The organism is Mycobacterium sp. ITM-2016-00318 (assembly GCF_002968285.2).
GTDB lineage: Bacteria > Actinomycetota > Actinomycetes > Mycobacteriales > Mycobacteriaceae > Mycobacterium.
Window position 1 is genome coordinate 2276248 of the sequence record NZ_CP134400.1, and the last position, 456095, is coordinate 2732342.

General features: G+C 66.0%; 451 protein-coding genes, 6 tRNA genes and 10 pseudogenes (2 of these 467 only partly in view). 284 read left to right on the forward strand and 183 right to left on the reverse strand.

Translation table 11 applies throughout. The features are described from left to right. The 3 genes in view from C6A82_RS11035 to C6A82_RS11045 are tightly spaced (at most 35 nt apart) and all read right to left on the reverse strand, a layout consistent with a single transcriptional unit that may run on beyond the window. Positions 1 to 114: the 5' end (the start) of an amino acid ABC transporter permease gene (locus tag C6A82_RS11035; RefSeq protein WP_105344113.1), read on the reverse strand. 576 nt of this gene lie to the left of the window's left edge; the window shows 114 of its 690 coding nt (coding positions 1–114); the start codon lies at positions 112 to 114; its stop codon lies beyond the left edge, outside the window. A gap of 25 nt (positions 115 to 139) precedes the next feature. Beyond that, on the reverse strand, positions 140 to 955 hold the full coding sequence (locus tag C6A82_RS11040) for a glutamate ABC transporter substrate-binding protein (RefSeq protein ID WP_105344115.1): 816 nt from the start codon (positions 953 to 955) through the stop codon (positions 140 to 142). Positions 956 to 990: 35 nt separating this feature from the next. Then, a complete protein-coding gene (locus C6A82_RS11045) occupies positions 991 to 1719 on the reverse strand; it encodes an amino acid ABC transporter ATP-binding protein (protein ID WP_105344117.1) in 729 nt (242 codons plus the stop codon). Between the two features lie 95 nt (positions 1720 to 1814). Here C6A82_RS11045 and miaB point away from each other — a divergent pair, with 95 nt between their 5' ends. Both miaB and C6A82_RS11055 read left to right on the forward strand, forming a co-directional pair. After that, positions 1815 to 3320, forward strand: coding sequence for a tRNA (N6-isopentenyl adenosine(37)-C2)-methylthiotransferase MiaB (miaB, locus tag C6A82_RS11050; protein WP_396836792.1), 1506 nt, complete (start codon positions 1815 to 1817; stop codon positions 3318 to 3320). Continuing rightward, positions 3308 to 3919, forward strand: coding sequence for a hypothetical protein (locus C6A82_RS11055; RefSeq protein ID WP_105344747.1), 612 nt, complete (start codon positions 3308 to 3310; stop codon positions 3917 to 3919). The genes miaB and C6A82_RS11055 overlap by 13 nt, the downstream gene beginning before the upstream one ends. Here C6A82_RS11055 and C6A82_RS11060 read toward each other — a convergent pair. Then, on the reverse strand, positions 3916 to 5325 hold the full coding sequence (locus tag C6A82_RS11060) for a DUF349 domain-containing protein (RefSeq protein WP_105344746.1): 1410 nt from the start codon (positions 5323 to 5325) through the stop codon (positions 3916 to 3918). The two genes, C6A82_RS11055 and C6A82_RS11060, sit on opposite strands and share 4 nt — an antisense overlap. A 158-nt stretch (positions 5326 to 5483) precedes the next feature. Between C6A82_RS11060 and C6A82_RS11065 the strand changes: the two genes are divergently transcribed. The 5 genes from C6A82_RS11065 to hflX are packed head-to-tail and all read left to right on the forward strand — an operon-like array spanning position 5484 to position 10298. Then, entirely contained in the window at positions 5484 to 6356 is an 873-nt protein-coding gene (locus C6A82_RS11065; RefSeq protein WP_105344744.1) for a DMT family transporter, read from the forward strand. Between the two features lie 23 nt (positions 6357 to 6379). After that, positions 6380 to 7057, forward strand: coding sequence for a hypothetical protein (locus tag C6A82_RS11070; protein ID WP_105344743.1), 678 nt, complete (start codon positions 6380 to 6382; stop codon positions 7055 to 7057). Further along, positions 7054 to 7959, forward strand: a complete 906-nt coding sequence (gene miaA / locus C6A82_RS11075) for a tRNA (adenosine(37)-N6)-dimethylallyltransferase MiaA (RefSeq protein ID WP_105344741.1) — start codon at positions 7054 to 7056, stop codon at positions 7957 to 7959. The genes C6A82_RS11070 and miaA overlap by 4 nt, the downstream gene beginning before the upstream one ends. Positions 7960 to 7963: 4 nt before the next feature. Then, a complete protein-coding gene (gene dapF, locus C6A82_RS11080) occupies positions 7964 to 8836 on the forward strand; it encodes a diaminopimelate epimerase (protein WP_105344749.1) in 873 nt (290 codons plus the stop codon). 46 nt (positions 8837 to 8882) lie between these two features. Beyond that, positions 8883 to 10298, forward strand: a complete 1416-nt coding sequence (hflX, locus tag C6A82_RS11085; RefSeq protein WP_105344739.1) for a GTPase HflX — start codon at positions 8883 to 8885, stop codon at positions 10296 to 10298. An 81-nt stretch (positions 10299 to 10379) separates the two neighbouring features. On the opposite strand, the gene C6A82_RS11090 is transcribed toward hflX, so the two are convergent. Continuing rightward, positions 10380 to 10622 (reverse strand): CsbD family protein, encoded by a 243-nt coding sequence (locus C6A82_RS11090; protein WP_105344738.1) that lies wholly within the window; start codon positions 10620 to 10622, stop codon positions 10380 to 10382. A 170-nt stretch (positions 10623 to 10792) separates the two neighbouring features. Between C6A82_RS11090 and C6A82_RS11095 the strand changes: the two genes are divergently transcribed. Together C6A82_RS11095 and C6A82_RS11100 are read left to right on the forward strand one after the other, a co-directional pair. Continuing rightward, on the forward strand, positions 10793 to 11953 hold the full coding sequence (locus C6A82_RS11095; RefSeq protein ID WP_105344736.1) for an acyl-CoA dehydrogenase family protein: 1161 nt from the start codon (positions 10793 to 10795) through the stop codon (positions 11951 to 11953). 122 nt (positions 11954 to 12075) lie between these two features. Then, positions 12076 to 14040, forward strand: coding sequence for an LGFP repeat-containing protein (locus C6A82_RS11100; RefSeq protein WP_105344735.1), 1965 nt, complete (start codon positions 12076 to 12078; stop codon positions 14038 to 14040). A gap of 8 nt (positions 14041 to 14048) precedes the next feature. On the opposite strand, the gene lexA is transcribed toward C6A82_RS11100, so the two are convergent. Next, positions 14049 to 14732, reverse strand: a complete 684-nt coding sequence (gene lexA, locus C6A82_RS11105) for a transcriptional repressor LexA (protein ID WP_105344733.1) — start codon at positions 14730 to 14732, stop codon at positions 14049 to 14051. Positions 14733 to 14943: 211 nt separating this feature from the next. Between lexA and C6A82_RS11110 the strand changes: the two genes are divergently transcribed. Next, positions 14944 to 15414 (forward strand): LysM peptidoglycan-binding domain-containing protein, encoded by a 471-nt coding sequence (locus C6A82_RS11110; RefSeq protein ID WP_105344732.1) that lies wholly within the window; start codon positions 14944 to 14946, stop codon positions 15412 to 15414. Positions 15415 to 15574: 160 nt separating this feature from the next. Then, complete coding sequence (gene nrdR, locus C6A82_RS11115; RefSeq protein ID WP_105344730.1) at positions 15575 to 16039, forward strand: transcriptional regulator NrdR; 465 nt, start codon at positions 15575 to 15577, stop codon at positions 16037 to 16039. An 11-nt stretch (positions 16040 to 16050) separates the two neighbouring features. Here the strand turns inward: nrdR and C6A82_RS11120 are convergent, their stop codons facing one another. Genes C6A82_RS11120 through C6A82_RS11130 form a run of 3 tightly spaced genes read right to left on the reverse strand, consistent with a single transcriptional unit; the run spans position 16051 to position 18776 of the window. Then, on the reverse strand, positions 16051 to 16737 hold the full coding sequence (locus C6A82_RS11120; RefSeq protein ID WP_105344728.1) for a PhzF family phenazine biosynthesis protein: 687 nt from the start codon (positions 16735 to 16737) through the stop codon (positions 16051 to 16053). A gap of 35 nt (positions 16738 to 16772) precedes the next feature. Then, on the reverse strand, positions 16773 to 17804 hold the full coding sequence (locus C6A82_RS11125) for an alpha/beta fold hydrolase (RefSeq protein WP_105344726.1): 1032 nt from the start codon (positions 17802 to 17804) through the stop codon (positions 16773 to 16775). 33 nt (positions 17805 to 17837) lie between these two features. Continuing rightward, the gene (locus tag C6A82_RS11130) at positions 17838 to 18776 is read right to left on the reverse strand and encodes a PAC2 family protein (RefSeq protein WP_311101878.1); all 939 of its coding nucleotides are present in this window, start codon (positions 18774 to 18776) and stop codon (positions 17838 to 17840) included. Between the two features lie 165 nt (positions 18777 to 18941). Here C6A82_RS11130 and C6A82_RS11135 point away from each other — a divergent pair, with 165 nt between their 5' ends. Next, a complete protein-coding gene (locus tag C6A82_RS11135; protein WP_233217166.1) occupies positions 18942 to 19727 on the forward strand; it encodes a serine protease in 786 nt (261 codons plus the stop codon). Here the strand turns inward: C6A82_RS11135 and sthA are convergent. Beyond that, positions 19708 to 21114 carry a Si-specific NAD(P)(+) transhydrogenase gene (sthA, locus tag C6A82_RS11140; protein WP_199193964.1) on the reverse strand — a complete coding sequence of 469 codons (1407 nt, stop codon included), beginning with the start codon at positions 21112 to 21114 and terminating at the stop codon, positions 19708 to 19710. The genes C6A82_RS11135 and sthA overlap by 20 nt on opposite strands. A gap of 138 nt (positions 21115 to 21252) precedes the next feature. Between sthA and C6A82_RS11145 the strand changes: the two genes are divergently transcribed. Beyond that, on the forward strand, positions 21253 to 21972 hold the full coding sequence (locus tag C6A82_RS11145; protein WP_233217167.1) for a hypothetical protein: 720 nt from the start codon (positions 21253 to 21255) through the stop codon (positions 21970 to 21972). 94 nt (positions 21973 to 22066) lie between these two features. Beyond that, positions 22067 to 23092 (forward strand): DUF4192 domain-containing protein, encoded by a 1026-nt coding sequence (locus C6A82_RS11150; RefSeq protein ID WP_105349017.1) that lies wholly within the window; start codon positions 22067 to 22069, stop codon positions 23090 to 23092. 20 nt (positions 23093 to 23112) lie between these two features. Here C6A82_RS11150 and C6A82_RS11155 read toward each other — a convergent pair whose 3' ends face one another. The 3 genes from C6A82_RS11155 to C6A82_RS11165 form a co-directional block, all read right to left on the reverse strand. Further along, entirely contained in the window at positions 23113 to 23805 is a 693-nt protein-coding gene (locus C6A82_RS11155) for a metal-dependent transcriptional regulator (RefSeq protein WP_105349019.1), read from the reverse strand. Positions 23806 to 23926: 121 nt separating this feature from the next. Then, positions 23927 to 24889 (reverse strand): sigma-70 family RNA polymerase sigma factor, encoded by a 963-nt coding sequence (locus C6A82_RS11160; protein ID WP_255419281.1) that lies wholly within the window; start codon positions 24887 to 24889, stop codon positions 23927 to 23929. Between the two features lie 144 nt (positions 24890 to 25033). Continuing rightward, entirely contained in the window at positions 25034 to 25450 is a 417-nt protein-coding gene (locus C6A82_RS11165) for a DUF3099 domain-containing protein (RefSeq protein WP_105349022.1), read from the reverse strand. 58 nt (positions 25451 to 25508) lie between these two features. Between C6A82_RS11165 and C6A82_RS11170 the strand changes: the two genes are divergently transcribed. Next, positions 25509 to 25745 (forward strand): DUF3039 domain-containing protein, encoded by a 237-nt coding sequence (locus C6A82_RS11170; protein ID WP_105349024.1) that lies wholly within the window; start codon positions 25509 to 25511, stop codon positions 25743 to 25745. Here the strand turns inward: C6A82_RS11170 and C6A82_RS11175 are convergent. After that, positions 25735 to 26733, reverse strand: coding sequence for a YihY/virulence factor BrkB family protein (locus C6A82_RS11175; protein WP_105349026.1), 999 nt, complete (start codon positions 26731 to 26733; stop codon positions 25735 to 25737). The two genes, C6A82_RS11170 and C6A82_RS11175, sit on opposite strands and share 11 nt — an antisense overlap. A gap of 59 nt (positions 26734 to 26792) precedes the next feature. Beyond that, positions 26793 to 26993 (reverse strand): hypothetical protein, encoded by a 201-nt coding sequence (locus tag C6A82_RS11180; RefSeq protein WP_105349027.1) that lies wholly within the window; start codon positions 26991 to 26993, stop codon positions 26793 to 26795. A gap of 156 nt (positions 26994 to 27149) precedes the next feature. Here C6A82_RS11180 and C6A82_RS11185 point away from each other — a divergent pair, with 156 nt between their 5' ends. Then, a complete protein-coding gene (locus C6A82_RS11185) occupies positions 27150 to 27488 on the forward strand; it encodes a DUF952 domain-containing protein (RefSeq protein ID WP_105349029.1) in 339 nt (112 codons plus the stop codon). Here C6A82_RS11185 and C6A82_RS11190 read toward each other — a convergent pair. Next, a complete protein-coding gene (locus C6A82_RS11190; protein WP_105349031.1) occupies positions 27449 to 27841 on the reverse strand; it encodes a RidA family protein in 393 nt (130 codons plus the stop codon). The two genes, C6A82_RS11185 and C6A82_RS11190, sit on opposite strands and share 40 nt — an antisense overlap. A 59-nt stretch (positions 27842 to 27900) precedes the next feature. Between C6A82_RS11190 and C6A82_RS11195 the strand changes: the two genes are divergently transcribed. The 4 genes from C6A82_RS11195 (at position 27901) to C6A82_RS11210 (ending at position 30877) form a co-directional block, all read left to right on the forward strand. Beyond that, positions 27901 to 28677: a hypothetical protein gene (locus tag C6A82_RS11195; protein ID WP_105349032.1), complete on the forward strand. Its 777-nt coding sequence runs from the start codon at positions 27901 to 27903 to the stop codon at positions 28675 to 28677. A 239-nt stretch (positions 28678 to 28916) separates the two neighbouring features. Then, positions 28917 to 29552, forward strand: a complete 636-nt coding sequence (locus C6A82_RS11200) for a hypothetical protein (RefSeq protein ID WP_142406058.1) — start codon at positions 28917 to 28919, stop codon at positions 29550 to 29552. 244 nt (positions 29553 to 29796) lie between these two features. Then, entirely contained in the window at positions 29797 to 30126 is a 330-nt protein-coding gene (locus C6A82_RS11205) for a hypothetical protein (protein WP_105349036.1), read from the forward strand. A gap of 544 nt (positions 30127 to 30670) precedes the next feature. Beyond that, entirely contained in the window at positions 30671 to 30877 is a 207-nt protein-coding gene (locus C6A82_RS11210) for a dodecin family protein (RefSeq protein ID WP_233217168.1), read from the forward strand. Between the two features lie 418 nt (positions 30878 to 31295). Here the strand turns inward: C6A82_RS11210 and C6A82_RS11215 are convergent, their stop codons facing one another. Both C6A82_RS11215 and ppgK read right to left on the reverse strand, forming a co-directional pair. After that, positions 31296 to 32816 carry an RNA polymerase sigma factor gene (locus C6A82_RS11215; protein WP_105349039.1) on the reverse strand — a complete coding sequence of 507 codons (1521 nt, stop codon included), beginning with the start codon at positions 32814 to 32816 and terminating at the stop codon, positions 31296 to 31298. A 193-nt stretch (positions 32817 to 33009) separates the two neighbouring features. Further along, positions 33010 to 33819 carry a polyphosphate--glucose phosphotransferase gene (ppgK, locus tag C6A82_RS11220; protein ID WP_105349040.1) on the reverse strand — a complete coding sequence of 270 codons (810 nt, stop codon included), beginning with the start codon at positions 33817 to 33819 and terminating at the stop codon, positions 33010 to 33012. 83 nt (positions 33820 to 33902) lie between these two features. Here ppgK and C6A82_RS11225 point away from each other — a divergent pair, with 83 nt between their 5' ends. Next, complete coding sequence (locus C6A82_RS11225) at positions 33903 to 34757, forward strand: inositol monophosphatase family protein (RefSeq protein ID WP_199193963.1); 855 nt, start codon at positions 33903 to 33905, stop codon at positions 34755 to 34757. Positions 34758 to 34791: 34 nt separating this feature from the next. On the opposite strand, the gene cei is transcribed toward C6A82_RS11225, so the two are convergent. After that, on the reverse strand, positions 34792 to 35448 hold the full coding sequence (gene cei / locus C6A82_RS11230) for an envelope integrity protein Cei (RefSeq protein WP_105349044.1): 657 nt from the start codon (positions 35446 to 35448) through the stop codon (positions 34792 to 34794). A 164-nt stretch (positions 35449 to 35612) separates the two neighbouring features. On the opposite strand from cei, the gene C6A82_RS11235 reads away from it, so the two are divergent. After that, positions 35613 to 35915 carry a DUF4193 domain-containing protein gene (locus C6A82_RS11235; protein WP_069416252.1) on the forward strand — a complete coding sequence of 101 codons (303 nt, stop codon included), beginning with the start codon at positions 35613 to 35615 and terminating at the stop codon, positions 35913 to 35915. Positions 35916 to 35925: 10 nt separating this feature from the next. Here the strand turns inward: C6A82_RS11235 and C6A82_RS11240 are convergent, their stop codons facing one another. Next, positions 35926 to 36417: a DUF3093 domain-containing protein gene (locus tag C6A82_RS11240; protein WP_105349045.1), complete on the reverse strand. Its 492-nt coding sequence runs from the start codon at positions 36415 to 36417 to the stop codon at positions 35926 to 35928. Between the two features lie 25 nt (positions 36418 to 36442). Here C6A82_RS11240 and dut point away from each other — a divergent pair, with 25 nt between their 5' ends. Both dut and C6A82_RS11250 read left to right on the forward strand, forming a co-directional pair. Next, positions 36443 to 36907: a dUTP diphosphatase gene (gene dut, locus C6A82_RS11245; protein WP_105349047.1), complete on the forward strand. Its 465-nt coding sequence runs from the start codon at positions 36443 to 36445 to the stop codon at positions 36905 to 36907. Beyond that, on the forward strand, positions 36907 to 37662 hold the full coding sequence (locus C6A82_RS11250) for a DUF3710 domain-containing protein (RefSeq protein ID WP_105349049.1): 756 nt from the start codon (positions 36907 to 36909) through the stop codon (positions 37660 to 37662). The genes dut and C6A82_RS11250 overlap by 1 nt, the downstream gene beginning before the upstream one ends. 6 nt (positions 37663 to 37668) lie before the next feature. Here the strand turns inward: C6A82_RS11250 and C6A82_RS11255 are convergent, their stop codons facing one another. Then, entirely contained in the window at positions 37669 to 38367 is a 699-nt protein-coding gene (locus tag C6A82_RS11255; protein WP_105349050.1) for a hypothetical protein, read from the reverse strand. A gap of 131 nt (positions 38368 to 38498) precedes the next feature. Between C6A82_RS11255 and C6A82_RS11260 the strand changes: the two genes are divergently transcribed. The 3 genes from C6A82_RS11260 (at position 38499) to C6A82_RS11270 (ending at position 41039) form a co-directional block, all read left to right on the forward strand. Continuing rightward, on the forward strand, positions 38499 to 38870 hold the full coding sequence (locus C6A82_RS11260) for an OB-fold nucleic acid binding domain-containing protein (RefSeq protein WP_105349076.1): 372 nt from the start codon (positions 38499 to 38501) through the stop codon (positions 38868 to 38870). Positions 38871 to 38936: 66 nt separating this feature from the next. Continuing rightward, positions 38937 to 39593 carry a DUF3159 domain-containing protein gene (locus tag C6A82_RS11265; protein ID WP_105349082.1) on the forward strand — a complete coding sequence of 219 codons (657 nt, stop codon included), beginning with the start codon at positions 38937 to 38939 and terminating at the stop codon, positions 39591 to 39593. Next, a complete protein-coding gene (locus tag C6A82_RS11270; RefSeq protein ID WP_233217169.1) occupies positions 39594 to 41039 on the forward strand; it encodes an MFS transporter in 1446 nt (481 codons plus the stop codon). On the opposite strand, the gene C6A82_RS11275 is transcribed toward C6A82_RS11270, so the two are convergent. Both C6A82_RS11275 and C6A82_RS11280 read right to left on the reverse strand, forming a co-directional pair. Continuing rightward, a complete protein-coding gene (locus tag C6A82_RS11275; protein ID WP_105349052.1) occupies positions 41036 to 41704 on the reverse strand; it encodes a TrkA family potassium uptake protein in 669 nt (222 codons plus the stop codon). The genes C6A82_RS11270 and C6A82_RS11275 overlap by 4 nt on opposite strands. Continuing rightward, positions 41705 to 42379 (reverse strand): TrkA family potassium uptake protein, encoded by a 675-nt coding sequence (locus C6A82_RS11280; protein WP_105349086.1) that lies wholly within the window; start codon positions 42377 to 42379, stop codon positions 41705 to 41707. A 111-nt stretch (positions 42380 to 42490) separates the two neighbouring features. Between C6A82_RS11280 and C6A82_RS11285 the strand changes: the two genes are divergently transcribed. Together C6A82_RS11285 and C6A82_RS11290 are read left to right on the forward strand one after the other, a co-directional pair. Then, positions 42491 to 44488, forward strand: coding sequence for an APC family permease (locus C6A82_RS11285; RefSeq protein ID WP_105349053.1), 1998 nt, complete (start codon positions 42491 to 42493; stop codon positions 44486 to 44488). After that, complete coding sequence (locus C6A82_RS11290; RefSeq protein WP_105349088.1) at positions 44488 to 45681, forward strand: class I SAM-dependent RNA methyltransferase; 1194 nt, start codon at positions 44488 to 44490, stop codon at positions 45679 to 45681. The genes C6A82_RS11285 and C6A82_RS11290 overlap by 1 nt, the downstream gene beginning before the upstream one ends. Before the next feature lie 5 nt (positions 45682 to 45686). On the opposite strand, the gene C6A82_RS11295 is transcribed toward C6A82_RS11290, so the two are convergent. Further along, entirely contained in the window at positions 45687 to 46151 is a 465-nt protein-coding gene (locus tag C6A82_RS11295; protein WP_105349055.1) for a hypothetical protein, read from the reverse strand. A gap of 106 nt (positions 46152 to 46257) precedes the next feature. Between C6A82_RS11295 and nhaA the strand changes: the two genes are divergently transcribed. Both nhaA and dxs read left to right on the forward strand, forming a co-directional pair. Beyond that, positions 46258 to 47556: a Na+/H+ antiporter NhaA gene (gene nhaA, locus C6A82_RS11300; RefSeq protein WP_105349057.1), complete on the forward strand. Its 1299-nt coding sequence runs from the start codon at positions 46258 to 46260 to the stop codon at positions 47554 to 47556. A gap of 28 nt (positions 47557 to 47584) precedes the next feature. Further along, complete coding sequence (gene dxs / locus C6A82_RS11305) at positions 47585 to 49498, forward strand: 1-deoxy-D-xylulose-5-phosphate synthase (RefSeq protein ID WP_105349058.1); 1914 nt, start codon at positions 47585 to 47587, stop codon at positions 49496 to 49498. Here the strand turns inward: dxs and C6A82_RS11310 are convergent. The 3 genes from C6A82_RS11310 to C6A82_RS11320 are packed head-to-tail and all read right to left on the reverse strand — an operon-like array spanning position 49479 to position 52966. Beyond that, entirely contained in the window at positions 49479 to 51128 is a 1650-nt protein-coding gene (locus tag C6A82_RS11310) for an alkaline phosphatase D family protein (RefSeq protein WP_105349060.1), read from the reverse strand. The genes dxs and C6A82_RS11310 overlap by 20 nt on opposite strands. 25 nt (positions 51129 to 51153) lie before the next feature. Continuing rightward, the gene (locus tag C6A82_RS11315; protein ID WP_105349062.1) at positions 51154 to 52428 is read right to left on the reverse strand and encodes a ribonuclease D; all 1275 of its coding nucleotides are present in this window, start codon (positions 52426 to 52428) and stop codon (positions 51154 to 51156) included. A gap of 1 nt (position 52429) precedes the next feature. Further along, complete coding sequence (locus C6A82_RS11320) at positions 52430 to 52966, reverse strand: DUF3000 domain-containing protein (protein ID WP_233217170.1); 537 nt, start codon at positions 52964 to 52966, stop codon at positions 52430 to 52432. Between the two features lie 153 nt (positions 52967 to 53119). On the opposite strand from C6A82_RS11320, the gene hemE reads away from it, so the two are divergent. The 4 genes and pseudogenes from hemE (at position 53120) to C6A82_RS11340 (ending at position 58804) form a co-directional block, all read left to right on the forward strand. Beyond that, positions 53120 to 54181, forward strand: a complete 1062-nt coding sequence (hemE, locus tag C6A82_RS11325; protein WP_105349063.1) for a uroporphyrinogen decarboxylase — start codon at positions 53120 to 53122, stop codon at positions 54179 to 54181. Then, positions 54178 to 55533, forward strand: coding sequence for a protoporphyrinogen oxidase (locus tag C6A82_RS11330; RefSeq protein ID WP_105349065.1), 1356 nt, complete (start codon positions 54178 to 54180; stop codon positions 55531 to 55533). Before hemE ends, C6A82_RS11330 begins: the two co-directional genes overlap by 4 nt. Positions 55534 to 55537: 4 nt before the next feature. Next, entirely contained in the window at positions 55538 to 56233 is a 696-nt protein-coding gene (hemQ, locus tag C6A82_RS11335) for a hydrogen peroxide-dependent heme synthase (protein ID WP_105349066.1), read from the forward strand. Between the two features lie 1150 nt (positions 56234 to 57383). Continuing rightward, a pseudogene (locus C6A82_RS11340) lies at positions 57384 to 58804 on the forward strand (putative bifunctional diguanylate cyclase/phosphodiesterase). Here C6A82_RS11340 and msrB read toward each other — a convergent pair. The 5 genes from msrB to C6A82_RS11365 are packed head-to-tail and all read right to left on the reverse strand — an operon-like array spanning position 58764 to position 64191. Further along, on the reverse strand, positions 58764 to 59180 hold the full coding sequence (gene msrB, locus C6A82_RS11345; protein WP_105349071.1) for a peptide-methionine (R)-S-oxide reductase MsrB: 417 nt from the start codon (positions 59178 to 59180) through the stop codon (positions 58764 to 58766). The pseudogene C6A82_RS11340 and the gene msrB overlap by 41 nt on opposite strands. Before the next feature lie 18 nt (positions 59181 to 59198). Continuing rightward, positions 59199 to 60482, reverse strand: coding sequence for an MFS transporter (locus C6A82_RS11350; RefSeq protein ID WP_105349072.1), 1284 nt, complete (start codon positions 60480 to 60482; stop codon positions 59199 to 59201). Beyond that, positions 60479 to 61804: an arabinofuranan 3-O-arabinosyltransferase gene (gene aftC / locus C6A82_RS11355; protein ID WP_311101788.1), complete on the reverse strand. Its 1326-nt coding sequence runs from the start codon at positions 61802 to 61804 to the stop codon at positions 60479 to 60481. Before aftC ends, C6A82_RS11350 begins: the two co-directional genes overlap by 4 nt. A 20-nt stretch (positions 61805 to 61824) precedes the next feature. Beyond that, positions 61825 to 63393: an alpha/beta hydrolase gene (locus C6A82_RS11360; protein ID WP_105341398.1), complete on the reverse strand. Its 1569-nt coding sequence runs from the start codon at positions 63391 to 63393 to the stop codon at positions 61825 to 61827. Between the two features lie 24 nt (positions 63394 to 63417). Continuing rightward, entirely contained in the window at positions 63418 to 64191 is a 774-nt protein-coding gene (locus tag C6A82_RS11365; RefSeq protein ID WP_311101789.1) for a pyrimidine reductase family protein, read from the reverse strand. Between C6A82_RS11365 and zapE the strand changes: the two genes are divergently transcribed. Then, positions 64190 to 65293 carry a cell division protein ZapE gene (gene zapE, locus C6A82_RS11370; protein ID WP_105341367.1) on the forward strand — a complete coding sequence of 368 codons (1104 nt, stop codon included), beginning with the start codon at positions 64190 to 64192 and terminating at the stop codon, positions 65291 to 65293. The genes C6A82_RS11365 and zapE overlap by 2 nt on opposite strands. On the opposite strand, the gene C6A82_RS11375 is transcribed toward zapE, so the two are convergent. The 7 genes from C6A82_RS11375 to C6A82_RS11405 form a co-directional block, all read right to left on the reverse strand. Continuing rightward, entirely contained in the window at positions 65269 to 65808 is a 540-nt protein-coding gene (locus tag C6A82_RS11375; protein ID WP_105341365.1) for an N-acetyltransferase, read from the reverse strand. The genes zapE and C6A82_RS11375 overlap by 25 nt on opposite strands. After that, a complete protein-coding gene (locus tag C6A82_RS11380) occupies positions 65796 to 66287 on the reverse strand; it encodes a hypothetical protein (RefSeq protein ID WP_311101790.1) in 492 nt (163 codons plus the stop codon). The genes C6A82_RS11375 and C6A82_RS11380 overlap by 13 nt, the downstream gene beginning before the upstream one ends. A gap of 67 nt (positions 66288 to 66354) precedes the next feature. Continuing rightward, the gene (locus C6A82_RS11385; protein ID WP_105342662.1) at positions 66355 to 66774 is read right to left on the reverse strand and encodes a PPOX class F420-dependent oxidoreductase; all 420 of its coding nucleotides are present in this window, start codon (positions 66772 to 66774) and stop codon (positions 66355 to 66357) included. Between the two features lie 28 nt (positions 66775 to 66802). Beyond that, positions 66803 to 67402, reverse strand: coding sequence for a methylated-DNA--[protein]-cysteine S-methyltransferase (locus C6A82_RS11390; protein ID WP_105342660.1), 600 nt, complete (start codon positions 67400 to 67402; stop codon positions 66803 to 66805). Then, positions 67399 to 67875, reverse strand: coding sequence for an RNA polymerase sigma factor (locus C6A82_RS11395; RefSeq protein WP_105342666.1), 477 nt, complete (start codon positions 67873 to 67875; stop codon positions 67399 to 67401). The genes C6A82_RS11390 and C6A82_RS11395 overlap by 4 nt, the downstream gene beginning before the upstream one ends. Positions 67876 to 67916: 41 nt before the next feature. After that, complete coding sequence (locus C6A82_RS11400; RefSeq protein WP_105342658.1) at positions 67917 to 68642, reverse strand: Clp protease N-terminal domain-containing protein; 726 nt, start codon at positions 68640 to 68642, stop codon at positions 67917 to 67919. A 49-nt stretch (positions 68643 to 68691) separates the two neighbouring features. Next, a complete protein-coding gene (locus C6A82_RS11405; protein WP_105342655.1) occupies positions 68692 to 69171 on the reverse strand; it encodes a polyketide cyclase in 480 nt (159 codons plus the stop codon). A 141-nt stretch (positions 69172 to 69312) separates the two neighbouring features. Here C6A82_RS11405 and C6A82_RS11410 point away from each other — a divergent pair, with 141 nt between their 5' ends. Then, positions 69313 to 69645 (forward strand): helix-turn-helix domain-containing protein, encoded by a 333-nt coding sequence (locus tag C6A82_RS11410; protein WP_105342664.1) that lies wholly within the window; start codon positions 69313 to 69315, stop codon positions 69643 to 69645. 143 nt (positions 69646 to 69788) lie between these two features. On the opposite strand, the gene C6A82_RS11415 is transcribed toward C6A82_RS11410, so the two are convergent. Beyond that, the gene (locus tag C6A82_RS11415) at positions 69789 to 70304 is read right to left on the reverse strand and encodes a DKNYY domain-containing protein (protein ID WP_233216786.1); all 516 of its coding nucleotides are present in this window, start codon (positions 70302 to 70304) and stop codon (positions 69789 to 69791) included. 528 nt (positions 70305 to 70832) lie between these two features. Continuing rightward, on the reverse strand, positions 70833 to 71021 hold the full coding sequence (locus C6A82_RS11420) for a hypothetical protein (RefSeq protein WP_105342652.1): 189 nt from the start codon (positions 71019 to 71021) through the stop codon (positions 70833 to 70835). Between the two features lie 348 nt (positions 71022 to 71369). Here C6A82_RS11420 and C6A82_RS11425 point away from each other — a divergent pair, with 348 nt between their 5' ends. The 3 genes from C6A82_RS11425 (at position 71370) to C6A82_RS11435 (ending at position 72560) form a co-directional block, all read left to right on the forward strand. After that, positions 71370 to 71732: a hypothetical protein gene (locus C6A82_RS11425; RefSeq protein WP_105342650.1), complete on the forward strand. Its 363-nt coding sequence runs from the start codon at positions 71370 to 71372 to the stop codon at positions 71730 to 71732. Between the two features lie 106 nt (positions 71733 to 71838). After that, a complete protein-coding gene (locus C6A82_RS11430; protein WP_105342649.1) occupies positions 71839 to 72201 on the forward strand; it encodes a hypothetical protein in 363 nt (120 codons plus the stop codon). Then, a complete protein-coding gene (locus tag C6A82_RS11435) occupies positions 72201 to 72560 on the forward strand; it encodes a hypothetical protein (protein WP_105342647.1) in 360 nt (119 codons plus the stop codon). Before C6A82_RS11430 ends, C6A82_RS11435 begins: the two co-directional genes overlap by 1 nt. Before the next feature lie 479 nt (positions 72561 to 73039). On the opposite strand, the gene C6A82_RS11440 is transcribed toward C6A82_RS11435, so the two are convergent. Next, a complete protein-coding gene (locus C6A82_RS11440; protein WP_105342638.1) occupies positions 73040 to 73216 on the reverse strand; it encodes a CsbD family protein in 177 nt (58 codons plus the stop codon). A 625-nt stretch (positions 73217 to 73841) separates the two neighbouring features. Here C6A82_RS11440 and C6A82_RS11445 point away from each other — a divergent pair. From C6A82_RS11445 to C6A82_RS11455, 3 genes are all read left to right on the forward strand, one after another. Continuing rightward, entirely contained in the window at positions 73842 to 74348 is a 507-nt protein-coding gene (locus tag C6A82_RS11445) for a hypothetical protein (protein ID WP_311101791.1), read from the forward strand. A 31-nt stretch (positions 74349 to 74379) separates the two neighbouring features. Next, positions 74380 to 74733 (forward strand): hypothetical protein, encoded by a 354-nt coding sequence (locus C6A82_RS11450; protein WP_105342636.1) that lies wholly within the window; start codon positions 74380 to 74382, stop codon positions 74731 to 74733. Between the two features lie 295 nt (positions 74734 to 75028). Further along, the gene (locus C6A82_RS11455; RefSeq protein ID WP_311101792.1) at positions 75029 to 75676 is read left to right on the forward strand and encodes a TetR/AcrR family transcriptional regulator; all 648 of its coding nucleotides are present in this window, start codon (positions 75029 to 75031) and stop codon (positions 75674 to 75676) included. A gap of 484 nt (positions 75677 to 76160) precedes the next feature. Here the strand turns inward: C6A82_RS11455 and C6A82_RS11460 are convergent, their stop codons facing one another. Beyond that, on the reverse strand, positions 76161 to 76727 hold the full coding sequence (locus C6A82_RS11460) for a helix-turn-helix domain-containing protein (protein ID WP_311101793.1): 567 nt from the start codon (positions 76725 to 76727) through the stop codon (positions 76161 to 76163). Positions 76728 to 77386: 659 nt separating this feature from the next. On the opposite strand from C6A82_RS11460, the pseudogene C6A82_RS11465 reads away from it, so the two are divergent. The 8 genes and pseudogenes from C6A82_RS11465 (at position 77387) to C6A82_RS11495 (ending at position 83508) form a co-directional block, all read left to right on the forward strand. Beyond that, positions 77387 to 77947 (forward strand): annotated as a pseudogene (locus tag C6A82_RS11465) (hypothetical protein). Between the two features lie 344 nt (positions 77948 to 78291). After that, positions 78292 to 79422 carry a site-specific integrase gene (locus tag C6A82_RS11470; RefSeq protein ID WP_311101794.1) on the forward strand — a complete coding sequence of 377 codons (1131 nt, stop codon included), beginning with the start codon at positions 78292 to 78294 and terminating at the stop codon, positions 79420 to 79422. Between the two features lie 268 nt (positions 79423 to 79690). Then, positions 79691 to 79897 (forward strand): AlpA family transcriptional regulator, encoded by a 207-nt coding sequence (locus tag C6A82_RS11475; protein WP_105347120.1) that lies wholly within the window; start codon positions 79691 to 79693, stop codon positions 79895 to 79897. 326 nt (positions 79898 to 80223) lie between these two features. Beyond that, positions 80224 to 80346, forward strand: a complete 123-nt coding sequence (locus C6A82_RS11480) for a hypothetical protein (RefSeq protein WP_255419257.1) — start codon at positions 80224 to 80226, stop codon at positions 80344 to 80346. Then, entirely contained in the window at positions 80343 to 81584 is a 1242-nt protein-coding gene (locus tag C6A82_RS11485; protein ID WP_233217054.1) for an AAA family ATPase, read from the forward strand. Before C6A82_RS11480 ends, C6A82_RS11485 begins: the two co-directional genes overlap by 4 nt. Before the next feature lie 269 nt (positions 81585 to 81853). Continuing rightward, positions 81854 to 82096 carry a hypothetical protein gene (locus C6A82_RS11490; RefSeq protein WP_105347119.1) on the forward strand — a complete coding sequence of 81 codons (243 nt, stop codon included), beginning with the start codon at positions 81854 to 81856 and terminating at the stop codon, positions 82094 to 82096. A gap of 140 nt (positions 82097 to 82236) precedes the next feature. Next, positions 82237 to 82458: a helix-turn-helix domain-containing protein gene (locus C6A82_RS26960; protein ID WP_396836810.1), complete on the forward strand. Its 222-nt coding sequence runs from the start codon at positions 82237 to 82239 to the stop codon at positions 82456 to 82458. A 150-nt stretch (positions 82459 to 82608) separates the two neighbouring features. Further along, a complete protein-coding gene (locus C6A82_RS11495) occupies positions 82609 to 83508 on the forward strand; it encodes a hypothetical protein (protein WP_142406011.1) in 900 nt (299 codons plus the stop codon). 337 nt (positions 83509 to 83845) lie between these two features. On the opposite strand, the gene C6A82_RS11500 is transcribed toward C6A82_RS11495, so the two are convergent. After that, complete coding sequence (locus C6A82_RS11500) at positions 83846 to 84187, reverse strand: hypothetical protein (RefSeq protein ID WP_142406010.1); 342 nt, start codon at positions 84185 to 84187, stop codon at positions 83846 to 83848. 316 nt (positions 84188 to 84503) lie between these two features. Between C6A82_RS11500 and C6A82_RS11505 the strand changes: the two genes are divergently transcribed. Together C6A82_RS11505 and C6A82_RS11510 are read left to right on the forward strand one after the other, a co-directional pair. Then, positions 84504 to 84674 carry a hypothetical protein gene (locus C6A82_RS11505; protein WP_233217053.1) on the forward strand — a complete coding sequence of 57 codons (171 nt, stop codon included), beginning with the start codon at positions 84504 to 84506 and terminating at the stop codon, positions 84672 to 84674. Between the two features lie 46 nt (positions 84675 to 84720). Beyond that, positions 84721 to 85194, forward strand: a complete 474-nt coding sequence (locus C6A82_RS11510; protein WP_105347114.1) for a hypothetical protein — start codon at positions 84721 to 84723, stop codon at positions 85192 to 85194. A gap of 156 nt (positions 85195 to 85350) precedes the next feature. Here the strand turns inward: C6A82_RS11510 and C6A82_RS11515 are convergent, their stop codons facing one another. The 11 genes from C6A82_RS11515 to C6A82_RS11565 form a co-directional block, all read right to left on the reverse strand. Beyond that, positions 85351 to 86997, reverse strand: coding sequence for a helix-turn-helix domain-containing protein (locus tag C6A82_RS11515; protein WP_105347112.1), 1647 nt, complete (start codon positions 86995 to 86997; stop codon positions 85351 to 85353). Positions 86998 to 87106: 109 nt separating this feature from the next. Continuing rightward, complete coding sequence (locus tag C6A82_RS11520) at positions 87107 to 87322, reverse strand: excalibur calcium-binding domain-containing protein (protein WP_105347110.1); 216 nt, start codon at positions 87320 to 87322, stop codon at positions 87107 to 87109. Further along, complete coding sequence (locus C6A82_RS11525) at positions 87310 to 88026, reverse strand: thermonuclease family protein (RefSeq protein ID WP_311101795.1); 717 nt, start codon at positions 88024 to 88026, stop codon at positions 87310 to 87312. Before C6A82_RS11525 ends, C6A82_RS11520 begins: the two co-directional genes overlap by 13 nt. A 22-nt stretch (positions 88027 to 88048) precedes the next feature. Beyond that, on the reverse strand, positions 88049 to 88213 hold the full coding sequence (locus C6A82_RS11530) for an excalibur calcium-binding domain-containing protein (protein WP_105347128.1): 165 nt from the start codon (positions 88211 to 88213) through the stop codon (positions 88049 to 88051). Between the two features lie 212 nt (positions 88214 to 88425). Next, positions 88426 to 89316 carry an HNH endonuclease gene (locus tag C6A82_RS11535; RefSeq protein WP_105347108.1) on the reverse strand — a complete coding sequence of 297 codons (891 nt, stop codon included), beginning with the start codon at positions 89314 to 89316 and terminating at the stop codon, positions 88426 to 88428. Then, the gene (locus C6A82_RS11540) at positions 89313 to 90887 is read right to left on the reverse strand and encodes an AAA family ATPase (RefSeq protein ID WP_142406009.1); all 1575 of its coding nucleotides are present in this window, start codon (positions 90885 to 90887) and stop codon (positions 89313 to 89315) included. The genes C6A82_RS11535 and C6A82_RS11540 overlap by 4 nt, the downstream gene beginning before the upstream one ends. Before the next feature lie 349 nt (positions 90888 to 91236). Further along, positions 91237 to 92061, reverse strand: a complete 825-nt coding sequence (locus C6A82_RS11545) for a GIY-YIG nuclease family protein (RefSeq protein ID WP_142406008.1) — start codon at positions 92059 to 92061, stop codon at positions 91237 to 91239. A gap of 306 nt (positions 92062 to 92367) precedes the next feature. After that, positions 92368 to 92442: transfer RNA gene (locus C6A82_RS11550), tRNA-Val, on the reverse strand. A gap of 13 nt (positions 92443 to 92455) precedes the next feature. After that, positions 92456 to 92526 (reverse strand) — tRNA-Cys (locus C6A82_RS11555). Between the two features lie 27 nt (positions 92527 to 92553). Beyond that, positions 92554 to 92626 (reverse strand) — tRNA-Gly (locus C6A82_RS11560). Then, positions 92617 to 93075, reverse strand: coding sequence for a hypothetical protein (locus C6A82_RS11565; protein WP_233217052.1), 459 nt, complete (start codon positions 93073 to 93075; stop codon positions 92617 to 92619). Before C6A82_RS11565 ends, C6A82_RS11560 begins: the two co-directional genes overlap by 10 nt. A 171-nt stretch (positions 93076 to 93246) precedes the next feature. Here C6A82_RS11565 and C6A82_RS11570 point away from each other — a divergent pair. After that, a tRNA-Val gene (locus tag C6A82_RS11570) sits at positions 93247 to 93318 on the forward strand. A gap of 464 nt (positions 93319 to 93782) precedes the next feature. Continuing rightward, positions 93783 to 94513, forward strand: a pseudogene (locus C6A82_RS11575) (alpha/beta hydrolase); the annotation flags it as partial. 159 nt (positions 94514 to 94672) lie between these two features. Here C6A82_RS11575 and C6A82_RS11580 read toward each other — a convergent pair. From C6A82_RS11580 to C6A82_RS11590, 3 genes are all read right to left on the reverse strand, one after another. After that, positions 94673 to 94915: an acyl carrier protein gene (locus C6A82_RS11580; RefSeq protein ID WP_105347103.1), complete on the reverse strand. Its 243-nt coding sequence runs from the start codon at positions 94913 to 94915 to the stop codon at positions 94673 to 94675. A gap of 109 nt (positions 94916 to 95024) precedes the next feature. Next, positions 95025 to 95960 (reverse strand): lysophospholipid acyltransferase family protein, encoded by a 936-nt coding sequence (locus tag C6A82_RS11585; RefSeq protein WP_105347101.1) that lies wholly within the window; start codon positions 95958 to 95960, stop codon positions 95025 to 95027. A gap of 347 nt (positions 95961 to 96307) precedes the next feature. Next, positions 96308 to 96937: a cutinase family protein gene (locus C6A82_RS11590; protein ID WP_233217051.1), complete on the reverse strand. Its 630-nt coding sequence runs from the start codon at positions 96935 to 96937 to the stop codon at positions 96308 to 96310. Between the two features lie 74 nt (positions 96938 to 97011). Between C6A82_RS11590 and C6A82_RS11595 the strand changes: the two genes are divergently transcribed. Further along, positions 97012 to 97803 carry an SDR family NAD(P)-dependent oxidoreductase gene (locus tag C6A82_RS11595; RefSeq protein ID WP_396836793.1) on the forward strand — a complete coding sequence of 264 codons (792 nt, stop codon included), beginning with the start codon at positions 97012 to 97014 and terminating at the stop codon, positions 97801 to 97803. Here C6A82_RS11595 and C6A82_RS11600 read toward each other — a convergent pair whose 3' ends face one another. After that, positions 97804 to 98397, reverse strand: coding sequence for a DUF4333 domain-containing protein (locus C6A82_RS11600; RefSeq protein ID WP_105347097.1), 594 nt, complete (start codon positions 98395 to 98397; stop codon positions 97804 to 97806). A gap of 13 nt (positions 98398 to 98410) precedes the next feature. Then, positions 98411 to 99805, reverse strand: coding sequence for a neutral zinc metallopeptidase (locus C6A82_RS11605; protein ID WP_142406012.1), 1395 nt, complete (start codon positions 99803 to 99805; stop codon positions 98411 to 98413). Between the two features lie 351 nt (positions 99806 to 100156). Here C6A82_RS11605 and C6A82_RS11610 point away from each other — a divergent pair, with 351 nt between their 5' ends. The 3 genes from C6A82_RS11610 to C6A82_RS11620 all read left to right on the forward strand — a co-directional run bounded on the left by C6A82_RS11610 (position 100157) and on the right by C6A82_RS11620 (position 103818). Continuing rightward, positions 100157 to 101809: a hypothetical protein gene (locus C6A82_RS11610; RefSeq protein WP_105347095.1), complete on the forward strand. Its 1653-nt coding sequence runs from the start codon at positions 100157 to 100159 to the stop codon at positions 101807 to 101809. Between the two features lie 162 nt (positions 101810 to 101971). Continuing rightward, positions 101972 to 103048, forward strand: coding sequence for a diacylglycerol kinase (locus C6A82_RS11615; protein ID WP_105347094.1), 1077 nt, complete (start codon positions 101972 to 101974; stop codon positions 103046 to 103048). 32 nt (positions 103049 to 103080) lie between these two features. Then, positions 103081 to 103818 carry a glucose 1-dehydrogenase gene (locus C6A82_RS11620; RefSeq protein ID WP_105347091.1) on the forward strand — a complete coding sequence of 246 codons (738 nt, stop codon included), beginning with the start codon at positions 103081 to 103083 and terminating at the stop codon, positions 103816 to 103818. A gap of 4 nt (positions 103819 to 103822) precedes the next feature. Here C6A82_RS11620 and C6A82_RS11625 read toward each other — a convergent pair whose 3' ends face one another. From C6A82_RS11625 to C6A82_RS11640, 4 genes are all read right to left on the reverse strand, one after another. Then, complete coding sequence (locus tag C6A82_RS11625; protein ID WP_105347090.1) at positions 103823 to 104161, reverse strand: DUF3618 domain-containing protein; 339 nt, start codon at positions 104159 to 104161, stop codon at positions 103823 to 103825. Next, positions 104158 to 104559, reverse strand: a complete 402-nt coding sequence (locus C6A82_RS11630) for a phage holin family protein (protein WP_105347088.1) — start codon at positions 104557 to 104559, stop codon at positions 104158 to 104160. The genes C6A82_RS11625 and C6A82_RS11630 overlap by 4 nt, the downstream gene beginning before the upstream one ends. 38 nt (positions 104560 to 104597) lie before the next feature. Beyond that, entirely contained in the window at positions 104598 to 105314 is a 717-nt protein-coding gene (locus tag C6A82_RS11635) for a GAF and ANTAR domain-containing protein (protein ID WP_396836794.1), read from the reverse strand. A gap of 152 nt (positions 105315 to 105466) precedes the next feature. Further along, a complete protein-coding gene (locus C6A82_RS11640; RefSeq protein WP_105343948.1) occupies positions 105467 to 105964 on the reverse strand; it encodes a DUF1990 domain-containing protein in 498 nt (165 codons plus the stop codon). Positions 105965 to 106002: 38 nt separating this feature from the next. Here C6A82_RS11640 and C6A82_RS11645 point away from each other — a divergent pair, with 38 nt between their 5' ends. The 14 genes from C6A82_RS11645 (at position 106003) to pdxT (ending at position 117764) form a co-directional block, all read left to right on the forward strand. Further along, a complete protein-coding gene (locus C6A82_RS11645) occupies positions 106003 to 106887 on the forward strand; it encodes an aldo/keto reductase (RefSeq protein ID WP_105343951.1) in 885 nt (294 codons plus the stop codon). Between the two features lie 4 nt (positions 106888 to 106891). After that, entirely contained in the window at positions 106892 to 107419 is a 528-nt protein-coding gene (locus C6A82_RS11650; RefSeq protein WP_233216860.1) for a hypothetical protein, read from the forward strand. 79 nt (positions 107420 to 107498) lie between these two features. Continuing rightward, the gene (locus C6A82_RS11655) at positions 107499 to 107702 is read left to right on the forward strand and encodes a hypothetical protein (RefSeq protein WP_199193686.1); all 204 of its coding nucleotides are present in this window, start codon (positions 107499 to 107501) and stop codon (positions 107700 to 107702) included. Between the two features lie 47 nt (positions 107703 to 107749). Then, positions 107750 to 108376, forward strand: a complete 627-nt coding sequence (locus C6A82_RS11660; protein WP_105343953.1) for a PaaI family thioesterase — start codon at positions 107750 to 107752, stop codon at positions 108374 to 108376. Next, on the forward strand, positions 108373 to 108813 hold the full coding sequence (locus C6A82_RS11665) for a TIGR02611 family protein (RefSeq protein ID WP_105343955.1): 441 nt from the start codon (positions 108373 to 108375) through the stop codon (positions 108811 to 108813). Before C6A82_RS11660 ends, C6A82_RS11665 begins: the two co-directional genes overlap by 4 nt. Positions 108814 to 108875: 62 nt before the next feature. After that, positions 108876 to 110930, forward strand: coding sequence for a threonine--tRNA ligase (gene thrS, locus C6A82_RS11670; RefSeq protein ID WP_105343957.1), 2055 nt, complete (start codon positions 108876 to 108878; stop codon positions 110928 to 110930). Further along, positions 110927 to 111484 carry an HIT domain-containing protein gene (locus C6A82_RS11675; RefSeq protein ID WP_105343959.1) on the forward strand — a complete coding sequence of 186 codons (558 nt, stop codon included), beginning with the start codon at positions 110927 to 110929 and terminating at the stop codon, positions 111482 to 111484. Before thrS ends, C6A82_RS11675 begins: the two co-directional genes overlap by 4 nt. Further along, positions 111481 to 112137 (forward strand): phosphatidylinositol phosphate synthase, encoded by a 657-nt coding sequence (pgsA, locus tag C6A82_RS11680; protein WP_105343961.1) that lies wholly within the window; start codon positions 111481 to 111483, stop codon positions 112135 to 112137. Before C6A82_RS11675 ends, pgsA begins: the two co-directional genes overlap by 4 nt. A 47-nt stretch (positions 112138 to 112184) precedes the next feature. Then, a complete protein-coding gene (locus C6A82_RS11685) occupies positions 112185 to 113114 on the forward strand; it encodes a phosphatidylinositol mannoside acyltransferase (protein ID WP_105343963.1) in 930 nt (309 codons plus the stop codon). Continuing rightward, on the forward strand, positions 113114 to 114238 hold the full coding sequence (locus C6A82_RS11690) for a glycosyltransferase family 4 protein (RefSeq protein ID WP_105343965.1): 1125 nt from the start codon (positions 113114 to 113116) through the stop codon (positions 114236 to 114238). The genes C6A82_RS11685 and C6A82_RS11690 overlap by 1 nt, the downstream gene beginning before the upstream one ends. Then, positions 114239 to 115273, forward strand: coding sequence for an NUDIX domain-containing protein (locus tag C6A82_RS11695; protein WP_105343967.1), 1035 nt, complete (start codon positions 114239 to 114241; stop codon positions 115271 to 115273). 92 nt (positions 115274 to 115365) lie between these two features. Next, complete coding sequence (gene pdxS, locus C6A82_RS11700; RefSeq protein ID WP_105343969.1) at positions 115366 to 116277, forward strand: pyridoxal 5'-phosphate synthase lyase subunit PdxS; 912 nt, start codon at positions 115366 to 115368, stop codon at positions 116275 to 116277. 45 nt (positions 116278 to 116322) lie between these two features. Beyond that, on the forward strand, positions 116323 to 117171 hold the full coding sequence (gene tesB / locus C6A82_RS11705) for an acyl-CoA thioesterase II (protein WP_105343971.1): 849 nt from the start codon (positions 116323 to 116325) through the stop codon (positions 117169 to 117171). Next, positions 117168 to 117764 carry a pyridoxal 5'-phosphate synthase glutaminase subunit PdxT gene (gene pdxT / locus C6A82_RS11710; protein ID WP_105343973.1) on the forward strand — a complete coding sequence of 199 codons (597 nt, stop codon included), beginning with the start codon at positions 117168 to 117170 and terminating at the stop codon, positions 117762 to 117764. The genes tesB and pdxT overlap by 4 nt, the downstream gene beginning before the upstream one ends. Positions 117765 to 117769: 5 nt before the next feature. Here pdxT and C6A82_RS11715 read toward each other — a convergent pair whose 3' ends face one another. Then, positions 117770 to 118906: a GGDEF domain-containing protein gene (locus tag C6A82_RS11715; protein WP_311101796.1), complete on the reverse strand. Its 1137-nt coding sequence runs from the start codon at positions 118904 to 118906 to the stop codon at positions 117770 to 117772. Positions 118907 to 119193: 287 nt separating this feature from the next. On the opposite strand from C6A82_RS11715, the gene C6A82_RS11720 reads away from it, so the two are divergent. From C6A82_RS11720 to C6A82_RS11740, 5 genes are all read left to right on the forward strand, one after another. Next, on the forward strand, positions 119194 to 119946 hold the full coding sequence (locus tag C6A82_RS11720; RefSeq protein ID WP_105341631.1) for a YebC/PmpR family DNA-binding transcriptional regulator: 753 nt from the start codon (positions 119194 to 119196) through the stop codon (positions 119944 to 119946). A 177-nt stretch (positions 119947 to 120123) separates the two neighbouring features. Beyond that, positions 120124 to 120678 carry a crossover junction endodeoxyribonuclease RuvC gene (gene ruvC, locus C6A82_RS11725; protein ID WP_105341633.1) on the forward strand — a complete coding sequence of 185 codons (555 nt, stop codon included), beginning with the start codon at positions 120124 to 120126 and terminating at the stop codon, positions 120676 to 120678. Then, a complete protein-coding gene (ruvA, locus tag C6A82_RS11730; RefSeq protein WP_105341635.1) occupies positions 120675 to 121268 on the forward strand; it encodes a Holliday junction branch migration protein RuvA in 594 nt (197 codons plus the stop codon). Before ruvC ends, ruvA begins: the two co-directional genes overlap by 4 nt. Beyond that, positions 121265 to 122332, forward strand: a complete 1068-nt coding sequence (gene ruvB / locus C6A82_RS11735; protein WP_311101797.1) for a Holliday junction branch migration DNA helicase RuvB — start codon at positions 121265 to 121267, stop codon at positions 122330 to 122332. Before ruvA ends, ruvB begins: the two co-directional genes overlap by 4 nt. 8 nt (positions 122333 to 122340) lie before the next feature. Beyond that, positions 122341 to 122727 (forward strand): DUF1304 domain-containing protein, encoded by a 387-nt coding sequence (locus C6A82_RS11740; protein ID WP_105342339.1) that lies wholly within the window; start codon positions 122341 to 122343, stop codon positions 122725 to 122727. 71 nt (positions 122728 to 122798) lie between these two features. On the opposite strand, the gene C6A82_RS11745 is transcribed toward C6A82_RS11740, so the two are convergent. After that, positions 122799 to 123200: a GGDEF domain-containing protein gene (locus C6A82_RS11745; protein ID WP_233216763.1), complete on the reverse strand. Its 402-nt coding sequence runs from the start codon at positions 123198 to 123200 to the stop codon at positions 122799 to 122801. Positions 123201 to 123846: 646 nt separating this feature from the next. On the opposite strand from C6A82_RS11745, the gene C6A82_RS11750 reads away from it, so the two are divergent. After that, positions 123847 to 124482 (forward strand): hypothetical protein, encoded by a 636-nt coding sequence (locus C6A82_RS11750; RefSeq protein WP_105342342.1) that lies wholly within the window; start codon positions 123847 to 123849, stop codon positions 124480 to 124482. 48 nt (positions 124483 to 124530) lie between these two features. Further along, entirely contained in the window at positions 124531 to 125871 is a 1341-nt protein-coding gene (locus C6A82_RS11755; RefSeq protein WP_199193617.1) for a HAMP domain-containing sensor histidine kinase, read from the forward strand. Here C6A82_RS11755 and C6A82_RS11760 read toward each other — a convergent pair. Beyond that, positions 125868 to 126332 (reverse strand): MarR family winged helix-turn-helix transcriptional regulator, encoded by a 465-nt coding sequence (locus tag C6A82_RS11760; protein WP_199193616.1) that lies wholly within the window; start codon positions 126330 to 126332, stop codon positions 125868 to 125870. The genes C6A82_RS11755 and C6A82_RS11760 overlap by 4 nt on opposite strands. A gap of 60 nt (positions 126333 to 126392) precedes the next feature. Here C6A82_RS11760 and C6A82_RS11765 point away from each other — a divergent pair, with 60 nt between their 5' ends. Beyond that, entirely contained in the window at positions 126393 to 127274 is an 882-nt protein-coding gene (locus C6A82_RS11765) for an alpha/beta fold hydrolase (protein ID WP_105342346.1), read from the forward strand. Between the two features lie 36 nt (positions 127275 to 127310). Here the strand turns inward: C6A82_RS11765 and gabT are convergent, their stop codons facing one another. Beyond that, entirely contained in the window at positions 127311 to 128651 is a 1341-nt protein-coding gene (gene gabT, locus C6A82_RS11770; RefSeq protein WP_105342352.1) for a 4-aminobutyrate--2-oxoglutarate transaminase, read from the reverse strand. A gap of 199 nt (positions 128652 to 128850) precedes the next feature. Between gabT and yajC the strand changes: the two genes are divergently transcribed. The 6 genes from yajC to C6A82_RS11800 all read left to right on the forward strand — a co-directional run bounded on the left by yajC (position 128851) and on the right by C6A82_RS11800 (position 136997). Then, positions 128851 to 129198, forward strand: a complete 348-nt coding sequence (gene yajC / locus C6A82_RS11775; protein ID WP_105342348.1) for a preprotein translocase subunit YajC — start codon at positions 128851 to 128853, stop codon at positions 129196 to 129198. A gap of 78 nt (positions 129199 to 129276) precedes the next feature. Continuing rightward, the gene (gene secD / locus C6A82_RS11780) at positions 129277 to 131049 is read left to right on the forward strand and encodes a protein translocase subunit SecD (RefSeq protein WP_311101798.1); all 1773 of its coding nucleotides are present in this window, start codon (positions 129277 to 129279) and stop codon (positions 131047 to 131049) included. Between the two features lie 4 nt (positions 131050 to 131053). Beyond that, a complete protein-coding gene (gene secF / locus C6A82_RS11785; protein ID WP_311101799.1) occupies positions 131054 to 132331 on the forward strand; it encodes a protein translocase subunit SecF in 1278 nt (425 codons plus the stop codon). 6 nt (positions 132332 to 132337) lie between these two features. After that, positions 132338 to 133978: an ABC transporter substrate-binding protein gene (locus C6A82_RS11790; RefSeq protein WP_105346900.1), complete on the forward strand. Its 1641-nt coding sequence runs from the start codon at positions 132338 to 132340 to the stop codon at positions 133976 to 133978. Positions 133979 to 134069: 91 nt separating this feature from the next. Next, positions 134070 to 134603: an adenine phosphoribosyltransferase gene (locus tag C6A82_RS11795; RefSeq protein WP_105346901.1), complete on the forward strand. Its 534-nt coding sequence runs from the start codon at positions 134070 to 134072 to the stop codon at positions 134601 to 134603. Positions 134604 to 134639: 36 nt separating this feature from the next. After that, positions 134640 to 136997: a bifunctional (p)ppGpp synthetase/guanosine-3',5'-bis(diphosphate) 3'-pyrophosphohydrolase gene (locus C6A82_RS11800; RefSeq protein ID WP_105346902.1), complete on the forward strand. Its 2358-nt coding sequence runs from the start codon at positions 134640 to 134642 to the stop codon at positions 136995 to 136997. 14 nt (positions 136998 to 137011) lie between these two features. Here C6A82_RS11800 and C6A82_RS11805 read toward each other — a convergent pair whose 3' ends face one another. Both C6A82_RS11805 and C6A82_RS11810 read right to left on the reverse strand, forming a co-directional pair. Continuing rightward, positions 137012 to 137995, reverse strand: coding sequence for a peptidylprolyl isomerase (locus C6A82_RS11805; RefSeq protein ID WP_233217033.1), 984 nt, complete (start codon positions 137993 to 137995; stop codon positions 137012 to 137014). A 5-nt stretch (positions 137996 to 138000) separates the two neighbouring features. Further along, positions 138001 to 138876, reverse strand: a complete 876-nt coding sequence (locus C6A82_RS11810; protein ID WP_105346903.1) for a peptidylprolyl isomerase — start codon at positions 138874 to 138876, stop codon at positions 138001 to 138003. 106 nt (positions 138877 to 138982) lie between these two features. Here C6A82_RS11810 and C6A82_RS11815 point away from each other — a divergent pair, with 106 nt between their 5' ends. Both C6A82_RS11815 and hisS read left to right on the forward strand, forming a co-directional pair. After that, complete coding sequence (locus C6A82_RS11815; protein WP_105346904.1) at positions 138983 to 139648, forward strand: MBL fold metallo-hydrolase; 666 nt, start codon at positions 138983 to 138985, stop codon at positions 139646 to 139648. Then, on the forward strand, positions 139648 to 140940 hold the full coding sequence (hisS, locus tag C6A82_RS11820) for a histidine--tRNA ligase (RefSeq protein WP_105346920.1): 1293 nt from the start codon (positions 139648 to 139650) through the stop codon (positions 140938 to 140940). The genes C6A82_RS11815 and hisS overlap by 1 nt, the downstream gene beginning before the upstream one ends. Here hisS and C6A82_RS11825 read toward each other — a convergent pair. After that, the gene (locus C6A82_RS11825; RefSeq protein WP_199193858.1) at positions 140937 to 141482 is read right to left on the reverse strand and encodes a hypothetical protein; all 546 of its coding nucleotides are present in this window, start codon (positions 141480 to 141482) and stop codon (positions 140937 to 140939) included. The two genes, hisS and C6A82_RS11825, sit on opposite strands and share 4 nt — an antisense overlap. Before the next feature lie 103 nt (positions 141483 to 141585). Between C6A82_RS11825 and C6A82_RS11830 the strand changes: the two genes are divergently transcribed. After that, a complete protein-coding gene (locus C6A82_RS11830) occupies positions 141586 to 142005 on the forward strand; it encodes a hypothetical protein (protein WP_105346905.1) in 420 nt (139 codons plus the stop codon). Here the strand turns inward: C6A82_RS11830 and C6A82_RS11835 are convergent. Both C6A82_RS11835 and C6A82_RS11840 read right to left on the reverse strand, forming a co-directional pair. Further along, complete coding sequence (locus C6A82_RS11835) at positions 142002 to 142853, reverse strand: hypothetical protein (RefSeq protein ID WP_142406001.1); 852 nt, start codon at positions 142851 to 142853, stop codon at positions 142002 to 142004. The genes C6A82_RS11830 and C6A82_RS11835 overlap by 4 nt on opposite strands. A gap of 4 nt (positions 142854 to 142857) precedes the next feature. Next, positions 142858 to 143598 carry a hypothetical protein gene (locus C6A82_RS11840; protein ID WP_105346922.1) on the reverse strand — a complete coding sequence of 247 codons (741 nt, stop codon included), beginning with the start codon at positions 143596 to 143598 and terminating at the stop codon, positions 142858 to 142860. 264 nt (positions 143599 to 143862) lie between these two features. Between C6A82_RS11840 and C6A82_RS11845 the strand changes: the two genes are divergently transcribed. Next, entirely contained in the window at positions 143863 to 144879 is a 1017-nt protein-coding gene (locus C6A82_RS11845; protein ID WP_105346907.1) for an Rv2578c family radical SAM protein, read from the forward strand. Positions 144880 to 144882: 3 nt separating this feature from the next. Here the strand turns inward: C6A82_RS11845 and C6A82_RS11850 are convergent, their stop codons facing one another. The 4 genes from C6A82_RS11850 to C6A82_RS11865 form a co-directional block, all read right to left on the reverse strand. Further along, complete coding sequence (locus C6A82_RS11850; protein ID WP_105346908.1) at positions 144883 to 146136, reverse strand: acyl-CoA dehydrogenase family protein; 1254 nt, start codon at positions 146134 to 146136, stop codon at positions 144883 to 144885. 31 nt (positions 146137 to 146167) lie between these two features. Next, positions 146168 to 147301 (reverse strand): acyl-CoA dehydrogenase family protein, encoded by a 1134-nt coding sequence (locus tag C6A82_RS11855; protein WP_105346909.1) that lies wholly within the window; start codon positions 147299 to 147301, stop codon positions 146168 to 146170. After that, entirely contained in the window at positions 147298 to 148524 is a 1227-nt protein-coding gene (locus tag C6A82_RS11860; protein ID WP_105346910.1) for an amidohydrolase family protein, read from the reverse strand. The genes C6A82_RS11855 and C6A82_RS11860 overlap by 4 nt, the downstream gene beginning before the upstream one ends. Positions 148525 to 148623: 99 nt before the next feature. After that, the gene (locus tag C6A82_RS11865; RefSeq protein ID WP_105346911.1) at positions 148624 to 149259 is read right to left on the reverse strand and encodes a TetR/AcrR family transcriptional regulator; all 636 of its coding nucleotides are present in this window, start codon (positions 149257 to 149259) and stop codon (positions 148624 to 148626) included. 48 nt (positions 149260 to 149307) lie between these two features. Between C6A82_RS11865 and C6A82_RS11870 the strand changes: the two genes are divergently transcribed. Both C6A82_RS11870 and C6A82_RS11875 read left to right on the forward strand, forming a co-directional pair. Continuing rightward, positions 149308 to 150186, forward strand: coding sequence for an acyl-CoA thioesterase II (locus C6A82_RS11870; protein WP_105346912.1), 879 nt, complete (start codon positions 149308 to 149310; stop codon positions 150184 to 150186). A gap of 92 nt (positions 150187 to 150278) precedes the next feature. After that, positions 150279 to 150857 (forward strand): hypothetical protein, encoded by a 579-nt coding sequence (locus C6A82_RS11875; RefSeq protein ID WP_233217035.1) that lies wholly within the window; start codon positions 150279 to 150281, stop codon positions 150855 to 150857. Here the strand turns inward: C6A82_RS11875 and C6A82_RS11880 are convergent. Genes C6A82_RS11880 through C6A82_RS11890 form a run of 3 tightly spaced genes read right to left on the reverse strand, consistent with a single transcriptional unit; the run spans position 150847 to position 152856 of the window. Continuing rightward, positions 150847 to 151680: a mycofactocin-coupled SDR family oxidoreductase gene (locus C6A82_RS11880; RefSeq protein ID WP_396836811.1), complete on the reverse strand. Its 834-nt coding sequence runs from the start codon at positions 151678 to 151680 to the stop codon at positions 150847 to 150849. The two genes, C6A82_RS11875 and C6A82_RS11880, sit on opposite strands and share 11 nt — an antisense overlap. After that, the gene (locus C6A82_RS11885) at positions 151664 to 152182 is read right to left on the reverse strand and encodes a DinB family protein (RefSeq protein WP_105346913.1); all 519 of its coding nucleotides are present in this window, start codon (positions 152180 to 152182) and stop codon (positions 151664 to 151666) included. Before C6A82_RS11885 ends, C6A82_RS11880 begins: the two co-directional genes overlap by 17 nt. Beyond that, the gene (locus C6A82_RS11890; protein WP_105346914.1) at positions 152179 to 152856 is read right to left on the reverse strand and encodes an MBL fold metallo-hydrolase; all 678 of its coding nucleotides are present in this window, start codon (positions 152854 to 152856) and stop codon (positions 152179 to 152181) included. Before C6A82_RS11890 ends, C6A82_RS11885 begins: the two co-directional genes overlap by 4 nt. A gap of 11 nt (positions 152857 to 152867) precedes the next feature. Here C6A82_RS11890 and C6A82_RS11895 point away from each other — a divergent pair, with 11 nt between their 5' ends. Beyond that, a complete protein-coding gene (locus tag C6A82_RS11895) occupies positions 152868 to 155567 on the forward strand; it encodes an NB-ARC domain-containing protein (RefSeq protein WP_105346915.1) in 2700 nt (899 codons plus the stop codon). 131 nt (positions 155568 to 155698) lie between these two features. After that, complete coding sequence (locus tag C6A82_RS11900; protein ID WP_105346916.1) at positions 155699 to 156142, forward strand: hypothetical protein; 444 nt, start codon at positions 155699 to 155701, stop codon at positions 156140 to 156142. Positions 156143 to 156154: 12 nt separating this feature from the next. Here the strand turns inward: C6A82_RS11900 and C6A82_RS11905 are convergent, their stop codons facing one another. Then, the gene (locus C6A82_RS11905) at positions 156155 to 157789 is read right to left on the reverse strand and encodes a DUF885 domain-containing protein (protein WP_105346917.1); all 1635 of its coding nucleotides are present in this window, start codon (positions 157787 to 157789) and stop codon (positions 156155 to 156157) included. Next, positions 157782 to 158675 (reverse strand): neutral zinc metallopeptidase, encoded by an 894-nt coding sequence (locus C6A82_RS11910; RefSeq protein WP_311101800.1) that lies wholly within the window; start codon positions 158673 to 158675, stop codon positions 157782 to 157784. Before C6A82_RS11910 ends, C6A82_RS11905 begins: the two co-directional genes overlap by 8 nt. Between C6A82_RS11910 and C6A82_RS11915 the strand changes: the two genes are divergently transcribed. Then, positions 158674 to 160239, forward strand: a complete 1566-nt coding sequence (locus C6A82_RS11915; protein ID WP_396836795.1) for a carboxylesterase/lipase family protein — start codon at positions 158674 to 158676, stop codon at positions 160237 to 160239. The genes C6A82_RS11910 and C6A82_RS11915 overlap by 2 nt on opposite strands. On the opposite strand, the gene C6A82_RS11920 is transcribed toward C6A82_RS11915, so the two are convergent. From C6A82_RS11920 to C6A82_RS11930, 3 genes are all read right to left on the reverse strand, one after another. Beyond that, positions 160233 to 160736, reverse strand: coding sequence for an SRPBCC family protein (locus tag C6A82_RS11920; protein WP_105346836.1), 504 nt, complete (start codon positions 160734 to 160736; stop codon positions 160233 to 160235). The genes C6A82_RS11915 and C6A82_RS11920 overlap by 7 nt on opposite strands. 24 nt (positions 160737 to 160760) lie before the next feature. Then, on the reverse strand, positions 160761 to 163877 hold the full coding sequence (locus tag C6A82_RS11925) for an adenylate/guanylate cyclase domain-containing protein (RefSeq protein WP_105346838.1): 3117 nt from the start codon (positions 163875 to 163877) through the stop codon (positions 160761 to 160763). Positions 163878 to 164302: 425 nt separating this feature from the next. After that, positions 164303 to 165190, reverse strand: a complete 888-nt coding sequence (locus C6A82_RS11930) for an oxidoreductase (RefSeq protein ID WP_105346840.1) — start codon at positions 165188 to 165190, stop codon at positions 164303 to 164305. A gap of 77 nt (positions 165191 to 165267) precedes the next feature. Between C6A82_RS11930 and aspS the strand changes: the two genes are divergently transcribed. Both aspS and C6A82_RS11940 read left to right on the forward strand, forming a co-directional pair. Next, entirely contained in the window at positions 165268 to 167043 is a 1776-nt protein-coding gene (gene aspS, locus C6A82_RS11935; protein ID WP_105346842.1) for an aspartate--tRNA ligase, read from the forward strand. Further along, a complete protein-coding gene (locus C6A82_RS11940; protein WP_105346844.1) occupies positions 167040 to 167471 on the forward strand; it encodes a nitroreductase family deazaflavin-dependent oxidoreductase in 432 nt (143 codons plus the stop codon). The genes aspS and C6A82_RS11940 overlap by 4 nt, the downstream gene beginning before the upstream one ends. Before the next feature lie 61 nt (positions 167472 to 167532). On the opposite strand, the gene C6A82_RS11945 is transcribed toward C6A82_RS11940, so the two are convergent. Beyond that, positions 167533 to 168714: a thiolase family protein gene (locus tag C6A82_RS11945; RefSeq protein ID WP_105346846.1), complete on the reverse strand. Its 1182-nt coding sequence runs from the start codon at positions 168712 to 168714 to the stop codon at positions 167533 to 167535. A gap of 95 nt (positions 168715 to 168809) precedes the next feature. Between C6A82_RS11945 and C6A82_RS11950 the strand changes: the two genes are divergently transcribed. Beyond that, the gene (locus tag C6A82_RS11950) at positions 168810 to 169280 is read left to right on the forward strand and encodes a helix-turn-helix domain-containing protein (protein ID WP_105346848.1); all 471 of its coding nucleotides are present in this window, start codon (positions 168810 to 168812) and stop codon (positions 169278 to 169280) included. Positions 169281 to 169287: 7 nt separating this feature from the next. Here C6A82_RS11950 and C6A82_RS11955 read toward each other — a convergent pair whose 3' ends face one another. Further along, positions 169288 to 169707 (reverse strand): lipoprotein LpqH, encoded by a 420-nt coding sequence (locus C6A82_RS11955; protein WP_158261654.1) that lies wholly within the window; start codon positions 169705 to 169707, stop codon positions 169288 to 169290. Positions 169708 to 169823: 116 nt separating this feature from the next. Between C6A82_RS11955 and C6A82_RS11960 the strand changes: the two genes are divergently transcribed. From C6A82_RS11960 to C6A82_RS11975, 4 genes are read left to right on the forward strand one after another with little or no spacing between them, the layout of a single operon-like run. Beyond that, on the forward strand, positions 169824 to 170753 hold the full coding sequence (locus C6A82_RS11960) for a DUF389 domain-containing protein (RefSeq protein ID WP_105346851.1): 930 nt from the start codon (positions 169824 to 169826) through the stop codon (positions 170751 to 170753). Between the two features lie 31 nt (positions 170754 to 170784). Continuing rightward, entirely contained in the window at positions 170785 to 173379 is a 2595-nt protein-coding gene (locus C6A82_RS11965) for a circularly permuted type 2 ATP-grasp protein (protein ID WP_105346853.1), read from the forward strand. Positions 173380 to 173381: 2 nt separating this feature from the next. Next, positions 173382 to 174281 carry a transglutaminase family protein gene (locus tag C6A82_RS11970; RefSeq protein WP_105346855.1) on the forward strand — a complete coding sequence of 300 codons (900 nt, stop codon included), beginning with the start codon at positions 173382 to 173384 and terminating at the stop codon, positions 174279 to 174281. Further along, positions 174274 to 175299 carry a putative zinc-binding metallopeptidase gene (locus C6A82_RS11975; protein ID WP_105346857.1) on the forward strand — a complete coding sequence of 342 codons (1026 nt, stop codon included), beginning with the start codon at positions 174274 to 174276 and terminating at the stop codon, positions 175297 to 175299. The genes C6A82_RS11970 and C6A82_RS11975 overlap by 8 nt, the downstream gene beginning before the upstream one ends. Here C6A82_RS11975 and C6A82_RS11980 read toward each other — a convergent pair whose 3' ends face one another. Then, positions 175300 to 175437: a hypothetical protein gene (locus tag C6A82_RS11980; protein WP_158261655.1), complete on the reverse strand. Its 138-nt coding sequence runs from the start codon at positions 175435 to 175437 to the stop codon at positions 175300 to 175302. Between the two features lie 23 nt (positions 175438 to 175460). Here C6A82_RS11980 and C6A82_RS11985 point away from each other — a divergent pair, with 23 nt between their 5' ends. The 5 genes from C6A82_RS11985 to C6A82_RS12005 all read left to right on the forward strand — a co-directional run bounded on the left by C6A82_RS11985 (position 175461) and on the right by C6A82_RS12005 (position 178946). Then, positions 175461 to 176297, forward strand: coding sequence for a DUF3097 domain-containing protein (locus C6A82_RS11985; protein ID WP_105346858.1), 837 nt, complete (start codon positions 175461 to 175463; stop codon positions 176295 to 176297). A 20-nt stretch (positions 176298 to 176317) separates the two neighbouring features. Next, the gene (locus C6A82_RS11990; RefSeq protein ID WP_105346860.1) at positions 176318 to 177652 is read left to right on the forward strand and encodes a replication-associated recombination protein A; all 1335 of its coding nucleotides are present in this window, start codon (positions 176318 to 176320) and stop codon (positions 177650 to 177652) included. 126 nt (positions 177653 to 177778) lie between these two features. Then, complete coding sequence (locus tag C6A82_RS11995) at positions 177779 to 178021, forward strand: hypothetical protein (protein ID WP_105346862.1); 243 nt, start codon at positions 177779 to 177781, stop codon at positions 178019 to 178021. A 92-nt stretch (positions 178022 to 178113) separates the two neighbouring features. Then, positions 178114 to 178476 carry a helix-turn-helix transcriptional regulator gene (locus C6A82_RS12000; RefSeq protein WP_105346864.1) on the forward strand — a complete coding sequence of 121 codons (363 nt, stop codon included), beginning with the start codon at positions 178114 to 178116 and terminating at the stop codon, positions 178474 to 178476. Continuing rightward, complete coding sequence (locus C6A82_RS12005) at positions 178473 to 178946, forward strand: SRPBCC family protein (RefSeq protein WP_105346865.1); 474 nt, start codon at positions 178473 to 178475, stop codon at positions 178944 to 178946. Before C6A82_RS12000 ends, C6A82_RS12005 begins: the two co-directional genes overlap by 4 nt. 86 nt (positions 178947 to 179032) lie before the next feature. On the opposite strand, the gene C6A82_RS12010 is transcribed toward C6A82_RS12005, so the two are convergent. Next, positions 179033 to 179344 (reverse strand): GlsB/YeaQ/YmgE family stress response membrane protein, encoded by a 312-nt coding sequence (locus C6A82_RS12010; protein WP_105346867.1) that lies wholly within the window; start codon positions 179342 to 179344, stop codon positions 179033 to 179035. A 95-nt stretch (positions 179345 to 179439) separates the two neighbouring features. Next, a complete protein-coding gene (locus C6A82_RS12015) occupies positions 179440 to 180063 on the reverse strand; it encodes an antibiotic biosynthesis monooxygenase (protein WP_199193856.1) in 624 nt (207 codons plus the stop codon). Positions 180064 to 180286: 223 nt separating this feature from the next. Here C6A82_RS12015 and C6A82_RS12020 point away from each other — a divergent pair, with 223 nt between their 5' ends. The 6 genes from C6A82_RS12020 (at position 180287) to C6A82_RS12045 (ending at position 186434) form a co-directional block, all read left to right on the forward strand. Beyond that, positions 180287 to 180688: a secondary thiamine-phosphate synthase enzyme YjbQ gene (locus C6A82_RS12020; protein ID WP_105346870.1), complete on the forward strand. Its 402-nt coding sequence runs from the start codon at positions 180287 to 180289 to the stop codon at positions 180686 to 180688. A 79-nt stretch (positions 180689 to 180767) separates the two neighbouring features. Then, positions 180768 to 183458 carry an alanine--tRNA ligase gene (gene alaS, locus C6A82_RS12025; protein WP_105346872.1) on the forward strand — a complete coding sequence of 897 codons (2691 nt, stop codon included), beginning with the start codon at positions 180768 to 180770 and terminating at the stop codon, positions 183456 to 183458. 4 nt (positions 183459 to 183462) lie between these two features. Then, on the forward strand, positions 183463 to 183960 hold the full coding sequence (gene ruvX / locus C6A82_RS12030; RefSeq protein WP_105346874.1) for a Holliday junction resolvase RuvX: 498 nt from the start codon (positions 183463 to 183465) through the stop codon (positions 183958 to 183960). Beyond that, positions 183953 to 185203, forward strand: coding sequence for an endolytic transglycosylase MltG (gene mltG, locus C6A82_RS12035; RefSeq protein WP_311101801.1), 1251 nt, complete (start codon positions 183953 to 183955; stop codon positions 185201 to 185203). Before ruvX ends, mltG begins: the two co-directional genes overlap by 8 nt. Next, positions 185181 to 185999 (forward strand): shikimate dehydrogenase, encoded by an 819-nt coding sequence (locus tag C6A82_RS12040; protein WP_105347033.1) that lies wholly within the window; start codon positions 185181 to 185183, stop codon positions 185997 to 185999. Before mltG ends, C6A82_RS12040 begins: the two co-directional genes overlap by 23 nt. A 9-nt stretch (positions 186000 to 186008) precedes the next feature. Next, the gene (locus tag C6A82_RS12045) at positions 186009 to 186434 is read left to right on the forward strand and encodes an A24 family peptidase (RefSeq protein ID WP_105347032.1); all 426 of its coding nucleotides are present in this window, start codon (positions 186009 to 186011) and stop codon (positions 186432 to 186434) included. Positions 186435 to 186463: 29 nt separating this feature from the next. Here the strand turns inward: C6A82_RS12045 and C6A82_RS26965 are convergent. Beyond that, positions 186464 to 186604, reverse strand: a pseudogene (locus C6A82_RS26965) (hypothetical protein); the annotation flags it as partial. 186 nt (positions 186605 to 186790) lie between these two features. Here C6A82_RS26965 and C6A82_RS12050 point away from each other — a divergent pair. Then, complete coding sequence (locus C6A82_RS12050; protein ID WP_105347030.1) at positions 186791 to 187726, forward strand: class I SAM-dependent methyltransferase; 936 nt, start codon at positions 186791 to 186793, stop codon at positions 187724 to 187726. A gap of 195 nt (positions 187727 to 187921) precedes the next feature. On the opposite strand, the pseudogene C6A82_RS12055 reads toward C6A82_RS12050, so the two are convergent. Next, positions 187922 to 188689, reverse strand: a pseudogene (locus C6A82_RS12055) (DUF222 domain-containing protein); the annotation flags it as partial. After that, positions 188601 to 188891: a hypothetical protein gene (locus C6A82_RS12060; protein WP_142406007.1), complete on the reverse strand. Its 291-nt coding sequence runs from the start codon at positions 188889 to 188891 to the stop codon at positions 188601 to 188603. The gene C6A82_RS12060 and the pseudogene C6A82_RS12055, both read right to left, overlap by 89 nt. 233 nt (positions 188892 to 189124) lie before the next feature. On the opposite strand from C6A82_RS12060, the gene aroC reads away from it, so the two are divergent. The 4 genes and pseudogenes from aroC to aroQ all read left to right on the forward strand — a co-directional run bounded on the left by aroC (position 189125) and on the right by aroQ (position 192510). Further along, the gene (aroC, locus tag C6A82_RS12065; protein WP_105347038.1) at positions 189125 to 190333 is read left to right on the forward strand and encodes a chorismate synthase; all 1209 of its coding nucleotides are present in this window, start codon (positions 189125 to 189127) and stop codon (positions 190331 to 190333) included. Next, positions 190333 to 190851 (forward strand): annotated as a pseudogene (locus C6A82_RS12070) (shikimate kinase); the annotation flags it as partial. The gene aroC and the pseudogene C6A82_RS12070, both read left to right, overlap by 1 nt. A 142-nt stretch (positions 190852 to 190993) precedes the next feature. After that, positions 190994 to 192082: a 3-dehydroquinate synthase gene (gene aroB, locus C6A82_RS12075; RefSeq protein ID WP_199193874.1), complete on the forward strand. Its 1089-nt coding sequence runs from the start codon at positions 190994 to 190996 to the stop codon at positions 192080 to 192082. Beyond that, entirely contained in the window at positions 192079 to 192510 is a 432-nt protein-coding gene (gene aroQ, locus C6A82_RS12080; protein WP_105347027.1) for a type II 3-dehydroquinate dehydratase, read from the forward strand. Before aroB ends, aroQ begins: the two co-directional genes overlap by 4 nt. 3 nt (positions 192511 to 192513) lie before the next feature. Here the strand turns inward: aroQ and C6A82_RS12085 are convergent, their stop codons facing one another. After that, the gene (locus C6A82_RS12085; RefSeq protein ID WP_105347026.1) at positions 192514 to 193089 is read right to left on the reverse strand and encodes a B-4DMT family transporter; all 576 of its coding nucleotides are present in this window, start codon (positions 193087 to 193089) and stop codon (positions 192514 to 192516) included. Between the two features lie 33 nt (positions 193090 to 193122). Between C6A82_RS12085 and C6A82_RS12090 the strand changes: the two genes are divergently transcribed. Genes C6A82_RS12090 through nusB form a run of 3 tightly spaced genes read left to right on the forward strand, consistent with a single transcriptional unit; the run spans position 193123 to position 195269 of the window. Then, on the forward strand, positions 193123 to 194208 hold the full coding sequence (locus tag C6A82_RS12090) for a Xaa-Pro peptidase family protein (RefSeq protein ID WP_105347025.1): 1086 nt from the start codon (positions 193123 to 193125) through the stop codon (positions 194206 to 194208). A 21-nt stretch (positions 194209 to 194229) separates the two neighbouring features. Continuing rightward, positions 194230 to 194790, forward strand: coding sequence for an elongation factor P (efp, locus tag C6A82_RS12095; RefSeq protein WP_105347024.1), 561 nt, complete (start codon positions 194230 to 194232; stop codon positions 194788 to 194790). Then, positions 194787 to 195269 carry a transcription antitermination factor NusB gene (gene nusB / locus C6A82_RS12100; protein WP_105347023.1) on the forward strand — a complete coding sequence of 161 codons (483 nt, stop codon included), beginning with the start codon at positions 194787 to 194789 and terminating at the stop codon, positions 195267 to 195269. The genes efp and nusB overlap by 4 nt, the downstream gene beginning before the upstream one ends. A gap of 176 nt (positions 195270 to 195445) precedes the next feature. Here nusB and C6A82_RS12105 read toward each other — a convergent pair whose 3' ends face one another. Beyond that, positions 195446 to 195601, reverse strand: coding sequence for a hypothetical protein (locus tag C6A82_RS12105; protein WP_199193873.1), 156 nt, complete (start codon positions 195599 to 195601; stop codon positions 195446 to 195448). 233 nt (positions 195602 to 195834) lie between these two features. Between C6A82_RS12105 and C6A82_RS12110 the strand changes: the two genes are divergently transcribed. Then, positions 195835 to 197286: a hypothetical protein gene (locus tag C6A82_RS12110; protein WP_311101802.1), complete on the forward strand. Its 1452-nt coding sequence runs from the start codon at positions 195835 to 195837 to the stop codon at positions 197284 to 197286. A 56-nt stretch (positions 197287 to 197342) separates the two neighbouring features. On the opposite strand, the gene C6A82_RS12115 is transcribed toward C6A82_RS12110, so the two are convergent. Continuing rightward, positions 197343 to 198545: a serine hydrolase gene (locus C6A82_RS12115; RefSeq protein WP_105347021.1), complete on the reverse strand. Its 1203-nt coding sequence runs from the start codon at positions 198543 to 198545 to the stop codon at positions 197343 to 197345. A 126-nt stretch (positions 198546 to 198671) separates the two neighbouring features. Between C6A82_RS12115 and pyrR the strand changes: the two genes are divergently transcribed. The 3 genes from pyrR to C6A82_RS12130 are packed head-to-tail and all read left to right on the forward strand — an operon-like array spanning position 198672 to position 201495. Further along, complete coding sequence (gene pyrR / locus C6A82_RS12120) at positions 198672 to 199253, forward strand: bifunctional pyr operon transcriptional regulator/uracil phosphoribosyltransferase PyrR (RefSeq protein ID WP_105347020.1); 582 nt, start codon at positions 198672 to 198674, stop codon at positions 199251 to 199253. Beyond that, positions 199250 to 200206 (forward strand): aspartate carbamoyltransferase catalytic subunit, encoded by a 957-nt coding sequence (locus C6A82_RS12125; protein WP_105347019.1) that lies wholly within the window; start codon positions 199250 to 199252, stop codon positions 200204 to 200206. The genes pyrR and C6A82_RS12125 overlap by 4 nt, the downstream gene beginning before the upstream one ends. Next, positions 200203 to 201495 carry a dihydroorotase gene (locus C6A82_RS12130; RefSeq protein ID WP_105347018.1) on the forward strand — a complete coding sequence of 431 codons (1293 nt, stop codon included), beginning with the start codon at positions 200203 to 200205 and terminating at the stop codon, positions 201493 to 201495. Before C6A82_RS12125 ends, C6A82_RS12130 begins: the two co-directional genes overlap by 4 nt. A gap of 47 nt (positions 201496 to 201542) precedes the next feature. Here the strand turns inward: C6A82_RS12130 and C6A82_RS12135 are convergent, their stop codons facing one another. Then, entirely contained in the window at positions 201543 to 202727 is a 1185-nt protein-coding gene (locus C6A82_RS12135; protein WP_105347017.1) for an RNA-guided endonuclease TnpB family protein, read from the reverse strand. A gap of 113 nt (positions 202728 to 202840) precedes the next feature. Between C6A82_RS12135 and C6A82_RS12140 the strand changes: the two genes are divergently transcribed. The 9 genes from C6A82_RS12140 (at position 202841) to metK (ending at position 213024) form a co-directional block, all read left to right on the forward strand. After that, positions 202841 to 203371, forward strand: a complete 531-nt coding sequence (locus C6A82_RS12140) for a transporter (protein ID WP_105347016.1) — start codon at positions 202841 to 202843, stop codon at positions 203369 to 203371. Next, a complete protein-coding gene (gene carA, locus C6A82_RS12145; RefSeq protein ID WP_199193872.1) occupies positions 203368 to 204486 on the forward strand; it encodes a glutamine-hydrolyzing carbamoyl-phosphate synthase small subunit in 1119 nt (372 codons plus the stop codon). Before C6A82_RS12140 ends, carA begins: the two co-directional genes overlap by 4 nt. Beyond that, complete coding sequence (carB, locus tag C6A82_RS12150) at positions 204487 to 207828, forward strand: carbamoyl-phosphate synthase large subunit (protein WP_105347014.1); 3342 nt, start codon at positions 204487 to 204489, stop codon at positions 207826 to 207828. Between the two features lie 2 nt (positions 207829 to 207830). Next, positions 207831 to 208652 carry an orotidine-5'-phosphate decarboxylase gene (gene pyrF / locus C6A82_RS12155; RefSeq protein WP_105347034.1) on the forward strand — a complete coding sequence of 274 codons (822 nt, stop codon included), beginning with the start codon at positions 207831 to 207833 and terminating at the stop codon, positions 208650 to 208652. Between the two features lie 471 nt (positions 208653 to 209123). Next, a complete protein-coding gene (gene mihF / locus C6A82_RS12160; RefSeq protein ID WP_003932123.1) occupies positions 209124 to 209441 on the forward strand; it encodes an integration host factor, actinobacterial type in 318 nt (105 codons plus the stop codon). Between the two features lie 9 nt (positions 209442 to 209450). After that, on the forward strand, positions 209451 to 210038 hold the full coding sequence (gmk, locus tag C6A82_RS12165; RefSeq protein ID WP_105347013.1) for a guanylate kinase: 588 nt from the start codon (positions 209451 to 209453) through the stop codon (positions 210036 to 210038). 64 nt (positions 210039 to 210102) lie between these two features. Further along, on the forward strand, positions 210103 to 210435 hold the full coding sequence (gene rpoZ / locus C6A82_RS12170) for a DNA-directed RNA polymerase subunit omega (protein ID WP_105347012.1): 333 nt from the start codon (positions 210103 to 210105) through the stop codon (positions 210433 to 210435). 11 nt (positions 210436 to 210446) lie between these two features. Next, complete coding sequence (gene coaBC / locus C6A82_RS12175) at positions 210447 to 211688, forward strand: bifunctional phosphopantothenoylcysteine decarboxylase/phosphopantothenate--cysteine ligase CoaBC (protein WP_105347011.1); 1242 nt, start codon at positions 210447 to 210449, stop codon at positions 211686 to 211688. Between the two features lie 127 nt (positions 211689 to 211815). Next, positions 211816 to 213024 carry a methionine adenosyltransferase gene (metK, locus tag C6A82_RS12180; RefSeq protein ID WP_311101803.1) on the forward strand — a complete coding sequence of 403 codons (1209 nt, stop codon included), beginning with the start codon at positions 211816 to 211818 and terminating at the stop codon, positions 213022 to 213024. A gap of 128 nt (positions 213025 to 213152) precedes the next feature. Here the strand turns inward: metK and C6A82_RS12185 are convergent, their stop codons facing one another. Further along, positions 213153 to 214637: an NAD(P)/FAD-dependent oxidoreductase gene (locus tag C6A82_RS12185; RefSeq protein WP_105341910.1), complete on the reverse strand. Its 1485-nt coding sequence runs from the start codon at positions 214635 to 214637 to the stop codon at positions 213153 to 213155. Between the two features lie 164 nt (positions 214638 to 214801). On the opposite strand from C6A82_RS12185, the gene C6A82_RS12190 reads away from it, so the two are divergent. The 8 genes from C6A82_RS12190 to ribD are packed head-to-tail and all read left to right on the forward strand — an operon-like array spanning position 214802 to position 223915. Further along, complete coding sequence (locus C6A82_RS12190; protein ID WP_105341908.1) at positions 214802 to 215557, forward strand: lysoplasmalogenase; 756 nt, start codon at positions 214802 to 214804, stop codon at positions 215555 to 215557. A gap of 44 nt (positions 215558 to 215601) precedes the next feature. Next, a complete protein-coding gene (locus C6A82_RS12195) occupies positions 215602 to 217548 on the forward strand; it encodes a primosomal protein N' (protein ID WP_105341912.1) in 1947 nt (648 codons plus the stop codon). A 37-nt stretch (positions 217549 to 217585) separates the two neighbouring features. Beyond that, positions 217586 to 219415 carry a DUF2207 domain-containing protein gene (locus C6A82_RS12200; protein ID WP_311101804.1) on the forward strand — a complete coding sequence of 610 codons (1830 nt, stop codon included), beginning with the start codon at positions 217586 to 217588 and terminating at the stop codon, positions 219413 to 219415. Further along, positions 219409 to 219945 (forward strand): LemA family protein, encoded by a 537-nt coding sequence (locus tag C6A82_RS12205; RefSeq protein ID WP_105346953.1) that lies wholly within the window; start codon positions 219409 to 219411, stop codon positions 219943 to 219945. The genes C6A82_RS12200 and C6A82_RS12205 overlap by 7 nt, the downstream gene beginning before the upstream one ends. A gap of 2 nt (positions 219946 to 219947) precedes the next feature. Next, a complete protein-coding gene (gene fmt, locus C6A82_RS12210; RefSeq protein ID WP_105346954.1) occupies positions 219948 to 220874 on the forward strand; it encodes a methionyl-tRNA formyltransferase in 927 nt (308 codons plus the stop codon). Beyond that, positions 220871 to 222235 carry an rRNA small subunit methyltransferase B gene (locus tag C6A82_RS12215; RefSeq protein WP_105346971.1) on the forward strand — a complete coding sequence of 455 codons (1365 nt, stop codon included), beginning with the start codon at positions 220871 to 220873 and terminating at the stop codon, positions 222233 to 222235. Before fmt ends, C6A82_RS12215 begins: the two co-directional genes overlap by 4 nt. 4 nt (positions 222236 to 222239) lie before the next feature. Then, positions 222240 to 222917: a ribulose-phosphate 3-epimerase gene (gene rpe / locus C6A82_RS12220; RefSeq protein WP_105346955.1), complete on the forward strand. Its 678-nt coding sequence runs from the start codon at positions 222240 to 222242 to the stop codon at positions 222915 to 222917. Beyond that, entirely contained in the window at positions 222914 to 223915 is a 1002-nt protein-coding gene (ribD, locus tag C6A82_RS12225; protein WP_105346956.1) for a bifunctional diaminohydroxyphosphoribosylaminopyrimidine deaminase/5-amino-6-(5-phosphoribosylamino)uracil reductase RibD, read from the forward strand. Before rpe ends, ribD begins: the two co-directional genes overlap by 4 nt. Here ribD and C6A82_RS12230 read toward each other — a convergent pair. The 5 genes from C6A82_RS12230 to C6A82_RS12250 all read right to left on the reverse strand — a co-directional run bounded on the left by C6A82_RS12230 (position 223896) and on the right by C6A82_RS12250 (position 228707). Next, on the reverse strand, positions 223896 to 224915 hold the full coding sequence (locus C6A82_RS12230) for an ATP-binding cassette domain-containing protein (RefSeq protein ID WP_105346957.1): 1020 nt from the start codon (positions 224913 to 224915) through the stop codon (positions 223896 to 223898). The genes ribD and C6A82_RS12230 overlap by 20 nt on opposite strands. 4 nt (positions 224916 to 224919) lie before the next feature. Further along, the gene (locus C6A82_RS12235; RefSeq protein WP_105346958.1) at positions 224920 to 225969 is read right to left on the reverse strand and encodes an ABC transporter permease; all 1050 of its coding nucleotides are present in this window, start codon (positions 225967 to 225969) and stop codon (positions 224920 to 224922) included. Positions 225970 to 226034: 65 nt separating this feature from the next. Beyond that, complete coding sequence (locus C6A82_RS12240; RefSeq protein WP_199193866.1) at positions 226035 to 226595, reverse strand: type 1 glutamine amidotransferase domain-containing protein; 561 nt, start codon at positions 226593 to 226595, stop codon at positions 226035 to 226037. A gap of 70 nt (positions 226596 to 226665) precedes the next feature. Beyond that, on the reverse strand, positions 226666 to 227658 hold the full coding sequence (locus tag C6A82_RS12245) for an ATP-binding cassette domain-containing protein (protein WP_105346959.1): 993 nt from the start codon (positions 227656 to 227658) through the stop codon (positions 226666 to 226668). Beyond that, positions 227658 to 228707, reverse strand: coding sequence for an ABC transporter permease (locus tag C6A82_RS12250; RefSeq protein WP_105346960.1), 1050 nt, complete (start codon positions 228705 to 228707; stop codon positions 227658 to 227660). The genes C6A82_RS12245 and C6A82_RS12250 overlap by 1 nt, the downstream gene beginning before the upstream one ends. Positions 228708 to 228919: 212 nt before the next feature. Here C6A82_RS12250 and C6A82_RS12255 point away from each other — a divergent pair, with 212 nt between their 5' ends. Beyond that, positions 228920 to 229075 (forward strand): hypothetical protein, encoded by a 156-nt coding sequence (locus C6A82_RS12255; RefSeq protein ID WP_199193867.1) that lies wholly within the window; start codon positions 228920 to 228922, stop codon positions 229073 to 229075. Between the two features lie 4 nt (positions 229076 to 229079). Here C6A82_RS12255 and C6A82_RS12260 read toward each other — a convergent pair whose 3' ends face one another. Further along, entirely contained in the window at positions 229080 to 230690 is a 1611-nt protein-coding gene (locus C6A82_RS12260) for an MFS transporter (protein WP_199193868.1), read from the reverse strand. Then, on the reverse strand, positions 230690 to 231406 hold the full coding sequence (locus tag C6A82_RS12265; RefSeq protein ID WP_105346975.1) for an LppX_LprAFG lipoprotein: 717 nt from the start codon (positions 231404 to 231406) through the stop codon (positions 230690 to 230692). The genes C6A82_RS12260 and C6A82_RS12265 overlap by 1 nt, the downstream gene beginning before the upstream one ends. Before the next feature lie 40 nt (positions 231407 to 231446). Between C6A82_RS12265 and C6A82_RS12270 the strand changes: the two genes are divergently transcribed. From C6A82_RS12270 to C6A82_RS12300, 7 genes are all read left to right on the forward strand, one after another. Then, positions 231447 to 232052 carry a riboflavin synthase gene (locus C6A82_RS12270; RefSeq protein WP_105346974.1) on the forward strand — a complete coding sequence of 202 codons (606 nt, stop codon included), beginning with the start codon at positions 231447 to 231449 and terminating at the stop codon, positions 232050 to 232052. A 413-nt stretch (positions 232053 to 232465) separates the two neighbouring features. Next, a complete protein-coding gene (locus tag C6A82_RS12275) occupies positions 232466 to 233563 on the forward strand; it encodes an IS110 family transposase (protein ID WP_105346962.1) in 1098 nt (365 codons plus the stop codon). 561 nt (positions 233564 to 234124) lie between these two features. Continuing rightward, the gene (locus C6A82_RS12280) at positions 234125 to 234433 is read left to right on the forward strand and encodes a hypothetical protein (protein WP_105346963.1); all 309 of its coding nucleotides are present in this window, start codon (positions 234125 to 234127) and stop codon (positions 234431 to 234433) included. Positions 234434 to 234536: 103 nt separating this feature from the next. Further along, a complete protein-coding gene (locus C6A82_RS12285; protein WP_105346964.1) occupies positions 234537 to 234797 on the forward strand; it encodes a hypothetical protein in 261 nt (86 codons plus the stop codon). 100 nt (positions 234798 to 234897) lie between these two features. Beyond that, the gene (locus C6A82_RS12290; protein ID WP_105346976.1) at positions 234898 to 236169 is read left to right on the forward strand and encodes a bifunctional 3,4-dihydroxy-2-butanone-4-phosphate synthase/GTP cyclohydrolase II; all 1272 of its coding nucleotides are present in this window, start codon (positions 234898 to 234900) and stop codon (positions 236167 to 236169) included. Then, positions 236166 to 236642 carry a 6,7-dimethyl-8-ribityllumazine synthase gene (gene ribH / locus C6A82_RS12295; RefSeq protein ID WP_105346965.1) on the forward strand — a complete coding sequence of 159 codons (477 nt, stop codon included), beginning with the start codon at positions 236166 to 236168 and terminating at the stop codon, positions 236640 to 236642. Before C6A82_RS12290 ends, ribH begins: the two co-directional genes overlap by 4 nt. Further along, a complete protein-coding gene (locus C6A82_RS12300) occupies positions 236639 to 237094 on the forward strand; it encodes a PH domain-containing protein (RefSeq protein ID WP_105346966.1) in 456 nt (151 codons plus the stop codon). The genes ribH and C6A82_RS12300 overlap by 4 nt, the downstream gene beginning before the upstream one ends. Here C6A82_RS12300 and C6A82_RS12305 read toward each other — a convergent pair. Further along, a complete protein-coding gene (locus tag C6A82_RS12305) occupies positions 237081 to 237548 on the reverse strand; it encodes a GNAT family N-acetyltransferase (protein ID WP_105346967.1) in 468 nt (155 codons plus the stop codon). The genes C6A82_RS12300 and C6A82_RS12305 overlap by 14 nt on opposite strands. Further along, complete coding sequence (locus C6A82_RS12310) at positions 237545 to 239461, reverse strand: gamma-glutamyltransferase family protein (protein ID WP_105346968.1); 1917 nt, start codon at positions 239459 to 239461, stop codon at positions 237545 to 237547. Before C6A82_RS12310 ends, C6A82_RS12305 begins: the two co-directional genes overlap by 4 nt. A 54-nt stretch (positions 239462 to 239515) precedes the next feature. Between C6A82_RS12310 and uvrC the strand changes: the two genes are divergently transcribed. The 10 genes from uvrC (at position 239516) to ppc (ending at position 251657) form a co-directional block, all read left to right on the forward strand. Next, a complete protein-coding gene (uvrC, locus tag C6A82_RS12315) occupies positions 239516 to 241498 on the forward strand; it encodes an excinuclease ABC subunit UvrC (protein WP_105346977.1) in 1983 nt (660 codons plus the stop codon). Then, positions 241495 to 242424, forward strand: a complete 930-nt coding sequence (gene rapZ / locus C6A82_RS12320) for an RNase adapter RapZ (protein ID WP_233217039.1) — start codon at positions 241495 to 241497, stop codon at positions 242422 to 242424. The genes uvrC and rapZ overlap by 4 nt, the downstream gene beginning before the upstream one ends. Then, positions 242421 to 243452 (forward strand): uridine diphosphate-N-acetylglucosamine-binding protein YvcK, encoded by a 1032-nt coding sequence (yvcK, locus tag C6A82_RS12325; RefSeq protein WP_105346969.1) that lies wholly within the window; start codon positions 242421 to 242423, stop codon positions 243450 to 243452. The genes rapZ and yvcK overlap by 4 nt, the downstream gene beginning before the upstream one ends. Further along, on the forward strand, positions 243449 to 244426 hold the full coding sequence (gene whiA, locus C6A82_RS12330) for a DNA-binding protein WhiA (RefSeq protein ID WP_105346978.1): 978 nt from the start codon (positions 243449 to 243451) through the stop codon (positions 244424 to 244426). Before yvcK ends, whiA begins: the two co-directional genes overlap by 4 nt. Before the next feature lie 112 nt (positions 244427 to 244538). Then, the gene (locus C6A82_RS12335) at positions 244539 to 245252 is read left to right on the forward strand and encodes an ABC transporter substrate-binding protein (protein ID WP_105346970.1); all 714 of its coding nucleotides are present in this window, start codon (positions 244539 to 244541) and stop codon (positions 245250 to 245252) included. A 72-nt stretch (positions 245253 to 245324) separates the two neighbouring features. Then, positions 245325 to 246347 (forward strand): type I glyceraldehyde-3-phosphate dehydrogenase, encoded by a 1023-nt coding sequence (gene gap / locus C6A82_RS12340; RefSeq protein WP_311101805.1) that lies wholly within the window; start codon positions 245325 to 245327, stop codon positions 246345 to 246347. A gap of 4 nt (positions 246348 to 246351) precedes the next feature. Then, positions 246352 to 247578: a phosphoglycerate kinase gene (locus tag C6A82_RS12345; RefSeq protein WP_105346442.1), complete on the forward strand. Its 1227-nt coding sequence runs from the start codon at positions 246352 to 246354 to the stop codon at positions 247576 to 247578. Between the two features lie 10 nt (positions 247579 to 247588). Then, positions 247589 to 248374 (forward strand): triose-phosphate isomerase, encoded by a 786-nt coding sequence (gene tpiA / locus C6A82_RS12350; protein WP_105346444.1) that lies wholly within the window; start codon positions 247589 to 247591, stop codon positions 248372 to 248374. Positions 248375 to 248436: 62 nt separating this feature from the next. Beyond that, a complete protein-coding gene (gene secG / locus C6A82_RS12355; RefSeq protein WP_105346445.1) occupies positions 248437 to 248670 on the forward strand; it encodes a preprotein translocase subunit SecG in 234 nt (77 codons plus the stop codon). A gap of 191 nt (positions 248671 to 248861) precedes the next feature. Then, positions 248862 to 251657: a phosphoenolpyruvate carboxylase gene (gene ppc, locus C6A82_RS12360; protein ID WP_105346447.1), complete on the forward strand. Its 2796-nt coding sequence runs from the start codon at positions 248862 to 248864 to the stop codon at positions 251655 to 251657. 37 nt (positions 251658 to 251694) lie between these two features. Here ppc and C6A82_RS12365 read toward each other — a convergent pair whose 3' ends face one another. The 6 genes from C6A82_RS12365 to tkt all read right to left on the reverse strand — a co-directional run bounded on the left by C6A82_RS12365 (position 251695) and on the right by tkt (position 258808). Continuing rightward, complete coding sequence (locus C6A82_RS12365) at positions 251695 to 252075, reverse strand: ATPase (RefSeq protein WP_105346468.1); 381 nt, start codon at positions 252073 to 252075, stop codon at positions 251695 to 251697. Between the two features lie 177 nt (positions 252076 to 252252). Next, positions 252253 to 252990 carry a 6-phosphogluconolactonase gene (gene pgl / locus C6A82_RS12370; protein WP_105346449.1) on the reverse strand — a complete coding sequence of 246 codons (738 nt, stop codon included), beginning with the start codon at positions 252988 to 252990 and terminating at the stop codon, positions 252253 to 252255. Next, a complete protein-coding gene (opcA, locus tag C6A82_RS12375) occupies positions 252987 to 253898 on the reverse strand; it encodes a glucose-6-phosphate dehydrogenase assembly protein OpcA (protein WP_105346450.1) in 912 nt (303 codons plus the stop codon). Before opcA ends, pgl begins: the two co-directional genes overlap by 4 nt. Before the next feature lie 121 nt (positions 253899 to 254019). Continuing rightward, positions 254020 to 255585, reverse strand: coding sequence for a glucose-6-phosphate dehydrogenase (gene zwf / locus C6A82_RS12380; RefSeq protein ID WP_105346452.1), 1566 nt, complete (start codon positions 255583 to 255585; stop codon positions 254020 to 254022). Continuing rightward, on the reverse strand, positions 255582 to 256697 hold the full coding sequence (gene tal, locus C6A82_RS12385) for a transaldolase (protein WP_105346454.1): 1116 nt from the start codon (positions 256695 to 256697) through the stop codon (positions 255582 to 255584). Before tal ends, zwf begins: the two co-directional genes overlap by 4 nt. A 20-nt stretch (positions 256698 to 256717) precedes the next feature. Further along, a complete protein-coding gene (tkt, locus tag C6A82_RS12390) occupies positions 256718 to 258808 on the reverse strand; it encodes a transketolase (RefSeq protein WP_105346455.1) in 2091 nt (696 codons plus the stop codon). A 197-nt stretch (positions 258809 to 259005) separates the two neighbouring features. Here tkt and C6A82_RS12395 point away from each other — a divergent pair, with 197 nt between their 5' ends. Then, positions 259006 to 259938, forward strand: a complete 933-nt coding sequence (locus C6A82_RS12395) for a heme o synthase (protein ID WP_105346457.1) — start codon at positions 259006 to 259008, stop codon at positions 259936 to 259938. Positions 259939 to 259956: 18 nt separating this feature from the next. Here the strand turns inward: C6A82_RS12395 and C6A82_RS12400 are convergent, their stop codons facing one another. Then, positions 259957 to 260928: a quinone oxidoreductase gene (locus C6A82_RS12400; RefSeq protein WP_105346469.1), complete on the reverse strand. Its 972-nt coding sequence runs from the start codon at positions 260926 to 260928 to the stop codon at positions 259957 to 259959. 21 nt (positions 260929 to 260949) lie between these two features. On the opposite strand from C6A82_RS12400, the gene C6A82_RS12405 reads away from it, so the two are divergent. Next, entirely contained in the window at positions 260950 to 261888 is a 939-nt protein-coding gene (locus C6A82_RS12405) for a RimK family alpha-L-glutamate ligase (protein WP_105346458.1), read from the forward strand. Here C6A82_RS12405 and C6A82_RS12410 read toward each other — a convergent pair. Next, on the reverse strand, positions 261838 to 262794 hold the full coding sequence (locus tag C6A82_RS12410) for a heme A synthase (protein WP_105346460.1): 957 nt from the start codon (positions 262792 to 262794) through the stop codon (positions 261838 to 261840). The genes C6A82_RS12405 and C6A82_RS12410 overlap by 51 nt on opposite strands. 45 nt (positions 262795 to 262839) lie before the next feature. Next, entirely contained in the window at positions 262840 to 263415 is a 576-nt protein-coding gene (locus C6A82_RS12415) for a TetR/AcrR family transcriptional regulator (RefSeq protein ID WP_105346462.1), read from the reverse strand. A 90-nt stretch (positions 263416 to 263505) separates the two neighbouring features. Between C6A82_RS12415 and C6A82_RS12420 the strand changes: the two genes are divergently transcribed. Continuing rightward, positions 263506 to 264144 carry a hypothetical protein gene (locus C6A82_RS12420; RefSeq protein ID WP_105346463.1) on the forward strand — a complete coding sequence of 213 codons (639 nt, stop codon included), beginning with the start codon at positions 263506 to 263508 and terminating at the stop codon, positions 264142 to 264144. Here C6A82_RS12420 and C6A82_RS12425 read toward each other — a convergent pair. The 4 genes from C6A82_RS12425 to C6A82_RS12440 are packed head-to-tail and all read right to left on the reverse strand — an operon-like array spanning position 264106 to position 268550. Further along, a complete protein-coding gene (locus tag C6A82_RS12425; RefSeq protein ID WP_396836812.1) occupies positions 264106 to 264879 on the reverse strand; it encodes an ABC transporter permease in 774 nt (257 codons plus the stop codon). The genes C6A82_RS12420 and C6A82_RS12425 overlap by 39 nt on opposite strands. Beyond that, the gene (locus C6A82_RS12430; RefSeq protein ID WP_233216997.1) at positions 264873 to 265808 is read right to left on the reverse strand and encodes an ABC transporter ATP-binding protein; all 936 of its coding nucleotides are present in this window, start codon (positions 265806 to 265808) and stop codon (positions 264873 to 264875) included. The genes C6A82_RS12425 and C6A82_RS12430 overlap by 7 nt, the downstream gene beginning before the upstream one ends. Then, complete coding sequence (mptB, locus tag C6A82_RS12435) at positions 265805 to 267526, reverse strand: polyprenol phosphomannose-dependent alpha 1,6 mannosyltransferase MptB (protein WP_199193828.1); 1722 nt, start codon at positions 267524 to 267526, stop codon at positions 265805 to 265807. The genes C6A82_RS12430 and mptB overlap by 4 nt, the downstream gene beginning before the upstream one ends. Before the next feature lie 16 nt (positions 267527 to 267542). Continuing rightward, on the reverse strand, positions 267543 to 268550 hold the full coding sequence (locus C6A82_RS12440) for an NADP-dependent oxidoreductase (RefSeq protein WP_105346474.1): 1008 nt from the start codon (positions 268548 to 268550) through the stop codon (positions 267543 to 267545). Positions 268551 to 268650: 100 nt separating this feature from the next. Between C6A82_RS12440 and C6A82_RS12445 the strand changes: the two genes are divergently transcribed. From C6A82_RS12445 to C6A82_RS12485, 9 genes are all read left to right on the forward strand, one after another. After that, positions 268651 to 269373, forward strand: coding sequence for a metalloregulator ArsR/SmtB family transcription factor (locus C6A82_RS12445; RefSeq protein WP_304598313.1), 723 nt, complete (start codon positions 268651 to 268653; stop codon positions 269371 to 269373). Next, a complete protein-coding gene (gene sufB, locus C6A82_RS12450; protein ID WP_311101806.1) occupies positions 269370 to 270797 on the forward strand; it encodes a Fe-S cluster assembly protein SufB in 1428 nt (475 codons plus the stop codon). Before C6A82_RS12445 ends, sufB begins: the two co-directional genes overlap by 4 nt. Continuing rightward, positions 270797 to 271975 carry a Fe-S cluster assembly protein SufD gene (gene sufD / locus C6A82_RS12455; protein ID WP_105341484.1) on the forward strand — a complete coding sequence of 393 codons (1179 nt, stop codon included), beginning with the start codon at positions 270797 to 270799 and terminating at the stop codon, positions 271973 to 271975. The genes sufB and sufD overlap by 1 nt, the downstream gene beginning before the upstream one ends. Next, positions 271972 to 272748, forward strand: coding sequence for a Fe-S cluster assembly ATPase SufC (gene sufC, locus C6A82_RS12460; RefSeq protein WP_105341483.1), 777 nt, complete (start codon positions 271972 to 271974; stop codon positions 272746 to 272748). Before sufD ends, sufC begins: the two co-directional genes overlap by 4 nt. Positions 272749 to 272763: 15 nt before the next feature. After that, on the forward strand, positions 272764 to 274017 hold the full coding sequence (locus tag C6A82_RS12465; RefSeq protein WP_311101807.1) for a cysteine desulfurase: 1254 nt from the start codon (positions 272764 to 272766) through the stop codon (positions 274015 to 274017). Positions 274018 to 274033: 16 nt separating this feature from the next. Continuing rightward, positions 274034 to 274498, forward strand: coding sequence for a Fe-S cluster assembly sulfur transfer protein SufU (sufU, locus tag C6A82_RS12470; protein WP_199193601.1), 465 nt, complete (start codon positions 274034 to 274036; stop codon positions 274496 to 274498). Further along, positions 274476 to 274823 (forward strand): metal-sulfur cluster assembly factor, encoded by a 348-nt coding sequence (locus C6A82_RS12475; RefSeq protein ID WP_105342096.1) that lies wholly within the window; start codon positions 274476 to 274478, stop codon positions 274821 to 274823. Before sufU ends, C6A82_RS12475 begins: the two co-directional genes overlap by 23 nt. Positions 274824 to 274936: 113 nt before the next feature. After that, positions 274937 to 275470 (forward strand): hypothetical protein, encoded by a 534-nt coding sequence (locus C6A82_RS12480; protein ID WP_105342094.1) that lies wholly within the window; start codon positions 274937 to 274939, stop codon positions 275468 to 275470. A 78-nt stretch (positions 275471 to 275548) separates the two neighbouring features. Further along, on the forward strand, positions 275549 to 277222 hold the full coding sequence (locus C6A82_RS12485) for an MOSC and FAD-binding oxidoreductase domain-containing protein (RefSeq protein ID WP_105342100.1): 1674 nt from the start codon (positions 275549 to 275551) through the stop codon (positions 277220 to 277222). A gap of 89 nt (positions 277223 to 277311) precedes the next feature. Here C6A82_RS12485 and C6A82_RS12490 read toward each other — a convergent pair whose 3' ends face one another. After that, complete coding sequence (locus C6A82_RS12490) at positions 277312 to 278502, reverse strand: hypothetical protein (RefSeq protein WP_105342092.1); 1191 nt, start codon at positions 278500 to 278502, stop codon at positions 277312 to 277314. Between the two features lie 795 nt (positions 278503 to 279297). Here C6A82_RS12490 and trxA point away from each other — a divergent pair. From trxA to C6A82_RS12510, 4 genes and pseudogenes are all read left to right on the forward strand, one after another. Further along, a complete protein-coding gene (gene trxA / locus C6A82_RS12495) occupies positions 279298 to 279663 on the forward strand; it encodes a thioredoxin (protein WP_105342090.1) in 366 nt (121 codons plus the stop codon). A gap of 18 nt (positions 279664 to 279681) precedes the next feature. Then, positions 279682 to 280506 (forward strand): annotated as a pseudogene (locus tag C6A82_RS12500) (enoyl-CoA hydratase); the annotation flags it as partial. A 189-nt stretch (positions 280507 to 280695) separates the two neighbouring features. After that, complete coding sequence (locus tag C6A82_RS12505) at positions 280696 to 282324, forward strand: ABC-F family ATP-binding cassette domain-containing protein (protein ID WP_105344139.1); 1629 nt, start codon at positions 280696 to 280698, stop codon at positions 282322 to 282324. A 119-nt stretch (positions 282325 to 282443) separates the two neighbouring features. Then, on the forward strand, positions 282444 to 282632 hold the full coding sequence (locus C6A82_RS12510; RefSeq protein ID WP_105344150.1) for a helix-turn-helix domain-containing protein: 189 nt from the start codon (positions 282444 to 282446) through the stop codon (positions 282630 to 282632). On the opposite strand, the gene C6A82_RS12515 is transcribed toward C6A82_RS12510, so the two are convergent. Further along, entirely contained in the window at positions 282633 to 283196 is a 564-nt protein-coding gene (locus C6A82_RS12515) for a TetR/AcrR family transcriptional regulator (protein WP_105344141.1), read from the reverse strand. A gap of 38 nt (positions 283197 to 283234) precedes the next feature. Further along, positions 283235 to 286033 carry an aconitate hydratase AcnA gene (acnA, locus tag C6A82_RS12520; protein ID WP_105344143.1) on the reverse strand — a complete coding sequence of 933 codons (2799 nt, stop codon included), beginning with the start codon at positions 286031 to 286033 and terminating at the stop codon, positions 283235 to 283237. A gap of 159 nt (positions 286034 to 286192) precedes the next feature. On the opposite strand from acnA, the gene C6A82_RS12525 reads away from it, so the two are divergent. The 10 genes from C6A82_RS12525 (at position 286193) to C6A82_RS12570 (ending at position 296012) form a co-directional block, all read left to right on the forward strand. Next, on the forward strand, positions 286193 to 286729 hold the full coding sequence (locus C6A82_RS12525; RefSeq protein WP_105344144.1) for a DUF6676 family protein: 537 nt from the start codon (positions 286193 to 286195) through the stop codon (positions 286727 to 286729). A 176-nt stretch (positions 286730 to 286905) separates the two neighbouring features. Beyond that, positions 286906 to 288294, forward strand: a complete 1389-nt coding sequence (gene ripA, locus C6A82_RS12530) for an NlpC/P60 family peptidoglycan endopeptidase RipA (RefSeq protein ID WP_105344145.1) — start codon at positions 286906 to 286908, stop codon at positions 288292 to 288294. A 23-nt stretch (positions 288295 to 288317) separates the two neighbouring features. Then, positions 288318 to 289034, forward strand: coding sequence for an NlpC/P60 family peptidoglycan endopeptidase RipB (ripB, locus tag C6A82_RS12535; RefSeq protein ID WP_199193697.1), 717 nt, complete (start codon positions 288318 to 288320; stop codon positions 289032 to 289034). Between the two features lie 134 nt (positions 289035 to 289168). After that, positions 289169 to 290290 carry a MoxR family ATPase gene (locus C6A82_RS12540; protein ID WP_105344146.1) on the forward strand — a complete coding sequence of 374 codons (1122 nt, stop codon included), beginning with the start codon at positions 289169 to 289171 and terminating at the stop codon, positions 290288 to 290290. Continuing rightward, positions 290287 to 291231, forward strand: coding sequence for a DUF58 domain-containing protein (locus tag C6A82_RS12545; protein WP_105344147.1), 945 nt, complete (start codon positions 290287 to 290289; stop codon positions 291229 to 291231). Before C6A82_RS12540 ends, C6A82_RS12545 begins: the two co-directional genes overlap by 4 nt. Positions 291232 to 291280: 49 nt before the next feature. Then, complete coding sequence (locus C6A82_RS12550; RefSeq protein ID WP_105344154.1) at positions 291281 to 292288, forward strand: VWA domain-containing protein; 1008 nt, start codon at positions 291281 to 291283, stop codon at positions 292286 to 292288. A gap of 22 nt (positions 292289 to 292310) precedes the next feature. After that, positions 292311 to 293318: a VWA domain-containing protein gene (locus C6A82_RS12555; RefSeq protein ID WP_105344148.1), complete on the forward strand. Its 1008-nt coding sequence runs from the start codon at positions 292311 to 292313 to the stop codon at positions 293316 to 293318. A 42-nt stretch (positions 293319 to 293360) separates the two neighbouring features. Further along, positions 293361 to 294128 carry a 3-oxoacyl-ACP reductase FabG1 gene (fabG1, locus tag C6A82_RS12560; protein ID WP_311101808.1) on the forward strand — a complete coding sequence of 256 codons (768 nt, stop codon included), beginning with the start codon at positions 293361 to 293363 and terminating at the stop codon, positions 294126 to 294128. 28 nt (positions 294129 to 294156) lie between these two features. Then, a complete protein-coding gene (inhA, locus tag C6A82_RS12565) occupies positions 294157 to 294966 on the forward strand; it encodes an NADH-dependent enoyl-ACP reductase InhA (RefSeq protein ID WP_105341280.1) in 810 nt (269 codons plus the stop codon). 2 nt (positions 294967 to 294968) lie between these two features. Then, positions 294969 to 296012: a ferrochelatase gene (locus tag C6A82_RS12570; protein WP_105341281.1), complete on the forward strand. Its 1044-nt coding sequence runs from the start codon at positions 294969 to 294971 to the stop codon at positions 296010 to 296012. Here C6A82_RS12570 and C6A82_RS12575 read toward each other — a convergent pair. Then, positions 296009 to 296857, reverse strand: a complete 849-nt coding sequence (locus tag C6A82_RS12575; protein WP_311101809.1) for a hypothetical protein — start codon at positions 296855 to 296857, stop codon at positions 296009 to 296011. The two genes, C6A82_RS12570 and C6A82_RS12575, sit on opposite strands and share 4 nt — an antisense overlap. 59 nt (positions 296858 to 296916) lie before the next feature. Between C6A82_RS12575 and C6A82_RS12580 the strand changes: the two genes are divergently transcribed. Both C6A82_RS12580 and C6A82_RS12585 read left to right on the forward strand, forming a co-directional pair. After that, positions 296917 to 297348 (forward strand): NfeD family protein, encoded by a 432-nt coding sequence (locus C6A82_RS12580; RefSeq protein WP_105344825.1) that lies wholly within the window; start codon positions 296917 to 296919, stop codon positions 297346 to 297348. A 33-nt stretch (positions 297349 to 297381) separates the two neighbouring features. Further along, on the forward strand, positions 297382 to 298611 hold the full coding sequence (locus C6A82_RS12585; RefSeq protein WP_105344826.1) for an SPFH domain-containing protein: 1230 nt from the start codon (positions 297382 to 297384) through the stop codon (positions 298609 to 298611). Here the strand turns inward: C6A82_RS12585 and C6A82_RS12590 are convergent. Beyond that, positions 298538 to 299320 (reverse strand): TVP38/TMEM64 family protein, encoded by a 783-nt coding sequence (locus C6A82_RS12590; RefSeq protein ID WP_233216909.1) that lies wholly within the window; start codon positions 299318 to 299320, stop codon positions 298538 to 298540. The genes C6A82_RS12585 and C6A82_RS12590 overlap by 74 nt on opposite strands. 104 nt (positions 299321 to 299424) lie before the next feature. On the opposite strand from C6A82_RS12590, the gene mutA reads away from it, so the two are divergent. From mutA to C6A82_RS12610, 4 genes are all read left to right on the forward strand, one after another. Continuing rightward, positions 299425 to 301272, forward strand: coding sequence for a methylmalonyl-CoA mutase small subunit (gene mutA, locus C6A82_RS12595; RefSeq protein WP_105344830.1), 1848 nt, complete (start codon positions 299425 to 299427; stop codon positions 301270 to 301272). 4 nt (positions 301273 to 301276) lie between these two features. Then, a complete protein-coding gene (scpA, locus tag C6A82_RS12600; RefSeq protein WP_105344831.1) occupies positions 301277 to 303499 on the forward strand; it encodes a methylmalonyl-CoA mutase in 2223 nt (740 codons plus the stop codon). Positions 303500 to 303510: 11 nt separating this feature from the next. Further along, positions 303511 to 304494: a methylmalonyl Co-A mutase-associated GTPase MeaB gene (meaB, locus tag C6A82_RS12605; protein ID WP_105344833.1), complete on the forward strand. Its 984-nt coding sequence runs from the start codon at positions 303511 to 303513 to the stop codon at positions 304492 to 304494. 100 nt (positions 304495 to 304594) lie between these two features. Further along, positions 304595 to 305869: a serine hydrolase domain-containing protein gene (locus C6A82_RS12610; protein WP_233216911.1), complete on the forward strand. Its 1275-nt coding sequence runs from the start codon at positions 304595 to 304597 to the stop codon at positions 305867 to 305869. A gap of 3 nt (positions 305870 to 305872) precedes the next feature. Here the strand turns inward: C6A82_RS12610 and C6A82_RS12615 are convergent, their stop codons facing one another. The 4 genes from C6A82_RS12615 to C6A82_RS12630 are packed head-to-tail and all read right to left on the reverse strand — an operon-like array spanning position 305873 to position 308663. Then, positions 305873 to 306085, reverse strand: a complete 213-nt coding sequence (locus tag C6A82_RS12615) for a dodecin (RefSeq protein ID WP_105344835.1) — start codon at positions 306083 to 306085, stop codon at positions 305873 to 305875. Continuing rightward, a complete protein-coding gene (locus C6A82_RS12620; protein WP_105344836.1) occupies positions 306082 to 307500 on the reverse strand; it encodes an NAD(P)/FAD-dependent oxidoreductase in 1419 nt (472 codons plus the stop codon). The genes C6A82_RS12615 and C6A82_RS12620 overlap by 4 nt, the downstream gene beginning before the upstream one ends. 46 nt (positions 307501 to 307546) lie before the next feature. Then, positions 307547 to 308275, reverse strand: coding sequence for a hypothetical protein (locus C6A82_RS12625; protein ID WP_105344838.1), 729 nt, complete (start codon positions 308273 to 308275; stop codon positions 307547 to 307549). A gap of 37 nt (positions 308276 to 308312) precedes the next feature. After that, complete coding sequence (locus C6A82_RS12630) at positions 308313 to 308663, reverse strand: helix-turn-helix transcriptional regulator (RefSeq protein ID WP_199193757.1); 351 nt, start codon at positions 308661 to 308663, stop codon at positions 308313 to 308315. A 136-nt stretch (positions 308664 to 308799) separates the two neighbouring features. Here C6A82_RS12630 and C6A82_RS12635 point away from each other — a divergent pair, with 136 nt between their 5' ends. Both C6A82_RS12635 and ileS read left to right on the forward strand, forming a co-directional pair. Then, the gene (locus C6A82_RS12635; RefSeq protein WP_233216912.1) at positions 308800 to 309390 is read left to right on the forward strand and encodes a hypothetical protein; all 591 of its coding nucleotides are present in this window, start codon (positions 308800 to 308802) and stop codon (positions 309388 to 309390) included. Positions 309391 to 309599: 209 nt separating this feature from the next. Further along, positions 309600 to 312824: an isoleucine--tRNA ligase gene (gene ileS, locus C6A82_RS12640; protein ID WP_199193758.1), complete on the forward strand. Its 3225-nt coding sequence runs from the start codon at positions 309600 to 309602 to the stop codon at positions 312822 to 312824. A 267-nt stretch (positions 312825 to 313091) separates the two neighbouring features. Here ileS and C6A82_RS12645 read toward each other — a convergent pair whose 3' ends face one another. Beyond that, a complete protein-coding gene (locus tag C6A82_RS12645; protein ID WP_311101844.1) occupies positions 313092 to 314639 on the reverse strand; it encodes an IS1182 family transposase in 1548 nt (515 codons plus the stop codon). A 65-nt stretch (positions 314640 to 314704) separates the two neighbouring features. Next, positions 314705 to 315439, reverse strand: coding sequence for a hypothetical protein (locus tag C6A82_RS12650; RefSeq protein ID WP_105343749.1), 735 nt, complete (start codon positions 315437 to 315439; stop codon positions 314705 to 314707). 63 nt (positions 315440 to 315502) lie between these two features. Here C6A82_RS12650 and C6A82_RS12655 point away from each other — a divergent pair, with 63 nt between their 5' ends. After that, positions 315503 to 316885: a DNA polymerase IV gene (locus C6A82_RS12655; RefSeq protein ID WP_233216843.1), complete on the forward strand. Its 1383-nt coding sequence runs from the start codon at positions 315503 to 315505 to the stop codon at positions 316883 to 316885. On the opposite strand, the gene C6A82_RS12660 is transcribed toward C6A82_RS12655, so the two are convergent. Next, positions 316823 to 317755: an asparaginase gene (locus C6A82_RS12660; protein ID WP_105343753.1), complete on the reverse strand. Its 933-nt coding sequence runs from the start codon at positions 317753 to 317755 to the stop codon at positions 316823 to 316825. The two genes, C6A82_RS12655 and C6A82_RS12660, sit on opposite strands and share 63 nt — an antisense overlap. Before the next feature lie 17 nt (positions 317756 to 317772). Here C6A82_RS12660 and lspA point away from each other — a divergent pair, with 17 nt between their 5' ends. The 6 genes from lspA to dnaE all read left to right on the forward strand — a co-directional run bounded on the left by lspA (position 317773) and on the right by dnaE (position 325857). Then, positions 317773 to 318372, forward strand: a complete 600-nt coding sequence (gene lspA / locus C6A82_RS12665) for a signal peptidase II (protein ID WP_199193677.1) — start codon at positions 317773 to 317775, stop codon at positions 318370 to 318372. Then, positions 318372 to 319301 carry an RluA family pseudouridine synthase gene (locus C6A82_RS12670; RefSeq protein ID WP_105343757.1) on the forward strand — a complete coding sequence of 310 codons (930 nt, stop codon included), beginning with the start codon at positions 318372 to 318374 and terminating at the stop codon, positions 319299 to 319301. The genes lspA and C6A82_RS12670 overlap by 1 nt, the downstream gene beginning before the upstream one ends. 23 nt (positions 319302 to 319324) lie before the next feature. Next, positions 319325 to 320245 carry an EamA family transporter RarD gene (rarD, locus tag C6A82_RS12675; RefSeq protein WP_105343765.1) on the forward strand — a complete coding sequence of 307 codons (921 nt, stop codon included), beginning with the start codon at positions 319325 to 319327 and terminating at the stop codon, positions 320243 to 320245. Between the two features lie 44 nt (positions 320246 to 320289). Continuing rightward, on the forward strand, positions 320290 to 320781 hold the full coding sequence (locus C6A82_RS12680; RefSeq protein WP_311101810.1) for a YciI family protein: 492 nt from the start codon (positions 320290 to 320292) through the stop codon (positions 320779 to 320781). A 47-nt stretch (positions 320782 to 320828) separates the two neighbouring features. Further along, the gene (locus C6A82_RS12685; protein ID WP_233216844.1) at positions 320829 to 321980 is read left to right on the forward strand and encodes a DUF6596 domain-containing protein; all 1152 of its coding nucleotides are present in this window, start codon (positions 320829 to 320831) and stop codon (positions 321978 to 321980) included. 337 nt (positions 321981 to 322317) lie between these two features. Beyond that, positions 322318 to 325857, forward strand: a complete 3540-nt coding sequence (dnaE, locus tag C6A82_RS12690; protein ID WP_105343761.1) for a DNA polymerase III subunit alpha — start codon at positions 322318 to 322320, stop codon at positions 325855 to 325857. Between the two features lie 20 nt (positions 325858 to 325877). Here dnaE and C6A82_RS12695 read toward each other — a convergent pair whose 3' ends face one another. Further along, positions 325878 to 326597, reverse strand: coding sequence for a hypothetical protein (locus C6A82_RS12695; protein WP_105343763.1), 720 nt, complete (start codon positions 326595 to 326597; stop codon positions 325878 to 325880). A gap of 53 nt (positions 326598 to 326650) precedes the next feature. On the opposite strand from C6A82_RS12695, the gene fadD11 reads away from it, so the two are divergent. Together fadD11 and C6A82_RS12705 are read left to right on the forward strand one after the other, a co-directional pair. Then, entirely contained in the window at positions 326651 to 328471 is a 1821-nt protein-coding gene (gene fadD11 / locus C6A82_RS12700; protein ID WP_311101811.1) for a fatty acid--CoA ligase FadD11, read from the forward strand. After that, positions 328468 to 328869: an SRPBCC family protein gene (locus C6A82_RS12705; protein ID WP_105342296.1), complete on the forward strand. Its 402-nt coding sequence runs from the start codon at positions 328468 to 328470 to the stop codon at positions 328867 to 328869. Before fadD11 ends, C6A82_RS12705 begins: the two co-directional genes overlap by 4 nt. Here C6A82_RS12705 and C6A82_RS12710 read toward each other — a convergent pair. Continuing rightward, positions 328866 to 329060 (reverse strand): hypothetical protein, encoded by a 195-nt coding sequence (locus C6A82_RS12710; RefSeq protein ID WP_105342299.1) that lies wholly within the window; start codon positions 329058 to 329060, stop codon positions 328866 to 328868. The genes C6A82_RS12705 and C6A82_RS12710 overlap by 4 nt on opposite strands. 89 nt (positions 329061 to 329149) lie before the next feature. Between C6A82_RS12710 and C6A82_RS12715 the strand changes: the two genes are divergently transcribed. Both C6A82_RS12715 and ilvA read left to right on the forward strand, forming a co-directional pair. Next, positions 329150 to 329584 carry a nitroreductase family deazaflavin-dependent oxidoreductase gene (locus tag C6A82_RS12715; protein WP_105342300.1) on the forward strand — a complete coding sequence of 145 codons (435 nt, stop codon included), beginning with the start codon at positions 329150 to 329152 and terminating at the stop codon, positions 329582 to 329584. A 43-nt stretch (positions 329585 to 329627) separates the two neighbouring features. After that, positions 329628 to 330911 (forward strand): threonine ammonia-lyase IlvA, encoded by a 1284-nt coding sequence (gene ilvA / locus C6A82_RS12720; protein WP_105342302.1) that lies wholly within the window; start codon positions 329628 to 329630, stop codon positions 330909 to 330911. On the opposite strand, the gene treZ is transcribed toward ilvA, so the two are convergent. From treZ to C6A82_RS12740, 4 genes are read right to left on the reverse strand one after another with little or no spacing between them, the layout of a single operon-like run. Continuing rightward, the gene (gene treZ / locus C6A82_RS12725; protein ID WP_105342308.1) at positions 330908 to 332656 is read right to left on the reverse strand and encodes a malto-oligosyltrehalose trehalohydrolase; all 1749 of its coding nucleotides are present in this window, start codon (positions 332654 to 332656) and stop codon (positions 330908 to 330910) included. The genes ilvA and treZ overlap by 4 nt on opposite strands. Beyond that, positions 332649 to 334934 (reverse strand): malto-oligosyltrehalose synthase, encoded by a 2286-nt coding sequence (gene treY / locus C6A82_RS12730; protein WP_311101812.1) that lies wholly within the window; start codon positions 334932 to 334934, stop codon positions 332649 to 332651. The genes treZ and treY overlap by 8 nt, the downstream gene beginning before the upstream one ends. 3 nt (positions 334935 to 334937) lie before the next feature. Further along, positions 334938 to 337070, reverse strand: a complete 2133-nt coding sequence (gene glgX / locus C6A82_RS12735) for a glycogen debranching protein GlgX (RefSeq protein WP_105342543.1) — start codon at positions 337068 to 337070, stop codon at positions 334938 to 334940. Positions 337071 to 337110: 40 nt separating this feature from the next. Then, positions 337111 to 339285 carry an acyltransferase family protein gene (locus tag C6A82_RS12740; RefSeq protein ID WP_105342542.1) on the reverse strand — a complete coding sequence of 725 codons (2175 nt, stop codon included), beginning with the start codon at positions 339283 to 339285 and terminating at the stop codon, positions 337111 to 337113. A gap of 37 nt (positions 339286 to 339322) precedes the next feature. Between C6A82_RS12740 and C6A82_RS12745 the strand changes: the two genes are divergently transcribed. The 4 genes from C6A82_RS12745 to C6A82_RS12760 are packed head-to-tail and all read left to right on the forward strand — an operon-like array spanning position 339323 to position 343033. Continuing rightward, positions 339323 to 340648 (forward strand): adenosylmethionine--8-amino-7-oxononanoate transaminase, encoded by a 1326-nt coding sequence (locus C6A82_RS12745; protein WP_199193625.1) that lies wholly within the window; start codon positions 339323 to 339325, stop codon positions 340646 to 340648. 33 nt (positions 340649 to 340681) lie between these two features. Then, complete coding sequence (locus C6A82_RS12750; RefSeq protein ID WP_105342538.1) at positions 340682 to 341830, forward strand: 8-amino-7-oxononanoate synthase; 1149 nt, start codon at positions 340682 to 340684, stop codon at positions 341828 to 341830. Further along, on the forward strand, positions 341827 to 342507 hold the full coding sequence (bioD, locus tag C6A82_RS12755; RefSeq protein WP_105342536.1) for a dethiobiotin synthase: 681 nt from the start codon (positions 341827 to 341829) through the stop codon (positions 342505 to 342507). The genes C6A82_RS12750 and bioD overlap by 4 nt, the downstream gene beginning before the upstream one ends. Position 342508: 1 nt before the next feature. Further along, positions 342509 to 343033, forward strand: a complete 525-nt coding sequence (locus C6A82_RS12760) for a 2'-5' RNA ligase family protein (protein WP_311101813.1) — start codon at positions 342509 to 342511, stop codon at positions 343031 to 343033. A gap of 375 nt (positions 343034 to 343408) precedes the next feature. On the opposite strand, the gene C6A82_RS12770 is transcribed toward C6A82_RS12760, so the two are convergent. Beyond that, positions 343409 to 344083, reverse strand: a complete 675-nt coding sequence (locus C6A82_RS12770; RefSeq protein ID WP_396836796.1) for a TetR/AcrR family transcriptional regulator C-terminal domain-containing protein — start codon at positions 344081 to 344083, stop codon at positions 343409 to 343411. Between C6A82_RS12770 and bioB the strand changes: the two genes are divergently transcribed. Genes bioB through C6A82_RS12785 form a run of 3 tightly spaced genes read left to right on the forward strand, consistent with a single transcriptional unit; the run spans position 344073 to position 345912 of the window. After that, a complete protein-coding gene (gene bioB / locus C6A82_RS12775; RefSeq protein ID WP_199193998.1) occupies positions 344073 to 345068 on the forward strand; it encodes a biotin synthase BioB in 996 nt (331 codons plus the stop codon). The genes C6A82_RS12770 and bioB overlap by 11 nt on opposite strands. Positions 345069 to 345070: 2 nt before the next feature. Beyond that, on the forward strand, positions 345071 to 345283 hold the full coding sequence (locus tag C6A82_RS12780) for a hypothetical protein (RefSeq protein ID WP_105349488.1): 213 nt from the start codon (positions 345071 to 345073) through the stop codon (positions 345281 to 345283). After that, positions 345280 to 345912 carry a DUF2567 domain-containing protein gene (locus C6A82_RS12785; RefSeq protein ID WP_105349487.1) on the forward strand — a complete coding sequence of 211 codons (633 nt, stop codon included), beginning with the start codon at positions 345280 to 345282 and terminating at the stop codon, positions 345910 to 345912. Before C6A82_RS12780 ends, C6A82_RS12785 begins: the two co-directional genes overlap by 4 nt. On the opposite strand, the gene C6A82_RS12790 is transcribed toward C6A82_RS12785, so the two are convergent. The 4 genes from C6A82_RS12790 to C6A82_RS12805 are packed head-to-tail and all read right to left on the reverse strand — an operon-like array spanning position 345855 to position 349269. Continuing rightward, a complete protein-coding gene (locus C6A82_RS12790) occupies positions 345855 to 346280 on the reverse strand; it encodes a VOC family protein (protein WP_105349486.1) in 426 nt (141 codons plus the stop codon). The two genes, C6A82_RS12785 and C6A82_RS12790, sit on opposite strands and share 58 nt — an antisense overlap. Before the next feature lie 48 nt (positions 346281 to 346328). Then, positions 346329 to 347153 carry a DUF6597 domain-containing transcriptional factor gene (locus tag C6A82_RS12795; RefSeq protein ID WP_105349485.1) on the reverse strand — a complete coding sequence of 275 codons (825 nt, stop codon included), beginning with the start codon at positions 347151 to 347153 and terminating at the stop codon, positions 346329 to 346331. A gap of 33 nt (positions 347154 to 347186) precedes the next feature. Further along, the gene (locus tag C6A82_RS12800) at positions 347187 to 348524 is read right to left on the reverse strand and encodes a lipase family protein (protein ID WP_105349484.1); all 1338 of its coding nucleotides are present in this window, start codon (positions 348522 to 348524) and stop codon (positions 347187 to 347189) included. A gap of 52 nt (positions 348525 to 348576) precedes the next feature. After that, positions 348577 to 349269, reverse strand: coding sequence for an NrtR DNA-binding winged helix domain-containing protein (locus tag C6A82_RS12805; RefSeq protein ID WP_105349483.1), 693 nt, complete (start codon positions 349267 to 349269; stop codon positions 348577 to 348579). A 46-nt stretch (positions 349270 to 349315) separates the two neighbouring features. Between C6A82_RS12805 and nadA the strand changes: the two genes are divergently transcribed. The 3 genes from nadA to nadC are packed head-to-tail and all read left to right on the forward strand — an operon-like array spanning position 349316 to position 352703. Next, the gene (gene nadA / locus C6A82_RS12810; protein ID WP_105349482.1) at positions 349316 to 350335 is read left to right on the forward strand and encodes a quinolinate synthase NadA; all 1020 of its coding nucleotides are present in this window, start codon (positions 349316 to 349318) and stop codon (positions 350333 to 350335) included. Then, the gene (locus C6A82_RS12815) at positions 350335 to 351846 is read left to right on the forward strand and encodes an L-aspartate oxidase (RefSeq protein WP_105349498.1); all 1512 of its coding nucleotides are present in this window, start codon (positions 350335 to 350337) and stop codon (positions 351844 to 351846) included. Before nadA ends, C6A82_RS12815 begins: the two co-directional genes overlap by 1 nt. Beyond that, positions 351846 to 352703 carry a carboxylating nicotinate-nucleotide diphosphorylase gene (nadC, locus tag C6A82_RS12820; protein WP_105349481.1) on the forward strand — a complete coding sequence of 286 codons (858 nt, stop codon included), beginning with the start codon at positions 351846 to 351848 and terminating at the stop codon, positions 352701 to 352703. The genes C6A82_RS12815 and nadC overlap by 1 nt, the downstream gene beginning before the upstream one ends. Here the strand turns inward: nadC and C6A82_RS12825 are convergent. After that, on the reverse strand, positions 352700 to 353266 hold the full coding sequence (locus C6A82_RS12825) for a TetR/AcrR family transcriptional regulator (RefSeq protein ID WP_105349480.1): 567 nt from the start codon (positions 353264 to 353266) through the stop codon (positions 352700 to 352702). The genes nadC and C6A82_RS12825 overlap by 4 nt on opposite strands. A gap of 64 nt (positions 353267 to 353330) precedes the next feature. Here C6A82_RS12825 and C6A82_RS12830 point away from each other — a divergent pair, with 64 nt between their 5' ends. Beyond that, on the forward strand, positions 353331 to 354356 hold the full coding sequence (locus tag C6A82_RS12830) for an alcohol dehydrogenase catalytic domain-containing protein (protein ID WP_105349479.1): 1026 nt from the start codon (positions 353331 to 353333) through the stop codon (positions 354354 to 354356). Here C6A82_RS12830 and C6A82_RS12835 read toward each other — a convergent pair. Both C6A82_RS12835 and C6A82_RS12840 read right to left on the reverse strand, forming a co-directional pair. Continuing rightward, positions 354346 to 354984, reverse strand: coding sequence for a LysE family transporter (locus C6A82_RS12835; protein ID WP_105349478.1), 639 nt, complete (start codon positions 354982 to 354984; stop codon positions 354346 to 354348). The two genes, C6A82_RS12830 and C6A82_RS12835, sit on opposite strands and share 11 nt — an antisense overlap. Positions 354985 to 354996: 12 nt before the next feature. After that, the gene (locus C6A82_RS12840; protein ID WP_105349477.1) at positions 354997 to 355407 is read right to left on the reverse strand and encodes a nitroreductase family deazaflavin-dependent oxidoreductase; all 411 of its coding nucleotides are present in this window, start codon (positions 355405 to 355407) and stop codon (positions 354997 to 354999) included. 51 nt (positions 355408 to 355458) lie between these two features. On the opposite strand from C6A82_RS12840, the gene C6A82_RS12845 reads away from it, so the two are divergent. The 10 genes from C6A82_RS12845 to C6A82_RS12890 all read left to right on the forward strand — a co-directional run bounded on the left by C6A82_RS12845 (position 355459) and on the right by C6A82_RS12890 (position 363381). Beyond that, entirely contained in the window at positions 355459 to 355947 is a 489-nt protein-coding gene (locus tag C6A82_RS12845) for a hypothetical protein (protein ID WP_105349476.1), read from the forward strand. A gap of 101 nt (positions 355948 to 356048) precedes the next feature. Further along, positions 356049 to 357362: a histidinol dehydrogenase gene (gene hisD / locus C6A82_RS12850; protein WP_105349475.1), complete on the forward strand. Its 1314-nt coding sequence runs from the start codon at positions 356049 to 356051 to the stop codon at positions 357360 to 357362. After that, positions 357359 to 358465, forward strand: a complete 1107-nt coding sequence (locus tag C6A82_RS12855; protein ID WP_105349474.1) for a histidinol-phosphate transaminase — start codon at positions 357359 to 357361, stop codon at positions 358463 to 358465. Before hisD ends, C6A82_RS12855 begins: the two co-directional genes overlap by 4 nt. Then, positions 358462 to 359076 (forward strand): imidazoleglycerol-phosphate dehydratase HisB, encoded by a 615-nt coding sequence (gene hisB / locus C6A82_RS12860; RefSeq protein WP_105349473.1) that lies wholly within the window; start codon positions 358462 to 358464, stop codon positions 359074 to 359076. The genes C6A82_RS12855 and hisB overlap by 4 nt, the downstream gene beginning before the upstream one ends. Further along, on the forward strand, positions 359073 to 359693 hold the full coding sequence (gene hisH, locus C6A82_RS12865; RefSeq protein WP_105349472.1) for an imidazole glycerol phosphate synthase subunit HisH: 621 nt from the start codon (positions 359073 to 359075) through the stop codon (positions 359691 to 359693). The genes hisB and hisH overlap by 4 nt, the downstream gene beginning before the upstream one ends. Positions 359694 to 359712: 19 nt before the next feature. Beyond that, positions 359713 to 360447, forward strand: coding sequence for a bifunctional 1-(5-phosphoribosyl)-5-((5-phosphoribosylamino)methylideneamino)imidazole-4-carboxamide isomerase/phosphoribosylanthranilate isomerase PriA (gene priA / locus C6A82_RS12870; RefSeq protein WP_105349471.1), 735 nt, complete (start codon positions 359713 to 359715; stop codon positions 360445 to 360447). A gap of 6 nt (positions 360448 to 360453) precedes the next feature. Then, positions 360454 to 361272 (forward strand): inositol monophosphatase, encoded by an 819-nt coding sequence (locus tag C6A82_RS12875; protein WP_105349470.1) that lies wholly within the window; start codon positions 360454 to 360456, stop codon positions 361270 to 361272. After that, on the forward strand, positions 361269 to 362051 hold the full coding sequence (gene hisF / locus C6A82_RS12880) for an imidazole glycerol phosphate synthase subunit HisF (RefSeq protein WP_105349469.1): 783 nt from the start codon (positions 361269 to 361271) through the stop codon (positions 362049 to 362051). The genes C6A82_RS12875 and hisF overlap by 4 nt, the downstream gene beginning before the upstream one ends. Beyond that, on the forward strand, positions 362048 to 362395 hold the full coding sequence (hisI, locus tag C6A82_RS12885; protein ID WP_105349468.1) for a phosphoribosyl-AMP cyclohydrolase: 348 nt from the start codon (positions 362048 to 362050) through the stop codon (positions 362393 to 362395). Before hisF ends, hisI begins: the two co-directional genes overlap by 4 nt. Next, positions 362392 to 363381, forward strand: a complete 990-nt coding sequence (locus tag C6A82_RS12890) for an alpha/beta hydrolase (protein ID WP_105349467.1) — start codon at positions 362392 to 362394, stop codon at positions 363379 to 363381. Before hisI ends, C6A82_RS12890 begins: the two co-directional genes overlap by 4 nt. Positions 363382 to 363452: 71 nt before the next feature. Here the strand turns inward: C6A82_RS12890 and C6A82_RS12895 are convergent. Together C6A82_RS12895 and C6A82_RS12900 are read right to left on the reverse strand one after the other, a co-directional pair. Continuing rightward, positions 363453 to 364168 (reverse strand): annotated as a pseudogene (locus C6A82_RS12895) (ABC transporter ATP-binding protein). Next, positions 364165 to 364629 carry a peroxiredoxin gene (locus C6A82_RS12900; RefSeq protein WP_105349466.1) on the reverse strand — a complete coding sequence of 155 codons (465 nt, stop codon included), beginning with the start codon at positions 364627 to 364629 and terminating at the stop codon, positions 364165 to 364167. Before C6A82_RS12900 ends, C6A82_RS12895 begins: the two are co-directional and overlap by 4 nt. A gap of 61 nt (positions 364630 to 364690) precedes the next feature. Between C6A82_RS12900 and C6A82_RS12905 the strand changes: the two genes are divergently transcribed. The 11 genes and pseudogenes from C6A82_RS12905 (at position 364691) to C6A82_RS12955 (ending at position 376355) form a co-directional block, all read left to right on the forward strand. After that, positions 364691 to 366250: an anthranilate synthase component I gene (locus C6A82_RS12905; RefSeq protein WP_105349465.1), complete on the forward strand. Its 1560-nt coding sequence runs from the start codon at positions 364691 to 364693 to the stop codon at positions 366248 to 366250. Beyond that, a complete protein-coding gene (locus tag C6A82_RS12910) occupies positions 366247 to 366843 on the forward strand; it encodes a TIGR02234 family membrane protein (RefSeq protein ID WP_105349464.1) in 597 nt (198 codons plus the stop codon). Before C6A82_RS12905 ends, C6A82_RS12910 begins: the two co-directional genes overlap by 4 nt. Positions 366844 to 366927: 84 nt before the next feature. After that, positions 366928 to 367746 (forward strand): indole-3-glycerol phosphate synthase TrpC, encoded by an 819-nt coding sequence (gene trpC / locus C6A82_RS12915; protein ID WP_105349463.1) that lies wholly within the window; start codon positions 366928 to 366930, stop codon positions 367744 to 367746. Positions 367747 to 367782: 36 nt separating this feature from the next. After that, on the forward strand, positions 367783 to 369054 hold the full coding sequence (gene trpB, locus C6A82_RS12920; RefSeq protein WP_105349462.1) for a tryptophan synthase subunit beta: 1272 nt from the start codon (positions 367783 to 367785) through the stop codon (positions 369052 to 369054). Beyond that, positions 369051 to 369842, forward strand: a complete 792-nt coding sequence (trpA, locus tag C6A82_RS12925; RefSeq protein WP_105349461.1) for a tryptophan synthase subunit alpha — start codon at positions 369051 to 369053, stop codon at positions 369840 to 369842. Before trpB ends, trpA begins: the two co-directional genes overlap by 4 nt. Next, positions 369839 to 371833, forward strand: a complete 1995-nt coding sequence (gene lgt, locus C6A82_RS12930; protein ID WP_105349460.1) for a prolipoprotein diacylglyceryl transferase — start codon at positions 369839 to 369841, stop codon at positions 371831 to 371833. The genes trpA and lgt overlap by 4 nt, the downstream gene beginning before the upstream one ends. A 176-nt stretch (positions 371834 to 372009) precedes the next feature. Further along, positions 372010 to 372258, forward strand: a complete 249-nt coding sequence (locus C6A82_RS12935) for a hypothetical protein (RefSeq protein ID WP_105349459.1) — start codon at positions 372010 to 372012, stop codon at positions 372256 to 372258. 5 nt (positions 372259 to 372263) lie between these two features. Further along, positions 372264 to 373031 (forward strand): annotated as a pseudogene (locus tag C6A82_RS12940) (DUF222 domain-containing protein); the annotation flags it as partial. 220 nt (positions 373032 to 373251) lie between these two features. Continuing rightward, positions 373252 to 373311: pseudogene (locus C6A82_RS12945) on the forward strand (hypothetical protein); the annotation flags it as partial. Positions 373312 to 373415: 104 nt separating this feature from the next. Then, a complete protein-coding gene (locus tag C6A82_RS12950) occupies positions 373416 to 374483 on the forward strand; it encodes a recombinase family protein (protein WP_233217205.1) in 1068 nt (355 codons plus the stop codon). A 336-nt stretch (positions 374484 to 374819) separates the two neighbouring features. Beyond that, positions 374820 to 376355, forward strand: a complete 1536-nt coding sequence (locus tag C6A82_RS12955; protein ID WP_311101818.1) for a hypothetical protein — start codon at positions 374820 to 374822, stop codon at positions 376353 to 376355. Positions 376356 to 376752: 397 nt separating this feature from the next. Here the strand turns inward: C6A82_RS12955 and C6A82_RS12960 are convergent, their stop codons facing one another. Continuing rightward, positions 376753 to 378072 (reverse strand): adenylate/guanylate cyclase domain-containing protein, encoded by a 1320-nt coding sequence (locus tag C6A82_RS12960; protein ID WP_105349456.1) that lies wholly within the window; start codon positions 378070 to 378072, stop codon positions 376753 to 376755. A 48-nt stretch (positions 378073 to 378120) separates the two neighbouring features. Then, entirely contained in the window at positions 378121 to 379440 is a 1320-nt protein-coding gene (locus tag C6A82_RS12965; protein ID WP_105349455.1) for an adenylate/guanylate cyclase domain-containing protein, read from the reverse strand. Between the two features lie 94 nt (positions 379441 to 379534). On the opposite strand from C6A82_RS12965, the gene C6A82_RS12970 reads away from it, so the two are divergent. After that, positions 379535 to 379852: a hypothetical protein gene (locus tag C6A82_RS12970; protein ID WP_105349454.1), complete on the forward strand. Its 318-nt coding sequence runs from the start codon at positions 379535 to 379537 to the stop codon at positions 379850 to 379852. Here C6A82_RS12970 and C6A82_RS12975 read toward each other — a convergent pair. Together C6A82_RS12975 and C6A82_RS12980 are read right to left on the reverse strand one after the other, a co-directional pair. After that, positions 379849 to 381150, reverse strand: a complete 1302-nt coding sequence (locus C6A82_RS12975) for an adenylate/guanylate cyclase domain-containing protein (RefSeq protein WP_105349453.1) — start codon at positions 381148 to 381150, stop codon at positions 379849 to 379851. The genes C6A82_RS12970 and C6A82_RS12975 overlap by 4 nt on opposite strands. Before the next feature lie 434 nt (positions 381151 to 381584). Next, positions 381585 to 382901, reverse strand: coding sequence for an adenylate/guanylate cyclase domain-containing protein (locus C6A82_RS12980; protein WP_105349452.1), 1317 nt, complete (start codon positions 382899 to 382901; stop codon positions 381585 to 381587). A 62-nt stretch (positions 382902 to 382963) separates the two neighbouring features. Here C6A82_RS12980 and C6A82_RS12985 point away from each other — a divergent pair, with 62 nt between their 5' ends. Continuing rightward, entirely contained in the window at positions 382964 to 383314 is a 351-nt protein-coding gene (locus C6A82_RS12985; protein ID WP_396836797.1) for a hypothetical protein, read from the forward strand. A 15-nt stretch (positions 383315 to 383329) separates the two neighbouring features. Here the strand turns inward: C6A82_RS12985 and C6A82_RS12990 are convergent, their stop codons facing one another. From C6A82_RS12990 to C6A82_RS13000, 3 genes are all read right to left on the reverse strand, one after another. Next, complete coding sequence (locus tag C6A82_RS12990) at positions 383330 to 384643, reverse strand: adenylate/guanylate cyclase domain-containing protein (protein WP_105349451.1); 1314 nt, start codon at positions 384641 to 384643, stop codon at positions 383330 to 383332. 480 nt (positions 384644 to 385123) lie between these two features. Further along, positions 385124 to 386572 carry an NAD(P)/FAD-dependent oxidoreductase gene (locus C6A82_RS12995; protein ID WP_105349450.1) on the reverse strand — a complete coding sequence of 483 codons (1449 nt, stop codon included), beginning with the start codon at positions 386570 to 386572 and terminating at the stop codon, positions 385124 to 385126. Further along, on the reverse strand, positions 386569 to 387378 hold the full coding sequence (locus tag C6A82_RS13000) for an SDR family oxidoreductase (protein ID WP_105349449.1): 810 nt from the start codon (positions 387376 to 387378) through the stop codon (positions 386569 to 386571). Before C6A82_RS13000 ends, C6A82_RS12995 begins: the two co-directional genes overlap by 4 nt. A 74-nt stretch (positions 387379 to 387452) precedes the next feature. On the opposite strand from C6A82_RS13000, the gene C6A82_RS13005 reads away from it, so the two are divergent. The 6 genes from C6A82_RS13005 to C6A82_RS13030 all read left to right on the forward strand — a co-directional run bounded on the left by C6A82_RS13005 (position 387453) and on the right by C6A82_RS13030 (position 392641). Continuing rightward, positions 387453 to 388025, forward strand: a complete 573-nt coding sequence (locus tag C6A82_RS13005) for a TetR/AcrR family transcriptional regulator (protein ID WP_105349448.1) — start codon at positions 387453 to 387455, stop codon at positions 388023 to 388025. A 31-nt stretch (positions 388026 to 388056) separates the two neighbouring features. Continuing rightward, positions 388057 to 388482: a TM2 domain-containing protein gene (locus tag C6A82_RS13010; RefSeq protein ID WP_105349496.1), complete on the forward strand. Its 426-nt coding sequence runs from the start codon at positions 388057 to 388059 to the stop codon at positions 388480 to 388482. Beyond that, entirely contained in the window at positions 388469 to 388882 is a 414-nt protein-coding gene (locus C6A82_RS13015; RefSeq protein ID WP_105349447.1) for a DUF2752 domain-containing protein, read from the forward strand. The genes C6A82_RS13010 and C6A82_RS13015 overlap by 14 nt, the downstream gene beginning before the upstream one ends. 88 nt (positions 388883 to 388970) lie before the next feature. Beyond that, complete coding sequence (gene pyk, locus C6A82_RS13020; RefSeq protein WP_105349446.1) at positions 388971 to 390389, forward strand: pyruvate kinase; 1419 nt, start codon at positions 388971 to 388973, stop codon at positions 390387 to 390389. Positions 390390 to 390404: 15 nt separating this feature from the next. After that, complete coding sequence (locus C6A82_RS13025) at positions 390405 to 391274, forward strand: acyl-CoA thioesterase II (RefSeq protein WP_105349445.1); 870 nt, start codon at positions 390405 to 390407, stop codon at positions 391272 to 391274. Beyond that, on the forward strand, positions 391271 to 392641 hold the full coding sequence (locus tag C6A82_RS13030) for a bifunctional lysylphosphatidylglycerol flippase/synthetase MprF (RefSeq protein WP_105349444.1): 1371 nt from the start codon (positions 391271 to 391273) through the stop codon (positions 392639 to 392641). Before C6A82_RS13025 ends, C6A82_RS13030 begins: the two co-directional genes overlap by 4 nt. On the opposite strand, the gene C6A82_RS13035 is transcribed toward C6A82_RS13030, so the two are convergent. Next, positions 392616 to 393008: a DUF4190 domain-containing protein gene (locus tag C6A82_RS13035; RefSeq protein ID WP_233217203.1), complete on the reverse strand. Its 393-nt coding sequence runs from the start codon at positions 393006 to 393008 to the stop codon at positions 392616 to 392618. The genes C6A82_RS13030 and C6A82_RS13035 overlap by 26 nt on opposite strands. Positions 393009 to 393123: 115 nt before the next feature. Continuing rightward, the gene (locus C6A82_RS13040; protein ID WP_105349495.1) at positions 393124 to 393732 is read right to left on the reverse strand and encodes an HdeD family acid-resistance protein; all 609 of its coding nucleotides are present in this window, start codon (positions 393730 to 393732) and stop codon (positions 393124 to 393126) included. A 167-nt stretch (positions 393733 to 393899) separates the two neighbouring features. Here C6A82_RS13040 and C6A82_RS13045 point away from each other — a divergent pair, with 167 nt between their 5' ends. The 8 genes from C6A82_RS13045 (at position 393900) to C6A82_RS13080 (ending at position 401203) form a co-directional block, all read left to right on the forward strand. Continuing rightward, entirely contained in the window at positions 393900 to 394844 is a 945-nt protein-coding gene (locus C6A82_RS13045; RefSeq protein ID WP_199193997.1) for an ABC transporter substrate-binding protein, read from the forward strand. A 16-nt stretch (positions 394845 to 394860) separates the two neighbouring features. Next, positions 394861 to 395790: an amino acid ABC transporter permease gene (locus C6A82_RS13050; RefSeq protein WP_105349442.1), complete on the forward strand. Its 930-nt coding sequence runs from the start codon at positions 394861 to 394863 to the stop codon at positions 395788 to 395790. A gap of 13 nt (positions 395791 to 395803) precedes the next feature. Beyond that, the gene (locus tag C6A82_RS13055; protein ID WP_199193999.1) at positions 395804 to 396556 is read left to right on the forward strand and encodes an amino acid ABC transporter ATP-binding protein; all 753 of its coding nucleotides are present in this window, start codon (positions 395804 to 395806) and stop codon (positions 396554 to 396556) included. 14 nt (positions 396557 to 396570) lie between these two features. Continuing rightward, entirely contained in the window at positions 396571 to 397689 is a 1119-nt protein-coding gene (macS, locus tag C6A82_RS13060) for a MacS family sensor histidine kinase (protein ID WP_199194000.1), read from the forward strand. Continuing rightward, a complete protein-coding gene (locus C6A82_RS13065) occupies positions 397662 to 398315 on the forward strand; it encodes a response regulator transcription factor (RefSeq protein WP_105349493.1) in 654 nt (217 codons plus the stop codon). The genes macS and C6A82_RS13065 overlap by 28 nt, the downstream gene beginning before the upstream one ends. 65 nt (positions 398316 to 398380) lie before the next feature. Next, entirely contained in the window at positions 398381 to 400165 is a 1785-nt protein-coding gene (locus C6A82_RS13070) for a DUF2339 domain-containing protein (RefSeq protein WP_105349492.1), read from the forward strand. 55 nt (positions 400166 to 400220) lie between these two features. After that, complete coding sequence (locus tag C6A82_RS13075; protein ID WP_105349440.1) at positions 400221 to 400706, forward strand: Dps family protein; 486 nt, start codon at positions 400221 to 400223, stop codon at positions 400704 to 400706. 44 nt (positions 400707 to 400750) lie between these two features. Next, complete coding sequence (locus tag C6A82_RS13080) at positions 400751 to 401203, forward strand: SRPBCC family protein (protein WP_105349439.1); 453 nt, start codon at positions 400751 to 400753, stop codon at positions 401201 to 401203. On the opposite strand, the gene C6A82_RS13085 is transcribed toward C6A82_RS13080, so the two are convergent. Further along, entirely contained in the window at positions 401172 to 402482 is a 1311-nt protein-coding gene (locus tag C6A82_RS13085; RefSeq protein WP_233217201.1) for an adenylate/guanylate cyclase domain-containing protein, read from the reverse strand. The genes C6A82_RS13080 and C6A82_RS13085 overlap by 32 nt on opposite strands. A gap of 105 nt (positions 402483 to 402587) precedes the next feature. On the opposite strand from C6A82_RS13085, the gene C6A82_RS13090 reads away from it, so the two are divergent. Beyond that, complete coding sequence (locus tag C6A82_RS13090) at positions 402588 to 402815, forward strand: hypothetical protein (protein WP_311101823.1); 228 nt, start codon at positions 402588 to 402590, stop codon at positions 402813 to 402815. A 308-nt stretch (positions 402816 to 403123) separates the two neighbouring features. On the opposite strand, the gene C6A82_RS13095 is transcribed toward C6A82_RS13090, so the two are convergent. Next, positions 403124 to 403393 (reverse strand): hypothetical protein, encoded by a 270-nt coding sequence (locus C6A82_RS13095; protein ID WP_105349438.1) that lies wholly within the window; start codon positions 403391 to 403393, stop codon positions 403124 to 403126. Positions 403394 to 403496: 103 nt separating this feature from the next. Between C6A82_RS13095 and C6A82_RS13100 the strand changes: the two genes are divergently transcribed. The 3 genes from C6A82_RS13100 to C6A82_RS13110 all read left to right on the forward strand — a co-directional run bounded on the left by C6A82_RS13100 (position 403497) and on the right by C6A82_RS13110 (position 408017). Beyond that, positions 403497 to 403691, forward strand: coding sequence for a hypothetical protein (locus tag C6A82_RS13100; protein WP_142406071.1), 195 nt, complete (start codon positions 403497 to 403499; stop codon positions 403689 to 403691). 103 nt (positions 403692 to 403794) lie between these two features. Then, entirely contained in the window at positions 403795 to 404511 is a 717-nt protein-coding gene (locus tag C6A82_RS26970) for a hypothetical protein (protein WP_142406070.1), read from the forward strand. A gap of 323 nt (positions 404512 to 404834) precedes the next feature. Further along, the gene (locus C6A82_RS13110) at positions 404835 to 408017 is read left to right on the forward strand and encodes an AAA family ATPase (protein ID WP_311101886.1); all 3183 of its coding nucleotides are present in this window, start codon (positions 404835 to 404837) and stop codon (positions 408015 to 408017) included. Positions 408018 to 408125: 108 nt separating this feature from the next. Here the strand turns inward: C6A82_RS13110 and C6A82_RS13115 are convergent, their stop codons facing one another. After that, positions 408126 to 409838 carry a PE-PPE domain-containing protein gene (locus tag C6A82_RS13115; protein ID WP_311101824.1) on the reverse strand — a complete coding sequence of 571 codons (1713 nt, stop codon included), beginning with the start codon at positions 409836 to 409838 and terminating at the stop codon, positions 408126 to 408128. Between the two features lie 768 nt (positions 409839 to 410606). Here C6A82_RS13115 and C6A82_RS13120 point away from each other — a divergent pair. From C6A82_RS13120 to C6A82_RS13130, 3 genes are all read left to right on the forward strand, one after another. Continuing rightward, positions 410607 to 411032: an N-terminal phage integrase SAM-like domain-containing protein gene (locus C6A82_RS13120; protein ID WP_158261580.1), complete on the forward strand. Its 426-nt coding sequence runs from the start codon at positions 410607 to 410609 to the stop codon at positions 411030 to 411032. A 69-nt stretch (positions 411033 to 411101) separates the two neighbouring features. Then, complete coding sequence (locus tag C6A82_RS13125; protein WP_233216698.1) at positions 411102 to 411452, forward strand: hypothetical protein; 351 nt, start codon at positions 411102 to 411104, stop codon at positions 411450 to 411452. Between the two features lie 107 nt (positions 411453 to 411559). Beyond that, positions 411560 to 411709 (forward strand): tyrosine-type recombinase/integrase, encoded by a 150-nt coding sequence (locus C6A82_RS13130; RefSeq protein WP_233216699.1) that lies wholly within the window; start codon positions 411560 to 411562, stop codon positions 411707 to 411709. Between the two features lie 356 nt (positions 411710 to 412065). Here the strand turns inward: C6A82_RS13130 and C6A82_RS13135 are convergent, their stop codons facing one another. The 9 genes from C6A82_RS13135 to C6A82_RS13175 all read right to left on the reverse strand — a co-directional run bounded on the left by C6A82_RS13135 (position 412066) and on the right by C6A82_RS13175 (position 418562). Next, positions 412066 to 412572, reverse strand: coding sequence for a hypothetical protein (locus C6A82_RS13135; RefSeq protein ID WP_105343497.1), 507 nt, complete (start codon positions 412570 to 412572; stop codon positions 412066 to 412068). A 72-nt stretch (positions 412573 to 412644) separates the two neighbouring features. Then, a complete protein-coding gene (locus C6A82_RS13140) occupies positions 412645 to 412989 on the reverse strand; it encodes a hypothetical protein (protein ID WP_105343499.1) in 345 nt (114 codons plus the stop codon). Then, positions 412990 to 413307: a hypothetical protein gene (locus C6A82_RS13145; RefSeq protein WP_105343501.1), complete on the reverse strand. Its 318-nt coding sequence runs from the start codon at positions 413305 to 413307 to the stop codon at positions 412990 to 412992. Next, a complete protein-coding gene (locus C6A82_RS13150; RefSeq protein ID WP_105343502.1) occupies positions 413307 to 414152 on the reverse strand; it encodes a phage major capsid protein in 846 nt (281 codons plus the stop codon). Before C6A82_RS13150 ends, C6A82_RS13145 begins: the two co-directional genes overlap by 1 nt. A gap of 109 nt (positions 414153 to 414261) precedes the next feature. Continuing rightward, positions 414262 to 414744: a hypothetical protein gene (locus C6A82_RS13155; RefSeq protein WP_105343504.1), complete on the reverse strand. Its 483-nt coding sequence runs from the start codon at positions 414742 to 414744 to the stop codon at positions 414262 to 414264. Between the two features lie 15 nt (positions 414745 to 414759). Further along, positions 414760 to 415209 carry a hypothetical protein gene (locus tag C6A82_RS13160; protein ID WP_105343506.1) on the reverse strand — a complete coding sequence of 150 codons (450 nt, stop codon included), beginning with the start codon at positions 415207 to 415209 and terminating at the stop codon, positions 414760 to 414762. Beyond that, entirely contained in the window at positions 415190 to 415789 is a 600-nt protein-coding gene (locus C6A82_RS13165) for a hypothetical protein (RefSeq protein WP_105343508.1), read from the reverse strand. The genes C6A82_RS13160 and C6A82_RS13165 overlap by 20 nt, the downstream gene beginning before the upstream one ends. Continuing rightward, on the reverse strand, positions 415786 to 417096 hold the full coding sequence (locus C6A82_RS13170; RefSeq protein WP_105343510.1) for a phage portal protein: 1311 nt from the start codon (positions 417094 to 417096) through the stop codon (positions 415786 to 415788). Before C6A82_RS13170 ends, C6A82_RS13165 begins: the two co-directional genes overlap by 4 nt. Further along, positions 417093 to 418562, reverse strand: a complete 1470-nt coding sequence (locus C6A82_RS13175; RefSeq protein WP_105343512.1) for a terminase large subunit domain-containing protein — start codon at positions 418560 to 418562, stop codon at positions 417093 to 417095. Before C6A82_RS13175 ends, C6A82_RS13170 begins: the two co-directional genes overlap by 4 nt. A 14-nt stretch (positions 418563 to 418576) precedes the next feature. Here C6A82_RS13175 and C6A82_RS13180 point away from each other — a divergent pair, with 14 nt between their 5' ends. Beyond that, positions 418577 to 418870 (forward strand): hypothetical protein, encoded by a 294-nt coding sequence (locus C6A82_RS13180; protein ID WP_158261611.1) that lies wholly within the window; start codon positions 418577 to 418579, stop codon positions 418868 to 418870. A 362-nt stretch (positions 418871 to 419232) separates the two neighbouring features. On the opposite strand, the gene C6A82_RS13185 is transcribed toward C6A82_RS13180, so the two are convergent. The 4 genes from C6A82_RS13185 to C6A82_RS26975 all read right to left on the reverse strand — a co-directional run bounded on the left by C6A82_RS13185 (position 419233) and on the right by C6A82_RS26975 (position 421347). Then, positions 419233 to 419487, reverse strand: coding sequence for a hypothetical protein (locus C6A82_RS13185; protein ID WP_105343514.1), 255 nt, complete (start codon positions 419485 to 419487; stop codon positions 419233 to 419235). Positions 419488 to 419816: 329 nt separating this feature from the next. Then, positions 419817 to 420731 carry an AAA family ATPase gene (locus tag C6A82_RS13190; protein WP_233216834.1) on the reverse strand — a complete coding sequence of 305 codons (915 nt, stop codon included), beginning with the start codon at positions 420729 to 420731 and terminating at the stop codon, positions 419817 to 419819. 176 nt (positions 420732 to 420907) lie between these two features. After that, the gene (locus C6A82_RS13195; protein WP_158261612.1) at positions 420908 to 421198 is read right to left on the reverse strand and encodes a hypothetical protein; all 291 of its coding nucleotides are present in this window, start codon (positions 421196 to 421198) and stop codon (positions 420908 to 420910) included. Beyond that, on the reverse strand, positions 421165 to 421347 hold the full coding sequence (locus C6A82_RS26975) for a helix-turn-helix domain-containing protein (RefSeq protein ID WP_105343517.1): 183 nt from the start codon (positions 421345 to 421347) through the stop codon (positions 421165 to 421167). The genes C6A82_RS13195 and C6A82_RS26975 overlap by 34 nt, the downstream gene beginning before the upstream one ends. 110 nt (positions 421348 to 421457) lie before the next feature. Here C6A82_RS26975 and C6A82_RS13200 point away from each other — a divergent pair, with 110 nt between their 5' ends. Both C6A82_RS13200 and C6A82_RS13205 read left to right on the forward strand, forming a co-directional pair. Beyond that, entirely contained in the window at positions 421458 to 422030 is a 573-nt protein-coding gene (locus C6A82_RS13200; protein ID WP_158261613.1) for a helix-turn-helix domain-containing protein, read from the forward strand. A 61-nt stretch (positions 422031 to 422091) separates the two neighbouring features. Further along, positions 422092 to 423237: a site-specific integrase gene (locus tag C6A82_RS13205; protein ID WP_233216835.1), complete on the forward strand. Its 1146-nt coding sequence runs from the start codon at positions 422092 to 422094 to the stop codon at positions 423235 to 423237. A gap of 11 nt (positions 423238 to 423248) precedes the next feature. On the opposite strand, the gene C6A82_RS13210 is transcribed toward C6A82_RS13205, so the two are convergent. Then, a tRNA-Leu gene (locus C6A82_RS13210) sits at positions 423249 to 423325 on the reverse strand. A gap of 78 nt (positions 423326 to 423403) precedes the next feature. On the opposite strand from C6A82_RS13210, the gene C6A82_RS13215 reads away from it, so the two are divergent. From C6A82_RS13215 to C6A82_RS13250, 8 genes are all read left to right on the forward strand, one after another. Continuing rightward, the gene (locus tag C6A82_RS13215; protein WP_105342812.1) at positions 423404 to 424033 is read left to right on the forward strand and encodes an ANTAR domain-containing response regulator; all 630 of its coding nucleotides are present in this window, start codon (positions 423404 to 423406) and stop codon (positions 424031 to 424033) included. A 117-nt stretch (positions 424034 to 424150) separates the two neighbouring features. Beyond that, positions 424151 to 425362 carry a branched-chain amino acid ABC transporter substrate-binding protein gene (locus C6A82_RS13220; RefSeq protein ID WP_105342810.1) on the forward strand — a complete coding sequence of 404 codons (1212 nt, stop codon included), beginning with the start codon at positions 424151 to 424153 and terminating at the stop codon, positions 425360 to 425362. An 83-nt stretch (positions 425363 to 425445) separates the two neighbouring features. Continuing rightward, positions 425446 to 426483, forward strand: coding sequence for a branched-chain amino acid ABC transporter permease (locus tag C6A82_RS13225; protein ID WP_105342808.1), 1038 nt, complete (start codon positions 425446 to 425448; stop codon positions 426481 to 426483). Next, entirely contained in the window at positions 426480 to 427682 is a 1203-nt protein-coding gene (locus C6A82_RS13230) for a branched-chain amino acid ABC transporter permease (RefSeq protein WP_105342807.1), read from the forward strand. The genes C6A82_RS13225 and C6A82_RS13230 overlap by 4 nt, the downstream gene beginning before the upstream one ends. Further along, positions 427679 to 428560 carry an ABC transporter ATP-binding protein gene (locus C6A82_RS13235; protein WP_105342805.1) on the forward strand — a complete coding sequence of 294 codons (882 nt, stop codon included), beginning with the start codon at positions 427679 to 427681 and terminating at the stop codon, positions 428558 to 428560. The genes C6A82_RS13230 and C6A82_RS13235 overlap by 4 nt, the downstream gene beginning before the upstream one ends. Continuing rightward, positions 428544 to 429293, forward strand: a complete 750-nt coding sequence (locus C6A82_RS13240) for an ABC transporter ATP-binding protein (protein ID WP_105342803.1) — start codon at positions 428544 to 428546, stop codon at positions 429291 to 429293. The genes C6A82_RS13235 and C6A82_RS13240 overlap by 17 nt, the downstream gene beginning before the upstream one ends. Before the next feature lie 7 nt (positions 429294 to 429300). Beyond that, positions 429301 to 430215, forward strand: a complete 915-nt coding sequence (locus tag C6A82_RS13245) for a nitronate monooxygenase family protein (protein WP_105342801.1) — start codon at positions 429301 to 429303, stop codon at positions 430213 to 430215. 352 nt (positions 430216 to 430567) lie between these two features. Beyond that, on the forward strand, positions 430568 to 431599 hold the full coding sequence (locus C6A82_RS13250; protein ID WP_105342799.1) for a methyltransferase: 1032 nt from the start codon (positions 430568 to 430570) through the stop codon (positions 431597 to 431599). Between the two features lie 9 nt (positions 431600 to 431608). On the opposite strand, the gene C6A82_RS13255 is transcribed toward C6A82_RS13250, so the two are convergent. Then, positions 431609 to 432808 (reverse strand): lipid-transfer protein, encoded by a 1200-nt coding sequence (locus tag C6A82_RS13255; RefSeq protein ID WP_311101828.1) that lies wholly within the window; start codon positions 432806 to 432808, stop codon positions 431609 to 431611. Then, positions 432805 to 433239: an OB-fold domain-containing protein gene (locus C6A82_RS13260; protein ID WP_105342469.1), complete on the reverse strand. Its 435-nt coding sequence runs from the start codon at positions 433237 to 433239 to the stop codon at positions 432805 to 432807. The genes C6A82_RS13255 and C6A82_RS13260 overlap by 4 nt, the downstream gene beginning before the upstream one ends. Positions 433240 to 433508: 269 nt before the next feature. Between C6A82_RS13260 and polA the strand changes: the two genes are divergently transcribed. Continuing rightward, the gene (polA, locus tag C6A82_RS13265; protein WP_199193622.1) at positions 433509 to 436169 is read left to right on the forward strand and encodes a DNA polymerase I; all 2661 of its coding nucleotides are present in this window, start codon (positions 433509 to 433511) and stop codon (positions 436167 to 436169) included. Here the strand turns inward: polA and C6A82_RS13270 are convergent. Then, positions 436166 to 437341 carry a PrsW family intramembrane metalloprotease gene (locus tag C6A82_RS13270; protein WP_396836798.1) on the reverse strand — a complete coding sequence of 392 codons (1176 nt, stop codon included), beginning with the start codon at positions 437339 to 437341 and terminating at the stop codon, positions 436166 to 436168. The two genes, polA and C6A82_RS13270, sit on opposite strands and share 4 nt — an antisense overlap. A gap of 99 nt (positions 437342 to 437440) precedes the next feature. Between C6A82_RS13270 and C6A82_RS13275 the strand changes: the two genes are divergently transcribed. The 3 genes from C6A82_RS13275 to coaE all read left to right on the forward strand — a co-directional run bounded on the left by C6A82_RS13275 (position 437441) and on the right by coaE (position 441817). Beyond that, positions 437441 to 438991, forward strand: coding sequence for an AMP-binding protein (locus C6A82_RS13275; protein WP_105342462.1), 1551 nt, complete (start codon positions 437441 to 437443; stop codon positions 438989 to 438991). Between the two features lie 201 nt (positions 438992 to 439192). Further along, entirely contained in the window at positions 439193 to 440641 is a 1449-nt protein-coding gene (rpsA, locus tag C6A82_RS13280) for a 30S ribosomal protein S1 (protein WP_105342461.1), read from the forward strand. Positions 440642 to 440656: 15 nt separating this feature from the next. Next, positions 440657 to 441817 carry a dephospho-CoA kinase gene (gene coaE / locus C6A82_RS13285; RefSeq protein ID WP_311101830.1) on the forward strand — a complete coding sequence of 387 codons (1161 nt, stop codon included), beginning with the start codon at positions 440657 to 440659 and terminating at the stop codon, positions 441815 to 441817. Between the two features lie 3 nt (positions 441818 to 441820). Here the strand turns inward: coaE and C6A82_RS13290 are convergent, their stop codons facing one another. Both C6A82_RS13290 and C6A82_RS13295 read right to left on the reverse strand, forming a co-directional pair. After that, complete coding sequence (locus C6A82_RS13290) at positions 441821 to 442354, reverse strand: hypothetical protein (protein WP_105341328.1); 534 nt, start codon at positions 442352 to 442354, stop codon at positions 441821 to 441823. Positions 442355 to 442364: 10 nt separating this feature from the next. Then, a complete protein-coding gene (locus tag C6A82_RS13295) occupies positions 442365 to 442760 on the reverse strand; it encodes a DUF402 domain-containing protein (protein WP_105341330.1) in 396 nt (131 codons plus the stop codon). 226 nt (positions 442761 to 442986) lie between these two features. Here C6A82_RS13295 and uvrB point away from each other — a divergent pair, with 226 nt between their 5' ends. The 5 genes from uvrB (at position 442987) to C6A82_RS13320 (ending at position 448623) form a co-directional block, all read left to right on the forward strand. Next, on the forward strand, positions 442987 to 445143 hold the full coding sequence (uvrB, locus tag C6A82_RS13300) for an excinuclease ABC subunit UvrB (protein WP_311101832.1): 2157 nt from the start codon (positions 442987 to 442989) through the stop codon (positions 445141 to 445143). A 39-nt stretch (positions 445144 to 445182) separates the two neighbouring features. Continuing rightward, the gene (locus C6A82_RS13305) at positions 445183 to 446580 is read left to right on the forward strand and encodes an MFS transporter (RefSeq protein WP_105346385.1); all 1398 of its coding nucleotides are present in this window, start codon (positions 445183 to 445185) and stop codon (positions 446578 to 446580) included. 12 nt (positions 446581 to 446592) lie between these two features. After that, positions 446593 to 447081: an SCO6745 family protein gene (locus C6A82_RS13310; protein WP_105346383.1), complete on the forward strand. Its 489-nt coding sequence runs from the start codon at positions 446593 to 446595 to the stop codon at positions 447079 to 447081. Positions 447082 to 447219: 138 nt separating this feature from the next. Then, complete coding sequence (locus tag C6A82_RS13315) at positions 447220 to 448491, forward strand: sensor histidine kinase (RefSeq protein ID WP_105346382.1); 1272 nt, start codon at positions 447220 to 447222, stop codon at positions 448489 to 448491. 61 nt (positions 448492 to 448552) lie between these two features. Continuing rightward, positions 448553 to 448623, forward strand: a tRNA-Cys gene (locus tag C6A82_RS13320). Here C6A82_RS13320 and C6A82_RS13325 read toward each other — a convergent pair. After that, positions 448615 to 449262, reverse strand: a complete 648-nt coding sequence (locus C6A82_RS13325) for a UdgX family uracil-DNA binding protein (protein WP_105346380.1) — start codon at positions 449260 to 449262, stop codon at positions 448615 to 448617. The genes C6A82_RS13320 and C6A82_RS13325 overlap by 9 nt on opposite strands. A 212-nt stretch (positions 449263 to 449474) precedes the next feature. Here C6A82_RS13325 and C6A82_RS13330 point away from each other — a divergent pair, with 212 nt between their 5' ends. Continuing rightward, positions 449475 to 449921: a universal stress protein gene (locus C6A82_RS13330; RefSeq protein ID WP_105346378.1), complete on the forward strand. Its 447-nt coding sequence runs from the start codon at positions 449475 to 449477 to the stop codon at positions 449919 to 449921. Between the two features lie 16 nt (positions 449922 to 449937). On the opposite strand, the gene C6A82_RS13335 is transcribed toward C6A82_RS13330, so the two are convergent. Next, positions 449938 to 450822, reverse strand: coding sequence for a fructose bisphosphate aldolase (locus tag C6A82_RS13335; RefSeq protein ID WP_105346376.1), 885 nt, complete (start codon positions 450820 to 450822; stop codon positions 449938 to 449940). A 125-nt stretch (positions 450823 to 450947) separates the two neighbouring features. Here C6A82_RS13335 and C6A82_RS13340 point away from each other — a divergent pair, with 125 nt between their 5' ends. Next, entirely contained in the window at positions 450948 to 452255 is a 1308-nt protein-coding gene (locus tag C6A82_RS13340; protein WP_105346375.1) for a cytochrome P450, read from the forward strand. A 9-nt stretch (positions 452256 to 452264) separates the two neighbouring features. On the opposite strand, the gene C6A82_RS13345 is transcribed toward C6A82_RS13340, so the two are convergent. Beyond that, positions 452265 to 453128, reverse strand: coding sequence for an SDR family NAD(P)-dependent oxidoreductase (locus tag C6A82_RS13345; protein ID WP_105346374.1), 864 nt, complete (start codon positions 453126 to 453128; stop codon positions 452265 to 452267). Next, complete coding sequence (locus C6A82_RS13350) at positions 453128 to 453799, reverse strand: MBL fold metallo-hydrolase (RefSeq protein ID WP_105346392.1); 672 nt, start codon at positions 453797 to 453799, stop codon at positions 453128 to 453130. Before C6A82_RS13350 ends, C6A82_RS13345 begins: the two co-directional genes overlap by 1 nt. Positions 453800 to 453897: 98 nt before the next feature. Between C6A82_RS13350 and uvrA the strand changes: the two genes are divergently transcribed. Beyond that, positions 453898 to 456095, forward strand: the 5' portion of a protein-coding gene (uvrA, locus tag C6A82_RS13355) for an excinuclease ABC subunit UvrA (RefSeq protein ID WP_105346372.1). Its footprint extends 709 nt past the window's final position; 2198 of the gene's 2907 nt are visible here — the first part of the coding sequence; the start codon lies at positions 453898 to 453900; the stop codon falls past the right edge of the window.

Genomic DNA, 456095 nt, shown 5'->3' on the forward strand with positions numbered 1-456095 from the left:
CGCCGTGCCGAGGATCAACGCCCCGATCGCCGAGAACACCGTCAGCTGAATCGTGGTCCAGAACGCCTCGAGGATCTGGCCAACGGTGAAGCCGGGCAAGACCTCGGTGTTCACGGGCGGCTCGTCAGCTGGGCGACGGTCAGCAGGCGGCCGGGGTCGGCGGAGCAGGCGCGGCGAGACCCGCGGGACCGAGGTTCTTGTCCCAGGCGGCCTTCCACGCGCCGTCGGACTCCATCTTCTTCAGCGCGTCGGTGATCTTGGTGCACATCTCGGTGTCGTCCTTCTTCAGGCCGATGCCGTAGTTCTCCTCCGAGAACGGCTTGCCGACGATCTTGAAGGCGCCCGGAGTCTGCGCGGCGTAGCCCGCGAGGATGACCTCGTCGGTGGTGACCGCATCGATAGCGCCGTTCTTCAGCGCATCGACGCACGCCGAATAGGTGTCGTACTGCTGCAGCTGCACACCGGGAAACTTGTCCTTGATGCGCTGGGCGGGCGTCGAACCGGAGACCGAGCACAGCTTCTTGTTGTTCTGCAGTGACTCAGCGCCGGTGATGTCCTTGTTGTCGGCCTTGACCAGCAGGCTCTGCCCGGTGACCAGGTACGGCCCGGCGAAGTTCACCTTCTCCTTGCGGGCATCGGTGATCGAGTAGGTGGCGGCGATGAACTTGACCTGGTCGTTCTGGATCAGTGTCTCGCGCTGGCCGGACGGCGATTCTTTCCACTCGATCTGTTCGGGGGTGTAGCCGAGTTCCTTGGCGACATAGGTGGCGACGTCGACGTCGAACCCGCTCATTTTGCCGTCAGGGTCCTTCTGGCCCAGGCCGGGCTGGTCGAACTTGGTGCCGATCACGATGGAGTTCTCGTCACCACCGCCACCGCCGCAGGCCGAAACCGCGAACGGCAGTGCGACGGCCAGTGCGACGGCGCCTAGGGCGCGCATTGGGAAGGACGGCATGGTGGTGTGTTCCTTTCGCCGGGGCGTTGGTGACATCAGTGTTTGAGGATCTTTCCGAGGAAATCTTTGGCGCGGTCGGAGCGGGGGTTCTCGAAGAACTCCTTGGGCTCGGCCGCCTCGACGATCGCGCCGTCGGCCATGAACACCACCCGATTTGCGGCGCCGCGGGCGAAGCCCATCTCGTGGGTCACCACGATCATCGTCATCCCGTCCTTGGCCAGCGAGCTCATCACCGACAGCACCTCGCTGATCATCTCCGGGTCGAGAGCGCTGGTCGGCTCATCGAAGAGCATCACCTTGGGGTCCATCGCCAGCGACCGCGCGATCGCCACCCGCTGCTGCTGCCCGCCGGATAGCTGAGCCGGGTACTTGTCGGCCTGGTTGGCAATGCCGACCCGCTCCAGCAGCTCCATCGCCCTCTTGCGCGCGTCCTCCTTGGAGGCCTTGCGGACCTTTCTCGGCGCCAGCGTGACGTTGTCGAGAATTGTCTTGTGCGCGAAGAGATTGAAGGACTGGAACACCATGCCGACGTCGGAACGCAGCTGCGCGAGCTTGCGTCCCTCCTCCGGCAGAACTTCGCCGTCGATTTCGATCGTGCCGGATTCGATGGTCTCGAGCCGATTGATGGTGCGGCACAACGTCGATTTGCCAGAACCGGACGGGCCGAGTACGACTATGACCTCGCCGCGATCGACGTCGAGGTTGATGTCTCTGAGAACGTGGAGGTCGCCGAAGTGCTTGTTGACGGCCTTGATCGAGACCATCGGCGTACCCATGGGTGCTGACCTTACCCAGGGAACGCGCAGCTTGTCCTCAACTCGTGAATCCGCTCGATTAACGTTGAATTGCCGCCCGTAACATGGGCTCGGTGATATCCACGGCGCCGCAGGCAGTGCGCACCTACCAGGTGCGCACGTACGGCTGCCAGATGAACGTGCACGACTCCGAGCGGCTGGCCGGCCTGCTGGAGGCCGCGGGCTACCGACGTGCGGCCGACGGCGCCGACGCCGATGTGGTGGTGTTCAACACCTGCGCCGTGCGCGAGAACGCCGACAACAAGCTGTACGGCAACCTCAGTCACCTGGTGCCGCGTAAAGAGGCCGACCCCGGCATGCAGATCGCCGTCGGCGGCTGCCTGGCGCAGAAGGACCGCGACGCGGTGCTGCGCCGGGCTCCGTGGGTCGACGTGGTCTTCGGCACGCACAACATCGGGTCGCTGCCGACACTTCTGGACCGGGCCCGGCACAACAGGGCGGCACAGGTCGAGATCGTCGAGGCACTACAGGAATTCCCGTCCGATCTTCCGGCTGCAAGGGAATCCGCCTATGCCGGTTGGGTTTCCATTTCGGTCGGCTGCAACAACACCTGCACGTTCTGCATCGTGCCCGCGCTTCGCGGCAAAGAGGTCGACCGCAGGCCCGGTGATGTGCTGGCCGAAGTGCAGGCGCTGGTGGATCAGGGCGTCCTCGAGGTGACGCTGCTCGGGCAGAACGTCAACGCCTACGGCGTGTCGTTCGCCGACCCCGAGCAGCCGCGCGACCGCGGGGCGTTCGCACAGCTCCTGCGCGCATGCGGGCGGATCGACGGTCTGGAGCGGGTGCGGTTCACCTCGCCGCACCCGGCCGAGTTCACCGACGACGTCATCGAAGCCATGGCGGAGACGCCGAATGTGTGCCCGGCCCTTCACATGCCGCTGCAGTCGGGTTCCGACCGGGTGCTGCGGGCCATGCGACGCTCGTATCGCTCCGAGAAGTTCCTGGCCATCCTCGAGAAGGTGCGCAGCGCCATCCCGCACGCCGCCATCACCACCGACCTGATCGTCGGCTTCCCCGGCGAGACCGAGCAGGACTTCTCCGACACGCTCGACGTGGTGGCCGCGGCGCGGTTCAGCGCGGCGTTCACCTTCCAGTACTCGAAGCGACCGGGCACACCGGCGGCCGAGCTCGACGGGCAGGTCCCGAAGGCGGTCGTGCAGGAGCGCTATCAGCGTCTGATCGATCTGCAGGAACGAATCTCGCTGGAGGAGAACACCGCTGCGATCGGTCGCGCGGTCGAACTGCTGGTGGCCGTCGGAGAAGGTCGCAAGGACAGTCGCACCGCCCGGATGTCGGGACGCGCCCGCGACGGAAGGCTTGTGCACTTCACGCCGATGGAATCGGCCATCCGGCCGGGGGACGTCGTCACCACCGTCGTCACCGGCGCCGCGCCGCACCACCTCATCGCCGACGGCCCGGTGCGCCAACACCGCCGCACCCGGGCCGGAGACGCGCACGAAGCCGGGCGACGACCGACCGGTATCGGCCTCGGCATGCCCGCCGTCGGCGCACCCGCTGACGTGCCGAGCGCATCGGGATGTGCGCAATGACCGGCGGCCGTCCGGAAGACGGCGACTTCGAAGACTTCAAGGGCGACATCGAGGCGGCCGAACGCCGCGTCGCCGGGGAAATCGATCCCGGTGCGAGGGCACTGGCCATCGCCATCGCCGTTTTCGTTCTCCTTGTGACGTTCATCCTTCCGCACACCGGTGCTGCGAGAGGCTGGGATGTACTGGCGGGCAACGACGCCGCGATCGCCGCGGGTATCTCGCTGCCGTCGCGGGTGTTCATCTGGCTGACGCTGGTGTTCAGCGTCGGTTTCTCGATGCTCGCCCTGTTGACGAGGCGGTGGGCCCTGGCGTGGATCGCGTTGGCCGGGTCGACCGTGGCGTCCTTCGCGGGTCTGCTGGCCGTGTGGTCACGTCAGACCGCTCCGGAACCGCACCCCGGGCCCGGGATCGGTTTGATCATCGCGTGGATCACCGTGATCGTGCTGACCTACAACTGGGCCAGGGCGGTGTGGGTGCGCACAGCGTTGCAGCTTGCCGCCGAAGAAGAGCGCCGAAGGGCCGTCGCGAAACGCCAGAAAAAGGGTCTGCTGGAAAGCCTCGACGACGACCGTGACGAAGAAGGGCCCGAGAAGACCTAGCCCTTCTTGCCGAGCGCCGCGACAGCGGCCTCCGCCCACTGTCGCCACTGCTCGGCGCTGGCACGTGCCTGTTCGGCATCTTTGGTGCGCCCAGCCGCGGCCGCTTTTTCCGCCTGCCGCTCGAATTGTTCTGCGCGCTCGCGGAATTGGTCGGCTCGGGCCTGCGCCTCGGGATCGACGCCGTGGCTCGGCGCGTCGCGCACCTTCTTCTCGATCGCGCGTAACCGTCGCTCCAAATCGGCGCTGCGTTCCCGCGGCACCTTGCCGATCCTGTCCCACTTGTCGCCGATGGTGCGCAGCGCCGCGCGTGCGGCGTCCAGGTCGGAGGTGTCGATTCTCTCGGCCTCTGCGAGCAACTTCTCCTTTGCCTGCGCATTCGCACGGAACTCCGCGTCGCGCTCGGCCGAGATGGCGTTGCGGGCGGTGAAGAACGTGTCCTGGGCGGCTTTGAACCGCTGCCACAACGCGTCGTCGACATCTTTGCTCGCCCGGCCCGCCGCCTTCCATTCCGCCAGCAGGTCGCGGAACGCGGCCGCGGTCGGGCCCCAGTCAGTCGAGTCGGCCAGCGCCTCGGCCCGTTCGCAAAGCGCCTCCTTGGCCTGGCGCGCACCCGCGCGCTCGCGGTCGAGCTCGGCGAAATGCGACCCGCGCCTGCGATTGAACGTCTCGCGTGCGGCGGAGTAGCGCTTCCACAGCGCGTCATCGGTCTTGCGGTCCAGCCCGCTGATCGTGCGCCACTCCTCGAGGATTTCGCGCAACCGGTCGCCCGCGGCCTTCCACTGAGTGGAGTTGGTGGCCAGCTCCTCGGCCTCGGCGGCGAGAGCCTCCTTGCGTGCGGCCTGGGCGGCGCGGTGCTCGTCGCGCTTGGCCTTGTCGGCTGCTGCGGCGGCGTCGGCGTGCTCGATGATCGCCGTCAGCCGTGCCGCCAGCGCATCGACGTCGCCGAGTACCGATGCGGTGGGCAGGCTTTCGGCGAGCGTCGCCGCGGCCGCCTTGATCTTGCGGGCATCGCCCGTGCCCGACGTCAGCCGGCTCTCCATCAACGTGACCTCGGTGTCGAGGTCATCGAAACGCCGTCCGAAATGGGCGAACGCCGCCTCCGCGTCACCCGCCTGCCAGGACCCGATCTTTCGTTCGGTTGAGCCGCTCATCAACCACACGGTGCCGTCTGGGTCGACGCGACCGAACCGGTGGGGATCGCTGGACGGGGCAACGTGTACGGGATGCACGGCGGCCGGGGTGGGACCGGGCCGCGGGCCCGGCCGCGGCGGTCCTGGACGTGGCGCGGGTTTGGGGGCGGTCGTCACAGATTCCGAAGCGGTTTCCACACCCTCCCGCAGGGTGGTGCCCCCATCGTTTTCCCCACTCCCTTGGGTGGGGGCCCAGCCGGGTTCGCTTGTCGTCATCCTCGGTTCCTCGTACCCTCCGCGCGGGCATCTCCGCGCACCTGCCGCGCGACGCGGCGCCCATCACTTCGTCCGCTATTCAAACAGGTCGACCGGCCCCCGTACGCCGATGCCCTTATTTGCCTAGGCTCGTCACCGACGACGATGGGAGGCGATCGATGGCCAAGGCGGATATCGCCGCCCTGTTCGCCCTCGGCGCCGCCTTTTTCATCGCGATCAGCGACGTCATGCACCAGCGCTCCGCGCACGAAATCACCGACGAGCCCGTCAGCCATCTCGAGCTGTTCAGCCGGCTGCTGCGCGACCGGCGGTGGTGGCTCGGCAGCCTGGTCGCCGGCGTGGGCTTCACGCTGCAGGCGGCGGCGCTCGGCCTCGGCTCGGTGCTTCTGGTGCAGGCGCTTCTGGTGACGTCCCTGCTGTTCGCGCTGCCGATCAACGCGCGGATCAGCCGCCGCCGGGTGACCCGGTGGGAGTGGCTGTGGGCGGCGATGCTCGCGGCGTCGGTGGCGGTGATCGTGACGGTCGGCAATCCGACGGAGGGGCACTCGCACGCCTCGTGGAAGACGTGGACGGCCGTGGTCGTGGTGCTGGCAACCGCGCTGATCCTCTGCGTGCTCGGCGCAAGCGTCGTCAAAGGACCCATGAGCGCGGTGCTGCTCGGGTTCGTCTCGGGCGCGTTGTGGGGCGTCTTCGCGGTGTTGACCAAAGGGGTGGTGGACCGGCTCGACGACGGCTTGTGGGCGTTGATCCGCTTGCCCGAGCTGTACGTGTGGGCAGCGGTCGCCATCGCGGGCACCGCGTATCAGCAGGCGTCGTTTAGGGCCGGTTCCCTGACGGCGTCGCTGCCGACCATGACCGTCGCCGAACCGGTGGTGGGCTCGGTGCTCGGCGTGGTCGTACTCGGCGAGGCGCTGCGGCCCGGTGACGCAGGGCGGTTCACCCTCGTCGTCGCGGTGGCCGCCATGGTGATCGCAACGGCGTCACTGGCTCGCGGTGAGGCCGCAGGCGCGGCTGCGATACGAGCCGCCTGACTTGTGGCCGTTATTTTGGTTGCGTGCTGAGCGCCATCGCGATCGTGCCGTCGGCTCCGGTCATGGTTCCCGAGCTCGCGTCGGCGGCGGCCGCCGAACTGGTCGACCTCCGCAAGGCCGTGTTCGCCGCCGCCGCCGCGCTGCCGCCGCGGTGGATCGCCATCGGTGTCGGACCCGGTGACGAGGTCATCGGCGCCGAGCGGGCGGGCACCTTCGCGGGCTACGGCATAGACCTGCCCGTCGGCCTGTCACCCGACGCGACCGACACGGGCGAACTGCCGCTGTGTGCGCTGGTGGCGGGTTGGCTGCGCGGCGAGGTCGACCCGCAGGCGAGCGTTCAGGTGCAGGTGTCGCACGGCGACCTCGATGACGAAGCGGCGCTGGACCGCGGCAGGCGACTTCGCGCCAAGATCGACGACACGGGCGACGCGGTCGGTGTCGTCGTCGTCGCCGACGGCGTCCACACCCTCACACCGCCCGCCCCCGGCGGTTACGACCCCGACTCGATCCCCGTGCAGGCCGCCCTCGACGACGCACTGGCAGGCGGCGACGCGGCCGCCCTGGCTCAGCTGCCCCGCGCCGTCGTCGGCAGGGTCGCCTACCAGGTGCTGGCAGGACTCGGGACGCCACGGTCGGCCAAGGAGCTCTACCGCGGCGCGCCCTACGGCGTCGGGTATTTCGCCGGCGTCTGGCATCCATGAGACCGCTTGCGATCATCGGGCCGACGGGCACCGGTAAATCGGCGCTCGCGCTGGCGGTGGCCGAGCGGCTCGGCGGGCAGATCGTTAACGCCGACGCCATGCAGCTCTACCGCGGAATGGACATCGGCACCGCGAAGCTCGCGGTCTCCGAACGCCGCGGTATCCCGCACCATCAGCTCGACGTGCTGGACGTCACCGAGACCGCGACCGTGGCGCGCTACCAGCAGGACGCGGCCGCCGACGTCGAGCGCATCGCGGACGCTGGAGCGGTGCCGGCCATCGTCGGCGGATCGATGATGTACATCCAAGCCCTACTCGACCAATGGGCGTTTCCCGCAACCGACCCGGCCGTCAGGGCGAAATGGGAGCAGCGACTGACCGAGGTCGGCGTCGCGGCCCTGCACGCCGAACTGGCGCGGATCGACGCCGCGGCGGCGTCGTCGATCCTGCCCACCGACGGCCGCCGCATCGTGCGGGCGCTCGAGGTCGTCGAGCTGACCGGTCAGCCGTTCTCCGCATCGGCGCCGACCATCGGCGCGCCGCGCTGGGACACCGCCATCGTCGGATTGGATTGGGACACAGCTGTTCTCGACGAGCGCCTGGCGCTGCGCACCGACACGATGTTCGCAGACGGCCTCGTCGAGGAGGTGCGCACCCTGCTGACCCGTGGGCTGCGCGAGGGCGTGACCGCATCCCGTGCGCTCGGCTACGCGCAGGTGATCGATGATCTGGACAACGGCGGTGACGGGGCGGCCGCGCGGGAGCCGACATTCATCGGGACGCGGCGCTATGTGCGACGGCAGCGGTCGTGGTTTCGCCGCGACCACCGGATCACCTGGCTCGACGGGGCCGCGGGCGACAACGTCGATGACGCCCTTCGGATATGGCGCCACGTATCCTGATCAGGTGATGTTCGCCAAGGGGCACGGCACGCAGAACGATTTCGTGCTGCTGCCCGACCCCGACGGCCGGCTTCTGCTGGAGCCTGCGGCGGTGGCCGCGCTGTGTGACCGCAGGCGGGGGATCGGGGCCGACGGCGTGCTGCGGGTCACCACCGCGGGCGCTGCTGCGGACGCGGGCGTTTTCGATCGGCTGCCCGAGGGCGTCGCAGCCGGCGACTGGTACATGGATTATCGCAACGCCGACGGCTCGATCGCCCAAATGTGCGGCAACGGCGTTCGGGTGTTCGCGCACTTCCTGCGGGTCAGCGGTCTGGAGAGCCGCGACGAATTCGTCGTCGGTTCGCTGGCCGGTCCGCGGCCCGTCGTGCTGCACACGTTCGACGCCACCAACGCCGACGTCACCGTCGAGATGGGGAAGGCCAATCAGCTGGGCACCGGTGAGGCGCTGGTCGGCGGCAGGACTTTCGCCGGGCTGGCCGTCGACGTCGGCAACCCGCATCTGGCATGCGTGGTGCCCGGCCTGACCGCCGCCGAGCTGGCCGCCCTCGATGTGGCCGCGCCGGTCGCATTCGATGCGAGGCAGTTCCCGGAAGGCGTCAACGTCGAGGTGCTCACGGCTCCGTCGAATGGATCGGTGTCGATGCGGGTACACGAGCGGGGTGTCGGCGAGACCCGTTCGTGCGGGACGGGCACCGTTGCCGCCGCCGTCGCCGCGCTGGCGCACGACGGCGCGAGCACCGGGACGCTGGCGGTGGGCGTGCCCGGCGGGGAGGTCACCGTCACCATCAGCGACGCCAGCAGCTTCCTGCGCGGCCCATCGGTCCTTGTCGCGGGCGGTGAGATCGCTGAGGAATGGTGGCGTGCGCAGCAGTGTTAATTCGGATGCGCGAAATCTTCGCAGCGTGAATCATTTCTGATTGCTTATGACTTCTCCCGACTTTCCCCTCAGCGGCACCCCGAGCGCGGGTGAGCTTGCCCTCGAAGACCGCACGGCGTTGCGCCGCGTGGCCGGTTTGTCGACGGAACTGACCGATGTCTCCGAGGTCGAGTACCGCCAGCTGCGGCTCGAACGCGTCGTGTTGGTCGGTGTGTGGACCGAGGGCAGCGCCGCCGAGGCCGACGCCAGCCTCGCCGAGTTGGCCGCGCTCGCCGAGACGGCCGGTTCCGAAGTGCTCGAGGGCATGATCCAGCGACGTGACAAGCCTGATCCGTCCACCTACATCGGCTCGGGCAAGGCGCAGGAGCTTCGCGACGTCGTCGTGGCGACCGGAGCCGACACCGTCATCTGCGACGGCGAACTCAGCCCCGCCCAGCTCAACGCGTTGGAGAAGGCCGTGAAGGTGAAGGTCGTCGACCGCACCGCCCTGATCCTGGACATCTTCGCCCAGCACGCCACCAGCCGGGAGGGCAAGGCGCAGGTGGCATACGCCCAGATGGAGTACATGCTGCCGCGGCTGCGCGGCTGGGGTGAGTCGATGTCGCGGCAGGGCGGCGGTGCAGGCGGCGGCAGCGGGGGCGGCGTCGGCACGCGCGGCCCCGGTGAGACCAAGATCGAGACGGACCGCCGCCGCATTCGCGAACGCATGGCCAAACTCCGTCGCGAGATCAAGGACATGAAGAAGATCCGCGACACCCAGCGCAGCCGCAGGCTCGGCAGCGACGTGGCGTCGATCGCGATCGTCGGATACACCAACGCGGGCAAGTCCAGCCTCCTCAACGCGCTCACAGGAGCGGGTGTGCTGGTGGAGAACGCATTGTTCGCGACGCTCGAACCCACCACGCGCCGAGGCGAGTTCACCGACGGCAGGCCGTTCGTCCTGACCGACACCGTCGGATTCGTCCGCCACCTGCCCACCCAACTGGTGGAGGCCTTCCGTTCCACGTTGGAGGAGGTCGTCGATGCCGACCTGCTGGTACACGTGGTCGACGGTTCGGACGTCAACCCGCTGGCGCAGATCGAGGCGGTCCGCAAGGTGATCGGTGAGGTCATCGCCGATCGCGATAGTCATCCCGCACCAGAACTGTTGGTGGTCAACAAGATCGACGCAGCGGACGGACTCACGCTCGCCCAGTTGCGGCGCGCGCTGCCCGGCGCCGTCTTCGTCTCGGCGCACACCGGCGACGGCCTCGATCAACTTCAGCAGAAGATGGCGCAGCTTGTGACGCCGACCGACACCGTCGTGGATGTGACCATCCCGTACGACCGCGGAGATCTCGTGGCACGGGTGCACGCCGACGGCCGGGTGGACGCCACCGAGCACAACCCGGAAGGCACGCGGATGAAGGCCAGAGTGCCGATCTCTTTGGCGGCCAGCCTCAGTGAGTTCGCGACGTTCTGAACGCGGTGAAATGCCCCTCGACGTAGCTGCACACAGACGAAAAATGGGGCACCCCTCGGCGCCCCATTTCTCCGGTTTCGCTCAGCCCTCTTGCTCGGCCTTCTGGCGCTCCTCGGCGACCTTCGCGGCACCGCGGGCGCTTTCCGCTTCGGCTTCCTTCTGGGCTGCGTTGCGCTGCGCATCGCCTTTGTCCTGCTGAGCCTTGCCCTCGTTGTAGAGGTCGTCGCGACCGGTCACGGCACCCGCGACCTCCTTGGCCTTGCCCTTCGCGCCTTCGACGACGCCCTTGATGGCCTCTTCGGGACCGCTGTTGTTGTCCGCCATGACGCTTTTCCTCCTACGGTGATGGTGCTCCCTTCGTTCCCCGGATCAGCGGTTCGCTAAACGCACACGTCACATCGGTGGTACGGGTCACAGGCGTGCGCCAGCCCTCAACCATCCGGTTGGGTGGTATATCGTCGTGCCCAAAGCCCGTTCACTTCTGGAGGTCCTTCGTGGGCAACGTCGTCAAATACGAACGCACTCTCTTCGAGCCCGAGCACGAACTGTTCCGCGAGTCCTACCGGACGTTCCTGGACCGGCACGTCGCGCCGTTCCACGACCAGTGGGAGAAGGACAAGATCGTCGACCGCGACGTCTGGTTGGAAGCCGGCAAGCAGGGCTTCCTCGGCATGGATGTGCCAGAGGAGTACGGCGGCGGCGGCAATCCGGACTTCCGCTACAACTGCATCATCACCGAGGAGACCACGGCGGGCCGGTACAGCGGCATCGGCTGGGGCCTGCACAACGACATCATCGCGCCGTACCTGCTCAAGCTGGCCACCGACGAGCAGAAGCAGCGCTGGCTGCCGAAGTTCTGTTCGGGCGAGATCATCACCGCGATCGCCATGACCGAACCAGGCACCGGCAGTGACCTGCAGGGCATCAAGGCCAAGGCGGTCAAAACAGGTGACCACTATGTGCTCAATGGTTCCAAGACGTTCATCACCAACGGCATCAACGCCGATCTGGTGATCGTGGTGGCCCAGACCGATCCCGAAAAGGGCGCGCAGGGCTTCTCCCTGCTGGTCGTCGAGCGGGACATGGAGGGCTTCGAACGCGGACGGAAACTGGACAAGATCGGGTTGGACGGACAGGACACCGCCGAGCTGTCGTTCACCGACGTGAAGGTGCCCGCCGAAAACCTGCTCGGCGAAGAGGGCATGGGCTTCATCTACCTGATGCAGAACCTGCCGCAGGAACGGTTGAACATCGCGGTCATGGCGGCCGCTGCCATGGAGGCCGTGCTGACCGAGACGCTGCAGTACACCAAGGAGCGCAAGGCCTTCGGCAAGCCGATCGGCAGCCAGCAGAACAGCCGCTTCCTGTTGGCCGAATTAGCCACGGATGCAACGGTTGTGCGCATCATGGTCGACGAGTTCATCCGCTTGCATCTGGACGGCAGGCTGTCCGCGGAGCAGGCTTCGATGGCGAAGTGGTACTCCACCGAGAAGCAGGTGCACCTCGTCGACCGCTGTCTCCAGCTGCACGGCGGTTACGGGTACATGAGGGAGTACAACGTTGCGCGGGCCTATCTGGACGCGCGGGTACAGACCATCTACGGCGGCACCACCGAGATCATGAAAGAGATCATCGGACGCTCGCTGGGCGTGTAGATCCACCCCGCAATCGCGGTTCGGCGAGAATCTCGGAAACCTATCGTTATCGTGTCTATCTGACGCACGGCAGGTGAACGCGCTAGTTTCAGGGGGACCTGGCCGTAACACGGGGAGGGTGGATGAGTGGGGAGCGTGCCCTGCTGAACTCCGTTTTCGGCCGCATAGCGGCTGCTGTACTGGCCGCGGTTGTGGCGCTCCTGCCGCTGTCGCCGTTGGCGGCGGCGACCCCGGAATCCGATGCCGCGGACGTGATCAACCAGGCCTACGACGCCAGTGGAGGCGTGGCGGGCCCGATGGGACCCAGCGACGGCGGCGTCTATCCCGTCGGCGGCGGCTTCGGACAGAACTTCGCGGGCGGCAAGATCCTGTTCACCCCCGACACCGGCGCCCATCCCATGACGGGCGCGATCCTGCAGAAATACGACTCGCTCGGCGGCGCCGCAGACGGAGACCTGGGTTTTCCCACCATCGACGAAGGCCCGGGCAAGGCTCCCGGCAGCCGCAACACCACGTTCAGCGCGGCCGACAAGCCCGTCATCTTCTGGACGCCGGACACCGGCGCACATGTCGTCAGGGGAGCGATCAACGCCGCCTGGGACAAACTCGGCGGGTCGGCGGGGATCCTGGGCGTACCGACCGAGGACGAGGTCTTCAGAGGAGACCTCGTATCGCAGAAGTTCACCGGCGGTGAACTCACCTGGAACCGGTCCAGTAAGGAGTTCACGACCGTGCCGCCCGATCTCGCGGGGCAGCTGGCCGGGCTGACCGTGCCCGACGACGCCACCTCGGCGATCAACGCCGCGCGCCGGGCCGCCGGCGGGCCGCTTGGGCCGCTCGGCGCCAAGCAGGGGCAGCAGTACTCGATCGGGCCCGACGGCGCGGGGCAGGACTTCACCGGCGGCAAGATCTTCTACAGCCCGGCCACCGGCGCCAATGTCGTCAGCGGCCAGGTCCTGAAAAAATACGAGTCCGTCGGTGGTCCGCAAAGCGACCTGGGACTTCCTACGAGCAACGAGGCCGACGGCGGTCTGAAGACCGGCAGTCGGGTCATCACATTCTCCGCCGAGGACAAGCCGCTGATCTTCTGGACGCCCGACTACGGGGCGTTCATCGTGCGGGGCGCGATGAACGCGGCCTGGGACAAACTCGGTGGCGCGATCGGTCCGCTCGGGCCTCCGGTGGCCGATCAGACGGACGACGGCAACGTCGTAGCCCAACGGTTCACCGGCGGCGAGATCTCCTGGGACAAGCAGAGCCAAAAGTTCAGCACTGAGCCGGCAAACCTGGCCTCGGGCCTGGCCGGCCTGACGGTACCGGGCTACGAACCGCCGGACGCCTCGAACGCCGCCGCGCCGAATTCCAATGAGCGCAACTGGCTCACCCCGTCATGGTGGTGGCTGCTGGCGGGCATCCCACTCCTGCTTGTGATCGGCCTGATCCTGGTTGCGACGCTGCGCAAACGGCGGGGCGGCGACGACGACGGGAAGGACCCGTTCGACTCCGAGTTTGAAACCGAATTCGAAGTCGACCGCAACCACGACACCACGGCCGAAGCCGAGGCCGTGCGACTCGCAGGATCCGACGAGTACGGCAGAGCGCGACTGGCCGAGAATTACGGGAGGCCTTCGGGCTCTGAGCCGTCTGGACTTGGCGAGGGCATTCGAGACCCGTTCGAGCAGTCCGCCTTCGACGAGTCGGACGATGACGGCGACGAGTTCTCCGAACTCGAACCCGAACCCGACGATTCCGTGACTGCTCCGACGCGAATCCCGGCGGAGGCGGATACGAATGCTGGCAGGCACTCGTCGGTGGAACCCGACGAGCCGCCTGCGGATATGGATGAGCCCGCTACGCCGCCTCCACCGCCCGACCCCGACAGCTCGGATCCGCCGGCAGCTCAGACCGCATTCCGACTACCGCTCGACGATCCGTATACGGCGCCTGTCGGGTATGCGATCAAGGCGGACACCAAATCTGGGATGTATTGGGGGCCGGAGAGCGACCTCTACGACCACATTCCGGCCGACGTCTACTTCATCAACGAGGAGTTCGCCCGCGCCAACGGGTTCGTCAAGGCCGACTGAGTGCAGGTTCAGATCTTGCGTATCACGGTGACGACCTTGCCGAGAACCGCTGCGTCATTGCCCGGAATCGGATCAAAGGCCGGGTTGTGCGGCATCAGCCACACCTGACCGCGGGTGCGCTTGAAGCTCTTGACCGTGGCCTCACCGTCGATCATCGCCGCGACGATATCGCCGTTGTCGGCGACGTTCTGCTGACGCACGACCACCCAGTCGCCGTCGCAGATGGCCGCGTCGACCATCGAGTCGCCGACCACCTTGAGCAGGAACAGCGACCCCTCGCCCACGAGTTCGCGGGGTAGCGGGAAGACGTCCTCCACGGCCTCCTCGGCCAGGATCGGACCGCCTGCCGCGATACGGCCGAGCACCGGGACGAATGTCGGCTCAGGCAGCGCGTCGGAACCCGCCACATCAGTGTTCACGATCGGCGTCACCATATCGTCGGCGCCACGGACGTCGACAGCGCGCGGGCGGTTCGGATCGCGGCGAAGGAAGCCCTTCTTCTCGAGTGTCCGAAGCTGATGGGCGACCGACGAGGTGGACGTCAGGCCCACTGCGTCGCCGATTTCCCGGATGCTGGGCGGATATCCGCGGCTGCTCACCGAGGCGCGGATGACCTGCAGGATCGTGCGCTGACGCTCGGTCAGGCCGCCGCCTGAGGCGTTCTTCTGAGTGTCCGTCCGGTCCTCGCTCATGGCGCTGAATGTAGTCCCCCGCGGTTCGATAATCAAACATGTGTTCGAGGCGTGTCGCGTTCCCTTGAGCGGGGGAAGCGCGACCGCCGCGAATTGTCGGTGGGCTGCTCTATCGTTTCGCAACAGTTCGATCACACGTTCTATTAATCGAACGGGTGATCGAGTACGGTTCGAACATAGGAGCGAACCAGCGAAGCGAAAGGCGAAGCAGATGACAGTTCTGGACACGCGAGAAGTCCTGGCAGGACCGGTCGTGCGGCGGCCTCAGCGCCCGCCTGCAGCGCGGCGTCCATACCGCACCCCGCAGAGCAGGCGGCGGCCGGCCGTTGCGCCGATGCGATACCGCGGTCCCGGTGTGGTGATGTCGCGGGCTTCCCACCGCAGGCGCCCGATCACCCCTGCCGCCACGGTCGGTCTGGCTCTGCTGGCCGCGCTGATCACGGTGTGGCTGGGTGTGGTGGCGCAGTTCGGCGGGGTCGTCGGCACTGCCGGCTCGTCGTCGCCGGTGCCGGACACGCTTTCTGTAGTCCAGGTACAGGCGGGGGAGACGCTCGCGCATGTCGCTCACCGGGTTGCCCCCGATGCGCCCGTCGCCCATGTCGTGGACCGCATCCGCGAACTCAACCAGCTCGAGTCCGCGTCGCTTGACGCCGGGCAGACCCTGATCGCCCCGGTCGGCTGAGCGTGTCATGCGCGATGAATCGCGCTGTCGCACAACGGCCATGATGCCGGCGCAGACCCGACAGGCCTCATTCCCGCGGACTTTCGCTTCCCGGCAGGGTGCAAAGGTACGCTCGGAGGCGTTCGATTCGGAAGTTTGTCGGCGCGGCGAAGGAGCAGTCATGCACTGTCCGTTCTGCCGCCATCCCGATTCCCGGGTCGTCGACTCGCGGGAAACCGACGAGGGCCAGGCGATCCGGCGTCGCAGGTCATGCCCTGAGTGCGGACGCCGGTTCACCACGGTGGAGACCGCCGTACTCGCGGTGGTGAAGCGCAGCGGGGTCACCGAGCCGTTCAGCCGCGAAAAGGTCATCAAGGGCGTGCGCCGGGCGTGCCAGGGCCGCGATGTCGACGATGACGCCCTGATGCTCTTGGCGCAGCAGGTGGAAGACGCCGTTCGCGCCACGGGCTCACCGGAAGTGGCGAGCCACGAAGTGGGGCTGGCCATCCTCGGCCCGCTCCGCGATCTCGACGAGGTCGCCTACCTGAGATTCGCTTCCGTGTACCGGTCGTTCTCGTCTGCCGACGATTTCGAACGCGAGATCGAGGCGTTGCGGGCTCATCGCGAGGTTCCGACGTCGGGCTGAGCGCGCAGCCGTCAGTCGATCTGCCGCGCCCCGTCGGTCACCACCCGACCCGCGACCCACACCCATCCGTCGGCACTCCACTGCGTCTTGATGACCGAGCCTTTGCCCTGGACGATAGTCAGGTCGCGGCTCAGGTGGTCGGTGATGCGAACGGCCGCCGCGCCCGTGGCCTCGTCCTCGGGTATGCCGAGACCGGGCGCGAACATCCGGGAGCGAAGGACGCCGTTGTCTTTGTCGGTCCACGTCCACAGGTAGTTCTCGACATCGTCGGGATAGTCGTCCGGTTCCGCCGCGAACAGCTCGTCGGTGGAGTCGAGCTCGTATATCGCGAACTCCGGCGCCCAACCGGCGCGCGCCCGGACGGCGGCGATGTCGTCGTCATAGCTCACCGCAACGACGCCGGCCGGCACCTGAAGTGTGCGGATCGGGCTGCCGATGTCGCGCAGCCACCACGACGCGCCGACGGTGGGGTGGCCGGCGAAGGGCAATTCGGTGGCGGGAGTGAAGATCCTGGCTTGTGCCGTCTTCGCGCCGGCCCTTGGAAGGTCGACGAATATCGTCTCGCTGTAACCGAGTGCGGTGGCGATCCGCTGTCGTTCAGCGGGTGCCACCGTCCTCGCGTCGACGACACCGAGCGGGTTGCCGAATTTCCCCTCCGCATCGGTGAAGACGCGCAGCACTGTCACGTCGATGGCCATGTGCCCGATGCTACGACGAACGCCGGCGGCGCACCTCAGGTGGCGCTGCGCTCGTCCGCGTCGATCGCGTCGAGGACCGCGACACGGGTGCCGATCGGGCCCGAGATCGTCTCGTCCCCGGCGCCGTCGCGCAGCAGGCCCCGCAACAACTCCTGGTCGTAGGTGGCGGGCTCGGATGAATCGATGAAGCGCTCGACGATCTCGACGAAGCGATCGGGGTCGTCGTGGAAGGGGAAGTGCCCGGCGCCTTCGAATATCTCCAGCTGTGAGCCGGGCATCGCGGCGTGGGCGAGTAGTGCGTGGCTGACGGGGATCACCGAATCCCGCGAGCCCCAGATAAGTTGCACTGGCACGGATTTGGTTAGATAACATCGGTCCAGCATGGTGACGACCTGGCCGCGCCAGTCGACCACTGCGCGAAGTGTGCGGGCGAAGGCCGAAGATGCGGTGGGCTCAGGGAGATCCTTGAGAATGCGCAGCATCTGCGGCAGGTCGCGACCCACCCCGGTTCTGCCGATGGCAAGCCCGGCGATCCGACCCGCCGCCTGTACGGCGGGTAGCACCAGCGGAAGACGTAGCAGCGCAAGGGCTTCGCTGCCCATCGGCAGGGACGCGATCCGCAGCGCGAAGTTCACGTCCTTGGTCACACCGCCGGCGCCGACCAGAATCAGTCGGTCCACCAGCTGGGGGAACTGGTAGGCGAACTGCATCGCGACGCCGCCGCCGAGAGAATGCCCGACCACCGTCACCCGCTCGATGTCGAGGACGCTGAGCAGGTCCCGCATCCCGTTCGCGTACGCCGCGACCGAGTAGTCGGCGCGGGGTTTGTCCGACTTGCCGTGCCCGAGCAGGTCCGGGGCGATAACCGTGAAGCGTTGCGCAAGAGTCGATTGCACGCTGCTCCACGTCGTGGAGTTGTCACCGATGCCGTGGATCAGCAGGATCGCAGGACCCGATCCGGCGATGCGGTAGGCGCGCCGGTAGCCGTGGATGGTGCGGTGCTCCAGGGTGGGCGTGAGCTCACGCACGGGCCGGAGATTGGGTTTTGCAGACTTTCGAGCCGTCATATAGCCAACCTCGTTGTCGGACCGGGTCGCGGTCTAATGGCCGTCGTCCCCGTCTTGGAAGCCTTCTTTTGTCTTTTTGTCCCGGGCCTGCTGCGCGAGAAAGCGTTCGAACTCGGCGCCGAGTTCGTCACCGCTGGGCAGATCCTCGTCGCGGGCCAGCAGTGATTTGTTCTCCTGGGCCGCGATGAAGGCATCGTACTGGCGCTCCAATGCCTCCACCACTTGAGCGACCTCGGCGCTCGACCCCACCTGTTCCTCGACTTTGGCCGCCACCTCGGCAGCGGCCTCCGACAGCGCCGCCAGTGGCAGCTGCAGCGAGCCGGACTTGGCCACCTGGGTCAGCAGCGCCTCGGCGGCAGCCGGGTAATCAGTCTGGGCCAGATAGTGCGGCACGTGCACGGTGAACCCGACCGAATCGTGTCCGTGCTGGGCCATGCGGTACTCCAGCAGATTGGACACGCTGCCGGGGACCTGGACCTCGCCGACCCACGGGGTGTGTCCGGCGATCAGCTCCTTGTTGCTGGCGTGGGCGGTCAGCGTTATCGGACGGGTGTGCGGAACCGCCATCGGAATTGTCCCGAGCCCGATCGTCTGCCGGACGCCGAGCCGCTCGGCGAGCAGCCGCACCGCTCTGATGAAGCGCTCCCAGCGCAAGTCCGGTTCCATGCCCGCGAGCAGTAGAAATGGGGTGCCGACACTGTCGTGCAGGGCGTAGAGGCTGAGCTCGGGTTCTTCGTAATGGGTGAAGTGGTCGGTCCGAAAGGTCATCAACGGCCGGCGCGACCGGTAGTCGAGCAGCTCGTCGATGGCGAACGATGCGACCAATTCCGTGTCAAGTGAGTCCTTCAGGTGCTGCGCGGACAGTCGGATGGCGTGCCCGGCGTCCGAGAACCCCTCCAACGCGTGGACCAGCACCGGCCCGCGCCCATCTGACGACGACAGCTCGGGTGCGGGGAACTCCAGCTCGTACATCCCGCTCTGGTCGGGTTCGTAGCGCTGGTCCTGCTTGTCGTGCTCTTCGCTGATGGGGCTCACCTCCTAGATCACCGCGACCTCCAGTGTCTCATTCGCCGCACCCGCGCTCTCGCGTGCACGTGTAGCGACACTGTGACGCGGTGATCGGGCAAGATCGGATCCATGCGGGTGTCGGTGGCGCTGGTGGCCGGGCTGCTGGCCTCCACAGCCGGCTGCGCTGCCGCCGCGCCCCCGCCCGAGCCGCGCGCGTCCGTCCCGCCGTCGGCGCCGAGTAGGACGGCGGCCGCCCCGGTACCGCCGGACCCGAAGGTCGGCGCGCTGTTCCTTGGTGCGGGCGATCTGCATACCTGCACCGCGGGCGTGCTCGACGCGAAAGGCGGCGATCTGATCCTCACCGCCGCGCACTGCGTCGCCGAGGACGTCGACACCACGTTCGTCGCAGGCTTCTTCGACACCGCGGACCAGGGCGACATCTGGCGCGTCGACGGGATCTATCTCGACCCCCGCTGGGTGCAGAACCAGGATCCCTTGGCGGACTTCGCGATTCTGCGAGTGGCCCGCGACGGCGGTGGCACCGTCGAGACCGAGGCGGGCGGCGGGCTGACGATCGGTACGGCGCCCAAACCGGGTACCGAGGTCACCGTCACCGGATACGGGCTCGGTGTCGGCGGCGGACCGATCGGCTGCAAGGGCGAAACGGAGTCGGCGCAGGAAGGGTTTCCGTCGCTGCCGTGCGGAGGGCTGATCGGTGGGACACGCGGTTCGCCGTGGACGATCGGATCGACCGTCACCGGCTTAGTCGGCGGGCTCGACGGCGGTGGATGCGACGAAAACGTCTCGTACTCACCGCCGTTCGACGAAAAGGTCGTCGCGCTGAAGAAGACGGCGGACCATCCGACGCTGCACCTGCGGTATTCGACGACGACTGCTAGGTGCGGAACTGGCTGAGCGCGCGCAGTTTGTTCATCACGTCCAGCGCGGCCACCTTGTAGGCCTCCGAGAAGGTCGGATAGTTGAAGACGGCGTCCACCAGATACTCGACGGTGCCGCCGCAGCCCATCACGGCCTGGCCGATGTGCACCAGCTCGGTGGCGGTCGACCCGAAGATGTGCACACCGAGCAGCCTCAGATCCTCGGTCGAGACCAGGAGCTTGAGCATCCCGTACGAGTCGCCTGCGATCTGACCTCGGGCCAGCTCGCGGTAGCGGGACACCCCGACCTCGTAGGGGATCGAGTCGCGCGTCAGATCCACCTCGGTGGCGCCGACGTAGGACACCTCGGGAATGGAGTAGATGCCGATCGGCTGCAGCTCGGTGATGCCCTTCGTGGGCTCGCCGAACGCGTGGTAGGCCGCCAGCCTGCCCTGGTCCATCGAGGTCGCGGCAAGGGCGGGGAAGCCGATCACATCGCCGACGGCGTAGATGTGGTCGACCTTGGTCTGGAACTGGTCGTCGACGAAGATGCGTCCGCGCCTGTCGACCTCCAACCCGGCGTTCTCCGCGTCGAGGTGCTCGGTCTGGCCCTGGCGGCCCGCCGAGTACATCACCGTTTCGGCGGGGATCTGCTTCCCGCTGGCGAGCGTGGTCACCGTGCCCGCGGCGCCGACGTCGACGGCCGTCACCTCCTCGCCGAACCGGAATGTCACCGCCAAATCGCGTAAATGGAACTTCAGCGCCTCGACCACCTCCGGGTCGCAGAAATCCAGCATGCTGTCGCGCTTCTCGACGACCGTGACCTTCGTGCCGAGCGCGGCGAACATCGACGCGTACTCGATGCCGATCACGCCTGCGCCGACCACGACCATCGACTGGGGGAGGTGTTTGAGGTCCAGAATTCCGTCGGAGTCGAGCACCCTGTTCTCGTCGAACTCCACACCGGCGGGGCGCGCAGGCTTGGTTCCCGTGGCGATCACGATGTAATCGCCTCTGACGGTGGTTGTTTCGCCGCGAGTCTGGTCATCCACGGAGATGGTGTGCTCGTCGCGGAAACGGCCGTGGCCGGTGATCAGGTCGACGCGGTTGCGCATCAGCTGGCTGCGCACCACGTCCTGTTCCTTGGTGATGACATGGGAGGTGCGGGCCAGCAGGTCGGCGGGCGTGATCTTCTCCTTGACCCGGTAACTAGCGCCATAAAGCTCCCGCTGGCTCATACCGGTCAGGTAGACCACCGCTTCGCGAAGCGTCTTGGACGGGATGGTTCCGGTGTTCACGCAGACTCCGCCGAGCATCCTGCCCCGCTCGATGACAGCGACGGACTTGCCGAGCTTCGCCGCCGCGATGGCGGCCTTCTGCCCGCCGGGACCTGAACCGATGACGACGAGGTCGTACTCCAGCACCGAAGCCATACGTGAAGGTGTACGCCGTTTGCGGTGATCTCGCATGCTGACCCGGGCAATAGCGGCTACGGATCGGCTGTCGACACCTCTCCGCGCGCCTGAAAGCTAGCGACACCGGCCGATGAGACGATGGCGGCGATGTTGGACACGGTTCTGCGCCGGTCGCGGCTGTCGGTCGTCTGCTGTGGGCTGCTGGCGGCAGCACTCGTCGGTGCGTGCAGCCGTGTGGTGAGTGGCGCCGCGCAAGCCGGTGACCCGGCGGAGCGTCCCATTCGGCCGATCCCGGTGGCCGACTTGCTGATCGAGCCGAGCCGGTTTCCGGCCCGCTATCCGGCGGCTGTGGTGCCGCAGAAGGATGTGGACCGGGTGATGGCCGAAATCGACGGTGTGACAGCCGGATCCGATGTCACGCCGCCGGAATGTGCACCGCTGCCGGTGCTGGCCGACCAGCGGGCCGCCGCCCAGGGGACCGACGACGAGACCGGCGCCCGGCTGACGGTCACGGTGATCCGGCCGGTGCCGTCTGTCCGCGCCAGGGTGGCCCAGCTGACCGAATGCCCGTCGTTCACCAGCGTTGCGGACGGCGAGGCGGGCGTGGTGTCGGAGGTGACGGTTGAGCTGCGTCCCCCACCGCCCGTGGACGCCGACGACAGCTACGCCGTCGATCAGACCGTGACGCCGCAGTCAGGAGGCGCGCAGAACTCTCGGACGCTGACGCTCGTCGCGCTCGTCGGGGACGTCCAGGTGACGGGGTCGTGGCAGCAGCGAGGGTCTTCTGATGACTCACCCGACACCCAGGCGCTGGACACGCTGTTCAGCGACGCTGTGCTCAAGGTGCGTCGGGAGATTCCGCGCTAGCCGACTCATACCCAGTCGCGCATTCATCCACAGCCGCGGGGGCGGAAGCCGGTCGGCGGGCCATCAGGTCGGCAGGCGCGACGACTGTCGGGGCATGACGACATCGCAATCCGACTTCCAACTCAACCGACCCGGCGCGCTGATCGCGGCGCTGCCCGCTGTACTGGGCTTCGTGCCCGAGAAATCACTCGTGCTGGTGACTGTCGACCGTGGCGAGTTGGGCTGCGTTATGCGCGTTGATCTTTCGCCTGAGCTCTTGGGCTCCGTCGAACATCTGGCCGAGGTTGCGGCCGCGGCGTGTCCGGACGCGGCGATCGCGGTCGTCGTCGACGCCGAGGGTGCGGCCTGCCGGTTGTGCAACGACGAGTACCTGGCTCTGAGCAAGGAGTTGTCCGATCATCTGGCCGGTCACGCGATCGAACTGATCGACTTTCACGTCGTGGACACCGTCGGCCCGCACGGCCGTTGGCACAGCGCGGGCGGCGGTTGGGGCACCGTCGACGATCCCGCTGCGTCGCCGCTGGCGATGGCAGCGGTGCTGGACGGTCGACGGCTCTACGCCCGCCGCGAAGACCTGCAGGCCGTGATCACGATCGCCGACGCTGTGGCGAGCGAGGCACTGGGCGAGATGATCCGTGGTCAGGACGCCCTCGGCACGGACGCGAAGCGCGACGTCAGGGACGCGATGGCAGCGGGGGAGCGGGTCGCAGCGGGAGAAAGGCTGTCGCACGCGCTGACGGTCAGGCTGGCCCGCGCGCTCACCGATCCACAGGTCCGCGATGTGTTCTACGCGCTTGCGGTGGGAGACGCGGCTGCCCATGCCGAGGCGCTGTGGGCGGCGTTGGCCAGGACGCTTCCCGAGCCGTGGCGCGTCGAGGCCCTGGTGTTGTTGGCGTTCTCCGCCTATGCCCGCGGGGACGGGCCGTTGGCGGGGGTATCGCTGGAGGCGGCGCTTCGTTGCGATGCCGAGCACCGGATGGCGGGCATGCTGGACACCGCGCTGCAGTCGGGGATGCGGCCAGAACAGATCCGCGAACTCGCCGCGACGGGGTACCGTCTCGCAAAGCGTCTGGGTATCACATTGCCGCAGCCGCGGGATTTCGGCCGGCGGGCCGGTTGATCGTGTTGCGGCGCAGGCCTTTAGACCTTCTCGACTTTCACGGCGTGTGCCATCTCGTGGGGCAGTTCGACTTGCTCGTGCCCAGGGATGACGATCATGACGCCACCGTTGGGACCCGGTTCCACCGTCACGCGCGCGTTGGGAACCACGCCGGCGTCTTTGAGGCGAGCGATGAGGTTGACGTCACCCTGGACATGCTCGGTCAGTTGACGCACCACCACAGCCACCGGAAAGCCGGCAGGCAGCTCGGTCAGCCGCACCAGGCTGCGGTCCTCGGCGCCGAACGTATCGCCGACGCCCAACTCCGAAAGGCCGGGAATGGGGTTGCCGAACGGGGACACGGTCGGATTGTCGAGTACCTGTACCAGCCGGCGTTCGACGTCCTCGCTCATCACGTGCTCCCACCGGCAGGCCTCGGCGTGGACTTCCTCCCACGGCAGCCCGATGACGTCGACCAGCAGCCGTTCGGCGAGCCGGTGCTTGCGCATGACGGCGACGGCCAGCCCGCGGCCCTTGTCGGTCAGCTCCAGGTGCCGGTCGCCCGCGACGTGCAGCAGGCCGTCGCGCTCCATCCGCGAGACGGTCTGGCTCACGGTGGGGCCGCTCTGCTCGAGACGCTCGGCGATGCGCGCACGCAGCGGCACTACGCCCTCTTCTTCGAGGTCATAGATGGTGCGCAAGTACATCTCGGTGGTATCGACCAAATCGTTCATTGGCAGCCCTTCGTCACGGCTGAGTCTACCGGCCTAGCTGCGCGGATAAGTGTTCTCCGTCGCGGGCGTGTAACAGAAAGACCCGCCGGCTTTCACCGGCGGGCCTTTCTGGAGGGGGTCGTCAGCTGGCGTAGGAGCGCAACCGGTCGGCGCGTTCGCCGTTGCGCAGTTTGGCCATCACTTCGCGCTCGATCTGGCGCACACGCTCCCGGGACAGCCCGAAGAGCTTGCCGATCTGGTCGAGCGTGCGGGGCTGGCCGTCGTCCAGGCCGAACCGCAGGCGGATGACCTGCTGCTCGCGCTCGTCGAGCGTGGCGAGCACGTGGCGGATGTCGGTGTGCAGCAGCTCGGAGATGACGGCGTTTTCGGCCGACATCGCCTCGGCGTCTTCGATGAAGTCGCCCAGCGGGGCCTCTTCGTCGCTGCCGACGGGCATGTCCAGGCTCACGGGGTCACGGCTGTGCTCGAGCAGATCGTTGATCTTCTCGACCGGAATGCCCGACTCCTCTGACAGTTCCTCGTCGGTGGCCTCGCGGCCGAGATTCTGGTGCATTTCGCGCTTGATCCGGGCGAGCTTGTTGACCTGCTCGACGAGATGGACGGGCAGCCGGATGGTGCGGCTCTGGTCGGCCATGCCGCGGGTGATCGCTTGACGGATCCACCACGTGGCGTAGGTGGAGAACTTGAATCCCTTGGTGTAGTCGAACTTCTCCATCGCGCGGATCAGGCCGAGGTTGCCTTCCTGGATGAGGTCGAGCAGCGGCATGCCACGGCCGGTGTAGCGCTTCGCCAACGACACCACAAGGCGCAGGTTGGCCTCGAGCAGGTGGCTGCGGGCCGCCTGGCCGTCGCGGACGATGGCCGCGAGATCGCGTTTGCGGCTCTCGCCGAGGCGTTTACGGGTCGCCAGCAGATGCTGCGCGTAAAGGCCTGCCTCGATGCGCTTTGCCAACTCGACCTCGTCTGCTGCGTTCAGCAAAGCCGTTTTGCCAATGCCGTTCAGGTACACGCGCACGAGATCAGCGGCTGGACTCTGAGCGTCCAGATCGTGGTCAATGCGGCTTAACGTGGCATTAGCCATCAGGGCCTCCTGCTCGGCTCGAACTGTCAAGTACTTCAACGCCCAATAGGTACGAAGAGTTCCCAAGAACCGGCGGGTTCACACGTGTTGATCAGCGGTTTTGGCGCGATGGCCTGAGAATCGTCTGAGAATACGACTAGAGCTCGCTCAGGAAGGAACGTCGCCCGTCGGGTCGCCGCCGTCGTGTTGCGGTGCCCCCGGCGGTCGCTGCTCCAGCGACGGCCGTTCGGCGGTGGGGAACAACGGGATACGGCGCGCTTCGTAGCGCCGGGGCTCCTCGGCGCGGCGGGGCGGCCGGTCGTTGGCGATGAGTACAGCGATCCACGGCAACGGAATCGACGCTACGAGGATGGCCAACGAGATGAGCCCGTTGTGCCAGATGCCATAGGCGCCCGCGGCGAGGATCAGCGCCGGAATGCGGAACGCCATGATCGTCAGGTACTTGCGCACGCGCGCACGGTGCTGCTCCTCGTAAGCGGGGGCTGCGCGGGTGATGAGTACCGGTCGACCGTCGTCGTCGAAACCCAGCTCTTGGCCGTGTTTCATATGTCCACTGTTCCACAGGTTCGGGTCGACGAACCGATCGGTTTCTTACCGATGTATTGCCAGGCACAATGAACGCATGGAAACCCAGACGATCGAGCGCACCGACACCGACGAACGGGTCGACGACGGGACCGACAGCGACACCCCGAAGTACTTTCATTACGTCAAGAAGAACAAGATCGCCGAAAGCGCGGTCATGGGTTCGCACGTGGTCGCACTCTGCGGCGAGGTGTTCCCGGTCACCAAGGCTGCCAAGCCCGGATCGCCGGTGTGCCCGGACTGCAAGCGAATCTACGAGCAGCTCAAGAAGTAGCGACGTCGCCTTTCTGCGCCGCAGCCGAGGATGCGTCTGCCGTTGCCGAGCCGCCGTTGACGGACTCCAGCGACTCGGAGGCCTTCGCCCCGAGCCAGAACCGCAATCGTTTGGCGTGGGTGTCGGGAGCGGGCCACTCCTCCTGGACCGCAGCATTCAGTTCGGCGCCGATCATGATCGCGAAGCCGAGGAAGAACGCGAACAGGAGAAAGGCGATCGGCGTCGCCAGCGCGCCGTAGGTGTAACCGGTACTGGTGATGTAGGTCAGATAGACCCGCAATCCGATGGTGGTTATCAGGAAGACCAGCGTGGCAAGGACGGCTCCGAGCACGAGCCGATGCGACGGGAGAGCCTTTGGCAGGGACACCCGATACAGGAAGGTCACCGACACGAGCAGCCCGAGGATGAGCGCCGGGTAGTAGCCGTACTGCAGGACGTTGTCCCAACTCTGCGGGATGTGCTCGCCGATCTTCAGCGGGCCCAGTGCGACGAACGGTGCGGTGGCGATCGCCATCACCAGCATCGCCACGTAGAGCCCGAGTGCGAAGAAGCGTTGGCGCACCGGATGTCGCAACGGAGTCTGGTCGTGTGCCTCGGTGATCGAGTCGACGAAGGCGGACACTGCCGAGGAGCCGGCCCACAGGGAGATGACGAAGCCGAGTGACACCACCTCGCCGCGGGCGCCCTTGACGATGTCGCGGACGGTGGGCTCGATGATTTCGCTGACCACGTTCTGCGAGAAGAACCTGCTCGCGGTGTTGATCAGCTGCTCTTGGATCACCGGCAGCGTCTCGGGTCCGAACAAGGGCGCGATGTAGGCCAGGCTCCCGAGCATCCCGAGTAGGAGCGGCGGCAGCGAAAGCGCACACCAGAACGCGGCCTGCGCGGACTCCGAGAAGATCGAGTCGTCCCAGCTTTTGGACAGCGTCCGTTTGGTGATGTGCCAGATATGGTGTCTGGACGGCTTCACCGGAGGCTGGTCAGTCATGACCAGACCAGCATTCCTGACGGAGTGCCGGTGTGCGCAGCCGGGACGGGCTGGTGGAGTCAGGCGTCGACCGAGTCCGCCGAGTTCACTTCGAGGATGGCAGCCAACTCGATCAGCTTGGCTTCGTGCTCGTTAGCGTGGTGCTGACAAAACAGAAGTTCTGCGCCCGACGGCAGCTTTGCTCGCACGCGAGCAGCGGCGCCGCAACGGTCGCAGCGATCAGCCCGGGTCAGTTCGGGACTGGTCAGAGTTGCGTTCATGGCTCCTCCGTCTCTGCTCGTGGTGCCACCGTTAATACCCGGTTTCACGCATGTCCACTCTCTCAGACGTATGAGGATTCAGCGTTGTTCCCGAGTCGTACACGGGTGTGTCGTTTTTCACGCTCAGCGAAGTTGCGGGGAAGGCAGGCTGAAGAGATGCTCGTGCACATCTGTGCCGCTGACGAGTGGCAAGCCGCCGAGGGTCGCGGTGAGCACCGTCCCGGCTCGCTCGAAGCCGTCGGCTTCGTGCATCTTTCGGCTCGTGAGCAGGTACATCTACCGGCGAACCGGCTGTACGCCGGCCGCATGGATCTGCTCCTGCTGCACGTCGACCCGGCCCGGTTGACCGCACCGCTCCGGTGGGAGCCGGGCGTGCCGTCGGACCCGGAGTCGATGCTCTTTCCGCATCTGTACGGCGCGCTGCCGGTCGCGGCTGTGACAAGCGTCACGCCGTATCAGCCGGGACCGGACGGTTCGTTCCCACCGCTGACGTAGGCGTCGGCCTCGATCTCCACCATCAGTTCGGGCGAGATCAGCGCGGCAACCTCCACCATCGTGGTGACGGGACGAATGTCGCCGAACACCTCGGCGTGAACCGCGCCGATTTCTCGCCAGCGCGAGATATCCGTGACGAACATGCGGGTTCGCACCACGTCGGACATCGAGGCGCCGGCTTCGGCGAGCGCGGTCTCGATGCGACGCAGGATGTTCCGCGCTTGGTCGGCTGCGGTGTCGCCGGAAGCGGTGGTTCCCGCGACCACGACATGTGGTCCGATGCGGACCGCACGCGAATAGCCGACCTCGGCTTCGAACTTCGACCCGGACGACACATTGCGGCGATCGGTCACGTTACAAATTTAGAGCGGACTGTCGTTCTTGCGGAGTCGACTACATACACTGGGCCACCGTGAGCATTCTGGTGGGCTTCGCGCCGTGGTTCGTTTATTGGGTATTGGTCGGCAACGTGCCCTTCGAGGCCGCGGTGCTGGTGGCTCTCGGCGTGGCGGTGGCCTCGTTCGTGATCGGACGCGTCAAGCGCACGCCGGGGCGCACCCTCGAAATCGGCGCTATTGGAACCTTTGTCGTGCTGGCGATCCTGACGTTCACGCTCAGCCAGTCCTTCATGGAGCAGTGGATCCAGCCGCTGAGCAACGCGGGCATCTTCCTGGTCGCACTGGCCGGCATGCTGACCGGACGCCCGTTCGTGCGCGAGTTCGCCGAAGTCGATCAACCCGACGAGGTGATCGCGAGTGAAACATTCAAGCGCATCACGAATCTGCTGACCTGGATCTGGATCGGGGCGTTCGCCGGTATGACGGTGTCCTCGGCGATTCCGCCGATCGTCTACGGCGACGCCACCATCCTCGACACCAGGACGCCGTTGTCGTTCCTGTGCTACTGGATCATTCCGTTCACACTGCTGGGGCTGGCCGCGCTGGCCTCCCGGGTGCTGCCGGAGAAGATGGGGCCGAGCGACGACGAGGAACGCAAGACGTCGTTCGTCACCTTCGCCGAAGCGGAGATAGACCAGCTGATGTACGCCGCCACCGAGGCCGTCAACCGTGAGGTCGGCAAGAGCAAAGAGGCTTACGACATCAGGATCGGAAGCAAGGGCATCCCGCTGTCCGGTGACGAGACCCGCGAATCATGGCCTGCCACATACAAAGTCCGCCCGAAGCGGTAGAAGGACAATCACCGCAGGTGACTCGAACGCGCTGAATTCTCCGCCGAAGAGCACCGTTCCTGACGACGCCCGGGCGCTGGTCGACGTCGTGGCTGCTACCGCACTCGAGGGATGACAGCACCCCTTAGTCTTTGCGTACGCAATCACTTTCACTATCGGTTGTTGACTTAAAAGTTTGCCAAGAGTTTGCTTTTCTTCAGTCATCGGGAGTGGGTCGGGGTTTCTTGGGGGAGGACGACGTGTCCCTTTATGCCAATAACCGGAGTGCCTTGTCGGCGCTGATCTCGGCGGTCGGTCTCGCGGCGGCGGCGCTCACGATGAGCCCGCAGGCAGCCGCGAAATGGCCCGCCGCCGAGCCGTGTGTGTCGCCTAGCGGCCTGACGTTGAAACAGCAGTACGGGTATTCGGTCGCGGTGGTCACCCCGACCTGCAGCCAGCTTCCGGTCGGGCAGAGGTGGGCCGTGTCGATCCCGTGGATCGTGGCGTCGAGTTTTGAGCAGAAGCCGTCCGGCTTCGAGACGGATTACGCCACACCTCTCGACGACTTCAGGGGCAAGCTCAACAGCATCGAGTACACCGTCGACGCGGGAACGGCCTATCAGACCAACCGGTCCTTCCCCGGCGACAACAAGCTCTGGACCGGCCAACTCCCGTCGGCGCCCGGCCAGCAGGCCATCAACACCGTCGGCCTCGGCTCGCTCGACCCCCTGCCGCTGGGCACCCACACCGCCGAGGTGTCCTGGAAGCTGACCGCGCCGCACTGCGACGGGTTCTCCGCGGATCAAGGCACCAGCTGCCTGCCGCAGGGCGAGACGGTGGTCAAGCGCGTCACCTTCACGGTCATCGACCCGCACGCCCAAGCCGGTCAAAGCTAGGGAATCACCCCATACCTGCGCCGGCTCAGGCGCTGCCCGACTGCTATAGCGAAGCAGCGGGGTACCAGTTCGCCGGCGGAGAAGTGATCATTCACTACCCCGAGACGGACGCAGAAACGAAATTCAATGCCCCTCGCGGCATAACGGTGGATGCTCCTGCGGAAACCTTCTACGGAAACGGCACCAGCCTAAGGGTCGAGTCAGCGGGAAGATCGACAAGGGCGGCAATTGGATAAATCTCACCGTGACGAGAGGGTCCAAGTACCCACCCCTACTTCTCAGCGGTGCCGTCGACCCCGACAACACGGCGTCCGGGAACCTCACCTACGGGATTCACGACATGCAGGAGTGGGATTCACCCACTCAGCTTGTGTGCATTCCCGGCGCGACGGTGGAGGACCGACCGGCTGCACCTGCACCAGAGCCCGTAGCGGCGCCGGCTGACGCAGGCGCGGGTACGGCACCGGCCGAGGCGCAGGCACCCCCGCCTGAGGAGGCCGCGGCCCCACCGCCCGAGCAGAACCAGCCCTGCATCCCGGACCCGTTCGACCTCAACTTCCCCGGGGCGTGCTGACGCCGGCCGGCTACGGCGAATCTCACGTTTTCGTCGATTTCGGTTTGCAGCGCTCGAAACTGGGCAAACATGGCCGGCGAGCGGCTAGACCGGGTTGTGGTCGCAGGTTGCTCGACAGGCAGTAGCTCGGGCAACAACCCTTGCGTCCAACAGCGCGCGCCCGCCGGGCTCTGCCGATTACAGGGGACCCATCTGGGCATGCCAAGACGCCGCCTGCGAGGCCCACTCCCAGGTGGTGTGGCACTCGCACACCGCGTGAGCCGGTGGTCTCGAGAAACGAGTCCAGGTACTCGCGCACTAGGAACCGATGAACGCTGTCCGAACCAGCAACGTCGCAGGTGATCTCAGAACGTAATAGAGGTAAATATCTTTGACTGAGCGACGGCCTTTGGCTGGCCTATGTCCGTTCATAGCGGCGCCACATCAATGCCGAGTAACTGTCCGGGGCTGATCGCGACGCGCGGGGTCGACCATCTGTCAAAGCCGCAGTTAAATGGTCAGAGTCAGGGATCGTTCGATCCAACATCGACTCTGGGAGGTCATCGTGTCAGGCACCGTCGCTCGAGTCAGCGAGATCAGCGCAAGGTCAGACACCAGTTTCGAAGACGCCGTGACCCTTGGCCTTGATCGGGCCAACGCGACGCTGCGTGGTGTCACGTCGGCCTGGATAAAGGAGCAGTCGGTGGATGTGGAGAACGGGAAGGTTGTCGGCTACCGCGTCAACATGCTCGTCACCTTCGTCCTTGAGTAGCCAGAACCTCGGGGGCTAGCCCGGTCGATTCCGAGGGCTCCTGGGGCAACTAACAAACCCCTGAGGGCGGCCACCAAGACGCAGCACCGCCGCGGCTAGTGGTAGGTGAAAGCGCTTGCACGGCAGATGTTTCACCCGGGCTGTGTCACGGCGTCGGCGGCGGCTGAAGGTCAGTGCCCCCGTCCGTGGCGGTGGCGTTGTAGCCGGTTTCGCCGTCGCCGCCGTAGGTGCCGGCGACGGCGGTCGTTGGCTGTTGTCGACTGTGTTGGTGACCTTGGTGGTGTTATTGCTGTTGTTCGTGCCTAAAGCAGGAAGTTTTCGACGGGCCATGCCGATCTTGACTGGCTGCGCTGTACATGTCGACATTTCGTGACTGACCGGCAAAAGTGCTGGTCAGGGCAAGTGCAGGGAGTGGTGCTCAGTCGAGGTAGTCGCGCAGCACCTGAGAACGGCTGGGGTGACGCAACTTCGACATCGTCTTGCTCTCGATCTGTCGGATGCGCTCACGGGTGACGCCGTACACCTGACCGATCTCGTCGAGCGTGCGCGGCTGTCCGTCGGTGAGACCGAACCGCAGCCGCACCACGCCCGCCTCGCGCTCGGACAGTGTCTCGAGGACCGACTGCAACTGATCCTGCAGCAGCGTGAAGCTCACCGCGTCGACGGCGACAACGGCCTCGCTGTCCTCGATGAAATCGCCGAGCTGCGAGTCGCCTTCGTCACCGATGGTCTGGTCGAGCGAGATCGGCTCACGCGCGTACTGCTGGATCTCCAGCACCTTCTCGGGCGTGATGTCCATTTCCTTGGCGAGCTCTTCTGGCGTCGGCTCACGGCCAAGGTCCTGGAGCAGTTCACGCTGGATCCGACCGAGCTTGTTGATCACCTCGACCATGTGCACCGGAATGCGAATGGTGCGCGCTTGGTCGGCCATGGCGCGGGTGATAGCCTGCCGAATCCACCAGGTGGCATAGGTGGAGAACTTGTAACCCTTTGTGTAATCGAACTTCTCGACGGCACGGATCAGGCCGAGGTTGCCCTCCTGAATGAGGTCGAGGAACGCCATGCCGCGGCCGGTGTAGCGCTTGGCCAGTGACACGACGAGGCGCAGGTTCGCCTCAAGCAGATGGTTTTTCGCGCGATCTCCGTCGCGGCAGATCCACGCCATGTCCCGACGCTGCGCGGCGGGCAGCTTCTCGCCCTTGTCGGCTATTTCGGCCATCAACTGCGTCGCGTAGAGGCCTGCTTCGATCCGCTTCGCGAGCTCGACTTCCTCTTCGGCGTTGAGCAGCGCGACCTTGCCGATCTGCTTGAGGTAGGCGCGCACGGAGTCTGCCGACGCGGTGAGCTCGGCGTCCTTGCGCGCCTGTCGCAGCGCCTCGGACTCCTCCTCGTCCCAGACGAAGTCGCCCGAAGCCTTGTCCTTCTCGCTGGGTTCGGCGATCTCGTCGTCCGCGGGGGCCGGGGTGATCACTGCCGGTTCGCCCTTGCCCTTCGCCTTCGGTTTGGCGGCGCCCGTCTCGTCCTCGGCGGCTTCGTCCTCGGAGTCGGCGTCGAGATCTTCGAGCTCGACCTCCTCCTCAACGAGTACGTCCGGCTCGCCGTCGAGTTCGTCGGTGGTTTCGATCTCCTCGTCCTCGGTCCCGACGGCCTTCGTGGTCGTCGGCTCCGCGGAGGTCGCCTTCTTGGCGCGGCTACGCGGTGCGGCGCCGTCGCTCTTGGCCTTGGTCGCCTTCGCGGCCTTGGCTGGCTTGGCTGCCGCGGCGCGGGTCTTGGAGGCGGCGGGCTTGTCCGCCTTCGTCGGGCTCGCGGATGCCTTGGTGGCCCGCTTGGCCGGAGATCCGTTGGTCGCCTTGGCTGCCGCGGCCTTCTTGGCTGGGGTCTTGGTAGCGGTGCGCTTCGCCGGCTTTGTGGCTGCCGGGCTTGCCTTTGTCGCTGCCACGTCACCCTTTCGTTCATGAGGATTCCGATGGCCTGGGGGCGTGCACCATCGAAAAGCGTCAGCTATGTCGAATGTGGCGTTGATCTCTGCGGGGGATACTCGCCGCTTTTCGGTCGCGGCCGCCGACCACCATTGTAACGACAGTGTGGGATAACGCCGCGTCCAGCGGCAAATTTGACGCCTTCGGGCGTGGCTACTTGGCAGTAGCGGTCACGTCGATGTCCGCAGCCATCGCCGCTCCGACGATCCCCGCGGTGTTCTGCAGGGTCGCGGCCACGACCGGCGTGCGGTTCTGCAGCAGCGGAATCCACTTCTCGGCCTTGCGGCTGATGCCTCCACCGGCGATGAACAGATCGGGCCAAATGGCGTTCTCGATCGCGACGAGCACCTTGGTGACCTCTTTGCACCAGCGCTCGTAACTCCAATCCTTGGCCTCCTTCACCGAGGACGCCGCCCGATGCTCGGCCTCCTTGCCGCCGACCTCGAGGTGTCCGAACTCGGTGTTGGGCAGCAGCACGCCGTTGTGGATCACGGCCGAACCGATGCCGGTGCCGAAGGTCAGAAGCACGATGACGCCCGTGTTGTCGCGGCCTGCGCCGAACTTCTCCTCGGCAAGTCCGGCGGCATCGGCGTCGTTGAGGACGGTCACCTGCTGCCCGTCGAGCTCCTTGCCGAAGAACTGACTGGCATTGCAGCCGATCCAGGCCTTGTCGACGTTGGCGGCCGTGCGCACGACGCCCTCGGTCACCACACCGGGATAGGTGACGCCGACCCTTTCGGTCCAGCCGAACTCGCGAACGACCGCGGCGACGGTCTTGGTGACCGCTTCCGGTGTGGCCGGCTGGGGTGTCGCGAGCTTGAAGCGCTCGCCGATCAGCTGGCCGGTGCCGAGGTCGACGATGCCGCCCTTGACGCCGCTGCCGCCCACGTCAACGCCCAGTCCCCGGCGCTGCGGACCTCCGTCGGTGCTGGGATCGGCTCCGGGTGAATCGGTCGCGGTCATGTGGCCACACATTAGTGGCTCGGCGGTGCTTTGGTGGGGCTGCCGGGGCATCCGTTATCGACTATTTGTGCTGCGATGAACAGGTGGAAAACCTCGACCTCGATCCGACCGAACTCCGCTCGGTCGCGCAGCGGTTGGCCGCCGAGGCCGCCGACTTCGTGCGGCACCGTCGCGATGAGGTGTTCAGCGGCGAACCGCAACGGGAATCGACAGGAGATGCGGTGCGTGCCAAGAGCACGCCGACCGACCCCGTGACGATCGTGGACACCGAAACCGAACGGCTGCTACGAGATCGGCTCGCTGAGCTGCGGCCCGGTGAGCACGTGCTCGGTGAGGAGGGCGGTGGGCGCCCGGACGATTCGGCGGGCCGTCCGACCTGGGTGGTCGACCCCATCGACGGCACGGTGAACTTCGTCTACGGGCTACCCGCGTACGTGGTCTCGGTGGCCGTGCAAGTCGACGGGCAGTCGGTTGCGGGCGCCGTCGCCAACGTCGTCGACGGTGCGGTGTACTCGGCGGCGCGCGGCCGCGGCGCGCATGTGAGGCACGGGTCCACCACGGTGCCGCTGCGGGCAAGTCTTGTCGACGAGCTGTCAATGTCCTTGGTGGGCACCGGGTTCGGCTACGACCCGCAGCTTCGTCGACGCCAGGCCGCCGTGCTCGCGTCGCTGCTGCCGCAGATCCGCGATATCCGGCGGTTGGGTTCGGCGGCGCTGGATCTGTGCCTGGTCGCCGCGGGCCGACTCGACGCCTACTACGAGGAGAACCTCAACGTGTGGGACTGGGCGGCCGGCGCGCTGATCGCCGCTGAGGCGGGTGCCCTGGTTCGGGTGCCTCCGATGGGCGGAGCCGAGGAGGGCAGGGGGTTGGTCGTCGCCGCCGGGCCCGGCGTCAGTGCCGCGTTCGCCGACGCGCTCGCTCGAGCAGGCGGTGGCTGACCGGCGAAAGTGGTACGGCAGCAGATGGATTCGGTCAGCAAGCCGTGCTGTGGATCTTGGAGATCAACGTCGGATCGGGGGGCTGGGTGGCCTCCGGTCGCAGGCTCGACAGCACGGCTTCGGTGTCATCGCTGCGCGTCAACTCGGTGAAATCGGTGCCGATGGCGAGGTCGACGGTGTTGTCGGGTCGCTGGTCCTGAAAAAGCTCCACGCACGGCGCCACCAACCAGACGGCTGCGGCGGCCGCCCGCCCGCTGGGCCCGAATCGGATCTGGCCCTGACACGACAACCGGTTGTTCGTGTACAGCGGGTCGTTCTCGGCGGTCGGCTCGGCGAATCCGAGGTCGCGCAACTGCCCGGCCACCTCTGCGGCCTGGCCGCCCTGGCCGCTGGCGTTGAGCACCCTGATCTTGGTGTCGGCCAGATTGGCGGGCCCGACCTCGGTCATGGAGGCACGCGTCACTTGCTCGCCGAGCTTCGACTGCGTCGGGTCGCTCGTCGTGTTGTCGGCGGGCGGGTTGCACGCCGCGGCCTCCGTCACGTCGGTCGGACGATTGAGGGCAATCAACCAGATGACCAGGGAGGCCACCGCCAGCACGGCGAACATCGCGATCCCCGGTATGAAGTTGCGGCGGCGGAATGGCCGACCATGCTTGTCGAAGGCCGTGCCTTCTGTGATTTGAGCGACCACATGTGCACTCTAAATCGCCCGCTGCCACCTGTTGCGCAGGGTCAGCGGGTAGCTGTGACGTAAATCACACTTATGGAGTGCCGAATCGGGGCACGAATCGTTTGGCGGATGCGTTCGACGCTGGTACAAAGCTCTGTCGCATGGTTCACGGAGGGGACAAGACGATGGCTACCGACTACGACGCCCCACGGCGCACCGAGACCGACGACGTCTCCGAAGATTCACTCGAAGAACTGAAGGCTCGGCGCAACGAAGCTCAATCAGCCGTAGTGGACGTTGACGAGTCAGAATCCGCCGAAAACTTCGAGCTGCCCGGCGCCGATCTGTCCGGCGAAGAGCTCTCCGTGCGGGTGATCCCTAAGCAGGCCGACGAGTTCACCTGCTCGAGTTGCTTCCTTGTGCATCACCGCAGCCGGCTGGCCAGTGAGAAGAACGGCATGATGATCTGCTCCGACTGCGCAGCCTGAGAAAAACAGGTCAACTGCGCAGCGCGGACAACACCCGATCCGGACGACGACAGCTCACCAGCCAGTACGGCGTGGGGTCGTCCGGATCGTCGAGTATTAGCAGAACCATCGGGCCCACCCAGGCCCGGTGTACGACGTAGGCGGCCGGATCGAGTTGCCTGCCAAGGGCGGCCGATTTGGCCGACCTCGGCACCTCTGCCGACCGGGAGACGACGCCGACCGGTAGGTGCGCGTTACCGACCCACAGCTCCGTCTCTGCGGCTGGGTCGTCGGCAGCACCGCTGACCACCCGCACCTCGGTCTTGCTGAACCACAGCAGCGCCGCAGCGGCGACGGGCAGGAGCACAGCGAACGGCAACCAGTTCGGCAGGGCGCGGACGCCCTGATTCACTTCGAGGGCGATCAGCCCGGCCAGGGCCATCGCGAGCGGCCACCACCACCAGGGCACCCACAGCCGTTCGGAGTAGCGCACGACTTGCGGTGCTGCGCGCGTGTCGGACACGTCGCCAAGGGTAATCTGATGCCTCGTGTCCACCCCTTTGGCAGTCGTTCGCCTCGATCGCGAGCTGCCGATGCCCAGCCGGGCCCATGACGGCGATGCGGGCATCGACTTGTTCAGCGCGGTCGACGTCGAGCTGCCGCCCGGTCATCGCGATCTCGTGCCGACGGGCGTCGCGGTGGCCATTCCGCACGGAATGGTGGGGTTGATACACCCGAGGTCGGGTTTGGCTGCGCGCGTTGGACTTTCGATCGTCAACAGCCCCGGCACGGTCGACGCGGGTTATCGCGGCGAGATCAAGGTGGCGTTGATCAATCTCGATCCATCGCAGCCCATCGCCGTGCATCGAGGCGATCGAATCGCCCAGCTGCTGGTGCAGCGGGTCGAATTGCCCGACCTGGTCGAGGTGACCTCGTTCGACGAGGCCGGCTTGGCAGGCACTTCCCGTGGCGACGGCGGCCACGGTTCCTCCGGCGGACATGCGAGTTTGTGATGGCTTTTGGAAGACACGCCAAAGATGACGACGACGATTCTGACGACCAGCTCGTCGAGTCGGCTCCTGGCGTAGGTGATGACGAGCTGGACGGCCCGTTCGACATCGATGACTTCGACGATCCTGCGGCGGCCGCCCATGCCCGGCTCGACCTCGGCTCGGTGCTCATCCCGATGCCCGAGGCCGGGCAGGTACAGGTCGAGCTCACCGAGGGTGGTGTGCCCAGCGCGGTGTGGGTGGTGACGGCCAACGGACGGTTCACCGTCGCGGCCTACGCCGCGCCTAAGAGTTCGGCCCTGTGGCGGGAAGTCGCCACTGAGCTGGCCGACTCGCTGCGCAAGGACACCCCTGAGGTGCGTATCGAGGACGGCCCGTGGGGCCGCGAGGTGGTCGGCTCGGCACCCGCGGGCGTCGTCCGGTTCATCGGTGTCGACGGTTACCGCTGGATGATCCGCTGCGTGGTCAACGGGCCACAGGAGACCATCGACGCGTTGAGCAACCAGGCGCGACAAGCGTTGTCGGACATCGTGGTTCGTCGCGGTGATACCCCGTTGCCGGTGCGCACCCCGCTGCCTGTGCAGCTGCCGGAACCGATGGCCGAGCAGCTGAGGGCGGCCGCGGAGCAACAGGCGGCCGCTGCCCAACAGGCCGCCGCGCAGCAACAGCAACAGCAGCCGCCGGGGGCCCAGCCGGTAGCACGCCGCAGCGAGCACGGGTCGGCAATGCAGCAGCTGCGCACCATCACCGGCGGCTAGTTCGGCTCACAGTTCGAACAGCGCGGAAACGCACGCCGCGCCGAGCAGCGACGGCTCGACGCCCATCGCGTCGAGGGTGACCGTCCGCAGCGCCGCCCTCGGCGCGGCGTACGCCCACTCGATCGCGACCTCGAGCGGATGTACCGGGTCATCGGTGGCCGCGCCGACACCCATCGGCACCGTCAACGCCGCCAGTCGGGCGCGGGTCGGCGACACGTACCGGGACGCGGCCTCCATCGCATCGGGCAGCGCGGGCCACTGTCCTAGCCAGGAGCGGGCCAACTCGTCGGCGAGCCAGGGCGGGCTCGATGCGCGCATCTGCGAGGTCGCCGAGACCAGGCCGTCTCTGCGCAGAACGTCTGCCGAGTATCGGGCCGCCTGCGCGGCCGGTGCGGTCTCCGGCGAACCCGTCCAGGGGGGAAGGGCGGCCAACACCGCGACGGCGCGGGTCGGATGGGCCAGCGCCCAATTCGCCGCGACCGCGGCCCCGATCGACACCCCGCCCACCGCGATCGCGCCCAGCCGCGCGGCGTTGTCGAGATCGGAAACGTACCCGTCGATCAACCGGTCAGGCCGCGGCGGAGGCGTGACGACGACGGCGCCGACCTCGTGCAGCGGGGCCGCGAACGCCCGGTAGACGTACTCGTCGTCGGAGCCGGTCCCCGGCAGCAAAACCGCCGTCACGCCCCGTAAATCGACCGCCACAGAAAGATCGTGCCGTGTGGTTTAAATCACCGGCGTGGCGGGTCACCCTAGCGTGGCGGTGGGTCTACAACAGGTCTACCGTGGCGTTGGTTGGGGATCCACGGTGGATTCACAGGATGGCAGGAGACGCCATGGCTACGGCCGAAGGGTATCTGCGCCGGCTGACGCGCAGGCTGACTGACGACCCGGCACAACAGGATGTCGAGCAGTTGTCCGAGGAGGCCGCGAGCACCGGCGCCCAGAAAGCTGTCGACTGTCAACGAGGCCAGGAAGTGACCATGGTCGGGACCCTGCGCAGCGTCGAGGCCAACGCCAAGGGCTGTGCAGGCGGCATCAAGGCCGAGCTCTTCGACGGGACAGAGGCGGTGATGCTCGTGTGGCTCGGCCAGCGCCGGATACCGGGCATCGAGTCGGGTCGCACACTTCGGGTGCACGGACGCGTCGGAAAGCTCGAGAACGGCACCAAGGCGATCTACAACCCGCACTACGAGATCCAGAAATAGTCGACGGGCACGTACCGTTGACCCGTGTCCGATAAGCAATCCGGCGCTACGGCCATCCTCGAGCAGATGGGCGGCGTCAGCGGCCTGATCTACTCGTCAGTGCCTGTGCTGGTTTTCGTCCCGATGTCCTCGATCTTCGGCCTGGTGCCCGCGATCATCGCCGCGCTGGGCGTAGCGGCCCTGATCCTGGTGTGGCGGCTGGTCCGCAAGGAATCCGTGCAGCCCGCGGTGTCGGGATTCATGGGCGTCGGCATCTGCGCGCTGATCGCCTACATCGTGGGGGAGTCGAAGGGTTATTTCCTGTACGGCATCTGGATGTCGCTCTTCTGGGCCGTCGTCTTCCTGATCTCCGTGCTGATCCGCAGGCCCGTCGTCGGCTACATCTGGAGTTGGGTCAACGGGCACGACCGCGCGTGGCGGAAGGTGCGCCGCGCGGTTCTGGTTTTCGACATCGCGACCATCACCTGGGTTCTCGTGTTCGCGTCGCGTTTCGTCGTTCAGCGACATCTCTACGACGCCGATGAGACGGGGTGGCTGGCGACGGCCCGCATCGCGATGGGCTGGCCGCTGACGGCGGTGGCCGCGCTGGCCACCTACCTGGCGATCCGTTCCGCCCAGCGGGCACTGCATGCGCACGCCCCCTCCGCAGGCGAGGACGCGCCGACGGAGGATGCCCCGGCGCCGGAGACGCCCGAGGCCGAGGACGCGGTGCGGGAAAGCTAGTTGGCCGCCACTCGCGAGCCCACCGAGAGGCCGCTGCTTGCGGTCGCGATCCTGGCCTCGTTCGTGGCCTTCCTCGACGGCTCGGTGGTCAACCTGGCCCTGCCCGCCATCAACCGGGAATTCGGCGGCGGTCTCGCTCTGCAGCAGTGGGTGGTCGACGGCTATCTGCTCACCCTCGGCGCGCTGATCCTGGTCGCCGGTGCGGTCTCCGATACCTTCGGGCGGTTGGTCGTGCTCAGGTCCGGGCTCCTCGTGTTCGCGATCTCGTCGCTGCTGTGCGCGTTCGCACCCAGTGGCTGGGTGCTGGTGGCCGCGCGCTGCCTGCAGGGAGTCGGTGCCGCATTCCTGGTGCCGAGTTCCTTGGCGATGATCAACGCGCGGTTCTCGGGTGCCGCGCAGGCGAGGGCGATCGGCAGCTGGACGGCTTGGACCGGAACGGCTTTCGTCGTCGGGCCCCTGCTCGGTGGAGTGCTTGTCGACGCATTGAACTGGCGGTGGATCTTCGGGGTGAACCTGGTGCCGTTGGCCGTCACGCTGTACCTGACGAAGAAGCTGTCGCACGAGGAGTTCGGTTCGAAGCGGCGAGCGAGAATCGACGTCGTCGGCGCCGCGCTGACCGCGGTCGGCCTGACCGGCGCCGTCTATGCCCTCATCGAACAGCAGCGCCTTGGCCTCACCCATCCGGCGGTGCTCACCTCTCTGGTCGTCGGGATCGGCTGCCTCGCCGCGTTCCCGTGGTGGGAGCGCAGAACGCCGAATCCGATGATGCCGCTGCACATTTTCTCCGCGCGCAACTTCGCCGTCGGCAATCTCGCCACCGTGTTTCTCTACGCCGCGGTATCGCTGGGCACCCTGCTGGTGGCGCTGTTCCTGCAGGAGGCGGCGGGCATGTCGGCCACAAGAGCGGGCTTGGCGACACTTCCCATCCCGGTGCTGTCGTTCTTCCTTGCGCGCTGGTTCGGCACGCTGGCGGGCAGGCACGGGCCGCGGCTCTATATGGCTCTCGGACCGCTGATCGCCGGTGCCGGTTATCTCTTGATGGCCCGCGTCGACGTCGCCTTCGACTTCTGGACCCAGTTACTGCCCGGCCTCGTGGTGTTCGGGCTGGGACTGTCGATGACGGTGTCACCGCTCACGGCGGCGATCTTGGCGGCCGTGGACCCGGCGCAGAGCGGGATCGGCTCGGCGATCAACAACGCCTTCTCCCGGATCGCCGGACTGATCGCGATCGCTTTCACCGGTGTGATCGTGGGCGGTGCAATGGATTTCGCGGGATTCCGGCAGGGCTCGTTCGTCGTCGCCGCGCTCTTCGTGATGGCGGGGCTCATCTCGTGGGCCGGCATTCGCAACGACGAATGCGACTACAGCCGCGTCTCGGCGAAGGCGGCCGCGGCGTGTCACGACCGCGCGACACCACCGCCGGCCTATGCCGACGGCGAGCGCTAGTGGTTCTGCGGGTGGAGCAGTAGTTCCCGCAGCTCGTCTTCGGCCTCGGCGACCGCGACGAAGAGCAGTTCGTCGCCGCCCTCGAGCGGCTCGTCGCGCTCGGGCACGATCACCCGTGAGCCACGCAGGATGGTCACCAGCGCGGCGTCGCGGGGCAGCGCGAGCTTGCGCAGCGGCTTTCCGCCCCAGGGGGTGTCGACCGGCAGCGTGATCTCGATCAGGCTGGCCTGGCCGGTGCGGAATTCCATCAGGTGCACCAGGTCGCCGACGGCGACGGCCTCCTCGACCAGCGAGGCGAGCATTCGTGGCGTGGACACGGCGACGTCGACGCCCCACGCCTCGTCGAACAGCCACTCGTTGCGCGGGTCGTTGGCCCGGGCCACTACCCGCGGAACTGCGAACTCGGTCTTGGCTAGCAGGCTGACCACCACGTTGACCTTGTCGTCGCCCGTCGCGGCGATCACCACGTCGAAGTCCTCGAGGTGTATCGACTCGAGCAGGGTGAGCTCGCAGGCGTCACCGAGACGCCAGTGTGCGGCCGGGATCGCGTCGACGTCGACGTGGTCGGGGTTTCGTTCGAGCAGTGTGACCTCGTGGCCGTTCTCGATGAGCTCCCGCGCGATGGACCGTCCGACGGCCCCGGCGCCGGCGATGGCGACCTTCATCTAGGCGCCCTCGCCGTCTTCGCTCGGCGGCAGCGCGGCGATGGCCAGCGCCTCGGCGATGTGTCCGGCGACGGCGGCGACGTAGACCTGATCGCCTGCCTGGATGACGGTCTTCTGATCCGGCAGCAGTCCGCTGCCGAATCGAATCAGGAACGCCACCCGGCCGCCGGTGGCGGCCTCCAGATCGGTCATCCGTCGGCCCGCCCACGCCTCGTGCAGCGCCAGCTCGGCCACTCCGACGTTGCCGGACGGGTCGCGCCACTTGGTGGTCTCGGTCTCGCGGGTCAAGACGTTGAGCAGCCGGTCGGTGGTCCACGGCACGGTGGCCACGGTGGGAATGCCGAGCCGCTCGTAGACCTTCGCGCGTTTGGCGTCGTAGATACGGGCCACCACGCGCTCGACGCCGAAGGTCTCGCGGGCCACCCGCGCCGAGATGATGTTGGAGTTGTCACCCGAGGACACCGCCGCGAACGCCGACGCCTCTTCGATGCCCGCCCGCAGCAGCACGTCGCGGTCGAATCCCATCCCGAGCACACGTTCTCCGGGGAACTCGGGGGACAGCCGGTTGAATGCCGTGCTGTCACGGTCAATGACGGCGACATGGTGGCCGATCCGGGCCAGACCGTCGGCCAGTGATGCGCCGACCCGGCCGCACCCCATCACCACTACTCGCACCTTCGCGGTCCTCTCGGAGATTCTTTTCGCTCCTCGCGTGCGCGGCGACATTTTCGTTCTGCGCACTGGGAACGCTACCGCCAATCTCGTCTGGGCTTACTCTTGGCTCTCGTGTCCAAGCTTTCGACCGCCGCCCGGCGGCTGGTCCTCGGCAGACCTTTCCGAAGCGACAAGCTCTCCCACACGCTGCTGCCCAAGCGGATAGCCCTGCCGGTCTTCGCTTCCGACGCGCTGTCGTCGACGGCCTATGCACCCGAGGAGATCTTCCTGGTGCTGTCGGTGGCGGGACTGGCGGCGTATTCCATGGCACCGTGGATCGGGCTTGCCGTTGCCGCGGTGATGCTGATCGTCATTGCCAGTTACCGGCAGAATGTGCACGCATACCCCTCAGGCGGCGGCGACTACGAGGTCGTCACCACCAACCTCGGACCTACCGCCGGTCTGACGGTCGCCAGTGCGCTGCTGGTGGATTACGTGCTGACGGTGGCGGTGTCGATGTCGTCGGCCGCGTCCAACATCGGTTCAGCGGTACCGTTCATCGCCCAGCACAAGGTGCTGTTCGCTGTCGTCGCGATCCTGGTGCTGGCGTCGCTGAATCTGCGCGGTATCCGGGAGTCGGGCACTGCCTTTGCCATTCCCACTTACGCATTCATGGTCGGCATGTACATCATGCTGGCCTGGGGTTTCATCCAGATTTATCTGCTGGGTGAGCCGTTGCGGGCCGAGTCGGCGGCTTTCGAGATGCGCTCCGAGCACGGCGACATCCTCGGCTTCGCTCTTGTGTTTCTGGTCGCTCGGGCGTTCTCATCCGGCAGTGCGGCGCTCACCGGTGTCGAAGCAATCAGCAATGGGGTGCCGGCGTTTCGAAAACCCAAATCGCGCAATGCGGCAACGACGTTGCTTCTGCTCGGGGTTATCTCGGTGAGCCTGTTCATGGGCATCATCCTGCTGGCCAAGGCGACGGGTGTGCAGATGGCCGAGCGGCCGCACGAACAACTGATCGGCGCGCCTGCCGACTACCACCAGAAAACGATGATCGCCCAACTCGCCGAGGCGGTCTTCCACGACTTTCCGCTCGGGCTGTTCCTGATTGCCGGGGTCACCGCGTTGATTTTGGTGCTGGCCGCCAACACAGCCTTCAACGGCTTCCCGGTGCTGGGATCGATACTTGCGCAGGACCGTTTCCTGCCGCGCCAATTGCATACCCGCGGCGACCGGCTGGCGTTCTCCAACGGCATTCTGTTTCTGGCGTTCGCGGCCATCGCATTCGTCGTTGCGTTCCAGGCTCAGGTCACCGCGCTGATCCAGCTCTACATCGTGGGCGTGTTCGTTTCGTTCACCCTCAGCCAGATCGGCATGGTGCGGCACTGGACCCGGCTGCTGACTGTCGAGAACGATCCGGCGGTTCGGGCCAGGATGAAGCGCTCGAGGATCATCAACACCATCGGATTCATCTGCACCGGAACGGTTCTCGTCATCGTGGTGGTGACAAAATTCCTCGTCGGCGCATGGATCGCCATCCTGGCGATGATCATTCTGTTCGTCATCATGAAGGCGATTCGCAGGCACTACGACACGGTGGCGCGCGAATTGGAGGAGCAGGAGGCCGCCGAGGAGGGCGGGATCGTGCTGCCCAGCCGCAACCACGCGATCGTGCTGGTGTCCAAGCTGCATCTGCCGACGATGCGCGCCCTCGCCTACGCACGCGCCACCCGGCCCGACGAGCTGGAGGCCATCACCGTGAGCGTGGACGACTCGGAAACCCGCCAGCTCGTGCACAGGTGGGAGGACAGCGATATCTCGGTGCCGCTCAAGGTGATCGCGTCGCCCTACCGTGAGATCACCCGGCCCGTGCTCGACTACGTCAAGCGGATCAGCAAGGAATCGCCGCGCACCGTCGTCACGGTGTTCATTCCCGAGTACGTCGTCGGTCATTGGTGGGAGCAGGTGCTGCACAACCAGAGCGCGTTGCGGCTGAAGGGGCGGCTGCTGTTCATGCCCAATGTGATGGTGACATCGGTGCCCTGGCAGCTGAATTCGTCGGAGCGACTGCGCAGACTACAGCCGCACTCGGCACCCGGGGACGCTCGTAGAGGCTTCCTGGATTGATCGAGGAACTCACGCTGACCGCGGGACCGCCGGCCAACGGCGGAAGCTGCGTCGCACGCCATGAAGGCCGCGTGGTCTTCGTCCGATACGCCCTGCCCGGGGAGCGGGTGCGGGTGCGGGTGGTGACCGACAAGGGATCGTATTGGCACGCAGACGTTATCGAGGTACTCGAGCCCTCACCCGACCGGATCGACCCGCTCTGTGAGATCGCGGGCGTCGACGGGGCCGGTTGTTGCGACCTGGCGTTCGTCGCTCCCGCCGCCGCCCGTCGCCTGAAGGGCGCCGTGGTGGCCAACCAGCTGGCCAAACTGGGCGGGTATCACTGGTGCGACGAATCCGAAGCGACCGCTGAACCGGTTGGCGGTGGTGAGCCGACGGGGTGGCGCACCAGGGTCAGGCTCGACACCTCCGACGACGGACGTGTCGGCTTTCACCGCTACCACAGCGCTGATCTGGTAACCGATCTGCGGTGTGGACAGCTGCCGGAGGCGGCGCTCGACGGACTCGGCGACACCTCCTGGCCCGCGGGTGCGCACGTGCACGTGGCGCTCGACGATGACGGCGCACGCCACGTCGTGCAATCCGGTCCACGGGTCGGCAGGCGCACCGCGACCCGGGTCGTCGAGGGCAGCTACGAGGCGACGCAGCGGATCAACGACCGGGTGTGGCGGATACCGGTGACGGCGTTCTGGCAGGCACACAGGGACGCGGGCAGGGTGTACAGCGATCTGGTGGCGCAATGGGCGCAGCTGACCGCCGGAATGGTGGCGTGGGATCTGTACGGCGGCGCAGGAATTTTCGCGGCGGTGCTCGGCGAGGAGGTCGGCGACGGCGGCCACGTGGTGACGGTGGACACGTCACGCATTGCCTCGCGATCGGCGCGGGCCGCACTGGCCGATCTGCCGAACGTCTCGGTGGTCACCGACTCGGTGCGGCGGGCACTCGCCGGTCAGACTCGGCGCGCCGATGTCGCCGTGCTCGACCCGCCGCGGTCGGGCGCAGGCCGTGAGGTGATCGACATGCTGGCGGCGGCGGCCGTCCCGCGGATCATTCACATCGGCTGTGAAGCAGCGTCATTCGCCCGAGATGTCGGCTTGTACGCCGAGCACGGCTACCGGGTGGAGACTCTGCGCGCGTTCGACTCGTTCCCGCTGACTCACCACATCGAGAGCGTCGCGGTGCTGACGCGCTGACGGATTCAGCGTCCGCCGAAATGTCGCTGTAGTCGTCGCTGCCGATGCGCGAACAGGGCACCGATACCCGCCGCGATGATCGGCGTCAGCAGCCGCAACGGCGCGCGGAGCTCGAACGTGAGGCGGTCGCGCACAACGGTTCCCGAGTCACCGTCGGGTTCCAGGGTGCGCTCGTGGCGCCACAGCCGCATCGACAGCATCGTCGACTCCTCGTGGAAACCGCGGCCGGGCCACAACTCGGCGATCATCAAATCGTCGTAGTCGAACGGCACCACGCCGAACAACCGCAACCAGCATCGACCCACCGGGCTGCCGACAGGGATGTCATCGACGGTCAGCGACTCCTTGCCGCGCGGCATCGACATCGTCATCCACGGCCGCAACTCGTCGTTGATGCCCTCGGGCGTGACGACGCGCGCCCATACCCGTTCGCTGGGTGCGTCGATGAGGGACTGCCGTTCGACGATCACGACGGGTGACGCTATACCGGCGTGCCTCGATCAGGGGTGTTAGGTTGACGCTGGGTGTGCCGGGAAGTCTGGTCGGCGTCCATGTCGGCTGCCCGAGGAGCACCTGATGACTGACCCGGCCTCACCGCCTTCGCGCAGGCTGCTCACCCGCGGTTCGTGGCCCGAAACCGAGCGCCTTGCCGAGATCCTCCGCATGGAAACAGTCGGTGGCGTACTGCTGCTCGTCGCCGCCGCAGCGGCGATCGTCTGGGCCAACTCGCCGTGGTCGGATGCCTACCAAGCCCTGGCGAGCGCCGAGATCGGCCCGCAAGCTTGGCATCTGCGCCTGAGCGCCGCCGAATGGGCGGCCGACGGTCTGTTGGCGATCTTCTTCTTCGTGGTGGGGCTGGAACTCAAACGCGAGTTCGTGGCTGGGGATCTTCGCGATCCGGCGCGGGCCGCGCTGCCGATCGCGGCTGCCGTCGGCGGAATGGTCGTCCCCGCGGCGATCTTCATCGCGGTCAACCTCGGCGCCGGCCACCGGGAGAACCTCGATGGCTGGGCCGTGCCGGTCGCCACGGACATCGCGTTCGCGCTGGCGGTGCTCGCGGTGCTGTCCACGCATCTGCCGAGCGCGTTGCGCACGTTCTTGTTGACTCTTGCAGTAGTCGACGACCTTTTGGCCATCACGATCATCGCGGTGTTCTACACCGACGAACTCGCCCCGCTGCCGCTGGTGCTCGCGCTCGTTCCGCTGGCGTTGTTCGGGCTCGCCGTCCAGGGGGGATGCAACCGCTGGTGGCTACTTCTCCCATTGGCGGCGGCAACGTGGGCGTTGGTTCATGCCAGCGGGGTGCACGCCACCGTCGCCGGCGTCCTGCTTGGCTTCACCGTCCCGGTCCTCAAAGAGACGGGCCAACTCACCGCGGAGTCGCTCGAGCACCGGCTGCGGCCGATCTCCGCGGGATTGGCGGTGCCGGTGTTCGCCTTCTTCGCCGCGGGAGTGACGGTCGGCGGGTGGTCCGGGCTCGGCGACGCGCTGGTCCGGCCGATCACCATAGGGGTGCTTGCCGGTCTGGTTCTCGGCAAACCCATCGGCGTTTTGGGCACCACCTTCGTGTTGGCCAAGTTCACCCGCGCAACCCTCGACGACGACCTGGCGTGGCGCGACGTCTTCGGTATGTCTTTGCTGGCCGGGATCGGGTTCACAGTTTCGTTATTGATCGGCGAATTGGCCTACGGGCACGGCACATCCGCAGGCGTCGACGCCAAAATGGGTGTCCTCGTGGGATCTGTCAGTGCAGCTCTGCTGGCTGCGATCGTGTTGCTGAGCCGAAACGCCGCCTACCGGCGCATTCATGAGATCGAGACGCTCGACGCCGATGACGACGGTGTGCCCGACATCTACGGCACTCGGCGCGACTGACGCCGCCGACCTTGCGTAGACTGACCCAATGCTTGAACAGATCCGCGGCCCCGCCGATCTGCAGCACCTGAACCAGTCTCAGCTAAGTGATCTGGCTGACGAGATCCGACAGTTCCTGATCCACAAGGTCGCTGCAACCGGTGGGCATCTCGGTCCGAACCTCGGCGTCGTCGAGCTGACGCTCGCGTTGCACAGGGTGTTCGACTCTCCTCACGATCCGATCATCTTCGACACCGGTCATCAGGCCTATGTGCACAAGATGCTGACCGGTCGGTGCCACGAGTTCGAAACACTGCGTAAGAAGGACGGCCTTTCGGGCTACCCGTCGCGTGCCGAAAGCGACCACGACTGGGTCGAATCCAGCCACGCCAGCTCGGCTCTGTCGTATGCCGACGGACTGGCCAAGGCATTCGAGCTGACCGGGCACCGCAACCGGCATGTCGTCGCGGTCGTCGGCGACGGAGCGCTGACCGGCGGCATGTGCTGGGAGGCGCTGAACAACATCGCCGCCGCGCGCCGTCCCGTCGTGATCATCGTCAACGACAACGGCCGCAGCTATGCGCCGACCATCGGCGGCTTCGCCGATCACCTCGCCGCGCTGCGCCTGCAGCCCGGCTACGAGAAGGTGCTCGAGGAGGGCCGGAAGGCTGTCCGAGGTGTGCCCCTCATCGGCGAGTTCTGCTATCAGTGCATGCACAGCGTCAAGGCGGGCATCAAGGATGCGATCGCCCCGCAGGTGATGTTCACCGACCTCGGGCTGAAGTACGTCGGACCGATCGACGGGCACGACGAGCACGCTGTCGAGGTCGCGCTGCGCAACGCGCGCGGTTTCAACGCTCCGGTGGTCGTGCACGTCGTCACCCGCAAAGGCATGGGCTACGGGCCCGCCGAGGCCGACGAGGCCGACCAGATGCACTCGACCGGCGTCATCGACCCGCAGACCGGTCAGGCCACAAAGGTGGCTGGTCCGGGGTGGACCTCGACGTTCGCCGATGCGCTGATCCGCTACGCCGGTAAACGTCGCGACGTCGTGGCGATCACCGCCGCGATGCCGGGGCCGACCGGTTTGACCGCCTTCGGCGCGAAGTTCCCCGACCGGCTGTATGACGTCGGAATCGCCGAGCAGCACGCGATGACGTCGGCCGCGGGCCTCGCGATGGGCGGCCTGCACCCGGTGGTGGCCATCTACTCGACGTTCCTGAACCGAGCGTTCGACCAGATCATGATGGACGTGGCCCTGCACGAGTTGCCGGTGACGCTGGTGCTCGACCGGTCCGGTGTCACCGGGCCCGACGGTGCCAGCCACAACGGCATGTGGGATCTGTCGATGCTCAACATCGTGCCGGGTATGCGGGTGGCCGCGCCGCGCGACGGCGCGCGCCTCTACGAGGAGCTCGGCGAAGCGCTCAAGATCTCCGACGGGCCGACCGCTCTGCGCTTTCCCAAGGGTGATGTCGGCGAGGACATTCCGGCGCTGAAACGTCGTGACGGCATCGATGTGCTCGCTGTCCCCGCCGAAGGCCTGTCCGAAGACGTCCTGCTGGTTGCCGTCGGAGCGTTCGCATCGATGGCGAAATCGGTCGCAGAGCGGCTGCGCAACCAGGGCATCGGCGTGACGGTGATCGATCCGCGTTGGGTGCTGCCGGTGCCAGCGGCGATCGGCGAGCTCGCGAAGGCGCACAAGCTGGTTGTCACGTTGGAGGACAACGGAGTTCGCGGGGGCATCGGTTCGGCGGTTTCGGCCGCGCTCCGACGCGCTGAGATCGATGTGCCGTGCCGCGACGTCGGGTTGCCGCAGGAATTCCAGCCCCACGCCTCACGCGGCGAGATACTCGCCGATGTCGGGCTGACCGACCAGGACATCGCCCGCCAGGTGACCGGCTGGGTGGCCGCACTCGGCAGCGCGGTCACCGAACACGAGGTCAGCCGTCAGCTCGATTGAGTGACACCCTGCCGGCTTCCTGCAGGGCCGCGGTTTTGCGCGGCTGCTCGAAATAGACCTCTGCCCTGCGGTCTTCGACCTCGACTGTCGCGATGGTGTTGCCGAACAGTGGGCCGCAGACATCGGTCCAGGTCATCGGCGGTGAGGGGACCCCGCTTCGGCGCACCCACCAGCGGATGACGGCGGCTGCGGGACGGGCCCACCCGAGCATGAACGCCGGTTTCATGATCAGCGGCACGTAGTTGTGCACGGGCGAGCACACCAGCTGATGCACGGTCGCCCCGTCCGGTGAAATGCCGTCGACCTCAGCCCGGGCCGCGTAGGTGTGGTGAACGTCGCCGGACAGCACGCTGATCGTCGACGGAGCCTCGGGATGGTCGGCGATCCGCGCGATCATCTCGCCCAATCGCACAAAGGATTTGTAGAACGCCGCCCAGTGTTCGAAATCGCCTGCCTTGCGTACTTTTTCACCTAGATTTCCGCGCCAACCGGTGCGGTCGGCCGCACGCTCGTTGAGCGCCTCAAGATCACCGATCGCCGGTGGCATCAACCACGGAACCGAAGATGCGAGCAATAGATGGTCGATCGTTTCTGGATTCTCCTCGGCCTTGGACTCCACCCAGCGGAACTCGTCCTCGCCGATCATCATGCGCTCGCCGGACTCCAGGATCCGGCCGTTGCGGGAGTCGATCATGATGAGTCGGGTCCGCCCGAGATCCCACCGATAGCTGAACCGGACACCCTTGCCGCAATCGACCTCGCGGTCTGCCCGTTCGGCGACCTCCGCGAGGTGCGGCCACATGTCGCCTTCATCGGTCAGCAGGCGCTGGTAGTCGTCGTTGCCCTTCAATTCGTCCGGGCTCAGATTCCCCAGATGCTGATAGACCCAGTACGACGCCAGTCCGGCCCGTATCCGGTCTGGCCACCACGGCAGCTTCGCCATTTCCGCGCGCCAGACCTTCGAGGTGTTCCAGTCGTCACGGATATCGTGGTCGTCGAAGATCATCGCCGTCGACACGGTCGACATCAGCCACCGGATCTCGGGGTCACCCCAGGAGTGCCGGTAGAGCCGTTCGTACTCGGCGAAGCTGACGACCTCGTCCGCCGGGCGGCGGCCCTGCTTGCCGTGTCGTCGCCGCTTCACCTGGCGCTGTTCGTCAGCGGGAAGCTCGTCGGCGTAGAGCTGGTCGCCGAGCAGGATCAGCGCATCGGGCCAGCCGTCGATCGGGCGCTGCGCCATCCGGGACGCGTACGAGTCCAGCGCGTCGTGCTTGAGCTTCTTTTCGATTTTCTTGACGTCGGTTTTCGGGTAGCGGCATGACCCGAAGATGGCGCGCAGCCGGCGCCCGCTTATGGGGCCGCGGGTGCGGATGACGCTGGGCGGAAACTTGGAGAATGTGTCGTCTTTGATGGGCCACACCGTCTCGCCGTCGATGCTGACCTGGTATTCGGTCACGCTGTCGGGGGTCAGGCCAGTGACCAGGACCAGGGCGAAATGGAAACCCTGCACCTCGAAGGTGCGTGCCGAGCAGCCCAGAACGCCTACAGTGCAGGCGTTTTCGGTTTGCACCCAGATGAGTGCGGTGGTTTCCGATACATGCCGGAGCGCCGGTCCGAGGAGCAATCCCATTGAATTGACCCTAGGGCAGATTCGGTCATTCCGTGGCGGGAGGGGTCGATCCGTCGAGTGCCGCGGCGAGCACCGGCACGACGAGCTGGCGTTGCCACGCGCGCGCGTGCGCGGCGCGCAGGAATTCGTCGACCGCCGCTTCGGTGTCGCCCGCCGGTTGCCAGTCCCAGCAGAGCCGGCGCACCACGTCGGGCGTGACCAGGTTCTCGGTGGGGACCGTGACACGGGCGGACAGCTCGGCGAGCCCGGTGCGGGCGGTTTCCAGCCGTGCGGCCGCGTCGGGTTTGCGGCGGGCCCAACGGGAGGCGGGCGGGGGACCGTTCTGCGGCTCCGAGATCTCCGGCTGCTCGGCGTTGTCGCGGGCACGGCTCAGCGCGTCAAGCCATACCTGGGCGCTGCGCCGCTGCTTCGAGCCGCCGAAGATCGGCAGCGCGGTGAGTTCGTCGACGGTCTTGGGGTCGGCGGTGGCGGCGCTGATGATCGCGGAGTCCGGCAGGATCCGGCCGGGCGCGATGTCGCGCCTGCGGGCGATGTGGTCCCGGGTGGTCCACAGTTCGCGAACAGCGGCCATCGCGCGGCGGTCGCGGATCTTGTGGATGCCCGAGGTGCGCCGCCACCGATCCCGGCGCGTCGGTGCGCCCTCGAAGGTGCGCAGGTACTCGAACTCCTGGGCGGCCCACTCGGTCTTGCCCTGCTCTTCGAGCACGGCCGCGACGGCGGTCTCGAGTTCGATGAGCACCTCGACGTCGAGCGCGGCGTAGTTCAGCCATTCCTGCGGCAGCGGACGTTTGGACCAGTCCGCGGCGCCATGGCCCTTCTTCAGGCCGAGGCCGAGCAGCCGTTCCACCATCGTTGCGAGGTTCACCCGGTCAAAGCCGGCCAGCCGACCCGCCAGCTCGGTGTCGTAGAGCTTCGTCGGCCGTAATCCGATCTCGGCGAGGCACGGCAGGTCTTGGTCGGCGGCGTGCAGTACCCACTCGTCGGTGGCGAGCACCTCGGCGACGGGCGCCATGGTGGCCAGGGTGTCGGCACCGTGGTTGACCGGGTCGATCAGCACGGTGCCCGCACCGTCGCGGTGGATCTGCAGCAGATATGCCCGGTTGGAGTAGCGGAAACCCGAAGCGCGTTCGGCGTCGACCGCGAACGGTCCGTGCCCGGACGCCAAAAGGTCTGCGGCCTGCCGTATTTCGAAGGGCGTCACGGACACCGACGGCACGCCGTCAGCGGGGGCGAGCAGTGGTGTGGGCTCTGGTTCCGCGGTATCGGCTGGCTCGGCTCCGCCGGAGTCGGCTTGGGTCATCTCAGGCGCGGGTGCGCGACTTCAGATCGGTCACCCCGGAGGGTGGCAGGCCTGCAGCGTGTTCGAGCACCAAGCAGAACGCGGCGACGTGAGGCCCCAGGTCGAGTGTCGTCGCGGTCCACGACGCCCGCAGTTCCAGCTGATGCGCCCGCGGCGGACCGGAGATGTCGCCGTAACGCACGGACGTCGTGGCGGTGACGGTGCCGCCGAGTGCGGTGATGTGTTCGGTGTTGGCCTCCAGCGCATCGACCAGCCAGCTCCATGCCACCTCGGGCAGCAGCGGGTCGACCGCCTCGCTGGAGTCGAGGTCGGCCTGAACGTAGGCGACCAGCCGCATCGTGCCGTCCCATGCCTCTGCGCCTTCGGGATCGTGCAGCAGGATCAACCGCCCGAACGCGTCGCCGTCGGACTGCTCGGGCACGATCGGCGACTCGGGGTGACGGACCTCGGCGCCGAGGGCGTAGCTGAACGGTGCGAGCCGCTGAGGCGGCCGAATCGGGCCGAGCTCGATTTCCGGTCGCACGGTGGTGGTATTCATCGCAGCGACCGCTTCCCGGAACTGCGCCGGTTCGGCGGTGGTCACCGGCTTGACGGTAGACCATCTGGGCGGGTCTGTGCGCAGGCGCGCCGTATCGGCCACAGGCGGACGCCAAACGGCCCCGGTCGGGCTGCCATGGCAGCATTGAAGCCGATGAATAACCGTCGTGAGCTGCCCGAGTCGCCGTATCTGACCGCCGCACGAGGCCGTAAGCCGAGCCGGGTGCCGGTGTGGTTCATGCGGCAGGCCGGACGTTCGCTGCCGGAGTACCGGGAGCTGCGCGCGAAGAACACCATGATGCAGGCCTGCTTCGACGCGGACCTGATCACCGAGATCACGTTGCAGCCGGTGCGCAGGCACGGCGTCGACGCCGCCATCCTGTTCTCCGACATCGTGGTGCCGCTTCGAGCTTCGGGCATCGACCTCGACATCGTGCCCGACGTCGGGCCGGTCATCGAGCACCCGATCCGGGATTCGGCCGATGTCGCCGGTGTGAAACCCCTTGACCCGGAACGCGTAGCGCCGGTCGCAGATGCCGTTGGCCGGCTCGTCGGCGAACTCGGCGAGGTCCCGCTGATCGGCTTCGCGGGCGCCCCCTTCACGCTGGCGTCCTACCTCGTCGAGGGCGGGCCGAGCCGCAATCACGAACGCACCAAGGCGATGATGCTCGGCGAGCCCGACACCTGGCACGCGCTGATGTCCGCCCTGACCGACATCACGACCGCCTTCCTGAAAGTGCAGGTCGACGCGGGCGTCGACGCCATCCAGATGTTCGACTCGTGGGCCGGGACGTTGTCGCTGGCCGATTACCGGACCTACGTGCTGCCGCACAGCACGCGGGTGTTCGAGGCGCTGGCAGGCACGGGTGTGCCGATGACGCACTTCGGGGTCGGCACCGCCGAGCTGCTCGGCGCGATGTCGGAGGCCGTTGCGCCTGCCGCAAGCCCGGTGGTCGGCGTGGACTGGCGTACGTCGCTGACCGACGCCGCGGCCCGGGTGGCGCCGGGCACCGCCTTGCAGGGCAACCTCGACCCGGTGGTTCTGCTGGCTGGTCTTCCGGTGGCCGAGCGTGCGGCCCGTGCGGTCGTCGAGGACGGGCGGCGGGCGGTGGACGCCGGGGCGGCCGGTCACGTGTTCAACCTCGGCCACGGGGTGTTGCCTGGGACGGACCCGGGCGTCATCACCGAAGTGGTGGCGGTGGTGCACTCACTGTGAACAAGTCGTATTGCGTTGTCGGCGGCGGTATTTCAGGACTTGTCGCCGCGTACCGGCTGCGTTACGCACTCGGCGAAGAAGCCGATATCACGGTATTCGAGCCCGCCGACCGCCTCGGCGGCGTCTTGCGCACCGAGCAACTCGGTGGCCAGCCGATCGATATCGGCGCCGAAGCGTTCGTCGCCCGTCGCCCGGAGATGCCCGCGCTGCTCACCGAACTCGGACTGGCGGGCACGCAGATCGGCACCACGGGCGTTCGCCCGCTGATATACAGCCAGGGCCGCCTACACGAGTTGCCGCGCGACACCGTGAACGGCATCCCGACCGACCCGTCGACCATCACCGGGTTGGTCGATGCGGCCACGGTCGCGCGGATGCGCGGTGAGCCCTCCCGACCGCTGAACTGGCGTCCCGGGGCCGACCCGACCGTCGCCGAACTCGTCGGCGACCGATTCGGCGAGCAGGTGGTGACCCGGTCCGTCGACCCGCTGCTGGCGGGCGTGTACGCGGGATCGGCAGCCACGATCGGGCTCAGGTCGGCCGCGCCGATGGTGGCCGCGGCGCTGGACCGCGGCGCACCCAACCTCACCGAGGCGGTCCGCAGGGCACTGCCGCCACCGAGGAGCGGATCGGTCTTCGGAGCGATCGACGGCGGCTATCAGGTGCTGCTCGACGAACTGGTCCGGCGGGCCGACTTCCACTGGGCGCAGGTCAGTGTCGATCGGCTGGAGCGCCGGGGCAGGGGCTGGCAGCTGGTCGACGACGAGGGAAGAGCCTGGCCCGCCGACGCAGTGCTGCTTGCCGTGCCCGCCCCGCGGTTGTCGACCATGGTCGCCGACGTCGCGCCCCGCACCGCAGTCGCGGCACGACGGGTGAAGGCCGCGTCCACTGCGCTGGTGGCGCTGGCGCTACCGGGCGGCGCGCCCGTTCCCGACCGGTCGGGTGTGCTCGTGACGGCGTCGGAACGATTGCACGCCAAGGCGATAACGTTGTCGTCGCGCAAGTGGGGCGCACGCGGAAACGTCGAACTGGTCCGGCTGTCGTTCGGCCGTTACGGCGACGACATCGCGCACCGGGTCGGCGACGACGACCTGCTGTCCTGGGCCGCCGAGGACCTGGCGTCGGTATTCGGGGTGACCAGCGAGCCGTTCGACTGCCTGGTGCACCGATGGATCGACGCGATGCCGCAGTACGGGCCCGGTCACGGCGGCCTGGTCGCCGAGCTGCGCGCAGGGCTTCCTCCGTCTCTCGCCGTGGCGGGCGCCTACCTGGACGGTATCGGCGTGCCCGCCTGCATCGCGGCGGCCACGAGGGCGGCGGCGTCACTGGTCAGCGCACGCGTGGAAAACTAGGCGCATGGCTCGCCTTGACTACGACGCACTGAACTCCACGCTTCGCTACCTGATGTTCTCGGTGTTCTCCGTGACACCCGGGGTGCTCGGCGACGACCGGACCGCGATCGTCGACGAGGCCGCGACATTCTTCAAACAGCAGGAGGACAGCGGGGTCGTCGTGCGCGGGCTCTACGACGTCGCGGGGCTGCGTGCCGACGCCGACTTCATGATCTGGACGCATGCCGAGAGGGTCGAGGCGCTCCAGGCCATCTACTCCGACTTCCGCCGCACCACCGCCCTTGGTCGGGCCACGACGCCGGTGTGGAGCACGGTGGCGCTGCATCGGCCCGCCGAGTTCAACAAGAGCCATATCCCGGCGTTTCTGGCGGGCGAGGATGCCGGGGCGTACATCTGCGTGTATCCGTTCGTCCGGTCGCTCGAGTGGTATCTGCTGCCCGACGACGAACGGCGTCGCATGCTGGCCGAGCACGGTATGGCCGCCCGCGACTACAAGGACGTCAGGGCCAACACCGTGCCGGCCTTCGCGCTCGGCGACTACGAGTGGATTCTGGCCTTCGAGGCGCCCGAACTGCACCGCATCGTCGACCTGATGCGCGATCTGCGGGCCACCGATGCCCGTCGGCACGTGCGCGAGGAAACCCCGTTCTTTACGGGTCCCCGCATCGGTATCGAGGAACTGATAAACAAACTTCCCTGACAAATGTGATTTCTTTGCTGATTCAATCGAAATCACATGAATCCAAACTACGGCGTCAAGTTTGGCAACATTTCTCCTGGCTGATCGCCACGCCGCGAGTGCCGAAAGCGCCTTCATAGCGGTGAATCGGCAAATGGAGACGTACGTTTGCTGCAATGGTTTCTATACCGTCGGATTGTTGCTAGGTTTGCACAGTGTCGAAACCGCGTGGGTGGGGGTCGGCGCTGTCGTCGGGGGTGTTGCGTTCGCCGCGACACTGATCGCGCAGTGGGGCGGTCCGGTGGTCGCGCTCATCGTCTCGCAATACGGGCTGCTCGTCTTCGTCATCTTCGCTGCCGTGTGCTGCGGGCTGGCGGCCAGGTCGGCGGCGGCGGGCAGGCAACGAAACGCCTGGATCGCGATGATGGCCGGGTTGACCGGTTGGGCGATCGGCGAGGCGCTGTGGATCTACTACGAGTCCATTGCTCACCAGCCGCCGTTTCCATCGCTCGCCGACGCCGGTTATCTGCTTTTCCCGATCGGTGCGGCCGTCGCGATGGTGCTGTTCCCCGTCGGCTATTCGGGCCATTCCCGCGCGCGATTCGTGCTCGACGGGCTCATCGTCGCGGGCGCGCTCTTCGAGATCTCCTGGGTCCTGGTGTTGCGGCCCATCTTCGAATCCGACGCCACCAGTGCGTTGGCGGCGACACTCGCGCTTGCCTATCCCGTTTCGGACATCGTGATCGTCACCGTCGCGGTGCTGGTCCTCGCCCGGGCGCGAACCGGTCGGCGCATAACGCTGGCGATGCTGACCGTGGGCGTTGTCTGCATGGCGTTGTCAGACGGCGCGTTCGCCTACCTCACCGCCCACAACGTGTACGCGAGTGGGCGTGTCATCGACATCGGCTGGGCGGTGGCGTTCCTGACGTTCGGGATGCCGGCGCTGATGAGCCGCCGGGTGCCCGAGACAGAGGTGGAGATCTCGCAGGTGCCGTCGAAGATCTCGGTGTGGTTGCCCTATGTGCCGGTTGCCATCGCCGCGTTCGTGTGTGTGCCCGCCTACTTCCCGACCCCCGGCCTCGGCCCGATCTTCGTGTCGTCGACCCTGCTGATGAGCGCGGTGATGGCGCGGCAGTACATGGTGGTGCGGCAGAACCAGCGCCTGCTGTCGATGGTCGCCGACCAGGCGCTGCGCGACACCCTCACCGGGCTGGCGAACCGCGACCTGTTCAACGACCGGCTGATGCACGCCGTGCAGGTGCACGAGCAAGACAAACAGTCGGTGGCGGTGCTCTCGATGGATCTCGACGACTTCAAGCTGGTCAACGACAGCCTCGGGCATCCCGCCGGTGAGGCATTGCTTATTCAGGCCGCCGAGCGGTTGCAGGGCTGCGTGCGGACATCCGACACGGTGGCTCGTGTGGGCGGCGACGAGTTCGCCGTCCTGATGGAAGGCCTGCCGGAGCTGTCGCGGTTGGTGGCGCACCGCGTGGTCGCGGCCTTCGAGGAACCGTTCGTCATCGACGGCCAGCAGCTGCTGATGCGGCCCAGTGTCGGTCTGGCGGTGGCGTCGTCGGCCAACCCTGACCTGTCGGCGGATCTGCTACTCAAGCAGGCCGACGTGGCGATGTATTCGGCCAAGCGCTCGAAATCTGGTGGGCTGCACACGTTCACGCCGGATATGGCGCTCGCCGATCCGGGTGAGTTCGAGCTGACCGCCGAGGCGAGAGAAGGCGCCGAGCCCAGCGCGGCGGTGCGGCTGCTCGGCGAGTTGCGCCACGCCATCGATCACGGCGATCTCTCGGTGTTCTACCAACCGAAATTCGACCTGCGCAGCGGCGACGTCGTCGGCGTCGAAGCCCTCGTGCGGTGGCCTCACCCACCCGGGGCCTGCTCGGACCCGCGCATTTCCTGCCGCTGGTTCGTAAGCGCGGCCTGATGAAGGCGGTCACCGATCTGGTGCTGACGCAGGTGCTCGATGATGCCGCCGAATGGCAGGCGATGGGTATCGGGGTCCCGATCGCGGTGAACGTGTTCGCACCGTCACTCGGCGATCTGGACCTGCCGACGCACATCGCCTCGGCGCTCTCGACGCGCGGGCTGAGTCCCGAAGACCTGACCATCGAGATCACCGAGGACTTCCTCCTCGACAACATCGAGCGCACCCGTTCGGTGCTGGAAAGGCTGCGCCAGAAGGGCATTCGAATTGCGATCGACGACTTCGGGAGCGGTTATTCGGCGTTGTGGTACCTGCGCGAGCTGGCGATCGACGAGGTCAAACTCGACAGGCACTTCATCGCGCCGATCCGGGTCGACGCGCGCGCGGCCGCCGTGGTGCGCGGTGTCGTCGATCTGGCGCGCGTTCTCGGCGTCACGACGGTCGCCGAGGGTGTGGAGAACGCCGAGACCGCGGAGCGGCTTCGCGAGTTCGGCTGCGAGGTGGCACAGGGGTACTACTACAGCCCGCCGGTCAGCGCCGCGGCGATGATGAACATGCTGGCGGCCGGCCACCCGAAACACGCGACCCAGGTCGAGTTCGAGAAGTTGGAGGCTACGAGCCTGCAGGCACCAGTCGCAGTGAAATCGAGTTGATGCAGTAGCGCTGGTCGGTCGGCGTCGGGTACCCCTCGCCTTCGAACACGTGGCCGAGATGGCTGTGGCAGTTGGCGCACAACACCTCGACGCGGGTCATGCCCATCGAGTTGTCGGTCCGCAGGATCACCGCTTCCGACTTGGCCGGGTCGTAGAACGACGGCCATCCGCAGTGGGATTCGAACTTCTCGGTGCTGCGGAACAGTTCGGCGCCGCAGGCCCGGCACTCGTAGACGCCTTCGGTCTCGGTGTCGGTGTACTCCCCGACGAACGGCCGCTCGGTGCCGGCTTCGCGCAGTACGGCGAACTCGGCTGGGCTGAGCTTTTCGCGCCACTCATCGTCGGTGAGTTCGACTCTGGGCTGTGGAGAGGTCATCTGTCCACGCTAGCGCAGTCAGGACGCAACGATGTCGCGCAGAAATCGTCGGCTCGCCAGGAAGTAGAACACGATGGCGAGTACCTGCATGGCCGGCACGATCAGCAGCATCGCGCGGCCAAGCGACATGTTTCCCATTTCGGGCTTCAGCGCGTCGCTGATGACACCGGTGATGAACGGCCCGAGCGATCCCGCCATCGCGCAGACGAACAGAAACACCGCCGACGCAGTCGCGCGTTGCGACGCATGTGCCAGCCGCTGGATGGCCGCGATGGACGGAGCCATGTACGCGACGCCGGCGATGCAGCTCAATGCAATGAACCAGACGGCAAACACATTGCTCTCGACGATGAAGGCCAACCACGAAAACGGAAGTATCGCAGCGATCATCACGATCGTGAGCCACATCAGCCACCGAGGATCCCTCGCCGACAGCCGATCGGCCAGTCGGCCAATGATGAGCAGACTCGAAATTCCGGTCACGCCCGCCGCGATGCCGTACTGCACGCCGACCTGGCCAAGCGACATGCCGTGGGCCCGGATGAGGAACGCGGGCCCGAACGTCGAGACCGAATAGCCGGCCACCGCTATGCACCCGGCGGCGCCGAGAAGGGCGAGAAAACTGGGCTTCTTCACCAGATCCCACGCACCACCGGGTTGCGCACTTTCATCGGGGTCGACGGCGGGCATGGCCTGACGCTTCCCGAGGATAAGAAGCACAAGTGGGGCGAACAACACGCTGATCGCGCCCATCAGCACGAACGTGGTGCGCCAGCCGAACGCCTCGGCGAGCAGTCCGCCCGCCATCAGGCTGGCCGCGCTTGACAACGGAATGGACAACGTGATGAAGGCCAGTGGTGCAGCGCGCCGTTCCGGGGCGAAATTACGCGCCACGTAGGCGTGCGCGGCGGGGGTGCTGCCCGCCTCGCCGATCGCCACGCCGATCCGGGTAAAAGCGAGTTGCAGGCCCGAAGTGACCACGCCCCCAAGCATTGTCATCGTGCCCCACAGCGTCAGACAGCTCGAGATCACGAGGCCGAAGACGCCGCGGTCGGCGACGCGGGCTATCGCGATGCCGACGACGGCGTAGACCGCGAGGAAACCGAAACCGTTGATGAGGCCTATTGCGGTGTCCGACAGGGACAACTCGAGTCTGATCGGCTCGGCAAGAACGGCTGGCAGGAAACGGTCGATGTAGTTGAGGGTGCCGACGGCTGCGAGGAGCAGCACCGCCGCCCAGGCGCGTCGCGCGGTGTGTGTGGTTTGCGCAACGCTTTCCGGAGGAGCGGGCGCGGCCGTCATCCGGACGGGACGGCCCTGGGTTCGTCGGGTTCGCTCGTCTCGTGGGGTATCTTCTTGACCATCCACGGCGGGTCGATGCCTTCGTCCAGTCTGCGCTCGGCTTTGGCGTCGAGGTAGCGGAAGTAGAGCGCACAGAACACCACGATCAACATCAGCGACCAGCCGTAGGTGATCTTCATGTACTCCAGGAAGCGGCCGGTGGTGGGCCACCGCCACATCAGCCACCGATCCATCGTCAAGAACCCGTAGGTCGCCAGCCACGCCGGCCAACTGCGCACCACCGAGTTCGGCAGCACGACGGTCATCAGGAACGGGAACAACATCATCGAGTAGTAGCCCTGCGCCAGCGAAAGCACCAACCACGATGTCAGTAGGAGGACGCCTGACGACGTCAGCATCCAGAACAGCGGATCGCGGGTCCGGTAGTACTTGTACAGCAGCCAGAGGCTGACGACCGCGAGCACTGTGAAGGTGATCCGCAGCAGCAGGATGAACCACACCGGCAACCCGTAGTAGATGCCGTTGCCCTCGATCGAGCTGTTGAAGTAGTCGCGGGTGCTGAGAATGTATGGGACAGTGCGCGTCACGAAATTCATCGGGTCCGACACCAGCGGCCATGCCGCCCCGTTGAACACCAACGGAACGGCGACTGCCGCCACCAGTACCCGCCACTGCTTGTTGAGCAACGGCAACAGGAGCAGCACGGCCAACACCGGTTTCACCACAAGCGACAGACCGATCGCCACGCCGGCCCACCATTGATCGTTGACCTTGCCCGACAGCAGCCATCGGAAGAACAGCACTTCGGCGAGCAGCACGCAGCCGTTGATATTGGTGAACACGATGGTGTTGGTCACCGACTCGGTGAGGAACATGGCCACAAGCAGTGCAGGCAGTGCCACGGAGGTCAGCGAGAAGCCGAACAGCCGCACCATCAGGCACGCGGCGACGATCATGGCGACGGTGTTGAGGGCGACGAACCAGTTGTGCGACGCGAAGACCGGCATGTAGCCGAACGGAGCCATCAACAATGTGCCGCCCGGCGGGTACAGGTAGTGCGGGTCGACATAGTTGAAGTGCTCGTTGTAGATGTCCCAGCCGCGCCTGAAGTTACTGACCGCGCGGTACACCGGCCCGAAATCGTCGGTGATGTAGCCGTTGGCGGCCATCACATAGCTGCGGTGAGCGATCGACATGATGGCGATCGGCCACAGTATCGACCGCAGTACCGTCGCCGCGCTGGGCGGGGACGTGCGAGGTCGGAAGAGATTCAGCAGGCCGGAACGAATGGAGTCTGGTGCCGCCACCAGCGAACCGTACACCGACGGCGCCCGCGGCAGGATCAGGCGGGGCAGTAAGTGTCGGTGGGCGGCAGGTTGCCGCTGTCCAGATACGCGGTGACCGGTGCCAACGCGCACTCCGAGTAGATGCTGGCGCCGTGCCCGATGCCCTGCCAGATCACCCGCTTGCTGGACGCGCCCGCGTTGATGATGGTGGCGGCGACCTGCGAGACGCCTTCGTTGCCGACGATCGGGTCGTTCTGCACGCCGAGCAACAGCACTGGGATCTTGAGGTTCTTCGGCTCCTCCGGCGCGGACCCGCTTGGCCAGTTCAGGCACTCGACCATGCTGAGCGCGCCGACGCCGCCGAACTGCGGGTAGAGCTTGGGCCACGCGACGACCAGTTCGCGGACGCGGTCGGGGGTGGGCCGGTTCAGGGCGTCGCTGCACGAGTTGACGAATTGACCGTCGCTCTGGCGCAGGGTGTCGGCCTGGTTGATCAAATTGTTCATCTGGTTGACGTCACCGGAGCGTGCCGCGGCCACCGCGCCGGCGATGCTGTTGGTGGTCGCGGTGCGGTCGCCGCGCGGGTAGGCGAGCGCCGTGCTGATCGCGTCGGCGACGGTGGCGACCGCCGCTCCGCCGGGCCCGTTTCCGGCCCGCGCGTCGGTGAACAGGGCGTCGACGGCCGCCTTGGGGTCGGGTCCGAGCGGGCAGTTGGTGGCGGCGCACTGCGAGGCGAAGGCGTCCAGCGCGGTCTGCTCACCTTTCACCTGCTGTTCGGTGGCGGCTTCGGCCGCGATGCCTAGCGGCAGGGGAGAGTCGAGCACCAGCCGCGCCACCTTGCCGGGGTGCGAGCCCGCATAGGCCAGCGCGACCTGGGCCCCGTTGCCGATGCCCAGCAGTGCGATCGACGGCACATCCCAGGTGCTGCGCAGCCGTTCGATGTCTTCGGCGGCGTGCGAGTTGTCGTAGGCCGAGTCGCCGGGTGCGATGGTGTCGGTGCAGCTGGTGGTGGCGGTCATCGTGATGGCGCTGAGGTTGGCGACGGGATCGTCGCCGGATTGGAACTGCGCCTGATCCAGCATCTCCTGGCGGTCGAAAAGGTCGCGGCAGTCGATCGAGCTGGACGTGCCCATGCCGCGCCGGTCGACCGCCACGATCGGGTGGCTCTTGAGCACATCGGTGCCTGCGCGCGACAGCCAGACCGGCAGCTGGACCGAGGTCGGCAGATCGGATCCGGTCGTCATCACAAGCGGACCGGCGTCCTCGGGCGTCTGCGCGGAGCGGGCCCGCACCACACCGATGCTGATCGATCCGGTGGCGCCGTTGATCGGGTCGAGGTCGGCGTCGTAGGTGGCACAGTCCAGCGTGACACCGGGCAGCGGTTCCGTCGCGGAATCGCTGAACACCTCGGAGGAGCAGTTACGCCAGGACAAATCGTTCTTCGGCGCCTCGATCGCCGGTGGGCCGTCTGCCTTGTTCTCGGCGGGCGGCTTGCCCTGGGGGCGCGCGCCGGAGTCGGTGGCGTAGCGCGGATCGGCGGCCAGCAGCGGCGCGCATCCGGCCAGCAAAGCCGACAGAACGACGGTCGAGGTGCTCAGGGCACGAACGAGGCGACGCCGACGCATGAAACCACAGTACTGATACGCCGGTTACCGACCTCGCACGTAGCGCGCGTACAGATAGCCGGCGTCGTCGGTGAGCAGGTGGCCGCGCCGCATCGGGGTGTGTACCTGCCCGCGACCGGTGGCGATCCGGTCGGCCGCGCCACCGACCAGCAGCGGCGCGATCGTCACGCACAGCTCGTCGAGCAGCTCCTGTTCGATCAGCACGCCGAGGATTGCGGGGCCGCCCTCGACGAGGACGCGGAACAGCTTTCGGTCAGCCAGCGCTTTCAGCGCGTCTGCGAGCTCCACTCGATCCGACCGCGGACCCGAGGCGTCGATGACCTCGGCGACCGACCCGAGCCTGCCGGTGGCATCGGCGACGGCGTCGGCACAGGTGAGGATCAGCGGCGAAACCTCGGTGCGGGTGAACAGCTTGGCGTCGTGGTCGAGCATGGCGCTGTTGGTGAGGACGGCGATGGGCGGCACCTCGGCCTGGCCCCGTTGCCTGCGGGCCTGCCGCTGCGCGGGGCCGAACTGCACGCCGGAGTAGTTCTCCGCCCTCACGGTGCCCGCGCCGACCAGGATGACGTCGGCGAGCTGACGCATGAGCGCGAACACCGCGCGGTCGCCGGACCCGCCGAGGCCGCCGGACTTGCCGTCGGCGGTCGCACCGCCGTCGAGGCTGGCGATCATGTTGCCGCGCACCCAGCACGACGGCGGGTCGTCGGGATAGGCGTAGAAGCCGGGCAGCCGATTCTCGTCGATTGATTCGGCGGTGTCCAGCGATGTGAACCGGATACCAGCAGCGTCGTCGGGCATGGGGTCGATGGAAGCACGTCGTTACAGTTCGTGCATGCAGTCCGCCGCGCACAACAGGAGCGGGTCTGCCCCTTCCCACCTCGTCGATCGACGCCCGAGTGTCACCCCAGAGCGGTTGATCGCCCAGCTGCACCCGCCGCCGACGTTCGCCGGCGTCAGCTTCGAGAGCTATCGTCCCGATCCGGCGGAGCCGTCGCAGTCCGCGGCCGTGCAGTCGTGCCTGAGGTTCTGCGACGATGCGCTGGCGCGGCGCGCGGGAAAGAAACGGCTGTTCGGCAAGCGCGATGTGCTGCCGGGCGGGGGGCTCTATCTCGACGGCGGCTTCGGCGTCGGCAAGACCCACCTGTTGGCGTCGGCGTACTACCGGATCTCGAATGACTCGCACGCGCCTGCGGCGTTCGCGACGTTTGGTGAAATGACCCAGCTCGCAGGGGTATTCGGCTTCGTCGAGTGCATCGATCTGCTCGCCGACTACGCGGTGGTGTGCATCGACGAGTTCGAGCTCGACGACCCCGGCAACACCACGTTGATCTCGCGGCTGCTGTCACAACTGGTCGAACGCGGTGTCTCGATCGCGGCCACCTCGAACACGCTGCCCGAGCAGCTGGGGGAGGGCCGGTTCGCCGCACAGGACTTCCTGCGTGAAATCAACACGCTTGCAGCCATTTTCGAGACTATGCGCATCGAGGGGCCGGATTATCGCCATCGTGACCTGCCGCCCGCGCCCGAGCCCCTGACCGACGAGCAGGTCGTCGTCCTCGCTGCGGAGGTACCGGGCGCCACGGTCGACGACTTCGACGCGTTGTGCGCGCACCTGGCGACGATGCACCCGTCGCGCTATCTGACTCTCATCGAAGGGGTTCCGTCGGTGTTCATCACCGGTGTCCACCCCGTCGAGGACCAGAACGTGGCGCTTCGACTCGTGGCGCTCACCGACCGCCTTTACGACGCGGGCACCCCGGTGGTTGCGTCGGGTGCCAAGCTCGACACCGTGTTCAGCGACGAGATGTTGGCGGGCGGGTTCCGCAAGAAGTACCTGCGCGCCACCTCACGATTGCTGGCGCTGACGACAGCCGGTCAGACTGGGCGCACCATCACGTAGTCGTTCTCGATGCGGGTGCCGAGCCGAAACGTCTTGGTGCCGCTGATGGTGAAACCGTGCTTGGCGTAGAACAGTTGAGCGCGTTGATTGTTCTGGTTGACACCCAGCCAGACGGACTTCGCGTCGAGGTCGGGGGCGCGATGCAGGACCTCGGCCATCAGCGCAGCGGAGGCGCCTTTACCGTGGCTGTGGGGAAGGACGTACATCTTCGAGATCTCCACCGCCGGACGCACTGTGACGGCCTGCTGCACCGCGTCGTCGTCGGGTACACCGCGAACAAGCATGGCGTAGCCGGTGATTCGGCCGTCGCGGCGCGCGACGAGGATCAGCCGCTCTGGATCGTTCAGGTAACCGGCGAAGTGCGTCTGCGTCAGGTTCTCGTCGATGAAGGCGGCCACGTTCTCCGGTGTCACCGACGGCGGGCACGCCAGCGGGAAGGTCGCAGCAGCGACGGCGGCGAGTTCGGGTAGCTCGGCGGCAGTGGCGGCGGCGACCTCGAGGGTCACACGTTCCATTGGGCGAGGTGGAATCCGGTCTTCTTGTCGACCAGCACCACGTTGGACACCAGGTCGCGGTAGCAGTCCCACCAGACGCCTCCGTTGGCGGTCGCGCCGGAGGGCAGGTTCAGGATGGAGTACTGCAGCGCGTCGGGCGCGTCGGAGTTGCGCGGCTCGTAGGCGTCACCGGTCGGGGTGACGCCTTTGAAGACGAATGCGAGCCCGGCCGCGTACGGCGCGGGCGTCTCCACGACGTGCACGGTGACGTTGGCGCGATACACCTGATAGCGCGGGGCGCGCGGGGGATAGCCGAAGCCGGGCGGGACGTCGGAGGGAAGAATGTCGTGCACGGTCACGTCGGCGATCAGGCCCATCATCTCGACCCGGAGCGTTTCACCGAGTCGGCCGATCGGAGCGTCGACCGCGGCAGCCGGCGCGGCCAGTACGGCGCCGGACATCGTCAATGCGGCTAACAGCAGGACCAACCAGCGGCGCATGTGAATCCCCTCCATGTCGCCTCGCATGATGGCACATGCCGGCGGCCGCGGGCAGAGGGGTTGGCCGTCAGGAGGCCCAGGGGCCCAGGCCGCCGACCTTGTCGATCCGGATGCGGGTGAGCAGGCCCGGCGGCGAATCAGGCGGCGGGAAGTGCTCGTCGGAGCCGAGCATCGTGGTGGCGAGCTTCTTGAGCAGTTCGGGCGCGCCGCCTTCGGTGATGCGGGCGGTGCCCGTGATCGCGAGGTAGGGCGCCTGCTGACCCGGCGTGGGCTTGACGATGGTCACTGCGACTCGGGGGTCGCGCCGAACATTGCGCGTCTTGCGATATTCGGCCAGATGCGCCGAGACCAGTTCGTCACCGTCTGGCGTCGACTCCAGTCCCACCCAGACGACGGTCGCCTGCGGACTGCCGTCGGGGTTGATTGTCACCAGAGTGGCGTCTATGCCGTCGCCTATGAATTCGCGGGCAGCGTCGTTGAGCTTCATGCGTTGTTCTACCGCCGCGCGCGCCTTTTCATTCCCGAACGGCTTCCAGGTCGAGCAGCGTTGTCTTGGCAGCGGGGCCTCCGACATACTGCCCGCTGGACCCGTCAGAGCGAACGACACGGTGGCACGGGATGACGACCGGCAAGGGATTGTGCGCGCATGCCGAGCCGACGGCGCGGACCGCGCGTGGGCTTCCGACCGCCATAGCCACGTCGGCGTAACTCTCACGGCGGCCGTACCCGAGGTCGCGCAGGTGCTCAATGACGCTGCGGCGGAAACCTTCTGCGAGCCGAAGATCGACGGGCACCTCGAACTCGGTGCGCCGCTTGGCGAAATACTCGTCGAGCTGACGAGCCGCGTTGTCCAGCCGGGCCGGTGCGCGCAGCACCCGCGGGCTGACCGCGGACGCCAGCTTCGCCAGCACGGCGTCGTGGTCTTGGACGTCGTAGGCGACGCGGACGAGGCCGACGGTGGTGGCGGCCAGGAGCAGCTTGCCGACTGGGCTGTCTACGGTGCGGTAGGCGACGTCGAGCAGGTCGTCCTCGGTCGCCTCCCGCTCCAGTCGTAGGTGGAGGCGGGCCATGGTTTCCGGGTCGGCCTCTAGTTCGTCGAACAGGTTGATGCTCATGCTGTTTCATCCTCCGGATAGATCTTGCGAAGCGATTTGATCCCGTCGGCCGCGGCGCGGCGGGCGGCGTCGGGAGAGTTGCCGAGTAGTCCGGAGATCTCGGCGAACGGCAGTCCCGCGATGTGGTGATAGGCCACGGCGAGACGTTGTTTGTCAGGCAGCCGTTGCAGGGCCGCCCAGAGGTCCGGATAGCGAGCGGCGGGATCAGCGCGTGTCGAGGGGCGGTCCGGCGTCGAGTCCACCGGGATCGCGCGTCGGGATCTGGCCCGCCCGACGTCGAGGGCGCGCCGGTGGGCGATCGTCGCCAGCCAGGCCTCGACGTTGGCGTCGGCGGGCAGGTCGGGGTACGCGCGCAGGGCCGAGAGGAAGGTCTCCGACCAAGCGTCCTCGGCGTCGACGGGTCCGACAACGGCGCGGCACACCCTCAGCACGGTGGCGCCGTGCGCGGCCACCACGTCTTCGAACGGTCGCACCCTCACATCATGTAGACGCCGCAGCGGTTTCGTGTGTGAGATCAGTTCTTGGTGAACGGTTCCAGCGCGGTGACGAGATCGCCTTCGAAGCGGTCGCGGTCGGCGCCCGTCCGGTGCAGCGGACCGTCGTCGTCCTCCGCTTCGAACAGCGCCAGTGCGATGTGCTCGGTGCCGACATAGTTGTGTCCCAGCCGAAGTGCCTGGCGGAAGGTCAGTTCGAGGGCCTTCTTCGCAGGGTCGTCGAACGGGATCAGCACGGGCATGTCGCCGTCCGTTCGCGCGGGCAGGGTGACAGCCTTGGCGACGGCGTCTGCATCCACGCCCTGTCCGGCCAAAAGTTTGGCCGCCAAGCCGTCGGGGTCGTCGAACAACGCGAGCAGCAGATGGTCCGGCGTGATTTCGACGTTGCCGGCTTTCTGCGCCTGGTTCTGCGCGGCGACAACGACGTTGCGTGCGCGCGGGGTGAACCGGCCGAAGCCCGCGTTGGGGTCGAGGGCGGATTCGAGGTTGGGCGCCTTGGGCACGAATCGTTTCTGCGCGGCCTGCTTGGTGACACCCATGCATTTGCCGATATCGGTCCATGAGGCCCCGGAGCGCCGCGCCTGATCGACGAAGTGACCGATCAGGTGGTCGGCGATCTCGTCGAGAGACTCGGCCGCCAGCACAGCGTCGGTGAGTTGTTCGAGTGGTTCGGAGTGCACCTTCTTGATGACCTTGATGAGGTCGTCGAGGCGTACGGGGTAGGCGATCTTCGCCGGTTCGGTCATATCGTCAACTCTAAGTTGACGTTATGGAAACGTCAACCGGCGGTTGACGCTACCCGCGGGGATAGCCGTGACGCACCGTGCGATCCAGAATGCCGAGCGTGGCGCACAGTGCGCTTTCGGGGATGACGGGGAAGATGTCCGCCGCGCGCCATTCCGGGTCGATGTCGGACCAGTCATAGAACGACGTCACGAGAGTGCCGCCGTCATCCGACGGTTCGAGGCGGTAGCCGTACACGTGGCCGATCTGCGGGCGGATCCGGCCGAGGATCGTCCAGGCGATCAACGCATCCTTCTCGAACTCGCGGATCTCGACCGTGACGTCGTATTTGCCCATTGGGTAGTCGTTGAGGGCCTCGCGGTCCATATGGATGACGAAGGTGTCGCCGACCGCTGCCGCCACGTCGCCGTCGGCGTCCTGCAGCATGCCGGACGCGTCGATCGCGACATGGCCGTACGGGTCGCAGAGCACGGCGAAGATGTCGGCGGCTGGTGCGGCGATCGCGCGCTGTACCTCCATGCGTTCGGTCATGAGTCGATCTTGTCAGTCCGCTAGGCGTTGCTGGGCTTGTTTTCGGCCCCGGTTCGCGGGGTATACGAACGCATCGTTCAGATTGACCATCCGAATCAGGGGAGTGCGCGAGCAGTGGCTGGTCACGATTACGTGCGGAATATGCCGCCCATACTTCGAGATGCCGTGTCTTTCATCCAGGAGAATGCGGATGCCGATATCGGGTTGGAAGATATTGCCGCCGCCGTCAATGTGTCGTCGCGGTCCGTGCAGTACGCCTTCCGACGCAATCTCGGCACGACTCCGCTGGAGTACCTACGGCGGGTGCGGCTGGACCGTGCGCATCGAGACCTCAAGGCCGCCGATCCGGCGCATGACACCGTCACGGCCATCGCGGGCCGCTGGGGGTTCAGTCATGCCGGGCGGTTCAGCCTGGCCTACAAGGCGGCGTTCGGCACGGCGCCAAGTCACACATTGCGGGCCTATTCCGCGTAAGCGTCACTCCGCGAAGGATATTGACGTGCCCGAACATTTGGTGACCGCCCGATCGGGCGGGAACGTTCGTGGATCGGCGCCGGCGATCGCGGTGTCTCGGTAGTAGGCGTGCCGGTCATCAACTGAGCACTCGAAGTTCGCGTTCAGCACGCGAAAGGTGGCCGGATCCGCACCGTCGTTGTCTTTCCCATCCAGTACACGCGTGACGAATCCCCGGCATAGGACCCCGCCAGCGGCCGAAAGGACGGCAGCTCCGCGACGGCGATCGGCTGGTCGAAGAAGAAGGCGCGACGGTCGTCGCGTGCGTAAGCGCCTTGTAGGACTTGGAAAGTCGCCGGATCGGCGTCGGCGCTCGGCTTGCCGTTGACGTCCACGGTGCTCCCGTCTCTTTGTAGAGGTGTGATCGGCATCCGAGATGATCGCGAAAATCGCGGGGTCCTCGGAGAGCACCGACCCGTCGCTCCAGTAGACGACGCGACTGTCTTTGGCGAGCTCGCCGTCGAGCAACTCGAAGTGCGCGGGGTCGTCACTGAGCACGCGGTCGCGTTGGTAGACGTGCTCGTGATCCTTGGCGAGACCGGAGCGGCCGAGCAGTTCGAAGGAAGCGCGTCGGCGTCGGGCAGCGCCACACCGTTGACGAGGACGTGGGACGAGTCCACGCCGTAGGTGGAGTCGAGCGCTCTGAAGGTTGTGGGGTCGGCATCACTGATCTCGACGGCCTTGCCGGGGAACGCCGCGAGCTAGTACGGCCTATCGTCCCTGACATGATAGCCGGCGCTTAAGAACAGAGAGTTGAGCGGCCCGTTTTCGGCTGCACGCCAAAAGGATCGCCGCAAGACGAGGCACAGCGCGGCGGTCGACTTTCGCTGCATCATTCGATGTGCCTTCTCGTCTGGGGTCACATTGAACCGCCGGGCGAATTGGAACGTGATCACGCTAGCGCGGACATGCGGTCGGCACGCCGGACTCAATACCGGCTCAGCGGCCCGTAGGCGCCTAGGGTTGAGTGCCGCATCCGGCATTCCGGTGATAGGGGAGTAGTGAAGCACCGCGACGTCAGCGCCATCGACCGACAGCTGTCCTTGTTGGCTGCCGTGAGTTCGTCGATCCGCCGTCTCGGCGGCAAGCCGTCGACGGCGCTCATCGATGAGTTGCTCGACGAGCGGATTGCGAGCAGGCCGATGCCGCTACTTGCGCCTGCGGGCCGCGGCGACGGCGATGGCAATTCCGACCAGCGCGATGATGGGTCCCAGAACTGACCACGTGGTCGTGTTGCTCATTGGGCTACCCCCGACCAGCCCGAAGCCCTGCAGCGCGAACAGCAGGCCGAAGAGGGCGACGACCACGCCCACGATCACCACGATGATGCGTCCCATGGTTCAACAGTAGCGGTGAAACCCCGTGTGCGCGTAGGCCACGAAGCCGATAGCGCGGCGTTCTGCAACCGACGGTTCGCGAGTTATTCTGGCGCTCTCCCGATAATGCTCAACGAAGGCGTTGCGCCACAACGTCTTCAGAGAAGGCTACGGTCATCAGCGACCGTGGTTCCGGTAGCCGGGAACCGGCGCGACACAGTCCAAGGCGGACACTCCGACTCCGAACGGCATGCACGTCGGCACGCCGTTGAGAAGGACGTACAGGCCCGTGGGGGGTTTGCCGGTCTTACTCCCGAGCATCGCCTGAACGTGGCGACGGGGTAGGGGCAACCAGAACGGGGCGAGAACATGAAGACGATTGCAAAAGGGCTGTTCGTCGGCGCAGTGCTGGCGGGGGCCATCATGGTGGCCAGCCCGGCATCAGCGCATCCACTCGAGGGCAGCTACAGCGGCCTGCTGATCGATGGGGCGAGACAGGTTCTCAACCCGACGCCGGTAGCGATGAGCTTTTCGGCGTGCGGTGCGGACTGTGCTCGCCTTCAGATGCCGCGCCAGAACGTCGAGTTGCGTCTGCAAGGTGGCACGTGGGTTGGCGGCTACGACTGGAACGGCTCGCGATGCACCATCACCGTCGACCGCAACGCGCAGGTGCTCGACAACGTCTGTCCGAACGACCAGCCCATGCGCATGACGCTGACCAAGAACGGCTGACGCTGACAGGTAGTGGACTACGCGTGCCCCATCGGATGGATTCAAAAAGGATTCAGAAGTCAGCAACGAACACGCGCCTCCAGTGCGGCGCGAGGGAAGGAACAGAATGAACACGATCACTCGGGGACTTGCAGCGGGCATCGTCCTCGCCGGCGCTGCCGTTGCGTTGGCCGGGCCTGCGTCGGCGGAAGCATTCGACGGGCCGTACCTCATCACCGTGACCAACGGCCACGGGGCCGTCAACGACGGATCCAAGCAGGGTGTGTTCACGTCGCCGTGTGGTCCGGACTGCACGACCTTCAACGCAGGGGAGTGGTCGGCGGATCTTCGCCTGCAAGGCAATTCGTGGACCGGCGTGACCTCGGAGGGCCTGACATTGTCGTTCGACAAGGACTCGCTTGCCGGAACCATGTTCAAACCCGAAACCAACCAGACCGTGGACGTTCAGGTAAGCAAGGCGGCGCTGTGATGCGCAAACACGAGAGCGGGGCGGCACTGGCGGCGGGCGTCGTGGCACTCTTCATCTGGGCGCCGATCGCCGGTGCCGACGATTCGCCGTCATGCGCTCCCGACGACCAGCAGTGTCAGGAGCAGCAGAAGAATCCGGGGGCAGGGATCGCGAACCAGGTCATCGACAACGTGCAGCAGGGGATGGATCAGGCTAAGCAGGTTCAGAACGCCATCGACCCGAACACCGGGCAACCCTATGCCGGTAGGCCGTTTCACTTACTCCTGAACGGCGCTGAGGTTTGTTGGCCGGTCGGGGTGCCGATATCGGCGCTCGATCACGTTGAGCCGTTTCCCGGCGATGCCGACGGCAGTTGCTGACCTGAGCGCGGGCGATTAATGCGATTCGGCTTCCGCGGATTCGGTCTGCGGAGCCGAATCGTCAAGCGCGCGGGCCAATCTCTGACTCTCGACCGCGGCCCTGTCTGATTCGCGGTCTGCAGCTTGGTAGTCGCGCAAGCTCGCTTCGCGCTCAGCGGTAGCAGCGTGGTTGTGCGCCGCCGTGTCGCCGGTGCCGTCGGAGGCGGCGGTCTCCTGAACGACTGCGGCATGACGGTGTAGCGCCGCCGCTTCCCTGTGCTGCTTTGCTGCTGATAGGTGCGCTCTCATCGCACGCAGATGTGCATCTTGTGACCGTTCGGCTTCGGTCTCCGGCTCGCTTGTGTCCAGGGCGCGGCTCCTTCGTCCGGGATGCAAGCAGTATGCGGCATCGAGATTGCTGTGCGCCGTCTACTAACCAAATATCGAGCAAAAAATGGCCCGCCGTCGCGTGAGCAGACGGTGGGCCACAAGCGTGCTGGTCACTTGCCCCGAAAAGCGTCCTTCACCTTCTCGCCGGCGTCCTTGAGGCTGGACTTCGTTTGGTCGACCTTGCCTTCGTTCTCGGTGCTCTTGTCGCCGGTCGCCTTACCGGCGCCTTCTTTCGCCTTGCCTCCGAGATCGTCGATCTTGTTGCTGATTTTGTCTCCGGCGCCCATAAGTGAGCCCCTTCCATTAGCGCGATTATTGGCTCGGACCGAGCCAATCACGGCATACCCCGAGACGGTGGAAATCCAAACCGAGGAACGCGTCACAGCGGAACCGACAAACCTGCACGCACCCCTTCCAGGTCGGGTCCAGAGGCGACCCGAGATATTCGCGGTACTCGACGTCGCGGATAGCGCCGCCTTGCTATGAGCTGTGACCGTGTTCTCATGGCCCCGACGAGATGTGTTGTGAGCGAGGCGTCCTGATGGTCAGGTAAGGGCCTGGTGAGCACCTTCGACGTGTGCCATATCGCCTTCGTTGAGGCGCAACACTCTGCAGCTATCCGCGTAGAGACAATACACAGCGAACTCCCAGCATTCTTTCAGGACGGCGACAACGTTCGGTGTATACGAGGTAGAGAGGACGCCCGGGCTGAAATTTTGGCTACTCGGATGCTTGTGCGCATGTTGAACACTAGCGTTGCTGTCGAACGCAACTAATGGCGTGTAGTTAACTACTCCACAGTTGTGAAGTACTTGTGAGGCGCCTTTGCGTTGTCGTAAATTCAAGTGGTCGGGAATTGGAACGTAGCTGGTGGCGGGGGCTGTCCAGCTCTGGGGGAAAGCACTAAAGAGAATGACTCATCATGCACAACAGCGCCCGCAGCGGGTGCGCATCGCTACCGCAGCGATCTTGACGACAGGGGCGATTCTGTTCGCCGGACCAGTCGGCATCGCACTCGCCGACACCCCCGCCGGTCCGAGCGGCGGCCCCACCAACCCCGGCGGCGGCACCACCGGTCCCGGCGGCGGCCCCGGACCAAATGACCCAGGCCAGGGTCCCGGCGGCCCAGGCGGAGGCCCCGGCGATCCCGGTGAAGGCCCCGACGGCCCTCATGGCGGAGGCCCCACCGGCCCCGGCCCCGACACCCCGCCACCGAACACCGGCGGCTCGACTAACCCCGGCACCCAAATCCGGAACGCGGTGACCGCGTACCGGGCGCAGCTCGACGCGGCCATCGCGCAACTCCGCACAGCCACCAGAGCGCACAACAGGGCCCAGATCCAAGCAGCCCTCAACCAGATCAACGCGACCAACACCGCGCTACGCAGCTCGATCCACACCGTCGTCAAACACCGTTGACACTGCATCAAGCATAAGAAGGGACAACACCATGATCACTATCACGCGGGGACTTGCTGTCGGCGCTGTACTTGCTGGCGCTGCGGTCGGGTTAGCCGGCCCGGCGTCCGCGGAACCAACCGCGGGAAACTACACCGCAACAATCATCGACCCGGGCGATAGCAACAAGACGGGGTCGACGACTTGGAATCTGGCCTCCTGTGGTCCGGACTGTTTCAACGTAAACGACACGAGCAAAACCTTGTGGCAGTTGCACCGGCAGGGCACGGTGTGGACCGGATCTGACGACATCAACACTGTCTCACTAGACAACGACTCCCTTATCCTCACGCTTCAATACCGGGACGGGCACCCCAACGTCGTGATTGGGCTGACCAAGGTCTGACGTCATTGGGGAGCACCGTTTCACCACCGAAGAAATGACTCGGCCCGCCACCCGTCGGGAGTTGAGTGACGGGTCACAGCGGACATACCTCCACCGTAGGCAGATAGCACCAATCCTCAGCCCACGGTGTCCGTCGCTGCCGCGTGGGACGGTCGCTCTAAGTGTGTCCCCGGAACGGCCCTTCCGTTAGTTTGCGCGTGAGAGTACATTTCGGGGCGACCGGGTTTGCGCCACCGCCAATAAGCTACAGCTGCCCGGTCCGGGTCAGGGGTGACCTGTGCAAGGGGGGAACGGCATGGAACAACCGGACGAGCTAGAAAGGCGTCGAAGGGGCCGGCCTCGGAAAGGGGATCCGAAGACCAGCCATCAGCGTCTAATCAGTACTGCGCGACAGGTCTTCGCCCGACGCGGCTATGGGGGCACCTCCTTGCAGGAGGTGGCCGAGCGGGCGGGTGTATCGCGGCCAGCGGTGAGCTATTACTTTCCAGAGGGCAAGCTTCAGCTGTATTGGGCCGTTACCGAGGCCATCTATTGCGACGTACTGAAACCTGCCATCGACCGCGCAGGCGAGAAATCGACTCTGGTGGACCAAATTTCGGTGTTCTTAAATGTCGCGGGCCACGCGGTCGTTGACGACATGCCTGCTGCGGCATTTCTATGCACGTCGGCCACTGAGTGCCAGAGCCACCCAGAACTGCGCCATCCCCATCATGATCCGGTGACCGCCGCCCGACGGTTCTTGACCCTGGCGGTCAATGAGGCAGTTGGCCGCGGTGAGCTATCCGCCGACACCGAGCAACCCCCTTTAGTCGCCACACTTCTTGCGATGCTGGGGGGCATAGGGTTCTACGCTGCATTCGTCGGCGAGCCGAAACAGGTAAATGCGATTGCCGCACAAATCCACCAGCAATTGACAGGCGGGTTGCCGGCGGGCTCCCTTTAGCCACCGCGTGTGGTCGCTCATGTGTAAGGGTGTAGCACTCGTACATCCCTCGGCACTAAGGCCGCACCGCTCCGAAGGGCGGCCCTGGCCCCTAATCGACCCTGTGGTGCATATGTGGTGCAAACGGTGCCAGCAGTCTTTCTAAACGCCAGTTGACATGTGGTAATGCTGGTGCGCGACACTGGGATTGACCCGATTGGGCAGGCGTTCGGATGGGATCGCAAAGCCGCGGGTTCCTCTGTGTTGATTGCGGTTTCGCTGGCGTTGTGGGGTGTGGACTGCGACCGGCCGATGCGACCTAGGCGCAGCGCGAATCGGCCGACCCGACCGCACGTCACCCGCTCACAGCTGAAGTCTTAATTGGAAACGGTCACTACTGAGGAAACAAGCGGCTACAGCAGCGGCCCGTTAGACAGCGAGCTGGCCTTGTTGAGTCGTCAGCACTTCCCACCGTCGACGACGCCAAGACGACAAAGTACGCAGGCTACTTGGGTGGGGTCGCCCACAGCGTTCCGGTCAAAAACTGCTGCATTTCTGCAGCAGCGGCGCCTGTCTCCCGCGGTGTGCCGACGAATCCGCCGAAAAAGCCTATGCCCCAGAGCATCGCGGCGAGGGCGTCAGCCAACGGCTGCACTCGAGTGGCCGAGGATAGCTCACCACGCTCCACTGCGTCTTTCACCGCCCAGGTTAAGAATCGCCGGATGATTGTCAGGGGGCAATGGTCCGGGTCGCGCAGTTCGGGACGGGTCTCACAGTCAGCAACCGAGGTGCATAAAAACGCAAGGACAGACCTGTCCTGAGCAATCGCGCTGCAGGCCGCTTCGACGAAAACCGACAGCTGGCGTACCAGACCGGTCTCCTGAGCCGCACGGTTGATTGCAGGCGCCACCACCCCGGTATAGGTGGACGTGATGACGTCGTTATACATCGTGGGTTTGTCCGCGAAGTGATAATTCAGCGCCGGCCGCGATACCCCCGCCCGCCGGGCCACCTCCGCGAGGTTGGTGCCGTCGTAGCCGCATTCGCTGAAGACCTCCCTCGCGGCGTTCACAAGACGCTCATGGGTCACCCATCCGGCAGCCCCTGCAGGCCGGCCGGGACCGCGCCGTCCTCGCTCATCCGATTGCTCCACAATCGCCGCCCGTTCCCCCCGAGCCATATCCACCCCTTGCTTGCCACCCCTGCTTGCCACCCCATGGCCGCGCGGCGCCCGCGAATTGACGGCCCCGCAAACAGTCCGGTACCGAACGTAGCTTGTTCAGCGCCCAGATCAAAGCCCAAAGGCCGCCCCGATCTCCTGCCTATAGGCAATTTTCATGTGACTTGGCGGTGGGGCAGTCCCTCACTAGTAACAATGACCGGCAAATCCGCGATTCTCATGCGCCCGTGTTGTGAGCAGTCCCCGACTCTTGCAACACGGGTCCGTCTCTTCGGAGTGGGACATCGGTCACGTCGCCCGCCTTGGCTGCGCCTTCATCGCTGCACCCACCTTAGGGTCGCCCCGCCGAACCGCCTCGCGTCGGACCGAGACGTGACCAACCCCAGCGTCGACGCTCTAGGCACCTTTCCCGCGCCGTAGCCGCCGAAACAATTTCGACACAAGGATCGGGCCGCCACCGGCCCGGAATTTCGTGTTCCGCCATCGAACCAAAACAGCCACGAGTCAGGCGTACCGTCCGCTTCACCAGGTACAAACACAGAGGAGCCGACATGTCCGCGACCGATCAGGACTGGACCAAGCCCGCCGCCATGGCGATTCCAAAAGAAGGATTTTTCGAGCTTGAGCGGGGACGGTACGGGCCGGTTTTTCCGCGCACCCCGGCGTGCTACGGCTTCTCGATCATCGCGAAGGTGAAGGAGGGTCGGGAGGACGCGATCCGCGAACACGGCAAAACCATCGAGGCAGCGATCACCGAAACGCCCGAGTTCCTCGCTCCACTACGCCTTCACTACCTGCGCTGGTTGCTCTTCGACATCGGTGATGGCTTGACTTTCCAATACCAAGGCATCTTCGACACCGATTTTGACAAGTACACCGAGGACGCCGTGCAGCTGTTCGGCCAGAGCGGAATCAATACGGTGTTCACCAATCTCGAGGGGTTCCCCGAGAATTAAAAGAAGAACCCGGACGCATTTGTGACGTTCGTGCGCGAGCACCACTTCCCCAGTTTCTTGGAGTATGGCGAATACCCGTACGTGACGGCCGATGAGGTCAAGAAGGCGCTACGGCTCAAGGATGCGTTCTCGACAATGCTCGATCAGATGCAGTAAGTGCGGGCGCTGACAGAGAACGGCCTCAGCCCCCGAGTTGGATGGCCAGGTCATATCTAGGTCACGCGGCTTCGGGAGTGGGGGAATTTACGCGTCCTGAACTGCGGTAATACTGGTGCGCGATACTGGGATTGAACCAGTTAAATTGCTTTGCTACCGTGGTGTTGTGATCAGCAAAAACAGTGGGTCTGCCTGTGCTGATGCTGGTCAGCGTAGCGGAGTGTTTCGGAAAGTTGCAACAGACTTGTTACAGTATTGTTAGCCCAAGGCTGGCCCACGTTGGCCCACGCCACTGACCAGCGCAGTATCGCAGAGCGGTGGAGGACATGGCACGGAAGAAGCGAATGCCAGGTACATTCGGCGCCGTCGAAACACTGCCCAGTGGTCGCCACCGCGCGCGGTACCGCGGACCCGACGGCCGCCGGTACACCGCTCCGACGCTGTTCCTGACCCAGAAGGACGCGCGCGGCTGGTTGGCAGTTCGGCAGGCCGACATCATCCGGGGCAAGTGGATGCCGCCCGACGCCGCCGACAGGCCTATGGCGCGCCTGACGTTCAAGAGCTACGCCGATACCTGGCTCGAGCAGCGTGACCTGAAGTCACGCACTCGCGAGCATTACGAGAAGCTGTTGGAGGACCACATCGTGCCGAAGTTCGGGGCGATGCCTATCGCGTCGATCACCGCTGACGACGTGCGCGAGTGGCACGCCAAGATGGGCACTAAGACCCCAACGCTGCGCGCTCACTGCTACGGCTTGCTGCGGGCGATGCTGGGCACCGCGGCCAGCGACGGCAAGATCTCGACCAATCCGTGTGTGATCCGTGGGGCGGCGACCGCGCGGCGCGCGCACAAGATCCGCCCCGCCACGATCGAAGAAATCGCCGTCATCGTCGAGGCGATGCCGGAGGCGTACCGGGCCATGATTCTGTTGGCGTCGTGGTGTGCGCTGAGGTTCGGTGAACTGACGGAACTGCGCCGCGGTGACATCACCATCGTTGAAGCCGAAGATCCCGAAGAGTCCTATGGCATTGCGCGCGTCGACCGCGCCGTCGTACGAGTCGATGCCGGTTTCGAAGTGACGACACCGAAGAGCGACGCCGGCCGCCGAGACGTCGAGATCCCTCCACATCTGCTTCCGGTTGTCCGCGAGCACCTCGACAGGTTCACCGGGTCAGATGCCGACGCGCCGCTGTTCCCTGCGGTCCACGGCGGACACCTCGCCCCGGCGACGTTCTATCGCTGGTACTACCCTGCGCGTGCGGCGGCGAACCGCAACGATCTCCGCTTCCACGATCTCCGCCATAGCGGCGCGGTTCTCGCTGCGGCAACAGGCGCTACGCTCGCGGAACTGATGGCGCGCCTTGGACATTCGACACCAGCAGCCGCCATGCGCTACCAGCACGCCGCGCAAGGCCGCGACCGACAGATCGCGAAACTCCTGTCGAAACTCGCTGCCGCCGACACGCAGAATTGAGCCAAGTTCCAACGGAGTTCCAGAGCTATGCGCATATACTCGGGTTAGTACCGATGGGGTAGTTCGGCAGTAACCCGGTATGGGAGTGCTGAGGCCGTCATGGCCGTTTCGGACTGAATCATCGTGAACGGCGAGTCCAGTTCTGCCCAGATGGCAGAGAGCCCCGATAGGGAGCCGGCGAGAACAGGAGCCTCAAAGGGCTTCTGCTGGACTCGCCAGTTCTGAGGTCCAGTAGTCGCCCCGGCTTATCCGCTGGGAGTGTGACACCTTGGCAAGCAAGACGATTCAAGCTGCTACCGCCCGCCGCTATGCCAGCCTCAAAGAGGCCGGGGCATACGTCGGCGTCGGAGAGCGGACGATCCGGGATTGGATCACGCGCGGCCTGATCAAGGGCTACAAGATCAACGCGCGACTCATCCGTGTGGATCTGAACGAGCTCGACGCAGCCATGCGGCCGTTCGGCGGTGCAGCGTAATGACCCAGATAAGAAGAAACCCGGCCAATGCTGGCCGGGCCACCTCGACGACGCCAATCGCTGACACTCATTCTAGCCGCGCCGCCGACACCGATCCATACGACAATGAGGACCCGACACCGCCCACTGGATGGGCACCGCCACCACGGCAATGCCAAGAGACACCCGTGCAGCTCGGTCGGCGCCGCAAGGGTCGCCGGCGTCTGGTGTCGTTGAACTGCGGCTGCCTGAAAGGGCCGCACGCCGACCCCCTGAGTTGCCTCTGCACATGGCCTCCGCTCTCCGAAAACAGGATCAACGCGGGCCGCGCTGCTGCGTTACACCTCTTGGATCAGGGACTCACGCCGAGGCTCGAAATCGAGGTGCTGCAGGCCCTGTGGCGTCGCGGCGGCGCGGACCGTGACCTTGCGGAGACGTTGCACGGGATGACCGGCGGGGTGATCGCATGACAGACGATCTCCGGGCCAGAGGTGAGGCGTTGGTGAACAGCGGCAAGTACACCAACGGCGAAATTGAACTACTGAATCAAGTCGCTGATGAAATGCTCGATCTCGCTGGTGTGCAGCAAGAGAGTCGTGCTGAGGAATCGGCAACAGTGCTCACCAGCATGCGCGACGGAGTGTGGCTCGACGGACAAGAATTTCCGCCGCTGGAGTACGTCGTGCCCGACATGATCCCCGAGGGGTTAGGTGTGCTCGCCGCACCGCCGAAGGTAGGCAAGTCCTGGTTCGTCAGTGACGTCGCGCTAGCCAGCGCCGCGGGAGGCAAGGCCCTTGGCAGAATCAGCGTCGCGAAACGGCCCGTCCTCTATCTCGCACTCGAGGACGGTGATCGTCGCCTACAAGGCCGATGGCGACGCCTCATGGGTGGCCAACCGATACCGGCTGTCAACTACATCACCCGCGCCGAGACCAGCACGGTCGTGTTCGCCATGATCTGCGAGTTCCTGCAACAACATCCGGGCGATAAGCCGCTGATCATCCTGGACACCCTCGGCAAAGTGAAGCCGCACAGGCCCGCCGGCACAGACCCATATCAACACGACTACGCAGTCGGCAGCCAACTCAAGGCCGCAATCGACACGGTCCCCGGTGCCTCGTTGCTCGTTGTCCACCACACCCGCAAAGCGGAATCGTCGGACTTCATCGATTCCGTCAGCGGTACGCAGGGGATCGCGGGCAGCGCGGACTTCGTCATGGTGCTCAATCGAAGACGGCATTCAAACGACGCGGTGTTGTCGGTCACCGGCCGCGACATCAGCGAAGCCGAGTACGCGTTGCACGCCGACGACGGTGTCCTGTGGAGGCTCGACGGTGCCAACCTCACGGAGGCAGCGGCCACCGTCGAATCGCGCAGAGATAAGCAGCACCTCGGGGACCGCGCGCTGGAAGTCCTTTCGTTCGTCAACAGTCGCGCTGAGACCGCGCTGAACGAGACCCGTGCCGCCGACCTTGCCGAGATTGGCATCGATAATGACCAAGCGCGCGTGTACCTCAACCGGCTCGCTGACTCCGGTCGCATCAAGAAGATCGGACGAGGGCTCTATCAAGGAGGTGTTACATCCGTTACGAGTATTACGAACGAGGATGCGAGCCAAGCGGACGTAACACACGAAACGGTCGTAACACCACTTTTTAGAGACGGTCAGAACGGCGACCTGGCGACCGACCAAGGTGGCGGCGAGTGAACCGCGGCGAACGTCGGCGACGCAAGCGGGCGACCGCCCAGCCGGTCATCCTCTCGGGCCAGTGCCCGGATTGCCTCAGCGAGAACACTGGTCCGGTCCGCGACCGCTTCGGCATCTGGCATATGGACATCCGCCACGACGAAACATGTCCTACCTTTCGACGTCTGGCTGACGAAGCGCGTTCGGATGACGGTGCGGGAAGTGGCGACGATGCCGCCTGAATACCGGTTCGACCCGCACCTCCTCGACGGCGACGACGGCTACGGATCGTGGCCCTGAGGCTGTTCCTGGCCTACCTCGACGATGGTCCGGAAGGCAATGCCAACCAAGTTCGGGCGCAGATCGGCGACTGTGCTTGCAGCCGGTATGGCGTTGCTATGGGGTCGGTCGGGACCGCGGTCAGTCTGTTCCACACGGTCGAGGCCGAACGCGGAGAGGATCCGAGGCCGAGCTTGGAGCTTCACTTGGCCGCCGCGCTGGACCAGATTGCGGCCGACGGGGCCTGCGAATGAGGCTCAACGATCGCGAGACCAACGAGGTGTTGTATTGCGTCAACGAACTTGTTGACCGCCGGGCACGGGCGGGTGTGCCTGTGCCGTCGTGGATGCACTCCCTAGCACGACGATTTGACATCGCGTCCTTGACCAGCACAATGTCCGCTAACGGACATCAATTAGACTGCGCTGCAGCACAATTAGAATTGTCGGTAGTAGTGAGTGCCCGCGAGGCGGCGCACATTCTGGGGTGTACGACCCGACACGTTCGCCGCCTCGCGGCCGACTTAGAGGGTGAGGAAGTCGGCGGCCGGTGGCTGTTCAGTCGATCGGCCGTGGAGGCGTATGCGAAGGGGCGAAGAAATGGCCGAGCTAGCTGAGGCGTTCGAGCAGCACTTGCGCTCTTTGTCGGACGCCGAGTGGAACGCGTTGGCCGTGCGCGTGCGAACACCGCAAGGCGAGCCGCAACCGGGCCACAGTGGCCGCGCAGAAGCCAACCGCCGTAAGAACAGGAGCACCAGGCGATGACGATGCCAGCGCCCGAGATCATTGGCCGCACCAAATCGAACCCCTACTTTCGTCGCGCAATCGCGAGCCCGGAATTTGAAGCGGTTGTTGAGGAGCGGGAGTTGTTGCTTCGGCGGCTCACCACCCTGCCAGCCGTGGAGGCGACCGAATGGCCAACGGTTGTCAACGATCAGACCCTCGCCGCGTGGGAGGAGGCGGTAGTCGCCGAGGACGCCCAGACGCGGGCACGCGCCGTCAAGCACGGCCGGCTGACCGCACGGCTCGACGCACTCGCCGGACACTTCGGGTCACTCGCCGTCGACTATGCGCGCCTGTGCCAATCGCTCGACAGCGATCTACACGAACTCATGGCGACAGTGGACGAACATGTGGCCCGACTCGATGGCGCGCGAAGCCCGGACGAGATTATCGCAGCCGGCGGTGACGCGGTGTCGGCATACAACGAGCTGCGCTCGTTGCGGACGTCGTACGACCTGCTCCGCGAAGCGCAGAAGTGGTCGACGCCGTCTCACATGTGGGTCAGCTCTGCCAGTCGATACTTCTACGACGATCCTCTTGCGTCGAATCTCGCTATCAGAAATTTGGATGAGATATTCCCATGTTGGCGTGACGGGCGGACCAGTACGGTTGTGATTTCAGGCGACGAGCCAGACCCTCGACCGTGGCCTAAAGACCCTGTTGCACAGTTGATTTGGTTATCTACCAGTGCAGCCGAGGTGTGGGTGCCGACGGAAGCGCAGTTGAACCAACTCCATGCTGAGCGCCGCGCCCGACGCAACGCCGCGGCGGCCAGAGAGACGGGCCGCTCGGCGCAGCAGACACCGACGTCCGAGTATCCGAAGCAAACCACCCGCCATCCCGGCACATACCGTCGAGCCGTCCCGATCGAAAACGTCGGTTGAGGTAGCCCGTTGCCTACGTATGATGTCGGGACCGCAGCGATCCGTATCACCCCGTCGGCTGATTCGTTCCTTATCGACGCAGACACGGCCGGCGCATCGGCGGAGATGGTGAGGCGGTCGTCGCAAGAAGCCCGACAGTACCGCAGAGCCATCCGAATCGAACCTGTGCAGTCGTGAACAAGCCAGGCGGCGGCACGGCGTCAACCCCGCAGATCGGTCGGGCAAGGACGGGCCATGAAGCAGCCGAGAACCTGCTAGTTCGTACCTGCGCCAGCCGCCGCCAAACATCAACGAATAGATCGCTGCCGCAATTAGGACCGCAATGATGAACGACCCGTCACGCCACGGTGACTTTGACCGTCACTCCGCCGACGCTGCGCCGCACCACAGCAGGCGCCGACTGACGGCGGACTGGCTTGACGCTCCTGCCCGACTCGATGCTCTTCTGCTCGCCGAACACTCCGCGAGGGTCACCGGCGAGGAACCACCGGTTCTGCTGATCCGCCCGCGCCGCCAACTCTGCATCCTCACGGCGTCGCGCCATGTCCCGCTGGAAGTCGCGCTCGAGCCAACGCCTGACCAGCCAGCCGGCCGCAACCAGCGCAGCGACTACCGCCAGCCACGGCAGCAGCCACAACAGCAGGCCGAGCAGGAACAGCATCACAAACAGACCAGCCATGCAACGAGTATAGATCGAAACACGCTGCAGTGGAGGCGATTTCACGAAAGTACTGTCGCCTGGCGCGCCGGGGGGCGGGAGCCTCCCCCTAGGGGGTCAGCCCCTGCCGCAGCACCCTGACAAATCCGCCGTGTACGGTTCCCAGGAATTCGGCCACCTGCAGCAAACAAGCTCCCATCTGCGCTTTGCGGGCAGCGCACGATTCTGCGCGTCAATTTCTACCACCGCGCGGCGCGGCTAGACCTCAATGTCGCTCGGGTATGCAAGCCTGGTGTACGGCACTCAAGGTAATCAAGCACGTACGCGCAAGGACACGATGAAGCAGAACCAGGGCGACGACAACCAGCCGGATCCGCCGCCGCCTCATCCACCTCCGCCTCCGCCGACGACGGTCACGGTTCAGCCGTGGCGGGACCCTTCCGGATACGAGAGCATCAGAGGCAGCGGGCCGCCGCCCGACAACAATGAGCGCCGACGCAACCGATGAGCACCTAGGGCAAGTCTCGTCGGCTGGCCGGGTTTATCAAGCGACGGTGAGCGCGCTCTTGGTCACCGAGTACGACCGCCGCAAGACGCTAGAAGCGCGCGGCGGCACAGTACTGACGTCATGCGCGGCGGTGCTTGCATTGATTTTTGGACTTACAGTGCTTGTGACCGGCAAAGATCCGGTGTTCGAAGATCAACTGGCCGTACTTGTGCTATTCGGTGCACTCCTGTTCTTTGTGCTTTCGGCATCTATTGCGATCGTCGTTCAGACGCACCTCCACAAGTACGACGTAGTCAGTTGCGAATACCTCAAGACGCTCGCCGAGAGCGACGAAGAATGGTTGCAGACCGCCGATCATGCCGTGCGAACCGAAGTAAGTCAGAAAGTGCGCACACTCTGCAGTCTCCGAGGTGGCAATAACACCAAGGCCAAGCTCGTGGTTGCGGGCCTCGTGGTCCAGATGATCGCGATCGCACTGCTGGCGGCATCACTTGGGCTCGAGCTCTACGGCCGACTCTAAGCCCTTTCAGTATCAGTGCTGCGTCTTTCAGTACGGGTCGAGCACGGGGGAAGTCACCGGTCAATTACGGCATCCCGGCTGTCACGGAGGTCAGCGCCTGCTTTAAGGCGACGTGCTTCTACCGCCGTTCAGCTGACCCGCGTTCCGGCGCAGCCTTTAAGGAATCTGCGGGTCGTGCTGCTTGATGAAGGCGTCGACGGTCGGTGGCGGGCCCCACCAGCGGCCGCCGTACGTCAGTGATTCCGTCATCGCCCGTCTGAAGACCTCACGCATCGCGTGGGCGATCTCGCCGACGGAAGTGTCAGCGATGAGTCGTTCGCGTACGCCTGCGTCCGCGACTATGCGTTGTGCTATCGGATCCGCGCGGTCTTCACTGAACGCAGCTGACGAAGGGTACGCCTCAGCGTGGCCTGTGCCCTTGGCGAAGACGATGATGCAGTAGGCAAGGTCGAACTGGCACAACGAGTTCAGGAGCACATCATTAGGGCCGACATCAGCTTCTGGCGGCACATCGGATTCCGCCACATCCGGACGCATCGGCGGATGCTGGACCAGGAGTTCTCGCGCAGCTGAGATAATAAATCCGTGGCGGCCGTCGGTGAGATTCGCGCGCGAAGCGTCGACCTGGGCATGGCGGATCCAGGATGAATAGATGTATTCGTTGCTGTACCGGTCCGACGGCACCGGTTGAAGCGCCACGGCGGCGGCCGTCTCCCAAGCTTCGAGGCGTACGGCGAGGCTGCCGAGGGCATAAAGCCTGATGACAACTGCCAACCGCTTCCGTGTGTCGTCGACGCCGATTCCCAGTCTGGTGTATGCCTCACGAAGTCTCCCGATGGCTTCGTCGACGAGGTCGGCGCGCGTGAAGTACAACGCTTGCGCGCAGAACGTAGTCCAGAGGTTCAGCATCCGTTCGAAGTCCTCAAGGGGCAACTCCGGATTGGCTATCTGGACCAGGGATTGAATGAAATGCCTTAACCTCACATCGTTGCCGGCCTCGATGAGCGCAAGGGTTGCATCTGAGAAGGTGGCCGTATCCATGTTCATCGAGAGCGGAACGTCCTTGGCGCCACCGGTCGATCCTTCGCGCGCGGCGAGGAACTCTCGAATCATCTGCTGAGCGAAGTTGCTTGACTCCTCGCGGATGCGCTGGGTATAGGCGGACAGTACGTCGGGCCAATGAGCGTGACGGATTGGCACATTTTCGGCGCCTTCTCGGACGAATATCTCACCGGTCCGGAACACCGTCTCGGTCTTCCCGCCGGGCTTCGGGTATTGGCCGTCTTTGCTGAAGGGCACGGGGAGCCCGTCGCGGTGGTGTGGTACGAACACCATGACGATCTCATTGCCGTTGTGCTCGTGGATCTGCACTCGGAGGTGGATCTCACCTTCGATGTACTTGCGGACGAGACTCCCCAGCTTGGCGCCGTCGAACCGGCTGCGGTCGGCGATGGTTCCGATCTGCATGCATGCATCACCGGCGTCGTTCACGCCAATGAGAATGTATCCGCCGGGTGGCCGATTTGACATAGTGACAACGTCTTTGACGAACTTGACCTTGTCGTCCTGTGCCGCAATATCCACAGATGCTTTGAGGTCAAGGTGTGTCTCTTCGGGGTTGCCGAGGAGCTCGAGCAGTTTCTCGTAGTCGGTTCGTCCATCAGGAACTATCACGCCGCCCCCCGGGCACCTCGTGCTGGGCTCCGCTTGGGCCCGCGCGTCTGCCGCCGACCTAAGTGACGCCGGGCCGAGGGCGAGCCTACTACCGCCTGCCTCGGCGGGTCCCGGCGTGCCAGATGACACTTAATCCGCCACAGGAAAGCGGCCGGGCCAAGCAAAGCTGGTCGCGGTAGGTGCCTCGTCGGTCGCCCGACGAGGCACCTACGCGGCGTGCTGCTGAGCGGCCGGGCCGCTAACTGCCTTGTTCGCATGCCACGCCGTCGACGTCGCGGTCAAGTTTAGAGCTGTAACCGGGTTGTCCGGCGAATATCGGTGCCGCTCCGGCTGCTTCGGCTTGATCGCAATTGCGGAATGGAGCCCCCCGAGCAGTAGGGCTATCAGTCAGCGGTGCCGCGACGGTCAAAGCCGCAACAACTTGGAAAGCCTGCAGGCACTTCAGCTTTCGCATGCGACACCGTCGCCATCTCGGTCTAGGCCCGACCGGTAGCCTGGCTCGCCAGAGCCCAGTGGCGCGTCACCGGCCGCGCGCGCGTCACCGCAGTCGCCGTAGTAGACACCCGATGCGAGCGGCGGTGCTGTCCCGGTGGCAGGCGGTGCCGGTGGTTGTAGGAGAGGAGCGGGTGGTGGTGGGGCGCCGGCCGCGCTGACGCTCGACGGCGATGTAATGCCATTGCACGGCGGTCCCCACAGTCCACGGTGACCGTCTCGGGCCTCCGCTTCAGCGGCGGCGATTGCCTCGTGACGGCTGACGGGAACCCCGCCGTACACATATGACCGAGCGGCGCCGGCGCGGGCTGCTTCGACGGAGTAATCCCAGCCGTCGGCACGGACGATGTAGGCCAGGGTGCGGCCATACCGGTCGGTTCGATCTTGTGTCGGGTCGAGCTCGAGGGAAAATCGCTGTCCGATCAGGGTCGACGCCGCGAACTCGGTCGCTTCAGGTCCCCAACACTCGACGGGGGAGGCGGGCTTGACCGTTTCTGGTGTGTCGATACCCAATATGCGAACGCGAAGCCGGCCGCGGACGTCGTCGCGGATGTCGATCGTGTCGCCGTCGACCACCTTGAGTACGACTGCTGTCCCCGCGACGGGTTCGGCGGAGATCGGCGGAGTGGCCGCGTACCCGCCCCCTGCAAGCATGGCGGTGGCCATTAGAGCAGCCGCACAGCGAGCGTTATGAATCGCAGGCATATCCGTCGTGATCGCGGTCCCCGCCGTCCCAATAGGCAGGGTCGGATTGCGGAATGTCGTATACGCCGGCGTCGTGTGCTTCAGTGCAGTTCGCGTACGGCCTTTCGGCGACGGCAACCGGCGGGAACCCGACTGCAGCAATCGTCATCACCACAGCGCAAATAACCGTTCTTAACACGTGCACCCCCAGCCAGCAGCACCAGATTGAATTTTCAGGGCCCCCGCCCAGGAGCAGTGTAGCTAACAAGTCATGTGAAGAACCCGATTTTGAAAAAGCTCGCCGAGATCGCGGTAGCTCGCCGTCGAAGGCTTCCCTGTCACGCTTTGCGGAGCGCGAGATGGCACTCCGTTGGCACCAGTTCAGCGACTGTATTCCTGGCCAGTGTCGGAGATCACCATCAATTCAGGGTCGGGGCCTAAGCTCCTGAAACCGCCCTCGCAAAACTCAGCCGATTCTCCAAGCGCGCCGAGGGTGACCGGCCACCAATGGTTTGGACCGTACCAGGTTTCCTTCGAACGCTTGTCCATCACTAGCTGGTCGCGAATCGCTTGGGCGCCATCGAGTTCAAAAAGCAAGTAGAACGAGCCGAGCATGTTCATCATCGTGTCGGTGGCATCCAGCATGTACCGAGCGGCAAGGTCGAGATCACTAAATTGAGTCGTCAAAATTTGCCACAATTCATCACTTATTCCGGGCGTCTTTACGACCTGGAAGGCAATCGTGACCGATGTTCCTACCGAAAGTGTCGCCACGATATACGGAGGGGAATCGATTGGAAGTCGATCGAAGTAGGGGTGCAAGTACCGCCGACCTCCGCCATCGCGCTGGAAACGGTTGAGCTTCCGGCCGTTGCACTCTCCGCATATCGGCACAAGGTTAGGTGCATAGATGGCGTACTCGCCGAAATGAGCCTTTGGAAGATAGTGGTCGATTTGCTTCGCGGAGGCTTGATAGCAGTACGGGCACTTTCGGGTCGGTCCCGCCGCACGAATCGCGGAACGAAGTGGGCCGAAACGGACCCTCTTGAGATAGTCAGCGTTCGCCTTTAGTACGTCATGGTCTGCGGTGGAGAAGCCGTGCGGGGTCGGGCCGGCTGCGGCCATGACGCGGGCCACGTAGCTCTTGTAGAGATCAGTAACCACAGGCTTAAGCTGCGACGGCCGTATCTCACCATTCTCAGCGAGCCTCAGCTCGGCGACGTGATCATAATTCGCCTCGTCGTCGGCCGCGGGCTGTGTCGCCGCGATCATGGCAGCTTGCGATAGCTCGCTACCAGCGCCCGGCCCTGGACGCTGAGTCCTTCATTGAACATGTCGTTTATTTCGTCAACTGTGTGACGCTCGGACAGAGAAGCCAAGATTCCTTGGTAGTCGGTAGCGGAGCTGTCTAGCGAGAAGACGTGCCTGGTGATCGCGCCAATGTTCTCAGCGAATGTCTCAATCTCAGGTCCACGTACGCTAACTCCTGTGTCATCCCTTTCCAGGATGCTCACGTACTTGGCTGGGATCTCCTGAACCACAACCGGACTGTGAGTAGCGATGACTGCGAATGAGCTATGCGCTTTCAGTAACACCTGGATAGCTCCGAGGAGAGCGGCTACAAGTGGCGGGTGCAGATGCGTCTCTGGCTCGTCAATCAGTACTAAGGAACGGGTTCGAAGATGAGCAGCGAGTTGAGCCACAATATTCAGAACGATCTTGTGACCGGTGCTGAGTTTATGGAACACCTCGATCGCGCCTGCGCTATCAAGGCCCTTCCCTAGAGTCGCTATGTCTATGCCGACTAGCCCGAACGAGGGCTCTCGGGACAAGGCTTCGAATGCAGAAACGAGAAACCCGCCTTCCCGCCGGCGCCCGGCCGTCCTGAGCGCCTCCGCAAACTCAAGTTCGATCTCAACGATTGACTTGAGCTCGAATTCGTTTCTTTCCGGATCATTCGCGTGACGATCGCCTTTGTCTGTTCGCCGCCGGAGGCCGCAGTACACATACCCGAAAATGGCGGTTCGCGACCCGGACTTGGGCTTGTTCGTGTCTGGGTCTGTGCCGCCACGGATGCTCTCCGGCGTGCCAAACGTATCGAATGCGCTATATGAGACTGCCACGACCGCCCCGAAGGTTGTAGCGTCTCCGCGGATCGTCGAATGTTGGACGTTCTCGGGGTGCGGCTTCCGTCCGCTGCTTGCGGTGAGAGCAAGGTCTGCGAGGAGGGTAGTCTTGCCGGCGCCGTTGTAGCCGATAAGTACACAACAGCGGCCGGGAAGTGCTTGAGTGTCGTCGAACCTGAAGGGGACCTCAGTGAGAGCGCCCTCGCGCCACCAGTCGAAGCGGAATGAGAGCTGGTCAGTCTTTAGTGCCGTGCCGTGCACCAACTGCCTGCCTGCTTCAAGAGCATTGACTGCCTCCCCAAATCGGAGAAGTGACTCCTTCCAACCGCGCTCCTCGATGAATTCCTGCTCGATTTCTGGGTCCGCGGCTGCATCGCGAAGCGCATACAAGTAGGTTTGCCTCAGCTTGTCGGGTTGCCCCATCAACTTCTCGTAGTATTCGATGTCCTGGCCGAGCGAGCAGAAGTCTGTGTCCAATCGATCGAACGACGACGGCAATCGAGGCCGCCCTACCTCTTGGCCGTGCTGAAGGATTTTGACGCTCCCAAGCGAGAGCTCATCAGCCGGGCCAGTCCGCAGGGTCACGTCGAACAGGGTCTGCAAGTGGAAGTCGTCCCAGTTATCGATCCGCAGCACGACGTTCGGAAAGGGCAACTGCGGCTTACTGGCGAATCGATCGATCACTACAAACCGCAGCCGGCTGTTAACACTGTCCACAAGGACAGGTTATGCACCCACCGGCAGCGGAGGTGCGTTTCCGTTCCGCGATGCGATAGTCGACTGGGTCGAGCCTCAGAGCCTTCGCTGAGGCATTTCATACCCATCCGTTTGCTGCAACTCAGGTTCTCCATCAGAGGCATGATTAGTGGTGACCCGCGGGTGCGATTCCTGCATCACCGCGAGGGACGCCGCCGCGTCAACAGGTGTACGACTCGTACGTGGTTTGGCACGCGAGACTCGCCCCGTGGCGCCGTGCGCACGAGATCGAGGTTGTGACTGGGGGTCAAGCGGTCACAGCCACTTCTGCCAGCTTTTTCAGCTAGTGCGCCCCGCTGAAGCGGCGGTGTTAGTTCTTGTTGTTGCCGAACTTTCGCGTCAGCAGCACATCTTTCCAATAGCTCTCGCGCTCTAGGACCTTTTCGTCTGGAGTTCGCATCGGCCCGTAATCAAGAAGAGCGAAGCGGAGATTGGCCTTTGCGTACTCGGGCCCTTTTTGGCCGACCAGTTCGACTAGGCCCTTATTGCCGCCATGAAGCTTGGCGACGTATTCGGATAGGCGTGCCCAGATTCCAGTGTCACCGGTTGCCGACCCGACATAGCCCTTGCCCGTTTCCTGGTCGTGTATGACGTAGACCCCCTTCATGCCTTGGAGCGCGCCACGCCAATCGTGCCAGTCTTGCTTGATGGCCACTTCAAGTGTGCCGAACGTATGGTTGATCCGATCGTGGCCAGGGAAGGTCTCGCCAGCGTAGGTGTGTTCGCGGATCGACAGGACCGCAATATGGTCGAGGTGCGTGTCCAGGTTCATCCGCATCTGTCGCCCCGGAGGTCGGAAAGACACCATGAGCCGCTTGATGAACGGCCCCATCAGGTCGTCTCGAAGCTTCAGGTCATACGAATAGGAGAGCGGTTTCGGGCGACGTTTGAGAACCTCGAACACGCCGCCGAACAGCCAGTGTGTGCCACGATCCCGGTCTTGCGCAAGCGAGAAGATGAACTGACGGTTGAACTCGTCGCGTACAGGGCGCCATCGACTCCACTGCATCCATTCATCCGAAGAGCGGGCGAGCACGTCGAGCGGATACTCTTCGCCGTTGAAGACCGCACAGTGGAGCTTGCACTTCGCCGGATCAAGGTCACCGATCAGGCTTCTCAATGGGATCGTTGCCACGAAGCCAAAGGGTACTTATTCGCACCGGTCATTCGGATCGTTTCTGTTGGACCCTCGATCGCGGCGTTCAGCTAGGAACAACGCGCGGGGAATAGCGCAGGAACATCACTGCCGGACGCAGTCCACCCGGCGCACCTCGGCGTCGGGCTGGTGCGGGATGCGTGCTCCAGCTGGTGAGGACCACCCGTTTGCGTGTCGGTGCCTAGCTACCTCTCATTCGGGTCACCAAGGCCTATTCGCCTGGCCCATATCTGGCCCATGGGAGCCGATTATTGAGCGCATTGTTGCCGTTGCCTGCAATGATACTGGTGCGCGATACTGGGATTGAACCAGTGACCTCTTCCGTGTCAGGGAAGCGCTCTCCCGCTGAGCTAATCGCGCCTGTAGAACTCGGAGGTGGAGACGGGAATCGAACCCGTGTGCACGGCTTTGCAGGCCGTTGCCTCACCACTCGGCCACTCCACCGCTGGGGTTGATGCGACTGCACCCTCGAGCGGATGACGGGATTCGAACCCGCGACCCTCACCTTGGCAAGGTGATGCGCTACCAACTGCGCTACATCCGCGCGCCACGAGCGAGATCGTCGCTCGTCGCGAAGCACGACGATAGTCCACCGCAGCGTAGCCGCACAAATCCCTTCCACGACACGCTGAGCAGGGCGCTCCGGTCAGAATATCTGGTAGCCCCCACGGGAGATGCTGACGCCGCGACCATCGGAGTTGGCACACCGCATCCCCGACGGCTCGCTGTTGCACTCATCCCGCCGCCTGCCTGTATCCGGCCGTAGCGCAGTGCCGGAGCGCCGCCCATGGCCGGGTCGCCTGCGCAGACGAACCGGGCGGGTCCGGTCGGATACAGCAGAAGGCCCTGCCCGTAGTCACTGAACTCTGGGCAGTCGGCGGGGGCCTCGGGGGAGGCGCCCGGTCCCGCTCGCCGATGTCGCAGCACCAGGGTGTCCGTCAGGATGCACCAGGTGTTGGCGCTCGGCAACGTGAACCCGATTGACTCGGCCACAACCGTCCTCCTCCGATCACTCGATGGTGCTAGCCGTCCCGAAATGTCGACGGAGCCGCCCTCCCAGCGCGTCACGCTAATTGATGAATGCATCTTTGCTGCGGGAATACTTCAAGGTGGCTGAGTTCTCTTGACTGCACTGCTGCGTGCTAATCTTCGACGTCGTTCCCCGGTCTCGTAGCTCAGGGGGAGAGCGTCCGCCTCACACGCGGAAGGTCACTGGTTCGATCCCAGTCGGGACCACTCTAAATGCGTAAGGCTAACGTCGTTCCCGTCGGTCGATGGGTTCGAAACGCGTCACCGTTCTTCCCCTCTTATCGCCTGACTGCCGTCGTTCAGATCGGCGAGGTCGGGCTGAGGGCGCACGTGTCGTCCTGGCCGGCCCCGGCTGGAACGAGGTCGGTGGGCCGGCCACCGCAGTCTCGGTTGACGGCCTCGAGGACGCGCTACGGCAAGTGCTTGCGACGGCGCAGCCGCTGGACAGCGTCAATGTCGGCGAAATAGCCTGCGTGCGTTGACATTCGGGTGTGGGGACGGCGCTACTGTTGGTGAGCCACGGCGACCGCTGCTACTCTTCGGAGGCCGTGCGACAGAGCGAGGAGGTGATACCCATGACCATGTCAACGTGGGTGCTCCTGTCTGGGGTCACGGTCGGGCGATAGGTCGCCCGGGAGCGCCGATCACGAGCACTCCGACAAGGCACGACCATGCGATTCACCTCTGAACAGCGCTTCGACGACGGCGTCCTCGAACGCGATTTCATCCTCGGCGAAATTCCCGGAATACTTGAAACGCCCGAATCACTCGCATCCGCACCGGTGCCGCTGATCCTGCTCGGTCACCCTGGCGGATTGCGCGTGATGTATCCCAGGCTGGCGGCGCGGGCCCGGATCTCCGCGGCGAAGTATGGCTTCGCCGCAGCCACCATCGAGCTGCCCGGCAGCGGTGACCGGCCACGTTCGGCCGCCGCCGAGGAGGCCCGGGCGGACCTGCTCCGGGCGATGGCTGACGGCGAGCCGGTCGGCGAGATCGTGGACCGGCTTGTCCTCCCGCTGGCGGAGAAGGCGGTCCCCGAATGGCAGGCCACTCTGGACGCCGACGCCGTTCTCTCGCTGGCCGAGATCGACGGCCCGGTCGGCTACGCGGGAGGAGTGATGGCCATCGGCATCCGCTGGCGGTGGCCGAACCCCGCATCTCGGCCGCCATTTTGTACGCCGGGACTTTCGTGCCTGCCGCCATCGTCGAGGAAGCCCGAGAGATCACCATTCCGCTACAGGTGCTACTGCAGTGGGACGACGAAGCAAACGACCGGCAGGCGGCGCTGCACCTGTTCGGTGCGTTCGGCTCCAAGGAGAAGACGCTGCACGCCAATATGGGCGGGCACACCGGCGTGCCGCAGTTCGAGGTCGACGAGGGGTCCCGGTTCTTCGCCCGACACTTCGGCTTGCCGGTAGCCGACGCATCACCGAGCGCGACCACTGCGATGCTGCACAGCGCCACGCTTCATCTGCCGAGGCGGACCGGTCGGCGACAACGGCATTTCGCCGAGAGGCCGACGAGCACTCTCGGCGCAGTTACCCCTGACGTGACGTACGAGCTAGTTGACCGCCGGGCCAGACTGTTGGGCTCCGCTGAGTTCCTTCATGAACTCGTGGCACCGCTTGGCGCGATCGGCGTCCTGAGACATCACCTCTTCGAAGAACGACGCGATGTCGTCACGGCCGGCATTCTTCGCGTCACGCACATATTGTCCGTAATCGTGTCCCGCCTTCAGCGAGTGATATTGCACCGAGATCAGATCGAACGACACGTCATCAAAGCCAGTCTCTCCTGTAGCCACGATTTCACCTCCATGAGTTGTGCTCGGTCAGGCGACGACTACCCCGAACCGTTTCGGCAAAACGCACCTCCTGCGCAATTTCGCAGAGCGGATCCGCTTTCTCGACCAGTCAGCCGAACAGCGGTAGCGCCCGCTTGCGGGCCAGCGCGTCCATGCCGCGCTGAATGCTGTCCTCTACCTCACGGTATTTCTGCTCGACGTACTCGTCGTCCTCCGCACGGGCCGGATCATGATCGACTTCCACGGCGGGCATCAGGCGGGTGCGGATCTTCGCCGGCAGGGGGAACTGCGGGAGCGCCGCCGGGGCGATTCCCCACGGTAGGGATATCGCCACCGGAAATACCTTGAGCCGCAACAGCTTATCGAGGCGCAAAGCCCGCGATAATCCGTCGCCGCGAATCAGCACCGGCATCGCGTCGGCCCCGCCGACCGTCGCGATCGGCACGATCGGCACTCCGGCTTTGATCGCCATGCGGACGAACCCGGCGCGGCCCGCCAGATTCGCGACGTCACGTTCGGTCCACGGCCGCAACGAATCCACCTCACCGCCTGGCCACACAGCGACGTCACGGCCCTCGGCCAGTGCCGTGGCCATCGAATCGGGTGCGGCGGGCAGTACTCCCATCGCCCGGAAGTACCGGCCGATCACCGGGATCGCCATCAGCGCATCATGGGCGGTGCCGTGCAGCGGGCGCTCTCGACCGAACCGGCGCCACCATTGCACCCCGACCGTCCACGCGTCCCACACGAAGGGTGCGCCCGAATGGATGCCAACCAGGAGGACCGGCGGTTCGAGCAGGTTTTCCCAGCCGTCGAATTCCATCCGGAACCAATGGTCCACCAGAAAGTTCCATACGTACTTCTGGCGCTGCATGGTTGCTTCGTCCTGGCCACGCAGGTCCCACTGTCCGGCCCGCTGGTTGAGCCAACCGCTGATACCGCCGTCGCTGTCGGCGCGCCGCTCGGCCATCTTGCTGCGGGCTTGCTCGGCATGCTCTCGCGACTGCTGACGGACTGCGGTGGGGCGGCGATCGGCGTTGGACATGCCAACCGGGTACCCACGTCGTGAGCGGCGCCACACACACTCAGCCTGTGAGGTGGCTGGATACCGACCGCATTCGCCGCTGCAGAGGCCAATCGTGCCTCAGCCGGCGTACACGGGCTCCGGTTCTGACCCGACGGGGCTGATCGTCGTCATATCCGGGAAGCTCGGCGCATTCAGTCGCACCTGCGATGTCGACGTCGGAGCCGAGACCGCCGGCCGATCCCTCATCAACGTCGTCGCGACCATCACGGCCGTGACCGGGATAGCGAGCGACGCCGTTATCAGAATCCACTCCCACACATCCGGATGGCCGGGACGGAGGCCGGTCGAATGGGAGAAGCGGCTCGTCAGGCCCGGGTCGTCAACGCGTGCGCGGCGAAATCAGCTGCCTGATCGGCCGTTCCGTTGGTCTTGTACGCGCTGTGAGCCGAGCGGTCCGTGCCTCCCGGGAAGCAGATCGGGTCGCCGGGGTTGCACAGTTCGAGGGTCTTGGCCGCGAAGAGATGGCCGATGGTGACGGGCGGCGCGTCGCGGGCGACCAGGTTCAGGAAGCCGTCCGACGGAGTGCCGAACAACACAACCGCCGCAACGTGCGAAGCGACCGACGGCGGTAGCGTGCCCGCGACTCCGTCGGGCAGGACGGTCCCGGCGGGGACGGTGTCGGTGGCCAGCGAAGCCGGGTAGTCCACGCCGTAAGCCTCGACCGTTTTGCCGCCGAGACGGGCGTTGAGTGCGTCGACGAACGCCTGCCCTGTCGCACCGACGCCGGGGGCTTCGAATGTCCCACGGGCGAAGACGACCTCGACGTCGCTACAGGAAGGATCCTCGGCGGCTGCTGCGAGGCCGGTTGCCTGTGGGCCGATCAACGCCGCGAAGGCGACGACGACGGCGGCGAGCCAGCGCAACGCCCGCGGACATGTTGTGGCAACAGATCGGAGGTTGCGCATCGTCGGCCCTTTTCGCTCGGCAAAGATCATTCAAACGATGAGAACTCGCGGACTGCGCGAATTAATTCAATGACTGTGACCGCCACGCGGTTAGGGTGATCGCCGTGGCTGAAGTGAGTGAGCGTGCACGTTCGCGGACCTTCGTTGTGACGGGGGTCTCGTCAGGCATCGGGCTCGCCACCGCGCAGCGTCTGCTCGCCGAAGGCGGAACCGTCGTGGGTGCGGACGTCACCGCTGGACCCGATCTCGGCGAGCGGTTCTCGTTCGTCAGCGCCGATGTGTCCGACGAAGCGGCCGTCGCCCATGTTTTCGCCGCCGTGCCCGATCGACTCGACGGCGTTGTGCACGCCGCCGGTATCGCCAGCGGCGGTCCGGTCCATCTGCTCGACAAGGCGGAGTGGGACCGGGTGATCGCGATCAACCTCACCGGCACTTTCCTGGTGGCCAAGGCGGCACTGGCCACAATGATCGAGCAGCCCAGGCACAACGGCGAGCGCGGCTCGCTCGTCACCCTTGCCAGCGTGGAAGGCCTCGAAGGCACCGCGGGCGGAAGCGGCTACAACGCCTCCAAGGGCGGCGTCGTGCTGCTGACCAAGAACATCGCCCTCGACTACGGGCCCAGCGGTATCCGGGCCAACGCGATCTGCCCGGGCTTCATCGCGACCCCGATGTTGGACAACGTTTTCAGTATCGACGGTATGCAGGGCCCGCTCGCCTCGATCACCGAGGAGCACGCCCTGCAACGGCTCGGCAGGCCCGAGGAGATCGCCGCCATGGCCGCATTCCTGGTGTCACCGGACGCCTCGTTCGTCAGCGGCCAGGCGATCGCGGTCGACGGCGGCTACACCGCTGGCCGCGACCACGGCGTCGTCGCGCTCTTCGGCTTGCCCAAGTGACTATCGCGGCCGGTCCACTTCGTAGGTGCCGTTGTCGTCGGAGAACACCACCAGCACTTGCCGTTTCCGGCCCTCGACGACCACCTGGCACGTGAACGAGGCGCCCTTTCTGATCTCGGGGTCGTTGCCGTCGTTGCACACGACGTCGGACACGTTCGTCGCGCCGTACCCGTCGTCGGGGTCGAGCAGGATGCGCTGCACGCCCGCCTCGGCCTTGGACACGCTGAGCACCTTGCCTTTCAGCATGTCGAGTTCTGACATCGCGACCATGAGCACCAGCACTGCGGCGGCTATCGCGAGGACGCCGACGCCGATCAACAGCGCGAGCTGTCCGCGCTTGCGCGGGGGCGCCGCCTTCGCGTGACGATTGCGGGTTGCGCTGGGTGGTCGATCACGGCGCGGCACCTGTGATGGCGCAGGCATGGCAGGCGCCGGCGGCGCGGGCATCCGCGGCGGCGCGGGAACGCGCTTGTTGGCGTTCTTCCACCAGGGCTCTTCGGCTGGGACCGGATCCGCGCGGGCAGGCTGCCGCAACGGCACCTCGACGGTCTTGTCTTCGGGCCTCGGGTGCCGGGGATCCCGCGGTCCGCTCACGTGGCTGATTCTCTCAGGTGAATCGCTGATCGCAATTGTCGGCGTCGCCGAGCAGGCCGGTGCGAAACGCAAGGATCCGGGTGAAGCCGGATGGCACAGGGGTTCCGTTGACGTCGGTGGCCACCACGCCGTTGGTCAGCAAGCCCGACACCGCCTCATCGAGATCGCCGGCGCCGAGGACGAGCTGGTTGCCCGACGGCCCGCGTATCGGATCGGCCATCTTCCGTTGCGCGACACCCGTCAGGCACGCGCTGCGCATCGCGGTCACTGGCGTGTTGAGCGGCAGTCCCCGGTCATGTTGCAGCGCAAGCGCATAGCGCGAGGTGACCATCGACAGCGCCGTGTTGTCGCCCTGCAGCAGCACGAAGTCGCTCTCGTCGGCCGGGGCGCCGATCTGACGCAGGGTCGGCATGTCGACGGCGATGGCGTTCGGCCCGGGACAGTAGACGACCGGCTGCTGCTGACTCGCCGAGCAGTTGTCGCCGTCGGCGGTGAGGGTCGGCGGGTTCGCCGGAGCGTAGACCTGATCCAAGAGCTCCATGAGTGTCGAGAGCGTCTCATCGTCGATCGCGATGTCGCTCTGCGGGCTCGCCGGATCGAACAGCGACGGCGGGAGGTTGCCGCGACGTTGCTGTATTTCATTGGAATCCATTGCGGCACAACCATCTGTGCCGATGTCGAAGCCGGTCTGGAAGGCGCTCACCCGGTCGAGTGCGGTGCCGTGCGACGGCGGGTCGAGTGTCAGCGTGTCGAAGGTGGAGATCGGGTCGCGCCCGGCGATCGCGCCAGCCATCACCTGGTCGAGGGCGCGGCTGGTGTTGATGCTGAACCGCGGCGAGTGTCCTTCGGCCACCCAGCGCATGTAGACCCCCGCAAAGCAGTCGGCCTGCTGTTCGCGGACCAGGATGGAGGACCTCTGCTCGCCGACCAGTCCGGCGCGCCACTGCAGGGCGTGGCCGTATTCGTGGGCCAGCAGTCCGTTGATCTCCATGTCGCCGAAGAACTCCTTGGCGACGGGCATCAGGTTGACGCGGTCCCAGGCGATCAGGTCGTCGGGGGCGCAGTACAGCGCGTTGTAGTCGAATGCGGCCGCCGGTTCGCCGCAGATGGTGGCCGCGCTTCTAGGATCGACCGACACCAGCCGGGATACCGGTGCGAACCTTCCGGCGAATGCGTCCGAGTAGTGCTGCGACCAGAAGTCCTCGATGTCTTCGATCGCCAGCAGCGCCGCGCGGTCGATGTCCCCGTCGTCGGTGTCCTCAACCCGCCCGGTGGCCGTGGGCGCGGCCTCGCGCGGTCCACTCGGGCCGTCCGAGGTCGGCAGGCCCGCCACCCGGTACGGGTCGTAGCGCATCGACACCGCCCGGCCGTCGAGCACCGTGGCCTGGCTGCAGCCGGCTACGGTCATCGCCACACAGGCAGCGGCGATGCAGGCACGGACAGACAAGATCACAGTGCGACGGTACCGGGCGCCGGCCCCGACCTTGCATTTCAGCGCGGGTGTAACGGATCCGGTGACGGAGCGATCTAAATGTTGGAACCGGATCGTCGCCCCGCCACAGGCGTCGGTTCTTCCACCCAACAAGCACCGCGGCGCCTGCTGGTCCACTTCCAGTGTCGGGGGAGATGGCTGCAAGCAGCGGTGGCGGCTTTCGCCGCCTCTTTGAGACCAGAGGAGTCGACACACATGCGTGCCCCCCTTAAAACCTGCTCCTGGCGAAGCGCTGTCGCTGTGTTTGCGTCGGGAGCCGTCATTTCTTTGAGTGCGCTCAGCGGGGGCGTCGCGCCGGCACTAGCCAAACCGGACAAGAATGACCCGGGGATACCGATCATTCCGACGCCGGAAGTCGTCATACCGGAAGCTCCACAGGCCAAGCCCGAGCAGCAGGCCCCCGTCGAGGTGCCGCGTGCACCCCAGCAGCCGCCGAGCCCGCCGCAGGTGATAGACGCGCCGCCGCAGCAGGCGCCGGCTCCGCAGATCCAGGCGCCACCGGAGCCCGCAGCGCCTGCCCCGCAGATCGCGGCCCCCGCCCCCAAGAAGGAGCAGCCGCGAGTCGTGGAGGCGCCGAAGGCCGACGTGCCCAAGGTCGACCCGCCGAAGGCCGATGCACCGCCGGTGGAAGCGCCGAAGGCCAACGCGCCGAAGGTCAATGCGCCCAAGGTCGATGCACCGCCGGTTGAGGCTCCGAAGGTCGACGTGCCGAAGGCCGACGTGCCCAAGGTCGACGCGCCGAAGGTCGAGGCGCCGAATGCGGACGCGCCTGCGCCGCTGCCTGCCGTCGAGGAGCCGGGCAAGCCGGGCGATCCGAAGCAGGATGCGCAGCTGCCGAGGAATCTGGCGCCCGGTCAGACGGCGAAGGGTGACGAGCAGACTCCCGGCGACAAGCAGTTGCCGGCCGCCGATGAGCCCGACCCGTCGGCGACATCGAAGGGCGCGCAGCGGGTGGCGATGGCTGCACCCGACACGCTCAAGGCGCCGGAGCAGGACATCCAACTCGCCAGGCAGGCGACCCCGATCGAGGTGAAGCCGGAGCCGGCCAAGAAGGAAGACATCGACTTCCTGGCCAGCGCGGTCAATCTGCAGAGCAAGAACAGGCTCGGCCCGTTCGAGTCTGGTTTCAATGCGGGATCGGACTTCTCGGTCGGTGGCGACCGGGTCCGCGATTTGGATGACAGGTTCTGGGACCAGAGGGTTCGTCAGTGGGATCCGGATTGGATCGAATACGACCGGTTCTACCGCCCGATCATCTTCAATCCGTTCCGGGCGCCGGTGCGGATCGTCTACGCGCTCGCCAACGCCACGCGAATCCTGGTCATCGAGCCTCTCGCGAGGGTCGTGGTCGACCTCGCCGAGGTTGCGGCGTACAGCTTCACCGCAGTGGTACTCGGCGCCGCGAACGTGGTCTCCGACGTGGCCAACGTCGCCGCCGACGTGGTGAACGTGGCGGTCGGAACCATCTTCGGCGGTGGCTACGTGCCTCAAGCAGGGCTGCCGTTCGTGCCGCCGCCTCCGCTGCTGCGGTATGACAACGTGCCGGTGCAGGTGCGCTACTCGAATGCGACGTACGAGCCGTTCCGGGTCAACCAGATCGTCGACGTCGGCGACGACGTTCAGTACGGCGGCAGGAAGGTGCTGCTCGACGGCGCGACGCCGGCCTGGGGACAGTGGGTCACGTCCCCTGCGGGTGAGCGGCAGTTCGAGGTGCATCGCACCCAGCAGTACCCGGGCCTCGGCGAACCGCAGGAGGCGCCGCTGCCGGGCGATTACCGGATGCAGCTGGCCTCCGGCGAGTCCTCGGATTTCGACCGTACGCAGATGTATCTGATCGCCGCAGGCGGAGTGGTCGGTGGGCTCGGCATCGGTGCTCTGGGTCTCGCCTTCTACCTCGGGCGTCGGCGACTGCAGGTGTAGCGGCGACGGCTGGAGTGCTGGACAGCTGTCCGGCACTCTCGCCGATCCCCGGTGGTGCACAACCAGCGGATTTGGGCGCAAGCCCATGACCTGCCTTGTTCGTCTCGGGTCGCATCCATTAAGTTGGACAGGTGTCCAGCAGCGGCCCTTGAGGAGACAGCTATGGCGATCCGCGTCGCACATATCGGCACGGGCAATGTCGGCAGTATCGCGCTCAACCATCTGATCAGCGATCCGCGATTCGAACTCACCGGCGTGTGGGTTTCATCGGACGCGAAGGTCGGCAGGGACGCAGGTGAGTTGGCCGGGCTCGACGCACCGACAGGCATAGTCGCCACCAACGACCTCGACGTGCTGCTGGCCGACCAACCCGAGTGCGCCGTCTACTGCGCGATGGGCGACAACCGGATCCCCGAGGCGGTCACCGACGTCCTGCGCATCCTGTCTGCGGGCATCAATGTGGTCGGCACATCGCCAGGGGTGTTCCAGTATCCGTGGGGCGTCATGCCCGACAAATACATCGCGCCAATCGAACATGCCGCGCAACAAGGCAATTCGAGCCTGTTCATCTCCGGCGTCGACCCCGGCTTCGCCAACGACCTGATCCCGTTCGCCATCGCGAGCACCTGCCAGCGCATCGAACAGGTTCGGTGCATGGAGATCGCCGACTACGCCACCTACGACGGCGCGACGGTGATGTTCGACGTGATGGGTTTCGGCTGGACACTCGACAAGACGCCGATGTTGTTGCAGCCAGGGGTTCTCGGCATGGCATGGGGCACAACGATCCGCCAGCTGTCCGCCGGCTTCGGCATCGAGGTCGACGAGATCAAGGATTCCTGTATCAGGATCCCGGCGCCCGAGGCCTTCGACGTCGCGGTCGGCCACATCCCCGAGGGCGGTCAGGCCGCGCTGCGGTTCGAGATCGTCGGCATGGTCAAGGGCAGGCCCGCCATCGTCATCGACCACGTCACGCGGCTGCGCGAGGATCTGTGCCCCGAGTGGCCCCAGCCCGCACAGCCGGGCGGCTCGTACAAGGTCGAGATCGTCGGCGAGCCCTCCTACACCGTCGACATCTGTCCGACCAGTCGCAGAGGCGACCACAACTATGCCGCGATCGCGGCCGGTGCTGGCAGAGTGGTCAACGCGATCCCCGCGGTCGTCGCTGCGCCGCCGGGAATCCGGACCACGCTCGATCTGCCGCTGATCACCGGCAAGGGACTGTTCGACGCCAAATAGATTGCGCGACAACGACAAAGGAGAACACTTCAATGGGACGCGTCGACGGAAAGGTTGCGCTCATCAGTGGCGGAGCGCGGGGCATGGGCGCCGCGCACGCGCGGATGCTGGTCGACGAGGGTGGCAAGGTCGTGATCGGCGACATCCTCGACGACGAGGGCAAGGCGCTAGCGGCCGAGATCGGTGACAGCGTCCGCTACGTCCACCTCGACGTCACCCAACCCGACCAGTGGCAGGCGGCGGTGGAGACCGCCGTCGCCGAGTTCGGAAGACTCAACGTGCTGGTGAACAACGCGGGCATCGTCGCACTCGGACCGCTGAAGAAGTTCGACCTGGGGGAGTGGCAGAAGGTCATCGACGTCAACCTGACGGGCACCTTCCTCGGGATGCGGGCCGCCGTGCAACCCATGATCGACGCAGGCGGCGGCTCGATCATCAACGTCTCGTCGATCGAGGGCCTGCGCGGCGCGCCCTTCGTGCATCCCTACGTCGCGTCGAAGTGGGCGGTGCGTGGATTGGCGAAATCGGCAGCACTGGAATTGGCGTCGAAGAACATTCGGGTCAATTCCATCCACCCGGGATTCATCAAGACGCCGATGACGGCGCATCTTCCCGAAGACATGGTCACCATCCCGCTCGGCCGTCCCGCCGAACCCGAAGAGGTGGCGACCTTCATCGTCTTCCTGGCAAGCGACGAATCGTCGTATGCAACAGGCAGCGAGTTCATCATGGACGGCGGGCTGGTGACCGCCGTCCCGAACAAGGCCTGACCGCTCAGCGCCGTCGGCGCAGGAACCACATCAGCGCCACCACGCCGACGACGGCAGCCGCGGCCACCGGAACGGTGATCTTGGCACGGCCGTCGTCGATGGCCGCGTGCTGGACCGCATGGGCCTTCTCGACGACGGCTTGCTTGGTCTCGATGGCCTTCTCGGCGGCGCGCTGCTTGGTCTCGGCGGCCTTGTCCTTCGTGCGCTGCTTGACGTCGAGCTTGGCCGACAAGTCCTCGACGGTTTGGCCCAGCTCCTTGCGGGTCTTCTCGATGTCGTCTTGAATCTCGTCGATCCCCGCGTCGGGACCCGGCTCCGGACGAGCGGCTTCGGGTTGGCTCATGAGCGTGCGTCCTTCACTTCCTTGATGTCGGCCTTGACGCTTTCGACGCTCTGCCTCGGCGGAGCTATCTCCTCAGCCTGCTTGCGGCCGATTAACGCCGCGACGCCCGCGGCGAGGAACAACACGACGGCCACGATGACGGCTGCCGCCCATACCCCCGGCAGCACGAGCGACAGCGCGGCGACCGCCGCGGCGATCAGGGTCATCAGACCGAGCAGAGCAAGCAGGCCCGCGGCGCTGAACAGTCCCGCGCCGACGCCTGCGTGCTTGGCTGATTGTTGCAGCTCCTTGGTGGCCAGCCGCATCTCGTCGCGCACGAGCCGCGAGGTTTGTGCCGACATTTGGCTCATCAGCTCGCCGATCGACGCATCGGCTGCCGATTTGGATTCCACAGTCATGCCACCCTGGGTTGCCCAGCACGGATGCGACGAAACACCTATTCGATCGCAGACTGCTGCTTTTCGACGAGGTCGGCGGCGATCTGGATCAGCGGTGTGTTCGAGTCCTGCGACAGCTTGCGCAACAAGTCGAAGGCCTGGATGGCGTTGACGCCGTAGCGCTCCATCAGCATCCCTTTGGCCTGCCCGATGACGTCGCGGCTCGCCAGCGCCTTCTTGAACTGCTCATCGCGACGGGCGGCGTTCCACGCCACCGAGGAGTGCGCGGCGAACACCAGGCCGACGGCCCTGGTTTTGTCGTCGAATACGTTCGGTGTCTCGGCGTACACGTTGAGTGCACCCATCGTTTCGCCGGCGATCCACATCTGGAACGACATGACCGAGCGAATGGGGGTTTCCGCCAACACGTCTCGCGCGTACAACGGAAATCGCTCGTCGGTCTCGAGGTCTCTGACGTGAATCGTCTTCTCTTCCCAAGCCGCTGACAGGCATGGTCCCTGGCGATGCCGCTGCTGGATCTCGTCGAGCAGTATCGGCCACTTGTGCGTCGCCGCCGGGGTCTCGATATGCCTGCCGTTGCGGGTGACGGTGACCCCGGCGTACTGCGCCCCGGGTACCTCCACGGCAGCATGCTCGGCCAGCTCGGCGATCACCGTGTCGGAATCGACGTCGTCGCGACCGTACAGCTCCTGCACGATTTCGGCGATGCGAAGGTGGGTTGCTTCCACCTCAGCTGGATCATTCACCGCAGTCATCCGATCATTCTGCTCCGATAAGTCGGTTTAGGCTAACGCTCTTGCGGCCGCAACGACCTGGCTATTGACGGCAGCGTAACCGAGATCGACCCTAGCGTCATGTCGCGACCCCTTACTTCGGGTCACGCTTGCCTAAATTGCCGCCGATGCCGCTACAGAGCAGTCAGGTACCGCGACGTGATAACCCGCTGCATCAGTGCCGTGACGGGCGACCCCAGCCTGCTCCACCACGTTGCATGCCGTGAGAACGCGACGACTTCGGCGTGCACGTCGCCGGTCGCGGGATCGAAGCGCACGGCAAACAACTCCTCCCCGGATTCGGGGTGGCCCGGCAGCGTGCCGTAGGCGAATCCGCGGTGATCGACCTCGTCGATCAGGTAAACGACGCGGCACGGCGCGCGCACCGGCCCCAGGCCGACGAGAACCTCGGAGCCGACGGTCGCCACCTGGCTGGTCGCATCGACCCGGACGCCTGCTCCGCGCAGCATGCCCCACCGCATGACCTTCGTGGCCGCGTCGTCGAATCGCGGCCGCCCATGACCGATCACGGCCGATTTGCGCACGTGGTGATACCCGTCAGGAAGCGGTCCAGCCGTCGCACCCACCTCGTGGTAGGTCAGTTGCAGTGCCGCCAAGTCGGTCAGTTTCACCCCGACACCATGCCATCAGGCGGCGTACGGTCTGTGAGGTGACCACAGCATCCGTCGCCAGAGCTGCCGGAACATTCGCCCTCGGTGGCGACCTGACCGTCAACCGACTGGGTTTCGGCGCCATGCGGATCACCGGCAAGGGCGTGTGGGGGCCGCCGGAGGACCGCGACGAGACGATCCGCGTTCTGCGGCGCGCGGTGGAGCTCGGCGTGAACTTCATCGACACGGCCAATTCCTACGGCCCCTTCGTGTCCGAGGAACTGATCCGCGAGGCGCTTGCGCCCTATCCGGACGATCTGGTCATCGCCACGAAGGCCGGACTGCTGCGCACCGGCCCGGACGTCTGGATTCCGCTCGGGTTTCCCGGCTACCTGCGCCAGGAACTGGAATTGAGTCTGCGGCGGCTCGGGGTCGAGCGCATCGACCTGTTTCAGCTGCACCGCATCGACGACAAGTTTCCGCTGGAGGATCAGGTCGGCGAGCTCGCCGCGCTGCAGCAGGAGGGCAAGATCCGCCATATCGGCCTGTCCGAGGTCGACGTTGCACAGCTGGCAGCGGCGCAGAAGATCGCGCCGATCGTGTCGGTGCAGAACATGTACAACCTCACCGCTCGTGACGCCGAACCGGTTCTGGAGGCCTGCGAGGCGCAGGGTCTCGGATTCATTCCCTGGTTTCCGCTCGCGGCGGGGCCGCTGGCGGCGCCGGACGGCCCGCTGCAGCGCATCGCCGCCGACCACGACGCCAGCGCATCTCAGCTCGCCCTGGCGTGGCTGCTCAAGCGATCACCGGCGATGCTGCCGATCCCGGGCACATCGAAGGTGAGCCACCTTGAACAGAATGTCGCCGCCGCGGAGATCGAGATATCCGACGAGGAATTCGAGACCCTGAGCCGGGCCGGCTCCGAAAGCTCTGAGACCGCCTAGCGCCGTGCGTCTGGTCTTCACCGGGCATATCGCGGGCGCGGGCACCCAGTCGGGACTTCGGATCGTCGTCGGCAGGTGGCGCGAGTCGCCCTTCGGTCCGTTCACCGACGTGATGCTGCAGACCGCCGACCACGAACGCGTCCTGTTGGCGCCCGACGAGGCCATCGCCGACTTCGTTTCATCGACCTACCACTTCGACCGCGTGGTACTCGGTGAGCTCTCGTCCGATCTTCGGGCAGACCAGCTCACGGTGAGCGCCGATGACTTCGATGCGCGAATGCATATCGGCGGTGCGGCGCCCGTCGACGCGCTGCTGCGACTCGTGCCCCGGCGGTTGGTAACGTCGCCGCGCTGGCTGCGCGCAATCGACCCGGTCGCCGCGCGCATCGTGGCGGGAGTGCACACCTACGGAACTACGGGTAATGATCGCGTCGAGTATTACGGCGTGCGGCGGTCACGGCGCATCAGCGCGACGCGGGCCACTATCGCGGTGTGCCGTTCGGGGGTCTTGCGCCGCTGCGACCACCGGTGAGTTTCGGGTTCTCGTCCGCACCGGCCTCTCCGCAGATCGTCACGGTGACCACGACGATCGACGAATCCGCTACTCGCCGATGACCGGGGCATACGGATTCTGGTCGGCGCATGTGCGATCGCTGCTCGTCGAAGCTGGAGTCGAAGAGCCGGATGCGATGGTCGACGTGCTGCTGGCGCCGGTGTCGGCAGAGATGTACCTGCATCAGCGCGCGAAGGGGTTGACGCAGGCACAGATCGTGGCGGCGCTCGGCCGCCTCGCCCTAGCGGTGCTGAGCGACTAACGCACGCCGGTGACGAAGCCGTTCACAGCTTTCAATACCTTGTTGGGGTGAACACCGAAGAGTCCGTCGATGCGCATGCCGGCGGCGGATTCAATCCGCCGGAGCCGACCACCCGCGGTGGACCGGACTACGGGCGATTCGTCGACGCCGTCCGCACCCTTCAGGACCGCACCCGTGCAGCCGACGCGCCCGACGACGTGATCACCAAGGCGGCCGACATGATCGAGGATGTGACGGCGATGCTCGCGCCGTTCGACGCCGACGAGTGGACGACACCGTCAGGCAGGCGCATGGATCTGCCCAACCGCGGCAACATCTTGCAGGTGCCCTCCGACCTGACAACGGCCGGCGACGAGGTCGACGGCTCGGTCCGGTTCCGGCGATACCACCTCGGCCGCAACGGGGCGGTACACGGCGGTGCGGTTGCGCTGATGTGGGATTCGGTGCTCGGGTTCGCCGCTTTTCGGCTGACCCGCAGCCTGAAACAGCGCACGGCGTACCTGCACGTGAACTACCGCAAGATCGTCCCGGTACTTAAGGACCTGCGGGTCGACGCCCGGATCGACCGCAGCGAGGGGCGCAAGATCTACGTCTCCGGTCGACTGCACGACGGCGACGATCTGCTGTGCGATGCAGAGGCACTGTTCGTCACACTCAACCCCGGCCAGCCGTGACCGACGACGACACCGAATCGAAGTGGTCGGCCACCAAGCGCCGCTGGGCGCGCTGGCGCGACCGGCTGCGTGAGCGGCCGAAGGTCGAGTTCGGCTACCGCATCGTCGTCGCGGTGATCGGGCTAGGTGTCCTGGGTCTCGGCATCGTCGCCATTCCGTACCCGGGTCCGGGGTGGGCCATCGTCTTCGTCGGGCTGGGCATTCTGGCCACCGAATTCGAGTGGGCGCGCCGGCTGCTGGGCTACGCCAAGGAGCGCTACGACAAGGTCATGGACTGGTTCCACCGGCAGGGAAAGTTCGTGCAGATCCTTGGTGGGCTGCTCACCGCGTTGATCGTCGCGCTGACGCTGTGGCTGCTCGGCGCGCTGGATTGGACCGGCGAAGTCGTCGGAATCGAGTATCCGTGGCTGAACAGCCCGATCGGAGTCGGGGACTGACCGGTCGCACCGATAGCATGGTCGCGATCACAAGCACCCGCACAGATCACGGAGAGTGACCGATGAGCGCCGCCCCAAGCCCCGCCCCAGCAGCCCCGATCCGGGTCGCTGCCGGGACGACCGCGGCGGCAGCTGTTCGCGAGGCGGGGCTGCCCAGTCGCGGGGCGCCCGACGCGGTGGTGGTCGTCCGGGACGCCGAAGGCCGACTCCGTGACCTGAGCTGGGTGCCCGAGGCCGACGTCGAGGTCACGCCGGTCGCCGCGGACACCGACGACGGTCGAAGCGTGATCAGGCATTCGGCGGCCCACGTGCTGGCGCAGGCGGTGCAGGAGCTGTTCCCCGAGGCCAAGCTCGGTATCGGACCACCGATCACCGACGGCTTCTACTACGACTTCGACGTGGCGCAGGCGTTCACCCCCGAGGATCTGGAGGCGCTGGAGAAGCGCATGCGTCAGATCGTCAAAGACGGCCAGCTGTTCTCCCGACGCGTGTACGAGTCGAAAGACCAAGCGTGCGAAGAGCTCGCCGGCGAGCCCTTCAAGCTGGAGCTCGTCGACGACAAGTCCGGCGATCCCGAGGTGATGGAGGTCGGCGGCGACGAGCTCACCGCCTACGACAACCTCAATCCGCGCACCCGCGAACGCATTTGGGGTGATCTATGCCGCGGCCCGCACATTCCGACGACGAAGTTCATCCCGGCGTTCAAGCTGACCCGCAGCTCGGCCGCGTACTGGCGCGGCGACCAGAACAACGCCAGCCTGCAACGAATCTACGGCACCGCGTGGGAGTCGCAGGAGGCCCTCGACCACCACCTCGAGTTGATCGAGGAAGCGCAGCGCCGCGACCACCGTAGGCTCGGCGCCGAACTGGACCTGTTCAGTTTCCCCGACGAAATCGGTTCGGGCTTGGCGGTATTCCACCCCAAGGGCGGCATCATCAGGCGCGAACTGGAGGACTACTCGCGGCGCAAGCACAGCCAAGCCGGCTACCAGTTCGTCAACAGCCCGCACATCACCAAGGCGGAGCTGTTCAAGATCTCCGGACACCTGGACTGGTACTCCGACGGCATGTTCCCGCCGATGCATCTCGACGCCGAGTTCAATCCCGATGGCACGGTGCGCAAGCCGGGGCAGGACTACTTCCTCAAGCCGATGAACTGCCCGATGCACTGCCTGATCTACCGGTCGCGCGGACGGTCCTATCGTGAACTTCCGTTGCGGCTCTTCGAGTTCGGCACCGTGTACCGGTATGAGCTGTCTGGTGTGGTGCACGGGTTGACCCGCGTGCGCGGCCTGACGATGGACGATTCGCACATCTACTGCACCCGCGAGCAGATGCGCGATGAGCTGACGTCGCTGCTGCGGTTCGTGCTCGATCTGCTCGGCGACTACGGGCTGACCGACTTCTATCTGGAGCTGTCGACCAAGGATCCGAACAAGTTCGTCGGCTCCGACGACATGTGGTCCGAAGCCACCAGTGTGCTGGCCGAAGTCGGCGCGGCCTCCGGACTCGACCTGGCGCCCGATCCGGGCGGCGCCGCCTTCTACGGCCCGAAGATCTCCGTTCAGGTCAAGGACGCGCTCGGTCGAAGCTGGCAGATGTCGACGATCCAGCTGGACTTCAACTTCCCGGAGCGATTCGACCTGGAGTACACCGCCGCCGACGGCAGCAGGCAGCGCCCGGTGATGATCCACCGCGCGCTGTTCGGCTCGATCGAGCGGTTCTTCGGCATCCTCACCGAGCACTATGCGGGCGCGTTCCCGGCGTGGTTGGCGCCGGTGCAGGTGGTCGGGATCCCGGTCGCCGACGGCCACATCGAATACCTTGAATCCGTTGCGGAGCAACTGAGCTCACGCGGCATCAGGGTCGAGGTCGACACCAGCGACGATCGGATGGCGAAGAAGATCGTCAACCACAACAACCAGAAGGTGCCGTTCATGCTGCTGGCCGGCGACCGCGACGTCGACGCGGGTGCGGTGAGCTTTCGGTTCGGTGACCGCAGCCAGGTCAACGGCGTGCCTCGCGACGAGGCGGTCGAGACGATCGCGCGGTGGATCGCCGACCGGGAAAACGCCGCCCCCACAGCCGAACTGATGAAGGCGGCCACTCCGACGTGACCGGTGACGAGGAAGGCAGGGTCGTCGACCACGGCGTCGGCGAGCCCGATCACCTGCAGCGACTCTGGACGCCCTACCGGATGAACTACCTGGCGGAGGCTCCGATGAAGGGCGGGTCTGCCGCCTCCACGCAGCCGTTCACCGACATCCCGACGCTCAACGACGAGGACGGCCTCGTCGTGGCACGCGGCGAAGCGGTCTATGTGGTGCTGAACCTCTACCCGTACAACCCGGGCCACTCGATGGTGGTGCCGTACCGACGGGTGTCCGAGCTCGAGGACCTCACCCAGGAGGAGAGCGTCGAGCTGATGACGGTCACCCAGAAGGTCATTCGGGTGATCAAGGCGGTGTCGAAGCCGCACGGCTTCAACGTGGGACTCAACCTCGGCAAGTCGGCGGGCGGCTCGCTTGCCGAGCACCTGCACATGCACGTGGTGCCGCGGTGGAGCGGTGACGCCAATTTCATCACGATAATCGGCGGCTCCAAGGTGGTCCCGCAGCTGCTGCGCGAGACCCGCGAGTTGCTCGCAACGGAATGGGCCAACCAGTCGTGAGCGACTTCTACCTGATGACGCGCGCGGCGTACGCGAAGATTTCGACGCCGGTCGCCAAGGCCGCACTGCGTGTGGGCTTCACGCCTGACAGCATCACGATGATCGGCACGGCGGGCGCGGTCATCGCGGCGCTGACGCTGTATCCCATCGGCCAACTGTGGTGGGGCTCCTTCGCGATCTTCGTTTTCGTGTTGGCCGACATGCTCGACGGTGCGATGGCGCGGCAGAGTGGCGGCGGCACGCGGTTCGGCGCGGTGCTCGACGCCACCTGCGACCGGATCGGCGACGGAGCGATCTTCTGCGGGCTGCTGTGGTGGGCAGCGTTCGGGGCACGGAGTACGTCGCTGACGGTGGCACTGATGATCTGCCTGGTCACGTCGCAGGTGATCTCCTACATCAAGGCGCGCGCGGAGGCCAGCGGGCTGAGCGGCGACGGCGGCCTCATCGAGAGACCCGAACGCCTGGCCATCATCCTGACCGGCGCAGGGCTGTCGGGTGTGTGGTTCCTGCACATCCCGTGGCTGCTGCATGTCGCCGCCTGGTTGCTCGCGGTGGCCAGCCTGATCACCCTCGGTCAACGTGTGCACACCGTGCGCACCTCGCCGGGGGCGATGGACCCGCTGCAGAAGACCGAGCACGGGGAAGAACAGTGACCGCATCCCCGACGGGACCGCAGGCGGATGGCTCTTCTGCTCATCGCGTGCGCGACGGTGGCAGCCGCTTCTCGATCGGGGGCCAGGTCAGCGATCTGGGTTATGCCGCAGGCTGGCGCGTCGTGCGGGCGATGCCGGAGCTGCTGGCGCGCAACGCATTCGATGCGGGCGCCATCTACGCATCCCGCAACGGCGGTCCTGAGCAGCTACGCAAGAACCTGGCGCGCGTCCTCGGTGTCGAGCCGGCCCGGGTGCCCGGGGATCTCATTCGCGCGTCGCTCGCCTCGTACGCCAGGTACTGGCGGGAGGCGTTCCGGTTGCCGTCGATGGACAAGAAGAAGCTCCGGCCGAAGCTGGAGCCGTGCCTGCTCGGCCGCGAACTGATCCATGCGGGGCTCGACGCGGGCCGGGGCGTGATCATGCCGCTGCCGCACAGCGGGAACTGGGATATGGCCGGGGTGTGGATGGTTCAGCACTTCGGCACCTTCACCACTGTCGCCGAACGCCTGAAGCCGGAATCGCTTTACAAGCGGTTCATGGACTACCGGGAAAGCCTGGGCTTCGAGATGCTCCCGCTGACCGGCGGCGAGCGTCCGCCCTACGAAGTGCTCGTCGAGCGCCTGCGCGACAACAAGATCGTCTGCCTGATGGCCGATCGCGACCTCACCCGCTCCGGTGTGGAGGTGGACTTCTTCGGTGAGCCGACCAGGATGCCCGCCGGTTCGGCGAAGCTGGCGATCGAGACGGGTGCCGTGGTGCTGCCGACGCACTGCTACAACACCCGCGACAGTTGGGTTTTCGACGTGGCCGGCCCCCTGGACACGTCGTCGGGCGACATCACCGTCATCACCCAGGCGATGGCCGACCGGTTCGCCAGGGGTATCGCGGCCCACCCCGAGGACTGGCACATGATGCAGCCGCAGTGGCTGGCCGATCTTTCCGCCGAACGGCAGGCCACGCTCAGGGGCGACACCTGATGCGCATCGGAATGGTGTGCCCGTACTCGTTCGACGTCCCCGGCGGTGTGCAGTCCCATGTGCTGCAGCTGGCGGAGGTCATGCGTGAGCGCGGCCACGAGGTCAGCGTGCTTGCGCCGTCGTCCCCGCATGTCGAACTGCCCGACTACGTGGTGTCCGGCGGCAAGGCCGTTCCAATTCCGTACAACGGCTCGGTCGCGCGGCTGCGGTTCGGTCCGGCCACGCACCGCAAGGTCAAGCGCTGGCTGACTGAAGGCGAGTTCGACGTCCTGCACCTGCACGAGCCGAACGCCCCGAGCCTGTCGATGCTGGCATTGCAGGCCGCGGAGGGGCCCATCGTCGCGACCTTCCACACCTCGACGACGAAATCGTTCACGCTCAGCGTCTTTCAGGGCATTCTGCGGCCCTACCACGAGAAGATCGTCGGTCGCATCGCCGTCTCGGATCTGGCCAGGCGGTGGCAGATGGAAGCGCTGGGCTCCGATGCCGTCCAGATCCCCAACGGTGTCGATGTCGGTTCGTTCGCCTCGGCGCCCCGGCTGGACGGATATCCGCGCCCCGGCAAGTCGGTGCTGTTCCTCGGCCGGTTCGACGAACCGCGCAAGGGGATGGCGGTGCTGATCGGCGCGCTGCCCGCACTGACCGAGCGGTTCGATGACATCGAGATCCTGATCGTGGGCCGCGGCGATGAAGACGAACTGCGTGAGGCGGCCGGGCCGCTCGCCGACCATCTGCGTTTCCTCGGCCAGGTCGATGAGACGGAAAAGGCATCGGCGCTGCGCAGCGTCGACGTCTATTGCGCGCCCAACACCGGCGGGGAGAGCTTCGGCATCGTGCTGGTCGAGGCGATGGCCGCGGGTACCGCCGTGGTGGCCAGCGACCTCGACGCGTTCCGGCGGGTGCTGGAGGACGGCAAGGCGGGCCGGCTTGTGCCGGTGGATGACGCCGACGGGCTCGCCGAGGGCCTCATCGAGGTTCTGGATAACGACGCCGCGCGCGACCGCTACATCGATGCCGCGAGTGCGGCGGTCCGTCAGTACGACTGGTCGGTGGTGGCGGGCCAGATTCTGCGGGTCTATGAAACCGTCGCCGGGGCGGGCGCCAAAGTGCAGGTGGCGAGCTAAGTGACCGCTGTCGTGATCGCGGTCGTGGTCCTCCTCCTGGTGGTGCTGGTGGCGGTCGGTGCGTGGGCGTATCAGACGGCACATCGGCTCGACCGGCTGCACGTCCGCTCCGACCTGTCCTGGCAGGCGCTCGACGGTGCGCTCGCCCGCCGGGCCGTGGTCGCCCGCGCGGTGGCCGTGGACGCCTACGGCGCGGGCCCGGAAGGCCGGCGCCTAGCCGCGCTGGCCGCCACCGCCGAGCGGGTGCACCGGGCCGACAGGGAGGCCGCCGAGAACGAACTCTCGGCCGCGCTCGCGCTCGTCGACCCCGTTTCGTTGCCGGTGGCGCTCGTGGCTGAACTGGCCGACGCCGAGGCGCGGGTGACACTGGCCCGCCGTTTCCACAACGACGCGGTGCGCGACACGCTCACGTTGCGTGAGCGACCCGCGGTCCGCTGGCTCCGACTGGGTGGAACCGCCTCACTACCAACCTATTTCGAGATCGCCGAACATGCCGACCGCGATGTGGGGGTGGTCAGCCGTCGGACGTCGGCGCGGGTGGTGCTGCTCGACGAGGCCGGGGCGGTGCTGCTGTTCTGCGGCTCGGATCCCGCACGACCGGACGGGTCCGACGGCCCGGCGCCGCGCTGGTGGTTCACCGTCGGGGGCGCGGTGCAGCCGGGGGAGACGCTGACCGAGGCCGCGGTACGCGAACTCGACGAGGAGACCGGCCTGCGCGTAGCCCCTGCCGAGATGATCGGGCCGGTATGGCGACGGGACGCGGTCATCGACTTCAACGGCTCTGTCATCCGCAGCGAGGAGATGTTCTTTGTGCACCGCACCGGTCGCTTCGAGCCGGTGGCGACCGGCAGGACGGCCCTGGAACGCCGCTACATTCACGGGCACCGCTGGTGCGATGCGACAATGATCGACGAGCTGGTCGCCGAAGGGGAGACCGTCTATCCGCTACAGCTCGGCGAGTTGCTTTCAGAGGCGAACGCGCTGGCCGATGCCCGAGGCGTTGGACCGCAGCGACAACTGCAGTCGATCCGCTGACCGGAACCGCATTGCTCCTCGCGTGCGCACCGGATTCAACGGATTTGCCGTCCCCTCTAGACTGGTTCCGTAGCGATTTGGAGGAGATAGCAGTGGAAACCGCAGCTGGATCGAACGGGTCGGCGCAGACCGGCACCGCGCGGGTCAAGCGCGGCATGGCCGAGATGCTCAAGGGCGGCGTGATCATGGACGTCGTCACTCCCGAGCAGGCTCGTATCGCCGAGGGCGCAGGCGCCGTTGCGGTGATGGCGCTGGAACGCGTGCCCGCCGACATCCGGGCCCAGGGCGGGGTGTCGCGCATGAGCGACCCCGACATGATCGAGGGCATCATCTCGGCAGTCACCATTCCGGTGATGGCCAAGGCTCGCATCGGCCATTTCGTCGAGGCGCAGATTCTGCAGAGCCTCGGCGTGGACTACGTCGACGAGTCCGAGGTGCTCACCCCGGCCGACTACGCCAACCACATCGACAAGTGGAAGTTCACCGTGCCGTTCGTGTGCGGTGCGACGAACCTGGGCGAGGCGCTGCGCCGCATCACCGAGGGCGCGGCGATGATTCGCAGCAAGGGTGAGGCGGGCACCGGTGACGTGTCCAACGCGACCACGCACATGCGCAAAATCGGCGGCGAGATCCGTCGGCTGACATCGCTGTCCGACGACGAGATGTACGTCGCGGCAAAGGAATTGCAGGCGCCATACGAGCTCGTCGCCGAGGTGGCGCGGGCAGGCAAGCTGCCGGTCACTCTGTTCACCGCCGGTGGCATCGCCACCCCCGCCGACGCCGCGATGATGATGCAGCTCGGCGCCGAGGGCGTGTTCGTCGGCTCGGGCATCTTCAAGTCCGGCGATCCCGCCTCGCGGGCAGCCGCGATCGTCAAGGCCACCACGTTCTACGACGACCCCGACGTGCTGGCCAAGGTGTCGCGCGGGCTGGGCGAGGCCATGGTTGGCATCAACGTCGAGGAGATCGCCGCCCCGCATCGGCTCGCCGAGCGCGGCTGGTAAAGACTTGCTGCTGTGATGAGCCGCTTGCGCGAAGAACAAGAATAGATGGCGATCGAGGAGATCCTTGATCTCGAGCAGCTCGAGGTCAACATCTACCGCGGTGGCGTGTTCAGTCCCGAATCCGGCTTCCTGCAGCGGACATTCGGCGGTCACGTCGCGGGGCAGTCGTTGGTGTCCGCAGTGCGCACCGTCGATCCGCAGTTTCAGGTGCACTCGCTGCACGGCTATTTTCTGAGGCCCGGCGATGCCAAGGCGGCGACGGTGTTCATCGTCGAACGGCTGCGCGACGGCGGTTCGTTCGTCACCCGGCGCGTCAACGCGATCCAGCACGGCGAGACCATCTTCTCGATGTCGGCGTCGTTTCAGACCGACCAGAGCGGCATCGAGCACCAGGACGCGGTGCCGTTCGCCGTACCGCCCGACGACCTGCCCAACTTCATCTCCCGGGGTGGGATCTTCGATGATGCTGGGTTCCAGCAGTTCGCCGAGTGGGATGTCCGGATAGTGCCACGCGACCAGCTCAAGCTGTCAACCCACAAGGCGTCGCAGCAGCAGGTGTGGTTCCGGCACCGCGACCCGCTGCCCGACGATCCGGTGCTGCACATCTGCGCGCTGGCCTACATGAGCGACCTGACATTGTTGGGTTCTGCGCAGGTGAACCACCTCGAGGAACGCAAGCACCTGATGGTTGCGTCGCTGGACCACGCGATGTGGTTCATGCGCCCGTTCCGCGCCGACGAATGGCTGCTGTACGACCAGTCCTCGCCGTCGGCCTCGGGCGGCCGATCGCTGACACAGGGCAAGATTTTCACCCAGTCAGGCGAGATGGTGGCCGCCGTCATGCAGGAGGGGTTGACCCGCTACAAGCGCGATTTCACGTCGGCGCGGCAGTGAGCGGACCCCGCGTCGGCGTGTTGGCGCTGCAGGGTGACACCCGCGAGCATCTGGCCGCGCTGCGGGAGGCGGGCGCCGAGGCGTTCACGGTCCGGCGCCGGGCCGAACTCGACTCGGCCGACGCATTGGTCATCCCTGGCGGGGAGTCCACCGCGATGACGCATCTGCTCCGTGATTTGGAGCTGCTCGATCCGGTGCGGGCCAGGCTCGCCGAGGGTATGCCGGCCTACGGTTCGTGCGCCGGCATGATCCTGCTCGCCACCGAGATACTGGATGCCGGCGCGGCCGGACGGGACGCGGCTCCGCTCAAGGGGATCGATATGACGGTGCGGCGCAACGCGTTCGGCCGACAGGTCGACTCGTTCGAGGGTGATATCGACTTCGAAGGGCTGGAAAGCTCGGTGCATGCGGTGTTCATCAGGGCGCCGTGGGTCGAACGCGTCGGTCCCGAGGTGCGGGTGCTCGGCCGGGCAGGAGAGCATATCGTCGCCGTGCGCCAGGACAAGATGCTCGCGACGGCGTTTCACCCGGAGATGACCGGCGACCGTCGCATCCACCGGCTGTTCGTCGACATGGTCACCGGCCGCGTCTGAACCCGCTACGCGGGTTCCTCGTTGCCGAACCATTCGTCGCCGCCCGAATCATCGAGGACCGTGAGCGTGGGGTTCCTGACGTAGGTGGCCCGATTGCCGCCGCCCTTGCGTGATTCGTACATCGCGTTGGTGGCGATCGACAAAAGCTCGTCGAGCACTTCGTGCGGCGGCAGCGCCACGAGCGGCTGCAGGGGGGTGGTCACCACCCCGATGCTGGCCGACAAATGCGACGGCGCACCGGCGATCGTGCCCCGGACTCGTTCGATCAGCGCGGACGCGTCGTTGCTCTCGAAGAGGTCGGCGATCACGAACTCCGAGTCGGCGATGTGTGCGAGCACGGCGTCGCGTCGCGCCGTTTCGCGCAGCCGTGCGGCGATCTCGACTCGAGCCCGGTTGGAGCCGGCAACGCCGGAGAACTCGCCAACCAAGGAGAAGCTGTCCAGATTGATCACGGAGATCGCCACGAACCGATCGTCGCCGCGGCTGCGCGAGGCCAGCAGCGTCGTCGCCTTCTCGTAGAAGCCTTCGCGGTTGAACATCCCGGTGAGCGGTTCGAAGTTCTCATGCAGGATGTCCGCGTCGACGAGCCAGATCGCGGCCCGGCCGGTCAGCGAGACGAACACGATGATGAAGCCGACCAACAGCACCGAGGAGACGGCGAAGGCGATGCTGAACGACGCCAGCCGAAAGGCCAGCACGGCGAGGGTGACGCCGGTGGCGATCCAGGTGATCGCCAGCCAACGCGTGGTGTGGAAAACGGCGGAGTAGATTGCCACGAGTGTGAATGCGGTCGCACCGAACAGGCCGCTCAGCGCATCGGTCTGGATCAGACACGAGACGGCAATACAGACCGCTCCCACGCATACACAAATCCGGGATTCGATGACCGTCGGCCAGCGGCCGCGCAGCCACAATGCAGCTAATCCCCAGCAACACACGGCGACAGCGACAGCCAAGAACCGGTTGACGGAGCCTTGGGGTCCGGTCGGGCTCCAGATCAGCGTCAGCGAGATGGCGCTCATCGCGAGAATCACCAGCGCAACGAGGCGACATGTCGTCTGCTGAAGGCCACGCGCGGCGAGGAAGGCGGTCAACCAGTAGTAGTGATCAAGGCCGCGCCACCATCTTTGCGCCGTGTTCATCGGCGACTGAAATGGCGGGGCGGAGGCACTCACGCAGAGTAGCAATTAGGCCAACGCACGATCGCGTCCGCCGGATTTGTTCGATCCGTTTCAGAGCCGGGCGCAGAAATTGCTCAGTCAATTCCCGCGCGTTTTTGGCGTTCGAGCCGGTCGATAACACGGCCGCCACGAAAACGGCCGTCGCGGTGCTGACGCCAGACGCGGCGCCGTTGGGCATAAACGTCCACGTAGACTCGTTGCTCGGACTTCATCTACCCCGAATCAGTAGTGAAAGAGGTAGTACACGCATGAGCGGCCATTCCAAGTGGGCCACCACCAAGCACAAGAAGGCGATCATCGATGCCCGGCGAGGCAAGAACTTCGCCAAGCTGATCAAGAACATCGAGGTGGCGGCGCGGACCGGCGGCGGGGACCCGACGGGCAATCCGACGCTGTATGACGCCATCCAGAAGGCCAAGAAGAACTCGGTGCCCAACGACAACATCGAGCGGGCGCGCAAGCGCGGTGCGGGCGAGGAGGCCGGCGGCGCGGACTGGCAGAACATCACCTACGAGGGCTACGGACCCAACGGCGTCGCGGTGCTCGTCGAGTGCCTCACCGACAACCGCAACCGCGCCGCGGGCGAAGTACGCGTCGCCATGACACGCAACGGCGGCAACATGGCCGACCCCGGCTCGGTGTCCTACCTGTTCTCCCGCAAGGGTGTCGTCACGCTCGAGAAGAACGGCCTGACGGAGGACGACGTGCTCACCGCTGTGCTCGAAGCGGGTGCCGAGGAGATCGACGATCTGGGCGAGAGCTTCGAAATCATCTGCGAACCGGGTGATCTGGTGGTGGTTCGCACGGCGCTGCAGGATGCGGGCATCGACTACGAATCCGCCGAGGCCGGGTTCCAGCCGTCGGTGTCCGTGCCGCTGGACGCCGACGGTGCGCGCAAGATCATGAAGCTCGTCGATGCGCTCGAGGACAGCGACGACGTCCAGGATGTCTTCACCAACGCCGACATCCCGGACGAAGTGCTCGCGCAGATCGAGGACTGATCGTCAGCGCTGAGACTGCAACGACGCAGGCCGTCACTCGAACTTCTTCTGCCTCAGCGCAGTCTCAACGCGTCCTCGCGGTCGGGCGAGCAGAGAAGACGGCGTGTCTTTTCCAGGTCACGTCGGTCAACCACGCTAGGCTGCCGTCGAACAGGTGTTCACTCAAGAGGTGGTTGCGTGCGCGTTATGGGTGTCGATCCCGGGCTGACGCGCTGCGGGCTTTCCGTCATCGAAAGCGGAAAGGGCCGGCAGGTCATCGCGCTCGACGTGGATGTCGTGCGCACGCCGTCGGACCTGCCGCTGCATCGGCGCCTGCTGGTTATCAGTGACGCGGTCGATCACTGGATGGACACCCACTGCCCCGACGTGGTGGCGATCGAGCGAGTGTTCTCTCAGCAGAACGTGTCCACGGTGATGGGCACCGCGCAGGCGGGCGGGGTGGTGGCGCTGGCCGCCGCCAAGCGCGGCATCGACGTCCATTTCCACACCCCCAGCGAAGTGAAGGCCGCGGTCACCGGCAACGGCAACGCCGACAAGGCTCAGGTCACGGCGATGGTGACCAGAATCCTCACGCTGCAGACCAAGCCGACACCCGCGGACGCGGCGGACGCGTTGGCACTCGCCATCTGCCACTGTTGGCGCGCACCGATGCTGGCACGGATGGCGGCGGCCGAAGCGATGGCCGCGCAACAGCAGAAGAAATACCGGGCACGACTCAAGGCGGCACGATGATCGCATCCATACGCGGTGAAGTCCTCGACGTGGCACTCGATCACGCCGTCATCGAGGCGAGCGGGGTCGGCTACCGCATCAACGCGACGCCGTCGACGCTGTCCACGCTGCGGCGGGGGACCGAAGCCCGACTGGTCACCGCGATGATCGTGCGCGAGGACTCGATGACGCTGTACGGCTTCGCCGATGCCGACGCACGCGACCTGTTCACGACCCTGCTCTCGGTTTCCGGTGTCGGGCCGAAGATCGCACTGGCCACGCTGGCCGTGCACGACGCACCCGCACTGCGACAGGCACTGGCCGACAGCGACGTCACCGCCTTGACCAGGGTGCCGGGGATCGGCAAGCGCAGCGCCGAACGGATGGTGCTCGAACTGCGGGACAAGGTCGGCGCTGTGGGGGCTGCCGTGGGGTTGCCCTCCGTCAACGGCCATGCGGTACGCGGTCCGGTGGTGGAAGCCCTTGTCGGACTTGGCTTTGCGCTCAAACACGCCGAGGAGGCCACCGACAAGGTGTTGGCCAACGAGCCGGAGGCGACGCAGTCGACGGCGTTGCGATCGGCCCTCTCGATGCTGGGTAACAAGTCATGAGTCGCTTCACCGAGGACGACGAGGGCGAACACGACGAGCGTGACGTCTCGGCCGCGCTGACCGTCGGCGAAGGCGATATCGACGCAAGCCTTCGGCCGCGGTCGCTCGGCGAGTTCATCGGACAGCCCCGGGTGCGCGAGCAATTGCAGCTCGTCATCGAGGGCGCCAAGAATCGCGGCGGCACACCGGATCACATTCTTCTGTCCGGCCCGCCGGGGCTCGGCAAGACGTCGCTGGCGATGATCATCGCCGCGGAACTGGGCTCGGCACTGCGGGTGACGTCGGGTCCCGCGCTCGAGCGGGCCGGCGACCTGGCGGCGATGCTGTCCAACCTCGTTGAAGGCGACGTGCTGTTCATCGACGAGATCCATCGCATCGCCCGGCCCGCCGAGGAGATGCTGTACCTCGCCATGGAGGACTTTCGCGTCGACATCATCGTCGGGAAAGGCCCTGGCGCAACGTCGATTCCGCTCGACGTCGCACCCTTCACCCTTGTCGGGGCCACCACCCGGTCGGGTGCGCTGACCGGTCCGCTGCGTGACCGGTTCGGCTTCACCGCCCACATGGATTTCTACGAGCCCGCCGAGCTGGAGCGCGTCCTGACGCGTTCGGCGGGCATTTTGGGCATCGAGCTGGGGTCGGAGGCCGGAGCCGAAATCGCCCGGCGGTCAAGGGGAACGCCACGGATCGCCAACCGGCTGCTGCGCAGGGTGCGGGACTACGCCGAGGTTCGGGCCGACGGGGTGATCACGCGCGATATCGCGAAGTACGCGCTCGAGGTCTACGACGTCGACGAGCTCGGCCTTGACCGACTGGACCGTGCCGTGTTGTCGGCGCTGACCCGCAGCTTCGGCGGCGGCCCTGTCGGGGTGTCGACGCTCGCGGTCGCGGTCGGCGAGGAAGCCACCACGGTCGAGGAGGTGTGCGAGCCGTTCCTGGTGCGCGCCGGAATGCTCGCGCGCACGCCACGAGGCCGGGTCGCCACGGCGCAGGCGTGGACGCACCTCGGGATGAGCCCGCCCAGCGGAATGACCGGGCTGGGACAGCAGGGGCTGTTCGAATAGGAGGCGCGATGCTCACCGCAGCTGTGATTTTCGCGGCACTCGCCGCGCTGCTGCACGTCTACATCTTCGTGATGGAGTCTTTGACATGGACGTCGCCGCGCACCCGCGCGACGTTCGGCACCACGGCCGAGGAGGCCGAGACCACCAAACTGCTTGCGTTCAACCAGGGTTTCTACAACTTGTTCCTGGCCATCGTGTCCGCGGTCGGCATCGTGGCGATATGTCTGGGGCACACCACCGTCGGTGCCGCGCTGACCTTCGCAGGCGTCGGGTCGATGCTCGCGGCGGCGGCGGTGCTGCTCGCTTCATCGCCCGACAAGGCGCGGGCCGCTATCACGCAAGGAGTCTTCCCGCTGGTCGCGGTGGTTCTCCTTGCGGTGGCTGTTGCGACGTAGATCAGAGCAGCCCGAGCAGCTCCAGGTCGTCGCGTGCTTCACGATGATCTCCGGCGTCCCGAACGGCCTGTCTATCGGCTGTGAATCGCGCTCCGGTCGGCGTGCCGCGTCTGGTTCCCGCCGGCCCGTTTCGCGACGTACATCGCGCTGTCGGCGGCTTCGACCAACTGCTCGATGACGGCTCTGGCGTCGAGAGTGGCTGAGCCGATCCGGGTGACGCTGGCAACACCGACACTCGCCGTCGCGCCCCAGGGGATCTCTGCGACGGCTTCCCTCAGACGTTCCGCGATCGTGTGGGCCTCGCCGGACTGGATCATCTCCGCGATCAGGAACTCCTCGCCGCCGACTCGGGCGACAACGGCACGCCCGCTGGTGGCGTGCCGCAGTTTGTCGGCGACTGCGGCGAGGATGCGGTCGCCGGTGGTATGCCCCCTGGTGTCGTTGACCTCTTTGAAGCGGTCGAGATCCAGCATGATCAGCGACAGGAACGGCGCGGCGGCATCGTTCGACGCATAGATGAGTTCGCTCGCCGATCGGCGACATGGCGGGAGAGTTGTAGTTGACGCAGGACAAGACGAGGCACGCATTGGCGAGCAACACGAAGAGAACCGATTGGCGACTGCTGGGCCATCCGAGGAGCCACATCACTGCCATCGCGATACAGCAAACTGTGACGAGGACGCCAATTACCCACTGGCCCGTGGCTGTGCGGACCGATCGGCGTCCACATGGTTAGGACCTGCACGGCGCCGAGCGAGACCACCACGATGGCCATCATGCGGCGGGTGAAGCCGCGAAGATTCCGATATCCCAAATAGCCTGACAACCAACGGTAGTGGTCGGGCTGCACCCACCATTCCCGTATCCAGCCCACTTTGGCAGTCTAAGGACGTTTGCTGATCTGGTAGTCAGCAATTATCGAATGACGGGGACGGCCGTGTCGGGGTCGGGGCGCCCCGCAAGCATCCCCGCGCCGTCGGCGAGCAGATCTCGCGCGGGCGCGCTGGTCGGCGGCATGCCGACACCCTCTCGACGCACCGCTGTCGATTACACGTGCGCGTGTCGGGGTACTCCGCTGGCGTTCGGGAGTACACCGTCGGGGACCGAGGAGATATCACAATGCGTGAAACGCGTGTTCACAACCGCGGCGGCCGGATGCAGATGCCCCGCAGTCGCGGCGCCGCAAGTGGCTTCCTGCTGATTCTGTTGGGCCTCTGGGGCGCTCTCGTCCCGTTCGTTGGCCCGTTGTTCGACTTCGCATTCAGCCCCGACCGGGAGTGGACGTGGACGGCGGCGCGCGGGTGGCTCGAGGTGCTGCCGGGCGCGGTGACGGTCGTCGGCGGCTTCCTGCTGTTGAGTTCCCGCAACCGGTTCACCGCGATGCTCGGCGGGTGGTTGACGGTGCTGGCAGGGGCCTGGTTCGTCGTGGGGCGGGCCCTCGCAGCTCCGCTGGGCCTCGGCAATGCCGGCGCCCCGGTCGCCGCGACCGAGACCAAGCGGGTGGTTCTTGAACTGGCCTACTTCTACGGACTCGGCGCACTGATCATCTTCCTCGGCGCGATCGCTCTTGGCCGGCTGTCGGTCCGCAGCGCTCGCGACATCGAGTACGCGCAGCGCTCGGCGCTCCCCGTGACCGAGGAGCCGGTGGCCTCCGACGACGTCACCGAGATCCAGCCGGCCGAGGAGACGCACTCACGCCGCCATCGCTCGCTGGGTGGACTGTTCCGCCGCGGCGACCGACTCGCCCACCGCTAGGGTTTTGCGTCTGCTCACGCGGGGTGGCACTGTGCCCTCGTGCGTCTGATCAGGTGGCTCTCCCGGCTGCTGGCGCGCGTCCTGTCGTTGCGCATCATCGTCATCGTCGCGGCTCTTGCCGTGGTCGGTCTCGTCATCACCCTTGGCGCATGGGTCTGGTTCGGCGTGACCAACGACCAATACAGTCAGCTCGACCGTCGGCTCGACTCGGTCAGTAGCCTTGGCGACATCAGTTCGCTCTTGCGCAACTCCGATGACCTGGGACTCGACAAGCCTTCTGCGAACAGCGAACTCATCCGCACGGCCCGAGTCGACGGCATCACCGTTTCGCTGCCGAAGGACATCGTGCTGCCTGAGTTCGATGACGGCTACGACACCACGACGATCGACGGCGTCGAGTACCGCGTTCGCACGTTCACCGCGGGTAAGGCATCCATCGCGGTCGGCGCTCCACTGGCCGAAACGCAGAGAAGGATAGACGAACTGCACCGCCGCGTGCTGCTGATCTGCGGCGGGGTGATCGTCGGCACCGCGGTGGTCGCCTCGGCCCTGTGGCTGATCATGATCAGCCCCTTCCGGGTCCTCGCCCAGCAGGCCCGGGTGATCAACGCGCAATCCAACCCCGACGAGGTGAAGGTGGGCGGGGTACGGGAAGCGGTCGAGATCGCCGACGCGGTCGAGGGCATGCTCGCCCGCATCGGCGACGAACAGCAGCGCACCAGGGCCGCACTCGAGTCGGCAAGGGATTTTGCGGCGGTGGCGTCACACGAACTCCGCACACCGTTGACCGCGATGCGCACCAACCTGGAGGTGCTCTCCACGCTCGACCTTCCCGATGAACAGCGCGAGGAAGTGATCGCCGACGTCATCCGCACCCAGAGTCGCATCGAGGCCACGCTCTCGGCGCTGGAGCGACTGGCCCAAGGCGAGCTGACGACGGTCGACGACTTCGTCCCCGTCGACATCACCGAACTCCTGGATCGGGCCGCCCACGATGCGGTGCGCAACTACCCGGACCTCGAGGTGTCGTTGGCTTCGTCGACGACGGTGCTCATGGTAGGGATGCCCGCCGGCCTGCGACTGGTGATCGACAACGCAATCACCAACGCCGTGAAACACGGTGGAGCGACCGAAATCCGCCTTGCGGCAATCAGTTCCGTTCACGGTGTGGAGATCACAGTCGACGACAACGGCCTCGGTGTTCCGGAGGGGGAGCGGGCCGCTGTCTTCGACCGGTTCTCCCGTGGGTCGACGGCGGCGCGCTCGGGATCGGGTCTCGGCCTCGCGCTGGTGGCTCAGCAAGCGGAGATCCATGGCGGAACGGCCCGGCTGGAAACCAGCCCGATGGGCGGCGCCCGGCTGTTGCTGCGGCTGCCGCCGCCGAGCTAAGCGCGGGCGTCCTTCGGGTCGAGCTCGTCGAGCAGCCGCTGCATGGTGCTGCACATCTGCGCGAAATTCCGTTCGCCTGCCAGTGCCGCCCATCGGCGCTCGATCGAGGCCACCCGGTTGCCGGCGTCGGCCATCAAGTCGCGGCCCCGCTCGGTCAGCTCGATGAGCTTCGCCCTTCCGTCGGCGGGGTCGGGCCGCCGGGTCAGGTACCCGAGGTCGGCGAGATCGTTGACGAGCTCCGAGGCGGCCGCGAGGCTCAGTTGCGCGCGCTCCGCCAGCTCGGTGAGCCGGATGCCGCCCGCCCGGATGTTGCCGAAGATCTGGAAGTGCGGTTCGCGTACGTCCCCGTAGCCGGCGTCGGCGCGGGGGGCGGCGAGGTCGTCCCGGAGCTCGCGCAGGAGCCGAACCAGCAGTTGCCCGATGGCCAAGCGTTCCTCGGCGAGATCCCTTGACTGCGCCACAGTGGAGGAGAATACTACGGAAACCGAAGTTTCGGGAACCGAAGTAAATGGGAGATCGCCATGATCATGTCCGACACGGATTTCGTCAGCACCGATCTCGGCCGGCTGCACGTCCGCAAAGCCGGCGATGGGCCGCCTGCGGTGTTGTGGCACAGCCTTTTCGTCGACTCGCGCTCCTGGGGCGCGCTGATCGGGGAGTTGGCCACGCACCGCACGGTGTACGTAATCGACGGGCCCGCACATGGCAGAAGTGATTCCGTGCCACGGGATTTCTCCTTCGAAGCGGTTGTGGCCTCCGCTGAGCAGGCGCTGGACCGACTGGGGCTGGCCGAGCCGGTGGACTGGGTCGGCAACGCCTGGGGCGGCCACGTCGGCATCCGGCTGGCGACAGGACAGCGGCTGCGGACGCTGACGACGATCGGCACCCCGATTCAGGGCTTCACGCTGGGAGAGAAGCTCACCAAGGCGTGGCCGCTCGTCGCGATGTACCGGCTCGTCGGTCCGAACGGTCTGGTCGTCAAGCTGCTCTTCGACTCGCTGGTCGGTGGCGCCGCCCTTGCCGCACAGCCCGATCAAGCAGCCGCGGTAGTGGCGTCATTTCGGGACGCCGATCGCAGCGGGATGTATCACGCGATGCGTTCGATGATGCTGCTGCGCACCGGCATCGAGGATCTGCTCGGCGATGTCAAGGTGCCGAGCCTCATCATGTCGGTCCGTGACGACGTGACCGGATGGCGCCCCGACGAGGCCCGCCGCACGTGCGCGGCGATCCCCGACGTCCGTGTCGAGGAGGTCGCGGGCACCGGCCACGTCTCACCGCTGCTGATCGACCGCGACCGGATTCTGCGTCTGGTCACCGAGTTCTGGGGTTCCGTTTCCCCGCGAGCTGGGCCCACACGCAAGTTGGGGAACGCAAAAGTACCCAAAAACCCTCGAAATTAGGGACTTTTGCGTCTGCTCGCGATGGAAAGTGAGCCGCTAGAGGTCGGCGAGCACGAGGGCCAGCACATCGAGACCCTCCATGAGGAGGTCGTCGGAGATGGCCAGCGGCGGCAGGAAACGAAGCACGTTGCCGTAGGTGCCGCAGGTCAGCACGATCACGCCTGCGGTATGACATCCGATGGCCAGCTTCGTGGTGAGTTCGCCGTCGGGTTCGGTCGTGCCCGCCTTCACGAGTTCCATCGCGATCATCGCGCCACGGCCGCGAACGTCACCGATGCGGTCGTCCTCGGCCTGCATGCGATGCAGGCGGTCCTTCATGGCCTGCTCGATCTCCGCGGCCCGCGCCACCATTCCGTCGGCCTCGATCGTCTCGATGGTGGCCAGCGCGGCCGCGCACGCCACCGGGTTGCCGCCGTAGGTGCCGCCGAGCCCGCTGACGTGAGGCGCGTCCATGATCTCGGCGCGGCCTGTCACCGCGGAGAGCGGAAGACCGTCGGCGATGCCCTTGGCGGTGGCGATGAGGTCGGGAACGATGCCCTCGTGCTCACAGGCGAACATCGCGCCGGTGCGGGCGAACCCGGTCTGCACCTCGTCGGCGATGAACACCACGCCGTTGCGCTTGCACCAGTCCAGCAGTGCGGGCAGGAAGCCTTCGGCGGGCACGATGAACCCGCCTTCGCCCTGGATCGGCTCGATGATGACAGCGGCGAGATTGTCGGCGCCGACCTGTTTCTCGATGACGTTGATGGCGCGGCGCGCGGCGACCTCGCCGTCGGTGGCCATCTCCTTGCCGAACTCCGCGTCCCGGTACGGGTACGAAAGGGGTGCGCGATAGATCTCCGGCGCGAATGGACCGAAGCCGTGTTTGTAGGGCATCGACTTCGCGGTGAGCGCCATCGTCAGGTTGGTGCGGCCGTGATAGGCGTGATCGAACGACACCACGGCCTGCTTGCGGGTGTACGTCCTGGCGATCTTGATGGCGTTCTCCACGGCTTCGGAGCCCGAGTTGAACAGCGCCGAGCGTTTCTCGTGATCGCCGGGTGTGAGCCTGTTGAGCGCCTCTGCGACGGCGACGTACTCCTCGTACGGCGTGATCATGAAGCAGGTGTGGGTGAAGTCGGCGACTTGGTCGCGCACCGCCTCGACGACGCGCGGCGAGGCGTTGCCGATCGTCGTCACCGCGATGCCGGACCCGAGGTCGATGAGACGGTTGCCGTCGACGTCCTCGACGATGCCGCCGCCCGCGCGGGCGGTGTACACCGGCATGGTGTTGCCGATGCCCCGCGACACGGCGGCGGTCTTCCGGTCGATCAGCTCCTTCGAGCGCGGACCGGGAATGCTGGTGGCCAGATAGCGGCTCTGCTCGACGGTGCTCACGGAGTTCGAGCCTAGTCGTGCGAGATCGCCCGTCAGACCCGATCGATGCGACGGATTCCGCAGCATTTTCACGGTGCGCACGGGGGCGCTCGGACACCAGCTGCCGCAATGGCACACTGGTCACCTAGAAGGCTCCCAGGATCGAGGTTGGTTCGGCCGGGGCCGTCCTCGCACGAACGACACGAAAGCAGTTGCTGTCATGGATCTGGTCGCCTTATTACCTCTGCTCATCATCTTGGGCGCGTTCATGTTCTTCGCTTCGCGACGCCAGAAGAAGGCGATGCAGGCGACCATCGATCTGCACAACTCGCTGAAGGTGGGCGACCGCGTGCACACCACCTCTGGGCTCCAAGCCGAGATCAGGGCCATCACCGACGACACCGTCGAGCTCGAGATCGCGCCGGGTGTGGTGACCACCTGGATGAAGCTCGCCGTGCGGGATCGCATCACCGAGGACGACGAGTTCGACGACAACGACGATGTCGACGAGCCCGAATCGACGGCCACGGAGATCACCGACAGCACCGACCACAACCGACTGAACTGAGCTGACAGTCGGGGACTCAGCTCCGGCACGTACCCTTTGCGGTGCTGACGACCTGAACCTCGAGGAGACCAAAGAAACGTGGCATCGCCTTCTGCGCCGGTGCACCCTGCGCGCTACCTGGCACTCTTCCTCGCGCTGCTGGTCGGCGTGTATCTCCTGGTCTTCCTGACCGGTGACAAAAAGGCGGAGCCGAAGCTCGGCATCGACCTGCAGGGTGGCACCAGGGTCACGCTGACCGCCCGCACACCTGACGGTTCCCGGCCTTCCCAGGATGCGCTGAACCAGGCGCAGCAGATCATCGCGTCGCGCGTCAACGGTCTCGGCGTATCGGGATCGGAGGTGGTGATCGACGGCGACAACCTGGTGATCACCGTGCCGGGCAACGACAGCAGCGAGGCCCGCAACCTGGGTCAGACGGCGCGGCTCTACATCCGCCCCGTGATCCACACGATCGCCGCCCAGCAGCCACAGCAACCGGGCGCGCAGGCGGGCCCCCCGCAGGGCGCCCCGCCCGCAGGCCAGCAGCCGGGCGCCCCTCCCGCGGGCCAGCCGCGAGCACCGGTGGGCCAGCCGGGAGCACCGGTGGGCCAGCTGCCAGCACCTGAGGCGCCGCCTGCGCCCGCGGAAGGAGGTGTCGCCCCCGGAGCCCCAGAGTCCCCGCCTGAGCCCCAACCGCGGCCCTACCCCGAAGCTCCGCCGCCAAGCCCGGCGCCGCCGGGACCCGCGCCCAAGCCGGCAGAGAAGGATCTCGCACAGCGCATCGCCGACGAGAAGGCCCTGCGCCAGAGCGCAGAACAGCAGATCCAAATCCTGGCGCTGCAGTTCCAGGCCACCCGCTGTAACGACGAGGACGTGCTCGCGGGCAACGACGATCCCAACCTGCCGCTCGTGACCTGTTCGACGGACCACTCGCAGGTCTACCTGCTGGACAAGTCGATCATCAGCGGCGAGCAGATCAAGGATGCCAGTTCGGGCATGGACACCCAGCGCGGCGAGTACATCGTGCAGGTGGAGTTCAAGCCGGATGCCGCAAGCACCTGGGCGGACTTCACCGCATCGCATGTCGGCACGCAGACCGCGTTCACGCTCGACTCCCAGGTGGTCAGCGCCCCGCAGATCGAAGAAGCGATCCCCGGCGGCAACACCCAGATCACCGGGCAGTTCAACGCCGAACGGGCCAAGGAACTGGCCAACGTGCTGAAGTACGGCTCGCTGCCGTTGTCGTTCGAATCCTCGGAGGCCGAAACGGTTTCGGCCACGTTGGGATTGACGTCGTTGCGGGCGGGTCTCATCGCCGGCGCCATCGGGTTGGCGCTCGTGCTGCTCTACTCGCTGCTGTACTACCGGGTGCTCGGAGTGCTGACGGCACTGTCGTTGATCGCTTCCGGCGCAATGGTATTCGCGATACTCGTGTTGCTCGGTAGGTATATCGACTACACGCTCGATCTGGCCGGTATCGCCGGCCTTATCATCGGTATCGGCATGACGGCAGACTCGTTCGTGGTGTTCTTCGAACGCATCAAAGACGAGATCCGCGAGGGTCGTTCGTTCCGGTCAGCGGTCCCGCGCGGTTGGGTGCGTGCACGCAAGACGATCATTTCCGGCAACGCGGTGACATTTCTTGCCGCGGTCGTGCTGTACATTCTGGCCGTCGGCCAGGTGAAGGGCTTCGCGTTCACCCTCGGACTGACCACGATCCTCGACGTCGTCGTCGTCTTCCTGGTGACGTGGCCGCTGGTCTACCTGGCGTCGAAGTCGACGACGTTGGCCAAGCCGGCGTTCAACGGCCTCGGCGCAGTGCAGCAGATCGCGCGCGAACGCCGGGTTTCCGCACACACGGGACGGGGGTAGTTCGATGGCCAAGCGCACATCCGACGTGACCGAATCGAACGCCGTCGAGGCGCCGGATCTGGAAAGCGCGTCGACCGACGCCCCGCGGCACGGGTTCTTCGTCAGGCTCTACACCGGCACGGGTGCCTTCGACGTCATCGGCCGCCGCAAGCTCTGGTACGTGATCAGCGGTCTGATCGTCGCGGTCTGCCTCGCGAGCATGGTGGTGCGAGGCTTCACCTTCGGCATCGACTTCGAAGGTGGCACCAAGGTGTCGATGCCTGCAGCGGGCGTCACCACCGAGCGGGTCGAAGCGGTGTTCAGCCAGGCGCTGGGCAAGGACACGGATTCGGTGGTGGTGGTCGGCAGCGGCCCATCTGCGACGGTCCAGATTCGGTCGGAAACGCTGACGAACCAGGAGACCGAACAACTCCGTACCGCGCTATTCGACGCGTTCCAGCCGAAGGGCCTCGACGGCCAGCCGAGCAAGCAGGTGATCAGCGACTCCGCGGTGTCTGAGACCTGGGGTGGTCAGATCACCGACAAGGCGCTGCTCGCACTTGCCGTCTTCCTGGCGCTGGCCTCCGTCTACATCGCCATCCGCTATGAGCGGTACATGGCGATAGCGGCGATGGCGACACTGGTTTTCGATCTCGTCGTCACCGCGGGTGTGTACTCGTTGATCGGCTTCGAGGTCACCCCTGCGACTGTCATCGGCCTGCTGACCATCCTTGGCTTCTCGCTGTATGACACCGTGATCGTCTTCGACAAGGTGGAGGAGAACACGCACGGCTTCCAGCACACGACGCGCCGAACGTTCGCCGAGCAGGCCAACCTGGCGATCAACCAGACGTTCATGCGGTCGATCAACACCAGCCTCATCTCGGTGCTGCCGATCCTGTCGCTGATGGTCGTCGCGGTGTGGCTGCTGGGTGTCGGCACCCTGAAAGACCTTGCGCTGGTCCAGCTCGTCGGTGTCATCGTCGGTACGTACTCGTCGATCTTCTTCGCCACCCCGCTGCTCGTCACCTTGCGTGAACGCACCGAGCTGGTGCGCACCCACACACGCCGGGTGCTCAACCGTCGCAAGCCGACGGGCGAGAAGTCCCGCGCGGTGGTCGAAGACATCGCCACCGACGCCGTGGCCGACGACGACGCGGACAAGGAGACGGTCGCGGCCGCCTCACCGGCGGCGAGCAAGCCTTCGGTCGCCGAGAAGCCTGCCCCCGGTGCGCGACCGGTCCGGCCGACCTCGAGCAGGACCGGACGGCCCGCGGGTAAGCGCAACACCCGGCGGAAGTAGTTCGACATGACGGCCCGCCTGCGGGGGATCGCCGCCGCGGTGACAGTCGCGTTCGCGTCCGCTGTCGGCTTGTCGGGCTGTACGGAAAGCACCGCCGACGAGATCACCTACGCGGTCGACGGCACGCTGACGACCTACAACACCAACACCGTCGCCGGTGCGGCATCGGCTGGACCCCAGGCATTCGCGCGGGTACTCACCGGGTTCAACTACCACGGCCCCGACGGCCAGATCGTCGGCGATCACGACTTCGGCACCATCGCGGTGGTCGGCCGCGCACCGCTGGTGCTCGACTACGTGATCAGCGACAAGGCGGTGTACTCCGACGGTAAGCCCATCACGTGCGACGACCTCGTCCTCGCGTGGGCTTCGCAGTCCGGCCGCTTCCCCGGGTTCGAGGCGGCCAACCAGGCCGGCTACCGCGATATCGTCGCCGTCGACTGCGCACCGGGGCAGAAACGGGCCAGGGTGTCCTTCAACCCCGACCGCTCTCTTGTCGATTTCGGGCAGCTGTTCGCCGCCACCTCCTTGATGCCCGCGCACGTCCTTGCCGACGAACTCGGGATCGACGTCATAACTGCGATCAACAACAACGACGGTCCGACCATCGGCCGCATCGCTGCGGCGTGGAACACCACCTGGAACCTCACGCCGGACCTCGACGTGAAGCGGTTCCCCTCGTCGGGCCCGTACAAGCTGGACTCGGTCGGCGACGACGGTGCCGTCGTGCTCGTCGGCAACGACAAATGGTGGGGCGCCAGGCCGTTGACCACCAAGATCATCGTCACCCCGCGCGGCGCAGACGTCCAGGACCGGCTCGACAACGGCACCGTCGACGTCGTCGACGTCGCAGCAGGCTCGTCGGGTGTGCTCAACATGCCCGAGGACTACACCCAGGCCAATAGCCCGTCGGCGGGCATCGAGCAGTTGATCTTCGCCGCACAGGGCCCGCTGGCCGCGCCGCAGGCCCGGCGCGCGCTCGCGCTGTGCACACCGCGCGACGTGATCGCCCGCAACGCCGAGGTGCCGATCGCCAACACCAGGCTCAATCCCGTCACCGAGGAAGCGGTCGGCAGCGGCGAAGCCATCGGGGCCGAACAGTTCGTCGCCTCGAACCCCGACGCCGCACGCGAGGCGCTGGGCAATCGGCCGCTGGCGGTACGGATCGGATACCAGACGCCGAATGCCCGGCTGGCGGCGACGGTCGGAGCGATCGCGAAATCGTGCGCGCCCGCAGGCATCGCCGTCCGGGATGTCGGTTCCGAGACCGCCGGCCCGCTGACATTGCGCAACAACGAAATCGACGTGTTGTTGGCCAGTACGGGCGGAGCCACCGGCAGCGGGTCGACCGGCTCGTCGGCGATGGACGCCTATGACCTGCACACCGGCAACGGCAACAACCTGTCGGGCTATACGAACCCGCGCATCGACGGCATCATCGACATCCTCGCGGTGACCGCCGATCCCAAGGAGGTGGCCCGCCAGCTCGGCGACGCGGGCCCGATCCTGTGGGCTGACGTGCCGACGCTGCCCCTGTATCGACAGCAGCGTTCGCTGATCACGTCGAAGAAGATGTATGCGGTGAGCAGTAATCCGACGCGCTGGGGCGCCGGATGGAACATGGACAGGTGGGTGCTGGAGCAGTGAGCCCCCGAAGGCGAGCACGAGTGAGGATCGCAGCGAAGCGAGGACCGGTGGGCCCACGCCCGCAGGGCAGGGGACGAGTGGGAGCCGAGGCATGAGCACCGGCAATGAAGTCGCCGACGTCATCGAAGCGCTGACGCGTGAGGTCGCCGACTTCCCGGAGCCGGGCATCCAGTTCAAGGATCTGACGCCCGTGCTCGCCGATCCCCATGGGCTCGCGGTCGTCACCAAGGCGCTCGCCGAGCTCGCCGAGGGCGCCGAGCTGGTCGCAGGGATAGACGCCAGAGGCTTCCTGGTCGGTGGCGCGGTGGCCAACGAACTCGGCATCGGGGTGCTCGCGGTGCGCAAGGCCGGCAAGCTGCCGCCACCGGTGCACAGCGAGACCTACCAGCTCGAATACGGTACGGCCACGCTCGAGGTGCCGGCCGACGGCATCGATCTGGCCGGCCGCAACATCGTCGTGATCGATGACGTTCTGGCCACCGGTGGCACGCTCGCGGCTTCCACGCGGCTGCTTTCCGCGGCGGGTGCAAACGTCATCAGTGCCGCTGTCGTGCTGGAACTGGCGGCCCTCAAGGGCCGCGACCTGCTCCAACCATTGCCCGTCAGCAGCTTGCACACGGTCTGAAGCGATATCCTCGAAGTCGGGCGTGAGGAGGTGAGCATGGCTGACGAGCAGGGCACGGGACAGGCCGTGCAGTCACCGCCTCTTGACGACGCCGGGCCCGAGACCGCGCCGATGCCCGCGCCGGACATCGCCAAGACCTCCACATCGCGCCGCGTGCGGGCCCGCCTCGCGCGCAGGATGACGGCTCAGCGCAGCGCCGTGAACCCGGTACTCGAACCGCTGGTCGCGGTTCACCGCGAGTTCTTCCCCAAAGCCGACCTGTCGCTTCTTCAACGGGCCTACGACGTTGCCGAGCAGCGGCACGCCGACCAGTTGCGCCGCTCCGGCGATCCGTACATCACGCACCCGTTGGCGGTGGCGAACATCCTCGCCGAACTCGGCATGGACACCACGACACTGGTCGCCGCCCTTCTGCACGACACCGTGGAGGACACCGGCTACACGCTGGAGGCGTTGACCGCCGAATTCGGCGACGAGGTGGGCCATCTGGTCGACGGCGTCACCAAGCTGGATCGCGTGGTGCTCGGCACCGCGGCCGAGGGCGAGACGATCCGCAAGATGATCATCGCGATGGCCCGCGACCCGCGAGTGCTGGTGATCAAGGTGGCCGACCGCCTGCACAACATGCGCACGATGCGGTTCCTGCCGCCGGAGAAGCAGGCGCGCAAGGCGCGCGAGACACTGGAAGTCATTGCGCCGCTTGCCCATCGGCTGGGCATGGCGACCGTGAAGTGGGAGCTGGAGGATCTGGCGTTCGCCATCCTGCACCCGAAGAAGTACGACGAGATCGTCCGCCTGGTGGCTGACAGGGCGCCATCGCGCGATACCTACCTCGCCAAGGTGCGCTCGGAAATCAATGCCACGCTTGCGAAGTCGAAGATCACCGCGATCGTTGAGGGCCGGCCGAAGCACTACTGGTCGATCTACCAGAAGATGATCGTCAAGGGCCGCGACTTCGACGACATCCACGACCTCGTCGGCATCAGGATCCAGTGCGACGAGATCCGCGACTGCTACGCCGCGGTCGGCGTGGTGCACTCGCTGTGGCAGCCGATGGCCGGTCGGTTCAAGGACTACATCGCTCAGCCCCGCTACGGCGTGTACCAGTCCCTGCACACCACCGTCGTCGGGCCGGAGGGCAAGCCGCTCGAGGTGCAGATCCGCACGAACGAGATGCACAACACCGCCGAGTACGGCATCGCCGCACACTGGCGGTACAAGGAGGCCAAGGGCCGCAACGGGGTGCCCGCGGGAACCACAGCCGCCGAGATCGACGAGATGGCCTGGATGCGCCAACTCCTCGACTGGCAGCGAGAGGCGGCCGACCCCGGCGAATTCCTCGAGTCGCTGCGCTACGACCTCGCGGTGCAGGAGATCTTCGTGTTCAGCCCCAAGGGCGATGTGTTCACACTGCCGACCGGGTCGACGCCGGTCGACTTCGCCTACGCCGTGCACACCGAGGTCGGCCACCGCTGCATCGGTGCCCGCGTCAACGGCCGCCTTGTCGCGTTGGAACGCAGGCTGGAAAACGGTGAAGTCGTCGAGGTCTTCACGTCGAAGGCGCTCAACGCGGGCCCGTCGCGGGACTGGCAGCAGTTCGTGGTGTCGCCGCGCGCCAAGGCGAAGATTCGGCAGTGGTTCGCCAAGGAGCGCCGCGAGGAGGCGCTGGAATCCGGCAAGGACGCCATCGCCCGCGAGGTGCGCCGTGGCGGACTTCCCTTGCAGCGCTTGATGAATGCGGAATCGATGGCGGCGCTCGCCCGTGAGCTGCGCTATGCCGACGTCTCGGCGCTCTACACCGCGGTCGGCGAAGGCCATGTGTCGGCGAGACACGTGGTGCAGCGGCTGGTGGCCCAACTCGGCGGCGACGACGAGGCCGCCGACGAGCTGGCGGAGCGCTCGACCCCGGCGACCATGCCGGTGCGCCAGCGCACCACCGACGACGTCGGCGTGGCCGTGCCGGGCGCCCCGGGGGTGTTGACGAAGCTGGCCAAATGCTGCACCCCGGTGCCGGGGGACAACATCATGGGCTTCGTCACCCGAGGCGGCGGGGTCAGCGTGCACCGGACCGACTGCACGAACGCGGGTTCGCTGCAACAGCAGGCCGAACGGATCATCGACGTCAAGTGGGCGCCGTCGCCGTCGTCGGTGTTCCTGGTCGCGATCCAGGTCGAGGCGCTGGACCGGCACCGGCTGCTGTCGGATGTCACACGGGTGCTGGCCGATGAGAAGGTCAATATCCTGTCGGCGTCGGTGACGACGTCCAACGACAGGGTTGCCATCAGCCGCTTCACCTTCGAGATGGGTGACCCCAAGCATCTCGGTCACGTGCTCAACGTGGTGCGCAACGTGGAAGGCGTCTACGACGTGTACCGCGTCACGAGCGCCGCCTGACCTTCCGACCTGGTTCAGTCCAGCCGGAGCGAATCGATCGTCACAGCCATCGCGGGCTTGCCGTCGTCGCCCGCACCGTCGACGCCCGCGGCAGCGATCGTGTCGAGCGTGGCCAGCCCGGTGGAGTCGATCGTGCCGAATGCGGTGTAGGTCGGCGGCATCATGGAGTCGGCGTAGACGAGGAAGAACTGGCTGCCGTTGGTGCCCGAGCCCTTGTTGGCCATCGCCAACGTGCCCCGCGGATACATCACCGGTGTCTTCAGCGCCGGGTCGGACAGCCGGTACTGATTCGTCGGGTACTCGTTGCCGAACCGGTAGCCGGGGCCGCCCGTTCCGGTGCCCGACGGGTCACCGCACTGCAGCACGCCGAGCTGCGGGCTGGTGGTGAGCCGGTGGCAGTCGGTGTCGTCGAAGTAACCCTGTTGGGCAAGGCTGGCGAAGCTGTTGACGGTGCAGGGGGCCTTGTCGTTGTCGAGCTGGATGCCGATGTCGCCGCGGTTGGTGGACATGCTCGCGCTGACCTCGTCGGGGTCGGTCGGGACGCGGCCGGACCGCGGCGGTTTGTTGGGCTTGCTGGCTCGCTCGGTGGTCGTCGGGTAGGCGCAGTTGGCGCCGAGATTCGGTGGCGGATCGAATTCCGGCAACCCGCTGTCAGGCGCCGACGGTGCGGCGGTGACGCCGGGGGAGTAGCGCGATTCGTCGTCGAGGTGACGTGCGACGGCGATCGTGAACAGCACTGCGGCGGCCAGCACGACGATCGTCCCGATCGTGATCAGGTAGCTGATGATCAGGCCGGCGATTGCGAGGCCGTGCCCCTCCTCGCCGGTGCGCTTGATCTGCGACAGCGAGACGTGGCCGAAGATGATGCCCAGCGGAGCGAAGACGAACGCGCAGATCAGCGACGCGATCGCCATTCCGTTGGTCGGCCGCGGCCGCGGGTAGCCGTACGGGTCGTACGGGGGCGGGGGATACGCCCCGTACGGCGGCGGCGTCGTCACCGGCGTCAGTCCAGCCCGATGGATTTCACCTGAACCGGGGTGGCCGGCTTGCCGTCCTGTCCGCCGCCTTCGACCCCGGCCGCCGCGATCTTGTCCAGCGTCGCAAGGCCGGTGTCGTCGATCTTGCCGAACGCCGTGTAGCCCGGCGGCAGCATCGAGTCCTTGTAGACCAGGAAGAACTGGCTGCCGTTGGTGCCGGGCCCGGCGTTGGCCATCGCCAGCGTGCCGCGCGGATAGGTCACCGGAGCCTGCAGCTGCGGATCGTCGGGCTGGAACTGATTGGTGGGGTACTCGTTGGCGAACTCGTAGCCGGGGCCCCCGCTGCCCGAACCGGTCGGATCACCGCACTGCAGGACTGAAAGGCCGGGGCTGGTCGTCAGCCGGTGACACGGAGTGTCATTGAAGTAGTTCTGCTGGGCCAGGCTGGCGAAGCTGTTGACGGTGCACGGCGCCTTGGCGTTGTCGAGCTGGATCCCGATGTTGCCCTGGTTGGTCGACATGCTGGCGCTGACCTGCGCGGGATCGGTCGGCACCTTGCCGGTACGCGGCGGCTTGTTCGGCTTGCTGGCGGCCTCCGCGGCCGGGTACTGGCAGTCGGCGCCGAGGTCGGCGGGCGGCTTGAACGCGGGGAGCTTGCCTTCGGCCGCGGGTGCCGGTTCCGTCGGCGTCGACGACGGCGGCGTGGTTCCCGCCGTCGTGGTGCTGTCGGAGTCGCTGCGGGTGAAGAAGAAGGCCGCGACGCCTGCAACCACGGCGACTACGGCCACGGCGGCGGCGATGATCATGTACAGCCGCCGCCGACGCGCCTGGGCGGCCCGTCGTTCCAGTTGTCGCTCGAGTTTGCGCTTCGCTGTCGCCCGCCGCTGTTCGTTGGTCGGCACCGCCGTGGTCCTCCTCGTTTGGTCGTCGATCCGCAACGAGTGTGCCAGCCGCGGCTGAGCACAGGCCAAGAGGCCTGCCAACCGCCAGGGATGGGAAAATGACTCCGTGTTGATCACCGGATTCCCGGCAGGCATGTTGGCGTGCAACTGCTATGTGCTGGCGCAACGGGCAGGGGCGGACGCCATCGTCGTCGATCCGGGCCAACGCGCGATGGGTCCGCTGCGCCGCATTCTGGACGAGAACCGGCTCACCCCGGCCGCGGTGCTGTTGACGCACGGACACATCGACCACATGTGGTCGGCGCAGAAGGTCGCCGACACCTACGGCTGCCCCGCCTACATTCATCCCGGCGACCGATTCATGCTGTCCGACCCGATCAAGGGGTTCGGTCCGCGACTGGGCCAGATCGCGTTCGGCGCGTTGTTCCGCGAGCCGAAACAGGTGATCGAACTCGACCGCGACGGCGACAAGATCGACCTCGGCGACACGGTCGTCACGGTGGACCACACGCCGGGGCACACGCGCGGTTCGGTGGTGTTCCGGGTCGACGGGGACAATGCCGAACTCGCGTTCACCGGCGACACACTGTTCCGTCAGTCGGTGGGCCGCACCGACCTTCCCGGCGGCAGCGGCCGCGACCTACTTAACTCGATCGTGACGAAACTGCTGGTGCTCGACGACGACACCGTGGTATTACCTGGGCACGGCGAGAAGTCCACCATCGGATTCGAACGCCGCGCCAACCCCTTCCTCGAAGGTCTGACTTTGTGATGTCTTCTGCTCCTCACGTCCGCGGGAGTTCTCAATTCCAGGCGCCCAAAGGGGTGCCCGATTACCTGCCGCCCGACTCCGGCCAGTTCGTGGCGGTGCGCGATGGCCTGCTGACGGCTGCGCGCCGCGCGGGCTACGCCGATATCGAATTGCCGATCTTCGAGGACACCGGACTGTTCGCGCGCGGGGTGGGCGAGTCCACCGATGTGGTCAGCAAGGAGATGTACACCTTCGCCGACCGCGGCGACCGCTCGGTGACGCTGCGGCCCGAGGGCACCGCAGGCGTGATCCGCGCCGTGATCGAACACGGCCTCGACCGCGGCCCGCTGCCGGTGAAGCTGTGCTACTCGGGACCGTTCTTTCGGTACGAGCGTCCACAGGCGGGCCGCTACCGGCAGCTGCAACAGGTCGGAGTGGAGGCGGTCGGAGTTGACGACCCCATGCTCGACGCCGAGGTGATCGCGGTCGCCGACGCCGGTTTCCGGTCGCTCGGGCTCGACGGCTTCCGACTGGAGATCACCTCGCTGGGCGACGACACCTCTCGGCCGCAATACCGGGAACTGTTGCAGGATTACCTGTTCAACCTCGACCTCGATGACGAGACGCGCCGACGGGCGGAGATCAACCCGCTGCGGGTGCTCGACGACAAGCGGCCTCACATCAAGGAGATGACAGCCGACGCGCCGGTGATGCTGGATCACCTCTCCGATACGGCCAAACAGCATTTCGACAGCGTGCTCGCCCACCTCGATGCGATCGGAGTGCCGTATGTCATCAACCCGCGGATGGTGCGCGGACTGGACTACTACACGAAGACCACGTTCGAGTTCGTCCACGACGGCCTCGGCGCGCAGTCGGGCATCGGCGGCGGCGGCCGCTATGACGGGCTGATGGCACAGCTCGGCGGTAAAGACTTGTCGGGCATCGGGTTCGGTCTCGGCGTCGACCGCGCGCTGCTGGCGTTGAAAGCCGAGGGCAGGACCATCGGCGAAGGGGCCAGGGTCGAGGTGTTCGGCGTGCCGCTCGGCGAGCAGGCCAAGACACAACTTGCGGTGCTCGCGGCACGGCTGCGGGCTGCAGGTGTGCGCGTCGACCTCGCCTACGGTGATCGCGGTATGAAGGGCGCCATGCGCGCCGCCGACCGGTCCGGCGCTTCGCTTGCACTGGTGGCGGGAGACCGCGACATCGAGGCGGGCACCATCGGTGTCAAGGATCTGTCGACGGGGGAGCAGGTGGACGTCGCAACCGACGCCGTGCTGCCCGATGTCCTGTCGCGCCTCGGCCGGGGCTAGTTCGACTGGCGCTGGGCGTGATCGTGCGCCGTGGCGGTGAGGATCTCGTCGACGTTTCCGATCCCGCCATCGAAAGGGTTGCCGCGCTTCAGGACAAGTGTTCCGCCCGGTGTTTCGGCCACCAGTTTGGGTGAACTGGAGCCGATCTGGAATTTGCGCGCGAACCGGACCTGGTCCAACTGCACCAGCGCGCCGCCGCGGTAGGTGAACAGTCCGAGCTTGCGGTCGATCACCGCGACCGGGCGACACTGGTTCAGCGGCTGGTTGCGACGCAGACGGATCCTTCTCACGACCAGGAATGTCAGGACGGCGAACAACAGCCCGACGAGCAGAAAGATCGCACCGGTGGCACGCGACGGTGTGCCTGCGGTGAGGGCGACCACGCCGAAGCCGCCTACGACGAGCGTGATCACCCCGAGCACGAACGCGAATGTGGTCAGCCCGCTCGTACGACGGTCGATGACGAGGACCCGTCGACCGTCATCGGTGACCAGCAGGCCACCGGTGTCGGCGAGGACCACAGGCTCTGGTGGCGCGCTCATGGCAGGCAGTCTGCCATCGGGGCAGCAGTCCAACGGCGCGATCCGGGGCCTTCGCGCGCTTGCGATCGTTTACTCGTGTAACAGTCCGGTAGCTTCGGTAGATATGACGAACATGCGAACAGCGACATTCAGGGTCGGTGCGGCGCTCATGCTCTCAGCTGCTTCTCTTGCGAGCGGCAGTGGAACTGCCGGCGCTGAGCCGACCGGTCATGAAGTCAAGTACATCCTGTCGTCGGCAACCGGCGCGAGCTTCCAGGTCAACTACCTGACGGCGGCGCCGGCGAGCATGGACGCACTCAACGCGGACCCCTACGCCTTCCTGAAGAAGGAAGCGGTGCCGACGCCGTGGGAGTTCACCGTCACCCTGCAGGATCCGCAGTGGGCGACCATCGACGCAAGCATCGGCTTCCACCGCGCCAGCGCTCAACCGAATCCGCATTGCGAAATCCAGGTCGACGGTCAGGTCGTCGTGCAGGCCGACGGTCCGTACACGGCGCGCTGCCAGCTCGGCAACTGGAACTAACCGGTCAGCTGTAGTTCCGTTTCCGGCGCGTCGACGAACAGCACGCGATTGTCGTCGCCCGTCGCGGTGAGGATCTCGAGTTCCCCGAACCGGCTCGCCGCCTTGCTGACGAGGCAGACGTTCACCGTCACCGGATCGGTGGCGCTGACGAGTGGGTAGGCGCGTTCGCGTACGGGATCACCGACACCGATGATGAGGTTCTCCCTGGCGCGCACCGCAAGTACGCCGTCGCGTGTGTCGATCAGTGCGCCGGCGATGGCGTCGTCCTCGAAGATCAGCTTGACCAAGCGCACCTCGGTGTCGGGCAACAGATCGGCCTCCGCAGCGTGGGCTCTCAGCCACCTGCTCAGCGACAGAGGAGGCAGGCCGGGGCTCAACTCGACCGAACCCACGATCGCCGCTTCGACCTTTTCGCCGCGGGTGCCGCTACGCATCTCGGTCATCTGGCGTCTGGTCACCCGGTCGTAGACGACGCCGTGCGCTGCTGCGGCACATCGCTGCGCCCACTGTTCGAGTGCAGCGCCGAAGAACGGTTCGATGACTGCACGGCGGTTCGACCGCGGCGGCGGCACGACGTCTTCGACTGCGCGTGCCGGCCAGAAGCCGTGCGCGGGGCCCCCGCCGGTGAAGGCGTAGTCGAAGCCGGCCAGGTGCCGTGTCGTCTGACCGTCGCCACCCCGGTAGCTCACGGGTGCGGCCAGGTCTCCGCCGCTCTGTGGTGATTCCGAGGTGCCGAGGTACACGTCGAAACCTGCGTTCGCAGCGACGAGACCGGCAGCGAGCACTCCAGCCTCGGCTCCGATGCAGACGACGTCGACCTCGAGGCCCCACTGGGTCTCGGTGATCATGGCTTCAACCTCCGACTGGCGCATGGCGGCTCGCATTATCTAGACGGTTACGGATGGCCGCCATCTCGGCGATGATCTTGGCGGTTTGACTGGCTGCGGCGTGGTTGGCGACGGTCTGCCGGTCCCACCACATCAACTTGGTACGGAAACGCTCATCGGGATAGGGAGTGGAGCGTATCGGAGCGACGACTCCGCCGGAGGACCGCCAGCGCGCCAGCACGTGTTGCGCGCCGGTCGCCATGCAGAACTGGACCCCCGTCACCGCGAGCACGTGGCATCCGGTCCGGGCCAGCGACGCGGTGAGTCCGCGGCCGCGGTCGGCGTCGTCTGTCACCCACGCCGACTTCATCTCGACGACGCCGAACGGAAGGCGGTCCGAGATCATCTTGCGGACCGACGGCAGGCTGGGGTGGTCCGCCCACTCGACGACGGCATGGGTCTGGTCGGGTGAGGTCAGGGGCCCGATGGCACGGATGCCGCCGACCACCGTCCCCGCGCTGTCGAGCAGCGTCCAGAAGAGGGCGGTGTCGCCAGAGTCGCGTATCGCGTCGATGTCGATGGCCGCTTCGATCCCGTGCCTGCGGTAGGAGCGCTCGGCGCAGTACAGGTACTCCTGCCACAGGCCCTCGTTGTCGGCGGGCCTGGCGATGGCGACGGTGCACTCGGCGTCCGGATCCCACCAGCTCATGAGCGCGCCGTCGACGTCGTCGCCGGCGAACTCCCGAGGCAGTTCGAGGACCCTCATCGCGCCTCCCATCAGGTCAGAACCGGCCGTATCAGGTCTTATTCTTCTCGATAAAGCGCAGAGATATGCAGATCTAGCAATGTAACAAGCAAACCTAGATAGGGCTAATGGATAGAATAAAAAAACCAGAATAAATATGCTTTGGCGAAAGTTATGGCGATGAGATACCAGGTCACCGGGTTAACCGCGGTCGCCGCTCAGGGCGCGGCGCGATTTCGGTCGCCGGTGCTTGACATCTACTCGAACGTGAGTTCGCATCGATAGATGCGGTGGGATGGCCAAGGCGTCAGCGTCGACGACGGCGCATTGCCGGGCCTACAACGAATCGGTTTCGTGCGAAGCGTGCGGACACCCCAGTTCGACGGCATCACGTTTCACGAAGTGCTCTGCAAGTCCGCACTCAACAAGGTGCCGAACGCGTCGATGCTTCCTTTCAAGTACACCGTCAACGGCTACCGTGGCTGCTCGCACGCCTGCCGGTACTGTTTCGCGCGGCCAACGCACGAATACCTCGAGATGGACTGCGGCGCCGATTTCGACACGCAAGTCGTGGTGAAAACCAACGTCGCCGAGGTACTGCGTCGCGAGTTGACCCGCAAGTCTTGGCGGCGCGAGACCGTCGCACTCGGCACGAACACCGATCCCTACCAACGCGCGGAAGGTCGCTACGCCCTGATGCCGGGAATCATCGGGGCGCTTGCCGACTCCGGCACACCGTTCTCCATCCTCACCAAGGGCACGCTGCTGCGTCGCGACCTTCCGCTCATCGCAGAAGCCGCTCAACGCGTCGACGTCAGTGTCGCGGTCTCGCTCGCTGTGGGAGACCCGGTGCTGCACAAGGAAGTCGAACCGGGGACGCCGTCGCCGCGGGCGCGACTCGACCTGATCGCAGCGATCCGCGATGCCGGTCTCGAATGCCATGTCATGGTCGCACCGGTGCTGCCCAAGCTCACCGATTCCGTCGAGCACCTCGACGGTCTGCTGGGCCAGATCGCCGAAGCGGGAGCACGCAGCGCGACGGTGTTCGGTCTACACCTACGGGGTTCAACGAGAGGTTGGTTCATGTCGTGGCTGGCGCGGGCGTACCCCGAGTTGGTCTCCGAGTATCGCAATCTGTACCGGCGGGGCGCATACCTGCCCGTCGAGTATCGGGACATGTTGCGCAACAGGGCGAATCCGCTGTTGCACAAGCACGGGCTTGCCCCCGACCGCAGATCGTTCCGCGCGGCGGAGGCGCCGCAGGCCTTGACGGCAGAGGTGGCTCAACCCACCCTGTTCTAGTGATCAAGCCTTGTTGCGCTTGACCTCTCTGAAGGGCACGCCGCGATCGGCGGCAGCCTCGCGGGGGAAGCCGAGAACGCGCTCGCCGATGATGTTGCGGGCGATCTCGGTGGTGCCGCCGCCCAGCGCAGCCGTCTGCCGGGACAGATAGCGCTCGCCGAAGCGGAGCATGCCCTCGTTGCCTTCGACGACGCCGAAGCTGCCGGTGAGTTCGACCGCGGTGTCGAAGCCGACCTGGTGCGTTTCGGCGTGGGTGATCCGGATGATCGATCCCGCCGCCGGCGGCAGGGAACCGTCGAGCACACCGTGATAGACGTGGTCGATGAGGCATTCCTGCACGGCCTTGTGCACGATCGCCCGGCCGGCACGTTCGCGCGCGCGCTCGCTGTCTGACTGGCCGGTGGCTTCGAGAAGTGCGACCCAGTCGATCGGCACGTCGGTCTTGCCCTCTGCGCCGATGCCGCTGGCGAACTCCGAGCCGCCGCCGACAGCGCGCCGCTCGTGGTACAGCTGCCGGGACGCCACGTGCCAGCCCTCGTTGACCTCGCCGACGACGGCGTCGTCGCCGAGTTCGAGGTTGTCGAAGAACTCCTCGCAGAACTCGACGGAACCGTTGACCTGTTTGATCCTGCGCAGCGTGATGCCGGGGCTGTCGATCGGAACCATGAACATCGTCAGGCCCTCGTGCTTGGGCGCATCCCAGTTGGTTCTCGCGAGCATCAAGCCGTAGTCGGCGGCGAAAGCGCTTGTGCTCCATGTCTTTGCGCCGTTGATCACCCACTTGTCACCCTGCCGGTCGGCGCGGGTGATCACACCGGCCAGATCCGACCCGCCGCTGGGCTCCGACAGCAGCTGAACAAGTACCTCCTCGCCCCGCAGGGCGGCGGAGATGTGTTGCTTCTTCTGCTCTTCGCTCGCGGTGTCGAGAATCGTCGCCGCACAGATCGTGAACGTCGGGGTGTTGAGGATGATGGGCAGCTCGTAGCTTCGCGATACGTCGTCGAACGCCCGCTGGTACTCGATGGACAGCCCGAGCCCGCCGTACTCGCGCGGAAAGCAGATTCCGGCGAAACCGCCGTCGTAGAGCATCCTCTGCAGTTCGCGGGCACGCTGCCATGGCGCTTCCTCCCCGCGATCCGCTTCTGGCGGGTTGGCGGGATCGATGCGCGGCATGTTCTCCGCCAACCAGGCACTGGCCCGCGCCGAGAACTCGGCGACGGACTCCGTGGTGGCCGGGGCCGACGTCGTCTCGGTCACATCGTCTCCTCACGCAAGCGCTCGTCGGTCATCAGGCGGACTCCCGGGCTTCGGTGATGGCGTACACGCGCAGGTTGTGTTCGTCGGGTGTACCGAACAGCGATCGGTCGAGCATGACCCTGCGCAGGTACAGATGCAGATCGTGTTCCCATGTCACACCGATGCCGCCGTGCAACTGGATGCAGTGCTGCAGCATTCCCGGGGCATGTTCGCCCACATACGATTTGGCGACGCTGACGGCCATGTCCGCTTCGGGGGAGCGGCTCGCGACCTCCGCGACGGCCGCATTGGTCGCCGCCTTGCAGGCTTCGAACCAGATCTTCAGATCGGCGTAGCGGTGCTTGAGCGCCTGATACGAGCCGAGCGGACGGCCGAACGAGTGCCGGTCGAAGCCCCACTGGATGGTGAATTTCAAGACGGCGTCGAGAATGCCGACGACCTCGGCGCACTGGAGGATTTGGGCTATCTGGCTCTGCCGGGCGATCAGGTCCGCCGTCTGCTCTTCAGTACCGACGGCCGCCGATGCCTCGACTTCGACGCCGTCGAAATGGACACGCGCATAGGACTTCACGAGGTCGACCGATTTCTGCGGTTCGATTTGGACGCCACGTGCGTCTGTCGACACAACAAACTGCCGCACAGCTCCTTCGCAGTTCGCGACGACGAGAAGCACAGCGCTGTCCGCACCCGCCTCGACCCGGTCCTTCACACCGTCGATGCGGAATCCGGAGTCGGTCGGCATTGCGGTCACGCCGGGATTCATCGGGGACCACGACCTGCCCGGCTCGTACACCGCCCATGACGCGACGGCTTCACCGCTCACCAGCGATTCGATTGTCCCCTCGTGGTTTTCGGGGGCCTCGACGAGACCGGCGAGCACGGTGCTCACGGAGTGCAGCGGCCCGGGGGCGACGGTCTTGCCCGCCAGCTCGGCCACCAGCGCAAGGTCCTTCACGCCGTCGCCCGATACGGAACCGCCGCCGAGCTCTTCGGGAACGAGCAGGCTCGTCCAGCCGAGCTCGGCCGCGCGGCGCCACCAGCCGTGGTCGAAGGAGGTGCCTGCAGCGTGTAGTTCACGCAGCCGGCTCAGCGATGCCTCCTTCTCCAGGAACGACTGGGTCGTCGAGGCGAAGAGCAGGACCTCGGGGTTTGAGGCGTCCGTCATGCAGGGATGACGACCGCGGGCGCGTCGGGGTTGTGGACTATTTCGTTGGGAACCTTGAACAGGTCGATCATGTTCTTGCCCATCACCTTTCGCTGGCCCTCGTCATCGAGGCCCTGCAGGTCGTCGACCAGCTTCGTCGGCTCGGCGAGACCTTCGGGGTGCGGCCAGTCGGAGCCGAAGATGACACGGTCTACACCGATCAGTTCGGCCATCTTCGCGAAGTCGTCCTCCCAGAACGGTGCTACGTAGACACCGCGCCTGAACGCCTGGATCGGGTCCTCCGGAAACTCCTGCGGCATCTTCTTGTACGTGCCCTCGAACTGCTTGAACAGGTAGGGCACCCAGTCGGCGCCGTTCTCGATCGACAGGACTCGCAGGTCCGGGTTGCGCGTCAGGGCGCCGTGGCAGACCAGCGCCGCCATGGAGTCCTCGATCGGTCGCTTGCCCATCGAGACCATGCGGAATGCGGTCGGCTTGAACGGCAGGTATTCGTCGGCGGGTTCCCAGTCGTTGAGGTATTCGGCGTAGCCCGAGTCGGAGGCGTGCATCGACACCGGAATGCCTGCCTTGACGCATGCCTGCCAGAACGGGTCGAACTCGGGAAGGCCGAAGGAGCGCGTTCCGCCGACCCCCGGTACCGGCGCCGGGCGGACAAGCACCGTCTTGGCGCCACGTTCCAGACACCACTCGAGTTCCTCGAGGGCGCGGTCGACGATCCCGAGGTTGACAACTGGAGTCGAGAAGATCCGGTCGTCGTAATTGAACTGCCATGTCTCATACATCCACTCGTTGAGCGCGTGGATGACGTCGGCGATGAGCTTCGGATCGTCTTTCATCCGCTCCTCGACGAGGCTGGCCAGCGTCGGGAACATCAGAGAGTAGTCGAGGCCGAGGCCGTCCATCACCTCTAGACGGGCGGCGGGGTCGCGGAACGCCGGAATGGCCTTCATCGGCTTGCCCATCACCTCGCGGAAGCTCTTGCCCCCGCTGCCGTGGCGGAAGTACTCCTCCTGGGCGCCCGGCCGGGCGACGACCTCGAATGTCGGGTTTGGAATGTAGTCGCTGACCTGGTTGCGCACCATGATCTTGGTGCGGCCGCGGACCTCGATGTAGTCGATGACGTTCTTGCGGTGGTCCGGAAGGAACTTGGTCAGCGCCTCTTTGGGCTCGTAGAAGTGATTGTCGGCGTCGAACACGGGATAGGGGAGCTGGCGAGCAGGCACGTCGCCTCCTGGAAGTCTCGTATGGCTGAAGTGGTAATGACATTACCACTTGCCGACCAGCCAAAACACCACCCCCCTCAGAAGCTCCTTCTCGCCAGGTCAGGCGATGTCGACAGGTTGCCAAAGCGCCGCTATACAGAAGTCGTATATGTGAGAGCCCTCAACGGGAACGCCGCTCAGTTCGGCGCCGAGGAGTTGCAGGCGCATCGCGCCGAGCGCTGTCTGCATGATCAGCGCGGCCGTCGCATCGAGGTCGATGCCCGCCCGAAACGAACCTTCGGCGATGCCGCGGGCGATGATGTCCTTGATCAGTTCGTGCAGTGGCGAGAGCACCCTGGCGTACTCGCGCGGAAGGGCCTCGGCGAGATGGTCGTTGTAGTTCGTCAGACCGCGGTTGACCCTGTCCTGCTTCGTAGAGGAGGCAGGCTTGCAGATCCGGTCGATCAGCATGCGTAGTGCTTCGACGGGGGCCAATTCTTCCGTGTCCATGCGCCATTTCCGCGTCGATTCGGACATGATCTTGTCGATGAGCGCGAGCAGCAGCTCGTCCTTCGTCGAGAAGTGTTGGTAAAAGGACCTCAGCGAGGTCTTTGATCGCTCGACGACTTCGAGCACGGTGAAGTCGGTGCGGCCGGTTTCGCCGAGGATCGCCAGCGCCGATCGCATGAAGCGGCGCTCCCGCGGTTCTGTTTCCACGCCGACGGCCTGCGTGGTGCGTCCGCTCGACTTCACCATGGTAATCACGTTACCGGTTCTGCTGGTGCTCGGTTAGTGTTCCCTCTCATGACGACTGACTCAGCGCACTGGACGGTGCAGGCACTGCTCGACCTCTTCGACGTGAAACCCGAAGGCGAGAACCGCTTCGTCGCCGAGACCGGCCCCGCAGGCGAGGACGAGCGCCAGGTCGTCGAGGGCACGCAGGTGCTGGCGCAGATGATCGTTGCAGCGGCCAAGCGTTTCCCGCAGAAGTCGGTGCGATCGGTCTATGCCGTGTTCGCGCGTGCGGTGATGGTCGGCGCAGGACCGGTCGAAATCGAGATCGACGTCGTCAGCGAGGGTCGTTCGACGGCGACAGCGGTCATCGCGGCCAAACAGAACGGCAAGCGCTGCATCACGACGACGCTTCTCGCCGATGTGCCGACCGGCGATGTGATCCGCCATCACCTGCCCCGCCCGCAGGTCGCCGCGCCCGGGGACGCGAACGTCGCGGAGATGCCGATGGACGGCCGCGAGCTGCGGTTGGTCGACGTGGTCGACGTGAACAGCCCCGATGAGGTGGGCCCGCCGGAGCTGCACGCGTGGCTGCACTACGACCCGATTCCCGATCGCGACGACCTGGCCAAGGCACTGATCGCGTATTTCACCGGGCATCTGGGGATCTCGACGACCATGCGGGCACACGCGGGCATCGGCACCAGCCAGGCGCATCTGACGGTGTCGACGGCTCCGATGACGGTATCGGTCAGCTTCCACGAGCCGGTTACCTGGGACGGCTGGATCCTGTACACCCACGAAAGCACGCAGGTCGGTTCGGGGATGTCCTATGTGCGCGGTGCGGTGCACACCGAGGAGGGTGAGCTGATCGCGTCCTTCACCCAGGATGCGTTGATCCGTCCGCTGCGCACCACGGACACCTCGATCAAGCAGCAGTCCAGGCTGTAGCGGTCGGAAACCAATCTTTACATATTTGTCGATAAGTGTCACGCTGTGATTTGTCTCCGCCCGGACACCCGCTCGTCGAGATTGGAGCCGCTATGTCGCCGCAGACCTTCCGCACGATCACTCGCGACGGCCGGAAAGCCGCTTCGACGGCCAGGTTCCGCGGGCGCGCGAGCACGGTGCTGCGGCATGAGATGACCGTGGTCGCGTCGAGCGTCGCGGATGTCGTCGCATCGACGGGTGGCTGGCTCTACGACCGCCGGATGGCGGGCTGGCGGGTCAACGTTCTTGTCGACGACCGGGCAGGTGAGCGGGCGCTGCGCATTCTCGGCGCCGTCGCATTCGACCTGAGCGGAGACCTCGAGGCGATCAGCGACGACCCGGACCGCGCGGCCACGCTGGCAGTCGCTGCCGATGTGTACGCCGCCGATCGGCGGGTGCGTCGGTTCGTGTCGACATCGGATCCCACCCGCGCCGAAGTGGCGCTGTGGGGTGAGACCGCGACCCTCGTCAGAAGCGTCAGCCCCGTCACCTACCGCCTGAGTGCCGCAGCGCGGGCGTTCAAGGCGCAGGCGCTGGTGGCCGCCGGTGTCTCCGCAGAACCCGTGAAGGCCACAGAAGCGTTGTACCGCCGGGGCGTGACCGCGCTGGCGAGTGTGGCCGCTAGACCTTGAGATAACCCTTGTCCGCAGGAATCTGCGCCGCGGTCACCAGAGACGACGCATCGCCGGCGAGCCACACCACGATGTCCGACACGAGGTCGGGTGAGGCGAGCGAATCGGTCGGCAGTGCGCCGGGTGAGAAGCTGTGGATGAAATTCTGGTGGTCGGCGAACATCTGCCACATCGACGCGTCGTTGCCCATCGGGGTGTCGGTGCCGTACGGATGCACCGAGTTGACCCGAATTCCGAACTCGCCCAACTCAACCGCAAGGGAGTTCGTCAATCCGACGACGCCGAACTTGCTCGCACAGTAGTGCCCGCAACCCGGCACGGCCTTGACGCCCGCCGCCGAGCTGATGGTGATGATCGATCCGCCGTTGCCCGCCTCGATCATCGGTGGCACGACGGCCTTGACCGTGTTCCACAATCCGGTCAGATTGATGTCGATGACGTCCTGCCACTGTTGAGGCGAAATCTCCCACAGCCGACCCCAATTGAGCACGCCTGCGTTGGCGACCACGATGTCGAGACGGCCGAACTCCTCGATCGCGTCGGCCACCACGCGTTGCTGGGCGGCGAGATCGCGGATGTCGGCCTCTTCGGCGCGAATCTTTCGGCCCTCGCCTTCGACGAGGTTCACCGTCTCGGCGAGGTCGGCCGGTTCGGCTGGTGGGTAGCCGTTGTGTTCGGCGACCGGACGGCATGCGTCGATGGCGATGATGTCGGCGCCCGCGCGAGCCAGTCGGACGCAGTGAGAACGCCCCTGCCCGCGAGCGGCCCCGGTGACGTAGGCGACCTTGCCTGCCAGCGGTGTGTTTTCAGCCATGATCGACATCGTGCGCGTGGTGAACGACGTCATGCAAGTGGTAGACCGCGATGGAGGCGATGGTGAACTCGCTGCCGTTGCTGCGAATCCCGCGTCGTGACCACGCGTCGGGCAGGATGCGCTCGTAGGTGTCGGCGACAACGCGTGCCGCCTCGACGAGTTCGGATGTGACGACGACGGGATCCTGGGAGCCGTAGTCGTCCTCGATCGCCGTCGCGTCCTGATCCCAATTGGGGAAACGTGGATCGTCCTGGCCGAGCATCATCACGACGCGCTCGTTGAAGATCCGGTGCACATCGCGGATGTGGCACCCGTACTCGAGCGCCGACCACACCGTCGGCCGCGGCCGCACGGTGGCATCGGCGGTGCTGAGGCGACGCGGCCATTCGTCCGCGTCGGCCAGGATGTGGCCGGCCACGTCGGTGTGCTCGACCGTTGACCCGTCGAAACCGCACTCTGGGCATTGCTGCGAGATGACCCAGGTCCAGTCCTTGGTGTCGGGCTCGATCATGCCGTCAGTGTGGCAGCCGCCCGCGAGAGCCGATCACCGGCTCCCGAGGCAATCGGCTCGCCGTGCCCGAAGCAGGCGGTCTCGACGTCGAGCGCAGCCAACCGCTGAAACGACGCGACGGTGCGGGCCCGGTCCTGGTTGAACGTGCCGAGCATCACCGAGCCGACATTGGCGATGGTGTCGCCTGTGAAGAGCACGCGGTGCTCGGGCAGGTAGACCGCGATGCTTCCCTCGGTGTGTCCGGGGATTGCGAGGACCTGCGCACCACCGCCGAAGTCGAGCACGTCGCCGTCGATCAGCTCGCGATCGACGTGCACCGGGGGAGCGGTGCGTGGCAGCCCGGCCGAAACGCGTTCGTATATCGGCAACTCCCAGTCTTCGAATACAGCAGGCGACATGTCGGCTTGGCCGCGAATGACGGCGGCGTCGCCCGCCCCGGCCAGCACGGTGGCCCCCGTCGACTCACGCAGTTCGGCCGCCGAACCGGTGTGGTCGGCATGGCCGTGGGTCAGCACCATCCGGTCGATCCCCGGTACGGCCGCTGCGATCTCGGCACCCGAACCCGGAGCGCCGGTGTCGATGAGGGTGGCCGAGTGGCCGTCTCGCCAGACGTAGACCTGCCAGCCGTTCACCCGCAACATCGTCAGGTTCGGCGTGACGGTCAGCGTTTCCATCGTTCGACCGTATGGCCGGGACAGTCGCTGTCGAAAGCAGGTTCGCTGTCGGCGAATCGTGGCACCATGTCGACGTGGTGCCCAAACCCTCAGGGGTGGTGACGTTCCTGTTCACCGATATCGAGGGCTCGACCCGTCGGTGGGAGTCGGACGCGTGTTCGATGCGGCGAGCGATGGTCGCTCACGACGAGGTCATGCGTGACACCGTTGCGGCGCACGACGGTTGGTTGTTCAAGCACACCGGTGATGGGGTATGCGCGGCGTTCGCCTCCCCCCGCTCCGCCGTCGACGCCGCGATCGACGCGCAGCGTGCTCTGGAGTTGCCAGTGCGGATGGGTATCGCGACTGGCGAGGCGGACCTGCGCGGCGAGGACTACTTCGGCACCGCGCTGAGCCGCGTCGCACGCGTGATGTCGGCCGGCCACGGCGGCCAGATCCTGGTGGACGGTGTCACCGCGCAACTGCTCACGGGCGTCGATCTGGTTGCCATGGGCTCTCGGCGGCTGCGCGACATCGTCAGGCCGGTCGAGGTGTTCCAGGTGCAGGCGGGTGGTCTGCGCTCGGATTTCCCGCCGCTGAAGACAGGCGAGTCGATGCCGGGCAACCTGAGGCCGCCGACCACGCGGCTGATCGGCCGCGGGTCGGAGCTTGTCGACATCGCGTCGGCACTCAAGGCAAACCAGCTGGTCACGCTGACCGGCGTGGGCGGGGTCGGCAAGACTCGGCTCGCGCTTGACGTGGCAGCCCGGGCGGCATCAGATTTCCCCGACGGCGTATGGGTCATCGAGCTGGCGGCGGTCACCGATCCGGCAGCGGTGTCCGACGCCGTGGCGGCAGTGCTCGGTATCACTCACCGGCCGGGCATGACGCTGACCGACAGCATCGCCTCGGCGCTGGCGGGGCGGTCGCGTCTACTGCTTTTCGACAACTGTGAGCATGTTGTGAGCGCGGCCGCCGATATTGTCGAGGCGATCCTCTCGCGCTCAACCACCGTCAAGATCCTCGCGACCAGCCGCGAGGGCCTTCGGGTGGCCGACGAACGACTGTGGCCGGTGCCGTCGCTGGATACGGAAAGCGCATCGGACTCCGCGGCGGCAACGTTGTTCACCGAGCGTGCGGAAGCCGCGGTGCCGGGTGTCAGCTTGGAAGCGTCTGCGGTGCACGAGATCTGCCTACGTCTCGACGGAATCCCATTGGCTATCGAGCTGGCCGCGTCACGCATCGTGTCGATGACGGTGACCGAGGTGCGCGACCGACTCAACGATCGGTTCCGGCTCTTGGTCGGATCTCGTCGTGGGCTCGAGCGCCATCAGACACTGCGGCACGCCGTGCAGTGGTCCTACGACCTCCTCGAAGGTGACGAGCAGATGCTGCTCAAGCGGTGTGCGGTATTCGCAGGCGGGTTCGATCTTGCGGGGGCGTGCGCAGTGGCCGACTCCGACGACGAGTTTGCGATCATGGACCTTCTCGACGCATTGGTGCGCAAGTCATTACTGATTGTCGACAGGTCAACGGGTTGCACCCGATTCTCGATGCTGGAGACCATTCGGCAGTTCGCCGAAGATCAGCTCGTCGCTGACGGACTCGCAGACGTTGCCCGCGATGCACACTCGCGATTCTTCGGCGGCCTCGAAGCCGATGTCGTCGCGCTGTGGGACAGTCCGCGACAGCGTGCGGCCTACGACTGGTTCGCCAGCGAGCTTGCGAACCTTCGCATCGCGTTTCGGTGGGCCACCGACAGGGGCGACATCGACACCGCCGCCACCATCGTCGAATACGCGTTCATCGGCACCATGATTGAACAGTACGAACCGGCGGGCTGGGCCGAGGAGCTCATCGAACCGGCGAAGGCTGCCGACCACCCGAAGCTCGCGACCATGTACATGGTTGCCTGTCAATGTGGTTGGGTCGGCCGAGTAGAGGACGCGATTCGGTACAGCGAAAACGGTGTCAAGTTGCTCGGAAAAGACCCCTACGACAGATCCCCGCTGCACTACGAGGCAACCTTGGGTAGCCCCTACATAGCGCCCGGTCTGCCCGAACGGTGGCAAGCAGTCGCACGGCAGATACTGGAGCAGATCGAGGACAACCACGGACATACCCGCGCTTCGTTGGTCATGGCACTGGCCCTCGGTGGCGCACATGAGGAGGCGATGGTCCTGACGGACGGACTCGTCGAATTGGCCGAATCCACTCACAATCCCTTCTCGCTCGCGCAAGTGCTCGTCGCCGTCGCATTGGCTTACCGCTATTCGGATCCGCATACCGCGCTGGAAGCCCTGCGGCGTGCACTGGCGATCGCTCAAGACAGTGGCAATCGATTCATCGAATCACACGTCGCGGTGACGCTGGCTCCGCTCGAGGCGCAACACGGCTCACCGGACGCGGCGTTGGGCTGTCTGAGGCTGGCGATCTCCAACTACCTCGATTCGGGGAACACCGCGACGTTGCACAGTCCGCTGGCGAACCTTTCGAGCCTATTGCACCAACTCGGTCATCATGAAGCTGCGGCCTCCATCGCAGAGTTCGCCGACGACCCGCTGACCCGCATAGCCTTCTCCCAAATCACCACGACCATCGCGCAACTGCGGGCGTTGCTCGGTGTTGATCGCTACGAGACGCTCGCAGGAATCGGCAGTGCGATGACCAACGCCGAGATGGCGAATTACGCCTTCGCGCAGATCGACTTGGCCCGCGCCCAACTGCGCTGACGCTGACCAAAACGCGGAAAACTCGCTGAATAGCGGTTATGCGGGTTGTGCGCACAAGCGCGCCACGATGCGCCCGGATCCATAACTTCATTCCTGTCCCAGCTACATCGGAGCTACTCAGGAGAACTGATATGAACACAACCGCATCGCGTGGCGTCATCGGGTGGGTTGCCGCGCCCGTAGCCGCCGCAGGCATCTTCGCAAGCACATTGGGCATGTCCGCCGTCGCCCATGCGGCGACGGCGGTCCCCGGTGTCAACACGCGCACCTCGGGAATGGTGCTGTCCAAGGAGTACACCTCTGAGCAGAAAGAGGAGCACGGCGGGCCCGCGAAGGCCATCGATTCGCAGCTGCAGCAGGAGGCGGCGCAGCCCGACAGCCCTGCCAAGCAGGAGGCCAATGAACTGCGGGGCGACATCAAGGCCGAAGAAGTCAAAGAGGACGCGCTCAACAAGGTCGAGTCGTTGGCGAATGTCCAGACGCCGGAGCCGAAATCGCATGCTTACGTGTTGAAGAACCCGGTGCACAAGCACCTGGGAATGATGAAGGCCGGCTTTTCGCAGGTGGCGCGTTGAGCCGATCCGGGTTCAGCGAGCCGACAGCGTCGCCTTGAGAACATCGAGCGGCAGCCCACCGAGATCGAGCGCGCGGCGGTGGAATTCCTTCAAAGGCACTCCACCGCCGACGATTTCGTCACGCAGCTGCTGCCAGATCCGTTGCCCGACCGCGTACGACGGAGCCTGACCGGGCCAGCCTAGGTAGCGGTCAAGCTCGAACCGGAGGTTGGCCTCCTTCATCGCGCTATGCGACTGCAGGAAAACCCAGGCTCTGTCGGCGTCCCAGATGCCGCCGTCGGGTGCTGTCATACCGCAGTGCACGCCGATGTCGATCACCACGCGCGCGGCCCGGAACCGTTGCGCATCAAGCATTCCCATCCGATTACCTGCGTCGTCGAGCCACCCGAGCTCGGCCATCAGTCGCTCGGCGTACAGCGCCCAGCCCTCGCCGTGCCCCGACACCCAGCAACCCAGTCGACGCCAGCGATTGAGCTGGTCGGCCAACACCACGGCGCGCCCGATCTGCAGGTGGTGTCCAGGAACGCCCTCGTGGAAGACGGTGGTGGTCTCCTGCCAGGTGTGAAATGTGTCGACGCCCGGTGGCACCGACCACCACATCCGGCCGGGCCTGGTCAGGTCCTCCGACGGGCCGGTGTAGTAGATCCCCCCGGTATGGGTCGGCGCGATCCGGCATTCCAGGCTTCGTAGCGGCTCAGCGATCTCGAAATGCGTGTCCGCCAATGCGTCCACCACCCGGTCTGACAGTTCCTGCATCCAGGCCTGCAGGTTATCGGTGCCCTCGACGACGTAGCGCGGCTCGTCGTCGAGGCGGCGGAGCGCCTCGGCCACCGACGATTCCGGATAGAGCCGGTGGGCGACGGATTCCTGTTCGGCCACAATGGCTTCCAGACGTTGCAGGCCCCATGCGTAGGTTTCGTCGAAGTCGATCTCTGCGCCGAGGTAGACCCGGGAGAACAGCCGGTAGGCGTCGCGGCCGAACGCGTCGTCGCCACGGGCGTGCGGACCGACCTCCTCGCGCAGCGTGGCAGCCAATTCGCTGTAGGCGCCCGCCGCCGCTACGGCATGTTCATGGAGTTCGGCGTGCAGCGCGTCGTTGCCGGGTGCGGCGTCGGCGACCATGTCGAGAAACAGCTGCTGGATCGTCCCCGCCTGCTCGATACCGCGAGCTACCTGGCGGACCGCGGGCGGCCGCCCCGCCGCGACCGCTGCGCGAAGCGAGGCCGCGTAGCCCGTGACGCGGTCGGGCACCCGCGACATGCGCCTGCTGATCATGCGCCAGTCGTCCTCGGTGTCGGTGGACATCAGGTCGAACACATCGCGCATCGACTGCAGCGGCGACGCGATCACGTTGAGCTCGCCGACGTCGAGCCCCGCATCGTTCAGTTCGACTTGAATGTCGAGTCGTTCCCGCATCGCCGCGACGGTGACGGCATCGACGTCGTCGTCCGGCGCGACGCCGTCCAGTTCGCGCAGGGTGGCGCGGGCGGCGTCGGCACGCGCGGTCACGGCGTCGGGGGAGTAGTCGGTGATTTCGTCATCGAAGCCGGCGATGCCCATTTCCGTTGCCGCGCAGGGATCGAGCGCGGCAAAGGTCGCAAGATAGTCCTCTGCTACGGCATCGACTCCGGTGGCGCGCCTACCCAAGGTCGCGCGTTGTGAAGGTGTTGCACTTGTTCGGATCGCCGGTCTGGTATCCGATCGTGAACCACTTCTGTCGTTGCTCGGATGATCCGTGCGTCCACGACTCGGGATTGACCCGGCCCGTGGCCTGCTCCTGGATCCGGTCGTCGCCGACGGAGGCGGCGGCCGACAGCGCATCCCTGATGTTGTCGTCGGTCAGCGGCTTGAGGAACGGCACATCGGTGCCCTCCTGCTTCGTGATCGCCGCGTAATGCGCCCACACGCCCGCGTAGCAGTCGGCCTGCAGTTCGGTGCGCACGCCGCTGCCCGTGGGGCCCTGGGCGCCCTGCTGCGCCCGCCCGAGCGTGCCCTGCAAATTCTGCACGTGATGCCCGAACTCGTGGGCGACGACGTACTCCTGCGCCAATGGTCCTCCGCTGGAACCGAACTGGGTCTTCAGGACCTCGAAGAAATCGGTGTCGAAGTACGCGGTCCGGTCGACGGGGCAGTAGAACGGCCCGACATCGCTGGTCGCCGGACCGCACCGGGTGTCGACCGAGCCGCTGAACAGCTCCACGCGCGGACGGGTGTAGCCGCGTAGCAACTGTTCCCACACCGCATCGAGGGAATTGCCGGTCGCCACCACGCGGCACTGGGGGATCGTGTTGGCGTCCTCTCCGGTCTTGCACTGGCTGAGGTCGAATCCCGGGGCGGCGTAACCCTGGTCGGCGTAGGCCCCCTGATCCTGCGGGATCACCGAGCCCGGGTTCACCCCGAGCAGCAGCGCGACCACCACGATGAGCAGGCCGCCGAAGCCTCCGCCGATCGCCATTCCGCGACCCGGTCCTCGGCCACCTCCGCTGCTCGACGTGGTGCTGGTGTCGATCTGCATACCCTCGTTGAAGGTCATGGCTGCCAGCTTTGCACACTACGATTCGGGTGTGTCAGCTGTTGTCGGACATTCGGCCGTCGTGCACACGGATGCAGGGGACCTGCGCGGTACCGCCGAAGCAACGGACGCGAGAAGCACAGGAGTGCGGCGCGTGAGCGTCTGGCGCGGCGTCCCGTATGCCCAGCAGCCGGTCGGCGACCGGCGGTTCCTCGGGCCCGGCCCGCTGGCTCCATGGTCGGGGGTCCGCGACGCCGTCGAGCACGGCCCGTTGCCGCCGCAGAGCAAGTCGTTCGTCGGCGGCGGCCGGGACGATCCGAAGGTTCGCGACGAGGCGTGCCTGACGTTGACGGTGTGGTCTCCGGACACCTCCGCCTCGCTGCCGGTGATGGTGTGGATCCCGGGTGGGGCGTTCGTGTTCGGCGCCGGCCAGTTCCAGCTCTACAACGGATCGCGGTTGGCGGCCAACGGGAATGTCGTGGTCGTCAACATCACCTACCGGATAGGTGTTTTCGGCGGATTCGAACTCAGCGATCTCGGTGACGGGTTCGACGACAACCTCGCGTTGCGCGATCAGCTGGCCGCGTTGCGTTGGATTCAGCGCAACATCGCGTCATTCGGCGGTGATCCCGACCGGATCACCGTTTTCGGCGAATCGGCCGGGGGCACCTCGGTGCTCGCGCTGCTGGCCAGTCCGGCCGCCGACGGACTCTTCCGCCGGGCGATCGCGCAGAGCCCGGCACTGCCCCTGATCGCCGACCGTGAGCTACGGGCCAGGCGCGCACACGAGTTCCTGCAGCGGCTCGGTGTGCCCGCCGAGGAGGTCAAAGCCCTGCCGCAACGGCAACTGCGCCGCGCCGCGGGGCGGCTGCAGCTGAAGAGCGCCGCGACGACGCCGACGCTGGCGTACGGGCTGACCTACGGTGTGGACCTGCTGCCGAAACACCCGGTCGACGCCGCCCGCGACGGTTCGCTGGCCAAGACCCCGTTGATCATCGGCACCAACAGCCATGAGGCGTCGATGTTCGCATGGACCAAGCCGCCGATGCTGCCCACGACGACCGCCTCGATCGACACCTACATCGAACGGGTGGCGCCCGACGCGCGGGAGCGGCTGCTGGCGGCGTATCCGGACTACCCGCGGCGGCGCGACCTGCTGGCGTTCGGCTCCGACGTCATGTTCGGTGCTCCGACGTGGGCCTTCGCCGACGCGTACAGCGCACACGCACCGACCCACATGTACCGGTTCGACCACTTCGGCTTCAGCCTGCGGATGCTCGGTCTCGGCGCGACGCATGGCAGCGAGATCGTGCACATCCAGCACAGCTACGGCTCGTTCCTCGGCCGCAAGATGCACCCGCTCGGACGACGGCTGGCCCCCTCAGTCGGCAAGCGCATGCAACGGGCATGGCTGGACTTTTCGGCGCAGGGTTGGCAGACAGGTGAAATCGAGTGGTCGAGCGGTCAGGACTGGCCACGCTACGACGCCGAGCGGCGGCTGACCCGGATCATCCAGTCGTCCCGCGACACGGTGGTGTCCGACCCCGACGGCGGGCGCCGCGAGGCGTGGGCGGGCCTCTACTGAGCCGCCATCGGGTACCGCTTCTCGGAGTAGTCGCGCAGGTTGTAGAGGAACTTCTGGAAGAGCCACGACATCACGGGTCGGCCGAGCGACATGCCGAGCCTGGCGGCCCTTCCGTTCGGCTCCATCGCCATCACCCAAGTGAGATGGCAGCCGTCGGCGGTGGGGTCGATTCGGTAGTCCTCGGCGAACGCCTTGATGCTTGCACTTGATGCCGCGTTGAACCGAAAGGCCATGTGCGCGAATGGCTCCCAGGCCAAGTATTCTTCGTCGCCGACGATGCCGCCGCGCATGTTGACGACCCGGGTGGTGCCGACCCCGTGCGGCTGTGGGCTCGTCCACGTCACCTTCGTGATCACTGTCGCCCAGTGCGGCCACGATTCGGCGTCATCGAGCACCTCCCACACCTGTTCAGGCATGATCGGAAGGTCGACGGTGCTGACGAACCGATACGGCGCGTTGTCGATGAAGTCCAACTCGACGCGTTCGCAAGGCTTCATGGCATACAAGTTAGACGACAGTGGCTAGTCCATAGCTCGAGCCAGCGCAATGTGGCCCTGTAGTTCCGTTTCCACCGCACGTGCGCGATAGCGGTCCCACAGAAGCCGGAACTTCTCATCCTCGCCGCGAGCTTTCGCCAGAAGTGCGGTAAGGCGCATCAACGGCAATTCGTGATAGACGAACCCGCCTTCGACGGGCATGGACGCCAGTCGATCGACGGCGGCAGCTGCTGTGTCGACGTCCTCGTCGTGGCCTCGGTGCAGCAGCGCTTCAACGAGTACCGTCGTCGCCCAGCCGATGTTGATGTGCTCACCGCAGTTCAATTCCTCCTCCAGGACGTCGTGTGCAAGTTGCACAGCTGAGTCGAGGTCGCCTAGTCGGATTTTCTCGGCCGCGACGTCCAGATCCGCACACCATGCGGCGATGATCGTGTAACGGTGTTCGCGCCCCAGCCGCGCGGCCTTGGCGAGCAGTTCGAATCCTTTGTCGCGGTCAGTGTCGTCACGGCGCACCAGAACCAGTCCGTGGGCGAACTCGGCGTTGACGAGCGTGAAGTCGTCGGCGCCGTGCCGAGCTATGTCGAGCGCCTCGGTGGTTTCGCGCAGCGCCTCGTCGTCGGGCTCCAACGCCCAATTCAAGACCGAGATGTATTTGAACTGAACGACCCCGCAGAAGCTGAATTGGTCGACTTTGCGAGCCATGTCGACAGCCTGGTCGAAATCGTCGCGCCAACCCGGAATGCCAAAGCAGCAGCGGGCGGACGCCCGCAACGCGAGCATGAAGGCCAGTGGAGAACCGATGATGAGGGCGCCGAAGGACGGGTCGCCCCCCGACAACTCGATCCCGTACTCGCACAGCCTCAGAGATTCGCGGATCTCACCTGCATTCCACTTGGTCAGTATCGGCGGGAGCAGCATCGCCACCGTCAACTCCGGGTCGCCGAAGGACTCCAACACGCTCACATATTCGGTGGCCAGATCCGATGCCTCGGTGAATCGACCGTGAAAGTTCAACATCTGGATGAGCCCGGTCATGCCCATCGCCATAGAGCGATTGTCTCCGGCTTGCATCGCGAGCTCACGCAACTCATCGAACCGCACATCGGCAAGCTCACCGCCGACCCGCCAGATGGTCGCGCACAACAACGTCCGCGGCGCTATGCGCATCGCAGGTCGCTCCGGAGCCTCGGCAGGCATTTCGTCGGCGACGCCGACGGCTCGCTGCCAGCTCATCCGTGCCGCCCGGATATCGCGGTGGGTCGACCACCCACCCGCCCGCATATGCCAATCGAACGCCGCGCGCAGATCGCCCGCCGACTCGAGATGAGTGGCGATCAAGGCAGCGTTCGCGTCGACCGAATGAGCATCTCGTTGTTCGATCGCGTCTGCGATCCTGCGATGGAGTACCGCGCGACCGGCCCTCAGTTGTGATTCGTAGGCCACGGCGCGGAGGAGGGGATGTCGGAAGGCGAATTCGCCCGAATCCGTCACTGGCTCGATGAGTTCGGCGTCGATGAGAGTGGGAAGCTCGTCGTCGTCGATAATTTCTGCGAGCAGATCGCGACTGAACCGCGTTCCGATGACCGATGCCGCGTTCAACGTCCGTTTGGCTGCCGAATCGAGGCGGTCGACGCGAGCTGCGATGGTCGCTTGGACGGTAGCGGGAACGGCCACATCGCCGTCCCCAAGACAAATGTAGGCGCCTCGTTCGCCTCCTATCACGCGACGTTCGACGAGATCGCGGACCATTTCCTCCGTGAAAAAAGGATTGCCGCCGCTGCGTTCGGCAATCTGCGTCGACAGTCGTGCGAGCGTGGGATTCGATCCGAGAAGTTCGGCGGTGAGGGTGGACGCTTCTGCTCGATCCAGCGGCGCCAGCGAGATCGACGTCATGCCGGTCAGCGCGCCGTGGTACTCCGGCCGATGGGTAACCAGCACGAGCGACGGCGTCTTGGATATGACCGCGACCAACTCCGCGAGCATCGACTCGCTGACGGTATCGATCCAATGGGCATCCTCGATAACGAAGATGGCCGGGGTGCGTCGTCTTACCAGCACGGTTTCGAGTAACCGCGCCACGCGTCGCCTGCGCGCGTCCGGGTCGATTGCCATGGCTGGTTGCTCTGCGTCGCGAATGCCCAACAGATCGTCAAGCAACAGAATGTCGTTGGGATCTGCGTCGGGCAGCGACGATCGCAATTTCTCGCGGGCTGCCTCCGAATCGAGCTCGACAACTCCGAAAAAGCCACGAAGGAAGCGTGCCGCAACGTGGAAGGGGATGTCCTTGAAGTGGGACTCGCAGTATGTCTTGATCACCGTGAGTTGGCGGTCACCTGCGATCCTCAACAGCTCGCGTGTGACTCGGCTTTTACCGATGCCGGGTGGTCCGACGATGCCGACCACATATCCGTCCCCAGCGATCGCTCGCTCCAGCACGGTGGTGAGACGGGTTAACTCGGCGCTGCGGCCGACCAACGGAGATTCGCGCCTACTCGACCAGCGGTCCCCCAAGTGGACCGTCAGCAACCGACGAGCGAGCACCGGCTCGTCGGATCCCTTGATCCGCACCGGCTCGGGGTCACCGAGGTCGGCTACTGACTCCACAAGTCGAGCCGTGGACTCGCTGATCATCACGCCACCCGGTGGTGCGGTCGATTCCATGCGCTGGGCCATGCCAACGTGCCGGCCGGATACGGTGTAGCCCATTGGTCCTGAACCGATGTCGCCCGCGACGACTTCGCCCGAGTTCAGTCCGACGCGCAATTTGAGAGCGACGCCGTACCGGTGTTCGAAATCGTTCGCGAGACTGCGTGCTTCGGCTTGGACGTCGAGCGCAGCCAGACATGCGCGGACGGCGTGGTCCTCCATCGCAACAGGTGCGCCGAACAGCGCCATGAAGCCGTCGCCAGTGAACTGGTTCACCGTGCCACCGAACCGCCGGACCGCCGAACCTGAGCGCTCGACGAGCTCGGTCATCAACTCGCGTAGCCGCTCCGGGCCCAACGTGGCGGCGATGTCCATCGAACGAACGACGTCGGCGAAAAGGACCGTCACCTGCTTGTATTCTGCCGTCTGCTGGCTGGGCTCAAACGCGGTTCCGCAGTTGTCGCAGAACCGCGCAACGTCCCTTAGCGCAGTCATTCCGCACGCAGAGCAGCGCACGTGTGCACTGTATCCAGGGCCGTCGCTTGCCGCGGCCAATAGCGCAACGGGAAGGCTTCATGGCCATTCCGGTGAGAACACGGTCCTAGCCGATCGCTAGACCGGCGCGCCGGACCGATTCTCGGTATAGCGGCGCAATCGCTTCAAGGCACGGCGAATGGCGGTGTAGCCACCGCGAATATCCACGATGCGGCGACTGCCGACCTTTCGCGTCGCAGATGTGGTCCAGGTCGCCTTGGCGATGAGCCGAACCACTGAGGCCATGCGTCGGCGTCGGCGAGTAACTCCCACAGATGGTGAGCGGAGACGGCTATGTCGACGGTGGAGCGGGTCCGGTACGGGCGGTGTCGAAGAAAGTCCGGGCCGACGCGCTCGCACGAAAAGAGTGGGACCACCGCCCGGCCCTAGCCGGGGCCGTCGCTGGCGGCGGCCAACAGCGCGACGACGCCGTCGCTGATCGGCGTCGCCAGCCCGTGTCGGGCGCCTTTGCGCGAGATGACGCCGTTGCGGATGTCCCACTCCAGCCGCCGATGCGCCTCGCGGTCGGTGAGCATTGAGGTCGTCATGTCCTCCGGCGCCTTGGCGAACAGTCCCACGATCTCGTCGACGACGTCATCGCCGAGCTTTGCGCCCTCGGCCCGCGCCACCGCGAGACATTCGGCGAGATAGCGGCGCGACAACGCGGCGATGTCGTCGCGGCGGAACATCCCGGAGCGGCGACCAGTCAGCACCATCAGATCGGCCAGCGCGTTCACCAGCAGCTTGCGCCACGCGGCGGTGACGAAGTCCTCGTCGAGTTCGACGGTGACGTCGGAGCCTCGCATGAGATCCGCGAGTCGATGAGCGCCGTTCGATTCGGGTAGCACCAGTCGGACGCCGGTGCGCAGCCGGACCCATCCGTTCGGGTGCGGCTCTGCGGAGAACCAGACGACCGCGGGCACGACTACCGACGACGGGCACAGCGGACCGACCCGTTCGATCTGCTCGACGCCGTTCTGAAGCGCACACACCACGGTGCGGTGGTCGCAGAGCTTGGCCAACCAGCCCGACGCGCTCTGATTCTGGGTGTCCTTGACGGCCAGCAGTACGACCTCCGCCGGGCCGTCGACATCGGCGGGATCAGTGAGTACCGGTCCCGGCACGACGATCGGATCGCTGTCGTCGGGCCTGACCTCGATGTGATCGCGCGGTGAGTGACCGCAGAGCAGCACCGAATGGCCCGCGGCGTGCAGCAGAGCCGCCATGGTGGAACCGATCGCCCCTGGGCCGACGACCGCGATGGGTGCACCCACACGGCCAAGCTACCGGCCGAAACACCCCCACTAGACTGTGGCGGTCCTGTCGTCAGGCAATTCCCAGGGAGTCATCAGTGCTGCGCAGCCATGCCGCCGGTTCGTTAAGGGCCACCGATGCCGGTCAGACGGTGACCTTGGCCGGTTGGGTTGCCCGCCGACGCGACCACGGCGGTGTGATCTTCATCGACCTGCGCGACGCGTCGGGGGTGTCGCAGGTGGTGTTCCGGGACGCCGGCGTGCTGGCGGCCGCGCACCGGCTGCGCGCCGAGTTCTGTGTGGCCGTCGAGGGCGTCGTCGAGGCGCGGCCGGAGGGCAACGCCAACCCGGAGATCGCCACCGGCGACATCGAGGTGAACGCCACATCGCTGACGGTGCTCGCCGAGAGCGCGCCGCTGCCGTTCCAGCTCGACGAGAAGGCAGGCGAGGAGGCGCGGCTCAAATACCGCTACCTCGACCTGCGACGCGAAGGACCCGGTCACGCTATTCGGTTGCGGTCCAAGGTCAACGCGGCCGCGCGCGGTGTGTTGGCGGCCCATGACTTCGTCGAGATCGAGACGCCGACGATGACACGGTCGACGCCCGAGGGCGCACGCGACTTCCTGGTGCCCGCGCGGCTGCAGCCCGGATCCTTCTACGCGCTGCCGCAGAGCCCGCAGTTGTTCAAGCAGCTGCTGATGGTGGCAGGCATGGAGCGCTACTACCAGATCGCGCGGTGCTACCGCGACGAGGACTTCCGCGCCGACCGGCAGCCGGAGTTCACGCAGCTGGACATGGAGATGAGCTTCGTCGACGCCGACGATGTGATGGCGGTGTCTGAGGAGGTCCTCAAGGCGATCTGGGCGCTGATCGGCTACGACCTGCCGACGCCCATCCCGCGGATGACGTACGAGGAGGCGATGCGGCGGTTCGGCTCCGACAAACCGGATCTGCGCTTCGGTCTCGAACTCGTCGACTGCACAGAGTTTTTCGCTGACACCCAATTCCGGGTTTTCCAGGCAGCCCATGTGGGCGCGGTGGTGATGCCGGGTGGCGCGGCACAGCCGCGGCGCACGCTCGACGGCTGGCAGGAGTTCGCCAAACAGCGCGGCCACAAAGGTCTCGCGTACGTGCTGGTCGCCGAGGACGGCACCCTCGGCGGTCCCGTCGCCAAGAACCTCACCGACGCCGAACGCGACGGTCTGGCGGCCCATGTCGGCGCCGAGCCGGGGGACTGCATCTTCTTCGCGGCGGGAACGGCGAAGTCGGCCCGTGCGCTGCTCGGCGCAACGCGAATCGAGATCGCCACGCGCCTCGGCATGGTCGACCCCGCGGCGTGGGAGTTCGTCTGGATCGTGGACTGGCCGTTGTTCGAACCCGCTGACGAGGCGACGGCTTCCGGTGATGTGGCCGTCGGCTCGGGTGCGTGGACAGCGGTGCACCACGCCTTCACGGCGCCCAAGCCCGAGTCGGAGGCGACGTTCGATACCGAGCCCGGCACCGCGCTGGCCAACGCCTACGACATCGTGCTCAACGGAAACGAGATCGGCGGCGGGTCGATCCGTATTCACCGCCGCGACATCCAGGAGCGGGTGTTCGCGATGATGGGCATCGACCACGACGAGGCGCAGGAGAAATTCGGATTCCTGTTGGACGCCTTCGCGTTCGGTGCACCGCCGCACGGCGGCATCGCGTTCGGCTGGGATCGCATCGTGGCCCTGCTCGGCGGCTACGACTCGATTCGCGAAGTGATCGCGTTCCCGAAGTCCGGCGGTGGCGTCGACCCGTTGACCGGCGCGCCCGCGCCCATCACGGCGCAGCAGCGTAAGGAATCGGGAATCGATGCCAAGCCGCAGAGGCTGGAGGACAGATGAGCGAGGTTTTCAGCGCGGACGCAATGAAGGAATTCAACGAGAAGCTCGTCGAGGTATTCAGGGCCAACGGCGGCAAGGTGGGCGGCCAGTTCGCGGGCGCGGATCTGTTGCTGCTGACCACGACGGGCGCCAAGTCGGGTCAGCCGCGGCTGGCACCGCTGGCGTACTTCACCATTGACGACAAGATGATCATCATCGGGTCGAAGGCGGGCGCCGACACGAATCCTGACTGGGTGCACAACCTGCGGGCCAACCCGAGCGCACACATCGAGGTCGGCGTCGACGCCTACGACGTCACCAGCCGCGAACTGCCGCGCGACGAGCGCGATGCGTTGTTCGACAAAGTCGTCGCCGCCGCGCCGGGTTTCGGTGAGTACCAGGCGAAGACGTCGCGCATCATTCCGCTTTTCGAGCTGCAGAGGGTTTGATTTTGCACTCAGGGTCGCAGAAGGCACCTGACCACGACCCTGAGCGCAAAACCGGCTCTGGTTACAACCGCTCGATGATGGTGGCGTTGGCCATGCCGCCTGCTTCACACATCGTCTGAAGTGCATAGCGCCCGCCGCGCTGCTCCAACGCATTGACCATCGTCGTCATGATCCGGACGCCGCTCGCGCCGAGCGGGTGCCCGATCGCGATCGCGCCGCCGTTGACATTCGTCTTCGCCAGATCGGCTCCGACGTCGTGCGCCCAGCTCAGCACGACCGGCGCGAACGCCTCGTTGACCTCGAACAGGTCGACGTCGGCGATCGCGAGGCCGGCGCGCTGCAACACCTTCTCGGTGGCCGGGATGACGCCGGTCAGCATGTACAGCGGATCCGAGCCGACGACCGTGGCCGTGTGAATGCGGGCCAGCGGTCGCAGGCCGAGGCGCTTGGCGACCTCGGAGGTCGTGATGAGCACGGCTGCGCTGCCGTCAGACAGCGGCGAGGAGTTGCCCGCGGTGATCTCCCAGGTGATCTGGGGGAAGCGCGCCTCATACGCCGGGTTGTAGAACGCAGGCTTCAAGCCGGCCAGCGTCTCGACCGTCGTACCGGGACGGATGATCTCGTCGGTCGCAAGGCCCGCGATCAGGGCCAACTCATTGTCGAAGCGCCCCTCTTTCGTTGCGGCGGCGGCCTTTTCGTGGCTGCTCGCAGAGAATTCGTCGAGCTGCTGACGCGAGAATCCCCACTCGGCGGCGATCAGTTCGGCGCTGATGCCCTGCGGCACGAGACCTTCGGGATAGCGCTGCGCCATCGCGCCGAAGGGGTCGCTGCCCGGCAGGACGCTCGACCCCATCGGCACGCGGCCCATCGATTCGACGCCGGCCGCGACCACGATGTCGTAGGCACCGGAGATCACGCCCTGGGCGGCGAAGCTGATCGCCTGCTGGCTGCTTCCGCACTGGCGGTCGACAGTGGTGCCGGGCACGGATTCGGGGAAGCCGGCGCCCAGCAGCGCATTACGGGCGATGTTGGCGGCCTGGTCGCCGACCTGCGTGACCGCCCCCGCGATGACGTCGTCGATCTGCGAGGGGTCGACGCCCGTGCGCGTCACGAGTTCTTTCAGGCTGTGGGCCAGCAGGTCGACGGGCAGAACGTCGTGCAGTGCGCCGCCTGCCTTGCCCTTCCCGACGGGGGTGCGAACCGCCCCGACGATTACTGCGTCCCGACCTACGTATCCGGCCATCTCCGCCTCCTGTGACTCACCGCTGAGTACTTCTTTCTATACCCAGCTATACCACCTGGGTATACTAGGAACAACTCAGAGGCGGGGTGAATTCCATGACAGTTCTGCAGGGCAGGCTTGCCGATCGAGACGCATGGTCGGCGGTGGGCGAGTGCCCGATCGAGAAGACGATGGCGTTGCTCGGCACGAAGTCGGCGATGCTGATCCTCCGGGAGGCGTACTACGGCACCACCCGGTTCGACGACTTCTGCACACGCGTCGGCATCACAAGGGCCGCTGCGTCGGCCCGGCTCAACGAGCTGGTCGACGCGGGTCTGCTGACCCGGCGGCCGTACCGCGAGCCGGGGCAGCGCGCCCGCGAGGAGTACGTGTTGACGCCCGCGGGCACCGAATTCATGCCGGTGGTTTGGGCGATGTTCGAGTGGGGCCGTAAGCATCTGCCGCACCGCTCGCCGCTGCAGCTGGCCCATGCCGGCTGCGGCGCAAAGGCCGGAGTCGAGATCCGCTGCGCGAAGGGACACGACGTGCCCGCCGGCGAGCTGGCCGTGCGGATCGCAAGCCGTTAGCCCCAGGTCAGCAGTTAGTGCTGATCTCGAACGTCGCGGTGGTGGTCTGGTTGGGCTTGTCGGCGAACGCCCCTTGTGCCTCGCCGCGGACGGTGAACTTGCCCTGGTTCACCTTGGCAGAGGCCTTGCCGAGGTTGTCGTCCCAGTAGGTGCCGGAGAAATTGCCCAAGTTGCGGATGTCCACCGTCTGGGCGGTGATCGGGTCGCCCAACTGGATCGTCGCGGTGAACCCGGGCTCCTTGTCCAGCGTCTCGATCGTCCAGCTCTGGCCGACCTGAGAACACACGACCGGTTGCAGCGATCTGGTGGCCTCGCCGTTGATGATCACCTTGGCGTCATGGGTGGCCAGTGCGGCGGGTGGACTGGAGCAACCGGCGACACCGGCGGCTACGAGGAAAGCGACTGCGGCAGGAAACCGGCGCTTCATGAATGTGAATCCCCCTCTACGACGAACTCGGCAACACAGGTGACAGTAGAGCAGCCTGCGCCGGCGGAGGGACAGTCGCACCATATTGCGCCATCCATGCCACTACTGTGCCGACAATGCTGCACCTACGCGTCATCACCCCGCCTGACGTTCGCGATCGGCTGATCGATGCCCTGAACGACAACCCCGGCGTTGCGCACCTGGTGGTTCACCGGGGTGCCGCACTTGACCCGCCGGGCGACGAAGTCACCGCCGACATCGCGCGTGAGTCGGCCAACGACGTCATCGACACCCTGAAGGAACTCGGCGTGAAGGAACGCGGGGCGATCACCCTCGACGAGATCGACACGGTGCTGTCCATCCGGGCCTACCGAGCCGAGCAGCGAGCGGTCGGCGATCCCGCCGACGCCGTGGTGTGGGACGAACTGGCCGCGAGGACACGCGAGGAATCCAGCCTGAACGTCGCCTACATGACGTTTCTGTGCCTGGCCTGTCTCATTGCCGCTATCGGCGTCGTCACCGACTCGCCCGTCACCGTGGTCGGTGCGATGGTGGTCGGGCCGGAGTTCGGGCCGTTGGCTGCCGTGGCCGTGGCGCTGGTACGGCGCAAGGCGTACCTCGCGCGGCGCGCTGCGGCTGCTCTGCTGATCGGGTTTCCCATCGCGATGGCGGTCACTACGCTGCTCGTGCTGGCGGGCGAAGCGATCGGCTGGATCGAGGTGACCAGCACTCGGGAGCTCACCGAAGTGGACTTCATCTTCCAGGTTGGCCCGCTGTCGTTCATCATCGCGCTGCTCGCAGGGGCGGCCGGAATGCTGTCGTTGGTCTCGGCGAAATCCTCTGCTCTGGTGGGCGTGCTCATCTCGGTGATGACGGTGCCCGCAGCGGGCTTCGCCGTCGTCGCCGCGACCGTCGGCGACTGGGATATCGCCGCCAAGTCGAGTGTCCAGCTGGCGGTGAACCTTGCGGGTATCGTGCTCGCCGCTGTTTTCGTGCTCTGGGTGAGGGGTCTGGCAGACCGTCGGCACTGGCACATGGTGCGCTGACAGGCCATTGCCTACGTAGTCTTCAGAACTGATGGCACTCACCGCGGCTGGTCCGCACGACATCGACAACCCGCTGGCCGAGTACCGCGTGGCACGGGCTCAGCGGGCATTGTTCGATGCACGGGGTAGTACGGTCGGCGGCTACGACGAATTCGTCGATGCGGCAGGCGGCGTCCGGCCGGCTTGGCTAGAACTGGCCGAGGGCATCGCCGAGCGCGGCCGTGACGGTCTCGAACGGCTGCGCGCCGTTGTGCGCAGTCTCGTCGACAACGACGGCATCACCTATGTCCGGCCGGACGGCGTCGACCAGGGCGGCTGGAATCTCGATGCCTTGCCGCTGGTGATCTCGGCGTCGGACTGGGACACGCTGGAATCCGGTCTCGTGCAACGCTCCCGGTTGCTCGACGCGGTGCTCACCGACCTGTACGGCGAACGTCGGTCGGTCACGAGCGGGGTGTTCCCGCCGCAGCTGCTGTTCGCCCATCCCGGATACATTCGAGCAGCGCGCGGTATCGAGGTGCCCGGCAGGCATCAACTGTTCATGCACGCCTGTGACATCAGCCGGTCCGCCGACGGTGTGTTCCAGGTCAACGCCGACTGGACGCAGGCGCCGTCGGGCGCCGGTTACGCACTGGCCGACCGCCGGGTCGTCGCGCGTGCGGTACCCGACCTCTACGAGCGGATCGGTCCGCGCCCCGCCTCGCCGTGGGCGCAGGCGCTGCGCCTGGCCTTGATCGACGCCGCACCCGAAGCGGCCGAGGAGCCGGTCGTGGTGGTGCTCAGCCCGGGCATCCACTCCCAGAACGCCTTCGACCACGCATACGTAGCCAGCGTGCTCGGCTTCCCGCTGGTGGAGAGCGCCGACCTGGTGGTGCGGGACGGCAAGCTGTGGATGCGGTCGCTCGGCACCCTCAAACGAGTCGACGTGGTGTTGCGGCGGGTGGACGCCGAATACTCCGATCCGCTTGAACTACGGGCGGATTCGCGTCTCGGCGTGGTTGGCCTCGTCGAGGCGCTGCGCAGGGGAGCGGTGACCGTGGTGAACACGCTGGGCAGCGGCATCCTGGAAAGTCCCGGCATGCTCCGCTTCCTGCCGGAGCTGTCGGCGGCCCTGCTCGGTGAGGCACCGCTGGTTGAGACGGCGCCGGTGTACTGGGGAGGGATCAACACGGAGCGGTCGCACCTGCTGACCCGGATGGCGTCGCTGTTGATCAGACCGGTCGACGGCGGTGAAACGATCGTCGGACCCGCGCTGACTGCCGCTCAACGCAAAGAACTCGGCGTCCGCATCGAGGCCGCGCCATGGCAGTGGGTCGGTCAGGAACTGCCGCAGTTCTCGTCCGCGCCGACCGACGCCCAGCCCGGCGGCCTGTCGGCGGCCAACGTCGGAATGCGGTTGTTCACGGTGGCTCAGCGCGGCGGTTACGCGCCCATGATCGGTGGCCTCGGTTACCTGCTTGCGTCGGGGAACGCCGCCTACCGAATGAAAACAGTTGCCGCAAAGGATATCTGGGTCCGAAGCCCGGCGCGTGTCACAGCAGAACGGATCCTGACGACTCCGGTCGAGTCGCCCGCTGCGACACCGAGCGCGACGCTTGGGGTGAGCTCTCCGCGCGTACTGGCGGACCTCTTCTGGATGGGACGTTACGCCGAACGCGCCGAGAACACCGCACGGCTGCTGACCGCCACCCGGGAGCGCTATCACGAGTTCCGCTACCGGCAGGACGTGGACGGCAGCGAGTGCGTGCCGGTTCTGCTGTTCACACTGGGCAGGATCACCGGTACCGATACCGGCGCCGACGGGGACTCCGCCGAGATGATCGCGACCGCGCCGACGACGTTGTGGTCGCTGACCGCCGACCGGCGTCGCCCCGGCTCGCTTGCCCAGTCGGTCGAAAGACTCGGTTCGGCCGCGCGCGCGGTACGCGACCAGATGTCCAACGACACCTGGATGGTGTTGGCGGCCGTGGAACGTGCGGTGTTGCACCGCGGCCGGGGGTTGCCGGACTCACGCACCGAAGGCGAGGCGTATCTCGTTTCGGCGCACCGGGAAACACTCGCCGGGATGCTGGCGCTATCCGGGCTGGCCGCCGAATCGATGGTGCATGACGTCGGCTGGACCATGATGGACATCGGCAAGCGCATCGAGCGGGGCCTCGCGCTCACCGCGCTGCTCGGCGCGACGTTGACCACGGCCCGCAGCCCTGGCGCGGAGCAGACCGTCACCGAATCCGCGTTGGTCGCCTGCGAGTCCTCGGTCATCTATCGCAGACGCAATCTAGGCGCGGTGAACATCTCGGCGGTGGCCGATCTGGTGCTCCTTGACGCCGAGAACCCGCGGTCGCTGGTGTACCAGTTCGAGCGGCTGCGTATCGACCTCAAGGCGCTCGGCTCGGCGCGACCGGAACGGATGGTCGACGAGATCGGTGCCAAGCTGCGCAGGATCGATCCCGCCGAACTCGAGCGGGTCGCCGCCGACGGAATGCGAAGTGCGTTCGCCGAACTGCTCGACGGGCTGCACGTCGATCTGCGTGAGTTGGCCGGTCTGATCACCGCCACGCATCTGGCACTACCCGGGGGAATGCAACCGCTGTGGGGCCCCGCCGAGCGCAGGGAGGTGCCGTGAGCATGAGCACACGACGGTATCGCGTGTCCCACAGCACCACATATGGGTACTCCGCGGTCGTGACGAGCTCCTATGGCCGCGGTTTCCTCACACCGCGCGACTCAGATACGCAACGCAGGCTCTCCCATGTACTGCACATCGACCCGGAACCGACCGACATTTCCACCAGCAAGGACGGGTACGGCAACGTCAGCTCCTACTTCCACGTCACCGAACCACACCGCTCGTTGTCGGTCACCAGCGAGTCCGTTGTCGAGGTCGACACGCCTCCGCGGGCGCTCTACGGTGCCGGATCTGCCGTTGCGCCATGGGAAATCGCGCGTCCCGTTGGGCCGGACGGTGCACTCGCAACCGAATTCACCCTCGACCTTCAACCACCGGAGATCACGGAGAATGTACGAGAGTATGCGGCCCCGAGCTTCGAGCCGGGTCGTCCGTTGATAGACGTGCTGAGGGATCTCTCGTCACGGATCTACCGGGACTTCACGTATCGGTCTGGCTCGACCACGGTGTCCACCAGGGTGAACGACGTGCTGACTGCCAGGCAAGGCGTGTGCCAGGACTTCGCTCGGCTGGCAATCGCCTGCCTGCGGGCCAATGACCTTGCGGCAAGCTATGTCTCGGGCTATCTGGCCACCGACCCGCCACCGGGTAAGGAGCGGATGGTCGGTATGGATGCCACCCACGCCTGGGCATCGGTGTGGACGCCACAGAACCAGTGGCTGGGTCTTGACCCGACCAACGATCAAATGGTCGACGAACGTTACATCGTCGTGGGCGCCGGCCGCGACTACGCCGATGTGCCGCCGTTGCGGGGCATCATCTACACCGACTCCGAAAGCAGCGTCATCGACGTCGCGGTCGACGTGGTGCCGTTCGAAGGCGAAGTGGCCCGTGCGTGACTTCATCTGCCCCAGATGCGGTCAGCACCTGGCGTTCGAGAACTCCGTGTGCCTGTCGTGCCAGAGCCCCGTGGGTTTCTCGCTGCCGGATATGGCGCTGCTGGTGATCGCGTCGGGGAAGGAGGGCTCTCGGCCCGGCTTCGTGGAAGCCGACTCCTACGAGTTGTGCGCCAATCTCCATCTGGCCGAATGCAACTGGCTGGTCGAGAAGGCGCCCGTCAGAAAGCTGTGTACGTCTTGTACGCTGACGCGGACGAGGCCCCGCGACACAGACGTCACGGGGCTGGCGGCGTTCGCGGGCGCGGAACGGGCCAAGCGCAGGCTCATCGCCGAGCTCTTCGAACTCAAGCTGCCGATCATCGGCCGCGACGAGGATGCCGACTTCGGGCTGGCGTTCGACCTACTGTCGAGCGAAAGCGAGAAGGTGTTCACCGGTCATGCGAACGGGGTGATCACACTCGATCTCGCCGAAGGCGACGATGTGCACCGCGAGCGGCTCCGCATCGCCATGGATGAGCCGTACCGAACTCTGCTGGGTCATTTCCGCCACGAGATCGGCCACTACTACTATTTCCGGCTCGTCGACCCGGTGCCCGACTACAAGACCAACTTCACCGAACTCTTCGGCGACCCGGACGCCGACTATCAGGCGGCGTTGAACCGCCATTACGACGAGGGAGCCCCGCCCGGTTGGCAGAAGAACTACGTGTCCTCCTACGCGACCATGCACCCCGCAGAGGATTGGGCCGAAACCTTCGCGCACTACCTGCACATCCGAGACACCCTCGACACGGCGGCGGCGTTCAGCTTCGCGCCCGCGGCTGCGACATTCGAGCGGAAGGTACTGGGCCCCAGCGGCTTCGATCAGATCATCGACATGTGGCTGCCGCTGTCATGGGCGCTGAACATGATCAACCGGTCGATGGGCAAGGACGATCTCTACCCGTTCGTGCTGCCCGTGGCGGTCCTGGACAAGATGCGGTTCATCCACACTGTCGTGGAGGACACGACCAGCTGATCACCCCCCCGCGTACACCAGCCGCTCGGCGGTGATCGCCACGGCGAGGGTGATCAGCTGCTTCGGGTACCAGCGGCGCAACACGAGCGTGATGGTTCCGTTCGCGATTCCCTCGGCCGTGTCGCGGTTCAGCAGCACGGGTGTGACCCTACGATCACCGGGTGGCAGATCGCTATGGCACCGACGTCCTCGCCGACAACCCGCACAGAAGGCCCCGCTCCACCGAGTTGCCTGTCGAGATGGGGATGGTCGTCGAGGATGCGCAGACCGGCTATGTCGGCGCGGTGGCCCGGATCGAATACGGGCGAATGGAACTCGAGGACAGGCATGGCCGCCGTAAGCCGTTTCCCGTCGGTCCGGGATTCCTGGTCGACGGTAGGCCGGTGATCTTGACTGCGCCGCGTCGTGCCGCTCCGGCATCGAGTGCGCGCACCGCGTCAGGGTCCGTCGCGGTGCGGGGTGCGAAGGCGAAGGTCGCACTGTCCAGCCGCATCTACGTCGAGGGCCGCCACGACGCGGAACTCGTCGAACAGGTGTGGGGTGACGATCTGCGGATCGAGGGCGTGGTCGTCGAGTACCTCGGCGGAATCGACGACCTGACGGCGATCGTCGAGGACTTCCGGCCGGGACCGGGCCGACGGCTGGGCGTGCTCGTCGACCACCTCGTCGCAGGCTCCAAGGAAGCGCGCATCGCGCAAGCGGTACGGCGCGGCCCCGGTGGCGCATACACGCTCGTCGTCGGTCATCCCTTCATCGACATCTGGCAGGCGGTCAAGCCGGAGCGGCTCGGCGTCGCCGCTTGGCCGACCGTGCCCAAGGGAACCGACTGGAAGAAGGGCGTCTGCCGCGCGCTCGGTTGGCCGTATTCCCGCCAGGCCGACACGGCGAGGGCGTGGCAGCGCATCCGCGGCCTGGTCCGGGACTGGAACGACCTCGAGCCCGCACTGATCGGCCGGGTCGAGGAACTGATCGACTTCGTCACGGAACCTCAGGCATAGGTCCGTGGTAAGCAGGGAGCGTGTCTGACGGTCTGTTCGACGTCCCCGGCGAGCCGACCTCGACGGGAGGCGCAACAGGGCCGGTCGGTGCATCGAGCCCGTTGGCGGTGCGGATGCGGCCGGTGTCTCTCGACGAAGTCGTCGGCCAGGACCACCTGCTTGCCCCGAATTCACCGATGCGCCGACTGGTCGAAGGCTCAGGGGCGGCGTCGGTCATCCTCTACGGTCCGCCGGGCACGGGTAAGACGACGCTGGCGTCGCTGATCTCGCAGGCGACCGGCCGCCGGTTCGAGGCGCTGTCGGCGCTCTCGGCGGGGGTCAAGGAAGTTCGGGCGGTGATCGATGTCGCTCGACGGGCCGCCGCATACGGCGAACAGACCGTGCTGTTCATCGACGAGGTGCACCGCTTCTCGAAGACCCAGCAGGACGCGCTGCTCAGCGCCGTCGAGAACCGGGTGGTGTTGTTGGTGGCGGCCACCACGGAGAATCCGTCGTTCTCGGTCGTCGCTCCGCTGCTGTCACGGTCGCTGATCCTGCAGCTGCAGCCGCTCACCGCCGAGGGTGTCCGCACGGTGGTCACGCGCGCGATCCAGGATCCACGCGGGTTGGCCGGGAAGGTCGAGGTCGATGACGATGCCGTCGAACTGCTGGTCCAGCTCGCGGCGGGGGATGCCAGGCGGGCGCTGACCGCGTTGGAGGTGGCGGCGGAGGCGGGGCAGACGGTCACCGTCGAGACGGTCGAGCAGTCATTGGACAAGGCCGCGGTCCGCTACGACCGAGACGGCGATCAGCACTATGACGTCGTCAGCGCCTTCATCAAATCCGTCCGCGGATCCGACGTCGATGCCGCGTTGCACTACCTGGCGCGCATGCTCGTCGCGGGGGAGGACCCGCGATTCGTCGCGCGCCGGTTGATGATCCTCGCCAGCGAGGACATCGGGATGGCGGACCCGACCGCGCTGCAGACCGCGGTGGCGGCCGCGCAGACGGTGCAGCTGATCGGTATGCCCGAGGCGCAGCTCACCCTGGCGCACGCCACAGTGCACCTTGCGACGGCGCCGAAGTCGAACGCGGTGACGACGGCGCTCGGGGCGGCGATGAGCGATGTCAGGCAGGGCAAGGCCGGGCTGGTTCCCCCGCACCTGCGCGACGGGCACTACTCCGGGGCCGAGGCGCTCGGCAACGCCGTCGGCTACAAGTACAGCCACGATGATCCGGATGGCGTTGTGCCGCAACAGTATGCGCCCGATGAGCTGGTCGGTGTCGACTACTACCAGCCGACGGGCCACGGTGCCGAACGCGAGATCGCCGGCAGGCTGGACAAGTTGCGCGCGATCATCCGCCGCAAGCGCTGATTTTGTTGGCCGAATCAGGCCACGGCGTGCCGCCTACGAGTAGTCTCTGCACTTTCGAGAAGTTTGCTGAGCACCGCAAACAGTTAAGCGGTATCACGAGAATCTGTCTGCGAAAGGGAGTGATTCATGAAGTCCAGCCAACTGTTCTGCGCGGCGATCGGTGTTGCCTTGGGCATGCTATTCACGTCCGGCGCCGCTGCCAACGCCGGACCACTGGACCAGGCGTGCGTGCGACCGGACGGATCGCCGTGCCCCGAGATGCCTCCGGGTTGTGTGCAGGAGAACGGTCTTCCATGCTCGGGCGCGCTTCCGGACATCAACGCCGCCTGCAACCAGAACCCGGTGGTCTGCCGTTGGCTGATCGGTTAAAGACCCGCCCCTGAAGAACCGCTCTTGACACCTCAGGTCCCCAACCCTACAGTCGTAATCAACTAACTTGTTGATCAAACACTAGGTTGATAATGGGGAGTGGCGAGGATGCCGACGCGCGAATGGATCGCGCCTTCATGGCGTTGGCCGACCCGGTTCGGCGAGCCATGGTCGCGCGCCTGTCCCGTGGTCCGGCGACGGTCAACGAACTCGCCGAGCCGTTCGACATCACCAAACAGGCGGTGTCCAAACACATTCAGGTGCTCGAGCAGGCGGGTCTGGTCACCAGGACCCGCGATGCACAGCGCAGGCCCGTCCATCTCGACGCGGCCGCACTCGAAGGGCTGACCGCATGGATCGACCGATATCGGCTCGAAGCCGAACGCAGCTACCGCCGGCTGGACGTCCTGCTGGCTCACATGACCGACACCACCGAGAAGGGAAAGAAACGATGACGAACGCACTCAATCTGCGGGCCCCGGTCGACACTCTGGCGATGGAGTTCACCCGGGAGTTCGACGCCCCGGTGGAGGCGCTCTTTCGCGCACACGCGGAGCCCGAACTGTTGAAGCAGTGGCTGGGGCCGCACGGCCTCGAGATGACGATCGAGGAGTGGAACTTCACCACCCATGGCGGCTATCGCTACATCCACTCCACCGAGGGTGGCGACTTCGGCTTCAACGGCACGTTCCATACCGTGCGGGAGAACGAAGTCATCATCCAGACCTTCGAATTCGAGGGTGCGCCGGACATGGTGAACATCGAGTTCATGTGGTTCGAGGACCTCGGCAGCGGCCGCAGCCGACTGCGCGGCCGGTCGATCTGCCCCAACACCGAGGCGAGAGACGCACTGCTGTCATCGGGCATGGAGGGCGGTATGACCGAGGGGTACGAGAAGCTCGATGTACTGCTGAAATCGCTTTGACGAGATACGCCCGCCTTCAACGCCTGAAACATGCGCGAGCCCGGCGGCCAGGGGTGCCGCCGGGCTCCGCTTCAGCGCATCTTGGGTCAGCGAAGCAGACCCGAGCGCCTGCGTCCTCCCACCACACCGGTGCGCCTGCGTCCCATCATCGACGAGACCAGAGCCACGCCGAGGGCGGCAACGATGACCTGGACCAGAAGCTCCAGCCAGTCGATCCCGTTGGTCACGGTGGGGATCCCGAGCATGCGTGCGATCGCGGTACCGAGGAAGGCGCCGACGATGCCGATGAGAACTGTCACGAGCATGCCGATGGGCTGCCTGCCCGGAACGAGCAACCTGCCGAGCACGCCGACGACAATGCCGATGAGAATTGCGGTGATAACACCGGTAATGGTCATCTCTACTCCTCTTGGGCGGTAGTGGTGTGCGAGTGAGATACCCGAGCCGCCCGTGAAATAAACGCCTGCGTCAATCGGCCGGCCGCGGCGTCAATTCACGCCACCTCTGGTAAGCGAAGATGGGCGAGGCACAGCTCGAACTCCCCGACGTCGAGTATGTCTGCGCCCAGTTCGCGGGTTCGCGTGTTGCGAAGCTCCCGTGCGTGTTCTCTATTGCGCTCCATCGCTTCCGCGCTGTCGAACGTCGCCGACGACACGCCCCTGCCGGTCTCGCGGTTGATCAAGAAGCTGGCGCTGCAGAAGCCTTCGAGATCCTCGAGCGCTGGCAGCACGGACGTTCGGTAGAAGTCGGTGGCCCGAGCGACCTGATCGCGGGGCATCTTGAGCCAGGTTGCGCGCACACAGGCGCCGTCTCGCGAGCGGTGGTCACGATGCATCGCTCCGATCTCCCAGTGGTCGACTGTGACATCGCCGCCGCCGAACAACTTTGCGGCCTGTTCTCGCAGCGGTGCCGCGGTCTCGGTGCTCCTGCGCAGGGCGTCCTCGGATTCCCAGGCGCTCGTGGCGATGCACTGACCAGACTCGCGGTCGACCAATAGGGACAGACCGACGTAGCCATCCATGGATTTCAGCGCCGACATGACTTCATCACGGACATATGCGATCCCGTCATCGATCGACGCGGGTTGTGCCTGGATAGTGGTAGAGCGCGCGTACACGGCCCACCCCCTCTTCTCTGGGGCGGCACCCCGATGGCGCCACCCACCGTCATTAGCTTCCACCCGCCTACAGAAGCTCTCACGAGATTGGCAGAAGTGGCCCCACATAATTGGTGTGAGGCGGACTCGCCGAGATATGAGCATCGTCGACCCCAACGTCGGGTCCAGACGAGGGCAAGGTGTTGTTCACGTCGCCTACGGCGCGGCTCGTAGGCTCGATCACATGGACACCGATGTACTTGAGGTCGACACCGCGAAGCGGCGCACCGTTGACCTCACCGACGAGGTTCGCTCCTTCTGCGCCGGCCACCAGGACGGCCTGTGCAACGTCTTCGTCCCGCACGCCACCGCGGGCGTGGCGATCATCGAGACCGGCGCGGGTTCCGACGACGACCTCGTCGACACGCTGGAGAACCTGCTGCCTCGCGACGACCGATACCGCCACGCCCACGGGTCGCCGGGACACGGCGCAGACCACGTCCTGCCCGCCTTGGTCGCACCGTCGGTCACCGTGCCTGTACAGGGCGGACAGCCGTTATTGGGTACCTGGCAGAGCATCGTGCTGGTCGACTTGAATAGGGACAACCCGCGCCGGTCCGTGCGGCTGAGCTTCGTAAACGGCTGATTCATCCGCGACAAATGTCCCCGGTACTGTAGTGCGGTCGGTTATTGATCCATCGCCGGGAACATGAGGGACAGCGGACGTGCAGACACACGAGATCAGGAAGCGATTCCTCGATCACTTCGTGAACGCGGGCCACACCGAGGTGCCCAGCGCCTCGGTGATCCTCGACGATCCCAATCTGCTTTTCGTCAATGCCGGCATGGTGCAGTTCGTGCCGTATTTCCTCGGTCAACGCGCTGCGCCGTGGAACCGCGCGACCAGTATCCAGAAGTGCATCCGCACACCCGACATCGACGAAGTCGGCATCACCACACGGCACAACACGTTCTTCCAGATGGCCGGCAACTTCTCATTCGGCGACTACTTCAAGAAGGGCGCCATCGAGCTGGCCTGGACGCTGTTGACCAACCCCGTCGATCAGGGCGGCTACGGCTTCGACCCCGAGAAGCTCTGGGCCACCGTTTATCTCGATGACGACGAGGCCGCGGACCTGTGGCGGGAGATCACCGGCATCCCGGCCGAGCGAATTCAGCGTCGCGGGATGGCCGACAACTACTGGTCGATGGGTATCCCCGGCCCCTGCGGTCCGTCGTCGGAGATCTACTACGACCGCGGCCCGGAGTACGGCGTCGAGGGCGGCCCTGAGGCCAACGAGGACCGCTACATCGAGATCTGGAATCTCGTGTTCATGCAGAACGAGCGCGGCGAAGGAACATCGAAGGAGAACTTCGAGATCCTCGGACCGCTGCCCCGCAAGAACATCGACACCGGGATGGGCGTCGAGCGCGTCGCGTGCCTTCTGCAGGGCGTCGACAACGTTTACGAGACGGATCTGCTGCGATCGGTGATCGACCTGGTGGCGGGCATCGCGCCGCGCGGTTACGGCGAGGGCAACCACTCCGACGACGTCCGGTACCGGATCATCGCCGATCACAGTCGCACCGCCGCGATCATCATCGCCGACGGCGTCAGCCCCGGAAACGACGGCCGCGGGTACGTGCTGCGGCGGCTGCTGCGCCGAATGATCAGGTCGGCGAAGCTGCTCGGCATCGAGGCGCCGATCGTCGCCGACATCATGATCACCGTGCGCGACGCGATGGGCCCGTCCTATCCGGATCTGGTCAGCGACTTCGACCGGATACAGCGGATCGCGGTCGCCGAGGAGACGGCGTTCAACCGCACGTTGGCCTCGGGTTCGCGGCTCTTCGACGAGGCGGCCCGCACGACGAAGGCGTCGGGTGCCTCCGTGCTGTCGGGAACCGACGCGTTCACCCTCCACGACACGTACGGCTTCCCGCTTGAACTGACTCTCGAGATGGCCGCAGAATCCGGGCTCAGCGTCGACGAAGAGGGCTTTCGCGGCCTGATGGCCGAACAGCGGCAGCGCGCGAAGGCTGACGCCGCAGCCCGCAAGCAGGCGCACACCGACCTCTCCGCCTACCGCGAGCTCGTCGACTCCGGTCCGACGGAGTTCACCGGCTTCGAGGAATTAATTACCGAGGCAAGGATTCTCGGCATCTTCGTCGACGGCAGGCGGGTTCCGGTCGTCGCGCATGACGGGCAGCAGGCCGAGCGGGTCGAGCTGGTTCTCGATCGCACCCCGTTCTACGCCGAATCGGGCGGCCAGATCGCCGACGAGGGCAGCGTCACCGGCACCGGCTCGTCCAGCACCGCCAAGGCGGCGGTCACCGATGTGCAGAAGATCGCCAAAACGCTGTGGGCGCATCGCATCAACGTGGAGTCCGGCGAGTTCGTCGAGGGCGACACGGTCGTGGCGGCCGTCGACCCGCGCTGGCGTCACGGTGCGACGCAGGGCCACTCCGGCACCCACATGGTGCACGCCGCGCTGCGACAGGTGCTCGGGCCCAACGCCGTTCAGGCCGGCTCGCTGAACCGCCCCGGCTATCTGCGCTTCGACTTCAACTGGCAGGGCGCGCTGACAGAGGACCAGCGGACGCAGATCGAAGAGGTCACCAACGAGGCGGTCGAAGCCGACTACGAGGTGCACAGCTTCACCACCGAACTCGAGAAGGCCAAGGCGATGGGCGCCATGGCGTTGTTCGGCGAGGCCTATCCCGAAGAGGTGCGGGTGGTGGAGATCGGCGGACCCTTCTCACTCGAACTGTGCGGCGGCACGCACGTCCACAACTCGGCGCAGATCGGCCCCGTGACGATTCTCGGCGAGTCGTCGATCGGGTCGGGCGTGCGCCGCGTGGAGGCCTACGTCGGGCTCGATTCGTTCCGGCACCTCGCGAAGGAACGCGCGCTGATGGCGGGGCTGGCGTCGTCGCTCAAAGTGCCGTCGGACGAGGTGCCCGCCCGGGTGGCCCAACTGGTGGACCGGCTGAAGACCGCCGAGAAGGAACTCGACCGGATGCGACTCGCCAACGCGCGGGCGGCAGCGGTGAATGCGGCAGCCGGCGCCGAGCAGATCGGTAAGGTCCGTCTCGTGGCGCAGCGGATGGCTGGTGGAACGTCGGCAGGCGATCTGCGCCAGCTCGTCGGGGACATCCGTGGAAAGGTCGGCTCCGAACCCGCGGTGATTGCGTTGATCGCCGAGGGGGAGAACGACTCCGTCCCGTTCGTGGTCGCGGTTAACCCGGCGGCGCAGGACCTGGGTCTGAAGGCCAATGAATTGGTCAAGGAGCTGGGCGCGGCGGTGAACGGCCGAGGCGGCGGCAAGGCGGACATGGCCCAAGGCTCAGGCAGGGGAGCCGCAGGTATCGATGCGGCGCTGGCCGCCTTACGCGCAGAGATAGGCCGGAGCTGACCAGGTGCCGAACCCAGAACACCGTCTGCCGGATCGGCCCGGAGGCGACGATCCCGGAAGAGGCCGCCGGCTGGGTATCGACGTCGGAAGTGTTCGCATCGGCGTCGCGGTGAGCGATCCCGACGGCATCCTGGCCACCCCGGTGGAGACCGTCCGCCGTGACAGAACCGATCGCCACCTGCGGCGACTGGGTCAGCTGGCGGCGGAACTTGAGGCTGTCGAAGTGATCGTCGGGCTGCCACGTACTCTTTCCGACCGAACCGGTCCGTCAGCGGAGGACGCCATCTCCCTCGCAGAGAACCTGGCGCGACGCGTCGCTCCGACGCCGGTGCGGATGGCTGACGAACGGCTGACCACCGTCACCGCACAACGCTCGCTGCGGGAAGCCGGTGTCCGAGCAAGGGGACAGAAGGCGATGATCGACCAGGCCGCCGCCGTCGGCATATTGCAGAGCTGGCTGGATCAGCGACGAACAACACTCAACGAGGTAGGCAATGCCTGACGGCTGGGAACGCGAGCGCCCGCAGCCCATTGCGGTGGGGCCGCCGCGGCGACGGTTGAGCCGTGCGGAACGCATCCGTGAAGCCCGTCGCCGCCGCAGGCGCCGATTCGCCCGCAGCGCCACGCTCTGCGTATTCGTCCTCATCGTGGTCGGCGCGGTCTTCCTCGGTTCGCGGCTGTGGCACAGCGTTTTCGGGGGCGACTCGGACTTCTCCGGAGAAGGCAAGTCCGACGTCGTCATCCAGGTGCACGACGGCGACTCGACCACAGCGATCGGGCAGACGCTCGAGGACAACGACGTGGTTGCGACGTCGAAAGTTTTCATCAGTGCTGCGGAAGGCAATGCCGCGATCCAGGCCATCCAGCCGGGCTTCTACAAGATGCGCACCGAGATCTCGGGTTCCGACGCGGTGTCCCGGCTGGCGGATGCGCAGAACAGAGTGGGCAAGCTGGTCATCCCCGAGGGTCGTCAGCTCGACGACATCCGGGACGTCAAGACCAACGATGTCACCGAGGGCATCTTCACGTTGATTTCCAATGCGACGTGTGTCGATCTCGACGGGGACCGTCGCTGTGTGTCGGCCGATGACCTTCGCGACGCGGCGAGCACCGCGTCGCTGGGGGACCTGTCGGTACCCGACTGGGCGACCAAGCCGGTGCAGGCGATGGGCGACGATCACCGCAGGCTCGAAGGTCTCATCGCGCCAGGGGCATGGGATGTCGATCCCTCCGCGTCGCCCCGCGACATCCTCTCGTCTCTTGTCGGTACCAGTGCCTATCAGTACGCGCAGGGTGGACTGCTCGACACGGCGAAGTCGCTGAGCATGACCCCGTATCAGATCCTGACGGTGGCGTCGCTGGTGCAGAGGGAGTCCAAGCCGCAGGACTTCGACAAGGTCGCCCGGGTCATCTACAACCGTCTCGTCGCACCGGATCACCGCAGGCTCGAGTTCGACTCGACGGTGAATTACTCGCTGGACCGCCAGGAGGTCGCGACCACGGATGCCGATCGGGGACGCGAGACCCCGTGGAACACCTATGTGCGCGAGGGACTTCCGGCCAGCCCCATCTGCTCGCCGAGTGCGGAGGCGCTGGCTGCGGCCGAGCATCCCGCGGCAGGCGATTGGCTCTACTTCGTAACCATCGACCTGCAGGGCACGACGCTCTTCACCAAGGATTACCCACAGCACCTGGCGAACATCGAACTCGCGAAGCGCAACGGTGTCCTCGACAGCGCCCGGTGACGCCCGCAAGGCGGCGGTTCTCGGTTCTCCGATAGCGCATTCACGCTCACCGCAGTTGCATCTGGCGGCCTATCGGGCGTTGGGACTCGACGGCTGGACCTATGACCGCATCGAATGCACGGCCGATCAATTGCCTGAATTGGTCGGCGGTTTCGGCCCCGAATGGGTAGGTGTCTCGGTGACGATGCCGGACAAGTTCGCGGCATTGCAATTCGCCGACGAGCGCACCGCGCGCGCGGATCTGGTGGGAGCGGCGAACACGCTGCTGCGAACGTCATTCGGGTGGCGGGCCGACAACACCGACGTCGACGGCTTGGCGGGTGCGCTCGGTCACGTGGCGGGGCACGCGATCGTCGTGGGTTCGGGTGGAACCGCGCCCGCAGTCGTCGTTGGCCTCGTCGAACTCGGCGTGCAACGCATCACGGTCGTCGCGCGGAACCGGGAGAAGGCAGCGCCCGTGGTGGACCTGGTGACCCGCATGGGCGCCGAGGCGGCATGGCTCGACATCGACGGAGCGGACCTGCGGCCTGTGGTCGCGGAGGTCTCCGTCGTGGTCAGTACGATCCCCGCCGACGCGGCCGCACGCTACGCCGACGTCTTGTCGTCGACGCCGGTGCTGCTCGACGCGATCTATGACCCATGGCCGACGCCGCTGGCCGCCGCCGTCGAGGCCAACGGGGGTCGAGTCATCAGCGGTCTGCAGATGCTGCTGCATCAGGCCTATGCACAAGTGGAGCAATTCACCGGGATGCCTGCGCCCAAAGAGGCGATGAGAGAGGCACTTCAGGACCGTTAGCCTCGATGGATGGGGGCGGCGAGCGTGTCGGTGCTGGCATGGCTCGTGGTGCTGAGCCTGTATGACATCCGCGAGCGGCGGTTGCCCAATCGGTTGACGGTGCCGGGAGCGATCGTGATCCTTCTGGTGTCCACGGCGATGGACCGCGGTGGTCCGGCGTTGGTGGGCGCTGGGGCTCTCGCGGGCGTGTATCTCGTCGTGCACCTGATCGCCCCCACAGGGATGGGTGCCGGCGATGTGAAACTCGCGGCGGGTGTCGGGGGACTGACGGGCGCTTTCGGATACGACGTGTGGGTGCTTGCCGCAATTGCCGCACCACTGTTCACCGCGGCGATCGCGTGTGTCGCCGTCGTTGCACGCTCGAAAATCACTGTGCCGCACGGGCCATCGATGTGCTTGGCGTCGGTAGCCGCCGCGATGCTCGCGATCCTCTAGGAGGGTGGGGGAACGTTGCTGTGGTTTGCCGGGAACAGGTGCAGGCTGCCGGGGTAGGTGACATAGGTGTGCCCGGTGGGTGAGGTCCAGATGATGGTCGAGTCGGGTAGTTGTCGGTCGTGCCAGCCGCCGAGTGCGTTCCAGAACGTTTTCAGTAGGTGGTGGCACCGACTGTCTGAAGAGCATTCTACGAGCTGCCTCGGCGACAAGGCGATCCATGTGGAGCCGAGCACTAAGAGCTACGCCCGTGCGCAATCTCGACGAATCGTCTACGAGGCCAGCCCCCGCCGCGTCGGAAGCCCGCGCGTCGGACAGAAACGCGTTACGCTGAACCACAGCCTTTCCCGAAGGAACAAATGCGCCGAATCGCCTTAGATATTTACTGGGCGTTCTGGATGGTTGTCCGCGCCTTTGGCCTGATGCGACAGAAAGACGCGGCCGCTTACTACACGATGATCGGCGACGACGTCATTGACCTCATGAATGAAGAGTACGTCGATGACTCCAAGCCGCTGTGGCTCAACCTCGGCTACTGGAAAGTCGCTCGCACCTATCCCGACGCTTGTGTCGCGATGGTCGAACTCCTAGGAACGCGGGCCGGGCTGAAACCAAGCGATGGAGTCCTCGACGTCGGCGTCGGTTTCGCGGAGCAGGACTTTGTTCTACTCGATCGCTTCAAGCTGTCTCACATCACAGGCATCGACATCACACCCGTACACGTCGATAAGGGCCGGGAACGCGTCGCCAAGCGTGGGCTTGAGAAACAAATCGACATTCGACTCGGTTCCGCGACCGCAATGGAGTTTCCCGACGCATCGTTCGAAAAAGTGCTGGCCCTGGAATGCGCATTCCACTTTGACACGCGCGATCAATTCATGCGCGAAGCATTTCGCGTCCTCAAGCCAGGGGGAACCATTGCTCTCGCCGACATGCTCCCAAAACCAGGCAAGAAATCCGGCCTGACAACCTTTTTCGGCCGAAAGTACGGCCACATCCCCGAAGCCAATCACTACGACAGGGAGGAATACTCCCGGCGGCTAGCCGCCGCGGGATTTGGCGATGTCCTCGTGGAATCGATCCGCGAGGATGTGTACCCCGCGATGGCCAAGTACATTTCGCAGCGCGTTCATGGAAAGAAAAGGATGGATGAAGTGGTCGTGGAAGTGACTGAAGACGATCGCGCCCAGTGCCGGGGCGTGGCGCTGTGGGGACGAACGACCGGCTTTGCGGACTATGTGATCGTGTCGGCGCGGAAGCCTTTGGACACCAACGCAATTTCGGCATCCACTTGAGTGGTTCCACCGATCGTGAAAGCGGCACAAGCACTTGAGGTTCGACGGATGGGTGGGCCCTATCGGGTAGGCCACGGTGTGGTCGAGGTCGCAGACCTGGGCGGGTTTGTCGCAGCCCGGGAACCGACACGTCAGGTCGCGGCAGCGCACGAACTCGGCCAGCGCGCGCGAGGGCGTGTAGCGCGGTTCGGCTGCCGAGTCGCTGCCGGGGTGGCCGACCTCGCGGATGTTGGCCCGCGCCAGGATGGCGCCCAGGAGCGCGGTCGGCATGATCCCGGCGCCGAACACATACCCCGGCTTGGACCGCGTAGTCGTCGGCTGTGCAGCGGCCTGGCGATCGGCATTGGCGGCTGCATCGGTTTGGGCTGTGGTGGATTCGTCGACGGCCTTGTCGTCGACGATGGCGTAGACGACGGCGTTATTTGTCGGCGCTTCTCCGGTGGTGCCGCCGGGGCAGTCGGGGTCGGTGCACTGGCACTGGAAGGCGGTGTGGTTGGCCGACGGGGCCAGCGCGTGGGCGCGGCGTTGGTAGTGGCCGCGCGGGTCGGCGTCACACACGCTGCGCGCGACCACCTCGACGGTGTGCTCCATCAGCGCGGCGTCCGCAGAGTTGAGCCGCGCCCAGATCGTCGTCGTGCCGGGGACGTCGTTCGGGGAGCCGAACTCGACTGTCTCATTCATCGCCGCCTGCGTGGCGCGGCGCAGCGCACCCGGGTCGTGTTCGTCGATCAGGGCGTCGATGGCGTCTTCGATTTTCTTCACCGCCAACGCTCCCCAGCGGGTGACCCGGTCGGCGAGCCCGGCGTCCACGGCGGTGAGCGCGTCGTGGTCATCGATCAGGTAGGTGCGCGAGATGATGGTGCGCACCAGCAGGTCACTGATCACCCCGGCGGCGAACAGCGCCGCCACTTGGGGCAGCCGGTCGCGTAGCGCGAGGCCGCGGTGGGTCTGGTGGAGCGCCATGCCTGGTGCTGACGTTGAGCGCGGCGGCCAGTTCGCAGGCCACCGCGGCGTCGGGGTCGATCCACCACAGTTCGCGCTCTGCGGTGTCCAGGCGGGTGCGGCGGTCGAAGATCTCGGCCATCACCGCCAGCTTCTGTGCCCCCGCGGCGTTCTCCGCGCGCGCCCACCCGCCGGCAGCATCAACCAACTCCGCGTCAGTCAACGAAGCCAGGTCGGCTATATCGGAGCAACAGATGATCGAACATGCTGTTGAATTTACGTAGCTCAGGCGACGCGCAAGCCTCACAATCACCGGCTGCACCCGCGCCTGTGGATGAAACCGCCACTGTGGATAACTGCGGCCCGGGCGGTTTCGGCGAGCCGATCGATCATCGGCTGCCCGGTTTCAAATCGCGGATTTTCACACGCAAAGTGCGACGTGGGAAGATGGGACGCGTGTTGCGATGGACCACTGCTGGCGAATCCCACGGCCGCGCGCTTGTGGCCGTGGTCGAGGGCATGGTCGCGGGCGTCGAGGTGACATCCGGCGAGATCGCCGGTCAGCTCGCCCGCCGCAGGCTGGGCTACGGTCGCGGCGCGCGAATGAAATTCGAGCAGGACCAGGTCACCATGCTCGCAGGCGTCCGGCACGGCATCACACTCGGCGGCCCGGTCGCCATCGAGATCGGCAACACCGAATGGCCCAAATGGGAGACGGTCATGGCCGCCGATCCCGTCGACCCCGCCGAACTCGAGAACATGGCCCGCAACGAGCCGCTGACCCGGCCGCGACCCGGCCACGCCGATTACGCCGGCATGCTCAAGTACGGCTTCGACGACGCCCGGCCGGTCCTGGAACGAGCGAGCGCGCGCGAAACGGCCGCCCGCGTCGCCGCAGGCACGCTGGCCCGGGCCTTCCTGCGCCAGGCGCTCGGCGTCGAGGTGGTTTCGCATGTCATCTCCATCGGCGAGTCGGCGCCGTACGACGGCCCACCGCCGCAAGCTTCCGATCTGGCCGCCATCGACGCCAGCCCGGTACGCGCGTTCGACAAGGAGGCTGAAGCCAGGATGATCGCCGAGATCGAGGCCGCCAAGGCCGACGGCGACACGCTCGGCGGGGTTGTCGAGGTCGTCGCGAACGGCCTTCCGATTGGGCTCGGATCGTTCACCAGCGGTGACAACCGCCTCGACAGCCAGTTGGCCGGCGCGGTGATGGGCATCCAGGCGATCAAGGGCGTGGAGATCGGCGACGGCTTCGAAACCGCCCGTCGCCGCGGCAGCGTCGCCCACGACGAGATGTATCCCGCAGCCGGCGGCGTCATGCGCTCGACGAACCGGGCCGGTGGGCTCGAAGGCGGGATGACAAACGGTCAGCCGCTGCGGGTGCGCGCCGCGATGAAGCCGATTTCGACGGTGCCGCGCGCACTGGCCACGGTCGACATGGCAACCGGGGACGAGGCGGTCGCCATCCACCAGCGCTCAGATGTGTGCGCGGTTCCTGCAGCGGCAGTGGTCGTCGAAACCATGGTCGCGCTTGTGCTCGCCCGTGCGGCGCTGGAGAAGTTCGGCGGCGACTCGATCGGCGAGACGCGGGCCAACATCGACACCTACCTGCGGTCGATAGCCGAACGCGAACCGGCTCAACGGGCACAGGCGTCGGGCTGATGGCACCCAGGGCCGTGCTGATCGGGTTGCCCGGATCGGGGAAGTCCACGATCGGCCGTCGACTGGCCAAAGCCCTCGGCGTCGCGTTGCTCGACACCGACGCCGCGATAGAACAGACGACAGGACGCACGATTCCCGACATCTTCGCAACCGACGGCGAGAAGGAGTTTCGCCGCATCGAGGAGGAAGTGATCCGCGAAGCGCTGGGGTCACATGACGGGGTGCTTTCGCTGGGCGGTGGTGCGATCACCAGTTCCGGTGTGCGCGAGGCCCTTTCCGGGCACATGGTGATCTATCTCGAGATCAGCGCCTCGGAAGGGGTCCGCCGAACGGGCGGTACGACGGTGCGGCCGCTGCTCGCCGGCGGAGACCGCGCAGAGAAATTCCGCGCGTTGATGTCGCAGCGGGTTCCGCTCTACCGGCGGGCTGCCACGCTTCGAATCAACACCAACCGGCGCAATCCCGGTGCGGTTGTCCGCTATATCGTGTCGCAACTGGAGAACCAGTCCTCAACCGACACACCGTCAAAGCCGAAGCCCAAGCCGCGGCGCAGGCGCAGGCCGACATGGCGTCGCACGCCGGTCTCGTTGACGCCGAGCCCATCTGAGGCCACCACGCCTACCAGCCCTGCCGAGTTGGCCCGCCGCGCGGAGGCCCGCCATGACTGATCTGACCGCACCCGTCACCGTCGAGGTGAGGACCGACCCGACATATCCGGTGATCATCGGCACGGGCCTGATGACGGAGCTGGGCGGGCTCCTCGAGGGCAGGCACAAGGCCGCGATCCTGCACCAGCCGGTACTGGCCCAGACCGCAGAGGCGATCCGTAACCATCTGTCCGACAAGGGCGTCGACGCGCATCGCATCGAGATTCCCGACGCCGAGGCCGGCAAGGATCTGCCCGTCGTCGGCTACATCTGGGAAGTGCTCGGCCGCATCGGCCTCGGCCGCAAGGACGCCGTCGTCAGCCTTGGCGGGGGAGCGGCGACCGACGTCGCGGGATTCGCCGCCGCCACGTGGCTGCGTGGCATCGACATCGTGCATGTGCCGACGACATTGCTCGCCATGGTGGATGCCGCCGTCGGCGGAAAAACCGGCATCAACACCGATGCGGGCAAGAACCTTGTCGGCGCATTCCACCAGCCCGCGGCCGTCCTCGTCGACCTGGCGACGCTGGAAACGCTGCCGCGCAACGAGATCGTTGCCGGGATGGCCGAGATCGTGAAGGCCGGGTTCATCGCCGACCCGGTCATCCTCGATCTCATCGAGGCCGACCCCGAGGGCGCGCTCGACCCGACAGGGCAGGTACTGCCCGAGTTGATTCGGCGAGCCATTGTGGTGAAGGCCGAAGTCGTCGCGGCGGATGAGAAGGAATCGCAACTGCGCGAGATCCTCAACTACGGGCACACCCTGGCCCACGCGATCGAGCGACGCGAACGCTACCGTTGGCGCCACGGCGCGGCGGTATCTGTGGGCCTGGTGTTCGCCGCCGAATTGGGCCGACTGGCGGGAAGACTCGACGACGGAACCGCCGACCGCCACCGCGCGATCCTCACCTCGCTTGGCCTGCCGGTCGGCTACGACGCCGACGCGTTGCCGCAGTTGCTCGAGTACATGGCAGGCGACAAGAAGTCGCGTTCCGGTGTGCTGCGTTTCGTCGTTCTCGACGGGCTGGCGAAGCCGGGTCGGCTGGAGGGTCCGGACCCGTCGCTGCTGGCGGCTGCTTATGCGGAGGTAGCGCAACAATGACGACGGTGAACGTCATCAATGGCCCCAACCTGGGTCGGCTCGGGCGCCGCGAGACCCAGGTCTACGGCAGCACCACACACGACGACCTCGTCGCGATGATCGAACGCGAAGCCACCGAGCTCGACCTGAAAGTCGTTGTGCGCCAATCCGACAGTGAAGCGGAGCTGCTCGATTGGATTCACCGCGCGGCCGACGCGGCCGAACCGGTGATCCTCAACGCGGGTGCGTTGACGCACACATCGATCGCGCTGCGCGACGCCTGCGCCGAGCTGCGCGCGCCGTTGATCGAGGTGCACATCTCGAATGTGCACGCTCGCGAAGAGTTCCGGCACCACTCGTACCTGAGTGCGATTGCCACCGGCGTGATCGTCGGGCTCGGTATGCAGGGTTATCTGCTGGCGTTGCGCTATCTCGCGACGCAGGACTAACGCTTAAGTCTGTTCCTGACGGCGCTCGGTCGGCGTCTCGTCGGCCCGGGCATCCGGGTGGCGGACGGCGGCGAACACGTCGGTGTCCGCGCGGTCGTCGTCGCCCGCGCGGTCGTCGTCGCCCGCGGCGAGACCATGGTGCTGGCGCGGTGTGTCGTCGGCGTGGCGGTCGATGACCCAGTGCCCGAGCGCGACGCCTGCGATTGCGGCGAGGAAGGTCAGCAGCGCGGTGAACGCCGCGAAGGTGGTGAGTTCGTTGAGCAGCCCACCGGCATAGAGGTCCTTGTAGAACATCGAGATCAGCCAGGCGAGCGCGCCGCTGACGAGTCCTGCAAACAGTCCTGCCAGCAGCCACGTCATCGCCAGGTCGGCGCGGCGGTCGGGATCGGGATTCGCGCGCGCATCTGAACGCCCGTCCAGGATGCCCCAAATGAACACCAAGATGGCGAAGAGAACGACGAGGGTGATGCTGATCAGAGTTGCCTTGGTTTCCCAGATATTGATCGCAGTGCCCTGCACCAATCGGATGAAGACCATCAGGGCCGCGAACACCAGTCCGCGCAGCAACCACTTACTCATGGGGCATCACCTTAGCGAGTAGCGTCAAGACCTGTGACTATATCGCAGCGCCGGGACCGACTTCGGCACCGGTTGCAGTCCGAGGGGCTCGACGCGATATTGGTAACGCGCCTGGTCAACGTGCGTTATTTGTCCGGTTTCACCGGATCGAACGCGGCGCTGCTGATTCGCGCGGACGACGACACACCGGTGCTGGCGACCGACGGGCGCTACCGCACCCAGGCGGCCCAGCAGGTTCCAGACGCCGAAATCGTCGTCGAACGATCCTGCGGACCGTTTCTGGCAGCCCGGGCCGCCTCTCTCGGTGTGCGTCGGCTCGGTTTCGAGAGCCACGTGGTGACGGTCGAAGGGTTCGACAGGCTGGCGGTAGCGGCCGGCAAGGCCGAGCTGGTTCGGGCTGCGGGCACGGTCGAAGCGCTGCGGGAAGTCAAGGACGCCGGAGAGGTCGCGCTGCTGCGGCTGGCCTGCGAGGCAGCCGATGCCGCCTTGGCTGACCTGGTCGAACGCGACGGTCTGCGGCCCGGTCGCACCGAGCGTGAGGTCGGCCGCGAACTGGAGTCACTGATGCGGGATCACGGTGCGGACGGACCGTCCTTCGAGACCATCGTGGCGGCCGGTGCCAACTCGGCGATCCCGCACCATCGGCCCACCGACGCCGTGCTGGCGGCCGGCCACTTCGTCAAGATCGACTTCGGCGCGCTGGTGTGCGGTTATCACTCGGACATGACGCGCACCTTTGTGCTGGCGCCTGCCGCACAGTGGCAACTCGACCTCTACGAGCTCGTCGCCGCCTCGCAACGGGCCGGCCGGGAGGCGGTCCGACCAGGAGTCGCGCTGCGCGAGGTGGACGCGGCGTCGAGGCGGGTGATCGCCGATGCGGGATGCGCCGAGAACTTCTCCCACGGCCTCGGGCACGGCGTCGGGCTGGAGATCCACGAAGCGCCGGGTATCCACGCGGGTGCCGCCGGTACACTGCTTGCTGGCTCTGCGGTGACTGTTGAGCCCGGTGTCTACCTGCCCGATCGCGGCGGTGTCCGCATCGAGGACACGCTGGTGGTGTGCGAGACGACGCCCGACCTGCTTACCCAGTTCCCCAAGGAATTGGCCATTCTTCGTTGAGAGACTAGGAGTAGTACCGCCGTGGCATCGACCGCCGACTTCAAGAACGGACTTGTCCTGAACATCGATGGACAGCTGTGGTCCATCGTCGAATTCCAACACGTCAAGCCGGGCAAGGGGCCCGCATTCGTGCGCACCAAGCTGAAGAACGTGCTGTCGGGCAAGGTCGTCGACAAGACGTTCAACGCCGGGGTCAAGGTGGAGACCGCCACGGTGGACCGTCGCGACACCACCTATCTGTACAAGGACGGCTCAGACTACGTGTTCATGGACAGCCAGGACTACGAGCAGCACCACCTGCCGGAGTCACTGGTCGGCGACGACGCGCGGTTTCTGCTCGAGAGCCTCCCTGTGCAGGTGGCCTTCCACAATGGCACGGCGCTCTACATCGAACTTCCAGTGACCGTCGAAATGAAGGTCAAGCACACCGAGCCCGGTCTGCAGGGCGACCGGTCCAGCGCGGGCACCAAGCCCGCGACGGTGGAAACCGGTGCAGAGATCCAGGTTCCGCTGTTCATCAACACCGGCGACAAGCTGAAGATCGATTCTCGCGATGGCAGCTACCTGGGTCGAGTGAATTGACCAGACCCAAGCCGGACCGGGGTCGACACCAGGCCCGCAAGCGAGCCGTCGATCTGCTGTTTGAGGCCGAGGCCCGTGGCATCACGCCGGCGGAGGCCGCCGAAGCGCGAGAGGCGTTGGCCCAGAGGCAATCCGATGTGTCTTCGCTGAACCCGTACACGGTGACCGTCGCCCAAGGGGTGACGCAGCACGCCGCGCACATCGACGATCTGATCTCGTCGCACCTTCAGGGCTGGACGTTGGACCGTCTGCCCGCCGTGGATCGGGCAATTCTGCGGGTTGCGGTCTGGGAACTACTGCACGCCGACGACGTTCCCGAACCGGTCGCCGTCGACGAGGCCGTCGAGCTGGCCAAGCATCTGTCCACCGACGATTCGCCGGGTTTCGTCAACGGAGTGTTGGGCCAAGTGATGCTGGTGACGCCGCAGATTCGGGCCGCCGCCGCGGCGATTCAGGGTGGAGCAGAGGGTTCCGGGTAGATCGATTCGGGTCTCGCTTCTCGTCTTGTCCGGTGGCCGCACCACAGGGCTGGGCGCCCTACTACGGCCTAGAGGACGTCGCCAAGGTGCACCTGCGGGATCCGGTTGTGGCGCTTGACCACCTGCGCGGCATGTAGCTCAGGCTGTCGAATAGTCCGGCAGCGCGATGGAATCGGCTACTTGAACCAGATTCGCGACGCAATCGGCCGAAACGGCCAGCGCTGCATCCACTTCATCAACGCGATGTTCGCGGCGATGTCGAAAGGCGAGTTGGGTGCGTACCGGTCGACGCGGTTGGGAATGTCCTGGCATTTGTCCACATAGGTCCGCAATCTCGACTGGTATCGCTGAAATGCGTCATTAACGGTCCGGCGATGCCTGCGCCGCTGATCAGAACAGTCGGCTGTGCCACGTCACCCACATTAAGCGTGCGACCTGGGAGCGTGCCTCATGCCGCGGCGTGCGGCGCCGCAGCGAAATTGAAGTAGCGCGCTACTTACGTCTCCTTCCTCAGGGCACGCAACGATCAATTTGCGGAAATTCCCAACGATTGGAGGGGTCCACTATGTTTCAGGGAATTCGCCCCCTAGTAACCACCGGTGTTGCGCTCGTCGGAGCCAGCGTCATCGCAGTATCTCCGGTGACTGTGCCGCCGCCCGAGATTCAGGCTGCGTCACTGCCTGCAGCGCAACGTGTTGTCGAGATGTCAGATGTCCAGTTGACGGGACTGGTTGAGGATCTGGAGAGGTTTCTGGACGCCGCGATCAACGCGCCTCGTAACGCGGTATGGGGCGTCGGACAAGCTCTGGATGGCTTGCCCGAAGCGCTCGGCGATGCAGCTTCGACTCGCGAGGCTGTAGGTGTGCTCGCGGAGGCCATTGGCACGGTATACGCATCGCCGATCAGGGCATTCCTCGACCCGCTTATTGTGAATGCGTCGCCGTACGACCCTGCGCAGCAGGATTTCATCGATGCGACATTGCTTGTCATCAGGGACCTCGCCGACGACCCGCTGTTCCTCCCGACCATTCCGGTGAGCTTCCTCAACTACTGGGGCAATCTGGGCCTCACCCCTTTGCAATCGGCTGGCCTGATCGCCGCCGGTTATCTACTGAAGCCGTTCAGTCTGGCGGGCCCATTCGTCGCTGCCCTGGCCAATTCGTTGCCGGCGCCGTTCGGTGGGGATCTGACCTCGAGTGACCCCGCCGATTGGGGTTTGATCAGTAACGCTTTCGACGAGGTCTTGCAGGGCGCGCAGAACCTGATCGTCGGAATACTCATTCCCGACTTGATGGCTGGAAATATGGCAGCGGGCGTCGCCGCCGCTGCTGCGCCAGAAGACACCTGGCCACCGAATGCAGAGACAGCACAACAGGTTCTGAGGAACACAGGCCGGACGATTCTTCGCCTGCCCGAACTGTTGGGCAACCTCGCCGTCGACGACGTGCGACGTGTCGGCGCATACCTCGAACGAGGTCGACCGCTCGATGCAGTCCGGTTGTTGGCGAGCCATGTACTCGCCGTGCCAACAGAATTGGCGTCGATACCGGTGAACCTCGGTTCGACATTCCTGCCTCCTCCTGCAGGCGACTTGCTGGCCGACGGATACTCCAAGGCATACGCCGCCGTCTCATCCATCGCCGGCCGGATCGGGCCGCAGCCCTCGACGACGCTCACGCAGAAGCAGGTCACGGCGTCTGGAAACGTTGCATCGGAGGGTAGTACAGGCAATGTTGTGCAGCTTTCGCTGCCGCGGGGAAACTTCGACGAGGTCACCAACATCGGCGTGACCAAGAGTGCGGATCCGAACAACGGCAATCCGGTGACGAAGCTGGACAACCGACCGAAGGTCGGCGGCAACGTGAGGGCAGTCGTGAACGATGTCCGTACGGAGGTCCGCCAGACGATCAAAGACGTCCGCCAGGGCGTCCGCGACGTGGTGAAGGCGGTCACCGGGGTCGGCAAGAAGAAAGACGTCAAGGCCGAAAGCAACGAGCCGTCGAAACCGGCGGAGTAACACCAGCTCCGGTGGGCCTCCCAACCACCCCGGGAGGCCCATCGGTCCTGTCAGGCCTAGATGTTCAGCGCCTGATAGGTACGTCGCACGAATTTCGGTTGCACGCCTTGGAGTTTGGCCAACGACGTGTTGCCCGCCACCGCGGCGGCGGAGTCGCCCGACATGTCGGGGTGGTTCTGGATCAGGTACAGCATGATGAGGTCGGCCGACGGGTCGGCCTGCCACCATGTCCCGAATGCCCCCGGCCACGTGAACGTGCCCTTGCCGCCGGGGCCGAACAGTTGCCGCGACTTCGCCGGGTCTGTGACGACCGACAGATTCAAACCGAACCCGCGACCGATCCAGTACGGCATGCCGAGGAACGGATACTGCCGCTGCTCATCGGTCAGCCGATCTGTCCTCATCAAATGCACCGAATCTTCGGAGAGCACCCGGTTTCCATCGAGCGTTCCGAACGCGAGAAGCATGCGCACGAAGCGCAGATAGTCGTCGACCGTCGACCACAGCCCCGCCCCGCCGCTGCACAGCGGCGGATCACTGATGGGTGCAGGCCCCATCGAGTCATGACGGAGCGTGTCGCCGGCGAGCTGATACATCGTCGCCGCGCGTTGCCGCCCGGTCGGTCCGACGCTGAATCCGGTGTCCGGCATGCCGACCGGTTCGAGGATGCGCTCTCTCAGCACCTCGGCCAACGGCTTGCCCTCAATCCTCGAGAGAACAATGCCCAGCACATCGGTCGACACGCTGTAGGTCAGCCGTGCGCCGGGTTGATGCGTCAACGGAAGCCTGGCCAGATCGGTGAGCCAGCCGTCCTGGTCCTGGCGGTGCGACAGCTTCCCGTACGCACGCGCCAGCGGACCGAGCACCGAGAACACATACGCGAAACCGCTCCGATGGGTCATCAGATCGTCGACGGTGATCGGCCGCTCTGCGGGAACCGTGTCGTCCAGTGAGCCGCGGGGGTCGGTCATCACCCGAAGATCGGCCAACTCCGGCAGCCACTTCGTCACCGGATCCGTCAGCGCCAGCCTGCGTTCGTCGACAAGCGTCATCGCCGCGGCGACGGTGACGGGTTTGGTCATCGAGGCGATGCGGAACATGGTGTCGCGCCGCATCGGCAGCCGGGCTTCGACGTCGCGGTAGCCGAGTTCGTTGACCTGGAGCACCTCACCGGCCTGCCATACCAGCGTGACCGCGCCGGACAACAGACCGCCGTCGATCGCCTCGTTGATAGAACTGCGGTTGCCGTCGAGATTCACCGCCGCCAGGTTACTCAGGGCGGTTGGTGTCGCTGACGGCCGGTTGTGCAACGGGTGTTAAGCTGCCCGGCAGTTCGACGTCCTTTAACGATCCGTCCAGAGAGGCGGAGAAGGAGGTCAGGGCCCTTGGGCGCCACCGACTCTTCCGACACCGACCGGGAACTGATGACCGCGGCGGACGTCGGTAGGACCATTTCCCGCATCTCCCACGAGATCATCGAGAAGACCGCCCTCGACGGTTCCGATGCCCCCCGCGTCATCTTGCTCGGCATTCCCACCCGCGGCGTCGCGCTGGCAGCCAGGATCGCCGACAAGATCAAGGAGTTCGCCGGCGTCGACGTCCCGCACGGCGCCCTTGACATCACGCTCTACCGTGACGACCTCAACACCAAGCCGCCGCGGCCGCTGGAGGTGACGTCGATCCCCGACGAAGGCATCGACGGTACGGTCGTCGTCCTGGTCGACGACGTGCTGTACTCGGGCCGCACGGTGCGCGCCGCACTCGATGCGTTGCGCGACGTCGGACGGCCGCGGGCGGTCCAGCTGGCGGTGTTCGTCGACCGCGGGCACCGGGAGTTCCCGCTGAGGGCCGACTACGTCGGCAAGAACGTGCCCACCTCGCGCAGCGACAACATCAAGGTCCGCCTTACCGAGCATGACGGATTCGACGGTGTGGCCATCGCATCGCACGGAGGGCCGCCCCGATGAGCCCCCGACACCTGCTCTCCGCGGCAGACCTCACCCGCGCCGAGGCGACCGCGATCCTCGACGACGCCGACCGGTTCGCCGAGTCGCTGCTCGGCCGCGAGATCAAGAAGCTGCCGACCCTGCGCGGTCGCACCGTCATCACGATGTTCTACGAGAACTCCACTCGAACCAGGGTGTCGTTCGAGGTGGCGGGCAAGTGGATGAGCGGGGACGTCATCAACGTCAGTTCGTCCGGGTCGTCGGTGGCCAAGGGAGAGTCGCTGCGCGATACCGCGCTGACGCTGCGGGCGGCCGGCGCCGACGCGCTGATCATCCGCCACCCCGCCTCAGGGGCGGCACAACAGCTCGCCGAGTGGACGGCCACCGAAGACGGCGGCGGCCCGTCGGTGATCAATGCCGGTGACGGCACCCACGAGCATCCGACCCAGGCGCTCCTCGACGCGTTGACCATCCGCCAGCGCCTCGGCGGCATCGAGGGCAAGCGAGTGGTGATCGTCGGCGACGTGCTGCACAGCCGCGTGGCCCGGTCCAACGTCCTGCTACTGCACACCCTCGGCGCCGAGGTGGTTCTCGTCGCGCCGCCGACGCTGCTGCCCGTCGGGGTGGCGGGCTGGCCGGTGGCGGTGTCGCACGACCTCGACGCCGAACTGCCCACCGCCGACGCCGTGCTGATGCTGCGGGTGCAGGCCGAACGCATGACCGGCGGCTTCTTCCCGTCGGCCCGCGAGTACTCGGTGCGCTACGGGCTCTCGGGGAAACGGCAGGCCCTGCTGCCCGGCAACGCGGTGGTTCTGCACCCGGGCCCCATGCTGCGCGGCATGGAGATCTCGTCGTCCGTCGCAGACTCCACGCAATCGGCTGTGCTGCAACAGGTTTCCAACGGTGTGCATATCAGGATGGCGGTGCTGTTCCACCTGCTGGTCGGCGCAGAGGACGAGGCGGTCAGCGCATGAGCGTGCTCATCAGGGGCGTACAGCTCTACGGCGAAGGCGAGCGGGTCGACGTGCTGGTCGACGACGGCCAGATCGCCGACATCGGCGCGGATCTGTCCATCGCCGACGATGCCGACGCCGTCGACGCCTCCGGCCAGATCCTGCTGCCCGGCTTCGTCGACCTGCACACCCACCTGCGCGAGCCAGGCCGCGAGTACGCCGAGGACATCGAAACCGGTTCGGCAGCAGCAGCTCTCGGCGGCTATACCGCGGTGTTCGCGATGGCCAACACCACACCCGTCGCCGACAGCCCGGTGGTGACCGACCACGTGTGGCACCGCGGCCAGCAGGTCGGTCTCGTCGACGTCCACCCGGTCGGTGCGGTGACCATGGGTCTGACCGGAACACAGCTGACCGAGATGGGCATGATGGCCGCAGGCGCCGCGCAGGTTCGGATGTTCTCCGACGACGGCATCTGCGTGCACGACCCGTTGGTGATGCGCCGCGCCCTCGAGTACGCCACCGGTCTCGGCGTGCTGATCGCCCAACACGCCGAGGAACCGCGGCTGACCGTCGGCGCCGTCGCCCACGAAGGGCCCAACGCCGCCCGTCTCGGGCTCTCCGGCTGGCCGCGCGCCGCAGAGGAGTCCATCGTCGCGCGCGACGCGCTGCTGGCCCGCGACGCCGGGGCCAGGGTGCACATCTGTCACGCGTCGACAGCGGGCACGGTCGAGATCATCAGATGGGCCAAGGAACAAGGCATTTCGATCACCGCCGAGGTGACGCCCCACCACCTGCTGCTCGACGACGCCAGGCTCGCGACCTACGACGGTCGCAATCGGGTCAACCCGCCGCTGCGTGAGTCCGACGATGCCGAGGCGCTGCGCCAGGCGCTCGTCGACGGCGTCATCGACTGCGTCGCCACCGACCACGCGCCGCACGCCGAACACGAGAAGATGTGCGAGTTCGCCAACGCCAGGCCCGGCATGCTCGGTCTGGAGACCGCGCTGTCGGTCGTCGTCGAGACGATGGTCCGCCCGGGGCTCTTCACATGGCGCGACGTCGCCAGGGTGATGAGCGAGAACCCGGCGCGCATTGTGGGGCTGCCCGATCAGGGCAGACCGCTGGAGGTGGGGGAACCCGCCAACCTCACCGTCGTCGACCCCGAAGCCACGTGGACGGTGGCGGGCGCCGAGATGGCCAGCCGGTCGGACAACACCCCGTATGAATCCATGACGCTGCCCGGCGCTGTGACCTTGACCCTGTTACGTGGCAATGTCACCGCGAGGGACGGAAAATCGCCGGCTTGACGTCCTCCCCGGACTAACGTCCGGGGATTCCAACCCGATCCCATCGACTAGGCGGCAGGAGCAGAGAGTTGAGGTTCACGGTTCGCAGACCGCCTAGTGGCGAGGTCTCCCCGTGCTGTCACCGCCCGTCCGGCGGCGATGTTGCGTGCAGCGTTGACGTCGGCGTTGCACCGGCCAGCAGTGCAGGCTTCGCACTCGAAAACCGCTTGGCTCTTGCGGTTCCCAGGAGCGACGTGCCCGCACACCGAGCAACGTTGCGACGTATATGCGGCCGGTATCTGTTCGACCCGGCCGTAAGCTTTAGTCTGCAGACGCGCGGCGAAAAGGCCCCACCCACTTCGGTGTATGGCCCGGTTCAGCCCGCGCTTCTGAGCAACACCCGCACCGGGCTCCTCGACAGTTCCACGTGCAGTGCGGGCCATCGCCCGCACGTCGAGAGCTTCGAGCCTGATCGTATCGAAGCGGCGAGCAATGTCAGTAGTCGTCTTCTCGACCCAGTCCTTGCGCCGATCGACCTCGCGCGCCCTGCGTTTCGCGATCGCCAGTCTCGTTCGCGCGCGCCGGTGGGAGCCGCGCTTGGCCCGGGCGAGCCGCTGCTGCAACACCCTCAACCGCTTGGCCTCACCGCGAGTCAGACTGGGTGCGTGCAACAGTTCACCGGTCGACAGTGCGGCCGACACGGCGACACCGCGGTCGATGCCCACCACACTGCGGTCATGCGGCCCGGAGATCGGGTCAGGGATGTGGGCGAATGCGATGTGCCAGCGGCCGGACCGGTCACGGGCGACCCGGTAGGACTTGACCCCCGCGCCCAAGGGTCGCGACAGCCGAAACCGCACCCAGCCCACCTTGGGAACCCACACGCGACCGACGTGGCGGTTCAGCCGCTCGATGTGACGCGGTTTGACCGCGACCTGCCGAAACCCCTCGTGCAAATTCGCTTTACGCCATGTCGGTCGACGATGCGTGCCGCAGAAGAAGTTCTGCATTGCCTGGTTGAAATCTCGGAGCGCCTGCTGCTGCACGGTCTGACTCCCGGCACGAAGCCACCCGTACTCGGCGCGAGCCTCCGTCAACTGTGCAGCCTGTTCGACGTAGCCAGGAGCCTTGCGGCCCGGTTGCCAGTGCTGTTGCTGCTCTACCGCCAGATTCCATACAAACCGCGCATGCCCACAATGCGCCAACAAGACCTCTTCCTGCTCCGTGGTTGGCAACAGTCGGAACCGCGACATATCCGCAAAGTAGCCACGGGCACCGACATCCCTGGCCCCAGCACCGCCGCCACCCTCGGGGTCGACCTCCTTCGCGAATTGAAATCCGAGGTTTCCGCCCCGAAGAGGCTTCGATGAACACCGGCACGCTCGTGGGATCGCTGATCGTCGCCGCCGTGCTCGCGGTGGCGCTGGGGCTGGCGGTTCAGTCGATCTTGAGGGGCTGGCGCCACCGCGCCCAGCGGCAGGCGGAGCTGATCGGCGCGCTTCCGCCGATGCCCGACACCGTCGGCGAGGCGATCGTGCCCCCGACCAAAGGTCTCTATGTGGGCAGCACTCTTGCGCCCGAGTGGCTGGGGGCACCTCCCGCTTGCGGGGGAGACCGCATCGCGGTCGGCGACCTCGGCTATCGCACGAAAGCGGTGCTGACCCGCTATCCCGAGGGCATCATGCTGCAGCGAACCGGGGCCCAGCCGATCTGGATACCCCACGAGTCGATCATCGCGATCCGCACCGAATTCGGGATCGCAGGCAAGGTCATGACCCATGCGGGCATCCTCGCGATCAGATGGCGGCTACCGTCGGGCACAGAAATCGACACCGGATTCCGCGGCAACGATCGCGCGGAGTACGCCCAATGGCTGGGGGAGGAGGAAGCCGTATGAGCAAAGCCGTACTGGTGCTCGACGACGGACGGATCTTCACCGGCACGTCGTTCGGCGCCGTCGGAGAGACGCTGGGCGAAGCGGTGTTCTCCACCGGTATGTCGGGCTACCAGGAAACGCTCACCGACCCCAGCTATCACCGCCAGATCGTGATCGCCACCGCCCCGCAGATCGGCAACACCGGCTGGAACCACGAGGATGCCGAGAGCCGCGGTGACAAGATCTGGGTCGCCGGCTATGCCGTGCGCGACCCTTCGCCGCGGGCCTCCAACTGGCGGGCGACGGGAACCCTCGAAGACGAACTCGTCCGGCAGGGCGTCGTCGGAATCGCCGGTATCGACACCCGCGCCGTGGTGCGCCACCTACGCAACTTCGGTTCGATGAAGGCCGGAATCTTCTCCGGTGCCGCGCTCGCCGAACCCGACGAGCTGCTGAAACGGGTCAGGGACCAGGCCTCGATGCTGGGCGCCGATCTGGCAGGCCAGGTCAGCACCGACGGCAGCTACGTCGTCGAACCCGATGCGGAACCACGGTTCACCGTCGCCGCGATCGACCTCGGCATCAAGACCAACACGCCCCGAAACTTCGCGCGACGAGGCATCCGCAGCCACGTCCTGCCGTCGTCGGCGACCTTCGACCAGGTCGCCGAACTCGAGCCCGACGGCGTATTCCTGTCCAACGGGCCGGGTGACCCGGCCACCGCCGACCACATCGTCGGCGTCACCCGGGAGGTGCTCGGCGCCGGAATCCCGCTGTTCGGCATCTGCTTCGGCAACCAGATCCTCGGCCGCGCTCTCGGCCGATCGACGTACAAGATGGTGTTCGGCCACCGCGGCATCAACGTGCCCGTCATCGACCACATCACGAGGCGGGTCGCGGTCACCGCGCAGAACCACGGGTTCGCGTTGGAAGGCGAAGCAGGCGAGCGGTTCGACACCCCGTTCGGTCCGGCGGAGGTCAGTCACACCTGCGCCAACGACGGCGTGGTCGAAGGCATCAGACTCGTTGACGGGCGCGCCTTCTCGGTGCAATACCACCCGGAGGCGGCGGCCGGCCCACACGATGCCAACTACCTCTTCGACCAGTTCGTCGACCTGATGTCGGAGGGACGCTAGATGCCGAGGCGAACCGATCTGAACCACGTCCTGGTCATCGGCTCCGGGCCGATTCTCATCGGGCAGGCCGCGGAATTCGACTACTCCGGCACACAGGCCTGCCGGGTGCTGCGCGCCGAGGGGCTCCAGGTAACCCTCATCAACTCCAACCCCGCGACGATCATGACCGATCCCGAATACGCCGACAACACCTACATCGAGCCGATCACCCCGGCGTTCGTCGAACGGGTCATCGCGCAGCAGGCCGAGCGAGGCAACAAGATCGACGCCCTGCTGGCAACGCTGGGCGGGCAGACCGCGCTCAACACCGCTGTGGCTCTCTACGACAACGGCGTGCTCGACCGGTACAACGTCGAGATGATCGGCGCCGACTTCGAGGCGATCCAACGTGGCGAGGACAGGCAGCGGTTCAAGGACATCGTGGCCAAGGTCGGAGGTGAATCCGCCCGCTCCCGTGTCTGTTTCACCATGGAGGAAGTCCGCGAGACCGTTGGTGAACTCGGCCTGCCGGTCGTGGTGCGGCCGTCCTTCACGATGGGCGGCCTCGGCTCGGGCATGGCGTACTCCGCCGAAGACGTCGACCGGATGGCCGGCGACGGCCTCGCCGCCTCGCCGAGTGCCAACGTGCTGATCGAGGAATCCATCTACGGGTGGAAGGAGTTCGAGCTCGAACTCATGCGTGACCATCACGACAACGTGGTGGTGGTCTGCTCGATCGAGAACTTCGACCCGATGGGCGTGCACACCGGCGACTCGGTCACCGTCGCGCCTGCGATGACCCTGACCGACCGCGAATATCAGCGGATGCGTGACCTCGGCATCGCGATCCTGCGCGAGGTCGGCGTCGACACCGGCGGCTGCAACATCCAGTTCGCGATCAACCCCGAAGACGGCAGGCTGATCGTCATCGAGATGAACCCGCGCGTATCGCGGTCCTCGGCGTTGGCCTCCAAGGCAACGGGCTTCCCGATCGCCAAGATTGCCGCGAAGCTGGCGATCGGCTACACGCTCGACGAGATCCTCAACGACATCACCAAGGAAACGCCCGCCTGCTTCGAGCCGACGCTCGACTACGTCGTCGTCAAAGCGCCGAGGTTCGCGTTCGAGAAGTTCCCCGGCGCCGATCCAACGCTGACCACCACGATGAAATCCGTCGGCGAGGCGATGTCGTTGGGCCGCAACTTCATCGAAGCGCTCGGCAAGGTGATGCGCTCGCTGGAGACCGGCCGCGCGGGCTTCTGGACCGGCGCCGATCCCGAGGGGAGCGTCGAAGAGGTGCTCGAGCGGCTGAAGACGCCGACCGACGGCAGGGTCTACGACATCGAGTTGGCGCTGCGACTGGGCGCGTCCGTCGACGAGGTCGCGGCGGCCTCCGGCGTGGACCCGTGGTTCGTCGAGCAGATCAACGGCCTGGTGGCGTTGCGCATCGAACTGCTCGACGCACCCGTGCTCGACGAAGAGCTGTTGAGGAAAAGCAAGCACAGCGGGCTGTCGGACCGGCAGATCGCCGCGCTGCGGCCCGAGCTTGCCGGCGAGGTCGGCGTGCGTGCGCTGCGCCAACGCCTCGGCATCCACCCCGTCTACAAGACCGTCGACACGTGCGCGGCCGAGTTCGAGGCGAAGACGCCGTACCACTACAGCAGCTATGAACTGGACCCCGCCGCCGAAACCGAGGTCGCGCCGCAGACCGAGAAACCCAAGGTGCTGATCCTGGGATCCGGCCCGAACCGCATCGGTCAGGGCATCGAGTTCGACTACAGCTGCGTGCACGCCGCGACCACGCTGTCGGACGCCGGATTCGAGACCGTGATGATCAACTGCAACCCCGAGACGGTATCCACCGACTACGACACCGCCGACCGGCTGTACTTCGAACCGCTGACCTTCGAAGACGTCCTCGAGATCTACTACGCCGAATCAGCCTCCGGCGCAGGCGGTCCCGGCGTCGTCGGCGCCATCGTGCAACTCGGTGGCCAGACCCCGCTCGGGCTGGCCGAGCGGTTGGAGAAGGCGGGCGTCCCGATCGTCGGCACCAGTCCGAAGGCCATCGATCTTGCAGAGGACCGCGGTGCGTTCGGCGAGGTGCTCAACACCGCCGGGCTGCCCGCCCCCCGGTTCGGCACCGCCACCAGCTTCGAGCAGGCTCGCCGCATCGCCGCCGACATCGGTTATCCCGTGCTGGTGCGACCGTCCTACGTGCTCGGCGGGCGCGGCATGGAGATCGTCTACGACGAGGACACCCTCGAGGGCTACATCACCCGCGCCACCGAACTCTCACCCGAGCACCCCGTCCTTGTCGACCGCTTCCTCGAGGACGCCATCGAGATCGACGTCGACGCCCTCTGCGACGGCTCCGACGTGTACATCGGCGGGATCATGGAGCACATCGAAGAGGCCGGCATCCACTCCGGCGACTCGGCGTGCGCACTGCCGCCGGTGACGTTGGGCCGCAGCGATATCGAGTCGGTTCGCAAGGCCACCGAGGCGATCGCCCACGGCATCGGCGTCGTCGGACTGCTCAACGTGCAATACGCCCTGAAGGACGACGTTCTCTATGTCCTCGAGGCCAATCCGCGCGCCAGCCGCACCGTGCCGTTCGTGTCCAAGGCGACCGCGATACCGCTGGCCAAAGCGTGCGCGCGGATCATGTTGGGCGCGACCATCGCCGAGCTTCGCGACGAAGGCGTGCTGGCGGCGACGGGGGACGGGGCGACGACGCCGCGCAACGCTCCGGTTGCGGTGAAGGAGGCCGTGCTCCCGTTCCACCGCTTCCGCAAGGCCGACGGCTCCAACATCGACTCGCTGCTCGGCCCGGAGATGAAGTCGACGGGCGAAGTCATGGGCATCGACAACAACTTCGGCAGCGCCTTCGCCAAGAGCCAGACCGCCGCATACGGGTCGCTTCCGGCGCAGGGCACGGTGTTCGTCTCGGTCGCCAACCGCGACAAGCGATCGCTGGTGTTCCCCGTGAAGCGGCTGGCCGACCTCGGGTTCCGGGTGCTTGCCACCGGGGGGACCGCAGAGATGCTGCGGCGCAACGGCATTCCATGCGACGAGGTGCGTAAGCATTTCGAACCGCCCGGTGAGGGCAGGCCCGCCGTGTCTGCGGTGGACGCCATCAAGGCAGGCGACGTCGACATGGTGATCAACACCCCCTACGGCAACTCCGGTCCGCGTATCGACGGCTATGAGATCCGGTCGGCGGCGGTAGCGATGAACATCCCGTGCGTGACGACGGTGCAGGGCGCGTCGGCGGCGGTGCAGGGCATCGAGGCCGGGATACGCGACGACATCGGCGTGATGTCGCTGCAAGAGCTGCACAGCGCGCTGGGGCCGGCTTGACCATTTCGGCTTCGGCGTTCGGTCGGCGACTCGCCGATGCGATATCGGAGCGCGGTCCGCTGTGCCCGGGCATCGATCCACACCCCGAGTTGCTGACATCGTGGGGCCTGACGACCGATGCCGACGGACTGCGCGAGTTCTGCGACATCTGCGTCGAGGTGTTCGCCGACTTCGCGGTGGTCAAACCGCAGGTGGCGTTCTTCGAGGCGTACGGCGCCGCGGGCTACGCGGCGCTCGAGGACGTCATCGCGGCGCTGCGCACCGCCGGTGTCCTGGTTCTCGCCGACGCCAAACGCGGCGACATCGGCTCCACGATGGCCGCTTACGCCGCCGCCTGGAGCGGCGAATCCCCGCTCGCCGCCGACGCCGTCACGGCCTCGCCCTACCTCGGATTCGGCTCGCTGCAACCGCTTTTGGACCTTGCGGCGGCGCGCGGCCGTGGCGTGTTCGTCCTCGCCGCCACCTCCAATCCCGAGGGCGCGAGCGTCCAGGGAGCACTCACCGGCGACCGGACGGTGGCGCAGTCGATCGTCGACGACGCCGCCGCCCTCAACGCCGAGGGGGCCGAACTCGGCTCGGTCGGAGTCGTCGTCGGCGCCACCCTGTCGTCGCCTCCCGACGTGAGCGCGCTGAACGGCCCCGTGCTGGTCCCCGGCGTCGGTGCGCAGGGGGGCCGACCGGAGAAGCTACGCGGCTTCGCAGGCGCACGGCCCGGTCAGCTGCTGCCCGCGGTGTCGCGGGAGATTCTGCGTGCAGGTCCCGACGCGACAGCGCTGCGCGAGGCGGCCGAGAGACTTCGAGATGCAGTGGCTTACCTGGCCTGAGCGCCTATGACGTGCCGCCCGCGGAGCGGGGGCGAGTTACGGACACACCAGGACAGCTATGCCGAGAAGCGGCCTACTACACAACGTCGTTGGCCGCTTGCGCGGGCATCAGCACATCGACGCAATCCCGCCACGACACGCCCGAAACGCGGTGACCAGGCAAAATTTTCTTTTTTTGAAGGTTCACAGACGCGCCGAGCCACGGGATTCCCCGCTTCGGGCGCCGTTCGTACGCCCGAAATGGCCCCAAAACCCCCGATGAACAGGCATTTCCAGGCAAATCCCGCCAATCACACTGTTCCCACGCGTTTCGGCGGCCGACGGAGACTGCGGCGAGCAAGCTGGGCTTTTGGCCAAGAAACCCGGGGGTGGGGTTCGCTTTCGTCAGGATGCGTGGGTACGGTCGTCGCTGCTGGCTGGTGTTGTGACCAGTCAAGATAAAAAAGTAATCGTGATGAGACGGAGGAACCCGTGGCCCTTCCCCAGTTGACCGACGAACAGCGCGCGGCAGCGTTGGAGAAGGCTGCTGCCGCACGTCGAGCACGTGCCGAACTCAAGGATCGGCTCAAGCGCGGCGGCACCAACCTCAAGCAGGTGCTGAAGGATGCCGAGACCGACGAGGTCTTGGGCAAGATGAAGGTTTCTGCGCTCCTGGAGGCGTTGCCCAAGGTCGGCAAGGTCAAGGCGCAGGAAATCATGACAGAGCTCGAGATCGCCCCCACCCGCCGTCTGCGCGGCCTGGGCGACCGTCAGCGGAAGGCGCTGCTGGAAAAGTTCGACTTCTCGTAAGGGAGGTCAGTGAGCGAAGGCGGAGGACCGGACACGCACAAGGCCCCGGTCGTAGTGTTGTCCGGTCCGTCTGCCGTCGGGAAGTCGACAGTCGTGCGTTGTCTGCGCGAACGCATACCCGAACTGCATTTCAGCGTTTCTGTGACCACAAGGGCCCCGCGTCCCGGTGAGGTCGACGGCCTGGACTATTCGTTCATCTCGCCCGAGCGCTTCCAGCAGCTGATCGACGACGGCCAACTCCTCGAGTGGGCCGAGATTCACGGCGGGTTGCACCGGTCCGGAACACCCGCCGAACCGATTCGGACCGCAACATCGGCGGGTCATCCCGTGCTCATCGAAGTCGACCTGGCGGGCGCCCGCGCCGTCAAAAAGGCGATGCCAGAGGCGCTGACGGTCTTTCTCGCCCCGCCGAGCTGGGAGGCGCTCGAGAGCAGGTTGACCGGCAGGGGCACCGAGACGCCCGAGGTGATGAACCGCAGGCTGGCGACGGCTCGAGCCGAACTGGCCGCCCAACACGACTTCGACCGCATCGTCGTGAACAGTCAATTGGAGTCAGCCTGCGCTGAATTGGTATCCTTGCTGGTGGTCCCCAGATAGCGAAGCGCCGGATCCGGCCCGCAAGCTATTCGAGTTTTTCACTGAAACGCCAGGAGATTTTTTCGTGAGCACCCCGCACGCCGACACGCCGTTGGCCGCCGTCGAGAATATCGACTCGGCCCACAGCGGCTACGACACACCGTTGGGCATCACCAACCCGCCCATCGATGAGCTGCTGGACCGCGCGTCGAGCAAGTACGCGCTGGTGATCTACGCCGCCAAGCGCGCACGCCAGATCAACGACTACTACAACCAGCTCGGCGACGGGATCCTGGAATACGTCGGCCCCCTGGTCGAACCGGGTCTGCAGGAGAAGCCGCTGTCCATCGCGATGCGCGAGATCCACGAAGACCTGCTCGAGCACACCGAGGGTGGCCCCGAAGGCGGCGAGCGCTAGGCGCCCTCGAGGTGGACCGCAAGCGGATCATCGTCGGCGTATCCGGAGGCATCGCCGCCTACAAGGCGTGCACGGTGGTCCGTCAGCTCACCGAGGCCGGCCACGTCGTCCGGGTCGTTCCGACCGAATCCGCACTGCGCTTCGTCGGCGCGGCGACCTTCGAGGCGCTGTCCGGCAATCCTGTTCACACCGGCGTCTGGGATGACGTTCACGAGGTGCCGCATGTCCGGATCGGGCAGGAGGCCGACCTGGTCGTCGTCGCCCCCGCTACCGCGGATCTGCTCGCCAGGGCAGTCGCAGGCCGCGCCGACGACCTGCTGACCGCGACCCTTCTGACCGCGCGGTGTCCGGTGCTGTACGCACCCGCAATGCACACCGAGATGTGGTTTCATCCCGCAACCGTCGACAACGTGGCCACGCTGCGCAGCCGCGGCGCGGTCGTGCTCGAACCGGCCCGCGGGCGGCTCACGGGGGCCGACAGCGGCGCGGGACGCCTTCCCGAGGCCGAGGAGATCACCACACTGGCCCAGCTGCTCATCGAACGCGGTGACGCGCTGCCTTACGACCTCGCGGGGGTCAAGGTTCTGGTGTCGGCCGGCGGTACCCGCGAACCCCTCGATCCGGTGCGGTTCATCGGCAACCGGTCGTCGGGCAAGCAGGGCTACGCAATGGCCCGCGTGGCCGCACAGCGCGGCGCCGACGTCACGCTGATCGCCGGCAACACCGCGGGGCTCATCGATCCCGCCGGCGTCGAGGTGGTCCACATCGGGTCGGCCGCTCAGCTCAAGGACGCGGTGTCCAAGCACGCGCCCGATGCGCACGTGCTCGTGATGGCCGCGGCGGTCGCCGACTTCCGGCCCGCGCACTTCGAGACCAACAAGATCAAGAAGGGCGCCTCCGAACCCACCGCGATCGAGCTCGCGCGCACCGATGACGTGCTGGCGGGTGCGGTGCGGGCACGCACCGACGGTCAGCTGCCCAATATGCGTGCGATCGTCGGGTTCGCCGCCGAGACCGGCGACGCGAACGGCGACGTGCTGTTCCACGCCCGCGCCAAGCTGGCCCGCAAGGGTTGCGATCTGCTCGTCGTCAATGCCGTCGGCGAGAACCGCGCATTCGAGGTGGACAGCAACCAAGGCTGGCTGCTGGCGGCCGACGGAACCGAGGCCGCGCTGGAGCACGGTTCGAAAACTCTGATGGCCAGCCGTATCGTGGACGCGATTGCGGCTTTCCTGCACAACGGCGGCGGGTGACCCGACGCACACAACTGCATGCGCGTAAGGGTTGCGCGCGGCCGGGGCACACGCTTGGGTGCGACAGGGCGCACATATAATTTGATGTACTAACTTTCTATAGAGCTGCAGCGAGAGGAATGACACCGTGAGCGAAGGTCGGCTGTTCACCAGTGAGTCGGTGACGGAAGGACACCCCGACAAGATCTGCGACGCGATCAGCGACTCGGTGCTCGATGCGCTGCTGGCAGACGACCCGAAGTCGCGGGTCGCAGTCGAAACCCTGGTCACCACCGGGCAGGTGCACGTCGTCGGCGAGGTGACGACCTTGGCCAAGGAGGCGTTCGCCGACATCACCAACACGGTGCGCAAGCGCATCCTCGACATCGGCTACGACTCGTCGGACAAGGGCTTCGACGGCACCACGTGCGGCGTGAACATCGGTATCGGTGCGCAGTCGCCGGACATCGCGCAGGGCGTCGACACCGCCCACGAGACTCGCGTCGAGGGTGCGGGCGACCCGCTGGACCTGCAGGGCGCGGGCGACCAGGGGCTGATGTTCGGCTACGCGATCAAGGACACGCCCGAACTGATGCCGCTGCCGATCGCGCTGGCGCACCGGCTCTCGCGCAGGCTCACCGAGGTTCGCAAGAGCGGTGTGCTCGACTACCTGCGCCCCGACGGCAAGACCCAGGTCACGGTGCAGTACGAGGGCACCACTCCGGTGCGGCTGGACACGGTCGTGCTGTCCACCCAGCACGCGGACGGAATCGACCTCGAGGCGACGCTGGCCCCGGACATCCGCGAGAAGGTCGTCAACACCGTCCTCGGCGACCTCGCACACGACACCATGGACACTTCCGATTACCGGCTGCTGGTCAACCCGACCGGAAAATTCGTGCTCGGCGGCCCGATGGGCGACGCCGGTCTGACCGGCCGCAAGATCATCGTCGACACCTACGGCGGCTGGGCCCGCCACGGTGGCGGGGCGTTCTCGGGCAAGGATCCCTCGAAGGTGGACCGTTCGGCCGCGTACGCAATGCGCTGGGTGGCAAAGAACGTGGTCGCAGCCGGTCTGGCCGAGCGGATCGAGGTCCAGGTGGCCTACGCGATCGGCAAAGCCGCCCCCGTCGGCCTGTTCGTCGAGACGTTCGGCACCGAGACCGTGGATCCCGACCGCATCGAGAAGGCCATCACCTCGGTGTTCGACCTGCGGCCCGGCGCGATCGTCCGCGACCTCGAACTGCTGCGCCCGATCTACGCGCAGACGGCGGCCTACGGCCACTTCGGCCGCACCGACGTCGAGCTGCCGTGGGAGCAGCTGAACAAGGTCGACGAGCTGAAGGCTTCTGTCTGACGACGATCAAGCGGCGAGGTACGAGCCGCGTTGAGGAGTCAGACGCGACAGACTCTGTCTAGCTACGCCGAGATCGACGAAATGGCGCGTTTCACTCCCACTTTTCCGCCCATGTGTCGGTTTGGGCGTCAAGCGCTGAACTCGTAATCGTCGAGCGGGAACCGGCGGCTGCGCCAGTAGGCGTGCATCGTGGTGGCCGGCCGCAGCGGCACGTCGCCGTTCTTGTCGAAGTAGTAGCTGTTGGCCAGCGAGCAGCTGTCCTGCCAGAAGATCTGGCGATGACGCTTGCGCATCATCTCGTCGAAGTAGCGGTCGTTGGCGTCCTGCTTCACTTCGACCCGGTCTGCGCCACGGCGCTGCGCGTGCTCGAGGCATCGGACGATGTGATGGCTCTGCGCCTCGATGAGCGCGAAGTACGACGAGCCGACGTAGCCGTATGGCCCGAAGACGGTGAAGAAGTTCGGGAAGCCCGGGATGCTCACACCTTCGTAGGCCTGCAACCGATTCTGCGTCCAGTACTCCGACAGTGTGCGGCCCGCAGGCCCGGCGACGGAGTAGGTCAGCACGCCGTCGGGGTCGAGGACCTTGAATCCCGTTGCGAGAATCAGCACGTCGACCTCGTGAACCTGACCGTCGGTGGTGGCGACCCCGGAACCGGTGATCTTGTCGATGGGTTCGGTGACCAGGCTGACGTTGTCCCGGTTGAACGTGGACAGGTACGTGTTGTGGAAGCCGGGTCGCTTACATCCCACCGCGTAGCGCGGCGTCAGCTTGTCCCGCACGACGGGGTCACGGACCTCCTTGCGAAGGAAGGCCCTGCCAAGATCCGGCGCCCGCTTGGCCATCGGGTTGACCGTGAAGTACTGCGCGGCAAGCGGAAACGTCAGCTCGACGTAGGCCTGGCTGAGCAGGCGCTGCAGCGCCTTGCCACCGGGAAGGCGCATCGCCTGACGCGCGATGGGGGGCAGCGCCAGGTCCGCCTTGGGGAAACACCAGATCGGCGTGCGCTGGAAGACGGCGAGATGGTCGACGATCGGCGCGATCTCGGGGATCACCTGCACTGCTGAGGCGCCGGTGCCGAGGATCGCGACGCGCTTGCCCGTGAGGTCCTGACCGTGGTCCCAGCGCGCGGTGTGCATGGTCACGCCCGCGAACGAATCGACGCCGTCGATGTCGGGCAGCTGCGGTGTCGTGAGCACGCCGCCCGCGTTGACGAGGAACCGCGCGGTCAGCGTTTCGCCCGAGTCCGTCTCGATGCGCCAGAGGTCGACCTCGTCGTCGAACACCGCGGCGGCAACCTTGGTGTTGAACCGGATCCTGGGCCGCAGTCCGTACTTGTCGACGCAGTGCTCTGCGTAGTCCTTCAACTCGCGGCCGCGCGCGTAGGTGCGCGTCCAGTCCGCGCTCTGCTCGAAGGAGAACTGGTAGGAGAAGGACGGGATGTCAACAGCGATGCCGGGATAGGTGTTCCAGTGCCATGTTCCGCCGCAGCCGTCGGCCGCTTCGATCAGCAGGTAGTCGCCCAGGCCCGCCTTGTCGAGCAGGATCGCGGTACCGATTCCCGAGAATCCGGCGCCGACGATGACGGTGTCGTGATCGGGCACCGGCTTCATAATGTCTGGGCTCCTCTCATCCGCGACACCCTCTTTTTAACGCGTAAATCCGTTCTACACCGGCCGGTTTTGCGGTGAGGGCTGTCGCAATGACCTCGATGCAACCCTGTGCGCAATATCGACGACTCCCCAGCCTGTTGAGTTGAGTCAAGTATTTTCAGCGGATGGCCTCCACCGATGCAGGGCTCGCCGGCTTCTCGTCGGTCACCAATCCGCACCGAAGAACCCGCACGCTGTGGTTGGCGGCCGTGCTGGTTGCGGCGTGCTACGGCGTGTTCCTGATCCTCACCGCGCTGCGCTTGCCGTCGGGCGCCGACCTCACCGGCCAGTTCTGGCTGCAGCCCGGGGTCAAGGCGACCCCGGCCGTGCTGCTGGCCGCCGCGGCGTTCACGCACCCTGTGGTCAGGGAGCGGCGCTGGCTGCTCGGCGCGCTGGTCGGATCGGCCGCGGGCGACTTCCTTCTGGCGATGCCGTGGTGGGAGCTGTCGTTCGTACTCGGACTCGCCGCCTTCCTGATCGCCCATCTGTGCTTCCTTGGCGCCTTGCTTCCCCTGTGTGCCCGTTCGACGCCGCGGCTGACCGCCGCCGCGGTGATGGTTGCGGCCTGTGTCGCGCTGCTCGTCTGGTTCTGGCCAGCCCTTATCGCCGACGATATGGCGATCCCGGTCACCGTGTACATCGCGGTGCTCGGCGCGATGGTGTGCGCGGCGCTGCTGGCCCGGCTGCCGACTCCGTGGACCGCACTCGGCGCAGTGTGTTTCGCGGTGTCGGACGCCATGATCGGGATCAACACGTTCGTTCTGAGATCTGAGGCCCTCGCCGTGCCGATCTGGTGGGCGTATGCCGCATCGCTGATGCTGATCACGGCGGGGTTCTTCTTCGGCCGGACGTCTGATCCGTCTGCTAGACGACAGGCGTGAGTAAGACTGCGGCGGAGCACGAGCCGATCGCCCGGGTGCTGCCGATGCTGTCGGTGCCGCACCTCGATCGCGACTTCGACTACCTGGTGTCGGCCGAGCAGTCTGATGACGCACAGCCCGGCGTCCGGGTGCGGGTGCGGTTCCACGGCCGTCTCGTGGACGCGTTCGTCCTCGAACGGCGTTCGGAGTCTGACCATGGCGGAAAGCTCGGGTGGCTGGACCGGGTGGTTTCCCCGGAGCGTGTGCTGACGCCGGAGGTGCGCAGGCTTGTCGACGCGGTCGCGGCGCGCTACGCGGGCACCCGTGCCGACGTGCTTCGGCTGGCGATTCCGCCGCGGCATGCGAACGTCGAGAAGCAGACGCCCGCCGACCTTGCACCCCCGACAGTCGCATCCGTCGACACCGCCCAGTGGGCGCAATACAACAGGGGCGAGCAGTTTTTCGCCGCCGTCCGCGACGGCCGCGCGGCGCGGGCAGTCTGGCAGGCGCTGCCGGGGGAGCAGTGGGCCGACCGGCTCGCCGAAGTCGCGGCGGCAACCGCAGGAGCGGGGCGCGGGGTGCTGGCGATCGTGCCCGATCAGCGCGATGTCGACGCACTGCACGAGGCCGCCGTCCGGCTCGTCGACGAGAGCCGCGTGGTGGCGCTGTCGGCCGGGCTCGGCCCGTCGCAGCGCTACCGGCGGTGGCTGTCGGTGCTGCGGGGGTCGGCGCGTGTCGTCATCGGAACCCGCAGCGCGGTATTCGCTCCGGTCGCCGACCTCGGGCTGGTGCTGGTGTGGGATGACGGCGACGACACACTCTCCGAACCCCGTGCGCCGTATCCCCACGCCCGCGAGGTGGGAATGCTGCGGGCGCACCAATTGCGTTGTGCCGCAATGATAGGCGGATACTCGCGCACCGCCGAGGCGCAGGCGATGGTACGCAGCCGGTGGGCACACGACCTGGTCGCGGCGCGACCAGTGGTGCGGTCGCGGGCGCCGCGGGTGATCGCGCTGGAGGACAGCGGTTTCGCCCAGGAGCGCGATCCGGCCGCACACACGGCGCGGTTGCCGTCGATGGCACTGCACGCGGCGCGCACGGCGCTACAGGCAGGCCGCCCCGTGCTGGTTCAAGTGCCACGCCGGGGCTACGTACCCGCGCTGGCCTGCGGTCGCTGTCGGACCATCGCCCGCTGCAGGCACTGCACGGGCCCACTGTCACTACCGGATCGAGACGCCTCGGGCGCGCTCTGCCGGTGGTGTGGACGCGAGCAGGCCGCGCTGCGCTGCGCCCGCTGCGGATCCGATGCCGTGCGTGCCGTCGTCGTCGGCGCGCGCCGCACCGCAGAGGAGCTCGGCAGGGCCTTCCCCGGCACCGCGGTGGTCACCTCCGGGGGCGACGGCATGGTGTCGGCCGTCACCGCCGATCCCGCTCTGGTCGTCGCCACCCCGGGCGCCGAACCGGTGGCTGAGGGAGGCTACGGCGCCGCGCTGCTCCTCGACGCCTGGGCGCTGCTGGGCAGGCAGGATCTGCGGGCCGCCGAGGACACGCTGCGCCGCTGGATGGCCGCCTCGACGTTGGTCCGCAGTCACGACGCCGGCGGCGTGGTCGCCGTGGTGGCCGAATCGACGGTTTCGACGGTGCAGGCGCTGATCCGTTGGGACCCGGTCGGGCACGCAGATGCCGAGCTCGACGCGCGAGACGAAGTCGGATTGCCGCCCAGTGCCCACATGGCGGCCGTCGACGGCGCCCTGGAAGGCGTGGACGCGCTGCTCCAGACGGCCGAGCTTCCCGACTCCGCCGAACTCCTCGGACCTGTGAACCTGCCGTCGGGAGCCCGCAGACCGCCAGGCGTGCCCGCCTCGGGCGCGGTGAACCGGATGCTGGTCCGGGTGCCCCGGGCCGAGGGGCTCGAGCTGGCGGCGGCGCTTCGGCGGGCCACCGGCGTGCTCAGCGCGAGGCACGATCAACAGCCCGTTCGGGTGCAAATCGACCCGTTGCACATAGGGTAGTTCGAGAATCCGGCTTCGGAGCTCGGCAGGAGGTGGCATGCGGCGGGTAATCGGGTGGTCGATCCCGTTGATGCTCATTGCCTTTGGGCTTCTCTGGCCGCTGGTGTTCAAGGGCGGTGGCGAATCGCCACCGGTCGGTGACCCGGTGGTGTTCAGCAATTTCAAGGCTGACTTCCGCGTGAACGCCGACGGCAGCGTCGACGCGGTGGAAACCATCACCGCCGAATTCCCCTTCGACCGTCACGGCCTCTTCTGGCTGTGGCCCACCAGCAACCGCAACGACCCATATGTGCGACAGGTCCCCGAGATCACCTCGGTGATGCTCGACGGCGACCCGGCGCCGTATCGCATGCTGTGGACCGAGGGAAAGCGGTTTCGGGTGGCCAAGGTCGGCGACCCCGACAAGTATCTGAGCTTCGGTAGGCACGTATTCGAGATCCGTTACTCGATTCCCCATGCGCTCGAACCGGGTTCGATCGGGGCTGACTTGGCGTTCGCCGAGTCCACCGGCGACACCAAGCCCGCGCAGTCGGTGTTCTACTGGAATGTGATCGGCGGGTTGTGGAACAACCGCATCCAACAGGCCGAGGTCTCCGTGACGATGCCCGCCGATGTCACCGGTGCACAGTGTTCGGTCGGCAACGGCGTCGGTGAACCCTGCCGCGGCCTGGCCGTCGAGGGCAACACCGTCAAGCTGTCCGCGAGCTACCTGGGCCCGCACACGCCGGTGACCCTTCGGGCCGGTGTCGACGTGCCGACACCGCCGAGCGAGAAACTGTTGTGGCCCTACACCTGGGATCGCGTCCTCGGCCAGTCGGTGAGCGATATGGCCTGGATCCTGAGTCTGACTGTGGCGTTCGCGCTCGGCGGCTTCCTCTGGTATCGCACGACAGTCGAACCGTCACCGGGCTTTCCGCTGCAGTACGCACCGCCGGCGGGACTCGGTCCGGTACAGACCGAGTACATCCGGACGGAGGCCGTCCCCAAGAACGCCCTCACCGCGACACTCTTCTATCTCGCCGAGCGCAAGCTGATCTCGCTGCAGCAGATCAACGACGAACACTGGCGGATCCGCGGGCTGGCCGAGAAAATCGAATGGGAACGGCTGGACCCGGTCAGTCGCAAGGTGGGTCTTGCGCTACGGGTCTGCAGACCCGGCGACGAGTTCGAGGCCAAGAAGACCGTCAAATCCGGTGAGAAGCTCAACAAGGCCAAGACCGATATCGCCAAGGCCGTCCAGAAGTGGGCCTTCGACAGCGGTCTGATGGTCAAACACAGGAAAGAACTGTGGGTGCGCACGGCCAACGTGGTGGCGCTGCTGGCGACGGTGTGTTGCTTCCTCCTGTGGTTCGGCATCCCGATCACGGCGATCGGCCTGCCGTTCGCGGCCTTCTTCTTGTTCACCGCCCGGTCATGGACCGACGGCGTCGGAACGCGCCGCACCGCCGCAGGCCGCGAACTCTGGTCGCAGGCAGGCGGATTCCACCGGATGCTGGCCACCGACTCGGCCGAGTCACGGTTCGACTTCTCCGCACGCAAAGACCTCTACACCGCCTATGTGCCGTTCGCGATAGCGGCGGGCGCAGCGGCAATGTGGGCCAAGAAATACGAGACGACAGTGGGTTCGCCCGCGCCGCAGCCCGACTGGTACAACTCGTCGTCGTCGACATCGACGGCCTGGGGGTTCGCCGGCGGGTCCTCAGGAGGAGGGTTCGACAGCTTCGACTCGGCGCTGTCCTCGTCGATCGGCGCCTACACCGCTTCGCAGTCTGCGTCCTCGTCCGGCGGCGGCAGCAGTAGCGGTGGTGGTTCCAGCAGCGGCGGCGGTGGCGGTGGCGGAGGCGGAGGAGGTGGCGGATCGTGGTGAGGCTTCTCCTGATCATCGTGCTCGTGTTGGCGGTGCTGGTGCTCATCGGCTTTGTGCTGGGCTACAACAAGATTCGTAGTGCCGACGTCCGGGTCGACGAAGCGCTCTCGGGCATCGACGTCGAGTTGACGCGGCGCGCCTCCTTGATTCCGAGCCTGGTGCACACGGTGCAGACGTTCGCCGCCCATGAGAAGGGCATCCTCGACCACGTCACCGATGCCAAAGCCGCGCTCACCTCGGCGGCATCGGGACCATCCGTCGCGCAGCGCAGTGCCGCAGAACAAGAATTCGACTCCGCGCTTGCGCCGGTGCTGGCTCTCGGCCGGAGCTATCCGCAGTTGAACTCGTCGAGCAACTTCCTGAATCTGCAGGACAACCTCGCCGACACCGAGGGCAAGCTGGCCTTTGCGCGCCAGTACTACAACGACGCGACCGCCACGCTGAACCGGCTTCTCACCACCATTCCGTGGATGTTCGTCGCTCCGATTTCCGGTGTGGCCGAACGCGAGTACTACCAGACGCCGCGGTAGTGATGCGCATCGTCTTCGCGGGTACTCCCGAGCCTGCGCTGCCGTCACTGCGCCGGCTGGTCGACTCATCGACCCACGACGTCGTCGCGGTGCTCACCCGTCCGGATGCCGTTGCCGGTCGCCGGGGTACGCCGTCGCCCTCGCCCGTCGCGCGACTGGCGCTCGAGAGCGGCATCCCGGTCCTGCGGCCGGCCCGGCCCAACTCCGACGAGTTCGTCTCGGAGCTGGCGGAATTGGCGCCCGACGCGTGTGCGGTCGTGGCGTACGGCGCACTGCTCCGCGACGGCCTTCTCGCCGTGCCCACGCACGGCTGGATCAACCTCCACTTCTCTCTGCTGCCTGCGTGGCGGGGCGCGGCACCGGTCCAGGCGGCGATCGCGGCGGGCGATGCGGTAACCGGTGCGACCACGTTCCAGATCGAACTCGCACTGGACTCCGGGCCCGTGTACGGCGTGGTCACCGAGACGATCCGACCCACCGACACCGCCGCGGATCTGCTTGGCAGGCTGTCGGTCTCGGGTGCCGCGCTGCTGGAGACGACGCTGGACGGCATCGCGGACGGCCGGCTTTCGCCGGTACCACAGCCGGCCGAGGGCATCACCATCGCGCCGAAGGTCACCGTCGAGGACGCCCGGGTGCGCTGGGACCTGCCCGCCCACGTCGTCGAGCGCCGGATCCGCGCGGTCACCCCGAACCCGGGCGCCTGGACCGTTGTCGGCGACCTGCGGATCAAACTCGGGCCCGTCACTATCGACGCATCGGACCCGCTGCCGCCCGGCGCAATCCGGGTCGACCGCGGCGGCGTGCGGATCGGAACGGCCTCTGCGCCCGTACTGCTCGGCACCGTTCAACCGCCGGGCAAGAAACAGATGGATGCGGCGGCATGGGCGCGCGGGGCTCGCCTCGACGAATCGGCAACGGCCTCATGACGAAACCGCGAGGGCCGCGCCGTAAGCCACTCGACCCGGCACGTCGCGCGGCGTTTGACGTGCTGCGGGCGGTTTCGGATCGTGACGCCTACGCCAATCTCGTGTTGCCCGCACTGCTGCGCGAGCGGGGTATCACCGGCCGCGACGCCGCGTTCGCCACCGAACTGACCTACGGGACGTGCCGCACCCGCGGAGTTCTCGACGCAGTCATCGCCGAGGCCGCCGGACGCCCGACGGACCGCATCAGCCAGGTCCTGCTCGACCTGCTTCGGCTTGGCACCTACCAACTGCTGCGCACACACGTCGACGCCCACGCGGCGGTGTCCACCACCGTCGAGCAGGCGGGAATCGAATTCGATTCGGCGCGTGCCGGATTCGTCAACGGCGTGCTGCGCACCATCGCCAGGCGGGAACCGCAGTCCTGGATCGACGAGCTCGCACCACCGGCGGACTCCGACCCCGTCGGCCACATGGCGTTCGTGCACGCCCACCCGCGGTGGATCGCCCAGGCGTTCGCCGATGCGCTCGGCGCGCGGGCCGGAGAACTCGACGCGTTGTTGACCGCCGACGACGACCGTCCCCTCGTTCACCTCGCCGCCCGGCCCGGCGCGCTGACCGCAGAGGAACTCGCGTCGTCGGTCGACGGAACAGTCGGCCGCTACTCGCCTTATGCGGTGTATCTGGCCGGGGGAGACCCGGGAGCACTGGACGCGGTCCGCGACGGCGTCGCGCTCGTCCAGGACGAGGGCAGCCAACTGGTGGCAAGGGCGCTCACGCTCGCGCCCGTCGACGACGACGGCGGGCGATGGCTGGATCTGTGCGCGGGTCCGGGCGGCAAGACTGCGCTGCTGGCCGCGATCGGCGCGCAGTCGGGCGCCCGGGTTACCGCGATCGAGCCGAACTCGCGACGCGCCGATTTCGTGGAACACAACACCAGAGGCCTGCCCGTGGAGGTGCTGCGCGTCGACGGCCGCGAGCCCGGTATCGAGCAGGGCTTCGACCGTGTGCTCGTCGATGCCCCGTGCACCGGCCTCGGCGCGCTGCGTCGACGGCCGGAGGCGCGCTGGCGCAGGCAACCGGCAGACGTGCCCGCACTGATGCGGCTGCAGCGCGAACTGCTGGCCTCGGCGATCAGGCTGACCCGGCCGGGCGGTGTCGTGCTCTACGCCACCTGTTCACCGCACCTCTCCGAGACGATCGGTGTGGTGGCCGACGCGCTGCGCCGTCATCCGGTGACGGCGCTGGACACCCGGATGCTGTTCGACGGGGTCGAAGACCTCGGTGACGGGCCGTACGTGCAACTCTGGCCGCACCGGCACGGCACCGACGCGATGTTCGCGGCGGCTCTCGAAGTAGGGTGAGCCCATGTCGCGACCGCTCATAGCCCCGTCGATCCTGGCCGCCGACTTCTCCCGGCTGGCCGATGAGGTGGCGGCGGTGAAGGGCGCCGACTGGGTGCACGTCGACGTGATGGACAACCACTTCGTGCCGAACCTGACGCTCGGTCTGCCGGTGGTCGAGAGCCTGTTGCCGACGACCGACATCCCGATGGACTGCCATCTGATGATCGACAACCCGGACAGGTGGGCGCCGCCGTATGCCGAGGCGGGCGCCTACAACGTGACCTTCCATGCCGAGGCGACCGACAATCCGATCGGCGTCGCCCGCGACATCCGCGCGGCAGGCGCCAAGGCGGGCATCTCCGTCAAACCCGGCACTCCGCTCGAGCCGTACCTGGAGATCCTGCCCGAGTTCGACACCCTGCTGATCATGTCCGTCGAACCGGGCTTCGGCGGCCAGAAGTTCATTCCCGAGGTGCTGCCGAAGGTGGCGATCGCGCGCAGGCTGGTGGATGCGGGTGAGCTGACGATCCTCGTCGAGATCGACGGCGGCATCAACGCCGAGACCATCGAAGACGCCGCCGAGGCGGGCGTGGACTGCTTCGTCGCAGGATCGGCGGTGTACAGCGCCGAGGATCCGGCGACCGCCGTCGAGGCGCTCCGCAGGAAGGCCGCGACCGCGTCAAAACATCTGCGGCTATGACGTTCGACGCCGCGATGCGGCTGGCGGTCGAGCAGGCGGAGCTGGTCAAGGGCGGCACTTATCCGAATCCTCCTGTCGGCGCGGTGATCCTGGATCGAGACGGCGATATCGTCGGTGTCGGTGCGACCACGCCGACCGGTGGCCCGCACGCGGAGGTGGTGGCGCTGCGTCGGGCAGGCGCGCGTGCCGCGGGCGGTACGGCTGTGGTCACCCTCGAGCCGTGCAACCATCACGGCCGGACGCCGCCGTGCGTCGACGCCCTTGTCGCCGCGGGTATCACGACAGTCGTCTACGCCGTCAACGATCCTGCCGCCGAGGCGGCAGGGGGAGCGGTCAGGCTCTCCGGCTCCGGCGTGAACGTGATCGCCGGTGTGCTCGCCGACGAGGTCACGAGCGGACCGCTTCGCGAATGGCTGCACAAGCAGAAGACCGGAAGCCCGCACGTCACATGGAAATTCGCGACCAGCATAGATGGCCGCAGCGCCGCCGCCGACGGCAGCAGTCAGTGGATCACCAGCGAGTCCGCCCGCGCTGACGTGCACCGCCGCCGCGCGGCCTGTGACGCCATCGTCGTCGGGACGGGGACGGTGTTCATCGACGATCCGAAGCTGACAGCACGGCTGCCCGATGGCACCCTCGCCGAGCGGCAGCCGCTGCGCGTCGTGGTGGGTCAGCGCGAGATATCGCCCGACGCCAATGTTCTCAACGACGACACCCGCACGATGGTGATCCGCACGCGCGATCCGCACGAGGTGATCAAGGCGCTCTCCGATCGCACGGACGTGCTCATCGAGGGCGGTCCGACGTTGGCGGGCGCGTTTCTGCGGGCGGGCGTGATCGACAGGATCCTTGCCTACATCGCGCCGATTCTGTTGGGCGGTCCGATAACCGCGATCGACGACGTCGGAGTGCTGTCCATCGCGCATGCGCAGCGATGGCGGTTCGACGGGATCGAGCCCATCGGTCCGGACATCCTTCTCAGTCTGGTTCCCGAGTAGTCGGATCGTCGTCGATGTCGAGCGGACGGTGCTCGATCAGGTCCCGGATTCCGCCTGCGCCGAGGCGTTCCCGGAACGTCGCGACCGTGTAGCTGGTCAGCGTGACGTCGGTGCGCGCTCGCGCAGTCGCCGAACGGGGCATGTGAAACAGCGGGCCGAGCTCACCGAAGTAGTCGCCGGGATCTGCGACCCACAGCAGTTCCTCACCGCCCCCGGCCAGTTCGCGCACGATCTCGACTTCGCCATCGGAGACGACGTAGATGCAGTCGCCCATGGTGCCTTCCTCGAACAGCACTTCGCCCTTCTCCAGCTGGACGGTTGAGGGCGGTCGGTTGGTTTCCGCGAAGTCGGGCACGAGCTCGACCACCCGGTCGGCCAGCGGCAGGATGCGGCTGTCGTGGGTGGCGACGACGACCATCCGCTCGCCGGATGCGAGTTCTCGGATAAGCCGCAGCACCTCCTCGACCTGGATGAAGTCGAGGTGCGCGGTCGGCTCATCGGCCAGGATCAACGGCGGGTCCAACGCGATCGCCCTGGCGACCGCGACCCGCTGTTGCTGACCGCCACTGAGGTCGCTCGGCCGGTGGGTCGCCCTGTCCTCGAGCCCGACGCGCGCTAGCAGCTGTTCGGCCTTCTCGCGCGCCGCCTGCCGCGGCATACCCGCCGAGCGCAGTGGCACCATCACGTTCTCCAGCGCGCTCAGGCTGGGCACGAGGTTGAAGGCCTGGAAGACGATGCCGACGGTCTCGCGCCGGTACTTCGACAACCCCTTTGCGTCGAGCGACGTGACATCAACGTCGCCGAACTTGATCGCGCCCGCGGATGGCTTGAGGATCCCGCCCAGACACGACAGCAGAGTCGTCTTCCCACATCCACTCGGGCCCAACAGGATAACGAGTGAGCCCGCGGCAACGTCGAGGTTGAAGCCGTCCAGCGGACGGACGGCGTATCCGCCGCTGGAGTATTCGACCACCAGGTCCTGGATGCTCAGATCGCCCACGGCTCTAAGGACCTCCGAACGCCATCGCCGGATCGACGGACACCGCGCGACGCAGTCCGGTGCCGCTCGCGATCAAGCCGAAAACCACCGCGATCACCGGCAGGACGACGTAGGCGTAGCCGGGCACGATGACCTGCATGGGGAAGATGGGTCCGAGCAGTGCCGAGAGCACGACGCCGACCACGACGGCAGACAGCGCGACGACGATCGCCTGCAGCGCCAGTCCAGCCGCGATCGAACCCGTCGGGACGCCGATCGCCTTGTACACCGCGAAATCCCGCAGGCGTTCCAGCGCGGAAAGGTAGATCACCGAGCCCACGATGAGAGCGGCGACGATCCAGAGCAGAATCGCCACGATCGTGATCGAATTGACCGCTACCTTGAGCGGTCGGAGCAGGTCGGCGATCGCGCCTTCGCGGTCGATTGCCTTGTACCCTCGCGGTACCTGATCGAGCGTGCCCCTGATCCCGATGGACGCCACCAGCGGTTGCCCGCCGTACACGAGCTGTTGAGCGCCCTGGGTGGTGAGGAAGATGTTGGGCAGGTTGGCCAGTGCCGTGGAGTTCTCCACAATGCCGACGATGCGCAGTCGGCGCGAAGCGATCTGGATGTCCTCGCCCTCGTTCCGCTCCAGCGTGCTCGACACCGCGACCTCGTCCGGGTTCGTCGGAGGCCGCCCCTCCGAAACGGGGGGCATGCCGGGGCCCTTCTCCGGTGCACCGAACAGATCGGCGTTTCGGGTCGCGTCGCCCAGCGTCACCGTGCCGCCCGCGTAGACCAACGGGGCGGCGGCTTGCACACCGGGGGAGCCGGCGATCCGGCGGAGGTCGACCGGGGCGAAGGGCGTGGCGCCGACGAACGGGCCGGATGCGCCGTCTTTGACGAGGAACAGATCGGCACCGAGAGAGTCGACGGTGCGCTGCGCCTCTGCCCGGAAGCCGTTCGCCAGCCCGGTCAACACCAAAGTCATGCCGAAGATGATGGCGGTGGAGAGGATCGCGATGACGAAACGCCGCTTTCGCCATTGCATGTCGCGCAGCGCGGCGAGCAGCATGTACGCGACGCTACCGACGCCCGCGCGGTTGCGGGTCGGGTTCGCGTACGTCGTGTCGTGCGCGTTCAGCGGCCAGCGGCGAATGTTCCGACCAACGTTTTGCAGAATGCGGGCAGATCGTCGGGCTTTCGGCTGGACACCAGGGTGTTGGGTCCGCGCGAGCACACCACCACTTCCTCGTCGACCCAATTGGCGCCCGCGTTGAGCAGATCTATGCGCAGGCTCGGCCACGACGTGATCATCCGGCCGCGTACCACGTCGGCGTCGATCATGGTCCACGGGGCGTGGCAGATGGCCGCCACGGGTCGTCCGGTGTCGAAGAAACTGCGGGTGAAGTGCACCGCTGCCGCGTTCCCACGCAGGAAGTCGGGGTTCGCGACGCCACCGGGCAACACCAGCCCGTCGTACTCGGCCGCGGCGACGGAATTGGCCGCCTTGTCCGCCTCGAACGTGTCGGCGGGCGTCAGGTGGTTGAACGCCTGGATTTTGCCCACCTCGGTGGACACCAGTTCCGGTGTGCCGCCCGCTTTCTCGACGGCCTTCCAGGGCTCGGTCAACTCGACCTGCTCGACGCCTTCTGGGGCGACGAGGAAGGCGATGCGCTTACCGGCCAAAGTGGTGGTCATGTCTGCCTCTTTCCTTTTGTCGCGTGGTCGGCCGCATACCCACGCGATTGGGGAGGCAATCATGTGTCGATCAGTCGATCGACACCTCGCGACCCTCGATCGCATCGCGCACGCCTGCCGGGCCGAGGCGCTCGCGGAAGGCCTTTCCGGTGTAGCCGGTCACCGTGGCGTCGGTGCGGGCCCGCACGGTGGCCGAGCGGGGCAGCCCGAACAGCGTTCCGATCTCACCGAAGTAGTCACCCGCGGTCGCGACGCGAAGCAATTCCTCACCGCCGTCGGCCAATTGGCGGACGATCTCGAACTCGCCCGCGTCGACGACGTAGATGAGATCGCCCATCGAACCCTGCTCGAACAGCACCTCACCGGGTGACAGCCGGATGGCTTCCGGCGGCCGATCCGTTGTCGCCACGTGTGGTACCAGTTCGACCACCCGGTCGGCGAGCGGCAGCATCCGGGTGTCGTGAGTCGCCACCACGACGAGGCGGTCACCGGAGGCGAGTTCGCGGATCAGCCGCAGCACCTCTTCGACCTGAATGAAGTCCAGGTGCGCGGTCGGCTCGTCGGCCAGGATCAGCGGCGGGTCGAGCGCGATGGCGCGCGCGACGGCGACCCGCTGTTGCTGCCCGCCGCTGAGGTCGCCGGGGCGGTGCCGCATCCGGTCCTTCAGGCCGACCCGCTCCAGCAGTTCCTCGGCGCGCCTGCGTGACTCCTTGCTCTTCACCCCCGCCGCGTCCATCGGCACCATGACGTTCTCCAGCGCGGTCAGGCTGGCCAACAGGTTGAAGGCCTGGAACACGATGCCGACGGTCCGGCGCCGGTACAACGTCAGTGCGGGCGCAGCCAATCCGGTCACGTCCACATTCCCGAGAGCGATACGGCCCGACGTCGGGCGCAGGATGCCGCCCAGACACGACAGCAGGGTGGTTTTGCCACAACCGCTCGGACCAAGCAGCAGCGCCAGCGAGCCCGCTTTGACCTCGAGGTTGAGCCCGTCGATCGGCCGCACCGCGTAGCCACCGCTGTTGTACTCGACGACAAGATCGTCGATACGGAGATCGCCCATCACGGCCCCCCGAACGCGAGCGCGGGATCGATGGTCACCGCACGCCGCATTCCGGCGATGCTCGCGAGCAGCCCGATCAGCACCCCGACGACGGGCAACAACAGATATGCCGATGTCGGCACCACCACCCGCATCGGGAACAGCGGCCCGAGCACCAACGAGACAACTCCGCCCAGCACCGCGGCGACCACCGCGACGACGACGGCCTGCAGGCACAACCCGGCCAACACTGATCGTGTCGAGACACCAACTGCCTTGAGCACGGCGAAGTCTCGGGTGCGTTCGAGCGCGGAGAGGTAGATCACCGAGCCAACGATGAGCGCGGCGACGATCCACAGCAGAACCGCGATCATCGTGATCGCCGAGACCGCGGCCGTCATCGGTCGCAACAGGTCCGCCACCGCACCGGCCCGATCGATCGTTTTGAATCCCGTCGGCACCTGTTCGGGGGAGCCGTGGATGCCGATGGACGTCACGATCGGTTGCGCGCTGTAACCCAACTGCTGTGCGCCGTCGACGGTCAGAAAAATATTCGGTTGGCCGGCCAGGGCGGTGGAGTCGTCGACGATGCCGACGATTCGTAAAGCCCGCGAACCGATTTCGAGATCGTCGCCCACCCTGGCGCCGAGGATGCTCGACACCGCCGCTTCGTCAGAGTCCGACGGCGGGCGACCGCTCGCGACCGCCGGCATCCCCTGGCCGTCGGCGGGGGCGCCGAACACGTTGACGTTCCTCGTCGAGTCGCCGTCGGGCACGGTCGTCGCCGTGTAGACGAGCGGAACCGCGGCGGTGACGCCCGGAATCCGCGACGCCGTTGCAACTTCGGTCTGCGGGAACGGCGGTGAGCCGATGAACGGACCGGCGGGCCCGGACTTCACCAGGTAGGTGTCGAAGCCCAATGCATCGACGGTGTCGTCGGCCTCGACGCGAAAACCGTTGGAGAGTCCCGTGAGTACGAGCGTCATCGCGAACACCAGTCCGGTGCCCACGATCGCGATCACGAACCGCCGTCGTCGCCATTGCAGGTCGCGCAGCGTCACACGCAACATGTGGTGACGCTACGTCAGCGCCGAGACTTCTGGTGGGTCGTTTGCCGGATGAAGTCAAATGTGACGAAAACTACTGTGGAATACTGACTGTCGCAGGCCCGGTTATCTCCGGTCAGGACGGTAGAATCGATCGGGAACCGGCCATCAGGCCTGATACATCGCGCTTTCACCGCTGAGTGGCGCACCTGGTGAGCACGAACAAAGGAACGAGCGTGACTGCATTGCAGGACTGGCTCAACATTCGCCCCTTCGACCCGAGGGATCACGTCAAAGCGTTCATCTGCGCGTTGCGTGGCGATTCCGCGAACGACACCGCGGACGTCGTCGCCGAACCGGTGCTGATCCGGCCCGGCGTCGAACGCTGCTGATTCCTCAGCGCCGGTGCCGGCGCGGCGCTGAGTCGGGCGGTGCCGCGCCGATCATCTGCGTGGGGGTGTCGTCGCCGTCGACGCCGGGCGCGCCAGTCACCGGTTCGTCGGCATGCTCGTGGCGTCCGCTGATCAGCAGCGCGAGAACAGCGCCGACGACGCAGACGATAGCGGTGATGCCGAACATCTCGCCGTACTGCATGGCGAATGCGGTCTTGTACTTCGCCGCCTCGGCAGCGAGCTTGGCCGCCAGATTGTCGGCTTTCGGCGCGGGCAACGACTGCAGGATCTGATTGAACCTGTACAGGCCCCATGCGCTCAGCCCGGCGATCCCCACCAGCATGCCGATCATCCTGGCCACCACGACTGCCGCCGAGGCGATGCCGTGCTGGGCGGACGGCACCACGCGCAGCGTCGCCGACGTCAGCGGGCCGATCACCAGGCCGAGTCCCAGGCCGGCGATGGCCAGGTCGGTGTCGAGCACCGGCAGCGCCACGAACCCGAGGTCGTGACGGGCGGCCAGCAGATTGACCGGCCACTGCGCTATCAGGTAATAGCCGCCCGCGGCGATCAGCAGGCCGATACAGGCCACTGCCCGATCGCCGATCCTGGTGGCGATCCAGCCGCCGAGTAGCGCGCCGATCGGCAGGGCGATGAGGAAGCGCAGCAAAAGGAAGGCGGCTTCGTTCTGATCCTGGCCGAGGACGCCCTGGCCGAAGAGTTCGACGTTGACGAGCGTCACCATCAACGCGGCGCCCGCCGTCAAGGACGCGCCGAGCGCGGCCAGGAACGGACGGAAAACCACGCCGGCGGGGTCGATAAGCCGGGTAGTGGCGAAGCGTTCCCACACGAAGAAGGCGACGGCTGCGACGAGCGCGCCGATCAGCAGCGGCGGACCGTATGGCGGCAGCACGTGCTTGCCGTCCGGTGCCGGGTTGTACATGCCGATGACGATCAAGCCGAGGGTGATCGCCAGCAGGATGCCGCCGACGACGTCCACTTTTTCCGGCTGTTCGCTGCGCATCTTGGGCGGCAGGCTGAAGTGGATCATCACCATCGCGATGACCGCGAGCGGCACGTTGACCCAGAACACCGACTGCCAGTGATGAAACAGCCAGGCCAGGGCGATGCCGTACATCGGGCCCAGCACGCTGCCCAGCTCCTGAGCCGCACCGATGCCTCCGAGCACCCCCGCCCGGTTGCGGGCCGCCCACAGATCGGCCGCCAGCGCCAGCGTGACCGGAAGCAGCGCACCGCTGGCGGCGCCCTGCACGACGCGGCCGATGACCAGCATCGTGAGATCGGTCGATAAGGCGGTGATCACCGAACCGATGGCGAAGCCCGCCAGGCTGACCTGAAGCAGCATCTTGCGGCCGAAACGGTCCGAGGCGCGGCCCAGCAGCGGCATCGCCGCGATGTAGCCGAGCAGGTATCCGGTGACGATCGGGGTGACGCGCTGAATCTGATTGATTGCGATGCCGACGTCGGACATGATGTCGCGGATGATCGTGACCACGACATAGGTGTCGAGGGCACCGAGCAGCACGGCGAGCGCACCCGCGCTGATCGCTATTCGGCGGCTCCGGTTCGAACCCACCGGCGCTGCGACCGTCATCAAACGGCGGGTTTGGAGACGGTGACGGGCTTGTCCCAATCCGACAGCGTCATCTGCACGCTGTTGCCTTCCGACGGCTCCAGCTTCGCCTGCACCAGCTTGTGGTCGCCGTCCTTCTCGATCCACGCCGTGCCGGGGACCGGTCCGGTCGCCTTGATCGGCGGGGCGATCTTGTTGACCGCGTCGGCGCTGACCTGACCGGTGACCTTGACCGTCTCCACACCGTTGATGGTCTCGGTGCTCTCCGATTTCGGCTCGCTGAAGTTCGCCAGCACATTCGCCAGACCGGTATCCGGATTGAGGATGGCGGCAACGTCATAGACGTCGGCGGCCGGCCCCATGTCGATGTAGCTGTCACCGGAGAGCGCGACGTAGAGGATGGAGTCGGCGACGACGAAGTTGGCGTCCACGTCGCTGCCCTGGAAGGTCAGCTTCGTATTGCCTTGGGCGGCGACCGCGGGCACGTTGGTCAGGTCACCGGCGAGGGTCTTGATGGGCAGATCCTCGAGTGTTCCCTGCACGCTCAGGTCCAGATGAACGCTCTTGAGGTTGCGGGTCGCGGTGTTGGACTCTTTCAGCAACGTCGCCGCGTCCGGCAGCGATTCGCTCGACTTCTGATCTGACGATGAACAACCGGCAATGAGGACTGTCGCTGCGAAAAGTGCGGTGAGGATTAGCCAAAGAGATCGGACTGCGTTTTTTGGGCGCGTCTGCATGAGTGCATCGTAGAGGGTGACGCTGCGTACCCTGATTGGCGTGTTCACCGGAATCGTCGAAGAGCTGGGCGAAGTGGTCGGCAAGGAAGACCTCGCCGACGCGGCACGATTCGTGATCCGCGGGCCCGTCGTCACCGCCGATGCGGGACACGGCGACTCGATCGCCGTCAACGGCGTGTGCCTCACCGTGGTGGAGGTACAGGCAGGTGGGCAGTTCTCCGCCGACGTCATGAAGGAGACGCTGGACCGCTCGAGCCTGGCGGGCGTCGGTGTCGGAAGCCACGTCAATCTGGAACGGGCCGCGGCACTCAACAGCCGGCTCGGCGGTCACATCGTGCAGGGCCACGTCGACGGCACCGGACCAGTGATTGCGCGCACACCTTCCGAACACTGGGAGGTGGTGCGGATAGCGCTGCCGACCGGCCTTTCCCGCTACGTCGTGGAGAAGGGCTCGATCACCGTCGATGGTGTGTCTTTGACGGTTTCCGGCATCGGCCGTGACTGGTTCGAGGTATCGCTGATCCCCACCACACTGTCGCTGACCACACTGGGCCGCGCGACGGTCGGCACGCAGGTCAACCTCGAGGTCGACGTCATCGCCAAGTATGTTGAACGGCTCATGACATGGGATAATCCTTCTACCTAGTGTTTTCAACACGGGTCAAAGATGACGGCGAATGCCCGTCTGAATTTTCCCCACCCAAGCAAGAGCATCGGCCGAAGCGCCGCAGCCCGGCAGCTCGTGGAACTTGTTTCCAGCGGTCGTGGCGCAGGGCGCTGCGTTGCTCATGTGCGGACGGTATCGGCGCCTACCGACGACATGGGGCGGTCTCGCCAGCACGTGGGCAGAACCGGCGAGACCTTCGGCTGCGCGAACGGCCGACCATTCGCGCGTCTCCTCCCTGGACAGGGTTACCCGTGCCCTGATTTTCATGAAACCGCGTTAATTACTTTCGCGTACTCAGTCGGCGCGCTAGACGGTATGAGGGGCTGGGGCCCCGCTCACATGTGAACGTGGGTTGCCGACAGGAATTGGGTCCTGGCCGGTAGAGCCACAAGATGTGGGAGGCCCCAGTGAAGATTCAGCGTACGAGTGTTGGGTTGGATGTGCACGCGCGATCGGTTGTTGCGTGTGCTTTGGATGGGGACACCGGTGAGGTGTTCCAGCGACGGTTGACTCCCGATCACGGGGAGATTGTCGGTTGGCTTGGTGATCTGCCGGGCCCGGTGGCGGTGACCTATGAGGCCGGCCCGACCGGGTTCCGGTTGGCTCGAGCGTTGACCGCTGCCGGGATCGTCTGTGAGGTGGCGGCACCGTCGAAGTTGATTCGTCCCGTCGGGGACCGGGTCAAAACCGATACCCGTGACGCCACCCATTTGGCCCGGTTGCTGCATCTGGGTCAGATCACCGCAGTGACGATTCCCCCCGCCAGCCAGGAAGCCGCCCGTGACCTGCTCCGTGCTCGGGACGACTGCCGCACCGACCTCATGACTGCTCGGCACCGGGTTTCCAAATTGCTGCTGCGTCAAGGGATTGTGTACTCCGGTGGGCAGGCCTGGAATGGCAAGCACGAGAGCTGGTTACGTGCCCAGCGGTTCGATAATCCGGCACTGCATATCAGCTATGAGGCCGCGTTCGACGCGATGCTGGCATGTGTGGATCGCCGTGACCGCCTCGACGACGCGATCAGCGCAATGGCCGCCGACAGCGAGTTCACTGCGGTAGTGCACCGGTTGGGCTGCATTCGCGGGGTAGCCACGCTGACGGCGTTCGGGTTGGCGGTCGAGATCGGCGACTGGCACCGACTGACCGGCCGCAGCATCGGCGCCTATGTCGGTTTAGTACCCAGCGAATACTCCTCCGGGGACAGTCGCACCCAGGGCGGCGTCACCAAGACCGGCAACGGCCACGTCCGCCGGCTGCTGGTCGAAGCCGCGTGGCACCACCGCAGCCGATATCGGCCCGGGGCTGAACTGCGGCGGCGGTGGGAGCTGGCCTCGCCGGCGGTGCGGGCCCGGGGTCAGGCAGCCAACCGGCGCCTGAACTCGCGGTGGGCTGGTTTCGATGCCCGCAAGAAGCGCCCGGTCATCGCCAACGTGGCCATCGCGCGAGAATTGGCCGGCTGGTGCTGGTCACTGGCAACCATGCCCGAGTAACCCACCCCCAGTGTCCAGATGAGTGACGGTGAAGGGCGGCCAGCGTCCTGGAGAGACCCGCGAAACAACTATGAGCAATCATGCTGTCCCGCAGCATGATGACGCTCGACGCTAGACCCGCTGGCCAACTCCGATTCGAAGGTCCCGTCCTGCGGTAGCCAACCCGCGCATTTCAGACTGATACGCGTCGACACGACACGCTCGCTCCCGACAGCGACACTCATCTAGTCAAAGAAGCGGCGGCCACGACGACGGTCGCGGCCGCCGCTTCACCCTGCCCCCTTGACAAAACGATCTACATATCAGTTGTGGGTTGGGTGCGGCGGGGCCGAATACTGAGTCAGAACGGTCGCTAGTCAGATTCGGCCACCTCGGGCCCCTCGAATTCCGTGGCTGCTGCCGAGCCTGCACCGAGTGCTGACCTTCCCTCTGGAAACCACCGCCGGTCTGCTGACGACCTGTGGTGCTTGCGGCATGGACTTGACACGCCGTTTCGCCGTTCCTCGCAGCGGGCACACATCGCGCAGCAAGCGCGTCGACTCTACGAAGAAAGAGCGCCAAATGATTGCGTTCGCGGTGGTGCTATTGGTTCTGGCCGTTGTGCTGATCGTGCTCGGCCTCGTCCTCTACGGCAACGGCATCGGCACCGTTCCAGACGATGTGGGCGGCGATCCAAAAGCCGCCAGGCGTGGTATGACGCGAATCTCGTCGAGAGAGCTGCTCGGGCGAATGAAGACCTCCGTCAGGGGAATGACCGACGCCGAAGCCGATCGCGACCAGAAGCTGACGGCCACCGGGTCGTTCTGTGTCTTGGTCGGAATCGTGCTCATCGTCATCGCCGTTTTGGCGCTCATCGCCGGCCTGGCGTAATCGTCGACATCGGCGGTGCGGGGGGCGAACAGCGAATTCCGCACGAGCGGACTGCGCGGGCGCGATACTAGCGAGGGGCCGGGCGAGCAGAAGGATGCATTCAATGAAGAAGTTGGCAGCAGCGCTGTTGACAGTCGCAGCAGCGGCGGTCTCGCCGGTCATCGTGGCGCCGGTCGCCGACGCAGACATCTGCGCGGGTGCCCGCGGACGCCACGTCGGGGTGGGCGGCTGCACCAACGTCGTGGGTGACGTGGCAACGGGCGTGGCCATCGCGTCGGCCGCCGTTCCCTACGTACCGGGCGAAGTGCCGTGCTACACGGTCGAGGGTGTTCCTTATTACACCCCTCCCGGCGACCCCTGCTAACTGGCGCTTCGCCGGCAGCTGGCAATAATCGCCACCTCGTCGTGGTTCATACTGAACACGATGACGATGGTTCCGACCGGAACCGGCAAGGGTGGCGAACATGACGAGGTTGGACTCCGTCGAACGGGCGGTTGCCGACATCGCAGCGGGCAAGGCCGTTGTCGTCATCGACGACGAGGACCGCGAGAACGAGGGCGACCTCATCTTCGCCGCTGAGAAGGCGACACCCGAGCTCGTCGCGTTCATGGTCCGCTACACCTCGGGTTATCTCTGTGTGCCGCTCGACGGCGCCGTCTGCGACAAGCTCGGCCTGCTGCCGATGTACGCGGTGAACCAGGACAAGCACGGCACCGCCTACACCGTGACCGTCGACGCGAAAGAAGGTGTGGGCACCGGTATCTCGGCGTCCGACCGTGCCACCACGATGCGCCTGCTCGCCGATCCCACCAGTGTCGCCGACGACTTCACCCGGCCAGGCCACGTCGTCCCGCTGCGCGCCAAGGACGGCGGCGTGCTGCGCAGGCCGGGCCACACCGAGGCCGCCGTCGACCTGGCCCGGATGGCCGGACTGCACCCGGCGGGTGCGATCTGCGAGATCGTCAGCCAAAAGGACGAGGGCGCGATGGCGCAGACAGACGAGCTGCGGGTGTTCGCCGACGAGCACGACCTCGCGCTGATCTCGATCGCCGACCTCATCGAGTGGCGCCGCAAGCACGAGAAGCACATCGCACGGGTGGCCGAGGCCCGTATCCCGACGCGGCACGGCGAATTCCGTGCGGTCGGCTACACCAGCATCTACGAGGACGTCGAGCACGTCGCCCTGGTCAGAGGCGACATCGCCGGACCGGAGGCCGACGGGCACGACGTGCTGGTGCGCGTGCACTCCGAGTGCCTCACCGGTGACGTGTTCGGATCCCGCCGCTGCGACTGCGGCCCGCAGTTGGACGCCGCGCTGGCGATGGTGGCCAGGGAAGGCCGCGGTGTGGTGCTGTACATGCGCGGGCATGAGGGCCGCGGCATCGGGCTCATGCACAAACTGCAGGCCTATCAGTTGCAGGACGCAGGCGACGACACCGTCGACGCCAATCTCAAGCTCGGGTTGCCTGCCGACGCCCGCGACTACGGCATCGGGGCCCAGATACTCGTCGACCTCGGTGTCCGGTCGATGCGGCTGCTCACCAACAACCCCGCCAAGCGCGTCGGGTTGGACGGCTATGGACTACACATCATCGAGCGCGTGCCGCTGCCGGTGCGGGCCAACGCCGAGAACATTCGCTACCTGATGACCAAACGCGACCGCATGGGCCACGACCTGACCGGCCTCGACGACTATGACGAAGTGGTCCCAGGCGAATTCGGCGGAGCCGTATGAGTCCAGCTGCCGGAGTTCCCGACCTGCCGCAGGTCGACGCGTCGGGGCTGACGCTGGCCATCGTCGCCAGCACGTGGCACGAGACGATCTGCGACGCGCTGCTCGACGGTGCCCGCAAGGTGGCGGCCGACTCGGGCGTCGACAACCCGACCGTGGTCCGCGTGCTCGGCGCGATCGAAATCCCCGTGGTGGCGCAGGCACTGGCAGCCAACCATGACGCCGTCGTCGCCCTCGGTGTGGTGATCCGCGGCGAGACACCGCATTTCGACTATGTATGCGACGCGGTCACCCAGGGTCTGACCAGGGTCTCGCTGGATTTGTCGACGCCGGTAGCCAACGGTGTGCTGACCACCGACACCGAGCAGCAGGCATTGGCAAGGGCAGGCCTGCCGGACTCGACCGAGGACAAGGGCGCGCAGGCCGCAGCCGCGGCGCTGTCGACGGCGCTTACGCTGCGTGATCTCCGGCGATGAGCCCCTCCTGGGACCTCGAGGTACGTCCGCATCTGACACCGTATTTCGCCTACGGGGCCGCGGCGCTGATTCTCGCCGCCCACGTGCTCGTCGGTGTGCTGCTGAAGATCTCGTCCACCGGAGTGATATTCCAGACCGCCGATCAGGTCGCGATCGCGCTGCTCGGCGTCGTCATCGCCTGCGCCGTACTGCTGTTCGCCCGACCACGGCTGCGGGTCGGCGCGCTCGGCGTTTCGGTACGAAATCTACTCGGTGACAAGCTGATTGCCTGGTCTGACGTTGTGGATGTGTCTTTCCCCCGCGGCGCGCGATGGGCCAGGGTCGAGCTGGCCGACGACGAGTACATTCCGGCGATGGCGATCCAGGCCGTCGACAAGCAGCGTGCCGTCGAGGCGATGGACAACGTGCGCGAACTCCTCGTGCGCTACCGCCCGGACCTCAACGCACACTGAGCGACATCGCGACCTCATCGCGGACGTTGACCCCCTCGGCGGTCACCGGCAAGAAGCCCAAACTCTCGTACACGCCGCGCGCTACGGTGTTGTTCACCGCGACCCGCAGCGTGACGACACGCGCCTGCCGATCACGTGCCCAGTCGAGAGCGGCGGCGACAAGCGGTCGAGCCAGCCCGTGCCCCCGGGCGGCGGGATCGAGCCAAAGTGAGTACAGGTAAACCGTTTCTGCGTTCTCCTGCTGGGCACCGATGAGTCCTACCGGGCGGTTGTCGAGCAGCGCGGCGAACTGTGCGTGGTCGCGAAGGCGCCGCCGCCACTGCGCAGCGGTGAAGGAGGACTCCTGGCGGTACTGGGGGTCGTCGTCGCCGAGGGAGTCGGTGAGTGCGCGCAGTCGGACGGCGGCGAAGAGTCGCCAGTCCGATTCCGCCAACCGGGCGACCCGCGCCGTCACCGGGGATCGCCCATCACCAGCCCCTCGCGCCGCGGGTCCGCCCCGCCGGTCCAGCCAGGGGCGTCACGCACGATCGCGGACAGCCCGCTGGACTGGTCCGCCAGGTCAACCTGGTGGCCGAGCCGGCGCAGGCCCTGCACCAGCGGATCGTTGTCGCCGTCGATGCTGGGATGCTCGCCGCCGACGTTGGTCTTCGGCGAGTTCGCCGCGCCGAAGTCGACCATGCCCACGGCCTGCTGCGGATCCATCCCCCAATCCACCATTCCGACAACGGTTTTCACCACGAATTGAATGATCACCGAGCCCCCCGGCGAGCCGAGCGTCGCATACAGCGGGCCACGGTCACGGCCGGACCCGTCGAATATCAGGGTCGGCGCCATCGTGCTGCGCGGCCGCTTTCCCGGCCCGACCCGATTGGCCACCGGCACGCCGTCGGGATCGGCAGGCTCGGCCGAGAAGTCGGTCAGCTGGTTGTTGAGGATGAAGCCGTCCACCATGTGAAAGGAGCCGAACTGGGACTCGACAGTGGTGGTCAGCGCAGCGGCGTTGCCCGCTGAGTCGACCACGCTGATCTGGCTGGTGCCGTGTTCTTCGACGGGCACCGGCGTGGACGGCGCCGCACCGAACTCGCCGGGCTTCGCGGTGCCCATGCTGCGCTGGTCGGAGATGAGCGCGGCGCGCTGCGCGAGGTAGTCGCTGTTCAACAGCGAGTTCGGGGTGCCGCCGGGCAGTGGCACGAAATCCGTGTCGGCGACGTACTTGTCACGGTCGGCGTAGGCGAGTCGCTCTGCTTCGGAGACCAGATGCACACCCATCACCGACGGCTTGCCGCCGTTGAGATCCATTTCGGTGGGCTTGTGCTCGTTCATCGCAAACCGTTCCAGCATGCCGAGGGTGGCGGCTACCGCGATACCGCCCGACGACGGCGGCGGCATACCGCACACCTGCATGCCCCGGTACGGCGTGCAGATCGGTTCGCGTTCTCTGACGGTATAGCCGGCCAGGTCCTCGGGTGTCATCAGGCTGGGCGTGCGCCCGCCGGATGTATCGGCGGCCGCGGCGACGATGGCCTTCGCGATGTCACCGCTGTAGAAGGACTGAGGGTCGGTTGCGATGACGCCAAGCGTCTTGGAGTAGGCGGGGTTGGCGAGCTTGGTGTCGGCGGCCTTCGGGGTGCCGTCGGCGTTGAGGAAGTAGGCGGCCGCCTCGCGGTCGAGCCGCAGCTGGGGTGCGGTGTCGGAGATCGCGGTCGCGAGTCGCGGGCTGATGTCGAATCCGTCGTCGGCCATCGTCACGGCGGGAGCGAACAGGTCGCGCCAGGCGGTCTTGCCGTGCTGCTGGTGGACATCCATCAGCATCCGGAGGATGCCAGGGACCCCGATGGACCGGCCCGACGCCCTGGCATCCGGTTTGGGTTCGGTGCGGTTTGTATCGGATATCCAGCGCAGGTAGTTCTCGTTCGCCGCGGCGGGCGCGACCTCCCGGCCGTCGTATGCCTGCACCTTGTTCGCCTCGGCGTCGTAGTAGAGCAGGAACCCGCCGCCGCCGATCCCGGAGGACTGTGGTTCCACGAGCCCGAGCACGGTTTGCGCCGCCACAAGGGCGTCGGCCGCGGTACCGCCGTCCTTCAGCACCTCACAGGCCTCCCGAGTGGCCAGGGGGTTGGCTGTGGCGACGGCATAGTGCGCGGTGTGCACCGCGGTCATGTCCTTGCGGTAGCCGGTGGCGACTTCCGGTTTCGTGCCGCCTGCGGCCGCGTCCTGCGAGGTCTTCGGCGCCGGGGTGCCGTTGTCCACCACTGCGCACGGACTCGCCGCGGCAGGCGGCGGGCCGTTCTCCTGGCCCCCGCATCCGGCCAGCACCAGGACGACCCCCGCCAGCGGAGCCGTCAGTCGCGTCGACAGGGTCCCCATCACTGAAACGGTAGATCATCAATGACGTCTGACACCGGCAGTAACCTGGAATCCGTGCCCGATCCCGCGACGTACCGACCGGCGCCCGGGTCGATCCCCGTCGAACCCGGCGTCTACCGGTTCCGCGATCCCCATGGCCGCGTCATCTACGTCGGCAAAGCCAAGAGTTTGCGCAGTCGGCTGAACTCCTACTTCGCCGACATCTCGGGGCTGGCGCCCCGCACCAGGCAGATGGTGATGGCCGCGGGCAGTGTCGAGTGGACGGTGGTCACCACCGAGGTCGAGGCACTGCAGCTGGAATACAACTGGATCAAGGAATTCGACCCGCGGTTCAACATCCGTTACCGCGACGACAAGTCCTACCCGGTGCTGGCCGTTACGCTCAACGAGGAATACCCGCGGCTGATGGTGTACCGGGGACCGCGTCGCAAAGGCGTGCGGTACTTCGGGCCGTATTCGCACGCCTGGGCCATCCGCGAGACCCTCGATCTGCTCACCCGGGTATTTCCGGCGCGGACGTGTTCGGCGGGAGTATTCAAGCGGCACAAGCAGATCGATCGACCCTGCCTGCTCGGGTACATCGACAAGTGCTCTGCGCCGTGCATCGGTCGGGTGTCGGCCGACGAACACCGCAAGATCGTGCTGGACTTCTGCGACTTCCTGGCAGGCAAGACCGACCGGCTGGCCCGCGATATGGAACGCGAGATGGCCCAGGCCGCCGCACAACTCGACTTCGAGCGCGCAGCCAGGCTGCGGGACAACATCGGTGCGCTCAAGCGCGCCCTCGAGAAGCAGACGGTGGTGTTCGGCGACGGAACCGACGCCGACGTGGTGGCCTTCGCCGACGACGAGCTCGAGGCGGCGGTGCAGGTGTTTCACGTGCGCGGCGGCAGGGTGCGCGGCCAGCGCGGCTGGATCGTCGAAAAGTCCGGTGATCCCGAGGATTCCGGTCAGGGACACCTGGTCGAACAGTTCCTGACGCAGTTCTACGGCGACCAGGCGGAGTTGGATGGTGCGGCAGACGAGTCGACGAACCCGGTGCCGCGTCAGATCCTGGTTCCGGTACTGCCGCCCAACACCGAGGAACTCGAAACCTGGTTGTGCGGGCTCCGCGGCTCGCGGGTGGCGCTGCGGGTGCCGATGCGCGGCGACAAGCGGGCGCTGGCCGAGACGGTGCAGCGCAATGCGCAGGGTGCACTGGCCCAGCACAAGCTCAAGCGGGCGGGCGACTTCACTGCGAGATCTGCTGCGCTGCAGAGTATTCAGGAGGCACTCGGGCTCGCGGACGCCCCGCTGCGCATCGAGTGCGTCGATATCAGCCATGTGCAGGGCACCGACGTAGTGGCCTCACTGGTGGTATTCGAGGACGGCCTGCCGCGCAAATCCGACTACCGCCACTACGCGATCAGGGAGGCGGCAGGCGGCGGGCGGTCAGACGACGTGGCGTCCATCGCCGAGGTGACCCGCCGAAGGTTCGCACGGCATGTATCCGACCTGCAGCACACCAGTGTGCTTACGGCTGAAGGAAAATCGCGTAGGTTCGCCTACCCGCCCAACCTGTATGTCGTCGACGGTGGCGCCCCGCAGGTCAACGCGGCCGCGGCGGTGCTCGAGGAACTCGGCGTCACCGATGTGGCCGTCGTCGGGCTGGCCAAGCGCCTCGAGGAGGTCTGGGTGCCGTCGGAGCCCGACCCGGTGATCATGCCGCGCAACAGCGAGGGACTCTTCCTGCTGCAGCGGGTACGCGATGAAGCGCACCGGTTCGCGATCACCTACCACCGCAGCAAGCGGTCCAAGCGCATGACGGCATCGGCCCTGGACTCGGTGCCGGGGCTGGGGGAGCACCGGCGAAAGGCGCTGGTCACCCACTTCGGCTCGGTGGCCAGGCTGAAGCAGGCCAGCATCGAGGAGATCACCTCAGTGCCCGGAATCGGTGTGACGACTGCCAAGGCCGTTCTCGACGCGCTCGGCGTAGCGCCCGAATCGTCAGCGCCCGCCGCAGTAATCGGAGATGATCAGGGCAGAGCATCGGGATGACGGATCAGGGAACAGGTGAGGAGCAGGCGGGGCAGGACGCGCCCCGCGGCACCGGCGCGGACTCGGGCATCGACGTCGTACTGGTCACGGGGTTGTCCGGTGCGGGCCGTGGCACCGCGGCCAAGGTGCTCGAGGATCTCGGCTGGTATGTGGCCGACAATCTGCCGCCCGAACTGATCGCCCGAATGGTCGATCTCGGCCTGGCGGCGGGGTCGCGGATCACCCAGCTCGCGGTGGTGATGGACGTTCGCTCCAAAGGTTTCACCGGCGATTTGGACTGGGTGCGCAAAGATCTGGCGACGCGCGACATCGCACCGAGGGTGCTTTTTCTCGAAGCGTCCGATGACATCCTCGTGCGCCGGTACGAGCAGAACCGGCGTAGCCATCCGCTGCAGGGAAACCAGACGCTCGCCGAGGGCATAGCAGCGGAACGGACGATGTTGGCGCCGGTACGCGCGACCGCGGATCTGGTCATCGACACCTCGAAGCTGTCGGTGCCGGCACTGCGGGAGAGCATCGAAGGGGCGTTCGGCGGTGAGACCGTCGCCTACACCAGCGTGACCGTGGAATCGTTCGGCTACAAATACGGGCTCCCGATGGATGCCGATACCGTGATGGATGTGCGGTTCCTACCGAACCCGCACTGGGTCGACGAGCTGCGGCGCCACACCGGACAGCATCCCGCCGTCCGCGAGTACGTGCTGGGGCAGCCGGGGGCGGCGGAGTTCCTAGACACCTACCATCGACTGCTGAACGTCGTGATCGAGGGCTATCGGCGGGAGGGAAAGCGCTACATGACCGTGGCCATCGGATGCACCGGCGGTAAGCATCGCAGCGTCGCGATGGCCGAGGCGCTGGCCGGCCGACTGCAGGGCGGTGACCAACTCACGGTGCGAGTGCTGCACCGGGATCTGGGTCGCGAATGAGTTCGCGCATCGTCGCGCTGGGCGGCGGCCACGGGCTCTATGCCACTTTGTCGGCGGCGCGCAGGCTCACTCCGCACGTCACCGCGGTGGTCACGGTGGCCGACGACGGCGGTTCGTCGGGCCGGCTGCGAAGCGAGCTGGACGTCGTGCCACCGGGTGATCTGCGAATGGCACTGGCGGCCTTGGCATCCGACAGCCCGCACGGGCGACTGTGGGCGACGATCCTTCAGCACAGGTTCGGCGGAAGCGGCGCGCTGGCCGGACATCCGATCGGCAACCTGTTGATGGCCGGCCTGAACGAGGTTCTTGCCGATCCCGTTGCGGCGCTTGACGAATTGGGCAGGATGCTGGGCGTCAAGGGCCGGGTGCTGCCGATGTGCCCCATCGCATTGCAGATCGAGGCCGATGTCGCAGGGCTGGAATCGGATCCGCGGATGAGCCGGGTGATCCGCGGCCAGGTGGCCATCGCCACCACGCCGGGCAAGGTTCGCCGCGTGCGACTGCTGCCGAGCGATCCGCCTGCCACCCGGCAGGCCGTGGACGCCATCATGAGCGCAGACCTCGTGGTGCTCGGTCCCGGCTCGTGGTTCACCAGCGTCATCCCCCATGTCCTCGTGCCGGAACTGGTCGCAGCGCTGAAGGCCACCACCGCTCGACGGGCGCTGGTGCTCAACCTGGTCGCCGAGCCGGGGGAGACGGCGGGTTTCTCGGTGGAGCGGCACATCCATGTGCTGTCCCAGCATGCCCCCGGCTTCACCGTGAACGAGATCGTCGTCGACGTCTCACAAGTGCCCGCTGAGCGGGAGAGGGAGCAGCTGATCCGCACGGCGACGATATTGGGTGCTGCAGTTCAGTTTGCTGAGGTGTCCAGACCTGGTACACCTTTACATGACCCGGCGAGGTTGGCCGCGGCGTTGGAGGGGGTTCGCTTGCGAGGAACGGAACCTGGCGGCACCCTCCACCAGCCGACGGTCGCCACACCCGCCCGGATTGTTGACGGACCGAGAGGTGACGACCCGTGGCGATGACTGCCGAGGTCAAGGACGAGTTGAGCCGTCTGGTCGTCAATTCGGTCAGCGCGCGCCGTGCCGAGGTCGCATCGTTGCTGCGGTTTGCCGGGGGCCTGCACATCGTCTCGGGCCGGGTCGTGGTGGAGGCGGAGGTCGATCTCGGCATCATCGCGCGTCGCCTTCGCAAGGACATCTTCGATCTCTACGGCTACAACGCCCTCGTTCATGTGTTGTCCGCCAGCGGGATTCGCAAGAACACCCGATACGTGGTGCGCGTCGCCAAGGACGGCGAGGCGTTGGCGCGCCAGACCGGCCTGCTGGATCTTCGCGGGCGGCCGGTGCGCGGGTTGCCTGCCCAGGTCGTCGGCGGCAGCGTGGCCGATGCGGAAGCGGCGTGGCGCGGCGCGTTCCTGGCCCACGGCTCATTGACCGAACCCGGTCGGTCGTCCGCCCTTGAGGTCAGCTGCCCGGGACCGGAGGCGGCGCTGGCGCTCGTGGGCGCGGCGCGGCGGCTCGGCGTCAGCGCGAAGGCGCGCGAGGTGCGCGGCGCCGACCGCGTCGTCGTGCGCGACGGAGAGGCGATCGGCGCGTTGCTGACCCGCATGGGCGCCCAGGACACGAGGCTGACGTGGGAAGAGCGCCGGATGCGCCGGGAGGTGCGGGCGACCGCGAACCGGCTTGCGAACTTTGACGACGCGAACCTGCGTCGGTCGGCGAGGGCGGCGGTGGCGGCGGCTGCCCGGGTCGAGCGGGCGCTGGAGATCCTCGGTGACACCGTCCCCGACCATCTGTCCGCCGCGGGCAAGCTTCGCGTCGAGCACCGGCAGGCATCGCTCGAGGAGCTTGGCCGACTTGCCGACCCGGTGATGACGAAAGATGCTGTAGCGGGACGTATTCGGCGGCTGCTGTCGATGGCCGACCGTAAGGCCAAGCAAGACGGGATTCCCGACACCGAGTCGGCCGTCACCCCCGATCTGCTCGACGACGCCTAGCACTCAGTGGCCAGTTATGGCACGAAATTCGGGCACAAACGTGGCATAACTAGCCACTCGGCGGGATTCTCGGTGCTAGTCGGGTGATTGCTCGAGCAACTACCGTGAGCTCATGGCGACACTGAGGGTCGGCGCGGCGTATCCGGACCCGCCGTTCAACGGTATGCCCGACGACGGTGGCCTCGACATCGATCTGATGACCGCGGTGACGGAGAAACTCGGTACGGGCCTCGAGTTCCTCGCCTACGAAGGAGCGGACTTCAACGGCATCTTCGACGCGCTGGCCGCCGGGGAGTTCGACTGTATCGCCGCGGGCACCACCGTCACCGCCGAGCGGGAGACGAAGGCGACGTTCGCCCCGCCGTACCTGATCTCCGGCCAGTCGCTCGCTGTCGATGCCCGGCGGCTGCCCGACGTGCATTCGGTCGACGATCTCGACGGCCTGACCATCGGCGTGCAACGGGGCAACACCAGCGGCCCGGTCGCCGAGCAACTCGTCGCCGACGGCAAGGCGGCGGGCGTCAGGGTCTACGAGTACGGGGACATCCGCGCCGCGCTCGATGACCTCACCTCAGGCGGCTGCGACGTGTTCATGAAGCTCGCTGCCGTTCTGACCGAGCTCGTCAAGCCGATCGCAGGCGTCGAGGTGGTGCAGCGCGGCATTTCCACCGAGAACATCGCGGTTGCGGTCCGCCTCGGTGATCAGGACCTGCTCGCCAGGATCACCGTCGCCCAGGCCGAGCTGGAGGAGGACGGCACGCTGCAGCGAATCCGCCGCAGATGGCTGGGCAACCCGTATGCCGACCAGAGCCTCGCAATGCTCTGACCAGCCTGCACGTGACGGCACTCACACCACTACGCTGGCCTGTAGAAACCAGGCAGAAAAAGGGAGACTCACGTGACCATCCGGGTAGGCGTTAACGGCTTCGGCCGAATCGGACGCAACTTCTTCCGGGCCCTCGCGGCGCAGAAGGCCGAGGGCAAGAGCACCGACATCGAGGTCATCGCGGTCAACGACCTCACCGACAACGCCAGCCTGGCGCACCTGCTCAAATTCGATTCGATCCTGGGCCGCTACCCCGAGGAGATCAGCCTCGAGGGCGGGGACACCATCGTCATCGGCAGCACCAAGATCAAGGCGCTCGAGGTCAAAGAGGGACCAGCGGCCCTTCCCTGGGGCGATCTCGGCGTCGACGTCGTCGTCGAGTCCACCGGCATCTTCACCAAGGCGGACAAGGCCAAGGGCCACCTCGACGCGGGCGCGAAGAAGGTCATCATCTCGGCACCGGCGACCGATGAGGACATCACGATCGTGCTCGGCGTCAACGACGACAAGTACGACGGCAGCCAGAACATCATCTCGAACGCGTCGTGCACGACGAACTGTCTTGGTCCGTTGGCGAAGGTGCTCAACGACGAGTTCGGCATCGTCAAGGGCCTGATGACCACGGTGCACGCCTACACGCAGGACCAGAACCTGCAGGACGGCCCGCACAAGGATCTGCGCCGCGCCCGCGCCGCCGCGCTCAACATCGTGCCGACCTCGACCGGCGCCGCCAAGGCCATCGGCCTGGTGCTGCCCGAGTTGAAGGGCAAGCTCGACGGCTACGCGCTGCGCGTGCCGATCCCCACCGGTTCGTGCACCGACCTGACCGCCGAGCTGGCGAAGTCGGCCACCGCCGACGAGATCAACGCAGCCTTCAAGGCGGCCGCCGACGGTCCGCTCAAGGGCATCCTCAAGTACTACGACGCGCCGATCGTGTCGAGCGACATCGTCACCGACCCGCACAGCTCGATTTTCGACGCGGGTCTGACGAAGGTGATCGACAACCAGGCCAAGACCGTGTCCTGGTATGACAACGAGTGGGGCTACTCGAACCGACTCGTCGACCTGGTCGCGCTGGTCGGCAAGTCGCTGTAGTCAGATGGGCGTCAAGACGCTCGACGACCTTCTCGCTGAGGGTGTTTCGGGCCGAGGCGTGCTGGTCCGCTCGGACCTCAATGTCCCGCTCGACGACGACGGCACCATCACCGACCCCGGCCGCATCATCGCGTCGGTGCCCACGCTGAAGGCGTTGTCCGACGCGGGCGCGAAGGTGGTCGTCGCCGCCCACCTCGGCAGGCCCAAGGACGGCCCCGACCCGAAGTTCTCGCTCGCACCCGTCGCGAAGGCGCTGGGGGAGCGGCTCGACCGCCATGTCCAGCTGGCTAGCGACGTCGTGGGTACCGACGCGCTCGCCCGCGCCGAAGGGCTCACCGACGGTGACATCCTGCTGTTGGAGAACATTCGATTCGACCCGAGGGAAACCAGCAAGGACGACGGCGAACGGCTGACCCTGGCCCGGCAGTTGGCCGAACTCGTTGCGGCACCGGACGGTTCGCCAGGCGCCTTCGTCTCTGACGGCTTCGGTGTCGTGCATCGCAAACAGGCCTCGGTGTATGACGTCGCAACACTGCTGCCGCACTACGCGGGCAAGCTGGTCGCGGCCGAGATCACCGTCCTCGAGCAGCTGACCAGCTCGACCGACCGGCCGTATGCGGTGGTGCTCGGCGGTTCCAAGGTGTCCGACAAGCTGGCCGTCATCGAGAACCTCGCGACGAAGGCCGACAGCTTGGTCATCGGCGGCGGTATGTGCTTCACCTTCCTTGCGTCGCAAGGTGCTTCAGTGGGCACCTCGCTGCTTGAAGAGGGAATGATCGACACCTGCCGCAAGCTGCTCGAGGACTACGGCGACGTGATCCATCTGCCGGTGGACATCGTGGTGGCCGAGAAGTTCGCGGCGGACTCGCCGCCGGAGCGGGTGCCCGCCGACCAGATCCCCGACGGCAAGATGGGTCTCGACATCGGGCCCGGCTCGGTCAAGCGGTTCACCAACCTGCTGGCCAACGCGAGGACCGTTTTCTGGAACGGCCCGATGGGCGTTTTCGAGTTCCCGGCCTTCGCCGACGGCACCAAAGGGGTGGCCCAGGCGATCATCGGCGCGACCGAGAAGGGCGCGTTCAGTGTCGTCGGCGGGGGTGACTCGGCGGCGGCGGTGCGCCAGCTGGGCCTGCCCGAGGACGGCTTCTCGCACATTTCCACCGGCGGTGGGGCCTCTCTGGAATACCTTGAGGGCAAGACGCTTCCCGGTATAGACGTTCTGGACACCTGAGAGGTTTGGTATGAGCCGCAAGCCGCTGATCGCCGGCAACTGGAAGATGAACCTCAACCACTTCGAAGCGATCGCGCTGGTGCAGAAGATCGCCTTCTCGCTACCCGACAAGTACTTCGACAAGGTCGACGTGGCCGTCCTCCCGCCGTTCACCGACCTGCGTAGCGTGCAGACTCTCGTCGACGGCGACAAGCTGCGGCTGACCTACGGTGCACAGGATTTGTCGCAGCACGATTCGGGCGCCTACACCGGTGAGATCAGCGGCGCATTCCTCGCCAAACTGGGGTGCACCTACGTAGTGGTCGGACACTCGGAGCGGCGCACCTACCACGCCGAGGACGATGCGCTGGTCGCCGCGAAGGCCGCCGCGGCGTTCAAGTACGAACTCACCCCGATCATCTGCATCGGTGAGCAGCTCGAGGTCCGCGAGGCGGGCAACCACGTCGAACACTGCGTGGAGATGCTGGGCGGCTCTTTGGCAGGGCTGTCCGCCGAGCAGATCGGCCGGTCGGTCATCGCCTACGAACCGGTGTGGGCGATCGGCACCGGCCGGGTGGCCAGCGCCGCCGACGCGCAGGAGGTCTGCAAGGCCATCCGCGACGAGCTGGGCAACCTGGCCGATCCAGACGTCGCGGCCGGGATCCGGGTGCTGTACGGCGGCTCGGTGAACGCCAAGAACGTGGGCGAGATCGTGGCCCAGGAGGACGTCGACGGCGCGCTGGTCGGGGGCGCGTCGCTCGACGGTGAGCAGTTCGCGACGCTGTCGGCCATCGCCGCAGGCGGACCGCTGCCCTGATCCTCTCGGCGACGCGCTGGGCGATTCGCACCTGACCAGGCGTTCCCTGTAGGCTGGCCGCCATGATATTCGGTCTGCAGATCGCGCTGCTTGTCACCAGCGTTCTGGTGATTCTGCTCGTGCTGCTGCACCGCGCCAAGGGTGGCGGCCTGTCCACCCTGTTCGGCGGCGGCGTGCAGTCCAGCCTGTCGGGGTCGACCGTGGTGGAGAAGAACCTCGACCGGCTGACGTACTTCGTCACCGGCATCTGGATCGTGTGCATCATCGCCATCGCACTGCAGATCAAATACGCCTAGCGCGACCTCGCCGCACAATCGAGCGGCCAGCCCACTTGTGTGATTCAGTTGCGTAGTGCCCGCCTCGGGCCGTCACACGAGTTCCGTTCATCCTGCTGTTCCTGGTGATCCTGCTCACGATCGTGGTGGCCGCGTTCTGATCAGCGACACCCCGCCCTGCAGGTTGCTTTCCGGTCGCCGATAATCGGGTGATGGCTGACGGACCCGACATCTCGCTGGCGCCGATCGGCTCCGTGCGCCGCACCAAGGTCGGCCGCGAAGCCACCGAGCCGATGCGCGAGGACATCCGCCTGCTCGGCGCCATTCTCGGCGACACGGTGCGCGAACAGAACGGCGAAGAGGTGTTCGACCTCGTCGAGGCTGCCCGTGTCGAGTCCTTCAGGGTGCGCCGCTCGGAGATCGAACGCACGGATCTCGCCGGGATGTTCGACGGCATCGACGTCCGCAAAGCCATCCCCGTCATTCGCGCCTTCACCCACTTCGCGCTGCTCGCCAACGTCGCCGAGGACATCCACCGCGAGCGGCGCCGCGCCATTCATGTCGTTGCGGGCGAGCCCCCACAGAACAGCAGTCTTGCCGCGACGTATCTGCGCCTCGATTCGGCCGAGCTCGACTCGGCGGCCGTTGCCGATGTGCTGAAGGGCGCGCTGGTGTCGCCGGTGATCACCGCGCACCCGACCGAGACGCGTCGGCGCACAGTGTTCGACACCCAGCACCGCATCACCGAGTTGATGCGGCTGCGGCTGCACGCCCACACCCACACCGCCGACGGCCGCGACATCGAGACCGAGTTGCGGCGCAACATCCTGACGCTCTGGCAGACCGCGCTGATCCGGTTGTCCCGGTTGAAGATTCAGGACGAGATCGAGACAGGTCTGCGCTATTATCCGGCCGCCTTCCTCGAGGTCATTCCGAAGGTCAACGCCGAGGTGCGAACGGCCCTGCAGGCCCGCTGGCCGGACACCACGCTGCTCGAAACCCCGATCCTGCGGCCGGGATCGTGGATCGGCGGCGACCGTGACGGCAACCCGAACGTCACCGCGGATGTCGTCCGGCTGGCGACCTCGCGAGCGGCGTACACCGCGCTGGCCCACTACTTCGTCGAGATCACCGCGCTTCAGGAGGAGCTGTCGATGTCGGCGCGGTTGGTCGCGATCAGCGACGAGCTCACGGCTCTTGCCGATGCGTGCCATGAGCCCGCCCGCGCCGACGAGCCGTATCGGCGTGCCCTGCGGGTGATCCACGCGAAGCTGACCGCGACGGCGCAGCAGATCCTCGACGACCAACCCGAACATGAGCTCGACCTCGGCCTCGACCGCTACGAGGCACCGGCCGAACTGATGGTCGACCTTGATGTCGTCGACGGGTCGCTGCGCGCCAACGGGAGCGCAGTGCTGGCCGACGACCGACTTGCGCGGCTGCGGGAAGCCGTCCGCACGTTCGGCTTTCATCTCTCCGGTCTGGATATGCGGCAAAACTCCGATGTGCACGCCGACGTCGTCGCCGAATTGCTGGCGTGGGCGGGTGTCCACCGGGAGTACGCGTCGCTCGATGAGCCGGACCGCGTCGAGCTGCTGGTCACCGAACTCGGTACCCGCAGACCGTTGATCAGCGAGGGCGCCGAATTGTCGGAGTTGGCACGCAAGGAACTCGACATCTGCTCAGCGGCTGCCCGCGCCGTCGCCGTGTTCGGTCCACTCGCGGTGCCGAACTACATCATCTCGATGTGCCAGTCGGTGTCGGACATGCTCGAGGCGGCGGTGCTCTTGAAAGAGGCCGGGCTGCTCGACGCGTCCGGACCGGACGTTTACTGCCCGGTCGGTATCGTGCCGCTTTTCGAGACCATCGACGATCTGCAGCGCGGTGCGTCGATTCTGGAAGCGGCGCTGGAGCTTCCGCTGTATCGATCACTTGTGGCGTCGCGCGGCGACAGCCACGAGGTCATGCTCGGGTACTCCGACTCGAACAAGGACGGCGGATATCTGGCCGCCAACTGGGCGCTCTACCGTGCGGAGCTCGATCTGGTCGAGTCCGCCGGCAAGACCGGAATCCGGTTGCGGCTCTTTCACGGTCGCGGAGGCACGGTCGGCCGGGGCGGCGGACCGAGCTACGACGCGATCCTGGCCCAGCCTCCCGGAGCGGTGAAGGGCTCCCTGCGGCTGACGGAGCAGGGTGAGATCATCGCGGCCAAGTACGCCGAGCCGCGCATCGCGCATCGCAATCTGGAGACGCTGCTCGCGGCGACTCTCGAGGCGTCTCTACTCGACGTCGAGGGTCTCGGAGAGGATGCCGGTCCTGCCTACGAGGTGCTCGATGACCTCGCGGCCCGCGCGCATCGTGCCTACTCCGACCTGGTCCACGAGACGCCCGGTTTCGTCGACTACTTCAAGGCATCGACACCTGTTAGTGAGATCGGCGCGCTGAACATCGGCAGCAGGCCGACGTCACGCAAACCGACCACGTCGATCTCCGACCTGCGGGCGATTCCGTGGGTGCTGGCATGGAGCCAGTCGCGCGTCATGCTGCCCGGTTGGTACGGCACCGGCACGGCCTTCGAGGAATGGATGGCCGAGGGCGAAGGGCGGTTGGAGGTGGTCCAGGATCTCTACCGGCGCTGGCCATTCTTCCGCACCGTGCTGTCGAATATGGCTCAGGTGCTGGCGAAGTCGGACTTGGGGCTCGCGGCACGGTACGCGGAGCTGGTGGACGACGAGGAGCTGCGGAGGCGTGTTTTCGACAAGATCGCCGCCGAACACGAACGGACGATCCGGATGCACGGCCTGATCACCGGACACGATGACCTGCTCGCCGACAATCCGGCGCTGGCGCGCTCGGTGTTCAACCGGTTCCCGTACCTCGAGCCGCTGAACCACCTTCAAGTCGAGCTGTTGCGGCGCTACCGATCCGGTGACGACGACGAACTCGTGCAGCGCGGGATTCTGCTGACGATGAGCGGACTCGCGACCGCGCTCAGGAACAGCGGTTAGGGCCGCAGCGCGCAAGCCACCGGGGAGTTGTGCGGCACTAGAGCCGGGTCGTCCGGCGCACCGCGTTGATGGCGCCGCGCACCGCAGACTCGGTCGCGGCCAGCGGGGCAATCGCGGCTTCACCGATACCGACGATGCGTTCGACGCGGTCGACGATGCCCTCGAGACGGTCCACCACCGCGTTGAGGCGCGGCGCCAACTCGTTGATCCGGCTGATCGTGTCGTTGAACCGCTCCAGAGTGGCATCGAGGTTGCCGGTCGACTTGTTGAGGTCTTCGAGGGTCTCACCCAGCCCGGCGAGGATGGCGTCGACCTGATCGACCGTGACGTCGGCGTTCAATGCCGCCTGGGCGAGTTTCTGGATCCGCTCGCGTCCGGTGCGGACACCGCCGGTCCTGCTGACGCCCTTGTCTGCCATGACGGTCATTTGACCACAAAGGCTGGAACCGTCGTGGCGGACCGGGCGTCTGAGGTGCATGCAGCTCAGACAGTGCCACGGCGATCCTCGCGACGTCGTCACCTCATGCGTCGACGTCATTCGCGCGGCGGATGACTACAGGGCAGGCTACGCAGATGGTCTCGCCGATCAAGACGGTTAGAGCTTGCTCGCCGCGTCTTCGTCGAGCAGCCACACGGTGGCTTCGCGGCCGTGCGCTCCCGCGGCGGGCACGTCGTCGGGATCTGCGCCGCCGACCGCAGCGGCAACCGCGTCGGCCTTCTCGGCGCCTGCAACCACCAGCCACACCTCGCGCGAGCGCGCAACGGCGGGAAGCGTCAATGTGATTCGCTTCGGCGGCGGCTTGGGGGAGTCGGTCACACCGACCACCTGCCGCGTCGTCTCGCGCGTCGCTGCGGTGTGGGGGAACAGCGAGTTGACGTGTCCCTCGCCGCCCATCCCGAGCAGATGTACGTCGAAATCGGGCACCGGCGCGCCGTCCTCGGCAATCGCCGCGAGCACCTGCTCGTAGGCCAGGGCGGCGGCGTCGATGTCGTCGCCGAATTCGCCGTCACTGGCGGGCATTGCGTGCACGTTGGCCGCTGGGATGTCAATGTGGTCGAGCAGGGCCTCGCGCGTCTGCTTCTCGTTGCGGTCGTCGTCGGCTTCGGGCACGTAACGCTCGTCGCCCCAGAACAATCGAACCTTCGACCAGTCGATCGCACCGCCGTTGTCCCGCACGTGTTCGAGCAGTCCGATCCCTGTGCCGCCTCCGGTAAGCACGATCAGCGCTCGGCCTCTCGCCGCGATCGCGTCGGTGATAGCGCCGATCAGGCGGTCGCCGACCGCGGTGACGAGTTCTGCTTTGTCCGAAAACTTTTCGATTACGGTGGTCATGTGTACTGCACCTTGTCGATGCCTGCGAGCGCCTCGAAGTAGATCTCGTCGGCGTCCAGCCGTCGCATGTCCTCCGCAAGGCACTCCTTGGCGTCCCTGCGCGCCAACGGAATCAGAGCCTGCGGCCTGCTGGTGCGGGTCAGCGTGGCGGTCACCCCCGTCTGCGGCCGGCTCAACGTGACCGTCTCGCTCTTGCGGTGCAGTTCGACCTTGAGGTCGCCGACGGCGCGCTGCACCTTTCCGTCGATCCGGCTCGCCAGCCAGCCCGCGAGGATGTCGAGCGCGGGTTCGTCCTTCAAACCCGACACCAGAGCCGATTCGACCGGTTCGAACGGCGCCTGATCCAACGCCGACGCCAGCAGAGCGCGCCAGTAGGTGATGCGGCTCCAGGCCAGATCGGTGTCGCCCGCGGTGTAGCTCTTCAGCCTGCTCTTGATGGCGGCCAGCGGATCGCCGCTGTTGGTAGCGTCGGTGATGCGGCGAATAGCCAACTGCCCCAAGGGATTCTCTGCGGGAACGGCGGGAGCATCGACCGGCCACCAGGCCACCACCGGGGTGTCCGGCAGCAGGAACGGCAACACCACGCTGTTGGCGTGCTTGGCGAGTTCACCGTTGAGTCGCAACACCACGACCTCGCCTGTGCCTGCGTCCGCGCCGACCCTGATCTCGGCGTCCAGCGTCGGTTCTGCGGCCTCGCGATCGCCGGGCAGGACCACGATGACGCGGCAGGGGTGCTCGCGGCTGGCGAAGTTGGCGGCCTCGATCGAGTCTTCGAGACCCTCGTCGCCGTCCAGTGCGATCACCAGCGTCAGCACCCGGCTCAGGGTGAGCGCGCCGCCCTCTTCGCGCAGGCCGGTGATCTTCTTGTTGACGTCGTTGGTGGTGGTTCCCGGCAGGTTGACGATCATTGCGGCTCGACTCCTTCTTGTCCCCTGCCCTGCGGGCGTGGCCCCACCGCTCCGCGCTCCTTCGTCGTCCCCTGCCCTACGGGCGTGGGCCCAGCGATGCTCACTCGTCGTCGCCTTCGCGTCACGGCCGCCTCCATTCGCGACCCATGCGGCGCATCATCTCGGTCGCTGATTCGGGTCCCCAGGTTCCGGATTCGTATTCGTCGGGCTTGCCGTGCTGCGCCCAATAGTCGAGCACGGGATCGAGTATCTTCCAGGACAATTCGACTTCCTGGTTGAGCGGGAACAGCGACGGCTCGCCCAGCAGCATGTCGAGGATCAACCGCTCGTAGGCCTCGGGGGAGTCCTCCGCGAAGGCCGACCCGTAGGAGAAGTCCATGTTGACGTCGCGGACTTCCATCTGGCTGCCGGGCACCTTCGACCCGAACCGCAAGGTGATGCCTTCGTCGGGCTGCACCCGGATCACCAACGCGTTCTTGCCGAGCTCTTCGGTCATCGTGGAGTCGAACGGCAGGTGCGGCGCCCGCTTGAAGAGCAGCGCGATCTCGGTTACCCTGCGGCCCAGCCGCTTTCCGGTCCGCAGGAAGAACGGCACGCCCGCCCACCGCCGGGTGTCGATTTCCAGGGTGATCGCGGCGTACGTCTCGGTTTTGGAGTCCTTCGAGAAGCCCTCCTCTTCGAGCAGGCCGGGCACCTGCTCGCTGCCCTGCCAGCCCGTCATGTACTGGCCGCGGGCGGTGGTCTGGTCCAGCGGCTGCATCGGACGTGTCGCCGAGAGCACCTTGATCTTCTCGGCCTGCAGCTCGTGCGGGCTGAAACTGACCGGTTCCTCCATCGCCGTGAGCGCCATCAGCTGAACGAGGTGGTTCTGGATCACGTCGCGGGCGGCGCCGACGCCGTCGTAGTAGCCGCCTCGGCCGCCAAGACCGATGTCTTCGGCCATGGTGATCTGCACGCTGTCGACGTAGTTGTTGTTCCAGATCGGCTCGTACAGGTTATTGGCGAATCGCAGCGCCAGGATGTTCTGCACGGTCTCCTTGCCGAGGTAGTGGTCGATGCGGAACACCGACTCTTCGGGAAACACACTGTTGACGGTGTTGTTCAGTTCCTGGGCGCTTGCCAAGTCGTGGCCGAACGGCTTCTCGATGACGACCCGGCTCCAGCGTCCCTGCTGCGGCCGGGCTAGGCCCGACTTCTGCAGCTGTTCGCACACCATCTGGAAGGCCTTCGGCGGAATCGACAGGTAGAACGCGTGATTGCCGCCGGTGCCCCGTTCTGCGTCGAGCTTCTCGAGCGTCTCGGCCAGCCGCTGGAAAGCCTTGTCGTCGTCGAATGTGCCTTGGACGAACCGGATTCCCTCGGCCAGTCGGTCCCACACTTCCTGCCGGTACGGAGTGCGGGCGTGCGTGCGGACGGAGTCGCATACAAGCTTGCCGAAATCTTCGTCGGCCCAGTCCCGCCTGGCGAATCCCACCAGGGCGAAGTTGGCAGGCAGCAACCCTCTGTTGGCCAAGTCGTAGATGGCAGGCATCAACTTCTTGGTGGCGAGATCCCCCGTGACGCCGAAGATGACCATCCCGCACGGACCCGGGATGCGGGGCATGCGCTTGTCCCGCTTGTCGCGCAGCGGGTTACGCCAATCCGACGGGAGGGCCGAGGTCTCGACGGACGTGGTCTCCGCGCTCATTTCTTGTCGTCGAGCTGAGTCTGCGTCTCGTCGAGCAGTTCCTCCCACGACTTCTCGAATTTCTCCACCCCTTCGTTCTCCAAAGTGAGGAAGACGTCACGCATGTCGATGCCGACCCCGGCAAGCTTGTCGAAGATCTCCTGCGCGGCGTCGGCTGTGCCGGTGACCGTGTCGCCGTTGATGACGCCGTGATCGGCGACGGAGTCAATGGTCTTCTCCGGCATGGTGTTGACGGTGTTGGGAGCGACGAGCTCGGTGACGTACAACGTGTCGGAGTAGTCGGGGTTCTTCACGCCGGTCGACGCCCACAGCGGCCGCTGCACCCGTGCGCCGTCTGCCTTGAGCGCCTCGAAGCGGTCACCGCCGACGAACACCTCTTCGTATGCGGCGTACGCCAACCGGGCATTGGCCACGCCCGCCTGCCCGCGCAGCGCGAGCGCCTCGTCGGTACCGATCTTCTCCAGCCGCTTGTCGATCTCGGTGTCCACACGTGAGACGAAAAATGATGCGACGGAGTGGATCTTGGAAAGATCGTGGCCCGCTTGCTTAGCCTTCTCCAGACCGGCGAGGTAGGCGTCCATCACCTCACGGTGTCGTTCGACGGAGAAGATAAGGGTCACGTTGACCGAGATTCCCTCGGCGAGCACGGACGTGATCGCGGGCAGGCCCTCCATCATGGCGGGGATCTTGATGAAGAGGTTCGGCCGGTCGACGATCTTCCACAGCTCGATCGCCTGCTGGACGGTTTTGTCGGTCTCATGGGCCAACCGCGGGTCGACCTCGATCGACACCCTGCCGTCGACGCCTTCAGAGGACTCCCACTGGGGACGCAGCACATCGCAGGCGTTGCGGACGTCGTCGGTGGTGACGGTGCGGATCGTGGCGTCCACGTCGGCGCCGCGCTCGGCCAACTCCCTCACCTGGTCGTCGTAGGAGTTGCCCTTCGACAGTGCCGCCTGAAAAATCGACGGGTTGGTGGTCACTCCCACAACACATTTGGTGTCGATGAGCTCCTGCAGGTTGCCGGTCTGCAGCCGGTCGCGGGACAGGTCGTCGAGCCATACGGAAACGCCCGCCGCGGACAGCGCGGCGAGATTCTTGTTCTGAGCCATGCCTTGTCCTTCTCTCTATATCAGTTGTCCAGTGATCGTTCCGCGGCTGCCACAACGGCTTCGGGGGTGAACCCGAACTCACGGAACAGCGTCTTGTCGTCGGCGGATTCGCCGTAGTGCTCGATCGAGATGATCTCGCCGGTGTCGCCGACGAGCTTGTACCAGCTCTGCGCCACCGCGGCCTCGACAGCCACCCGCGCTGAAACTGCTGGCGGCAACACCTTGTCGCGGTACTCGGCGGGCTGCGACTCGAACCATTCCACGCACGGCATGGACACCACCGTCGCGGTGATGTCCTTCTCCGCCAGGAGCTTCTTCGCCTCGACAGCGAGTTGGAGCTCGGAACCGGTGCCGATCAGTACGACGTCGGGCAGCTCGTCCGGAATGCCGCCGAGCACATAGCCGCCCTTGGCGACGCCGTCTGCGTCGGTGCCCTCGAGCACCGGAATCCCCTGGCGGGTGAGGATGAAGCCCACCGGGCCGCTACCGTTGCCGCGCGCCAGGATGCTCCGCCAGGCGTACGCCGTCTCGTTGGGGTCGCCGGGGCGCACCACCGACAGGTTGGGGATGGCGCGCAGCGCCGCGAGGTGCTCGATGGGCTGATGCGTCGGACCGTCCTCGCCGAGCCCGATCGAGTCGTGCGTCCAGATGTAGATGGTGTCGATGTCCATCAGCGACGCGAGCCGCACCGCGGGCCGCATGTAATCGGAGAACTGCAGGAAGGTGCCGCCGAACGCGCGGGTCGGGCCGTGCAGCACAATGCCCGACAGGATCGATCCCATCGCGTGCTCGCGGACGCCGAAGTGCAGCACGCGTCCGTACCAGTCCGCGGTGAAGTCCTCGGTCGAGATCGACGGCGGCCCGAACGACTTGACGCCCTTGATGGTGGTGTTGTTGCTGCCCGCCAAATCCGCTGAGCCACCCCACAGTTCGGGCAGCTTGGGGGCGACGTCATTGAGCACCTGACCGAATGCGGCGCGGGTGGCGAGCGCCTTGTCGCCCGGCTGCCACTGCGTGATGTCGGCGTCCCAGCCCTCGGGCAGCTCCTGGGACAGCAAGCGGTCGAGCAGCTTCTTGCGCTCGGGTTCCCTTTCGGCCCACGCGTCGAACTGCGGCTGCCACTTCTCGTGGGCTTCCTTGCCGCGGTCGACGAGCTTGCGGGTGTGCTCGATGACCTCGTCGCGTACCTCGAAGGTCTTGTCCGGGTCGAAACCAAGGACGCGCTTGGTGGCGGCCACCTCTTCGTCGCCCAGCGCCGAGCCGTGCGCACCTCCGGTGTTCATCTTGGTGGGCGCCGGATAGCCGATGATCGTGCGCAGGGAGATGAACGACGGCTTGTCGGTGACCTTCTTCGCCTCGGCGATGGCCTGCTCGATGCCGACAACGTTCTCGCCCCCCTCGACCTCCTGTACGTGCCAGCCGTAGGCGCGGTAACGGGCCGACACATCCTCGGACAGTGCGATGTTCGTGTCGTGCTCGATCGAGATCTGATTCTGGTCGTAGAACACAATCAGGTTGCCGAGCTGCTGGGTGCCCGCCAGTGAGGACGCCTCGCTGGTGACACCCTCCTCCATGTCGCCGTCGGAGGCGATCACGTAGATGTAGTGGTCGAACGGACTCTCACCCCATGGCGTGTCCGGGTCGAACAGGCCGCGCTCGAAGCGCGACGCCATGGCCATCCCGACCGCAGAGGCCAGACCCTGGCCCAGCGGGCCGGTGGTGATCTCAACACCCTTGGTGTGGCGGAACTCGGGGTGCCCGGGCGTCTTGCTCTTCCACGTGCGCAGCGACTCGATGTCAGACAGCTCGAGGCCGAAGCCGCCCAAGTAGAGCTGGATGTACAAGGTCAGGCTGGAGTGACCGCAGGACAGCACGAACCGATCGCGACCGAGCCAGTGCACGTCGCTGGGATCGTGGCGCATCTGGCGCTGAAACAGCGTGTACGCCAGGGGAGCGAGGCTCATCGCCGTGCCCGGGTGACCGTTGCCGACTTTCTGCACCGCATCCGCCGCCAGTACTCGGACGGTGTCGACTGATTCCGAATCCAGATCGGTCCAGTCGTCCGGGTGATTGGGACGGGTAAGGGCGGAAATCTCTTCGACGGTTGTCACCAGTTGACTCCTGACGATCGGCAAGCCTGGTCTCCCCTCATACCCTAGTGCGGCGAAAGCGATCGCCGCAGGCTGCGTCGCGCATCATCAGCTGTACGTTTACCGAGTCGACCCAGCTGGGTTCCCCGGCACCCCGCGGTCTACCATCGTGTGTAGTAGACGCGGCGCGTTGCGCGCCCTTTCGAGGAGTTATCTGCGTGAAGGTTCGCGAAAGCCGCCTGGTTGGCGGGTCGCCCAGCCGAACTCGCACTGCGCTCCTCGGGTACCTCTCGCTGACCAAGCCGCGGGTGATCGAGCTGCTGCTTGTCACCACCATTCCCGCCATGCTGCTGGCCGACCGCGGAGCTGTGAATCCGCTGCTGATTCTGAACACCCTGGTCGGCGGGCTACTCGCGGCCGCAGGCGCCAACGCGCTGAACTGCGTGGCCGACGCGGACATCGACAAGAAGATGAAGCGCACCGAGCGCCGACCGCTGGCGCGCGAAAGCGTGCCGCGCAGCCACGCGCTCGTCTTCGGGCTGGCGCTGTCGGTGGCCTCGTTCTTCTGGCTGTGGTGGACGACGAACATGCTTTCGGCACACTTGGCCGGGGCGACGATCGCGTTCTACGTGCTCGTTTACACGCTGCTGCTCAAACGCAGGACATCGCAGAACGTGGTGTGGGGCGGGGCGGCGGGCTGTATGCCGGTGATGATCGGCTGGTCGGCGGTGACGGGCACCATCGCTTGGCCCGCGCTGGTGATGTTCGCGATCATCTTCTTCTGGACGCCGCCGCACACCTGGGCGCTCGCGATGCGCTACAAGGACGACTACGAGGCGGCCGGCGTGCCCATGCTGCCGGTGGTGGCCACCGAGCGCCAGGTGACCAAGCAGATCCTGGTCTACACATGGCTGACCGTGGCGGCGACGCTCGCGCTGGCGCTGGCCACGGGGTGGCTGTACGCGTCCGTGGCCCTGGTGGCAGGCACCTGGTTCCTCGCGATGGCCCACCAGCTGTATGCAGGCGTGCGGCGCGGCGAGCCGATCAAGCCGCTGCGGTTGTTCCTACAGTCGAACAACTATCTGGCTGTCGTGTTCTGCGCGCTGGCAGTCGATTCGGCACTTGACCTGCCGACGCTGCTCAGCCTCTGACTCAGCCTGTCCGCCGGTCTAGGGCACCAGCACGACGGACCCGACGGTCTTGCGACCTTGCAGGTCGCGGTGCGCCCGCTCGGCATCCTCGAGGCGATAGCGCTCGCTGACCGTCACGTTGATGGTCCCCGATGCGATCGCGTCCAGCAATTCTCCTGCCCGCCAAGAGAATTCGTCCGCTGACCGGGTGTAGTGCGCCAGGGTCGGGCGGGTCAGGAACAGCGAGCCCGCGGCATTGAGCCGTTGTGGGTCGAACGCTGGAACGGGTCCACTCGAGGCGCCGAACAACGCGAGCGTGCCGCGCACGGCGAGACTGGCCATGCTCGCGTCGAACGTGGCGGCACCGACGCCGTCGTACACCGCCGCGACACCGCCGACGGTCAGCTCCTTGATTCTGGCGCCGAACTCCTCGGGATCGTCCGGATAGTCGAGCACCTCCGCCGCACCCGCCTTCCTGCTCAACTCGGCCTTCGCCGGTGTCGAGACGGTGGTGATGACCCGGACCGCCTGACTGGTCGCCCACTGGGTGAGGATCAGCCCGACGCCGCCTGCGCCCGCGTGCACGAGTACGTCATCGCCCTGCTGCACCGGGTAGACCGACTTGAGCAGGTAATGCGCCGTCATCCCTTTGAGTAGCGACGCCGCGGCGACGTCCGGGCTGACGCCGTCGGGGACATAGGCACAGAAATCGGCTGGCGCCGTGCAGTATTCGGCGTAGGAGCCGTTGCCTTGCGCCGTGACCACCCGGTTGCCGACACCGAGCGCGGCGACATCGTCGCCGACGGCTTCCACCGTTCCGCATACTTCGAGGCCCAGAATGAAGGGGAGTTCCCGTTTGTAGAGACCCGACCGGAAGTAGGTGTCGATGAAGTTGATGCCGATGGCCTCGGCTTTGATCAGCACCTCACCGGGTCCGGCCGACGGTGTGGGCTTCTCGACGTATCGAAGGACTTCGGGTCCGCCGGTTTCGGCGACTTCAATGGCGTGCATGGTGTCTATCATCCATTCGTCATGAAACTCGCTCGCCCCGACATCCGTCATCCCCGCATCGTGCTCGCCGGCTGCCGGGCGCTGCCGGACGGCGACGGCGACGACGCCGAGATCGTCGCCGCGCTGCGTCAGCGTGGACTCCACGCTCGCTGGCTGTCGTGGGACGATCCGGAAACGCTACGTGCCGACGTCGTCATTCTCCGTGCCACCTGGGATTACATCGACCGGTTGGACGAGTTCCTCGACTGGACCGTTCGCGTCGCGAACCTGCTGAACCCTCCCGCTGTGGTGGGGTGGAACACCGACAAGCGCTACCTGGCCGACCTCGCCGACGCGGGCGTGCCGACCGTGCCCAGCAGATTCTTCGCGCCAGGCGAGGCGGTGCGGATCCCCAGGGGCGAAGTCGTGGTGAAACCCGCGATTGGGGTGGGCTCGGTTGGTGCGCAGCGCTTCACCGACACGCACGCGGCCCGGGAACACGTGTCGGCACTGCAGGAGTCGGGCAAGACCGCGCTTGTCCAGCCGTATGACCCGAGGGTGGAAAGCGGGGAAACGGCTTTGGTGTTTCTCGGTGGCGAGCAGTCGCACGCCTTCAGCAAAGGTCCGATACTGCCGCCCGCCGGTCAGCGGCCGGTCTTCGATCCGTCGGGTACCTACGCCGAGGAGTCGCTGACTCCCGCTGACCCCGATTTCGAACTGTGGGACGTCGGCCACGCCGCGCTGGACGCGGCGGCCGCGCGTCTGAACCTCAAGGCCACCGATCTCCTGTACGCCCGCGTGGACGTCATCGGCGGCCGGGACAACCCGGTGCTGCTCGAGCTGGAACTGGTCGAACCGTCTTTGGGTTGGCGCCAGTTGGGCCGCGCGACGCGAGATCTCCAACAACGCAGGTTCGCGATCTGCGTGGAGTCAGCGCTCGATCGACTCGGGCTCGGTCCGTTCTCGCATCGACGCCCATAGCGCCGAGGTGGCCGCCGTGCACGCGGCCGCGCCCGCGACGTGGAGCGCCACCAACGCCGCAGGCACCCCGATGGCGTATTGGACACGGCCGACCAGAGCCTGCGCGGCGACGAGGATCAGCAAGACCACCAGCCGCCTGATGACGCGCCGGGGGGCGCGAATCTTTCGTAGCGCGAAGCCCAACCCGAGCAGGAGAATCAGGTAGGCGATCAGCAGGGTCGCATGCACTTGTACCAAGGTGACGATTTCGACCTGCAGCCGCGGGACCGGGGCTTCTATGCTCTTGTCGCCGGCGTGCGGGCCCGCACCCGTGACGAGCGTGCCGGTCACCAAGATCGCGGCCAGCGCCATCGCGGTCAGGATCGTCAGCTGTCGCAACGGCTTCGGAACGAGTGCCGTCGGAACCCCCTTGTCGGGCTCGCCGATCTTGACGTACAGCAGCGCCGCCAGCCACACCATCGCCATCGAGACCAGCAGGTGGATCGCCACCGTCCACCACAGTAGCCCCGTCAGCACCGTGATACCGCCGATCACCGCCTGCAGAACGGTCGAGGCAGGCATCAGCCAGGCGTACACCAGGACCTCACGCCGACGCCGGGCACGGGTGACCGCCAGCACCGCAAGTGCCGCGGTGAGCACGACGAGGAAGGTGATCATCCGGTTGCCGAACTCGACGGCCTGGTGGATCCCCGGCACCTCGGCGTGCGGCACCGGCGTAAAGCTGCCGGGGAAGCACTGCGGCCACGTCGGGCAGCCCAGCCCCGAGGCGGTGACACGCACGATCGCTCCCGTGACGGCAATCCCGCCCTGGGTCAGGATCACCGCGGCAGCGATGAGACGTTGCGCGCGGAGGCTGGGCATCGGCAGCACATCCACCGCGCGCATCAGGAACCGGCCGACTGCCACCGCCCGATCGTAGTGGATCGCAACTACAGCTCGTAGTAGGGCGGTTCAGCGAGCACGGGGCGCAACGAAGGGAACGAGCACCTCGTCGACGAGCTCCACGATCAGCTCGTCGGTGATCGGATCACCCGTGATGAGCAGCCGGTGCCACAGCACGCTCTGGCCCAGCTCCCTGGCGATCTCGACGGGTACGTCGGCGCGGACATCACCACGCTCGATACCGCGCGCGAGCATCGCAGCCATCTCCTGCTTGCGCCAGCCGATGACGTCTTTCTGGAACGCCGCTCGCAGTTCGGGATCGTGTGCACCCGCGGCGATGGCCGCGCGCAGGACGTCGGCACTCGGGCCGGTGAAGAGGTTCGCCCAGCCGCGCAGGATCGCGAGCATGTCCTGCCGATAGCTGCCCGTGTCCTGATGCGGGATCGCCGCGGTCGCCATCGTGAGCAGGGTGTCGCGCAGCAGGGCCCCGCGGTCGGCCCACCGCCGGTAGAGCACCGGCTTGCTGGTGCCCGTCTTGGCGGCAACGGCCTCCATCGTCACGCCCGCCGGGCCGTGCTCGACCAGCAGGTCCAGCACAGCCGATCTGATCGCCGAATCCAGTGCTTCCCCGCGCCGCCGCTTCACCAAACCTCCTTAGACACTCTTGCGTATCTTATACGGCCACGCTAGCGTTGTCGGGATAAGAAACGCAAACGTATCTTGGAGGTTGCCGCCATGAGCCGTCCCGTTCTCTACCCGCTTCGCCCTGTCGACACCGCCGCCGTGCACTACCTCGACGTGCCACACGGCCGGCGGCGGGTGACGATCGATCACCGCCCGCTCACCGGCATCACGCCTGCCATGCTGCTCGACTGGTTCACACACCTTGGCGAGACGATGTCCTACGGCGGCGAGGTCATCGACCGGTACCTCGCCTGGCATCCCATCGACCACATCGAATGGGCGCTGGCCCGTCCGGCGCCCACCGGCGGTGCCGCCGAGGGCGCGCGTTTCCGGATGGTCGAGGCGTTCGGCGGCAGACCCGAATACAAGATCGACGAGGTCGCGCGCGTCGAGAAACTGGACGAGACGGGCATTCGCCTGGTCAGGCGGATCGGGGGAGTTGCCGTCTTCCAACTGGAGCACACCTGGTCGGCAGGCGCTGACGGCGCGCACTACGTCACGGTGATGGACCTCGGTGTTCGCTCACCGCTGTTGGCGCCGGTCAACGTGATTGTCAGGCAACGCTTCTCCGACGCCAAGGTCCGTGCTTGGGTCAAGCACAACATCGAGGAAGTCGGCCAGCTCGAATACCTTCTGCCACAGCTCGCCTCGTCAGGTGAAGCGGAACCAGCGCAGTGCGCACAGCGCTGAAACGCTGCCCCAAACCGCCAGCACGGCGATGCCGAACCAGTCGACCGACAACGACATCGCCTGTGTCAGGGCCTCGGTCAGCGCACCCGACGGTGTCAGCCTCGCCGCCCACCGCACGGCTTCCGGGACGGTCTGGCCTTCGAGGGTGAGAGCGCCGAGCCCGGCGAAGACGAACCAGAGCAGGTTGGCGACGGCAAGCACGATCTCGGCGCGCAGCGTGCCGCCGAGCAACAACCCCATCGCCGCAAACGCTCCAGTGCCCAGCGCGATGATGACCGCCCCAAGGATCAACCCGAGGATGTTCGGTCGCCAACCCAGGGCAATGCCGATACCGCCCAACACAATCGACTGAAGAAACACCACGGTCACCACGGCCAGCGACTTACCGGCGATGATTCCCCACACGGGAAGCGCCGTCGCGCCGATTCGCTTGAGTGCCCCGTACCGCCTGTCGAATGCGACGGCGATCGCCTGACCGGTGAACGCCGTCGATATCACCGCCAGCGACATGATCGCCGGAACGAAGGTCGCCGCCCGGTTCGGTCCGAACGAGCCGAACGGCAGCAGTGTCAGGCCGACCAACAGCGTGATCGGGATGAAGAGGGTGAGCAGCAGTTGCTCGCCGTTGCGCAACAACAACTTCAACTCGAGCGCGAACTGTGCCGCCAGCATTTTCGGCACGGTGGCCGAACGCGGATCCGGCGTGAACGTTCCTGTCGCGAAGCGACTCACGATCGCAATTCCCGCCCCGTCAGATCGAGGAACACGTCCTCCAGGCTGCGTTGCTCCACCCGCATGTCGGTGGCCAACACGTTCAGCCGTGCACACCACGCGGTCACGGTCGCCAGCACCTGCGGGTCGATGTGGCCCTCCACCAGATACTCGCCTGGCGTGGCTTCTGTGGCCTTGTAGCTTTCCGGTAACGCCGAGATCAGCAGCGAAAGGTCGAGCATGCGAGGCGCTTTGAAGCGCAACTGATTCTCCGCGCCGCTGCGCGTCAGCTCCGCAGGCGTCCCGCTGGCCACCGCGACGCCGCGGTCGATGATGATCAGCCGGTCGGCCAACTCCTCGGCCTCGGTGAGCTGATGGGTGGTCAGTACCACGGTCACGCCGTCGCTGCGCAGCGCGTTGATGAGGTCCCACACCACGATTCGCGCGTGCGCGTCCATCCCGGCGGTCGGCTCGTCGAGGAACACCAATTCCGGACGACCCACAACGGCACACGCCAGCGCCAAGCGCTGCTGCTGCCCGCCAGACAACCTCCGATACGTCGTCCTGGCGGCCTCCGTCAGGCCGAGCGTCTCCATCAACCACTGCGGGTCGAGCGGGTTGGCGCTGTATGCCGCAACAAGATTGAGCATCTCGCCTGCCTGTGCTGCGGGATAGGCGCCGCCGCCCTGCAGCATGACCCCGATGCGCTCGCGCACGCGCGCATTGTCGGTGATCGGGTTCAGGCCGAGGATCTCGATGGATCCTGCGTCGGGCTTGATGAAGCCCTCGCACATCTCGACGGTAGTGGTCTTACCCGCACCGTTCGGCCCGAGCAGCGCGAGCACCTCGGCGGTGTGCACGTCGAGGTCGAGATCGGAGACCGCGGTCGTCGACCCGTACCGTTTACACACCCCGCGCAGACGCACGGGGGTGGCGCCGTTGGCAGAGGTCACGGGGATTCAGCGTAGGCGTCCGCCTTGGCCGCCTGTGGCTGCGGTCGTGACGGCCCCACCGCGACGGGCTCGGGAAGCGGCACGATGTCGATCTGCGGACCGGGGTCGGGCAGCTTCCGCCATGGCAACCGGTAGTAGGTCATCGCGATCAGAAGTGCCACGATCACGGTGCTGGCCGCCGTCGCGAGCAGGATCTGGAAAACGGTGAACCGGTCGCCGTTGGCTGTCGGCCCGAAGATGCCCACCACGAGCGTGACGACGATCGCGGTGGTGCGGAACGAGCGTCTGGTAGCCCACGCCGCCAGGGGAATGACGGCCCAGAGCACGTACCAGGGCTGGACGACAGGAAAGAGGAGCACCGTCATGCCGAGAGCGACGCCGAGGCCGCCGACCGGGTGCAGCCTGCCGCGAAGGACGGCCAGCAGCAGCCAGGTCACCAGGATCGCGATGATGAAGACACCGATGCCACGGGTGAGACCAAGGACCGCCGTGGTGTGGTCGCCGAGCCCGAGCAGGATGCCCACCTGACCCGTGCCGAGGGCCAGCAGCGTCGGCAGCGACATCCAGCTTCTCACTACGTTTGCGGTGCCGAGCGTGAAGAGCCAGCCAAAGCCGAGAGAGCTTGCCCAGCCGACCACCGCCATCACGGCGACGGACACCGCGGTCAGCGACCCGCCCGCGATGAAGAACGCCTTGACAGTGCAGCCCCACCGACACGCCAGGGCAACCGCGACGAAACCGACCGCAAGCAGCCCCGGCAGCTTGACCTGTGAGGACAGCGTGATCAGCACGACACCGACGATCAGCATCGTCATCGGCTTCCATCGTGCCCATTCGCCGCGGGACTGTGGCCACGCGAACGGTTTCGGCAAGAGCGGGCTGTCGGCGTAGACCCCTCGCAGGGCGAACTCGGTGCCCGCGAGCATCAGGCCCAGCATCAGCGCCTCGTTGTGGATGCCCGCCACCAGATGCATGATCAGCAGCGGATTGGCCGCGCCCAGCCACAATGCGCTGACCTCGGCGACGCCGCACCGGCGCGCGAGCCGCGGCACCGCCCACACGATGAGGCCGACTCCCAGCAGCACGACGAGCCGGTGCAACAGCACCGCGAAGACGATGTTGTCACCCGTCAGCGCCGATATGCCTTGGCCCAGCCACAGAAACAGTGGACCGTACGGTGCGGGAGTCTCGCGCCACATCGTCGGCACCGACAGTGTGAACACGTGGTCGAGGCCCAAGCCTGTCGCCGGGCCGACCTTGTACGGGTCGAGGCCGCTGATCGCGATCTCGCTCTGCGCCAGATACGAGTAGACGTCACGGCTGTACATCGGCGGCGCAATGAGCAGCGGAAGCACCCACAGCGCCAGCGTGCGGTCCAGTTGGCTGCGGGTCATCCGGCGCTCGCCGAGCGCGAAGCGGCCGAGCATCAGCCACGCCAGCGCCATCATCACCGCACCGGTGGTGGTCATCGTCAAAGAGACCGTCTGAATGCGCGAGGGGAGGTTGAGCAGACGCACGCCGAACGTCGGGTCCTGCACGACAGGGCGCGCACCGACGCCCAGGGCGCCGATGGCCATCAGCACTGTCCCGGTCGCGCCGAACAGCCGGGTACGCCGCAGCGCAATCAGCTCGGCGTCGTTGAGCGGCGATCCGACGGTCCGTTCATCCCCGTGCCAGCCGGCAATCGAGGTGGAGAGAGACCATAGGCGCGCAGCCATCACTGCAGCGTAGCGGTCAAAGCGTGACGATCACCTTGCCGGTGTTGCCGCCGTTGAACAACAAGTTCAGCGCCTCAGGCGCCTTCTCGAGGCCCTCGACGACGTGTTCCGACGATTTGATCTTGCCCTCGGCGATCCAGCCCGCCATCTCCGTCTGCGCGGCGGGGAAGCGGTCAAGGTAGTCGAGGATGATGAAGCCTTCCATCCGTCCCCGACGCACGAGCAGGCTCAGATAATTACTCGGCCCAGGGGGTGGGCCGTCGCTGTTGTAGGTGGAGATCGCGCCGCACAGCACCACTCGGCCGCGCATCGCGATGTTCGCAAGACAGTCGTTGAGGATCGATCCGCCGACGTTGTCGAAGTACAGATCGATGCCGTCAGGACATGCCTGGCGGAGTCGCGCGGAGACGTTCTCGTTCTTGTAGTCGATCGCCTCGTCGAAGCCGAGTTCGTCGACGGTGTGCGCGCATTTCTGGGCGCCACCCGCGATGCCCACGACCTTCTTCGCGCCCTTGATCTTCGCGATCTGCCCCGCGGCCGACCCGGTCGCCCCCGCCGCGCCCGACACGACGACGACGTCGCCCTCCTTGATCTGGCCGACGTCGGTCATTCCGAAGTAGGCGGTCATGCCGGTGACGCCGAGTATTCCGATCGCGATACCCGTCGGAACGCCGTCGGGAAGTACCTGCATGGCGCGCTCGCCCTCATCGATGACCACGTAGTCCTGCCAGCCGGTCATGCCGAACACCAGCTGACCGGCCCGGTAGGCGTCCGAGCGGCTTTCGACGATCTCGCCGACGCCGCCACTGCGGATGACCTCGCCGATCTGGATCGCGGGCAGATAACTGGGGACGTCGTCCATCCACGTGCGAATCGTCGGGTCGATCGACAGGTGACGCACTCTGATGAGCGCCTCGCCGTCCTTCAGATCGGGTACGGGCTCGAACTCGAGCCGGGTCGTATTGTCGGTCACCAGCCCCGAGGGTCGTTGGGCCAGGACGATGCGCCGATTCTGCTCGCTCACGAGGCGATCGTAGGACGCCGCGGACAGCAGCGGTTGGGACGTTGCCCACATAAGGGTGGCCTTGCTTTACCGGCTTTTGGAATTCCGTCACAATGGTGTTGTGAAAATCAGGCCCGAAGTGGATCGCCACACCCGTGGGGCGATCGTCCAGCTGCTGCTGGAGTCAGGGCCCATCACAGCGGGCGAGATCGGCGATCGGCTCGGCATCTCCGCAGCGGGCGTGCGCAGGCACCTCGATGCCCTGCTCGAAGCAGGTGAAGCGCAGTCCAGCGCGGCCGCCGCGTGGCAGCACAACGGCCGCGGCAGGCCGGCACGCCGCTACCGGCTCACCGCGGCGGGGCGCGCCAAGATGGGGCACGCCTACGACGACCTCGCGGTTCAGGCGATGCGCCAGCTGCGCGAGATCGGCGGTGACGACGCCGTCCGCACCTTCGCCCGCCGTCGCATCGACAGCATCCTCTCGGGAGTAACCGAGGGCGCCGATGACGTTGCACCCACTGTCGACCGTGTGGCGGGAGCCCTGACGAAGGCCGGATATGCCGCGACCGCCACCCAGGTGAGCGGCCCGCTCCACGGAATCGAGCTCTGCCAGCATCACTGTCCGGTGTCGCACGTCGCCAAGGAGTTCCCGGAGCTGTGCGAGGCCGAGCGGGAGGCATTCGCCGAGGTGCTGGGTACGCACGTGCAGCGGTTGGCGACGATCGTCAACGGAGACTGCGCCTGCACCACGCACGTGCCCCTCCACCAAGAACAGCAACCAACCTTTCAGCGCACAGCCCACGGCGCCGAAGCCACCGAAACGAAGCAAGGAGCGTCGACATGACGACCACGCCCGAAGCCTTGACCCAGGAACAGACCATCGAGTCGCTGGGCCGCTACGGCTATGGCTGGGCCGACTCAGATGTTGCGGGCGCCAGCGCGCAGCGCGGCCTGTCGGAGGCCGTCGTGCGCGATATCTCGAGCAAGAAGAGCGAGCCCGAGTGGATGCTCGACGTCCGACTCAAGGCGCTTCGCGTCTTCGACAAGAAGCCGATGCCGAACTGGGGCTCCAACCTCGAGGGCATTCACTTCGACAACATCAAGTACTTCGTGCGCTCCAGCGAGAAGCAGGCCGCGACTTGGGACGACCTGCCCGCCGACATCAAGAACACTTACGACAAGCTCGGCATCCCGGAAGCGGAGAAGCAGCGCCTGGTGTCGGGCGTCGCCGCACAGTACGAGTCCGAGGTCGTCTATCACTCCATCCGGGAGGATCTGGAGAAGCTGGGTGTCATCTTCCTCGACACCGACACCGCGCTGAAGGAACACCCGGAGATCTTCAAGCAGTACTTCGGCACGGTGATCCCAGCCGGTGACAACAAGTTCTCCGCGCTGAACACCGCTGTGTGGTCAGGTGGTTCGTTCATCTACGTGCCGCCCGGCGTGCACGTCGACATTCCGCTGCAGGCCTACTTCCGCATCAACACCGAGAACATGGGCCAGTTCGAGCGGACGCTGATCATCGTCGACGAAGGCGCCTACGTGCACTACGTCGAGGGTTGTACGGCGCCGATCTACAAGAGCGACTCGCTGCACTCCGCGGTGGTCGAGATCATCGTGAAGCCCGGTGGCCGTTGCCGTTACACGACGATTCAGAACTGGTCGAACAACGTCTACAACCTCGTCACCAAGCGCGCCCGCGCCGAGGCCGGAGCCACCATGGAGTGGGTCGACGGCAACATCGGTTCGAAGGTCACGATGAAATACCCGGCGGTGTGGATGACGGGTGAGCACGCCAAGGGCGAGGTGCTGTCGGTGGCCTTCGCCGGCGAAGGCCAGCATCAGGACACCGGCGCCAAGATGCTGCACCTGGCGCCGAACACGTCGAGCAACATCGTGTCGAAGTCGGTGGCGCGCGGCGGTGGCCGCGCGTCGTACCGCGGCCTCGTCCAGGTGAACAAGGGGGCGCACGGATCTCGCTCCAGCGTGAAATGCGATGCGCTGCTTGTCGACACGATCAGCCGCAGCGATACCTACCCGTACGTCGACATCCGTGAGGACGACGTCACGATGGGTCACGAGGCGACGGTCTCGAAGGTCAGCGAGGACCAGCTGTTCTATCTGATGAGCCGTGGCCTCACCGAGGACGAGGCGATGGCGATGGTGGTGCGCGGCTTTGTCGAGCCGATCGCCAAGGAACTGCCGATGGAGTATGCGCTGGAGCTCAACCGCCTGATCGAGCTCCAGATGGAAGGCGCGGTCGGCTAGTGGCACAGGATCTGACAGCGACTCTGGAGGGCAGGACCAAGGGCGAGGTCTTCACGTCATTCGATGTCGACGCCTTCGAGGTGCCGCACGGGCGTGACGAGATCTGGCGGTTCACCCCCCTCAAGCGGTTGCGCGGCCTTCATGACGGGTCTGCGCCCGCAACCGGCGGCGCCGCCATCCAGGTTGTGGAGTGTGCAGGCGTCACCGTCGAAACCGTGCGTCGCGGGGACGAGCGTCTCGGCCAGGCCGGCGTACCGGCTGACCGCGTTGCCGCGCAGGCGTTTTCGTCATTCGACAGTGCGACGATCGTCACCATCCCGAAGGACGTGGCGTGCGACCAGCCGATCGAGATCGACGTGACCGGACCGGGAGAGGGTGCCACGGCCTACGGCCACCTGCAGGTGCGGGTCGGCGAACTCGGTGAGGCGGTCGTCGTCATCGATCAGAACGGCAGCGGAACCTATGCCGACAACATCGAGTTCGTTGTTGCCGATGCCGCTCGGCTGACCGTGGTGTCGATCGCCGACTGGGCCGACGATGCGGTACACGTCAGCAGCCACCATGCCGTGCTGGGCAAGGACGCGGTGCTGCGGCACGTCGCGGTCACCCTCGGCGGCGACGTGGTTCGGCTCACCGCCCGTACCCGGTTCGACGCCCCAGGCGGGGATGCCGAGTTGCTCGGGCTCTACTTCGCCGACGACGGGCAGCACTTCGAATCACGGCTGCTGGTCGACCACGCCCAGCCGAACTGCCGCTCGCACGTCACCTATAAGGGCGCGTTGCAGGGCGATCCGGACTCGTCGCGGCCCGATGCGCACACCGTATGGGTGGGCGACGTGCTGATCCGCGCGGCGGCCACCGGCACCGACACCTTCGAGACGAACCGCAACCTGGTGCTCACCGACGGTGCGAGGGCGGACTCGGTGCCCAACCTCGAGATCGAGACCGGCGAGATCGCCGGCGCCGGGCACGCAAGTGCCACCGGGCGTTTCGACGACGAGCAACTGTTTTATCTGCAGGCCCGCGGGATACCGGAGGACCAGGCCCGTCGCCTCGTCGTCCGCGGTTTCTTCGGCGAGCTGATCGGCAAGATCGCCGTGCCCGCCGTGCGTGAACGCCTGACCGAAGCCATCGAACACGAACTAGCGATTACGGAATCGAGGACAGCCACCTCATGACCACACTGGAAGTCAAGGACCTGCACGTCAGCGTCGTGTCCAAGGAGGACGGGACCGACATCCCGATCCTGAAGGGCGTCGACCTCACCGTGAACTCGGGCGAGACCCACGCCCTTATGGGCCCGAACGGGTCCGGCAAGTCGACGCTGTCTTACGCGATCGCAGGCCACCCGAAGTACACGGTGACGTCGGGCACCATCACCCTCGACGGTGAAGACGTCCTCGCGATGAGCATCGACGAACGTGCCCGCGCAGGCCTGTTCCTGGCCATGCAGTACCCGATAGAGGTGCCCGGGGTGTCGATGTCGAACTTCCTGCGGACTGCGGCCACCGCGGTACGGGGTGAGGCGCCGAAGCTGCGGCACTGGGTCAAAGAGGTGAAGGGCGCCATGGAAGGGCTCGACATCGATCCGTCGTTCTCCGAACGCAGTGTCAACGAAGGCTTCTCGGGTGGTGAGAAGAAGAGGCACGAGATTCTGCAGCTCGAAGTGCTCAAGCCGAAGATCGCAATTCTCGATGAGACGGACTCGGGTCTGGACGTCGATGCGCTGCGTGTGGTCAGCGACGGGGTCAACCGGTACGCCGAAGACGCGCACGGTGGCCTGCTGCTGATCACGCACTACACCCGCATCCTGCGCTACATCCAGCCGCAGTTCGTCCACGTGTTCATCGGCGGTCGCATCGTGGAGTCCGGCGGTCCCGAACTGGCCGACGAACTCGACGCGAACGGATACGAGCGCTTTGCCCAACAGGCGGCGGCTTCGTCGTCGTAGAGGGAGCGTGACCGTATGACCACTTCTGTTGCACCGCTCGACGTCGACGCGATCCGGGCCGACTTCCCCATCCTCAAAAGGGTCATGCGGGGCGGAAACCAGTTGGCGTACCTGGACTCCGGTGCGACGTCTCAGCGTCCGCTGCAGGTGCTCGACGCCGAACGTGACTTCCTCATCACCTCCAACGGTGCGGTGCACCGCGGCGCGCACCAGCTGATGGAGGAGTCCACCGACGCCTACGAGGAGGGCCGCGCCGACATCGCGGCGTTCGTCGGCGCCGACGCCGACGAGTTGGTGTTCACGAAGAACGCCACAGAGGGGATCAACCTGGTCGCGTACGCGCTTGGCGACAGCCGTTTCGAGCGCGCGGTCGGTCCCGGCGACGTGATCGTCACCACCGAGCTGGAACACCACGCGAACCTGGTGCCGTGGCAGGAGTTGGCCCGCCGCACCGGCGCGACCTTGAAGTGGTACTCGGTCGGACCCGAGGGCCGGATCGACATCGACTCGCTCGAGCTGGACCGCAACGTCAAAGTCGTTGCATTCAGCCACCACTCCAATGTCACCGGCGCGGTTGCGCCCGTGGCCCAGCTCGTGGAGCGGGCCAACGCCATTGGAGCGCTGACCGTCCTCGACGCCTGTCAGTCGGTGCCACATCAGCCCGTCGACCTGCACGCCCTCGGCGTCGACTACGCCGCGTTCTCCGGCCACAAAATGTTGGGCCCCAACGGCATCGGCGTGCTCTACGGCCGTCACGAGCTGCTCGACGCGATGCCGCCCTTCATCACCGGCGGCTCGATGATCGAGACGGTGACCATGGCGGAGACCACCTTCGCACCCGCACCGCAACGGTTCGAGGCGGGCACTCCGATGACGTCGCAGGTTGTCGGGCTCGCTGCGGCGGCCCGGTACCTCCGTGCGATCGGGATGGACGCCGTCGAACAGCACGAAGCAGAATTGGTCGCCGCCGCGCTGGAAGGGTTGGCGGGCGTGCCTTCGGTCCGCATCGTCGGGCCGACCTCATTGGTCGGCCGCGGCTCTCCGGTCTCCTTCGTCGTCGACGGAGTCCACGCTCACGACGTCGGCCAGATCCTCGACGACGACGGCGTCGCGGTCCGGGTCGGCCATCACTGCGCATGGCCGTTGCACCGCAAGTTCGGTATCGCGGCGACCGCTCGCGCCTCATTTGCCTTGTACAACACCCACGACGAGGTGGAGCGACTGGTGGCAGGCGTCGAGCGTGCCGTCGAATTCTTCGGCAGGGACTGAGGTTTCAGCCGTGAGAATGGAGCAGATGTACCAGGAAGTGATCCTGGATCACTACAAGCATCCGCATCACCGCGGGCTGCGCGAGCCGTTCGGCGCCGAGGTCTATCACGTGAATCCGACGTGTGGCGACGAGGTCACGCTGCGGGTTGCGTTGTCCGACGACGGTGACCAGGTGCTCGATGTCTCCTATGACGGGCAGGGCTGCTCGATCAGCCAGGCCGCGACGTCGGTGCTCACGGACCTGGTGATCGACCAGAGTGTGGGCGACGCGTTGAAGACGGTCGCGGCGTTCAACGAGATGATCTCGTCCCGCGGCAAGATCGTGGGTGACGAATATGTGCTCGGCGACGGCATCGCCTTCGCCGGGGTGGCCAGGTATCCGGCGCGCATCAAGTGTGCGCTGCTGGGCTGGATGGCATTCAAAGACGCAGTGGCGCAAGCCAGTGAGGAGACACCTGATGAGCGAAACCGCAGTGCCTAACGAGGAGTTCATCGCCGACCTCGAGGAGGCGATGCGCGACGTCGTCGACCCTGAGCTCGGCATCAATGTCGTCGACCTCGGCCTGGTTTACGGTCTGAACGTCGAGGAGGGCGATGCGGGGAAGGTCGCGCTGATCGACATGACGCTCACGTCGGCAGCCTGCCCCCTCACTGATGTGATCGAGGATCAGTCGCACCAGGCGCTCGTCGGCGCAGGCCTGGTCGAGCAGATCAAGATCAACTGGGTGTGGAACCCGCCGTGGGGTCCGGACAAGATCACCGAGGACGGCCGCGAACAGTTGCGCGCACTGGGTTTCACCGTCTAACCGATTTTCGTCGCTCGGCAGGACGCCATCGCGCTGATCTGCTCGCGCGATGTCCGCACGGTCAGTTTGGCGTGTTGGCTGTTCGAATCCAGGAAAGCCGACAAGATTGAGCCATGGTTTCGGTGCCGGCCTTCGTATGGCGATATGGCCCGGTCCTTCGCGGCTTGATCCTCGGTGTCGGTGTCGGCGGCTTCCTCGGCGTGCTGGCATGGTTGGATTCCGGATTTCTGCTCGCAGGTGTGGTCACGTTCGTTCTGCTGGCCGTGTTCTACGGCGGATGGATGACGCGGCGAATGGCGCGCCACTGGCCCAGTGCCAAGCAGCTGAGCGGGCCCGAACGCGAACTGGTCGCGCGTGCCGCTCGAACCGGCGTGGCGGTCGATGACCCGCGCAGGGCAACGGCGCTCTTGGAGTACCGCGACGGGCTTCACAAGGCAGCGGAAGCGGCCAGGCCGCTGCGGTGGCTGATTTGGCTCGTTCTCGTGGTCGCGATCGGGTCGGCCGTATGGGACGCCGCGTATGGCTCTTGGGGAAACGTTGTGGTATCTGCCGTCTATCTCGTGATGCTGGCACTGGAAGTGTTCTGGTGGCCGAAGCGCCAGCAGCAGTTGCTGGCCAGCGCCGACCGGGCGGCGGGTCGGCACTAACGCCGCGGCCGCAGTAGGCCGCGCATCAGGAGAGTGGGTGCGGTTTTGACCGCCAAACTGGTTTCCGTCAACGTCGGGATGCCGACCGATGTGGCGTGGCGAGGAAAGACGGTCCACACCGGCATCCACAAGAGCCCGGTCGAAGGCCCGGTGATGGTGCGACGGCTGAACATCGATGGCGACGGACAGGGTGACCTCGGCGGTCACGGGGGAGAACAACGGGCCGTGATGGTCTACCAGACCGAGTCCTACGACTATTGGAGCCAGGTCCTCGGGCGCGACGACCTCCAGCCGGGAAATTTCGGCGAGAATTTCACCATCACCGGGCTGAGTGACGACGAAGTCTGCATCGGGGACAGGTATGTCATCGGCGAGGCGGAATTCGAGGTGAGCCAGCCGAGGGTGACCTGTTTTCGGGTCGGTATGCGCCTCGGTCAGCCGGAAATGCCCAATCTCCTTGTCGCTCATCACCGCCCGGGCTTCTATTTTCGCGTCATCACCGAAGGCCGCGTCCAACCCGGAGACGCCATCGTCAGGACGCAACGTGGAAGGCATCAGCTGACCGTCGCCGACATCGATGCGCTCCTCTACCTACCCGACCGCGACACCGCCATGCTGCGCAAGTCGGTCGACGTACCCGCGCTGAGCCCCGGTTGGCAGCAGTCGTTCAACGAACTTCTGGCGGCAGACGAAAGCTCAACCGCCGCAACGGGGCCGCCGACTGGCGTGGAACCGGACTGGGATGGATTTCGTCGGCTCCGCGTCGCAGCCACCCATCCGGAGAGTGATTCGATCATGTCGATCCGGTTCGAGGCCGAAGACGGAGGGTCCTTGCCCGCGGCTCGCCCGGGCCAGTACCTGACCGTGCGAGTCCTCGACGCCGGGGATCCTGCACCGCTTCGCAGCTATTCACTGTCGAACTACGGGGCGGAATACCGGATCAGCGTGAAGCGCGAGGATCACGGCACCGTCAGTCGCTGGCTGCACGACAACGTCCATGCCGGCTCTGTCTTGGATGTGGCGGCTCCGCGGGGTGACTTCTACCTGACCGAAGGCACCTCCCCGGTAGTTCTGCTGTCGGCCGGCGTCGGCGTCACCCCGGTGCTCGCGATGCTGCACGCCCTCGCCGAGAGTCGAAGCGAACGAGATGTCCTGTGGCTGCACACCACTCGGGACCAGCACACCCAAGCCTTCGGCCAGGAAGTCGACCACCTCATCGCGCGGCTGCCGCGCGCGCGAGCGCAGGTTGTCTACACGGGCACCGCCGGACGGCTGGACGGCCGGGCCATCGCGGCACTGGGACTACCCCGCGACGCCGTCGTATACATGTGCGGCCCCGACGGATTCATGGCCGACGTGCGCATCGCTTTGATCCACGCCGGAATCGAACCGACACACATCTACACAGAATTGTTCGGCGCCCTGCCGCCGATCAACCCTGGCATCCTCGGAAGCGCGACTGTCCGGCCGCATCCGCCTGTCGGCCCGGCGGGTGAGGGACCGCCGGTGTCGTTCTCCCGCAGCGGGTTGACGGTCAACTGGTCCTCTCAATACGGCAGCATTCTGGAGATCGCTGAGGCCTGCGACGTACCCACCCGCTACTCGTGCCGGAGCGGGGTCTGCCACACATGCGTCACGCCGCTCGTCTCAGGTACGACGGAATACACACAGCCGCCGCTTGAGCCGCCGCCTGCTGGGTCGGTCCTGATATGCGTCGCCGAGCCTCGTGACGGAGTGGTCCTGGACCTCTGAGTGCACTGTTTCTGACCAAGGCAATAGATGTGACAACGGAGATGGCAGTCCCCCTCGCAAGCGAGGGGGACTGCTGTCTGGAGGACGAATTATTCGGTGTTGCTGGACGTCGGCCCGTTGTCGGCCGTTGAGCCGCTCGCGCTGTCCTTCGAGTCGGAGGCATTCTGGGACTTCGCGGGGTCGGTGCTATTGCCGCCTAGGGTTGCGGCGGCGTTTTTCAACCCTTTACTAACGTCCTTGACTGCGCCTTCGATGCCCTTGCGGACGTCGCTAGCCGGGTTTGCTCTCTTCTTGGTCGAGTCGGTCCCGGTTTCGCCGGCGCCATGGGACCCGAGTTGCGGGGCCGTCGTGGGGCCCGAATCCTTCTTCGATGCGACACCCGCGTCGGGCTTGGGTGTCGATTCGGTCTCCTCGATGCTCACGTCGAATGTGCTGGCCGCGCCGATTGTTGTCTCATTTGCCGCCGGCAGGCTGGTTCGCTCTGCTGCCGCCGGAACAAGCGGCTCGATTGAGTTGGCGATCGCCTGCCGGAGGGCGAGCAGATTGTTCACGATGCCGGAGAACGGAGTCAGCAGCCCGGGCGATGCCAGATCTCCGTTGAGGAGGGCGTCTGTGAGAGCCGGCGCGAAAGTGAGGATCGCGTTTGCGAAGGCTTCAGGATCCTCAGCCGCGCCGAGGAATGCCTCTGCGGTCGGACCGACCACATTGATGGTGCCCTGAATGAGACCGAGGGGCGCGAGCACGGACCCGAGCACCATCTGCGGATTTGTGACCGTGTTGACAACATTTGACAGGTTCTCGAACGGGTTCTGGGCGATTCCTGCGAACTGCGAACCCAATTCGCCGAAGGCAAGTGGAAGAGCAGCGCCTACCACCGCTCCAAGGACGGCGTTGAATGCGTTATTCAAGCCGTCGGTGACGTCGCCGGCAGTTATGTCATCCAAAGCGCTTTGCAGCTGTCCCGGGACCGTGTTGGTGAACTCGGTGACTAGTCCATCGCTCACCACCTGAGCCACCTGCGCTAGCACCTCCAGGCTGCTCCCTTGATTCGTCAGGATCGCGGCCAGGATGGGCGCCGGATTGGCGGCGATGATCTCGCGCAAAGCATCCGCGTTTGCGAAGGCCTGCTCGAAAGCGGTGGCGAACTCCTCGATGGGGTTCGCCAGCGCGGTCAGTTCGGCCGCTGCCGACGAAATCGCCGGCACCTTGACGTCAGGCATCGGCGGCGCGACCGGGCTGACGGCCAAGGCGCTGACACCTGCGACTGCCACGCCCGCCATCAGATACGAGCGAACAGCTAGCTGCATTGAATCTCCTTTGCTCATTCCCCGCCCCAACCTGGAACTTACCTGTGAGTAAAATAAACACAAGCGCGTATAGCCACATCAGCGCCCATGTAGGCCTAGACATTCCGTGGCCGAGCAAGAAGCCTTGAGGAGCCAGATATTGCTGAAGCGATCGTCGGAGTGTCGACCGCGTTGGCAATGGCGAACACATTTCGCCCACAAGCAACCGCTGTAGGGGCAAACTTTTGATCTTGGCGGCGGTTCAACGCCGACCATTGCACGCGCTTCGCTGACGACGCCGCGCACCGGCGGGCCCCATCCCTTACTCGCCGGTAACAACGGTCAGTTGTGTTGGAGCTCACTTTGCCGGAACAGTGCGATCCGGCTCGCTGCTGTCGGCCACTGCGAAAGGATGTCCCGCCCGGTATATCGGCGGCAGCAACCGAGGGTTTACAAAAACCGCCGACTTGTCCAGTTCGCTGCCGCCAACACCGATCTTGTAAACGCGGATTGCGTCCCCACGCTGTAGGTGAGGTACATCACACGGCCGGGAGCCGCTTGCGGGCTTGCCGATGTGGTTCTCGCGCAGGCGGGGGAAGTTTCGACGCCCAGCGATCATCATGGTCGTGTCGCGAGATCACGACCAGGAACGCTATTTCGCGCAAAGGGTGCCGCTGCCGCCCGACGGCGTTCGCGGAACCTCCTCACGTTCGGCGCCCTGACACCGTTGGGCGGTTCCGTCGACCACATAGTGGGAACACACTGCAAAAGGCAGGCGTTAGGAGAAACGTGACCACCAAAGACATCACAGCTGCCGAGTTCAACGACACCATCACCGACAACGAGATCGTGTTGGTGGATTTCTGGGCGTCGTGGTGCGGTCCGTGTCGCGCGTTCGCGCCCACGTTCGCGAAGTCGGCCGATCAGCACCCGGATGTCGTGCACGCCAAGGTCGACACCGAGGCCGAGCAGCAACTCGCCGCCGCCGCAGATATCCGGTCGATCCCGACGCTGATGGCATTCAAGAAGGGCAAGCTGGTCTTCAACCAGGCCGGAGCGCTGCCGCCTGCCGCCCTCGAGGACCTCGTGCAGCAGATCAAGGCCTTCGACATCGATGCCGCGATAGCCGCAGAAGCCAACTCCGAACAGGCGTAATGAGATGCACGCGATAGCGTGCAGTCCGTGACCGAGCGAAACGACTTCGTCCTCGTCGAACGTCCGCGCCGCAACGTGGCCCTTGTGACGCTGAACCGGCCCGAGCGAATGAACTCGATGGCTTTCGACGTCATGGTTCCTCTCAAGGCCGTACTCGACGAGCTGACCTACGACAACTCCGTGCGCGCGGTCGTGCTCACCGGCGCGGGCCGCGGGTTTTCGTCGGGTGCCGACCACAAGTCGGCGGGCTCGGTGCCGCACATCGAGGGGCTGACACGGCCCACCTTCGCACTGCGATCGATGCAGGTGCTCGACGACGTCATCCTCGGGCTGCGCAGAATGCACCAGCCGGTGATCGCTGCGGTGAACGGCGCGGCGATCGGCGGGGGACTGTGCCTGGCGCTGGCCGCTGACATCCGGGTTGCCGCCGAGGGCGCCTATTTCCGAGCAGCGGGAATCAACAACGGGCTGACCGCCAGCGAGCTCGGACTGAGTTATCTGCTGCCGAGGGCGATCGGCACCTCGCGGGCGTTCGAGCTGATGCTGACCGGCCGCGATGTCGACGCCGCCGAGGCCGAACGCATCGGTCTGGTGTCCCGGAGCGTGCCGGGCGACCAGCTGCTCGACACCTGCTACGACATGGCAGAGCGGATCGCCGGCTTCTCCCGGCCGGGAATCGAGTTGACCAAGCGCACACTGTGGACTGGACTGGACGCCGCTAGCCTGGAAGGGCATATGCAGGCCGAGGGCCTTGGCCAGCTTTTCGTCCGCCTTCTCACCGCCAACTTCGAAGAAGCGGTGGCTGCGCGCGCGGAAAAGCGGTCCCCGGAATTCACTGACGAGCGCTCGCGCGAGGAAGCGACGAGCACTGACGAGCGCTCGCGCGAGGAAGCGACGAGCACTGACGAGCGCTCGCGCGAGGAAGCGACGAGCACTGACGAGCGCTCGCGCGAGGAAGCGACGAGCACTGACGAGCGCTCGCGCGAGGAAGCGACGAGTACCGACGAGAAGTAAGGAAACGAGGAGAGCGGCGTGATCACGGCTACGGACCTCGAGGTCCGCGCGGGCGCGCGCACGCTGCTGTCCGCGGAGGGACCCGCGCTTCGCGTGCAGCCCGGCGACCGCATCGGGCTCGTCGGCCGCAACGGCGCCGGTAAGACGACCACCATGCGCATCCTGGCCGGCGAAGGCGAGCCCTACGCGGGAAAGATCGCGCGCTCCGGCGAAGTCGGATATCTGCCACAGGATCCCAGGGAGGGCAACCTCGACACGCTCGCCCGTGACCGGGTGCTGTCGGCACGGGGTCTGGACACACTGCTGGCGGATCTCGAGAAGCAGCAGGCACTGATGGCCGAGGTCGCCGACGACGCCGCACGCGACAAAGCGGTGCGCCGCTACGGCCAGCTCGAAGAGCGCTTCGCCGCCCTCGGCGGCTACGGTGCCGAAAGCGAGGCGAGTCGCATCTGCGCGAGCCTCGGGCTGCCCGATCGCGTCCTCACCCAGCCGCTCCGCACGCTGTCGGGCGGTCAGCGCCGCCGCGTCGAGCTGTCGCGCATCCTGTTCGCCGCATCAGACTCCGGGGCTGGTTCGGCGACGACGTTGCTGCTCGACGAGCCGACCAACCACCTCGACGCCGATTCGCTCGGCTGGCTGCGCGAGTTCCTGCGGGCCCACACCGGCGGCCTCGTGGTGATCAGCCACAACGTCGAACTGCTCGCCGACGTGGTCAACCGTGTCTGGTTCCTCGATGCCGTGCGCGGCGAGGTCGACGTCTACAACATGACCTGGCAGAAGTATCTCGATGCAAGGGCCACCGACGAACAGCGCCGCCGTCGCGAGCGCGCCAACGCCGAACGCAAGGCGACGGCACTACGCACCCAGGCCGCGAAGATGGGTGCCAAGGCCACCAAAGCCGTTGCAGCACAAAACATGCTGCGCCGGGCGGACCGGATGATGGCCGCGCTCGACGAGGAACGGGTCGCCGACAAGGTGGCCCGGATCAAGTTTCCGAGTCCGGCGGCCTGCGGCCGCACGCCGCTTGTGGCCAAGGACCTGACGAAGATGTACGGCTCGCTCGAGGTCTTCGCTGGCGTTGATCTGGCCATCGACCGCGGTTCACGAGTAGTGGTGCTCGGCCTCAACGGTGCGGGCAAGACGACGTTGCTGCGGCTGCTCGCAGGCGTGGAGACACCCGACACCGGGGGGCTGGAACCCGGCCACGGCCTCAAGATCGGCTACTTCGCACAGGAGCACGACACCCTCGACGACCTGGCGACGGTATGGGAGAACATCCGCCACGCCGCACCCGATACGGGGGAGCAGGACCTGCGAGGACTGTTGGGCGCCTTCATGTTCAGCGGGCCGCAACTCGACCAGCCTGCGGGCACACTGTCCGGCGGCGAGAAGACCCGCCTGGCGCTCGCTGGTCTGGTTGCGTCGACGGCAAACGTGTTACTGCTCGACGAGCCCACCAACAACCTCGATCCGGCATCACGCGAGCAGGTGTTGGATGCGCTGCGCAGCTACCAGGGCGCCGTTGTGCTGGTGACTCACGATCCCGGCGCCGCAGAAGCACTCGACCCGCAGCGGGTCGTACTGCTGCCCGACGGCACCGAGGACTTCTGGTCGACGGATTACGCCGAACTCATCGAGTTGGCCTGACGCTAGATCCGCGCGCGCTGGTTTGCTCAAAATTGACGTGTTTGGTTAGGCCGGTTTTGCGCTGGGTATTCGTCGGGTCATCACAGCGGGGTCGGGGCTATCACAGTGGGGAGGTGTCGATGAAGAAACTGAACAAGTCTCGGGATCAGTTACTACACGAATTGCGGAGCGCATACGAGAGTGGGGCGAGCATCCGCACACTAGTGGCTTCGACAGGCCGCTCGTACGGGTCCATACACAGCATGCTGCGTGAGTCGGGGACGACGATGCGCAGCCGGGGTGGACCGAACCACCGCACCCGGCGTTAGCTACTGCTGTCGAACCGACGTTTCGACGAGGTCGAGTACGGCGCTGAGCTTTTCGGGGTCGTCTCCAGAAGCGAGCCGGGCCACCAGACCGTCGAGCACAAGATCAAGGTAGGTGTGCAGCACGCCGCTCGGCACGTCGTCGCGCAGCCGGCCTGCCTGCTTCTGCCGGCGTAACCGGTCGGTGGTCGCCTCGGACAGCTCTGCGGAGCGCTCCGACCAACCCTTGTTGAAGGCGGGGTCGTTGCGGAGCTTGCGCGCGATCTCCAAGCGCGTCGCCAACCAGTCGAACTGTTCGGGCGCCGCGAGCAGGTCGCGCATGACCTGAATCAAACCTTCGCGCGACGCGACGTCAGCCATTCTTTCGGCGTCCTCATGGGCCAGTTCGAAGAACAAGGTGTCCTTGTCCTTGAAGTGGTGGAAGATCGCGCCGCGCGACAGCCCGATGGTCTGCTCGAGCCGTCGCACGGTGGCCTTGTCGTACCCGTGCTCGGCAAAGCACCGCCGGGCACCATCGAGGATCTGGCGACGGCGCGCAGCCAGATGATCGTCGGTTACCCGGGGCAACTTTGTTCACTCCTCGCTCGGGAGATCGTCGGCCCGGGCTACGACTTCAGCATGTTGCGCAGCACGTACTGCAGGATGCCGCCGTTGCGGTAGTAATCCGCCTCTCCGGGGGTGTCGATGCGGACCACGGCGTCGAACTCGACGTCCTTGCCCTCGTCCTTGGTGGCCTTGACCTTCACCGTCTTCGGAACCTTGCCGTGGTTGAGCGCCTCGATGCCGGTGATGTCGAACGTCTCCGTCCCGTCCAGCTTCAGTGACTCCGCCGACTCGCCCTCGGGGAACTGCAGCGGTATGACGCCCATGCCGATCAGATTCGAGCGGTGGATGCGCTCGAACGACTCGGTGATGACCGCGCGCACGCCGAGCAGCCTGGTGCCTTTGGCCGCCCAGTCACGCGACGATCCCGACCCGTACTCCTTGCCGCCCAACACGACAAGCGGAATGTCCTGCTCCGCATAGTTCTGCGCGGCGTCGTAGATGAACGCCTGCTCGCCGCCGTCGGTGAAGTCCCTTGTGTAGCCGCCGGCGACGTCGTCGAGCAGCTGGTTGCGCAGCCGAATGTTTGCGAATGTGCCGCGAATCATCACCTCGTGGTTACCGCGCCGCGAGCCGTAGGAGTTGTAATCCTTCTTGTCCACCCCGTGCTCGTCGAGGTACTGCGCAGCGGGCGTGCCCGGCTTGATGCTGCCGGCGGGGGAGATGTGGTCCGTCGTGACCGAATCGCCAAGCAGCGCCAGCACTCTGGCGCCCGTGATGTCGCTGACCGGCTCCGGTTCGGCTGGCATGCCGTCGAAGTACGGAGGTTTGCGAACATACGTCGAGTTGTCGTCCCAGTCGAAGGTGTTGCCACTCGGTGTCGGCAGGTTGCGCCACCGCTCGTCACCCTTGAACACATCGGCGTAGTTCTTGGTGAACATCTCGGTGTTGATGGCGGAGGCGATGGTGTCGTTGATGTCCTGCTGAGACGGCCAGATGTCCTTCAGGAAAACCTCGTTGCCGGACTCGTCCTTGCCGATCGGCTCCGACTCGAAATCGAAGTCCATGGTGCCTGCCAGCGCGTAGGCGATCACCAGTGGAGGAGAGGCCAGGTAGTTCATCTTCACGTCCGGGTTGATCCGGCCCTCGAAATTGCGGTTGCCCGACAGCACCGCGGCGACCGACAGGTCACAGTCGTTGACGGCCTTGCTGATCTCGTCGGGCAGCGGACCGCTGTTGCCGATACAGGTCGTGCATCCGTAGCCGACCAGGTAGAAGCCCAGCTTCTCCAGATAGGGCCACAGCCCGGCCTTTTCGTAGTAGTCGGTGACGACCTGCGAACCGGGGGCCATCGTGGTCTTCACCCACGGCTTGGACGTCAGGCCCTTCTCGACTGCGTTCTTCGCCAGAAGCGCCGCACCGAGCATCACCTCGGGGTTTGAGGTGTTGGTACATGACGTGATCGCTGCGATCACCACGGCGCCGTGATCGAGGATGAACTCGCCGCGGCCTTCGCACTCGACCTCAACGGGATTGGTTGGCCTGCCGTTCGCCCCGACGGCGGCCGACGGCACGATGACGTCGTCGTCGGCGAAGGCGAGGTTGGAGGCGGGGTCGCTGGCGGGGAAGGTCTCCTCGACCGCTTCATCGAGCTTGGTGTGCGGATTCTCCGCGCCGTCCTCAACATAGTTGTGAATGTCTCTGCGAAAGGCGGACTTTGCATCCGTCAGTGCGATCCGGTCCTGAGGACGCTTGGGCCCTGCGATCGAGGCGACCACATCGCCGAGGTCGAGCTCGATGTACTCGGAGTACTTCGGCTCTCGTTTCGGGTCGTGCCACATGCCCTGTTCCTTGGCGTACGCCTCGACCAGCGCCAGCTGCTCTTCGCTGCGGCCGGTCATCTTCAGGTACTCGATCGTCACGTCGTCGATCGGGAAAATGGCCGCGGTGGAACCGAACTCGGGGCTCATATTGCCCAGCGTGGCGCGGTTGGCCAGCGGTACCTCTGCGACACCGTCGCCGTAGAACTCGACGAACTTGCCGACCACGCCGTGCTTGCGCAGCATCTCGGTGACGGTGAGCACGACGTCGGTGGCGGTGACGCCCGCAGGGCGCTCACCGGTCAGCTTGAAGCCGACGACACGGGGGATGAGCATCGAGACCGGCTGGCCGAGCATCGCGGCCTCCGCCTCGATGCCGCCGACGCCCCAGCCCAGCACGCCGAGGCCGTTCTCCATCGTGGTGTGGGAGTCGGTGCCCACACACGTGTCCGGGTACGCGACGCCGTCGCGTTCCCACACCACGCGGGCCAGGTACTCGATGTTGACCTGGTGCACGATGCCGGTGCCCGGCGGCACCACCTTGAAGTCGTTGAATGCGCCTTGGCCCCAGCGCAGGAACTGATAGCGCTCGCCATTGCGCTCGTACTCGATCTCGACGTTGCGCTCGAACGCGTTCGCCGTACCGAACAGGTCGGCGATCACGGAGTGATCGATCACCAGGTCGGCGGGCGCCAACGGGTTGACCTTGTCGGGGTCCCCGCCGAGGTCGCCGACGGCCTCGCGCATGGTCGCCAGGTCGACGATGCAGGGCACCCCAGTGAAGTCCTGCATGATCACGCGCGCGGGGGTGAACTGAATCTCCACACTCGGGTCGGCCTCGGGATCCCAGTTCGCGATCGCGTCGATGTGGTCCTTGGTGATGTTGGTGCCGTCCTCGGTGCGCAGCAGGTTCTCCGCGAGCACCTTGAGGCTGTAGGGGAGCTTCTCCGTGCCCTTGACCGCGTCGAGGCGGTATATCTCATAGCTCTTGTCCCCGACTTTGAGGGTGTCGCGGGCTTCGTACGAATCCTTGCTGCTCACATCAACTCCCGGCTCAGTAATCGCCGCGACGGGCTGTCGTCCGCGGCTGTTCCAATCTAACAGTACGCTTGTCCTGTAAAGCAAGCCTGGCAGGTTCAGTCTTGTCCTCGCGGCGGCGTGCTGCCACCTGTTTCGGTCGGTATCGCGTACGGTTCTCGTGTGGCCGGCCCGGACGTGATCCCGTTCCTTCCGTCGTATATCCCGCCAGAAGTCGATATGAACCAGGTATTGGCCGACGTGCGCGAGGACGGCGTGAGTGTGCCGCCCGCCGACGTCAAGGCGGTGCCCGAACTGCGGCAGGTGGTCACCGATGCGCGCGGACAAGGCATCGACCTCAAGATCGTGGTGATCTCGACCAACCCGCCGATCGACACCCCGCTGCGCGATATCGCCACCGAGGTCGGAGAGGCGTATCCCGGGTCGACGGTGCTCGCCATGAGCCCGACGTGGGCAGGCACCTACAGCGAGGACTTCGACCGGGCGACGCTCGAATCCGGCCAGGATATCGCGAAAAACGGCGACCCCGTGCAGTCGTCGAAGAATTTCGTCAGCGAGTTGACGACACCACACTTTCCCTGGACCGCATTCTCCGTCGTGCTCACCCTTCTCGTATTGGCCGCCGCGGTCGCAACCCGTTTACTGCAGGTCCGAAGCAAACGCGGGATTGCCGAAACAGAACCAGAGACGGCCGAATAACGCCTGGCAGGAGCGCCTGCCGAATGGTGAATATCACCATTCGGTCACATCCTCTCTAATTACAGATATGTAGTTTGTTACGAGAGTTTCTTTAGCGTCAGTTGTGACGTACGGTGCAGAAGAACCCACTGGTGTCATTGTTGTATTTGTGACTTCTGCGAGGAGATCCGAGTCGAATGAGACGCACCCCTCGCGCGTTCGCGTCGCTCGGCATCCTGTTGGCGACGGCGTTTTACACCCCGGGGGGTATAGCTGCCGCCGAACCCGCCAGTGGAGACTCCGTCGGCTCGTTGGTCGCCGCGATCGCCAACGTCGACCAGAAGCTGGCCGAATTGGGCGCGAACATCCAGGCTCAGCAGGAGAGCGTCAACAAGGCGATCGTCGACGTCCAGAACGCCCGCGACAACGCCGCGAATGCTGCCAAGCAGGTTGACGCCAGCAGGCGCGCCGTCGCCGACGCGGACGCCGCGATCACCTCCGCGCAGCGCAAGTTCGACACCTTCGCGGCGTCCACCTACGTCAACGGGCCGTCGAGTTCGTATCTGACGGCGGGAGACCCCGCCGACATGATCGACACGGCTTCGGCGGGGCAAACGCTTGCCACCAGCGCGCAGCAGGTCGTGACCGATTTGCAGCGGGCGCGAACCGAACAGGTCAACAGGGAGTCCGCGGCCAGGCTCGCGAATCAGAAGGCCGATCAGGCCACGGTGGACGCGCAGTCCAGCCAGGATGCCGCCGTGTCGGCGCTGAAGTCGGCAAAGCAGACGTTCGCCGATGAGCAGGCTCAGCTCACGGCGCTGACGGCCGAACGCAACGCCGCGCAGGCCAAGCTTGCTGCGGCCCGGCAGTGGTCGGCGCCTGCGGCCGGTGCTCCCAAACCCGCTGCGCCGATGGCCAACTCGTCGGGCAACTGGGACCGCGCGCCCGGAACTCCCGCGCCCGCCGCAGGCAACTGGGACCAGAGCGTATGGGATCCAACCCTGCCCGCGATCCCGAGTGCATTCGTCAGCGGCGATCCGATCGCGATCATCAACTCGGTGCTCGGCATCTCGTCGACCTCGGCGCAGTACACCGCCGACATGGGCCGGGGCTTCCTCCGCAAAATAGGGATCCTGCCCACCCCGAGCGGCTTCACCAACGGCGCGATACCCCGCGTCTACGGCAGGCAGGCGTCCGAGTACGTCATCCAGCGTGCCGGTTCCCAGATGGGTGTGCCCTATTCATGGGGTGGCGGCAACGCCGCAGGGCCGAGCAAGGGCATCGATTCGGGTGCCGGCACAGTCGGATTCGACTGCTCGGGCCTGATCCTCTACGCCTTCGCAGGCGTCGGGATCAAGCTCCCGCACTACTCGGGTTCGCAGTACGACATGGGCCGCAAGATCCCCTCGTCGCAGATGCGCCGCGGCGACGTCATCTTCTACGGGCCCGGCGGCAGCCAACACGTGACGCTGTATCTCGGTAACAACCAGATGTTGGAGGCGCCGTTCACCGGATCGCAGGTGAAGGTCTCGCCGGTACGCACCAGCGGCATGACCCCCTACGTCGTCCGGTACATCGAATACTGATGCGAGTGATCCTTTTGAACTTGATGCGCCACAACATATCCCGCTGCGCCAAGGGTGCCCTGCCGCTTCTTGCGGCCTTGGCCATGACGCTCGTGCTGTCGATTCCGGCGACAGCCGCGCCCGATGACGGTCAATGGGACCCGACACTGCCCAAGGTGCTCAGCGCCGGGGCGCCGGGTGATCCGGTCGCGATCGCCAACGCGTCGTTCCAAGCCACTCAGACGGCGATCGAGACCACCCAGAGCCTGGGACAGAAATTTCTGCACACCATTGGTCTGGGTGGAAGCAGTAGCGGCGGCGCAGGCACGGGAAGCGTTGGCGTCGGCCGGGTCCGCGGACCCCAGGCGATCGAGTACGTGATTCGCCGCGGGGCCTCGCAGATGGGCGTGCCGTATTCATGGGGAGGCGGCACGCCCAGCGGGCCCAGTGCGGGCGTGGACGGTGACGAAGGCATCGTCGGCTACGACTGCTCCGGTTTCACCCGGTTCGCGTTCGCCGGCGTCGGCGTGCTGATCCCCAAGTACTCGGGCGATCAGTACAACACCGGCCGCAAGGTTCCGCAGTCGCAGGCCAAACGCGGCGACCTGCTGTTCTGGGGTCCCGGTGGCAGCCAGCACGTCGCTATCTACCTCGGCAACAACCAGATGCTGGAAGCCGCAGGCAGCGCCGAGAAAGTCACCGTGAGCCCGCTGCGAAGGGCGGGTCTGCAGCCCTATCTGGCACGCATGATCGAATCCTGAGCGCGGGCTGAGCGGACGCTGAGCAGTCCCGGGCAACGTCGACGGATTACGTGGTGCCTGGAATAGTTGACGGCGGGCACCCCGCCCGCGGCGCACGACCTGCGTCTATGACCTACAAAGTAAGAGGATCGTCGATGACGTCAGCAGGTGGGCCGCAGGGCCCGGCGCAGGGTTATCCCCCTAACACTCACGCTGCTCCGCCGCCGCCCGCGAACTCCGGAGGCACGCAGAACGAGGTGCAAACGCTGGAACGTGCGATCTTCGAGGTCAAACGCATCATCGTCGGACAGGACCTGCTGGTCGAGCGCATGCTGGTCGGCCTGCTCGCAAAGGGACACTTGCTGCTCGAAGGTGTCCCAGGCGTCGCCAAGACGCTCGCCGTCGAGACCTTCGCCAAGGTCGTCGGCGGCACGTTCGCCCGCATCCAGTTCACCCCCGACCTGGTGCCCACCGACATCGTCGGCACCCGCATCTACCGGCAGGGCAAAGAGGAGTTCGACATCGAACTCGGCCCTGTCGTGGTCAACTTCCTGCTCGCCGACGAGATCAACCGCGCGCCGGCCAAGGTTCAGTCGGCGCTGCTCGAGGTGATGGCCGAGCGCAAGATCTCCATCGGCGGCAAGACCTTTCCGCTGCCCGCGCCGTTCCTGGTCATGGCCACCCAGAACCCGATCGAGCAGGAAGGCGTCTACGCCCTTCCCGAGGCACAGCGCGACCGGTTCCTCTTCAAGCTCAACATCGACTACCCGACGCCCGAGGAAGAGCGCGAGATCATCTACCGGATGGGCGTCAAGCCGCCGGAGCCCAAGCAGGTGCTCGCACCCGGCGACCTGCTCCGACTGCAGGACGTGGCAGCCAACACCTTCGTGCATCACGCGCTCGTCGACTACGTGGTCCGGGTCGTCACCGCGACGCGCACGCCCGAGAAGTTCGGCATGCCCGACGCCAAGGCGTGGATCGCCTACGGTGCCTCACCCCGCGCCTCGCTCGGCATCATCGCAGCCTCGCGAGCGCTGGCCCTGGTGCGCGGCCGCGACTACGTCATCCCGCAGGACGTCGTTGAGGTCATTCCCGATGTGCTGCGGCACCGCCTTGTGCTGACCTATGACGCACTGGCCGACGAGATCTCCGCGGAGACGGTGATCAACCGGATCCTTCAGACGGTCGGTCTTCCGCAGGTGAATGCCATTCCGCAGCAAGGCCATTCAGCGCCGCCCGCCGTACCCGCCGCAGCGGCCGCGGCCAGCGGTCGGTGACCACCTCGGGACGCAACGTCGATCTGCCGTCGCTCAAGCGCGGGGAGATCCGTGACCCCGCGCTTACGGCAGCGTTGCGCAAGCTCGAGCTGACGGTGCGCCGCAAGCTCGACGGCGTGCTGCACGGCGACCATCTCGGGCTGCTGCCCGGCCCCGGCTCTGAGCCGGGGGAGTCGCGGCTCTATCAGCCCGGTGACGACGTGCGCCGGATGGATTGGTCGGTGACGGCGCGTACCACCTCGCCGCATGTGCGCCAGATGATCGCCGACCGCGAGCTGGAAACCTGGCTGGTGGTCGACATGTCGGCCAGCCTGGACTTCGGCACGACCGGCTGCGAGAAGCGCGACCTCGCGGTGGCGGCGGCAGCGGCGATCACCTTCCTCAACAGCGGTGGCGGCAACCGGATCGGGGCGATCATCGCCAACGGCGACACCGTGCGCCGCGTGCCCGCGCTGTCAGGCCGGATGCACGAGCAGGAGATGCTGCGCACGATCGCGACGATGCCGAAGGCGCCCACCGGAGTGCGGGGCAATCTCGCCGCCGCGATCGACGCGCTGCGCAGGCCCGAGCGGCGCCGCGGGATGGCGGTGATCATCAGCGACTTCCTCGGACCGATCAACTGGATGCGGCCGTTGCGCGCGATCGCGGGACGACACGAGGTGCTCGGCATCGAGATCATCGACCCGCGGGACGTCGAGCTGCCGCCCGTCGGCGACGTCATCCTGCAGGACACCGAGTCCGGTGTCACCCGCGAATTCACCATCGACGAACAGCTGCGGTCGGACTTCGAACAGGCGGCGGCCGCGCATCGTGCCGAGGTGGCAAGGACGCTGCGGCGCTGCGACGCGCCGCTGCTGACACTGCGCACCGACCGGGACTGGATCGCCGATGTCGTCAGGTTCGTCGCCAGCCGTCGCCGAGGTGCGCTGGCCGGCCGATGAGCGCTTGCGCGAAGCACAGGGCATAGTCCAACGAAATGACAACTCGCACATGACATTACCGTTGCTCGGACCGATGACGCTGTCGGGATTCGAACACGTTTGGTTCTTCCTCTTTCTGTTCGTCGTGCTCGGAATCGCTGTGCTCTACATCATCGTGCAGCTCGCCCGGCAGAGACGAATGCTTCGATTCGCGAATATGGAGTTGCTGGAAAGCGTTGCGCCCAAACGGCCTACGCGCTGGCGCCACCTGCCCGCGATCCTACTGGTCCTCGCGTTGGTGTTATTCACCGTCGCGATGGCCGGACCAACGCACGATGTCCGCATTCCGCGCAATCGCGCCGTCGTCATGCTGGTGATCGACGTTTCGCAGTCGATGCGCGCCACCGACGTGTCACCCAACCGGCTGGCCGCCGCGCAGGAGGCCTCCAAGCAATTCGCCGACGAACTCACACCCGGCATCAATCTCGGCCTGATCGCCTATGCGGGGACGGCCACCGTGCTGGTGTCACCGACGACCAACCGCGAATCCACCAAGGCCGCGATCGACACGCTGAAACTGGCCGACCGCACCGCAACCGGTGAGGGCATCTTCACAGCGCTGCAGGCCATCGCGACCGTCGGCGCGGTGATCGGTGGCGGTGACGAGCCACCACCCGCCCGCGTCGTGCTGTTCTCCGACGGCAAGGAGACGGTGCCGTCGAATCCGGACAACCCGAAGGGCGCGTTCACCGCGGCCCGCACCGCCAAGGATCAGGGTGTGCCGATCTCGACCATTTCGTTCGGCACGCCCTACGGATACGTCGAGATCAACGACCAGCGGCAGCCGGTGCCCGTCGACGACGACATGTTGCGCAAGATCGCCGAGCTGTCCGGCGGCGAGGCATACACGGCCTCAAGCCTGGATCAGCTGCGCGAGGTCTATTCGAACCTGCAGCAGCAGATCGGCTACGAGACCATCAAGGGCGAGGCCAGCGCAGGCTGGCTGCGGCTCGGCGCCCTGATCCTGGCCCTTTCGGCGCTGGCAGCCATGCTGCTCAACCGGCGGCTACCCAACTAGCGACAGAAATGGCAAGTAGCACATGACGTTACCGGTGCTCGGACCGATGACACTGACGGGCTTCGACCACGCCTGGTACTTCCTGTTCCTCCTGGTCGTGGCGGGGCTGGTCGGGCTCTACCTCGCCATGCAGAGGGCCAGGCGCAAGCGGCTGCTCCGATTCGCCAACACCGAGCTGCTGGAAAGCGTTGCCCCCAAACGACCGTCGCGGTGGCGACATCTGGCGACGGTCCTCTTGATGCTGTCGCTGGTGATGTTCACCGTCGCAATGGCCGGTCCCACGCATGACGTCCGCATCCCACGCAACCGTGCCGTGGTGATGTTGGTGATCGACGTTTCGCAGTCGATGCGGGCGACCGACGTGTCGACCAGCAGGCTGGCCGCGACGCAGGAGGCCGCCAAGCAGTTCGTCGACCAGATGACGCCCGGCGTCAACCTCGGGCTGATCTCCTACGCCGGGACCGCCACCGTGCTGGTATCGCCGACCACCAACAGGGACGCCTCCAAGAATGCGATCGACAAGCTGCAGGTGGCCGACCGGACCGCGACCGGTGAGGCGATTTTCACCGCGCTGCAGGCGATCTCCACCGTCGGCGCGGTGATCGGCGGCGGCGACACGCCGCCGCCCGCACGCATCGTGCTGATGTCCGACGGCAAGGAAACCGTGCCGCCCAACCCGGACAACCCCAAGGGCGCGTTCACCGCCGCGCGCACCGCCAAGGACCAGGGTGTGCCGATCTCGACGGTGTCTTTCGGCACGCCCAACGGCACCGTCGACATGGACGGTCAGCGCACACCGGTGCCCGTCGACGACGAGATGCTCAAGAAGATCGCCCAGCTGTCCGGCGGCCAGAGCTACAGCGCATCGAACGTCGAGGAGCTCAAAGAGGTCTTCACCAACCTGCAGGAGCAGATCGGCTACGAGACCCAGAAGGGTGACGCCGGCACGGGCTGGCTGCGGCTCGGCGCCCTGGTGCTGGCCTTGGCCGCGGTGTGCGCGCTTCTGGTCAACCGTCGACTGCCCAACTAAGCGATTTCTTGAGGATGGTCGACACACGTTAAGTTGGCTCGCATGACAGGAGACAGCGCTGCGGCCGACACCGCCGACCGGACGGCCGGCGGTCGCCCGCCCTTCGTCTCCCGTTCGGTGCTGGTCACCGGGGGAAATCGCGGTATCGGCCTCGCCATCGCCCAGCGGCTCGCCGCGGACGGCCACAAGGTGGCGGTCACCCACCGCGGATCGGGCGCTCCCGACGGGCTGTACGGCGTCGTGTGCGACGTCACCGACAATGACGCCGTCGATCGCGCGTTCACCGAGGTCGAGCAGCACCAAGGGCCGGTCGAAGTGCTGGTGTCCAATGCCGGAATCTCCCAGGATGCGTTCCTCATGCGGATGACCGAGGAGAGGTTCGAGAACGTCATCAATGCAAACCTCACCGGGGCGTTCCGGGTAACGCAGCGGGCCTCGCGCAGCATGCAGCGCAAGCGGTTCGGCCGGATCATCTACATCGGCTCGGTGTCCGGCATGTGGGGCATCGGCAACCAGGCCAACTACGCGGCGGCCAAGGCCGGTCTGATCGGCATGGCCCGCTCGATCTCCAGAGAGCTGTCCAAGGCCGGCGTCACCGCCAATGTGGTGGCACCGGGCTACATCGACACCGAGATGACCCGCGCGCTGGACGAGCGGATCCAGGAGGGGGCGCTCGGGTTCATCCCGGCGAAGCGGGTCGGCACCGCCGAGGAGGTCGCGGGGGTCGTCAGCTTCCTGGCGTCCGAGGATGCCAGCTACATCGCCGGCGCGGTCATCCCCGTCGACGGCGGCATGGGCATGGGCCACTGAATCTTCGATAGAGAGAAGGACTTTTCACATGGCAGGACTGCTCGAAGGCAAGCGAATACTCGTCACCGGCATCATCACGGACTCGTCGATCGCATTTCACATCGCCAAGGTCGCGCAGGAGGCCGGTGCAGAGCTGGTTCTCACCGGCTTCGACCGGATGAAGCTCATTGCGCGCATCGCCGACCGGCTGCCGGAGAAGGCGCCGCTGCTGGAACTCGACGTACAGAATCAGGAGCACCTCGACTCCCTCGCAGGCCGCATCACCGAGGTGATCGGCGAGGGCAACAAGCTCGACGGCGTCGTGCACTCGATCGGCTACATGCCGCAGACCGGCATGGGAGTCAACCCGTTCTTCGACGCGCCCTACGAGGATGTCGCGAAGGGCATTCACATCTCCGCGTTCTCGTATGCGTCGCTGGCGAAGGCGACGCTGCCGGTCCTCAACGAGGGCGGCTCGATCGTCGGGATGGATTTCGACCCGACCAGGGCGATGCCGGCCTACAACTGGATGACCGTCGCCAAGAGCGCACTCGAGTCGGTCAACCGGTTCGTCGCGCGGGAGGCCGGTCCGTTCGGCGTGCGCTCCAATCTCGTTGCCGCGGGGCCGATCCGGACTCTGGCGATGAGCGCCATCGTCGGCGGCGCGCTCGGTGAGGACGCAGGCGCCCAGATCCAACTGCTCGAGGAGGGCTGGGATCAGCGTGCTCCGGTCGGCTGGAACATGAAGGATCCGACGCCGGTGGCCAAGACGGTGTGCGCCCTGCTGTCCGACTGGCTGCCCGCCACCACCGGAACGGTCGTCTACGCCGACGGCGGCGCACACACCCAGCTGCTCTAGGAATGGCAGGCTCGGGTTTTGATGCCGTCCTGCTGCTGTCCTTCGGCGGGCCGGAGGCCCCCGAGCAGGTGATGCCGTTCCTGGAGAACGTGACTCGCGGCAGGGGCATACCCCGGGAGCGGCTGGCCTCGGTCGCCGAGCACTATCTGCACTTCGGTGGGGTTTCGCCGATCAACGGCATCAACCGCGCTCTGATCGCGCAGCTGGAAGCCGAACTGGCCGACCGGGACGAGGCCATGCCGGTGTACTTCGGCAACCGGAACTGGGAGCCCTACGTCGAGGATGCGGTAAGGGCGATGCGCGACAACGGCATCGGCCGTGCGGCGGTGTTCACCACATCGGCGTGGGGCGGCTACTCGAGCTGTACCCAGTACATCGAGGACATCGTCAGGGGCAGGGACGCGGCGGGGGTCGGCGCCCCCGAACTGGTCAAGCTGCGCCAGTACTTCGACCACCCGTTGTTCGTCGAGATGTTCGCCGAGTCGATCGACGATGCGGCCAGGGCGCTGCCCGAGGCGCTGCGCGCAGAGGCCCGCCTCGTGTTCACCGCACACTCGATCCCTCGTGCCGCTGCGTCGCGCTGCGGTACCGATCTCTATGCCAGACAGGTGGCCTACGCATCCCAACTCGTCGCTGCGAGGGTGGGATACGCCGACTACGACCAGGTGTGGCAGTCGCGCTCAGGGCCACCGCAGGTGCCCTGGCTGGAACCCGATGTGGGGGATCACCTTTCGACTCTGGCCGACTCGGGCGTCAAGGCCGTCATCGTCTGTCCGGTCGGATTCGTCGCCGACCACATCGAGGTGGTGTGGGACCTCGACAACGAGCTGCGTGCGCAGGCGCAGGAGCGCGGCATCGCCTTCGCAAGGGCGACCACGCCGAACGCCGACCGCCGGTTCGCGCGACTGGCCGTGGATCTGATCGACGAGGTGCGCGACGGTCGGGAGCCTATCCGGTCGGCGAGCCCGCAGGGTTCCGAAGCGCCGCCGCTGCAGGGCCATTCGGTTGACGGGACCCTGTGCACGCCCCGGTGCGTCAGGGGCTAGCGCCAGGCCGAGTGCAGTATCGCGCTCACCGCGGCAAGTCTGGCCGAGCGCACCACCGCCGACAGCGGTCGCAGCGCCTCGTTGGCGATCTGGGCCTCCGAGGAGCTCTGCAAACCGATCGGCATCAACCCCGAGCTGACGGTGACGATGGCATCGATGTGCGCGGCGTTCTCCAGCACGCGCAGCGCCCGAGACGGTGCATGGTCTGGTGCCCGGTGCTGCCCCGAGGACTCCATCACCTGCTCGACGAGCTTGCGCGGATCGGCGACGTCCAAGCCGCCCGCTTCGGCGCGGATGGCGCCGAGCGCATCAGCCGCCGACCGCACCGCCGAGCGCAGCGCGAACTCCGCATCGCCGAGGTCGACGTGTTCGGCGCGCGGCGCCGCGGGCATCGAGTACACCGTCCAGCTCAGGCCGGACACCTCGGCGTCCTCGGACTCGTCGGCGTCGTCGTATTCGAAGTCGGGTACCAGGCCGACCGCGGCTGCCGACGTCGGCCCGCCGTCGATGACGATGGCCTCGCCCGCCGTCACCGCGTCGCGCTGGAATTGGGTGCCCGCGGGCAGCCCGCGGACATCGCCGGGAACGGGAAGCACGACGGAGAACGCAGGCGAGCCCACAGGGATGCCGGCCGCGGTCCGCAGCGTCTGCAGCAGCGACATCGTCCCCGAGTGGTTCATTTCGGGCCAGGGCAGACCCGTGCTGCCTGCCGCGACGGCGTCGTAGGCGGTTACCGAATGCCTTGGCGCCCATTGTGATAACGCATCCAGGACGTCGTCAGGCGCGGCAGCTCCTGCGAGCCAGGCGTTGGTCCACACCGACAACGAGACACTAGGGCACCACATGATGCTCGCAGTGTAGTAGTTCACCGCTGGATGGGCCGACCACGCGCTACGCTCTCGGCATGCCTGTTTGGTTGATCTGGCTGGTCGCCGCACTCGGCCTGGCCGGGGCCGAGGCGCTGACCGGCGACCTCTTCCTGCTGATGCTGAGTGGTGGAGCCCTCGCCGCGGCCGGGTCGAACCTGATCTTCGACAACTACGTCATCGACGGCATCGTGTTCATGGTCGTCTCAGTGCTTTTGCTGGTGGTGGTGCGGCCGGCATTGAAACGCCGCTTCACCGAGGGCACTGGACTGTTGGACCGCCCGAAAGAGCTGGAGGGCAAGAGTGCGATGGTGCTCGACCGCGTGGGTCGCCACGAAGGTCAGGTCAAGCTCGACGGCGAGGTCTGGACGGCGCGGCCGTTGAACGAGGACGATGTCTACGAACCGGGCGACCACGTCACCGTCGTGCGCATCGACGGCGCCACCGCAGTCGTCCAAAAAGTGGTCTAGAGAAGCCTGGACAGCTAGGGAAGGGAACCCACAATGGACGGTGCCATCGCCGGCCTGATCCTCGTCGGCGTGCTGATCGTGTTCGCCGCCATCGTCGTCGCGAAGTCAGTCGCGTTGATCCCGCAGGCCGAGGCCGCGGTGATCGAACGGCTGGGCCGCTACAGCAAGACCGTGTCGGGTCAGCTGACGCTGCTGCTGCCGTTCGTCGACAGGATTCGGGCACGGGTGGACCTGCGCGAGCGGGTGGTGTCGTTCCCGCCGCAGCCGGTGATCACCGAGGACAACCTGACGGTGAACATCGACACCGTCGTCTACTTCCAGGTCACCAACCCACAGGCCGCGGTCTACCAGATCAGCAACTACATCGTCGGTGTCGAGCAGTTGACCACCACCACGCTGCGAAACGTCGTCGGCGGTATGACGCTGGAGCAGACGCTGACCTCGCGCGACAAGATCAACGGGCAGCTGCGCGGCGTGCTCGACGAGGCGACCGGCCGCTGGGGACTGCGGGTGGCGCGCGTCGAGCTCCGCAGCATCGACCCGCCGCCGTCGATCCAGGACTCGATGGAGAAGCAGATGCGGGCCGACCGCGAGAAGCGCGCCATGATCCTGACCGCCGAGGGCAGCCGGGAGGCGGCGATCAAGCAGGCCGAGGGCCAGAAGCAGGCCCAGATTCTGTCCGCTGAGGGCGCCAAGCAGGCCGCGATCCTGACCGCCGAGGCTGACCGGCAGTCCCGCATGCTGCGGGCTCAGGGTGAACGCGCGGCGTCCTACCTGCAGGCGCAGGGCCAGGCCAAGGCGATCGAGAAGACCTTCGCCGCGATCAAGGCGGGCAGGCCGACTCCGGAGATGCTGGCCTACCAGTACCTGCAGACGCTGCCGCAGATGGCCAAGGGCGAGGCGAACAAGGTCTGGCTGGTGCCCAGTGACTTCGGCTCCGCATTGGAAGGCTTCACCAGGATGCTGGGTGCACCGGGAGAGGACGGTGTGTTCCGGTACACGCCGTCGCCGGTCGAGGACAACCTGCCCAAGCCCGAGGACGACACCGATGAGGTCGCCGAGTGGTTCACGACGCAGACCGATCCAGCGATCGCTCAGGCTGTCGCCAAGGCCGAGGCGGACGCACGCAAGCCGGTTCCCGGTTTGCTCGCAGCTCCGGAAACTGCGGCGTCGGAGGACCCGCTGCCGCCTATGCAGTATCCGCCGCTGTCACAGCAGCGGCAGGATGGTCCGCCCCAGCAGCCGGGTCGGCACAGCGGATAGCCCCGGTATCCGCACGGTTGTGCTGCGGGTAGGTCTTGATCTCGTAGACGAGGCCTGCCACGCCGAGACTCGCGGTGAACAGCGACACCAGGATCAGCAGCGGGCTGATGTGGTTGGTGAGCGCATCGCCGAGGATCACCACCGCCGCCGTGCCGGGCAGCAGGCCCGCCAGTGTCGCCACGGTATAGGGCAGCACGCGAACCGCCGACGCTCCCGCGGCATAGTTGAGCACCGAGAACGGGACCGCGGGGATCAGCCGCATCGACATGACCGTCGGCCATCCGCGCCTGCGCAGGCGGGCGTCGAGCGTCTTGACCCGGGGATGCGGGACGAGGCGGTCGAGCCGCCAGTCCGCGGCCCGGACCAGCAGCAGCGCGAGCAACGCGCTGACAGCGCTGGCCACCACCGCGATCGCAATGCCGAGCCACGGTCCGAACAACAGGCCGGACGCCAGGGTGAACGCGGTCCGCGGGAACGGGAACACGGTGACCACGATGTGTGTGGCCAGAAACGCCAGCGGGAACCACGGACCGACCGACGTCGCCCAGTCCCTCAGCTGCATCGCGCCGGGCCGCGGCACCAGCAACAGTATTGCGACGAGAATCACAATGGTCGCCGCGATGGCGGCCATCTGGCGTCGGGGAACCTGCTTCGCCGTCCAGATCACCGCGGTGCGCATCGCGGCGAGGGTGCTGACGACGGACTTCACGGCTACCAACACTACGGGCCGCCCGCAGATAACTCGCCTCATGCCGATCGCGAGTCTGCCGCCCGGCGGCAGCTGCGCGAACGGCGATCATTTAGCCTCATAGCGTGCAGGAATCCGGTTTACGGGAATCTCAGCAGCGATGGCGCTCCGCGGTCGCGGGCGTACTGGCGAAGTCGACCCGGCGTGATCCGGCCGACCTGCCGCCCGAGCCCGAGAGCCTGCTCGACTCGCCGACCTACGAGGGCTTCCCGATCCGGGCGCTGTACACCAGCCTGGACGCCCTGCCTGAGCCGCCGCTGCCGGGCGCATGGCCGTTCGTCCGCGGCGGCGACGCGCTGCGCGACGTCAAGTCGGGATGGAAGGTCGCAGAGGCGTTTCCCGCCCCTGGGCAGAAGGCCGTCGCCGACGGCAACGGCGCCGTCCTGGTCGCGCTGACAGAGGGTGTCAGCGCGCTCGTGCTGCGGGTCGGCGGACCCGACGGCATCGCAGCGGGGGAGCTGGACCGCCTGCTCGAGGGCGTGTTCCTCGATCTCGTTCCCGTCGCACTTGAGACTGCGGGGCCAGACTTCACTGCCGCCGCCGACGCCCTGCTACCGCAGCTCACCGGTCTGGATGACGAGCAGCGGGCCCGCCTCTCGGTCGACTTGGGCGCCGATCCGCTGACGGCCCCGCTGGGCACGCGGTCGGCCGCCGACATCGACGATGTCGTCGCCGTTGCGGGCAAGGCATGCGAGTACGCAGGCGGGGTGCGGGCGATCACGGTCGACGGACCCGCTTTCCACAACCTCGGCGCCAGCGCGTCGTGGGAGTTGGCCGGCGCCGTCGCCGCGGGCGTCACCTACCTTCGCCTTCTCGGCGAGGCCGGACTCAGCATGTCGAATTCGTTGCGGCAGATCAGCTTCCGGCTGGCGGCAGACGACGACCAGTTCATGACGATCGCCAAGTTCCGGGTGCTGCGCCTGCTGTGGGCCCGGGTGGCCGAGGTGGTCGGCGAGCCCGAGGCAGGCGCCGCGCGCGTTCATGCCGTCACCTCGATGCCGATGATGGCTCAGCGGGACCCGTGGGTGAACATGCTGCGCACCACGGTCGCTGCCTTCGGCGCGGGCGTCGGCGGTGCAGATACTGTCCTCGTGCAGCCCTTCGACGCCGCGATCCCCGGCGGATTGCCCGGCACCGCAGCCAGTTTCGCGCGTCGCATCGCGCGCAACACCCAATTGCTCCTTCTCGAGGAGTCCCATCTGGGCCGAGTGCTCGACCCCGCAGGCGGCTCCTGGTTCGTCGAGGATCTCACCAAGCGACTGGCCGAGACGGCGTGGCAGCATTTCCAGCAGATCGAGGCGATGGGCGGTTTCGTCGACGCCCGCGATTTCGTCACTGCGCAGATCGCCGAGGTCCGCGACAAGCGCGCTGACGACATCAGCCACCGCCGCACCGCACTCACCGGAGTCAACGAATACCCGAACCTCGACGAAGCGCCGCTGCCCCAGCATGATTCGACGAGCACCGTAGCCCGATACGCCGCCGCCTTCGAGGCGCTGCGGGACCGGTCCGACGCCCACCTGGACAAGACCGGCGGGCGGCCGAAGGTGCTTCTGCTGCCGCTCGGCCCGCTCGGCGAGCACAACATCCGTGCGACGTTCGCGACCAACCTGCTCGCGTCGGGTGGCATCGAAGCGGTGAACCCGGGCACCGTCGACGCCACGGGAGTGGCCGACGCCGTCACCGCCGCAGGCGGTCTCGCCGTCGGGGTGATCTGCGGAACGGATGCGCGGTATGGCGCCGAGGCAGCAGGCGTCGTCGAGGCCGCGCGCAAGGCCGGGGTGTCGCGTGTACTGCTGGCCGGCCCCGAAAAGGCCGTCGCCGAAGCCGATCCCAAACCGGACGACTACCTGACCGCCAAGATCGACGCGGTCGGCGCACTCTCGGACCTGCTCACCCGATTGGGGGCATGACGACATGACCGCGACCACAGGAATCGGCAGCTTCGCCGACGTACCTCTGCACAGTCAACGGGCAGCAGAGCCCGCCACCGAGGCCGCGGTCAACGCGCACGTGGCTGCCGCCGCGGCGGCGCACGGCTACACACCCGGCCAACTCGACTGGCAGACACCGGAAACCATCGACGTCAAGCCGGTCTACGTCGCCGCCGACCGGGATGCCGTCGCGGAGGCGGGCTACCCGCTGGACACCTTTCCCGGCGAGCCGCCTTTTCTGCGCGGGCCGTACCCGACCATGTACGTCAACCAGCCGTGGACCATTCGCCAGTACGCCGGTTTCTCCACCGCCGCGGAGTCCAACGCGTTCTACCGCCGGAATCTGGCCGCCGGTCAGAAGGGCCTTTCTGTCGCGTTCGACCTCGCCACCCACCGCGGCTACGACTCCGACCACCCTCGAGTCGCGGGCGACGTCGGAATGGCCGGTGTAGCAATCGATTCGATCCTCGATATGCGGCAGCTCTTCGACGGCATCGACCTGTCCACGGTCTCGGTTTCAATGACGATGAACGGCGCCGTGCTGCCGATCCTCGCGCTGTACGTAGTGGCCGCCGAGGAACAGGGCGTGCCACCGGAGAAGCTGGCCGGGACCATTCAGAACGACATCCTCAAAGAGTTCATGGTCCGCAACACCTACATCTACCCGCCGAAGCCGTCGATGCGGATCATCTCCGACATCTTCGGCTACACCAGTACGCGGATGCCCAAGTTCAACTCGATCTCGATCTCCGGATATCACATCCAAGAGGCCGGTGCGACAGCGGATCTGGAGTTGGCGTACACGCTGGCCGACGGTGTCGAATACATCAGAGCGGGACTCGACGCGGGCCTGTCAATCGACAAGTTCGCGCCACGGCTGTCCTTCTTCTGGGGCATCGGGATGAACCTCTTCATGGAGGTCGCCAAGCTGCGGGCCGGACGACTGCTGTGGAGCGAGCTGGTCGCCCAGTTCGAACCCAGGGAAGCCAAATCACTGTCCCTGCGCACGCATTCGCAGACCTCAGGCTGGTCGCTCACCGCGCAGGACCCGTTCAACAACGTCGCCAGAACCTGCATCGAGGCGATGGCGGCCACCCAGGGGCACACGCAGTCGCTGCACACCAACGCCCTCGACGAGGCGCTGGCGCTGCCCACCGACTTCTCCGCCAGGATCGCGCGCAACACGCAGCTGCTGCTTGCGCAGGAGTCGGGCACCACGCGCCCGATCGACCCGTGGGCAGGCTCGTACTACGTGGAGTGGCTCACCCATCAGCTCGCGCAGCGGGTGCGCGCCCATATCGACGAGGTGAACGAGCACGGCGGCATGGCCCAGGCCATCGACGACGGCATCCCGAAGCTGCGGATCGAGGAGGCCGCGGCACGCACCCAGGCCCGCATCGACTCCGGTCAGCAGCCGGTGATCGGCGTGAATAAATACCAGGTCGATGAGGACCACGAGATCGAGGTGCTCAAGGTCGAGAACAGCCGCGTGCGCGCCGAGCAGATCGCCAAACTGGAGAAGCTCCGCGCCGAACGCGACAAAGCCGCCGTCGAGGCGGCTCTCGGTGAGCTCACCAGCGCGGCCGAAGGAGAAGGCAATCTCCTCGAACTCGCCATCAACGCCGCCCGGGCGAAGGCCACCGTCGGCGAGATCTCCGACGCGCTGGAGCGGGTCTGGGGACGGCACGAGGCCGAGATCCGTACCATCGCCGGGGTCTACCGCGACGAAGTCGGAAAGGTCAGCAACATCGCAAGCGCCACCGAGCTGGTCGAGAAGTTCGCCGAAGCCGACGGCAGGCGTCCGCGCATCCTGGTCGCCAAGATGGGCCAGGACGGTCACGACCGCGGCCAGAAGGTCATCGCCACCGCCTTCGCCGACATCGGTTTCGACGTCGATGTCGGCTCGCTGTTCTCCACGCCGGAAGAGGTGGCGCGCCAAGCCGCCGACAACGACGTCCACGTGGTGGGTGTCTCGTCGCTCGCGGCCGGACATCTCACGCTGGTGCCCGCGCTGCGCGACGCGCTCGCAGAGGTCGGCCGCCCCGACATCATGGTCGTGGTCGGCGGTGTGATCCCGCCCGGCGACTTCGACGAGCTGTATGCCGCGGGCGCGACCGCGATTTTCCCGCCCGGCACGGTGATCGCGGACGCGGCGATCGGCCTGTTGCACAAGCTGGCCGAGCGGTCGGGCTACGAGCTGACCTAGCCGCGGGCTGGATGGCGCACACAGGGGACCTCGCCGCCGCGATCAAGAATCGTGATCGCGCGGCCCTGCCGCGTGCGATCACGCTGGTCGAGTCGACCAGGGCCGACCATCGCAAGCAGGCCCAGCAACTGCTGATGGAGTTGATGCCCGAGGCGGGCAGCGCCATGCACGTCGGGATCACGGGGGTTCCCGGCGTCGGAAAGTCGACGGCGATCGAGGCGCTCGGCATGTATCTCATCGAGCAGGACCACCGGGTGGCCGTGCTGGCCGTCGACCCGTCGTCGACGCGCACCGGCGGGTCGATTCTCGGCGACAAGACCCGCATGTCGAAGCTGGCCGTGCACCCCGACGCCTACATCCGGCCGTCACCGACATCGGGCACCCTCGGCGGGGTGGCCAGGGCGACCAGGGAGACCATCGTGTTGCTCGAGGCGGCCGGCTTCGATGTGATCCTGGTGGAAACGGTTGGCGTCGGTCAGTCCGAGGTCGCGGTCGCCAACATGGTGGACACGTTCGTTTTTCTGACCCTCGCCCGCACCGGTGACCAGCTTCAGGGCATCAAGAAAGGTGTGCTCGAGCTTGCTGACATTGTCGTGGTGAACAAGGCCGACGGCGAGCACGCAGTAGAGGCCAAGTCCGCCGCCCGCGAGCTCGCGGGTGCGATCCGGCTCATCTACCCGCGTGAAACACTCTGGCGTCCACCGGTTTTGACGATGAGCGCGGTGGAGGGCACTGGCCTGACCGAACTGTGGGACACGGTGCTCAAGCACCGACAGGTACTCTCCGACGCGGGGGAGTTCGAGGCTCGTCGCAATTCCCAGCAGGTGGACTGGGCGTGGTCCATGGTGCGCGACACGGTACTGGACCGGGTGCTCAACCACCCTGGCGTGCGCAAGGTTCGCGCCGAGGTGGAACGCCGGGTCCGCGACGGTGAGCTGACGCCGACGCTGGCGGCACAGCAGATCCTCGACGCGGCTGACTCCCGGCTCGATTGATTGCTGTTCGGAGTGGCCCCGGCACCACCGAAATGCGGAGAACTAACGGATCGGTAACGGTGCGTTTATTTGCCGTGGTTCTAGGTAAATTAGATGCATTGTGACGCACTCTGACAGCGTGGAGCGCAGCGCGGCGCTTCCACACGGTGTCCAAGGCGCAGCCGATCCGCGCTTCGCCTGTGCGGTGCGGGCCTTCTCCACGATGTTCCCTGGTCCGCGCTACGGCGGAGGCGCGCTGTCGGTTTATCTCGACGGCGAGCCCGTCGTCGACGTCTGGACGGGTTGGTCCGACCGCGCCGGGACCACGCACTGGTCCGCCGACACCGGCGCCATGGTCTTCTCCGCAACGAAGGGCATGGCCGCGACGGTCATCCACCGGCTCGCCGACCGCGGCCTGATCGACTACGAGGCTCCGGTCGCGCAGTACTGGCCAGAGTTCGGCGCCAACGGCAAGGCGCACATCACCGTCCGCGACATGATGCGGCACCGCGCTGGACTGTCCCAGCTCAACGGGGTCAGCAGGGCCGAGTTGATGGACCATCTCAAGATGGAGGAGCGGCTGGCGGCGGCGCCCGTCAACAAGGTCCTCTACGGCAAGGGCGCCTACCACGCGCTGACGTACGGCTGGTTGATGTCCGGTCTGGCGCGTTCGGTCACCGGCAAGGGCATGCGCGAATTGATTCGCGAAGAGCTGGCCGAACCGTTGGAGATCGACGGATTGCATCTCGGTCGCCCGCCCGTTGGGTCGCCGACCACGACGTCGCAGATCATCATTCCGCAGGGCACCGTCAAGAACGCCCTGCTCGGAAGCCTCGTGCCCAAACTCGCCGCGCTGCAGTGGTCAAGTGGCCTCGGCGCGCTGTACTTCCCCGAAATGGTGTCCGTCGTGCAGGGCGACACCCCGTTCCTCGATGGCGAGATACCCGCCGCCAACGGCACGGCCACGGCGCGGGGTCTGGCCAAGATGTACGCCGCGCTGGCGTGTGGAGGCATGGTCGACGGCAAGCAGTTCCTGTCCCCGGAGCTGGCCGCGGGCCTGATCGGCAGGCCCAATCTGCGGCCCGACCGGAACATCGTGTTCCCCATGGCATTTCACCTCGGCTACCACTCCATTCCGCTGGGTGGCCTGATGCCCGGATTCGGTCACGCAGGGCTCGGCGGGTCACTCGGCTGGGCGGACCCGACCACGGGAATGTCCTTCGGCTACGTGCACAACCGCCTGCTGACGCCGTTCGTGCTGGCCGATCAGGCAGGGTTCGTCGCGACGGCGGCGTTGATCCGCCGGGGCGCAACCGCGGCACGCAAGCGCGGATACCGTCCGGTGCCCGCCTTCGGCGCGCCGTTCGTCGGTGAGCAGCAGTCCGTCGCCCTGTGAGGGCTACGCGTCTTCCATCCGGAAGCCGACCTTCAGCGTCACCTGGAAGTGTCCGACTTCGCCGTCGGTCAGGTGGCCGCGCACTGAAGTCACCTCGAACCAGTCGAGCCCGCGGATCGTCTCGGACGCACGAGAGATCGCGTTCTTGATAGCGGCGTCGATGCTGTCGGGTGAGCTTCCGGCGATCTCGATGATTCGGTAGGTGTGATCGCTCACGACGCGCCTCTTTCCCGTTCGAATTTCTCCGCCGCTTCGACCGCGGCAAGCGGAGACCGCGCGAGGTCGAGGTTCTGCTGGCCGGACAGTATGTCCATGGCCAGCCTGGCGTAGATCATCTGGCTGGTGATCGCCATCTGGCCGCGACTGTGGCTGATGAAGGTGATGAACCAGGTGATCAGCGTGGTGAACCGGTTCTTGAAGCCGACGAGGTACACGAGGTGCAACACCAGCCAGGCGAGCCACGCGATGAACCCGCCGAACTCGAACTTGCCGACCTGAGCGACCGCGCTGAACCGCGAAACGGTCGCCATGCTGCCCTTGTCGAAGTACTTGAACGGGGCGCGGTCGGCCGGATCGTCGCGGCCGGCGAGTTCGCCCTTGATGAGATTGGTCGCGTACTTGGCGCCCTGCAGCGCACCCTGTGCCATGCCGGGCACGCCGGGGACCGACATCAGATCGCCGATCACGAAGACGTTGGGATGACCCTTGACCGTCAGGTCGGGCTGCACCACGACCCGGCCCGCGCGGTCGATCTCGGAGCCGTCGGACTGATCGGCCACCATTTTTCCGAGCGGGCTGGCCTGCACGCCTGCCGACCACACCTTGCACGCGCACTCGATGCGCTCCTCGCCGCCTTCCTTGTGCTTGACCTTGACGCCCATGTAGTCCACGTCGGTCACCAACGAGTTGAACCTGATCTCGACGCCCATCTTTTCCAGCCGGCGCTGCGCCTGCGCGCCGAGTTTGGGGCCCATCGGCGGGATCAGCGCGCCCGCACCTTCCACGAGGATGACCCGGCAATCGGTGGGACGGCAGGTGCGAAACGCTCCGGCGAGCGTGCGGGTGGCCAGTTCGGCGATCTGGCCCGCCAGTTCCACGCCGGTCGGGCCGCCGCCGACGACGACGAACGTCAGCCGGCGTTCCCGCTCGGCCGGGTCGGTGGTGACCTCTGCGGCTTCGAACGCGCCGAGGATGCGGCCGCGGAGCTCCAGCGCGTCGTCGATGGTCTTCATACCGGGCGCGAAGGTCGCGAACTGGTCGTTGCCGAAGTAGGACTGCTGCGAACCCGCGGCGACGATCAGGCTGTCGAAGGGCACGACGGTTTCCATCGTCATCAGCTTCGACGTCACGGTCCGTGCGGTCAGGTCGATGTTCTCGACCTCGCCAAGCAGCACCCGGACGTTCTTCTGCTTGCGCAGTACCAGCCGGGTGGTCGGCGCGATCTCACCTTCGGACAGGATGCCCGTGGCCACCTGGTAGAGCAGCGGCTGAAAGAGGTGACTCGTCGTCTTCGAGATCAGCGTGACGTCGACGTCGGCGCGCCGAAGGCGTTTGGCGGCTGTCAGGCCGCCGAAGCCCGACCCGATGATCACGACGCGGTGGCGGTGTGCGGGCTTGGTCGGTTGTGTCACGCGTTGCTCCCCATGTCGATGGCGAGGCAACGATAACCGTATCGGGTCAGACCCGGGTGAACCACTTCATCTTGATTCGCCACGAATGCGCCGACGCCAAGGCGAATCCGGCGCCGCACATGCAGGCGAAGACCCAGACCATGGTGCTGCCCACCACGTTCTGGAAGGACGGCACGAAAGCTGTGACGATGCGGATGACGCACGCCATGATGCCCGCGACAGACGAGGCGAGGTAGAAGTTGGCGATGGTGCGCGAGCGCGGATCCCTCCGCAGCACCAGCGTGGCGCGGATTCCGTAGACCAGCAGATACATCAGGGTGCCGCAGAGCAGCAACCAGTACAGGTTGAGCCAGAAGTCGGTCGGAACGGTGAAGAAGTCCGGTGCGTAGATTCGTGCGCCGTTCCCGACCGAGAACGTGACCAGCAGTATCGGGATGCAGACCGTGGCGGGCCGTTCGACGTATTGCTTGAATGATCGTTGCATGGCCTCGTCGTCGGCGAGCCTGCCCAGAGTGTTGTAGACGATCGCCGACGCCGCCACGATGTAGCAGTCGTGGCCCAGGTAGTCCTCGAGATTCCACTTACCGGTGAGCGCGAACAACCAGTGTCCGAGCGTTTCGGAGGCGAGCGGCGACATCAGAAGCACCGCCAGGCCCTGCAGGGCGATATTGAGCGTCGCGGCGACTTCCCAACGGCACGTCCACGTCACGCGCCGAATCCACAGGCTCCATCCGATACAAGCGATCGTGATCGCTAGGAGTGTTGCGAGGGCCATCTGTATCGCCTTTGCGCTGAATCGATACCAGCAGATTCTACAGCGGCGGGGCGTCCAGGCGAGGCTTCATTTCGGACAGCTTCTGCGGGCGTACACGGCGCGCTTCCGCGGTTGCCACGGCGCCACCGGCGGATTCGAAGTAGCTCTGCACTTCTTGGTGGCTCATCAGCCCGAAGCGAACCTGCAGGTCGGGGTAGCTGAGCTCGAACCTGTCGGCGACCCTGCGAAGCTCCTCGGCGTCGGGGTAGAACTCTTCCTTGATCCGCCGGTAGTACGTGCTGCTAGACACGCCGAGCGCGTCGTAGATGTCCTTCGAATCGACGTCGCCGTCGAGGAGGTAGTCAAGCAGGGCTTTTAGCTGTCTGCCGTTCTCATCTGTACGTGGCACCCCATAACTGTAACGTGTTCTCCCGCAAATGGGCAGTGCGGATCGAGCGTCGGAATCCATTGCTGTTATTGACGCAGGTGTCACACTTTTGGGAGAGGTCTCCCAATTTTGGGACTGCACCCGTAGTGTTAGCTTTATGTTGATTGCAGAATTTGCCAGCACCCCGTTTCGTATCGCTGATCACGAGACCGTGGACGCGCCGGCGGCCGCCGATCTCGCGAAGATCTCGGCGCCTCTGAACAGCACACTCACCGGCGAGCTCGATGGCGCGCAGTGGTACCTCGGCGTTGCAGGCGAGGAAATCCTGCTCGCGGCCCTCGGTATCGCGATCGCCAGGACTATCGGTGAGGGCGTGGTGCTCGTCGACGTTGCCGGCCGCGGATCGATCCCGCTGTCGTGCACCTCAGCGGGTCTGGCCACCGCGACGGAGTCGCTCGGGGCCGTGCACCGCAGCCTCTCCGCAGGCCCGACCGCCCCGAAGGTCGCCGCTGCGCCGCCGTCGGAGATCTTCTTCTCCTATCTCGGCACCGAGCCGGGGCTACGACATGCGCTCGAGCTTCGGGCCTACCGCGCCGACGGCCTCGTTGCGCTGGACTGGTGGTATGACACCCGCAGCTTCGACGCCTACACCATCGAGGAACTCGCGGAGCAGTTGCCGCTGGCGCTGATCGAACTGACCTCCGAGGCCTCGCCTCAGCCGCACACCCCGATGGCCGTCGGCCACTGAGTCGCTAGAATCGACACACAGCGGCGCTGATCCGGCCATCACCGGGGAGCCTTCGGAAGAACAGCTCAGGCCGTCGGTCTGGCTCAGTAGACCCGAACGGGTAGGCCCGTCACAGCCGCAATTCGAGCGGCGCACCCACGTGCGCAAGCGGGGTGGTACCGCGGCGTTCGCGCACCGGCGCATCGTCGTCCCCGTGCCATGAACGACATTTGGCATGGAGACGCACGACCGTGAGCACCTATCCCAAGCCGGCGGCAGGCGCGCCCAATTTCCCGGCGCTGGAATCCGACGTCCTTTCCTACTGGGCGGACGACGACACGTTCCGCGCCAGCGTCGAGCGCCGCGAAGGCGCGCCGGAGTACGTCTTCTATGACGGACCGCCGTTCGCCAACGGCCTGCCGCACTACGGCCACCTGCTCACCGGTTATGTCAAGGACATCGTGCCGCGGTACCGCACGATGCGCGGCTACAAGGTCGACCGCCGCTTCGGCTGGGACACCCACGGGCTGCCCGCGGAATTGGAGGTGCAGCGCCAACTCGACATCACCGACAAGGCGCAGATCGAAGAGATGGGCATCGGTGCGTTCAACGATGCGTGTCGTGCCTCGGTACTCAAGTACACCGAGGAGTGGCGTGCATACGTGACGCGCCAGGCGCGCTGGGTGGATTTCGAGAACGACTACAAGACCCTCGACCTGCCGTTCATGGAGTCGGTGATCTGGGCATTCAAGCAGCTGTGGGACAAAGGCCTCGCCTACGAGGGCTACCGGGTGCTGCCGTACTGCTGGAACGACGAGACCCCGCTGTCCAGCCACGAACTGCGGATGGATGACGACGTCTATCAGAGCCGCCAGGACCCGGCCATCACGGTCGGTTTCCGGATCAGAGAAGGCCCGCTGGCCGATGCCTACCTCCTGGTGTGGACGACGACGCCGTGGACGCTGCCGTCCAACCAGGCCGTGGCCGTCCATCCCGACATCGAATACGTCGCGGCGCAGGCGGAGGGCCGGCGGTATGTGCTGGCCAAGGCGCGGCTGGCGGCATACGCGCGCGAGCTCGGAGAAGAGCCCGAGATCCTGGCCACCTATTCGGGTGAGGACCTGCTCGGCACCCGCTACCTGCCGCCGTTCCCGTATTTCATGGACGCGGCCAACAGCTTCCAGGTGTTGGCGGGCGAACACGTGACAACCGAGGACGGCACCGGCCTTGTGCACATGTCGCCCGCGTACGGCGAGGAGGACATGGGCGTCACGACGCCTGCGGGCATCGTCGCCGTCACCCCTGTGGATCCACGGGGCCGGTTCGACGCGACTGTGCCCGACTACGTCGGCCAACACGTGTTCGAGGCCAATCCGCAGATCATCCGCGACCTGAAGAACCAGACCGGTCCCGCGGCGCAGAACGCCCCGGTGCTCGTGCGGCACGAAACCTATGAGCACTCCTATCCGCACTGCTGGCGGTGCCGCAACCCGTTGATCTACCGGGCGGTTTCGTCGTGGTTCGTTAAGGTGACCGCGTTCCGTGACCGCATGGTGGAGCTCAACCAGCAGATCACCTGGTATCCCGAACACGTCAAGGACGGACAGTTCGGCAAGTGGCTCTCCAACGCGCGTGACTGGTCGATCTCTCGAAATCGCTTCTGGGGCAGCCCGATTCCGGTGTGGACTTCCGATGACCCGGCCTATCCACGCATCGACGTGTACGGCAGCCTCGACGAACTCGAGCGCGACTTCGGGGTGCGGCCGGACAACCTGCACCGCCCCTACATCGACGAGTTGACACGGCCCAACCCCGATGACCCGACCGGCAGGTCGACGATGCGGCGCATCCCGGACGTGTTCGACGTCTGGTTCGACTCAGGGTCGATGCCGTACGCGCAGGTGCACTATCCGTTCGAGAACGCCGACTGGTTCGAGTCGCACTTTCCCGCAGACTTCATCGTCGAATACATCGGCCAAACCCGCGGCTGGTTCTACATGATGCACGTGCTGGCGACCGCACTGTTCGATCGCCCGGCGTTCAAAACCTGTGTGTCACACGGGATCGTGCTGGGTAACGATGGCCAGAAGATGAGCAAGTCGCTGCGCAACTATCCCGACGTCACCGAGGTCTTCGACCGCGACGGCTCAGACGCCATGCGCTGGTTTCTGATGGCTTCGCCGATCCTGCGGGGCGGCAACCTGATCGTCACCGAACAAGGCATTCGGGAGGGTGTGCGGCAGGTGCAGCTGCCGATCTGGAACGCATACACGTTCCTGGCGCTCTACGCGCCGAAGAAGGGCAGCTGGCGCACGGACTCCACCCACGTGCTGGATCGCTACATTCTGGCCAAGCTCGCACAGCTGCGGGACGACCTGACCGCCTCGATGGATGTCTGCGACATCTCCGGCGCGTGTGACGAGCTGCGGCAGTTCACCGAGGCCTTGACGAACTGGTATGTGCGGCGGTCGCGTTCGCGGTTCTGGGAGGAGGACGCCGATGCCATCGACACGTTGCATACCGTTCTGGAGGTCGCGGGCAGGCTGGCCGCGCCGCTGCTCCCGCTCGTCACCGAGGTGATCTGGCGCGGCGTCACCGGCGAGCGGTCGGTCCATCTCGCCGACTGGCCCGAATCGGCAGACCTGCCCCACGACGCCGACCTGGTCGCCACCATGGATCAAGTTCGCGAGGTGGCCTCTGCGGCGTCGTCGCTGCGCAAGGCGAAAAAGCTGCGGGTGCGCCTACCGCTGCCCAAACTGACCGTCGCCGTTGATGGCCCGAGCCGACTCGAGCCGTTCCGCGCTCTGCTCGCCGACGAGCTGAACGTCAAGGAGGTAGAACTCACCGACGACATCGCGACCTACGGCCGCTTCGAGCTGACGGTCAACGCCCGTGCGGCAGGCCCGCGCATCGGCAAGGACGTGCAGGCCGCGATCAAGGCGGTGAAGGCGGGCGAGGGCGTGGTCAACGCCGACGGCACCTTGACCGCGGGCCCCGCAGTACTGCTGCCCGCGGAGTTCAGCTCCAGGCTCGTGGCAGCAGACCCCGAATTCACCGCGGCGCTGCCGGAGGGTTCGGGGCTCGTGGTGCTCGACGGGACGGTCACGCCCGAACTCGAGGCCGAGGGCTGGGCGCGGGACATGATCCGGGAGTTTCAAGAAGCCCGACGCCGGTTCGGTCTCGACATTGGAGACCGCATCGAATTGGAGTTGACAATTCGGGAGCTGCCCAGGGGATGGCGCGATGGGCTTCGCGACCTGATCGCGAATGAACTCTTGGCAACGAACTTCGAGCTCAAGGAAGACGCAGATCTGCAGTTACGGGAACCGGATGATTCGGGTCTTGACATGGCAAGCGGTCGTCTGAGTCTTCAAACGGACGCGGATGGTTGGTTTACTGGCTCAGTTGGTGGCGGCTACCCATTCCGGCTGAGGAAGACCGACCGGCGCTCTTAGCTTGTCGTCTGTAGCTTGCTGGCGTACGTGAAGATTGCGCATGCGGTCGTGATCACGCTCAGACCACCGACCATGAGTGCAATATTGGGGCGAAGTGGCTACCGCGAAGGTCTAGGAGACTGCTGAATTAGTGGCGTTGGGGCGGGGCGCCTCGAGCCGTCGTGCGGCGGTGTGAAGTCAGACCCGTGGGTCGACAGAAGAGGTCGCCCCGCCGAAATCGAGCGTGACACTGGATCTCGCGGTCGGCAAGGCCGGAATCCAACTGTGTTAGGCGATAGCCCAGGTAGTTCCGGTGTGAGTCAGGCCCAGTGAGATGAGGCGACGCAGGTTGAGTGCGGCGCTGCGGTGGTGCAGCCAGTGGTCGTTGCGGGTGACGCCGCGGTAGCGGACTCTGCGGTTGTTGCGGGTGAGCCAGGCGATGGAGCGTTCGACCATGGGCCGATGCTGGCGGTACTCGGCTTGCCACTCGGGGTCGCGTGCTCGACTGCGGGCTGCGCGCTGCAGCGGTTCGTACTCACTGAGGGTGAGTTTGCGTCCGTTAACCGCGGTAGTGCATTGAGACGCTAAAGGGCATGAGCGGCAACGTGTTGTGAAACCGACTCCGCCGCTGGGCGGAATCGGCAGCGTGTGGTTGGCCGGGCAGGTGACGGTGCGGGCGTCGAAATCGATGGTGAAGTCATCGGTGGTGAATCCGCCGGGTACCGGGGAGCGCAGGGGTATCGGTTTGATGATCGTGGTGTGCTTGGCCTCGGCGAGCGCAGCGCGAGTCGCACCGGTGCCGTAGGCCGAATCGCCGAGCACTCGCACCGGGCTCGGCTCGTCCTCCAGGAGGGCCAACCCGATGACGGCTTCGTGGTTGTCAGATCCGCTGGCTTTGGTCAGCGCGCAGTCGGTGATGATCCCGGTGTCGGGTTCGATCGCGAGGTGGGCTTTGAACCCGTCCTGACGGCGGTGCACCGTCTTATGGGCGTGGCGGCTGTCGGGATCCACAGTGGAGATCACCCGATCCGGGGCGACCTTCTGCGCGATACGCCAGTGCCCGTCGGTGCCATCGGAGCCCTCGACCGGTTCGACGTCCTGGCCGGCGATCAGCGCCAACAACGCCACCGCCTCAGCAGCCCGAGGATCGAGTTCGTGCTCGGGTAGATGCCCGAGCACTCGATGAGCATCACTGACCAGGCCATCTACCAATGCGTCACGGGCGGCCTTGTCGTTCCAGGCAATCGCGGGCTTGCCCGGGTCGTCGTAATCGTGAGCAGTGCAGTGCTGTTCGATCACCGCCGCGGCGGCGGGAACCTCGCGGCGGACCCGCCGGATCGCGGCGATCAACTGAGTCACGGTGTCCTGAGTAGCCACCGCATCATCGAGGACGGTGGAATCCAACGCCCGCCGCGTCTTCTTGGCCAACACGCCGGTCTCGGTGACGACGGCTTTGACCGCCTCAAAGATTCGGTTCGGCCGAGCTGAGGCCGCCAGTCGGCGCCGCCAGTAGGTCAACGTCGTGGAGTGAAACGCCGGTGCGGTGATCGGCAATCCGCAGGCCGCCTTCCACCGCAGGTCAAAGGTGACCGCGTCGACGGTCTCGTTATCCGACAGGCCGTGCAGCGCCTGCAGGGTGATCACGCTGGCCATCACCTCAGCCGGAACACTGGGCCGACCCCGCCGCGAGGGAAACAGATCGGCGAACATCTCCTCAGGAAACAACTCACTCCGATGTGCGGACAGGAACGCAAACACACTGTCGGACTTCAGAAGATGCCCGGCCACCGACTCGGCATCCAACAACTCTCGCTGATCATCAGATCGACCCTGCACCATCTAATGATCCCGAAAACCCCAGCACAAGCACCCCCGCCACGCCGCAATAATTCAGCAGTCTCCTAGCGGCGCAGCACCGCGGCGGCGACCTCGGCGAAGTCGGCCAGCACATCGCGGATGAACCGGGTGCGCCGGTAGCCGATCGCGTCGAGCAGCGGGCCGTGGTCGAACGACACCACGACGGTGGCGCCGACCGCGGTCACCCACCAGAAGGCGAACGCGAGCGCCCGTGCCCCGATGCGTGACCGGGCGAAGCCGGCCCGCAGCCGATCGACCTGGAACCGGACGTGCGGGTGTTCGTCGGCGACGATCCGGTCGGCGACCGCCCGTGTGACCGCGTCGGGGCCGGAGCCGGCCAGGCCGCCGTAGTAGGAGAGCGCGACGACCTCGGCCACGGTCAAGACCATCAACTCCGTCCGCAGACCCATCAGCCTGCGCAGCCGCACGAACACCGCATCCGACCAGTGCGTGCGCATCGGTCGGCCGTCGAGATAGCCGAGCAGTCGCAGGAGCAGTGCGGCGTGCTGCTGCTCTTCCGCCACGAAAAGCCGCGCGGCGCGCAGATATTCGGGATCGCCCGCGCGAGCGGCCTTGCGCAGCAGCTGTTCGCCGTCGCCGCTCTCACCGAGCTGGAACCGCCGGATCGATTCGATGAGCGGCCGCCGCACCGAGTCGGATATCTCGCATCGGCCGTCGAAGTCGATGGCCGCGTCGTTGACGGCGTGCACCTTGTGGTTCTGCTCGAAGTGCTCGACCCACCGGCCGAAGGTGCCGACTTCCCTCACCTCTTGCGTCATGTTCGCCAGGCTAGCGTCCTAGCATCGAAAGGTGTGGCCACGCGCTGGGTACTGCACCTCGACATGGATGCGTTCTTCGCGTCGGTCGAGCAGCTGACCAGACCCACGCTGCGTGGACGCCCGGTGCTCGTCGGCGGCCTGGGTGGCCGCGGTGTGGTCGCAGGGGCCAGTTACGAATCGCGGGTCTACGGCGCGCGGTCGGCGATGCCGATGCATCAGGCCCGAAGGCTGGTCGGCCCGACCGCCGTGGTCCTCCCACCGCGTGGCGTGGTCTACGGCGTGGCCAGCAGGCGGGTGCTCGATACCGTTCGCGCCGCGGTGCCCGTGCTCGAGCAGTTGTCCTTCGACGAGGCTTTCGGCGAGCCCGCCGAACTGGCAGGCGCGAGCGCGCAGGACGTGGAGGCGTTCTGCGAGGGGCTGCGGGGCAGGATCCGCGAGGTGACCGGACTTGTCGCCTCCGTCGGGGCGGGCTCGGGCAAGCAGATCGCCAAGATCGCGTCGGGGTTGGCCAAACCCGACGGAATCCGGGTGGTTCGGCGCGACGAGGAACGCGTGCTGCTCGACGGTCTGCCCGTCCGGCGGCTGTGGGGCATCGGCCCGGTCGCCGAGGAGAAACTGCACCGGCTAGGCATCGAGACCGTCGGCGCCTTCGCCGCACTGTCGGACGCCGAGGCGGCCAATATCCTCGGCGGCACCGTCGGGCCCGCGCTGCATCAGCTGGCACGGGGAATCGACGACCGTCCGGTCGCCGAGAACGGGCCTGCCAAGCAGATCAGCGCCGAATCCACGTTCCCCGAAGACCTGACCACCCTGGAGCAGCTGCGCGAGGCCATCGGCTCGATCGGCGACCACGCCCACACCCGCCTGGAGAAGGACGGCCGCGGAGCGCGCACCGTCACCGTCAAGCTCAAGAAGTCGGACATGAGCATCCTGACCCGCTCCGCGACGCTGCCGTATGCGACCACAGACGCCGCCACCCTGACCGCGATAGCGCGCAGACTACTGCTCGACCCCATCGATGTCGGGCCCATTCGCCTTGTCGGCGTCGGCTTTTCGGGACTGTCGGAGGTCCGGCAGGAGTCGTTGTTCCCCGACCTGGAACTGATGGCCGAGGAGGTGTCGGACACCGGGCTGCCGCAGACGCTGCGCCAGGTCGCGGAGCGGGCTCCGGCCTGGCGGATCGGCGACGACGTCGTGCACACCGACTACGGCCACGGCTGGATCCAGGGCGCTGGCCACGGGGTGATGACGGTGCGGTTCGAGACGCGCGGCACCGGTCCCGGGCCGGTCCGGACGTTCAGCGACGACATCGCCGATATTCGACGCGCAAACCCGGTCGACAGCCTGGACTGGGCGGACTACATCGACCGGTTGGGCGCTGAGTCACCCCCACCTGGCGATGACGTCGTCGACGGACGAGCCGCTCGCCAGGGCAGCGATCAGTAGCACGCGGGCCTGCGCAGCGTGCAGTCGCGGCACCATCACCGCGCCCGCGTCGACAAGCTCGCGTCCCGGCCCGTAACCGGCGCTGACCTTCGCGCCGGGCACCCGCGTCGAGACGGCGACCGCCACCCCGTTGCCACAGTGCCGCCGCACCGCCGCGATCACGGCCGCCCCCGCGTTGCCCGACCCGAGGGCCTCCAACACGATTCCCCTCGCGCCCGCCGCCACACAGGCGTCCATCGCGACCGCGTCGGCGCCCGGGTACACCGCAAGTGTGTCCACCCGCGGCGCGTCCGCGCTCGGCAGTTCCCCGAGGAACGGCCGGTCTTTGACGGCCGTAACCGTGAAGCGCCCGTCGTCGACCGTGCCGATCGCCACCCCGGCGAAACCGGAGAGATCGGTGGTCGCGACCTTCCGCAGACCCAGCGGCTGCCACACCGTGCAGGCGAGCGTGACCAGCACACCGAGATCTCTGGCCTGCGGGCTCGCGGCGACGGCCAGCGCGTTGCGCAGATTGCCCGGCCCGTCGGCATCGGGCGCGTCCGAGCTCCGCAGGGCGCCGGTGATCACGACGGGCACCCGGCCCTCATACGTCAGCTCCAGCCACAGCGCTGTCTCCTCCAGGGTGTCGGTGCCGTGGGCGATGACCACACCGTCGACGTCTGAGTGCTGTGCGACCGCTGAAGTGGCCGTTCGCATGGCATCCCAGTCGGCGGGTGTCAACTGCGAGCTGTCCAGCGACATCAGGTCGACGACGTCGACGTCGAGCCCGCAAACAAGGTCTGCGCCGCTGTTAGCGGGCCGTTTGACACCGTCGGCGCCGGTGCTGCTGGCGATCGTGCCGCCCGTGGTGATGACGACGAGGCGGCTCACGCCCCCATCATTGCAAAATCGCGCCCTGGAATGATGGGGGAGTGACTGATGAATCGGCCGTCGACGTCGAACAGAAGCCTCGCCGTCGAATCCGGCTCCTGGTGACGGTGGCAGCCGTCATCCTCGCACTCGACATCGTCACGAAAGTTCTCGCGGTGAGGCTGCTGACGCCTGGTCAGCCGGTCTCGATCATCGGCGACACCGTGACGTGGACACTGGTCCGCAACTCCGGCGCCGCTTTCTCGATGGCCACCGGATATACGTGGGTGCTGACGCTGATCGCCAGCTGTGTGGTCGTCGGCATCATCTGGATGGGCAGGCGCCTTGTGTCGCCGTGGTGGGCGCTGGGCCTCGGCATGATCCTCGGCGGTGCGATGGGCAACCTGGTGGACCGGTTCTTCCGCTCTCCCGGGCCGTTGCGGGGCCACGTGGTGGACTTCCTCTCCATCGGGTGGTGGCCGGTGTTCAACGTGGCCGACCCGTCGGTGGTCGGCGGGGCCATCCTGCTGGTCGTGTTGTCGCTGTTCGGATTCGACTTCGACACCGTGGGGCGGCGGCGGCCCGGCGATGATCCGGAACCGGAGGCAGTGAGCGAACGTGAGGCCGAATCCTCCTGATGGACACCCGCTCGATGCCTGTGCCGGAGGGACTGGCGGGGATGCGCGTGGACGCCGGACTGGCCCGGCTGCTCGGCCTGTCCCGCACCGCCGCGGCGGCGCTGGCCGAAGACGGCGGTGTCGATCTCGACGGTGCTCCGGCGGGTAAGTCCGACCGTCTGACCCCCGGCGCGTGGTTGGAGGTGCGGCTGCCCGAAGGTCCTGCGCCGGTGGAGAACACGCCCGTCGAGATCGAGGGCATGACCATCCTTCACTCCGACGACGACATCGTCGCGGTCGACAAACCGGCGGGGGTCGCGGCGCACGCGACCGTCGGCTGGCACGGGCCAACGGTGCTCGGTGGCCTCGCGGCCGCGGGATTCCGGATCACCACATCGGGAGTCCACGAGAGGCAGGGGATCGTGCACCGTCTGGACGTGGGGACGTCGGGCGTGATGGTCGTGGCGCTCTCCGAGCGCGCCTACACCGTCTTGAAGCGAGCCTTCAAGCAGCGCACCGTCGAGAAGCAGTATCACGCGCTGGTGCAAGGACATCCGGATCCGTCGAGCGGCACCATCGACGCGCCGATCGGTAGACACCGCGGCAACGACTGGAAGTTCGCGGTCACGCAGGGCGGCAGGCACAGCGTCACCCACTACGACACGCTGGAAGCGCACCAGGCGGCCAGCCTGCTCGACATCGAGCTGGAGACCGGCCGCACCCACCAGATCCGCGTCCACTTCGCCGCGCTACACCATCCCTGCGCGGGCGACCTCACCTACGGTGCCGACCCGGTGCTCGCCAAAAAGCTTGGCCTGGAGCGACAGTGGCTGCACGCCAGGACGCTCGCGTTCGCCCATCCCGCTGACGGCCACCGCATCGAGATCAGCAGTCCGTATCCCTCCGATCTGCAGAACGCCCTCGAGGTCCTGCGCCACCAAGAACTGTGAGCGACGAACGGCGGCGCTCAGGGCTGCTGTTCGGTGCGGGCGCCTACATCTGGTGGGGGCTCTGCCCGGGCTTCTTTCTTCTCCTGCTGCCCGCCACCGCGCCGGAGATCCTGGCTCACCGTTTCGTGTGGAGCGCGGTGCTGCTGGTGGTACTTCTCGCCGTGGTGCGCCGGTTGGGCGATCTGCGTAGGCTGCGCGGCCGCACCTGGCTCCAACTGCTCGCGGCGTCGGTGTTCATCGCGCTGAACTGGGGCACGTACATCTGGGCGGTCACCCACGGCCACGTCGTCGACGCCGCTCTCGGCTACTTCATCAACCCGTTGGTCACCGTCGCGCTTGGCGTGGTCGTCTTCCGCGAACGGCTCAACCGGTGGCAGCTCCTTGCGCTCCTCCTCGCCGTCGTGGCCGTCGGCGTCCTGACCGCCGAAGTGGGCGACGTCCCCTACGTCGCACTGATCCTGGCGTTCTCCTTCGGTCTCTACGGGCTGATCAAGAAGGTGGTCGACGCCGATCCGCGGGTGAGTGTGACGGTGGAGACGCTGTGGGCGCTTCCCGCCGCGCTCGGGTACATGGTCTGGCTCCAGGTCACCGATGCGGCCCACTTCGTCGACTACGGGGTTGGGCACGCCGCACTGCTGCTTCTCGCCGGTCCGGTGACCGCGATCCCGCTGCTGCTCTTCGCGGCGGCCGCGCAGCGGTTGCCGCTGGTGACCTTGGGCCTGCTGTTCTACCTCAACCCGGGACTGCAGATGGCGTGGGGGGTTTTCGTCGGACACGAACCGATGCCGCCGGGCAGATGGGTCGGCTTCGCGCTGATCTGGGTCGCGTTGGCCGTCTTCACCGGCGACGCGCTCTGGCGGGCCCGGCGAAACTCGCAACAAGCGCAGGCAACTGACGAAGAAAGTGTGCGAATGTCCGACACCGGCCGCTCCTCTAGTCGGTGAGCACCGCCCAGCCCGGGTGGTGACCACCGATGCGGAGATCCACGATGAGCGCTCTCAATGTGCTGCGAGGACTGCTCGGTCGCCAACTGTCGATTCGGTCCCGACCGAAACGTCATGGCGGTGACGAGGTCACAATCAACGCAGAGGAGGACAACAACATGCGGTATTGCCTGTTGATGCACTACCAGGAAGGCCCCGAAGCCGGTCTCACGGAAGAGGACATGGCTCCCGCCATGGCCGCCTTCGCCGCATATGCCGACGAGCTGTCCGCGGCCGGTGTGCTGATCGGCACCGAGGTGCTCGATTCCGCCCTGTCCACCACGACGGTGACGGGCCGCAACGGCACACCGGAAATCCAGGATGGCCCGTTCGCCGATACCAAGGAGAAGCTCGGTGGCATCTTCGTCATCGAGGTCGACAACCTCGACGAGGCGATCAAGTGGGCGCAACGCAACCCCGCCAACGGCTGGGGTTCGATCGAGATCCGCCCGGTGGCACGGACATACGCCGCGGAGCGCGGGTGGTACAACCCGTAAGGGTCCAGCAGCGGGTAGCCGACCTCGTTCACGACTCGTACGGTCGGCTGCTCGCGCTGCTGGCGGAGCCCACCCGTGATATCGCCGCAGCCGAGGATGCGCTGGCCGATGCGCTGGAGCGCGCGCTCGTGCGGTGGCCCGACGAGGGCATCCCCGTCAATCCAGAAGGGTGGCTGCTCACCGTCGCGCGCAACCGCCTGCGCGATCTGTGGCGGTCGCATGCCCACCGAATGACCGGTCCGCTGGACGAAAACCACGACGCTGCAATCGAAGTCGACGACATGCCCGCGATACCTGACCGGCGGCTGGAACTGATGCTGGTCTGCGCGCATCCCGCGATCGCCCCGAACATCCGTACGCCGCTGATGCTGCAGACGGTGCTGGGCGTCGAGGCGGCCGCAATCGCCGAGGCCTTCGCGGTCGAACCGGCCGCGATGGCTCAGCGGCTGGTGCGTGCCAAGAAGCGCATCCGCGACGCGGGTATCGGGTTCGCCCTGCCCGCACGCGACGATTTACCCCTACGACTGGCCGCGGTACTCGAGGCGGTCTACGGCGCCTACGCGATCGACTGGCAGCGCACACCGCAGATGGCGCCGATCGAAACACTGTCGGCCGAGGCACTCCACCTTGCCCTTGTGCTCGCCGAACTGTTGTCCGACGAGCCGGAGGCGCTCGGATTGGCGGCGCTGGTGTGCCTTTCCGAGGCGCGCAGGCCGGCCCGGTGCGTCGATGGCCGTTTCGTTCCGCTCGACGAGCAGGATTCGACGCGCTGGAATGCCACGCTGATCGCCCGCGGCGAGGAGCTGTTGCGACGGGCGCATGGGATCGGGCGACCTGCCCGCTTCCAGTACGAGGCCGCGATTCAGTCGGCGCACTGCACGCGCCCGACGGAGCTGCCCGCCTTGCGCAAGCTTTATCGCGCCCTGCTGCGCGCGGCACCCTCGCTCGGCGCGGCCGTCGCGTCGGCCGCGGTGGAAGGACAGATCGACGGACCGGACGCCGGACTTCGCGCGCTGGCGGCGATCGACGACCCGGCGATCGACCGTTTCCAGCCGGCATGGAGCACTCGGGCCCACCTACTTGCCGAGGCTGGCCGGACACAGGCCGCAGCGGACGCGTTTCGTGCCGCGATCGGGCTCACGACCGACCCGGGGGTCGCGGATTACCTGCATTCGCGCCTCGGCGCGCTACTCGGCTGACTCGCGTCCAAGGAAGGTCAGTGGATCGCCGGCTGACCGAGGAGCAGGTCGCGTTGCCGACGACCGGCTGCTGCTCGAGCTGTCCGACAGCCTTCACGCCACCTGCTCGGTCGACGACGAACTATGGGATCGGCTCGCTGCCCACTTCCCTGACGAGGCGATACTGGAACTCCTGATGCTGGCGGGAACGTATCGGACGGTGAGCTATCTGGTCAACGGCCTCGCGCTGCCGCTCGAGGCAGGCGCAAGGCGGTTCGCGGGATAACGCGGACGGTTGAAAGACACGCATCGCGACACGCCCGAACTCGTCGGTCGGCGGCCATAGACTGGCGTCCCTATGAGCGGCTCCTCTTCGCGGTCCTTCGTGCACCTGCATAACCACACCGAGTACTCGATGCTCGACGGCGCCGCGAAGATCGCTCCGATGCTGGCCGAGGCTCAGCGGCTGGAGATGCCGGCGATCGGCATGACCGACCACGGAAACATGTTCGGCGCCAGCGAGTTCTACAACTTGGCCACCGATGCCGGAATCAAGCCGATCATCGGCGTCGAGGCCTACATCGCGCCGGGATCGCGCTTCGACACCAAGCGCATCCTGTGGGGCGACCCGGGTCAGAAGGCCGACGACGTGTCCGGCAGCGGTTCCTACACCCACCTGACGATGGTGGCGGAGGACGCGACGGGCGTTCGCAACCTGTTCAGGCTGTCGTCGCTGGCATCCTTCGAGGGCCAGTTGGGCAAGTGGTCGCGGATGGACTCCGAGATCGTCGCCGAGCACGCCGCGGGCATCATCGCCACCACCGGCTGCCCGTCCGGCGAAGTGCAGACCCGGCTGCGGCTCGGCCATGCCCGCGAGGCGCTGGAATCCGCCGCGAAGTGGCGGGAGATCTTCGGCGCGGACAACTACTTCCTCGAGTTGATGGACCACGGCCTCTCGATCGAGCGCCGGGTCCGCGACGGGTTGCTCGAGATCGGTCGCAAGCTCGACATACCGGCCCTGGCAACCAACGACTGCCACTACGTCACCCGCGACGCCGCGCACAACCACGAGGCGCTGCTGTGCGTGCAGACGGGCAAGACCCTGTCGGATCCGAACCGGTTCAAGTTCGACGGCGACGGCTACTACCTCAAGTCCGCCGCGGAGATGCGGTCGCTGTGGGACGACGAGATCCCCGGGGCGTGCGATTCGACGCTGCTCATCGCCGAACGCGTGCAGTCCTACAAGGACGTGTGGGAGACCCGCGACCGGATGCCCGTGTTCCCAGTGCCCGAAGGTCACGACCAGGGGTCCTGGCTGCGCCACGAGGTCGATGCGGGGCTGGCCCGCCGATTTCCGGCAGGCGTGCCGTCGGCTTACGTGGAGCGGGCCGCCTATGAGATCGAGGTCATCTGCGCCAAGGGCTACCCGTCGTACTTCCTGATCGTGGCGGACCTCGTGGGGTATGCGCGGTCGGTCGACATCCGGGTGGGTCCAGGCCGCGGGTCGGCGGCAGGGTCGCTGGTGGCCTACGCGCTGCGCATCACCGACATCGACCCGATCGAGCACGGGCTGCTGTTCGAGCGCTTCCTGAACCCCGAACGCGCATCGATGCCCGACATCGACATCGACTTCGACGACCGCCGTCGCGGCGAGATGGTCCGCTACGCCGCCGACAAGTGGGGTCATGACCGGGTGGCGCAGGTCATCACCTTCGGCACTATCAAAACCAAGGCCGCACTGAAGGATTCGGCTCGAATTCACTACGGACAACCGGGCTTCGCGATCGCCGACCGCATCACCAAGGCGCTGCCGCCGCCCGTCATGGCCAAGGACATCCCGCTGTCGGGCATCACCGACCCGACGCACGCCCGGTACAAGGAAGCCGCCGAGATCCGCGGGCTGATCGACACCGATCCCGACGTCCGCACCATCTACGAGACGGCCCGCGGCCTCGAGGGCCTGATCCGCAACGCCGGCGTGCACGCCTGCGCGGTGATCATGAGCAGCGAACCGCTGACCGAGGCCATCCCGCTCTGGAAGCGGCCGCAGGACGGCGCCATCATCACCGGCTGGGACTACCCGTCCTGCGAGGCCATCGGCCTGTTGAAGATGGACTTCCTCGGGCTGCGCAACCTGACCATCATCGGCGACGCACTGGAGAACATCAAGGCCAACCGGGGGATCGAACTCGACCTGGAGTCGCTGCCGCTCGACGACGGCCCGACGTACGAATTACTCGGCCGCGGAGACACTCTCGGCGTCTTCCAGCTCGACGGCGGCCCGATGCGCGACCTGCTGCGCCGCATGCAGCCGACCGGGTTCGAAGACGTCGTCGCTGTCATCGCGCTGTACCGGCCGGGACCGATGGGCATGAACGCCCACAACGACTATGCCGACCGCAAGAACAATCGCCAGGCCATCAGGCCGATCCACCCCGAGTTGGCCGAACCACTGGCCGAGATCCTGGCCGAGACCTACGGGCTGATCGTCTACCAAGAGCAGATCATGCGCATCGCGCAGAAGGTGGCAGGCTACTCGCTCGCCCGAGCAGACATTCTTCGCAAGGCCATGGGCAAGAAGAAGCGCGAAGTGCTCGACAAGGAGTACGCGGGTTTCTCGGAAGGCATGAAGAACAACGGATTCTCTGCCGCAGCCATCAAGGCGCTGTGGGACACCGTGCTTCCGTTCGCCGACTACGCGTTCAACAAATCGCATGCCGCAGGCTACGGGCTGGTGTCCTACTGGACCGCCTATCTCAAGGCCAACTATCCGGCTGAGTACATGGCCGGGCTGCTCACGTCGGTGGGCGACGACAAGGACAAGGCCGCGGTCTACCTGGCGGACTGCCGCAGGCTTGGCATCACCGTGCTGCCGCCTGACGTCAACGAGTCCAGCCTGAACTTCGCCTCGGTCGGCGAGGACATCCGCTACGGGCTCGGCGCCGTCCGCAATGTCGGCGGGAACGTCGTTGCCTCGATGATCAACTCACGCACGGACAAGGGGAAGTTCATCGACTTCTCCGACTACCTCAACAAAATCGATATCGGCCCGTGCAACAAGAAGGTCACCGAGTCGTTGATCAAGGCCGGTGCTTTCGACTCGCTCGGTCATCCCCGCAAGGGGCTTTTCCTGGTGCACACCGACGCCGTCGACTCGGTGCTCGGCACCAAGAAGGCCGAGGCGATGGGCCAGTTCGACCTGTTCGGCGGGGCCGATACCGCCACCGACGCGGTGTTCACCATCAAGGTCCCCGACGAGGAGTGGGAGGACAAGCACAAGCTCGCCCTCGAGCGGGAGATGCTCGGCCTCTACGTGTCCGGTCACCCGCTCAACGGCATCGCCCATCTGCTGGCCACGCAGGTGGACACCCAGATTCCGTCGATCCTCGACGGCGATGTGCCCAACGACGCGCAGGTGCGGGTGGGCGGGATTCTGACCGGGGTGAACCGTCGGGTCAACAAGAACGGAATGCCTTGGGCCTCCGCGCAACTGGAGGACCTGACCGGCGGCGTCGAGGTGATGTTCTTCCCTCACACGTACTCCAGCTACGGCGCGGAGGTGGTCGACGACGCCGTCGTGCTCGTCAGCGCCAAGGTCAGAATCCAGGACGACCGGATCTGTCTGATCGCCAACGACCTTGTGGTGCCGGACTTCTCGAATGCCGCCATGGATCGGCCGCTGGCGGTGAGCCTGCCGACGCGGCAGTGCACCATCGACAAGGTCAACGCCCTCAAGCAGGTGCTCGCCCGCCACCCGGGCACCTCGCAGGTCCACCTGCGGCTGATCAGCGGCGAGCGCATCACCACGCTGGAACTGGATCAGTCGCTCCGAGTCACCCCGTCGTCGGCTCTGATGGGGGATCTGAAGGCGCTGCTCGGTCCCGGCTGCCTGGGGTGATGGCCGCGGCCGCCGCCTGATCAACCCAAGACATTCACCGCTCTCGAGATGACGAGCGCGGCGGTGGACAGCGCGACCATCGCCTGCACGGTCATCAGCGCCTTGGCCCAGCGGGCGAGCGGCATGGTGTCGGTGGGGGAGAAGGCCATCACATTGGTCACGCTGACATACAGATAGTCGACGAAAGTCGGACGCCAATCCGGCTTTGCCACATGAGGAGTCGTCATCTGGGGGAAGAGGAAGTCGGGGTAGGGCCGCTCACCGGCGTGCCTGGCGAACGGACCGCCGCGGTCGAGTTCCCAGTACCAGATGCCGAACACGATGATGTTGGTGACGAAGATCGCCGCGCCGCTGCCGAGCAGAACGGCCGCGTTGTTGCTGACCTCGCCGCTGATGATGCGCACGTCAAGCAGAACCGCCGACGCGGTGTTGTCGATGGTGATCGCCGCCAGCAGCCCCCAGGTGGCATATCGGCCGAGACGCGTCCGGCGCGACATGACCCGCGGGTTGATCGCCAGCAGTGCCACCATGAGAAGCGCCTCGAGAACCAGTAACGGCCACCGAGGTACGACGGTGTAGGCCCTGGGTATGGCGACCTGCTGCGCCATCACCGCCAGCACGGCCAGGCGTACCGGTATCGCACTCTCCGGGTCGCCATGCCGCACCCAGGCAGGTACCCGTCGTCCCGCGTCGGCTGTGAGTTCGCGAAGCGAAGCGGAGCAGACGCTCGCGGCGCAGATCGGATTCCGGTGAACCGTTCATCTGCACAGTGTGATTGCCTAGGTTGTGAATCATGAGCACATCGGATCGGCCTGCCACTCTCTGTGAAGCCTTTCAACGGATCGCCGCCGTCGAGCCGGACGCCGTCGCGCTGCGGACGCCCGGCGACGCGAAGACCCTGACCTGGCGGGAGTACGCCGAACAGGTGCGTCAGGTCGCGGCCGGGCTGGCCGGGCTCGGCGTCAAGCGCGGCGACACGGTCTCGTTGATGATGGCCAACCGCGTCGAGTTCTATCCGCTCGAGGTCGGTGCGCAACACGTCGGTGCGATCTCGTTCTCGGTCTACAACACCCTGCCAGCCGAGCAGTTGGTTTACCTGTTCGACAACGCCGACACCAAGGTGATCATGTGCGAGGCGCAGTACGTCGAGCGTATTCGCGCCAGCGGTGCCGACATCGATCACATCGTCTGCCTGGACGGCTCACCCGAAGGCACGATGTCGGTGGCGAACCTCATCGCAGCGGGCGCTGATGACTTCGACTTCGAGGCGTCGTGGCGGGCAGTGCAATCCGATGATGTGGCCACATTGATCTACACGTCGGGCACTACGGGGAACCCGAAGGGCGTCGAGGTGACGCACGCGAACCTGTTGTTTCAGGCGTATGCGATCGACGAGGTGCTCGGAGTGCGGTTCGGCGACCGAAGCACGTCGTTTCTGCCCACGGCGCACATCGCCGACCGGATGGGTGCGCTGTATCTGCAGGAGGTGTTCGGCACCCAGATCACGACGGTCGATGACCCGCGGGCCATCGCGGGCGCACTGCCGGATGTGCGACCGACGATCTGGGGTGCGGTACCTCGGATCTGGGAGAAGTTGAAGGCGGCGATCGAGTTCGCCGCTGCCAACGAGCCCGACGAGACCAAGCGCATGGGTCTGCAGTGGGGACTGTCGGTCGCGCGCAAGAAGGCCGATGCGTTGGTCGCCGGTGAACCACTCGACGACGCTGCGGACGCGGAATGGGCGAAGGCCGATCAGCTGGTGTTCTCGAAGCTGCGGGAGAAGTTGGGCCTCGACCAGATGCGGCATGCGGTGTCGGGAGCGGCTCCGATCCCGAAGGAGACCCTGGCGTTCTTCGTCGGGTTGGGTATTCCGATCGCCGAGGTCTGGGGGATGTCGGAGCTCAGCTGCATTGCGACAGTGAGCCATCCGTCGGAAACCCGGTTGGGCACGGTGGGCAAGCTGGTGCCGGGCATGGAGGGCCGGATCGCCGACGACGGGGAGTTTTTGGTGCGCGGGCCGCTGGTGATGAAGGGCTATCGCAAAGAGCCGAAGAAGACCGCGGAGGCCGTCGACGAGGACGGGTGGCTGCACACCGGCGACATCATGGAGGCGGACGAGGACGGCTACCTGAGGATCGTCGACCGCAAGAAGGAGCTGATCATCAACGCGGCGGGAAAGAACATGTCGCCCGCCAACATCGAGAACACGATCAAGGCATCGTGCCCGCTGATCGGGGTGATCCTCGCGGTCGGCGACGCGCGCCCGTACAACACCGCCCTGATCGTTCTCGACGCCGAATCGGCGGCGCCTTGCGCGGCGCAGCGCGGGCTGGCCGATGATTCGCCGGAGACCCTTGCCGCGCATCCGGAGGTGATCAAGGAAATCGCGGCCGGTGTTGCCGAAGGCAATACCAAGCTGGCGAAGGTCGAGCAGATCAAGCGGTTCCGGGTGCTGCCGACGTTCTGGGAGCCCGGCGGCGACGAGATCACGTTGACGATGAAGCTCAAGCGCAAGCCGGTCCACGAGAAGTACCGCGCCGAGATCGACGAGCTCTACGCCGCAGACGTCGCCGATGCGGTTCACGAGCCGAAGGCAACGAGCCCAGCGCAATGACGTCGCGTCACGTCAGTGTGTGGGTCGAGGCGGCGCCGGACGTCGTGTACGCCATCGCCGCCGACCCGGCGCAGCTGCCCCGATGGGCGTCCGGACTGGCGCAGGGGGCGCTGCGGCAGACCGCGGACGGTTGGGTCGCCGATTCGCCGATGGGTGAGGTCGTCATCGAGTTCGCGCCGGCCAACGAGTTCGGGGTGCTCGACCACGTCGTGCGGATGCCGTCGGGTGAGGCCGTCTACAACCCCATGCGAGTGCTGCCTGCGGGGGAGAATGAGCCGCGCTGCGAGGTGGTGTTCACCGTGCGACAGCGTGCGGGCATGACCGACGAGGAGTTCGACAGGGACGCGGCGACGGTGGCCGCCGACTTGAACCGGCTGCGACAGCTCGCGGAGAGCTAGCGCCGCGAAGCGGCGACGCGCAGGCCGAGTCCCACGGCGGTGGCGGATGCGGCCGCGGTCAGCACGGCAGGCGCAGCGGCGCCTGTCACGACGCCGACCAGGACGAGCACGACAGCGCCGACCAGCAGTGCGGCCAGCTTGTACATCGGCCAGGGCACTCCGGCGATCAGCACTTCGTCGCGGACGGTCATAGTTTCACGATAGCTCGTAAGGCATATTTCGGCTACCCGAAACGCCGGATCAGGCCAGGCGGTTTGGCTAGCCCGCCTAAGCTGGCGGCATGCCGCTTTCCGCAGAATATGAGCCGAGCGCATCCGAATGGGTGCGCGACCACGTCGACAAGATCGAGCAGTCGGGCGGCTCGGATTCCGAACTTAACGGCAAGCCTGTCGTCGTGCTGAACACCATCGGCGCCAAGAGCGGCAAGCTCCGCAAGACACCGCTGATGCGAGTCGAGCACAACGGCGAATACGCTGTGGTCGCGTCGCTGGGCGGCGCTCCGAAGAATCCGGTCTGGTACTACAACGTCAAGCGAAATCCGCGAGTCGAGCTGCAGGACGGCGACACCACCGGCGACTACGACGCCCGCGAGGTTTTCGGCGACGAAAAGGCAACCTGGTGGGACCGGGCCGTGGCGGCCTGGCCGGACTACGCCGACTACCAGAAGAAGACCGACCGCGAGATCCCGGTCTTCGTGCTGACACCGGTCGGCTGAATTCAGTTTTGGCGGGGAAACCCCCAAGTGGCACCATTGATCGGTGCCCGTGCAAGTGAGTCAGAGCCCCCGTACGTCGCCGCCGGTGTCCGCGGCCGACATCGATGCGGCCGCTCAGCGAATCTCCGACGTGGTGACCCGCACCCCGCTGCAGTGCAGCGAACGGCTCTCCGAGGCCGTCGGCGCAACGGTGTACCTCAAGCGGGAGGACCTCCAGGCGGTCCGCTCCTACAAGCTGCGCGGAGCCACCAACCTGCTGAGGCAACTCTCGCAGGACGAGATCGCCGCCGGGGTGGTGTGTTCGTCCGCGGGTAATCACGCCCAGGGCTTCGCGATGGCGTGCCGGTCGATGGGCATCCGCGGCCGGGTGTATGTGCCCGCCAAGACGCCGAAACAGAAGCGCGACCGCATCCGCTATCACGGTCGTGAGTTCATCGAGCTGATCGCCATCGGCAAGACCTACGACGAGGCGGCGGCCGCCGCGCTCGACGACGTGGCGCGCACGGGGGCGACTTTGGTGCCGCCGTATGACGATCCCCGCACGATCGCCGGCCAGGGCACCATCGCCGTCGAGCTTCTCGATCAGCTCGAGGGCGAGCCCGACCTGGTGATCGTGCCGGTCGGGGGTGGCGGCTGCATCTCGGGCATCACCACATACCTCACCGAGCGCGCTACCCGCACGTCGATTCTGGGCGTCGAGCCTGCCGGCGCAGCGGCGATGATCGCCGCACTCGCCGAGGGCCATCCCGTCACGCTCGAGCATGTGGACCAGTTCGTCGACGGCGCCGCGGTCAGCCGGGCAGGCGAGCTGACCTACGCGACGTTGGCCGCTGCCGGCGACATGGTGTCGCTGACGTCGGTGGACGAGGGCGCGGTGTGCACGGCCATGCTGGATCTGTACCAGAACGAGGGCATCATCGCCGAGCCCGCCGGTGCGCTGTCGGTGGCCGCGCTGCTGGAGGCCGACATCACGCCTGGGTCGACTGTCGTCTGCCTGATCTCGGGCGGAAACAACGATGTGTCACGGTACGGCGAGATCCTCGAGCGGTCGCTGGTGCACCTCGGGCTCAAGCACTACTTCCTCGTCGACTTCCCGCAGGAGCCGGGTGCGCTGCGCCGGTTCCTCGACACCGTGCTCGGCCCGAACGACGACATCACGCTGTTCGAGTACGTCAAGCGCAACAACCGGGACACCGGCGAGGCCCTCGTCGGTGTCGAGCTCGGCTCGGCCGCCGACCTCGACGGCCTGCTGGAACGGATGAAGGCGTCCGACATCCACGTCGAGACCTTGGAGCCGGGCTCGCCGGCCTACCGCTACCTGCTCTAGGCGGCCGGGGATACCGGTGACGACCCGGTCCGCAGCACCGCGAATGAATGCCCGTCCAGTCGGGTGGCGTCAGCGTTCGCGGTCGGTTCCCCCCATGCCAGCACGACCTCACCGGACACCGGCACCGTCACCTCGTCGGCGTTCATATTGCACGCGATCGCCAGTGACCCGCGGTGCATCACGAGCCATCGCTTGTCCTCGTCGAAGTCGATCTTCAGATTGTCCAACCACGGATCGGCCATGTCCGGTTCGTCGCGCCGCAGCGCCAGCAGGCCGTGGTAGACGCGTCGCAACCGGCCGTGATCGCCGTCGTCGACCTCGTGCCAATTGAGCTTCGAGCGAAGGAACGTCTCCGGGTCCTGTGGGTCGGGGATTTCGTCGGCGTCCCAACCGTGTTCGGCGAACTCCCGTTTGCGGCCCTCGGCGGTGGCTCGCGCCAACTCGGGTTCGGGATGGCTGCTGAAGAACTGGAACGGGCTGGACGAGCCCCACTCCTCACCCATGAAAAGCATTGCCGTATAGGGTGAACCGAGCGCGAGAGCGGCCTTGACCGCTAGCTGACCCGGCGTCAGGTTCTGCGAAGGCCGGTCACCGACGGCTCGGTTGCCGACCTGGTCGTGGGTGAGCGTGTACGCCAGCAGTCTGGTCGCGGGGATCATGGCGGTGTTCAGCGGCCGCCCGTGCCTCCTGTGCCGGAACGACGAGTACGTGCCCGCATGGAAATAGCCCTGCTTGAGCGTTTGTGCCAGCGTCTCGAGCGAACCGAAATCGCTGTAATAGCCCTGCCGTTCGCCGGAAACCGCCGCGTGGATCGCGTGATGGATGTCGTCGTCCCACTGCGCGGTCATTCCGTATCCGCCACGGTCGCGGGGAGTGATCAGGCGCGGGTCGTTCTTGTCGCTTTCGGCGATCAGCGACAGCGGCCTCCCCAGTTCTGCTGCCAGCGCGTCGGTGTCTGCGGACAGTTCCTCGAGGATGTGCAGCGCAGTCGTATCGACCAGCGCGTGCACGGCGTCCAGACGTAGCCCGTCGGCGTGGAATTCGCGCATCCAGCGCAGCGCGCAGTCGATGATGTAGCGGCGCACCTCGTCGGCGTCAGCGTCTGCGATGTTGATCGACTCGCCCCACGGGTTGCTGCCGGTCGACAGGTACTGCCCGAACCTCGGCAGGTAGTTGCCGGACGGCCCGAGATGGTTGAACACCGCGTCGATCAGCACGCCGAGCCCGCGGTTGTGGCATGCGTCGATGAGCCGGACCAGCCCGTCCGGCCCGCCGTACGGCTCGTGAACGGCGTACCAGAGCACTCCGTCGTAGCCCCAGCCGTGTGTGCCGCCGAAGGCGTTGACCGGCATGAGCTCGACGAAGTCGATACCGAGATCAACCAGGTAGTCGAGTTTTTCGATGGCCGAGTCGAAAGTGCCCCCCTGGGTGAAGGTGCCGACATGGAGTTCGTAGATCGCCCGGCCTTCGATCGAGCGACCCCGCCACTCGGGGTCGGTCCATGCGTCGGGAGCCGGCTGCCACAGCTGCGAGCGTTCGTGCACGCCGTCGGGCTGTCGCGGCGACCGCGGATCGGGAAGAACTGTGGAGTCGTCGTCGAGCACGAAGCCGTACCGGGCGTCGATGGGTGCGTCGACGTCGGCACGCCACCAGTCGTCGTCGGTGCGCGTCATCGGGTACAGGGTGCCCTCGACGTCGAGTTGCACGTTGTGCGGCCGCGGCGCCCATACCGAGAATTCAGTCATCGACCCGCTCCAGCAGGGCGACGGGCAGCTCAGCGAACAGCTCGGCCGAAAGGACTTTCCCGCGCAACCGCCCATCACTCAACCGGTTTCGCCACGTGCCCTCGGGAAGCGTCAGCGACGTGTCGCCCCAACCGGTTTCGGCCAGCCGGACGGAATGCCGGGTCACGGCGGTCACCACATCGGATCCGCGTGCGAACGCCACCACGTGAGCCCTCGCATCGCTATCGGCGACCAGAGGGCGGTACTCGGCGCCGACGAACACGTCCGGCCTGTCCCGACGTAGCCGCAGTGCGGCCGCCACCACGCGAATCTTGGCATCGCCGCGGGCCGAAAGTGCTTCCCGGCGCGCGGCGAAGTCGACCGGTCTGCGGTTGTCGGGATCAACGAGGCTGTCATCCCACAGCTCGGTGCCCTGGTACACATCGGGAATACCGGGTGCGGTCAGCTGGATCAGTTTCTGGCCGAGGCTGTCGCTGCGGACATGCTCGTCGAGCCGGGCCACCGTCGTCGTCAGCTCCGTTGCGATCGGGCCGTCGATGATGTCGTCGATCCAGGTGTGCACCTTGTGCTCGAAGTCGGTGTTCGGTTCGTTCCAGTTGGTGTGGACGGCGGCTTCCCGGATCGCCTTCTCGGCATACGCGTGCAGGCGAGTGCGCAGGTCGTCGGTCACTGTCCCGTCAGCCGGCCAGACGCCGAAAATGTTCTGCCACAGGAACAGGCCGGTCATCGGGTCCGGCGACGGGATGCGTTGCTCCCATGCGCCGACGAACTGCGCCCACAGCGATGGCACCTGTGACAGGACACCGATTCGCGCCCGCACGTCCTCGCCGCGTTTGGTGTCGTGGGTGCTGAGCGCCGTCATCGCCTGCGGCCACAGCGCACCGCGCGTCGTGGCGCGCTGGTGGAACTCGGCCACGCTGACTCCGAAGCGGTCGGGTTCACCGCCGACTTCGTTCAGCGATACCAGCCGCGGGTCGCGGTAGAACAGGCAGTCCTCCATCGACTTCGCCGTCGCCGCTCCGCACAGCTGCTGCAGGCGCACAGCTGCCTCGCCGCTGTCACCGACCGCCGCCGAGAGCACCGCGAGGGCATCGGCCAGATCCGGTCGGGCTTCGGCGGTTTCGGCCAGCGCAATCGCCAGCACGGACGCCAGGCTCAGATAGTCCGACCGGTACACGCCGATGTGGCTCAACAGCTCGGCGACCGCCTCGCCCAACTGCGGATGCGGGTGGCCGGTGGCGGCCACGATGGTGCGGCACAGCCGCTGCTGTTCGCTGTGCAGGGTGTCGGTCACCGCGCTGGCCTTCAGGGAGCGGGCCAGCCGGGGCATCTCGTCGTAGGATGCGCCGGTCGAATCGACAAGGGCGGTGAGTGGCTCCTCACCCGTCGGATCGACGAACACGCCGCCGATTTCGCGCAGCGCGTCGTAACCGGTCGTGCCCGCGACGGGCAGGCACGGGTCGAGGGGCTCGTCGACGGCGAGGATCTTCTCGATCACGATCCACGCCCGCGGCCCGGTGATCTCGCGCAGCCAGCGCAGATAGCCCGTCGGGTCGGCGAGGCCGTCGGGATGATCGATGCGGACGCCGTCGACGAGGTCCTCGTCGAACCAGCGCTTCACCTCGACGTGCGTGGCATCGAATACCGCGCGATCCTCCTGGCGGAGTCCGGCAAGCGACGTGATCGAAAAGAATCGCCGGTAGCCGCAGACTCCGTTGCGCCACCCGATCAGCTGGTAGTGCTGACGGTCGTGCACCTCTCGGCCGGTGCCCGAACCCGTGCCCGGTGCGACGGGGTAGGCGAGGTCACCGAGCCGCAGCATGTCCCCGTCGACCACGAGATCGTCGACGTCGGTGTCAGAACCCAGTACCGGCAGCATGATTCGACCGTCGGCGAGCGTCCAGTCGATATCGAAGTAGGCCGAGTACACGGAGTCCCGGCCGTGGGTCAGGACGTCCCACCACCACTTGTTCTGCTGGGGGTTCTCCACGCCGACGTGATTCGGGACGATGTCGACGATCAAACCCATCCCGCGTGATTTCGCCGCCGCTGACAGGCTCGCCAGCCCCTCGGCGCCGCCCAGGTCGGCCGACACCGACGTCGGATCGGTCACGTCGTAGCCGTGCGTCGAGCCTGCCGCCGCCGTCAGGATGGGGGACAGGTACAGATGTGACACACCGAGATCGTCGAGGTAGGGCAGGACAGCCTCGGCGTCGGCGAACGTGAAGGCGTCACCGCGCATCTGCAGTCGATACGTCGACACAACGGGAGAAGGCATGTGTCAGGCGGTCTTACGCAGCACGAGCAGCGAACGCGGCTGCAAGGAGATCTTCTCGCCTGCGGCGACGACGAAGTCGGAGTCGCCCTTGGCGTCGGCGGTGTCCAGATCCGCGGTCCACTCGTCGGCGTAGTCGCCGTGCGGAGCAACGAAGTCCTGCTCGTGGTCGTTTGCGTTGAAGCACAACAGAAACGAGTCGTCGACAACGCGTTCACCGCGTTCGTCGGGCGTCGGAATGGCGTCGCCGTTGAGGAACACCGCCACGCACTTGCCAAGGCCGGTACCCCAGTCTTCCGGTGTCATCTCGGTGCCCGCCGGAGTCAGCCACGCGATGTCGCGGGCCTGGTCGCCGCTGCGAATCGGCTTACCCTCGAAGAAGCGGCGGCGGCGGAACACCGGGTGTTTCTTTCGCAGCTCGCTGACCTTGCGGGTGAAGGTCAACTGGTCGGCGTTGGTCTCGCACATCGACCAGTCCATCCAGCTCAGTTCGGAGTCCTGGCAATAGACGTTGTTGTTGCCCTTCTGGGTGCGCCCGATCTCGTCGCCGTGCGACAGCATCGGGGTGCCCTGGGACAACATGAGCGTCCCCATGATGTTGCGCATCTGCCTGGCGCGCAGCGCCAGGATGTCCGGGTCGTCGGTCGGACCCTCGACACCGCAGTTCCACGACCGGTTGTGGCTCTCGCCGTCGCGGTTGTCCTCGCCGTTGTCCTCGTTGTGTTTCTCGTTGTAGGACACCAGGTCGTTCAGCGGGAACCCGTCATGGCACGTCACGAAGTTGATGCTCGCGCTGGGCCGCCGGCCGGTGGCCTCATAGAGGTCCGACGAGCCGGTCAGCCGTGAAGCGAATTCACCGAGGGTCGCGGGTTCGCCCCGCCAGTAATCACGCACAGTGTCGCGATACTTCCCGTTCCACTCGGTCCACAAACCTGGAAAATTGCCGACTTGATAGCCGCCCTCGCCGACGTCCCACGGCTCCGCGATCAACTTCACCTGACTGATCACGGGATCCTGCTGGACCAGGTCGAAGAACGCTGAGAGTCGGTCGACCTCGTAGAACTCGCGGGCCAGCGCAGAAGCCAGGTCGAACCGGAAACCGTCAACGTGCATGTCGAGCACCCAGTACCGAAGCGAGTCCATGATCAGCTGCAGGGTGTGCGGATGCCGGGGGTTGAGGCTGTTACCGGTGCCGGTGAAGTCGCGGTACAGCCGCAGATCGTCGTCCATCAGCCGGTAATAAGCGGCGTTGTCGATGCCGCGGAAGTTGATCGACGGCCCGAGGTGGTTTCCCTCGGCCGTGTGGTTGTAGACCACATCGAGAATCACCTCGATCCCCGCCTCGTGGAACGTGCGCACCATGGCCTTGAATTCGGCGACGGCACCACCGGCGTGCCTGCTGGACGCGTACTGGTAGTGCGGTGCCAGGAAGCCGAACGTGTTGTAGCCCCAGTAATTTCGCAGCCCCAGGTCGATGAGTCGGTGATCGTGCATGAATTGGTGTACGGGCATCAGCTCGATCGCGGTGACGTTGAGCGACTTGAGATGGTCGATGACGGCGGGGTGCGCCAACCCCGCGTAGGTGCCGCGCTGCTCCTCGGGGATGGCGGGATGGGTCTGGGTGAGCCCTTTGACGTGCGCCTCGTAGATGACGGTCTCGTGATAGGGCGTGCGCGGTGCGCGATCGGACGCCCAGTCGAAGTACGGGTTGATGACGACGCTGGTCATGGTATGGCCGAGCGAGTCGATCCGCGGCGGCGTACCACCCGACGCGAGATCGTCGGCTTCGAGGTCGTAGGAGTACAGCGCCTGGGTGAAGTCGAAGTCACCGTAGAACGATTTTCCGTACGGGTCGAGCAGCAGCTTGCTCGAATCGCATCGATGCCCCGACGCCGGATCCCACGGTCCGTGAACGCGGAAGCCGTAGCGCTGTCCCGGTGTCACCGTCGGCAGGTAGGCATGCCAGACGTAGCCGTCCACCTCCTCGAGGTCGACCCGCTCCTCGGTGCCGTCCTTGGCGATCAGGCAGAGCTCGACCCGCTCGGCGACCTCGGAGAACAGCGAGAAGTTGGTCCCTGCGCCGTCGTAGGTGGCGCCGAGCGGATACGGAGTACCGGGCCACACCGTCTTCGAGGACATCATCCGACCTTATCGGCGGCTGAGGCCGGACGCCCGGTAGTCACCACCAGTGGGTGGCGGCTGCGATCTGGCGTCCCAGCTCGTCGGCCATCGTGCGCATATACGTCTTCGAGATGTGGTGAGAATCGTGGTAGATCAGCACGTTTCCCTCGATCGCGCGGCATACGTCTCTTCGGCACACCGCATCGCTGAGGTCCAGCGGTTTCAGCAGCGGGAACCGATTCACCCACGTCAGCGTGGGGTTGGTCTTGGACAGCACAACGGAGCGCCTGATCCCACACGAGATCCCGTTGCCACCGTCGGCGAGGCAGTCCGCGGGGAAGAACGGCACGCCTCCGCGCACCAGCCATGGGGTGTCGCGCATCGCCAGAATCGGAATGCCGTTGTCGGACAGCTCTTCCCAGATGCCGACGTAGGTGCCCGGCATCACGTCGCCGGTCCTGGTGTTCCACGGCCGGGTCGCGGTGGTGAACACGTAGTCGGGCCGATCGGCGATGATCTTCTTCATCGCCGACTCGTTCCAGGTGTGGCACTTGGGGTAGGGCCGGTTGTCGCCCATCACCAGCGGTACCTCTTCGGTGGTGAGCGGGCAGCCCATCTTGAGGTAGGTGGTCACCTTGAAGTGGTGCAGCTTGCCCAGCAGGTCCAGCGCGGTGATCCAGTGCTCGGCGTGCGATCCGCCTGCCAGCGCGATGGTGTGCGACGCCGACTGATCGCCGTAGCTGCAGCTGATCACGTCGACGGTGTCGAAGTCGCTGATGCAGCCGTCCTCGGTGGTCTCAGGAAGATCCTGCGTCGCCTCGAGGACCGTCGGCCGCATCGGCGCGTCAGGAACCGGAGCGTTGTCGAGAAGCACGTGCGCCCCGGGGTAGTCGAGCGACTCCAGGCTGCCCAGCTGCTCGGCGTTGGCCTGCTGCACTCCGATGTGTTCACGCCAGGAGAACGAGGTCACCGTCAGCCCCACCGCGAGCGCGGCCACGATCGAGCCGAGCACCAGCGTCGGCCTGCGCATCCGCCGGCGCGACGGAAGCCTGCCCCACGGGAGGTTCGCCGTGGCGGCACCGGCGGATCGGTATCGCAGCGGCTTCTCGACGTACTTCGTCGTCAGGAACGCGAGTAGGCCGGACAACAGCAGCACACCCGCGCCGTCGAAGAATTCCGCGTGCGGTCGATCGGCGTAGACGAGCCAGAAGATCAGCAGCGGCCAGTGCCAGAGGTAGAGCGAGTAGGCGATGGACCCGAGCCACACGAACGGCTTCGCAGCCAGCAACCGATTGGGCAGCGGCAGCCTGCCGCCGGTGTGAGGGTCGGCGAGCCGGTTGGCGCCGGCGAGGATGAACAGCATGGTGGCGCCCACCGGCACGAGCGCCCACGGTCCAGGGAACTCCTTGACGCCGTTGATGAGAGCGCCGCAGGACAGAATCGCGGCGAGGGCCACCAGCGCAACCGTCGTCCGCAGCCACATGGGCCAGCGGATGTAACCGATCACGGCACCGACCAACGCCCCGAGCAGCAGCTCCCACCCGCGCGCGAAGCTGTTGTAGTACGCCGTCGCCTGATCGACGTTGTGCGCGAAGATCGCGTACACGAATGAAGCGACGGTCAGCACGGTCAGCAGCACGACGAGCGCCGCACGCATGTGTCTGCCGAGAATCTTGCGGAACAGCAGGGCGAAACCGAAGGTCAACGCGAGGAACGCGATATAGAACTGGCCTTGGACGGACATCGACCAGATGTGTTGCAGCGGGCTGACCGCTTCACCTGCCCGCAGATAGTCCGCGGCGGTGTTGGCCAGTTCCCAGTTCTGGTAGTAGCCGAGGCTGGCCAAGCTCTGGTCGGCGAACGTCTCCCAGCGGGTTTCGGGCTGGATGAGAATGGTCAGAACTCCCGCCGCGGCCAACACCACGACAAGGGCGGGCAGTAGGCGGCGAACAAGCCGGGTGATCTCGGGAACCGGTGACAGCGATGCGCCCGACGTTAGGGCGGTACGTAGCAGGCGCCCGCCGAAGAAGAAGCCGGACAGCGCGAGGAAGACGTCCACGCCACCGGAGACCCGACCGAACCAGACATGAAACACCGCGACGAGGGCGATCGCGATTCCGCGAAGGCCGTCGAGGTCGTGGCGGTAGAAGCCGGACTTGCGGTCAGCCGCCGACGCGCCCTTGGGGGGCGTGACTGCGGTAACCGCTGCCGGCCGGGGCGGGGCGAGGGTCATATCGCGGGATAATCTACCGAAAAACGCTGTGCGACTCATGTCGCTCGTCGCGCCATTAGGCTCATTTCCCGTGCCCGCGTTGACCCCCGCTGAAATCAGCGCCATCGACGCCGCCCACGTGTGGCACCCGTACAGCACGATCGGCGCCGAGTCGATGCCGCCGGCGGTGGCCGTCGGGGCCAACGGGGCGTGGTTGACGCTGGTCGACGGCGACAAGCGGCTCGAGGTGCTCGACGCGATGAGTTCGTGGTGGACCGCCATCCACGGCCACGGCCATCCATCTCTCGACTACGCGATCGCTTCGCAGTTGTCGCGAATGAACCACGTCATGTTCGGTGGCCTCACCCACGAGCCCGCAGCCCGCCTGGCGCAGCTGCTCGTCGAAATCACCCCGGACGGCCTCGACACCGTATTCTTCAGCGACTCCGGATCGGTGTCGGTCGAGGTGGCTGTGAAGATGGCGTTGCAGTACCAACGCAGTCTCGGCCGCCCGGACAAGCACCGGCTGATGACGTGGCGCGGCGGCTACCACGGCGACACCTTCGCGCCGATGAGCGTCTGTGACCCCGATGGCGGCATGCATGCGCTGTGGACCGACATCCTGGCCCATCAGGTCTTCGCGCCCCAGGTGCCCGGCGATTACGACACCGCGTACATCGCCGCATTCGAAGCGCAGCTGGCCGGGCACGCCGACGAGCTCGCCGCCGTCATCGTGGAGCCCGTCGTCCAGGGTGCCGGCGGTATGCGCTTCCACGACCCCCGCTATCTGACCGACCTGCGCGACATCTGCGACCGCCACCAGGTACTGCTGATCTTCGACGAGATCGCCACCGGCTTCGGGCGCACCGGGACGCTGTTCGCGGCCGAGCACGCGGACGTCCGCCCCGACATCATGTGCGTCGGCAAGGCGCTGACCGGCGGCTACCTCAGCCTGGCCGCCACTTTGTGCACAACAGAGATCGCGCACACCATCAGCAGCCACGAACCGGGCGCCCTCATGCACGGACCGACCTTCATGGCCAACGCGCTGGCATGCTCGGTGGCGGTGGCCTCGGTCGAACTGCTGCTCGGCCAGGATTGGCGCACAAGGGTTTCGGAGATCGAAACGGGTCTGCGCGCCGGTCTCGAGCCCGCGCGCGGCCTGTCGGGCGTCGCGGATGTGCGGGTGCTCGGCGCCATCGGCGTCGTCGAGATGGCCGAGCCGGTCGACATGCCGGTGGCGACGGCGGCGGCGCTGAAGCACGGCATCTGGCTGCGCCCGTTCCGCAATCTGGTGTACGCCATGCCGCCCTACATCTGCACGCCGGACGAGATCGGCCAGATCACCTCGGCGATGGTCGGCGTGGCGCGTGCACTAACCTGAACGGTGTTCAAGTGTCGGAAGTCGAGGAGCACTGTGACCCGAGTGAGCGTCTCCCCGTTGGCCTGGCTGGACGACGTGGAGAAGCAGCGTCGCGCGGCCGGGTTGCGTCGCTCGCTGCGCGCGCGCCCGCCGGTCGGCACCGAACTCGACCTGGCGTCCAACGACTATCTCGGCCTTTCCCAGCACCCCGACGTGATCGACGGCGGCGTCGCCGCCCTGCGCACCTGGGGCGCGGGCTCATCGGGCTCCCGGCTGGTGACCGGCAACACCGAACTGCACGAGGGCTTCGAGACCGCGCTGGCCGACTTCGTCGGCGCGCAGTCGGCGCTGGTGTTCTCTTCGGGCTACACCGCCAATCTCGGCGCCGTGGTCGCGCTGTCCGGCCCAGGGTCGCTGCTGGTGTCCGATGCCTACACCCACGCGTCCCTCGTCGATGCCTGCCGGTTATCGCGGGCACGGGTGGCGGTGACACCGCATCGCGACGTGGCGGCGGTGAAGGACGCGCTTGCGTCACGCGACGAGGACCGCGCCGTCGTGATCACCGACTCGGTCTTCAGCGCGGACGGCGACCTGGCCCCGTTGCGTGAACTGCACGACGTCTGCAGGCGTCACGGCGCGCTGCTCATCGTCGACGAGGCCCACGGTCTCGGCGTGCGCGGGACCGGCGGGCGCGGCCTGCTCGAGGAGGTCGGCCTTGCCGGAGCACCCGACGTCGTGATGACCGTGACGATGTCCAAGGCGCTGGGCGCGCAGGGCGGGGCGGTGCTCGGATCCGCCGCCGTGCGCGAGCACCTGATCGACTCCGCGCGGCCGTTCATCTTCGACACCGGGCTGGCCCCTGCCGCGGTCGGTGCGGCATGGGCGGCCCTGCGCGTCCTGGCGGCCGAGCCGTGGCGCGCGCAGAACGTGCTGCGGTTCGCCAACGAACTGGCCGATGTGTGCGACGTCCCCGACCGCCCGGAGTCGGCGGTGGTTTCGGTGATACTCGGTGCGCCAGAGGTCGCCCTCGCCGCGGCGACCGAATGTCTCGCGCGCGGCGTGCGCGTCGGATGCTTCCGACCGCCGACCGTGCCCGCAGGCACGTCGCGGCTGCGGCTCACGGCGCGGGCGTCGCTCTCGAAGGACGAGATGACGGTGGCGCGCGCTGTGCTCACGGAAGTGCTGTCGACGGCTCGCCAGTGAGCATTCTGGTCGTCACGGGCACCGACACCGGGGTGGGCAAGACGGTGGCCACCGCGGCGCTGGCCTGTCATGCGCGGCTCGCCGGTATCGATGTCGCGGTGTGCAAGCCGGTGCAGTCCGGGTCGGCCGACGGCGACGACGACCTGGTCGATGTCGGCCGGCTCGCCGGCATCACCCAGTTACACGGACTCACACGTCTTCCGGAACCGCTGGCGCCCGCAGCCGCCGCGCAGCGGGCAGGCATGCGGTTGCCGAGGGGCGAGGAAATGCGGTCGATGGTCACCGCGGTGGACCGGCCGGACCGGCTGACCCTGGTCGAAGGAGCCGGGGGACTGCTCGTCGAGATCGGAGAGGGCGGCGCGACGCTCCGCGACCTTGCGGTCGACCTCGCCGCGCCGGTACTCGTCGTGGCCAGGGCGGGGTTGGGCACACTCAACCATGTGGCGCTGACGCTGGAAGCGCTCGGTGCACACAACGTGTGGTGTGCAGGCCTTGTCATCGGCGCGTGGCCGTGTGATCCAGGCGTCATCGAGACCGGCAATCGCGATGTGCTGTCGGCGATGGCACCGGTACGTGCCGTATTGCCCGACGGCGCAGGCGCTTTGGCTGCGACGGAGTTCGAATCGATGAGCAGGACGGCATTCGACCCGCAGTGGGTCAGGGGCCTGGTGGGCTGAGATGGTCCACTCCGTCGAATTGCTTTTCGACGATGAGACCGACGCTGCGATGCGGCGCATCTGGGACGAGCTGACCGAGACAGGGGTGCGCAGCCTGGCCGGCTCGACATCACCGAGCAACCGGCCGCACGTCACGCTGGCGGTGGCAGAGCACATGGACGACGGTGTGCACGATGCACTGCGCCCGCTGCTGCGAAAGCTGCCGTTGGCGTGCACGATCGGGGCACCGATGCTCTTCGGCCGGGGGCCGTTCACCCTCGTGCGGCTGCTGATCCCGTCGGCCGAATTGCTTGCGTTACAGGCAGCCGTGCACGACGTGTGTCTGCCGTACATGTCACCGGGCCCGCTGCCGCACGCCGCTCCCGGCCACTGGACGCCGCATGTGACCATGGCGCGGCGAGTCAAGACGGAGAAGTTGGCCGACGCGCTCTCAGTGCAACGTATGTCGCGCGACCGGCGCGCAACGGCGGTGGCGATCCGGCACTGGGACGGCAACAACCGTGTGGAGCACGCGATCACGCAGTAAAGGATGCGTCCTCTCTGAAGCAACCCGGGCTTCGCACTAAGGGACCGTTGCCGCAATGCTTTTCGGTACGCACATGCGCCACGCCTCGACGACGATCTCGCGGAGTTCTGCGGCGTCGATGGCGTCGAGCCGCACGTGGACCCAGTTGAACCGCATGTCGGACTGCCTCGGCAGCATCCGGGCTCGGAGGCCACCAGCCCGGCGCGCTCCTCCTTGGGAAAAGCGAAGCCCATCACCGTCTCGTCGCGGGAGAAGGCGAGATAGACGATCTGCCCGATGCGGAACTTGATCTGATCGCGAACCACGACCTCATACGACCTCGGCAGAGTCGAGGTTATGCGCCGCACATCAGCGACGGTGTTCATGGCGCCGACGTTAGTCGGCTGCTCCGACAACCGGCCGGCGTGCCGCGATGCCGTCGACAAGAAGCGCGAGCCCGAAGCCGAACCGTTCACCCGCGTCGTCGGTGAGGGTCGATTGGTCGTCGGGCAGGTCTGCGCCCGCGGCGTCCCACTGCAGTCGTGACTGCTCGTCGGCGGTGAAGCCCAACACGTAGTAGACGACCGTGCGGGCCGCGAGTTCGGCGTGTGCGGCCTTCACGCCGGCGTCGGCTGCGGCGTCGGCGAGGTCAGCGACGATCCGCGTCATCGCCTGTGATTGACCTGCCGCGAAGCTCGCGGAGACCAACTCGGCGCCGTCGGTGTGCGACAGCAGGGCGTCGCGCAGCCGGCCGCAGACCCCGCCGATCCGTTCCTGCCAGGCCCCGGTGATATCGCCGACAGGCTCCAGGATCCGGTCGGCGATCGCACCGAGAAGCTGCTGCTTGTTGGCGAAATGCCAGTACAGGGCGCCGGGGGAGACATTGAGCTCGCGGCCCAGCCTGCGCATCGTCAGATCGGCGATCCCGTAGTTGTCCAGGATCGCCGTCGCGGCATCGACCACATCGCGTTTGTGCAGCTGCACCCCGCTACCATAACCTGAACGCTGTTCAAGTTCGGCCGATGAGCCCTTGGGCGAAGAGCGAGTAATGAGGAGTGCAGTGACCGACATCCTGACGACCGCCCGCGAGCAGGTGCAAGAGCGAGGTGAGGGGCTGACACAGGATCAGGTGCTGACCGTCCTGCGGCTGCCCGACGACCGCCTCGACGAGCTGCTCGCGCTGGCCCACGACGTACGCATGCGGTGGTGCGGCCCCGAGGTCGAGGTCGAGGGCATCATCAGCCTCAAGACCGGCGGCTGCCCCGAGGACTGTCACTTCTGCTCGCAGTCCGGGCTCTTCGCCTCCCCGGTGCGCAGCGCCTGGCTGGACATCCCCAGCCTGGTGGAAGCCGCCAAGCAGACCGCGAAGTCCGGTGCGACGGAGTTCTGCATCGTGGCCGCCGTGCGCGGCCCCGACGAGCGCCTGCTCGCCCAGGTTGCCGCCGGCATCGAGGCGATCCGCAACGAGGTTGACATCCAGATCGCCTGCTCGCTGGGCATGCTGACGGCCGATCAGGTCGAACGGCTGTCCGAGATGGGCGTACACCGGTACAACCACAACCTCGAGACGGCCAAGTCCTTCTTCCCCGAGGTCGTCACCACCCACACCTGGGACGAGCGCTGGGACACGCTGCTGATGGTCCGCGAAGCCGGCATGGAGGTGTGCTGCGGAGGCATCCTCGGCATGGGGGAGACCCTCGAGCAGCGCGCCGAATTCGCGGCCAACCTGGCTGAGCTCGACCCCCACGAGGTTCCGCTGAACTTCCTCAACCCTCGCCCGGGCACGCCCTTCGGCGATCTGGACGTGCTGCCGGCGTCGGAGGCCCTCAAGGCCGTGGCGGCGTTCCGGCTCGCGCTGCCGCGCACGATGCTGCGCTTCGCGGGCGGTCGCGAGATCACGCTCGGCGACCTCGGAGCCAAGCAGGGCATCCTGGGCGGTATCAACGCTGTCATCGTCGGCAATTACTTGACGACGCTGGGCCGTCCCGCCGAATCCGACCTCGAGTTGCTCGACGATCTGCAGATGCCGATCAAGGCGCTCAACGCCACCATCTAGCGGTGGTTTCACCAGATGGGACCGCCAAGTTCAACGTCTACACTGGCGAGCCCGCAGGCGGTGCCGTGCCAACTGCGGCCCAGCTCGGTCTCGAGCCACCACGCTTCTGTGCGGAATGCGGTAGGCGGATGGTGGTGCAGGTACGCCCCGACGGGTGGTCGGCTAGGTGTTCCCGGCACGGCACGCAGGACAGCAAGGATCTCGACGAGCGATGAATGACGTTGTAGGACCGCGAATTTCACGCGGTCGCGCTGCGGTGACGGTTGTCGTCGGTCTGGCTATCGCCGGCGTGGCGGTTGGTGCGCTCTGGGCGTGGATCGCGCCGCCGATCCATGGCGTCATCGCGTTGACCAAGAGCGGCGATCGGGTGCATGCCGCACTGGGTGCCGAGACCGACAACTTCTTCAACGCGGCGTTTTTGTTCGTGGGTCTCCTCGTGGTGCTTGCCGTGGTGAGCGCTGTGTTGGTGTGGCAGTGGCGCCCCCACCGCGGGCCGTTGTTGTGTGCGGCACTGGCCATCGGGTCAGCTGCGGCAGCCGGTGCCGCGGCAGGTGTGGGTTGGCTGATCGTGCGGGCCCGCTACGACGTCATCGACATCGGCGGTGCGCCGATATCACCGGAGCATCGCGTGGTCTACGTGACGGAGGCGCCGCCGGTGTTCTTCGCGACCTCGGGCTGGTTGATCGCGACGTCGGTTCTTTTCCCGGTGGCGATGGCCGCGCTGGTGTACTCGATGATCGCGGTGTCGTCGGCGCGCGACGATCTGGGCGGCTGGCCGCCCGTCGATCAGCCGGTGCTCCCGCCGCCGGTTGCGGCCGGAAACCCGCTGCCTTCGGCCGGCTGAAACAACTCCACCGGGTTCCCGTCGGGATCCTCGGCTTGGATCTGCCGTCCGCCGGGTCCCTCCTCGGCGGTATTCCGGAATTGCACCCCGTGCGTACGCAGCGATGCGACACACGCATTCAGATCGCGTACTTGGAGCACTATCCGGTTCGATCCCCCGGGTTCCTGGCGGGTCCCGTCAGCCAGCGGGCGCGCGCCTGAGCTGTTGGGTCCGCTGAGCCACAGGGTGAGTGCATCTTTGGCGATGCTCGCGAAGGCCGGACCAGGCCGCCGCACCACGCGAAACCCGAAGTGTTCGGTGTAGAAGGCGACTGCACGGTCGACGTCCGTCACCTGATATCGAACCGCTCCCGCATGGCAATCGGTCATGCGCCCAGCGTGCCACTACGTCGGTCCTTTGTATTGAACGAATTTGACCTAGGTGGCGAGTGCTATGTGATCGTCCTTGGTTTCGATCCGCCTGCTCGACAGGTGCTGCACAGGCGTGAGGCCCGAAAACACTCGGATTTCGCGGATCATGTGCGCTTGATCGGCGTAGCCGCATTCGACGGCGAAGTCCGACCAGTGAGGCGGCACGCAGGACCGCAGTTGCCGCATCGCCCGTTGGAACCGGCGCACACGCGAGAACAGCTTCGGTGTCATGCCCACGCTTGCAGTGAACTTCTTGATCAAATGACGATGACTCAGTCCCGCGCGCTCAGCGATCTGGCCGACCGGAAGAGTCGACGCACCAGGTAGCAGCTCGTGCAAAGCTCCGGCGACGCCGTCAGATTCGACGAAGTCGGAGCGCAGCCTCGACATCAGAGCACACTCGACCACCGCGAAACGCATCGCCGGCGAGCGCGCTTCACACGCCCTTGTCCGTAACCGGTCGGCGTCTGCATTCCACAGTTGATCGAGGTCGACGTGGGTGTCGAGGAGCTCGCTCGACGATGCGCCAAGGAACTGTCGAGCACCGCCCGGTTTGAAGTGGACGCCCAGCATTTCGGAATGGCGGCTGGCGTCGATGTCGAAATATCGACTGTACGGCCCCGCAACGACCGTCCCGGAGAATCGCCGAAACGGGTGGCGCCGTTGCGGATCGGTGATGCTGATGCCGTTGTCGCGCAGATTGATGACGAGCTCGGTCGTGCCGCCGGGCAGTATTCGCTCCGTCGGGTGATTCGGTCCCTCGCTCAAGTACCAGAGGAATTCGACGAAGTCGGACAGCGGGGGCGCAGGCCGGTGGCGGGTGTAATACATCGAAGCTCCTAGGAGCAACGGTACTCGCGCCGGTCAGAGTGGACGGCGCTCTACCGTCCGTCCCGTGGCGACCTTCGCGGCGATCCGCACGAGCCGGGCCATTCCCATATAGGTCATCGGGTTGAGCAGCGTGGGCCACTTGGTCCGGATCAGGTTGTCGCTGAGCGGCTTTTCGGCGAACCGATCGATCAACCAGCGCAGCGCCATCGGCGCCGAGAGCGGATGCAGCAGCATGTGTTCGCTGAACATGTCCCGGTGGTAGGTCACCGACGCGCCGCCGGACTGGTAGGTGTCGGCCAGTTCGTCGATGTCGTCGACCGACACGATCCGATCGTGTACCGCCTGGACAAGCAGCACCGGTGGGGTGGGAACCGCGGTGCCCAGCTTGATGTCGGCGAAGATCTTCTGAAGCTCGGGCAGGTCGAGTATCTCGTTGAGCGGCCTGTCGATCAGCTTGCCCATGTCCATGCCGATCAGCCGCAGGACGGCATGAACGGTCGTCATGTTCTCCGCCCGCAGCAGCATCGCCTTGCCGGTTTCGGTGGCGTGTTCGGAGATGATCCGGTCGAGCTCGGGATAGGCATGTGAGAGCGCGGCCACCACCATCGCGGGTAGCGCGGAATAGAAGCTGCCGTTGAGCCTGCGGAACGTGTTGCCCAGGTCACCGACGGGCGAGCCGAGCACCGCGCCGACGATGTTCAGCTCGGGGGCGTATGTGCCGCTCACCTCGGCCGCCCATGCAGTGGCCAGTCCGCCGCCCGAGTAGCCCCACAGTCCGATCGGCGATGTCTCCGCCAGGCCGAGCCTCTCCGAGCTCAAGGCGGCCCGCAGCCCGTCCAGGATTCGGTAGCCGGGCTCGTATGGCGTGCCCCAGGCTCCCTTGGAGCCCTCGTGGTCGGGCACCGACACCGCCCAGCCCTCGGCCAGCGCCGCAGAGATGAGGAGGAATTCGAACTGCGCCAGTGCTCCCGGGGCGACGGCCCGCCTGCGCAGCGCGTAGGACGGGAAGCAGCGCGACGTGATCGCGTCGATCGCGCACTGGTAGGACACCACGGGGCAGACGTGCCCGGGTGCGCGTTCGGCCGGCGCGATCACCGTGGTGACGCTCGCTTCCGGCACGCCGCGCATATCGGTGGTCCGGTACAGCAGCTGTGTGGCGATGAACTTCTGCGGAATCAGCCCCAGGAAGGCGACCTCGACGTCACGGCTGCGCAGCACCGTGCCCGGCGCGGCGTGCTGGAAACCCTGCGGTGGGTCGTAGAAGGCGTCGTCGCTCGGCAGCACTGGGCGAACGCCGCGCTCCATGTCCTGATGCGGTACGGAACCGATCCACTCGGCATCGGCGATGGGTGCGAGATTGCCCAAGTCCATCCGGCCAGTATTGCTTAAGGAAGCTCTAAGAAGCCAGCCGCCATGCCGTAGGTCATCCCGGCGGGCGCAATGCCGCGAACTCGTCGGTGACCCGGTAGGCGGATTCGGTGAAGCGATACAGGGCCGCCGGCCGTCCGCCGCTGCGGCCCGAGCGCGCGGTGGTACCGGTAGGGACGATGACACCGCGTCGGGCGAGTACGCGTTGCAGGTTCGTCGCGTCGACCTGATGGCCGAGTGCCGCGCCATAGATGTCGCGCAGAGTCGACAGGGCGAATTCTCTTGGTGCCAACGCGAATCCGATGTTCGTATACGACATCTTCGCCACCAGCCGGGTGCGAGCGTGTTCGACCATGGGCCCGTGGTCGAACGCCATCGGCGGCAGCGCGTTCACCGGGTGCCACCGGGTGTCGGACGGTAACTCTGGTGTGGCGGGGGAGGGCACAAGACCCAAGAACGTCGACGCGATGGTGCGCGGGCCGGGAAGCCGGTGTGGGTCCGAGAACACCGCGAGCTGTTCGAGGTGAGCTAACTCACGCAGGTCGACCTTCTCGGCGAGTTGTCGCCGAACTGAACTGGTCATGTCCTCGTCATGACGCAGCTGCCCGCCGGGCAGCGACCACGCGCCGCGCTGCGGCTGCATGGCCCGCTCCCACAGCAGCACGCTGAGCTGCGCGTTCCGGGTGCCCAGCTGCCGAACCTGAAAGACGACGGCCAGCACTTCGTGTGCAGTGCTAGTATTAGCCATGTTTTCGATTGTAAGTCGAAAACCTACTGTAAGCGAGGAGACGGGCATGACGGTGACCGACGAGCGGATCGTCAACGGTCCGACCGGCTATTCCGGCGTCGACGGAGACGAAGAATGGGCCGCCGAGATCCGACGTCTGGCCGACCTTCGTGGTGCGACGCTGCTGGCGCACAACTACCAGCTGCCTGCCATCCAGGATGTCGCCGATCACGTCGGCGATTCGTTGGCGCTGTCGCGGATCGCCGCCGACGTGGCCGAGGAAACCATCGTCTTCTGCGGTGTGCACTTCATGGCCGAGACCGCCAAGATCCTGTCTCCGGAGAAAACCGTGCTGATCCCGGATCAGCGCGCGGGCTGCTCACTGGCCGACTCGATCACCGCCGACGATCTGCGCGCGTGGAAGGCCGAGTATCCCGGCGCGGTCGTCGTGTCCTACGTGAACACCACCGCAGCCGTGAAGGCCGAGACCGACATCTGCTGCACGTCGTCCAACGCGGTCGAGGTGGTGGCCTCCATCCCCGCGGATCGCGACGTGCTGTTCTGCCCGGACCAGTTCCTCGGGGCGCACGTCCGACGCGTCACCGGCCGTGAGAACCTGCACATCTGGGCCGGCGAATGCCACGTGCACGCCGGGATCAACGGCGACGAGCTTGCGGCCAAGGCGCTCGCGCACCCGGACGCCGAACTGTACGTGCACCCCGAATGTGGTTGTGCGACATCGGCCCTCTACCTGGCCGGTGAGGGTGCTTTTCCCGAAGACCGGGTGAAGATCCTGTCGACGGGCGGCATGCTCGATGCCGCCAGGGACACCCGGGCCCGCCAGGTGCTGGTTGCCACCGAGGTCGGAATGCTGCATCAATTGCGGCGCGCCGCACCCGAAGTCGATTTCCGCGCCGTCAACGACCGGGCATCGTGCAAGTTCATGAAGATGATCACCCCCGCCGCGTTGCTGCGCTGTCTGATCGAGGGCGCCGACGAGGTCGACGTCGACCCGGATGTCGCACGCCGCGCGCGGGCGAGCGTGCTGCGGATGATCGAGATCGGCACGCCCGGCGGAGGCGAATGATGTGGCATCAGCGGGCCGACGTGGTGGTCGTCGGCACCGGGGTGGCCGGTCTGGTGGCCGCCCTCGCCGCACACCGGCGCGGCCGCAAGGTCGTCGTGCTGAGCAAGGCCGCCGACACAGCGACCTTCTACGCGCAGGGCGGTATCGCGGTGGTGCTGCCGGACACCGACGATTCGATCGACGCCCACGTCGCCGACACCTTGGCGGCAGGCGCGGGGCTGTGTGACCCGCGGGCCGTCCGGTCCATAGTGTCCGACGGCTACCGCGCCGTCCGCGAACTGGTCGACGACGGAGCGCGGTTCGACGAAGCCGAACCCGGTCGCTGGTCACTGACCCGAGAGGGCGGCCATTCGTGCCGCCGCATCATCCATTCCGGCGGCGACGCAACGGGAGCCGAGGTGCAGCGGGCGCTGGACCACGCCGCGGGCATCCTCGACATTCGACGCAACCACGTCGCGCTCGACGTTCTGCACGCCGACGGCGCGGTGACCGGTGTACATGTCCTCAACGCCGACGGTCCCGGCATCGTGGCTGCACCGTCGGTGGTCCTTGCAACGGGTGGTGTCGGGCACCTGTACTCGGCGACGACGAATCCCGAAGGATCCACCGGTGACGGTGTCGCCCTTGCGTTGTGGGCCGGTGTGCCGATCAGCGACATCGAGTTCATCCAATTCCACCCGACCATGCTGTTCGACGGCAACGCGGGTGGACGTCGGCCGCTGATCACCGAAGCCGTTCGCGGCGAAGGCGGAATCCTCATTGACCGTAAGGGCAATTCGATCACCGCGGGCGTGCACCCGATGGGCGATCTCGCCCCGCGCGATGTCGTCGCCGGCGCCATCGACGCCCGGTTGCGCGAGACGGGTGATCCCTGCGCGTATCTCGACGCCCGCGGCATCGCCGATTTCGATCGGCGGTTCCCGACGGTTACCGCGGCGTGTCTCGCCGCAGGCATCGACCCGACGCGCCAACCGATTCCGGTGGTGCCAGGGGCGCACTACAGCTGCGGCGGCGTCGTCACCGACGTGGACGGGCGCACCGAACTTGCCGGCCTGTTCGCGGCGGGCGAGGTGGCCCGCACCGGGATGCACGGCGCGAACCGGCTGGCGTCCAACAGCCTGCTCGAGGGCCTCGTAGTCGGGGCACGGGCCGGACAGGGGGCGGCTCAGCACGCGGTCGACACCGACGCCACGCGGGCCGAACTCCCCGAAACCGAGACACGACTTGCATTGCCGCGCAGAAAGTTGCAGCGGGCGATGTCACGCTACGCGTCGGTCGTCAGGGACGCCGACGGGCTTGCGCAGCTGACCCGCGAGCTGGAGGCCGCCGATCCGCGAGACCTCGACTGCCGCACCAGTTTCGAGGATGTGGCGTTGACGACCACGGCCCGCGCAGTCGCGGAAGCCGCTCTGGCGCGCACCGAATCGCGGGGCTGCCATCACCGCGCCGATTTCCCGGACACCGACCCGGCCTTGGTCCACAGCAAGGTGTTCGCGCCGGCCTGCTGCTGATGGCACTCAACGAAGACGAGCTGACCGAAGCTCGCAGGGTGATCGCACGCGCCCTCGAGGAAGACCTGCGTTACGGGCCCGATGTGACCACGCTCGCGACGGTGTCTGCAGATGCCACCACGACGGCGGCGATGGTGACGCGGGAACCGGGCGTGATCGCAGGCGTCGACGTCGCCTTGCTCGTCCTCGACGAGGTGCTCGGCCCCGACGGCTACCGGCTGAAGGAGCGAGTGGAAGACGGGGCGCGCCTCGACGCGGGCGGTGTGGTGCTGGTCGTCGAGGCGGCGACACGGGGCCTGCTGACCGCAGAGCGCACGATGCTGAACCTGGTCTGCCACCTGTCGGGCATCGCGACGGCCACCTCGGCCTGGGTCGATGCTGTCGATGGCACCAAGGCGAAGATCCGCGACACCCGCAAGACGCTGCCCGGGCTTCGGGCCCTGGAGAAGTACGCCGTGCGCGTCGGCGGCGGAGTCAACCACCGGATGGGCCTCGGCGACGCGGCGCTGATCAAGGACAACCACGTTGCCGCGGCCGGCTCGGTAGTGGCTGCGCTGCACGCGGTCCGCGAGGCAGCGCCGGATCTGCCGTGCGAGGTCGAGGTGGACTCGCTGGAGCAACTCGACGAGGTGCTCGCCCAGGACGTGGAACTCGTTCTGCTGGACAACTTCCCGGTGTGGGAAACGCAGATCGCGGCGCAGCGGCGCGATGCTCGCGCGCCCAAGACGAAGCTGGAGTCCTCGGGTGGGCTTTCGCTCGACACCGCCGCCGAATACGCGGGTACGGGCGTCGACTACCTGGCGGTCGGCGCGCTCACCCACTCCGTGCGTGTCCTCGATATCGGCCTGGACCTCTAGCGCTTCAGAAGGGTGCCCGCTGCCACCTTCGCCGACTCGAGTGCCGCCGGGTCGCCGGCGATGCGGGACAGGATCAACGCACCTTCGATCAGCGCGATGACCGCGAGCGCCGTCCGCTCGGCATCGTGCTCGGTCCAGCCGTCGCCGCGCAGTCGCTTGGCGACCGCGGCGGTCCAGCCCGCGAACGCGCGGGCCGACGCATCGCGCACCTGTTGGCTGGCATTGACCGACTCGGTCGCAATGGGTTCGATCGGGCACCCGTCGCGACCGTCGGACGCCAACTGCCCGATGAGCAGGTCGATCCAGCCGCTGACGATGTCGGCCACCGAAGAGTCACTGTCGAGGAATCGGCGCAGCAGGCGTTCGATCTCACCCCCTGCCGACTCGACGACGGCGGCCGCGAGCTCCTGCTTCCCGTTCGGGAAGTGGTGATACAGCGAGCCGGCCTTGACGTCCGCGGTCTCGAGGATCTGGTTGACGCCGGTGGCCGCGTAGCCCTGCCTGCGAAACAGCAGGGCTGCGGTGTCGATCAGCGCGGCGCGGCTTCGGTCAGGGCGGGGCATCCCTTGACAATACTAGAACGGTCGCTCAAGAATACTTGAACGACCACTAAAGAAGGGCCGCGCGATGCGACAGCTTGTGTTCTCCGAAGCCGGGCGATACGTGTGGCGGGAAGCCGCCGACCCGCAGGTCACCGACAGCAGACAGGCGGTCGTCCGTCCGGTGGCGGTGGCCTGCTGCGACCTGGACGTCGGCGTGTCGCAGGGCATGCTGCCGATGCCGCCGGGGCACGCAGTCGGCCATGAGGGGCTCGCCGAGGTCGTTGCCGTCGGCGACGACGTCACCACGGTCGGGGTCGGCGACCGGGTGGTCGTGCCGTTTCAGATCAACTGTGGCCAGTGCAGCGCCTGCAAACGGGGCGTCACGGGTTCGTGCGCGTCACTTCCGCTGATGTCGATGTACGGCATGGCACCGCTGGCAGGCATGGACGGCGGCGGGTTCATGGCAGACCTCGTGCTCGTACCGTTCGCCGACGCGATGTTGCTGACGGTCCCCGCCGAGCTCGATCCCGTCGCTGTCGCGTCGCTGTCGGACAACATCCCCGACGGCTGGCGCGGTGTGGGTCCGTACCGGGCCGAGCTGGCAGCTCTCGACGAGGTCGATCGCCGGGTGCTGGTAGTCGGTCGGTTGTCGATCGGTTTGTACGCCGCGGCATTCGGGCTGGCGTACGGTGCGCAGGTCGACTACGTCGATACCGACCAACAACGGCTGGCGGTGGCAGAGAAGCTCGGCGCCCGCGTGCACGACCGGCCCCGGCCGGACAAGTCGTGGGACCCGTATCCGGTCACCGTGCACACGTCGATGGACCCGTCGGTGCTCGCCGCCACCCTCCGCGCCACCTGGCCCGACGGCGTCTGCACAGACACGGGCATCTATTTCACCGACGGGGTTAAGCTGCCGCTGCTGCCGATGTACACCACGGGCGTGCGCTTCGTCACCGGCCGCGTCAACGCCCGCGCGGTCATCCCCCATATTCTCGAATTGCTCTCTGCGACATGCGATCTCTCGCCCGCGGTGGACCGAGTGGTGCCGTGGGATGACGCGTCGTCGGTGTGGCCGACGATGACGGGGAAGACGGTGTTCACGCGGTAGCAGGGCCGCGCCGGACCAGCGAAAGCACCACTGCCGCAGCGGCGAACAGCCCGGAGAACACGCGGTTGACGACGGTCTGCTTACGCGGAGTGTGCATCCACTTGAGCAGCCTGACCGACAGCGCGGTGTAGAGGCCCATCACCACGAGGTCGACGCCCACCATCGTCGCGCCGATGGCCAGGTATTGCGGCATCAGCGGTGCGGTGGGCACGACGAACTGGGGCAGGACCGCCAGGAAGAACACCAGCCCCTTGGGGTTGGTGGCGTTGACAAGGAAGCCTCGCACCACGAGCGAAAGCCTTCCGCCGCCCATCGCCTTGCCGACCTGCTCACGCAGATCGACAGTGGCGCTGCGCCATTGCCGGACAGCGAGGTACACCAGGTACGCCACGCCGATCCACTTGATCACGTTGAAGGCGACGATCGAGTTCGTGACGACCGCACCGAGTCCCGCTGCCACGAGGGCAAGCTGCAGCATCAGGCCGATTTCCAGGCCGAGGATGCTCCAATAACCGCGCCGCACACCGTGGGTGAGCCCGGTGGCCATCGACTGGATGGCGCCTGCTCCTGGAGAGACCGCGATCGCGATCGCCGCGCCCACGAACGACAGCCACACTTCCCACGCCATCGCGACAGTCTGTCACGCGATGTCGGCGACGAGCACTCCCATTTTCCGGGCCTGGATGCGGGCCATGAAGGGCAGGCCGGCGGCGTCCCCACCGGCAGGCACGATCCGCGGGTTGACGATGTGCACTGTGCGCGAGCCGAAGACCACGTCGGCCTCGTTTGCGGCAAGCACGTTCTTCACCCAGTCGGTCTTTCCGTGGCCGAGCACGATCGCCAACGTGCCGTCTTTCCGGAAGGGCGTCACCACGGTCTCGTAGGACTTGCCCGATCTGCGGCCGCGATGCTTGATCTTCGCCACTCCCGGCATGACCCGGGCAATGCGATTGACCAGCGGATTCATGTACCTGATCTGTAAGCGCTCAACCGCGGGCGGAAAAACCATCGGTACGCCCGGTGCGTTGTTGGGGTGTTCCTTTGCCGACATGAGCCTTGACGATACGCATGGCGGAGGCACCTCGCCGTTACTCTTGCGCGCATGGCAGAGCATTCAGGGTCTTCAAGGGGTTTCATTGTTTCCGTCGCTGCGCTCGTCGTTGCGCTGGTCGCCGCCGGTCTCGCGGTGTGGGCGTTGCTGAGCAAGCCGTCCACTGAGGGGCAGGTCTTCACGGGCACCGCTACCGAGGATCCCAAGGGCAGCATCTGCGAGACGTTCAACGTCATCCGCAACGGCGTTCAGATCAACACGAACCTACAGCCCCCTGGCGGACCCGAAGATGTCACCGGCTCGATGGCGGTCGCCGCCAACGCCCGCCTGGCCCTCTACGACGGCGGTCAGTACCTGCTTGCGCGGCTTCAGCCCGACACGCCGCCCGAGCTGGCCGATGCCATTCGGAAGTTCGCCAACAACCTGATGGACATCGGCGCGAGGTCCACATCCGGTATTCCCAACTCAGATCCAGGCCAGGCTGCGCGGCTCAAGGAAGCCGACGAGGCCAACAAGACCATCACCGATCTCTGCAAGTGAGGGCTCGCGACTTCTGAGCGGTCACGCGGCACCGGCTGCCGCGGCGATATCGATTTGGGCTGTTCTGGGACAATAGGTGCGTGAGCGCATCGTCACCCCGCATGGCCCGCATGGATCTGCGTGGCGCCGACCTGTCTGCCGCCCGGCTGAGGTCGACGCTGCCGCGTGGTGGCGTGGACGTCGACGCGGTGGTGCCGAAGGTCCGGCCGATCGTCGATGCCATCGCCGACCGGGGCGCTTCAGCAGCGTTGGAGTTCGGCGAGTCGTTTGACGGCGTGCGGCCTGCTCAGCTGCGGGTTCCCGCCGCTGAACTGCAGAACGCACTCGACCGGCTGGCGCGCGACGTTCGCACCGCGCTCGAGGTGGCGATCGACCGCACCCGCGTGGTGCACGCCGATCAGCGGCGCACCGACACCACCACGACTCTCGCGCCCGGGGCCACGGTGACCGAGCGCTGGGTTCCCGTCGAGCGCGTCGGTCTGTACGTGCCGGGCGGCAACGCGGTCTACCCGTCGAGCGTGGTGATGAACGTCGTGCCAGCTCAAACCGCGGGAGTGGACTCACTGGTCATCGCGAGCCCGCCGCAGGTCGAGTTCGACGGCCTGCCGCACCCCACGATCCTGGCCGCCGCGCGCCTGCTCGGCGTCGACGAGGTGTGGGCGGTGGGCGGCGCCCAGGCCGTCGCACTGCTGGCCTACGGGGGAACCGACACCGACGGCGCTGAGCTGGCGCCGGTCGACATGGTCACCGGACCGGGCAACATCTACGTCACCGCCGCCAAACGGATCTGCCGTTCGCAGATCGGTATCGACGCCGAAGCCGGGCCAACCGAAATCGCGATCCTGGCCGATCACACCGCCGACCCCGGACACGTCGCCGCCGATCTCATCAGTCAGGCCGAACACGACGAGATGGCCGCCAGTGTGCTCGTCACACCGAGCGCCGAACTCGCTGATGCCACCGACCGTGAACTCGCCGTCCAACTGGAGACCACTGTCCACCGCGAACGGGTGACCGCGGCGCTGACCGGACGGCAGTCGGCAACGGTGCTCGTCGACGACATCGATGCAGGCATCAAGACCGTTAACGCCTACGCCGCCGAGCATCTGGAGATACAGACCGCCGACGCACGCGCGGTGGCGGGTCGGATCCGCTCTGCAGGCGCGATTTTCGTCGGCGCCTACTCCCCCGTGAGCCTCGGCGATTACTGCGCGGGCTCAAACCACGTGCTTCCGACGGCGGGCTGTGCACGGCACTCCAGCGGCCTTTCCGTGCAGACGTTCCTGCGCGGCATCCACGTCGTGGACTACGACGAGGCAGCGCTCAAGGATGTGTCCGGACATGTCATCACGCTCGCCGAGGCCGAGAACTTGCCCAGCCACGGGGAGGCGGTGCGCCGGAGGTTCGAAACGTGACGCCAGGTACCAAGGTGACGCTGGCGGATCTGCCTCTGCGCGACGACTTACGTGGTAAATCGCCCTACGGTGCACCGCAACTCGCAGTTCCGGTGCGGTTGAACACCAACGAGAATCCGCACCCGCCGACGCAGGCACTCATCGACGACGTCACCAACTCCGTCCGTGCGGTGGCTGGCGACCTACACCGCTATCCCGACCGCGATGTGGTGGCGTTGCGCACCGACCTGGCGGCGTATCTGACGGCGCAGACCGGTGTCGACCTCGGTGTCGAGAACGTCTGGGCCGCGAACGGTTCCAATGAGATCCTGCAGCAGCTGCTGCAGGCGTTCGGCGGCCCGGGCCGCAGCGCGATCGGCTTCGTGCCGTCGTACTCGATGCACCCGATCATCTCCGACGGCACCCGGACGGAGTGGCTCGTCGCCGACCGTGCCGACGACTTCAGCCTCGACGCCGAGGTGGCCTTGCATTCCATCAAGGAGCGCAACCCCGACGTCGTGTTCGTTGCGAGCCCGAACAACCCGTCGGGGCAAAGTGTCTCGCTCGACGAACTGCGTCGGCTCCTCGAAGCGATGACGGGCGGTGTGCTGATCCTCGACGAGGCCTACGGCGAGTTCTCGTCGCAGCCGAGTGCGGTGAACCTGATCGGCGAGTTTCCGACCAAGCTCGTCGTCACTCGCACGATGAGCAAGGCGTTCGCGTTCGCCGGCGGCAGGCTCGGATACCTGATCGCCGCACCCGCCGTAATCGACGCGATGCTGCTCGTACGGCTGCCGTATCACCTCTCGTCGGTCACCCAGGCCTCGGCACGCGCCGCGCTGCGTCACGCCGACGACACCCTGGCCAGCGTCGACACTTTGATAGCCGAACGCATCCGTGTCTCAGACGCCTTGTCCAGCATGGGTTTCCGTGTCATCGCGAGCGATGCGAACTTCATTCTGTTCGGTGAATTCGCCGACGCGCCCGCCACCTGGCAACGCTATCTGGACGCAGGCATCCTCATCCGCGACGTGGGTATCGAGGGATATCTGCGCGCCACCATCGGCCTCGCCGACGAGAACGACGCGCTGCTGGAAGCCAGCGCACGAATAGGAGCACAGTGACCACCAACCGTCGCGCCCGCGTCGAACGCAAGACCAAGGAATCCGACATCGTCGTCGAACTCGACCTCGACGGCACCGGAGCCGTCGAGATCTCAACGGGTGTCCCGTTCTACGACCACATGCTGACCGCACTGGGCAGCCACGCCAGCTTCGATCTGACCGTCCGGGCCAAGGGCGACGTCGAGATCGAGGGTCACCACACGATCGAGGACACCGCGATTGTCTTTGGTCAGGCGCTGCGTGAAGCGCTCGGCGACAAGAAGGGCATCCGCCGGTTCGGCGATGCCTTCATTCCGATGGACGAAACGCTCGCGCACGCCGCCGTGGACGTGTCGGGGCGGCCCTACTGTGTGCACGGTGGCGAGCCGGAGCACATGCTGCACAGCACGATCGCCGGTTCGGAGGTGCCGTATCACACGGTGATCAACCGGCACGTCTTCGAGACCATCGCCATGAACGCCCGCATCGCTCTGCACGTGCGGACGCTGTACGGTCGCGACCCGCACCACATCACCGAGGCTCAATACAAAGCCGTCGCGCGCGCGTTGCGGCAGGCCGTCGAACACGACCCACGGGTGACCGGTGTGCCGTCCACCAAAGGCACCTTGTGACAACGAGATCCGTTGTTGTACTCGACTACGGCTCGGGCAACCTCCGCTCGGCACAGCGGGCCCTGGAGCGGGTGGGCGCCGACGTCGAGGTGACCTCCGACGCAGATGCGGCGGCGCGGGCCGACGGATTGGTGGTGCCCGGCGTCGGCGCCTACCAGGCCTGCATGACCGGACTGCGGGAGATCGGTGGCGAGAAGATCATTGCCGAAAGAGTCGCCGCGGGTCGTCCGGTGCTCGGTGTCTGCGTGGGCATGCAGATTCTGTTCGCGCGCGGCGTGGAGTTCGGCGTGGAGTCCGAGGGCTGCGGCCAGTGGCCTGGTGCGGTGGTTCGACTGGATGCACCGGTCATCCCGCACATGGGCTGGAACGTCGTCGACGCCGCTGCGGGCAGCGCGTTGTTCAGGGGCCTTGACCCGACGACGCGGTTTTACTTCGTGCACTCTTACGCCGCCCAAGCATGGGAGGGCGACGCCGACGCGCGGCTGACCTGGGCAACCCATAACGTGCCATTTCTGGCCGCCGTCGAGGACGGGGCGCTGTCGGCAACGCAGTTCCACCCCGAGAAGAGCGGCGACGCGGGTGCGACCTTGCTCGCCAATTGGGTATCGGACCTGTGATGACGCTAGGTTGTCCGCCGTGCGATTGATTCTGTTGCCTGCCGTCGATGTAGTGGACGGCAAGGCCGTGCGGCTGGTCCAGGGACAGGCAGGCAGCGAAACCGACTACGGGTCCGCGCTCGACGCGGCGATTACCTGGCAACGCGACGGCGCCGAATGGATCCATCTGGTCGACCTCGACGCCGCATTCGACCGTGGCAGCAACCGTGAGCTGCTGGCCGAGGTCATCGGCAAGCTGGACGTCGCCGTCGAACTGTCCGGCGGTATCCGCGACGAGGAGTCGCTGTCGGCCGCGCTCGACACGGGTTGCGCCAGGGTGAACCTGGGCACCGCGGCGCTGGAGAACCCCGAGTGGTGTGCCCGGGCCATCGCCGAGCACGGCGACAAGGTTGCGGTCGGCCTCGACGTGAAGGTCGTCGACGGAGCGCACCGGCTGCGCGGCCGCGGTTGGGAGACTGACGGTGGAGACCTGTGGCCGGTTCTCGAACGCCTTGTCGGCGAGGGATGTTCGCGATTCGTCGTCACCGATGTCACCAAGGACGGCACATTGCAAGGGCCGAACCTCGACCTGCTGGCGGGTGTCGCCGCGCGTACCGACGTGCCGGTCATAGCGTCGGGCGGGGTGTCGAGCCTCGACGACCTGCGCGCGATCGCCACGCTCACCGACAGCGGTGTCGAGGGCGCAATCATCGGAAAAGCCTTGTACGCCGGCCGTTTCACGCTGCCGCAGGCGCTGGCCGCGGTAGGAGAGTAGTCGGCGATGGCGCTCGACGAGACCGATCTCGACGCACTCGTCGCGCAGGCCACAGCAATCCTCGACGGGGCGGCGAAACCGTTCCTGTTTGGCCACGGCGCCGACTCCGCGGTCAAGAAGAAGGGCAACGACTTCGCGACCGAAGTCGACCTGGCCATCGAACGCCAGGTGGTCGAGGCGCTGGAATCCGGCACCGGCATCGGCGTGCACGGTGAGGAGTTCGGCGGTGCGGACATCGATTCACCGCTGGTGTGGGTACTCGACCCGATCGACGGCACCTTCAACTATGCCGCCGGCCTGCCGACCGCAGGAATCTTGCTGGCGCTGGTGCGCGACGGTGCACCGGTGGCCGGTTTGACGTGGTTACCGTTCACCGATCAGCGGTTCACGGCCGTCGTCGGAAAGCCGTTGTACGTCAACGGTGTTGCCCAGCCGCCGCTGAAGCGGGCCGCCGTCGCCGAGAGTGTGATCGGCACCGGCACCTTCGACGTGGACTCGCGCGGGCGCTTCCCCGGTCGCTACCGCCTGGCTATCGTCGAGCAGCTCAGCAGGCAGTGCTCGCGGATGCGGATGCACGGCGCCATCGGCCTCGACCTGGCCTACACCGCCGCGGGAATACTCGGCGGAGCGATCACCTTCGGTGGCCATGTCTGGGATCACGCTGCGGGCGTGGCTCTGGTGAGGGCCGCGGGGGGAACCGTCACCGATCTGGCCGGCGACGACTGGACGATCGAATCCAAGTCGGCGCTCGCCGGCGTGCCGGGCGTGCACGCCGAACTCCTCGACATGGTCTTGAGCGCAGGCGATCCGGACGGTTACCGGTGAAACAGAAGGATCTTGCGGTGCGCATCATCCCGTGCCTCGACGTCGACGACGGCCGAGTGGTCAAGGGCGTGAACTTCCAGAACCTGCGTGATGCAGGAGATCCGGTCGAGCTCGCCGCCGCCTATGACCGCGAGGGTGCCGACGAGCTGACCTTCTTGGACGTCACTGCCAGTTCGTCGGGTCGCTCCACGATGCTCGATGTCGTGAAGCGCACTGCCGAGCAAGTGTTCATCCCGCTGACGGTGGGCGGCGGCGTCCGGTCGGTGGAAGACGTCGACGTGTTGCTGCGGGCCGGTGCCGACAAGGTCTCGGTCAACACCGCGGCGATCGCGCGCCCTGAGCTGCTCGCCGAGCTGTCCCGCCGGTTCGGATCGCAGTGCATCGTATTGTCAGTCGACGCGCGAACGGTGCCGCAGGATTCGAAGGCGACGCCGTCGGGGTGGGAGGTCACCACCCACGGTGGACGCCGCGGCACGGGAATCGATGCCGTCGAGTGGGCGGCGCGCGGCGCCGAACTCGGGGTCGGCGAGATCCTGCTGAACTCGATGGACTTCGACGGCACCAAGGCGGGATTCGACCTGAGGATGCTGCGCGCCTTGCGCGGCGCGGTATCCATCCCGGTGATCGCCAGCGGCGGCGCGGGTGCCAAGGAACATTTCGCGCCCGCGGTTGTTGCAGGGGCCGACGCCGTCCTGGCCGCGAGCGTGTTCCATTTCCGCGAGCTGACCATCGGCGAGGTGAAGGCGGCGATGGCGGCAGAGGGGATTGTGGTGCGATGAGCTTGAATGCCGATATTGCGTCGCGGCTCAAGCGCGACGCCAACGGGCTGTTCGTGGCGGTGGCGCAGGAACGCGGCACGGGGCAGGTGCTGATGGTCGCGTGGATGGACGACATCGCGCTGGCCCGCACGCTGGAAACCCGCAAAGGTACCTACTTCTCGCGTTCGCGCGGCGAACACTGGGTCAAGGGCGAGACGTCCGGCCACACGCAGCACGTGCACTCGGTGCGGCTGGACTGCGACGGCGATACCGTGCTGCTCGAAGTCGACCAGGTCGGCGTCGCCTGCCACACCGGCGATCACACCTGCTTCGACGCCGATCTACTGCTGGGCCCTGAGGCATGAGAACGATCGTCGCGCTCGCGGCCACGGGGGTCGCCGCGTTGGCGATCCGTCGCTGCGTGGCGCTGCGGAAGTCGATATCCGCGGCCGCTCCGGAGCTGCGTACGCCACTGCTGGCGGCCTCGTCGATTCCGTTCAACAGGTTGACGCTGCCCATCGTTCGCTTCGCGATGGGCCGTAAGTCCGATCCCGGCCCGGGAATCACGCTGAGCGACCATCACCTGAAGGACCCAGATCTCGATGTTCTGGTGCTCACGCCCAGCGAAAAGCCGGTGCTCGCCCCCGGCGTGTTGTGGATTCACGGAGGCGGATTCGTCGCTGGGACAGCGCGCTTCGAGGCGCCATGGGCAGGACGCCTCGTTACGGCGCTCGGGGCAATCGTGGTGTGTCCGGAGTACCGCCTGGCTCCCGAAAATCCCTTCCCGGCAGGGCTCGACGATTGCGTGGCCGCCTTGCAGTGGATGGTGAAACACGCCGACGAACTCGGCATCGACGTCGAGCGCATCGCCGTATGTGGAGCGAGCGCTGGTGGAGGGCTGGCGGCGGCCGTCGTACAGCGCGCTTTCGACGAGGGGATTCCGCTGCGGGCCCAGGGTCTGGTTTACCCGATGATCGACGATCGGACCGCCCTACGGGACGACCTCACCGGCAAGGGCGAGTTGACGTGGTCGGCGTCGTCCAACAGATGGGCGTGGACCGCATATCTCGGGCGCGAGCTGCGATCGTCGGACGCCCCGGATTATGCGGCTGCGGCGCGGCGCACCGATCTCAGCGGTCTGCCTCCAGCGTGGATCGGCGTGGGCGAACTGGACGTTTTCCATGACGAGGACGTCGCCTACGCCGAGCGGTTGAAGGCCGCGGGTGTCCCGTGTGAGCTCGTCACGGTTCCGGGCATGTATCACGGAGCTGACGGTCTCGTTCAGAAAGCTTCGTCGATGCAGAGCTTTCAGGCCGGCATGCTCGACTTTCTGCGGACCCATCTGGGTTAGATGCGCCGAATTCTGCCTGAGGGCTGTGATTTCGGTCGACCAGCGACCCTGGTGCAGAAATCGAAGCGACCCTATGGCTCGATGATGCGGGTGGCCTTGGCGCGCGCGGTCCAACCGCCTTCGTCGTAACCGACCACCACGGGATGGGCGAAGGCGGCGCTTACGTTGTCGGTCGTCACGGTGTCGCGGGCCGCACCCGTCGCCACGGTCCGCCCCTCGGCGATCAGCAGCGCATGCGTCGTCGTCGTAGGAAGCTCCTCGAGGTGGTGCGTGACCAGGATCGACGCGACCTCCGGATGCGTTTCGGTTCGGAGATGAGTGCGCGCCCGATCAGCGTGCGTCCCCGCTCACCGTGCGACAGCGTCGGCCAGACGTCCTCGGCCTTGTGCGTCAGCCCGACCGCGGCGATCATCGCATCGGCACGCGCGAGCTCGTCGGCGGTCGGCGTCCAGCGCATCTGGGTGTCGATGGTGGCCGTGACGCCGGTCAGCACGACTTCGCGCACGGTCAGCGAATACTGGAGCCGGTGACGGGGATTCACGTGACCGATGAACCGGCGCAGCCTCGCGAGGTCGACTCGGCCCATCTGCTCGCCGAGAATGTGCACCGTGCCCGACGTCGGAAACGTCACCGCCGCACAGAAACCCAGCAGCGTGCTCTTGCCCGCACCGTTCGGGCCGAGCAGGGCCCAGTGCTCACCGGCGTGCACGGTCAGCGAGATGCCGTCGATGATCTGTTTGCCGTTGCGGCCGAACGTCACATCGCGCAGCGCGAGAACCTCCGTCACGCCGACTGCCGCTGGCGCAGCACCTCCAGCGCCTTGTCGGCGTGCGTATCCATGCTGAACTCGCTGGCGATCACGTCGAGAACGGTGCCGTCGCTGTCGATGACGAAGGTCGTGCGCTTGACCGGCATCAGCTTGCCCAACAGCCCGCGCTTGACCCCGAACTGCGTGGCGACCTTGCCGTCGGCGTCGGAGAGCAGCGGGTAGTCGAAACGCTGGGTGTCGGAGAACTTGGCCTGCTTGGCGACGGGGTCGGTGCTGATACCCACCCGCGATGCGCCGACGGCGGCGAACTCACCGGCCAGATCTCGAAAGTGACAGGCTTCCTTCGTGCAGCCCGGGGTCATCGCCGCGGGATAGAAGAACAGCACGAGCGGCCCGTCGGCGAGCAGCGATGTGAGGCTTCGCACAGCACCCGTTTGGTCCGGCAATTCGAACCCGGAGACCCTGTCACCACGTTTCATGGGTGTCACGCTACGCCTGACTGATTTCGGTTCTTGGCCTAGCGGCTGGGAGGATTAGTACGTGCAAACCACCGCCAACCTCAGTGTCGGCTCTTCGCGCGAGCAGTCGTCGCTGGCCGTCACGACGTCCCGTGAGGACTTCCGGGCCCTGGCCGCCGGGCACCGGGTCGTTCCGGTGACGCGAAAGGTGCTGGCCGACAGCGAGACGCCACTGTCGGCATACCGCAAGCTGGCGGCCAACCGTCCAGGCACGTTCCTGCTGGAATCGGCGGAGAACGGGCGGTCCTGGTCGCGGTGGTCGTTCATCGGCGCCGGTGCCCCGTCGGCGTTCACGGTCCATGACGGCGAGGCCGCGTGGCTCGGCGTCACCCCGCAGGACGCCCCGAGCGGCGGCGACCCGCTGAAAGCCCTGCATGACACCCTGGAACTGCTGCAGACCGAGCCCGTTCCCGGGCTGCCGCCACTCTCCGGCGGGCTTGTCGGCTTCTTCGCCTACGACCTGGTGCGCAGGCTCGAACGGCTGCCGGAACTGGCCGTCGACGACCTGAAGCTGCCCGACATCCTGCTGCTGCTGGCCACCGACATCGCCGCGGTCGACCACCATGAGGGCACCATCACGCTGATAGCCAACGCGGTGAACTGGAACGGCACCGACGAACGCGTCGACTGGGCCTACGACGACGCGGTGGCCCGGCTGGACGTGATGACCGAGGCGCTCGGCGCGAACCTGTCGTCAACGGTGGCGACCTTCAGCAGGCCGGCGCCGCGCAACCGCAAGCAGCGGTCGGTCGAGGAGTATGGCGCCATCGTCGACAAGCTCGTCGGCGACATCGAAGCAGGCGAGGCTTTCCAGGTGGTCCCCTCGCAGCGCTTCGAGATGGAGACCTCGGCCAACCCGCTCGACGTGTACCGGATGCTGCGGGTGACCAATCCCAGCCCGTACATGTACCTGCTGAACGTGCCGGATGCACAAGGTGGGCTTGACTTTTCGATAGTCGGCTCGAGCCCTGAGGCGTTGGTGACGGTCAAGGACGGTCGTGCGACCACGCATCCCATCGCCGGAACTCGCTGGCGCGGTGCGGACGAGGAGGAAGACCTGCTTCTCGAGAAGGAACTGCAGTCCGACGAGAAGGAACGTGCCGAGCACCTGATGCTCGTCGATCTGGGCCGAAACGACCTGGGCCGCGTATGCGTACCGGGCACGGTGCGCGTCGAGGACTACAGCCACATCGAGCGCTACAGCCATGTCATGCACCTGGTGTCGACGGTGACCGGCCGATTGTCTGACGGCAAGACGGCGCTGGATGCCGTCACCGCGTGCTTTCCTGCGGGCACGTTGACGGGCGCCCCGAAGGTGCGCGCGATGGAGCTCATCGAGGAGGTCGAGATGACCCGCCGCGGCCTCTACGGCGGCGTGCTGGGGTACCTGGACTTCGCGGGGGATGCCGATTTCGCGATCGCGATCCGGACCGCGCTGATACGCAGCGGGACAGCGTATGTGCAGGCCGGCGGGGGAGTCGTGGCCGACTCCAACGGTCCCTACGAATACAACGAGGCCGCCAATAAGGCCAAGGCGGTGCTGAACGCGATCGCCGCGGCGGAGACGCTGAGCGAACCATGAAGCACATCGGCCAACTGATGCTGCTGATAGCGGCGGTGGCCCTCTGGGTGGCGTCGCGGATGACGTGGGTCGAGGTGAGCTCGTTCGACGGGCTCGGTCAGCCCGAGACCACGACGCTGAACGGTGGAGCCTGGTCGACGGCCCTTGTTCCGTTGGCGGTGATCCTGCTGGCGGCGGTTCTCAAGTCGACGGTGGGGCCACGCTGGCAATTGCGACTTCTGGCGGTGATCGTCGGCGCGCTGAGCGCGGTGATGGCCTACCTGGCGATCAGCCTGTGGGTCGTCCCTGACGTCGCGGTGCGCGCGGCGGGCCTTGCCGACGTGCCGGTGGCCGATCTGCTGGGCACGCAGCGGCACTACTGGGGTGCTGTCCTCAGCCTGAGCGCAGCTCTGCTGACGCTCGCAGGCGCGGTGCTGCTGATGCGGGCACCGGTGAAAGTCGCGTCGGACGACGACAAATACGAGGCTCCGGCGCGGCGTCGGGAGGCGGCGCGCCGGCGTGCCTCAGCAGGCGACGACATGTCCGAGCGGATGATGTGGGATGCACTCGATGAGGGTCGTGATCCCACCAAGCCAGACACCGAGGGGCGGTGACGGATGATGTGTTCGGTGCGGCTACCCTTCGATGAAGATCATGCGGCAGCACGCCGGCGCGAACGCGGAGGGAGTTCACGGCTTATGAGTTCGGCGACCGTGCTCGACTCCATCATCGAGGGAGTTCGCGAAGACGTCGCCGCACGGGAGGCCGTTGTCAGCCTCGACGAGGTCAAAGCGGCGGCCAAGTCCGCTCCGTCGTCGCGCGACGTGCTGGCTGCACTGCGCGAACCCGGCATCGGCGTGATCGCGGAGGTGAAGCGGGCCAGCCCGTCGCGCGGATCGCTTGCGACGATCTCCGATCCGGCGAAACTCGCCGGCGCATATGAGGACGGCGGCGCCCGGGTCATCAGTGTGCTGACCGAACAGCGTCGGTTCAATGGGTCGCTCGCCGACTTGGACGCTGTGCGCGCCGCGGTCTCGATCCCGGTGCTGCGCAAGGACTTCATCATCCGGCCGTACCAGATCCACGAGGCCCGTGCGCACGGCGCGGACATGCTTCTGCTCATCGTCGCAGCGCTCGAACAGTCCGCGCTGGTGTCGATGCTGGATCGCACCGAATCCCTCGGGATGACAGCGTTGGTCGAGGTGCACACCGAAGAGGAAGCCGACCGCGCGCTGCAGGCGGGGGCCAAGGTCATCGGCGTCAACGCCCGTGACCTCAAGACGCTCGACGTCGACCGGGACTGCTTCGCGCGCATCGCGCCTGGACTGCCGACCGACATCATCCGCATCGCCGAATCCGGCGTGCGGGGGCCTGCCGACCTTCTCGCGTACGCCGGTGCGGGCGCCGATGCGGTTCTCGTCGGCGAGGGCTTGGTCACCAGCGGTGATCCCCGCACGGCCGTCGCCGATCTGGTCACCGCAGGTACGCATCCGTCCTGCCCGAAACCCTCACGCTGACACGGCGATGAGCCGCTTGCGCGAAGAGCAACATTGATGGCCGATCTCGCCGGCCCGGAGTTGCCGCGCTCCAGTGCGGCGGTCGCCGAACCGACCGCCCACGATCCCGACGCGAAAGGCCATTTCGGCGCCTACGGGGGACGTCTCGTTCCCGAGGCCCTGATGGCCGTGATCGAGGAGGTCACCGCCGCCTACGAAAAGGCGCGCGGCGACCAGGAATTCCTCGATGAGTTGGACCGGTTGCAGCGGCACTACAGCGGCCGACCGTCGCCGCTGTACGAAGCCGCGCGGCTCGGCGAGCACGCGGGCGGGGCGCGGCTCTTCCTCAAGCGAGAAGACCTCAACCACACGGGGTCTCACAAGATCAACAATGTGCTGGGTCAGTCCCTTCTGGCGAGGCAGATGGGCAAGACGCGGGTCATCGCAGAGACCGGCGCAGGCCAGCACGGCGTGGCCACCGCGACGGCGTGTGCGCTTCTCGGTCTGGACTGCGTGATCTACATGGGCGCCGTCGACACCGCCAGGCAGGCGTTGAATGTGGCCCGAATGCGGCTGCTCGGAGCCGAAGTGGTGTCGGTGGAATCCGGGTCCAAGACGCTCAAGGACGCAATCAACGAGGCGTTCCGCGACTGGGTCACCAACGCCGACGAGACGTACTACTGCTTCGGTACCGCGGCGGGGCCGCATCCATTTCCGTTGATGGTCCGCGACTTTCAGCGGGTGATCGGGCTCGAGGCACGCGCACAGATCCAGGATCAGGCGGGCCGGTTACCCGACGCAGTGACGGCGTGCGTCGGTGGTGGGTCCAACGCGATCGGTGTGTTCCATCCCTTCATCGACGATCCCGACGTGAAGCTGGTCGGTTTCGAGGCGGCGGGTGACGGGGTCGAAACCGGCCGTCACGCAGCCACCTTCGCCGGCGGTTCTCCCGGTGCGTTCCAGGGCTCGTTCTCGTATCTTCTGCAGGACGAGGACGGCCAGACCATCGAGTCGCATTCGATCTCGGCGGGCCTCGACTATCCGGGCGTGGGGCCGGAGCATGCGTTCCTCAAGGACATCGGCCGTGCCGAATATCGGCCCATCACCGACACCGAGGCGATGGACGCGTTCGGCCTGCTGTGCCGGACCGAGGGCATCATCCCAGCGATCGAATCGGCGCACGCGGTCGCGGGTGCTTTGAAGCTGGGCAAGGAACTCGGGCCCGAGGCCATCATCCTCGTGAACATGAGCGGTCGCGGAGACAAGGACGTGGAGACGGCGGCCAAGTGGTTCGGCCTGCTCGACAGCACGGGGACCGCGGCCTCATGACGAATGGACTCGCGGGCACGTTCGCGGCATGCAGGCAGGAGGGCCGGTCAGCACTCATCGGCTATCTACCGACCGGTTATCCGGACGTGCCGAAGTCGATCACGGCGATGACCACCCTGGTCGAGTCGGGTTGCGACATCATCGAAGTCGGGATGCCGTACTCCGATCCCGGTATGGACGGTCCCACCATCGCCACGGCTACCGAGGCCGCGCTGCGCGGTGGTGTCCGGGTGGGCGATTCGCTGAGCGCCGTCGAGGCCATCAGCAAGGTTGGCGGACGTGCGGTCGTGATGACGTACTGGAACCTCGTATTACATTACGGCATAGAGGCTTTCGCGCGCGACCTGGCTGCCGCCGGAGGACTCGGGATGATCACCCCTGACCTGATTCCCGAAGAAGCCGACGAATGGCTGGCGGTCTCAGATACGTACAGCTTGGATCGAATCTTCCTGGTGGCACCGTCGTCCACGCCCGAACGCCTGGTCGCAACCGTCAAGGCATCGCGCGGGTTCGTCTATGCGGCGTCGACGATGGGTGTCACGGGGGCGCGGGACGCTGTTTCGAATGCGGCTCCCGAGTTGGTGCAGCGCGTGAAGGCGGTTTCGGATATTCCGGTCGGTGTCGGACTGGGGGTCAGGTCGCGCGAGCAGGCCGCCCAGATCGGTGCGTACGCCGACGGTGTCATTGTTGGCTCGGCCTTGGTCTCGGCGCTGACGGAGGGCCTGCCGGCCGTCCGCACGCTCGCCGCAGAGTTGGCCGACGGTGTGCGGCAGAGGATTTCGGCGTGACAACGACCATACTGGCCTCCTTCCCAAGCCCCTCGCAGGGCGTGTGGCATCTGGGCACCATCCCGATCCGGGCGTATGCGATGTTCATCCTGCTCGGGGTCATCGCCGCATTGTTCATCGGTAACAAGCGGTGGGTCGACCGCGGCGGCGAACGCGGAGTGATATTCGATATCGCGCTGTGGGCCATCATCTTCGGGTTGATCGGCGGCAGGCTCTACCACGTTCTCACGGACTGGTCGACCTATTTCGGGTCTGGCGGCGCGGGTCTGGTAGCGGCCTTCAAGATCCAAGAGGGCGGTCTGGGTATCTGGGGTGCGGTGGCACTCGGCGGCGTCGGCGCATGGATCGGATGCCGGCGAAAGGGTATCCCGTTGCCGGCTTTCGGTGATGCGATCGCGCCCGGCATCGTGCTGGCCCAGGCTATCGGCCGGATCGGCAACTACTTCAACCAGGAGCTGTATGGCAGGACGACGTCGTTGCCATGGGGCCTGGAGATCTACGAGCGGCGCGACTCGAACGGTGCACTCGATACTTTGAACGGGGTGTCGACCGGTCAACTCATCGAGGTCGTGCACCCCGCCTTCCTCTACGAGTTGCTCTGGAACCTCGTGGTCTTCGTTCTGCTGCTGGGGGTGGATCGCCGCTTCCGGATCGGGCACGGTCGGCTGTTCGCACTGTATGTCGCCGCCTACTGTTTCGGCCGGTTCTGGGTCGAGCTGATGCGCAGCGACATGGCCTGGACGCCGGTCGAAGGCATCCGGATCAACTCGTTCGTGTCGGTCTTCGTCTTCATCGGCGCCGTCGTCTACATCATGGTGGCGCCCAAGGGCCGCGAGGATCCTTCGGAACTTCGCGGGTATGCCGAGGACGCTGACGGCGCCGCCCCCGGAGCGAATCTGCCCACAGAGAAGATCGAGAAGGAACTGGTCGCCGTTGCGGCCACCACGGGCGTTGTCGCGGCCGCAAAGGCCGCGGGGGAGAAGGAAGACGAAGACGCCACGGAGATACTCGAATCCGGTGGCGAGGAGCTCGTCGAACCCCGTGATGAGGAAAAGTCGGAAGTCGAGGCGGTCGCCGAAAGCGAGCAACTCGCCGAGGACATCGCCGACGTACCGGCCGGCGAGCTCATGGAGGCGGAGGCCTTCGCTGAGGCCGGCGAGGACGCCGAGCCGACTGTCGCGATCGGCGGAGTCGGTTCGGTCGAAGGCGATGAGGTGGCCAAGGCCGAGGAAACCGCGCCCGAGGTGCACGAGGACGCAGTCGCGAACGCGGAGGAAGCCGCCGATGTCGCTGACGAGGTCGCTGCCGAGGGAGACGCGGCCACCGATGGCGGTGAGGAGCCGGTTACGGAAGTCGGTGGTGTCGGTTCGGTCGAGGGTGATGAGGTCGCGGAGGCCGAGGCGGCTGCGGCCGAGGCGCATGAGGCCGCCGTCGAGGAAGCTGAGGAAGCTGCCGATGTCGCTGACGAGGCGGCTGAGGAGGCTGACGACGAGACCGAGACTGAGACCGAAGTCGAAGCCGAAGATGCGGCCGACGCGGCCGACGACGAAACGGAAGCCGGCGAAGACGCGTCCGACCCGGCGGCCGATGGCGGTGAGGAGCCGGATTCGGAAGTCGGCGGTGTCGGTTCGGTCGAGGGTGATGAGGCCGTCGAGGCCGAGGCGGCTGCGGCCGAGGTGCATGAGGCCGCTGTCGAGAACGCTGAGGAAGCCGCCGGCGTTGCCGATGAGGTCGCTGCCGAGGGAGATGGGACCACCGATGGCGGTGAGGAGCCCCTCACGGAAGTCGGCGGTGTCGGTTCGGTCGAAGGGGACGTGGTCGCGGAGGCCGCGCCCGAGGTGCATGAGGCCGCTGACGCCAACGCCGAGGAAGCCGCCGAGGCTGGTGACGAAGCCGAGGAGCCGGAAAAGGAAGTCGGCGGTGTCGGTTCAGTCGGGGGTGTACGAGGCCGCCTTCGAGAACGCTGGAGAAGCCGCCGACGTCGCGGATGAGATAGCAGGCGAGCAGGCCGACGACAACGGCGACGACGCGGCGAGAGACGGCGACGAGCCCAAGTAGGACACCTTCGAACCGGCGGCTATCCACAGTTGCGGTTTCATCCACAGGTAGCGGGTGACCTGGTCATTGTCGGCCGATGGGGTCGTGGCGCACGAGTAGTTTCGAAAGCATGTTCGATGATCTTGTGTCTCCGGCTGGCTCCGCTGGTCGGGGCGTGGCGGTGGGTGCGTGGGCGCGGGTGGAGAACGCGGCGTGTGCGCGGCGGCTCGCCGCGATCGCTGATGTGTTGGAGGCCCGCTGGTCTGCCGACGGCTCGGCCGAGCGCGAGCAGTGGTGTCTGGACAACTGGAACGCTGTGGCCGCGGAGGTCGCGGCGTGTCATGAGGTGTCGCTGGGGTGGCCTCGCATCAGTTGTTGATCGCGATGGAGCTGCGCGAACGGCTACCGCGGGTGGCCGAGGTGTTCGCCAGCGGTCGGATCAGTGTGCGGATGGTGTCGACGATCGTGTCGCGCACCGCGCTGATCACCGAGCCGCAGGTGCAGGACAAGATCGATATCGAGTTGGCCGCCGCGGTGCCCGAGTGGGGGGCGCTGTCGCAGGCCAAAGTGGAAACCGCGATCGATGACTGGGTGCAGCGCTATGACCCGTTGGCGGTGCGCCGCATGGAGCTGCACGCCCGCGGCCGCCATGTCGACACGCACTGCGACGGCAGCGGCACCGCCACGATCGAGGCGATGCTGTTCGACCACGACGCCGCCGCGCTCGACGCCCGGTTGGAGGCGCTGGCGCGCGGGGTGTGTGACGGTGATCCGCGCACCCTCGGGCAGCGCCGCGCCGACGCCTTGGGCGCGTTGGGCCACGGTGTGGATTATCTGGCGTGTCTGTGCGCAGCCGAGGACTGCGCGGCGGCCGGGGCGCAGCCCAACGCGGTGGTGATCAATGTGATCGCCGAGGAGAAGACCCTGGCCGACGACACCGCGGTGGTGCTGGACGGGGCCGACCCCGACAAGCCGACCACACCGGCGCGGGAGATGACGCTGGCCCAGTTGGTGGTGTGCCCGCCGCTCACCGGCCCGGCCGCCACACCGTCGGCGGTGATGATCGGCGGGCCGGTGATCCCGGCGCCGTTGTTGGCGGCCAAGATCGCCGCCGGGGCCACCATCTGCTACATCGTGCACCCCGGTGACGCGCCACCCGAGACGCGGTACCGGCCGTCAGCGAAGTTGGATCGGTTTGTCCGGTGTCGGGATATGACGTGCCGGTTTCCGGGCTGTTCACGGCCCGCTGATATCTGCGATCTGGATCATACGATCGCCTACCCCATCGGGCCGACCTGCGCGTCGAACCTGAAATGCCTGTGCCGACAACACTATCGATTGTCCGTAGTACATTTAAGCCATGGATGCCGCCATGTACCTCCGAATCAGCAGCGACCCGTCCGGGCAGGCGCTCGGCGTCGCACGTCAACGCGAGGATTGCGTGGCGTTGTGCGCCGCTAAGGGCTGGACGCCGGTGGAGTACGTCGACAACGACGTGAGCGCACGAGCGCCAAGAAGCGGCCCGCCTATGAGCGGATGCTCGCCGACATTCGCGACGGCCGGATCGGCGCCGTGGTGGCGTGGGACCTGGACCGGTTGCATCGGCGGCCGATCGAGCTCGAACGGTTCATGGACCTCGCCGACACGCACCGGCTGGCGCTGGCCACCGTGTCCGGCGACGTCGATCTGTCGACCGCGCAAGGCCGACTCACCGCGCGACTCAAAGGTGCGGTGGCGCGTCACGAGATCGAGCACAAATCAGACCGGCAGAAGCGGGCGGCGCAGCAGAAGGCCACCCGAGGGGAACCGCAGTGGCGCAACGCATTCGGATTCCTGCGCGACGGTAGCCGCACACCCGATCCGGTGACCGCGCCACTGGTAAAGCAAGCTTACGAGTCGATCCTGTCCGGCGGGTCTATCAGCGACATCGCCCGCGAGTGGAACGCCGCCGGCGCATACGGGTTGACCGGCAAGCTGTGGTCAGCGTCGACGGTGAGCCTGTTCCTGCGCAAGCCGCGCAACGCCGGGCTGCGTGACCACAACGGCGAGATCGTCGGCGCCGGCACCTGGCCGCCGCTGGTCGACGAGGAGACCTGGCGGGCCGCGCAGGCGGTGCTCGACGCACCCGGCCGCGCGCCGGGCCGCAAGACCGTTCGCAAGCACCTGCTCACCGGTGTGCTGCGGTGCGGCAAATCGGGATGCGGCGGCTACCTCTCCGGGCAGTGGGTCATGCAACCGACGGGCGGCAAGTCGGGGCGGCCGAAGGCGGGCGAGGTCAAGGAACCGTCCGGGCAGATGGCCCACTCAATCACCTACGGCTGCAAGTCGTGTCGCGGTGTGTCGATCCGCGCCGAGCACGTCGAGCCGCTGATCTACGCCGCCGTTGCCGAGCGGCTGGCGCGCTCGGATGCGGTGGACCTGTTGAAGGTCGCCGAGCATGATGCCGCCGAGGCCGAGCAGTTACGCGCCGAGAAGCAGCGGCTCTACGCGCAGATACGGGAGGCCGAGGCCGCACCTGTTCCCGCGACTATGCGCACCCACCGCCACGCTGTGGACCGGCCGAGCCGCCCACCGTCGAACCCAACAGCCAGCGCGGGGCAATGATGCCCAAACGCCGACGCAGCCGGGCCGATAACGGTGCGAGAGCCAGAGCAGCGGAACGCCGACTCAACGACGCAATCGTTGCCGAACGTCGTAAGCCGTCGCCGTTCTGAGGGACACCGTCACGACGACACGACAGCAGACAGCTGCCAGTGACCCGGAACGCCCTTGTGTTCATGCATGCCGCGGGTCCTGGAAGTGAGGTCGAATTTCGGGCGTCGACACGGGATCAGTTTCAGGCGACGCCGAAACTAACTGGTCGGCGACGGTCCACTCCGTTGCCGACAGCGACTGAGCCTATCTACCATTTGTGCCAACGCGCGCTGAGGATGGAGAGCAATGGCGGATCAGACATCGGCCGCATGGAATCCGATTGTTGAGCGGACCACTAAGGCCTGGTTTGGCCCAAGGAAGCGCGCACGGGAATTGCTCTCCGCTCAGTCGCGCCCTTCCCCATTGCCTGCGGCCGGGTTCCTCGACACGGTTTGGAAGCTCTTCGGCGAACCAGCGTCCAATATCACAGGGGTTCGCTTCATCGATTTTGTCCACGGCGACGACGGGTTTCGGTACACGATCGCCCTCTGCTCCACCCTCTCGGACCCAGTCATACGGGAGGTGCTACATCATCGTGCATCAGACGTTGTTGCTACGACTGGGTGGTACCCCTTGGTGACCGGTGAACGCCTAGGGAGTGCGCGGTGGGTGCGCGGCCGCGTGCCCAAATCGGTCGGCCTTGAGATAGACGGTCCCTCGTCGATGGTATCCGTCGAGTCGGCAGGATCCGGTGCTGAGGCCGGGACCGCAATCCGGGTGCGATTCGACACAGGGTCAGCACTCCTCGATGTGGGCTTCGGACCGGAACTAGTCAGGGGCGCGGACGACGTAGCAGTCTTGCTCTCGCGCGGGCATCGCGATCACGCCGGCGCCGTTTTGGAGGGTTTCATTAGTGGCCTGTTCGTCGTCATGTCGAAGATCACCTGTCTCCTTCTCGGCTCGCGTATCGAGAGGATCGGCCGCCTCATGCTGGTCGAACCCGGCCTCGATTTTCGGATCGGCGTCATCCAGGTTCAGGTTGTCTCGGTGCCGCATGTTCCAGGTTCGGTCGCGTACCTGCTCGACGATGGGCGTCGTGCTCTGCTCTACACAGGCGATGTTGTATTGCGGACCGCGCGTCATTCTGTCGAGCTAGAGCTCCTCAACTTCTTGCCGCAGGATCGTCAATGCACCGTTCTGCTTGACGCCACGATGGCCGGACGGCCGGCTGGTGCAAGCAACCACGACGTGGCTAGAGAAGTGTTGTCACTTGGGGCTTCCGACATCGTGTTGGTCGGTGCACCAGATCAACTGACGTACGCGCTCGCTGACCTCTTCCACATCGGGAAAGACGGTCACTTACGGGGCACGGTCAGTTACCTCGCCTCCGGGACAGTCCGCAACGTCGCAAAAGCCATGCACGACGCCTTCATCCGCCGAGATCATTTATCCCTTGATCCGCTGCTGCGAGCGCAATACGGCAAATCTATGTCAGCGTGGGCAGAGTCTGTTTGGCTCTATTGGCTCGACCACACCGAAGCCCTGCCAGCGGGTCGTCGGATTTGGCTCGTCGATCCAAGCGCCTCAGGCGATCGATTCACCGCGCCAGCGGAGGCTCGAGTGCTGTCGATCGGGCGAGGTGCGGACCTAGCCGGGCAGGGCATCGATACAAGTCCCTGGACCGCGCATTCCAGCGAGGAGTCGCTGATTGACTTCGTTCGCCTCCTCGAGAAACGAGGCGTCCAAGTCGTGCTCTTCCACAACTTCTCCCGTCGGCTGAAGAAGTTCGCCCGCTCGCATGCCCTCGCGGCGAAGGCGCTACAAGGGTCGATTCAGCTGTGATATAACACCAAGCCCCGCCGTTCTGAGCGACACCTACCCGACGACACCACGGCGGACAGCTGCCACCGACCCGGAACGCCCTTGAGTTCGTGCGCGCCGCGGTCCTCGAATTCAAGCCCTGACCCGATCACCAGGTCGCGCAACGTGCTTGACACCAGCACCTCGACGCATAAGCACAATAGTTTGGGTGAACTGAAGTGTTTTTCAACCAGTCGATACCACCAGCTCAAAACCTTCTGCGGCTGGCTGGATCGACAGCTCCCCGACGGCACGGAAATCGGGCTGGGATACAGGTCTATGCAAGTCGGGGTTTTACAAGATCTCCTCTCCGCGCATGATGCGGTACAACCTGCGGGGGCGGAGCGGTCCGTTCTAGTCGGCGCGCCGAAACCTACTGCTACGGAGAAGCGACGGCGAAGAGCCGCCATTCACCGGGCACACCCTTGAGCTGGCGAGCGCCGCGCTCCTCGAACGCCAGCCCTGACCCGATCACGAGGTCGCGCAGCGTGCTGGACACCAGCACGTCGTTCGGCCCTGCCAGTGCGCTCACCCGCGCACCGATGTGTACAGCGATCCCGCCGATGTCGTCGCCGCGCACTTCGCATTCGCCGGTGTGCAGCCCGGCGCGCACTTCGATACCCAGGGACCGCACCGCATCACGAATTGCCATGGCGCAGCGGATCGCTCGCTGTGGCCCGTCGAACATCGCGAGGAAACCATCACCCGTGCTGTTGACCTCACGGCCCCGAAAGCGATTGAACTGTACGCGGACGACGGCATCGTGGGCGTCGAGCAACGCGCGCCAGCGACGGTCGCCGATCTCCGAAGCCCGAGCCGTCGAGTCGACGATGTCGGTAAAGAGGACGGTGGCGAGGACGCGGTCATCAGCCACCTCTACCTGGTGGCCCGTGATGAACTCGGCGATCTCCTGGAACGAATCCCGCCACGGTTCCACGAAGTGGTACAAGTTGCGCCCAGGCAGTTCAACGTATTTCGCGTCCGGTATGTGATCAGCAACGTACTTGCCCCAGGCGGGCGGGACCATCAGGTCGTCGGCATGCTGGAGCACGAGAGTTGACACGCGGATGCTTGGGAGCACCGCCCGAACGTCTACCTCGGTCAAAAGAGGCATTAAGAGAGCGTAGGTCCGTGGGCTCGCGGCAAGCCGGTCATGTCGCCCAACCGCGGCGCTGATCTCCTCGTTCCATGGCATGTCGGGATTGATCGAAAGCCAGTATTCGCCCCTGCCCCACATGGCTGCCAGCGCAGCGATGACTTCGTCGGGATTGACGCCATCAGTGCGTTCAGCAATCGGATTGGCGAAGCCCTCAAGCACTACGAGCGCGGTGGTGCGAGCCGGATACGTAGCAGCGAATAGCGCACCCGGCGCGAACGAGCCGGGCACGGTGATGAGCACTGCTTCGCGGATTTCGAGATCGTCGAGCACCGCAGTGATGCTGTCGGCCCATTGCTCCAAGGTCGGCAGCGCGCCCGGCTCGACAGGATCGGACGCTCCACTGCCCGGCTGGTCGAAGAAGATCACTCGACCGAGCGATGTCATCGCCTCCACCCATCCCTGAACAGGCGACAACTCCGGCAGGTGTTCGCAGCATGTGAACCAATTCGGGACAAACACGATGTCGCGCTCACCCTCAGGCGACGCCCTATAGGCGACGCCCAAGTCCGCGTTCATCGCATAACGCGTCTCCGAGAACATCGCCGAAGTCTAGGCCGCACGAGCGACGCGGATCCCCAGATCAGCGGTCTAGGCAGACGCAACCGCGAACAGATGCCACTCGCCGGGTACGCCCTTGAGCTGGTGTGCGCCGCGCTCCTCGAACTCCAGTCCCGACCCGATGACGAGGTCGCGCAGCGTGCTGGACACCAGCACCTCGTTCGGCCCGGCCAGTGCGCTCACCCGCGCCCCGATGTGCACGCCGATCCCGCCGATGTCATCGCCGCGCACCTCGACCTCGCCGGTGTGCAGCCCGGCACGCAGCTCGATGCCGAGCGCTTGCACCGCCTCGCGGATTGCCATCGCGCAGCGGATCGCCCGCTGCGGGCCGTCGAACATCGCAAGGAAACCATCACCTGACGTGTTCACCTCACGGCCTCGAAATCGACTGAGTTGTACACGGACGATGGCGTCGTGTGCATCGAGCAACGCATGCCAATCGCGGTCGCGCATCTCGGCGGCCCGGCGCGTCGAGTCCACGATGTCGGTGAACAGCATGGTGGCCAGAACACGGTCGTCGGCAACGTCGGGCTGCTCGCCAGTAAGGAATTGGGCGATCTCTTGGAAGGAATCTCGCCACGGTTCAACGAAGTGGTAGGTATTGCGACCAGGCAGCTCAACGTATTTCGCGCCCACTATGTGATCAGCGACGTACTTACCCCACTCGGGCCGAAACAACGAGTCGGTGTGTTGAAGGACGAGCGTTGGCACACGAATCGACGGAAGCACGGCCCGCACGTCAACGTCGGTCACGAGCGGCAGCACGCGAGCAACGGTCCCTGGACTTGCCGCCAGGCGTTCGTGGCGCGCCCATGTTGCCCGAATCTCGTCGTTCCATGGCATTTCCGGATTAGTCGCATATTGCGACTGACCGGTGCCCCAAGACGCGACGTAGCCGGGCAAGATCTCGTCACGGATGTGCCTATCGGGCTGGAGCACGTCCAGCGGAGCCGCGTAGCCCTCGAGGACGACCAGGGCGGTTGTGCGAGATGGATGTGTGGCTGCGAACAGCGCCGCTGTTGTCGCCCCGCCGTTGCTCGCCAGGAGTACCGCTTCCTGACTGTCGAGTTCGTCAAGCACTGCGGTGATGCTGTCGGCCCATTGCTCCAGTGTCGGCAGCGCACCAGGCACAACGAGATCGGACGCGCCCGAGCCCGGCTGGTCGAAGAAGATCAGCCGACCTAGCGATGTCATCGCCTCGACCCACCCCCGCAGGGACGGTAGCTCGGGCAAGATCTCACAGTTTGTGAGCCAATTCGGGACGAACACGATGTCGCGCTCACCTTCACCAGTGGTGCGGTAGGCGACGCGCAAGTCCCCGTTCATCGCATAGCGCGTCTCCGAGAACATGGCGGAAGTCTAAGTCCCAGGGAAAGCGTCAGCAGACGTTTACGCAGCTGAGGGCGGTCCCCTAGAACGTACTTCACCAATTCGGTGTCACCACATGCTCAAAACGTTCTGGGTTGGCCCAAACGGCTGGAGCGAAAAGCAACGACCCGACGGCGCGGTGGTCTGGACGCTACCCACCGGCCACACCCGCACCACCCATCCGGGCAGCCTGCACCTGTTCCCGCGACTGTGTGCACCCACCGCCACCCTGTGGACCGGCGAACCCCCCGTTGCGGAGACCACCGCCGGGCGCGGAATGAAGATGCCCAAACGCCGCCACACCCGCGCCGCCACCACCGCCAAAGCCAAGGCGGCAGAACGAAAACTCAACGATCCGCTCGTCGCCGAACGCAACAAGCCGCCACCGTTCTAAACGACGGCGAACAGACTCCATTCACCCGGTACACCTTTGAGTTCATGTATGCCGCGAGGCTCGAACTCGAGTCCCGATCCGATCACCAGATCGCGCAACGTGCTGGACACGAGAACATCGTTCGGCCCGGCCAATGCGCTCACGCGGGCGCCGATGTGCACGGCTATCCCGCCGATGTCCTCGCCGCGCACCTCGCACTCACCGGTGTGCAGGCCCGCCCTCACCTGCAAGCCCAACGCTTGCACTGCATCGCGAATTGCCATGGCGCATCGGATCGCTCGCTGCGGGCCGTCGAACATCGCAAGAAACCCATCTCCCGACGTGTTCACCTCGCGGCCGCGAAACCGGGCCAGCTGTGACCGGACGACGGCGTCATGGGCATCAAGCAAGGCGTGCCAGTCACGGTCGCCCATCTCTGAGGCGCGACGCGTGGAGTCCACGATGTCGGTGAACAGCACTGTAGCGAGAACCCGCTCATCGGCCACGTCGGCCTGATGGCCGGTGAGGAACTCCGAGATCTCCCGAAACGCCGGTCGCCAAGGATCGACGAAGTGGTACAGGTTTCGCCCCGGGAGCTCCACGTACTTCGCGGCCGATATGTGGTCAGCGACGTACTTGCCCATCGCAGGCGAGATGAACGGATCGTCGCTGTGCTGGACGACGAGGGTTGGCACTCGAACTGTGGGAAGCACCGCCCGCATGTCCAGTTCCGACAGGAGCGGCATCATGAGAGCTGCAGTCCCTGGACTCGCCGCCATCCGTTCCATTCGGGCCCACGTGGCCCGGATCTCCTCGTTCCAGGGCATATCCGGATTGATCGCATGCTGGTATTCGCCCGTCCCCCACATGGCGATCATGGCAGCGACGGCTTCCTCGGGATCGAGCTCACCAACCGGATTCGCGTAGACCTCGAGAGCGAGCAGTGCGCTTGTCCTGGATGGGTGGGTCGCTGCGAACAGCGCGGCCGTTGCGAACGCACCGTCGACTGCGAGCAGGACGGCATAGGCACTCCCGAGATCGTCCAGCACCGCGGTGATGCTGTCGGTCCACTGCTCCAAGGTCGGCAACGCCCCCGGCGTGACGGGATCGGATGCCCCCGTGCCCGGCTGGTCCAAGAAGATCAGTCGCCCGAGCGATGTCATCGCCTCAATCCAGCCTTGGAGGGACGGCAGCTCCGGTAAGACCTCACAGCACGTGAACCAGTTCGGCACGAACACGATGTCACGCTCACCCTCAGGCGACGCGCGGTAGGCGACGCGCAAGTCCCCGTTCATGGCATAGCGCGTCTCCGAGAACATCGCAGAAGTCTAAGCCGGGGAGCGGGTCGAGCGGTGCCCGTCGGCAGAGTTAATGCTGCTCACGGGCACTGTCTCTGAAGTGTATTTGAGCCAGTCGATGTCACCACCTACTGAAAACGTTCTGGAACGCACTGGGCGGCTGGCGTGACCGACAACTACCCGACGCGACCATCATCTGGACCTCACCCACCGGGCACACCTATGTCACCTACCCCGGCAGCCGCCACCTGTTCCCGGCATTGTGTAAACCCACAGCCACGCTATGGCACAGCGAACCACCCACACCCGAACCCGCCACCAAGCGCGGGGCGATGATGCCCAAACGCCGACACACCCGCGCCCACAACACCGCCAAAGCCAAAGCCGCCGAACGGCGACTCAACGACGCCCACGTCGCCGAACGCAACAAACCGCCACCGTTCTAAGGTCAGCGACTACGACGCGACGGCGAAAAGCTTCCACACACCGGGCACGCCCTTGAGCTCGTAAATCCCGCGCTCGTCGAACTCCAGCCCCGACCCGATCACCAGATCGCGCAACGTGCTCGACACCAACACCTCGCTCGCCCCGGCCAATGCACTCACCCGCGCACCGATATGCACACCGATCCCGCCGATGTCATCACCGCGCACCTCGCATTCGCCGGTATGCAAACCGGCACGCACCTCGATGCCCAGCGCCTGCACCGCGTCGCGGATCGCCATCGCACAGCGGATCGCGCGCTGCGGGCCGTCGAACATCGCCAGGAACCCATCACCCGTCCTGTTCACTTCGCGGCCCCGAAAACGCGCCAGCTGCGACCGCACCACAGCGTCATGCGCATCAAGCAACGCATACCAGTCACGGTCGCCGATCTCGGCGGCCCGGCGCGTCGAGTCCACGATGTCGGTGAACAGCACCGTGGCGAGAACCCGATCATCGGCCACTTCTGCCTGGTGTCCGGTGAGGAACTCGGCGATCTCCTGGAAAGACGCGCGCCACGGTTCGACGAAGTGGTTGGCGTTGCGCCCTGGGAGTCCAACGTATTTCGCGCCCGGTATGCGATCAGCGAGGTCCTTGCCCCACTCGGGCGGGATCAGCGAATCGTCGGTGTGGTGGAGGACGAGAGTCGGGACGCGGACGGCTGGAAGCAATGCCCGCACGTCCATTTCGGCCAGCAGCGGCATCATGAGGGCGACGGTTCCTGGGCTCGCCGCCAGGCGTTCATAGCGTGCCGACGCTGCCCGGATCTCCTCGTTCCACGGCATGTCGGGATTCATCGCATGCTGGAACTCGCCCGTCCCCCAGATGGCGACCAGGGCGGCCAAAATCTGCTCGGGTGTGGGTCCCTCGGTGCGCTCAGCCACCGGATTCGCGTAACCCTCCAGCACGACCAGCGCGGTCGTGCGGGATGGATGTGTTGCCGCGAACAGCGCACCTGTCGCGGCACTGCCGGACATCGCGAGCAGGACCGCTTCACGACTCCCGAGATCGTCCAACACCGCGGCGATGCTGTCGGCCCACTGCTCCAACGTCGGCAGCGCGCCCGACGTGACGGGATCAGACTGTCCGGTACCCGGCTGGTCGAAGAAAATCAGTCGACCGAGCGATGTCATCGCCTCGATCCACCCTCGAAGGGGCGGCTGTTCAGGAGTGTCCTCACAGGTGCTGAACCACCCTGGGACGAGCACTATGTCGCGAGCACCAGGTGGTGACGCGCGATAGGCGACACGCAAACCGCCATTCATCGCATAGCGCGTCTCCGAGAACACCGCAGAAGTCTAAGTCCCAGGAAGCGCGTCGACAGCCGTTTATGCTGTTCAAGAGCGTTTCGTTGAAGCGTACTTCACGTAATCGCTACCACCACCTACTGAAAACGTTCTGGAACGCACTGGGCGGCTGGCGTGACCGCCAACTGCCCGACGGCACCATCGTGTGGACCAGCCCGACCGGATACACCTACACCACCCACCCCGGCAGCCTGCACCTGTTCCCGAGCTTGTGTGCACCCACCGCCACCCTGTGGACCGGGAACCCACCCACCGTAAAACCCACAGGCGACCGCGACGCGATGATGCCCAAACGCCGCCACGCCCGCGGGCACAACACCGCCCAAGCCAAAGCCGCCGAACGACGACTCAACGACCCCCACGTCGCCGAACGCAACAGGCCGACACCCTTTTAGGCGTATTGCAAGTTGTTACGAGGCGACGGCCAACAGCCGCCATTCACCCGGCACGCCTTTTAGTTCATGCGAGCCGCGGTCTTCGAACTCCAGCCCCGACCCGATCACCAGATCGCGCAGCGTGCTCGACACCAGCACCTCATTGGGCCCAGCCAACGCGCTCACCCGCGCCCCGATGTGCACGCCGATCCCGCCGATGTCATCGCCGCGCACTTCGCATTCGCCGGTGTGCAACCCGGCGCGCACCTCGATGCCCAGCGCCTGCACCGCATCGCGGATCGCCATGGCGCAGCGGATCGCTCGTTGCGGGCCGTCGAACATCGCAAGGAAGCCGTCACCCGAGGTGCTCACCTCACGGCCCCGAAAGCGAGCCAGCTGCGACCGGACAACGGCGTCGTGCGCATCAAGCAACGCATGCCAGTCACGGTCACCCATCTCTGAGGCGCGGCGCGTGGAGTCCACGATATCGGTGAACAACACGGTGGCGAGAACACGGTCATCGGCCAGGTCGGGCTGCTGGCCGGTGAGAAATTCGGCGATCACCTGGAACGAATCGCGCCACGGTTCCACGAAGTGGTAGAAGTTGCGTCCGGGGAGCTCAACGTATTTGGCCCCCTGTATGTGATCGGCGATGTACTTGCGTGTGTGCCCCCAAGTCGCGTGCACGGGGTGGTCGGTGTGCTGCATGACCAGGGTAGGGACGCGGATTGTCGGAAGAACCGCCCGCACATCCAAATCCGTCATCAACGGCAGCATCATCTCCACCATCGCGGGGCTCGCCGCCATGCGCTCGTGTCGGGCCCACGCTGCCCGGATCTCCTCGTTCCACGGCATATCCGGATTTAAGAAATGCTCGACCTCGCCCGTGCCCCACATGGCTGCCGACTCAGCAACGCTTTCGCGGGCGCGTTCGACGGTTGTTGTATCCGCGTAGCCTTCCAGCGCAATCAGTGCAGTCGTACGGGACGGATGTGTAGCCGCGAACAGCGCACCGGGCGCAAACGCGTTGAAAAGGCTGCACAGTATTACCGCTTCGCGGCTGTCGAGATCGTCCAACACCGCTGTGATGCTGTCGGCCCATTGCTCCACGGTGGGCAGAGCACCCGGCGTGACCGGATCAGACAGTCCGCTGCCCGGATGGTCGAAGAAGATGATCCGACCGAGCGATGTCATCGCCTCGACCCACCCTTGAACGGACGGTAGTTCTGGAAGGACCTCGCAGCAGAAGAACCAGTTCGGGACGAACACAATGTCGCGAGGACCTTCACGCGAAGCCCGATAGGCGACCCGCAAGTCACCATTTCTCGCGTAGCGCGTCTCCGAGAGCATTGCGGAAGTTTAAGCCGACGAGCAGGTGGGTGGTGCGCATCGGCAGCGTTTATGCTGCTCACAAGAGTTCCCCTGAAGTGTTCTTCGGCCAGTCGCGGCCACCATCTGCTCAAAACGTTTTGGGCCGGCCGGTGCGGCTGGCGCGATGAACAACGACCCGACGGCACCGTGGTGTGGACTGACCCGCACGGCCAAACCCAGCTAACCCGGCCGGGCAGCTACGCGCTGTTCCCGTCGCTGTGCCGACCCACCGCACCAGTGGTCCTGACCACCACTGACAAGGCCGCAGCCCGCAGGCCAACCAGCGTGCGGGCTGACCATGCCCCGCCGGCGACGCACCCGCGCACAAAACCGCGCCCAACACATCACAGCCCAACGCGCCCGCAACCACCAACTGATCGAGGATCGCGGAAATGATCGCCCCGAAGCGAACTTCCCGGCAAGACCCAGACCACCGGGAAACGACGACCCACCGCCGTTCTAGGCGATGTGGAAGTCGCGATCTTCAGGTCGCGAAAGCATGGCGGTCATCGTCTTGCGGTCATACGGCCAGAGGTCGATGTTGCCCTCATCGGTCAGGTACCAGGAGTTGCATCCGGTGTTCCACACCGTCGGCCCGAGCGCGGCGGCGACATCGTCGTTGAACTTCGTGGTCGCCTGTTCTGTCACCTCGACGGTGGTGAATTCGCCTGCCCTGAAACGACGTAACCATTCGACGATGTACTTCGCGGTCAACTCGGCGGAGAAGTGCAGCGGAATGGATCCGGTCGGGGAGTTGGGGCCCAGCACCGTGAAGAAGTTCGGAAAACCCGATATCGCGGTCATCCGGTATGCGCGCGGTCCTTTCGACCAGGCGTCGTTGATGGTCAGTCCGTCCCGGCCGCGGATGTTCATCGGCCGCATGTAGTTGTGTGTATGAAAACCGGTCGCCAGGATCAGCAGATCCACCTCGATCTCGCGGCCGTCGGTGGTCTCGATGCCGCGCGGGGTGATCCTATCGATCGCAGACGTCACTAATTCTGCGTTAGGCGACTGGATAGCCCGGTAATAGGTGTCCGAGACGACCTGGCGCTTGCACAGCGGCTGGTAATCAGGCGTAAGGCGCTGCCGCAGTGCGTCATCGCGGATTTGCAGACGCAGACACCAGCGAGCGTAGTTCTGAAGCAGTCGTCTGCGCCATGACGGCTTCGTGGCGACATCCGCCAGAATGCCTGAGCTCCAGAGCAGTCCGCTGTGCAGGCGCTGATTAGCCAACGGCAGTTTTCGGAGCGCCCGACTCAGCAGATTTGGCTGTGCCAGCCCTATCGGCGCCCAGATCACCCACTGCGGGGTTCGGACGAAATGCGTGATGTGTGCGGCGACGCGGTGCAACGCCGAAATGATCTGCACGCCGGTGGAACCGTTACCGATTACGGCGATCCTGCGGCCGGATGTGGCGACAGTGTCATCCCATTGCGCGGTGTGCATGACGTCACCGTCGAAGCTGTCGAGACCCGGTATGTCTGGCGTGAACGGGTGATGCAACACGCCCGTCGCGGCGATCACGAAGTCTGCTTCTCGCTTCCTGCCGTCGGCGGTGACCACCTCCCAACTAGCACCGCTGAAGACGGCCGACACGACTTCGGATCGCAGACGCAGCCGATCTTCGAGACCGAACTCCTCGACGACCTTCCGCAGATAGCGCTGGATCTCGTCACCCGGCGCGAACACCCCGCTCCAGTCGGGTTTCGGCGCAAAGGAGAACTGGTACAGCTGCGACGGCACGTCACACGTCAGGCCGGGGTAGTGGTTCCAATGCCAGACGCCGCCGACATCGTTGCCTTTTTCGAGGATGGTGAAGTCGTTGAACCCCGCGCGCGCCAGCGTGACCGCCGTCGCGATCCCTGCCATACCCGCACCGATGATCACGACCCTGGGTTGCCGTGTCATCGTCGCTCCCTTGCCTGTGCCTCGATCGCCCTGTCATAGTCGCCGCGGACATCCTGCTCAACGGAGGTCAGAGCTCGGCGATCGCCAATCGTCCTGCGGGCCAATCCCATCACGGCATCGGGAGTGATTGCGCGAAGAAGATCCCAGCCGGCGAGATAACGGGGCACGGCGATCTCAGCGCGACGATTGGCCACGCTGCGGACGATCGCCGACGCCACCGATTCGGGCTCGACGGTCGGCACACCCCGCCCCAGCGGCACCCCGGAAGTGAGCCGGGTTCGCACGGCGCTGGGCAGGACAGCCGTCACGCTGACACCCGTATCGCGATACTCCTCGCGGACCGCAGCGGAGAGTCCGACAGCGGCGAACTTGCTGGCGTTGTAGACCGCCATGCCGGGGACGGCGAGCTTTCCCGCCATGGACGCGACGTTCACGATGTGTCCACGGCCGCGTTCGAACATGTGCGGCAACACGACTCGCATGCCGTGGATCGAGCCCCACACGTTCACTTCGAGTGTGGTCCTGCTGATCGCGTCGTCTTCGGATACGAAGTCCCCCAGCGGCATGACTCCGGCGTTGTTGACGAGCACATCGACACGGCCGTAACGATCGATCACCGCCGCGACGAACTCTGCGAAGGAGTTCCGTGATGTCACGTCCACGGTGTAACTGGCCCCGTCGAGATCACCTGCACACACCGTTGCTCCGCGAGCGGCGAACAGGTCCACGGTCGCCTTGCCGATTCCGCGTGCGCCGCCGGTGACCACCACGATCGCGTCGTCAACCTCGATCTTCGGGTAGAGCATCGCACCCCCATACTCATTTCGAAAACCGACGGTATCGGGAAGCCATTGGTATGTCAACGGCTAGGATAGCAGCCATGGCACGCATGACCCGCGCCGAGCGTCAGGCTCAGACGAGGACACAGTTGATCGCGACCGCACGACAGATGTTCTTCACCGACGGCTACCACCCGACATCGCTGGAGAAGGTGGCCGACGCCGCCGGCTACTCGAAGGGCGCCGTGTACTCGAACTTCCGCAACAAGGACGAACTCTGTGCTGCCGTTCTCGACGGGATAAGGGATGAGCGCCTGACCGACGCCATCGGGCTGTTCACGCAGCCCGACAGGTTCGAGGCGCTACGCGACTGGGCCGAACGCGTCATCGGCGACCCGGGGTGGACGCCGCTGGAAGCCGAGTTCGCGATGCACGCGCGGCTGAACGAGAAATCGCGCACCGACATGGCGGCGCGGCTGGACGGCATCATCGAAATGCTTGCCACGAGTTTCGAAGCCGCCGACGACATCGATATGAAATTGCCCGGACGCGAGGCCGCCACCACGATGCTCGCCCTGGGCATAGGCCTCGGGCTCATGCGGTCGATCGACCCGTCAATTCCCGTCAACGGGCTGGTCGACTGTCTCCGGCTGCTGGCCGGTCAATCCGTCTAGCCTGCGCCTGGTTTCTGGCATGCTGGGTGCCATGACTGAGCCGCAGTTCGGTGGCAACGAGGGATCTCCGCCTCCCCAACAACCGCAAAATCCGCCGCCGCCTCCTCCCGGCTATGCACCCCAGCCGCCGGGCTATCCGCCGCCGGGCCAGTACGGCCAGTACCCGCAGGCCTACACGGATCCGTCGGCGCCGTACGGTCGCCATCCGATGACCGGCGAGCCCCTGTCCGACAAGTCGAAAACCGTAGCCGGCCTGCTTCAACTCATCGGTTTGTTCGGCCTTGTCGGCATCGGACGCATCTACCTCGGTTACACCGGCCTCGGTATCGCGCAGCTGCTGGTCGGCCTTGTCACGTGCGGTATCGGGGCGGTGGTGTGGGGCATCATCGACGCCGTGCTGATCTTCACCGACAAAGTGCGTGATCCGGAGGGACGTCCCCTTCGTGAGGGCACCTAGCGCGACCGCCAGCCGCGCCCGGCGCTACGGCGCACTCGGTACGGGCGCGCTGCTCGGCGGCGCCGTCGCGTACGTCGGCCTGGCCGATCCGCACAATCCCGACTTCGTCTTTCCCGCATGCCCGTTCAAGCTTTTGACGGGCTGGAACTGCCCGGCGTGCGGCGGACTCCGGATGACCCACGACCTGCTGCACGGAGATGTCGCAGCCGCCGCCGTCGACAACATCTTCCTGCTCATCGGGTTGCCGGCGTTGCTGGCATGGGTCGTGCTGCGGTGGCGGATCGGGAGGCCGATGTTTCCGGCGCAGGCGATCGCCGTCATCGCGGTGCTCGCAGTCGCGTGGACTGTGGCGCGGAACATGCCCGGCTTCCCGCTGATCCCGACGATTCTCGACGGGTAGCAACGAGCTGCGCTCATATGGGTTCAGTTTCGGGCGCCCTTCCGCTGGCCGTCGTGACGGACACCAATCGGGACTATGCTCAGAAGTCGTGACTAGACGCGGAAAGATCGTCTGCACTCTCGGCCCGGCGACGAGTGAGGACCACGTGGTCAGGGCTCTCGTCGAGGCCGGAATGGACGTCGCCCGGCTCAACTTCAGCCATGGTGAGTACGCCGACCACGAGGCTCACTACAAGCGGGTGCGCGCGGCGTCGGACACCACCGGGCGTGCGGTCGGAATCCTCGCTGACCTGCAGGGCCCCAAGATTCGTCTCGGACGGTTCGCCGCAGGCCCCACCTATTGGGCGAACGGCGAGACCGTTCGTATCACCGTCGACGACTGCGAGGGCACCCACGACCGAGTCTCGACCACCTACAAGAATCTCGCCAAGGACGCTTCGCCGGGGGATCGGCTGCTCGTGGACGACGGCAACGTCGGCCTGATCGTCGAGCACGTGGACGGCAACGACGTGGTGTGTTCGGTCACCGAGGGTGGTCCCGTCAGCAACAACAAGGGACTCTCGATGCCGGGCATGAACGTGTCGGTGCCCGCCCTGTCGGAGAAGGACATCGAAGACCTCGAGTTCGCGCTCCGGCTCGGAGTGGACCTCGTCGCGTTGTCGTTCGTGCGGTCGCCCGCCGACGCCGAACTGGTGCACGAGGTGATGGACCGCGTGGGTCGACGGGTACCGGTGATCGCCAAGTTGGAGAAGCCCGAGGCGGTCGACAATCTGGAAGCCATCGTGCTGGCTTTCGACGCGATCATGGTCGCGCGCGGCGATCTCGGGGTCGAGCTGCCGTTGGAAGAGGTGCCGCTGGTACAGAAGCGCTCCATCCAAATGGCAAGGGAGAACGCGAAACCCGTCATCGTCGCCACCCAGATGCTGGAGTCGATGATCGAGCACTCACGGCCGACGCGTGCGGAGGCCTCCGACGTGGCCAACGCCGTGCTCGACGGGGCGGACGCGGTGATGCTGTCCGGCGAAACGTCGGTGGGCAAGTATCCGCTCGAGGCGGTCAAGACGATGGCCCGCATCATTTCGGCGGTCGAGCAGAACTCGGTCGTCGTTCCGCCGCTGACGCACGTGCCGAGAACCAAGCGTGGCGTCATCTCCTATGCCGCCCGCGACATCGGCGAACGGCTCGACGCCAAGGCGCTGGTCGCCTACACGCAGTCGGGCGACACCGTCCGTAGGCTGGCGCGGCTGCACACCCCGCTGCCTCTTCTGGCTTTCACCTCGCTGCCCGAGGTGCGGAGCCAACTGGCGCTGAGCTGGGGTACCGAGACGTTCATCGTGCCGCACATCGATACCACCGACGGGATGATCCGTCAGGTCGACAAATCCCTTCTCGAGCTCGGTCGATACAAGCGCGGCGACCTGGTGGTGATCATCGCTGGCGCTCCGCCGGGCACAGTAGGCTCGACCAACCTGATCCATGTGCACCGGATCGGGGAGGACGACGTTTAGCTAGAAGGAGCCGCAGTGCCGCTTGGAGATTTCGAAGAGCTGCTCGCGGTACTGGAACTCAATCGGATCGACGACGACACCTTCGTCGGGCGCCACCCCAGCAAGAACCCGCCGCGCACTTTCGGCGGTCAGATGATGGCGCAGGCCTTCGTGGCGGCCGCCCGCAGCCTGCCCCGCGAGCTTCCGCCCGGGTCGATCTCTGCGCATTTCATCACCGGCGGTGACCCGACCAAGGATCTGGAGTTTCGCGTCGTCCGGCTGCGTGGCGAGCGCCGCTTCGCCAACCGTCGCGTCGATGTCATGCAAGGCGACGATCTGTTGACCACGGCGATGGTGTCGTTCGTCGACGGCGGGCGCGGGCTCGAGCACGCGACCGGAATGCCGTATGTGCCAGAGCCGTTGTCGCTGCCGAAGATTGACGATCTGCTCGTCGGCTACGAGGAGACGGTGCCGCACTTCGTCGAGGCGCTGAGGCCCATTGAGTGGCGTTACACCAACGACCCGGCGTGGGTGATGCGCGACAAGGGTGAGCGACTGGACCACAATCGGGTCTGGCTCAAGGCCGACGGCCCGATGCCCGACGATCCGGTGTTGCACAGTGCCGCGCTCGTGTACTCGTCTGACACCACGGTCCTCGACTCGATCATCACCACTCATGGCCTGTCGTGGGGTTACGACCGCATCTTCGCTGCCACCGTCAATCACTCGGTGTGGTTCCACCGTCCGATCCGGTTCGACGAATGGGTGCTGTACTCGACGACGTCTCCGGTGGCGGCCGACTCGCGCGGTCTGGGCACAGGGCATTTTTTCGACCAGTCCGGGCTGATGGTGGCTACCGTGGTTCAGGAAGGCATCATCAAGTACTTCCCGGATGCGAAGCGATGAAGGTAGGAACGCGGCTCCGAGCCAGCGAGCGGGTCGTCGTGCACGTCGATTCGCCTGCCGTCCGCTGGATCAGCGCGCTGGCAGTGCTCAGCCTGTCCGGCTGGCTGTTCCTGCTTTACAAGGATTACGGCTGGTCCTTGGCCATTTTGACGGCCGTGGTGCTGATCGCGCGGGGCATCTTTCTCGGCAGACCCGTGACGGCGGGGCACGCTGTTGCGGCGATGGGCGTGTGCATCGTCGGAGTCGTGACGGCTTTCCTGTCGTTCGATTTGCTCGGCAACCTCCTGCTGGTGGCCTCCGCGATGCTGCTGATGTGGCCGACGTCGGCGCGGCCGAACCCGGCCGACCTGCCCCGGGTATTCCGGTTGGTGGATGCGACGGCCGGGGACCCGCTCGCACCGTTCGCGATGCAGCCGTCGAAGTGCTTCCACTTCAGCGCCGACGGCACCGCGGCGATCGCCTACCGCACCCGGCTGGGTTTCGCGGTGGTCAGCGGCGACCCGATCGGTGACGAGGCCCGATTCGAAGCGCTGGTCGCAGATTTCGCGGCGCTGTGCCATATGAGAGGTTGGCGCATCGTCGTGCTGGGTCGTAGCCAACGCAGGGTAGGCCTGTGGTCGACCGCGGCCGTGTTCGGCCGGAAATTCACACCGGTGCCCATTGGCCGCGACGTGGTGATCGAAGTCGCGACTTTCGAAATGGCGGGACGCAAATACCGCAATCTCCGTCAGGCCGTGCAGCGCACCAGAAATTGCGGCCTGACCACCGAAGTCGTTGACGAGCAACGCCTCAGCGACACTGTGCGCGCCGAACTGACCGAGGTGATTCTCGCCTCACCGAGCGGGTCACGCACCGAGCGTGGGTTCTCGATGTCGCTCGATGGGACGCTCGAGGGCCGCTATCCCGGTATCACGCTGATCGTCGCCCGCGACGGGGCAGGCCGGGTGCAGGGTTTCCACCGGTATGCCACCGTCGGTGGCGGCACAGAGGTGACCCTCGATGTCCCGTGGCGGCGGTGCGGTGCACCCAACGGCATCGACGAACGGCTGTCTGTGGACATGGTTGTCAAGGCCAGAGAGCAGGGCGCACAAAGGCTTTCACTCGCCTTCGCAGCCTTCCCCGAAATCTTCACCGACAAGCATCGCAACCTGGCGCGCAGCCTGGTTTTCACCGCGGTGCACCTCGGCGACCCGTTGATCTCGCTCGAGTCCCTCTACCGATATCTACGGAAGTTTCACGCGGTGGGCGATCGGCGCTATGTGATGGCAACGCTCACCCAGGTGGTGCCGTTGTTGATCGTGCTGCTGTCGCTCGAGTTCATGCCTCGGCGAAGACATCTGGTTAGGACGTCGGTCGGGGCGTCGTGAGCGTGACGCTGAACTGGTCCTCGACCCGGTTCTGGAACTGGTCCGCGCACTGCTGTACGGCGTCCTGGTCCGAGCCCGCGTCGGACAGGCACTGCATGTAGTCGGTGCCGCCCACCTCGTTGAAAACCCATAACGACAACACGATGACGACGATGGCCTCGATGATGCTGAGGATGCCGAGCACGATGCCTGCGATGGCGATACCGCCGTTGGTTGCCTCTCCCCGTTTGGCGCGCTGCCAGCCGAGGAACCCGAGAATCACTGCGACGATGCCGAGCACCACGCCCCCGACGACGGAAATCAGGGCGACGATCGCAACGACGAGCGCCGCGATGCCCAGGCCGTTCTTCGGCGCCTGCGGCGGCAAGTCGTAGCCCGCGTAGGGCTGGGGTGGAGGGGGCGGATAACCGCCGGGGTAGCCGCTACCAGGGGTGGCGGCGGGTACTGAGGGTACTGCGGGTGTTGAGGCGGCTGTGGGTCGGTCATGGCGCCGGGGGCTCGGCAGGTGCCGAGGGCTCCACACGTGCCGATCGATCCGCGGGGGTGCCGGGTGCGGCGACCGTCTTGGCGGCCTTGCGAATGCCGAACGCCGACACGACCTCGAACACCCCTAGGACGATTAACGACACACCGGCCACGATGGCCAGGGTGATGATCGATTCAAGGGGAGAGGCCATCACGACGACGCCCGCGATGAGGCTGATCACGCCGAAGAAGATGTTCCAGCCTCTGGCAGGCAGAGTGGGGTCGCTGATGGCGGCCACCGCGGTCGCCACACCGCGGAAGATGAAGCCGACGCCGATCCAGATGGCCAGCAGCAAAACCGCATAGCCCTCGCCGAGATGGCGGAACGCGAGCACGGCGAGGATAAGAGCGGCGGCGCCGCTGATGAACAGCAGAACCCTGCCGCCCGCGTTGACGTGGAGGCTGAACGCCATGACGACCTGGGAGATGCCGGTCACCAGCAGATACGCACCGAACACGATCGCCGTGACCAGAAGCGAGATTCCCGGCCAGGCAATCACGGTGATGCCGAGTATCACCGCGAGTAACCCGGAAAGCAGCGCCGACTTCCAAAGGTGTGGCAACAGAGGTGGAGCAGCAGCGTAGGTAGTCATTATCGAAGTGTTTCACAGCGCTTGCGGCACGGATAAGAAATTGCGAGCAACGCGCGGGAAATTCGGTCCGCCAGCACAATAAGCGGAAGCGCGGCGCAATCACGCCGTCGCGCACTAACCTTCCGTACGTTAACTGCCCAATGCAGAAAGTAGAGGCAACCGTGTCAGGTGGATCGGAAATCCGTCGGGGGACGTTGTGGCGCATCGCAGCGATATTTGCTGCGTCCGCCACCCTCGCCGTATCAGGCTGTTCGGCCGGCAGCGATTCGGGGTCAAGCGAGTCGTCGAGCGCGGCCCCGTCGGTGAGCGCCGAGAAGGTTGATGCGATCGCGAACACTGTGCCCGAGGCGATCAAGTCATCCGGGAAGCTGATCGTCGGCGTCAACATTCCGTACGCGCCCAACGAGTTCAAGGACCCCAGCGGCAAGATCGTCGGCTTCGACGTCGATCTGGTGAACGCGGTTGCGGCCACCCTCGGCCTCGAGGCGGAGTATCGCGAGGCGGACTTCGCGAAGATCATCCCGTCCATCCAAGGTGACACCTTCAACATCGGCATGTCGTCCTTCACCGACACCAAGGAGCGCGAGCAGAGTGTCGATTTCGTCACCTACTTCTCCGCGGGCATCCTGTGGGCGCAGCGGCCTGGCACCCCTATCGATCCGAACAACGCGTGTGGCAAGAAGGTCGCGGTCCAAGCCACCACGACAGAGGAGACAGAAGAGCTGCCCGCCAAGAGCAAGGCGTGCACGGATGCAGGCAAACCCGCTATTCAGATCATGTCCTTCGACGGGCAGGACGCCGCCACGAACGCCGTGGTGCTCGGGCAGGCCGACGCCATGTCGGCGGATTCACCTGTCACCTCGTATGCGATCAAGCAGAGCAACGGCAAGCTCGAAGCCGCGGGCGAGATCGCTGACGCCGCGCCCTACGGCTGGCCGGTGAAGAAGGGTTCGCCGCTCGGGCAGTCGCTCAAGCAGGCGCTCGAGCACCTGATCGAAAACGGTAAGTACAAGGAGATCGCCAGCAACTGGGGTGTCGAGGCAGGGATGATCGACAAGCCGGTGATCAACGGCGCGATCAACTAGGTTTACGGATCCGACTATGACTGATGTCGACACGCCGCCGGCCACTTCTCCAGCCGCGATCGATGCCGTTCCACTGCGCCATCCGTGGCGGTGGGTGGCGGCGGTCGTCATCATCATCTTGGTGGCGCTGTTCCTGTACGGCGCCGCGACCAACGACGCCTACAGATGGCAGATCTTCGCCAAGTACGTCTTCAACGAGCGGGTGCTGGCAGTTGGACTGGTCAACACCCTCCAGCTGACCCTCTACTCGATGGTGCTGGCGATCGCGCTCGGTGTGCTTCTGGCGGTGATGCGCTTGTCACCGAATCCGATCTTCAAGGCGGTGTCCTGGGTCTATCTGTGGATCTTCCGCGGCACTCCGATCTACGTGCAGTTGGTGTTCTGGGGGCTTGTGCCCACGATCTACCAGAACATTCAGTTGGGCGTCCCGTTCGGGCCCTCGTTCTTCGCGGTAAACCTGCAGGCGCTGTCCATCCCCTTTCTGCTGGCGATCCTCGGCCTAGCACTCAACGAAGCCGCCTATATGGCCGAAATCATCCGTGCGGGAATCAGTTCCGTCCCGGAAGGCCAGCTCGAGGCATCCACGGCGCTGGGCATGTCGTGGGGGATGGCCATGCGCCGAACGGTGCTACCGCAGGCGATGCGGGTCATCATCCCGCCGACCGGCAACGAAGTCATCAGCATGCTCAAGACGACGTCGCTGGTCACTGCCGTGCCCTTCACGCTGGACCTGTACGGAATCGCCTCTCGCGAGATCGCCGCCCGCGAATTCGAGCCCGTACCACTGCTACTGGTCGCTGCGTTCTGGTATCTGGTGGTGACCAGTGTTCTGATGGTCGGTCAGTATTACCTGGAGAGGTACTACTCCCGCGGTGCATCACGAAAACTGACCGGCAGGCAACTCGAGGCGCTGGCCAAGGCGCAGATACAGAACCCGGGGATGTGACCAGATGACGCCGATGGTGAAGGCCGAGGAGGTCTGCAAGAGCTTCGGGGCGTTGCACGTCCTCAAGGGCATCACCTTGGAGGTCGGCAAGGGCGAGGTGCTCTGTATGGTCGGGCCTTCGGGCTCGGGCAAGTCCACTTTTTTGCGCTGCATCAACCACTTGGAAGTGGTCAATGCGGGCCGACTCTACGTCGACGGCGACTTGATCGGCTACCGCGAGTCCGGTTCCAAGTTGCACGAGATATCACCGCGTGTCGCCGCGAAGCAGCGCCGCGATATCGGCATGGTCTTTCAGCATTTCAATCTGTTCCCACATCGCACCGTGCTGGGCAACATCATCGAGGCGCCGATGAAGGTCAAGGGAGTGAAGAAGGACGCCGCCCTTGCGCGGGCCAGGGACCTGTTGAATCAAGTGGGGATGGCGGAAAAGGCCGATGCCTATCCTGCGCAGCTGTCCGGAGGCCAGCAGCAGCGGGTGGCGATCGCCCGTGCGCTCGCGATGAGTCCCAAACTCATGCTGTTCGACGAGCCCACGTCGGCGCTGGACCCCGAACTCGTCGGTGAGGTCCTCGCGGTGATGAAAAAGCTTGCCGAAGAGGGCATGACGATGGTGGTGGTGACCCACGAGATGGGCTTCGCGAGGGAGGTTGCCGACCAACTCGTCTTCATGGACGCGGGCGTCGTTGTCGAGAGCGGACCGCCGAGGGACGTGCTCTCCAACCCCCAACACGAGCGAACGAAGGCATTCCTCTCCAAGGTGCTCTAGTGGCCCTGCCGGCGATGACACCGGATCCGGTCACCCCGTTGTGGCGGGCCGCGCAGGTATTCCGCTTGCTGAGTTGCCTTTACGCGCTCGGCTTCCAGATCGCGATCAACGACGATCTAGAGCATCCGACGATCGGGTGGCTGCTGTTCGCGGCGTTGATCGCATGGAGCACCGCGTGTGCATACGCCTACCTGAAGGGGTTCGGTCGCCGTCTCACCTGGGTGCTGGCCGAATTCGCCGTCGTGGCGGCGCTGATGCTGTCCACCGAGTTCGTCGCCTCCGAGCAGTGGGCGCTGAACAACCAGTCCTGGCCTACCACGCTGTGGGCGACCAACGCGACGATATCCGCCGCGATACTGCTCGGGCCGATCTACGGAATGCTCGGAGGTGTCGTGATCGTCGCGGCCAGCACCCTGGCCAAGGGGGTGCTGAACTACGACCTCGGCCGGAACGCGACGGTCGTCATCGAACTCGCCGTCGGCCTCGGTGTCGGTATGGCGGCGCAGACAGCGCGCCGCGCACACGCCGACCTGGAACGCGCCGCACGGCTGACGGCGCGGACCGAGGAGAGGGAACGGCTGTCCCGGCAGGTGCACGACGGCGCCATCCAGGTGCTCGCCCTGGTATCCCGTCGCGGTCGCGAGATCGGCGGTGAGACAGCGGAACTCGCCGAACTCGCCGGTGAGCAGGAGCGTGCGTTGCGTCGTCTTGTCAGCTCCGCGGATGTCGAACCGAGAGTCGGCGAGCTGACCGACATCGGCGCGTTACTGCGGCAACGGGCAACGGATCGAGTATCGGTGAGTGTGCCCGCCGAACCGGTGCTGCTCGACGCGACCGTCGCCGAGGAACTGTCCGCAGCGGCGGGCAACGCTCTCGACAACGCCGCCGCGCACGCGGGACCCGACGCGAAGGCCTATGTGCTGTTGGAGGATCTGGGCGAGTCGGTGACGGTGAGCATCCGCGACGACGGTGTCGGAATCGCGGACGGCAGACTCGAGGAGGCGGTCGGCGAGGGTCGGTTGGGGATCGCCAAATCCATTGTAGGGCGGATGAATTGGCTCGGCGGCAGCGCGAAGCTGCAAACCGGGCCGGGATGCGGGACGGAATGGGAACTGACGATACCCCGACGGTGATGGTGGTCGACGACCATCCGATCTGGCGCGACGCGGTCGCCCGCGATCTCGCCGACGACGGTTTCACCGTGGTCGCCACCGCAGACGGTGTGGCGTCGGCCCGGAGGCGGGCCGCGGTCGTCAAACCCGACGTCGTGGTGATGGACATGCGACTGCCCGACGGCGACGGGGCGCAGGCGACCGCCGAGGTGCTGACTGTCTCGCCGTCGTCGAGGATCCTCGTGCTCTCCGCCTCCGACGAGCGTGACGACGTGCTGGAGGCCGTGAAGGCGGGCGCCACCGGGTACCTGGTGAAGAGCGCATCGAAGACCGAACTCGGCGACGCCGTGCGGGCGACGGCCGACGGGCGCGCGGTGTTCACCCCCGGCCTGGCCGGGCTGGTGCTGGGGGAGTACCGGCGGATTGCGCAGGGGCCGGAGTCGAAGTCGGCGCCGAGCCTCACCGAGCGCGAGACCGAGATCCTGCGCCATGTCGCCAAAGGATTGACCGCCAAGCAGATTGCGGCCCGACTGTCGCTGAGCCACCGCACGGTGGAGAACCACGTGCAGGCGACGTTCCGCAAGTTGCAGGTCGCCAACCGCGTCGAGTTGGCGCGGTACGCCATCGAACACGGGCTCGATGACTAGACGGGCCGCGGATTCGGGTAGTCCTACTCATCCGCCGCATGCCCGCCTGTTGCGACGATGACGCCATGACCGCACCTGCGCATGCCGTCGTTTCCCGGCTCTCAGCCGATTTCGCCGCAATGTCCGAGCAATTCGCCAAGGTGTCTGCCGATCTGAATGAGCTGGATCGCGTACTGGCGCAACGCCCCTTCACGCCGCTGCCCGCACCGCAGCCTGCCGCCCCTTATCCACCGCCGCACCCGCAGTCGTACATTCCGCCGGCCGCGGTGTACGTCCCACCGCCCCCGCCGCCGCGGGCACCCAGGCCGCCGCGTGACGCCAGCTGGATCGGCAAGGTGCTGGCCGTCGCCGGGGTGGCCGTGACGCTTGTCGGCGTCGTCCTGCTGCTGGTGCTCGCGGCGCAGGTCGGCATCCTGCGACCCGAAATCCGGGTGGGTGCAGGAGCTTTGCTCGCCGGCGCGCTCGTCGTCGTCGCGGCCCGCCTGAACGGCCGTCCTGGCGGACGGGTCGGCGCTATCGCGCTGGCAGCCACAGGCATCTCCGCGGCCTACATGGACGTCATCGCCGTCACGACCATCTACCACTGGGTGCCCGCATCCGTCGGCCTGGTGATCGCCGCCCTGATCGGCGGCGGCGGCCTCACGCTGGCGCGCCGTTGGGACTCTCAGCACCTTGGCCTTCTCGTGCTCGTCCCGCTGATCGTGCTCGCCCCGATCGTGAGCGACGGCATCACGATGCTGCTGATCGCTTTCATGCTCGCCATCTCGGCGGCATCGCTGCTCGTCCAGCTCGGCAAGGACTGGATCTGGCTGCACGGCGCACGCATCGCCGCTCCGACCTTGCCCTTGCTGGTCGCGTTGATCGCGGCCCGCATCGGCGACGGCAACGACGCCTGGCTGGCGGGTGGATGCGCGATCGCGGCCACGCTCGCTGTCGTCGGCGCGCTGCTCTTGCTGCCGTCGACCCACAACCGGATCCCGATGGCGCTGCTGACCGTCGTCGGCGTCTTCCCGGTGCTCTGCACATCGAACGCGCTGGCACCGGCCGTGGCTGCGTTGATGGCCGCCGGATTGGCTGCGGCGCTGCTCGCGATCGTGCTCGTCGGCGAGCGGCTGCCTGGAGTCACGGCGAGCGTCCGTCACATCTGGTCGGCCGCCTCGGCGGTGTCTGTGCTGATCGCGGTGACGGTCGCCTTCGACGGTGAGATCGCTGCGCCGGTGCTGCTGGCGCTGGCCGTGGTGGTCGCCGTCGCGGGCCGTCGCGACAACACCGCGCGGTTCGTGGCCCTGGGTTTCGGCCTCATCGGCGGGCTGCTCTATCTCAGCTACGCGCCACCGACATCACTGGTCCGTGCCACGCCGTTGTCGACACCGGATTCGGTCGCCATCCTGGCGTCGAGCACCTTGTTGATCGCGGCGGTAGTGGCCATCATCTGGTCCTCGATCGGGAGGAGCGTACTCGCCCCGGATGCGGTCCGCGTCCTGATGGCGTGCCTGGCGATGGCTGTCGTGTACTCGGTGACAACGTTCACCGTCACCGCGGGCGTGCTGGCAGGCGGCGAAAGCGGTGGCTTCTTCGCCGGCCACATGGCCGCCACGATCTGCTGGATCGCAATGGCCGCCACACTCTTCGTGTACGCCGCGAGGCGCGCCCGCGATGACCGGTCCCTGCCGATCGCCGGCGGGCTGGCGCTCGTCGCGGGCTCGATGGCCAAGCTGTTCCTGTTCGATCTGGGCACGCTCGACGGCATGTTCAGGGTCGCGGTATTCATCGTCGTGGGTCTGGTTCTGCTCGGCATGGGGGCCGGGTACGCCAGGCTGCTCGCACAGCAGGATCAGCAGGACGTGTGAGGCCACTCACACCATAATTTGGAGTGATTCCAGAATACTGCTCGTTGGACTAGGCATGAGCACACGTCGAACTGAAGCGGAAATTCGGAACTTCCAGGCATCCACCGAGCTCAGTGGCAACCTGCAGCGCGTCCTGGTGGACCTCATCGAACTCCACCTGCAGGGTAAGCAGGCACACTGGACCGTCGTCGGGACCAACTTCCGCGACCTACACCTGCAGCTCGACGAACTCGTCGATTTCGCCCGCGAGGCCAGCGACACCATCGCCGAGCGCATGCGCGCACTCGACGTCGTCCCCGACGGACGCTCTGACACCGTGACTGCGGGCACGTCTCTGCCGCAGTTTCCGGCTTACGAGCACAGCACCGCCGAGGTCGTCGATCTGATCACCGCCCGCGTGTACGCGACGGTTGAAGCCCTGCGCGCGGTGCACGACGAGGTCGACGCGGAGGATCCCAGCACCGCCGACATCCTCCATCAGCTCATCGACGGGCTGGAGAAGCTGGCCTGGCTGATCAAGTCCGAGAACCGCAAGGTGTGATCGGGCCCGCGCGTGGATGCCGACGATTTGGGTATTCCACGCGCGTGACAGTGACGAGAGACATCCACGCCTCGCGAAGGCAGGTGTGGGACGTGATCGCGGATGGATGGACCTACTCGCAGTGGGTGGTCGGTAACAGCCGTATGCGGGCGGTCGACCCGAACTGGCCTGAGGTGGGCTCGACGATCCGCCACTCGATCGGCGTCTGGCCACTGGTGATCGACGACGAGTCGGTCGTCGAGGAGAGCGTGCCGCAGGAGAAGCTTGTGCTGCATGCCAAGGGCCAGCTCGGTGGAGCTCGAGTCGTGCTGCGGCTCAGCGACATTCCGGACGGCTGCCGGGTGACGATGGAGGAGTATCCGGTCAGCGGGCTGGGCGCGCTTGTGCCACGCAAAGTCGGCGACCTGGCCGCGTGGCCGCGCAACCGGGAGACGGTGTGGCGGCTCGCGGCGATCGCCGAGCGTCTCAAACCGACTGAGCTGTCGTCGGACGACTGACCTCTTTCAGCTCCGTATTCAGCGGGCGGTCGCCGGTGCGCCTGCCGACCAGATACCAGGTGTGCATGGGTCCCTTGCCCTTGATGTCCACGAGGCCGCGCTCCTCGAGCACGTACTCGTGCTTCAGCCGTTCATAAACCGGCTGCGGCACCTGTATCCGACCTTCGACGTCGGTCGACTCCATCCGGGACGCGACGTTGACCGCGTCACCCCAGACGTCGTAGAAGAATTTGCGGGCCCCGACGACGCCGGCCACCACCGGCCCCGCTGCCAGCCCGATGCGCAAAGGCACATCGCGGCCCTGTGGATCCTTCAGGTCGGCGACCGCCTCGGCCATGTCCAGGGCCAGACAGGCGATGGCCTGGACATGGTCGTGCCGTGGCTCCGGGACACCGCTGACCACCATGTAGGAGTCACCGCTCGTCTTGATCTTCTCCAGCCCGTGCTTGTCGACGAGCGCGTCCAGGTCGGTGTAGAGCGTGTCGAGGAACCGGACGAGATCGCTGGGCGTCGTATCGCTGGCCCGCTTGGTGTAGCCCGCGATGTCGGCGAACAGGATCGAGGCGTCGTCGTATTTGTCGGCGATGATGTTGCGACTCGGGTCTTTGAGCCGGGCGGCGATGGACGCAGGCAGGATGTTGGTCAACAGCGACTCGGACCGCTGATACTCGGCCTCCATCGCCTTTTCGGCACGGTCGATCTCGCGCATCGCGAACCAGATCGTGGCCATCACCATGACCGCGGACCCGACGACAGAGCTGATGAAGCCGACGGTCAGTGTCCACGGCGGCCCGAGACCCCTGTCGTTGGGCACGAACAGCTCGAGGGCGATGGTCCCGGCCATCCCGAACGCCACGATCGTCGACGCCAGCACGATGCGCTCGATCCCGAACACGAGCACCACGAGCGTCGCCGAGACAAGGAAGTAGAACTGCAGACCCGACCCGGTGCCCATCGTGTAGCAGATGAACCCGACCGATGCGTATGCGGATGCGAAGAATGTGAGCGGTGCGATCAGCTCGCCGAACCGGTACAGCAGCGGCATCGCGACGAAGATCGCGGCGAAGACCAGGTTGAGCACGCCCACCCACCAGGCAGGGCCGCCGAGCACCAGTTGAAAGATGCCGAACACGGCGCTGATCATCGCGGCGATCCACGCTGCGATCTTGAGGACTCGGAAGCGACTGGAGACGCTTTCGGCGTAGTGCTGCGTCCGGGCGGGCACCACACTCTTCAGTGCCAGCTCGGGCATACAGACCGACCGCGCCCTGCGGGTCATGGCAGAAGCCTACTTCGCGGGGTCGGTCGACAGGCCCGTGATGTCGCAGGCGCGCGGCCGATCCTCGGCGGCCTGCTCTGGCGGCGCGGCACCAATGTCGGCGCGGTGGCGGCGATGGCCGTCGGCACCGTCGTGACCCTCGCAACGATGATCATCGTCGGTGACATCTTCGCGAACGAGCCGATCTACTTCGGGCTGGCGTCGGGTCTGGTGGTTTTCGTATCAGGCAGTTTGCTGAGTAGGCCGACGGCGAACGATGTGATGGCGGAGTGGGACCGCAGGAGCAGGGCCGAGAGCGCGGCACCCGCGCCTGTGACGGATGCGACAATATAGGTCCGCGTTGTAATGTCAGTTCCCTGCCGTTGGCTTGACCGTGGGGGACGAGGGCTTGGACCGGCTGTGGTTTCGAAGCGCGGCAATCTGCTGTGCCTTCGCCTCGTGTGCGCTGGCGGCCGGACCGGGCTTCGCAGGCGTTGCGGTGGCCCATGCGGATCTCTTCGGAATCGACTTCTTCGGTGACGATGACAAATCCGATCTGCATCACCCGCGGCCGGGTTCGGAGGTCAGCGCGCAGTCGACACGGCCGCAACCGGGATCGCTGCCGCCGAGGCCCCGACAGCCAGGATCGGCAGCACGCCCGACTACGGCGGAGTCTCCGAGACCGCCGCGATGCGCTCGCTGGCGAGCGTTCCTGAAGCCGGGGTGACCGCTACGGGCGGCGGTGGAAGCACGCCGCGAACGAACGCCACAGGAAGGCCTGCGAATCTGCCGCGGGTGTCCTCGGCTCCGGCGACACGCAGCGTCGTGATCCGCAGGGTTCCCCGGCCGGTATCCGCTGGGCCCGCCGAGGCTGCGCCGGCGCTGCCACGGTCGCCCGTCGCGGCCTTGGCCGCGCCGCCACCCGAGTTCACGGAACCGGAGGTAAGACCGGCGCCGGCCGGGCCGCCCGCACCGGCGTCGGCCGTACCCGGGGCGAAAGACCCGCTGGCGCCCGGCGACTCGGGGGCTGCGCGGGTGCCCGAGTCCTACCGGGCCGGATATGCGGAATACCTCCGCTCGGCCGATACCGCCGACATGCTCGTTGCCGCCCTGCCAGGTGCGGCCGGTATCGCAGGATTCACCCTGGTCGGCGCCTATGCCGGCTATCGCCAGGCCAGGACTCTGCAGAAAGCGCTTTTGGCCCCGGCGCCGACCCGTATCCTGCTGTGAGCGCGGCTCCAGGTGTGTGAGTGCGGCGAGCAGTGGGTATTCCCTAACGGCTAATGGCGGGGTGGGTGTCGAGCGAGGACGACCAAGCATGAATTGTTCGTTGGTGCGCAGTGCAATCGGAACAGCGATGGCGTGTGGGGCGTTCGTGACCGGCCCGATGTGCGTCGGGGTCGCGGTCTCCCACGCGGACCTGCTGGGTGGCGGCGGTGGCGTCGACGTCCTCGGCGTCGACCTGCTTGGCGGCGACAAGAAGGAGGGCGGCGCGGCGGGAACGCTGGCGCGCGCGAACGGGGTATCAACGGCACCCAGCACACGCAGCGTCGTCATCCGGTCCAAAGCCGCAGCGCCACAGCAAAGTCCGAGCATTCAGCCTGTCGTCGCGCCTGCGTCGATGCGCACCGTCGCTGCAGAGACGATGGGTGCGCCACTGCTCGAGACGGTGCCCTCGGCGCCGCCGCCCGCCGCATCACCGCCGATGCCTGCCGCGGTGCCCGTGTCCGTGATGCCACCGGCCGCTCCAGCCGTCGACGTACCCGCGCCTCAAGCAGCGCCGATCACGACGACCAACCAGCCGCGTCCGAGTGCGCGTCTCGGGCGCGCTGACGGCTTCTCGCCGAAGTCGAAACTCCCCAACACATTCCGGGTCGGTTATGCGGAGTATCTGCGAACCGCGACGACGAGCGACATCCTGGCGGCGGCACTGCCCGGCGCGGCCGGTCTCGCGGGGTTCACGATCCTTGGCGCTTACGCGGGTTATCGCCAGGCCAAGGCGCTGCAGGAGGCGTTGCTGGCACCGGTGCCGACCAGCATTCTGCTGTAGCGGCGCAGGCATACGGGTGCCCTCGGTGAGATTGGAACTCTCTTTTTCATGCCTTTCCTAGCCCTAGAAATGGCCTCAGCAGCAGAAACTCCAGTTCACGAGAGTACCTGTTTGAGGCAGCCGCGTGGTGAATCGAGGCCGCCGTAGGTTCGCCAGCCTTCGACCGGTTGAAGATTCGCCCCGCCCCCGAGGCACGGCGTGGCCCGCTACCCGCGGGCCGCATCGCAGCGGCGATATCGCACATGTTGGCCGCCCAGCGGTGACACGATATTGACGTGAGCGATGCTCATGACGGCACTGAGGCAATAATTCACGGCGACCACATGACCGCCACCGGCTTGACGTGCGGGTCGTGCGGGGCTGAACTGCGGTCCGCCGACAAGTTCTGCCACGAGTGCGCCGCTTCAGTAGTCGCTGCCCCGACACCCGCGGAGTACAAGCAAGTCACCGTGCTGTTCGCCGATGTGGTGCGGTCGATGGCTATCGCGGCCGCGCTGGACATGGAGCGGTTGCGCGAGATCGTGACCGATCTGGTGGAGCGCTCGGCGGCGGTGGTGCGCCGTTACGGCGGGAGTGTGGAGTTCACCGGCGACGGGGTGATGGCGATCTTCGGCGCCCCGGTGGCGTTGGAGGATCACGCTTTTCGTGCCTGCCTGGCTGCGCTGGCCATCCAGCAGGAGGCGAACCGGTTGGCGGGCGAGGTGGCCCGCCGCGACGGTGTGGCGCTGCGGCTGCGAGTGGGTCTGAATTCAGGTCGGGTGATCGCCGGGGAGATCGGTTCAGGGTCGTTTGGGTATGGCGCGATCGGTGAGCAGGTCGGAATGGCGCAGCGGATGGAATCGGTGGCGCCCCCGGGTGGGGTGATGTTGTCGGAGTCGACCGCGCGGCTGGTTGAGCACGCCGTGACGCTGGCTGAACCGGAGTGGGTGCGCATCAAGGGGGCCGACGAACCGGTGCGCGCACGCCGGCTGGTGGGGATCGGCCCGCGGGAGGGCCTCGTGGGGCGCGCCGAGGCGCCCCTGGTCGGTCGGCGCCAGGAGATGGCCGCCCTCGACGCCATCACGGATCAGGCGATCGTTGGCTGCGGTGGTGTCGTGAATGTGGTGGGACCGCCAGGCATCGGCAAGTCCCGGGTGGCGAGGGAAGCCGCGGCGGCCGCGGCCGGTCGCGGGGTCGAGGTGTTTTGGACCTTCTGTGAATCCCATGCCTGCGAGGTCCCGTTCCATGCGGTGACGCGGCTGCTGCGGGCGGGCACCGGTGTGGCTGACCTTGACGAGCCAGCCGCCCGGGCCCGGGTCCGGGAACAACTTCGCGATGCCGACCCGCAGGATCTGCTGCTGCTCGATGATCTGCTGGGCATCGCCGACCCCGATGTGCCGCTGCCCCCGATCGATCCGGATGCGCGGCGGCGGCGGTTGACCGCGCTGATCAATTCGGTCTCCCTGGCCCGTTCTGATCCGGTCGTCTACGTGATCGAGGATGTGCACTGGATCGATGCGGTCAGCGAGTCGATGTTCGCCGACTTTCTGACTGTGATTCCGGAGACCCCTTCGGTGGTGTTGGTCACCTACCGCCCCGAGTACCAGGGAGCGCTGACGCGGATGCACGGGGCACAGACGATTTCGCTGGCACCCCTGACGGAAGATGAGACCACGCGGCTGCTCGATGAGCTGTTGGGAGCCGACTCCTCGGTCACGGCGATCGGGGCGCTGATCGCGGGGCGGGCCGTCGGGAATCCGTTCTTCGTTGAGGAGATGGTGCGCGAGCTTGCCGAACGCGGGGTGCTGGAGGGTCACCGCGGTGGCTACACATGCCGCACTGACACGGCCGAGGTGAGTGTCCCCGCCACGCTGCAGGCGGCCATCGCGGCGCGCATCGACCGCCTCGAACCTGGTGCCAAGCAGACGCTCAACGCCGCGGCGGTGATCGGAATGCACTTCACCTCGGAGCTGCTCACCGCGCTGGGCATTGATCCTGTGGTGGATGTATTGACCCGCGTCGAGCTGGTCGATCAGGTCCGCTTCACACCATCGGCTGAGTACGCTTTCCGCCACCCGCTGATCCGCACGGTCGCCTACGAATCACAGCTCAAGGTCGACCGCGCGCAAATGCACCGCCGCGTGGCTGCCGCGATCGAACAGGCTGATCCCGCGTCGGCGGACGACAACGCGGCTCTGATTGCCGAGCACGCTGAGGCCGCGGGCGAGGTGGAAGTTGCGTACGGATGGGCCATGCGAGCCGGGATGTGGTCGACCAACCGCGACGTGACTGCGGCAAGGGTCAGTTGGGAGCGTGCCCGCCGGATCGCCGACTCGTTGCCGATCGACCACCCGAGCAGGCTGCAGATGCGCATCGCTCCTTGCACCATGCTCTGCGGCAGTAGCTGGCGCGGCGATTATGGGAACATCTCGGACCTGTTCGAGGAGCTGCGCGAGCTATGCACACTCGCCGACGATAAGGCGTCGCTGGCCATCGGTATGACCGGGATGCTGGGTGAACACTTCATGCACGCCCGGTTGCGAGAGGCGTCGCGCTGGGCCTCCGAACAGATGTCGCTGATCGAATCCATCGCGGATCCGATGTTAACGGTTGCACTGTCCGTGGTGGCAAGCGTCGTCAAGTGCGAAACCGGTGAGTTCGCCGAAGTGCTGCGATGGTCGAACAGGGTCATCGAATTGGCCGACGACGATCCCACCAAAGGCAACCTGTTCATCGGGTCGCCGTTGGCGTGGGCGTTAGCACAGCGCGCCTTCGCCCGGTGGGCCCTGGGCCAGCCGGGCTGGCGAGACGACTTCGATCGGGCCGTCGCCACGGCCCAGTCGGCGGACCCGATATCGTATGCCGCCGTCGTCAATACGCTTTACGGGGCAGCGATTACGTGCGGATTGCTTCTCCCCGACGACGCAGCGGTGGGCGAGATCGATCAGGCTCTGCGGGCCGCGGAAAGATCAGCCGACGATGTTGCGCTGGGCATCGCGCGAACCGGGCTGGGCGTCGCGCTCCTGCATCGCGCCTCCGCAGCAGACCGCCAGCGCGGACTGGAGCTGCTAGAGCAGCTCCGTGACATGTGTCTCCATGAGATCTACTACTTGAGCATCTTGCATTTCGGCGAGGTGTATATCGCACGTGAGAGAGCCCGCCGCGGGGACAGAGCGGGGGCCCTACCGCTCCTGCGGTCCGCCGTCGACGGGATGTTCAATATGGGACATCTCGGGCCCTTCATTCCAGGCACCGGCGTCCTGGTGGAGACGCTATTGGCCCGCGGCGGCGAGGATGATGTGCGCGAAGCCCAAGCCGCGATCGACAGGCTGGCGTCCGTGCGCTTCGATGACCATTTGGCTGTACGCGACATCTGGCTCGCACGTGTGCAGATGCTGATGGCGCAGGCCCACGGTGATGACGCGGCTCACGCGCACTTGCGGGACCGCTACCGTGACATGGCGAAAACGCTGGGCTTCGAAGGACACATCGCGTGGGGCGACGCAATGGTCGAGGGTGGGGAATAGCGGTCAGGGAATGCGTCGAGCGCGATCGACCTCATCGGGCCGTGGTTGTCGCGTTGCGGGCTGTACGTTTCGACGCCGGGCAGCGTGCCTGAAGGCCGGCGAGAACCATCAGGAACCGTGGCCGTCGCCGCCAGACGCGCCAAGTGAGGAGCTGCCGGTCGACGACGAAGCGGCTGACGACGATGCGGCCGAGGAGCGTGCGCCGGTGGCCGCCCCCGCGCCGGCCGCGCCGGTTCGGGTAGTCGGCCGCTCGCCTTCGCTGCGGTGGGATCGGTCGGGGAGCTGCTCGGTCACCCCGAGCGAATCGCGCACCCCCGGCCGAGTCTTCGCCGGCTGACCGGCACGCTTCGCTGGCTTGGGCGTCGAGGCGCTAGCCGAAGGCTCGGGCGTTGCCGTGGTGGACGACGCGGACGCACCGGCTGACGCCGACGGCACATGCTGGATTCGCGTCGGCGTGTCAACCGACGTCACCTGATGGGTGCGGTTGCCGTGCCGGTCGACGTCGCCCGCTGGGTTCCGGTCGCCGTTCCCGTCGACGGTCACCAATTGAGTTTGGTCGCCGTTCCCGTCGACAGTCCCCTGCTCGGTTTGGGTCGGCGTGTCCTTCGACGTCACCTGGCGGAAGATGTCGGCTGTAGCGGTTTCGGTGGCCGGTGCCGCAAGAGTGACCGGCGCGGGAATGCTCAGCAGCGATGGCAAGCCGACGATGGCCAGGGCGTTGTTGGTGCCCTCGCCGACCGCGTTGACAAGATCGGTGGCCACCTTCACCGGGTTGAGCGGCGGGATGAGCCGTGCTGGGGTGGGTTCCCCCGGCAGGATGCTGCGGTCGTAGCCGAGTTCCACGAGCACCCGGAAGAACTGCTCGACCACGTCGATCAGCGGCTCGGGCACCCCGATCATGCGCAGCGGGGCGAACAACGGCAGGTCTTCGGTCTCGAAGAAGTAGTAGTCGGTGTCGCCGGTCTTGGTGTGGATGGGCGACGGTGTGCCCGGGTCAGCCAGGCTGGGTTCGAGGTCATACGGATGCACGTAGAGGGCGCCCAGAAGCGCGTTCGCGGTGGAGACGAGGTTGAGCGGGTACAGCGGGAAGTCGGAGGCGCCGTCGTACTGCCGGAGGATCTCGACCGTGTCGAACTGGGTGTCGGTCTGCGCGGGACCGTTTAAGGACACGTCGAGAATCGGGATGTAGAGGCCAGGGAACCGGCTGGCAATGCCGCCGTTGGGCAGGTTGGGGTCACCGCTCAGCACGAAGTCGATGTCTGGGGCGTCGGTCCGCTCTGGGTACTGCTCGGCCAGCTTCTGCTTCTCGATGTTCGCGACGACCGCGCCCTGCGAGTAGCCGTAGATCACCAGACCCTCGTTGGGATGTGCGGCTATCGCATCCTCCAGGTTGGTCACCCCGCCCCGCACCGATCCGCCGAAGGTGCGATCGAACAGCCCTGACAGCTTCCACAGCGGCTCATCCGGCCAGCCGGGGCCATTGAGACCCCAGACGCTCTGCGGCCCGATCACGAACCAAACGAGGCGAGAGAACCCCGTGATGGGCCAAAACTCCATGGGGGCCGTTACCGGGATGTAGTCGATGTCCTGGCGTGGATGGGTCGGCGCGATGAAATGGTCCCTGACAGCGTCGATGTAGGCCTGGTCGGGCGTCGGAACGGTGGTGCCGCCCAGGACCAGGGCGGTCCTGTCAGGTGGTGGCACATAAAGGCAGTCGGTGGTGTTGCCGGGGCAGGGACTGCCTGCGGGTGGTGCGTCCGCCGACGCCGACGGGGTCGTGGCCGCCACTACCAGGGCTGCGACGCCGATCGACACCGTCATCCGGGTTGCGTTGCGCCGAACATTCCGTATTCCCGGCGCGACCGCCAACGCCCGAATCCGACCGATGTGTCTTGCGGTACCCATCATCCGTCCTCCACATGGGTCCTGGCGAAATCGATGGCCCACCGCGTCCGGTGTCGAGTTCCGCGAGGGAATCTTCCTCGCGTGCGGTGCGAAGGAGCGCAGTAGTGCACTACTGCAATCTCGCCCGGTTTCGGCGCGGTCCTAACGTAGCCGCGAACCTAAGACTCAAGGTCAGCGGAGCGCCCGAGCGATCCGCGTCTGGCGCTGCCCGCGAACGTCATCGGCACACTCCCCAAACCAACTGTCTTGTACAGCCCGCTCGCGCTCAAGCCGCCCCTCGGCGTTTCGGTTGCGGCGCAACCGCATTCCTTCCGCGCACCAAGTTTCACCCTTCTCGATCGTGGCGACGGTGCGACCGTTGCGCTGGACGCAGTACCGCCCGGCGGGCAGGGGGCCGCGGGCCTGACTCTCAGTTATTAGCACCGCCCCTTCCCTGTCACGCTTCGGCGTCGTCGTGATCCGCCCCTCGCGCGCCCCCCAACCCGCTCGCGCTGCGGAGCGCTGCGGCCGGGGTCGAAGGGCACTGGGCGGGCGGGGACAGAAGTCGCTGCGGCAATCCGCTCAGCTTCACCAAGGGTCAGGGTCTTGATCTTGGAAGAGTCGACTCCGGCGGGTTCGGCGGCGCCGGTGCGGGTCCGCAGTGCCTTGGCGCGCGTGATGTGTTCAAGTTCCATTGTCTTCGTTATGGCTGTCACCAGGAATCAGCGGGTAGGGATCGACGACCGTTGGACCAGGCGCGTCAAGGGTCCAGACGGCCGGATGGTCACTGCCGACTCGGCCCTGAAGGGCAAGGTGACGCGCTGGCGCGTTCGATGGGTGGTCGACGGGCGCGAGCACTCCAAAGTGTTCGACCGCAAGGTAGACGCGCAGGCGCACCTGGACGGGCTGACGGCTGAAGTCGTCCGGGGCACCTACGTTTCCCCGCGCAAGTCCGCTGCCCTCTTCAAGACCGTCGCCGATGAATGCTTACAGGGCAAGGGGTCTCGGAAACCCAAGACGGTCGCCGGTTACAACAGCCTGTTGGACACGCTCATCCTGCCGCGCTGGGGTGATATGAGGTTGGCCGACATCACGCACGGTGAGCTACAGCGGTGGATCAACGCGCTATAGGCGAACGGGTCCACCCGCACAGAGGGCAACGGCCTTTCGGCGTCCCGGGTCATCCAGACACACCAGTGCATGTCGGCAATCCTCAAATACGCCATCCGTACCGAACGCCTGGCAAGAAACGTCGCGGACAGCATCGAGCTGCCGCGCAAGGGTGACTCCCAGCGCCGGTACCTGACCCACGAGCAATTGCAGACCCTTGCCGCTGAGGCGGGACGATTCGAGACGTTGACGCTCGTGCTCAGGTATTGCGGCCTGCGCTTCGGTGAAGCTGTCGCGCTGCGGGGAAGAGACGTCAAGGACAAGACAATCACCGTTAGGTCGTCGGTGACGAACGTGACGGGTCGGGGGTTAGTGGAGGACACCACCAAGACGGGCAAGGCGCGTTGGGCGCCGGTGCCGGGTCTGGTATGGGAAGGCTGAAGAATGAACTGCCCGCCGACCCCGACGCGCTGGTGTTCCCCGGCAAGGGGGATACCTAACTACTGGCGAATACCGGTGGGTGTTCGACCGCCGCGACCAAGTCCGGTGTGCCGGGACTGGTACCGCACGAGCTGCGGCACACGTGTGCCTCCCTGGCTATCGCGTCCGGCGCGAACGTGCTCGCCGTGCAACGCCTGCTCGGTCACCTCACCGCGTCGATGACCCCAGGATCGCTACGGCCATCTGTTCAGCGGTGACTTGACGAGGGTGGCGAAGCGCTTGGATACCGCAGCCAAGGCTGCCCGCAAGACTGCTGCGGTACCACTGCGGTATCCGGCAGATTCGGTATCGAATAGATCGGCCTAGATACGGGCTCTGGACTGCGAATACGGGGTGCCCTCGGTGAGATTCGAACTCACACTGTACGGGTTTTGAATCCGTCTTATCTGACATTAGTCAGTGCAAGCTGCGTTGGTTGTCCGACAAAGCAGCAGGTCAGACGGTTGGTTGTGTTGGCGGGCTACGGCTGTTGTCGAATCTACTGCGGACGCTCTGCGGACGGTGCGAATGCTGTACCTCGTCGCGTCGGCGTCCGTCGTTTCAGCCGCCGCCTTCAGTCGAAAAGGTGCGGACATCCAATCGCGATTTCCATGAGCGTGGTTGCCAGGACAAACAGAGCCGCTAGACCAAAGAGGAGGAGTCCGCCTATCCACGTACGGTAACCCGGAAACGCCTTCCGGTTCTTTGACTGGCGAGGTCTGGGCGTTAGCTTGTCAATCCAGCCCCCGTCGACGCCTTCCTGGTCACGAGCCTTTGCAAACGTGTGGCCGTGTACCGGGACGTCCATCTTCCACTCCCTCTTTTCGACGTCTTCCAACCAGTGGGCGTCATATATCTCGGCCTGGCGATGCCGAGCCATCAGGGTGATGCAGAGGAATGTGACCAGTAGGGATAGCAAAGAGCTAATAATTCGGGCGGAGTTACTAGAGTCTGCACCCACTGCAATCGTGAATAAGAATGCCTGTGCTGTCAGACTGAGAACTGGCACCTGCCAGACGAGGTTGTCCCATTGAAGGCGTCGCGCAGCAACGACTGAGTACACGACTTCCGGTGTCGGCATGGTCGCAATGCTGTCAGAAGAAGGAAGCGACGGGGGGCCAAGCAGTTGCGGCGTGTCACGTCGCCGCAGTAATCAGCCCGCGACCCGTCGCAAATGGACCAGAACGCCAGGTGTGAATCTGAATGGGCCGTGGTTGTAATCCTGGGATTGTCCGATGACTTCGTACTGCCCGTCGGGTAGGTCGATGACGTCGTATGCTCCCGCTGGAAAATCAGCAGGCGCGAAGAGGTCAACGTCGGTCACGACCAGGTCGTCGGGGCGCGGTTCGAAGCTTGACGCAACCGACCAGCCGTACACCTTCGCTGCGGTGCCAGGGCTGTCCTTCGGCGGGGTGTAGACGGCGGTTTCGCTCCCGTACCCGTTGACCGGGCCTGCACTGTAGGTGTGCAGCCCGACCTCCAATAGTTGCGGGAACATCTACACGGCTCGCTTGCGGTAGCGATTGAGGACGAACAGTTCGGCCAGTGTCCAGCCTTGGAATGCGCCGCGCAGCGAATGGCTGAACGGGCCGCTAGTTAGGTCGTGGGCCAATCCGGAAGGGTTGGACACCATGCGGGCGGCGGCGGTGACGATGACCGCATCCAACTCTTCGTTGGGTTCCCATTCGCTTCCGCCGCGCACGTACGCCTTGACCATCACAGTCACTATCGGGATGGCCTGCTCGGCGGTCGTCAGGATGGCGGCGTCCTCGGGCCTGCCGAGGAACGCCGCCACCTGATACGGCTCGACAGTCACTAGCTGCCCGGAGTGACGAGGACGACGACAGCCTTGGGCTGAAGCAGCCCGAGGTCGTAGCGGCATGTGACCCGCAGACCGACCTGGTCGTACTCCGCGTACCGCTCGGTGAGCACCGTCACCGAAGGTGCGACATCGCGAGCGACAGCCACCTGGTTGAAGTCAGCCAGAATCGCGGTGCCCTCCGGAATCTTGTTGGTCGGCGTCACCGGGATTCCGAACAAGCGGTAGGTCGGGCCGTCGGTGACATCGGACTCGAGGAGGTACTTCTTGGAGCCGGTCGCTTCCTTGAGCTTGCGGAGCTTGACGAAGTCGCCGCCGTTGAACAGCCACCGGTTGGGCATGACTTCGTTAGCCACGCAGGTGCCGATGGCGTCGAGGAGACTGTCTGCATCTGTGACGTCCAACTCGGTGGTGACGGTGCCCGCCTGGTGGAGAAGGCCGCGGATGGAGTCCGAGGCAGCATTGCCGGTCAACAGTGCAAGGTCCAGCTTGTCGCTGACGTCCTTGACAAGGCGGGCCTTCAAGACTGCGTCGATACCGATAACCGACTGCCGCACAAGCTCGTTGGTGTAGCGCAGAATGACCTTCAGCGATTTGCGCTCGGTCGGCATCAACACAAGTTCGTCGAAGTCGACATCGGCGGTGTCGGGAATCAATCCGCCCTCACCGACGAACCCAACGGTGGCGCCGGAAACGAGCTTTGGTACACGCAGCACACCTGACGTGTCGAAGATGCGCGGGCCGCTGGAAAGCACCACCGAAGCGGCTTCGAGCGGCTGCACTAGAAGTGAACTGACTTGGTCGGCAAGCAATTCGGGATTGGTGGCAGTTGTTTCAGCCATAGATGAGTCCTGTTCCAGACAAAGGGATTAGGGAAACCCGTGCCACCAGGACAACGATGGGGGCCGGCCACCAGGACCGACCCCACCAGAATACCTGTAGAGACCGCGATTAAGGAATGACGCCACCTATTGATTTCCAATGGGTCGTTAGCTCTTCCTTCATCGGCTCTTCTAGGTCTTGCCTCGACTTTTCTAAAGCCTCCCGCACCGACTCCTGGTTCGTCTCATCAAGCTGTCGGGCAAGATCCTCGCCTTCTTGCTTCCACCCCGGTGCCAGATGCTTATCGATGAACTCCTCCGTTGCCTGGATTTGAGGATGGGCCCCAGCGTCTTTCGCCCTCTCGTAAAGCTCGCGTAGCTCGTAGGGGCGTCGTTGGTCGAGGATGTATTCGGCGTCTACGACTATCCCGCGTCTCACCGGAATGCCGTATCTCAGAGCGACTGCGATATCCGAGGGCATCTGCGGTCGCTCAGCGTCCTGCCAACCGCCAATGGTTTCAAGATTGCCGCCCATCTCCACGTATCTGCTCGGCGACAGTTGCTCGAAGGTCGTCCACTGCAATACGCCATCGGGCCTAACCAAATACATCATCAGCCGATGTCCCCCTTATCCGGCTTTATTTCTCAGGATTGCGGCAAGGTCGACGGTAGCGGGTGAGGCTGACACGCCCTGGCCAATTTGACCGGCGGGTCGTCGTGCGGCCAGATGCGGTTTCCGAGCCACAAGGTCTTCAATTGCGGACGTCAGGGTGCCCGGGTCATCAAGATGGTCTTCGGAGAAGGGAAGGTCCGCAGGATCTGCTAGACGTCCCGTGGAGCGGACAAGTTCGTTGTGCAGGCGGTGAGCGAGTTCGTCGGCCCGCTGTGCTCGCTGCCGGTACTTGCCGTTTTCCTGCCGTAGTTGTTCGACGTAGGCACGGCTGAAGGAGTCGGCTTCGGTTTCGTCGGTTTCGGCCGGCGCCTCCTCCGGCGCCTGCTTAATACGTTCATCAGTTGCACCTTCCTGTTCGTCGGTGGTGTCCTCCACCGGGTTTTCGTCAAGCTGTTGCTCGGTCATTTCTCTCCAATCGTCGTGTGTATCCGGTGCTTTGGATGTTTCGTGCCGTTACGGGACTTTGGACACATTCGCAGCCTTTGTGGCGGGGCATCGGGTGGTTGGCGGGCCACATCCGGCCTTCTCTCCACCACCAGGTACAGAGTTGGCACGGGTCGGCGTCGAGTTGCCGCACCCACGCCTTGACGAGGGGTTGTCGAGGCATCGCCTCGCCGAACGCTGTTGTGGCGCTCTCTAGCGGCTCTGAGCGGGCCAGGCGGGACACAATAGCCTCGGGGACGTCTGATTCCTTGGTGACGTCAAGCAGCGTTGTTGTGGCGGCCTTCAGCAGCCGTGCCGAGTCGTCGGCTGACGGCAGCACTCCCACAACCGTTGCGGCGGTGCCGGTTTGCACCGTGACGATTGCGGCGAGAGCTAGGTCGGCGAGGGCGTAGGCGCGGGCATTGGCCTGCGCTATCGCGGCGGCGATAAGGGCTGTTGCTTCCTCGGCGGTCAACTGACCCGCCAGGTAACGGCTGTAGACGGCTTGGACGTGTCGGTCGCTGCTGTCGGCTAGAGCGATGAGTTCGTCTTGGTAGGTCACGACGCCAACCTGGTGAGGTCGACGCCAGCGCTGTCTAATGCTTCGGTGCGGCGGGCGACTCGTATCTGGGCGATTTCGTCGTCTGTGTAGCCGAGGCGTTGCAGTGCGTAGGAGGCGGGTAGCAGGCCGGCGGCGAAGAGTTTGGTGACGGCGTCGGCCTCCTGTGCGACGCTGCGCGTGCTGGCGTCGGCCCATTGCACGCGGGCATCAACTTGGAGCGGGTCTGTCCCATCGCGGACAGCGACCATCAACCGCGCGACGTCCTCCCAGCTTCTACCGAACTGCTGCTGGCGAGCCTCGGCCCGTGCGGTGAGGGATGCCTCGGCGGCGCGGAGGGCGTCGGCCGACGTGACGCTGTCCTGCATCACGCCGCAGTAGTGCGCAGGCAATGCAGAGACGGCCATGACTTGGCCGAGGAGGACGCGGACGGCGGCCTCATATCCGGCGAGGTCGGCGGCTTGCAGTTGTCCGAACTTCGCGGCTTCGTTCTCCGACAGCATCATCCGGTTGCCTTCGGGGAATGGGTTGACCGCTTCGGTTTCGCCGGTTTCGCCGCCGTCGTCGTCGAGGACGGGTTCCTCGGTCAGTTCGATGCCGGATGCCCAACGCCGCGGCCTGCCGACGTACTCGGATGTGACCATCATGTCGGCGAGCGTCTTGTTCAGCCCGTCGCACAACGGTCGAAGGTCTTCAATCTCAGATACGCCTTCGTCGAGGATGCGGTCACTGTTGAGCAACCGGACTACCGGGACGACACCAAGCGGGTTCGCAATCGACTCAACCGCTTTGAAGCCGTGAATCGTGGCACCGGTCGCGTTGGACCGGTACCGCACGATTTCGTCGGGGCCGTAAAGGACAGCTTCGGTGCCGGTGTCGGTTTCCCAGCGTTTAACGGCGGCGGTGATGCGGCGGGTACCGGGGTCGCGCACGCAGGCCATCTGCTTCGCAGACTCCACGGTCACTAGGGGCTGGCCTAGCCGGTCCGCCCAGACGATGACGTACGAGGAGCCGAGGAGCAGCGCTTCGCGGTGGGCGGTCGCGCTGTCTTGGTCCATGTCGTTGCGTAGCCAGTCGTCCCAGATGTCGACTCCGCTGTATCCGGTGACGCGCAACCGTTCGGTCAGACTGGTGACCGCAAGGCGCGGCAGGTTCGACGCCATGCGGCCGAACCGGGTTCCTAACGCTTCCTTTGCTTCTGGTGACAGGTAGGCCAGCGGTTGGGTGCCTGAGTAGTACCGCTCGAGGTCGGCGTACTTGGCGGCGGCCTCGTCGAGTCGCTGCAAAAGGATTTGAAGTAGGTCGTTCATTTGAAGCTCACTGCTCTCTTTCGTTTCTTGTGAGTTGCGCGCCAGGTAGCGCGGGAATGCGCCATCACCAGGCAGGCGGCGAGGTCGATTTTTCGGGCAGCCCGAGACCGGGAGGCTTTGGCGAGGCGGATGCCTCGGGCGTCCTCGACGATGACGGCGGCGGCGACGTGCTCGGCGAGTTGCCGGTCACCGGAGTGTGTGAGGCGGCCGTTGACTGCAGCCGAGTACAGGTCACCGGTCGCAACTGTCAGTCGTGCCGGTGAGTGTGGGAACTCAACCACCGGCAACTGTTCTGCTTCAAGCGCTTGTAGCGTGCGGGTCCAACGGAAGGGGTCGGCGACAATCTCCTGTACCCGCCAGCGCCTGCAGGCTTCTCGTATCTCATGTTCGACCTCGGCGACGGGCACGCGGTAGGAATCATCGCCGTTGCGGCGTTGCCATACCTTGATGGTGTCAAAGTGTGGCTCCGTCGAGACGGTTCCCGCCAGCAGGGCGGTTGTGTCGTCCGAGAATGAGCCATCAAGCGCAATGATGACTTCCGCGCCATGAGCTATGCCTTGTCCGGTCGACCGTCCTTCCCATACTCCGACGGGTAGGAAGGCACCGTCGGTGTCGGTGGCGAACTGACACAATCGGGCGCGGCGGAATGTCGCGTCACGGGTCTTGGGAGGCAACAGCGCGTGCATGGCATCGCGGTGCAGGAAGTCATCTAAAGCCGGGTTGGCCAACTCCCAGCAGTGGGTGCAATCGGCTGGGTGGTCCTCGAAACCTGCCGCGGAGAATTCACGCCACACGAGCGATGTGTCTTCGGGGTGGTCGGCCGCATAGTTGCGGAGGTCTGCGAGTACTTGGTTGTTCGGGTCCGGTCCCGGCGTCCCGATGGCGATGAGCGTCGACGTTTCCCGCTTGCCTTGCGCCAGTGTCAGCACTTCGTAGGAGTCGCGGTTCGCTACCCCGGCCTCGTCGAGGATGGCGAGGGTGTAGTCCAAGCCCTCCAGCCGTTTCGGTTCCGCAGGCAGGCAATGGAAGTGCGCGTCCCGCGACGGGATGTAGAGCCTTTCCTTGAACACCTGGCATCGCGACGACAAGTCGTCGTGTAGCTCGACCATGCGGCGGGCGATGCCGAACACGATGCCGGCCTGCCGCTCATCGACCGCGACGACGCACACGACAGCGCCTTCGCCGCCGCAGAAGAAGCGGTACAACCCGTAGGCGGCGACCAGCGTCGATTTGCCCTGCCCACGCGGCAACATCCAACCCGCGGTACGCGGCTGCACCTCAGCATCGAGAACAGACCCGACGAGATCCCGCTGCCAATCCCTCAGCCGCAGCGGCGTCTTGGCACCTTTTCCCTTCGGAACCTTCACGTAGGTCTCGCAGAACCTTGAGAAGCGCGCAGACCCTGCCGACCGAGGCCGCCACGGCAACGGGCTATCGTCGACAGCCGACTTTGGCCCGGCCTTCATGGCAAGCTCCGGCCATGACTCCTGAAATCCTGGTGAACCTGACTTTTCTCTTCGGTGTGTTCGCGATAGGGACCGCGTTCGGCGACTTGCTTAAGGACTCCGGCACTCCGAACATCAGAAACATCGGCCGTGCGATCAAGTTCAACACAGGAGTCCTCACAGGCATGTTCGGAATGCTCGGTGCCCTTTCCTCTGGCTTTCGGGAGGGTTGGGTTCTCATTCTCTTCGGCGTGCTGATATTGGTTATGGTGTGGCTTGTTTGGCGCTTCCTTGACGCACGCGCCGAGGAGCGAGACGGCAGTATGTAACGCCCTCTGTGCCTTGCCTCGGGTGCTTGAAGTCGAGTCGTTAGGGTCACCGCCCCTGGTGCTTCCTGGGCGTGCTGAGCCGCGTTTGCGGTTGCATGGTCCACAGCACACGTCGATGTCAATGAGGCGGATGGGTTTGCCTTCAGCTTTGCGTTTCCATGCGCTGGGTAGGTGGTCGGCTTGCAGGTCTTCTGTTGCGCCGCAGTCTGTGCAGAACGTTTGGAGGCGGCGAGCTCGTCGTGACAGTTCGTCCCATCGCCAGTCGTAACCGCGTGCTTGTCGGTTGCGGGTGTCCTTCAGTTGGTGTTGTGGGCAGCGGTTGAGGTCGGACAGTTCACCGCATTGGAGGCACGGCTTCATCGTCACCGCTCTTCCTCCTCGCGCATTGCGAGTGTGGCGATGCAGCCGCGGATGGCGGTCACACCTAACTCTGTGTGCAGGAGCGGGACGATGGTCTGGTAAACGTCGAGGATTGCCTGGATGAGGTTGGTTACTCGTTGTTCGTCGTTGGCTTCCTTGAGGATGAGGTTGCAGCCTTCGACATTGGCGACGCTGTAGTGGGCGATGAGCGCCGCTGCGCGGCGGGCGTCGGTAACGGTGACGAATGCGTTCGTCATTTGGTGTGTCCTTTGCGTAGGTGGTCGGCTGCGTCGTCGAGGAAGTCGTGAAACGCTTCGATGGTTACGACGTTCATCGTTGTTGTGCGAGCGGCAAGTTTGTGGAATCGGCTGCGCAGGTTGAGCCTTGCGAGACGCAACGCGTCATCGCAGCTTTGTATTGGCATTGGGTTACTCCCATTTCATGGCGGCGACGATTGCGTCGGCCAGTTTTTCGTGGTCGGTCGTTGAATGACGGGTCCTGCATTTGTCGCAGATACGGCTCAGGTTGCGGGTGCGGTTCTTCCGACAGGTCCGGCACAGGCGAGGACGGGTGCGGCGTCTCCCGTTCATGTGTTCTTCTCCTGGTACCAGGTCTTGTATGCCTTTCGTGCGCGTTCATCGCGCCACGCGAGGCGGCGTCTTGCGTCACGTGCTGACTTCGGGTGGGGGTCGAGTGCTTCGACTGCGGCGACATCGTCGGGCGGCGCGATTTCGGCGGGGTTGCGCGTTCCAGGCTCGGGCGGCCGGATGTAAGCGCGCGTGACGTCACCGTCGACTTCCATGACGAACTTCCCAGCGACGGGTTCTTTATCGCTAGCTGGTGATTCCTGCCGCAATCCGCCGTGTCGGTCCTTTTGGATGGTGATCCATGCCGAGCCGCCCTTTCCGGGCGTGAATGGTTTGTCAACTGACACTCGAAGCGATGAGCCGCCGGCAGCGCGTTTCTTGGCGGCGGTCCCGGTTGCGCCGTAACTGCGTGACTCGGCGCCCTTGGAGATGTGGTCGATTGCAGCGACCGCGGCGCCAGTCTTGGCAAGTGCCTTGATGACCGACCTGTGCACGGCGGTGAATTCATCTGCGCTGTTGCTGTTGGCTTTATAGAGCGGCATCAACTCGCCGATGGAGTCGAGCACAACGAAGGTCGGTAACCATGTCGCCATGTGCGCGACAATCCGCGTCAAGTGGAGGGCGTCGTCAGGCTCCGTATACAAGAACCGGCTGTCGTCTCGAAGTACCGTCGTGCTCGCGCCCAAGGCCAGCAGACGCGCAACCGTGGCATCGGGACCGTTGTGGTCGAGGTCGAGGCGGAGGACGTTGCCGCCGTCGTTCAGCACCTGGACCGTGCCGAAGTCGCACAACATGGTCTTGCCCGCTTCGGAGTCGCCGAAGACGACATTGACCTGACCGCGGTAAAACAATCCGATGCCGTCGTCGCGGCGGCAGATTTCCGGTGTCGGGGAGTCGATAGTGCCATCCAGCAACTCACCAATATTCACGTAGTCGTCTGGACGGAAGCGGGATACAGCCTCGTCTAGCTCTTCCTCTGACCTGCGGGTTCTCGGCCGGGATGCAACCGCACCCAGGTATCCGGTTGCATCCCACGGCGGCTCGTCCTCGGCAGGAGGTATGTCACGATAAGGGTCTTCTAGCAAACTCGTCACGCAGCCTCCCGCTGATACCGGGTGACCAGCTCTGCGGCACGTGCACGGGCGGCGTCGTCGAGTTCGGGCCAAATTTCCCTGAGTACGTTGACGGCACCGCGGGCGAATCCCCAACGGAAGCCATAGGCGACGAGCCCGGTTGATGGCCGATGCGGTCGGCGTTGGTGGGTACGATGGTGTTGAACCAGGTCCTCAACCGTGTTCTTGACGGCGTCTCCGTAGCCCGCGGAGGCGTCGTTTTCGTTGTATTGGTTCATGCTGTGGCGGACTCCAGACTTTCGAGCCATGCCAGCACTGTGGACCGCTTCCACACCCGGCGTCGGCCGATTTTCAATGACGCTGGGCCGCTTCCGATATGCGCGAAATAGCGCCAAGTACTCTCCGGTGTCCCAGTGAGCGCCTCGAGGTCGGCTGCGGAAAGGTACTCATTCTCCACAAGCGCCTCCTTCCTTTAGTAGGGAGCATCCCGTCTATCGGGAATACCAACGCTGTCATTCAACCTCACGTTGATTGCGTTTGCAACCCATAAGAGGTATGTTTCCGCTCATGGGGATACCGCAGCAGCTGCGAACCGCTTTCAGGGAACGGGTCAAAGACGAACGCAATCGCCGAAACTGGACTCAGGCTGAAGTAGCAAGGATGTTGTCAGACAAGGGAATTGACAATATGCGTAACACTGCGGTGGCGAAGATTGAGAGTGGCGAGCGGGAAGTCAAACTCGATGAGGCTGTCGGTTTCGCTGACCTGTTCGGCGTGTCGCTCGACTCACTGCTCGGTAGGAAAGCCGGCGCAGGTGATGACTTAGCGTTCGCCTTCCGCGGCTTGCGTGACGTCGCTCGACAGTCGATGCACGAGATATCGCTGACAGTGGGAACGCTCCGAGAAAGATGGACGGACCTAACCGCCTTCGAGTTCGACGGCAGGAGCGAACTCGAGGCTCTTGTTGCCGAGGCGGGTGATGCGCTTATGAATGCGTCTAGCGCGATGTTCCATGTCACTGCCTTCGAGTTATCAGAAGGCGCAGATGTCCAGCCGAGTGCGGACCTAGTGCAGCAGAGGGCATTAGAGCTGCTCCTTCAGCTTTCGAGCGAGGAGGTTAACAATGAAGCGGAGTCGTAGGGCTGGGGTTGAGGACCGCTGGAATAAGACGGTCCGGGATGCCCACGGAAACGCGAAGACCGTGCCCAGCGCGAATGACGGCAAGGGCAAGCGATGGCGTGCCCGCTATGTCGACGACAGGGGCCGCGAACACGCGAAGGTGTTCACACGCAAGGTCGACGGCCAGCAGTGGCTCGACAAGCAGGTATCCGACCAAGTAACCGGTTCGTGGACCGACCCGAAACTGTCAGGGGAGACGTTCGGGGTGTTGGCCGACCGGTGGATCCAAACGAAGGCGACAAGAGCGCCTAAGACGGTCGCCGGGTACCGGTCGCTGCTCGATGTTGTGGTACTGCCGCGTTGGCGTGACGTGCCGCTGCGGGACGTGTCCTTCGAGGACTTGCAGCAATGGGTGAGCGCCCTGTCGGTCGATGGGTCGAGCCGGTTCGAGGGCAGGGGTTTGAGTGCGTCGCGGGTGATTCAGGCTCATCAGGTTGTCAGTCAGGTACTCCGGTATGCGGTCAAGGCCAAGCATCTGCCCGCGAATCCGGCCGAAGGAATCGAGTTGCCGCGCAAGCCGGAGGTCGAACAGAGGTACCTAACGCATGAGCAACTGCACCGTCTGGCGGTGGCGTCGGGACGGCTGAGAACCTTGGTGCTGGTGCTGGGCTATTGCGGGTTGCGGTTTGGTGAGGCGGCGGCACTGCGGGTCGGTGATGTGAACCTGCCTGCGCGGCGGATACGTGTCAGCCGTTCGGTGACCAACGTGACCGGGAGAGGTCTGGTCGAGGGTCCGACGAAGAACCACAGCGCCCGCAGCGTCCCGGTGCCGCGGTTCCTTGCCCCGCTGCTCGAAACAGAGATAGGGGAGCGGCCGGAAACCGAGTTGCTGTTCGCGTCGCGGCGCGGCGGCTACGTCACCGAGGGTGAGGTTCGGTGGGTGTTCGACCCGGCGGCAACGGCTGTCGGTGAGGACGGGCTGACGCCGCACGAGTTGCGTCACACGTGCGCGAGTCTGGCGATTGCCGCTGGGGCCAACGTGAAGGTGTTGCAGACCCTTCTCGGACACAAGACAGCGACGCTGACGCTCGACCGCTACGGCCATTTGTTCCCCGACGACTTGGGACGGATTGCGGACGCTTTCGACGCGGCCGCTCAAACTACTGCGGACGGACTGCGGACGGCAGCCCCCCTTAGGGCTGTTTCACCAGCCGAAAATAGGCTATGAGCTGGGCATTGTGGTGCCCTCGGTGAGATTCGAACTCACACTGTACGGGTTTTGAATCCGTTTCCTCTGCCAGTTGGGATACGAGGGCGCAAGAAGCAGTCGGCTTTCCACCATAGAGGATCCCCTGAGGTCGCTGACTCGGCCCACGACCGCCACAATGGCACCCATGACCGGCGCACCGACTGACGAAGCCAAGCCGCACCGTGTGCTCATCGCGGAGGACGAAGCCCTCATCCGGCTCGACCTGGCCGAGATGCTGCGCGAGGAGGGGTACGAAGTCGTCGGCGAGGCCGGCGACGGGCAGGAAGCCGTGGAACTTGCCGAAAGCCTCAAGCCCGACCTGGTGATCATGGACGTCAAGATGCCGCGCCGCGACGGCATCGACGCGGCATCAGAGATAGCGGGCAAGCGCATCGCGCCGATCGTGGTGCTGACCGCCTTCAGCCAACGCGAACTGGTCGAGCGGGCCCGCGACGCCGGTGCCATGGCCTACCTCGTCAAGCCGTTCTCGATGAGCGATCTGATCCCCGCGATCGAGCTAGCGGTGAGCCGGTTCAGTGAGATCAGCGCTCTGGAGCGAGAAGTCGCGACGCTGTCCGACCGGCTCGAGACACGCAAGCTCGTCGAGCGGGCGAAGGGCTTACTCCAGGCCAAGCATCAGATGTCCGAGCCCGAGGCGTTCAAGTGGATTCAGCGGGCGGCGATGGATCGCCGGACGACGATGCGGCGCGTTGCCGAGGTGGTGCTGGAGACCCTCGATGCGCCGGAGGGCGCCGCGCCGTCGAGCGACCAATAGGCGGAAAACGAGCACCACGGCCATGCGTTGGCTATGTTCTACCCGAAGCGTCAGCGCACTGGCTGCTTGAAGCCAGATCGTCGATGCCGATTAAAACATTGAGTCGGAGGTGGAAACGTGCGCGGTCGCGTGGCACGGAGCGCAGTAGCGCTCGGTAGCGCAGGGCTTGTGGTGCTCAGCATGGCTGCCTGTCAGCAGTCCAAGCCCGAAGAGGGGAAACCTGAGACAGACCTGAAGATCGTCGAGCAGGTACAGATCGACGAGAAGGGTGGCGAGGTCAAGGCATCCCAGGGCGCGGCGGCCGCCGATCCCGCAGGCGACGGCAAGGCCAACTGCCCGCCGGTGTCCATCGCCATGGCGGGTGCGCTCAACGGCCCGGACGCGGCACTAGGTATCAACATCAAGAACGGTGTGCAGCTGGCCATCGACAAGCACAACGCCGCCAACAAGGGCTGCCAGATCCAGCTGAAGCCGTTCGACACCGAGGGCGATCCGCAGAAGGCGACAGCGATCGCACCGCAGATCGTCGACGACCAGTACACGATCGGCCTTGTCGGCCCGGCATTCTCGGGTGAGACGAAGGCCACCGGCGGCGTCTTCAATCAGGCCGGTCTGGTCGCGGTGACCGCTTCGGCGACGAACCCCACGCTCAGCGAGAACGGTTGGAAGACCTTCTTCCGAGGCCTGGCCAACGACGCCGTTCAGGGCCCGTCGGTCGCGAACTACATGAAGACCGGTCTCAAGTACGAGAAGGTCTGCGTCATCGACGACAGCACCGACTACGGGCTCGGCCTGGCGACCGCCGTGCGCGACACGCTCGGTGCGACGGCCGATTCCGGCTGTAACATCTCGGTGAAGAAGGGCGACAAGGACTTCTCCGCCGCGGTGACTCAGGTCAAGGGAGTCAACCCCAAAGCCGTGTTCTACGGCGGCTACTACTCGGAGGCGGCTCCGCTCGTCCAGCAGCTCAAGGACGGCGGCTTCGAAGGCACCTTCGTCAGCGCCGACGGTACGAAGGACCCGCAGTTCGTCAGCCAGGCCGGTGAAGCCGCCAAGGATGCGATCCTGTCCTGCCCGTGCGGCCCTGCCACAGGACCGTTCGCCGAGGAGTACCAGAAGAAGTTCAACGCCGAGGCGGGCACCTACAGCGCTGAGGGTTACGACCTGGGCACCATCCTGGTGAAGGGCATCGACTCGGGCGCCATCACGCGCCCTGCGCTGCTCGACTTCGTGAAGAACTACAACGGCCAGGGGGTGGCGCGCAACTACCAGTGGAGCCCCACCGGTGAGCTCACCACCAATTTGATCTGGATCTTCAAGGTCCAGTAATCCTGCGGGCGAAGCGCGTCCGAGACTGAAGAGCTCGGACGCGCTTTCGCTTCAGATAACCTGCGCGAGGAGCCCGCCGCCGGATGATCCACGAGTGCGTCGACCAGTACGCGTGCCTAGCTGCGGACATCAACTTCAATGTCGAGAACCTGCGAACCGGCTTCTGGCAGTTGACGATCGATGGACTCTCGTGGGGTGCCATTTACGCGCTGGTTGCCGTCGGCTACACCCTGGTGTTCGGTGTGCTTCGGCTGATCAACTTCGCACACTCCGAAATCTTCATGCTCGGCATGTTCGGCGCGTACTTCGCGCTCGACGTCATCATGGGCTTCACACCGAGCGGTAACGCGTACAACAAGGGCATCGTCCTGACGATCGTTTACCTGGGCGTAGCGATGCTGTTCGCGATGCTGGTTTCCGGCTCGGCGGCCGTCGGGTTGGAGTTCGTCGCGTATCGACCGCTCCGAAAACGGGGCGCGCGGTCGCTGACCTTCCTGATCACCGCGATCGGGATGTCGTTCGTCCTGCAGGAGTTCGTGCACTTCGTTCTGCCCAAACTGCTCAAGGGCTACGGCGGCAGCAATGCACAGCGGCCCATCATCCTGGTGCAGCCGAAGACGCAGTTCACCATCTTCGGCGCCTCGGTCTCCAACGTCACGATCGTGATCATCGTGGCGGCGTTGGTCCTCGCGCTGCTGACCGACATCGCGATCAACCGGACGAAGTTCGGCCGAGGTATTCGTGCCGTTGCGCAGGACCCGACCACCGCGACGTTGATGGGCGTCTCGCGCGAGCGCATCATCATGACCACGTTCCTGATCGGCGGGCTGCTGGCCGGCGCCGCGGCGCTGCTGTACACACTCAAGGTGCCGCAGGGCATCATCTACTCCGGCGGGTTCCTGTTGGGTATCAAGGCTTTCTCGGCGGCAGTGCTCGGCGGTATCGGCAACCTGCGCGGTGCCCTTCTCGGCGGCCTGCTGCTCGGCATCATGGAGAATTACGGGCAGGCCGTCTTCGGCACGCAGTGGCGAGATGTCATCGCCTTCGCGCTCCTCGTTCTGGTGCTGTTGATCCGGCCGACCGGGATACTCGGTGAGAGCCTCGGGAAGGCACGCGCATGAGCGAGAAATCGGAGGCAGCAAAAGAGGCGCGCGCGAAACGCCTCCTCGCGCCGGGCGATGGTCTGCGCACCTGGTGGGACGGTCTGTCGCGGAGCCAGAAGTGGGTCTTCGGCGTGCTGCTGTTCGGCGCTGTCGCCCTGCTGCCGCTGTACACCCCGCCGTTCCTCGACACCCCCGGCATCAGCTTCGGCGGAACCATGGCGCAGTTCGCGATGGTCGCGATCATCGCGATCGGCCTCAATGTCGTGGTCGGCCAGGCGGGCCTGCTCGACCTCGGTTACGTCGGCTTCTACGCCGTCGGCGCCTACACGGTCGCGCTGCTGACCAGTCCCGACAGCCCATGGAACAAGGTCGGACCCACGGGCTTCTTCAGCACGCCGTGGGCCTGGCTGTCCTGTGTGCCGCTGGCGATGGCCATCACCGCGCTGGCCGGCCTGATCCTCGGCTTCCCGACGCTTCGTCTGCGCGGTGACTATCTGGCGATCGTCACGCTGGGATTCGGCGAGATCATCCGGCTCATGGCCGACAACCTGGCCGACACCACCGGCGGCCCGCGTGGCCTCAACGAGGTCGCGTTCCCACGCCTCGCCGAGAGCGAGAAACTGCCCGAAGGGGTGTTCTCGAGCGCCAATTCGACCGGCGAGGCGAACTACGGCACCTGGTGGTTCTGGCTCGGGCTGATTCTCATCGTCGCCATCTTGATGCTCGTCGGCAACCTGGAACGCAGCCGGGTCGGCCGCGCCTGGATTGCTGTCCGGGAGGACGAGGACGCCGCAGAGGTCATGGGCGTGAACACTTTCCGGTTCAAGCTGTGGGCATTCGTGATCGGCGCGGCCATCGGCGGACTTTCGGGGGCGCTGTACGCCGGACAGGTGCAGTATGTCGCACCGCCGACGTTCAACATCATCAACTCGATGCTCTTCCTGTGTGCGGTCGTCCTCGGCGGGCAGGGCAACAAGCTCGGGGTGATCTTCGGCGCGTTCATCATCGTGTATCTGCCCAACCGTCTGCTCGGCGTCGAGTTCCTCGGAATCAATCTCGGCGACTTGAAATATCTATTCTTCGGGCTCGCGCTCGTCGTGCTGATGATCTTCCGTCCCGAGGGTCTGTTCCCAGCCCGTCAGCAACTGCTGGCCTACGGCAAGGCCGCGCGCGATCTGCTGGGGACCAAACCTGCAGAGAAGGAGCCGGCCGCATGAGCACACCATTGCCCGGCGCCGACGAATCTTCGCTGACGCCAGGAGCAGAGAAGACGATCGAAGAACTCGCCAGTGTGCATCGGGAGATCCACGCCGCCGAAGGCGAAGTCCTCTTGCAGACAAGGGAATTGACCGTCAAGTTCGGCGGGCTGACGGCGTTGGACTCGGTAACGTTCGACATCCGCCGTGGCGAGATCCTCGGGATGATCGGACCGAACGGTGCAGGCAAGACCACCTGCTTCAATGCGATCACCGGTGTCTATCGGCCCACCTCCGGCTCGGTGATCTTCGACGGCGCGCCACTGGGCCGCATCAAGCGGCACCAGATCACCCGCAAGGGCATCGCCCGCACCTTCCAGAACATCCGCCTTTTCGGGGAGATGACCGCGTTGGAGAACGTGATGGTCGGCACCGATGCCCGTCACCACACGTCGGTGCCGGGGGCGCTCGTGCGCACCCCTCGGCATCGCCGCGAGGAGAAATCGGCCGTCGAGCGCTCAGCGGCGCTGCTGCACTTCGTCGGCATCGCGCACCGCGGCGAGGAGAAGGCGAGAAACCTGCCCTACGGTGACCAGCGGCGCCTCGAGATCGCGCGTGCGCTGGCCACCGAGCCGAAGCTGCTGTGCCTCGATGAGCCGGCGGCCGGCTTCAACCCGAGCGAGAAGTCCGCATTGATCGAGCTGATCCAGAAGATCCGCGACGACGGCTATACGGTGCTTCTCATCGAACATGACATGCGACTGGTGATGGGCGTGACCGACCGAATCGTGGTGCTGGAGTTCGGCCGAAAGATCGCCGACGGGCTGCCTGCGGAGATCCGCGAGGACCCGAAGGTCATCGCCGCTTACCTGGGGGTGCCCGATGACGAACTCTCCTGACATCGACGACCGGCCCGTCCTACTCGAAGCCCGCGACATCGTCGTGCACTACGGACGTATCCAGGCGCTTCATGGTGTCTCGCTCGTGGTGCGCCAGGGCGAGTTGGTTACCCTGCTCGGTTCCAACGGCGCGGGCAAGACGACGATCATGCGGGCGATCTCCGGGCTGCGCCCGCTGACGTCGGGCTCGGTTTGGTTCGAGGGCAACGACATCAGCCGCGTCAAGGCGCACCGGCGGGTGACCGACGGCCTGATCCAGGCTCCGGAGGGGCGCGGCGTTTTCCCGGGCATGACCGTCGTCGAGAACCTGGAAATGGGTTGCTACGGCCGCAAGTTCGCGTCCAAGGCCGAACACAAGGAGCACCTTGACTGGGTGCTCGAGACGTTCCCCCGGCTCGCCGAACGGAAGAACCAGGTGGGCGGCACGCTATCCGGCGGCGAGCAGCAGATGCTGGCGATCGGTCGCGCGCTGATGGCGCGGCCGCGGGTGCTGTTGCTCGACGAGCCGTCGATGGGGCTGGCGCCCATGGTGATATCGCAGATCTTCAAGATCATCGCCGATATCAACGCCCAGGGCACCACGGTGCTGCTCGTCGAACAGAACGCGCAGCAGGCACTCACGCGCTCCGATCGTGCCTACATCTTGGAAACGGGCGACATCACCCGTGAAGGCAACGCCCGTGCGCTGTTGGAGGACGACAGCATTCGGGCCGCATATCTCGGCGTCGCCTGAATCCCTCGTGCCCAACCGCATTCGGGCCCTGCTCGGCATCGAGTACCCGATCGTCCAGGCGCCGATGACGTACATCGCCCGCGCGGAACTCGCCGCCGCAGTGTCGGAGGCGGGCGGACTCGGAGTGATAGAGACGCTGACAGCCGAGGGGCAGGCGGACCTGCGTCGTGTCCGCACGCTCACCGACAAGCCGGTCGGGGCCAACCTGATGATTCAGGGCTGGAAGAAGGACCCGTCGATCGTCCACGTGCTCCACGACGCGGGCGTGAACCACGTCTTCACCTCGGCAGGCGATCCCGCCTTGTTCACCGAACGGCTTCACGAAGCGGGAATGACGGTCGTGCACGTCGTCGGCTCGCTTCGTGCGGCGCAGAAGGCTCTCGATGCGGGCGTCGACGCCTTGGTGGTCGAGGGAGTGGAGGGCGGCGGATTCAAGTCTGCCCTCGGTGCGTCGACGATGGTGTTGCTACCGCTTGTCGCCGAGCGCGTCGACCTCCCGATCATCGCCGCAGGCGGCATGTGCGACGCACGGTCCACCGCCGCGGCAGTGGTTCTCGGCGCGGAAGGCGTGCAGATGGGAACCAGGATGCTCGCGAGCCGAGAGTCGTTGGTCCACAGCAACTTCAAGAACGCGATCCTCGCCGCGAGCGATTCGGGCACAGTACTTCTCGACATCCCCGGCAACCCGACGATGCGGGTGCTGCGGGCGGGGCTCGCAGCGCGCGTTGCGGCTCACGATCCCGAAGCCCAGCTGCTCGGCAAGGTCACCGAACTGTACTTCGACGGCGATATGGACGCCAGTGTCGCCAACACCGGTCAGGTGTCCTCACGGATCGACGAGCTCTTGCCTGTCGCCGAGATCGTGCGTGGCACGTGGGCCGAGATCGAAGCGGTGCTGGACGCCGCAAGGTCACGAGTCTAAGGCGACCAGGAGCCCGGCACATCGACCCGGAAACCACCAAGGTTCCGTCGCCCAACCAACGAGCCCCGACGCCTTGACGATCTAGGCCTCGACATTGACTTCACCGTTTCGCCGGCGGAGTACGCCGTGTTCGCGAAGCCGTCGGTGAACCACCACAGGCGGCCGTCATGCCACCGCGGACCCTCGCCGTAAACGATGGCGCCGACGAAATTCCGGCGCGGGAATGGCGCGTCCTCCCCGACAGTGCAAATCAGCAACGCCGTAAATTGATCTAACGTCCATTCCGCGGATTTTTCGCCGTTTCGCTGGCAAAGTCTGTGTCGACACAGCGGTGATCCGACGGAGGTGGGCCATGCCCGAAAACGCCCTAGATCCCTCTCATATCTTGCAGGTGGGCACGGGCTTCTTCGCCTCGAAGACCCTGCTTTCGGCGGTCGAGCTGGGTGTGTTCACCGTGCTCGACAATGAGCCATCGCTCCGCGGTGCGGAGCTCGGTGACCGGCTGAAATTGCACAGTAGAGCCACCTACGACTTTCTCGACGCCTTGGTGGCGCTCGGCTTTCTGGCGAGGGAGGGTGATGGACCGAGCGGCCGGTACAGCAACACGGCGGAAGCGTCGGCGTTCCTGAGCAGAAGCAGCCCGCGCTACGTCGGCGGACTACTGGAAATGCTCAACGCGCGACTCTTCGGGTTCTGGAACGACCTGACCGAGGCGCTGCACACCGGCCAACCGCAGAACGAGCTGAAGCGCAGCGGGCACTCCATGTTCGAGGAGGTCTACGCGGACCCAAAGCGTCTCGAGCAGTTCTTGCTTGCGATGCAAGGCATTTCGACACCGAACTTCCAAGCGCTAAGCGAGACGTTCGATTTCACGGGTTATCAGACGCTTTGCGATGTCGGCGGCGCCAACGGCCAACTCTCTATTGTCGTGGCTAACCGCCACCCACATCTCCGGCTGACCAGCCTCGATCTGCCGGCAGTCACCGCCATCGCGGAGAAAACCGTCGCGGCGGCGGGGCTGACCGATCGTGTTCAGTGCATCAGCGGCGATTGCTTCGCAGAACCGTTTCCCGCAGCCGACATCATCACCATGGGCATGATTCTGCACGACTGGAATCTCGACAAGAAGATGCAGCTCATCCAGTCGGCCTATGACGCACTGCCTGAAGGAGGAGCTTTCATCGTCGTCGAGAACCTGATCGACGATGCCCGACGGCAGAACGCATTTGGCTTGCTGATGTCGCTCAACATGTTGATCGAATTCGGTGACGGCTTTGATTTCACGGGCGCCGACTTTACGGGCTGGTGCACCGAGGTCGGCTTCCGCAGAGTCGAGATCACCCCGCTGGTCGGACCGGCGAGTGCTGGCATCGCCTACAAGTGACGTCTGATCTCAGCGAGCGACGATGACTGAGGAGCCGTGGCCGAAGAGGCCCTGGTTGGCGGTGACGCCGACGGTGGCGCCCTCGACCTGGCGGCCGGTGGCTTGCCCCTTCAGTTGCCAGGTCAACTCGCAGACCTGCGCGATGGCCTGGGCGGGTATCGCTTCGCCGAAGCAGGCCAAGCCGCCCGAAGGGTTGACCGGAACCTTGCCGCCGATCGTCGTCGCACCGCTACGCAGAAGCTGCTCGGCCTCGCCCTTCTTGCACAGGCCGAGGTGCTCGTACCAGTCGAGTTCCAACGCGGTCGACAGGTCGTAAACCTCGGCGAGGCTGACGTCCTCGGGGCCGATACCGGCCTCGGCGTAGGCGGCGTCGAGGATCTGGTCCTTGAACACGCGCTCCGGCGCTGCCACGGCAGCGGTGGAATCGGTTGCGATGTCGGGCAATTCGGGCAGATGCTGAGGATACTGCGGCGTGACGGTGCTGACCGCGCGCACCGACGGCACTCCTTCGACCGACCCGAGGTGCTTCTCGGCGAACGACTTGCTGGCCACGATCAACGCGGCCGCCCCGTCGGACGTCGCGCAGATATCCAACTGGCGCAAGGGGTCTGCCACAACCGGACTGGCCAGAACATCCTCGACGGAGCTCTCCTTGCGGTAACGCGCGTTGGGGTTCTCCAGCCCGTGGCGGGCGTTTTTGACCTTGACCCCGGCGAAGTCCTCGGCGGTGGCGCCGAAGAGGTCCATCCGCCGCCGCGCCAGCAGCGCGAAATACACCGGGTTCATCGCACCGATCAGGTGGAACCGCTGCCAGTCCGGATCGTTGCGGCGTTCCCCACCGACCGGGGCGAACGCGCCCTTGGGCGTGGTGTCGGCGCCGATGACGAGCGCGACGTCGCAGAAGCCGGCCAGGATTTGCGCGCGGGCGCTCTGCAACGCCTGCGATCCGCTGGCGCATGCCGCGTAACTGGAGCTGACGGGCACGCCGTTCCAGCCGAGCTTCTGGGCGAACGTCGAGCCGGCGATGAAGCCCGGATAGCCGTTGCGGATGGTGTCCGCGCCCGCCACGAGCTGGATCTGGCGCCAGTCCAGCCCGGCCTCGGCGAGCGCCGCGCGCGCGGCGACGACGCCGTACTCGGTGAAGTCACGGCCCCACTTGCCCCACGGGTGCATGCCCGCGCCGAGGATGTACAGCGGTTCCGGGCTCATGCGATCCTCCAGGCGTGCACGATGCGCTCGACACCGTCGTCGTCGACGAACAGCGGCATGGTCGTCAGCTCCATTTCCATGCCGACCTTCAGATCGGCGGCCAAGGTGCCCTCGACGACCTTCCCCAACACGATCAGACCCTCATCGGCGAGCTGCACCGCGGCGATCGCGAACGGCTCGAAGGGATCCGGCGCCGGATAGGGCGCCGGCGGGGGATACCGGTTCTCGGTGTAGCTCCACAGCGTCCCGCGACGCGACAGCGGCACCTGGGCCAGGTCGTCGCCGTCGCAGGCGGGGTTGGGGCAGTTGTTCGAACGCGGCGGAAAGACGTAGGTACCGCACTGATGGCACTTGCCGCCGATCAGATAGGGCAGCCCGGATCCGTCGGTGGCGAACCACCCGTCTATCGCGGGTTGAGTAGAAGCTGACACCTGGGTCAGCGTACCGATTCACGTCCCGAACTGAAACGTGTTCCAGTTTGTCGCCGGGCCTCATGCTCCGTCGCCGACCTCCAGGAGGATGCGTAACAGATCCTCCGGGTTGTCCCGCATCAGGTTGTGCGCGCCGACGAGCCCGTCAGCGCCGCCGCGCGTCCTGATCGATCGGGCTCGTCGGCTACTGAACTGTCAGCGCCCGTGCATAGAGTAGGGCCGTGATCGCAAGCGCTACGGCCGAGAAGGCGACTCAGAAGCCGACATTGATGCTGCTGGACGGCAATTCGCTGGCGTTTCGGGCCTTCTACGCACTGCCCGCCGAAAACTTCAAGACCCAGGGCGGGCTGACCACCAACGCGGTCTACGGGTTCACGGCGATGCTGATCAACCTGTTGCGCGATGAGCAGCCCAGTCACATCGCCGCCGCGTTCGACGTGTCCCGGCAGACGTTCCGGCTGGAGAAGTACCCGGAGTACAAAGCGGGCCGGTCGGCGACGCCCGACGAGTTCCGCGGTCAGATCGACATCACCAAGGAGGTGCTCGGCGCGCTCGGCATCACCGTGCTGGCCGAGCCCGGCTTCGAGGCCGACGACGTGATCGCCACGCTGGCTACGCAGGCCGAGGACGAGGGTTACCGGGTCCTCGTCGTGACCGGCGACCGTGACTCGCTGCAGTTGGTCAGCGACGACGTCACGGTGCTGTATCCGCGCAAGGGTGTCAGCGAGCTGACCAGGTTCACCCCCGATGCCGTCGTCGAGAAGTACGGGCTCACCCCGCAGCAGTACCCCGACTTCGCCGCGCTGCGCGGCGACCCGAGCGACAACCTGCCCGGCATTCCCGGCGTCGGGGAGAAGACGGCGACGAAGTGGATCGCCGAATACGGCTCGCTGCAGGCCCTCGTCGACAAGGTCGACACCGTGAAGGGCAAGGTCGGCGACGCGCTGCGGGCGAACATCTCGAGCGTGGTGCTTAACCGCGAGCTCACCGACCTCGTCAAAGACGTCCCGCTGGCACAGACCCCGGACACGCTGCGGATGCAGCCGTGGGACCGCGACCAGATCCACAGGTTGTTCGACGACCTTGAGTTCCGGGTGCTGCGGGACCGGTTGTTCGAGACGCTGGCCTCCGCCGACCCCGAGGTCGATCAGGGCTTCGACGTCCGCGGTGGCGCCCTCGAGGCAGGCGAACTGGCCAACTGGCTGTCCGAGCACACCACGGGCAAGCGGTCCGGGATGGCGGTCATCGGCACGCACCTGGCGTTCGACGCCGACGCGACGGCGCTGGCGATCGTGGCCGGAGACGGCGACGGCCGCTACCTCGACACCGCAGGCCTGCATCCCGACGACGAGGCCGCGCTGGCGTCGTGGCTCGCGGACACGGATGCGCCCAAGGCACTGCACGAGGCCAAGCTCGCCATTCACGACCTGGAAGGCCGCGGCTGGAAGTTGCGCGGGATCACCTCCGACACCGCGCTCGCCGCCTATCTGGTGCGTCCCGGGCAACGCAGCTTCGCCCTCGACGACCTGTCGCTCCGGTATCTGAAGCGTGAGCTTCGCGCAGATAACCCTGAGCAGCAACAGCTTTCGTTACTCGATGACAGCGACGGCATCGACGACCAGGCGGTGCAGACGTCGATTCTGCGGGCCAGCGCGGTGATGGATCTCGCCGACGCGCTGGACGAGGAGCTGGCCCGTATCGAGTCCTCCTCATTGCTCGGCGACATGGAGCTGCCGGTGCAGCGGGTGCTGGCCGAGATGGAGACCGCGGGCATCGCTGTGGACCTCGGCCATCTATCGGAGCTGCAGAGCGAGTTCGCCGATCAGATCAGGGACGCGGCGGAGGCGGCCTACGGCGTGATCGGTAAGCAGATCAACCTCGGCTCGCCCAAGCAGCTGCAGGTGGTGCTGTTCGACGAGCTGGAAATGCCGAAGACCAAGCGCACCAAGACCGGTTACACCACCGACGCGGACGCGCTGCAGTCGTTGTTCGACAAGACCGGCCATCCGTTCCTCCAGCACCTGCTGGCGCACCGCGACGTCACGAGGCTCAAGGTGACCGTCGACGGGCTGCTGAACTCGGTGGCCTCCGACGGCCGGATCCACACGACCTTCAATCAGACCATCGCCGCAACGGGCCGGTTGTCGTCCACGGAACCGAATCTGCAGAACATCCCGATCCGCACCGACGCCGGCCGTCGTATCCGCGACGGGTTCGTCGTAGGTCAGGGCTTCGACGAGCTGATGACCGCCGACTACAGCCAGATCGAGATGCGGATCATGGCGCACCTGTCGCAGGACGAGGGCCTCATCGAAGCGTTCCGCACCGGGGAGGATCTGCACTCCTTCGTCGCCTCCCGCGCGTTCTCCGTCCCGATCGACGAGGTCACCGCCGAACTGCGGCGCCGCGTCAAGGCGATGAGCTACGGGCTGGCCTACGGGTTGAGCGCGTACGGCCTTGCCGCGCAACTGAAGATCTCCACCGAAGAGGCCAAGGTGCAGATGGAGCAGTACTTCGACCGGTTCGGAGGCGTCCGCGACTACCTGCGTGACGTCGTCGAGCAGGCGCGCAAAGACGGCTACACGTCGACCGTGTTCGGCAGACGGCGCTATCTCCCAGAACTGGACAGCAGCAACCGCAACGTTCGCGAGGCGGCCGAGCGCGCTGCCCTGAACGCCCCGATCCAGGGCAGCGCGGCCGACATCATCAAGGTGGCGATGATCGACGTCGACAAGGCGCTCAAGGATGAAGGCCTCAAGTCCCGCATGCTGCTACAGGTGCACGACGAGTTGCTGTTCGAGGTGGCGAACGGCGAACGCGAGCAGGTCGAGAAACTGGTGCGCGACAAGATGGGCAGCGCCTATCCGCTGAATGTGCCGCTGGAGGTGTCGGTGGGATATGGCCGGAGCTGGGACGCCGCCGCGCACTAAGGACCGGTAGCGCGGGATCCCGCAAGGCCCTGCAGAGCAGGCGCACCGGCGCGGGCCCCGTACACGGCGTAGGTCTCCTCGACAAGCAGCGCGTTGACGCGCTCATCGCCGAAGCCGCGGTCGATGCGATCACGCACGAATGCCAGCTCGACCACTTGGTGGGCGAAGGTCTTGACGGACTTCGCTGCCGACTTGCCGCCCATCCGGCGGGCGTGGCCGATCGCCGCCTTGCGGCTCTTGATCGAACCGAGCCAGGTCGCCTCGCTCGGGCTCACCAGGCCTGCCGCCACCATTCCCGGCAGCTTCTGCGCGGTGATCCGCTGTTCTTTGCGCCTGCTGGCGACGCCGAGCCAGATGATCAAAACGAAGATCGGCACCATCCACAGGAAGTACACCCCGAAATAGGCGCCGATGCCGAGCAGCGACGAGCCGTTCCACAGCCCGTGCATGATCACTGCGCCGATATAGCCGAGCAGGATGCAGCCGAACTTGGCGAGGGCGTTCCGCTTCCGCAGCGCATACCACACGCCGATACCGAAGAACGTGGTGAACAGCGAATGCGCGAACGGCGCCATGATGAGCCGCATCGCGGCGGTGACAAGCGAGTCGCCGACGGTCTCGCCACCGCCGATGTACAGGATGTCCTCTAGCCACGCGAACCCTGCACCGACCAGGCCGGCATAGACAAAGCAGTCGGTCAGCGAGTTCAGCTCGTTGCGGCGCCGTCCGGTCATCATCAGCAGGAGAAACAGGCCCTTGGCTGCCTCTTCGGTCAGCGGCGCCCCCAGCACGATCGTGACTGGGCTGGCACCTTCGGTCGCGCCCGGATTGATGGCCGCCTCGGCAACGAGTTGCAGTATCGACGCGATGATGACGGCCACCGACGCGCCCCACAGGAAGGCCAGCACCAGCAGCCGGGGCGGCTCTGGCTCCCAGCGGTCCAGCCACAGATAAGCGAGCAGGACGATCGTCATCGCGATGCTGGACATCACGAATCCGATCGAGGTGCCGACGGGATTCAACGCCGTCAACGCGATGATGATCAGACCCGCGATGGTGCCCAGCAGGATCAGCACGCCCAACGGCGCTCCCACCTTGCGGACCTTCTTCTGTATCGGCGGGTACGGCGGACCGTAGGCGAGCGGATGGGAAGGCGGACCGGCGTAGGACACCAGAGCAGGGTAGCGGTGAGCAACGCTGGAATCCGGTTTCGGGGCGGTCCATTTGTCGATTGGCGACATCAGTTCGAGTCGCGGCGTTAGCTTGCGGAGATGTACACGGGGGAGCACGTCCGCACGCGGCCCGACCAGGCGGCGTTCATCATGGCCGGCACGGGCGAGGCGGTGACATACGCCGAACTCGATGCCCGGTCGAATCGCTTGGCGCACTTTTTGCGCGGTGTCGGACTCAACAGGCTCGACCACTACGCGATCTTCATGGAGAACAACGCGCGATACCTCGAATGCTGCGGAGCGGGCGAACGCTCCGGCCTGTACTACACGTGCATCAACTCGTTCCTGACCGCAGACGAGGTCGCCTACGTCGTCAACAACAGCGAATCGCAGGTGCTGATCTTCTCCGAGGAGAAGCGCGCAATCGCCACGGAGGTGCTCGGGCAATGCCCGTCGGTGAAGGTCGCTGTGGTCGCCGACGGTCCCGGCGACGGACGCGCTGTCGTCAACCTCGACGAGGCCGTAAAGGATTACCCCGCAACTCCCGTCGCCGATGAGGGCCTGGGTACGTCGATGCTGTACTCGTCGGGAACGACGGGCAGGCCCAAGGGCATTCTCCGGCCGCTCCCGTTGCAGCCACCTTCGCAGAACTTGCCGGTGCTCGACTTCATCACGAAGATCTGGCGCTACCGCGACGGCATGTCCTACCTGTCGCCTGCGCCGCTCTACCACTCTGCGCCGCAGGGCGGCGTCGGCCTCACCATCCGGATGGGTGGCACGGCCGTGATCATGGAGCACTTCGACCCCGAGCTGTACCTGATGCTGGTCGAGAGGTACCGCCCGACGCATACCCAGCTGGTGCCCACAATGTTCTCCCGCATGCTCAAACTGCCCGCGGAAGTACGGGCCAGATACGACGTGTCCTCGCTCGAGGTCGCCATTCATGCCGCCGCGCCGTGTCCACCGCAGGTCAAGGAGCAGATGATCGATTGGTGGGGACCGGTCCTGCTGGAGTACTACAGCGCCACGGAACTGCTCGGATTCGCCGTATGCGACAGCGCGGAGTGGCTGACCCACCGCGGCACCGTCGGCAAGGTGATCTCCGGGCAGATATGCGTGCTCGACGACGACATGAGGCCTGCGGCCAAGGGGCAACCGGGCACGCTGTGGTTCAAGACCATGAGCGACTTCTCGTACTTCAACGATCCGCAGAAGACCGCTGAGTCGCGCTCCGCCGACGGCACGATGACCACCGTCGGCGACGTCGGCTATGTCGATGACGACGGCTATCTTTATCTCACCGACCGCGCGACGTTCATGATCATCTCCGGCGGTGTGAACATCTACCCGCAGGAATGCGAGAACCTGCTGATCACGCACCCCAAAGTGGCCGACGCGGCGGTGTTCGGGGTGCCGAACGACGATCTCGGAGAAGAGGTGAAGGCGGTCGTGCAGCCGATGCCCGGAATCGATGCCGGTCAGGACTTCGCGGACGAACTGCTGACGTTCTGCAGCGAACACCTCTCCAGACAGAAGGTGCCGCGCTCGATCGACTTCGAAGCGGAGCTACCGCGACTGCCGACGGGGAAGTTGTACAAGCGCCTGCTTCGAGACCGGTACTGGAATGATCATGCGACCCGGATCGTGTGATTGTGCCTGGTCATGATCGACCTGCTCACGGGACCGGGTTTGTCCAGCCTGTACACAGTCGAGTAACCTCGACCGGTACCCGTCTGTGGTTTTGCGATCTCTGCTGCGGGTGCGGAGCACACCTCGGTGCCTGCGCGCCGAGGCCAATAATTCGAACGTCCCAAGTCCCTACGACCAAACCTGTCCGGAGCAACCCACCACATGCCAAGCCCCTCCGTCACCTCGCCGCAAGTAGCCGTCAACGACATCGGCTCGAGCGAGGACTTTCTCGCCGCCATCGACAAGACCATCAAATACTTCAACGATGGCGACATCGTCGAGGGAACCATCGTCAAGGTTGACCGTGACGAAGTTCTGCTCGACATCGGTTACAAGACCGAAGGCGTAATCCCTTCCCGAGAGCTCTCCATCAAGCACGACGTCGACCCCAACGAGGTTGTGTCCGTCGGCGATGAGGTCGAAGCCCTCGTTCTCACCAAGGAGGACAAGGAAGGCCGCCTGATCCTGTCCAAGAAGCGTGCACAGTACGAGCGCGCCTGGGGCACCATCGAAGAGCTCAAGGAGAAGGACGAGGCCGTCAAGGGCACCGTCATCGAGGTCGTCAAGGGCGGCCTCATCCTCGACATCGGCCTGCGTGGCTTCCTGCCCGCCTCGCTGGTGGAGATGCGTCGTGTCCGGGATCTGCAGCCGTACATCGGCAAGGAGATCGAGGCCAAGATCATCGAGCTGGACAAGAACCGCAACAACGTGGTGCTGAGCCGCCGCGCCTGGCTGGAGCAGACCCAGTCTGAGGTGCGCAGCGAGTTCCTCAACCAGCTGCAGAAGGGCGCCATCCGCAAGGGTGTGGTGTCCTCCATCGTCAACTTCGGCGCGTTCGTCGATCTCGGCGGCGTCGACGGCCTGGTGCACGTTTCGGAGCTGTCCTGGAAGCACATCGACCATCCGTCGGAGGTCGTACAGGTCGGCGACGAGGTCACCGTCGAGGTACTCGACGTCGACATGGACCGTGAGCGGGTTTCGTTGTCGCTCAAGGCGACTCAGGAAGACCCTTGGCGTCACTTCGCCCGTACGCATGCTATCGGCCAGATCGTTCCCGGCAAGGTCACCAAGCTGGTGCCCTTCGGTGCGTTCGTTCGCGTCGAGGAGGGCATTGAGGGCCTGGTGCACATCTCCGAGCTCGCTGAGCGTCACGTCGAGGTGCCCGACCAGGTGGTCGCCGTCGGCGACGACGCCATGGTCAAGGTCATCGACATCGACCTCGAGCGTCGCCGCATCTCGCTGAGCCTCAAGCAGGCCAACGAGGACTACACCGAGGAGTTCGACCCGTCGAAGTACGGCATGGCCGACAGCTACGACGAGCAGGGCAACTACATCTTCCCCGAGGGCTTCGATTCCGAGACCAACGAATGGCTCGAGGGCTTCGAGAAGCAGCGCGACGAGTGGGAGGCCCGCTACGCCGAGGCCGAGCGCAGGCACAAGATGCACACCACTCAGATGGAGAAGTTCGCAGCGGCAGAAGCAGAAGCAGCCGCGGCCCCCTCCGGAGCCAATGGTGGTGCACCGCGTGCCGAGGAGCAGTCGGCGGGTGGATCGCTGGCAAGCGACGCTCAGCTGGCGGCGCTTCGGGAGAAGCTGGCCGGCAGCGCCTAGTCGGCGTCTGACCGGATGATTCGTATCGGTCTGACCGGCGGCATCGGCGCCGGAAAGTCGACGGTGTCCGCCGCGTTCAACGATTGTGGCGGCATCATCGTCGACGGGGACGTGATTGCCCGGGAAGTCGTCGAACCGGGAACAGAGGGACTGGCGTCTCTCGTCGACGCATTCGGCGACGACATCCTGCGCGAAGACGGCGCGTTGAATCGGCCCGCCCTGGCGGCCAAGGCGTTCGTCGACGACGAGAAGCGCCAACTTCTCAACGGCATCGTGCACCCCCTGGTGGCCCGGCGGCGTGAGGAAATAATCGCCGCCGTCTCCGCCGACGCCGTCGTCGTCGAGGACATCCCCCTGCTCGTGGAGACGGGGTTGGCGCCCATGTTTCCCCTTGTGGTGGTCGTCCACGCCGATGAGCAGACCAGAGTCGAGCGGCTGATCAAACGCGGAATGGACGAGGCGGACGCCCGTGCCCGGATAGCCGCTCAGGCATCCGAGGAAGAGCGCCGCGCGATCGCCGATGTGCTGCTTGACAATTCGGGTTCGCGGGGCGACTTGGTGGAACACGCGCGGGACATCTGGTATCAGCGGGTACTGCCGCTTGCGCACAACATCCGCACCCGAGAGTCGGTGCGCGTCCCGCCGGACCTGGTGCCGTACCACCCGGCTTGGGCCGACGATGCCCGCCGCATCGTCAACCGGCTGACGATGGCGTGCGGGCACAAGGCCCTGCGGGTGGATCACATCGGGTCGACGGCGGTCGAGGGCCTCGACGCCAAGGATGTCATCGACATCCAGGTGACCGTCGAATCACTCGATATCGCAGACGAACTCGTCACCGCTCTCACCGATGTCGGCTACCCACGCATCGACCACATCACGAGCGATGTTCCGCACGAAGGCGATCCGTCACAATGGCGCAAGCGTATTCACGGGGCAGCGGATCCCGGGCGTCCGGCGAACGTGAACGTTCGCGTCAACGGCTGGCCGAACCAGCGGTTCGCGCTCCTGTTCGTGGACTGGCTGAGGGCCAACCCCGGCGTGCGCGACGACTACCTGGCGGCCAAACGGAAGGCACTCGAGACGCCGGACTACGCCGAGGCGAAGGAACCGTGGTTCCTCGACGCGTACGGGCGAGCCACCGCATGGGCCGACTCGACCGGTTGGAAGCCGTAACCGTCAGGCGGACTGGGGCGCCGCGTCGGCAGACGGTGCGACCGGCGCCAATACATCGGCGCCAGGTGTGTCAAGCGGGGCGCCGCACTGCAGCGTGCCGTACATCGGGTCGTCTTTCACGCGGAACAGCCTCGGCGCGATGAACTGATCGGCCTGCGCGACGATCTGATCGTCGACCAATATCTCGCAGTGCAGATTCGACCCGTACGGCCAGTCGATCGAGACCGTCATGCCCGCCAGTTTCGGGTCGGACATCACAGTGTTGACCTCGAAGGTACTTCCCGGAAGCAGCGTCGGCTGCTCGCTGTTGACGTTCGCGTCGTCGGCCTTGTAGGCGACCACCGCTCCGCGCGACGTGCCGTCGGCGCGGGCGCGGTAGATGACGTTGCGCAGCACGCCCGGGTCGCCCTGGGCGGCGGGGTCCGTTTGCGGCGGGATGTCTGGATCTGCCAGCGCGGGCGCGGGGATTAACTGGGAACCGACGATGAGGGTCGCCAGTGCGGCGGCGGTGATCCAGCCGCGCTCGGTGAGACTCATGGCAGGGACCCTACGCTTTGCGCCAGGTCAGTTCCAAGCCGTTGCCAGAAAGCCAACGCTGGAGGTCATAGCCGTTTCGGGACAGTCCCTCGACGGCGCCCAGCGCGCTGCGAACCGCCTGCTCGCCGATCCGGGGCGTGAGTAACCCGTGCCGCACTGCGGTCAGGAGTTCGTCGACGTCCTCCATCTCCACGCCCTCTCCTGTGCGCAGCACGAGGTCGAGATAGTGGTCCTCGGAGTGCCAGACCTTGGCGCCCGCCGTATAGCGGCCCACGTCGAGATAGAAGTCCTGGTCGCGTTCGTGACCCGGATTGAAATGAAAGATCGATGCTCGCAATCCGAGCGATGGCAACAGCCAGGACTGCAGGTAGTGGAACTGGGCCCGGCCGGGCGTCGGCCGGGCCATGTACAGACCCCACGGTGTCACCGTGTACTCGTCGACGTCGCGTTCGATCCCCTTGGGATCGGTGTTGGTCCGGGCGACCAAGTCGAATTTCTCGTGCTTGGGAGGGTGGATAGACCAAGCATAGGCTCGGCGAACAGGTTCGGCGGGCAGGAGCGTTGGGCCCCGTCGAAGGCAGCGGTCGACCGGGGAATGTCACGGTGTCGGTGCGTGGTTCTACCCTGTGAACATGGCTTTCGCTACCGAACACCCCATCCTGGCGCACTCCGAGTACCGCCCGGTCGAGGCGATGGTGCGCACCGGTGGCCGGTTCGAGGTCGTCAGCGAATACCAGCCGGCGGGCGACCAGCCCGCTGCGATCGACGAGCTGGAACGTCGCATAAGGGCGGGGGAGCGCGACGTGGTACTGCTCGGCGCGACGGGCACCGGCAAGTCGGCGACCACCGCCTGGCTGGTCGAGCGGCTGCAGCGGCCGACGCTGGTGATGGCGCCCAACAAGACGCTCGCTGCGCAGCTGGCCAACGAGCTCCGGGAGATGCTGCCGAACAACGCTGTTGAGTACTTCGTCTCGTACTACGACTACTACCAGCCAGAGGCGTACATCGCCCAGACCGACACGTACATCGAGAAGGACAGTTCGATCAACGACGACGTGGAGCGGCTGAGGCACTCCGCGACGTCGAGTCTGCTGTCACGGCGGGACGTGGTGGTGGTCGCGTCGGTGTCGTGCATCTACGGCCTCGGCACGCCGCAGTCCTATATGGACCGGTCCGTCGAGGTGCGGGTCGGGGAGGAGATACCCCGCGATGCGCTGCTGCGGTTGCTCGTCGACGTTCAGTACACCCGCAACGACATGGCATTCACCCGTGGCTCGTTCAGGGTGCGCGGCGACACCGTCGAGATCATCCCGTCCTACGAGGAACTCGCGGTGCGCATCGAGTTCTTCGGCGACGAGGTCGAGGCTTTGTACTATCTGCATCCGCTGACCGGTGACGTCGTCCGCAAGGTCGACTCGCTGCGGATCTTTCCGGCGACTCATTACGTGGCGGGCCCCGAGCGGATGGCTCATGCGATCTCGACGATCGAGCAGGAGCTCGAGGAGCGGCTGGCAGAGCTGGAGAAGCAGGGCAAACTGCTTGAGGCGCAACGGCTTCGGATGCGGACCAATTATGACGTCGAGATGATGCGGCAGGTCGGCTTCTGCTCGGGCATCGAGAACTATTCGCGGCACATCGATGCCCGACCGGCAGGCTCGGCGCCCGCCACGTTGCTGGACTACTTCCCGGAGGACTTCCTGCTGGTCATCGACGAGTCGCATGTGACGGTGCCTCAGATCGGCGGCATGTATGAAGGCGACATCTCCAGAAAGCGCAACCTCGTCGATTTCGGTTTCCGGCTGCCGTCGGCGATCGACAACAGGCCGCTGACCTGGGAGGAGTTCGCAGACCGGATCGGGCAGACGGTTTATCTGTCGGCCACGCCCGGCCCGTACGAGCTCAGCCAGACCGGCGGCGAGTTCGTTGAACAGGTCATTCGGCCGACCGGGCTCGTGGACCCGCAGGTGGTGGTCAAGCCGACGAGGGGCCAGATCGACGACCTCATCGGGGAGATCCGCAAGCGCACCGATCTCGACGAGCGGGTGCTGGTCACTACGCTCACCAAGAAGATGGCCGAGGACCTCACCGACTACATGTTGGAGATGGGCATCCGGACCAGATATCTGCATTCCGAGGTCGATACGCTGCGCCGGGTGGAGCTGCTGCGTCAGCTGCGGCTCGGAGAGTACGACGTGCTCGTGGGCATCAACCTGCTGCGGGAGGGCCTTGACCTACCCGAGGTGTCACTGGTGGCGATCTTGGACGCCGACAAGGAGGGCTTCCTGCGGTCGCCGCGAAGCCTGATCCAGACCATCGGGCGAGCGGCCCGCAACGTGTCCGGCGAGGTGCACATGTATGCCGACACGATGACCGATTCGATGAAGCAGGCCATCGACGAGACCGAGCGCAGGCGGGCCAAGCAGATCGCCTACAACGAAGAGAGGGGCCTCAATCCGCAGCCGCTGCGCAAGAAGATCGCCGACATCCTCGACCAGGTCTACCGCGAGGCAGACGACACCGACGTCGAGATCGGCGGCTCGGGGCGCAACGCCTCGCGCGGACGTCGCGCGCCGGGTGAGCCGGGCAGGGCGGTCAGCGCCGGGATCATCGAGGGCCGCGATACCTCCAATATGCCGCGGGCCGAGCTCGCCGACCTCATCAAGGATCTGACCGCTCAGATGATGGCTGCCGCACGCGACCTGCAGTTCGAGTTGGCCGCCCGAATCAGGGACGAGATCGCGGACCTGAAGAAGGAACTGCGCGGCATGGATGCGGCCGGTCTGAAATAGCTTGATCTCAACCGCGGTTGAGGTCATACGGTGTCTGACGTGACTGAGACCGCGACGATCAAGCCGGGCAGCTGGCGCGAGCTGCTCGGCCGCGAACGGATCGGCACCGCGACGCTGCTGGCCGGTGGCGTCGGCCTGTATGCGACCAACGAGTTCCTCACCATCAGCTTGTTGCCGAGCACGGTCGCCGACATCGGTGGCCAACGGTTCTACGCGTGGGTCATCGCGGTGTACCTGGTTGGCTCCGTTGTCGCCGCTGCCGCGGTCAACCCGGTCCTCGTCAGATTCGGGCCGCGGGCGTCGTACCTGTTGACCCTCGCCATCTTTGGGATCGGCACGCTGGGCTGTGCCCTCGCGCCGACCATGGAACTGCTGCTTGTGGCCCGCACCGTGCAGGGTGCGGCAGGCGGCATGCTGGCGGGTCTTGGCTATGCGGTCATCAGCTCCGCACTGCCGAACCGGCTGTGGACACGGGCGTCGGCTCTGGTGTCGGCGATGTGGGGGGTCAGCGTCATCATCGGGCCTGCCGTGGGCGGGGTATTCGCCCAATTCGGCATCTGGCGTTGGGCTTTCGGGTCATTGGTGATCATGACGGCAGCCATGGCCGCTCTGGTGCCGGGCGCGCTCCCGGCCCGGCGGCCGAGTGACTGTTCGCCACCGGCGATCCCGCGAATTCCGGTGTGGTCGCTGCTGTTACTCGGTGCCGCTGCGCTCGCGATCAGTGTCGCGGGGGTGGCGCGGGCGCCACTCGCCACCTTCGGCCTGCTCGCCGCAGGCGCCGGGCTTGTCGCACTGTTCCTCTACGTCGAAGGTCGCACGAAAGCGACTGTCCTGCCGCGCGCGGCATTCGCCCCCGGTCCCTTGAAGTGGATGTACGTCACGATCGGGCTGCTGATGGCCGCGACGATGGCCGACATGTACGTGCCGCTGTTCGCGCAGCACCTGGCGGGCATGGTGCCCGCAGCGGCCGGGTTCTTCGGCGCGGTGCTGGCGATCGGGTGGACGGCGTCGGAGGTCGCGAGTGCGTCGGCCACCCGTACCCGCAGCATCGTCCGCCTTGTCGCGTTGTCTCCTGTGCTCATGGCGGTCGGGCTGGCGGTCGGCGCGCTGATACTGGGACGTCATCTTTCGTGGCCGCTGATCGTGGCGTGGGCCGTCGGCTTGTTCATCGCTGGTTGCGGTGTGGGCATCGCCTGGCCTCACCTGTCCGCGTGGATCATGGGTGCCGTCGAGGATCCGGTGGAAGCCGGCACCGCAGCGGCCGCGATCAACACCGTCCAGCTGATCTCCGGCGCGTTCGGCGCGGGGTTGGCCGGTGTCGTCGTGAACATGACCCATGGCGGGGACGCCGTGGCGGCGCGGTGGTTGTTCACCGTGTTCGCGGTGCTGGCCGCGGTCGGCTTGGCGGCGTCGTATCGCGCATCGCGCGGGCGCTAGTGTCGGACGAACGTGGACGGACGGCCGCTGTATGCCGGTCACGCCGAGCTGGACTGGCCTGAAGCGCCGTACGCCCAGTTGTGGCACGCGATCACTCTGCTGCGCGAGTTTCGCGGGGACGGGCACATCGCCGCGTTGGTCGCACACGGGCTCAGCGGTATCGAGGCACTGATCACCCATGTCGCGACGGGAACGGGCTTCACCCCCGAATTCGGCAGACGCCTGCGCGGCTGGAGCCGCGAGCAGTGGTCGGAAGGAGTCGAGGGTTTAGCGGCACGGGGTGTGCTCGACGCCGATGGCCGGCTGACGGCCGCGGGTCATGAACTCCGCGGCAAGGTCGAGGACCTCACCGACGAACTGGCCTACGCCCCATGGCGTTCGGTACCTGACGACGATCTCCAGGAACTTGTGGCGCTAAGGGAGGTCATCCGGGAGTGCGTACGCGTTGCCGGCGTCTTTCCGTCGAACGCATTCGGCCCGCGGTACGGGCAGCACCGCTAGAGCTAGCCGGGCCCTCGCCGAGCTGACGGATCAATTTGCTTGAGCCGGATTCTGCGGCGTCGTGACGGCGCCGTTGCCCTCGGTCGCAACAGCCTTCGCGATAGTCTTTGTGCCAGCGCCTATGCAAGGGAGCCACAAATGTCCGACGATAACCGGCAGGCGACCCATGGCAGTGCACAGCAGTTTGCGCAGGGTCGTCCCCTCTACCTCGGCACCGTGGTTCAATTCGCTCTGCGTTTGGTGATCGTCGTCTTCGTTGCCGTCACCTTGCTGTCCGAACCGCCGAGCAGGCATCAGTGGATCTGTGTTGCCATCCTCTGCGCATACGCCGCGATCGTCGGCTGCTGGAGCGTGTGGGCGTTGCGCTCCGGATGGCGAGCGTCCAGCAGAACACGGGTGACCCTGCTGGGGATCGCCGCCGACGTCGCGACCCTCTCTGCCCTCTCGGTATTGACCGGGATCACCTCACCGGAGGTCTGGACCTCGGACCTGATGGCCGACGCGTTGTTCCTGATTCCGTTGATCGCCGCGGCCCAGTTGGATCCCGTCATCAACGCCGTGATGGCGATTCCGACGGTGGCGGCGTTCCTGGTGACGTGCGCGGTCACGAAAACCCTGAACGAGGAGCCCTGGACGTCGATTGCGCTGAATACGTTCGTGCTGGCCGCACTGTTCGCGGCGTCCGTGGCGGTGTCGAACATCCAGCGGGACAGGGTCGTCATGATCGTCGACCTCGCCGAGCAACGTACGCGCTTGCTGCAGGACATGCTCGGTCTGGAAAAGCGTGAGCGCCAGGATATCTCGGAGCGTCTGCACGACGGTGCCCTGCAATATGTGCTGGTGGCTCGCCAAGACATGGATGACCTGCGGGACGGCTCGGCCGACGCGGTGGATCGGGTGGATGCAGCGCTCGTCGAGTGTTCAGGGCTGCTGCGCGACGTGGTCCGCGAACTCCATCCCGCTGTCCTTGCCAGGTCAGGTCTGAAGGCGGCCGTCGAGACGTTGGCAGCAGGCATCGGCACCCGCAACGGCTTGGTGGTCAACCTCGACGCGCGGACGTGGCCCGACGACGTGCGCACCGGCGCGGATCACGTGCTCTACGGTGTCGCCAGGGAGGCATTGACCAACGTCGTCAAACATGCTCGCGCCGAGAATGTTTGGGTGGAGTTGGAACTCCGCGATGGCCGCGCCACCTTGCGGATCGCCGACGACGGCGTCGGCATCTCTGAGGCCAAGCTCTCTGAGAGCCTCGAGAACGGCCATATCGGTATGGCCTCGACACGCACGAAAGTTCTTGCCGCCGAGGGCCAGTTCGATGTCAGGTCCACGTCGCCGGGAACAGAGGTGACGGTCAGCATCCCCCTGGATGTCGCGGCCGTCGACAGCACCGCCGAACTGGCCGCGCTCTAGCGATCATCGCGAGCGAAATGCTTCTGCGCGCCTGCCGGCAACGGCATAGTGACTTCGCGATGCGGGTGTGGCTGAGCGGATAGGCAGCGGCCTGCAAAGCCGTGCACACGGGTTCGAATCCCGTCACTCGCTCAAATCCGCCACCACGCGCAAGTCGGCGACCAACGCGTCGAACGCCTTGTCCCGGTCCTCCTGCGGACCGCGCAGGATCGCCGACGGGTGTATGGTCGCGACCACCTGCGGGTCGACGTCGAGATTCACCTGCTTGTCGTCGGCGGGGAGTCGAAGCACCTCGCCGCGATGCTGAGTCAGCCGAAAGCTGCTACCCATCAACGATTTAGCGGCCGTCGCACCCAGCAACACGACGACATCGGGCTGTATCGCATCGAGTTCGGTCAGTAACCACGGTCGACACGACACCACCTCGGTCCGGCTCGGTGTCTTGTGGATGCGTCGCTGTCCGCGCTCCTCGAATTTGAAGTGCTTCACCGCATTTGTCACGTAGACGCGTTCACGGTCGATGCCTGCGGCGACGAGCGCCTTGTCCAATAATCTGCCTGCCGGACCGACGAACGGTCGACCTGCCCTGTCCTCCTGGTCGCCCGGTTGCTCACCGACGAATACGACTTTCGCGTCCGCCGACCCGGCTCCGAACACCGTTTGGGTGGCATTGCGATAGAGGTCACAGCCCTTGCAGGCCTGCGATGCGTCTGACAACGCGGTCAAGTCGTCGGTGTCGGGCACGAACGCCGCGGCGCTGAGCGAGGCCATGCGACCGGAGTACCCGCTGCGCACCCGCTAACCCTGCGTGGCTCTAACTTCGTGTAGCCGCTGTCACGTCTGAGGCGCCGACGTGACGTTCACGGCGTCGAGAGCGCGAAGTCCCAGGACACCGCCTCTCCCGCCGGTGGATACTCCCATGTTTGCCGGACCACGGGTTAGGGTCGTTCGTTGGCGGTGCAAACGACTCTGGGAGGGTATGAATGAGTGGCTATCAGACCGTGGTGGTCGGCACGGACGGATCGGATTCGTCGTTACGTGCGGTGGACAAGGCCGGTCAGATCGCCGCGGGTTCGGGCGCCAAGGTGATCGTGGCGACCGCCTACTTCCCGCAGAGCGAGGATCAACGGGCTGCCGACGTCCTCAAGGACGAGGGCTACAAGATGTCGGGCAACGCGCCGATCTACGCGATCCTCCGTGAGGCGAAGGACCGCGCGGCCGCGGCAGGGGCAACGGACGTCGAGGAGAAGGCCGTCGTCGGCGCACCTGTTGACGCCCTCGTCGACCTGGCCGCCGAAGTCAACGCCGACCTGCTCGTCGTCGGCAACGTCGGCCTGAGCACCATCGCGGGTCGGCTGCTCGGCTCGGTGCCCGCCAACGTCGCGCGGCGCTCGAAGACCGACGTGCTGATCGTTCACACCACGCCGTAGCCTTCGGGGCGCGGACCTACGTCGCCGACGCCTTGGATATCTCGGCGATCGCCGCGTCCAGCGTCGCGTTGAATTCCTCGTCGCTCTGCTGGGCGGTCAATCCCTCGGTCAGAGCACGGGAGAAGCTGGCGATCACGCCGGTGTTGCGCGCGAGCTTCTCACATGCCTCGTCGCGGCTGTAGCCACCCGAAAGCGCGACCACGCGAACCACGTTGGGGTGCTCGACGAGTTCCCGGTAGAGGTTGTCGGTGTCGGGCAGCGTCAGCTTCAGCATGACCTTCTGGCCTTCGCCGAGCTGGTTCAGCCCGTCGAGCAGACCGGCCTTGAGCTGGACCTCGGCCTCGGCCTTCCGCGCGCTGTGGATGTCGACCTCTGGCTCGATGATCGGCACGAGGCCCTTGGCGAGGACCTGCTGGCCGATCTCGAACTGCTGCGTGACGACGGCGTCCAGGCCGGCCCCCGGCAGCTTGATGACCGACCGCTCCTTGGTGCCGAAGACCCCGTTGGCCACCGCCCGGTCCAGCAGATCGTCGAGGCCGGGCATCGGCTTCATCGTCTGGGCGCCGTCCTGCTCGTCGTTGAGGCCCTTGTCGATCTTGAGGAACGGCACGATGCCCTTCACGTTCCACAGATAGTCCGCCGACGGTCGGCCCTCGATCTGGCGGTCCATCGTCATCTCGAACAGGATCGCGCCCATGATCCGGCCCGCGTCGAAGGCGGGGCTGGTGATGATGCGGGTCCGCATCTCGTGCACCAGGTCGAACATCTCGTCGTCGCCCGAGTACGAGTCCTCGGCGATGCCGTACAGCTTCAGCGCTTTGGGGGTGCTGCCGCCGCTCTGGTCGAGTGCCGCGATGAAGCCGGCGCCGCTGTGCGCCTTGTTGAACTGGTCGGTGTTCACGTCTGCCCTTTCTTCGTCATCAGGCAATCTAGCGCTGACCGGACAGCCGATTGACAGCCGCCTCGGTCAAATCTCCATCATTCCCGATCTGGGGTGGGACACTCCGGCTGACGGAAGGGTCAAACATGACGTCGACACTGCATCCGACCGGAATCGCCCGCCGTGAGAACGGTGTGCCTCCCCCCGAAGTGCCGCTCGGCGACATCGACCTGGGCTCGATCGGGTTCTGGGACCTCGACGGGGACCTACGCGACGGAGCATTCGCGACGCTGCGACGCGAGTCGCCGATCGCGTTCTTCGATGTCGCGGATTTCCCCGGGTGGCCTGCAGGGCCTGGCCACTGGGCGCTGACCAGGTACGACGACATCCACCATGCGAGCCGCCATCCCGAGGTCTTCAGCTCCGTACCGACGTGCTCGTCATTGAACGACGTCCCGCCCGAGATCGCGGAGTTCTCCGGTTCGATGATAAACCTCGACGACCCGCGCCATCTGCGGCTGCGCACGATCGTCAACCGAGCGTTCACGCCGAAGGTGGTGGCCCGCATCGAGGGCAGCGTGCGAGACCGGGCACGCACGATCGTGTCAAACATGGTCGCCAGCCATAACGATGCCAAGGCCGAATTCGTCGCCGAGGCTTCTGGCTTGCTTCCACTACAGGTGATCTGCGACATGATGGGCATTCCAGAAGAGGACGAGGCGAAGATCTTCCACTGGACCAACGTGATGTTGGGAGTCGGTGACGAGGAAGTGGCCGGCGAATACGCCGACGTCGTCGCGGTGCTCGGCGAGATCGTCGAGTATGCAATGGGTCTCGCCGAGGAACGACGCGCCCATCCAGGTGAGGACCTCACCACCAGCCTCGTTCAGGCCGAGGTCGACGGTGAGCGCCTCACATCGGTCGACATCGCGTCGTTCTTCATCCTGCTGTCGGCTGCGGGCAACGAGACGACGCGCAACGCCATCAGTCACGGGATGGTGGCACTCACCCGGTACCCCGAGGAACGGGAGAAGTGGTGGGCGGATTTCGACGGCCTGGCAGCCACGGCGGTCGAGGAGATCGTCCGATGGGCATGCCCGGTCATCTACATGCGACGCACTTTGACCCAGGACGTCGAGATGCGCGGCATCGAGATGAATGCGGGGGCCAAGGTTTCGATGTGGTACAACTCAGGCAACCGCGATGAAGCCAAGTTCGACAGGCCGTGGCTTTTCGACCTGGCCCGGGATCCCAACCCGCAGATGGGGTTTGGTGGTGGCGGTGCGCACTTCTGCCTGGGTGCGAACCTGGCGCGCCGGGAAATTCGTGTGCTGTTCGAAGAACTTCACCGTCAGGTACCCGACATCGTGGCCGTGGAGGAGCCGTCGCTTCTGCACTCCGCTTTTCTGCACGGCATCAAGCGGTTGCCCGTTGCGTGGACGCCGCCCGCATGACGGACTTCGTCACCGCAGGACGCGGCTGAACTGCCGGAGCGGGTGGATGCCGTGAAGGTCGCGGTACGACGGGGGGCGTCGGCCGCCGTCGTCGTCGATGCCGTACTCGCGTGCCAGCTCAGCGCCGATCCATGTCTGACCGCTCTTCTCCATCAGCGCAGGATCGTTGAACAGCGCCCAGATCAGGTGGCCGGTCAATTCGGGGGTCTCGGCGATATCGAGCAGGCCGCCGAACTTCTCCGGGTCGCCCGCCACGAGGTTCTTCAACCGCTCGGTCAGCAGGATGCCCATCCAGATGGACACCGAGGCGACGCCGAACTCCTCGAAGTCGACGGCCATGTCGGCGGCCATCTTGTCCACCCCGGCCTTGTGCACGCCGTACGACGGCCCGAAGACGTAGTGCGCCGCACCGGGCGCGGATGTGAAGACGACCAGCCCGCGGCGCTGCGGGATCATCAGCGGCGCGGCATGCACCGTGGCGATGTAGGCGCTGCGAAGCCCGACGTCGAGGATGTCGATGACGTTGGTCGGCTTGTCCCAGAATGGTGTCCTCGCCATCATCTCGTCGCGGATGATCGCGGCGTTGTTGACCAGGATGTCCAATCGGCCCTGCTCACGGGCCACCCGGTCGAACAGCGCCTGGGTCTGCTCGTCGTCGGCGTGGTCGACGGGCGCGGCGATGCCTTCACCGCCCGCCGCCGTCACCAACTCGGCGGTCTCATGGATCGTTCCGGCCAGCGGGGACTGCCCGGGCGTCTCGGTGCGTCCCGTGACGTAGACGGTGCACCCGTGGCTGCCCAGCGCGTGGGCGATTCCGCGCCCCGCGCCCCGGCTCGCCCCTGTGACGACGGCGACCGTCTTGTCGGCGGCCATCACCAACCGCGCTCTCTCCATTCGGCGAGGTGCGGCCGCTCGGCGCCCAGTGTGGTGTCGTCGCCGTGACCCGGGTAGACAACCGTCGAGTCGCCGTAGACGTCGAAGACGCGGTCGCTGACATCGCCGAGAAGCTTCTCGAAATCGCCCTCCTGCCATGTCTTGCCGACCCCGCCGGGAAACAGGCAGTCGCCGGTGAACAGGTGGGTCGCGTCATCCGCCCCTTCGAGGGCCAGCGCGACCGAGCCCGGTGTGTGGCCCCGCAGGTGGATGACGGCGAAGGACAGCTCGCCGATCTTGATCGTGTCGCCGTGGGCCAGGAACCGGACCGGCTTCACCGGGAGCGGCTCTGAGTCGAGTTCGTGAGCCGCGGTGGGCGCGCCGGTGGCCTTCGCCACGGCGTCCAACGCCTGGATGTGGTCCCAGTGCTGGTGGCTGGTGACGATGAGCGACAGCTTGGGCGCGTACCGCTCGATCAGCTCGAGCAGGATCTCGGCGTCGTTCGCGGCGTCGATGAGTAGCGTTTCGCCGGTCCGGGAACACGTGATCAGGTAGGCGTTGTTGTCCATCTTGCCCACCGAGACCTTGACGATCGACGCGCCGTCGATCGTGCGGCGAGCGGCGCATCTGGGCTCGACGTGACCGGTGTAGTTGTCGTCGACGACTGTCATGGTGCTCACCGTATCGGCCTCGGCTAGGACTTGACTCAGGAGTTGTCGGTGGCGGCACATAGCATGGGGATCAACTATGTCTTCGGGAGGTTTAACGGGTGTCTGACCGCCTGGTTGTCAAGGGTGCGCGGGAGCACAACCTGCGAAGCATCGACCTCGATCTACCTCGCGATGCGCTGATCGTCTTCACCGGACTGTCCGGGTCGGGCAAGTCCTCGCTCGCGTTCGACACGATCTTTGCCGAGGGCCAGCGGCGGTATGTCGAATCCCTCTCGGCGTACGCCCGACAGTTCCTCGGCCAGATGGACAAGCCCGACGTCGACTTCATCGAGGGCCTGTCGCCCGCGGTGTCGATCGACCAGAAGTCCACCAACCGGAACCCGCGGTCGACGGTCGGCACCATCACCGAGGTCTACGACTATCTGCGTCTGCTGTACGCGCGCGCCGGGACGCCGCACTGCCCGGTATGCGGGGAGCGCATCGCCAGGCAGACCCCCCAGCAGATCGTCGATCAGGTGCTGGCCATGGACGAGGGCCTGCGGTTCCAGGTGCTCGCCCCGGTGGTGCGGACCCGAAAGGGCGAGTTCGTCGACCTCTTCGACAAGCTGAACTCCCAGGGCTACAGCAGGGTTCGGGTCGACGGCGTGGTGTATCCGCTGACCGAGCCGCCCACACTGAAGAAGCAGGAGAAACACGACATCGAAGTCGTCGTCGACCGCCTGACCGTCAAGGCGTCGGCCAAGCAGCGGCTGACCGACTCGGTGGAGACGGCACTCAACCTCGCCGACGGCATCGTCGTGTTGGAGTTCGTCGACCGCGAGGACGACCATCCGCACCGGGAGCAGCGCTTCTCCGAGAAGCTGGCCTGTCCCAACGGGCATCCGCTCGCCGTCGACGACCTGGAACCGCGGTCGTTCTCCTTCAACTCGCCCTACGGCGCCTGCCCCGAGTGCACCGGTCTGGGTATCCGCAAGGAGGTCGACCCCGACCTCGTGATCCCGGATCCGGATCTCACCCTGGCCGAAGGGGCCGTGGCGCCGTGGTCGATGGGCCAGACAGCCGATTACTTCACCCGCATGCTGTCGGGTCTGGGCGACCAGATCGGCTTCGACGTCGACACCCCATGGAAGAAGCTGCCTGCCAGGGCCCGCAAGGCGATTCTCGAGGGTTGCGACGAGCAGGTTCATGTGCGCTACAGGAATCGCTACGGCCGAACCCGTTCGTACTACGCCGATTTCGAGGGCGTGATGGCGTTCCTTCAGCGCCGGATGGAGCAGACCGACTCCGAGCAGATGAAGGAGCGCTACGAGGGTTTCATGCGCGATGTTCCGTGCCCGGAATGCGACGGCACCCGGTTGAAGCCCGAGATCCTGGCCGTGACGCTGTCGGCGGGCACCTACGGCCGCAAGTCGATCGCCGAGGTGGCAGAGCTCTCGATCGCCGATGCCGCGGACTTCCTGAACTCGCTGACGCTCGGGACGCGCGAGTCGGCGATCGCAGGCCAGGTGCTCAAGGAGATCCAGTCGAGACTCGGCTTCCTGCTCGACGTCGGTCTGGAGTATCTGTCGTTGTCACGCGCGGCTGCGACGCTGTCCGGTGGTGAGGCGCAACGTATTCGGCTCGCGACGCAGATCGGGTCGGGCCTCGTCGGTGTTCTCTACGTCCTCGACGAGCCGTCCATCGGCCTGCATCAGCGTGATAACCGCAGGCTGATCGAGACCCTGCTGCGGCTGAAGAACCTCGGCAACACGCTGATCGTCGTCGAGCACGACCTCGACACCATCGCACATGCGGACTGGGTGGTCGACATCGGCCCGCTCGCCGGGGAGCACGGCGGTCGAATCGTGCACAGTGGTCCGTATCAGGAACTCCTGAGCAATCGCGAATCCCTCACCGGCGCTTATCTTTCCGGCCGAGAAAACATCGAAGTACCTGCCATGCGGCGGCCCATCGACCGTAAACGACAGCTCACCGTGGTCGGTGCAAGGGAGCACAACCTGCGCGAGCTCGACGTGTCGTTCCCGCTCGGCGTGCTGACGTCGGTCACCGGAGTGTCGGGATCCGGCAAGTCGACTCTGGTCAACGACATCCTCGCAGCGGTGCTGGCCAACAAGCTCAACGGCGCCCGCAACGTTCCTGGCCGGCACACCCGCGTCAACGGTCTGGACCATGTCGACAAGTTGGTCAGGGTCGACCAATCGCCGATCGGTCGTACGCCGCGGTCCAACCCGGCGACCTACACCGGCGTCTTCGACAAGATCCGCTCGCTGTTCGCCGCCACCACGGAGGCCAAGGT

Coding starts and splice junctions, on each gene's coding strand:
- C6A82_RS11040 (WP_105344115.1), bottom strand. CDS start 955: ATGCCGTCCTTCCCAATGCGCGCCCTAGGCGCCGTCGCACTGGCCGTC.
- C6A82_RS11045 (WP_105344117.1), bottom strand. CDS start 1,719: ATGGTCTCGATCAAGGCCGTCAACAAGCACTTCGGCGACCTCCACGTT.
- miaB (WP_396836792.1), top strand. CDS start 1,815: ATGGGCTCGGTGATATCCACGGCGCCGCAGGCAGTGCGCACCTACCAG.
- C6A82_RS11055 (WP_105344747.1), top strand. CDS start 3,308: ATGTGCGCAATGACCGGCGGCCGTCCGGAAGACGGCGACTTCGAAGAC.
- C6A82_RS11060 (WP_105344746.1), bottom strand. CDS start 5,325: ATGACGACAAGCGAACCCGGCTGGGCCCCCACCCAAGGGAGTGGGGAA.
- C6A82_RS11065 (WP_105344744.1), top strand. CDS start 5,484: ATGGCCAAGGCGGATATCGCCGCCCTGTTCGCCCTCGGCGCCGCCTTT.
- miaA (WP_105344741.1), top strand. CDS start 7,054: ATGAGACCGCTTGCGATCATCGGGCCGACGGGCACCGGTAAATCGGCG.
- hflX (WP_105344739.1), top strand. CDS start 8,883: ATGACTTCTCCCGACTTTCCCCTCAGCGGCACCCCGAGCGCGGGTGAG.
- C6A82_RS11090 (WP_105344738.1), bottom strand. CDS start 10,622: ATGGCGGACAACAACAGCGGTCCCGAAGAGGCCATCAAGGGCGTCGTC.
- C6A82_RS11100 (WP_105344735.1), top strand. CDS start 12,076: ATGAGTGGGGAGCGTGCCCTGCTGAACTCCGTTTTCGGCCGCATAGCG.
- lexA (WP_105344733.1), bottom strand. CDS start 14,732: ATGAGCGAGGACCGGACGGACACTCAGAAGAACGCCTCAGGCGGCGGC.
- C6A82_RS11110 (WP_105344732.1), top strand. CDS start 14,944: ATGACAGTTCTGGACACGCGAGAAGTCCTGGCAGGACCGGTCGTGCGG.
- nrdR (WP_105344730.1), top strand. CDS start 15,575: ATGCACTGTCCGTTCTGCCGCCATCCCGATTCCCGGGTCGTCGACTCG.
- C6A82_RS11120 (WP_105344728.1), bottom strand. CDS start 16,737: ATGGCCATCGACGTGACAGTGCTGCGCGTCTTCACCGATGCGGAGGGG.
- C6A82_RS11125 (WP_105344726.1), bottom strand. CDS start 17,804: ATGACGGCTCGAAAGTCTGCAAAACCCAATCTCCGGCCCGTGCGTGAG.
- C6A82_RS11130 (WP_311101878.1), bottom strand. CDS start 18,776: ATGTACGAGCTGGAGTTCCCCGCACCCGAGCTGTCGTCGTCAGATGGG.
- C6A82_RS11135 (WP_233217166.1), top strand. CDS start 18,942: ATGCGGGTGTCGGTGGCGCTGGTGGCCGGGCTGCTGGCCTCCACAGCC.
- C6A82_RS11145 (WP_233217167.1), top strand. CDS start 21,253: ATGTTGGACACGGTTCTGCGCCGGTCGCGGCTGTCGGTCGTCTGCTGT.
- C6A82_RS11150 (WP_105349017.1), top strand. CDS start 22,067: ATGACGACATCGCAATCCGACTTCCAACTCAACCGACCCGGCGCGCTG.
- C6A82_RS11155 (WP_105349019.1), bottom strand. CDS start 23,805: ATGAACGATTTGGTCGATACCACCGAGATGTACTTGCGCACCATCTAT.
- C6A82_RS11170 (WP_105349024.1), top strand. CDS start 25,509: ATGGAAACCCAGACGATCGAGCGCACCGACACCGACGAACGGGTCGAC.
- C6A82_RS11175 (WP_105349026.1), bottom strand. CDS start 26,733: ATGACTGACCAGCCTCCGGTGAAGCCGTCCAGACACCATATCTGGCAC.
- C6A82_RS11180 (WP_105349027.1), bottom strand. CDS start 26,993: ATGAACGCAACTCTGACCAGTCCCGAACTGACCCGGGCTGATCGCTGC.
- C6A82_RS11185 (WP_105349029.1), top strand. CDS start 27,150: ATGCTCGTGCACATCTGTGCCGCTGACGAGTGGCAAGCCGCCGAGGGT.
- ppgK (WP_105349040.1), bottom strand. CDS start 33,819: ATGACCGCGACCGATTCACCCGGAGCCGATCCCAGCACCGACGGAGGT.
- C6A82_RS11235 (WP_069416252.1), top strand. CDS start 35,613: ATGGCTACCGACTACGACGCCCCACGGCGCACCGAGACCGACGACGTC.
- C6A82_RS11250 (WP_105349049.1), top strand. CDS start 36,907: ATGGCTTTTGGAAGACACGCCAAAGATGACGACGACGATTCTGACGAC.
- C6A82_RS11260 (WP_105349076.1), top strand. CDS start 38,499: ATGGCTACGGCCGAAGGGTATCTGCGCCGGCTGACGCGCAGGCTGACT.
- C6A82_RS11265 (WP_105349082.1), top strand. CDS start 38,937: ATGGGCGGCGTCAGCGGCCTGATCTACTCGTCAGTGCCTGTGCTGGTT.
- C6A82_RS11275 (WP_105349052.1), bottom strand. CDS start 41,704: ATGAAGGTCGCCATCGCCGGCGCCGGGGCCGTCGGACGGTCCATCGCG.
- nhaA (WP_105349057.1), top strand. CDS start 46,258: ATGACTGACCCGGCCTCACCGCCTTCGCGCAGGCTGCTCACCCGCGGT.
- dxs (WP_105349058.1), top strand. CDS start 47,585: ATGCTTGAACAGATCCGCGGCCCCGCCGATCTGCAGCACCTGAACCAG.
- C6A82_RS11310 (WP_105349060.1), bottom strand. CDS start 51,128: ATGGGATTGCTCCTCGGACCGGCGCTCCGGCATGTATCGGAAACCACC.
- C6A82_RS11315 (WP_105349062.1), bottom strand. CDS start 52,428: ATGACCCAAGCCGACTCCGGCGGAGCCGAGCCAGCCGATACCGCGGAA.
- C6A82_RS11320 (WP_233217170.1), bottom strand. CDS start 52,966: ATGAATACCACCACCGTGCGACCGGAAATCGAGCTCGGCCCGATTCGG.
- hemE (WP_105349063.1), top strand. CDS start 53,120: ATGAATAACCGTCGTGAGCTGCCCGAGTCGCCGTATCTGACCGCCGCA.
- hemQ (WP_105349066.1), top strand. CDS start 55,538: ATGGCTCGCCTTGACTACGACGCACTGAACTCCACGCTTCGCTACCTG.
- msrB (WP_105349071.1), bottom strand. CDS start 59,180: ATGACCTCTCCACAGCCCAGAGTCGAACTCACCGACGATGAGTGGCGC.
- C6A82_RS11350 (WP_105349072.1), bottom strand. CDS start 60,482: ATGACGGCCGCGCCCGCTCCTCCGGAAAGCGTTGCGCAAACCACACAC.
- C6A82_RS11360 (WP_105341398.1), bottom strand. CDS start 63,393: ATGCGTCGGCGTCGCCTCGTTCGTGCCCTGAGCACCTCGACCGTCGTT.
- zapE (WP_105341367.1), top strand. CDS start 64,190: ATGGGGTCGATGGAAGCACGTCGTTACAGTTCGTGCATGCAGTCCGCC.
- C6A82_RS11365 (WP_311101789.1), bottom strand. CDS start 64,191: ATGCCCGACGACGCTGCTGGTATCCGGTTCACATCGCTGGACACCGCC.
- C6A82_RS11375 (WP_105341365.1), bottom strand. CDS start 65,808: ATGGAACGTGTGACCCTCGAGGTCGCCGCCGCCACTGCCGCCGAGCTA.
- C6A82_RS11380 (WP_311101790.1), bottom strand. CDS start 66,287: ATGCGCCGCTGGTTGGTCCTGCTGTTAGCCGCATTGACGATGTCCGGC.
- C6A82_RS11385 (WP_105342662.1), bottom strand. CDS start 66,774: ATGAAGCTCAACGACGCTGCCCGCGAATTCATAGGCGACGGCATAGAC.
- C6A82_RS11390 (WP_105342660.1), bottom strand. CDS start 67,402: ATGAGCATCAACCTGTTCGACGAACTAGAGGCCGACCCGGAAACCATG.
- C6A82_RS11400 (WP_105342658.1), bottom strand. CDS start 68,642: ATGACCGAACCGGCGAAGATCGCCTACCCCGTACGCCTCGACGACCTC.
- C6A82_RS11405 (WP_105342655.1), bottom strand. CDS start 69,171: ATGACCGAACGCATGGAGGTACAGCGCGCGATCGCCGCACCAGCCGCC.
- C6A82_RS11410 (WP_105342664.1), top strand. CDS start 69,313: ATGCCGCCCATACTTCGAGATGCCGTGTCTTTCATCCAGGAGAATGCG.
- C6A82_RS11420 (WP_105342652.1), bottom strand. CDS start 71,021: ATGGGACGCATCATCGTGGTGATCGTGGGCGTGGTCGTCGCCCTCTTC.
- C6A82_RS11425 (WP_105342650.1), top strand. CDS start 71,370: ATGAAGACGATTGCAAAAGGGCTGTTCGTCGGCGCAGTGCTGGCGGGG.
- C6A82_RS11430 (WP_105342649.1), top strand. CDS start 71,839: ATGAACACGATCACTCGGGGACTTGCAGCGGGCATCGTCCTCGCCGGC.
- C6A82_RS11435 (WP_105342647.1), top strand. CDS start 72,201: ATGCGCAAACACGAGAGCGGGGCGGCACTGGCGGCGGGCGTCGTGGCA.
- C6A82_RS11440 (WP_105342638.1), bottom strand. CDS start 73,216: ATGGGCGCCGGAGACAAAATCAGCAACAAGATCGACGATCTCGGAGGC.
- C6A82_RS11445 (WP_311101791.1), top strand. CDS start 73,842: ATGACTCATCATGCACAACAGCGCCCGCAGCGGGTGCGCATCGCTACC.
- C6A82_RS11450 (WP_105342636.1), top strand. CDS start 74,380: ATGATCACTATCACGCGGGGACTTGCTGTCGGCGCTGTACTTGCTGGC.
- C6A82_RS11455 (WP_311101792.1), top strand. CDS start 75,029: ATGGAACAACCGGACGAGCTAGAAAGGCGTCGAAGGGGCCGGCCTCGG.
- C6A82_RS11470 (WP_311101794.1), top strand. CDS start 78,292: ATGCCAGGTACATTCGGCGCCGTCGAAACACTGCCCAGTGGTCGCCAC.
- C6A82_RS11485 (WP_233217054.1), top strand. CDS start 80,343: ATGACAGACGATCTCCGGGCCAGAGGTGAGGCGTTGGTGAACAGCGGC.
- C6A82_RS26960 (WP_396836810.1), top strand. CDS start 82,237: ATGTCCGCTAACGGACATCAATTAGACTGCGCTGCAGCACAATTAGAA.
- C6A82_RS11495 (WP_142406011.1), top strand. CDS start 82,609: ATGCCAGCGCCCGAGATCATTGGCCGCACCAAATCGAACCCCTACTTT.
- C6A82_RS11500 (WP_142406010.1), bottom strand. CDS start 84,187: ATGGCTGGTCTGTTTGTGATGCTGTTCCTGCTCGGCCTGCTGTTGTGG.
- C6A82_RS11505 (WP_233217053.1), top strand. CDS start 84,504: ATGAAGCAGAACCAGGGCGACGACAACCAGCCGGATCCGCCGCCGCCT.
- C6A82_RS11520 (WP_105347110.1), bottom strand. CDS start 87,322: ATGCGAAAGCTGAAGTGCCTGCAGGCTTTCCAAGTTGTTGCGGCTTTG.
- C6A82_RS11525 (WP_311101795.1), bottom strand. CDS start 88,026: ATGGCCACCGCCATGCTTGCAGGGGGCGGGTACGCGGCCACTCCGCCG.
- C6A82_RS11530 (WP_105347128.1), bottom strand. CDS start 88,213: ATGACGATTGCTGCAGTCGGGTTCCCGCCGGTTGCCGTCGCCGAAAGG.
- C6A82_RS11535 (WP_105347108.1), bottom strand. CDS start 89,316: ATGATCGCGGCGACACAGCCCGCGGCCGACGACGAGGCGAATTATGAT.
- C6A82_RS11585 (WP_105347101.1), bottom strand. CDS start 95,960: ATGTCCAACGCCGATCGCCGCCCCACCGCAGTCCGTCAGCAGTCGCGA.
- C6A82_RS11590 (WP_233217051.1), bottom strand. CDS start 96,937: ATGATCTTTGCCGAGCGAAAAGGGCCGACGATGCGCAACCTCCGATCT.
- C6A82_RS11605 (WP_142406012.1), bottom strand. CDS start 99,805: ATGACCGTAGCCGGCTGCAGCCAGGCCACGGTGCTCGACGGCCGGGCG.
- C6A82_RS11615 (WP_105347094.1), top strand. CDS start 101,972: ATGGCGATCCGCGTCGCACATATCGGCACGGGCAATGTCGGCAGTATC.
- C6A82_RS11620 (WP_105347091.1), top strand. CDS start 103,081: ATGGGACGCGTCGACGGAAAGGTTGCGCTCATCAGTGGCGGAGCGCGG.
- C6A82_RS11625 (WP_105347090.1), bottom strand. CDS start 104,161: ATGAGCCAACCCGAAGCCGCTCGTCCGGAGCCGGGTCCCGACGCGGGG.
- C6A82_RS11630 (WP_105347088.1), bottom strand. CDS start 104,559: ATGACTGTGGAATCCAAATCGGCAGCCGATGCGTCGATCGGCGAGCTG.
- C6A82_RS11635 (WP_396836794.1), bottom strand. CDS start 105,314: ATGACTGCGGTGAATGATCCAGCTGAGGTGGAAGCAACCCACCTTCGC.
- C6A82_RS11655 (WP_199193686.1), top strand. CDS start 107,499: ATGACCGGGGCATACGGATTCTGGTCGGCGCATGTGCGATCGCTGCTC.
- thrS (WP_105343957.1), top strand. CDS start 108,876: ATGAGCGCCGCCCCAAGCCCCGCCCCAGCAGCCCCGATCCGGGTCGCT.
- C6A82_RS11690 (WP_105343965.1), top strand. CDS start 113,114: ATGCGCATCGGAATGGTGTGCCCGTACTCGTTCGACGTCCCCGGCGGT.
- tesB (WP_105343971.1), top strand. CDS start 116,323: ATGGCGATCGAGGAGATCCTTGATCTCGAGCAGCTCGAGGTCAACATC.
- C6A82_RS11715 (WP_311101796.1), bottom strand. CDS start 118,906: ATGAACACGGCGCAAAGATGGTGGCGCGGCCTTGATCACTACTACTGG.
- C6A82_RS11720 (WP_105341631.1), top strand. CDS start 119,194: ATGAGCGGCCATTCCAAGTGGGCCACCACCAAGCACAAGAAGGCGATC.
- ruvA (WP_105341635.1), top strand. CDS start 120,675: ATGATCGCATCCATACGCGGTGAAGTCCTCGACGTGGCACTCGATCAC.
- ruvB (WP_311101797.1), top strand. CDS start 121,265: ATGAGTCGCTTCACCGAGGACGACGAGGGCGAACACGACGAGCGTGAC.
- C6A82_RS11740 (WP_105342339.1), top strand. CDS start 122,341: ATGCTCACCGCAGCTGTGATTTTCGCGGCACTCGCCGCGCTGCTGCAC.
- C6A82_RS11745 (WP_233216763.1), bottom strand. CDS start 123,200: ATGCTGGATCTCGACCGCTTCAAAGAGGTCAACGACACCAGGGGGCAT.
- C6A82_RS11750 (WP_105342342.1), top strand. CDS start 123,847: ATGCGTGAAACGCGTGTTCACAACCGCGGCGGCCGGATGCAGATGCCC.
- C6A82_RS11765 (WP_105342346.1), top strand. CDS start 126,393: ATGATCATGTCCGACACGGATTTCGTCAGCACCGATCTCGGCCGGCTG.
- yajC (WP_105342348.1), top strand. CDS start 128,851: ATGGATCTGGTCGCCTTATTACCTCTGCTCATCATCTTGGGCGCGTTC.
- secF (WP_311101799.1), top strand. CDS start 131,054: ATGGCCAAGCGCACATCCGACGTGACCGAATCGAACGCCGTCGAGGCG.
- C6A82_RS11790 (WP_105346900.1), top strand. CDS start 132,338: ATGACGGCCCGCCTGCGGGGGATCGCCGCCGCGGTGACAGTCGCGTTC.
- C6A82_RS11795 (WP_105346901.1), top strand. CDS start 134,070: ATGAGCACCGGCAATGAAGTCGCCGACGTCATCGAAGCGCTGACGCGT.
- C6A82_RS11800 (WP_105346902.1), top strand. CDS start 134,640: ATGGCTGACGAGCAGGGCACGGGACAGGCCGTGCAGTCACCGCCTCTT.
- hisS (WP_105346920.1), top strand. CDS start 139,648: ATGTCTTCTGCTCCTCACGTCCGCGGGAGTTCTCAATTCCAGGCGCCC.
- C6A82_RS11825 (WP_199193858.1), bottom strand. CDS start 141,482: ATGAGCGCGCCACCAGAGCCTGTGGTCCTCGCCGACACCGGTGGCCTG.
- C6A82_RS11830 (WP_105346905.1), top strand. CDS start 141,586: ATGACGAACATGCGAACAGCGACATTCAGGGTCGGTGCGGCGCTCATG.
- C6A82_RS11835 (WP_142406001.1), bottom strand. CDS start 142,853: ATGATCACCGAGACCCAGTGGGGCCTCGAGGTCGACGTCGTCTGCATC.
- C6A82_RS11840 (WP_105346922.1), bottom strand. CDS start 143,598: ATGAGGGTCCTCGAACTGCCTCGGGAGTTCGCCGGCGACGACGTCGAC.
- C6A82_RS11845 (WP_105346907.1), top strand. CDS start 143,863: ATGCGGTGGGATGGCCAAGGCGTCAGCGTCGACGACGGCGCATTGCCG.
- C6A82_RS11855 (WP_105346909.1), bottom strand. CDS start 147,301: ATGACGGACGCCTCAAACCCCGAGGTCCTGCTCTTCGCCTCGACGACC.
- C6A82_RS11865 (WP_105346911.1), bottom strand. CDS start 149,259: ATGGTGAAGTCGAGCGGACGCACCACGCAGGCCGTCGGCGTGGAAACA.
- C6A82_RS11870 (WP_105346912.1), top strand. CDS start 149,308: ATGACGACTGACTCAGCGCACTGGACGGTGCAGGCACTGCTCGACCTC.
- C6A82_RS11875 (WP_233217035.1), top strand. CDS start 150,279: ATGTCGCCGCAGACCTTCCGCACGATCACTCGCGACGGCCGGAAAGCC.
- C6A82_RS11880 (WP_396836811.1), bottom strand. CDS start 151,680: ATGTCGATCATGGCTGAAAACACACCGCTGGCAGGCAAGGTCGCCTAC.
- C6A82_RS11885 (WP_105346913.1), bottom strand. CDS start 152,182: ATGATCGAGCCCGACACCAAGGACTGGACCTGGGTCATCTCGCAGCAA.
- C6A82_RS11890 (WP_105346914.1), bottom strand. CDS start 152,856: ATGGAAACGCTGACCGTCACGCCGAACCTGACGATGTTGCGGGTGAAC.
- C6A82_RS11895 (WP_105346915.1), top strand. CDS start 152,868: ATGGCCGGGACAGTCGCTGTCGAAAGCAGGTTCGCTGTCGGCGAATCG.
- C6A82_RS11900 (WP_105346916.1), top strand. CDS start 155,699: ATGAACACAACCGCATCGCGTGGCGTCATCGGGTGGGTTGCCGCGCCC.
- C6A82_RS11915 (WP_396836795.1), top strand. CDS start 158,674: ATGGCTGCCAGCTTTGCACACTACGATTCGGGTGTGTCAGCTGTTGTC.
- C6A82_RS11910 (WP_311101800.1), bottom strand. CDS start 158,675: ATGACCTTCAACGAGGGTATGCAGATCGACACCAGCACCACGTCGAGC.
- C6A82_RS11920 (WP_105346836.1), bottom strand. CDS start 160,736: ATGAAGCCTTGCGAACGCGTCGAGTTGGACTTCATCGACAACGCGCCG.
- C6A82_RS11925 (WP_105346838.1), bottom strand. CDS start 163,877: ATGACTGCGCTAAGGGACGTTGCGCGGTTCTGCGACAACTGCGGAACC.
- C6A82_RS11940 (WP_105346844.1), top strand. CDS start 167,040: ATGAGCGAGGTTTTCAGCGCGGACGCAATGAAGGAATTCAACGAGAAG.
- C6A82_RS11945 (WP_105346846.1), bottom strand. CDS start 168,714: ATGGCCGGATACGTAGGTCGGGACGCAGTAATCGTCGGGGCGGTTCGC.
- C6A82_RS11950 (WP_105346848.1), top strand. CDS start 168,810: ATGACAGTTCTGCAGGGCAGGCTTGCCGATCGAGACGCATGGTCGGCG.
- C6A82_RS11955 (WP_158261654.1), bottom strand. CDS start 169,707: ATGAAGCGCCGGTTTCCTGCCGCAGTCGCTTTCCTCGTAGCCGCCGGT.
- C6A82_RS11960 (WP_105346851.1), top strand. CDS start 169,824: ATGCTGCACCTACGCGTCATCACCCCGCCTGACGTTCGCGATCGGCTG.
- C6A82_RS11965 (WP_105346853.1), top strand. CDS start 170,785: ATGGCACTCACCGCGGCTGGTCCGCACGACATCGACAACCCGCTGGCC.
- C6A82_RS11970 (WP_105346855.1), top strand. CDS start 173,382: ATGAGCACACGACGGTATCGCGTGTCCCACAGCACCACATATGGGTAC.
- C6A82_RS11995 (WP_105346862.1), top strand. CDS start 177,779: ATGAAGTCCAGCCAACTGTTCTGCGCGGCGATCGGTGTTGCCTTGGGC.
- C6A82_RS12000 (WP_105346864.1), top strand. CDS start 178,114: ATGGGGAGTGGCGAGGATGCCGACGCGCGAATGGATCGCGCCTTCATG.
- C6A82_RS12005 (WP_105346865.1), top strand. CDS start 178,473: ATGACGAACGCACTCAATCTGCGGGCCCCGGTCGACACTCTGGCGATG.
- C6A82_RS12010 (WP_105346867.1), bottom strand. CDS start 179,344: ATGACCATTACCGGTGTTATCACCGCAATTCTCATCGGCATTGTCGTC.
- C6A82_RS12020 (WP_105346870.1), top strand. CDS start 180,287: ATGGACACCGATGTACTTGAGGTCGACACCGCGAAGCGGCGCACCGTT.
- mltG (WP_311101801.1), top strand. CDS start 183,953: ATGCCTGACGGCTGGGAACGCGAGCGCCCGCAGCCCATTGCGGTGGGG.
- C6A82_RS12045 (WP_105347032.1), top strand. CDS start 186,009: ATGGGGGCGGCGAGCGTGTCGGTGCTGGCATGGCTCGTGGTGCTGAGC.
- C6A82_RS12050 (WP_105347030.1), top strand. CDS start 186,791: ATGCGCCGAATCGCCTTAGATATTTACTGGGCGTTCTGGATGGTTGTC.
- aroB (WP_199193874.1), top strand. CDS start 190,994: ATGACTGATCTGACCGCACCCGTCACCGTCGAGGTGAGGACCGACCCG.
- aroQ (WP_105347027.1), top strand. CDS start 192,079: ATGACGACGGTGAACGTCATCAATGGCCCCAACCTGGGTCGGCTCGGG.
- C6A82_RS12085 (WP_105347026.1), bottom strand. CDS start 193,089: ATGAGTAAGTGGTTGCTGCGCGGACTGGTGTTCGCGGCCCTGATGGTC.
- C6A82_RS12110 (WP_311101802.1), top strand. CDS start 195,835: ATGTTTCAGGGAATTCGCCCCCTAGTAACCACCGGTGTTGCGCTCGTC.
- C6A82_RS12125 (WP_105347019.1), top strand. CDS start 199,250: ATGAGCCCCCGACACCTGCTCTCCGCGGCAGACCTCACCCGCGCCGAG.
- C6A82_RS12130 (WP_105347018.1), top strand. CDS start 200,203: ATGAGCGTGCTCATCAGGGGCGTACAGCTCTACGGCGAAGGCGAGCGG.
- C6A82_RS12135 (WP_105347017.1), bottom strand. CDS start 202,727: ATGTCGCGGTTCCGACTGTTGCCAACCACGGAGCAGGAAGAGGTCTTG.
- C6A82_RS12140 (WP_105347016.1), top strand. CDS start 202,841: ATGAACACCGGCACGCTCGTGGGATCGCTGATCGTCGCCGCCGTGCTC.
- carA (WP_199193872.1), top strand. CDS start 203,368: ATGAGCAAAGCCGTACTGGTGCTCGACGACGGACGGATCTTCACCGGC.
- carB (WP_105347014.1), top strand. CDS start 204,487: ATGCCGAGGCGAACCGATCTGAACCACGTCCTGGTCATCGGCTCCGGG.
- C6A82_RS12185 (WP_105341910.1), bottom strand. CDS start 214,637: ATGAAGCCGGTGCCCGATCACGACACCGTCATCGTCGGCGCCGGATTC.
- C6A82_RS12190 (WP_105341908.1), top strand. CDS start 214,802: ATGGCCTCCACCGATGCAGGGCTCGCCGGCTTCTCGTCGGTCACCAAT.
- C6A82_RS12195 (WP_105341912.1), top strand. CDS start 215,602: ATGCTGTCGGTGCCGCACCTCGATCGCGACTTCGACTACCTGGTGTCG.
- C6A82_RS12200 (WP_311101804.1), top strand. CDS start 217,586: ATGCGGCGGGTAATCGGGTGGTCGATCCCGTTGATGCTCATTGCCTTT.
- fmt (WP_105346954.1), top strand. CDS start 219,948: ATGCGCATCGTCTTCGCGGGTACTCCCGAGCCTGCGCTGCCGTCACTG.
- C6A82_RS12215 (WP_105346971.1), top strand. CDS start 220,871: ATGACGAAACCGCGAGGGCCGCGCCGTAAGCCACTCGACCCGGCACGT.
- rpe (WP_105346955.1), top strand. CDS start 222,240: ATGTCGCGACCGCTCATAGCCCCGTCGATCCTGGCCGCCGACTTCTCC.
- ribD (WP_105346956.1), top strand. CDS start 222,914: ATGACGTTCGACGCCGCGATGCGGCTGGCGGTCGAGCAGGCGGAGCTG.
- C6A82_RS12235 (WP_105346958.1), bottom strand. CDS start 225,969: ATGCTGCTCGCCGCGCTGCGCGACATGCAATGGCGAAAGCGGCGTTTC.
- C6A82_RS12240 (WP_199193866.1), bottom strand. CDS start 226,595: ATGACCACCACTTTGGCCGGTAAGCGCATCGCCTTCCTCGTCGCCCCA.
- C6A82_RS12245 (WP_105346959.1), bottom strand. CDS start 227,658: ATGGGCGATCTCCGTATCGACGATCTTGTCGTCGAGTACAACAGCGGT.
- C6A82_RS12250 (WP_105346960.1), bottom strand. CDS start 228,707: ATGTTGCGTGTGACGCTGCGCGACCTGCAATGGCGACGACGGCGGTTC.
- C6A82_RS12260 (WP_199193868.1), bottom strand. CDS start 230,690: ATGACGGTCGCAGCGCCGGTGGGTTCGAACCGGAGCCGCCGAATAGCG.
- C6A82_RS12265 (WP_105346975.1), bottom strand. CDS start 231,406: ATGCAGACGCGCCCAAAAAACGCAGTCCGATCTCTTTGGCTAATCCTC.
- C6A82_RS12275 (WP_105346962.1), top strand. CDS start 232,466: ATGTGGGAGGCCCCAGTGAAGATTCAGCGTACGAGTGTTGGGTTGGAT.
- C6A82_RS12280 (WP_105346963.1), top strand. CDS start 234,125: ATGATTGCGTTCGCGGTGGTGCTATTGGTTCTGGCCGTTGTGCTGATC.
- C6A82_RS12285 (WP_105346964.1), top strand. CDS start 234,537: ATGAAGAAGTTGGCAGCAGCGCTGTTGACAGTCGCAGCAGCGGCGGTC.
- C6A82_RS12290 (WP_105346976.1), top strand. CDS start 234,898: ATGACGAGGTTGGACTCCGTCGAACGGGCGGTTGCCGACATCGCAGCG.
- ribH (WP_105346965.1), top strand. CDS start 236,166: ATGAGTCCAGCTGCCGGAGTTCCCGACCTGCCGCAGGTCGACGCGTCG.
- C6A82_RS12300 (WP_105346966.1), top strand. CDS start 236,639: ATGAGCCCCTCCTGGGACCTCGAGGTACGTCCGCATCTGACACCGTAT.
- C6A82_RS12310 (WP_105346968.1), bottom strand. CDS start 239,461: ATGGGGACCCTGTCGACGCGACTGACGGCTCCGCTGGCGGGGGTCGTC.
- rapZ (WP_233217039.1), top strand. CDS start 241,495: ATGACGGATCAGGGAACAGGTGAGGAGCAGGCGGGGCAGGACGCGCCC.
- yvcK (WP_105346969.1), top strand. CDS start 242,421: ATGAGTTCGCGCATCGTCGCGCTGGGCGGCGGCCACGGGCTCTATGCC.
- whiA (WP_105346978.1), top strand. CDS start 243,449: ATGACTGCCGAGGTCAAGGACGAGTTGAGCCGTCTGGTCGTCAATTCG.
- C6A82_RS12335 (WP_105346970.1), top strand. CDS start 244,539: ATGGCGACACTGAGGGTCGGCGCGGCGTATCCGGACCCGCCGTTCAAC.
- C6A82_RS12345 (WP_105346442.1), top strand. CDS start 246,352: ATGGGCGTCAAGACGCTCGACGACCTTCTCGCTGAGGGTGTTTCGGGC.
- tpiA (WP_105346444.1), top strand. CDS start 247,589: ATGAGCCGCAAGCCGCTGATCGCCGGCAACTGGAAGATGAACCTCAAC.
- secG (WP_105346445.1), top strand. CDS start 248,437: ATGATATTCGGTCTGCAGATCGCGCTGCTTGTCACCAGCGTTCTGGTG.
- ppc (WP_105346447.1), top strand. CDS start 248,862: ATGGCTGACGGACCCGACATCTCGCTGGCGCCGATCGGCTCCGTGCGC.
- C6A82_RS12365 (WP_105346468.1), bottom strand. CDS start 252,075: ATGGCAGACAAGGGCGTCAGCAGGACCGGCGGTGTCCGCACCGGACGC.
- pgl (WP_105346449.1), bottom strand. CDS start 252,990: ATGACCACCGTAATCGAAAAGTTTTCGGACAAAGCAGAACTCGTCACC.
- opcA (WP_105346450.1), bottom strand. CDS start 253,898: ATGATCGTCAACCTGCCGGGAACCACCACCAACGACGTCAACAAGAAG.
- zwf (WP_105346452.1), bottom strand. CDS start 255,585: ATGAGCGCGGAGACCACGTCCGTCGAGACCTCGGCCCTCCCGTCGGAT.
- tal (WP_105346454.1), bottom strand. CDS start 256,697: ATGGCTCAGAACAAGAATCTCGCCGCGCTGTCCGCGGCGGGCGTTTCC.
- C6A82_RS12400 (WP_105346469.1), bottom strand. CDS start 260,928: ATGCACGCCATTGAAGTCGCCGAAACCGGCGGACCCGAAGTCCTTCGA.
- C6A82_RS12405 (WP_105346458.1), top strand. CDS start 260,950: ATGAAACTCGCTCGCCCCGACATCCGTCATCCCCGCATCGTGCTCGCC.
- C6A82_RS12420 (WP_105346463.1), top strand. CDS start 263,506: ATGAGCCGTCCCGTTCTCTACCCGCTTCGCCCTGTCGACACCGCCGCC.
- mptB (WP_199193828.1), bottom strand. CDS start 267,526: ATGGCTGCGCGCCTATGGTCTCTCTCCACCTCGATTGCCGGCTGGCAC.
- sufB (WP_311101806.1), top strand. CDS start 269,370: ATGACGACCACGCCCGAAGCCTTGACCCAGGAACAGACCATCGAGTCG.
- sufC (WP_105341483.1), top strand. CDS start 271,972: ATGACCACACTGGAAGTCAAGGACCTGCACGTCAGCGTCGTGTCCAAG.
- C6A82_RS12465 (WP_311101807.1), top strand. CDS start 272,764: ATGACCACTTCTGTTGCACCGCTCGACGTCGACGCGATCCGGGCCGAC.
- sufU (WP_199193601.1), top strand. CDS start 274,034: ATGGAGCAGATGTACCAGGAAGTGATCCTGGATCACTACAAGCATCCG.
- C6A82_RS12475 (WP_105342096.1), top strand. CDS start 274,476: ATGAGCGAAACCGCAGTGCCTAACGAGGAGTTCATCGCCGACCTCGAG.
- C6A82_RS12480 (WP_105342094.1), top strand. CDS start 274,937: ATGGTTTCGGTGCCGGCCTTCGTATGGCGATATGGCCCGGTCCTTCGC.
- C6A82_RS12485 (WP_105342100.1), top strand. CDS start 275,549: ATGCCGACCGATGTGGCGTGGCGAGGAAAGACGGTCCACACCGGCATC.
- C6A82_RS12490 (WP_105342092.1), bottom strand. CDS start 278,502: ATGGCGGGCGTGGCAGTCGCAGGTGTCAGCGCCTTGGCCGTCAGCCCG.
- C6A82_RS12510 (WP_105344150.1), top strand. CDS start 282,444: ATGAAGAAACTGAACAAGTCTCGGGATCAGTTACTACACGAATTGCGG.
- ripA (WP_105344145.1), top strand. CDS start 286,906: ATGAGACGCACCCCTCGCGCGTTCGCGTCGCTCGGCATCCTGTTGGCG.
- ripB (WP_199193697.1), top strand. CDS start 288,318: ATGCGCCACAACATATCCCGCTGCGCCAAGGGTGCCCTGCCGCTTCTT.
- C6A82_RS12540 (WP_105344146.1), top strand. CDS start 289,169: ATGACGTCAGCAGGTGGGCCGCAGGGCCCGGCGCAGGGTTATCCCCCT.
- C6A82_RS12550 (WP_105344154.1), top strand. CDS start 291,281: ATGACATTACCGTTGCTCGGACCGATGACGCTGTCGGGATTCGAACAC.
- C6A82_RS12555 (WP_105344148.1), top strand. CDS start 292,311: ATGACGTTACCGGTGCTCGGACCGATGACACTGACGGGCTTCGACCAC.
- fabG1 (WP_311101808.1), top strand. CDS start 293,361: ATGACAGGAGACAGCGCTGCGGCCGACACCGCCGACCGGACGGCCGGC.
- inhA (WP_105341280.1), top strand. CDS start 294,157: ATGGCAGGACTGCTCGAAGGCAAGCGAATACTCGTCACCGGCATCATC.
- C6A82_RS12570 (WP_105341281.1), top strand. CDS start 294,969: ATGGCAGGCTCGGGTTTTGATGCCGTCCTGCTGCTGTCCTTCGGCGGG.
- C6A82_RS12575 (WP_311101809.1), bottom strand. CDS start 296,857: ATGTGGTGCCCTAGTGTCTCGTTGTCGGTGTGGACCAACGCCTGGCTC.
- C6A82_RS12580 (WP_105344825.1), top strand. CDS start 296,917: ATGCCTGTTTGGTTGATCTGGCTGGTCGCCGCACTCGGCCTGGCCGGG.
- C6A82_RS12585 (WP_105344826.1), top strand. CDS start 297,382: ATGGACGGTGCCATCGCCGGCCTGATCCTCGTCGGCGTGCTGATCGTG.
- scpA (WP_105344831.1), top strand. CDS start 301,277: ATGACCGCGACCACAGGAATCGGCAGCTTCGCCGACGTACCTCTGCAC.
- meaB (WP_105344833.1), top strand. CDS start 303,511: ATGGCGCACACAGGGGACCTCGCCGCCGCGATCAAGAATCGTGATCGC.
- C6A82_RS12625 (WP_105344838.1), bottom strand. CDS start 308,275: ATGGCCCTCGCAACACTCCTAGCGATCACGATCGCTTGTATCGGATGG.
- C6A82_RS12635 (WP_233216912.1), top strand. CDS start 308,800: ATGTTGATTGCAGAATTTGCCAGCACCCCGTTTCGTATCGCTGATCAC.
- C6A82_RS12650 (WP_105343749.1), bottom strand. CDS start 315,439: ATGACGCAAGAGGTGAGGGAAGTCGGCACCTTCGGCCGGTGGGTCGAG.
- C6A82_RS12655 (WP_233216843.1), top strand. CDS start 315,503: ATGGATGCGTTCTTCGCGTCGGTCGAGCAGCTGACCAGACCCACGCTG.
- C6A82_RS12670 (WP_105343757.1), top strand. CDS start 318,372: ATGGACACCCGCTCGATGCCTGTGCCGGAGGGACTGGCGGGGATGCGC.
- C6A82_RS12680 (WP_311101810.1), top strand. CDS start 320,290: ATGAGCGCTCTCAATGTGCTGCGAGGACTGCTCGGTCGCCAACTGTCG.
- dnaE (WP_105343761.1), top strand. CDS start 322,318: ATGAGCGGCTCCTCTTCGCGGTCCTTCGTGCACCTGCATAACCACACC.
- fadD11 (WP_311101811.1), top strand. CDS start 326,651: ATGAGCACATCGGATCGGCCTGCCACTCTCTGTGAAGCCTTTCAACGG.
- C6A82_RS12705 (WP_105342296.1), top strand. CDS start 328,468: ATGACGTCGCGTCACGTCAGTGTGTGGGTCGAGGCGGCGCCGGACGTC.
- C6A82_RS12710 (WP_105342299.1), bottom strand. CDS start 329,060: ATGACCGTCCGCGACGAAGTGCTGATCGCCGGAGTGCCCTGGCCGATG.
- C6A82_RS12715 (WP_105342300.1), top strand. CDS start 329,150: ATGCCGCTTTCCGCAGAATATGAGCCGAGCGCATCCGAATGGGTGCGC.
- treZ (WP_105342308.1), bottom strand. CDS start 332,656: ATGACTGAATTCTCGGTATGGGCGCCGCGGCCGCACAACGTGCAACTC.
- treY (WP_311101812.1), bottom strand. CDS start 334,934: ATGCCTTCTCCCGTTGTGTCGACGTATCGACTGCAGATGCGCGGTGAC.
- glgX (WP_105342543.1), bottom strand. CDS start 337,070: ATGTCCTCGAAGACGGTGTGGCCCGGTACTCCGTATCCGCTCGGCGCC.
- C6A82_RS12740 (WP_105342542.1), bottom strand. CDS start 339,285: ATGACCCTCGCCCCGCCCCGGCCGGCAGCGGTTACCGCAGTCACGCCC.
- C6A82_RS12745 (WP_199193625.1), top strand. CDS start 339,323: ATGTCGCTCGTCGCGCCATTAGGCTCATTTCCCGTGCCCGCGTTGACC.
- C6A82_RS12760 (WP_311101813.1), top strand. CDS start 342,509: ATGGTCCACTCCGTCGAATTGCTTTTCGACGATGAGACCGACGCTGCG.
- C6A82_RS12770 (WP_396836796.1), bottom strand. CDS start 344,083: ATGTCGGTCACTGCACTCCTCATTACTCGCTCTTCGCCCAAGGGCTCA.
- C6A82_RS12785 (WP_105349487.1), top strand. CDS start 345,280: ATGAATGACGTTGTAGGACCGCGAATTTCACGCGGTCGCGCTGCGGTG.
- C6A82_RS12790 (WP_105349486.1), bottom strand. CDS start 346,280: ATGACCGATTGCCATGCGGGAGCGGTTCGATATCAGGTGACGGACGTC.
- C6A82_RS12795 (WP_105349485.1), bottom strand. CDS start 347,153: ATGTATTACACCCGCCACCGGCCTGCGCCCCCGCTGTCCGACTTCGTC.
- C6A82_RS12800 (WP_105349484.1), bottom strand. CDS start 348,524: ATGGACTTGGGCAATCTCGCACCCATCGCCGATGCCGAGTGGATCGGT.
- C6A82_RS12805 (WP_105349483.1), bottom strand. CDS start 349,269: ATGGCTAATACTAGCACTGCACACGAAGTGCTGGCCGTCGTCTTTCAG.
- nadA (WP_105349482.1), top strand. CDS start 349,316: ATGACGGTGACCGACGAGCGGATCGTCAACGGTCCGACCGGCTATTCC.
- C6A82_RS12815 (WP_105349498.1), top strand. CDS start 350,335: ATGTGGCATCAGCGGGCCGACGTGGTGGTCGTCGGCACCGGGGTGGCC.
- nadC (WP_105349481.1), top strand. CDS start 351,846: ATGGCACTCAACGAAGACGAGCTGACCGAAGCTCGCAGGGTGATCGCA.
- C6A82_RS12825 (WP_105349480.1), bottom strand. CDS start 353,266: ATGCCCCGCCCTGACCGAAGCCGCGCCGCGCTGATCGACACCGCAGCC.
- C6A82_RS12830 (WP_105349479.1), top strand. CDS start 353,331: ATGCGACAGCTTGTGTTCTCCGAAGCCGGGCGATACGTGTGGCGGGAA.
- C6A82_RS12835 (WP_105349478.1), bottom strand. CDS start 354,984: ATGGCGTGGGAAGTGTGGCTGTCGTTCGTGGGCGCGGCGATCGCGATC.
- C6A82_RS12840 (WP_105349477.1), bottom strand. CDS start 355,407: ATGTCGGCAAAGGAACACCCCAACAACGCACCGGGCGTACCGATGGTT.
- C6A82_RS12845 (WP_105349476.1), top strand. CDS start 355,459: ATGGCAGAGCATTCAGGGTCTTCAAGGGGTTTCATTGTTTCCGTCGCT.
- hisD (WP_105349475.1), top strand. CDS start 356,049: ATGGCCCGCATGGATCTGCGTGGCGCCGACCTGTCTGCCGCCCGGCTG.
- C6A82_RS12875 (WP_105349470.1), top strand. CDS start 360,454: ATGGCGCTCGACGAGACCGATCTCGACGCACTCGTCGCGCAGGCCACA.
- hisI (WP_105349468.1), top strand. CDS start 362,048: ATGAGCTTGAATGCCGATATTGCGTCGCGGCTCAAGCGCGACGCCAAC.
- C6A82_RS12890 (WP_105349467.1), top strand. CDS start 362,392: ATGAGAACGATCGTCGCGCTCGCGGCCACGGGGGTCGCCGCGTTGGCG.
- C6A82_RS12900 (WP_105349466.1), bottom strand. CDS start 364,629: ATGAAACGTGGTGACAGGGTCTCCGGGTTCGAATTGCCGGACCAAACG.
- C6A82_RS12910 (WP_105349464.1), top strand. CDS start 366,247: ATGAAGCACATCGGCCAACTGATGCTGCTGATAGCGGCGGTGGCCCTC.
- trpC (WP_105349463.1), top strand. CDS start 366,928: ATGAGTTCGGCGACCGTGCTCGACTCCATCATCGAGGGAGTTCGCGAA.
- trpB (WP_105349462.1), top strand. CDS start 367,783: ATGGCCGATCTCGCCGGCCCGGAGTTGCCGCGCTCCAGTGCGGCGGTC.
- trpA (WP_105349461.1), top strand. CDS start 369,051: ATGACGAATGGACTCGCGGGCACGTTCGCGGCATGCAGGCAGGAGGGC.
- C6A82_RS12935 (WP_105349459.1), top strand. CDS start 372,010: ATGTTCGATGATCTTGTGTCTCCGGCTGGCTCCGCTGGTCGGGGCGTG.
- C6A82_RS12950 (WP_233217205.1), top strand. CDS start 373,416: ATGCTCGCCGACATTCGCGACGGCCGGATCGGCGCCGTGGTGGCGTGG.
- C6A82_RS12955 (WP_311101818.1), top strand. CDS start 374,820: ATGGCGGATCAGACATCGGCCGCATGGAATCCGATTGTTGAGCGGACC.
- C6A82_RS12960 (WP_105349456.1), bottom strand. CDS start 378,072: ATGTTCTCGGAGACGCGTTATGCGATGAACGCGGACTTGGGCGTCGCC.
- C6A82_RS12965 (WP_105349455.1), bottom strand. CDS start 379,440: ATGTTCTCGGAGACGCGCTATGCGATGAACGGGGACTTGCGCGTCGCC.
- C6A82_RS12970 (WP_105349454.1), top strand. CDS start 379,535: ATGCTCAAAACGTTCTGGGTTGGCCCAAACGGCTGGAGCGAAAAGCAA.
- C6A82_RS12975 (WP_105349453.1), bottom strand. CDS start 381,150: ATGTTCTCGGAGACGCGCTATGCCATGAACGGGGACTTGCGCGTCGCC.
- C6A82_RS12990 (WP_105349451.1), bottom strand. CDS start 384,643: ATGCTCTCGGAGACGCGCTACGCGAGAAATGGTGACTTGCGGGTCGCC.
- C6A82_RS12995 (WP_105349450.1), bottom strand. CDS start 386,572: ATGACACGGCAACCCAGGGTCGTGATCATCGGTGCGGGTATGGCAGGG.
- C6A82_RS13000 (WP_105349449.1), bottom strand. CDS start 387,378: ATGCTCTACCCGAAGATCGAGGTTGACGACGCGATCGTGGTGGTCACC.
- C6A82_RS13005 (WP_105349448.1), top strand. CDS start 387,453: ATGGCACGCATGACCCGCGCCGAGCGTCAGGCTCAGACGAGGACACAG.
- C6A82_RS13010 (WP_105349496.1), top strand. CDS start 388,057: ATGACTGAGCCGCAGTTCGGTGGCAACGAGGGATCTCCGCCTCCCCAA.
- C6A82_RS13030 (WP_105349444.1), top strand. CDS start 391,271: ATGAAGGTAGGAACGCGGCTCCGAGCCAGCGAGCGGGTCGTCGTGCAC.
- C6A82_RS13045 (WP_199193997.1), top strand. CDS start 393,900: ATGCAGAAAGTAGAGGCAACCGTGTCAGGTGGATCGGAAATCCGTCGG.
- C6A82_RS13050 (WP_105349442.1), top strand. CDS start 394,861: ATGACTGATGTCGACACGCCGCCGGCCACTTCTCCAGCCGCGATCGAT.
- C6A82_RS13055 (WP_199193999.1), top strand. CDS start 395,804: ATGGTGAAGGCCGAGGAGGTCTGCAAGAGCTTCGGGGCGTTGCACGTC.
- macS (WP_199194000.1), top strand. CDS start 396,571: ATGACACCGGATCCGGTCACCCCGTTGTGGCGGGCCGCGCAGGTATTC.
- C6A82_RS13065 (WP_105349493.1), top strand. CDS start 397,662: ATGGGAACTGACGATACCCCGACGGTGATGGTGGTCGACGACCATCCG.
- C6A82_RS13070 (WP_105349492.1), top strand. CDS start 398,381: ATGACCGCACCTGCGCATGCCGTCGTTTCCCGGCTCTCAGCCGATTTC.
- C6A82_RS13075 (WP_105349440.1), top strand. CDS start 400,221: ATGAGCACACGTCGAACTGAAGCGGAAATTCGGAACTTCCAGGCATCC.
- C6A82_RS13085 (WP_233217201.1), bottom strand. CDS start 402,482: ATGACCCGCAGGGCGCGGTCGGTCTGTATGCCCGAGCTGGCACTGAAG.
- C6A82_RS13110 (WP_311101886.1), top strand. CDS start 404,835: ATGACCGCCACCGGCTTGACGTGCGGGTCGTGCGGGGCTGAACTGCGG.
- C6A82_RS13115 (WP_311101824.1), bottom strand. CDS start 409,838: ATGACGGTGTCGATCGGCGTCGCAGCCCTGGTAGTGGCGGCCACGACC.
- C6A82_RS13120 (WP_158261580.1), top strand. CDS start 410,607: ATGGCTGTCACCAGGAATCAGCGGGTAGGGATCGACGACCGTTGGACC.
- C6A82_RS13125 (WP_233216698.1), top strand. CDS start 411,102: ATGTCGGCAATCCTCAAATACGCCATCCGTACCGAACGCCTGGCAAGA.
- C6A82_RS13135 (WP_105343497.1), bottom strand. CDS start 412,572: ATGCCGACACCGGAAGTCGTGTACTCAGTCGTTGCTGCGCGACGCCTT.
- C6A82_RS13140 (WP_105343499.1), bottom strand. CDS start 412,989: ATGTTCCCGCAACTATTGGAGGTCGGGCTGCACACCTACAGTGCAGGC.
- C6A82_RS13150 (WP_105343502.1), bottom strand. CDS start 414,152: ATGGCTGAAACAACTGCCACCAATCCCGAATTGCTTGCCGACCAAGTC.
- C6A82_RS13155 (WP_105343504.1), bottom strand. CDS start 414,744: ATGATGTATTTGGTTAGGCCCGATGGCGTATTGCAGTGGACGACCTTC.
- C6A82_RS13160 (WP_105343506.1), bottom strand. CDS start 415,209: ATGACCGAGCAACAGCTTGACGAAAACCCGGTGGAGGACACCACCGAC.
- C6A82_RS13170 (WP_105343510.1), bottom strand. CDS start 417,096: ATGAACGACCTACTTCAAATCCTTTTGCAGCGACTCGACGAGGCCGCC.
- C6A82_RS13175 (WP_105343512.1), bottom strand. CDS start 418,562: ATGAAGGCCGGGCCAAAGTCGGCTGTCGACGATAGCCCGTTGCCGTGG.
- C6A82_RS13180 (WP_158261611.1), top strand. CDS start 418,577: ATGACTCCTGAAATCCTGGTGAACCTGACTTTTCTCTTCGGTGTGTTC.
- C6A82_RS13185 (WP_105343514.1), bottom strand. CDS start 419,487: ATGACGAACGCATTCGTCACCGTTACCGACGCCCGCCGCGCAGCGGCG.
- C6A82_RS13195 (WP_158261612.1), bottom strand. CDS start 421,198: ATGGCTCGAAAGTCTGGAGTCCGCCACAGCATGAACCAATACAACGAA.
- C6A82_RS13200 (WP_158261613.1), top strand. CDS start 421,458: ATGGGGATACCGCAGCAGCTGCGAACCGCTTTCAGGGAACGGGTCAAA.
- C6A82_RS13215 (WP_105342812.1), top strand. CDS start 423,404: ATGACCGGCGCACCGACTGACGAAGCCAAGCCGCACCGTGTGCTCATC.
- C6A82_RS13225 (WP_105342808.1), top strand. CDS start 425,446: ATGATCCACGAGTGCGTCGACCAGTACGCGTGCCTAGCTGCGGACATC.
- C6A82_RS13230 (WP_105342807.1), top strand. CDS start 426,480: ATGAGCGAGAAATCGGAGGCAGCAAAAGAGGCGCGCGCGAAACGCCTC.
- C6A82_RS13235 (WP_105342805.1), top strand. CDS start 427,679: ATGAGCACACCATTGCCCGGCGCCGACGAATCTTCGCTGACGCCAGGA.
- C6A82_RS13240 (WP_105342803.1), top strand. CDS start 428,544: ATGACGAACTCTCCTGACATCGACGACCGGCCCGTCCTACTCGAAGCC.
- C6A82_RS13250 (WP_105342799.1), top strand. CDS start 430,568: ATGCCCGAAAACGCCCTAGATCCCTCTCATATCTTGCAGGTGGGCACG.
- C6A82_RS13255 (WP_311101828.1), bottom strand. CDS start 432,808: ATGAGCCCGGAACCGCTGTACATCCTCGGCGCGGGCATGCACCCGTGG.
- polA (WP_199193622.1), top strand. CDS start 433,509: ATGCTGCTGGACGGCAATTCGCTGGCGTTTCGGGCCTTCTACGCACTG.
- C6A82_RS13275 (WP_105342462.1), top strand. CDS start 437,441: ATGTACACGGGGGAGCACGTCCGCACGCGGCCCGACCAGGCGGCGTTC.
- rpsA (WP_105342461.1), top strand. CDS start 439,193: ATGCCAAGCCCCTCCGTCACCTCGCCGCAAGTAGCCGTCAACGACATC.
- coaE (WP_311101830.1), top strand. CDS start 440,657: ATGATTCGTATCGGTCTGACCGGCGGCATCGGCGCCGGAAAGTCGACG.
- C6A82_RS13290 (WP_105341328.1), bottom strand. CDS start 442,354: ATGAGTCTCACCGAGCGCGGCTGGATCACCGCCGCCGCACTGGCGACC.
- C6A82_RS13295 (WP_105341330.1), bottom strand. CDS start 442,760: ATGGCCCGGCCGACGCCCGGCCGGGCCCAGTTCCACTACCTGCAGTCC.
- uvrB (WP_311101832.1), top strand. CDS start 442,987: ATGGCTTTCGCTACCGAACACCCCATCCTGGCGCACTCCGAGTACCGC.
- C6A82_RS13315 (WP_105346382.1), top strand. CDS start 447,220: ATGTCCGACGATAACCGGCAGGCGACCCATGGCAGTGCACAGCAGTTT.
- C6A82_RS13325 (WP_105346380.1), bottom strand. CDS start 449,262: ATGGCCTCGCTCAGCGCCGCGGCGTTCGTGCCCGACACCGACGACTTG.
- C6A82_RS13330 (WP_105346378.1), top strand. CDS start 449,475: ATGAGTGGCTATCAGACCGTGGTGGTCGGCACGGACGGATCGGATTCG.
- C6A82_RS13340 (WP_105346375.1), top strand. CDS start 450,948: ATGACGTCGACACTGCATCCGACCGGAATCGCCCGCCGTGAGAACGGT.
- C6A82_RS13345 (WP_105346374.1), bottom strand. CDS start 453,128: ATGGCCGCCGACAAGACGGTCGCCGTCGTCACAGGGGCGAGCCGGGGC.
- C6A82_RS13350 (WP_105346392.1), bottom strand. CDS start 453,799: ATGACAGTCGTCGACGACAACTACACCGGTCACGTCGAGCCCAGATGC.